General features: G+C 61.7%; 439 protein-coding genes, 9 tRNA genes, 1 pseudogene and 1 riboswitch (2 of these 450 cut by a window edge). Of the genes and pseudogenes, 194 read left to right on the top strand and 255 right to left on the bottom strand.

Annotated features, from left to right (window positions below; all coding sequences use genetic code 11):
• Window positions 1-285, bottom strand: the 5' portion of a protein-coding gene (locus CO657_RS07075; RefSeq protein WP_012557411.1) for an Lrp/AsnC family transcriptional regulator. Its footprint begins 177 nt before the window's first position; 285 of the gene's 462 nt are visible here — the first part of the coding sequence; its start codon is at window positions 283-285; its stop codon lies beyond the left edge, outside the window.
• A 124-nt stretch (window positions 286-409) separates the two neighbouring features.
• Here CO657_RS07075 and CO657_RS07070 point away from each other — a divergent pair, with 124 nt between their 5' ends.
• Complete coding sequence (locus tag CO657_RS07070; RefSeq protein WP_012557410.1) at window positions 410-1,201, top strand: phenylalanine 4-monooxygenase; 792 nt, start codon at window positions 410-412, stop codon at window positions 1,199-1,201.
• A gap of 47 nt (window positions 1,202-1,248) precedes the next feature.
• Here CO657_RS07070 and CO657_RS07065 read toward each other — a convergent pair whose 3' ends face one another.
• From CO657_RS07065 to CO657_RS07040, 7 genes are all read right to left on the bottom strand, one after another.
• Entirely contained in the window at window positions 1,249-2,256 is a 1,008-nt protein-coding gene (locus CO657_RS07065) for a L,D-transpeptidase family protein (protein WP_054185765.1), read from the bottom strand.
• A 176-nt stretch (window positions 2,257-2,432) separates the two neighbouring features.
• Window positions 2,433-3,323 (bottom strand): hypothetical protein, encoded by an 891-nt coding sequence (locus CO657_RS07060; protein WP_054185742.1) that lies wholly within the window; start codon window positions 3,321-3,323, stop codon window positions 2,433-2,435.
• Between the two features lie 108 nt (window positions 3,324-3,431).
• Window positions 3,432-3,746, bottom strand: a complete 315-nt coding sequence (locus tag CO657_RS07055) for a hypothetical protein (RefSeq protein WP_003587119.1) — start codon at window positions 3,744-3,746, stop codon at window positions 3,432-3,434.
• Between the two features lie 91 nt (window positions 3,747-3,837).
• Window positions 3,838-4,419, bottom strand: coding sequence for a BA14K family protein (locus CO657_RS07050; protein ID WP_054185741.1), 582 nt, complete (start codon window positions 4,417-4,419; stop codon window positions 3,838-3,840).
• A complete protein-coding gene (locus tag CO657_RS36655) occupies window positions 4,416-4,583 on the bottom strand; it encodes a hypothetical protein (RefSeq protein ID WP_164918667.1) in 168 nt (55 codons plus the stop codon). The genes CO657_RS07050 and CO657_RS36655 overlap by 4 nt, the downstream gene beginning before the upstream one ends.
• Window positions 4,584-4,629: 46 nt before the next feature.
• Window positions 4,630-5,448 (bottom strand): DUF1236 domain-containing protein, encoded by an 819-nt coding sequence (locus tag CO657_RS07045; protein ID WP_054185740.1) that lies wholly within the window; start codon window positions 5,446-5,448, stop codon window positions 4,630-4,632.
• Between the two features lie 110 nt (window positions 5,449-5,558).
• Entirely contained in the window at window positions 5,559-5,957 is a 399-nt protein-coding gene (locus CO657_RS07040; protein ID WP_003587123.1) for a DUF1236 domain-containing protein, read from the bottom strand.
• A 200-nt stretch (window positions 5,958-6,157) separates the two neighbouring features.
• On the opposite strand from CO657_RS07040, the gene CO657_RS07035 reads away from it, so the two are divergent.
• Entirely contained in the window at window positions 6,158-6,454 is a 297-nt protein-coding gene (locus CO657_RS07035; protein WP_054185739.1) for a hypothetical protein, read from the top strand.
• Here the strand turns inward: CO657_RS07035 and CO657_RS07030 are convergent.
• The 3 genes from CO657_RS07030 to CO657_RS07020 form a co-directional block, all read right to left on the bottom strand.
• Entirely contained in the window at window positions 6,443-9,217 is a 2,775-nt protein-coding gene (locus CO657_RS07030) for an EAL domain-containing protein (protein WP_054185738.1), read from the bottom strand. The two genes, CO657_RS07035 and CO657_RS07030, sit on opposite strands and share 12 nt — an antisense overlap.
• The gene (locus CO657_RS07025) at window positions 9,214-10,158 is read right to left on the bottom strand and encodes a FecR domain-containing protein (RefSeq protein WP_054185737.1); all 945 of its coding nucleotides are present in this window, start codon (window positions 10,156-10,158) and stop codon (window positions 9,214-9,216) included. Before CO657_RS07025 ends, CO657_RS07030 begins: the two co-directional genes overlap by 4 nt.
• 117 nt (window positions 10,159-10,275) lie before the next feature.
• Window positions 10,276-11,118: a class I SAM-dependent methyltransferase gene (locus CO657_RS07020; RefSeq protein WP_054185736.1), complete on the bottom strand. Its 843-nt coding sequence runs from the start codon at window positions 11,116-11,118 to the stop codon at window positions 10,276-10,278.
• Between the two features lie 162 nt (window positions 11,119-11,280).
• On the opposite strand from CO657_RS07020, the gene CO657_RS36650 reads away from it, so the two are divergent.
• From CO657_RS36650 to CO657_RS07010, 3 genes are all read left to right on the top strand, one after another.
• Entirely contained in the window at window positions 11,281-11,457 is a 177-nt protein-coding gene (locus CO657_RS36650; RefSeq protein WP_003587132.1) for a hypothetical protein, read from the top strand.
• A 63-nt stretch (window positions 11,458-11,520) separates the two neighbouring features.
• Window positions 11,521-12,909, top strand: coding sequence for a sensor histidine kinase (locus CO657_RS07015; RefSeq protein WP_003587135.1), 1,389 nt, complete (start codon window positions 11,521-11,523; stop codon window positions 12,907-12,909).
• A 2-nt stretch (window positions 12,910-12,911) separates the two neighbouring features.
• Window positions 12,912-13,532, top strand: a complete 621-nt coding sequence (locus tag CO657_RS07010) for a response regulator (protein ID WP_003587137.1) — start codon at window positions 12,912-12,914, stop codon at window positions 13,530-13,532.
• 31 nt (window positions 13,533-13,563) lie between these two features.
• Here the strand turns inward: CO657_RS07010 and CO657_RS07005 are convergent, their stop codons facing one another.
• On the bottom strand, window positions 13,564-14,085 hold the full coding sequence (locus tag CO657_RS07005) for a hypothetical protein (protein ID WP_054185735.1): 522 nt from the start codon (window positions 14,083-14,085) through the stop codon (window positions 13,564-13,566).
• 308 nt (window positions 14,086-14,393) lie between these two features.
• On the opposite strand from CO657_RS07005, the gene CO657_RS07000 reads away from it, so the two are divergent.
• A complete protein-coding gene (locus CO657_RS07000; RefSeq protein WP_054185734.1) occupies window positions 14,394-14,888 on the top strand; it encodes a hypothetical protein in 495 nt (164 codons plus the stop codon).
• A 9-nt stretch (window positions 14,889-14,897) separates the two neighbouring features.
• Window positions 14,898-15,689 (top strand): exodeoxyribonuclease III, encoded by a 792-nt coding sequence (xth, locus tag CO657_RS06995; protein WP_054185733.1) that lies wholly within the window; start codon window positions 14,898-14,900, stop codon window positions 15,687-15,689.
• Window positions 15,690-15,702: 13 nt separating this feature from the next.
• Here xth and CO657_RS06990 read toward each other — a convergent pair whose 3' ends face one another.
• From CO657_RS06990 to CO657_RS06935, 12 genes are all read right to left on the bottom strand, one after another.
• Window positions 15,703-17,787: an FAD-dependent oxidoreductase gene (locus CO657_RS06990; protein ID WP_054185732.1), complete on the bottom strand. Its 2,085-nt coding sequence runs from the start codon at window positions 17,785-17,787 to the stop codon at window positions 15,703-15,705.
• A 5-nt stretch (window positions 17,788-17,792) separates the two neighbouring features.
• Window positions 17,793-18,962 carry a Gfo/Idh/MocA family protein gene (locus tag CO657_RS06985; protein ID WP_054185731.1) on the bottom strand — a complete coding sequence of 390 codons (1,170 nt, stop codon included), beginning with the start codon at window positions 18,960-18,962 and terminating at the stop codon, window positions 17,793-17,795.
• Window positions 18,963-18,973: 11 nt separating this feature from the next.
• On the bottom strand, window positions 18,974-20,629 hold the full coding sequence (locus CO657_RS06980; protein WP_054185730.1) for a GMC family oxidoreductase: 1,656 nt from the start codon (window positions 20,627-20,629) through the stop codon (window positions 18,974-18,976).
• Window positions 20,630-20,638: 9 nt separating this feature from the next.
• Window positions 20,639-22,177: an FAD-dependent oxidoreductase gene (locus CO657_RS06975; protein WP_054185729.1), complete on the bottom strand. Its 1,539-nt coding sequence runs from the start codon at window positions 22,175-22,177 to the stop codon at window positions 20,639-20,641.
• Window positions 22,178-22,192: 15 nt separating this feature from the next.
• Window positions 22,193-23,308, bottom strand: a complete 1,116-nt coding sequence (locus CO657_RS06970; protein WP_128715525.1) for an ABC transporter ATP-binding protein — start codon at window positions 23,306-23,308, stop codon at window positions 22,193-22,195.
• Between the two features lie 3 nt (window positions 23,309-23,311).
• Window positions 23,312-24,283 carry a carbohydrate ABC transporter permease gene (locus CO657_RS06965; RefSeq protein ID WP_054185885.1) on the bottom strand — a complete coding sequence of 324 codons (972 nt, stop codon included), beginning with the start codon at window positions 24,281-24,283 and terminating at the stop codon, window positions 23,312-23,314.
• The gene (locus CO657_RS06960) at window positions 24,280-25,233 is read right to left on the bottom strand and encodes a carbohydrate ABC transporter permease (RefSeq protein ID WP_128715524.1); all 954 of its coding nucleotides are present in this window, start codon (window positions 25,231-25,233) and stop codon (window positions 24,280-24,282) included. Before CO657_RS06960 ends, CO657_RS06965 begins: the two co-directional genes overlap by 4 nt.
• A 102-nt stretch (window positions 25,234-25,335) precedes the next feature.
• Window positions 25,336-26,598: an ABC transporter substrate-binding protein gene (locus CO657_RS06955; RefSeq protein WP_054185887.1), complete on the bottom strand. Its 1,263-nt coding sequence runs from the start codon at window positions 26,596-26,598 to the stop codon at window positions 25,336-25,338.
• Between the two features lie 86 nt (window positions 26,599-26,684).
• Window positions 26,685-28,205, bottom strand: a complete 1,521-nt coding sequence (locus CO657_RS06950) for an aldehyde dehydrogenase family protein (protein ID WP_054185888.1) — start codon at window positions 28,203-28,205, stop codon at window positions 26,685-26,687.
• On the bottom strand, window positions 28,205-28,984 hold the full coding sequence (locus tag CO657_RS06945) for an enoyl-CoA hydratase/isomerase family protein (RefSeq protein ID WP_012557385.1): 780 nt from the start codon (window positions 28,982-28,984) through the stop codon (window positions 28,205-28,207). Before CO657_RS06945 ends, CO657_RS06950 begins: the two co-directional genes overlap by 1 nt.
• Window positions 28,977-30,590: an acyl CoA:acetate/3-ketoacid CoA transferase gene (locus tag CO657_RS06940; protein ID WP_197283931.1), complete on the bottom strand. Its 1,614-nt coding sequence runs from the start codon at window positions 30,588-30,590 to the stop codon at window positions 28,977-28,979. The genes CO657_RS06945 and CO657_RS06940 overlap by 8 nt, the downstream gene beginning before the upstream one ends.
• A 5-nt stretch (window positions 30,591-30,595) precedes the next feature.
• Entirely contained in the window at window positions 30,596-31,669 is a 1,074-nt protein-coding gene (locus CO657_RS06935) for a LacI family DNA-binding transcriptional regulator (RefSeq protein ID WP_012557383.1), read from the bottom strand.
• A gap of 280 nt (window positions 31,670-31,949) precedes the next feature.
• Here CO657_RS06935 and CO657_RS06930 point away from each other — a divergent pair, with 280 nt between their 5' ends.
• The 3 genes from CO657_RS06930 to CO657_RS06920 all read left to right on the top strand — a co-directional run bounded on the left by CO657_RS06930 (window position 31,950) and on the right by CO657_RS06920 (window position 34,714).
• Entirely contained in the window at window positions 31,950-32,354 is a 405-nt protein-coding gene (locus CO657_RS06930; protein ID WP_054185890.1) for an Imm6 family immunity protein, read from the top strand.
• A gap of 137 nt (window positions 32,355-32,491) precedes the next feature.
• Window positions 32,492-34,027, top strand: coding sequence for a sensor histidine kinase (locus CO657_RS06925; RefSeq protein WP_054185891.1), 1,536 nt, complete (start codon window positions 32,492-32,494; stop codon window positions 34,025-34,027).
• Window positions 34,028-34,090: 63 nt separating this feature from the next.
• Complete coding sequence (locus CO657_RS06920; protein ID WP_012557380.1) at window positions 34,091-34,714, top strand: carboxymuconolactone decarboxylase family protein; 624 nt, start codon at window positions 34,091-34,093, stop codon at window positions 34,712-34,714.
• A gap of 38 nt (window positions 34,715-34,752) precedes the next feature.
• On the opposite strand, the gene CO657_RS06915 is transcribed toward CO657_RS06920, so the two are convergent.
• Together CO657_RS06915 and CO657_RS06910 are read right to left on the bottom strand one after the other, a co-directional pair.
• Window positions 34,753-35,727 carry an alpha/beta hydrolase gene (locus CO657_RS06915; protein WP_197283932.1) on the bottom strand — a complete coding sequence of 325 codons (975 nt, stop codon included), beginning with the start codon at window positions 35,725-35,727 and terminating at the stop codon, window positions 34,753-34,755.
• 170 nt (window positions 35,728-35,897) lie between these two features.
• On the bottom strand, window positions 35,898-36,785 hold the full coding sequence (locus tag CO657_RS06910; protein WP_054185893.1) for a LysR family transcriptional regulator: 888 nt from the start codon (window positions 36,783-36,785) through the stop codon (window positions 35,898-35,900).
• A 131-nt stretch (window positions 36,786-36,916) separates the two neighbouring features.
• Here CO657_RS06910 and CO657_RS06905 point away from each other — a divergent pair, with 131 nt between their 5' ends.
• Complete coding sequence (locus CO657_RS06905; protein WP_054185894.1) at window positions 36,917-37,768, top strand: oxidoreductase; 852 nt, start codon at window positions 36,917-36,919, stop codon at window positions 37,766-37,768.
• An 84-nt stretch (window positions 37,769-37,852) separates the two neighbouring features.
• On the opposite strand, the gene CO657_RS06900 is transcribed toward CO657_RS06905, so the two are convergent.
• A complete protein-coding gene (locus CO657_RS06900; RefSeq protein WP_054185903.1) occupies window positions 37,853-38,794 on the bottom strand; it encodes an alpha/beta fold hydrolase in 942 nt (313 codons plus the stop codon).
• 349 nt (window positions 38,795-39,143) lie between these two features.
• Between CO657_RS06900 and dapA (CO657_RS06895) the strand changes: the two genes are divergently transcribed.
• The 4 genes from dapA (CO657_RS06895) (at window position 39,144) to CO657_RS06880 (ending at window position 41,150) form a co-directional block, all read left to right on the top strand.
• Entirely contained in the window at window positions 39,144-40,064 is a 921-nt protein-coding gene (gene dapA, locus CO657_RS06895; protein ID WP_054185895.1) for a 4-hydroxy-tetrahydrodipicolinate synthase, read from the top strand.
• A gap of 120 nt (window positions 40,065-40,184) precedes the next feature.
• Window positions 40,185-40,367, top strand: a complete 183-nt coding sequence (locus CO657_RS06890; protein WP_054185896.1) for a hypothetical protein — start codon at window positions 40,185-40,187, stop codon at window positions 40,365-40,367.
• A 26-nt stretch (window positions 40,368-40,393) separates the two neighbouring features.
• Window positions 40,394-40,657 carry a hypothetical protein gene (locus tag CO657_RS06885; RefSeq protein WP_054185904.1) on the top strand — a complete coding sequence of 88 codons (264 nt, stop codon included), beginning with the start codon at window positions 40,394-40,396 and terminating at the stop codon, window positions 40,655-40,657.
• 181 nt (window positions 40,658-40,838) lie between these two features.
• Window positions 40,839-41,150 (top strand): DUF1883 domain-containing protein, encoded by a 312-nt coding sequence (locus CO657_RS06880; RefSeq protein ID WP_003587179.1) that lies wholly within the window; start codon window positions 40,839-40,841, stop codon window positions 41,148-41,150.
• Window positions 41,151-41,154: 4 nt separating this feature from the next.
• Here the strand turns inward: CO657_RS06880 and CO657_RS06875 are convergent, their stop codons facing one another.
• On the bottom strand, window positions 41,155-42,471 hold the full coding sequence (locus tag CO657_RS06875; RefSeq protein WP_054185897.1) for a replication-associated recombination protein A: 1,317 nt from the start codon (window positions 42,469-42,471) through the stop codon (window positions 41,155-41,157).
• Window positions 42,468-43,871 (bottom strand): DegQ family serine endoprotease, encoded by a 1,404-nt coding sequence (locus CO657_RS06870; RefSeq protein WP_012557374.1) that lies wholly within the window; start codon window positions 43,869-43,871, stop codon window positions 42,468-42,470. Before CO657_RS06870 ends, CO657_RS06875 begins: the two co-directional genes overlap by 4 nt.
• Before the next feature lie 259 nt (window positions 43,872-44,130).
• Between CO657_RS06870 and CO657_RS06860 the strand changes: the two genes are divergently transcribed.
• Window positions 44,131-44,511 (top strand): YkvA family protein, encoded by a 381-nt coding sequence (locus CO657_RS06860; RefSeq protein WP_054185898.1) that lies wholly within the window; start codon window positions 44,131-44,133, stop codon window positions 44,509-44,511.
• Between the two features lie 21 nt (window positions 44,512-44,532).
• The gene (locus CO657_RS06855; protein WP_012557372.1) at window positions 44,533-44,886 is read left to right on the top strand and encodes a lysozyme inhibitor LprI family protein; all 354 of its coding nucleotides are present in this window, start codon (window positions 44,533-44,535) and stop codon (window positions 44,884-44,886) included.
• 58 nt (window positions 44,887-44,944) lie between these two features.
• On the opposite strand, the gene ilvD is transcribed toward CO657_RS06855, so the two are convergent.
• Window positions 44,945-46,783 carry a dihydroxy-acid dehydratase gene (gene ilvD, locus CO657_RS06850; protein ID WP_054185905.1) on the bottom strand — a complete coding sequence of 613 codons (1,839 nt, stop codon included), beginning with the start codon at window positions 46,781-46,783 and terminating at the stop codon, window positions 44,945-44,947.
• 335 nt (window positions 46,784-47,118) lie between these two features.
• Here ilvD and msrP point away from each other — a divergent pair, with 335 nt between their 5' ends.
• On the top strand, window positions 47,119-48,066 hold the full coding sequence (gene msrP / locus CO657_RS06845) for a protein-methionine-sulfoxide reductase catalytic subunit MsrP (protein WP_054185899.1): 948 nt from the start codon (window positions 47,119-47,121) through the stop codon (window positions 48,064-48,066).
• Window positions 48,066-48,722 (top strand): protein-methionine-sulfoxide reductase heme-binding subunit MsrQ, encoded by a 657-nt coding sequence (gene msrQ, locus CO657_RS06840; RefSeq protein ID WP_054185900.1) that lies wholly within the window; start codon window positions 48,066-48,068, stop codon window positions 48,720-48,722. The genes msrP and msrQ overlap by 1 nt, the downstream gene beginning before the upstream one ends.
• Window positions 48,723-48,732: 10 nt before the next feature.
• Here msrQ and CO657_RS06835 read toward each other — a convergent pair whose 3' ends face one another.
• From CO657_RS06835 to rpsL, 32 genes are all read right to left on the bottom strand, one after another.
• Window positions 48,733-49,155, bottom strand: coding sequence for a ribosomal maturation YjgA family protein (locus CO657_RS06835; protein ID WP_054185901.1), 423 nt, complete (start codon window positions 49,153-49,155; stop codon window positions 48,733-48,735).
• Between the two features lie 168 nt (window positions 49,156-49,323).
• On the bottom strand, window positions 49,324-49,746 hold the full coding sequence (rplQ, locus tag CO657_RS06830) for a 50S ribosomal protein L17 (RefSeq protein WP_003573769.1): 423 nt from the start codon (window positions 49,744-49,746) through the stop codon (window positions 49,324-49,326).
• A gap of 177 nt (window positions 49,747-49,923) precedes the next feature.
• A complete protein-coding gene (locus tag CO657_RS06825) occupies window positions 49,924-50,934 on the bottom strand; it encodes a DNA-directed RNA polymerase subunit alpha (protein WP_003547579.1) in 1,011 nt (336 codons plus the stop codon).
• 97 nt (window positions 50,935-51,031) lie between these two features.
• The gene (gene rpsK, locus CO657_RS06820; RefSeq protein ID WP_003547577.1) at window positions 51,032-51,421 is read right to left on the bottom strand and encodes a 30S ribosomal protein S11; all 390 of its coding nucleotides are present in this window, start codon (window positions 51,419-51,421) and stop codon (window positions 51,032-51,034) included.
• 133 nt (window positions 51,422-51,554) lie between these two features.
• Window positions 51,555-51,923 (bottom strand): 30S ribosomal protein S13, encoded by a 369-nt coding sequence (gene rpsM / locus CO657_RS06815; protein WP_003573772.1) that lies wholly within the window; start codon window positions 51,921-51,923, stop codon window positions 51,555-51,557.
• A 221-nt stretch (window positions 51,924-52,144) separates the two neighbouring features.
• The gene (locus tag CO657_RS06810) at window positions 52,145-52,795 is read right to left on the bottom strand and encodes an adenylate kinase (protein WP_003587191.1); all 651 of its coding nucleotides are present in this window, start codon (window positions 52,793-52,795) and stop codon (window positions 52,145-52,147) included.
• Window positions 52,792-54,132 (bottom strand): preprotein translocase subunit SecY, encoded by a 1,341-nt coding sequence (gene secY / locus CO657_RS06805; RefSeq protein WP_054185902.1) that lies wholly within the window; start codon window positions 54,130-54,132, stop codon window positions 52,792-52,794. Before secY ends, CO657_RS06810 begins: the two co-directional genes overlap by 4 nt.
• A gap of 233 nt (window positions 54,133-54,365) precedes the next feature.
• Window positions 54,366-54,842 carry a 50S ribosomal protein L15 gene (gene rplO, locus CO657_RS06800; protein WP_012557366.1) on the bottom strand — a complete coding sequence of 159 codons (477 nt, stop codon included), beginning with the start codon at window positions 54,840-54,842 and terminating at the stop codon, window positions 54,366-54,368.
• 16 nt (window positions 54,843-54,858) lie between these two features.
• On the bottom strand, window positions 54,859-55,068 hold the full coding sequence (gene rpmD / locus CO657_RS06795; protein WP_003547566.1) for a 50S ribosomal protein L30: 210 nt from the start codon (window positions 55,066-55,068) through the stop codon (window positions 54,859-54,861).
• A 14-nt stretch (window positions 55,069-55,082) separates the two neighbouring features.
• A complete protein-coding gene (gene rpsE / locus CO657_RS06790; RefSeq protein WP_003573784.1) occupies window positions 55,083-55,652 on the bottom strand; it encodes a 30S ribosomal protein S5 in 570 nt (189 codons plus the stop codon).
• Between the two features lie 130 nt (window positions 55,653-55,782).
• Complete coding sequence (gene rplR, locus CO657_RS06785; RefSeq protein WP_003578671.1) at window positions 55,783-56,145, bottom strand: 50S ribosomal protein L18; 363 nt, start codon at window positions 56,143-56,145, stop codon at window positions 55,783-55,785.
• A 12-nt stretch (window positions 56,146-56,157) separates the two neighbouring features.
• Window positions 56,158-56,691 (bottom strand): 50S ribosomal protein L6, encoded by a 534-nt coding sequence (gene rplF, locus CO657_RS06780; RefSeq protein ID WP_003578670.1) that lies wholly within the window; start codon window positions 56,689-56,691, stop codon window positions 56,158-56,160.
• A 42-nt stretch (window positions 56,692-56,733) separates the two neighbouring features.
• Window positions 56,734-57,132 (bottom strand): 30S ribosomal protein S8, encoded by a 399-nt coding sequence (gene rpsH, locus CO657_RS06775; protein WP_003547562.1) that lies wholly within the window; start codon window positions 57,130-57,132, stop codon window positions 56,734-56,736.
• A gap of 12 nt (window positions 57,133-57,144) precedes the next feature.
• Entirely contained in the window at window positions 57,145-57,450 is a 306-nt protein-coding gene (rpsN, locus tag CO657_RS06770) for a 30S ribosomal protein S14 (protein ID WP_003573787.1), read from the bottom strand.
• A gap of 32 nt (window positions 57,451-57,482) precedes the next feature.
• Entirely contained in the window at window positions 57,483-58,040 is a 558-nt protein-coding gene (gene rplE, locus CO657_RS06765) for a 50S ribosomal protein L5 (protein WP_003573788.1), read from the bottom strand.
• Entirely contained in the window at window positions 58,033-58,341 is a 309-nt protein-coding gene (rplX, locus tag CO657_RS06760) for a 50S ribosomal protein L24 (RefSeq protein WP_003587195.1), read from the bottom strand. Before rplX ends, rplE begins: the two co-directional genes overlap by 8 nt.
• Window positions 58,342-58,352: 11 nt before the next feature.
• Window positions 58,353-58,721, bottom strand: coding sequence for a 50S ribosomal protein L14 (rplN, locus tag CO657_RS06755; RefSeq protein ID WP_003573790.1), 369 nt, complete (start codon window positions 58,719-58,721; stop codon window positions 58,353-58,355).
• A 257-nt stretch (window positions 58,722-58,978) separates the two neighbouring features.
• Complete coding sequence (gene rpsQ, locus CO657_RS06750; protein ID WP_003573791.1) at window positions 58,979-59,218, bottom strand: 30S ribosomal protein S17; 240 nt, start codon at window positions 59,216-59,218, stop codon at window positions 58,979-58,981.
• A gap of 12 nt (window positions 59,219-59,230) precedes the next feature.
• Entirely contained in the window at window positions 59,231-59,431 is a 201-nt protein-coding gene (gene rpmC / locus CO657_RS06745; RefSeq protein WP_003547556.1) for a 50S ribosomal protein L29, read from the bottom strand.
• A gap of 12 nt (window positions 59,432-59,443) precedes the next feature.
• Window positions 59,444-59,857, bottom strand: a complete 414-nt coding sequence (gene rplP / locus CO657_RS06740) for a 50S ribosomal protein L16 (RefSeq protein ID WP_003547555.1) — start codon at window positions 59,855-59,857, stop codon at window positions 59,444-59,446.
• Between the two features lie 36 nt (window positions 59,858-59,893).
• A complete protein-coding gene (gene rpsC / locus CO657_RS06735; RefSeq protein ID WP_003587196.1) occupies window positions 59,894-60,625 on the bottom strand; it encodes a 30S ribosomal protein S3 in 732 nt (243 codons plus the stop codon).
• Window positions 60,625-61,014, bottom strand: a complete 390-nt coding sequence (gene rplV, locus CO657_RS06730; RefSeq protein ID WP_003573794.1) for a 50S ribosomal protein L22 — start codon at window positions 61,012-61,014, stop codon at window positions 60,625-60,627. The genes rpsC and rplV overlap by 1 nt, the downstream gene beginning before the upstream one ends.
• Window positions 61,015-61,016: 2 nt before the next feature.
• Window positions 61,017-61,295, bottom strand: a complete 279-nt coding sequence (gene rpsS, locus CO657_RS06725; protein ID WP_003573797.1) for a 30S ribosomal protein S19 — start codon at window positions 61,293-61,295, stop codon at window positions 61,017-61,019.
• A 15-nt stretch (window positions 61,296-61,310) separates the two neighbouring features.
• On the bottom strand, window positions 61,311-62,147 hold the full coding sequence (gene rplB, locus CO657_RS06720) for a 50S ribosomal protein L2 (protein WP_003547551.1): 837 nt from the start codon (window positions 62,145-62,147) through the stop codon (window positions 61,311-61,313).
• 11 nt (window positions 62,148-62,158) lie between these two features.
• Complete coding sequence (locus CO657_RS06715) at window positions 62,159-62,452, bottom strand: 50S ribosomal protein L23 (RefSeq protein WP_003547550.1); 294 nt, start codon at window positions 62,450-62,452, stop codon at window positions 62,159-62,161.
• A complete protein-coding gene (rplD, locus tag CO657_RS06710) occupies window positions 62,449-63,069 on the bottom strand; it encodes a 50S ribosomal protein L4 (protein WP_003587197.1) in 621 nt (206 codons plus the stop codon). Before rplD ends, CO657_RS06715 begins: the two co-directional genes overlap by 4 nt.
• 13 nt (window positions 63,070-63,082) lie before the next feature.
• Window positions 63,083-63,724, bottom strand: a complete 642-nt coding sequence (gene rplC, locus CO657_RS06705) for a 50S ribosomal protein L3 (RefSeq protein WP_003587198.1) — start codon at window positions 63,722-63,724, stop codon at window positions 63,083-63,085.
• Window positions 63,725-63,763: 39 nt separating this feature from the next.
• Window positions 63,764-64,072, bottom strand: a complete 309-nt coding sequence (gene rpsJ / locus CO657_RS06700; protein ID WP_003547547.1) for a 30S ribosomal protein S10 — start codon at window positions 64,070-64,072, stop codon at window positions 63,764-63,766.
• A 154-nt stretch (window positions 64,073-64,226) separates the two neighbouring features.
• Window positions 64,227-65,402, bottom strand: coding sequence for an elongation factor Tu (tuf, locus tag CO657_RS06695; RefSeq protein ID WP_003573803.1), 1,176 nt, complete (start codon window positions 65,400-65,402; stop codon window positions 64,227-64,229).
• A 68-nt stretch (window positions 65,403-65,470) separates the two neighbouring features.
• Window positions 65,471-67,570: an elongation factor G gene (gene fusA, locus CO657_RS06690; RefSeq protein WP_003587199.1), complete on the bottom strand. Its 2,100-nt coding sequence runs from the start codon at window positions 67,568-67,570 to the stop codon at window positions 65,471-65,473.
• Between the two features lie 29 nt (window positions 67,571-67,599).
• Window positions 67,600-68,070 carry a 30S ribosomal protein S7 gene (gene rpsG / locus CO657_RS06685; protein ID WP_003578662.1) on the bottom strand — a complete coding sequence of 157 codons (471 nt, stop codon included), beginning with the start codon at window positions 68,068-68,070 and terminating at the stop codon, window positions 67,600-67,602.
• A 77-nt stretch (window positions 68,071-68,147) separates the two neighbouring features.
• Entirely contained in the window at window positions 68,148-68,519 is a 372-nt protein-coding gene (rpsL, locus tag CO657_RS06680) for a 30S ribosomal protein S12 (RefSeq protein WP_003547537.1), read from the bottom strand.
• A gap of 498 nt (window positions 68,520-69,017) precedes the next feature.
• Here rpsL and CO657_RS06675 point away from each other — a divergent pair, with 498 nt between their 5' ends.
• Window positions 69,018-69,311, top strand: coding sequence for a hypothetical protein (locus CO657_RS06675; protein WP_003587200.1), 294 nt, complete (start codon window positions 69,018-69,020; stop codon window positions 69,309-69,311).
• A gap of 162 nt (window positions 69,312-69,473) precedes the next feature.
• On the opposite strand, the gene rpoC is transcribed toward CO657_RS06675, so the two are convergent.
• The 14 genes from rpoC to CO657_RS06610 form a co-directional block, all read right to left on the bottom strand.
• A complete protein-coding gene (gene rpoC / locus CO657_RS06670; RefSeq protein WP_003587201.1) occupies window positions 69,474-73,682 on the bottom strand; it encodes a DNA-directed RNA polymerase subunit beta' in 4,209 nt (1,402 codons plus the stop codon).
• A 190-nt stretch (window positions 73,683-73,872) separates the two neighbouring features.
• The gene (rpoB, locus tag CO657_RS06665; RefSeq protein ID WP_003587202.1) at window positions 73,873-78,012 is read right to left on the bottom strand and encodes a DNA-directed RNA polymerase subunit beta; all 4,140 of its coding nucleotides are present in this window, start codon (window positions 78,010-78,012) and stop codon (window positions 73,873-73,875) included.
• A gap of 261 nt (window positions 78,013-78,273) precedes the next feature.
• The gene (gene rplL, locus CO657_RS06660; RefSeq protein WP_003578658.1) at window positions 78,274-78,651 is read right to left on the bottom strand and encodes a 50S ribosomal protein L7/L12; all 378 of its coding nucleotides are present in this window, start codon (window positions 78,649-78,651) and stop codon (window positions 78,274-78,276) included.
• 58 nt (window positions 78,652-78,709) lie between these two features.
• Complete coding sequence (rplJ, locus tag CO657_RS06655) at window positions 78,710-79,228, bottom strand: 50S ribosomal protein L10 (protein WP_003587203.1); 519 nt, start codon at window positions 79,226-79,228, stop codon at window positions 78,710-78,712.
• A 329-nt stretch (window positions 79,229-79,557) separates the two neighbouring features.
• The gene (gene rplA / locus CO657_RS06650; protein ID WP_003587204.1) at window positions 79,558-80,259 is read right to left on the bottom strand and encodes a 50S ribosomal protein L1; all 702 of its coding nucleotides are present in this window, start codon (window positions 80,257-80,259) and stop codon (window positions 79,558-79,560) included.
• A gap of 4 nt (window positions 80,260-80,263) precedes the next feature.
• Window positions 80,264-80,695 carry a 50S ribosomal protein L11 gene (rplK, locus tag CO657_RS06645; RefSeq protein ID WP_003547518.1) on the bottom strand — a complete coding sequence of 144 codons (432 nt, stop codon included), beginning with the start codon at window positions 80,693-80,695 and terminating at the stop codon, window positions 80,264-80,266.
• Between the two features lie 177 nt (window positions 80,696-80,872).
• Window positions 80,873-81,403, bottom strand: coding sequence for a transcription termination/antitermination protein NusG (gene nusG, locus CO657_RS06640; protein ID WP_003573823.1), 531 nt, complete (start codon window positions 81,401-81,403; stop codon window positions 80,873-80,875).
• A gap of 17 nt (window positions 81,404-81,420) precedes the next feature.
• Window positions 81,421-81,621 carry a preprotein translocase subunit SecE gene (gene secE, locus CO657_RS06635; RefSeq protein WP_003547514.1) on the bottom strand — a complete coding sequence of 67 codons (201 nt, stop codon included), beginning with the start codon at window positions 81,619-81,621 and terminating at the stop codon, window positions 81,421-81,423.
• A 194-nt stretch (window positions 81,622-81,815) separates the two neighbouring features.
• A tRNA-Trp gene (locus tag CO657_RS06630) sits at window positions 81,816-81,891 on the bottom strand.
• A 167-nt stretch (window positions 81,892-82,058) separates the two neighbouring features.
• Window positions 82,059-82,952, bottom strand: coding sequence for an NAD-dependent epimerase/dehydratase family protein (locus CO657_RS06625; protein ID WP_054186216.1), 894 nt, complete (start codon window positions 82,950-82,952; stop codon window positions 82,059-82,061).
• A gap of 169 nt (window positions 82,953-83,121) precedes the next feature.
• Window positions 83,122-83,256, bottom strand: coding sequence for a hypothetical protein (locus tag CO657_RS37910; RefSeq protein ID WP_003587206.1), 135 nt, complete (start codon window positions 83,254-83,256; stop codon window positions 83,122-83,124).
• Between the two features lie 204 nt (window positions 83,257-83,460).
• Window positions 83,461-84,636 carry an elongation factor Tu gene (gene tuf, locus CO657_RS06620; RefSeq protein ID WP_003573803.1) on the bottom strand — a complete coding sequence of 392 codons (1,176 nt, stop codon included), beginning with the start codon at window positions 84,634-84,636 and terminating at the stop codon, window positions 83,461-83,463.
• Window positions 84,637-84,983: 347 nt separating this feature from the next.
• A tRNA-Gly gene (locus CO657_RS06615) sits at window positions 84,984-85,057 on the bottom strand.
• A gap of 24 nt (window positions 85,058-85,081) precedes the next feature.
• Window positions 85,082-85,166 (bottom strand) — tRNA-Tyr (locus tag CO657_RS06610).
• A gap of 204 nt (window positions 85,167-85,370) precedes the next feature.
• Here CO657_RS06610 and rlmB point away from each other — a divergent pair.
• The gene (rlmB, locus tag CO657_RS06605) at window positions 85,371-86,261 is read left to right on the top strand and encodes a 23S rRNA (guanosine(2251)-2'-O)-methyltransferase RlmB (RefSeq protein ID WP_054181902.1); all 891 of its coding nucleotides are present in this window, start codon (window positions 85,371-85,373) and stop codon (window positions 86,259-86,261) included.
• 37 nt (window positions 86,262-86,298) lie between these two features.
• Window positions 86,299-86,991 (top strand): AprI/Inh family metalloprotease inhibitor, encoded by a 693-nt coding sequence (locus CO657_RS06600; RefSeq protein WP_054181901.1) that lies wholly within the window; start codon window positions 86,299-86,301, stop codon window positions 86,989-86,991.
• 4 nt (window positions 86,992-86,995) lie between these two features.
• Here CO657_RS06600 and CO657_RS06595 read toward each other — a convergent pair whose 3' ends face one another.
• Window positions 86,996-87,730, bottom strand: a complete 735-nt coding sequence (locus CO657_RS06595; RefSeq protein WP_054181900.1) for a hypothetical protein — start codon at window positions 87,728-87,730, stop codon at window positions 86,996-86,998.
• A 203-nt stretch (window positions 87,731-87,933) separates the two neighbouring features.
• Here CO657_RS06595 and CO657_RS36645 point away from each other — a divergent pair, with 203 nt between their 5' ends.
• Together CO657_RS36645 and CO657_RS36640 are read left to right on the top strand one after the other, a co-directional pair.
• A complete protein-coding gene (locus CO657_RS36645; RefSeq protein WP_003587211.1) occupies window positions 87,934-88,092 on the top strand; it encodes a hypothetical protein in 159 nt (52 codons plus the stop codon).
• 166 nt (window positions 88,093-88,258) lie between these two features.
• On the top strand, window positions 88,259-88,396 hold the full coding sequence (locus CO657_RS36640) for a hypothetical protein (protein ID WP_003587214.1): 138 nt from the start codon (window positions 88,259-88,261) through the stop codon (window positions 88,394-88,396).
• 81 nt (window positions 88,397-88,477) lie between these two features.
• On the opposite strand, the gene CO657_RS06590 is transcribed toward CO657_RS36640, so the two are convergent.
• Together CO657_RS06590 and CO657_RS06585 are read right to left on the bottom strand one after the other, a co-directional pair.
• A complete protein-coding gene (locus tag CO657_RS06590) occupies window positions 88,478-88,819 on the bottom strand; it encodes a hypothetical protein (protein WP_054181949.1) in 342 nt (113 codons plus the stop codon).
• Window positions 88,820-89,109: 290 nt separating this feature from the next.
• Window positions 89,110-89,185 (bottom strand) — tRNA-Thr (locus CO657_RS06585).
• A 155-nt stretch (window positions 89,186-89,340) separates the two neighbouring features.
• Between CO657_RS06585 and CO657_RS06580 the strand changes: the two genes are divergently transcribed.
• From CO657_RS06580 to CO657_RS06570, 3 genes are read left to right on the top strand one after another with little or no spacing between them, the layout of a single operon-like run.
• Window positions 89,341-90,114, top strand: coding sequence for an NAD kinase (locus CO657_RS06580; RefSeq protein WP_049734088.1), 774 nt, complete (start codon window positions 89,341-89,343; stop codon window positions 90,112-90,114).
• A gap of 4 nt (window positions 90,115-90,118) precedes the next feature.
• Window positions 90,119-90,628 carry a hypothetical protein gene (locus CO657_RS06575; RefSeq protein WP_054181899.1) on the top strand — a complete coding sequence of 170 codons (510 nt, stop codon included), beginning with the start codon at window positions 90,119-90,121 and terminating at the stop codon, window positions 90,626-90,628.
• Between the two features lie 34 nt (window positions 90,629-90,662).
• Entirely contained in the window at window positions 90,663-91,682 is a 1,020-nt protein-coding gene (locus CO657_RS06570) for an alpha/beta hydrolase family protein (protein ID WP_054181898.1), read from the top strand.
• 55 nt (window positions 91,683-91,737) lie between these two features.
• Here the strand turns inward: CO657_RS06570 and prfB are convergent.
• The 3 genes from prfB to CO657_RS06555 form a co-directional block, all read right to left on the bottom strand.
• A protein-coding gene (gene prfB / locus CO657_RS06565; protein WP_164918666.1) for a peptide chain release factor 2 occupies window positions 91,738-92,869 on the bottom strand; the annotation gives its coding sequence in 2 pieces (ribosomal slippage) (window positions 91,738-92,799 and window positions 92,801-92,869; 1,131 coding nt in all).
• Between the two features lie 100 nt (window positions 92,870-92,969).
• A complete protein-coding gene (locus tag CO657_RS06560; protein ID WP_054181896.1) occupies window positions 92,970-95,429 on the bottom strand; it encodes a penicillin-binding protein 1A in 2,460 nt (819 codons plus the stop codon).
• Window positions 95,430-95,794: 365 nt separating this feature from the next.
• Entirely contained in the window at window positions 95,795-97,066 is a 1,272-nt protein-coding gene (locus CO657_RS06555; protein ID WP_054181894.1) for an N-acetylmuramoyl-L-alanine amidase, read from the bottom strand.
• A 625-nt stretch (window positions 97,067-97,691) separates the two neighbouring features.
• Between CO657_RS06555 and CO657_RS06550 the strand changes: the two genes are divergently transcribed.
• Together CO657_RS06550 and CO657_RS06545 are read left to right on the top strand one after the other, a co-directional pair.
• Window positions 97,692-100,589: an Rne/Rng family ribonuclease gene (locus CO657_RS06550; RefSeq protein WP_054181893.1), complete on the top strand. Its 2,898-nt coding sequence runs from the start codon at window positions 97,692-97,694 to the stop codon at window positions 100,587-100,589.
• A 141-nt stretch (window positions 100,590-100,730) separates the two neighbouring features.
• Window positions 100,731-100,940 carry a type II toxin-antitoxin system VapB family antitoxin gene (locus CO657_RS06545; protein ID WP_012557352.1) on the top strand — a complete coding sequence of 70 codons (210 nt, stop codon included), beginning with the start codon at window positions 100,731-100,733 and terminating at the stop codon, window positions 100,938-100,940.
• A 287-nt stretch (window positions 100,941-101,227) separates the two neighbouring features.
• Here the strand turns inward: CO657_RS06545 and CO657_RS06540 are convergent, their stop codons facing one another.
• On the bottom strand, window positions 101,228-102,886 hold the full coding sequence (locus CO657_RS06540; protein ID WP_054181892.1) for an acyl-CoA dehydrogenase family protein: 1,659 nt from the start codon (window positions 102,884-102,886) through the stop codon (window positions 101,228-101,230).
• A 179-nt stretch (window positions 102,887-103,065) separates the two neighbouring features.
• Between CO657_RS06540 and CO657_RS06535 the strand changes: the two genes are divergently transcribed.
• The 9 genes and pseudogenes from CO657_RS06535 to rpmG all read left to right on the top strand — a co-directional run bounded on the left by CO657_RS06535 (window position 103,066) and on the right by rpmG (window position 114,539).
• Window positions 103,066-104,022, top strand: a complete 957-nt coding sequence (locus tag CO657_RS06535) for an aspartate carbamoyltransferase catalytic subunit (RefSeq protein ID WP_054181891.1) — start codon at window positions 103,066-103,068, stop codon at window positions 104,020-104,022.
• Window positions 104,019-105,308 carry a dihydroorotase gene (locus tag CO657_RS06530; RefSeq protein ID WP_054181890.1) on the top strand — a complete coding sequence of 430 codons (1,290 nt, stop codon included), beginning with the start codon at window positions 104,019-104,021 and terminating at the stop codon, window positions 105,306-105,308. Before CO657_RS06535 ends, CO657_RS06530 begins: the two co-directional genes overlap by 4 nt.
• A 45-nt stretch (window positions 105,309-105,353) precedes the next feature.
• Entirely contained in the window at window positions 105,354-105,974 is a 621-nt protein-coding gene (plsY, locus tag CO657_RS06525; RefSeq protein ID WP_054181889.1) for a glycerol-3-phosphate 1-O-acyltransferase PlsY, read from the top strand.
• Window positions 105,974-107,116, top strand: a complete 1,143-nt coding sequence (gene dprA / locus CO657_RS06520; RefSeq protein WP_054181888.1) for a DNA-processing protein DprA — start codon at window positions 105,974-105,976, stop codon at window positions 107,114-107,116. Before plsY ends, dprA begins: the two co-directional genes overlap by 1 nt.
• Before the next feature lie 171 nt (window positions 107,117-107,287).
• The gene (gene topA / locus CO657_RS06515; RefSeq protein ID WP_054181887.1) at window positions 107,288-109,942 is read left to right on the top strand and encodes a type I DNA topoisomerase; all 2,655 of its coding nucleotides are present in this window, start codon (window positions 107,288-107,290) and stop codon (window positions 109,940-109,942) included.
• 1 nt (window position 109,943) lies between these two features.
• Window positions 109,944-112,316: a ribonuclease R gene (gene rnr, locus CO657_RS06510; protein ID WP_054181886.1), complete on the top strand. Its 2,373-nt coding sequence runs from the start codon at window positions 109,944-109,946 to the stop codon at window positions 112,314-112,316.
• A gap of 71 nt (window positions 112,317-112,387) precedes the next feature.
• Window positions 112,388-112,841 (top strand): annotated as a pseudogene (locus CO657_RS06505) (DUF983 domain-containing protein).
• Between the two features lie 253 nt (window positions 112,842-113,094).
• Window positions 113,095-114,279: an MFS transporter gene (locus CO657_RS06500; protein ID WP_054181885.1), complete on the top strand. Its 1,185-nt coding sequence runs from the start codon at window positions 113,095-113,097 to the stop codon at window positions 114,277-114,279.
• 92 nt (window positions 114,280-114,371) lie between these two features.
• On the top strand, window positions 114,372-114,539 hold the full coding sequence (gene rpmG / locus CO657_RS06495) for a 50S ribosomal protein L33 (RefSeq protein ID WP_003587245.1): 168 nt from the start codon (window positions 114,372-114,374) through the stop codon (window positions 114,537-114,539).
• A gap of 746 nt (window positions 114,540-115,285) precedes the next feature.
• Here the strand turns inward: rpmG and CO657_RS06490 are convergent.
• Window positions 115,286-116,659, bottom strand: a complete 1,374-nt coding sequence (locus tag CO657_RS06490; RefSeq protein WP_003587247.1) for a PleD family two-component system response regulator — start codon at window positions 116,657-116,659, stop codon at window positions 115,286-115,288.
• Window positions 116,660-116,677: 18 nt separating this feature from the next.
• Window positions 116,678-117,049: a response regulator gene (locus tag CO657_RS06485; protein ID WP_003547430.1), complete on the bottom strand. Its 372-nt coding sequence runs from the start codon at window positions 117,047-117,049 to the stop codon at window positions 116,678-116,680.
• 132 nt (window positions 117,050-117,181) lie between these two features.
• On the opposite strand from CO657_RS06485, the gene CO657_RS06480 reads away from it, so the two are divergent.
• Both CO657_RS06480 and CO657_RS06475 read left to right on the top strand, forming a co-directional pair.
• The gene (locus CO657_RS06480; RefSeq protein ID WP_054181884.1) at window positions 117,182-117,490 is read left to right on the top strand and encodes a DUF3572 domain-containing protein; all 309 of its coding nucleotides are present in this window, start codon (window positions 117,182-117,184) and stop codon (window positions 117,488-117,490) included.
• 2 nt (window positions 117,491-117,492) lie between these two features.
• Window positions 117,493-118,170, top strand: coding sequence for a hypothetical protein (locus CO657_RS06475; RefSeq protein ID WP_003587251.1), 678 nt, complete (start codon window positions 117,493-117,495; stop codon window positions 118,168-118,170).
• Here the strand turns inward: CO657_RS06475 and CO657_RS06470 are convergent.
• The gene (locus tag CO657_RS06470; RefSeq protein ID WP_054181883.1) at window positions 118,145-118,732 is read right to left on the bottom strand and encodes a GNAT family N-acetyltransferase; all 588 of its coding nucleotides are present in this window, start codon (window positions 118,730-118,732) and stop codon (window positions 118,145-118,147) included. The two genes, CO657_RS06475 and CO657_RS06470, sit on opposite strands and share 26 nt — an antisense overlap.
• A gap of 75 nt (window positions 118,733-118,807) precedes the next feature.
• Between CO657_RS06470 and CO657_RS06465 the strand changes: the two genes are divergently transcribed.
• Window positions 118,808-120,100 carry a DNA polymerase IV gene (locus tag CO657_RS06465; RefSeq protein ID WP_003587253.1) on the top strand — a complete coding sequence of 431 codons (1,293 nt, stop codon included), beginning with the start codon at window positions 118,808-118,810 and terminating at the stop codon, window positions 120,098-120,100.
• A 92-nt stretch (window positions 120,101-120,192) separates the two neighbouring features.
• A complete protein-coding gene (locus CO657_RS06460; protein WP_054181882.1) occupies window positions 120,193-121,449 on the top strand; it encodes a L,D-transpeptidase family protein in 1,257 nt (418 codons plus the stop codon).
• Window positions 121,450-121,507: 58 nt separating this feature from the next.
• Here CO657_RS06460 and dnaE read toward each other — a convergent pair whose 3' ends face one another.
• Window positions 121,508-125,005 (bottom strand): DNA polymerase III subunit alpha, encoded by a 3,498-nt coding sequence (dnaE, locus tag CO657_RS06455; RefSeq protein ID WP_054181881.1) that lies wholly within the window; start codon window positions 125,003-125,005, stop codon window positions 121,508-121,510.
• Window positions 125,006-125,506: 501 nt separating this feature from the next.
• On the opposite strand from dnaE, the gene CO657_RS06450 reads away from it, so the two are divergent.
• Window positions 125,507-125,971: a DUF5680 domain-containing protein gene (locus CO657_RS06450; protein WP_054181880.1), complete on the top strand. Its 465-nt coding sequence runs from the start codon at window positions 125,507-125,509 to the stop codon at window positions 125,969-125,971.
• 8 nt (window positions 125,972-125,979) lie between these two features.
• Here the strand turns inward: CO657_RS06450 and CO657_RS06445 are convergent, their stop codons facing one another.
• From CO657_RS06445 to CO657_RS06320, 26 genes are all read right to left on the bottom strand, one after another.
• Window positions 125,980-126,663, bottom strand: coding sequence for an ABC transporter ATP-binding protein (locus CO657_RS06445; RefSeq protein WP_003587257.1), 684 nt, complete (start codon window positions 126,661-126,663; stop codon window positions 125,980-125,982).
• Between the two features lie 14 nt (window positions 126,664-126,677).
• Window positions 126,678-127,982, bottom strand: coding sequence for a lipoprotein-releasing ABC transporter permease subunit (locus CO657_RS06440; RefSeq protein ID WP_003587258.1), 1,305 nt, complete (start codon window positions 127,980-127,982; stop codon window positions 126,678-126,680).
• Between the two features lie 15 nt (window positions 127,983-127,997).
• Complete coding sequence (gene proS, locus CO657_RS06435) at window positions 127,998-129,320, bottom strand: proline--tRNA ligase (RefSeq protein ID WP_003587259.1); 1,323 nt, start codon at window positions 129,318-129,320, stop codon at window positions 127,998-128,000.
• Window positions 129,321-129,912: 592 nt separating this feature from the next.
• Window positions 129,913-130,188, bottom strand: a complete 276-nt coding sequence (locus CO657_RS06430; protein WP_003587260.1) for a DUF1467 family protein — start codon at window positions 130,186-130,188, stop codon at window positions 129,913-129,915.
• 139 nt (window positions 130,189-130,327) lie between these two features.
• Window positions 130,328-130,732, bottom strand: a complete 405-nt coding sequence (gene mce / locus CO657_RS06425; RefSeq protein ID WP_003587261.1) for a methylmalonyl-CoA epimerase — start codon at window positions 130,730-130,732, stop codon at window positions 130,328-130,330.
• A 2-nt stretch (window positions 130,733-130,734) separates the two neighbouring features.
• On the bottom strand, window positions 130,735-132,405 hold the full coding sequence (locus CO657_RS06420; protein WP_003587263.1) for a ribonuclease J: 1,671 nt from the start codon (window positions 132,403-132,405) through the stop codon (window positions 130,735-130,737).
• 17 nt (window positions 132,406-132,422) lie between these two features.
• Entirely contained in the window at window positions 132,423-133,187 is a 765-nt protein-coding gene (locus CO657_RS06415; protein ID WP_054181879.1) for a biotin--[acetyl-CoA-carboxylase] ligase, read from the bottom strand.
• Window positions 133,187-134,632: an NADH-quinone oxidoreductase subunit NuoN gene (gene nuoN, locus CO657_RS06410; protein WP_003587266.1), complete on the bottom strand. Its 1,446-nt coding sequence runs from the start codon at window positions 134,630-134,632 to the stop codon at window positions 133,187-133,189. Before nuoN ends, CO657_RS06415 begins: the two co-directional genes overlap by 1 nt.
• 18 nt (window positions 134,633-134,650) lie before the next feature.
• Window positions 134,651-136,162 (bottom strand): NADH-quinone oxidoreductase subunit M, encoded by a 1,512-nt coding sequence (locus CO657_RS06405; protein ID WP_054181878.1) that lies wholly within the window; start codon window positions 136,160-136,162, stop codon window positions 134,651-134,653.
• On the bottom strand, window positions 136,162-138,162 hold the full coding sequence (nuoL, locus tag CO657_RS06400; RefSeq protein WP_054181877.1) for an NADH-quinone oxidoreductase subunit L: 2,001 nt from the start codon (window positions 138,160-138,162) through the stop codon (window positions 136,162-136,164). Before nuoL ends, CO657_RS06405 begins: the two co-directional genes overlap by 1 nt.
• Before the next feature lie 7 nt (window positions 138,163-138,169).
• Complete coding sequence (nuoK, locus tag CO657_RS06395; protein ID WP_003587269.1) at window positions 138,170-138,478, bottom strand: NADH-quinone oxidoreductase subunit NuoK; 309 nt, start codon at window positions 138,476-138,478, stop codon at window positions 138,170-138,172.
• Window positions 138,479-138,500: 22 nt separating this feature from the next.
• Window positions 138,501-139,115, bottom strand: a complete 615-nt coding sequence (locus CO657_RS06390; protein ID WP_003573901.1) for an NADH-quinone oxidoreductase subunit J — start codon at window positions 139,113-139,115, stop codon at window positions 138,501-138,503.
• A 140-nt stretch (window positions 139,116-139,255) separates the two neighbouring features.
• Window positions 139,256-139,747 (bottom strand): NADH-quinone oxidoreductase subunit NuoI, encoded by a 492-nt coding sequence (nuoI, locus tag CO657_RS06385; protein ID WP_003587270.1) that lies wholly within the window; start codon window positions 139,745-139,747, stop codon window positions 139,256-139,258.
• A gap of 40 nt (window positions 139,748-139,787) precedes the next feature.
• Entirely contained in the window at window positions 139,788-140,831 is a 1,044-nt protein-coding gene (nuoH, locus tag CO657_RS06380; RefSeq protein WP_003587271.1) for an NADH-quinone oxidoreductase subunit NuoH, read from the bottom strand.
• A gap of 12 nt (window positions 140,832-140,843) precedes the next feature.
• Entirely contained in the window at window positions 140,844-142,925 is a 2,082-nt protein-coding gene (gene nuoG, locus CO657_RS06375) for an NADH-quinone oxidoreductase subunit NuoG (RefSeq protein ID WP_054181876.1), read from the bottom strand.
• 223 nt (window positions 142,926-143,148) lie between these two features.
• Entirely contained in the window at window positions 143,149-143,817 is a 669-nt protein-coding gene (locus tag CO657_RS06370) for an NADH-ubiquinone oxidoreductase (protein ID WP_054181875.1), read from the bottom strand.
• A gap of 2 nt (window positions 143,818-143,819) precedes the next feature.
• Complete coding sequence (nuoF, locus tag CO657_RS06365) at window positions 143,820-145,124, bottom strand: NADH-quinone oxidoreductase subunit NuoF (protein WP_003558451.1); 1,305 nt, start codon at window positions 145,122-145,124, stop codon at window positions 143,820-143,822.
• A 10-nt stretch (window positions 145,125-145,134) separates the two neighbouring features.
• Entirely contained in the window at window positions 145,135-146,301 is a 1,167-nt protein-coding gene (locus tag CO657_RS06360) for an NADH-quinone oxidoreductase subunit E (RefSeq protein WP_054181874.1), read from the bottom strand.
• A 16-nt stretch (window positions 146,302-146,317) separates the two neighbouring features.
• Window positions 146,318-146,590: a hypothetical protein gene (locus CO657_RS06355; RefSeq protein WP_003587278.1), complete on the bottom strand. Its 273-nt coding sequence runs from the start codon at window positions 146,588-146,590 to the stop codon at window positions 146,318-146,320.
• Window positions 146,590-147,780, bottom strand: coding sequence for an NADH-quinone oxidoreductase subunit D (locus tag CO657_RS06350; protein WP_003587279.1), 1,191 nt, complete (start codon window positions 147,778-147,780; stop codon window positions 146,590-146,592). Before CO657_RS06350 ends, CO657_RS06355 begins: the two co-directional genes overlap by 1 nt.
• Before the next feature lie 79 nt (window positions 147,781-147,859).
• The gene (locus tag CO657_RS06345) at window positions 147,860-148,183 is read right to left on the bottom strand and encodes a four helix bundle protein (protein ID WP_054181948.1); all 324 of its coding nucleotides are present in this window, start codon (window positions 148,181-148,183) and stop codon (window positions 147,860-147,862) included.
• An 81-nt stretch (window positions 148,184-148,264) separates the two neighbouring features.
• On the bottom strand, window positions 148,265-148,867 hold the full coding sequence (locus CO657_RS06340) for an NADH-quinone oxidoreductase subunit C (protein WP_003587282.1): 603 nt from the start codon (window positions 148,865-148,867) through the stop codon (window positions 148,265-148,267).
• An 18-nt stretch (window positions 148,868-148,885) separates the two neighbouring features.
• Complete coding sequence (locus tag CO657_RS06335; protein WP_003587285.1) at window positions 148,886-149,470, bottom strand: NuoB/complex I 20 kDa subunit family protein; 585 nt, start codon at window positions 149,468-149,470, stop codon at window positions 148,886-148,888.
• Window positions 149,461-149,826: an NADH-quinone oxidoreductase subunit A gene (locus CO657_RS06330; RefSeq protein WP_007626195.1), complete on the bottom strand. Its 366-nt coding sequence runs from the start codon at window positions 149,824-149,826 to the stop codon at window positions 149,461-149,463. Before CO657_RS06330 ends, CO657_RS06335 begins: the two co-directional genes overlap by 10 nt.
• A gap of 247 nt (window positions 149,827-150,073) precedes the next feature.
• A tRNA-Asp gene (locus CO657_RS06325) sits at window positions 150,074-150,150 on the bottom strand.
• Window positions 150,151-150,232: 82 nt separating this feature from the next.
• Window positions 150,233-150,309 (bottom strand) — tRNA-Asp (locus CO657_RS06320).
• 383 nt (window positions 150,310-150,692) lie between these two features.
• Between CO657_RS06320 and CO657_RS06315 the strand changes: the two genes are divergently transcribed.
• Window positions 150,693-150,768 (top strand) — tRNA-Val (locus CO657_RS06315).
• A gap of 745 nt (window positions 150,769-151,513) precedes the next feature.
• Here CO657_RS06315 and CO657_RS06310 read toward each other — a convergent pair.
• A complete protein-coding gene (locus tag CO657_RS06310; RefSeq protein ID WP_054181873.1) occupies window positions 151,514-152,062 on the bottom strand; it encodes a glutathione peroxidase in 549 nt (182 codons plus the stop codon).
• Window positions 152,063-152,193: 131 nt separating this feature from the next.
• Window positions 152,194-152,547 carry a hypothetical protein gene (locus CO657_RS06305; RefSeq protein ID WP_054181872.1) on the bottom strand — a complete coding sequence of 118 codons (354 nt, stop codon included), beginning with the start codon at window positions 152,545-152,547 and terminating at the stop codon, window positions 152,194-152,196.
• 163 nt (window positions 152,548-152,710) lie between these two features.
• Between CO657_RS06305 and CO657_RS06300 the strand changes: the two genes are divergently transcribed.
• On the top strand, window positions 152,711-153,316 hold the full coding sequence (locus CO657_RS06300) for a class I SAM-dependent methyltransferase (RefSeq protein ID WP_054181871.1): 606 nt from the start codon (window positions 152,711-152,713) through the stop codon (window positions 153,314-153,316).
• A 112-nt stretch (window positions 153,317-153,428) separates the two neighbouring features.
• Here CO657_RS06300 and CO657_RS06295 read toward each other — a convergent pair whose 3' ends face one another.
• Entirely contained in the window at window positions 153,429-153,830 is a 402-nt protein-coding gene (locus tag CO657_RS06295; protein ID WP_054181870.1) for a (R)-mandelonitrile lyase, read from the bottom strand.
• A 248-nt stretch (window positions 153,831-154,078) separates the two neighbouring features.
• Between CO657_RS06295 and CO657_RS06290 the strand changes: the two genes are divergently transcribed.
• Window positions 154,079-155,065 (top strand): aldo/keto reductase, encoded by a 987-nt coding sequence (locus tag CO657_RS06290; protein ID WP_054181869.1) that lies wholly within the window; start codon window positions 154,079-154,081, stop codon window positions 155,063-155,065.
• A 425-nt stretch (window positions 155,066-155,490) separates the two neighbouring features.
• On the opposite strand, the gene CO657_RS06285 is transcribed toward CO657_RS06290, so the two are convergent.
• The 6 genes from CO657_RS06285 to clpP form a co-directional block, all read right to left on the bottom strand.
• Window positions 155,491-157,689 carry an esterase-like activity of phytase family protein gene (locus CO657_RS06285; RefSeq protein ID WP_054181947.1) on the bottom strand — a complete coding sequence of 733 codons (2,199 nt, stop codon included), beginning with the start codon at window positions 157,687-157,689 and terminating at the stop codon, window positions 155,491-155,493.
• Window positions 157,690-157,784: 95 nt separating this feature from the next.
• Window positions 157,785-158,693 (bottom strand): riboflavin transporter RibN, encoded by a 909-nt coding sequence (ribN, locus tag CO657_RS06280; protein WP_054181868.1) that lies wholly within the window; start codon window positions 158,691-158,693, stop codon window positions 157,785-157,787.
• 186 nt (window positions 158,694-158,879) lie between these two features.
• Window positions 158,880-159,032: riboswitch (FMN riboswitch) on the bottom strand.
• A gap of 140 nt (window positions 159,033-159,172) precedes the next feature.
• A complete protein-coding gene (gene hupB / locus CO657_RS06275; RefSeq protein ID WP_003573937.1) occupies window positions 159,173-159,448 on the bottom strand; it encodes a DNA-binding protein HupB in 276 nt (91 codons plus the stop codon).
• A gap of 206 nt (window positions 159,449-159,654) precedes the next feature.
• Window positions 159,655-162,072: an endopeptidase La gene (lon, locus tag CO657_RS06270; RefSeq protein ID WP_012557323.1), complete on the bottom strand. Its 2,418-nt coding sequence runs from the start codon at window positions 162,070-162,072 to the stop codon at window positions 159,655-159,657.
• A gap of 421 nt (window positions 162,073-162,493) precedes the next feature.
• On the bottom strand, window positions 162,494-163,771 hold the full coding sequence (clpX, locus tag CO657_RS06265) for an ATP-dependent Clp protease ATP-binding subunit ClpX (RefSeq protein WP_003573940.1): 1,278 nt from the start codon (window positions 163,769-163,771) through the stop codon (window positions 162,494-162,496).
• A 301-nt stretch (window positions 163,772-164,072) separates the two neighbouring features.
• Entirely contained in the window at window positions 164,073-164,702 is a 630-nt protein-coding gene (gene clpP / locus CO657_RS06260) for an ATP-dependent Clp endopeptidase proteolytic subunit ClpP (protein ID WP_003573944.1), read from the bottom strand.
• A 214-nt stretch (window positions 164,703-164,916) separates the two neighbouring features.
• Between clpP and CO657_RS06255 the strand changes: the two genes are divergently transcribed.
• Both CO657_RS06255 and CO657_RS06250 read left to right on the top strand, forming a co-directional pair.
• Window positions 164,917-166,371 carry a GGDEF domain-containing protein gene (locus CO657_RS06255; protein ID WP_197283868.1) on the top strand — a complete coding sequence of 485 codons (1,455 nt, stop codon included), beginning with the start codon at window positions 164,917-164,919 and terminating at the stop codon, window positions 166,369-166,371.
• 207 nt (window positions 166,372-166,578) lie between these two features.
• Window positions 166,579-167,823 carry a cytochrome P450 gene (locus CO657_RS06250; RefSeq protein WP_054181867.1) on the top strand — a complete coding sequence of 415 codons (1,245 nt, stop codon included), beginning with the start codon at window positions 166,579-166,581 and terminating at the stop codon, window positions 167,821-167,823.
• Window positions 167,824-167,856: 33 nt separating this feature from the next.
• Here CO657_RS06250 and CO657_RS06245 read toward each other — a convergent pair whose 3' ends face one another.
• From CO657_RS06245 to CO657_RS06230, 4 genes are all read right to left on the bottom strand, one after another.
• Entirely contained in the window at window positions 167,857-169,986 is a 2,130-nt protein-coding gene (locus CO657_RS06245; RefSeq protein ID WP_054181866.1) for a putative bifunctional diguanylate cyclase/phosphodiesterase, read from the bottom strand.
• Window positions 169,987-170,219: 233 nt separating this feature from the next.
• The gene (locus CO657_RS06240; RefSeq protein ID WP_054181865.1) at window positions 170,220-170,564 is read right to left on the bottom strand and encodes a cupin domain-containing protein; all 345 of its coding nucleotides are present in this window, start codon (window positions 170,562-170,564) and stop codon (window positions 170,220-170,222) included.
• Window positions 170,565-170,587: 23 nt separating this feature from the next.
• Complete coding sequence (locus CO657_RS06235; protein ID WP_003587362.1) at window positions 170,588-171,871, bottom strand: O-acetylhomoserine aminocarboxypropyltransferase; 1,284 nt, start codon at window positions 171,869-171,871, stop codon at window positions 170,588-170,590.
• Window positions 171,872-172,014: 143 nt separating this feature from the next.
• The gene (locus CO657_RS06230; RefSeq protein ID WP_003587363.1) at window positions 172,015-172,443 is read right to left on the bottom strand and encodes a CoA-binding protein; all 429 of its coding nucleotides are present in this window, start codon (window positions 172,441-172,443) and stop codon (window positions 172,015-172,017) included.
• A 118-nt stretch (window positions 172,444-172,561) separates the two neighbouring features.
• Between CO657_RS06230 and CO657_RS06225 the strand changes: the two genes are divergently transcribed.
• Window positions 172,562-172,885 (top strand): hypothetical protein, encoded by a 324-nt coding sequence (locus CO657_RS06225; RefSeq protein WP_054181864.1) that lies wholly within the window; start codon window positions 172,562-172,564, stop codon window positions 172,883-172,885.
• Between the two features lie 475 nt (window positions 172,886-173,360).
• Window positions 173,361-174,197 (top strand): EamA family transporter, encoded by an 837-nt coding sequence (locus CO657_RS06220; protein ID WP_054181863.1) that lies wholly within the window; start codon window positions 173,361-173,363, stop codon window positions 174,195-174,197.
• Here the strand turns inward: CO657_RS06220 and CO657_RS06215 are convergent, their stop codons facing one another.
• Both CO657_RS06215 and CO657_RS06210 read right to left on the bottom strand, forming a co-directional pair.
• Complete coding sequence (locus CO657_RS06215; RefSeq protein WP_054181862.1) at window positions 174,198-175,022, bottom strand: enoyl-CoA hydratase; 825 nt, start codon at window positions 175,020-175,022, stop codon at window positions 174,198-174,200. It abuts the gene before it with no gap.
• A gap of 97 nt (window positions 175,023-175,119) precedes the next feature.
• A complete protein-coding gene (locus CO657_RS06210; RefSeq protein ID WP_054181861.1) occupies window positions 175,120-175,350 on the bottom strand; it encodes a DUF1127 domain-containing protein in 231 nt (76 codons plus the stop codon).
• 72 nt (window positions 175,351-175,422) lie between these two features.
• Here CO657_RS06210 and CO657_RS06205 point away from each other — a divergent pair, with 72 nt between their 5' ends.
• From CO657_RS06205 to CO657_RS06175, 6 genes are all read left to right on the top strand, one after another.
• Complete coding sequence (locus tag CO657_RS06205; RefSeq protein ID WP_197283863.1) at window positions 175,423-176,322, top strand: LysR family transcriptional regulator; 900 nt, start codon at window positions 175,423-175,425, stop codon at window positions 176,320-176,322.
• A 329-nt stretch (window positions 176,323-176,651) separates the two neighbouring features.
• Entirely contained in the window at window positions 176,652-177,116 is a 465-nt protein-coding gene (rplM, locus tag CO657_RS06200; protein WP_003573970.1) for a 50S ribosomal protein L13, read from the top strand.
• 2 nt (window positions 177,117-177,118) lie between these two features.
• Window positions 177,119-177,586 carry a 30S ribosomal protein S9 gene (gene rpsI, locus CO657_RS06195; RefSeq protein ID WP_003587370.1) on the top strand — a complete coding sequence of 156 codons (468 nt, stop codon included), beginning with the start codon at window positions 177,119-177,121 and terminating at the stop codon, window positions 177,584-177,586.
• Between the two features lie 453 nt (window positions 177,587-178,039).
• Complete coding sequence (speB, locus tag CO657_RS06185) at window positions 178,040-179,002, top strand: agmatinase (RefSeq protein WP_054181860.1); 963 nt, start codon at window positions 178,040-178,042, stop codon at window positions 179,000-179,002.
• Between the two features lie 58 nt (window positions 179,003-179,060).
• The gene (gene argC, locus CO657_RS06180) at window positions 179,061-179,993 is read left to right on the top strand and encodes an N-acetyl-gamma-glutamyl-phosphate reductase (RefSeq protein WP_054181859.1); all 933 of its coding nucleotides are present in this window, start codon (window positions 179,061-179,063) and stop codon (window positions 179,991-179,993) included.
• A gap of 4 nt (window positions 179,994-179,997) precedes the next feature.
• Window positions 179,998-180,789: a sulfite exporter TauE/SafE family protein gene (locus tag CO657_RS06175; RefSeq protein WP_003587374.1), complete on the top strand. Its 792-nt coding sequence runs from the start codon at window positions 179,998-180,000 to the stop codon at window positions 180,787-180,789.
• Between the two features lie 19 nt (window positions 180,790-180,808).
• Here the strand turns inward: CO657_RS06175 and CO657_RS06170 are convergent, their stop codons facing one another.
• Entirely contained in the window at window positions 180,809-181,912 is a 1,104-nt protein-coding gene (locus CO657_RS06170) for a COX15/CtaA family protein (protein WP_054181858.1), read from the bottom strand.
• 115 nt (window positions 181,913-182,027) lie between these two features.
• On the opposite strand from CO657_RS06170, the gene CO657_RS06165 reads away from it, so the two are divergent.
• Both CO657_RS06165 and CO657_RS06160 read left to right on the top strand, forming a co-directional pair.
• Complete coding sequence (locus CO657_RS06165) at window positions 182,028-182,237, top strand: DUF2842 domain-containing protein (protein WP_003587376.1); 210 nt, start codon at window positions 182,028-182,030, stop codon at window positions 182,235-182,237.
• 118 nt (window positions 182,238-182,355) lie between these two features.
• Complete coding sequence (locus CO657_RS06160) at window positions 182,356-183,597, top strand: GNAT family N-acetyltransferase (protein WP_054181857.1); 1,242 nt, start codon at window positions 182,356-182,358, stop codon at window positions 183,595-183,597.
• Between the two features lie 4 nt (window positions 183,598-183,601).
• Here the strand turns inward: CO657_RS06160 and CO657_RS06155 are convergent, their stop codons facing one another.
• On the bottom strand, window positions 183,602-185,776 hold the full coding sequence (locus tag CO657_RS06155) for a GumC family protein (RefSeq protein ID WP_054181856.1): 2,175 nt from the start codon (window positions 185,774-185,776) through the stop codon (window positions 183,602-183,604).
• 191 nt (window positions 185,777-185,967) lie between these two features.
• Here CO657_RS06155 and CO657_RS06150 point away from each other — a divergent pair, with 191 nt between their 5' ends.
• From CO657_RS06150 to CO657_RS06135, 4 genes are read left to right on the top strand one after another with little or no spacing between them, the layout of a single operon-like run.
• Entirely contained in the window at window positions 185,968-186,543 is a 576-nt protein-coding gene (locus tag CO657_RS06150) for a polysaccharide biosynthesis/export family protein (RefSeq protein ID WP_003573986.1), read from the top strand.
• Between the two features lie 3 nt (window positions 186,544-186,546).
• Window positions 186,547-187,716, top strand: a complete 1,170-nt coding sequence (locus CO657_RS06145) for a glycosyltransferase family 4 protein (protein WP_054181855.1) — start codon at window positions 186,547-186,549, stop codon at window positions 187,714-187,716.
• A gap of 54 nt (window positions 187,717-187,770) precedes the next feature.
• Complete coding sequence (locus tag CO657_RS06140) at window positions 187,771-189,336, top strand: undecaprenyl-phosphate glucose phosphotransferase (protein ID WP_054181854.1); 1,566 nt, start codon at window positions 187,771-187,773, stop codon at window positions 189,334-189,336.
• Window positions 189,333-190,565, top strand: a complete 1,233-nt coding sequence (locus CO657_RS06135; protein WP_054181853.1) for an O-antigen ligase family protein — start codon at window positions 189,333-189,335, stop codon at window positions 190,563-190,565. Before CO657_RS06140 ends, CO657_RS06135 begins: the two co-directional genes overlap by 4 nt.
• 19 nt (window positions 190,566-190,584) lie before the next feature.
• On the opposite strand, the gene CO657_RS06130 is transcribed toward CO657_RS06135, so the two are convergent.
• The 3 genes from CO657_RS06130 to CO657_RS06120 all read right to left on the bottom strand — a co-directional run bounded on the left by CO657_RS06130 (window position 190,585) and on the right by CO657_RS06120 (window position 193,774).
• Window positions 190,585-191,415, bottom strand: a complete 831-nt coding sequence (locus tag CO657_RS06130) for a carbohydrate ABC transporter permease (RefSeq protein ID WP_054181852.1) — start codon at window positions 191,413-191,415, stop codon at window positions 190,585-190,587.
• Entirely contained in the window at window positions 191,415-192,308 is an 894-nt protein-coding gene (locus CO657_RS06125; protein WP_054181851.1) for a carbohydrate ABC transporter permease, read from the bottom strand. The genes CO657_RS06130 and CO657_RS06125 overlap by 1 nt, the downstream gene beginning before the upstream one ends.
• A gap of 131 nt (window positions 192,309-192,439) precedes the next feature.
• Window positions 192,440-193,774, bottom strand: coding sequence for an extracellular solute-binding protein (locus CO657_RS06120; RefSeq protein WP_054181850.1), 1,335 nt, complete (start codon window positions 193,772-193,774; stop codon window positions 192,440-192,442).
• Window positions 193,775-193,949: 175 nt separating this feature from the next.
• Here CO657_RS06120 and CO657_RS06115 point away from each other — a divergent pair, with 175 nt between their 5' ends.
• Window positions 193,950-194,564 carry a GNAT family N-acetyltransferase gene (locus CO657_RS06115; RefSeq protein WP_054181849.1) on the top strand — a complete coding sequence of 205 codons (615 nt, stop codon included), beginning with the start codon at window positions 193,950-193,952 and terminating at the stop codon, window positions 194,562-194,564.
• A gap of 20 nt (window positions 194,565-194,584) precedes the next feature.
• On the opposite strand, the gene CO657_RS06110 is transcribed toward CO657_RS06115, so the two are convergent.
• Window positions 194,585-196,342, bottom strand: coding sequence for a glucosidase family protein (locus tag CO657_RS06110; RefSeq protein ID WP_054181848.1), 1,758 nt, complete (start codon window positions 196,340-196,342; stop codon window positions 194,585-194,587).
• Between the two features lie 360 nt (window positions 196,343-196,702).
• Between CO657_RS06110 and CO657_RS06105 the strand changes: the two genes are divergently transcribed.
• The 3 genes from CO657_RS06105 (at window position 196,703) to CO657_RS36635 (ending at window position 198,468) form a co-directional block, all read left to right on the top strand.
• Window positions 196,703-197,884 (top strand): ROK family transcriptional regulator, encoded by a 1,182-nt coding sequence (locus tag CO657_RS06105; protein ID WP_054181847.1) that lies wholly within the window; start codon window positions 196,703-196,705, stop codon window positions 197,882-197,884.
• 49 nt (window positions 197,885-197,933) lie between these two features.
• A complete protein-coding gene (locus CO657_RS06100; RefSeq protein ID WP_003587390.1) occupies window positions 197,934-198,227 on the top strand; it encodes a helix-turn-helix domain-containing protein in 294 nt (97 codons plus the stop codon).
• Between the two features lie 91 nt (window positions 198,228-198,318).
• On the top strand, window positions 198,319-198,468 hold the full coding sequence (locus tag CO657_RS36635) for a hypothetical protein (protein WP_003587391.1): 150 nt from the start codon (window positions 198,319-198,321) through the stop codon (window positions 198,466-198,468).
• Window positions 198,469-198,471: 3 nt separating this feature from the next.
• On the opposite strand, the gene CO657_RS06095 is transcribed toward CO657_RS36635, so the two are convergent.
• Window positions 198,472-198,684: a hypothetical protein gene (locus CO657_RS06095; RefSeq protein ID WP_003587392.1), complete on the bottom strand. Its 213-nt coding sequence runs from the start codon at window positions 198,682-198,684 to the stop codon at window positions 198,472-198,474.
• Between the two features lie 196 nt (window positions 198,685-198,880).
• Between CO657_RS06095 and CO657_RS06090 the strand changes: the two genes are divergently transcribed.
• Window positions 198,881-199,114 (top strand): DUF982 domain-containing protein, encoded by a 234-nt coding sequence (locus CO657_RS06090; protein WP_003587393.1) that lies wholly within the window; start codon window positions 198,881-198,883, stop codon window positions 199,112-199,114.
• A 2-nt stretch (window positions 199,115-199,116) separates the two neighbouring features.
• Here the strand turns inward: CO657_RS06090 and CO657_RS06085 are convergent, their stop codons facing one another.
• Window positions 199,117-199,335, bottom strand: a complete 219-nt coding sequence (locus CO657_RS06085) for a hypothetical protein (protein ID WP_054181846.1) — start codon at window positions 199,333-199,335, stop codon at window positions 199,117-199,119.
• 565 nt (window positions 199,336-199,900) lie between these two features.
• On the opposite strand from CO657_RS06085, the gene CO657_RS06080 reads away from it, so the two are divergent.
• Complete coding sequence (locus CO657_RS06080) at window positions 199,901-200,533, top strand: class I SAM-dependent methyltransferase (RefSeq protein ID WP_012557292.1); 633 nt, start codon at window positions 199,901-199,903, stop codon at window positions 200,531-200,533.
• An 81-nt stretch (window positions 200,534-200,614) separates the two neighbouring features.
• Here CO657_RS06080 and CO657_RS06075 read toward each other — a convergent pair.
• From CO657_RS06075 to bcsN, 7 genes are all read right to left on the bottom strand, one after another.
• A tRNA-Pro gene (locus CO657_RS06075) sits at window positions 200,615-200,691 on the bottom strand.
• A 97-nt stretch (window positions 200,692-200,788) separates the two neighbouring features.
• A complete protein-coding gene (locus tag CO657_RS06070; RefSeq protein ID WP_054181845.1) occupies window positions 200,789-201,457 on the bottom strand; it encodes an HAD family hydrolase in 669 nt (222 codons plus the stop codon).
• Window positions 201,458-201,583: 126 nt separating this feature from the next.
• Window positions 201,584-203,983: a cellulose synthase gene (locus CO657_RS06065; protein WP_054181844.1), complete on the bottom strand. Its 2,400-nt coding sequence runs from the start codon at window positions 203,981-203,983 to the stop codon at window positions 201,584-201,586.
• Window positions 203,980-205,023: a family 8 glycosyl hydrolase gene (locus CO657_RS06060; RefSeq protein ID WP_003587401.1), complete on the bottom strand. Its 1,044-nt coding sequence runs from the start codon at window positions 205,021-205,023 to the stop codon at window positions 203,980-203,982. The genes CO657_RS06065 and CO657_RS06060 overlap by 4 nt, the downstream gene beginning before the upstream one ends.
• Window positions 205,020-207,482, bottom strand: a complete 2,463-nt coding sequence (locus tag CO657_RS06055) for a cellulose biosynthesis cyclic di-GMP-binding regulatory protein BcsB (RefSeq protein ID WP_054181843.1) — start codon at window positions 207,480-207,482, stop codon at window positions 205,020-205,022. Before CO657_RS06055 ends, CO657_RS06060 begins: the two co-directional genes overlap by 4 nt.
• Window positions 207,479-209,671 carry a UDP-forming cellulose synthase catalytic subunit gene (bcsA, locus tag CO657_RS06050; RefSeq protein ID WP_003587403.1) on the bottom strand — a complete coding sequence of 731 codons (2,193 nt, stop codon included), beginning with the start codon at window positions 209,669-209,671 and terminating at the stop codon, window positions 207,479-207,481. The genes CO657_RS06055 and bcsA overlap by 4 nt, the downstream gene beginning before the upstream one ends.
• A 109-nt stretch (window positions 209,672-209,780) precedes the next feature.
• Window positions 209,781-210,767, bottom strand: a complete 987-nt coding sequence (bcsN, locus tag CO657_RS06045) for a cellulose biosynthesis protein BcsN (protein ID WP_054181842.1) — start codon at window positions 210,765-210,767, stop codon at window positions 209,781-209,783.
• A gap of 322 nt (window positions 210,768-211,089) precedes the next feature.
• On the opposite strand from bcsN, the gene CO657_RS06040 reads away from it, so the two are divergent.
• Window positions 211,090-211,404 carry a DUF1236 domain-containing protein gene (locus tag CO657_RS06040; RefSeq protein ID WP_054181841.1) on the top strand — a complete coding sequence of 105 codons (315 nt, stop codon included), beginning with the start codon at window positions 211,090-211,092 and terminating at the stop codon, window positions 211,402-211,404.
• A 46-nt stretch (window positions 211,405-211,450) separates the two neighbouring features.
• Here CO657_RS06040 and CO657_RS06035 read toward each other — a convergent pair whose 3' ends face one another.
• Window positions 211,451-213,097, bottom strand: a complete 1,647-nt coding sequence (locus CO657_RS06035; protein ID WP_012557287.1) for an ATP-binding protein — start codon at window positions 213,095-213,097, stop codon at window positions 211,451-211,453.
• Window positions 213,098-213,367: 270 nt separating this feature from the next.
• Here CO657_RS06035 and CO657_RS06030 point away from each other — a divergent pair, with 270 nt between their 5' ends.
• The gene (locus CO657_RS06030) at window positions 213,368-213,715 is read left to right on the top strand and encodes a response regulator (protein WP_054181840.1); all 348 of its coding nucleotides are present in this window, start codon (window positions 213,368-213,370) and stop codon (window positions 213,713-213,715) included.
• A gap of 66 nt (window positions 213,716-213,781) precedes the next feature.
• Here CO657_RS06030 and CO657_RS06025 read toward each other — a convergent pair whose 3' ends face one another.
• The 6 genes from CO657_RS06025 to CO657_RS06000 all read right to left on the bottom strand — a co-directional run bounded on the left by CO657_RS06025 (window position 213,782) and on the right by CO657_RS06000 (window position 218,238).
• Entirely contained in the window at window positions 213,782-214,321 is a 540-nt protein-coding gene (locus tag CO657_RS06025) for a MerR family transcriptional regulator (RefSeq protein ID WP_054181839.1), read from the bottom strand.
• 150 nt (window positions 214,322-214,471) lie between these two features.
• On the bottom strand, window positions 214,472-214,810 hold the full coding sequence (locus CO657_RS06020) for an integration host factor subunit alpha (RefSeq protein ID WP_003578475.1): 339 nt from the start codon (window positions 214,808-214,810) through the stop codon (window positions 214,472-214,474).
• 105 nt (window positions 214,811-214,915) lie between these two features.
• Window positions 214,916-215,887, bottom strand: a complete 972-nt coding sequence (locus CO657_RS06015) for a beta-ketoacyl-ACP synthase III (RefSeq protein ID WP_037073922.1) — start codon at window positions 215,885-215,887, stop codon at window positions 214,916-214,918.
• Window positions 215,888-215,907: 20 nt separating this feature from the next.
• Window positions 215,908-216,954: a phosphate acyltransferase PlsX gene (gene plsX, locus CO657_RS06010; protein ID WP_012557284.1), complete on the bottom strand. Its 1,047-nt coding sequence runs from the start codon at window positions 216,952-216,954 to the stop codon at window positions 215,908-215,910.
• Window positions 216,955-217,052: 98 nt separating this feature from the next.
• Entirely contained in the window at window positions 217,053-217,607 is a 555-nt protein-coding gene (locus CO657_RS06005; RefSeq protein ID WP_054181838.1) for a YceD family protein, read from the bottom strand.
• 10 nt (window positions 217,608-217,617) lie between these two features.
• The gene (locus CO657_RS06000; protein ID WP_082366241.1) at window positions 217,618-218,238 is read right to left on the bottom strand and encodes a ubiquinol-cytochrome C chaperone family protein; all 621 of its coding nucleotides are present in this window, start codon (window positions 218,236-218,238) and stop codon (window positions 217,618-217,620) included.
• A 187-nt stretch (window positions 218,239-218,425) separates the two neighbouring features.
• Between CO657_RS06000 and CO657_RS05995 the strand changes: the two genes are divergently transcribed.
• Window positions 218,426-218,959: an outer membrane protein assembly factor BamE gene (locus CO657_RS05995; RefSeq protein ID WP_003587417.1), complete on the top strand. Its 534-nt coding sequence runs from the start codon at window positions 218,426-218,428 to the stop codon at window positions 218,957-218,959.
• Between the two features lie 91 nt (window positions 218,960-219,050).
• Here CO657_RS05995 and CO657_RS05990 read toward each other — a convergent pair whose 3' ends face one another.
• From CO657_RS05990 to CO657_RS05975, 4 genes are all read right to left on the bottom strand, one after another.
• Window positions 219,051-221,189 (bottom strand): sodium-translocating pyrophosphatase, encoded by a 2,139-nt coding sequence (locus CO657_RS05990; RefSeq protein WP_003587418.1) that lies wholly within the window; start codon window positions 221,187-221,189, stop codon window positions 219,051-219,053.
• 198 nt (window positions 221,190-221,387) lie between these two features.
• Window positions 221,388-221,870, bottom strand: a complete 483-nt coding sequence (gene nusB / locus CO657_RS05985; protein WP_054181836.1) for a transcription antitermination factor NusB — start codon at window positions 221,868-221,870, stop codon at window positions 221,388-221,390.
• Window positions 221,871-221,873: 3 nt separating this feature from the next.
• Window positions 221,874-222,329, bottom strand: a complete 456-nt coding sequence (gene ribH, locus CO657_RS05980; protein WP_012557282.1) for a 6,7-dimethyl-8-ribityllumazine synthase — start codon at window positions 222,327-222,329, stop codon at window positions 221,874-221,876.
• A gap of 3 nt (window positions 222,330-222,332) precedes the next feature.
• Window positions 222,333-222,542, bottom strand: a complete 210-nt coding sequence (locus CO657_RS05975; RefSeq protein ID WP_128715523.1) for a hypothetical protein — start codon at window positions 222,540-222,542, stop codon at window positions 222,333-222,335.
• A gap of 130 nt (window positions 222,543-222,672) precedes the next feature.
• On the opposite strand from CO657_RS05975, the gene CO657_RS05970 reads away from it, so the two are divergent.
• The 3 genes from CO657_RS05970 (at window position 222,673) to CO657_RS05960 (ending at window position 224,268) form a co-directional block, all read left to right on the top strand.
• Window positions 222,673-223,032, top strand: coding sequence for a hypothetical protein (locus tag CO657_RS05970; protein ID WP_054181835.1), 360 nt, complete (start codon window positions 222,673-222,675; stop codon window positions 223,030-223,032).
• Window positions 223,033-223,223: 191 nt separating this feature from the next.
• A complete protein-coding gene (locus CO657_RS05965) occupies window positions 223,224-223,742 on the top strand; it encodes a cupin domain-containing protein (protein ID WP_054181834.1) in 519 nt (172 codons plus the stop codon).
• A 10-nt stretch (window positions 223,743-223,752) separates the two neighbouring features.
• Window positions 223,753-224,268 carry a GNAT family N-acetyltransferase gene (locus CO657_RS05960; RefSeq protein WP_054181833.1) on the top strand — a complete coding sequence of 172 codons (516 nt, stop codon included), beginning with the start codon at window positions 223,753-223,755 and terminating at the stop codon, window positions 224,266-224,268.
• Here the strand turns inward: CO657_RS05960 and CO657_RS05955 are convergent.
• The 6 genes from CO657_RS05955 to CO657_RS05930 all read right to left on the bottom strand — a co-directional run bounded on the left by CO657_RS05955 (window position 224,265) and on the right by CO657_RS05930 (window position 230,266).
• Window positions 224,265-224,882 (bottom strand): riboflavin synthase, encoded by a 618-nt coding sequence (locus CO657_RS05955; protein ID WP_054181832.1) that lies wholly within the window; start codon window positions 224,880-224,882, stop codon window positions 224,265-224,267. The genes CO657_RS05960 and CO657_RS05955 overlap by 4 nt on opposite strands.
• Window positions 224,882-226,096, bottom strand: coding sequence for a bifunctional diaminohydroxyphosphoribosylaminopyrimidine deaminase/5-amino-6-(5-phosphoribosylamino)uracil reductase RibD (ribD, locus tag CO657_RS05950; RefSeq protein ID WP_054181831.1), 1,215 nt, complete (start codon window positions 226,094-226,096; stop codon window positions 224,882-224,884). The genes CO657_RS05955 and ribD overlap by 1 nt, the downstream gene beginning before the upstream one ends.
• Window positions 226,097-226,099: 3 nt before the next feature.
• The gene (gene nrdR, locus CO657_RS05945; RefSeq protein ID WP_003547190.1) at window positions 226,100-226,576 is read right to left on the bottom strand and encodes a transcriptional regulator NrdR; all 477 of its coding nucleotides are present in this window, start codon (window positions 226,574-226,576) and stop codon (window positions 226,100-226,102) included.
• A 9-nt stretch (window positions 226,577-226,585) separates the two neighbouring features.
• The gene (glyA, locus tag CO657_RS05940; RefSeq protein ID WP_054181830.1) at window positions 226,586-227,884 is read right to left on the bottom strand and encodes a serine hydroxymethyltransferase; all 1,299 of its coding nucleotides are present in this window, start codon (window positions 227,882-227,884) and stop codon (window positions 226,586-226,588) included.
• Window positions 227,885-228,099: 215 nt separating this feature from the next.
• A complete protein-coding gene (locus CO657_RS05935) occupies window positions 228,100-229,401 on the bottom strand; it encodes a L,D-transpeptidase family protein (protein WP_012557272.1) in 1,302 nt (433 codons plus the stop codon).
• A gap of 679 nt (window positions 229,402-230,080) precedes the next feature.
• A complete protein-coding gene (locus CO657_RS05930) occupies window positions 230,081-230,266 on the bottom strand; it encodes a hypothetical protein (protein WP_054181829.1) in 186 nt (61 codons plus the stop codon).
• Window positions 230,267-230,824: 558 nt separating this feature from the next.
• On the opposite strand from CO657_RS05930, the gene CO657_RS38200 reads away from it, so the two are divergent.
• Window positions 230,825-230,941, top strand: coding sequence for a hypothetical protein (locus CO657_RS38200; protein WP_425375992.1), 117 nt, complete (start codon window positions 230,825-230,827; stop codon window positions 230,939-230,941).
• Window positions 230,942-231,127: 186 nt separating this feature from the next.
• Here the strand turns inward: CO657_RS38200 and ldtR are convergent, their stop codons facing one another.
• Window positions 231,128-231,643: a transcriptional regulator LdtR gene (gene ldtR, locus CO657_RS05925; protein WP_003574072.1), complete on the bottom strand. Its 516-nt coding sequence runs from the start codon at window positions 231,641-231,643 to the stop codon at window positions 231,128-231,130.
• Window positions 231,644-231,771: 128 nt separating this feature from the next.
• On the bottom strand, window positions 231,772-232,209 hold the full coding sequence (locus CO657_RS05920) for a DUF6163 family protein (RefSeq protein ID WP_003587442.1): 438 nt from the start codon (window positions 232,207-232,209) through the stop codon (window positions 231,772-231,774).
• A 218-nt stretch (window positions 232,210-232,427) separates the two neighbouring features.
• Here CO657_RS05920 and hemB point away from each other — a divergent pair, with 218 nt between their 5' ends.
• The 6 genes from hemB to CO657_RS05890 all read left to right on the top strand — a co-directional run bounded on the left by hemB (window position 232,428) and on the right by CO657_RS05890 (window position 236,506).
• Complete coding sequence (hemB, locus tag CO657_RS05915; protein WP_054181827.1) at window positions 232,428-233,441, top strand: porphobilinogen synthase; 1,014 nt, start codon at window positions 232,428-232,430, stop codon at window positions 233,439-233,441.
• A 72-nt stretch (window positions 233,442-233,513) separates the two neighbouring features.
• A complete protein-coding gene (locus CO657_RS05910; protein ID WP_054181826.1) occupies window positions 233,514-233,972 on the top strand; it encodes an RDD family protein in 459 nt (152 codons plus the stop codon).
• 204 nt (window positions 233,973-234,176) lie between these two features.
• On the top strand, window positions 234,177-234,953 hold the full coding sequence (locus CO657_RS05905) for an arginyltransferase (protein WP_003587444.1): 777 nt from the start codon (window positions 234,177-234,179) through the stop codon (window positions 234,951-234,953).
• On the top strand, window positions 234,954-235,835 hold the full coding sequence (locus tag CO657_RS05900; protein ID WP_054181825.1) for a DMT family transporter: 882 nt from the start codon (window positions 234,954-234,956) through the stop codon (window positions 235,833-235,835).
• 60 nt (window positions 235,836-235,895) lie between these two features.
• On the top strand, window positions 235,896-236,117 hold the full coding sequence (locus CO657_RS05895) for an AbrB/MazE/SpoVT family DNA-binding domain-containing protein (RefSeq protein ID WP_054181824.1): 222 nt from the start codon (window positions 235,896-235,898) through the stop codon (window positions 236,115-236,117).
• On the top strand, window positions 236,117-236,506 hold the full coding sequence (locus CO657_RS05890) for a type II toxin-antitoxin system death-on-curing family toxin (protein WP_054181823.1): 390 nt from the start codon (window positions 236,117-236,119) through the stop codon (window positions 236,504-236,506). Before CO657_RS05895 ends, CO657_RS05890 begins: the two co-directional genes overlap by 1 nt.
• Here CO657_RS05890 and CO657_RS05885 read toward each other — a convergent pair.
• Both CO657_RS05885 and parC read right to left on the bottom strand, forming a co-directional pair.
• A complete protein-coding gene (locus CO657_RS05885; RefSeq protein WP_003587446.1) occupies window positions 236,496-236,954 on the bottom strand; it encodes an SRPBCC family protein in 459 nt (152 codons plus the stop codon). The two genes, CO657_RS05890 and CO657_RS05885, sit on opposite strands and share 11 nt — an antisense overlap.
• Before the next feature lie 195 nt (window positions 236,955-237,149).
• The gene (gene parC / locus CO657_RS05880) at window positions 237,150-239,405 is read right to left on the bottom strand and encodes a DNA topoisomerase IV subunit A (protein WP_054181822.1); all 2,256 of its coding nucleotides are present in this window, start codon (window positions 239,403-239,405) and stop codon (window positions 237,150-237,152) included.
• A 234-nt stretch (window positions 239,406-239,639) separates the two neighbouring features.
• Here parC and CO657_RS05875 point away from each other — a divergent pair, with 234 nt between their 5' ends.
• The gene (locus tag CO657_RS05875) at window positions 239,640-240,827 is read left to right on the top strand and encodes a YdgA family protein (protein ID WP_003587448.1); all 1,188 of its coding nucleotides are present in this window, start codon (window positions 239,640-239,642) and stop codon (window positions 240,825-240,827) included.
• 57 nt (window positions 240,828-240,884) lie between these two features.
• On the opposite strand, the gene CO657_RS05870 is transcribed toward CO657_RS05875, so the two are convergent.
• Entirely contained in the window at window positions 240,885-241,526 is a 642-nt protein-coding gene (locus CO657_RS05870; RefSeq protein ID WP_082366240.1) for a TetR/AcrR family transcriptional regulator, read from the bottom strand.
• A gap of 66 nt (window positions 241,527-241,592) precedes the next feature.
• Between CO657_RS05870 and CO657_RS05865 the strand changes: the two genes are divergently transcribed.
• The gene (locus tag CO657_RS05865) at window positions 241,593-242,762 is read left to right on the top strand and encodes a serine hydrolase domain-containing protein (RefSeq protein ID WP_054181821.1); all 1,170 of its coding nucleotides are present in this window, start codon (window positions 241,593-241,595) and stop codon (window positions 242,760-242,762) included.
• Window positions 242,763-242,831: 69 nt separating this feature from the next.
• Here CO657_RS05865 and aspS read toward each other — a convergent pair whose 3' ends face one another.
• On the bottom strand, window positions 242,832-244,622 hold the full coding sequence (aspS, locus tag CO657_RS05860) for an aspartate--tRNA ligase (protein ID WP_054181820.1): 1,791 nt from the start codon (window positions 244,620-244,622) through the stop codon (window positions 242,832-242,834).
• 255 nt (window positions 244,623-244,877) lie between these two features.
• Here aspS and CO657_RS05850 point away from each other — a divergent pair, with 255 nt between their 5' ends.
• The 4 genes from CO657_RS05850 to CO657_RS05835 all read left to right on the top strand — a co-directional run bounded on the left by CO657_RS05850 (window position 244,878) and on the right by CO657_RS05835 (window position 250,192).
• Complete coding sequence (locus CO657_RS05850; RefSeq protein ID WP_054181819.1) at window positions 244,878-246,269, top strand: multicopper oxidase family protein; 1,392 nt, start codon at window positions 244,878-244,880, stop codon at window positions 246,267-246,269.
• Window positions 246,270-246,398: 129 nt separating this feature from the next.
• Entirely contained in the window at window positions 246,399-247,544 is a 1,146-nt protein-coding gene (gene rnd / locus CO657_RS05845) for a ribonuclease D (RefSeq protein ID WP_012557201.1), read from the top strand.
• Between the two features lie 121 nt (window positions 247,545-247,665).
• The gene (locus CO657_RS05840) at window positions 247,666-248,727 is read left to right on the top strand and encodes an adenylate/guanylate cyclase domain-containing protein (protein WP_054181818.1); all 1,062 of its coding nucleotides are present in this window, start codon (window positions 247,666-247,668) and stop codon (window positions 248,725-248,727) included.
• A gap of 106 nt (window positions 248,728-248,833) precedes the next feature.
• Entirely contained in the window at window positions 248,834-250,192 is a 1,359-nt protein-coding gene (locus CO657_RS05835; RefSeq protein ID WP_054181817.1) for an esterase-like activity of phytase family protein, read from the top strand.
• A gap of 291 nt (window positions 250,193-250,483) precedes the next feature.
• Here the strand turns inward: CO657_RS05835 and ppx are convergent, their stop codons facing one another.
• The 4 genes from ppx to CO657_RS05810 all read right to left on the bottom strand — a co-directional run bounded on the left by ppx (window position 250,484) and on the right by CO657_RS05810 (window position 256,114).
• Window positions 250,484-252,004: an exopolyphosphatase gene (gene ppx, locus CO657_RS05825; protein ID WP_054181816.1), complete on the bottom strand. Its 1,521-nt coding sequence runs from the start codon at window positions 252,002-252,004 to the stop codon at window positions 250,484-250,486.
• A gap of 12 nt (window positions 252,005-252,016) precedes the next feature.
• Window positions 252,017-254,221: an RNA degradosome polyphosphate kinase gene (locus CO657_RS05820; RefSeq protein ID WP_054181815.1), complete on the bottom strand. Its 2,205-nt coding sequence runs from the start codon at window positions 254,219-254,221 to the stop codon at window positions 252,017-252,019.
• Window positions 254,222-254,283: 62 nt separating this feature from the next.
• The gene (gene hdaA / locus CO657_RS05815; protein ID WP_054181814.1) at window positions 254,284-254,997 is read right to left on the bottom strand and encodes a DnaA regulatory inactivator HdaA; all 714 of its coding nucleotides are present in this window, start codon (window positions 254,995-254,997) and stop codon (window positions 254,284-254,286) included.
• Entirely contained in the window at window positions 254,990-256,114 is a 1,125-nt protein-coding gene (locus CO657_RS05810) for an AI-2E family transporter (RefSeq protein ID WP_003587459.1), read from the bottom strand. Before CO657_RS05810 ends, hdaA begins: the two co-directional genes overlap by 8 nt.
• A 244-nt stretch (window positions 256,115-256,358) precedes the next feature.
• Here CO657_RS05810 and purM point away from each other — a divergent pair, with 244 nt between their 5' ends.
• Entirely contained in the window at window positions 256,359-257,432 is a 1,074-nt protein-coding gene (purM, locus tag CO657_RS05805; RefSeq protein ID WP_054181813.1) for a phosphoribosylformylglycinamidine cyclo-ligase, read from the top strand.
• A complete protein-coding gene (gene purN, locus CO657_RS05800) occupies window positions 257,429-258,100 on the top strand; it encodes a phosphoribosylglycinamide formyltransferase (RefSeq protein WP_054181812.1) in 672 nt (223 codons plus the stop codon). The genes purM and purN overlap by 4 nt, the downstream gene beginning before the upstream one ends.
• Here the strand turns inward: purN and CO657_RS05795 are convergent.
• On the bottom strand, window positions 258,097-259,266 hold the full coding sequence (locus tag CO657_RS05795; RefSeq protein ID WP_054181811.1) for an alpha-D-ribose 1-methylphosphonate 5-triphosphate diphosphatase: 1,170 nt from the start codon (window positions 259,264-259,266) through the stop codon (window positions 258,097-258,099). The two genes, purN and CO657_RS05795, sit on opposite strands and share 4 nt — an antisense overlap.
• Window positions 259,267-259,496: 230 nt before the next feature.
• On the opposite strand from CO657_RS05795, the gene CO657_RS05790 reads away from it, so the two are divergent.
• Window positions 259,497-260,117, top strand: coding sequence for a PadR family transcriptional regulator (locus tag CO657_RS05790; protein ID WP_179610834.1), 621 nt, complete (start codon window positions 259,497-259,499; stop codon window positions 260,115-260,117).
• Window positions 260,118-260,121: 4 nt separating this feature from the next.
• Window positions 260,122-261,420, top strand: coding sequence for an FAD-dependent oxidoreductase (locus tag CO657_RS05785; RefSeq protein ID WP_054181810.1), 1,299 nt, complete (start codon window positions 260,122-260,124; stop codon window positions 261,418-261,420).
• Between the two features lie 69 nt (window positions 261,421-261,489).
• On the opposite strand, the gene CO657_RS05780 is transcribed toward CO657_RS05785, so the two are convergent.
• Together CO657_RS05780 and CO657_RS05775 are read right to left on the bottom strand one after the other, a co-directional pair.
• A complete protein-coding gene (locus tag CO657_RS05780; protein ID WP_054181809.1) occupies window positions 261,490-262,080 on the bottom strand; it encodes an NUDIX domain-containing protein in 591 nt (196 codons plus the stop codon).
• Entirely contained in the window at window positions 262,077-264,281 is a 2,205-nt protein-coding gene (locus CO657_RS05775) for a molybdopterin-containing oxidoreductase family protein (RefSeq protein ID WP_054181808.1), read from the bottom strand. The genes CO657_RS05780 and CO657_RS05775 overlap by 4 nt, the downstream gene beginning before the upstream one ends.
• A gap of 16 nt (window positions 264,282-264,297) precedes the next feature.
• On the opposite strand from CO657_RS05775, the gene CO657_RS05770 reads away from it, so the two are divergent.
• Together CO657_RS05770 and CO657_RS05765 are read left to right on the top strand one after the other, a co-directional pair.
• Window positions 264,298-265,170 (top strand): 23S rRNA (adenine(2030)-N(6))-methyltransferase RlmJ, encoded by an 873-nt coding sequence (locus CO657_RS05770; protein ID WP_054181807.1) that lies wholly within the window; start codon window positions 264,298-264,300, stop codon window positions 265,168-265,170.
• A gap of 53 nt (window positions 265,171-265,223) precedes the next feature.
• Window positions 265,224-265,820, top strand: coding sequence for a glutathione S-transferase family protein (locus CO657_RS05765; RefSeq protein ID WP_054181806.1), 597 nt, complete (start codon window positions 265,224-265,226; stop codon window positions 265,818-265,820).
• 197 nt (window positions 265,821-266,017) lie between these two features.
• On the opposite strand, the gene CO657_RS05760 is transcribed toward CO657_RS05765, so the two are convergent.
• Complete coding sequence (locus CO657_RS05760) at window positions 266,018-266,653, bottom strand: outer membrane protein (protein ID WP_003587470.1); 636 nt, start codon at window positions 266,651-266,653, stop codon at window positions 266,018-266,020.
• A gap of 365 nt (window positions 266,654-267,018) precedes the next feature.
• On the opposite strand from CO657_RS05760, the gene CO657_RS05755 reads away from it, so the two are divergent.
• From CO657_RS05755 to CO657_RS05735, 5 genes are all read left to right on the top strand, one after another.
• Window positions 267,019-267,786 carry an SDR family oxidoreductase gene (locus tag CO657_RS05755; protein WP_054181805.1) on the top strand — a complete coding sequence of 256 codons (768 nt, stop codon included), beginning with the start codon at window positions 267,019-267,021 and terminating at the stop codon, window positions 267,784-267,786.
• Window positions 267,783-269,825 (top strand): excinuclease ABC subunit UvrC, encoded by a 2,043-nt coding sequence (uvrC, locus tag CO657_RS05750; RefSeq protein ID WP_054181804.1) that lies wholly within the window; start codon window positions 267,783-267,785, stop codon window positions 269,823-269,825. Before CO657_RS05755 ends, uvrC begins: the two co-directional genes overlap by 4 nt.
• A 204-nt stretch (window positions 269,826-270,029) precedes the next feature.
• Window positions 270,030-270,620, top strand: a complete 591-nt coding sequence (gene pgsA, locus CO657_RS05745) for a CDP-diacylglycerol--glycerol-3-phosphate 3-phosphatidyltransferase (protein WP_003587473.1) — start codon at window positions 270,030-270,032, stop codon at window positions 270,618-270,620.
• Window positions 270,617-270,871, top strand: coding sequence for a molybdopterin converting factor subunit 1 (gene moaD / locus CO657_RS05740; RefSeq protein WP_054181803.1), 255 nt, complete (start codon window positions 270,617-270,619; stop codon window positions 270,869-270,871). The genes pgsA and moaD overlap by 4 nt, the downstream gene beginning before the upstream one ends.
• Before the next feature lie 193 nt (window positions 270,872-271,064).
• Window positions 271,065-271,526: a molybdenum cofactor biosynthesis protein MoaE gene (locus CO657_RS05735; RefSeq protein ID WP_054181802.1), complete on the top strand. Its 462-nt coding sequence runs from the start codon at window positions 271,065-271,067 to the stop codon at window positions 271,524-271,526.
• Between the two features lies 1 nt (window position 271,527).
• Here CO657_RS05735 and CO657_RS05730 read toward each other — a convergent pair whose 3' ends face one another.
• On the bottom strand, window positions 271,528-272,424 hold the full coding sequence (locus tag CO657_RS05730) for a branched-chain amino acid ABC transporter permease (protein WP_012557184.1): 897 nt from the start codon (window positions 272,422-272,424) through the stop codon (window positions 271,528-271,530).
• Window positions 272,425-272,488: 64 nt separating this feature from the next.
• On the opposite strand from CO657_RS05730, the gene CO657_RS05725 reads away from it, so the two are divergent.
• The gene (locus tag CO657_RS05725; protein ID WP_012557183.1) at window positions 272,489-273,034 is read left to right on the top strand and encodes a CGNR zinc finger domain-containing protein; all 546 of its coding nucleotides are present in this window, start codon (window positions 272,489-272,491) and stop codon (window positions 273,032-273,034) included.
• Complete coding sequence (locus CO657_RS05720; RefSeq protein ID WP_003587480.1) at window positions 273,031-273,534, top strand: hypothetical protein; 504 nt, start codon at window positions 273,031-273,033, stop codon at window positions 273,532-273,534. The genes CO657_RS05725 and CO657_RS05720 overlap by 4 nt, the downstream gene beginning before the upstream one ends.
• Window positions 273,535-273,622: 88 nt before the next feature.
• Here the strand turns inward: CO657_RS05720 and ndk are convergent, their stop codons facing one another.
• Both ndk and CO657_RS05710 read right to left on the bottom strand, forming a co-directional pair.
• Window positions 273,623-274,045 carry a nucleoside-diphosphate kinase gene (gene ndk, locus CO657_RS05715; RefSeq protein ID WP_054181801.1) on the bottom strand — a complete coding sequence of 141 codons (423 nt, stop codon included), beginning with the start codon at window positions 274,043-274,045 and terminating at the stop codon, window positions 273,623-273,625.
• An 81-nt stretch (window positions 274,046-274,126) separates the two neighbouring features.
• Window positions 274,127-274,816: a glutathione S-transferase family protein gene (locus CO657_RS05710; RefSeq protein ID WP_054181800.1), complete on the bottom strand. Its 690-nt coding sequence runs from the start codon at window positions 274,814-274,816 to the stop codon at window positions 274,127-274,129.
• Between the two features lie 138 nt (window positions 274,817-274,954).
• Here CO657_RS05710 and CO657_RS05705 point away from each other — a divergent pair, with 138 nt between their 5' ends.
• The 6 genes from CO657_RS05705 (at window position 274,955) to CO657_RS05680 (ending at window position 282,762) form a co-directional block, all read left to right on the top strand.
• On the top strand, window positions 274,955-275,464 hold the full coding sequence (locus CO657_RS05705) for a DinB family protein (protein WP_054181799.1): 510 nt from the start codon (window positions 274,955-274,957) through the stop codon (window positions 275,462-275,464).
• A 141-nt stretch (window positions 275,465-275,605) separates the two neighbouring features.
• On the top strand, window positions 275,606-276,643 hold the full coding sequence (locus CO657_RS05700) for a GGDEF domain-containing protein (RefSeq protein ID WP_054181798.1): 1,038 nt from the start codon (window positions 275,606-275,608) through the stop codon (window positions 276,641-276,643).
• 114 nt (window positions 276,644-276,757) lie between these two features.
• On the top strand, window positions 276,758-278,641 hold the full coding sequence (locus CO657_RS05695; RefSeq protein ID WP_012557180.1) for an ABC-F family ATP-binding cassette domain-containing protein: 1,884 nt from the start codon (window positions 276,758-276,760) through the stop codon (window positions 278,639-278,641).
• A gap of 128 nt (window positions 278,642-278,769) precedes the next feature.
• Complete coding sequence (locus CO657_RS05690) at window positions 278,770-279,612, top strand: polysaccharide deacetylase family protein (RefSeq protein WP_054181797.1); 843 nt, start codon at window positions 278,770-278,772, stop codon at window positions 279,610-279,612.
• Window positions 279,613-279,678: 66 nt separating this feature from the next.
• Window positions 279,679-281,721: a prolyl oligopeptidase family serine peptidase gene (locus CO657_RS05685; RefSeq protein ID WP_054181796.1), complete on the top strand. Its 2,043-nt coding sequence runs from the start codon at window positions 279,679-279,681 to the stop codon at window positions 281,719-281,721.
• Between the two features lie 114 nt (window positions 281,722-281,835).
• Window positions 281,836-282,762 carry a Gfo/Idh/MocA family protein gene (locus CO657_RS05680; RefSeq protein WP_054181795.1) on the top strand — a complete coding sequence of 309 codons (927 nt, stop codon included), beginning with the start codon at window positions 281,836-281,838 and terminating at the stop codon, window positions 282,760-282,762.
• A gap of 124 nt (window positions 282,763-282,886) precedes the next feature.
• On the opposite strand, the gene CO657_RS05675 is transcribed toward CO657_RS05680, so the two are convergent.
• Together CO657_RS05675 and CO657_RS05670 are read right to left on the bottom strand one after the other, a co-directional pair.
• Entirely contained in the window at window positions 282,887-283,336 is a 450-nt protein-coding gene (locus CO657_RS05675; RefSeq protein WP_054181794.1) for a DNA polymerase III subunit chi, read from the bottom strand.
• Window positions 283,336-284,826, bottom strand: coding sequence for a leucyl aminopeptidase (locus tag CO657_RS05670; RefSeq protein ID WP_054181793.1), 1,491 nt, complete (start codon window positions 284,824-284,826; stop codon window positions 283,336-283,338). Before CO657_RS05670 ends, CO657_RS05675 begins: the two co-directional genes overlap by 1 nt.
• Before the next feature lie 144 nt (window positions 284,827-284,970).
• On the opposite strand from CO657_RS05670, the gene CO657_RS05665 reads away from it, so the two are divergent.
• From CO657_RS05665 to rsmA, 7 genes are all read left to right on the top strand, one after another.
• Complete coding sequence (locus CO657_RS05665) at window positions 284,971-285,744, top strand: phosphatase PAP2 family protein (RefSeq protein ID WP_054181792.1); 774 nt, start codon at window positions 284,971-284,973, stop codon at window positions 285,742-285,744.
• A 100-nt stretch (window positions 285,745-285,844) separates the two neighbouring features.
• Complete coding sequence (lptF, locus tag CO657_RS05660; protein ID WP_054181943.1) at window positions 285,845-287,026, top strand: LPS export ABC transporter permease LptF; 1,182 nt, start codon at window positions 285,845-285,847, stop codon at window positions 287,024-287,026.
• Window positions 287,023-288,111 carry an LPS export ABC transporter permease LptG gene (gene lptG / locus CO657_RS05655; RefSeq protein WP_054181791.1) on the top strand — a complete coding sequence of 363 codons (1,089 nt, stop codon included), beginning with the start codon at window positions 287,023-287,025 and terminating at the stop codon, window positions 288,109-288,111. Before lptF ends, lptG begins: the two co-directional genes overlap by 4 nt.
• The gene (locus CO657_RS05650) at window positions 288,111-290,438 is read left to right on the top strand and encodes an LPS-assembly protein LptD (protein WP_054181790.1); all 2,328 of its coding nucleotides are present in this window, start codon (window positions 288,111-288,113) and stop codon (window positions 290,436-290,438) included. The genes lptG and CO657_RS05650 overlap by 1 nt, the downstream gene beginning before the upstream one ends.
• Before the next feature lie 165 nt (window positions 290,439-290,603).
• A complete protein-coding gene (locus CO657_RS05645) occupies window positions 290,604-291,548 on the top strand; it encodes a SurA N-terminal domain-containing protein (protein ID WP_054181789.1) in 945 nt (314 codons plus the stop codon).
• Window positions 291,549-291,554: 6 nt separating this feature from the next.
• Window positions 291,555-292,583, top strand: coding sequence for a 4-hydroxythreonine-4-phosphate dehydrogenase PdxA (gene pdxA, locus CO657_RS05640; protein ID WP_054181788.1), 1,029 nt, complete (start codon window positions 291,555-291,557; stop codon window positions 292,581-292,583).
• The gene (rsmA, locus tag CO657_RS05635; RefSeq protein ID WP_054181787.1) at window positions 292,583-293,410 is read left to right on the top strand and encodes a 16S rRNA (adenine(1518)-N(6)/adenine(1519)-N(6))-dimethyltransferase RsmA; all 828 of its coding nucleotides are present in this window, start codon (window positions 292,583-292,585) and stop codon (window positions 293,408-293,410) included. Before pdxA ends, rsmA begins: the two co-directional genes overlap by 1 nt.
• Here the strand turns inward: rsmA and gmk are convergent.
• The 7 genes from gmk to fabD form a co-directional block, all read right to left on the bottom strand.
• Complete coding sequence (gmk, locus tag CO657_RS05630) at window positions 293,407-294,069, bottom strand: guanylate kinase (RefSeq protein WP_012557167.1); 663 nt, start codon at window positions 294,067-294,069, stop codon at window positions 293,407-293,409. The genes rsmA and gmk overlap by 4 nt on opposite strands.
• A gap of 3 nt (window positions 294,070-294,072) precedes the next feature.
• A complete protein-coding gene (locus CO657_RS05625; protein WP_054181786.1) occupies window positions 294,073-294,960 on the bottom strand; it encodes a YicC/YloC family endoribonuclease in 888 nt (295 codons plus the stop codon).
• Window positions 294,961-294,978: 18 nt separating this feature from the next.
• The gene (gene mltG, locus CO657_RS05620) at window positions 294,979-296,217 is read right to left on the bottom strand and encodes an endolytic transglycosylase MltG (protein ID WP_054181942.1); all 1,239 of its coding nucleotides are present in this window, start codon (window positions 296,215-296,217) and stop codon (window positions 294,979-294,981) included.
• Window positions 296,218-296,401: 184 nt separating this feature from the next.
• Window positions 296,402-297,664, bottom strand: coding sequence for a beta-ketoacyl-ACP synthase II (gene fabF, locus CO657_RS05615; RefSeq protein WP_003587507.1), 1,263 nt, complete (start codon window positions 297,662-297,664; stop codon window positions 296,402-296,404).
• Between the two features lie 93 nt (window positions 297,665-297,757).
• Entirely contained in the window at window positions 297,758-297,994 is a 237-nt protein-coding gene (locus tag CO657_RS05610) for an acyl carrier protein (RefSeq protein ID WP_003547058.1), read from the bottom strand.
• A gap of 286 nt (window positions 297,995-298,280) precedes the next feature.
• Window positions 298,281-299,018: a 3-oxoacyl-[acyl-carrier-protein] reductase gene (fabG, locus tag CO657_RS05605; RefSeq protein ID WP_003587508.1), complete on the bottom strand. Its 738-nt coding sequence runs from the start codon at window positions 299,016-299,018 to the stop codon at window positions 298,281-298,283.
• Between the two features lie 38 nt (window positions 299,019-299,056).
• Window positions 299,057-300,001: an ACP S-malonyltransferase gene (gene fabD / locus CO657_RS05600; RefSeq protein WP_054181785.1), complete on the bottom strand. Its 945-nt coding sequence runs from the start codon at window positions 299,999-300,001 to the stop codon at window positions 299,057-299,059.
• A gap of 213 nt (window positions 300,002-300,214) precedes the next feature.
• Here fabD and CO657_RS05590 point away from each other — a divergent pair, with 213 nt between their 5' ends.
• From CO657_RS05590 to CO657_RS05565, 6 genes are all read left to right on the top strand, one after another.
• Window positions 300,215-301,258: an aldo/keto reductase gene (locus CO657_RS05590; RefSeq protein ID WP_054181784.1), complete on the top strand. Its 1,044-nt coding sequence runs from the start codon at window positions 300,215-300,217 to the stop codon at window positions 301,256-301,258.
• Between the two features lie 315 nt (window positions 301,259-301,573).
• Window positions 301,574-302,041, top strand: a complete 468-nt coding sequence (rpsF, locus tag CO657_RS05585) for a 30S ribosomal protein S6 (RefSeq protein ID WP_003574183.1) — start codon at window positions 301,574-301,576, stop codon at window positions 302,039-302,041.
• A 14-nt stretch (window positions 302,042-302,055) separates the two neighbouring features.
• Entirely contained in the window at window positions 302,056-302,304 is a 249-nt protein-coding gene (gene rpsR, locus CO657_RS05580) for a 30S ribosomal protein S18 (RefSeq protein WP_003547038.1), read from the top strand.
• A gap of 149 nt (window positions 302,305-302,453) precedes the next feature.
• Window positions 302,454-303,440: a DUF2232 domain-containing protein gene (locus tag CO657_RS05575; protein ID WP_054181783.1), complete on the top strand. Its 987-nt coding sequence runs from the start codon at window positions 302,454-302,456 to the stop codon at window positions 303,438-303,440.
• 21 nt (window positions 303,441-303,461) lie between these two features.
• Window positions 303,462-304,040, top strand: coding sequence for a 50S ribosomal protein L9 (gene rplI, locus CO657_RS05570; RefSeq protein ID WP_003587512.1), 579 nt, complete (start codon window positions 303,462-303,464; stop codon window positions 304,038-304,040).
• A gap of 328 nt (window positions 304,041-304,368) precedes the next feature.
• A complete protein-coding gene (locus tag CO657_RS05565) occupies window positions 304,369-305,865 on the top strand; it encodes a replicative DNA helicase (protein WP_054181941.1) in 1,497 nt (498 codons plus the stop codon).
• A 178-nt stretch (window positions 305,866-306,043) separates the two neighbouring features.
• On the opposite strand, the gene CO657_RS05560 is transcribed toward CO657_RS05565, so the two are convergent.
• The 3 genes from CO657_RS05560 to CO657_RS05550 all read right to left on the bottom strand — a co-directional run bounded on the left by CO657_RS05560 (window position 306,044) and on the right by CO657_RS05550 (window position 307,951).
• The gene (locus CO657_RS05560) at window positions 306,044-306,346 is read right to left on the bottom strand and encodes an AzlD family protein (RefSeq protein ID WP_054181782.1); all 303 of its coding nucleotides are present in this window, start codon (window positions 306,344-306,346) and stop codon (window positions 306,044-306,046) included.
• Window positions 306,343-307,062 (bottom strand): AzlC family ABC transporter permease, encoded by a 720-nt coding sequence (locus CO657_RS05555; RefSeq protein WP_054181781.1) that lies wholly within the window; start codon window positions 307,060-307,062, stop codon window positions 306,343-306,345. Before CO657_RS05555 ends, CO657_RS05560 begins: the two co-directional genes overlap by 4 nt.
• Before the next feature lie 67 nt (window positions 307,063-307,129).
• Window positions 307,130-307,951, bottom strand: a complete 822-nt coding sequence (locus CO657_RS05550; protein WP_003587517.1) for a helix-turn-helix transcriptional regulator — start codon at window positions 307,949-307,951, stop codon at window positions 307,130-307,132.
• A gap of 190 nt (window positions 307,952-308,141) precedes the next feature.
• Here CO657_RS05550 and alr point away from each other — a divergent pair, with 190 nt between their 5' ends.
• On the top strand, window positions 308,142-309,308 hold the full coding sequence (gene alr / locus CO657_RS05545) for an alanine racemase (RefSeq protein ID WP_054181780.1): 1,167 nt from the start codon (window positions 308,142-308,144) through the stop codon (window positions 309,306-309,308).
• Window positions 309,309-309,316: 8 nt separating this feature from the next.
• Here alr and CO657_RS05540 read toward each other — a convergent pair whose 3' ends face one another.
• Window positions 309,317-309,952, bottom strand: coding sequence for a LysE family translocator (locus CO657_RS05540; RefSeq protein ID WP_054181779.1), 636 nt, complete (start codon window positions 309,950-309,952; stop codon window positions 309,317-309,319).
• Between the two features lie 163 nt (window positions 309,953-310,115).
• Here CO657_RS05540 and radA point away from each other — a divergent pair, with 163 nt between their 5' ends.
• The 4 genes from radA to CO657_RS05520 all read left to right on the top strand — a co-directional run bounded on the left by radA (window position 310,116) and on the right by CO657_RS05520 (window position 314,685).
• Complete coding sequence (gene radA / locus CO657_RS05535; RefSeq protein WP_003587521.1) at window positions 310,116-311,516, top strand: DNA repair protein RadA; 1,401 nt, start codon at window positions 310,116-310,118, stop codon at window positions 311,514-311,516.
• 90 nt (window positions 311,517-311,606) lie between these two features.
• On the top strand, window positions 311,607-312,224 hold the full coding sequence (locus CO657_RS05530) for a CvpA family protein (RefSeq protein WP_003587523.1): 618 nt from the start codon (window positions 311,607-311,609) through the stop codon (window positions 312,222-312,224).
• A 150-nt stretch (window positions 312,225-312,374) separates the two neighbouring features.
• A complete protein-coding gene (gene purF / locus CO657_RS05525) occupies window positions 312,375-313,865 on the top strand; it encodes an amidophosphoribosyltransferase (protein ID WP_003587524.1) in 1,491 nt (496 codons plus the stop codon).
• Window positions 313,866-313,944: 79 nt separating this feature from the next.
• Window positions 313,945-314,685 carry an SDR family NAD(P)-dependent oxidoreductase gene (locus CO657_RS05520; RefSeq protein WP_054181778.1) on the top strand — a complete coding sequence of 247 codons (741 nt, stop codon included), beginning with the start codon at window positions 313,945-313,947 and terminating at the stop codon, window positions 314,683-314,685.
• Window positions 314,686-314,721: 36 nt separating this feature from the next.
• Here the strand turns inward: CO657_RS05520 and CO657_RS05515 are convergent, their stop codons facing one another.
• Both CO657_RS05515 and CO657_RS05510 read right to left on the bottom strand, forming a co-directional pair.
• A complete protein-coding gene (locus CO657_RS05515) occupies window positions 314,722-315,303 on the bottom strand; it encodes a hypothetical protein (protein ID WP_012557156.1) in 582 nt (193 codons plus the stop codon).
• Between the two features lie 39 nt (window positions 315,304-315,342).
• Window positions 315,343-316,092, bottom strand: a complete 750-nt coding sequence (locus tag CO657_RS05510; protein WP_197283862.1) for a glycoside hydrolase family 25 protein — start codon at window positions 316,090-316,092, stop codon at window positions 315,343-315,345.
• Window positions 316,093-316,380: 288 nt separating this feature from the next.
• Here CO657_RS05510 and cysS point away from each other — a divergent pair, with 288 nt between their 5' ends.
• The 7 genes from cysS (at window position 316,381) to cimA (ending at window position 322,513) form a co-directional block, all read left to right on the top strand.
• Window positions 316,381-317,772 carry a cysteine--tRNA ligase gene (gene cysS / locus CO657_RS05505; protein ID WP_054181776.1) on the top strand — a complete coding sequence of 464 codons (1,392 nt, stop codon included), beginning with the start codon at window positions 316,381-316,383 and terminating at the stop codon, window positions 317,770-317,772.
• A 247-nt stretch (window positions 317,773-318,019) separates the two neighbouring features.
• The gene (locus tag CO657_RS05500; protein WP_012557153.1) at window positions 318,020-318,388 is read left to right on the top strand and encodes an endonuclease domain-containing protein; all 369 of its coding nucleotides are present in this window, start codon (window positions 318,020-318,022) and stop codon (window positions 318,386-318,388) included.
• Entirely contained in the window at window positions 318,385-318,861 is a 477-nt protein-coding gene (locus tag CO657_RS05495) for a GFA family protein (protein ID WP_012557152.1), read from the top strand. Before CO657_RS05500 ends, CO657_RS05495 begins: the two co-directional genes overlap by 4 nt.
• Window positions 318,858-319,346: a GFA family protein gene (locus tag CO657_RS05490; protein ID WP_054181940.1), complete on the top strand. Its 489-nt coding sequence runs from the start codon at window positions 318,858-318,860 to the stop codon at window positions 319,344-319,346. Before CO657_RS05495 ends, CO657_RS05490 begins: the two co-directional genes overlap by 4 nt.
• Window positions 319,343-319,819, top strand: coding sequence for a GFA family protein (locus tag CO657_RS05485; protein ID WP_054181775.1), 477 nt, complete (start codon window positions 319,343-319,345; stop codon window positions 319,817-319,819). Before CO657_RS05490 ends, CO657_RS05485 begins: the two co-directional genes overlap by 4 nt.
• Entirely contained in the window at window positions 319,816-320,778 is a 963-nt protein-coding gene (pip, locus tag CO657_RS05480) for a prolyl aminopeptidase (protein WP_012557149.1), read from the top strand. The genes CO657_RS05485 and pip overlap by 4 nt, the downstream gene beginning before the upstream one ends.
• Window positions 320,779-320,899: 121 nt before the next feature.
• Window positions 320,900-322,513, top strand: coding sequence for a citramalate synthase (gene cimA / locus CO657_RS05475; protein ID WP_012557148.1), 1,614 nt, complete (start codon window positions 320,900-320,902; stop codon window positions 322,511-322,513).
• Window positions 322,514-322,531: 18 nt separating this feature from the next.
• On the opposite strand, the gene CO657_RS05470 is transcribed toward cimA, so the two are convergent.
• A complete protein-coding gene (locus tag CO657_RS05470) occupies window positions 322,532-323,011 on the bottom strand; it encodes a GNAT family N-acetyltransferase (RefSeq protein ID WP_012557147.1) in 480 nt (159 codons plus the stop codon).
• 309 nt (window positions 323,012-323,320) lie between these two features.
• Between CO657_RS05470 and rarD the strand changes: the two genes are divergently transcribed.
• A complete protein-coding gene (gene rarD / locus CO657_RS05465; protein ID WP_012557146.1) occupies window positions 323,321-324,238 on the top strand; it encodes an EamA family transporter RarD in 918 nt (305 codons plus the stop codon).
• Between the two features lie 32 nt (window positions 324,239-324,270).
• On the opposite strand, the gene CO657_RS05460 is transcribed toward rarD, so the two are convergent.
• The 3 genes from CO657_RS05460 to CO657_RS05450 all read right to left on the bottom strand — a co-directional run bounded on the left by CO657_RS05460 (window position 324,271) and on the right by CO657_RS05450 (window position 327,190).
• Window positions 324,271-324,921 (bottom strand): hypothetical protein, encoded by a 651-nt coding sequence (locus CO657_RS05460; protein WP_245292941.1) that lies wholly within the window; start codon window positions 324,919-324,921, stop codon window positions 324,271-324,273.
• A gap of 375 nt (window positions 324,922-325,296) precedes the next feature.
• Window positions 325,297-326,304 carry an alpha/beta hydrolase gene (locus CO657_RS05455; protein WP_012557144.1) on the bottom strand — a complete coding sequence of 336 codons (1,008 nt, stop codon included), beginning with the start codon at window positions 326,302-326,304 and terminating at the stop codon, window positions 325,297-325,299.
• Complete coding sequence (locus CO657_RS05450) at window positions 326,297-327,190, bottom strand: MBL fold metallo-hydrolase (protein WP_012557143.1); 894 nt, start codon at window positions 327,188-327,190, stop codon at window positions 326,297-326,299. The genes CO657_RS05455 and CO657_RS05450 overlap by 8 nt, the downstream gene beginning before the upstream one ends.
• Window positions 327,191-327,278: 88 nt before the next feature.
• Between CO657_RS05450 and CO657_RS05445 the strand changes: the two genes are divergently transcribed.
• A complete protein-coding gene (locus CO657_RS05445; RefSeq protein ID WP_012557142.1) occupies window positions 327,279-328,214 on the top strand; it encodes a LysR family transcriptional regulator in 936 nt (311 codons plus the stop codon).
• 44 nt (window positions 328,215-328,258) lie between these two features.
• Here CO657_RS05445 and CO657_RS05440 read toward each other — a convergent pair whose 3' ends face one another.
• Complete coding sequence (locus tag CO657_RS05440; RefSeq protein WP_003587542.1) at window positions 328,259-328,882, bottom strand: LOG family protein; 624 nt, start codon at window positions 328,880-328,882, stop codon at window positions 328,259-328,261.
• A 154-nt stretch (window positions 328,883-329,036) separates the two neighbouring features.
• On the opposite strand from CO657_RS05440, the gene CO657_RS05435 reads away from it, so the two are divergent.
• The 5 genes from CO657_RS05435 to CO657_RS36630 all read left to right on the top strand — a co-directional run bounded on the left by CO657_RS05435 (window position 329,037) and on the right by CO657_RS36630 (window position 335,499).
• Window positions 329,037-331,088, top strand: a complete 2,052-nt coding sequence (locus CO657_RS05435) for a LysM peptidoglycan-binding domain-containing protein (RefSeq protein WP_054181774.1) — start codon at window positions 329,037-329,039, stop codon at window positions 331,086-331,088.
• A 199-nt stretch (window positions 331,089-331,287) separates the two neighbouring features.
• Window positions 331,288-333,165: an ABCB family ABC transporter ATP-binding protein/permease gene (locus CO657_RS05430; protein WP_054181773.1), complete on the top strand. Its 1,878-nt coding sequence runs from the start codon at window positions 331,288-331,290 to the stop codon at window positions 333,163-333,165.
• Between the two features lie 133 nt (window positions 333,166-333,298).
• A complete protein-coding gene (locus CO657_RS05425; RefSeq protein ID WP_003587546.1) occupies window positions 333,299-333,997 on the top strand; it encodes a phosphatidylserine decarboxylase in 699 nt (232 codons plus the stop codon).
• A gap of 123 nt (window positions 333,998-334,120) precedes the next feature.
• On the top strand, window positions 334,121-334,966 hold the full coding sequence (gene pssA / locus CO657_RS05420; RefSeq protein ID WP_054181772.1) for a CDP-diacylglycerol--serine O-phosphatidyltransferase: 846 nt from the start codon (window positions 334,121-334,123) through the stop codon (window positions 334,964-334,966).
• A gap of 386 nt (window positions 334,967-335,352) precedes the next feature.
• Window positions 335,353-335,499 carry a hypothetical protein gene (locus tag CO657_RS36630; RefSeq protein WP_003587549.1) on the top strand — a complete coding sequence of 49 codons (147 nt, stop codon included), beginning with the start codon at window positions 335,353-335,355 and terminating at the stop codon, window positions 335,497-335,499.
• A gap of 34 nt (window positions 335,500-335,533) precedes the next feature.
• On the opposite strand, the gene CO657_RS05415 is transcribed toward CO657_RS36630, so the two are convergent.
• A complete protein-coding gene (locus tag CO657_RS05415) occupies window positions 335,534-336,298 on the bottom strand; it encodes an SOS response-associated peptidase (RefSeq protein ID WP_054181771.1) in 765 nt (254 codons plus the stop codon).
• Between the two features lie 41 nt (window positions 336,299-336,339).
• Entirely contained in the window at window positions 336,340-336,660 is a 321-nt protein-coding gene (locus CO657_RS05410; protein WP_054181939.1) for a YnfA family protein, read from the bottom strand.
• Window positions 336,661-336,738: 78 nt separating this feature from the next.
• Here CO657_RS05410 and CO657_RS05405 point away from each other — a divergent pair, with 78 nt between their 5' ends.
• The 8 genes from CO657_RS05405 to CO657_RS05370 all read left to right on the top strand — a co-directional run bounded on the left by CO657_RS05405 (window position 336,739) and on the right by CO657_RS05370 (window position 341,811).
• Entirely contained in the window at window positions 336,739-337,155 is a 417-nt protein-coding gene (locus CO657_RS05405; RefSeq protein ID WP_054181770.1) for an NUDIX hydrolase, read from the top strand.
• A gap of 44 nt (window positions 337,156-337,199) precedes the next feature.
• Entirely contained in the window at window positions 337,200-337,646 is a 447-nt protein-coding gene (locus CO657_RS05400) for a TIGR02301 family protein (protein WP_037073929.1), read from the top strand.
• A 103-nt stretch (window positions 337,647-337,749) separates the two neighbouring features.
• Window positions 337,750-338,007, top strand: coding sequence for a hypothetical protein (locus tag CO657_RS05395; protein WP_003578293.1), 258 nt, complete (start codon window positions 337,750-337,752; stop codon window positions 338,005-338,007).
• An 18-nt stretch (window positions 338,008-338,025) separates the two neighbouring features.
• A complete protein-coding gene (locus tag CO657_RS05390) occupies window positions 338,026-338,784 on the top strand; it encodes a hypothetical protein (protein WP_012557133.1) in 759 nt (252 codons plus the stop codon).
• 106 nt (window positions 338,785-338,890) lie between these two features.
• On the top strand, window positions 338,891-339,745 hold the full coding sequence (ygfZ, locus tag CO657_RS05385) for a CAF17-like 4Fe-4S cluster assembly/insertion protein YgfZ (protein ID WP_054181938.1): 855 nt from the start codon (window positions 338,891-338,893) through the stop codon (window positions 339,743-339,745).
• Window positions 339,742-340,350 carry a YfbR-like 5'-deoxynucleotidase gene (locus tag CO657_RS05380; protein WP_054181768.1) on the top strand — a complete coding sequence of 203 codons (609 nt, stop codon included), beginning with the start codon at window positions 339,742-339,744 and terminating at the stop codon, window positions 340,348-340,350. The genes ygfZ and CO657_RS05380 overlap by 4 nt, the downstream gene beginning before the upstream one ends.
• Window positions 340,347-340,877: a tyrosine phosphatase family protein gene (locus CO657_RS05375; RefSeq protein WP_054181767.1), complete on the top strand. Its 531-nt coding sequence runs from the start codon at window positions 340,347-340,349 to the stop codon at window positions 340,875-340,877. Before CO657_RS05380 ends, CO657_RS05375 begins: the two co-directional genes overlap by 4 nt.
• 52 nt (window positions 340,878-340,929) lie before the next feature.
• On the top strand, window positions 340,930-341,811 hold the full coding sequence (locus tag CO657_RS05370; protein WP_054181766.1) for a mechanosensitive ion channel family protein: 882 nt from the start codon (window positions 340,930-340,932) through the stop codon (window positions 341,809-341,811).
• 29 nt (window positions 341,812-341,840) lie between these two features.
• Here CO657_RS05370 and CO657_RS05365 read toward each other — a convergent pair whose 3' ends face one another.
• Both CO657_RS05365 and CO657_RS05360 read right to left on the bottom strand, forming a co-directional pair.
• A complete protein-coding gene (locus CO657_RS05365; RefSeq protein WP_054181765.1) occupies window positions 341,841-342,356 on the bottom strand; it encodes a superoxide dismutase family protein in 516 nt (171 codons plus the stop codon).
• Window positions 342,357-342,517: 161 nt separating this feature from the next.
• Window positions 342,518-342,871, bottom strand: coding sequence for a hypothetical protein (locus tag CO657_RS05360; RefSeq protein WP_197283861.1), 354 nt, complete (start codon window positions 342,869-342,871; stop codon window positions 342,518-342,520).
• Between the two features lie 425 nt (window positions 342,872-343,296).
• On the opposite strand from CO657_RS05360, the gene CO657_RS05355 reads away from it, so the two are divergent.
• The 3 genes from CO657_RS05355 (at window position 343,297) to CO657_RS05345 (ending at window position 346,949) form a co-directional block, all read left to right on the top strand.
• The gene (locus CO657_RS05355) at window positions 343,297-345,195 is read left to right on the top strand and encodes a putative bifunctional diguanylate cyclase/phosphodiesterase (protein WP_054181763.1); all 1,899 of its coding nucleotides are present in this window, start codon (window positions 343,297-343,299) and stop codon (window positions 345,193-345,195) included.
• A gap of 114 nt (window positions 345,196-345,309) precedes the next feature.
• Window positions 345,310-345,954, top strand: coding sequence for an HD domain-containing protein (locus CO657_RS05350; protein WP_054181762.1), 645 nt, complete (start codon window positions 345,310-345,312; stop codon window positions 345,952-345,954).
• Window positions 345,955-346,091: 137 nt separating this feature from the next.
• Window positions 346,092-346,949 (top strand): MOSC domain-containing protein, encoded by an 858-nt coding sequence (locus CO657_RS05345; protein WP_054181761.1) that lies wholly within the window; start codon window positions 346,092-346,094, stop codon window positions 346,947-346,949.
• 641 nt (window positions 346,950-347,590) lie between these two features.
• Here the strand turns inward: CO657_RS05345 and CO657_RS05340 are convergent.
• From CO657_RS05340 to CO657_RS05325, 4 genes are all read right to left on the bottom strand, one after another.
• Window positions 347,591-348,586, bottom strand: a complete 996-nt coding sequence (locus CO657_RS05340) for an aldo/keto reductase (protein WP_054181760.1) — start codon at window positions 348,584-348,586, stop codon at window positions 347,591-347,593.
• 101 nt (window positions 348,587-348,687) lie between these two features.
• On the bottom strand, window positions 348,688-349,458 hold the full coding sequence (gene recO / locus CO657_RS05335) for a DNA repair protein RecO (protein ID WP_003587584.1): 771 nt from the start codon (window positions 349,456-349,458) through the stop codon (window positions 348,688-348,690).
• Window positions 349,459-349,646: 188 nt separating this feature from the next.
• Window positions 349,647-350,132 carry a response regulator gene (locus tag CO657_RS05330; RefSeq protein WP_037073220.1) on the bottom strand — a complete coding sequence of 162 codons (486 nt, stop codon included), beginning with the start codon at window positions 350,130-350,132 and terminating at the stop codon, window positions 349,647-349,649.
• A gap of 99 nt (window positions 350,133-350,231) precedes the next feature.
• Window positions 350,232-350,984: a Crp/Fnr family transcriptional regulator gene (locus CO657_RS05325; RefSeq protein WP_003587587.1), complete on the bottom strand. Its 753-nt coding sequence runs from the start codon at window positions 350,982-350,984 to the stop codon at window positions 350,232-350,234.
• Between CO657_RS05325 and CO657_RS36625 the strand changes: the two genes are divergently transcribed.
• A complete protein-coding gene (locus CO657_RS36625; protein ID WP_164918660.1) occupies window positions 350,953-351,117 on the top strand; it encodes a hypothetical protein in 165 nt (54 codons plus the stop codon). The two genes, CO657_RS05325 and CO657_RS36625, sit on opposite strands and share 32 nt — an antisense overlap.
• Before the next feature lie 18 nt (window positions 351,118-351,135).
• Here the strand turns inward: CO657_RS36625 and era are convergent, their stop codons facing one another.
• The 8 genes from era to rpoZ all read right to left on the bottom strand — a co-directional run bounded on the left by era (window position 351,136) and on the right by rpoZ (window position 358,060).
• Window positions 351,136-352,077 (bottom strand): GTPase Era, encoded by a 942-nt coding sequence (gene era, locus CO657_RS05320; protein ID WP_054181759.1) that lies wholly within the window; start codon window positions 352,075-352,077, stop codon window positions 351,136-351,138.
• Window positions 352,078-352,084: 7 nt separating this feature from the next.
• Entirely contained in the window at window positions 352,085-352,804 is a 720-nt protein-coding gene (gene rnc, locus CO657_RS05315) for a ribonuclease III (protein ID WP_003578269.1), read from the bottom strand.
• The gene (gene lepB, locus CO657_RS05310) at window positions 352,801-353,544 is read right to left on the bottom strand and encodes a signal peptidase I (protein WP_054181758.1); all 744 of its coding nucleotides are present in this window, start codon (window positions 353,542-353,544) and stop codon (window positions 352,801-352,803) included. The genes rnc and lepB overlap by 4 nt, the downstream gene beginning before the upstream one ends.
• A 157-nt stretch (window positions 353,545-353,701) precedes the next feature.
• On the bottom strand, window positions 353,702-354,106 hold the full coding sequence (gene acpS, locus CO657_RS05305; protein ID WP_003587592.1) for a holo-ACP synthase: 405 nt from the start codon (window positions 354,104-354,106) through the stop codon (window positions 353,702-353,704).
• A gap of 38 nt (window positions 354,107-354,144) precedes the next feature.
• Window positions 354,145-354,735: a DUF2062 domain-containing protein gene (locus CO657_RS05300; RefSeq protein WP_054181757.1), complete on the bottom strand. Its 591-nt coding sequence runs from the start codon at window positions 354,733-354,735 to the stop codon at window positions 354,145-354,147.
• Window positions 354,736-354,893: 158 nt separating this feature from the next.
• Window positions 354,894-355,043: a DUF3563 family protein gene (locus CO657_RS05295; protein WP_003587595.1), complete on the bottom strand. Its 150-nt coding sequence runs from the start codon at window positions 355,041-355,043 to the stop codon at window positions 354,894-354,896.
• A 194-nt stretch (window positions 355,044-355,237) separates the two neighbouring features.
• Window positions 355,238-357,472, bottom strand: coding sequence for a RelA/SpoT family protein (locus CO657_RS05290; RefSeq protein WP_003587597.1), 2,235 nt, complete (start codon window positions 357,470-357,472; stop codon window positions 355,238-355,240).
• 183 nt (window positions 357,473-357,655) lie between these two features.
• A complete protein-coding gene (rpoZ, locus tag CO657_RS05285; RefSeq protein ID WP_003574261.1) occupies window positions 357,656-358,060 on the bottom strand; it encodes a DNA-directed RNA polymerase subunit omega in 405 nt (134 codons plus the stop codon).
• 297 nt (window positions 358,061-358,357) lie between these two features.
• Between rpoZ and CO657_RS05280 the strand changes: the two genes are divergently transcribed.
• Window positions 358,358-358,945 (top strand): LabA-like NYN domain-containing protein, encoded by a 588-nt coding sequence (locus CO657_RS05280; RefSeq protein ID WP_003587599.1) that lies wholly within the window; start codon window positions 358,358-358,360, stop codon window positions 358,943-358,945.
• Between the two features lie 168 nt (window positions 358,946-359,113).
• On the opposite strand, the gene smpB is transcribed toward CO657_RS05280, so the two are convergent.
• Window positions 359,114-359,593 carry an SsrA-binding protein SmpB gene (smpB, locus tag CO657_RS05275; RefSeq protein ID WP_012557117.1) on the bottom strand — a complete coding sequence of 160 codons (480 nt, stop codon included), beginning with the start codon at window positions 359,591-359,593 and terminating at the stop codon, window positions 359,114-359,116.
• A 96-nt stretch (window positions 359,594-359,689) separates the two neighbouring features.
• Complete coding sequence (gene dapA / locus CO657_RS05270) at window positions 359,690-360,574, bottom strand: 4-hydroxy-tetrahydrodipicolinate synthase (RefSeq protein ID WP_054181756.1); 885 nt, start codon at window positions 360,572-360,574, stop codon at window positions 359,690-359,692.
• Window positions 360,575-360,786: 212 nt separating this feature from the next.
• Here dapA (CO657_RS05270) and CO657_RS05265 point away from each other — a divergent pair, with 212 nt between their 5' ends.
• Window positions 360,787-362,862 (top strand): lytic transglycosylase domain-containing protein, encoded by a 2,076-nt coding sequence (locus CO657_RS05265; RefSeq protein WP_054181755.1) that lies wholly within the window; start codon window positions 360,787-360,789, stop codon window positions 362,860-362,862.
• A 64-nt stretch (window positions 362,863-362,926) separates the two neighbouring features.
• Window positions 362,927-363,823, top strand: coding sequence for an alpha/beta fold hydrolase (locus tag CO657_RS05260; RefSeq protein ID WP_054181754.1), 897 nt, complete (start codon window positions 362,927-362,929; stop codon window positions 363,821-363,823).
• Between the two features lie 201 nt (window positions 363,824-364,024).
• Here the strand turns inward: CO657_RS05260 and CO657_RS05255 are convergent, their stop codons facing one another.
• From CO657_RS05255 to CO657_RS05240, 4 genes are all read right to left on the bottom strand, one after another.
• Window positions 364,025-365,047, bottom strand: coding sequence for a porin (locus CO657_RS05255; RefSeq protein ID WP_054181753.1), 1,023 nt, complete (start codon window positions 365,045-365,047; stop codon window positions 364,025-364,027).
• Between the two features lie 592 nt (window positions 365,048-365,639).
• A tRNA-Ser gene (locus CO657_RS05250) sits at window positions 365,640-365,730 on the bottom strand.
• 252 nt (window positions 365,731-365,982) lie between these two features.
• Entirely contained in the window at window positions 365,983-367,200 is a 1,218-nt protein-coding gene (locus CO657_RS05245; RefSeq protein WP_054181752.1) for an NAD(P)/FAD-dependent oxidoreductase, read from the bottom strand.
• A gap of 86 nt (window positions 367,201-367,286) precedes the next feature.
• Window positions 367,287-368,402 carry a Gfo/Idh/MocA family protein gene (locus CO657_RS05240; protein WP_054181751.1) on the bottom strand — a complete coding sequence of 372 codons (1,116 nt, stop codon included), beginning with the start codon at window positions 368,400-368,402 and terminating at the stop codon, window positions 367,287-367,289.
• 206 nt (window positions 368,403-368,608) lie between these two features.
• On the opposite strand from CO657_RS05240, the gene CO657_RS05235 reads away from it, so the two are divergent.
• From CO657_RS05235 to CO657_RS36620, 8 genes are all read left to right on the top strand, one after another.
• Window positions 368,609-369,484, top strand: coding sequence for a MurR/RpiR family transcriptional regulator (locus CO657_RS05235; RefSeq protein WP_003587609.1), 876 nt, complete (start codon window positions 368,609-368,611; stop codon window positions 369,482-369,484).
• Between the two features lie 93 nt (window positions 369,485-369,577).
• On the top strand, window positions 369,578-371,512 hold the full coding sequence (locus CO657_RS05230; RefSeq protein ID WP_054181750.1) for a bifunctional 5-dehydro-2-deoxygluconokinase/5-dehydro-2-deoxyphosphogluconate aldolase: 1,935 nt from the start codon (window positions 369,578-369,580) through the stop codon (window positions 371,510-371,512).
• 202 nt (window positions 371,513-371,714) lie between these two features.
• Window positions 371,715-373,565, top strand: a complete 1,851-nt coding sequence (gene iolD, locus CO657_RS05225) for a 3D-(3,5/4)-trihydroxycyclohexane-1,2-dione acylhydrolase (decyclizing) (RefSeq protein ID WP_054181749.1) — start codon at window positions 371,715-371,717, stop codon at window positions 373,563-373,565.
• A 65-nt stretch (window positions 373,566-373,630) separates the two neighbouring features.
• Window positions 373,631-374,548, top strand: a complete 918-nt coding sequence (gene iolE / locus CO657_RS05220) for a myo-inosose-2 dehydratase (protein ID WP_054181748.1) — start codon at window positions 373,631-373,633, stop codon at window positions 374,546-374,548.
• A gap of 197 nt (window positions 374,549-374,745) precedes the next feature.
• Window positions 374,746-375,543, top strand: coding sequence for a 5-deoxy-glucuronate isomerase (gene iolB / locus CO657_RS05215; protein ID WP_054181747.1), 798 nt, complete (start codon window positions 374,746-374,748; stop codon window positions 375,541-375,543).
• 88 nt (window positions 375,544-375,631) lie between these two features.
• Complete coding sequence (locus CO657_RS05210; RefSeq protein ID WP_054181746.1) at window positions 375,632-375,856, top strand: DUF1127 domain-containing protein; 225 nt, start codon at window positions 375,632-375,634, stop codon at window positions 375,854-375,856.
• A gap of 70 nt (window positions 375,857-375,926) precedes the next feature.
• Window positions 375,927-376,766: a helix-turn-helix transcriptional regulator gene (locus CO657_RS05205; RefSeq protein ID WP_003587615.1), complete on the top strand. Its 840-nt coding sequence runs from the start codon at window positions 375,927-375,929 to the stop codon at window positions 376,764-376,766.
• A gap of 98 nt (window positions 376,767-376,864) precedes the next feature.
• Window positions 376,865-377,026 carry a hypothetical protein gene (locus CO657_RS36620; RefSeq protein WP_003587616.1) on the top strand — a complete coding sequence of 54 codons (162 nt, stop codon included), beginning with the start codon at window positions 376,865-376,867 and terminating at the stop codon, window positions 377,024-377,026.
• A 45-nt stretch (window positions 377,027-377,071) separates the two neighbouring features.
• On the opposite strand, the gene CO657_RS05200 is transcribed toward CO657_RS36620, so the two are convergent.
• Together CO657_RS05200 and CO657_RS05195 are read right to left on the bottom strand one after the other, a co-directional pair.
• Entirely contained in the window at window positions 377,072-378,436 is a 1,365-nt protein-coding gene (locus CO657_RS05200; RefSeq protein WP_054181745.1) for an MATE family efflux transporter, read from the bottom strand.
• An 84-nt stretch (window positions 378,437-378,520) separates the two neighbouring features.
• Window positions 378,521-378,961 (bottom strand): glyoxalase superfamily protein, encoded by a 441-nt coding sequence (locus CO657_RS05195; RefSeq protein WP_012557102.1) that lies wholly within the window; start codon window positions 378,959-378,961, stop codon window positions 378,521-378,523.
• A 353-nt stretch (window positions 378,962-379,314) separates the two neighbouring features.
• On the opposite strand from CO657_RS05195, the gene CO657_RS05190 reads away from it, so the two are divergent.
• Window positions 379,315-379,647, top strand: coding sequence for a hypothetical protein (locus CO657_RS05190; protein WP_003587619.1), 333 nt, complete (start codon window positions 379,315-379,317; stop codon window positions 379,645-379,647).
• Here the strand turns inward: CO657_RS05190 and CO657_RS37220 are convergent.
• Window positions 379,598-379,846 carry a hypothetical protein gene (locus CO657_RS37220; protein WP_003587620.1) on the bottom strand — a complete coding sequence of 83 codons (249 nt, stop codon included), beginning with the start codon at window positions 379,844-379,846 and terminating at the stop codon, window positions 379,598-379,600. The two genes, CO657_RS05190 and CO657_RS37220, sit on opposite strands and share 50 nt — an antisense overlap.
• Window positions 379,847-379,936: 90 nt before the next feature.
• On the opposite strand from CO657_RS37220, the gene CO657_RS05180 reads away from it, so the two are divergent.
• Entirely contained in the window at window positions 379,937-380,803 is an 867-nt protein-coding gene (locus CO657_RS05180; protein WP_003587621.1) for a LysR family transcriptional regulator, read from the top strand.
• A gap of 74 nt (window positions 380,804-380,877) precedes the next feature.
• On the opposite strand, the gene CO657_RS05175 is transcribed toward CO657_RS05180, so the two are convergent.
• Window positions 380,878-381,324 carry a baeRF12 domain-containing protein gene (locus tag CO657_RS05175; RefSeq protein WP_012557101.1) on the bottom strand — a complete coding sequence of 149 codons (447 nt, stop codon included), beginning with the start codon at window positions 381,322-381,324 and terminating at the stop codon, window positions 380,878-380,880.
• Between the two features lie 159 nt (window positions 381,325-381,483).
• Here CO657_RS05175 and CO657_RS05170 point away from each other — a divergent pair, with 159 nt between their 5' ends.
• From CO657_RS05170 to CO657_RS05160, 3 genes are all read left to right on the top strand, one after another.
• Window positions 381,484-381,885: a DUF2177 family protein gene (locus CO657_RS05170; RefSeq protein ID WP_012557100.1), complete on the top strand. Its 402-nt coding sequence runs from the start codon at window positions 381,484-381,486 to the stop codon at window positions 381,883-381,885.
• A gap of 220 nt (window positions 381,886-382,105) precedes the next feature.
• Window positions 382,106-382,507 (top strand): pilus protein PilZ, encoded by a 402-nt coding sequence (locus CO657_RS05165; RefSeq protein ID WP_003569234.1) that lies wholly within the window; start codon window positions 382,106-382,108, stop codon window positions 382,505-382,507.
• A 104-nt stretch (window positions 382,508-382,611) separates the two neighbouring features.
• Entirely contained in the window at window positions 382,612-383,724 is a 1,113-nt protein-coding gene (locus CO657_RS05160) for a pyridoxal phosphate-dependent aminotransferase (RefSeq protein ID WP_054181744.1), read from the top strand.
• 166 nt (window positions 383,725-383,890) lie between these two features.
• Here CO657_RS05160 and CO657_RS05155 read toward each other — a convergent pair whose 3' ends face one another.
• Window positions 383,891-384,157, bottom strand: a complete 267-nt coding sequence (locus CO657_RS05155; protein ID WP_003569238.1) for an SEL1-like repeat protein — start codon at window positions 384,155-384,157, stop codon at window positions 383,891-383,893.
• A 509-nt stretch (window positions 384,158-384,666) separates the two neighbouring features.
• Here CO657_RS05155 and CO657_RS05150 point away from each other — a divergent pair.
• The 3 genes from CO657_RS05150 (at window position 384,667) to CO657_RS05140 (ending at window position 387,042) form a co-directional block, all read left to right on the top strand.
• Window positions 384,667-385,005 (top strand): DUF2147 domain-containing protein, encoded by a 339-nt coding sequence (locus tag CO657_RS05150; RefSeq protein ID WP_003587628.1) that lies wholly within the window; start codon window positions 384,667-384,669, stop codon window positions 385,003-385,005.
• 267 nt (window positions 385,006-385,272) lie between these two features.
• Complete coding sequence (locus tag CO657_RS05145) at window positions 385,273-385,452, top strand: hypothetical protein (protein WP_003587629.1); 180 nt, start codon at window positions 385,273-385,275, stop codon at window positions 385,450-385,452.
• Between the two features lie 87 nt (window positions 385,453-385,539).
• A complete protein-coding gene (locus tag CO657_RS05140; protein ID WP_054181743.1) occupies window positions 385,540-387,042 on the top strand; it encodes an AMP nucleosidase in 1,503 nt (500 codons plus the stop codon).
• Between the two features lie 9 nt (window positions 387,043-387,051).
• Here CO657_RS05140 and CO657_RS05135 read toward each other — a convergent pair whose 3' ends face one another.
• Entirely contained in the window at window positions 387,052-387,267 is a 216-nt protein-coding gene (locus CO657_RS05135; protein WP_054181742.1) for a hypothetical protein, read from the bottom strand.
• Window positions 387,268-387,422: 155 nt separating this feature from the next.
• Between CO657_RS05135 and CO657_RS05130 the strand changes: the two genes are divergently transcribed.
• Genes CO657_RS05130 through CO657_RS05115 form a run of 4 tightly spaced genes read left to right on the top strand, consistent with a single transcriptional unit; the run spans window position 387,423 to window position 389,762 of the window.
• Window positions 387,423-387,779 carry a YciI family protein gene (locus CO657_RS05130; protein ID WP_054181741.1) on the top strand — a complete coding sequence of 119 codons (357 nt, stop codon included), beginning with the start codon at window positions 387,423-387,425 and terminating at the stop codon, window positions 387,777-387,779.
• A gap of 10 nt (window positions 387,780-387,789) precedes the next feature.
• Window positions 387,790-388,149, top strand: coding sequence for a YciI family protein (locus tag CO657_RS05125; protein WP_054181740.1), 360 nt, complete (start codon window positions 387,790-387,792; stop codon window positions 388,147-388,149).
• 2 nt (window positions 388,150-388,151) lie between these two features.
• Window positions 388,152-388,511: a YciI family protein gene (locus CO657_RS05120; protein ID WP_054181739.1), complete on the top strand. Its 360-nt coding sequence runs from the start codon at window positions 388,152-388,154 to the stop codon at window positions 388,509-388,511.
• A gap of 9 nt (window positions 388,512-388,520) precedes the next feature.
• On the top strand, window positions 388,521-389,762 hold the full coding sequence (locus tag CO657_RS05115; RefSeq protein ID WP_054181738.1) for an RNA polymerase sigma factor: 1,242 nt from the start codon (window positions 388,521-388,523) through the stop codon (window positions 389,760-389,762).
• Here CO657_RS05115 and CO657_RS05110 read toward each other — a convergent pair.
• Window positions 389,730-390,692, bottom strand: coding sequence for a lysylphosphatidylglycerol synthase domain-containing protein (locus CO657_RS05110; RefSeq protein ID WP_003587637.1), 963 nt, complete (start codon window positions 390,690-390,692; stop codon window positions 389,730-389,732). The two genes, CO657_RS05115 and CO657_RS05110, sit on opposite strands and share 33 nt — an antisense overlap.
• Window positions 390,693-390,871: 179 nt before the next feature.
• Between CO657_RS05110 and CO657_RS05105 the strand changes: the two genes are divergently transcribed.
• The 4 genes from CO657_RS05105 (at window position 390,872) to CO657_RS05090 (ending at window position 396,520) form a co-directional block, all read left to right on the top strand.
• Window positions 390,872-392,365 carry an ArnT family glycosyltransferase gene (locus CO657_RS05105; protein WP_054181737.1) on the top strand — a complete coding sequence of 498 codons (1,494 nt, stop codon included), beginning with the start codon at window positions 390,872-390,874 and terminating at the stop codon, window positions 392,363-392,365.
• 138 nt (window positions 392,366-392,503) lie between these two features.
• Entirely contained in the window at window positions 392,504-393,520 is a 1,017-nt protein-coding gene (locus tag CO657_RS05100) for a glycosyltransferase family 2 protein (RefSeq protein ID WP_054181736.1), read from the top strand.
• A gap of 12 nt (window positions 393,521-393,532) precedes the next feature.
• Window positions 393,533-395,032: a glycosyltransferase family 39 protein gene (locus CO657_RS05095; protein ID WP_054181735.1), complete on the top strand. Its 1,500-nt coding sequence runs from the start codon at window positions 393,533-393,535 to the stop codon at window positions 395,030-395,032.
• Window positions 395,033-396,520 (top strand): ArnT family glycosyltransferase, encoded by a 1,488-nt coding sequence (locus CO657_RS05090; RefSeq protein WP_054181734.1) that lies wholly within the window; start codon window positions 395,033-395,035, stop codon window positions 396,518-396,520. It abuts the gene before it with no gap.
• 6 nt (window positions 396,521-396,526) lie between these two features.
• Here CO657_RS05090 and CO657_RS05085 read toward each other — a convergent pair whose 3' ends face one another.
• Complete coding sequence (locus CO657_RS05085; protein WP_054181733.1) at window positions 396,527-397,894, bottom strand: aspartate aminotransferase family protein; 1,368 nt, start codon at window positions 397,892-397,894, stop codon at window positions 396,527-396,529.
• Between the two features lie 80 nt (window positions 397,895-397,974).
• Here CO657_RS05085 and CO657_RS05080 point away from each other — a divergent pair, with 80 nt between their 5' ends.
• Window positions 397,975-399,327 carry a glutamine synthetase family protein gene (locus CO657_RS05080; protein ID WP_054181732.1) on the top strand — a complete coding sequence of 451 codons (1,353 nt, stop codon included), beginning with the start codon at window positions 397,975-397,977 and terminating at the stop codon, window positions 399,325-399,327.
• A gap of 19 nt (window positions 399,328-399,346) precedes the next feature.
• On the opposite strand, the gene CO657_RS05075 is transcribed toward CO657_RS05080, so the two are convergent.
• The gene (locus CO657_RS05075) at window positions 399,347-400,291 is read right to left on the bottom strand and encodes a diacylglycerol/lipid kinase family protein (protein WP_054181731.1); all 945 of its coding nucleotides are present in this window, start codon (window positions 400,289-400,291) and stop codon (window positions 399,347-399,349) included.
• A 301-nt stretch (window positions 400,292-400,592) separates the two neighbouring features.
• Between CO657_RS05075 and CO657_RS05070 the strand changes: the two genes are divergently transcribed.
• Window positions 400,593-401,810: an MFS transporter gene (locus tag CO657_RS05070; protein ID WP_003587645.1), complete on the top strand. Its 1,218-nt coding sequence runs from the start codon at window positions 400,593-400,595 to the stop codon at window positions 401,808-401,810.
• Here CO657_RS05070 and CO657_RS05065 read toward each other — a convergent pair.
• Window positions 401,729-402,184, bottom strand: coding sequence for a winged helix-turn-helix transcriptional regulator (locus tag CO657_RS05065; protein WP_003587647.1), 456 nt, complete (start codon window positions 402,182-402,184; stop codon window positions 401,729-401,731). The genes CO657_RS05070 and CO657_RS05065 overlap by 82 nt on opposite strands.
• 104 nt (window positions 402,185-402,288) lie before the next feature.
• Between CO657_RS05065 and CO657_RS05060 the strand changes: the two genes are divergently transcribed.
• Window positions 402,289-403,302 (top strand): zinc-binding alcohol dehydrogenase family protein, encoded by a 1,014-nt coding sequence (locus CO657_RS05060; protein WP_054181730.1) that lies wholly within the window; start codon window positions 402,289-402,291, stop codon window positions 403,300-403,302.
• Window positions 403,303-403,587: 285 nt separating this feature from the next.
• Entirely contained in the window at window positions 403,588-404,961 is a 1,374-nt protein-coding gene (gene mgtE, locus CO657_RS05055; RefSeq protein ID WP_054181729.1) for a magnesium transporter, read from the top strand.
• A gap of 175 nt (window positions 404,962-405,136) precedes the next feature.
• Here the strand turns inward: mgtE and CO657_RS05050 are convergent, their stop codons facing one another.
• Window positions 405,137-405,658 (bottom strand): Lrp/AsnC family transcriptional regulator, encoded by a 522-nt coding sequence (locus CO657_RS05050; RefSeq protein WP_174293560.1) that lies wholly within the window; start codon window positions 405,656-405,658, stop codon window positions 405,137-405,139.
• A 95-nt stretch (window positions 405,659-405,753) separates the two neighbouring features.
• On the opposite strand from CO657_RS05050, the gene CO657_RS05045 reads away from it, so the two are divergent.
• Window positions 405,754-406,659: a DMT family transporter gene (locus tag CO657_RS05045; RefSeq protein WP_054181728.1), complete on the top strand. Its 906-nt coding sequence runs from the start codon at window positions 405,754-405,756 to the stop codon at window positions 406,657-406,659.
• 82 nt (window positions 406,660-406,741) lie between these two features.
• Here the strand turns inward: CO657_RS05045 and CO657_RS05040 are convergent, their stop codons facing one another.
• Window positions 406,742-407,356: a L,D-transpeptidase gene (locus CO657_RS05040; protein ID WP_003587654.1), complete on the bottom strand. Its 615-nt coding sequence runs from the start codon at window positions 407,354-407,356 to the stop codon at window positions 406,742-406,744.
• A 136-nt stretch (window positions 407,357-407,492) separates the two neighbouring features.
• Window positions 407,493-409,157, bottom strand: coding sequence for an electron transfer flavoprotein-ubiquinone oxidoreductase (locus tag CO657_RS05035; protein ID WP_054181727.1), 1,665 nt, complete (start codon window positions 409,155-409,157; stop codon window positions 407,493-407,495).
• Between the two features lie 248 nt (window positions 409,158-409,405).
• Between CO657_RS05035 and CO657_RS05030 the strand changes: the two genes are divergently transcribed.
• The gene (locus tag CO657_RS05030) at window positions 409,406-410,194 is read left to right on the top strand and encodes an SDR family oxidoreductase (protein WP_012557083.1); all 789 of its coding nucleotides are present in this window, start codon (window positions 409,406-409,408) and stop codon (window positions 410,192-410,194) included.
• Window positions 410,195-410,314: 120 nt separating this feature from the next.
• On the opposite strand, the gene CO657_RS05025 is transcribed toward CO657_RS05030, so the two are convergent.
• Window positions 410,315-411,196, bottom strand: coding sequence for a phosphotransferase family protein (locus CO657_RS05025; RefSeq protein ID WP_054181726.1), 882 nt, complete (start codon window positions 411,194-411,196; stop codon window positions 410,315-410,317).
• A 292-nt stretch (window positions 411,197-411,488) separates the two neighbouring features.
• Between CO657_RS05025 and CO657_RS05020 the strand changes: the two genes are divergently transcribed.
• The 6 genes from CO657_RS05020 to CO657_RS36615 all read left to right on the top strand — a co-directional run bounded on the left by CO657_RS05020 (window position 411,489) and on the right by CO657_RS36615 (window position 418,908).
• A complete protein-coding gene (locus tag CO657_RS05020; RefSeq protein ID WP_054181725.1) occupies window positions 411,489-412,796 on the top strand; it encodes an efflux RND transporter periplasmic adaptor subunit in 1,308 nt (435 codons plus the stop codon).
• Window positions 412,793-415,912, top strand: coding sequence for an efflux RND transporter permease subunit (locus CO657_RS05015; protein ID WP_054181724.1), 3,120 nt, complete (start codon window positions 412,793-412,795; stop codon window positions 415,910-415,912). The genes CO657_RS05020 and CO657_RS05015 overlap by 4 nt, the downstream gene beginning before the upstream one ends.
• 215 nt (window positions 415,913-416,127) lie before the next feature.
• On the top strand, window positions 416,128-417,420 hold the full coding sequence (locus CO657_RS05010) for an Hsp70 family protein (protein ID WP_012557079.1): 1,293 nt from the start codon (window positions 416,128-416,130) through the stop codon (window positions 417,418-417,420).
• 68 nt (window positions 417,421-417,488) lie between these two features.
• The gene (locus CO657_RS05005; protein WP_012557078.1) at window positions 417,489-418,388 is read left to right on the top strand and encodes a uracil-DNA glycosylase; all 900 of its coding nucleotides are present in this window, start codon (window positions 417,489-417,491) and stop codon (window positions 418,386-418,388) included.
• A gap of 132 nt (window positions 418,389-418,520) precedes the next feature.
• Window positions 418,521-418,712, top strand: a complete 192-nt coding sequence (locus CO657_RS05000; protein ID WP_003569328.1) for a hypothetical protein — start codon at window positions 418,521-418,523, stop codon at window positions 418,710-418,712.
• A 43-nt stretch (window positions 418,713-418,755) separates the two neighbouring features.
• Window positions 418,756-418,908, top strand: coding sequence for a hypothetical protein (locus CO657_RS36615; RefSeq protein WP_012557077.1), 153 nt, complete (start codon window positions 418,756-418,758; stop codon window positions 418,906-418,908).
• On the opposite strand, the gene CO657_RS04995 is transcribed toward CO657_RS36615, so the two are convergent.
• Window positions 418,909-419,781 (bottom strand): hypothetical protein, encoded by an 873-nt coding sequence (locus tag CO657_RS04995; RefSeq protein WP_012557076.1) that lies wholly within the window; start codon window positions 419,779-419,781, stop codon window positions 418,909-418,911. It lies immediately after the preceding gene.
• Between the two features lie 243 nt (window positions 419,782-420,024).
• Window positions 420,025-420,963: a DMT family transporter gene (locus tag CO657_RS04990; protein WP_012557075.1), complete on the bottom strand. Its 939-nt coding sequence runs from the start codon at window positions 420,961-420,963 to the stop codon at window positions 420,025-420,027.
• Window positions 420,964-421,027: 64 nt separating this feature from the next.
• Here CO657_RS04990 and CO657_RS36610 point away from each other — a divergent pair, with 64 nt between their 5' ends.
• The 4 genes from CO657_RS36610 to CO657_RS04970 all read left to right on the top strand — a co-directional run bounded on the left by CO657_RS36610 (window position 421,028) and on the right by CO657_RS04970 (window position 427,744).
• On the top strand, window positions 421,028-421,219 hold the full coding sequence (locus CO657_RS36610; protein ID WP_156339776.1) for a hypothetical protein: 192 nt from the start codon (window positions 421,028-421,030) through the stop codon (window positions 421,217-421,219).
• A gap of 81 nt (window positions 421,220-421,300) precedes the next feature.
• Window positions 421,301-422,407, top strand: coding sequence for a methyl-accepting chemotaxis protein (locus tag CO657_RS37905; protein ID WP_054181723.1), 1,107 nt, complete (start codon window positions 421,301-421,303; stop codon window positions 422,405-422,407).
• A 187-nt stretch (window positions 422,408-422,594) separates the two neighbouring features.
• Window positions 422,595-425,243 (top strand): aminopeptidase N, encoded by a 2,649-nt coding sequence (gene pepN / locus CO657_RS04975; RefSeq protein ID WP_054181722.1) that lies wholly within the window; start codon window positions 422,595-422,597, stop codon window positions 425,241-425,243.
• Between the two features lie 191 nt (window positions 425,244-425,434).
• Window positions 425,435-427,744, top strand: coding sequence for a PAS domain-containing sensor histidine kinase (locus CO657_RS04970; protein WP_054181721.1), 2,310 nt, complete (start codon window positions 425,435-425,437; stop codon window positions 427,742-427,744).
• Window positions 427,745-427,750: 6 nt separating this feature from the next.
• Here CO657_RS04970 and CO657_RS04965 read toward each other — a convergent pair whose 3' ends face one another.
• From CO657_RS04965 to CO657_RS04895, 16 genes are all read right to left on the bottom strand, one after another.
• The gene (locus tag CO657_RS04965; RefSeq protein ID WP_054181720.1) at window positions 427,751-428,719 is read right to left on the bottom strand and encodes a helix-turn-helix transcriptional regulator; all 969 of its coding nucleotides are present in this window, start codon (window positions 428,717-428,719) and stop codon (window positions 427,751-427,753) included.
• A gap of 88 nt (window positions 428,720-428,807) precedes the next feature.
• Window positions 428,808-431,765 carry a bifunctional [glutamine synthetase] adenylyltransferase/[glutamine synthetase]-adenylyl-L-tyrosine phosphorylase gene (locus CO657_RS04960; RefSeq protein WP_054181719.1) on the bottom strand — a complete coding sequence of 986 codons (2,958 nt, stop codon included), beginning with the start codon at window positions 431,763-431,765 and terminating at the stop codon, window positions 428,808-428,810.
• 135 nt (window positions 431,766-431,900) lie between these two features.
• On the bottom strand, window positions 431,901-433,310 hold the full coding sequence (locus CO657_RS04955; RefSeq protein ID WP_054181718.1) for a sensor histidine kinase: 1,410 nt from the start codon (window positions 433,308-433,310) through the stop codon (window positions 431,901-431,903).
• Window positions 433,307-434,062: a response regulator transcription factor gene (locus CO657_RS04950; RefSeq protein ID WP_375164600.1), complete on the bottom strand. Its 756-nt coding sequence runs from the start codon at window positions 434,060-434,062 to the stop codon at window positions 433,307-433,309. The genes CO657_RS04955 and CO657_RS04950 overlap by 4 nt, the downstream gene beginning before the upstream one ends.
• Window positions 434,063-434,128: 66 nt before the next feature.
• Window positions 434,129-435,712: a Do family serine endopeptidase gene (locus CO657_RS04945; protein WP_054181717.1), complete on the bottom strand. Its 1,584-nt coding sequence runs from the start codon at window positions 435,710-435,712 to the stop codon at window positions 434,129-434,131.
• Window positions 435,713-435,876: 164 nt separating this feature from the next.
• Window positions 435,877-436,332 (bottom strand): cytochrome c-type biogenesis protein, encoded by a 456-nt coding sequence (locus CO657_RS04940; RefSeq protein WP_054181716.1) that lies wholly within the window; start codon window positions 436,330-436,332, stop codon window positions 435,877-435,879.
• Window positions 436,329-438,317 (bottom strand): heme lyase CcmF/NrfE family subunit, encoded by a 1,989-nt coding sequence (locus tag CO657_RS04935; RefSeq protein WP_054181715.1) that lies wholly within the window; start codon window positions 438,315-438,317, stop codon window positions 436,329-436,331. Before CO657_RS04935 ends, CO657_RS04940 begins: the two co-directional genes overlap by 4 nt.
• The gene (ccmE, locus tag CO657_RS04930) at window positions 438,314-438,826 is read right to left on the bottom strand and encodes a cytochrome c maturation protein CcmE (protein WP_054181714.1); all 513 of its coding nucleotides are present in this window, start codon (window positions 438,824-438,826) and stop codon (window positions 438,314-438,316) included. Before ccmE ends, CO657_RS04935 begins: the two co-directional genes overlap by 4 nt.
• Window positions 438,823-439,980 carry a c-type cytochrome biogenesis protein CcmI gene (gene ccmI, locus CO657_RS04925; RefSeq protein WP_054181713.1) on the bottom strand — a complete coding sequence of 386 codons (1,158 nt, stop codon included), beginning with the start codon at window positions 439,978-439,980 and terminating at the stop codon, window positions 438,823-438,825. The genes ccmE and ccmI overlap by 4 nt, the downstream gene beginning before the upstream one ends.
• 90 nt (window positions 439,981-440,070) lie before the next feature.
• Window positions 440,071-440,496 carry a hypothetical protein gene (locus CO657_RS04920; protein ID WP_003587693.1) on the bottom strand — a complete coding sequence of 142 codons (426 nt, stop codon included), beginning with the start codon at window positions 440,494-440,496 and terminating at the stop codon, window positions 440,071-440,073.
• A 118-nt stretch (window positions 440,497-440,614) separates the two neighbouring features.
• Window positions 440,615-442,018 (bottom strand): sensor histidine kinase, encoded by a 1,404-nt coding sequence (locus CO657_RS04915; protein WP_054181712.1) that lies wholly within the window; start codon window positions 442,016-442,018, stop codon window positions 440,615-440,617.
• The gene (locus tag CO657_RS04910; RefSeq protein ID WP_003569356.1) at window positions 442,008-442,679 is read right to left on the bottom strand and encodes a response regulator transcription factor; all 672 of its coding nucleotides are present in this window, start codon (window positions 442,677-442,679) and stop codon (window positions 442,008-442,010) included. Before CO657_RS04910 ends, CO657_RS04915 begins: the two co-directional genes overlap by 11 nt.
• 53 nt (window positions 442,680-442,732) lie before the next feature.
• The gene (locus tag CO657_RS04905) at window positions 442,733-442,981 is read right to left on the bottom strand and encodes a hypothetical protein (protein ID WP_003587696.1); all 249 of its coding nucleotides are present in this window, start codon (window positions 442,979-442,981) and stop codon (window positions 442,733-442,735) included.
• A gap of 559 nt (window positions 442,982-443,540) precedes the next feature.
• Window positions 443,541-443,744: a hypothetical protein gene (locus CO657_RS36605; protein WP_054181711.1), complete on the bottom strand. Its 204-nt coding sequence runs from the start codon at window positions 443,742-443,744 to the stop codon at window positions 443,541-443,543.
• A 46-nt stretch (window positions 443,745-443,790) separates the two neighbouring features.
• Window positions 443,791-444,096, bottom strand: a complete 306-nt coding sequence (locus CO657_RS04900; protein WP_003587698.1) for a Dabb family protein — start codon at window positions 444,094-444,096, stop codon at window positions 443,791-443,793.
• Between the two features lie 19 nt (window positions 444,097-444,115).
• Entirely contained in the window at window positions 444,116-444,802 is a 687-nt protein-coding gene (locus CO657_RS04895) for a lysozyme family protein (protein WP_054181710.1), read from the bottom strand.
• Window positions 444,803-444,959: 157 nt separating this feature from the next.
• Here CO657_RS04895 and CO657_RS37900 point away from each other — a divergent pair, with 157 nt between their 5' ends.
• Window positions 444,960-445,091 (top strand): hypothetical protein, encoded by a 132-nt coding sequence (locus CO657_RS37900; RefSeq protein WP_003587702.1) that lies wholly within the window; start codon window positions 444,960-444,962, stop codon window positions 445,089-445,091.
• Window positions 445,092-445,129: 38 nt separating this feature from the next.
• On the opposite strand, the gene CO657_RS04890 is transcribed toward CO657_RS37900, so the two are convergent.
• The 4 genes from CO657_RS04890 to CO657_RS04875 form a co-directional block, all read right to left on the bottom strand.
• The gene (locus CO657_RS04890; RefSeq protein ID WP_054181937.1) at window positions 445,130-445,690 is read right to left on the bottom strand and encodes a TetR/AcrR family transcriptional regulator; all 561 of its coding nucleotides are present in this window, start codon (window positions 445,688-445,690) and stop codon (window positions 445,130-445,132) included.
• A gap of 28 nt (window positions 445,691-445,718) precedes the next feature.
• Window positions 445,719-446,180 carry a nuclear transport factor 2 family protein gene (locus CO657_RS04885; protein ID WP_054181709.1) on the bottom strand — a complete coding sequence of 154 codons (462 nt, stop codon included), beginning with the start codon at window positions 446,178-446,180 and terminating at the stop codon, window positions 445,719-445,721.
• Between the two features lie 85 nt (window positions 446,181-446,265).
• Complete coding sequence (locus CO657_RS04880) at window positions 446,266-447,219, bottom strand: pyridoxamine 5'-phosphate oxidase family protein (RefSeq protein ID WP_054181708.1); 954 nt, start codon at window positions 447,217-447,219, stop codon at window positions 446,266-446,268.
• Window positions 447,220-447,279: 60 nt separating this feature from the next.
• Window positions 447,280-447,320 carry the final stretch of a glutathione S-transferase family protein gene (locus CO657_RS04875; protein ID WP_054181707.1) on the bottom strand. It continues 571 nt past the right edge of the window, so the window shows 41 of its 612 coding nt (coding positions 572-612); its start codon lies off the right edge, out of view; the stop codon is at window positions 447,280-447,282.

Raw genomic sequence — 447,320 nt, 5'->3', positions numbered from 1 at the left:
GATCTCCGGCCGCTCCAGCACCACCGCAGCGAAAGAGGCGACCGCCTCCTCATGGTGATCTTCCAGCGTCACATGCGCGATCACGCAGAGCTTGAGATCGAGTTTGCCGGGATCGAGCAGCGTCACCCGCTTGCGGATGACGCCGTCGGCTTCGAGTTCCTGGATCTTCCGCCAGGCCGAACTCTGCGACATGCCGGCCTTCTCAGCCAGATCTGCCAGAGAAAGGCTGCCGTCGGCCTGAATGAGCTGCAGAAGGGTTCGGCGAAAGTTCCCAGTTTCTTTCATTTGCGGCCCCAGGTTCGGGAAAATTTGCCACCATTATCGCAAGATCCAAGATGAAAGAAAAGAAAATCCGCCAAAGCTGGAGGATAATGGCAGCCATATCGTCATGCTCCGGGAGGATCAGCCTATGACCAAGGAAAGCAGCTACACCGCCAAACTGCCCGGCCCGGACCGCCTTTATGACTACACAGCCGAGGAAGATGCGATCTGGGGCGAACTCTACCGGCGCCAGATGAAGATGCTGGCCGATACCGCCTGCCGCGAATATCTGGACGGCGTCACGCTGCTGGGGCTCAAGCCGGAGAAGGTGCCGCAGCTTCTCGATGTGAACAGACGCCTGAACGAGACCACCGGCTTCGGCGTCGAAGGCGTGCCGGCGCTCATCCCGCCCTCGCGCTTTTACGAGCTTCTGTCGCAGGGCAAATTCCCGCTGGCAACCTTCCTGCGCCGTCGCGAGCATATCGATTATATCGAGGAACCGGACCTGTTCCACGAGGTGTTCGGCCACTGCCCGCTGCTGACCAACCAGAGCTATGCCAATTTCGTCCGCCATTTCGGTGAAACCGCCGTCCGGCTCGGCAAGGGTTATTCCTGGCATCTGTTCCGGATCTTCTGGTTCACTGTCGAATTCGGGCTGATCAACACGCCGCAGGGACGCCGCTGCTTCGGCGCAGGCATCGTCTCATCACCAAGCGAAGCCAAGGCGGCAACCGAAGGCACGGCCTGCGAGTTTCGGCCGTTCGATCTGCTGAGCGTGCTGAGGACGCCCTACCGCATCGATATTCTCCAGCCGATCTACTACGTCATCGACAGCTTTGCCGATCTGGAGGCGATCGTGGAACAGGATATCGAGGGCACGATCCTCAAGGCGAAATCGCTCGGTGATTTCGCTCCCGCTTTCGAAGCCAAGGCTTCGTAAACGCCGACGGGGTGAAACGAGGGTGGGGATTGACGATCTCTCCTCGCTCACTTCGGAGCGACTGAACTTCGATTGACGAAATCGACCAGGACGCCCGGCTTGACCATGCCGGCCAGTTCTTCAACGTCCCAGTTCGTCAGCCGCACGCAACCATGCGAGCCGACCTTGTCGATCAGCTTTGGCTCAGGTGTCCCGTGTATGCCATAGGTAGGCTCTGTCAGATCGATCCAGACGGTACCGACCGGACCGTTCGGCCCTTTCGGAATGGTCAGGACCTTGTCGTTCTTTCCCTGCTTGAAGTTGCGCTTCGGGTCATAGCGGTAGACCGGCATTCTCGCGACGCCCTTGACCTTGTGTTTGCCCGACGGCGCCGGGTTGTCTTCGCTGCCGATCGTCGCGGGATAGACTGCAAGCAGCGCTCCGTCCTCGGCATAGGCGAGCACCTGGCCCGTCTTCCTGTCGGCCTCGATCCTCTTGACCTTGCCTTTCCTCGGGGGACCGGGGTTCACCACCCACACCGTATCGCCAGGCGCAAACTGCGAAGCCGGGTTGAGCGCATTGACGAGATCGATACCCATGTGGAACCGCTCGGATAGCTTTTCCGCAACGCTGGTATATCCCAAGCTCTGCATCTTGGCCTTCTCGCCATAATCCTCGGGTATCCGATCGACGAGGCCCTTGGCGTCGTCCGCCGAGACGACATAGCTCTCGACGATCGGTATCGAGGCACCTTCTTCCAAGCGGGAAACGACGTCCGGGTCCGCCCTTCCATCGATGGGAAGCTTGTTCATCGCCTCGAAACCGGCCACCGCCTTGTTGACGTTCTCGCCGGTGAGCCCGTCGATGACACCAGGAGATGCGCCTGCCCGATCGAGGAGGACCTGGAGGCGGACGATTGCCGGGTCCGGATCGTCGGACGAGCGCTTTTCTGTTTTGATTGATGCAATCGAAGCGGCGTTGATTGCATCGGGTTTGAGTTCTGCCGCGACACCATCGCCAACGGAGATGATCAAAGCGAGCAGCGACATCGGCAGGGCTGTTTTCATAGACGACAAATGGCCGTCGCCGAAACTTGTTCCATCGAGCAAGGATCCTCGGACTTTAGGCCTAAAGCGCGTCGCATCAAACTTGATTCATGTGACGCGCTTTAGCTCTTTGTTTTGATGCATGTCGTTATCCCGGAACCGCTGCACACTTCCGGGCGACATGCATTGGTCGCTTATGTCCTTCTTCAAATCACGGGCGTCTTCCCACGCCTCCTGGCTTCGCGCGATCTTGCCGCGCGGCGCGCCGGCCTTAGTTCCTCGATCGTCGGCAGCCACCACTCGGCACCTTGAACGGGAGGCGTTTTCGCAGGCCAGGTGCGGACGAGTTCTTCGAGCGTGGGCGCCCGCCAATATCCCCAGACGTGATCCTCGGTCACACCGGGATAGACGTCCGCGACGATATCCGGGTCGGCCAGTTCGCCGGTGATATAAGTAAAGATGACGATGCCGTAGGAGATGGCGACCGGTCTTCCCAGCGGCGGCAGATCGTCACCGGGAAGCGGGTAGCGATGACGCTTTCGTTCCGCAGAGCGCAGTTTGCTGCGCATCTCCTGTTCCGTCCCTTTCCTCTCCTCGGCCCGGCGCCGTCTCTCTTCCGGCTCGTTTCTGCGAGCCGCCGCTTCGATATCGGGCCATCTGCGCCTGAGGTCCTCATAGGATCGGAAGGGAACGTGCCATATTCTGAGATCGCCGTCCCACCGGGACAATGGCACCTCGCGCAGTTCGTCGACGACAGTTTTCGAGTATGGCGTGCGGATTCGAAAACCTGCCTTGCCGAGTTGAAGATATGGGCTGTCGATCGGATCGAAGGCAAAGGCGTCGCGCCCCTTCGCATCCGCATGGGCGTCGGCTTCGGCCTCCAGCTCGGCAAGCCATCGCCCGATGCGGCGGGGCGCCGTCCGGCCGGGAACGAACCAGGCCTTGCGGGCATCGCTCCAGCGGGCACGCGGGAAACGCTTTCGGAACTGCTCGACAGTCATCCTGTCATAGGGGAAGGATACCTCGGCGCCGGGCTTGGGGTCGTCATCGCCCGCTGGCGCCTCGTCACGATCTGCCGGGGATTTCGTTTCGGTCATGGACTGAGAACGCTTGCACGACGGGATCTGTTTCCGGGGGACAGCCGGAAGCGACTAAATTTTCACTCGGAAAAACGAGACCGCGATAAGACCGCGGGCAATTCCTCTTCAATGAATTGTCTTCAATTGCGTTTCCGCATGTGAAACATCCTGCAGTGTCGCCATGAGCTTTTCAAACTCGTTCAGGACACGATTGAATTCGGCGTCCGGCATGCCGGTGATCTCCGCTATCGTCGAGGAAACGGAGGCGATGAGCCTGTCGATCCAGACACAGCGGTCGGCCGGCACATGGCCGAGAACCTCATGCCGATGGGTCTGCAGCTCGCGCAGAATGCGGACGATAAGGGCGCCCCGGTCCGCCCTGCTCAGGAACCGGAGCCTTGCCTGCGCCCTCTGGATTTCCGTTACCAGCGTCGTCGCCATCCCCTGATCTCCGACCCTCAACGCAACCGATATCACAACCGTAGCGTTTGCAACACGGACTTTGGTCCAACATCGCGCGGCGCGGCCACGCTCAATTGCTCGTCGCCACGAGCACAGATGCGTCGCAATTGCGCCGCGGGCCGTCCCACGGCTGATATGTATTGTCTTCAGGCCGATACGACCTGTAGCGAGCGGCGCACCAGGCCGCCGCCTGTGCATTGACTGTCGTGCCCGCGCCTTCATCGGCCGCGGCGACATCAGGCTGGTGCGGCGAAGAGCAGGCGCGGATTTCGCCACTGTAGGATCGATAGCTGTTGGTCGCAGGATCGAAGGAGCGGTAACGTTGCGCGCACCAGGCAAGGTGTTCGGCCGAAAACTTTGGTTGCGGCACCAAGGGTTCGGTTGACGAGCCGATGGGATCCGGCTTCGCCCTTGCCGTCATGACGGCCGGCGCCTCGGTGACATAGCTGGAATAGACGGGCGCAATCCGTTCATAGCCCTGCTGATGAGGCTCGACTTTGACCGGCCCTGTCGTCCAAAGATCGGGCTCGGCGAGGTTCTGTAAGGCATGCGGCTCGGAATCCGCCGCGACGTGGGAGGCAACGGATGCGACGGCTATGCAGGCCCCGACCGAGCTGACGATGCCGAAGGCGACAGATGCGAGGCCATTCATTGTCCCGCTCCCTGCTGCTGCACCTGTGGAACCCAGACGCGGCTGACCGTGCTGCCCTGTCGGCTGCCGGTGACGACAAGCACGGCGAGGATACCGGCGATCGCCAGCAGGATGACGACCAGCGGCAGAGCCAGACCAGTGGATTTCTCTTCGGAATAAATCATTTTCCTCTCCTCATCCCGGCGGCGCTAAGCCGCCGGGCGCCGGCTGCTAGGCCGAAATGATGTAGACGATCGTCAACGCAGAGGGATCGACGATAACGATCCGACCGTCGGCGAGGATGAAGAAACGATAGGCCTTGTACTGCGGAACGATTTCCACGATCCGCGGCGGCAGCGGCTCGAGCCTGATCTTCTTCGGGATGGCCGTGCCGACCGAGACCGTGAAATTCGTCTCACGAACCGGCTCGACATGAACGTCCTTCACGACAGTCCGGATTTCCGTCTGCTGCTCGACCGAGATGTTGACGTTGGTCGTATTGTTGGTCTCGGTCTTGGTGGTGTTCTTGGTGTTGCTGTCGACCGACGTGTTGTTGTTCTCGACGTTCGTCTTGCTGTTGGACTGGGTCTCGGTCGAACCGCCGGAAGACTTCGCGGCATCGCCGGATTTTTGGGTTTCGCCACCGGTCGAGGTGCCGGTGGATGTCTGGGAGTCCTGGCTGGCGGCAGGCTTCTGGCTTTCCGTCGAGGACTGTTTCGACTTGGGCGTCTTCGAGCTGTCAGAGCTTCCGGACTGCGTCTTCGCGCCCGGCTCGGTTGCCGTCTGACCCGAGGATCCATCGGTGGCGGTCCCAGAGGATGCGCCCGACGAGCTTCCGTCAGAGCCTGAAGGCTGCTGCGTGCCCTGACCTGTCGATGCGCCCGCGCCGCCCGCTTCCGGCTGCTGCGCGGCACCGCCGCTGGACTGGTCGTTCTGAGCCGCACCCTTCTTGGGAAGGATCGGTGCATCCTGCGCCGAGGCTGAGATGCCGATTGGCGAGACGCCGATCGAAAGTGCCGTCATCAGGACGGCGAGTATCTTGGTCTTCATAACAAACTCACTGATTTTGGCCGCACGACGTCGCTGCTGCGCGCCGTGCGGCTGTTCTAAACGATGATTTCCGGAGTAAGCCGCGGCAGAGGGGCCGCGGAGAGGTCAAGTCACTTGATGACCTGGATAACCTTGCGAGAAGACGGTTCGACGATGACACGTTCATCGTTGACCACCGCATAGGCATATGTCGGATCATCCGGAATAGGCGTCACGACGACCGTCTCCGGCAGCGGCTGTCCGACGACAACCTTCTCCTTGACGACCACGCGCGCCGATGGGGCCGGAGCCTCGCGGACATAGGTGACGACCTTCTGCGGCGGCGGATCGATCGCGGTGCCGACGATGGCGCCGGCAACACCGCCGACAGCAGCGCCGACGGGGCCACCGACGATCGCTCCGGTAACCGCGCCGCCGGCCGCACCATTGACGGTCGAGGACTGGGCGAATGCGACGCCCGACATGAGGGTCGCGGCAGTTGCCGCACAAACGATAAGCTTGGAGAGCATATTTTCCTCCTTCTGTTTTGAAGCGGCCTTGGTGACCGCTGCCAAACCAACCAGTTAGCGGCGTGGTCGTTCCACGCCCCGGACCTCAGTCCGATCGATCCCGGCCTTTGGTCCTAAGCGCATTTCAATGTCCGTTGCCGGCGCTATTTTCGGATGGAAAGGAACCGGTCGTACGCGGCATAGGCAGGAGACTGAAGGAGATGGCACGATCCAACCGCAGGGAGGCGGGCCGCAGGCGCTTGGCGATGCGTCTGCCGGAGATGCGGAAGCTGATCATGGAAGCGCGCGATCCTTGGCAGCTCCAGCTCTTCGAGGCCTACCAGATGGCAATCGAAGCGCGCGATTCCGTTCGCAAACGACGGTTCGATCCGAAGCTGGTGCAAGAATATGACGAGACCTGTTTCGAGATCGAAAAACATGTCATCCGGGCGATCCACGAACCTTCCCTCGGACTTACGACCCCACAGCGCAAACCCGGCGAGCCGTCAGGCCGATAGACGTGTCTGGACATTCCATTTGGAAAGCATGCGTAGAGCCTCGTCCGGCCTCCCGAAGAGATAGCCCTGCCCCGTCTCGCATCCGAGCCGTTGCAACGCTTCGGCCTCCAGCTCGGTTTCAACACCTTCGCCGACGACCTGCAGGTTCAAGCCGTGCGCCAACGAAATGATGGCGCGGACGATCTCCAATACAGTCGGACTTCCGTTCATTCGCCGGACGAAGGACTGGTCGATCTTAAGCTTGTCGAGTGGAAGATCGGCAAGGTAGCTCATCGAGGAATAGCCGGTGCCGAAGTCGTCCAAGGCAATGACGACCCCTGCTTCGCGAAGCGCGCGCATCTTTGCGATCACGGCTCCGCCTTGGCCGAGGAAAGCCGACTCCGTCAGCTCGAGGCACAGGCGGGAAGGAGGAAGCCCGCTGTTTGACAAGGCCTCCCTCACATCGGCCTCGATGTCGGACTGCTCGAACTGAAGTGCCGAGACGTTGACGGCGACGCCGAGTTCACCGGGCCAGGCGGCCGCTTCGGTGCAGGCCTCGAACAGCGTCCAGCGGCCGATCTCGCAGATCAAGCCGGAGGATTCGGCAATCGGGATGAATTCGGCCGGCGATATCAAACCGAACTCGGGATGGTTCCATCGGATCAGGGCTTCGGCACCTAAAAGGCGCCCACTCGCAAATTCGATCTGCGGCTGGAACAGCAGGAAGAACTGCCGGTCCCGGAAAGCATCGCGCATGTCCCGTTCCAGCCGGCGTGACCGGGCCTGGCGAACGGCAGCGGAAGGATCGAAAGAAGACCATCGCCGGCCGGCCAGGGCCTTGGCAGCATCAAGCGCGGATTCGGCGGCGTTCAGGAGCGCGCCGGGGGCGGCATCTTCCGAGCTGGCTATTCCGACGTGGACCGAGATCGGCACGGCCGAACCGCGGAGCTGCAGAGGCTCCTCGAACAGCGCCAAAAGACCATTGGCAAAATCCTCAATCGGACGTGCGTCCGTCATCGAAGTGGCGATGCCAAAATGGTCACGGTCCAGTCTTGCCAGCAAATGCCCGGCGAATGCATCACCGAGTCTTGACGCGACGGCTTTCAGGAGTTCGTCGCCGACGTCGCGCCCAAGCGTGGCGCAAAGCGAGGAGAAACGTTCGATATCCAGCACGGAGACGAGGATATCGCCCTCGAGGGTTGCCAGCCGATATGCAAATTCCCGGCGATTGAGCAGTCCGGTGAGTTCGTCCAGCTCGGACAGAGTCTTCAACCGTTCTTCATAGTCGTATCGCGCGGTGATGTCCCGGATGATGAGGCAACCGGCAAATCGCGACCGCGCCGCGGCCGGATGCGCATTCGGCTGTTCAATGGGCGAAATCGTGACTGATGCCTCGTAATGCGTCGCCTGCGAACCCCTTTTGCCTGCGAAGTCGACAAGGGCCGTGTGCACCCTACCCGGTTCGGCGTCGCGCTCTGAAACCAGCCTGCGCACGAGGTCGATGATGGCGGCGTCGGTGCTGGCGAGAAGGGAGGCGCCGATCTCGGCTCGCAGCACCGCCTTTGCGGATTCGCTCGCCTCGACGATCCTCAGATCGCTGTCGAATGCGACGACACCGTCCGAACTGTCGGCGATGATCCTTCTCATCAGGCGTCGGGTGTTTCGAGCCTCGGTATTGGCGATGGCGACAAGCATTCGGCCGAGGTCGACACGCTCGTTCAGGGCGAGCATCCACGCAAGCAGCAGCGTCAACCACGGCACCGCCGTTCCGACAAGGATCGCGTACCGCCACTGTAGCAGGAATGCGCCGATCTCGCCGACGGCAACGATGGTCAGTGCGACCGCCATCATCGTGACAAGGCCGGTTGAACGGCTGCGGATGACGCCGACGATCAGCAGGGCCGCAAACAAGAGTTCCAGCGGAACCTCATCGACCATCCTGAGGAAACGGTTCTGGAGCAGCGTCTCGGCCGCGAGCACGTGAATAAGCGGGCCGGCGATGGCGCCGTAGACGGGAACGGCGAAAATGTCTTTCAGCTCGGCTGCCGATGCCCCGACCACTACCGAGCGGTCTCTGATTGCCTCTGCCGGCACGCTCCCGTTCAGCACGTCGGACAAGGAGAATGTCGGGACGGTGTCGGGCCTTATCGAGTAGTCGATCAGCCGGGAACCGGCACTGCCGTCTATCGTGCCAAGGGCTGCTGCGGCGGATTGGGTGGGGTTTCCATCGAGCTGGCTTCCCAGATCGAAACGGCGGACGATCCCGTCTGCATCCATCGCGACATTGGCGAATGCAGGCCAGGCATTCTGCAGGAGCTGCGGGATCGGCCTTGTCACCGCGGTTTCAGACGATGACGCCATCTCCTGCTGCCGGAACACCGGCAGAAGGACCCCTCCTCCGGATCTCGCGAGCGCCGCCGCCAGACGCTCGTCCTCCTCGGTGCCGGAGAAGGCGCTGAAATCAACGTCGAGGAAGACGTCCTTGGCGCCAGAGGCGACCAGCTTATCGAGCAGCGTCGCGTAAATGTGCCGCGGCCAGGGCCATGTGCCGACGGCGTCGAGGGAGTGCTTGTCGATTGCAACGAAGACGATGTTGCCGGTGGCGGTGCGAGGCGCCCATTCGAAGCGCTTGGCGAAAAGACTGTTGTTGATCCCCTGCAGGAGGCCGAGACTGGATCCGGCCATGGGCAGCGCCAGCATGACGGCGATCAGCAAAAGCCGAACCGTGATCGTGCTGATGCCGTTGGAGAGGTGATCCCCAGCCGCCTTGGCTCTATCTCTCACTTGTCCTTGCCTTTGCCGTTTCCGCCGCCGTTACCTTTGCCACCGCCGTTATTATCGCCCTTGCCGCTGTTGCCGTTGCCATTGCCGGAATTGCCGTTGCCATTCCCACTGTTACCGCTGTCATCGGAATGACCGTTGCCATTGCCGTTGTTGCCGTTTCCGCCGGAATTGCCACGGCCGCCGCTATTGCCGTTTCCGCTGTTGCCGTTGCTGCTGGAATTTCCGTTGCTTTTGCCGTTGCTGCTGCTGTCATCGTCGTTCGCGTTGGTGGTCTTGCTCGTTGCCGAAGAGCTGCTCTTGGCCTCGGCGGTGGCGCCGGCGAGGCTCGTGGTGCCGACGGCCGGAATCTGGGCGACCGACGGCGCAACCGAGGTGATCTCGGGCTTGGATAACCGGCCCGCCACTGTCATGCCGGCTTTCTTGTCGACAGTCGCGCTCTGACCCGGCGCCACATTCGACCGCTGGCCGCTGGCAAACGAGGTGACCTGGACCAGGCCGCGATCCACGGCGACGGACGCCTTCGTCCTATCGGTCGTCACATGAAAGATCGTTCCTTTCACAACTGCCGCGAGGTAGGGCGTCTGTACGCTCGTATGCGGCTGGCGCCGCTTCTCGATTTCAAGGTCCAGCGAACCGACCTGCTGGTAGATCTGCGTCTTCATCGCAGCGGATTCGTTGGTGCAGATGGCGGCAAGCGTGTTTGGCTGAAACGTGATGCTCTCGACACCCCTGGCAAGCTGAACCCGCCCCCGCGGACCTGTGGAGACCCATGCCCGGTTGGGAACCACCTCGCCGGCGCGCAGGTCCTGCCAGTTCGTCCTGTCGACGGTATACTTCACCTGATCTGTCGCCTTGACCACCCGCCAGTCGTCGGCATCAGCAAAGACGGCTGTCGGCAGCAAGATCAATGCTGCGATCAGAATTCGAAAAATTGTCGACATGAATGCTATTCCCTCGGCCTTCGGACGAGTGAAGCATGTTCCAATTAAGAATGATTATAAAATGGGAGGATGATTGTAGGAATTGTATGATTAATGCGCCGGCACTCGGCCGAGGAACTACGAGACACGACCGGCGACGACCAAGGCGCTCATGCCGCCGCTAGGACGAGTTCCGTGCCGCGCTTCCACGCACTCGGCCACCTCATCGACGATTTCGGACATGCGTTCCGGCGCCCGCCATTCGATCTCGCCCCGCAGAAGCGTGCCCTGGCAGAATGCGGCTGCGACGTCCTGGGCGCTGGCCGCCACGGAGGTCAATTCGAGCCGGTCGCAGGTCACTGCCTTAAATCCAGCCGACGACATCTGCGCCTTGATGGCGCCGGGGTCGAAGTAGGAGTATGGCAAGCGCCGGAGAAAATCCGGAGGGTCGGATGGGAAGAGACCTGCCAGGCATTCGTCGACACAGCTCGCGAAGTCGTTGACCGAGAGTGAATCCCACGTCGAAAACAGAAACCGGCCTTTGCTGCGCAACACTCTTTCTGCCTCGCTATAGGCCTTCACCTTGTCGGGAAAGAACATTGCGCCGAACTGGCAGATGACCAGATCGAACATCTCCGGCGCGAAGGGAAGATTTTGCGCATCGGCGTGCATCCAGTGGGTCCGCGACATCGTCACCGTCGGCGCGCCGATGTCGATCATCGCCTGGCTGAGGTCGGTGGCAACAATTTCCGTTGGCGGATCAAGCGTCGCGCGCAGGGCGCGCGTCAAGGCGCCCGTCCCCGCAGCGAGTTCGAGAACGCTTCCAGGTTTCGACTGGTCGGCGGCGATCGCCATCTCGGTCGCATAAGGCGCGAAGAGGATCGGCACCAGGAGGGTCTGGTAAAGCTCGGCCATACCTTCATCGAATGGTGGGGCAGAGGTGGCGGGAGCGCCGTTTTCGATGTCAGCAGAAATTGTCACTCGCAAATCTCCAGAACCCCGAACCAGTCAGTGCTGAAATATGACTGAATCTGGTGACGTCTACGGGGCCCGGACCTAGGTCCGAGGCCTGTCAGACCGAAGTCCCGGGGGTGGAACGCGGACAGGACCGCGTCGTTTGGAAGGGGTGAAGGAGATCCCGATATGGCTCAGACTAACAGATCCCGTGTCAATGACGCCTGCAACGTGTGCGTCGTCGCCCTTGTCGTCGTCCTGGCGGCTCTTCTCTACGTTTTCGGTGCAGCCATGTCCGGCGATACGCTCCAATTGACGAAAAGTATAAGAGGCGCCGAAATCTTCGATACCAGGGATGTCCCCTGACGCCGTCTGGAAAAATTTCGAGGAAGCGATAGGTTAGTCGGCAAGTCTCTTACCGGTATCACAATGAATTGGCTTCGCCGCTGGAATGCCCGCTCACTCGCCTCGCAGTTCTTCATCGCGGGTGGTTTGATCTCGATTGCCGCCATGTTCCTGGTGGGCCTTCTCGTCACCCATCTCATCGAGGAGGCAGTCATCTACAATTCCGGTGCTGCGACGGCACTCTATGTCGACAGCGTTGTCGCGCCGCTGCTTCCCGACATGCAAACGGCATCATTCCTGGACGAAGGCAGCGCCCAGGCTCTGGACGAAACGCTTGGTCAGGGCGCGCTCGGCAGGCGGCTTGTTTCGTTCAAGCTGTGGCGAAGCGACGGCACCATTCTCTACTCGAACGAAAAAGAACTTGTGGGAAAGACGTTTGCGGTCAACGACAAGCTTCGAAAAGCCTTCGCAGGCTCTCTCGTTGCGCGCTACGAAATCGCCGACGATCCGGAAAGCGAAAAGGAGCGTGCGCTCGGCAAGCCGCTGATGGAAATCTACAACCCTGTGCTCCAGCCATGGTCCGGACAGGCCGTCGCCGTCATTGAATTCTACGAGACCGCGCAAGGACTAGGCGACAGTCTGACCAATGCCAGGCTCCGGAGCTGGGCCGCCGTCGCCGCTCTGACAGCAATCTTTTTCCTTATTCTCGCCGTCCTGGTGTTTCGGGTCAGCCGCACGATCGAAGCGCAACGGAAAGATCTCAAGGAACGGGTCAACGACCTGTCTGCGCTGCTGGCGGAAAACCGCGGGCTGCAGCGGCGGCTGCAGCGCGCCTCCCAGCGCGTGGCGGCGCTGAACGAAACATATCTGCGGAGCATCGGCGCCGATCTGCACGACGGTCCGGCCCAGCACATTGCCTATGCCTCACTGCGGCTGGACAGCGATATGTTGATCAATGCGTCGACCCCGCCCGAAGCGCGCGAAAAGGAGCTCGCGTGGATACGTTCGAGCCTTGCCGAGGCGATGACCGAGATCCGCAGTATCTGCAGCGGGCTGGTGCTCCCGCAGATCGAGAAGTCCTCGATCACCGAGATCGTCGCCCGTGTGGTCGAAGCGCATCAGCACAAGACCGAAACCCGTGTCGAAACAATTATCGACGACGATGGACCCGAACCCGCGCCTGCCGTAAAGATCTGTATCTATCGCTTCGTTCAGGAAGCCTTGAACAATGCCTATCGCCATGGCGGCGGTATTCAGCAGACCGTAAGCGCCGTCTCGCACAACGGTCATGTTCATGTCGAGGTCAGCGACCGCGGCGATGGCTTCGACCCGATGGAGGTGAGGCCGACAAGCCTCGGCCTGGTCGGGCTGCGCGAACGGATCGACAGTCTGGGAGGATCCTTCGACGTAAAGACGGGCGAAGGAGGGACGACGGTGACCATGACCTTCGAGCCTATGGAAGTGGGAGATTAGACATGACATCCATCACGATCGGCGTCGTGGACGACCATCCGCTTTTTCGCGAGGGCGTAACCCGGAGCCTCTCCGAGATCAGCGACTTTGCCGTCGTTGGGGAAGGCGCCAGCAGCGATGACGCTGCGATGATCGCTGCGAACAACCATCCCGACATCATGCTCCTCGATGTCTCGATGCCCGGTGGCGGGCTGTCGGCGATCAGCGACGTGCTGACGCGGAGCCCGGCAACGAAAGTGCTGATGTTGACGGTATCCGAGGAGGTGGACACGCTGATGGCAGCCCTGCAACGGGGCGCAATGGGCTATGTTCTCAAAGGTGTCGGCTCGCGCGGTCTCGCCGAAGCCATCCAGACTGTGCTGAGCGGATCACGCTATATCTCCCCGACAATGTCGACAAAGGTCATGGAGAATTCGCTGAATGGCGGCGCCACCGAGAAGAACGGTCTGACGCCACGGGAACGCGAGGTGATGGATCTCGTCGCTCAAGGCTTGTCAAACAAGCATATCGGCTTGCGTCTCAGCCTGCAGGAAAAGACGGTGAAGCATCATATGACGCAGATTTTGAGCAAGCTCGGCGTCTCGAACAGGACTGAAGCGGCTCTGCAATGGCGCCAACACTAGATCAGTTGACCACATCCCCGCCTTAGGCTTTTTAGCGGAGGTAGCGGCCTAGCCGGCGGGCATCGTTTGCCGTCGCTTGCCGGCTTATGATCGTCCTGCCCTTTCCGTCCTTCATCACGTAGCGGCCACGCCGCAGGGTTTCGGTAATGCCGTTCGCATGGCGGACGTCGATCGAGCCATCGGACGCTTCGGTCGCTGTTGCCCCCGATTCCTGCGAGGCGCTCGCGGAGGAAGAGGCAGAGGATCCGGCACTATTGCCCGAACCGCTGTTGCCGTTGCTGCCACTATTGCCGTTACCATTGCCTCCGCCGTTGCCGTTGCCGCCGCCGTTGCCGTTGCCGCCGCCGTTGCCGTTGCCGCCGCCGTTGCCATTTCCTCCGCCGTTGCCGTTTCCATTGCCATTCCCGTTATTGCCGTCCTTTGCCTGGGCGCTTTCTACCTTAAGATCAGGAAGGAAGCCGTCGAGGTTGAATGTGGCCGGCGATGCGGCTGCGACGATAGCAATGGCCGCGCTGCCGCCCAATCTCAGAAAATCACGTTTCGAGAATGTCATGCCATAGCCTCGTCCGCTCTTCGCCGTCTTACGCAATATAGACGCGCGCCAATTTTCGCCGTTCCGGCGGATAAATGCAACCGGACCTAGGTACTAGATCGGGCCGGACTTTGGTCCCGGCCGCCGGATTGCCAAGGCCATCAGCGAGGAAAAGTCCGAACGATTATCCCGGGCGCTGGATTGCGCAGCGCGCCATCGGCGATATTTGCCTCCTCGTCAATACATGGCCGCATCAGGCGAATGCATTTTTCTGGAACTTCTTTCCTCGTCACCGATTTGATTGTCGAAGAGCAACAGAGGAAATAGTGATGGCAAACCCGAACGAATCCCCCGCGGTCCAGTCCCTGCGAAAAGAGCAGGCAGAGCAGCAAAGAAGGGCTCGAAAGGGTGAGCTCGACAGAGGCATCGAGGGCACCTTCCCGACCTCCGACCCAGTGTCGGCCACCCATACCTCGATCCCTGCCGGCCGCAGCGATATCGAGGCGGCCGAGCGGGTGAAGCGGGAGCCCGATCCCACCAGGCTCGACGAGGCCTATCCGCTCGTCGACCAAGCGCTGCGATCCACCGGCGAAACCGGCGGCTTCTCCGAAGGCTCCGATTTCGATCGCGAAAGGCGCGCGCTTCAGAGAGAAGCCGGCGGCGTGGCGGAAACCGCTTCGGAGGTGGCTTCGGGGACGACCCGCCTGGCGAAGGCGGAAGCGCGAAGCTTTGTCCAGGACGTCGAAGACCGGATACGCCAGCAGCCGTTGACGGCGGTCGCAATCGTCGCCGGCATTGCCTTCGTCTTCGGAGCGACGCGTTGAGCGATCAGCGTGAAAATCGCAACCTATAACGTCAACGGGATCAATGGACGGCTGGCCATCCTGTTGCGCTGGCTCAAGGAGGATGCCCCTGATGTGGTCTGCCTCCAGGAACTGAAGACAGACGACGCCGGGTTTCCGCTAGAAGAAATCGAACGATCCGGCTACGGCGCCGTCTGGCACGGGCAGAGATCCTGGAACGGGGTCGCCATATTGGCGAAGGGCAAGACACCGATCCTGACTCGGCGGGGTCTTCCCGGCGATCCCGATGACAGCCACAGCCGCTATATCGAAGCCGTTATCGACGGCATCGTGATCGGATGCCTCTATCTGCCGAACGGCAATCCCTTCCCAGGCGCCAAGTTCGATTACAAGCTCCGCTGGTTCCGTCGCCTGTACGACTACGCCGCCGAACTGCTGGAACTCGAAGTGCCGTCGATCCTGGCCGGCGACTTCAACGTCATGCCGACGGAGATCGACGTCTACAAGCCCGAACGTTGGCTCGACGACGCGCTTTTCAGGCCGGAAGTTCGCAAGGCCTATGCCCATCTCGTCGGCCAGGGCTGGACCGACGCCGTCAGGCATCTGCATCCGGACGAGCGCATCTACACCTTCTGGAAATACTGGCGCAACAGCTTCGAACGCGACGCGGGGCTACGGATCGACCACTTCCTGCTCAGCCCGGCCGTCGCGCCATGGCTTCGATCGGCGACCGTCCGGAGAAAGCCGCGAGGCTGGGAACATACCAGCGATCATGCGCCCGTCATGATCGAACTCGACGTTCCCAGCACTGCAGCCGTTTGAGCCGAGATGGCGCTCATTCATCCGCGCCGAGATCATAGATGCGGCCTGTCAGCCAGGCCGGCCAGTCTCGCTCGAAGAAGGATTTGGCATCTTCATCCAAAGTGCGGTTCGCCCGCGTGGAAAGCCTGATCTCATCGCCCTTAAGCCGAACGACGATCTGCTCGCGCCTATGCGCCTCGCTTTCCCTGCGGAAGCGATATTCCTCCAACGGGCCTGCGTTCGCATGCGGAAGGGATTCGCCCTCGGCATCACATATCGCCCGCGCTCCGCGGCTGCCGCCGCCATTGCGGATGAAGAAGTCGAGCGCAGTGAGCACCGCTTCCGAGGCGAGCGCCATATGCCGCCACTGCACGCCCCGGACCGCCTCGGCGGCGCGGCCGTAGGCGATACCCTCCGCGCGAATGTCGGCATTCAGCTTGCGCGCTTCCATCAAGGCTTGGCCGACGCTTTCCTGATCGCAGATGATGCCGGCCTTCTCGCTCATCCGCGCCTGCACCTCGGAGCGGATCGACTTGACGGTGAGCGGGCTTTCGGCGCGAAGGACGGCCAGCAGTTTTGTGATGCCTGCTTCTGCGATCGCTGAGATCTCGCCCGCGGCGGCCCGCTTCGCTCTTCCGCTGGCGCTGATATGCTCGGCCGCCCGGGTGCCGAAGACTTGCCCGGCATTAAGCGCCGCGCCACCGGGCCGCGTCACGCCATGTGTGCCCGCCGCTTCGCCGACCGCGTAGCAGCCGGCAAGATTGCTGCGACCCCATGTGTCGACCATCACGCCGCCGTTCATGTGCTGGTTATTGACGGCGAATTCCAGCGGCTCGGCGGCAATGTCGATCTTGTAACGGCGGTAAAGTTCGATCGCGAGCGGGTTCATGTGCTTCAACCGATCGATCGGCATGTCCTGGCCGGCGCCGGCCTTGCCGAGATAGAGGCGGACGTCTTCGTCCAGCCTTTCCAAACTGAACGGCTGGTCACCCGGCACCGGCAGCGGATTGCGATTGAAGTCCATGAAGACGCGCCGCCCCGCGACGGTTTCGCGAGAGATAGCGAGATCCACTAGGCTCGATCCGAAATCGAGCATGCGGGTCGCATGAAACGGCCATTGATAGCCCTTGCGGAAGACGTTCGACGCCAATTCCTGCGTGCTGCGGTAATATTGCGCCAGGAAGTGATGTTCGATGCCTTCGGCATCGACCGAGTAGATGTGCGGGATTGCCTGGACGTAAGTGCCCGACAGATTCCACGGGAAGCCTTCCCTGCGCGTTCCGATGCCGAACTGGCTTTCGGTCAGATTGACGAGCTCGACGCCGGCCTCGAGCGCCAGCCCGAGCGAGCCGAAGCAGCCGTTGGGATAGACGCTGTCGCGGTAAAGCTCGCCCGGCCCGCCGGCTGCGAGCACGATCACGTCACTGACGAACAAGGCAATGCCCAGCGGATTCTCTTCACTGCGGTCGCCGGCGCGCATGGCGAGGATGCCGACGACACGGCAGCCCGCTCCCTCACCTTCCGTGAGGATTTTGACCGCGGTCGTCTGGTTGTAGAAGGGCACAGCAAGCCGGATCGCCTCCTCGGCCAGCACCTTGACCATCAGGCGCGAGGTGCGCGGGCCGCAACTGGTGGCGCGACCGACCTCGTCGTGGTCGGTCTGATATCTCAGCGTGCCCCCGAGCGGATCTTGCGGCAGCGGCAGGCCTAGGAACTGCAGCGACGCCATCATCCGCGACGAGCCGACGGCTTCGGCATAGGCCGTGTCCTCGTCCATTGCCCCACCGCTGCGGATGGCGCGGGCCATCGCCCGGTAATTGTCACCCTGGTCGGCCGTATTGGCCGTGTGCAGGGTCTGCTTGTCGGATCCCGAGCAAGCCGAGGTTCCGCCCCATGCGCTTTGGCTCATGATGACGACGTCGTCGCTGCGCCGCTTCATTTCCACGGCCGCACGCAGACCTGCGGCACCCGATCCGACGACGACGCAGCCGGCCCGATAGACCGGCACCTCGATGCCAGCGAGCCGGGTCGTGCCCGAGGGGCGAGCTTCCGGCGGGAGCTTGGGCATGTCGACATCGGTCAGCGCGTCGAGAATTTCCTGCGGAACAGCGGTGCTCATCGACGTCAGCCCAACGGGATGTCGACCCAGCGCTTCTGGCGGGAAGACTCCATGCATGCGTCGACGATCTGGCAGATGTGATGGCCGGTATCGAAGGTCGGCCACATCGGTGTGTTTGCGACGATCGAGCGGATCACCTCGGCCACCTCGATGATCTTACTTTCATTGTAGCCTATGCCGAAATTCGGCAGGGGAAGGAAAGCGCGGAAGGTGGGATTTTCCGGGCCGACATCGATCTCTCGGAAGCCGCGCCGCCCCGTCCGGTCGTCGTTGGAGTAGAAGCGCAGCCGGTTTATCTCGTCATAGGTATAGGCGATGCTGCCTTTGGTTCCGTAGACCTCGTAGGTCTGCATGAACTTGCGGCCGGTCGCGACACGGCTGAAATCGACGATCCCGCCGGCGCCGTTGGCGAACCGGCAGAGCAGGTTCGTGGCGTCGGGGTTGGTGATATCGGCCCAGGATTCGCTGCCTGTCAGTTTCACCTGCTCGCCATAATCAAGGCCCTCGACGACGGGCCGGCGCGGCGTGACGATGAGATTATCGGCGATCAGGGAACTGACGCGGCCAACCAGGAAATCCATGAAGCTGAAGATATGCGAACCGGTATCGCCGACGATTCCGGTCGGCGCCAGCTTGCCATCGGCGCGCCACATGAAGGGGGCCATGGGATCACCATACATGTCGACGTGCTGGCAGCCGCGGAACAGCTTGATCTCGCCGATTTCGCCGGATTCTATGATGTCTTTCGCCAGGTCATGGACGGGATTGCGGGGAAAGGCGTGTCCGACACGGGTGATCACACCCTTCTCTCTGGCGATGTCGGCAAGTTCCCGCGCCTCATCGGCGGTGTTGGCCAATGGCTTCTCGCAGTAGACATGTTTGCCGGCCAGCAGAGCCGCCTTGGCCACCGGATAATGCAGGTGATCGGGCAGGCAGATATCGATCAGATCGACCTCGGGATCGGCGACCGCCAGCTTCCAATCCTGATAGATCCTGGCCCCCGGCGCCCTGTTGGCTATATCCGCGGCAGCGTCAGGATTGCCGTCGACCAGCGCCACGATCCGCGCCGTTCCGTCCGACACGCCGAAGAAATGCGGAAAGGTCTGATAGGCCATCGTGTGGACCTTTCCCATCCAGCCCGAGGCGCCAAGCACTGCAACTCTCACTTCAGACATTTCACTACTCCCTAGCGGATTTCGGCGCGGGCCCGAGGCCTGACATCGTTGCGTTCATAGGCGAAGATAGCCGACGGCAGCGCAGGCAAGCCCCTGATAAGATCCGATCCCTTTTCGCCGACCATGATCGTCGGCGCGTTGGTGTTGCAGGACGGCACGCGCGGCATGACCGAAGAATCGCAGACGCGGATGCCTTCGAGGCCGTGGACTTTGAGATCCAGCCCGACGACCGCGTCGGGTCCTGTTCCCATCTTGCAGGTGCCCACGGGATGATGGTCGGTCTTTGCATTGGCGCAGCCATAGTCGAACAGCTGCTCGTCGGTCATGACCTTCGGCCCGGGAAGCCTTTCGGCCATGACAAAAGGCTTCAGCGCCGCCTGCTGCATAATCTCGCGGGCGATCTTCAGCCCCTCCAGCGACATCTGCCTGTCGTGCGGATCGGACCAGTAGTTCGGATCGATCAGGGGCGCGGCAGCCGGGTCGGCGGATGACAGACGCACCGTCCCGCGGGAGCGCGGATGCAGATAGGCAGAATTCAGCGTCACGCCCGCATTTTTGAGCCGCTCGACGCCGGCTTCGATGCCCGACCCCAAGCCGAGGTGAAACTGGATATCGGGAGACCGGGCCTCGGGATCGGCATACCAGAAGCCGCCGGTCTCGAAGAGCGACGACGCCACAGGACCGGTGCGGAACAGGACATATTGAACCCCGGCCCAGAGTGTGCGGTGAAGCTTTGCAACGCCGTCATAGGTGTGATCACCGGTGCATTCGGCGATGACGAAAAGGTCAAGGTGATCCTGCAGATTGCCGCCGACGCCGGGCAGATCGTGGAGCACCTTGACGCCCGCGGACCTGAGGTGATCGGCCGGTCCTATGCCGGACTGCAAAAGCAGCTTCGGCGATCCGATCGCGCCCGACGAGATCAGCACTTCGCGCTCGGCGTGGACGATTTCCGAGCCGCGCGCGGTGGCGATCTCGACGCCTGTCGCTCGCGTTCCCTCGACGATGATCCGCGCGACGCGGGCGCCCGTCCTAACCGTCAGGTTCTTCCGATCCTTGATCGGCGAGAGGTAAGCCAGCGAAGCCGATGACCGGCGGCGATCGCGCTGGGTGAGCTGATAAAATCCAACGCCCGCCTGCTGGCGGCCGTTGAAATCGTGATTATAGGGAATGCCGAGCTCCTGGCCTGCACGGATATAGGCGTCGCAGATCGGCAGGGGTGCTGCCGGCATCGAGACACCCAGCGGGCCACCATAGGCGTGGTAGTCGTCGGCGAAGCGCTGATTGTCCTCGGCGCGTTTGAAATAGGGCAGGATCGAGCGATAGTCCCAGCCCTCGCAGCCGTCTTCACTGGCCCAGAGGTCATAATCGGCCGCATTTCCACGCGTGTAGAGCTGGGCGTTGATCGACGAGCCGCCGCCGATGACCTTCGCCTGGGTATAGCGAAGCACCCGGTCTTTCATGTGCTTCTGGGGAACGGTTTGCCATCCCCAGCTGGCCACGCCCTTGGTCATCTTGGCGAAGCCCGCCGGCATGTGAAAAAGAGGATTCCAGTCGCCGCCGCCTGCTTCGAGCAGGAGGACGCGGATATCGGGATCTTCGCTCAGCCGGCTTGCAAGAACGCAGCCGGCGGGACCGGCGCCTGTGATGATATAATCGAAGCCCATTTTACCGTCCTATTTGTGCCCGGCATGCGCCAATGGATCTGATTTTGCCTGCAAGTCCTTCGACGCGATGTGGTCGGCAACTCTGAGCGCCTGGCTGGCAACGGTGAGCGCGGGATTGACCGCGGCCGAGGTCGGCAGGAAACCGGCATCGACGACGAAGAGGTTCTCGTGATCGTATGATCGGCAGTATGGGTCGAGCGGTGCCGTCGCAGGGTCGTTTCCGATGCGGACCGTTCCGCACTGATGGGAGGGCGTGCGCTTATCGAAGGGCCGCGACAGCACCAGCGGAAACCCGATCGACTTCAAAATCGCCTTCAGCCTGGCGACAAGCGCGAGATGCGCGTCCCAGTTGGTTCGCTGCCATTGGAGAATGATCCGATCTCCATCGACGATGACGCGGCTTTCCGGATTGGGAACGTCCTCGCTCATCGCATAGAAGTCGATGGCATGGTTGGTGATGAAACGCAGGAGCCATTCCGGCGCCTGCGGCAGAGAGCCCTTCAGAACTTTTTCGGAGATGCGGCCCAGCAGTTGCACGTTTCCGAGCGGCGGCCCACCCTCCCCGTCAGAGAGATAGAAGTCGTTGAAGGCAAAGGTCTTCTGATAGACGGCATTGTTCTTAAACCGCGGCGAGACGCCGATGACGGCGGAGGCATTGTGGTTCATGAAGTTGCGGCCCACCTGGTCGGAGGAATTCGCCAGCCCCTTTGGGAAACGGTCGTTCTTCGAGCGCAGCAACAGCACCGACGACTGAACCGCGCCGGCAGACAGGATGACCATCTCAGGCGAAACCGTGAGCGTCTCACCGTTCCTGACATAGGTGACCCGGCCGATCCGGCTCCCCGTCCCGGTGTCGAGCCGCGTGACGCGCGCATTGGTTTCGAGTCGGACGTTCTCGTGCTCCAGCGCCACTGCAAGGGCTGCGGTCTCGGCATCCATCTTGCCGTCCCGTGCGTTCGGATGTGCGTCCCAGGGAGTCCGCGCCTTGGAGAGCCAGGCATCGAGATCCATGCCGAGCGGCAGGGAAAAGGGATGCAGACCCTTCTGCTTGAGGCGGGCCCTGATGTCGGCGATCGGCGCCTCGTCAGGCACCGGCGGATACGCATAGCCAGCCGAGTGGTGCGGTTCCGTCGGATCGTCGCCCAGGCTGCCGCGAACCTGGTACATCCGCTCCGCCCTTGAGTACCACGGCTCCAGCTCCTCATAGGGAAAGGGCCAGGCCGGTGACATGCCCTCCCGGTGCTGGATGACGCCGAAATCCTCTTTGCGGTAGCGCGACAGGACGGCGCCGTAGAACTTCGAATTGCCGCCGACATTGTAATAGTTGCCGGGATTGAAACCCTTGCCGTTCGCCTCGTACCAGGTTTCCTTCGGTCGGAAATGGCCCCGCTGGAAGATCGCTCCCTGGTCACGATTGACGGGAAGATCGGCAATGTGATCGCCGGCTTCGAGGATTAATATCTCCGCGCCTGATGCAGCCAGGCCGGCCGCGACGGTGGAGCCGCCGACGCCTGAACCGATGATGACGATGTCCGGTGAACTCTTCATATCAGCACCTGGCCGTCACACGATCCGCACCTGGCTCTCAGGATCGAAGAACACGGCCTTGTCGAGATTGAAGGCAAGGCGTGTGTTTTGTCCGGGGGCGATGCCGGCATCGGCACGCAGTCGGGCGACGACGGATTTGCCGCCGAGCTTGGTGACGGCGAAGGTGTCGGAGCCGGCCGGTTCGACGACCTCGATCAGGCAATCGTCCTCGGTCAGCGAGCGCGCCTTGCGGTCGGCACCATCAGGGTCGGTCAGCGCCTCGGGGCGGATGCCGAAGATCACTTGTTTTCCGGCATAGGAGGACAGGCCATGATTGCCTGCGACGACCGGCAGCCGGAGCGGGGCGCCATTCGGCCGCTCCAGCGCGACCTGCAGTCCGCCCGCACCGTTTTCGACGGTGGCGTTGAGCAAGTTCATCGCCGGCGATCCCATGAAGTCGGCGACGAAGAGATTGGCGGGGCTGTTATAGATCTCGGCCGGCGTGCCGAACTGCTGCAGCACGCCGTCTTTGAGCACGGCGATCTTGGTCGCCAGCGTCATCGCCTCGATCTGGTCGTGGGTGACATAGACGAAGGTGGTGCCCATGCGCTGATGCAGCCGCTTGATCTCGGTGCGCATGTCGACGCGCAGCTTGGCGTCGAGATTGGACAAAGGTTCGTCGAACAGGAAGACCTGCGGATTGCGCACCAAGGCCCGGCCCATGGCGACGCGCTGGCGCTGGCCGCCGGACAATTGCGACGGCTTGCGGTCGAGCAGATGGCCGATCTGCAGCATGTCGGAGACCTGCTTGATCGCCTTGGCGCGCTCTTCCTTCGGCACGCCGCGGATCTCCATGCCGAAGGCGATATTGCCCGCCACCGTCATGTTCGGATAGAGCGCATAGGATTGGAACACCATGGCGATGTCGCGCTTGGACGGGTGCAGGCCGTTGATGGCGCGCCCGTCGATCCGGATATCGCCGGAGGTGATCGTCTCCAGCCCGGCAATGGTGTTGAGCAGGGTCGACTTGCCGCAGCCGGACGGGCCGACCAGCACCAGAAAGCCGCCCTTTTCGAGTTCGAGGTCGATCCCCTTGAGAATGTCGACGGCGCCGAAACGCTTTCTGAGACCGGAGATTTCGAGGAAGGCCATGACTTACCCTTTGACTGCCCCCGCCATCAGACCGCGCACGAAGTAGCGGCCGGCGAGGATATAGACGATCAGTGTGGGAACGGCCGCGATCATCGCCGCAGCCATGTTGACATTGTATTCGACCACCCCCGTCGAGGTGTTGACGACGTTGTTCAGCGCCACCGTCATCGGCATGGAGTCGCCGGTGCCGGCATAAGCCGAGGCAAACAGGAAGTCGTTCCAGATATTGGTGAACTGGTAGATCACCGTGACGACGATGATCGGCAGCGAGTTCGGCAGCATGATGCGGCGGAAGATCTGGAAGAAGCTGGCGCCGTCGACCTGGGCGGCCCGCACCAGCTCGGTCGGAAAGGCCTCGTAGAAATTGCGGAAGAACAGTGTGGTGAAGCCCAAGCCATAGACGACATGGACGAAGACCAGGTTGACGGTCGAATTGCCGAAGCCGAAGTTCCAGCCGGTGGCGTTTTGCAGGGTGACGCCGAAGCGGCCGAGCGAGCCGAGGATGGTCGCCATCGGCAGCAGCACCGACTGGAACGGGATGAAGCAGGCAAACAGCATCAGCCCGAACACCAGCGTATGGCCGGGGAAACGCCATTTGGTCAGGATATAGCCGTTCAGCGCCCCCATGATGGTGGAGATTGCCACCGCCGGCACCACCATCTTGATCGAGTTCCAGAAGTAGCCCTTGATGCCGGCGCAGGTCAGCCCGACGCAGGTCTCGCCCCAGGCCTTGATCCAGGGATCGAAGGTCGGCGCCTGCGGCAGCGCCAGCATGTTGCCGCCCTGGATCTCGTCCATGGTCTTGAACGAGGTTACGAGCATGACGAAGAGCGGCATCAGATAGAGGATGGCGAAGATCGTCAGCAGCCCGTAGATCACCAGGCGGCCGATCCAGCGGGTGTTGTTATTCCTGCTGTCGCCGCTCTGCGAAAGCGCTGCGGTCGAAGGTACGGTCGAGGCGGTGACGCTGCTCATCGGGCCTTCTCCTTCAGTTCGGAATAGAGATAGGGAACGATGATCGCCGAGATGGTCATCAGCATGATGATGGCGCTGGCCGAGCCGACGGCCATCTCGTTGCGCTTGAAGGTGTATTCATACATGAAGTTGGACGGCAGCCAGGCCGAGCCGCCAGGCCCGCCCGAGGTCAGCGCCACCACGAGGTCGTAGGACTTGATCGCCATATGGGCGAGCACGATGAAGGCCGACAGGAAGATCGGCCGCAGCAGCGGAATGACGATGCGGCGATAGAGCTGCAAGGGGGAAGCGCCGTCGATCTGCGCCGCCTTCATGATCTCGCCGTCGATGCCGCGAAGACCGGCCAGGAACATCGCCATGACGAAGCCGGACGCCTGCCAGACACCGGCGATGACGACGGTGTAGATGACGAAGTCCTTGTTCTTGATCCAGTCGAAGTGGAAGCTCGTCCAGCCGAAGTGGTGCAGCGTCTGCTCCAGCCCGAGGCCGGGATCGAGGAACCATTTCCAGGCAACCCCGGTGACGATGAAGGAGAGCGCCATCGGATAGAGGAAGATCGGCCGCAAAACCCCCTCGCCGCGGATCTTCTGGTCGAGCAGGATCGCCAGGAACAGACCGAGCGCCAGGCAGATGCCGACATAGAGGAAGCCGAAGATCGCCATGTTGGTGATCGAGGTATACCAGGAGGACGGCGGATCGCTCTCGAAGGTCCAGCGCCACAGCCGCTGATAGGCGCGTGCGCCAGTCAGCGCATAAGAGGGAAAGGTCTTGGAATTGGTGAAGGAGAGATAGGCCGTCCAGACGATGAAGCCGTAGACGAAGACCAGCGTGATGACGAAGCTCGGCGCCAGCACGATCTTCGGCAGCGCATCCTGCAGCCGGCCGCGCAGCGAGATCGGCGTCGAATGCGCCGGCGTCAGAACCGGATCGGTGGTCGCAACTGTGCTCATGGTATCTTGTCTCCCTTCCCGCAGGATCGGCTCGGCAATAATCGTCGCGGAGCCTGAAGCTTCCCCGCGACATGCGCGGGGAAGCATATTCATCGGCTGATCTCAGCGAGCGTCGTCGATCGCCTGGACGAGCTGCTTGACGGCTTCGTCGGAGCTCTTGATCTGGCCGTGGACGAACTTCGAGACCACGTCCTTATAGGCATTGGCGATCGCCGGAGGGGCGCCGTAGCCCTGGGCCAGCGAACCGAACAGCGTGCCGCCCTCATTGGCAGCCTTCAGATCGGCGATGCCCTTCTTGCCGCAGGCGTCGAAGTCGGTGTCGGGAACGTCGGTGCGGGCCGGCACCGAACCCTTGACGACGTTGAAGGCCGACTGGAAGCTCTTCGACAGCGTCGCCGTTGCCAGCGCCACCTGGGCCGCCTTGCGGTCGTCGGGGACGTTGAACATGCCGAACATGTCGGAGTTATAGACGACGCTGCCTTCGGTGCCGGGGAAGCGGTAGCAGAGGAAGTCCTTGTCCGGGGTCTTCTTGGCGGCGACGAATTCGCCCTTGGCCCAGTCGCCCATCACCTGCACCAGCGCATCACCCTTGATGACCATGGCGGTCGCCAGGTTCCAGTCGCGGCCGGAGAAGTTCGGATCGACATATTTGATGATCGTCGCCAGATTATCGAAGGACTTCTTCATCGTGTCCGACTTCAGCGACTCCTCGTCGAGGTCGTTGAAGGCCTTCTTGTAGAATTCCGGGCCGCCGGTCGACAGCACGATGGAATCGAACATCGTCGCTTCCTGCCAGTTCTGACCGCCGAGCGCCAAGGGGATGACACCTGCGGCCTTGGCCTTGTCGAGCAGCGCGATCAGATCGTCGAAGGTCTTCGGCTGGGTGCCGCCGATCTTGTCCATCACCGCCTTGTTGATCCACAGCCAGTTGACCGAGTGCACGTTGACCGGCGCTGCGACCCATTTGCCGTCATAGACCGAGAACTTCTGCAGCGCCGCCGGAACCGACTTGTCCCAGCCTTCCTTCTTGGCCGTCTCGGTCAGGTCACCCATGACGCCGGCCTGGGCATAATCGAGCACGGTATAGCCGAGCATCTGCGAGGCCGTCGGATAGGTGCCGGCCGCAACCATCGCCTTCAGCGCCGTCATCGCCGCATCACCGCCGCCGCCGGCCACCGGAACGTCCTTCCAGGCAAAACCTTCCTTCGACAGGTCCTGCTTCAACACGTTCAAAGCCGCTGCCTCGCCGCCGGATGTCCACCAGTGCAGCATCTGAACTTCCTTCACGTCGGCTGCGCGGGCGGAGACATGCGCGCCGGCCAGAGCCAATGCGATCATTGCGGTCGTGGTCAAAAACCTATTCATCGAAGAACCTCCCAGTTCCCTCTTGGAAGATGCGGGACCATTCCCGCATCCGATCACCCGCCCTCCTCGGGCAGTTTCCTTACCGGCTAAGCCAGCTTTTCCGTCTGCGGCATCCACCAGCCGGTGCGTTTGCCGATATGCATGTTCAGCGTTTTGGTCTCGGTGTAATCCTCGACCGCATGGCGGCCGAGCTCGCGGCCGAGGCCGCTCTGCTTGTAGCCGCCGAAGGGAAGCTCCGAGGCGCCGTCCATGAAGGTGTTCATCCAGACCGTGCCCGCCCGCGCCGACCGGCCGATCGTCAGGCAGGTATCGAAATCGCGGCTCCAGACACCGGCCGACAGGCCGTAGTCGATGGAATTGGCGATGCTGATCGCTTCGGCCGATGTCTCGAATGTCAGGACCGACAGCACCGGGCCAAAGACTTCCTCGCGCGCCACCGCCATATCGGGGGTGACCGCTTCGAGGATCGTCGGCGACATGAACTGCCCCATGCCGAGGTCGAGCGTCTCGCCGCCATGGGCAACGCGGGCGCCGCTGCTCCTGGCGCCGGCGACATAGCCTGAGATCTTCTCCAGATGCTGCGGCGTAATAATCGCGCCGACCTGTGTGGAGGGATCGAGGGGATCGCCGACCTTCACTGCCTTCGACAGTTCGGCAATCCGGTTGACGACGTCTGAGGCGATCGATTTGTGCAGGATCAGCCGCGACCCGGCATTGCAGCACTCGCCGGCGTTGAAATAGGCACCGAAGACCGCGGCATCGATGAAGGCGTCGAGATCGGCATCCGGGAAAACGATCTGCGGGTTCTTGCCGCCGAGTTCCAGCGAGACCTTCTTCAGCGTCTGCGCTGCATTCGACATGGTCAGTTTTCCGACACCGGTCGAGCCGGTGAAGGAGACCATGTCGACATCGGGATGAGATGTCATGATCGCGCCGACCTCAGGTCCCGTACCGGTGACAATATTGACGACGCCATCCGGAACGCCGGCCTGCTGCAGAATTTCTCCGAGCACGAGCGTCGATCCCGATGTCAGCTCCGAAGGTTTGACGACGGCCGTGCAGCCCGCCGCAAGCGCGAAGGGCAGCTTCTGGCCGACGATCAGGAACGGGAAATTCCAGGGCGTGATGATCGAGACCACGCCGATCGCTTCGCGGAGCACGACGCCGAGCGTGCCGTCGCCGAGCGTGTTGTAGCTTTCACCGTGGAGATCGCGTGCGAGAGCCGCCGCATAGCGCCAGATGTCGACCGAGCCGGCAATTTCGCCCCGCACCTGCGTGATCGGTTTTCCGGCCTCGATGGCATCGAGAAATGCCAGTTCCTCCGCACGCGCTGCGATCAGATCAGCCGCCTTGAGCAGGATAGCGGAGCGTTCGGACGCGGTCATCCGCGGCCATGGTCCCTGGTCGAAAGCCTTGCGTGCGGCGGCAATGGCGCGCTCGGCATCATTCCTGCTGCCGGTCGGGAACCGGCTGACCACGACCCCATGGCTCGGTGCGACACGCTCGATCGGATCGGCGGCGCCGGACTCCCATCTGCCGTCGATCAGCATCTTGAAATCACGCGCCTTGTGGTCGCTGAGCGCCGTGGGGTTGACGAGGACCGTCATTACCATTCTCCCTTGAACGTTGCCGGGCGCTTCTCGCTGAACGATGCGACGCCCTCTTTCAGATCGCCGGTCTTGGCAGCGAGGATCGAGCCCAGGGCTTCGACCGCGGTTCCGTTGTCCTCACCATTTGCCGATGCGATCATCAGCTTGGCGATCTCGACAGCAGCTGGCCCCCTTGCGGCAATCCGCTGCGCATAATCCCGGGCGGCAGCCAGCGCGCCTCCCGAGGGAACGACCGCATCGACGATACCGAGCAGGCGCGCCTCCTCGGCGGTGAAGATCTCGCCGCCGAGCGCCATGCGCCGGACGGCCTGCGCGCCGAAACGGCGCACGAGACGCTGGGTGCCGGACCAGCCCGGCACCATTCCAAGGCCGGTCTCCGGCAGGCCGATCTTAATGTGCTCCTCTGCGATGCGAATGTCGGCAACGCCTGCCAGTTCGAGCCCTCCGCCGAGGGCGTGGCCGTTCAGGGCCGCGACCAGCGGCACCCGGAGCGTCGCCAGCCGTTCGAAGATCCGGTGACCGTGTCGAACCCAGGCATGGCCGAACTCCTGCGGCAGCATTCCGCCCCAGGCCTTGATATCGCCTCCGGCGGAAAAACCCTTTCCTTCGCCCGTCAGAACGGCAGCGCGCACGTCCGGGTTCGCCTCGACTACGTCAGCGGCATCCGCCAAGGCTTTCAGCATGTCGAGATCGAGCGCGTTCAGCTTCTCCGGACGAGAAATCGTCAAGGTCGCAACATGTCCGTCAATGTCGATCCTGACTGTTCCGCTAGCCATGGAAAGTACCCTCCAGCGTCCGCGCGCTTTTGGCTGGAAGCGACAGGCCGATGCCGGCCTCGCCGAAGAGTGCCGCATCCATGACCTTCAGGTCAGGCGCGACGATCAGCGGAAATTCGGACTGATCGAGGATCTGGGACTGAAGATCGACACCGGGCGCGATCTCGGTCAGCACGATGCCTTCGGGCGTCAGCTTCATCACGCACCGCTCGGTGACATAGATGATCTCCTGCCCCTGCTCGATCGCCCGCCTGCCGCTGAAGGTGACATGTTCGACCTCGTTGACGAGCTTCTTCAGCTTGCCTTCTTTTTCAATGAGCAGAGCCCCGTCAGCGATCGAAAGCTTCGCCCCGGCGTTGAACATGCCTGAAAAGACGATCTTCTTCGCCCGCGCGGTGATGTCGACGAAGCCGCCGGCGCCCGCCGTCACATGCGGCCGGAAGGAAAGTTTGGAGACGTTGACCGATCCGTCCTTGCCGATCTCGAGGAAGGAGAGCAGCGACGCATCGAAGCCCGCGCCTTGAAAGTAAGTGAACTGATAGGGGGACGGCATATAGGCGTCGGCATTGGAGGCGCAGCCGAAGGCGAAGTCGAGCAGCGGCACCCCACCGACCGCGCCTTGCTCTATAACCCAGGTGACGGCGCCGTGGAGCCCCTCCTCCAGCAGAATGCGCGGCACGTTGGCCGAGATGCCGAAGCCGAGATTGACGCAGCTTCCCGCCTGCAGCTCCTGTGCGACGCGGCGGGCGATGACCTTCTGAACATTGAATTCCGGAACGTGGAAACTATCGAGCGGGCGGAAGATCTCTCCCGAAATCGCCGGATCGTACGCCGTCTGCGTCGTCTGCTTCTGATCAGGATCGACGACGATATAATCGACCAGCATGCCCGGCACCCGGACGTCATGCGGTTTCAGCGAGCCTTCCTTGGTGATCCGCTTGACCTGGGCGATGACGATGCCGCCATTGTTGCGTACGGCGAGCGCCTGATCGAGGCCGCCGAGATAGGCGCCTTCATGTTCGTATGTGAGATTGCCGCGCTCGTCGGCAGTGGTGGCGCGGATAATGGCGACCTGAGGGACGATCGAGGGGAAGAACAGCCAGTCGTCGCCCTCGAAGCTGACGCGCTTGACCACCTGTTGTTCCGAAGCCAGTTCGTTCATCGCGCAGCCCTGCCGCCGGGGGTCGACGAATGTGTCGACGCCGACCTTGGTCAGCACGCCCGGCCGCTTGGCGGCGGCTTCGCGATGGATGTCGAACAGGATGCCGGAGGGAATGTTATAGGCCGGGATCTCGTTGTTGGTGATCATCTGCCAGATCAGCGGCGGCTCGGACGATGACGGCCCGGACGGATAGGAGCCACCGATGATGCACTTGAGCAGGCCCTTCCTGGCGATGTAGTCGACGCCCTTGATGCCGCTCATGTCGCCGGCGGCGATCGGATGAAGGGTGGTGAGATCGCGGGGATGGCCGGTCGCCTCGAAACGCTCGCCGATCGCCTTCAGCATGAGGTCCGGGCAACCGAGACCGCTGGAAGACGATACCGTGACGACGGCGCCATCCGGGATGAGCGCGGCCGCTTCGGCTGGGGTGAGATGCTTCTTCATATGCATTACTCAGCGTCCTGTTTCGATTTTACGCTCTTGCCGGCCTTTGCCGGCGCGGTCTTGCCGGCGCCGCAGCTTTCGCGAACGACCAGCCGAACGGCTGTCGTCACCGTCTCCGCCTCGGCCTTGCCGGCATTGATCTGCTTCAGCAGCATCTGCGCGCCGCGGCGCCCGATGCCCTGTGGGTCGACCGAGACCGTCGTCAGCGCCGGAACCGCCGCCTGAGCCTCGATGACGTCGTCGAAGCCCACCACGGCGAAGTCGGCGCCGGGCTCCAGGCGGCGCGCCCGCAACCCGTCGCAAACGCCGAAGGCCACGGCATCGTTGAAGCAGACGGCCGCAGTCGGCCGCCGGCCGAGCGCGATCGCCTTTCCGATCGCCTCCACCCCGCCGGCTCGCGACGGCGCCGAGGAGATGACGAGTTCTTCGTGATAATCGAGCCCGGCCGCCTCCACGCCGCTGCGATAACCGGCAAGCCTGTCGTCGAAGACGGCAGTGTCGGGAAAGCCGCCGAGAAAGGCGATGCGCTTGTGGCCGAGCCCGGCCAGATGCTTGACGGCCGACATCATGCCGGCCCGGTTGTCGGAAACGATGGACGAGACTTTGGCGCCGGGCAGGTTTCGAACGACGACCACGACTGGAATCCCTGCCGCAACGAGCGGCTTGAAGTCGGCGGCATCGGTGGCGCGGGCCGGCGAGACGATGAGTCCGGAAATGCCGTGCTCGCGCATCGAGGCGACAACCTCACGCTGCCTGTCGATGCTCTCGCCGGTATTCGACAGGAACTGCACGAAGCCGGCCGACTGGACGACCATATCGACGCCGACCGCCAGCTCCGCAAAAAAGCTGTTCGTCAGGTCGTTGACGACAACGCCGATAATCTTCGATTTGGCACCGGCCTGGCGAAGATTGGCGGCGCCGCGATTATAGACATAGCCCAGTTCGCGCATCACGGCATTGACCTTGGAGCGCGTCCCCTCATTGACCAGGGAGGAGCCCTGCAACACCAGCGACACCGTCGACTTGGAGACGCCGGCGGCCTTTGCGATGTCAATGACGGTTACCCGCGCCTTTGTCATTTTCCTCTCCGACCATCACGTCGACTGATGGATAAATATTTGGAACGTTCCAATTCTGTCAAGGAAAATTTGGAGTTCCTTTTATGAATTTATTTGCTTCTATTGAGATGTCAGCTTTATTTCACCGTCAACATTTCAACTAATAAATTGGAACGATCTAAATTCCGGTCACAGTTGAGAGGCGCCTGCGGCCTGCAAAGTCGTGGAAGATTCGGGGCTCGTCCCCTATGCTGTCGAGACAATCATTGCGCCCGCGATCAGCGGAGGAAATCACCGAGACATGACCTTGCGCGCTGAACTGACCGCTCTGCCGCCACGCGAACAGGCACAGCGCCTGACAGCCGTCGCCGCATCCCTGGTGGCGCAAATCAGGTGCACCGAACCCGACGCACTGGAGGCCGAGGCCGCCTTGGCGGCCATCCGTGCCTGGGGCGACGGCGGACGCATAACCGGCCGATATTTCTCCGATCTTGTCTACAGCGATGAGGAGCGCGGGACGCTTCGCCGTCTTTCCGAGGCGGCAGGAAAGCCCAGCGAAGGCGGCTGGAATGCGCTGACGACGGCAGTCATGTACGTCGCCTGGCTTGTTTATCAGGAGACCGGCGGAGCCATGCCGAGTGACGTCAACGAGGTGGGAGAGGACAGCCTTGATCTTCTGGACGAGCAACTCGCCGAACTCGGCTAAGTGATGCAAAATCACCGCGCGCACTGTTGCTGCAAATTGCTCTCGATGAGTTACCGCCGACAGGCTTTAGCGAAACTTTATCGTTTCTGACGAATGCTACGAATACGTGCAGCGTGCCAGATCTGAAGCAGGGCCGGATGATGCCACATTCGTTTGAATCCATTCTGGAGAACCTGCCGCAAGGCATTGTTCTCCTTGATCCTGCCAGCAGGGTGACGGCTTTCAATTCCCGCACACTTGCTATTCTCGGGTTGCCGGATGGAGCCATCGGCAAAGGAATGAATATCGACGGACTGCCGGGCACCGCCGATTGCCGCGCGGCCGCATGCCGGCAGTCGACGACCGGCAGGCCGCACACGTCTCAGTTTGCGCTTTCCGACGGACGGATGGTCTCAATGACCTGCGCCCCATCGAAAGAGGGAGGCTGGATCCTCAGCTACGAAGACATCTCGACCCTGATCCGCGTCGAAGACAGTCTCACCGAACAACATCACCGGTTCGACGCAGCACTCAGCAACATGCCGCACGGCCTATGCATGTTCGATTCGACGAAGAAGCTGATCCTGTGCAACCCAGCCTACGCGCGGATGTACAATCTGCCGGATCTCCTGACGCAACCGGGGACGCCGCTTGTCGATATCCTGGCCTATCGCGGCCGCGAGGGAAATGGCCCGGCCGACACCGCTACCTATTTCGATGTGGTGTTCGAAGCAACGGCGCGCGGCGCGGTGGCCAGCCAGAATATCGTGCTCGTTGACGGCCGCGTTATCAAAATCACCCACAATCCGATGCAGAACGGTGGCTACGTGGCCACCCACGAAGACGTCACCAAAACAGTGCGGCTGACCGAAGAGCTGCGCCGGCATCACGATCAGCTCGAAACGACGGTGCAGAGCCGCACAGCCGAGGTCGAGCGGCAGGCGCGGGAACTCGAGCGAATGCTTGCGCAGGAGCGAAACATCAACGAATTGCAGCGGCAGTTCGTGGCGATGGCCTCCCATGAATTCCGAACGCCGCTGGCCATCATCGACGCTGCCGCCCAGCGGCTGCTGCGCAAAAGAGGAGCAGTCGAGCCCGAATTTCTCAGCGACAAGGTCGATCAGATCCGCGCATCGGTGAACCGGATCGTCGACCTGATGGAGAGTATCCTTTCGGCCGGGCGCCTCGACACCGGCAAGATCGATATCAGCTATGACGCCTGCGCCTTGCGATCATTGATCAGAAGCTGTTGCGAGCGGCAGTCGACGATCGCCAAGACGCACAGTTTCGTGCTGGATATCGACGGGCTGCCGGAGTTCATCGATGCCGATCCCCGAACCTTGGCGCAGGTCTTTACCAACCTGCTGTCCAACGCCGTCAAATACGCGCCCGGAACCTCGGAAATTCGCGTCACGGCATGGGAGGAGACGGGAAACGTCAAAGTTTCGATCAGCGATGACGGGGTGGGGATCGATCCCGAAGACGTGCCCCGGCTGTTCCAGCGCTATTTTCGGGCCGGGACGTCGACCGGAATTGCCGGGACGGGCATCGGCCTCAACCTGGTGAAGCAGATCGTCGAGCTGCACCACGGCGCGATAGAGGTTCGAAGCGCAAGAGGCTGCGGATCGACATTCACCGTAACCCTTCCGATCAAACGAACTGGTAACGCTTCTGAGAACAGCGACGCCGCCTGACATTTCAGGATTGCTGTCCTCAATATCTACCCTATCCTTCTCGCTATAGAGGAGGACCATGCCATGGCTTTCATTCACACCCCCAATGCATCCGCCAGCGAGAAGACGACGTCGATGTATGCGTCGGCCGAGGCGAATTATGGTTATCTGCCGAACATGTACCGCGCCTTCGGACACCGGCCGGAGGTGATGGAGAACTGGGCAGCGCTGCTTTCCAGCATTCGCGGACATATGAGCCTCAGGCGCTATGAGCTGGTGACGCTGGCGGCGGCCAAAGAGCTGAAATCCTCCTATTGCATGCTGGCGCACGGCTCGGTGCTTCTGCGCGAGGGTTTTACCAGCGACGGGCTGACGGCTGTCGTCAACGAGACGGAGAAAGCTCCGATCGATGCCGGCGAAAGGGCGATCATGGCCTTTGCCGCCAAGGTGGCGCGCGACGCAACGTCGATTACCCAGCAGGATATAGACGGGCTGAAGAAACACGGGCTGAGTGATGCCGAGGTCTTTGACGTGACGGCCGCGGCAGCGGCCCGGTGTTTCTTCTCGAAAATGCTGGATGCGCTGGGGGCTGCACCCGATCACGCCTATATCGAGCGGCTGGAGCCGAATGTCAGAAAGGCGCTCAGCGTCGGTCGGGAGGTCGAGCGGCCTCTGGCGCCGTCACCGTCGCGTGGCACATCGCAATGATCCGGACGGCGAGGACGTGAGGCCTCTGCCTCGAGGCCCTACTCCTGCGGCTTGTCTGCGAAATGCCGGATCGCAAATTCGGCGATATTCTGGCTCGACCGGTCGGCATCGTCGAGCAGCGACGGAAACAGCTGCCACTGATGCGGCATGCCCGGCCAAATCTCGGTGGTGACATCCACCCCGGCCTGACGCGCCTTGTCGGCGAGCCGCAGCGTATCGTCCAGCAGCACTTCGCCGGAGCCGACCTGCAGCAGCAGCGGCGGAAAGCCGGTCAGGTCGGCATAAAGCGGCGATGCCTGGGGATCGCTCGGCGACCGGCTGCCGAGATAGGCCTTGCGCAAGGTTTCGATCGAGGCCCTGCCGACCAGCGGATCGCTATCGGCATTCGATGTCATCGATCCGCCGGTCGCGGCAAGATCGGTGATGGGGCTGAGCGCAATGACCGCTGCCGGCAGCGGCTTTGCCGCCTGCCTCTGCCGCAGCACGGTCTCCAGCGCGATATTGCCGCCGGCGCCGTCTCCCGCCACGACGACATTCTCGGCGCGATAGCCGTTGTCGAGAAGCCAGCGATAGGCCGTCAGCGCGTCGTTGATCTGGGCGGGATAGGTATATTCGGGCATCAGCCGATACTCGATCAGAAGCACGTCGCTGGATGCGGCCTTGGCGAGCGAGCCGGCAAGCAGGCTGTGCGTGCGGATGGAGCCACCGGAAAAGCCGCCGCCATGAATATAGAGGATCACCCTTTGGCCGATCGGGTGGTGAAGGCGGGCGGGCCACATCAGCTCGGCGTCGACGCCATCGGCATCGACCTGCCGGACCTGGATGCGTGTCGGCCCCGGCGTCGTTTCCATCAGCGTCCGGAAGGCTGTCCGCCGCTGCTGCAGGCCATCGGTTCCGGCAAAATGATCCTTCCAGAGGCCGACGAGTTTTTCGACCTGATCGCGCGAGGCCTGGCTTTGCGGTTCAATGTCCTTTCCGACGGCCGCCGAGGCCAGCAGCATCACCGCAGCCAATGCGGGCAACAGACCGCCGAGCCGCTTTGCTGCGCTTCGATTGACCGTTGGCAAAATCCGACCGTTCATCAACCTCTCCCGATGATGCTGGCCATGACGGCCATGGCAGCATCATTGGCCAGTTCGCACGCAGGAGTCAAAAGGGTGAAGGGTGCGAATCCTGAGCTTTTTTACTCGGCTTTCATCGCATCGATGACCGCCCTGAAACCCGCCGACATGTGGCGTCGGCTCGGATAGTAGAGATAGAGCGGCTCCTCCGGCTGGCACCAGTCGTCGAGCACCTGGATCAGTTCGCCGTCGGCAATCGCCTTCTCCACCCGCGGCTCCCAGATATAGGCAAGGCCGACGCCGCCGAGCGCTGCCTGCAGCATCAGTTCGTGATCATCGAGCGACAGCGGTCCTGTCGGCTGAAAGCTGACCGTCTGGCCATCCTTTTCGAATTCCCAGGCATAACGTGCACCTGACGGAAACATGTTCTGGATGCAGAGGTGGCGCTTGAGATCGTGGGGCGTTTCCGGCTTCGGCCGGACCTCGAAATAGGCAGGCGAACCGACGACGACCAGGCGGATGCGCGGCTTGATGCGCAGCGCGATCATGCCCTCGGTGACACGCTCACCGAAACGGAGGCCGGCATCGAAGCCCTCCTCGACGATATCGACCAGCCTGTCTGTTGCGTTGATCTCCAGCTGCAGATTGGGATTGCGTTGGAGCAGCGGGGCAATGACGCGGCCGATGACGAAGGGGCCGATCGAATTCGGCACATTGATCCTCACCTTGCCGAAGGGCGTGTCGCGGTAACGGTTCAGTGCGTCGAGTGCTGCCGCCATCTCGCCGAAGGCCGGGTCGAGATGCGAGATCAGCAGTTCGCCGGCCTCGGTCAACGAGACGCTGCGCGTCGTGCGGTTGAGCAGGCGAATGCCGATCCGGTCTTCGAGGTTGAGCACCGCATGGCTGATCGCCGAGGCAGTGACACCCCTCTCCTCGCCCGCCTTGCGAAAACTCTTATACCGGGCAACGGCCGCGAAGGCCGCGAGTTCGGACAGTTCAGTGGCGCGCATTACTGAATATGGCTCATCATAGTTTCAATAATAACAAATCTTATACAGCAACGGATTTTCGGTCAAATTCAACCCGTCAGCACAGAGATGCGACGCCGAGACAACCAAATAGTCCTCGAAAGGAATTCGTCATGAAAGTCTGGTTCATCACTGGTGCATCCCGCGGCTTCGGCGCGCTGATGACCAAGGAAGCCCTTACCGCTGGCGATGCCGTCATCGCCACCGCCCGCAACCCGAAGACCGTCACCGAGCAGTTCGGCGACCATCCGAACCTCCTCGCCGTAGCGCTTGACGTCACCAACGAGGCCCAGGCGAAAGAGGCGGCGGCAGCCGGCGTCGCTCGCTTCGGCCGCATTGATGTTCTCGCCAACAATGCCGGCTACGGCCTGCTCGGCGCCGTCGAGGAGGCCACGGCCGATGAGATCGAAAAACTCTATGCCACGAATGTCTTCGGCCTTCTGAAGGTGACGCGCGCCGTGCTGCCCTATCTGCGGCGCCAGCGTTCCGGCCACGTCCTGAACTTCTCCTCGATCGGCGGTTACTTAGGCTATCCCGGCTGGGGCGTCTACGGCTCGACGAAATTCGCCGTCGAAGGCTTGTCGGAATCGATGGCCGCCGAACTCGAACCCTTCGGCATCAAGGTGACGATCGTCGAGCCCGGATTCTTCCGCACCGACTTTCTCGCCGATACGTCGCTGGCGGTAAGCCCGGCCTCGATCGCCGATTACGAAGGCACGCCGGCCGGCAACATGCGCAATTTCGCCGCCGACGCCAATCATGCCCAGCCCGGCAACCCCGCCAAGCTCGCCGCCGGCATCATGACAATGGTCAATTCGGCCAACCCGCCGCTGCGCATGCCGTTCGGCAGCGACACGGTGGCGATGATCGAAGCGCAGCATGCGAGCGTCGAAAAGGAACTTGCCGGCTGGCGTGAACTTGCCCTCTCCACGGATTTTCCGAGCGATGCGGCGGCCTCGGCCTGATACGCAAGACTATGCCTGCGCCGCTTTCCGGATATCGGGGTGCGGCGCAGGTTCGCTCGTGACCAGAAGGCCGACCGCTGGACTTTATTTGCCGACCTGCTCGGCCCAGTTCGGCGCCTTGCCGCCGCCATCGAGGAAAGTCATCGCCACATTCGCCATGAGCGGCGAAGCGAAGGTCTCGTAGTGGGTGAGATCGGGCAGGATCGCCAGCCGGTTCTTCGACATGTTCTCCCGCATCCAGCCCGCATCGCGCAGACCGCCGCCGAGCTTGTGGTAGAAGTCGATCATATGCTCGGGGCGGATCATATCGGCGTCGCCATAGATCAGCATCACCGGCATGGTGAGCCTGGCGACGGCATCGCTATAATCCTTGGGTTCGCGCATCAGCGCACCCATGGCATCGAGCAGCTTCGGAAACTCGGACACGTCGGGCGCCACCGCCTTGTAGGAGAGGAACATCGGCGTGTCCTTCATCATCTCGGCCATGCCGGCGCCGACGGCCGCCTGCTGCGGCAGCATCTCCGGGAAGAAGCCGTTCTGCGCATAGGGCGCCGAGAGGATCACCAGGCGGCGCACCTGGTCGGGCGCGTTCGCCGCCATGTTCAGCGCCACTCCGCCGCCGAAGGAATAACCGAAGACGTCGAGCTTGTCGTAGCCCAGTTGTTTCACCAGGATCGCGAGATCGGCGCCGATTGCCGCAAGGTCGATCGGCCGCTTGCCGAGCGGCGTACGGCCATGGCCCTGCAGATCGACCGCGATTACCTGCCGGTGGTCGGCGAAAACAGGCATGACCGGCGCGAACATCTCGATCTGCCCGAGGCCGCCGTGCAACAGCAGCAGCGGTTCGCCCTCCCCGCGGATTTCGTAATAATAGTCGATACCGTTGACCGGTACGCTTCCCTTCCTGACGATCGGCGCGACCGCCTTATCCTCGCTCGCCGACGCACCGCCGGCGCCTGCCATATCGGGCACGGCCAGGAATGCGGCAGCGGTTGCGACCATCGAAATCAGCCTCATCTTCGACATGTCCTTGCTCCGTTTTTGCATCGATACCGCAAGGACGGCGGCGGCCAGGCTTTTCCGACACTACTCTTCGAAATTTGCCGATTCAGCCTTTATGCAATTCTTATATTTTCATTCGTCGCCCCGAATGGATTTCCTACCGCAGGCGGCAGTAGGCTTCTGCCATCACTGCAAAGGTCAGATGCCATGCGAGATATCATGTCTTCCGGTTTCCACCCTCTTCGCCCGTACAGGATCACGCGAGGCAGCCGGCAGATGCGCGAGAAGCGCACGGCCCAGGCGCTGATGTTCTTCGGCGTCGTGCTCGCCTGTGTCGAACTCTACATCATCCTTGGCACGCTCTGAGGCCGCCATGGAGACGGCCAGAATGCCACGCCTTGCTGGCGCGATCACCGCCCTCGTCGCGCCGTTTCGCCATGGCAGGCTCGACAGGCCGGCGCTTCAGGCGCTTGCGGAATGGCAGGTCCTCAGCGGCGTCAACGGGCTTGCGGTTTGCTCTGTTACAGGAGAAGGCCCCACGCTTACGCCGCGGGAGCGCGCCGAGGTGATTGATCTCGCCATCCGCTCTGCTGCCGGCCGCGTGCCCATCATCGCCGCCACCGGCACCAACTGTACCGAAAGGACGATCGCGCTGACGCGAGAGGCCGAAGCGCTCGGTGCCGCTGCCGCACTCATCACCGTGCCTTATTATTCCAAACCCGGGCAGAAGGGCATCATTCACCACTTCGAGCAGGTGGTGGCCGCAAGCGGACTGCCTGTTATCGTCGACAATGCGCCGGCGCAGACGGCGAGCGACCTTTCAACGGAAACGCTCGGCCAATTGGCTGCCAACCCTGGGATTCTTGGGATTACCGACGCCACGGGCGACATCGCCCGATTCGCCGGCCTCTCGCCGTTCCTGCGGCAGCGCTTCCGCTTCTTTTCCAGACATGATCCTTCTGCGCTCGCCTTTACCATCGCCGGCGGCGACGGCGTGATCTCGCCGGGAGCCAACGTGCTGCCGCGGCTCTTCACCTCGATGTACCGGGCGGCGCGGGCCGGAAACCTTTCGGCAGCGCTTTCGCTGCAAGATCGGCTACTGCCGCTCATTGCCGAGTTCGGGCCGGAGGGCGATCCGGCCGGCATTAAGCATGCGCTGCAACTGCTCCGCGGGCTTGAAGTCGTACTTCGCCTTCCGCTTGTCACCGCCGAGCCTGAGAGACGTTTTGCAATCGGCAAGGCGCTTGCACCTTTCCTTGACGAACGCGGCGGGACAATGGCGCTATCCATATGATATTTTTATGTTTCTCTACACATACCAAATGGAAACCCTATCCGTCCCGGATTATTTTTTAAAGGTGACGCCGCCGCACCATCTAGCAGCGGTTGTGTGAGACTTCGAAAGGACAAACCGATGTCACGCCTGACTAAACCGAGTGCCGAAATCGCCCCGCTGAAACGTAACCACATCAGAATACTCACCGCCGATCCCTCCCATCAGATTCTCTCCGGCCTTGCCGCCATTGCGCCCTGGCTTGCGGTGACTATGGCTTTTGCCGGATTTGTGCAGATGACCTTCAACCTCATCTCCCGCTGAAGCATCGGAACAGAAGGATCATCATGATGGCAAACGCACAGCAACGTCGCAGCCTTCCGGCCAGCCTCTCCTCGCCTTCCACCCGCTTCACCGTCGGCCGCGACAGAAGCGGTCGCTGGATTGTCCACGATCGCGACGGCCTTGTCGGCGGGCTCTTCATCAATGAGGAGGCGGCCCTTCATTTCGCCGCCGGCGAATGCAACTGCACCTCCGCGGATATCTGCAGAGCGGCCGGAGGCATGATACTTGAATTCACGCCCTTTGCCCGCAGCAATGCGAATATCCACTAAACCCTGCCTATGCTCCCGCCCCTTTCCCGTGGCGGGAGCACGACGACATGAGCTCAGCGCGTAATTAGAGTCATAGAGCGTTCGTGGTGGACGCGCGGCACTCTATTGGCTGATTCCAACCTTTCCTTAACCGGCACGCTGGTAGAATCCAGTCGCAGAGACTTCAGACACAACGCGACCGATGCCGAAACCGAATTTCCGCTTTACCCATTACGATCTCAAGGAACAACGCGCCGGAACGATCGTCGAGGTGTCGTTGAATGCGGTAAACAACGTTCGGCTGATGACGGCGCCGAATTTCCAGCGGTTCACCGAGGTTCTCGATTTCAAATATATCGGCGGCGTCGCGCGCAAATCGCCGATCAAGATCGCCGTTCCGGAAAGCGGCCACTGGCATATCGTCGTCGATATGGAAGGCCATCACGGGCTGGCGGAATCGTCCGTCAAGGTGATCGCCGCGCCGCCAAATCAGAAGGCGCCGCGCGCGTCTTGAAGGTTCAGCGCGGATTGCGCTCCCGACGAAGTTTTTCCCACCATTCCAGCCGCTTGCGGATATCACGCTCGAAGCCGCGCTCCGGCGGATCGTAGAAGGTCTGGCGGCCCATCTTCTCCGGGAAATAATCCTGGCCGGAAAAGGCGTCCGGTTCATCGTGATCGTAGCGGTAGCCCTCGCCGTAGCCTTCGCCCTTCATCAGCTTGGTCGGCGCATTGAGGATATGCTTCGGCGGCAGCAGCGAGCCGTTCTGCTTGGCGGCCTGACTAGCGGCCTTGAAGGCGGTGTAGACGGCATTCGATTTCGGCGCGGTGGCGAGATAGACGCAGGCCTGCGCCAACGCCAGTTCGCCTTCCGGAGAGCCGAGATACTCATAAGCATCCTTGGCGACGTTGCAGATCACCAGCGCCTGCGGATCGGCAAGGCCGATATCCTCCACCGCCATGCGCACCAGCCGCCGGCCGAGATAAAGCGGATCCTCGCCGGCATCGAACATGCGGGCGAGATAATAGAGCGCGGCATCGGGATCCGAGCCGCGCACGGATTTGTGCAGCGCCGAGATCAGATTGTAATGACCGTCCTGCGCCTTGTCATAGACGGGAGCGCGGCGCTGGACGATCCGCGTCAGGCCTTCGGTGTCGAAGCTCTCGCCCTCGCGCGCGGCCCGCCACACCTCTTCGGCAAGCGTCAGCACCGCACGGCCATCGCCGTCGGCCATGCGGATCAGGCTGAGACGCGCTTCCTCGGTCAACGGCAGCGGCTTCTGCTCGATCGCCTCGGCGCGCTTCAGCAATTCCTCCAGGCTCTCCTCGTCATGCGACTTGAAGGTCAGCACCCGGGCGCGCGACAGCAGAGCGGCATTGAGCTCGAAGGACGGGTTTTCGGTGGTGGCGCCGACGAGAATGACGGTGCCGTCCTCCATAACAGGCAGGAAACTGTCTTGCTGGGCGCGGTTGAAACGGTGGATCTCGTCGACGAAGAGCAGTGTCTGACGGCCGTCCATGCGGCGCAGGCGGGCCGTTTCGAACACCTTCTTCAGATCGGCGACACCGGAAAAGATCGCTGAAATCTGCTCGAAAGCCAGCCCCGCCTCACCCGACAGCAACCGCGCCACCGTCGTCTTGCCGGTGCCGGGCGGGCCCCAGAAGATCATCGAGCCGAGCGAACCGCTTTCGATCATCCTTTTCAGCACGCCGTCTTCACCGGTCAGATGTTCCTGACCGGTAACATCGGCAAGCGTCTTCGGCCGCAGCCGGTCGGCAAGCGGCCGCCTGGCGGCAACCTCCTCCGGAACGCGCGGCGCGAAGAGGTCATTGCTCATCGGAAGAACTGCCGGATGCGCTGGCCGTCGCGCTCGATCTCCACCCGCCAGAGGCCGGGGTCGCTATCGGCGATTTGGGACAGCTCGCTGGTCGACTTCACGTCGGTGCCGTTGATCGAGACGATGATATCCTTCGGCTCGAAACCGAGACGGGCGGCAGGCGAATCCTCCTTCACCTCGGATACGACGACGCCTGCCGATTCCGGCGGCATGCGCAGCTCGTCGGCGACCCGCGGCGAAAGGTTCTCGACGACAGCACCGCTGAAGGGGGTACGCCCGCCGATGGTGCGCTGGTCGCGCGGCGAGGTTTCCGGGGCGCGATCGAGCGTCAGCGGCAGCTGCTCCTCGCGGCCGTTCTCGACGACCGTGAGCTTGACGGACTTTCCGAGACCGGCCGTCGTCAGCCGGTAAAGCAGCGCATCCGGATGCTCGACCGAAATACCGTCGACAGCGGTGACGATTTCACCGGCCTTCAGCCCGGCCTTGGCGGCCGGGCCGCCTTCCGAAACCTTGACGACCAGCGCGCCGCGCGCCTTGTTCAGTCCAAGCGCTTCGGCGACTTCCGAGGTCACCGCATCGAAACTCGCGCCGACATAGGGCCGCTCGAAGGATTTGACGCCGGCATCGGCCGAGGCGAGGAAGACCTTGACCAGATTGGCGGGGATGGCAAAGCCGATACCGTTCGAGCCGCCGCCGCGCGAGAAGATCGCCGTATTGATGCCGATCAGTTCGCCCTTCATGTTCATCAGGGCGCCGCCGGAATTGCCGGGATTGATCGAGGCGTCGGTCTGGATGAAGAAGCCGAACTCGTTCCTGACCACCTGGTTGCGGGCAAGCGCGGAGACGATGCCGCTCGTCACCGTCTGGCCGACGCCGAAGGGGTTGCCGATCGCCAGCACGAGATCACCGACCTCGACGGCATCGGAATTGCCGATCGGCAATGTCGGGAAACTTTCCTTGGTGTCGATCTTCAGCACGGCAAGATCGACACGGTCGTCGCGCAGCACCACCTTGCAGGGGAACTCGCGTCCATCCGGCAGCGCAACCTTGATATCGTCGGCGCCTTCGACGACATGATTGTTGGTCACGACAGTGCCGTTCGCCTCGACGATGACGCCGGAACCGAGCGAGGACTGCTTTTCCGAGCGATTCGGCATCTGCTGGCCGAAAAACTGCTCGAAGAAGGGATCGCCGGCAAAGGGCGACTGCCGCTGGACTGTCTTTTCCGCATAGACATTGACGACGGCGCCGGATGTCTGCTTGACGAGCGGCGCGAAGGAGAGCTGCATCTGCATCTGGCTCTCGGGCACCGTCTTTGCCGTCTGCGCGTAAGCGGCAGCCGGCAGAAGCAGCGTCAGAGCGAGCAGCGAAACGGAGGCGTGTTTGAACAGGCCTTGCATGATTATCCCTTTTTGAATCCTCTTGAGCAACGTTTAGAGCATGATGCCGAAAAGTGTGAGCGGTTTTCGGACGACATCATGCTCTAACTATTTAGTTGCGAACAGGATTCAGATTTTAAGCCGAACCGGCCTAAAATCATCCTGTTCTGCGGCCCGACGCTAGAAAGAAAAGAGGGCGGAAGCATGGAAGAATAAGGCAGAGACGACCCCACGAGACTGCGCTTGAAGCCTTTGCGAATTCGATTCAGGAAATTTGGCCATGCAACTGATATCAAAAGCTAAAATCTGGGCGAAGTCACTGAAGCGTGACATCGTCGCCCTATGGCTTGCCGCGCGGGATCCGCGCGTGCCTTGGCCTGCGAAAGCGGTGGCCGGCGCCGTTGCGGCCTATGCGCTGTCGCCCGTCGATCTCATCCCCGATTTCATTCCCGTACTCGGCTATCTCGACGATCTCCTCATCGTGCCGCTCGGCATTCTGCTGGCGACGCGGCTTATCCCGGCCGAGGTGATGAGCGAGCTTCGCGCCGAGGCGGCAAGATGCATCGAGCGCCCTTCCGGCCGGGCCGGATTGATCTTCATCCTTGCCGTCTGGCTTGCCTGCATCATCTTCCTGGCTCTGGCATTGCGCAAACTGGTTTGACCGGCAGCAACAGGAACAGGAATGATGACGGCAAGAGCGATGATGATGAGTTTTGGTTTTGCGATTTCGATCTTCGCATCGGATATGGCACAGGCGGCGAGTTTCGACTGCGACGCGAAGGAATTGAAGCCGGACGAAAAGACGATCTGCGACAATCGCGCGCTCAACGATGCCGACGTGAAGATGGTGACGACCTTCGAACTGCTCTCCGGTCTGCTGGCGATGGGCGCGCGCGGGACATTGCAGGACGAGCAGACTGCCTGGCTGAAGAAGCGGCAGGAATGCGCGGCGGATGCCGTCTGTATCAAGGCTGCCTATGATGAGCGGCTGAAGCAGCTCGGCGAGAGCTATAAAAACATCAACCGGCCGCTTTGAAAGCGACCGGTCGGCAGAGCAACTGACTTTTAATCAGTAGGTCGTCGGCTCAGGCTACTCAGCGAGCGTTCAGATCCCGCACGGCGCCGCGATCGGCGCTCGTCGCGAAGGCGGCGTAAGCCTTCAGTGCCGTCGTGACGTTGCGCTTGCGCACTTCTGCGGGATGCCAGCCCTTGGCGTCCTGATCGGCGCGGCGGGCGGCGAGTTCGGCCTCGTCGACGCGCAGGCTGATCGTGCGGTTCGGGATGTCGATGTCGATCATGTCGCCTTCGCGCACCAGGCCGATCGTACCGCCATTGGCCGCTTCCGGCGAGGCGTGGCCGATCGAGAGGCCGGAGGTGCCGCCGGAGAAGCGGCCGTCGGTGATCAGCGCGCAGGCCTTGCCGAGGCCCTTCGATTTCAGATAGCTCGTCGGATAGAGCATTTCCTGCATGCCTGGGCCGCCCTTCGGGCCTTCGTAGCGAATGACGACGACGTCGCCGGCCTTCACCTCATTGGCGAGGATTGCCTTGACGGAGGCATCCTGGCTTTCGAAGACGCGGGCCGGGCCGGAAAATTTCAGGATCGATTCATCGACGCCGGCCGTCTTGACGATGCATCCGTCGACCGCGAGATTGCCCTTGAGCACGGCAAGGCCACCATCCCTAGAGAAAGGATGTTCGACCGAGCGGATAACGCCGTTCTGGCGGTCGGTGTCGAGTTCGTCCCAACGGGCCGCCTGGCTGAAGGCGACCTGGGTCGGGATGCCGCCGGGTGCGGCACGATAGAAGTTGCGGACGGTTTCGCTGGTGGTGCGGGTGATATCCCAGCGGTCGATCGCATCGCCCAGCGTCTCGGCATGCACTGTCGGGCAATTGCGGTTCAAGAGACCACCCTTGTCGAGCTCTCCGAGGATCGACATGATGCCGCCGGCGCGGTGCACGTCTTCCATATGAACATCGCTCTTGGCGGGTGCGACCTTCGACAGGCAGGGCACCCGGCGCGAGAGCGCGTCGATATCGGCCATGGTGAAATCGATTTCGCCTTCATGGGCGGCGGCAAGGATGTGCAGGACCGTATTGGTCGAGCCGCCCATAGCGATGTCGAGCGCCATGGCATTCTCGAAGGCCTGTTTGGAGGCGATGGTGCGCGGTAGCGCCTTGACATCATCCTGCTCGTAGTAACGGCGGGCGAGATCGACGATCAGATGGCCGGCCTCGACGAAGAGGCGCTTGCGGTCGGCATGGGTTGCAAGCGTCGAGCCGTTGCCGGGCAGCGACAGGCCGAGCGCCTCGGTCAGGCAGTTCATCGAATTGGCGGTGAACATGCCGGAGCAGGAGCCGCAGGTCGGACAGGCCGAGCGCTCGATGGTCTGAACGTCCTCGTCGCTGATCTTTTCATCGGCTGCGGCGACCATGGCATCGACGAGATCGAGCGCATGCGTCTTGCCGTGCAGCACAACCTTGCCCGCTTCCATCGGGCCGCCCGAGACGAAGACTGTGGGTATGTTGAGGCGCAGCGACGCCATCAGCATGCCGGGGGTGATCTTGTCGCAGTTGGAGATGCAGACCATGGCGTCGGCGCAATGGGCATTGACCATATATTCGACGCTGTCGGCGATGAGTTCGCGCGAGGGCAGCGAATAGAGCATGCCGTCATGGCCCATGGCGATGCCGTCGTCGACGGCGATCGTGTTGAACTCCTTGGCAACACCGCCGGCCGCCTCGATTTCGCGGGCAACGAGCTGGCCGAGGTCCTTCAGGTGCACGTGGCCGGGTACGAACTGGGTGAAAGAATTCACCACCGCGATAATCGGCTTGCCGAAATCCGAATCCTTCATGCCCGTGGCGCGCCAAAGGCCGCGCGCGCCTGCCATGTTGCGGCCGTGGGTCGTGGTTCTGGAACGGTAGGCTGGCATCGGTATCTTCCTCGACGTGTCGGAGATCATCAGGCGAAGCAGGGCGGCATTGAGCCTGCGGCCGGGCAACGCTGCTGTTTGGAATTGTCCTAATCCAATCGGCAGGGACTGTCACTACCGGCAAGGCCAAATCCGGTACGCTGCCTGGAGAAGCGCCTTGAGCGCCGTTGGTGATATACGGTTCGGCGCGGGGTTCGGTTACAGCCTATTCCATCACAGCCGAACACAAAAAATTGGCTTCCCGTCAGCAATATTCAAGGCTTAGAGACTAATCCGAATATGCGGGCGGTTCGTTTAGAGACTATATTCGGGAAACCCGCCCTGGAGGTTTCGACATGCCCAGCTATCGCCCACCGAAGATCGCGTCGTCGGAAATCACGCCGCACCAGCTCTATCTGCGCCGCCGTGAATTCCTCGGGGCTGCAGCACTCGGCGCCATGGCGCTCTACGGCGCCGGCACAGCGAGTGCGGCCGCCCTTTCCGCCGTCGAGAGCAAATACAAAGTCGACGAGAAGCCGACGCCGATCAAGGACGTCACGACCTACAACAATTTCTATGAGTTCGGCCTCGACAAGGGCGATCCCGCGGCGAATTCCGGCGATTTCAAACCGCTGCCCTGGACGATCAAGGTCGACGGCATGGTCAACAAACCTGGCACTTTCGACCTCGAGGCATTGATCAAGGAATTCCCGATCGAGGAGCGCACCTACCGCATGCGCTGCGTCGAGGCCTGGTCGATGGTCATTCCCTGGGATGGCTTTCCGCTGGCATCGCTCCTCGACAAGGTGGAGCCACTCGGCAGCGCCAAATATGTCGCCTTCGAAACCGTGGTGCGGCCGGAGGAAATGCCGGGGCAGAAGGGCTTCTTCCAGTCGCTCGACTGGCCCTATGTCGAAGGTCTGCGGCTCGACGAGGCGCGCCATCCGCTGACGCTGCTTGCCGTCGGGCTATATGGCGAAACCCTGCCGAACCAGAACGGTGCGCCGGTCCGTCTTGTGGTGCCTTGGAAATACGGCTTCAAGGGCATCAAGTCGATCGTCAGGATGACGCTCACCGACCAGCAGCCGAAGAACACCTGGCAGGTGACCAATGCGCAGGAATACGGCTTCTACGCCAACGTCAACCCTGCGGTCGACCATCCGCGCTGGAGCCAGGCGAGCGAGCGGCGCATCGGCGAAAGCGGCTTCTTCGGCGCGAGCCGCCATCCCACCCTGCCCTTCAACGGCTATGCCGACGAGGTGGCGAGCCTTTATGCAGGCATGGATCTGAAGGCGAATTTCTGATGGCGGAATTGTCGCTCGCCATCCCGAAGCGCTGGCAGCCCGCTTCCGTCTGGCTGCTTTATGTCGTGGGGCTGGTGCCTGCGGCCTGGACCTTTTATCTCGGCGCGACCGATCAGCTCGGCGCTGATCCGGTCAAGACCTTCGAGCTGTTTCTCGGTATCTGGACGATCCGCTTCCTGATCGCAACCCTTGCCGTCTCCCCTGCCCGCGAACTCCTCGGCTGGAACTATCTGCGCTACCGCCGCGCGCTGGGCTTGCTGACCTTCTACTACGCGCTGATGCACTTTACCGTTTACATGGTGCTCGACCAGGCGATGGATGTCCACGCCGTCATCAACGACGTGCTGAAGCGGCCCTTCATCATGTTCGGCATGGCCGGGCTTGCGATGCTCATACCGCTGGCGGTGACATCCAACAATTTCTCGATACGCCGCCTCGGCAAGAGCTGGATCTGGCTGCACCGCCTCGTCATGATAATCGCCGCCTGCGGAGCGCTGCATTTCGCGCTCTCGACCAAGATCCTCGATCTCGAGCAATATATCTATGTCGGGCTGATCATCGCTCTCATCCTCTATCGCTCCTGGCGGCCGATCGCCCGCAGCCGGAAAAAAGGCCAGGGGCGGACGCGCAATCGCGCCATGGCGTCGGCTTCGTGAGACGGTAGACCTATCGGCGAGGACCAACCGCCGCCCGACGGACGGGATCGCAGGCGCAGGCCACGGCGATCCCGATCGCATAGGCCAGCATGTTCCAGAGCGAAAAGACGCGGCCGAGCAGCAGTGCGCCTGCGGTGGTCAGCCGAAACGCGTCGAGCCAGGGCGTGTGATAGAGCCGGAACAATTCCACTGAAATCGCTATCGTCAGCGCAATGACAGCAAGTGCGGCCGGCCGTGACCTTGCGACAAGGAGCGCCACGAGCAGATAGACCATCGCACCCCAGAGCGCCGACCCTCCATATTTGACGACGATGAAGGGCAGCTCGATCGCGTAGCCGAAGCGCCTGAGCGCCAGTCCGAGGAGAATGACGAGGAGCAGAGCGGCGAGGCGACGGAATTGCACGCGGGAGCGGGTGTGAATGATTTCGTGCAATTCAGCTGTCCCTCACAGTCCCAGCCATTTGAACGGCTTCTATGCAGATACCGCATTGTCAGGGGCTTAGCCGTCGTCACAGAGCGAAGGTCCGGCCCGCTGCTCTGAACAAACAAAAACAGCCGGGCTTTGCGAGCCCGGCTGTTTTGTTTCCGACGGAGCGGAAGATTAAGCGGCGACGGCCTGCTCTTCGGCAGCGACGCGGGCCTTGTCGGCTGCGCCCTTGGCGAAGGTGTCGCGGTCAACGAATTCGACAACGGCCATGGCGGCATTGTCGCCCTGGCGGAAGCCGGCCTTCATGATACGCAGATAGCCGCCGTTGCGGGTGGCGTAACGCGTTGCGATCGTGTCGAACAGCTTCGAGACGACAGCGGCATCGCGGATCTGCGAGATCGCCTGACGGCGAGCATGCAGGTCGCCGCGCTTGCCGAGCGTGACGAGCTTCTCGACGATCGGACGGATTTCCTTGGCCTTCGGCAGGGTCGTGACGATCTGCTCGTGGGTAATCAGCGAAGCCGCCATGTTGGCGAACATCGCCTTGCGGTGGCTTGCAGTTCTATTCAGCTTGCGGCCGGCTTTACCATGGCGCATTGCTATTCTCCTTTAATGCAGGTGCCCTTACGCTAAGTGGGCCTGCCGTTTCCTGGCACATGCAGGCGATCGGCCTGCTGTTTGACGGGGAAAGGCAGCCGAAAGAGCCTGCCTTTTGTTATGTTCTTGCGATCGGCGTGCGGGCGGAAAACCGCTCCACACTTTTCCTCACGCCGCTCAATATTGGTCTTCGTAACGCTTGGCGAGATCTTCGATGTTCTCGGGCGGCCATGCCGGCACTTCCATGCCGAGGTGCAGGCCCATGGAAGCGAGAACTTCCTTGATTTCGTTCAGCGACTTGCGACCAAAATTCGGTGTGCGGAGCATTTCTGCTTCGGTCTTCTGAATGAGGTCGCCGATGTAGACGATGTTGTCGTTCTTCAGGCAGTTTGCCGAACGGACCGACAGTTCGAGTTCGTCCACCTTCTTCAGGAGAGCCGGGTTGAAAGCCAGTTCGGTGACTGCTTCCTCTTCGGTTTCCTTCTGCGGCTCGTCGAAGTTGACGAAGACGCCAAGCTGATCCTGGAGAATGCGCGCCGCAAAAGCGACGGCGTCTTCGCCGGTGATCGAGCCATCGGTTTCGATGGTCATGTTCAGCTTGTCGTAGTCGAGAACCTGTCCTTCGCGGGTATTTTCAACCTTGTAGGACACCTTCTTGACCGGCGAATAGAGGCTGTCGACCGGGATGAGACCGATCGGAGCATCTTCCGCACGATTGCGCTCAGCCGGAACGTAGCCCTTGCCGTTGTTGACGGTGAACTCCATGCGGATTTCGGCGCCCTCGTCGAGCGTGCAGATGACATGCTCGGGGTTGAGGATTTCGATATCGCCGACCGTCTGGATGTCGCCAGCCGTGACAACGCCCGGGCCCTGCTTGCGCACGACCATGCGCTTTGCGTCGTCGCCATCCATCTTGATGGCGATTTCCTTGATGTTGAGCACGATGTCCGTGACGTCTTCGCGGACGCCCGGAATCGAGGAGAATTCATGCAGCACACCATCGATCTGCACCGCCGTGACGGCAGCGCCGCGCAGCGAGGAGAGCAGAACGCGGCGAAGCGCATTGCCGAGGGTGAGTCCGAAGCCGCGCTCCAGCGGTTCGGCAACAAGCGTCGCCCTGGTGCGCGAGCTCGAGGAGAACTCCACCTTGTTCGGCTTGATCAGTTCCTGCCAGTTCTTCTGAATCATGAGTTTGCCTTCCGTTCGTTGCCACCATCCAATCGTGGCAACCGAGCTTGAAAACCACCGGGAGCGCCAAGGCGCTCACCAGTGACGAGAGCGATGATCAGACGCGGCGCTTCTTGCGCGGACGGCAGCCATTGTGCGGGATCGGGGTCACGTCGCGGATGGACGTGATCATGAAACCTGCAGCCTGGAGCGCGCGCAGAGCCGATTCACGACCCGAACCCGGACCGCAGACTTCGACTTCCAGCGACTTCATGCCGTGCTCCTGAGCCTTCTTGGCGCAGTCTTCAGCAGCAATCTGGGCAGCGAACGGGGTCGACTTGCGCGAGCCCTTGAAGCCCTTGGCGCCAGCCGACGACCAAGCGATCGCGTTGCCCTGGGCATCGGTGATGGTGATCATCGTGTTGTTGAAGGTCGAGTTGACGTGAGCGACACCCGACGAGATGTTCTTGCGTTCACGACGGCGAACGCGGACGGCTTCCTTAGCCATGGTATTCCTTTCGTTGATCTCTTCACCGCCGTAATGCCAGCGGCTACACCGGAACGGCGCCTATATGGTCCCGCTCCAAACTCAAAAGAGGCCGGCGCAGACCGCCAGCCTCCCCACCCCGGTTTCCCGGAAATTACTTCTTCTTGCCAGCGATTGCCTTTGCCGGGCCCTTGCGGGTGCGGGCATTGGTGTGCGTGCGCTGACCGCGGACCGGAAGGCCGCGGCGATGACGCAGGCCGCGGTAGCAGCCGAGGTCCATCAGGCGCTTGATGTTCATCGCGGTATCGCGACGAAGATCGCCTTCGACCTGATAGTCGCGGTCGATGGCTTCGCGGATCTGAAGGACTTCGGCGTCCGTCAGCTGATGCACACGACGTTCAGCCGGGATACCGACCTTCTCGACGATTTCCTGTGCGAATTTCGGACCGATCCCGTGAATGTAGGTCAACGCGATAACAACGCGCTTCGCAGTCGGGATGTTGACGCCAGCGATACGTGCCACGCCTGTTCTCCTTGCATTCCAGTTGCCATCCGGCAAGTGGGCTTCGTTATGCGGCCTTTGGAACCGCTCGTTCAGATTTACGTCCGTAACATGTCAAAACGACCGCACCCGGACTTCCCTGGGAAATCCGCGCCGATCGCATGGAATGTCGCGAGTTGGCGCGGTGTTTAGCGGAATCACTGCTGAAAAGCAACCGTTCCGCCAAGTTTATTTTCAAAGCCTTAAAGCTTGGAAAGAATGTTTTCGACCTCGGCCGTCACCTGATCGATTTCCGCCATGCCGTCCACGGACCTGAGTTTGCCCTTGGCATGGTAATAGCCGATCAGCGGCGAGGTTTCCTTGTAATAGACCTGCAGCCGAGCCGTCATGGTCTCCGGATTGTCGTCGGGACGGCGCTTGAAGTGCGTGGAACCGCACTTGTCGCAGACGCCTTCGGCAGCCGGAACCTTATCGGTATCGTGATAGACACTGCCGCACTGTGCGCAGGAGTAGCGGCCGGCGACACGGCGGACCAGTTCGTCATCGTCGACACGGAATTCGATGACGACGGAGAGGCCGAGGCCCTTCGCCCGCAGCATCGCTTCGGTGGCATCCGCCTGGACAAGCGTCCTCGGGAAACCGTCGAGAATGAAGCCGTTGGCGCAATCTGGTTGATCGATTCGCTCGGAGACGATGGCGATAACAATCTCATCCGAGACAAGTTTGCCGGCATCCATCACCGCCTTGGCGCGCTTGCCGACATCCGTGCCGGCGTTAACCGCTGCGCGCAGCATGTCCCCCGTGGAAAGCTGCGGAATGCCGTGCTTTTCCACGATCCGCTGGGCCTGGGTTCCCTTACCCGCGCCCGGCGGCCCTAAAAGGATAAGTCTCATCGCCCCCTCTTTCCTCCACGCAACTTCGATTTCTTGATCAGGCCTTCGTATTGCTGCGCGATCAGGTGACCCTGGATCTGTGCAACCGTATCAAGAGTTACGCTAACCACGATCAAAAGCGAAGTCCCACCAAGGGATAATGGGATGCCGGTTTGCGACACCAAGATCTCCGGAAGGATGCAGACGAAGACGAGATAGATTGCGCCGATCACCGTGATTCGGGTCAGCACGTAGTCGATATATTCGGCGGTGCGCTCGCCCGGGCGGATGCCGGGAATGAAGCCGCCATGCTTCTTCAGATTGTCGGCCGTGTCCTTCGGATTGAAGACGATGGCGGTATAGAAGAAGGCGAAGAAGGCGATCAGCGCCGCATAGAGCACCATGTAGAGCGGCTGGCCATGGCCGAGGGCCGCTACGATCGACGTTGCCCAGGAGGGCATTGCCGTGCTGTTTGCAAAGCCTGCAAGCGTTGCCGGCAGCAGCAGCAGCGACGAGGCGAAGATCGCCGGGATGACGCCCGAGGTGTTGAGCTTCAGCGGCAGATGCGAGGTATCGCCCTGGAACATCCGGTTGCCGACCTGGCGCTTCGGATACTGGATCAAAAGCCGGCGCTGCGCGCGCTCGACGAAGACGATGACCCCGATGACGCCGATCGCGACGATGATGACCAGCAGAATGAGGAAGGTCGACAGGGCGCCCGTACGGCCAAGCTCGAGCGTGCCGGCAAGGGCTGTCGGAAGACCGGCGGCGATGCCGGCGAAAATGATCAGCGAGATGCCGTTGCCGATGCCGCGCGACGTGATCTGCTCGCCGAGCCACATCAGGAACATCGTGCCGCCGAGCAGCGTCAGAACGGTGGAAACACGGAAGAACAAGCCGGGATCGACGACGAGGCCCTGGCCGCTCTCGAGACCGGCGGCAATGCCGTATGCCTGGAGCGCACCGAGGATGACCGTGCCATAGCGGGTATACTGGTTGATGATCTTACGGCCCTGCTCGCCCTCTTTCTTGAGGTTTTCGAGCGCCGGCACGACCGATGTCATGAGCTGCACGATGATCGAAGCAGAGATGTAGGGCATGATGCCGAGCGCGAAGATCGCCATGCGCTGAACGGCGCCGCCCGAAAACATGTTGAAAAGGCCGAGAATGCCACCCGCCTGGCCGCGGAAAGCCTGGGCATAGGCTTCGGGATTGAGGCCCGGAAGCGGAATATGGGTACCGAGCCTGTAAACGAGGAGAGCTGCCAGTGTGAACCACAGGCGCTTCTTCAAATCCTCGGCTTTGGCAAAGGTCGAAAAATTGAGGTTGGATGCCAATTGTTCCGCTGCAGAAGCCATGCGTTTCTCCGCGCTACCAATTCCGGCGTCTCTGGGGGATAGGCCGGCCCCGGAATCAGTATGAAAATTATTCAAAACCGGGTTCAGTACGGATTGCAGCGCAACCCCATGCCTCACCCTTGTTTCAGTCTTACCGGCATGACGCGGGCGCGCCAGCCAACATTTTGTGAGGCCCACATATGGGAGCAAAATCGCCCGGTGTGAAGCACCCCGGGCGATATATCATCAGATTATTATTCGGCTGCAGCCGGAGCCGAAAGCAGCGTCACGGTGCCGCCGGCCTTTTCGATTTTCTCGACGGCAGGCTTGGAGGCGCCGGCAACGACGATGGTGATCTTGGCCTTCAGCTCGCCGTCGGCGAGAACGCGAACGCCGTCCTTGGTGCGGCGGATGACGCCGGCTGCCTTGAGGGCAGCTGCGTCAACGGTCGCCTTGGCATCGAGCTTGCCGGCGTCGATCGCCGCTTGGATGCGAGCCAGCGACACAACAACAAAATCGGAAGCGAAAATGTTGTTGAAGCCGCGCTTCGGCAGGCGACGATAGATCGGCATCTGGCCGCCTTCGAAGCCGTTGATGGCGACGCCCGAACGGGACTTCTGACCCTTCACACCGCGACCACCGGTCTTGCCGGAACCCGAGCCGATACCGCGGCCGAGGCGCTTGCGGCTGTGGGTCGAGCCTTCGTTGTCTTTAATTTCATTGAGTTTCATGAGCGTTTCCTCCGTCTCACTTCTCGTCGACGACGCGAACGAGATGCTGGACAGCACGGATCATGCCACGAACCGAAGGAGTATCCTCCAGCGTGCGGCGACGGTGCATCTTGTTCAGTCCGAGACCGATCAGCGTGCGCTGCTGAACATCCGGACGGCGAATCGGGCTGCCGATCTGTTCGATCGTGACAGTCTTCGCTTCAGCCTTCTTGGTAGCCTTGGCCATCTGTCAAACTCCTCTTATTCTTCAGAGGCGTTGCCGGAGGCGCTACGACGAGCCTGCAGCGTTGCATACTTGATGCCGCGCTGAGCTGCGATGTCCTTCGGGTGAACCTGGTGCTTCAGAGCGTCGAAGGTGGCGCGAACCATGTTGTAGGGGTTCGACGAACCAGTCGACTTGGCGACGACGTCGTGCATGCCGAGCGTTTCGAATACGGCGCGCATCGGACCGCCGGCGATGATGCCGGTACCGACCTTGGCCGAGCGCAGCAGAACCTTGCCGGCGCCATGGCGGCCGTGAACGTCGTGATGCAGCGTACGGCCGTCACGCAGCGGTACGAAGATCAGTTCGCGCTTGGCGGCTTCGGTTGCCTTGCGGATGGCTTCCGGCACTTCGCGTGCCTTGCCATGGCCGAAGCCAACGCGGCCCTTCTGGTCGCCGACGACGACGAGTGCTGCGAAACCGAAACGACGGCCGCCCTTGACAACCTTGGCGACGCGGTTGATCGCGACCAGCTTGTCGACGAATTCGCTATCGCGCTCTTCACGGCTCTGGCGGTCTTCCCGCTGCGGCCTTCTTTCCTGTGCCATTGTCCTCTTCCTTTTTCTTTTCCGGGTGCAATCGGCAAATACATGTGGACCGCATCAGCCTCCCCTTCCGGAGAGTGCCTGCGGTCCGGCGAAAATCCGGCCGGCGCCAAAGCGTCCGGCCGGAAACTGATCAGAAGGTGAGACCGCCTTCGCGGGCTGCATCGGCGAGAGCCTTGATGCGGCCATGATAGATGAAGGCGCCACGGTCGAATACGACGTCGGTAACTCCAGCCTTCGAAGCGCGCTCTGCAACGAGCTTGCCGACGAGGGCAGCTGCTGCTGTGTCAGCACCGGTCTTCAGAGAACCGCGCAGATCCTTATCGAGGGTCGATGCAGCGGCAAGTGTCTTGCCGGCAACATCGTCGATAACCTGAGCGTAGATGTTCTTCGAGGAGCGATGAACCGACAGGCGCGGACGGCCGTTGGCCACCGACTTGAGATGACGGCGCACGCGGTTGGCACGACGTGCAAGTGCTTCTTTCCTGCTAGCCATTTCGCGTGATCCTTACTTCTTCTTGCCTTCTTTGCGGACGATCCGCTCGTCAGCGTACTTGACGCCCTTGCCCTTGTAGGGCTCAGGACCGCGATATTCGCGGATTTCGGCGGCGACCTGACCGACCTGCTGCTTATTGATGCCGGAGACAACAATTTCAGTCGGCTTCGGAACGGCGATCGTGATGCCGACCGGCGGCTCATAGATCACGTCGTGGCTGAAGCCGAGGGCCAGCTGCAGGTTCTTGCCCTGCAGCGAGGCGCGGTAACCGACGCCGTTGATTTCGAGCTTGCGCTCAAAGCCGTCCTTGACGCCCTTGAAGATGCCTTCGATCATCGTGCGGGACATGCCCCACTTCGAACGTGCATCCTTGGTCTGGTTCACGGGCGTCACGACGACCGCGTTGTTTTCGAGCTTGAGGCTGATTTCGTCGTTAGCAACGAAAAACAGCTCGCCCTTCGGGCCCTTTGCAGTGACCTTCTGGCCATCGACCGTAGCCGTGATCCCAGCAGGCACCTGAACGGGCTTTTTACCGATACGAGACATGTTTCAATCCTGTCTGTTCGCTATGGAGATCCCTGCCCGATCTTAGAAGACCGAGCAAAGAACCTCGCCGCCAACGTTCTGTTCGCGAGCCTGGTGATCGGCCATCACACCCTTCGGAGTCGAAAGGATGGTGATGCCGAGGCCGTTCGCGACCTGCGGAATGGACTTGACCGAGACATAAACCCGGCGGCCCGGCTTGGACACACGGCCGATCTCACGGATCACCGATGCGCCTTCATAATATTTCAGCTCGATGCTGAGTTCCGACTTGCCATTGCCGAAATCGACAACGGAATAGCCACGGATGTAGCCTTCGGACTGCAGGACATCGAGAACACGTGCACGGAGCTTGGACGCAGGCGTCGAAACCGACGACTTGCGGCGGGAAGCGCCGTTACGGATACGGGTGAGCATATCGCCCAACGGATCAGTCATTGTCATGTAACCTGCTCCTTACCAGCTCGACTTGACGATGCCCGGCACCTTGCCGAGATTGCCCAGTTCACGCAGCGCAATACGCGACATGCGCAGTTTGCGGTAATATGCGCGCGGACGCCCCGAAACTTCGCAACGGTTGCGAATACGGGTCTTCGATCCATCACGCGGCAGGGATGCCAGCTTGATCGAGGCCTTGAACCGCTCTTCGATCGGAAGAGCCTGGTTCATGATGATCGCCTTCAACGCAGCCCGCTTAGCGGCCTGGTTGGCGACCGTAGTACGGCGGCGCTTATTCTTTTCAACTGCGCTTGTCTTCGCCATGTCAGGTTCCTTTTCTACGCTCGTCGTTACGGTTATTGACGGAACGGGAAGCTGAACTCTTTCAGAAGAGCCCGTGCTTCGTCGTCGGTCGTCGCCGTCGTGCAAACGATGATGTCCATGCCCCACATCTGATCAACCTTGTCGTAGTTGATCTCAGGGAACACAATGTGCTCCTTGATGCCCATGGCGAAGTTGCCACGGCCGTCAAAGCTTTTCGGGTTCAGGCCGCGGAAGTCGCGAACGCGCGGAAGCGCGATGTTGACCAGGCGATCCAGGAACTCGTACATGCGGGCGCCGCGCAGGGTGACCTTCGCGCCGATCGGCATCTGTTCGCGGACCTTGAAGCCTGCGATGGAGTTGCGGGCGCGGGTGATGACCGGCTTCTGGCCGGCGATCGCTGCGAGGTCGGCGGCAGCTACCGTCGGCTTCTTCGAGTCAGCGGTCGCTTCGCCGACACCCATGTTGATCACGATCTTGTCGAGCTTCGGGATCATCATCTCGTTGGCGTAGGAGAACTGCTCCTGCATCGCCTTGCGGATGCGCTCGACATATTCCTTCTTGAGCCGCGGCTCGTATTTTGCCTCAGCCATCGATCACTTCTCCAGAACGCTTGGCCACACGGACCTTTTTGCCGTCAACAACCTTGAAACCGACGCGGGTCGGCTTGCCGTCCTTGTCGACGATTGCAACGTTCGACAGGTGAACGGAGGCTTCCTTGTTGATGATGCCGGCTTCCTGGGTCTGCGTCTGGCGCTGGTGGCGCTTGACGACGTTGACGCCACGAACAACGGCACGATCTTCCTTCGGCATGACCTGGACAACTTCGCCGGTACGGCCCTTGTCCTTGCCAGCGAGCATGACGACCTTGTCGCCCTTACGAATCTTCTGCATCCCTTTGCTCCTTACAGTACTTCGGGAGCCAGCGAGATGATCTTCATGTGGTTCTTGGCGCGAAGTTCGCGCGGAACCGGTCCGAAGATACGGGTGCCGATCGGCTCTTTCTTGTTGTCGATGAGGACTGCTGCGTTGGTGTCGAAACGGATGACGGAGCCATCCGGACGACGGATGTCCTTGGCGGTGCGAACGACAACCGCCTTCATCACGTCACCCTTCTTCACGCGGCCGCGCGGGATCGCTTCCTTGATCGAAACGACGATGACGTCGCCGATCGAGGCATACTTGCGCTTCGAGCCGCCCAGCACCTTGATGCACATGACACGACGTGCGCCGGAATTATCCGCGACGTCGAGGTTTGTTTGCATCTGAATCATATCAGGTCGCCTTCTTGGTTTACCGGAATGGTTGGGCTAGCCCCCTACTCCGGCTTATGAAAATTTTCGCCGGCCGAACTGCCGAAACGGCAGCACAGACGCGGCAATGCTGAATAGCGCGGGATCGATCGTGCCAGGGTGGTTTCCCGAAGGACCTTCCGTGCGCTCAAAGCAAAAGAACGCCCGGCATTCGAGCGTTCTGACGCTGCTTCATACAGATATTTCGGCGAGACGCAAGGCCTCGCACAAAATTCTGTTTACTGGCCCTGGGCGGAAATCACCGTCCAGCGCTTGTCCTTGGAGATCGGCGCGCATTCCTCGATGGATACGGTATCGCCAATCTTGTACTGGTTGTTCTCGTCGTGGGCCTTGTACTTCTTGGAACGACGAACGGTCTTCTGGAGCAGCGGGTGAGCGAAACGACGCTCGACGCGAACCACTACCGTCTTCTCGTTCTTGTCGCCAACGACGACGCCCTGCAGGATGCGCTTCGGCATATTTTTCTTCCTTTAGGCCTTAACTTCTGCCGCCTTCTGGCGGGCAATGGTTTTCACGCGGGCGATGTCCTTGCGGACTTCGTTGATGCGCGAGGACTTTTCGAGCTGGCCGGTCGCCTTCTGGAAGCGCAGGTTGAACTGCTCCTTCTTCAGCTTGGCAAGCTCGTCCTTGAGTTGGTCGGCGGTGAACCCGCGAACATCTGAGGCTTTCATGAGCTCAATCCCTTACTCTGCAATGCGCTGAACGAAGCGCGTCTTGACCGAGAGCTTGGCAGAGCCGAGACGAAGCGCCTCACGGGCGATTTCTTCGCTGACACCGTCGATCTCGAACATCATACGGCCGGGCTTGACCTTGCATGCCCAGTATTCAACGGAGCCCTTACCCTTACCCATGCGGACTTCGGTCGGCTTTTTGGTTACCGGAACGTCCGGGAACACGCGGATCCATACACGGCCGGCGCGCTTCATATAACGCGTGATCGCGCGGCGGGCCGCCTCGATCTCGCGCGCGTTGACGCGGTTGGGTTCCTGAGCCTTCAGGCCGAATTCGCCGAATGCCAGGTCAGAACCGCCCTTGGCGACGCCCTTGATGCGGCCCTTGAATTGCTTGCGGTACTTGGTACGCTTTGGCTGCAACATTTTCTTATTCTCCGAACTTCTCTGCCACGCGCGCTATCAAGCGTTGTCGCGGCGACGGTCTCTGTCGCGGTCACGATCACGGCTTGCCGGACCCTGGGCGTCACCTTCCATCGCACGGCGCTCGGAAGCCATCGGATCGTGCTCAAGGATTTCGCCCTTGAAGATCCAGACCTTGATGCCGCAGATGCCGAACGCGGTTTCTGCTTCAGCCGTGCCGTAGTCGATGTCGGCGCGTAGCGTGTGCAGCGGCACACGACCTTCGCGGTACCATTCCGTACGGGCGATTTCAGCGCCGCCGAGACGGCCGGCGCAGGTGATCTTGATGCCTTCGGCGCCAAGACGCATCGCGGACTGAACCGCGCGCTTCATGGCGCGGCGGAAAGCCACGCGGCGCTCGAGCTGCTGGGCGATCGACTGAGCGACCAGCGTTGCGTCGACTTCGGGCTTGCGCACTTCGACGATGTTGAGGTGCGTTTCCGAGTTGGTCATATCCGACAGCTTCTTGCGGAGCTTGTCGATGTCGGCGCCCTTGCGGCCGATGATCAGGCCCGGACGTGCCGAGTGGATCGTGACGCGGCACTTCTTGTGCGGACGCTCGATGACCACCTTGGAGATCCCGGCCTGCTTCAGTTCGCTCATGACGAACTTGCGCATCTTCAGGTCTTCGTGCAGCAGCTGGCCGTACTCGGCATTGTCCGCGAACCAGCGGCTATCCCAGGTACGGTTGATGCCAAGACGGAAACCGATTGGATTGATTTTCTGACCCATTATGCGGCCTCCTCAACTGCCTGCACTTCACGAACGACGATCGTCAGGTGCGCGAAAGGCTTTTCGATGCGCGACGCGCGACCGCGACCACGAGCGTGGAAACGCTTCATGACGATCGACTTGCCGACATAGGCCTCGGCGACGACAAGAGCGTCGACGTCGAGATCGTGGTTGTTCTCAGCGTTGGCGATCGCAGATTCGAGCGTCTTCTTGACGGCACCTGCGATACGCTTGCGGGAGAACTCCAGCTCAGCGAGTGCGCGCTCGACCTTCTTGCCACGGATAGCCGCAGCAACCAGATTGAGCTTCTGGGGGCTGACGCGGAGCGTGCGGGCGACTGCTTGCGCCTCGTTGTCCTTCAGCCGGCGTTCGGCTTTTGCCTTGCCCATTGTTACTTCCTCTTCGCCTTCTTGTCCGCGCCGTGACCGTAGTAGGTGCGGGTCGGAGAGAATTCACCGAATTTGTGGCCGACCATGTCTTCATTGACGCTGACCGGGATATGCTTGCTGCCGTTGTAGACGCCGAAGGTAAGACCGACGAACTGCGGCAGGATCGTGGAGCGACGGCTCCAGATCTTGATCACTTCTGCACGTCCGCCTTCACGAACCTTCTCAGCCTTCTTGAGAAGATAGCCGTCAACGAACGGACCTTTCCATACTGAACGAGCCATTGGAGACTTCCTCTCTTACTTCTTACGCTGATGACGCGAGCGCATGATCATCTTGTCGGTCGACTTGTTCGACCGGGTGCGCTTGCCCTTGGTCGGCTTGCCCCATGGTGTCACCGGATGGCGACCACCAGAGGTGCGGCCTTCACCACCGCCGTGCGGATGGTCGACCGGGTTCATGACGACACCGCGGTTATGCGGACGCTTGCCGCGCCAAACGGTACGACCGGCCTTGCCGTCGTTGATGTTGGCGTGGTCAGGGTTGGAGACGGCGCCGATCGAAGCAAGGCAGGAGCCATGCACGAGACGCTGTTCACCCGAGTTCAGGCGAAGGATCGCCATGCCCTGGTCACGGCCGACGAGCTGTGCGTAGCCACCGGCGGAACGAGCGATCTGACCGCCCTTGCCCGGCTTCATTTCCACGTTGTGGATGATGGAGCCGACCGGGATGAACTGCAGCGGCATGGTATTGCCGGGCTTGACGTCGACAGCCTTCTCGGAAGCGATGACCTTGTCACCGGCAGCGAGACGCTGAGGAGCGAGGATATAAGCCTTTTCGCCGTCAGCATAGTTGACCAGCGCGATGAAAGCCGTGCGGTTCGGATCGTATTCGATACGCTCGACCGTGCCTTCGACGTCGAACTTGCGACGCTTGAAGTCGATCAGGCGATAGGTACGCTTGTGACCGCCGCCGATGAAGCGGGCGGTGATGCGACCGAGGTTGTTACGACCGCCGCTCTTGGTCAGGCCTTCCGTCAGCGCCTTGACCGGCTTGCCCTTGTAGAGGGCAGAACGGTCGACGATGACCAGCTGGCGCTGGCTCGGGGTGATCGGATTGAATGTTTTCAATGCCATTTTCTTATACCTCAGAGACCGGTGGAGACGTCGATCGTCTGGCCTTCAGCCAGGGTCACAACAGCCTTCTTCACGTCCTTCTGCTTGCCGACGAAACCGCGGAACCGCTTGGTCTTGCCCTTGCGCAGCAGAGTGTTGACGGCCGTAACCTTGACGCCGAACAGCGCCTCGACAGCAGCCTTGATTTCCGGCTTCGTCGCCTGCTTGGCGACATTGAAAACAACCTGGTTGTTTTCGGATACCAGCGTGGACTTTTCGGTGATCGCCGGAGAGACGATCACATCGTAGTGGCGAAGATCGGTCACTTGAATCGCTCCTCTAGCGCTTCAACCGCAGCCTTGGAAAGCACGAGCTTGCCGCGGCGCACGATGTCATAAACGTTGATGCCCTGGATCGGCAGAACATCGATGTTCGGGATGTTCTGAGCTGCGAGCTTGAAGTTGCCGTCAAGTTCTGCGCCGCCGATGAAGAGGGCGTTGGTCAGGCCGAGCGTCTCGAATACGGACGCCAGAGCCTTGGTCTTGGCTTCGGCGGCGACCAGGTTGTCGATGACGATGACGTCATCGGCCTTGATCTTGGCCGAAAGAGCGAGGCGCAGGCCGAGTGCACGAACCTTCTTCGGAAGGTCATGCTCGTGGCTGCGGACGACCGGGCCGTGAGCCTTGCCACCGCCGCGGAACTGCGGAGCGCGAGCCGAATGGTGGCGAGCGCGGCCCGTACCCTTCTGCTTGTACATCTTGGCGCCGGTGCGCGAAACTTCAGCGCGACCCTTTGCCTTGTGGGTGCCCTGCTGCTTCTTGGCAAGCTGCCAGCGGATGACGCGGGCGAGAATGTCTTCGCGGGGCTCGAGGCCGAAAATCGCGTCCGAAAGGGAAACCTTCCCGGCGTCTTTTCCCTCGAGGGTTTTGACGTTGAATTCCATTGATCTGGCTCCCTTACTTCGCGGCCGACTTGACGGCGTCGCGCACGATGATCCAGGCACCCTTGGAACCGGGAACAGCACCCTTGATCAGGATCAGACCACGATCTTCGTCGGTCGAAACCACTTCCAGGTTCTGCGTCGTGACGCGCGTCTGGCCCATGTGACCAGCCATCTTCTTGTTCTTGAAAACCTTGCCCGGATCCTGGCGCGAGCCGGTCGAACCGTGCGAGCGGTGCGAAACCGACACACCGTGCGTGGCGCGAAGACCGCCGAAACCGTGGCGCTTCATGGCGCCGGCAAAACCCTTACCGATCGTCGTGCCCGTCACGTCGACGAGCTGACCGGCTGCGAAGTGACCTGCCTTGATCTCCGTGCCGATCTCAAGCAGCTGGTCTTCCGACACGCGGAATTCAGCAACCTTGGCCTTCGGCTCGACGTTGGCAACGGCAAAGTTGCCGCGCATCGCCTTGGAGGTGTTCTTCACCTTCGCCTGGCCGGCACCGAGCTGAACTGCGGTATAGCCATTCTTTTCGACAGTGCGCGTGGCGACGACCTGGCAGCCGTCCATACGCAGTACCGTTACCGGGACATGCTCACCTGCGTCGTTATAGACGCGGGTCATTCCCACCTTCTGTGCAATCACACCTGAACGCATCGGTTCAATCCTTCTCACTCAGCCCGAAGACCCGAGGTCTCAGAGCTTGATCTCAACATCGACACCGGCGGCGAGATCGAGCTTCATCAGCGCGTCTACCGTCTGCGGGGTCGGGTCAACGATATCGAGAAGGCGCTTGTGCGTGCGCATCTCGAACTGTTCACGGCTCTTCTTGTCGATGTGCGGGGACCGGTTGACCGTAAACTTCTCGATGCGGGTCGGAAGCGGAACGGGGCCCCGGACGCTTGCACCGGTGCGCTTAGCCGTCGATACGATCTCGCGCGTGGAGGCATCGAGAATCCGGTGATCGAACGCCTTCAGGCGGATGCGGATATTCTGGCCGTTCATTCGACTTTATCCTTGTGTCTGTTATCCGCGTGTCACCATTCAGGGACACGACTTACCTTCAGTTACGTTAGCGGGCCACCGGTTTCAAAGATCGAGAGGGACACCGAGATCGGCGTCCCTATCCTTTCCTTGGGCCTGGTGGCCCAGCCGCTAATTACTCGACGATCGAAGCAACGATACCGGCGCCGACGGTGCGGCCGCCTTCGCGGATCGCGAAGCGCAGCTTTTCTTCCATCGCGATCGGAACGATCAGCTCGACGGCAACCGTGACGTTGTCGCCCGGCATGACCATCTCGGTGCCCTCAGGCAGCGTCACGATGCCGGTAACGTCCGTCGTGCGGAAGTAGAACTGCGGACGGTAGTTGGTGAAGAACGGCGTATGACGGCCACCCTCTTCCTTCGTCAGGATGTAGGCTTCCGCCATGAACTTCTTGTGCGGCTTGACAGAGCCCGGCTTGCACAGGATCTGGCCACGCTCGACGCCGTCACGGTTCACACCGCGAACCAGCGCGCCGATGTTGTCGCCAGCCTGGCCCTGATCGAGCAGCTTGCGGAACATTTCAACGCCGGTCACCGTCGTCTTCGAGGTCGCGCGGATGCCGACGATCTCGACTTCTTCGCCAACCTTGACAATGCCACGCTCGACGCGGCCGGTCACCACAGTGCCGCGGCCGGAGATCGAGAACACGTCTTCGATCGGCATCAGGAACGGCTGGTCGATCGGACGCTCAGGCGTCGGGATGTAGGCGTCAACCGCAGCCATCAGCTCGCGGATCGCGTCTTCGCCGATCTTCTTGTCAGAATCTTCAAGAGCAGCAAGCGCCGAACCCTTGACGACCGGGATATCGTCGCCCGGGAAGTCGTAGGACGACAGAAGTTCGCGAACTTCGAGCTCGACCAGTTCGAGAAGCTCGGCGTCGTCAACCTGGTCGACCTTGTTCAGGAACACAACGATCGCCGGAACGCCGACCTGGCGGGCGAGCAGGATGTGTTCGCGCGTCTGCGGCATCGGGCCGTCAGCGGCCGAGCACACCAGAATCGCGCCGTCCATCTGGGCAGCACCGGTGATCATGTTCTTGACGTAGTCGGCGTGGCCGGGGCAGTCGACGTGGGCGTAGTGGCGGGCCGGCGTCTCATACTCGACGTGCGCCGTCGAAATGGTGATGCCGCGGGCCTTTTCTTCCGGAGCAGCGTCGATCTGGTCGTACGCCTTGAACTCACCGAAGTACTTCGTGATCGCTGCCGTCAGAGACGTCTTGCCGTGGTCAACGTGGCCGATCGTGCCAATGTTGACGTGCGGCTTGTTGCGCTCAAACTTACTCTTTGCCATTTTCGGCTCTCCGTTTTGCTAGTCCCCGAGGGGATCTAATTCTTGTTATCGGTCAATAGGTATTCCGGTCACTTCTGACCGGAATACTTTGCCTGGATTTCAGTTGCGACATTCGACGGGACCGGCGAATAGTGATCGAAGGTCATCGTGTACTGAGCGCGGCCCTGGGACATGGAGCGCAGGTTGTCGACGTACTTGAACATGTTCGCGAGCGGAACGTTCGCGTTGATGACGACGGCGATACCACGGCTTTCCTGGCCCTGGATCTGACCGCGACGGGAGTTCAGGTCGCCGATGACGTCGCCGACATAATCTTCCGGGGTGACGACTTCGACCTTCATCATCGGCTCGAGCAGCTGAGCGCCGGCCTTCTTGGCTGCTTCACGGAAGCAGGCACGCGATGCGATTTCGAAGGCGAGAACCGAGGAGTCGACGTCATGGAAAGCGCCGTCGATGAGGGTCGCCTTGACGCCGAGCATCGGGAAGCCTGCGAGCGGGCCCGAAGACAGGACGCTTTCGATGCCCTTCTGGACGCCGGGGATGTATTCCTTCGGAACGGAACCGCCGACGATCTTCGATTCGAACTTGAAGTCGTCGCCTTCCGGGTTCGGTTCGAAGACGATCTTGACGCGCGCGAACTGGCCGGTACCACCGGACTGCTTCTTGTGCGTGTAGTCTTCTTCGTGCTGGCGGGTGATGGTTTCGCGGTAGGCAACCTGCGGCGCGCCGACAGTTGCTTCAACCTTGAATTCACGACGCATGCGGTCGACGATGATGTCGAGATGCAGTTCGCCCATGCCGGCAATGATGGTCTGGCCGGATTCCTGGTCGGTCTTGACGCGGAAGGACGGATCTTCTGCAGCCAGGCGGTTGAGCGCGAGGCCCATCTTTTCCTGGTCGCCCTTGGTCTTCGGCTCGATAGCGATCTGAATGACCGGCTCGGGGAATTCCATGCGCTCGAGGATAACCGGCTTCAGCGGATCGCAGAGCGTATCACCCGTCGTGGTTTCCTTGAGGCCGGCGAGAGCAACGATGTCGCCTGCGAAGGCTTCTTCGATGTCTTCACGCGAGTTGGAGTGCATCTGCAGCATGCGGCCGACGCGCTCGCGCTTGTCCTTGACCGTGTTCATGACCGACGCGCCCTTTTCGAGCTTGCCGGAGTAGATGCGGGCGAAGGTCAGCGAACCGACGAAGGGGTCGTTCATGATCTTGAAGGCGAGCATGGAGAGCGGCTCGGCGTCATCGGCATGACGCTCGATGTCGGCTTCGGTCTTGAAGTCGATGCCCTTGATGGCCGGGATGTCCATCGGCGACGGCAGGTAGTCGACGACGGCGTCGAGCAGCGGCTGCACGCCCTTGTTCTTGAAGGCGGTGCCGCAGAACATCGGGTGGAACTTGACGTCGATCGTGCCGCGGCGAACGAGCGCACGGATCTGATCGTTGTCGGGCAGAATGCCTTCGAGATAGGCTTCCATCGCAGCTTCGTCGATATCGACGACCGTTTCGATGAGCTTTTCGCGATATTCTTCGGCCTTGGCCTTCATGTCCTCGGGGATCTCGACGACATCCCACTGGGCGCCGAGCGACTCGTCGCGCCAGATGAGAGCGTTCATCTCGATCAGGTCGATGACGCCCTTGAATTCGGTTTCAGCACCGATCGGCAGCTGCATGACGACAGCCGTTGCGCCGAGACGGGTCTTGATCATCTCGACGGAGCGGTAGAAGTCGGCGCCGGTCTTGTCCATCTTGTTGCAGAAGATCATCCGCGGGACATTGTACTTCTCGGCCTGGCGCCAGACGGTTTCCGTCTGCGGCTCGACACCGGCATTGGCGTCGAGCAGCGCGATGGCGCCGTCGAGAACGCGCAGCGAACGCTCGACTTCGATGGTGAAGTCGACGTGGCCGGGGGTGTCGATGATGTTGAAGCGGCGCGTCTTGCCGTCACGGCCCTTCCAGAAGGTCGTGGTGGCAGCGGAGGTGATCGTGATGCCACGCTCCTGCTCCTGCTCCATCCAGTCCATGGTGGCTGCGCCGTCGTGGACTTCGCCGATCTTGTGCGACTTGCCGGTGTAATAAAGAATACGCTCGGTGGTCGTGGTCTTGCCGGCGTCGATATGCGCCATGATACCGAAATTGCGGTAGTCTTCGATTTTATATTCGCGAGCCATTGTGGACTGCCTTTCGATACCGTTCGGAATTACCAGCGATAGTGCGAGAATGCACGGTTGGCGTCAGCCATCTTGTGCGTGTCTTCGCGCTTCTTGACGGCGGAGCCGCGGTTGTTGGACGCATCGAGCAGTTCGCCGGAAAGGCGGTCAACCATAGTCGTTTCATTGCGCTTGCGGGCAGCAGCGATCAGCCAGCGAATGGCGAGGGCCTGGCGGCGCTCCGGACGAACATCGACCGGCACCTGATAGGTCGCACCACCGACGCGGCGCGAGCGGACTTCAACGTGCGGGGCAATGTTGTCGAGCGCAGAATGGAAAACCGTGAGCGGCTCCTGCTTGGACTTGCCCTGAACGACGTCGAATGCGCCGTAAACGATGTTTTCAGCAACGGACTTCTTGCCGTCGAGCATGATGGCATTCATGAACTTGGTGACGACGAGATCGCCGAACTTCGGGTCCGGATTGATCTCGCGCTTTTCTGCTTTATGACGTCTGGACATTATTCTCGTCTCTTCAACCGTTAAGGCGCTTCATCACGCGGAGGACCTCGCGCAGCGCCGGATTATTCAAAACCGAATTACTTCGGACGCTTCGCACCGTACTTGGAGCGGCGCTGCTTGCGGTTCTTGACACCCTGGGTATCGAGAACGCCGCGGATGATGTGATAACGGACACCCGGAAGGTCCTTGACGCGGCCGCCACGGATCATGACGACGGAGTGTTCCTGAAGGTTGTGACCTTCGCCGGGGATGTAACCAATGACTTCGAAGCCGTTGGTCAGGCGGATCTTTGCGACCTTACGCAGAGCCGAGTTCGGCTTCTTCGGCGTCGTCGTATAGACGCGCGTGCAAACGCCGCGCTTCTGCGGGTTCTCCTGGAGTGCGGGAACCTTGTTACGCTTTACGTTCGCCTGGCGAGGCTTGCGGATCAGCTGGTTTACGGTAGGCATTCAACCATCCCTTACGTTTTATCTCAGTACCCTTGCGGGCTTGAACTCGCGCCGTCTCCGGCAGTGACGCATGCTTTCCGTCAATGCGCAAAATATGGCCCGATCCGCTTCCGCAGATGGACCACAAGGAGCAGAGGACGCATAAAATATGCGTCGTGCGTGCAGCATCATGACTTCAACGTGCGTTTAGAACCTTGTTTGAGGTGAACTTCAGGGCGCGTCGCCCCGAACAGCCAAGCCTCACATGGGATCTGATGGCCGGGGTACTACTGGTTTCCACCCCTCTCGTCAAGGCCGGTTAAGAAATAAACTCGCCGTATCGCCTTGATCTCAGGGCCTAACGCCCTGATTTCATCCTTCTAGACGAAATGGCGGCCGTGCACCAAGATAAAAACTTGGGCATCGCGGCAAAAGCAGTTAAGGAATCAGCAATTGCGGCGTGCGGCCCTCACAGCAGGATTCGAGCGACCGAATCGTCAAAGAGCCGAAGGACAGGCGATGATTACGACACCTGATAACGACAATAATTTCGACGGACCGATGGTCTTCATCATCATCGGCAAAGGCTACGAGTCCGACGACAGCGAAGGCATCGATCTGCACATCATGCTGAAGGCGCCCGACGACGACACAGCCGTGCGCGAGGCCCTGAACGCCCTTGCCGAGGAAGGCTTCATCGAGGCCGATCTCGACCAGATCGGCATGCTGACCGAGGTGCCAGCCGAAGAGCCGCACGCCTCTGCCTATCAGGGCGCCGTCGACGGCGAGGTCGCCATCATCCGCTTCAACTGAAGCGAGCTGCCGCTGACGCTGCGGGTCGCAAAGGCAGCATAAAGCGCAGGCAGCACCTTCCCTCCCCCAACCTACCTGCAGACCAAAAACAAAAACCGCCCGGATCGCTCCGGGCGGTTTTTCAATTCGCGTGCCACCTGAGTGGTGGTCGTCGGCTGCGGATTATTCCGCAGCCGGAGCCTTTTCGGCCATGTCCTGCAGCATCGGCGTGGCAACGGCAGCACCCGTGCCCTTGCGGCGCTCTTCGAGGATCAGCTCGTCGCGCGACGTGGCGATACGGCGGATCTGGGTCATGGTGCCGCCGGTACCGGCCGGGATGAGACGGCCGACGATGACGTTTTCCTTCAGACCCTGCAGGCCGTCGGTCTTGCCGGCGATCGCAGCTTCCGTCAGCACCTTGGTCGTTTCCTGGAAGGATGCGGCCGAGATGAAGGACGGGGTCTGCAGCGACGCCTTGGTGATGCCGAGAAGAACCGGATCGCCGTAGGCCGGCTTCTTGCCCTGCTCGATCAGGTGATCGTTGACGTCTTCGAGCTCGATCCGGTCGACGTTGTCGCCGACGATATAGGTCGAGTCGCCTGCATCGGTGATCTCCACCTTCTGGAGCATCTGACGGACAATCACCTCGATGTGCTTGTCGTTGATGACAACACCCTGCAGGCGGTAGACTTCCTGGATCTCGTTGACGAGGTAGGAGGCCAGAGCCTCCACGCCCTTGATCGCCAGGATGTCGTGCGGAGCCGGGTTACCGTCGAGGATGTAGTCACCCTTTTCGATATAGTCGCCTTCCTGAAGGTGGAAGGGCTTGCCCTTCGGGATCAGGTATTCGACAGGCTCGACACCGTCTTCCGCCGGCTCGATGATGACGCGGCGCTTGTTCTTGTAGTCGCGGCCGAGGCGGATCGTACCATCGATCTCTGCGATGATGGCATGGTCCTTCGGACGGCGGGCTTCGAAGAGCTCGGCAACACGCGGCAGACCGCCGGTGATGTCCTTGGTCTTGGCGCTTTCCAGCGGCGAACGCGCGAGAACGTCACCCTGGGAGACCTTGGTGCCCGGCTCAACCGACAGAATAGCGTCGACCGAGAGCATGAAGCGGGCGTCACCGCCACGCGACAGCTTCATGACATTGCCGCTGGCATCCTTGATGACGATCGCCGGCTTGAGGTCCGAACCGCGCGGGGTCGAACGCCAGTCGATGACCTGGCGCTTGGTGATGCCGGTGGATTCGTCGGTCGCTTCCAGAACCGAGAGACCGTCGACCAGGTCTTCGAACTGAACGGTACCAGCAACTTCGGTCATCATCGGACGGGTGTAAGGATCCCACTCGGCCAGACGCTGGCCGCGCTTGACCTTGTCGCCTTCGTCGACATGCAGCTTCGAACCGTAGGCGACACGCTGCGAAGACCGTTCCACGCCACGCTCGTCCAGGATCTGGACGGTCATGTTGCGGCCCATGGCGACGAGGTTGCCATCGGAGTTGCGCAGGATGTTGCGGTTCTTGATCTGCACCGTACCTTCGTACGAGGCTTCCAGGAACGACTGGTCGACCACGGTTGCCGTACCGCCAAGGTGGAAGGTACGCATGGTGAGCTGGGTGCCCGGTTCACCGATCGACTGAGCAGCGATGACGCCGACGGCTTCACCCATGTTCACAGGCGTACCACGGGCCAGGTCGCGGCCGTAGCAGACTGCGCAGACGCCCGTCTGGATTTCGCAGGTCAGCGCCGAGCGGATGCGGATCGACTGGATACCGGCCTTCTCGATTTCGACGACATCGGGCTCGAGGATCATCCGGCCGGCATCGACGATGCGCTCACCCGTGATCGGATGATCGATGTCATCAAGTGCCGTGCGGCCGAGGATGCGGACGCCGATCGAGGCAACCACCTGGCCGGCATCGACGATGGCGGTCATGGTGAGGCCGGTTTCGGTGCCGCAATCGACGTGCGTGACGATGCAATCCTGCGCGACGTCGACGAGACGGCGGGTCAGGTAACCGGAGTTGGCGGTCTTCAAGGCGGTGTCTGCCAGACCCTTCCGGGCGCCGTGCGTCGAGTTGAAGTACTCGTTGACGGTCAGGCCTTCCTTGAAGTTCGAGATGATCGGCGTCTCGATGATTTCACCCGACGGCTTGGCCATGAGGCCGCGCATGCCGCCCAACTGACGCATCTGGTTCGGAGAACCGCGGGCGCCGGAATGGCTCATCATGTAGATCGAGTTCATCGGCTTCTGACGGCCGGTGTTCTCATCGAATTCGACAGCCTTAATGCGGGCCATCATCTCTTCGGCGACCTTTTCGGTGGCCTTACCCCAGGCGTCGACAACCTTGTTGTACTTTTCGCCCTGGGTGATCAGGCCGTCATTGTACTGCTGCTCGTATTCCTTCACCAGGGTTTCGGTGTCGGCAACGATCTTGGCCTTGGCATCCGGAATGACCATGTCGTCCTTGCCGAACGAAATGCCGGCGCGGCAGGCATGGGAGAAGCCGAGCTGCATGATGCGGTCGCAGAAGATGACCGTGTCCTTCTGGCCGCAATGGCGGTAGACCGTGTCGATCATCTTGGAGATGTTCTTCTTGGTCATTTCCTGGTTGCAGATGTCGAAGGGCACCTTGCCGTTCTTCGGCAGCAGTTCGCCGATGAGCAGACGGCCAGGCGTCGTCTCATAGATCTTCGAGTAGGGCTTGCCATCCTCGTCGACCGACTTGAAACGGCCGCGGATCTTGGTGTGCAGCGTCACGACCTTGCTTTCGAGGGCGTGATGCAGTTCGCCGAGATCGGAGAAGGCCATGCCTTCGCCCGGTTCGTTCTGGTTGAGGATCGACAGGTAATAAAGGCCGAGAACCATGTCCTGCGAAGGAACGATGATCGGCGCGCCGTTGGCCGGATGCAGGATGTTGTTGGTCGACATCATCAGCACGCGGGCTTCGAGCTGGGCTTCGAGCGACAGCGGCACGTGAACGGCCATCTGGTCACCGTCGAAGTCGGCGTTGAAGGCCGTGCAGACGAGCGGATGCAGCTGGATCGCCTTGCCTTCGACCAGGGTGGGTTCAAAGGCCTGGATGCCCAGGCGGTGCAGCGTCGGTGCGCGGTTCAGGAGAACCGGATGCTCGCGGATGACCTCGTCGAGGATATCCCAGACTTCAGGCTTTTCCTTTTCGACCAGCTTCTTGGCCTGCTTGACGGTCGAGGAGTAACCCTTGGCGTCGAGGCGGGCGTAGATGAACGGCTTGAAGAGCTCGAGCGCCATCTTCTTCGGCAGGCCGCACTGGTGCAGCTTCAGTTCCGGACCGGTCACGATGACCGAACGGCCGGAATAGTCGACGCGCTTGCCGAGCAGGTTCTGGCGGAAGCGGCCCTGCTTGCCCTTCAGCATGTCGGAGAGCGACTTCAGCGGACGCTTGTTGGCGCCGGTGATGACGCGGCCGCGACGGCCGTTGTCGAACAGCGCGTCAACCGATTCCTGCAGCATGCGCTTTTCGTTGCGGATGATGATGCCGGGCGCACGAAGCTCGATGAGGCGCTTCAGGCGGTTGTTGCGGTTGATGACGCGGCGGTAAAGGTCGTTCAGATCCGACGTCGCGAAACGGCCGCCGTCGAGCGGCACCAGCGGACGCAGATCCGGCGGGATGACCGGAACGACCTTCATGATCATCCATTCCGGACGGTTGCCCGATTCCATGAAGTTCTCGACGATCTTCAGGCGCTTCATCAGCTTCTTCTGCTTGAGATCCGACGTGGTGTCGGCAAGCTCGGAGCGCAGGTCGCCAGCGATCTTTTCGAGGTTCATCGAGGCCAGCATCTCGTAGATCGCCTCAGCGCCGATCATCGCGGTAAACTGGTCTTCGCCGTATTCGTCAACGGCCAGCATGTACTCTTCTTCCGAGAGGAGCTGGTGCTCCTTCAGAGCAGTCAGGCCCGGCTCGGTGACGATGTAGTTTTCAAAATAGAGGACGCGCTCGACATCCTTCAGCGTCATGTCGAGCAGCGTCGAAATGCGCGACGGCAGCGACTTCAGGAACCAGATATGGGCAACGGGAGCGGCGAGCTCGATATGGCCCATGCGCTCACGGCGAACGCGTGACAGCGTGACTTCGACGCCGCACTTTTCGCAGATGATGCCCTTGTACTTCATACGCTTGTACTTGCCGCAAAGGCATTCGTAGTCCTTGATCGGCCCGAAGATGCGCGCGCAGAACAGACCGTCGCGTTCCGGCTTGAACGTGCGGTAGTTGATGGTTTCCGGCTTCTTGATCTCACCGTAAGACCAGGAGAGGATCTTCTCCGGAGATGCGATCGAAATCCGAATGGAATCGAAATTCTGTGCAGGCACCTGCGGATTGAAAAGATTCATGACCTCTTGGTTCATGCCTGTCTCCTTCATGGGCTAAAGCGCCCTCAAAATGCGATGGTCGGCGGCAAATTCCCGGGAGCCGCCTCCCTCGCTTAAACGAGAATAACCGCAAGATGCGGCGAAACTTCCCTGCAGGGCCGATATGGATACGGCGCCCGGCGGGACCGGCGTGCGCCGCATTGGCAGCGCACGCCCTATCAACTGCTTACTCGGCCGCGTCGGGCAGCTGCGCTGCCTGCGCCTCGTCAAGCTTGGTGTTTTCGAGCTCGACGCTGAGGCCCAGCGAGCGCATTTCCTTGACGAGAACGTTGAAGCTTTCCGGAATACCGGCTTCGAACGTGTCGTCTCCGCGGACGATGGCTTCGTAGACCTTGGTGCGGCCGGCGACGTCGTCCGACTTCACCGTCAGCATTTCCTGCAGCGTGTAGGCCGCGCCGTAAGCTTCGAGCGCCCAGACTTCCATTTCCCCGAAGCGCTGACCGCCGAACTGCGCCTTGCCGCCCAGCGGCTGCTGGGTCACGAGCGAGTAAGGACCGATCGAACGGGCATGGATCTTGTCGTCGACCAAGTGGTTGAGCTTCAGCATGTAGATGTAGCCCACGGTCACCTGGCGGTCGAACTGCTCGCCGGTACGGCCGTCATAGAGCGTCGACTGACCGGTGTCCTTGAGACCTGCCAGGCGCAGCATGTCGTTGACGTCGGCTTCGTTGGCGCCGTCGAAGACCGGCGTTGCAATCGAAACGCCGCGCTTCCACTGGTCGGCGAGACGCAGAACCGAGTCGTCGTCGAAATCCTGGACCTGTTCGGCCTTCGGACCGTCACCGACGACATCGCCGATGGTCTTGCGCAGCGGCTCGATGTTGCCATTGGCCTTGTATGCGTCGATCAGTTCGCCGATCTGGCGACCCATGCCGGCGCAAGCCCAACCCAGATGGGTTTCGAGGATCTGGCCGACGTTCATACGCGAGGGAACGCCGAGCGGGTTCAGAACGACGTCGACATGCGTGCCGTCTTCGAGGAACGGCATGTCCTCGACAGGCACAATGCGCGAGACGACGCCCTTGTTCCCGTGACGGCCGGCCATCTTGTCGCCCGGCTGGATCTTGCGCTTCACAGCGACGAAGACCTTGACCATCTTCATGACGCCAGGAGGCATTTCATCGCCGCGCTGGACCTTTTCGACCTTGTCCATGAAGCGCTGTTCAAGGCGCGACTTGGATTCGTCGTATTGGCCGCGGAGCGCTTCGAGCTCGCTCTGAACCTTCTCGTCCTCGACGGCGAACATCCACCACTGCGAGCGGGGATATTCGGAGACGACGGCATTCGAAAGCTCGGTGCCCTTCTTGAAGCCCTTCGGGCCGGCGATGGAGGCCTGGCCGCGCAGCATTTCGATCAGACGGCCGTAAACGTTACGGTCGAGGATCGCCTGCTCGTCATCGCGGTCCTTTGCAAGACGTTCGATCTCTTCGCGCTCGATTGCCATCGCGCGCTCGTCCTTCTCAACGCCATGGCGGTTGAAGACGCGGACTTCGACGATCGTGCCGTAGGTGCCGGGCGGCATTCGCATGGAAGTGTCGCGCACGTCGGAGGCCTTTTCGCCGAAGATGGCGCGCAGAAGCTTTTCTTCCGGCGTCATCGGGCTTTCGCCCTTCGGCGTGATCTTGCCGACAAGAATATCGCCCGGCTGAACTTCGGCGCCGATGTAGACGATGCCGGCTTCGTCGAGGTTCTTCAGCGCTTCTTCCGAAACGTTCGGAATGTCGCGGGTGATTTCCTCAGGACCAAGCTTGGTGTCGCGCGCCATCACTTCGAATTCCTCGATGTGGATGGAGGTGAACACGTCGTCGGCAACGATACGCTCGGAGAGCAGGATCGAGTCTTCGTAGTTGTAGCCGTTCCAGGGCATGAACGCGACGAGCGCGTTACGGCCGAGCGCCAGGTCGCCGAGATCGGTCGACGGGCCGTCGGCGAGGATGTCGCCGCGGTTGACCTCGTCACCGACGGTGACCAGCGGGCGCTGGTTGACGCAGGTGTTCTGGTTCGAACGCTGGAACTTCTGCAGGCGGTAGATATCGACGCCGGATTTGCCGGCTTCGAGGTCTTCGGTGGCGCGGATAACGATACGCGTCGCGTCGACCTGGTCGACCACGCCGCCGCGGCGCGCGCCGATGGCAGCGCCTGAGTCACGGGCAACGACCGGCTCCATGCCGGTCCCGACGAACGGGGCTTCGGCACGCAGCAGCGGCACGGCCTGACGCTGCATGTTCGAGCCCATGAGCGCGCGGTTGGCGTCGTCGTTTTCCAGGAACGGGATGAGCGCGGCTGCGACCGAAACGACCTGCTTCGGCGAAACGTCCATCAGGTTCATGCTGTCGCGGGGTGCGAGCATGACTTCGCCGGCATGACGGCAGACGACGAACTCGTCGACGAAGGAACCGTCGGCGTTCATTTCGGCGTTGGCCTGGGCGACGTAGTACTTCGCCTCTTCCATGGCGGAGAGGTAAAGCACGTCGCTCGTCACCCTGCCGTCGACGATACGACGATACGGGCTTTCGATGAAGCCGTACTTGTTGACGCGGGCAAAGGTCGCAAGCGAGTTGATCAGACCGATGTTCGGACCCTCAGGCGTTTCGATCGGGCAAATACGGCCGTAGTGGGTCGGATGCACGTCGCGGACTTCGAAGCCGGCGCGCTCACGGGTCAGACCACCCGGGCCAAGAGCCGAAAGACGGCGCTTGTGGGTGATTTCCGAGAGCGGGTTGACTTGGTCCATGAACTGCGAGAGCTGCGAGGAACCGAAGAATTCGCGAACGGCGGCAGCCGCCGGCTTGGCGTTGATCAGATCCTGCGGCATCACCGTGTCGATCTCGATCGAGGACATGCGTTCCTTGATCGCGCGCTCCATGCGGAGCAGGCCGAGACGGTACTGGTTTTCCATCAGCTCGCCGACCGAGCGGACGCGGCGGTTGCCGAGGTTGTCGATGTCGTCGATCTCACCCTTGCCGTCACGCAGTTCGACCAGCATCCTGACCACGGCTAGGATGTCGTCCTTGCGCAGGATGCGGACGGTGTCTTCGACGGTCAGGTCGAGACGCATGTTCATCTTGACGCGGCCGACGGCGGAGAGGTCGTAACGCTCCGCATCGAAGAACAGCGAGTTGAACATGGCTTCGGCCGATTCCATGGTCGGCGGCTCGCCCGGACGCATGACGCGGTAGATGTCGAACAGAGCGTCCTGACGGTTCTCGTTCTTGTCGGCCGAAAGCGTGTTGCGGATATAGGCGCCGACATTGATGTGGTCGATGCCGAGAACCGGGATCTCGTCGAAGCCGTTCGCCAGGATGATGCCGAGCGTCTTCTCGTCGATTTCGTCGCCGGCTTCGAGGTAGATTTCACCGGTGGAGTAGTTGACGATGTCGCCGGCGAGGTAGTTGCCATAGAGATCGTCGTCAGCGGCCTTCAGCGCCTTCAGGCCCTTGTCGGACAGCTGGCGCAGCAGGCGCGGGGTCAGCTTCTTGCCGGCTTCGACGACGACTTCGCCGGTATCGGCGTCGACCATCTCGGTGATCGCCTTGGCACCCTTCAGCGTTTCCGGCTTGAAGGGAATGCGCCAGCCTTCGCCGTCGCGCTTGTAGAGCGACTTCGTGTAGAAGGTGTCGAGGATTTCCTCGCCGTCCATGCCGAGCGCCATCAGCAGCGACGTGACAGGGATCTTACGGCGACGGTCGATACGGGCGTAGACGATATCCTTGGCGTCGAATTCGATATCGAGCCAGGAACCGCGATAAGGGATGACGCGGGCAGCAAACAGCAGCTTGCCGGAAGAATGGCTCTTGCCCTTGTCGTGGTCGAAGAAGACGCCCGGCGAACGGTGCATCTGGGAAACGATGACGCGCTCGGTGCCGTTGACGATGAACGTGCCGTTGTTGGTCATGAGCGGCATATCGCCCATGTAGACGGACTGTTCCTTGATGTCCTTGATCGACTTTGCGCCGGTATCCTCGTCGATATCGAACACGATGAGGCGCAGCGTCACCTTCAGCGGCGCAGCATAGGTCAGGTCGCGCTGACGGCATTCGTCAACGTCGAACTTCGGCGGTTCGAATTCGTAGGATACGAATTCCAGCATGGAAGCGCCGGAAAAATCGGTGATCGGGAAAACCGACTTGAAAACGGCCTGAAGGCCCTCGTCGGGCCGGCCGCCTTTCGGCTCTTCAACCATCAAAAACTGGTCGTAGGACGCCTTCTGAACCTCGATGAGGTTCGGCATTTCTGCGACTTCGGGGATCTTACCAAAAAACTTGCGTACGCGCCTACGACCATTGAACGAAAGGGTCTGAGCCATCGTCGCTCCTTCAAAATCTTGCACCCGGGCCTGCAACGGACGGGAACCGATGGCCAGTCGATCCCGTCTATCAATGAGTAGTTCAATCTCGTCCGACACCCGAAAACGCTCAGCTCGGATTGCTGTGCTGCCCTCGGTGCGAGACTATCCTTTTGAAGAACCCATTACCCAAAAGCCGGTTTGACGCGGCTTTTGGGTAATTCGTTCAGAAAAACGGCAAATGGGAGGCAGCAGAGACTGCCTCCCAAAAGCGTTTCAAGATTACTTGACGTCGGCCTTGGCGCCAGCGTCTTCAAGCTTCTTCTTGATGTCAGCGGCTTCAGCCTTGTTGACGCCTTCCTTGACAGCCTTCGGAGCGCCTTCGACGAGGTCCTTGGCTTCCTTGAGGCCGAGACCGGTGATGGCGCGGACTTCCTTGATGACGTTGATCTTGTTGGCACCGGCTTCGACGAGGATGACGTCGAATTCGGTCTTTTCTTCTTCAACGACAGCCGGGCCAGCACCACCAGCAGCGGCAGCAACAGCTACCGGAGCAGCAGCGGAAACGCCCCACTTTTCTTCGAGAAGCTTCGACAGTTCTGCAGCTTCCAGAACGGTCAGCGAGGAGAGGTCGTCAACGATCTTTGCGAGATCAGCCATTTTACTAGTTCCTTTTGTTCGGTTCGAACCGGTTGATTATAAACAGCGAAAAACCGCCTTAAGCGGCTTCGTCCTTCTTGGCGTAAGCCGCGAACACGCGAGCAAGCTGGCTTGCCGGTGCTGCAACAACCCCAGCGATGCGGGTAGCCGGTGTCTGGATCATGCCCAGCAGCTTCGCACGCAGCTCATCGAGCGAAGGCAGGGTCGCAAGCGACTTGACTGCATCGGCGTTGAGCGTGGTTGTTCCCATGGCGCCGCCCAGCACAACGATCTTGTCGTTGGTCTTGGCGAAATCCATGACGACCTTCGGAGCGGTGATCGGATCGGTGCTGTATGCAATCAGCGTCTGACCCTTGAAGAGATCGGTGATCCCTTCCGCTTCCGTACCTTGAAGGGCAATTTTGGCCAGGCGGTTCTTCGCGACTTTGACGGTACCGCCAGCTGCACGCATCTTCGAACGAAAGTCGTTCATCTGCGCGACTGTGGCACCAGCATAGTGGGCCACGACAACTGAGCCCGAAGCCTTGAAGACTTCGTTCAGTTCCGTGACGAATTCGCGTTTTTCCGCTCTTTCCACTGCCTATCTCCAGTTGGCGGGACCGAAAACGGGCCCGCCGGGTTGCCTTTTGCCTCCCGGGATCATGTGAGATCCCAAGCGACGCTTGAGGATCCTGTCCCCCCGCGCTCTCGCGCCAATCAAGGCTAAAGAGGCACAAGGCATCCAAGGCTCGAACCGATTTCCTAGAAGCGAACTTCATGAATTTCGGGTCTTACCCGTCTCATGCAGGCGAAGTGATTAAGGGAAAACCACCTGCAATCTCGGACAGGATTCCGGATTTCTCCGGAATATTCCGGCCCCTTGCGAGGCCGGAATTTCAGTGGCCGGACCGAGGTCCGGCAATCAACTTATGCAGTCGGGCTTGCTGTGACCGAGCCGACTTCGATCTTGACGCCCGGGCCCATGGTCGAGGAAATCGCCACGCGCTTGACGTAGTTGCCCTTGGCGCCAGCCGGCTTCGCCTTGATGACGGCGTCAGCAAAGGCGCGGATGTTTTCTTCCAGAGCCTTGGCGTCGAAAGAGGCCTTGCCGATGCCGGCATGGACGATACCAGCCTTTTCGACGCGGAACTCGACAGCGCCGCCCTTGGAAGCCTTGACGGCTCCGGCGACATCCATGGTGACGGTGCCGACCTTCGGGTTCGGCATCATGCCGCGGGGGCCGAGAACCTTACCGAGACGGCCGACGAGCGGCATCATGTCCGGGGTGGCGATGCAGCGATCGAATTCGATCTTGCCGCCCTGGACGATTTCGACGAGGTCTTCAGCGCCGACGATATCGGCACCGGCAGCCTTGGCTTCATCGGCCTTGACGCCACGAGCGAAGACGGCGACGCGAACCGTACGGCCCGTGCCGTTCGGCAGATTGACGACGCCGCGAACCATCTGGTCCGCATGGCGCGGGTCGACGCCGAGGTTCATCGAGACTTCGATGGTTTCGTCGAACTTGGCGACAGCCCGTTCCTTGACCATGCCGATGGCGAGGCTCAGAGCGTAGAGCTTGGTGGGATCAACACCTTCGTTGATCTTCTGCGTGCGCTTACCAGCCATGATCTTAACCCACCACTTCCAGGCCCATGGCGCGGGCAGAGCCCTCGATCATCGCCATTGCACCTTCGATATCCGCTGCGTTCAGATCCTTCATCTTGGCTTCTGCGATCGACTTGATCTGAGCCTTGGTGAGGGAACCGGCCTTGGCGCCCTTGCCGGGCGTCTTGGAACCGGACGTGATCTTCGCTTCCTTCTTCAGCCAGTAGCTGACCGGAGGCTGCTTCATCGCGAAGGTGAAGGACTTGTCCTGGTAATAGGTGATGACGACCGGGATCGGCATGCCCTTTTCCATTTCCTGCGTGGCGGCATTGAACGCCTTGCAGAATTCCATGATGTTAATGCCACGCTGACCAAGCGCCGGACCAATCGGCGGGGACGGGTTTGCCGATCCTGCCTTGACCTGAAGCTTGAGCTGGCCTGCAACTTTCTTAGCCATATCTCTCTGCCTTTCATGAACGGCCGGTCGCCCGGCCCGTGATGCCGGATCTCTCCGGCGGCTGCGGTTGCGTGGTGCGGATCATTAGGGTCCGGCTAAGACCCCTCACCTTCCACGCGGGTGCGGACAAGGTCCGCAGGAAACCGGCCGCAAAGGCCTGCTTCCAATCTCTTACAATCAGACCTTCTCGACCTGAGCGTATTCCAGCTCGACCGGCGTTGCGCGGCCGAAGATCGACACTTCGACCTTCAGGCGCGAACGCTCTTCGTCCACATCCTGAACCGTGCCGTTGAACGACGCGAACGGGCCGTCGGAAACGCGAACCTGCTCGCCGATCTCGAAGGTAATGGAGGCCTTCGGCCGCTCGACACCTTCCTGGACCTGGCCGAGAATGCGCTCGGCTTCATGATCCGGAATCGGAACGGGCTTATTGTCGGAGCCGAGGAAGCCTGTGACCTTCGGCGTGTTCTTGATCAGATGGTAGGCTTCGTCCGTCAGATTGGCGCGAACCATGACATAGCCCGGGAAGAACTTGCGCTCGCTGTCGACCTTGCGGCCGCGACGCACTTCCACCACCTTTTCGGTCGGCACGAGGATCTTCTCGAACAGGTGCTCAAGCCCCTTCTGGCGAGCCTTGTTCTCGATGTCTTCAGCGACCTTCTTTTCAAAATTTGAATATGCGTGGACGATGTACCAACGTGCCGCCATTTTCATCTCCACCCGTATCAGTTGCCGGTATTGAGCACGAAGCTCAGAGCCCAGCCGATCAGCTGGTCAGCGGCAAAGAAAAACAGCGCGGCGAAAACCACCATCACAAGCACCATGACCGTCGAGATCATCGTCTCGCGGCGCGACGGCCATGTAACTTTGGACGTCTCGGAGCGAACCTGCTGCAGAAACGCAAACGGATTGGATTTTGATGCCATCGACTGCCCACGCAATTACGGCGCGTAAAGCTGAAACTATCAGCCCCACGCACCGCGTGTCTGTTGAACCCTAAATAAACACCGATTCCCCAATACACAAGAGGGAAACCGAAGTTTAACGAAATTAGTCACTGCCCATCGATCCCCGGCCGGAATGCCGCGAGCACGTCCGCGCTGTCCCGCATCAAGGAAAATGGCAGGGGCAGTAGGGCTCGAACCTACGACCTGCGGTTTTGGAGACCGCCGCTCTACCAACTGAGCTATACCCCTTCATGCCGCTCATTCAGCGCTGGGCCAAGGCCCGCAAATCGCTGCTGAAAAGCATGGCGCTCCCTTTAAGACGGCGACGGCGGATTGGCAAGCACGATTTTCGTTTTTCATAGCCATTCTGCGCATATGCGAGCGATCGGCTTGCTCATCGCGCCGCCGATACGGGTTCAGACCTTCACGTATTTGCGCCAATCGTGCTCTTCCTTAAAACCCAGCACCTCGCGAATCTTGCGGTTGGAGAGCAGGCCTTCATATTCGCCGATCTCGCGGGTGAAGGGCACGTTGGGGAAGAATCGCCTGGCAAGCTCCCTCGACGGCGTATTGGCCGAGACGGTATCGTTCGCCGCATTGAAGACCTGATAGCCCAGACCGTCCTTTTCGACGCAGAGATGGCAGATCTGCCCGAGATCGCGGGCGTCGATATAACTCCAGGCGATGCGTTTGCGCATCTCGGGATTGGCGAAATAGGTGGGGAACCTCTCATATTCGTGCGGCTCGATGACGTTACCGATGCGCAGCGCATAGATGTCGAAGCCTGAACGCTCCGCAAAGGCGCGCGCCGTCTTTTCGTTGACCACCTTGGAAAGCCCGTAGGAATCCATCGGATTGACGTCGTAGTCTTCCTCCAGCGGGAACTGGTGGAAATCGCGATGGCCTTCGGCGAAGCAGACGCCGTAGGTCGTCTCGCTGGATGCGACGATAATCTTCCTGATGCCGAGCTTCACCGCCGCCTCGATGACATTATAAGTGCCCATCGTATTGATGCGGAAAGTCTCATTGTCGGGCTTGATCAGAATGCGCGGGATGGCAGCGAAATGCACGACGGCATCGAAGGGCTGCACGCCCCTGCCCGCATCGAGATCGGGAAAATCGCGGTGCATAGACAGCGCGTTGAAGACCTGGCCGCTATCGGTGATGTCGGCAATGAGATTGGTGACGCCGGGACTGTCCAGCGGCACCAGATCGAGGTTGTGAACCTCGTAACCCGCATTGACGAGCCATGGCACGGTATGGCGACCTGCCTTGCCCGAACCGCCCGTAAACAGAATTCGCTTCTTCATGGAATATCCTCCGCGTCATCAAATCGGAGGCATAGTTAGACGCTTCCGCGCGAAGAGCAAGCGAGCGTCCTGCAAGGGTTTACCCCCGCGTCGCCAGGAGCACCCTCTCCGGGCGCCTGGCCGATCATTTCCGTTCACCGCAGACGCCTGCGGTGAACTGCTGAAATCGTCACTTAACGACGGTTACGTCACCGATCTGCACTCCGGCTGCCTGAACAACCTCCTGCGGAATTGCAGCGATGAAAAACATCGTGAAAACATACATCGCGAATATCGTCGCAACGAACGTGGCCTTTGGAATCATCCGGGCTCTCCTCTTTGCATGAAGGAGTCTGGACTAAAATGAACCAATCACAACTGGTTTCTGAATGTGAGATGAACAAAATACTGTGACAGGCATATTTAACGATATTTTTACAACACCTGTTAATCCCTCAAGCAGGTATCAAAACGAAAAAACCCCGCCGTTTCCAGCGGGGTTTTTCCTGAATTTCGGGTAATCCCAGGATTACTCGACGATCGAAGCAACGATACCGGCGCCGACGGTGCGGCCGCCTTCGCGGATCGCGAAGCGCAGCTTTTCTTCCATCGCGATCGGAACGATCAGCTCGACGGCAACCGTGACGTTGTCGCCCGGCATGACCATCTCGGTGCCCTCAGGCAGCGTCACGATGCCGGTAACGTCCGTCGTGCGGAAGTAGAACTGCGGACGGTAGTTGGTGAAGAACGGCGTATGACGGCCACCCTCTTCCTTCGTCAGGATGTAGGCTTCCGCCATGAACTTCTTGTGCGGCTTGACAGAGCCCGGCTTGCACAGGATCTGGCCACGCTCGACGCCGTCACGGTTCACACCGCGAACCAGTGCGCCGATGTTGTCGCCAGCCTGGCCCTGATCGAGCAGCTTGCGGAACATTTCAACGCCGGTCACCGTCGTCTTCGAGGTCGCGCGGATGCCGACGATCTCGACTTCTTCGCCAACCTTGACAATGCCACGCTCGACGCGGCCGGTCACCACAGTGCCGCGGCCCGAGATCGAGAACACGTCTTCGATCGGCATCAGGAACGGCTGGTCGATCGGACGCTCAGGCGTCGGGATGTAGGCGTCAACAGCTGCCATCAGCTCGCGGATCGCGTCTTCGCCGATCTTCTTGTCAGAATCTTCAAGAGCAGCAAGCGCCGAACCCTTGACGACCGGGATATCGTCGCCCGGGAAGTCGTAGGACGACAGAAGTTCGCGAACTTCGAGCTCGACCAGTTCGAGAAGCTCGGCGTCGTCAACCTGGTCGACCTTGTTCAGGAACACAACGATCGCCGGAACGCCGACCTGGCGGGCGAGCAGGATGTGTTCGCGCGTCTGCGGCATCGGGCCGTCAGCGGCCGAGCACACCAGAATCGCGCCGTCCATCTGGGCAGCACCGGTGATCATGTTCTTGACGTAGTCGGCGTGGCCGGGGCAGTCGACGTGGGCGTAGTGGCGGGCCGGCGTCTCATACTCGACGTGCGCCGTCGAAATGGTGATGCCGCGGGCCTTTTCTTCCGGAGCAGCGTCGATCTGGTCGTACGCCTTGAACTCACCGAAGTACTTCGTGATCGCTGCCGTCAGAGACGTCTTGCCGTGGTCAACGTGGCCGATCGTGCCAATGTTGACGTGCGGCTTGTTGCGCTCAAACTTACTCTTTGCCATTTGAATGCTTCCTGTGAACGAAATGGTGGGCCCCGGCGAACCGGTTTAGTGCCGCCGTTTAAGGCTTTCGGCGACATTGCGCAAGACTTAATTGCAGACGCCATTCTTGGTGTGACAGCGCATATGGGGGACAATTCGCCGGCTGCAAGGCGATTCGCCGGCATGCAGGGGAAAATCACTGAAATCCTTGCAGAAAATCGCGTGGACGGCGAGAGATGAAGCACGGGCGCGAAGGATCGAGCGCCCTCGCCTGTCAGTCGAGAGCCGCTGTCGCCAGCCTCTTCCGAAACATCGACGTGCGGAAATTATAGCGGCAGCACCGGGCGCATGAACGAGCTTTGGAAAACTGGAGCGGGTAGCGGGAATCGAACCCGCGTATTCAGCTTGGAAGGCTGCTGCTCTACCATTGAGCTATACCCGCGGGGTGGTCCGATCCGATGACGAATGGTGGAGAGAGTTGGATTTGAACCAACGTAGGCTGAGCCAACGGATTTACAGTCCGTCCCCTTTAACCACTCGGGCATCTCTCCAGTTTTTCGTCCGGATCTAGAAGACCAAGTTTGTCAGACTTCGAAGCGTTGCCGCCCGTCGTCTGCGCCGCGTATATGACCGGAGCATTTCAGTCTGTCAACACGATGACAACGGAAAAAAACACGAAAAATTTCATTCGCCGCCGAAAGCCGGCATATGAAAGAAAGCCTATGCGGCGGCGAGCGCCATGGCTATAAAGCCGCATGAGCAAAGACAAAAAACCCGGCGGCAAGGCCGCGACAGACCCATCGGCCAAGGATACGCATTACGCCACGCTGCGGCGCGCCCACCGTGACGCCAAGCGCGAACGCGGCGAGATCCCGACCCCTCAGCCGCAGAAACGCAGGCGCGGGGGTGAGGACTGGAAGCCGCCGGCGCTGGCGCCCGACCAGGTGCATCTCTATGGCCTGCATACCGTGCGCGCCGCCCTCGACAATCCCGAGCGCAAGAAGATCAAACTCTTCGTGACGCAGAACGCGCTGGCGCGGCTCGAAGTCGACGTCGAAACGCTCGGCATTCCCTTCGAGATCGTCTCGCCGCAGGAGATCGACAAGGTGCTCGGTCCCGAGGCGATCCATCAAGGCGTCATGCTGGAAACGCGGCCGCTGCCGGTCCGCCGGCTCGAAGCACTGAAGGACAGCCCTCTCCTGCTCGTCCTCGACCAGGTCACCGATCCGCATAATGTCGGCGCGATCATGCGTTCGGCGGTCGCCTTCAATGCCGGCGCCGTCATCACCACCCAGAGACACAGCCCGACTGAGTCAGGCGTGCTGGCCAAATCCGCCTCCGGCGCGCTGGAACTGATACCTTACATACAGGTGACCAATCTCGCCGATGCGCTCGGTGAACTGCACAAGCTCGGCTTCTCCACCATCGGCCTCGATTCGGAAGGGCCTGCGGCGCTCGAGGGCACGTTTTCGGGCGAGAAAGTGGCGCTGGTGCTCGGCTCCGAGGGCAAGGGGCTTCGCCAGAAGACGCGGGAAACCGTCAACGCGCTTGCCCGCCTCGACATGCCGGGCGCGATCAAATCGCTGAACGTCTCGAATGCGGCGGCGATCGCGCTTTATGCGGCGCGGCTTTACCTGAAGGCATAGGCTGGTCCGCATGCGGGCCGCGACAAGGGGGACTGTCATGATCCGTTTGGTCTTTCGGCTCGCGGCTTGCGCAGCCGCCCTCCTCATCTGCGGTCAGACGTATGGGCAGGATATCGATCCCGACATCCTCAAAGCGCAGGCAGGAACCTATCTCGTCGCGCCGGAAGACGGGCGCGCGGGATGCCGGATGACGCTCGGAACCGACATGGCGATCGGCGGCTATTCGGTTTCCGGGCAGGAGGCCTGCACCAAGCCGTTACCAGCCCTCGCGGATGCCGCTGCGTGGAATTTCGACGGCAATGGCGGCCTCATCCTGATCGATCCGACGCGCAAGGTGCTTGCCCATTTCGTCGAAAACGAGGGCTCTCCGATGAAGACGGAAGACGGCAAGCTGTTTCTGCTGCCTGCAGCCCCCGACGGCGTCGATCACCTGCCGACCTTCGACAGCCTTGCCGGGACTTGGACAATGCAGCGGCCGGACGGAGAAAGGCTTTGCGGCGTCACGCTCGACAGCAATGTCGGGACGGACGGCAATGCGCCATTGTCACTCTCCGGTGACTGCGCTGCCAATGTCGCCAAGCTCAAGCTTGCGGTCTGGCATATCGAGGGTTTCGCCCTCACGCTGATGGGCGGTGACGGCTCGTCGCTCGGGTTCGACATGCGCAGCGACGGCAATTTCGACAAATCGAAACAGGAAGGCGGCAAGCCGCTTTCGCTCGTACGTCACTGATCGGTCAGTCGGGCGTCTTGCAAGTGGTCAGACCGTCCATCGGCCGTCGGGTCGTATCGCCGGCCGCATAGACAAGCTCGACGGGATAGACGACCACGCTCGGCAGTTTCTCGATTTCGCTGGCGTGGTCGGGGCTGCGTTTGATTTCCGCCTTGTAGGCCGCGGCGCAATCCGGCAGTTGCTTCGGCGCCAGGCCGGTCTCGGCGGCAATCGCTTTCGCGCAGCCGGTGCCTTCGAGGTAGAGCGAGCAGGAAGCCGTGTAGACGCGGCGGAAATCGAGCGTCAGCTCCGCCTTCCCGCTCCTGATCGCGGCAAAATCATCGCCATCGAGGGAATCGTCGAGCAGCCGCTCGCCCGTCGCCGCATCGTAGACGACGAAGGGCAGCCCGCCGCTCCACCCGTCCGCCGCCCGGAAGAAGACGAAACCGCCGCTGACACCCATGAGATAGCCGGCGGTATCGTCCGCGATCACCCGCTCGCGCTCGCTTGTGCGCTCACACGGCGCATCGGCGGCAAGCAGCGCCAGCTTTTCGGCGCCGACCTCGCCGAGATCGACCTCCTTGACCATGAAGGCTGGATAGCGGCTGCAGGTGATCTTCGGCTTTGCATCGGGATTGAGCTCATCCTTCGGCAGCGCGACGACATCCACTTTTATCGGCTTGTCGAAAGCTACACCGTTTGCAGAGGCTCCGGCGACGAATGCCGCGACAATGACCGATGCTGTAACCGTCCGTTTCATGACCGTCCCCAACTGTTTCAGGCATCCCTGACACAGTTCAACCCGCTGCGACAGATGGAAAACGCATGCCTGAGATAGCCGCGCAAAGCTCGACCGATGCCGGAGAAATTCGATTTTGCCTTGGAAAGACCTCCTGGACCACTATGATCGGGCGATGACCGATCGCAACGACCGGTCGGAAGCAAGAAGGAACGATCCCCATCATGGCTATTCGACCGCTGATTTTCGGTATCCTCTTCATCGCGGTCTTCGTCGGGATCATTCTCAGCATCATCTGGGTGGACACCTCGCACCCGGTCCACCAGCCCGATCCCCTGTCGCCGACGGCGCCCGGCCCCGCGACGCCGGGAACGGTGCAATAATGCATGTCATCAGGAAACGTGCAGCGGTTCCGGGGTAACGACATGCATAAAAACAAAAGGCTAAAGCGCGTCGCATGAATCAAAATCGATGCGGCGCGCTTTAGCCCTGATAGGAACGCGGACGACAATGGTGCGTTAATCCCGACTGAACGAGGATTGAACGCCTATGCGCATAATGATTGCCGTCGTCGCCTTCATGGTCGCCTCCGTGCTCAGCATCGCAATCCTGTCGCCGTCGGGTGCCGGCCAGACCGGCAACGGCAACAAGCTCGAGGCGAGCGTCAACGAACCCGTCACGCATTGAAAAACGGCCCGGATGATCCGGGCCGTTCTCTCGCCGCGCGTCTCGGGCGCGCAACGAACGCTGTAGCAGAATGCGCTGGCGTCAGCCGCGATAGAGCCAGAAAGGCATATCACGATCGCGATGGCGCCACTCACGGCGTTCCTGCCAACGCTCGGCACGCCACCGGCGCCAGCGCCAGTCATCATCACGCCAGTCGGACCGGCGCCAATCGCGCTGATGGCGCCAACCGCGGTCGTCACGCTCATCACGCCAGCCGCGGTCGTCACCGTCGCGATCACGTCGCCAGCCATCACGAATTTGAACGATATCGCCCTGGGCCGACACAGCCGGCCGGTCGACGGGCATGGCGGCGGCCGGGGCGACTGACGAAAGAGCCGCACCGACGGACATGGTTGCGGCGAAAAAGAGATGTGCGAGCTTCATGGCTGCTTCCTCATTGTTGATGAGGCGAAGATAAGCTGGCGCGGCTGAATTGGCGCTGAAGCAGCCCTTCAGGGAAGGTTCATCAAGGGATGTGCGATGGCTGGACAAATCTGCCGGTGCGATCGAGCGAAGCGGCGTCCAACCCAGACTATGAGTTAGCCGGCGGTATCGCGCGGATGGTGCCGGAGCATTCTGAACCAGTCCGCCTTCGTTTCTACGAACTACGGCGCGACAGCCTCCGCTTAGCTGCTCTCTTCGGCTCGCCGAGCCGAAGCTTACAGAGCGTAGGCTGGTGCCCCCGGCAGGGTTCGAACCCGCGACCCCCTGATTACAAATCAGGTGCTCTACCAACTGAGCTACAAGGGCAATAGGTGCCCAACTAGCAGATTCTATGATTCTGTAAAGAAAAATTCGTGTCTGTGGGGAGAGATCGGCCGCCCTCAAACGCTTGGCGATAGAAAACGTCCTTGTCGCACCAGCCCTTTATCCGTTAGCTAGAGCAGCTTCACAAAGGGCATTGCATGGGCCGTTCATTTCAGACTCTTTCCTTTATCGCCTCGCCGACGACGGAGGCGCTCGCCGCGCGCGAGGAGTTGATTCGCATCTATGGCGACGTACCGGCCGATGATGCCGATGTCATCGTTGCGCTCGGCGGCGATGGTTTCATGCTGCAGACGCTGCACAACACCATGAACTCCGGCAAGCTGGTCTACGGCATGAACCGCGGCTCGGTCGGCTTTCTGATGAACGACTACCGCAGCGAACAGCTTCAGGAGCGCATCTGTGTCGCCGTCGAAAACGTCTTCCGGCCGTTGCAGATGACGACCGCCAATGCCGACGGCACCAATTCGACGGCGCTCGCCATCAATGAAGTCTATCTTTTCCGCCAGTCCTACCAGGCTGCCAATCTGCGGGTCACGGTGGATGGGCGCGTGCGCCTGGAGGAGCTGATCTGCGACGGGCTGATGGTGGCGACCCCTGCCGGGTCGACGGCCTATAATCTTTCCGCCCACGGCCCGATCCTGCCGCTCGAGGCGCCGCTGCTCGCCATGACGCCGGTCAGCGCCTTCCGGCCGCGGCGCTGGAGGGGCGCACTGCTGCCGAACAAGGTGACCGTCGATATCGATGTCCTCGAGCCGGTGAAGCGGCCGGTAAATGCGGTGGCCGACAATACGGAGGTCAAATCTGTACTGCATGTCCGCATTGCCCAGTCGGAGCATATGACGGCACGCATCCTTTCCGATCCCGACCGCTCCTGGTCCGACCGTATTCTCGCCGAGCAGTTCAAGGATTGAGACGATGGTTGTGCGACGGATATTGATGACCACGGTTTTCCTCATCGGATGGTCGGCTGCAGCCTTGCCGGCGCAGGATGCCATCCTGCCGGCATCGGTGATTTTCGCGACCAGCACCGGCTACTGGGAGGATGACGGCAACGCACCGGATGTCGAGCGGGCGCCGACAGGTGCCGAAAGCGTTGCCAATCCCGAGGGAAAGGCCACGCCGCGCCACGGCTATTACAAGCTCTTTGCCGTGCGCCAGGAAGACAGGACCTCGAAGGTCTATCTCCAGCAGATTGCCCAGACCGAGACCGGCCCGGCGATCGCTTCTACCGTCGAGCTGCAGGAGTTCAGCGACCTGAAGCCTTATGTTACCGATATACGCCCCGAAAATTCGAACGGCATCATCAAGGAACCGGGGCTGTTCGCGACGATCTATCTGAAGACCGATCCCAATGCCGAGCCGGATGGTTGGACTGTGCTGATCGACGAATTCGGAGACATCACCGTCGAAAAAGCGACGAATTGAACCACTGGGAATCGTTCGGGAAGGCGTGGAAGAGATGAAACTCGGCTACCGCGACGGTGTCCTTTACGACAAGAACAGGTTGAACTGGGACGCAAACGGCCCCAGGCCGATCAGCTGGTCGCTGTGGTATCCCGCCGCCGAGGACGCGCGGGAAAGCGATACAGCGGAAAGAAGCTGGTTCAAGAAGGCGGCCGTCGCCCGCGACGCACCCATCCGGCCGGATGCCCGGCCCTATCCCCTCGTCCTGTTGTCGCATGGCACCGGCGGATCCGCGGCCGGACTGGAGTGGCTGGCGCGACGGCTCGCCGATCGCGGATTTGCAGCGCTCGGCGTCAACCACCACGGCAATACCGGCAATGAGCCCTATCGCGCCGAAGGTTTTGCCTGCCTTTGGGAGCGGGCGCCGGATCTGAGCTTCGTGCTCGACCACCGCGATGACTGGCTCGGCGATCTCTCCAGTCATATCGATACGAGCCGCGTGTTCGCCGCCGGATTTTCGGCCGGAGCCTATAGCGTCACGCTGCTTCTCGGCGCTGTCGCCCAGTTTTCGCAGTTCGAGCCATCCAGGATGAAGCCGGGTGGCATGCGCGGACCAAGGGAGTTTCCCGACCTTGCCGATCATATCCCGGCCTTGCTTCGCACCAGCGATGTGTTTCGCGATTCATGGTCGCGGATATCGAAGTGCTACCGGGACGACAGAATCAAGGCTGCCCTCCTCTGCGCGCCGGGCCGATCCGTTCTCGGTTTCAGCGAGGAAAGCCTGAAAGCCGTCGACGCGCCCGCTCTTATTCTCGTCGGCGATGCCGACAGGGCGGCACCGGCCGAGGAATGTTCGGCATGGCTGCATGCGCGGCTGAGACACAGCACTCTTAAAATCTTCGGCGGCGGGCTTGGGCATTACGTCTTCGTGCCGGAGGGCACCGCACTCGGTCTGGCCTTTGCGGCAGAGCTCTTTACCGACCCCCCCGGCATTGCGCGCGCAGCTGTTCATGACGAGATTGCCGATCTGTCGGCAAGGCTGTTCCAGGACAGCGCGGTCAAAGCGATCGCCTGAGCATCAAAAAAGCCCCGTCTCCGGGGCTTTCCAATCTCAATCCTGGTTTTGTCTATCAATCCACGTCGTCGACGACTGCGTCGGCGGCGCCGCTGATGCGGTGGGCAAGGGCCGCTTCCATGAACTCGTTGAGTTCGCCGTCGAGCACATCATCAGGCGCGGTGCTGGCGACGCCGGTGCGCAGGTCCTTGACCAGCTGGTAGGGCTGCAGCACGTAGGAGCGGATCTGGTGGCCCCAGCCGATATCCGTCTTGGAGGCGGCTTCGGCGTTGGCGGCGTCCTCACGCTTCTTCAGCTCGGCTTCGTACATGCGGGCGCGCAGCATGTCCCAGGCCTTCGCGCGGTTCTTGTGCTGCGAACGCTCCTGCTGGCACTGCACGACGATGCCGGTCGGCATATGCGTGATGCGCACGGCCGAGTCGGTGGTGTTGACGTGCTGGCCGCCGGCGCCCGACGAACGATAGGTGTCGATGCGGCAGTCACCTTCATTGATCTCGATCTGGATCGAGTCGTCGACCACGGGATAGACCCAGATCGACGAGAAGGAGGTGTGGCGACGCGCGTTGCTGTCGTAAGGCGAGATGCGCACCAGCCGGTGCACGCCCGATTCCGTCTTCAGCCAGCCATAGGCATTGTGTCCCTTGACGAGCAGGGTCGCGGATTTGATGCCCGCCTCTTCGCCGTCATGGACTTCGAGAAGCTCGACCTTGAAACGCTGGCGTTCGGCCCAGCGGGTGTACATGCGCAGCAGCATGTTCGCCCAGTCCTGGCTTTCGGTGCCGCCGGCGCCGGAATGTACTTCGAGATAGGTGTCGTTGCCGTCGGCCTCGCCGGAGAGCATGGCTTCCACCTGCCGGCGCGCAGCCTCGGCCTTCAAGGCCTTCAGCGTATCCTCGGCTTCCTTGACGACGCCTTCGTCGCCCTCTTCCTCGCCGAGCTCGATCAGCTCGATATTGTCGTTCAGCTGCTGTTCCAGCTGCTTGACGCCGCTGATGCCGTCATCGAGCTGCTGGCGCTCGCGCATCAGCTTCTGGGCTTCCTGCGCATCGTTCCAGAGGTTCGGATCCTCTGCCTTGTTGTTCAACCAGTCCAGCCGTCTTATCGCCTGGTCCCAGTCAAAGATGCCTCCTCAGCAGGGTGATAGCCTGCTTGGTTTCATCGACCACGTTTTCGATTTCCGCTCGCATTTTCCTGCTTCTCTGTCTCGGTTCTTCTGGTGCTGGTGGACATAGAGACGCCCGCCGCGGATGTAAAGAGCCGCGGCGGGCGTTCAAAATTCGGCGATTGTCAGAACAGGCCGGGTGTGCCGGTCTGGACGGCCTGGTTTGCCTGCGGCGAGGTCTTCAGGATCTCTTCCGGCGCCATGGTGCTGTCCATGCCGATGACGTTGAAGCTGTCGGCCGGGCCGGTGCCTGGTTTGAAGGCCTCGATGATGGTGTTCGGATCGCCGTCGACGGCGGCCATGCCGGTCTTGCGGTCGATTGAAATCAGGTTCATGCCCGGCGGAATGACGAACTTCGATTCCGGCGTGTCCTTGACGGCGGCCTGCATGAATTCGTTGAAGATCGGGGCGGAGAGACCGCCGCCCGTGCCGCCGCGGCCGAGCGGGCCCGGCGTATCGAAGCCCATATAGAGGCCGGCGACCAGATCCGGCGTGAAGCCGACGAACCAGGCATCCTTCTCGTCGTTGGTGGTGCCGGTCTTGCCGGCCACGTCGCGGCCGCCGAGATCGATCTTGCCGGCGGCGGTGCCGCGCTGAATGACGCCCTGCATCATCGAGGTGATCTGATAGGCGGTCATCGGGTCGAGAACGGTTTCGCGGTTGTCGACGACATTCGGCTCTTCCTGATTCTGCCAGTCGCCGGCATTGCAGCCCTCGCACAGACGCTCCTCATGCTTGAAGATCGTCTTGCCGTAACGGTCCTGGATTCGGTCGATCAATGTCGGCTTGATCTGCTTGCCGCCATTGGCGATGACCGAATAGGCCGAGACCATACGCAGCACCGTCGTGTCGCCGGCGCCGAGCGACATGGAGAGAACCGGCAGCATGTGATCGTAGATGCCGAAGCGCTCGGCATATTCGGCGACGATGTTCATGCCGAGATCGTTGGCCAGGCGCACCGTCATCAGGTTGCGCGAATGCTCGATGCCCGAACGCAGTGTCGACGGGCCGCCAGATTCGCCGCCGTAGTTTTCCGGCCTCCAGACCTGGCCGCCCGAGACGATCTCGATCGGCGCGTCCATGATGACGGACGCCGGCGTATAGCCATTGTCCATCGCCGCCGCATAGACGAAAGGCTTGAACGAGGAGCCCGGCTGGCGCATCGCCTGGGTGGCGCGGTTGAATTCGGACTGGGCATAGGAGAAGCCGCCGACCATGGCGAGCACGCGGCCGGTCTTCGGATCCATGGCGACCAGGCCGCCCTGCACCTTCGGCGGCTGCTGCAGGCGATAGGAGGTCGAAGCGTCGCCGCCGAGCTTTGCGACATAGACGACATCACCGGGGGCGACGGCGCCGACCGGCGATTTCGTGCTCTTGCGGGCGGCATCGGCCGAACGGAAGGCCCATTGCATGTTCTTGGCGTCGATGGTGCCGCGTTGACGGTCGGGCGAAACCTTGCCGCTTCCATCCTTGGCCGGCTGCAGGCCGATATCGACGGTGCTGTCGGAGACGGCGAGCACGACGGCAAGCCGCCATTCCGGCACGTCGGCAAGTGCCGGAATATCGGCAAGCGCCTTGCCCCAGTCACCGCTTGCGTCGATCTGCTTGATCGGGCCGTGGAAACCGCGGCGCTCGTCATAGGTGATGAGACCATCCTGCAGCGCCTTGCGGGCAGCAAGCTGCAGCTGCGGATCGAGCGAGGTGCGCACCGAAAGGCCGCCCTCATAGAGGACCTTCTCGCCATATTGGTCGATCAGCTGGCGGCGCACCGCTTCGGCGAAATAGTCCGAAGCAAAAAGCGAAGGGCCGGTCGTGCGGGCAGTGACGCCGAGCGGCTGCTTCTTGGCTTCTTCGCCGTCACTCTGGCTGACATAGCCGTTCTCGACCATGCGGTCGATCACCCAGTTGCGGCGCTCGAGCGCAGCTTCCGGATGGCGGAAAGGATGATAATTGGCCGGGCCTTTCGGCAAGGACGCCAGATAGGCGGCTTCGGCAACGGTCAGCTCGGTGACGGATTTGTTGAAATAGGTGAGCGCGGCGCCGGCGATGCCGTAGGAATTCAGGCCGAAGAAAATCTCGTTCAGGTAGAGCTCAAGGATCTTGTCCTTGCTGTAGGCCTGCTCGATGCGGAAGGACAGGATCGCTTCCTTGATCTTGCGGTCGATCGTCTGGTCGGAGCTCAAAAGGAAGTTCTTGGCGACCTGCTGGGTGATGGTGGACGCGCCGACGGGGCGGCGGCCGGAACCGAAATTCTGCAGGTTGACGAGGATGGCACGGCCGAGACCGGTGAGATCGACGCCCGGGTGGTTGTAGAAATTCTTGTCTTCGGCCGACAGGAATGCCGCCTTAACGCGGTCGGGGATGGCTTGGATCGGCAGGAAGAGACGCTTTTCCTTGGCGTATTCGGCCATCAGCGCGCCGTTGCCGGCGTGGACACGGGTGGTCACCGGCGGCGCATAGCTGTTCAGAACAGCATAATCAGGGAGATCCTTCGCAACGTTGGCGAGATAGATGGCAACACCCGCCGCCGCGACCAGAAACAGGACGCAGGCCATTCCGAAGAAATATCCAAAAAGTCTAACCATATTTTCAGCTACCGGTCTCTTCGATCTTCAATCGGCGCAGAACGCAACGATTGCACGGATCAAGGCAATTTGCACGTTGCGCGGCTTACTCCATGAGCGCTACCGCCACAAGCCGATTCCGCGCCACAAGCTTAGGAAACATAAGCCGGAGTAACGGCGCGATTGTGAGGAAAATAGGGCTCTGCCCGCCGCATTCACCGCCGCAAGCGCGTTTCATTAGGACTGTCACATCCAAGCAACGCCCGTCCCCGCCGCCGATCCAAGCCATCCCGCTCAGAATTTGAGTCATGCGATGGATATTAAGTCTTTGTTTTCATGGATTCCACCGACCCGCAACCCCTATGGATTTATGGGGTCGGCAGGTATCAGCCGCCATTGGCGATGACGGCGGCGCGGTAGCGCTTCACTGCGTCGGTCAAAAGACCGACGATCTTGCCGCGCCAGGTCTCGTCGAGCAGCAGTTTCTCGTCGTCGGCATTCGAGAGGAAGCCGAGCTCGAGGAGGATCGACGGCACGTCGGGGGCCTGCAGCACGCGGAAACCGGCGTGGCGGTGCGGATTGTTGATGGTGCCGACCTGGTCCTTGAAAGAATTCAGCACGCTCTCGGCGAGCGAGATCGAGAAGGCCTGGGTCTCGCGCCGGGTCAGATCGAGCAGGATATCGGCGACCTCGGGCGGTTCGGCGACCGTCTCCTTGCCGGCAATCTGGTCGGAGAGGTTTTCGCGTTCGGCAAGGTCGGCGGCGAGCTTGTCGGATGCCTTGTCGGAGATGGTGTAGACGGTGGCGCCGCGAATATCCTTCTGCTTCAGCGTGTCGGCATGCAGCGATATGAACAGGCCGGCATGGTTCTGGCGGGCGATGAGCACACGCTGCGACAGCGACAGGAACTCGTCATCTTCGCGCGTCAGGAAAGCCTTGATGCCCGGCTCCTTGTTCAGCCGCTCGGTCAGGGCCTTGGCGAAGGCAAGCGTCACCTGCTTTTCCTCGGTCTTGGTGTCGACCCCGATCGCGCCGGTATCGATGCCGCCATGGCCGGCGTCGACGGCGATGACGAAATCGCCGGGGGCGGCTTTCTCAGGCGCCGGAATGGCGCTCGTCGTCTGGGCCGCTTCGGCCTGATCGTTCGAGGCTCGATCGCTCCAGGATTGCGTTTTCACCAGTTCGGAAAAGGCCTGCTTGTCAATCATCTCGGCATCGAGCACGAGGCGATGCCCCTTGCCGGCCTCGTCGGCCTGCACCTTGGCGAGCGCCAGCTTCACCGGCCCTGCCGTCGTCAGGACGATGCGGGCGCTTTCCTCGTCCATCTTGCCGTAGCGGATATCCTTGAACAGGCCGCGGGCGGCGAGATCCTTGGCCGGAAAACCGAAGGCGGTCGCCGGCAGGTCGATAACGATCCGTTCCGGATTGGCGATATAGTGCACCGAGAAGCGCGGTTCGCGATCGAAATCGATGACGATGCGGGTCCTCGCATCGTCGCCGACGATGCGTGCGCCATAGGCAAGCAGCGGATCCCCAGCGGCGACGGAACCGGCAACGGCCGGCAGCAGACCGACGGCCAAAAGCGCCGTCAGAATCCGCCTAGCGAATGTCGATCGCCGCCCTGCGGATTTCGCCGCGATCCGAGCCCTCTTAAACAATAAACCGCCACACCCTATCTGCATTGTGATGGAGCCGACCCGGCCGCGTCGAACGTCGCCTGGACGAAACACCCTTTGCGGCCTACCGAATCGCAATCACTTTATCCCCAGTTTCTATGCGTTACGAAATCCATCAATATTATGGCACATTTGGCTTTTCCCTTGCTATTGTGACACAGAAAACATACAACGAATTTTAGGGTAAAGTGTTGACGGGATAGAGTCGCCGCAAAGGCTGCCAGCCAGATCAGGACCTGGCGCCACCACCGGTCATCGTCCGCCGTCTCATGCGCTTCATCCCTAGAACTGGATCCTGATTTTCCGGCTTATTGTCGGAATTCATTGGTGGATCAGCCACCACGCTCTCAGGGAGCAAACTCATCGGACCCGAACGGGTCTTCGTATTTGTCGATCACGCTTGGTTGTTGATGGTTTCGCAGCAGGTTTTATCTGAAGTGTACAGGCCCCGGACCGAAATGGTTCCGGCTGCGGTCTGGCTGCTGCCCTCCCCCTCGCATCAGGCGCGACTTTCATTATCCGGCGCGGCTACAGTGGACCGCATTCTTTCTGTTTCAACAGCAGTCGGGAATGCGCTCTCGCGGCCACGCCGAGGAGCACAGCTTACATGGCAGACAAAATGCTTATCGATGCGTCTCACGAGGAAGAGACGCGCGTCGTTGTCGTTCGCGGGAACCGCATAGAAGAATTTGACTTCGAGTCCCAGCACAAGAAGCAGATCCGCGGCAACATCTATCTGGCAAAGGTAACGAGGGTCGAGCCCTCGCTGCAGGCCGCCTTCGTCGATTACGGCGGCAACCGGCACGGCTTCCTGGCCTTCGCCGAAATCCATCCCGACTATTATCAGATACCGCTTGCCGACCGTCAGGCACTGCTTCGGGCCGAAGCCGAGGAGCATCGCCGCGACGAAGACGTCGAGCACGTCGAAACCGCGCCGATGGTCGATCTTTCCAAGCAGGATCAGCCGGATGTCGGCATCGTGCCGGCCGAGGCGCCGGAAACGGCAGATGTAACGGAAGAGCCGGCAGCGGCGGAGGCCGTTGCATCGCCCGAGGCCGCCGAGGAAGCGCCGGCCAAGAAGGCCAGACCGCGCCGCAGCCGCAAGAAAGCCGCCGAGCCGGTTGCCGAGACGACCGCGACCGAGGACGCCGTTCCGACAGACGTCGAAGCCGAAGGCGCTTCGAGCGTCGACAACGAGGATGACGGCTCGACCGGCGGCACGATGGCCGCCATGGTCGAAACCGACTCGATCTCCGAAGACGTCGACACCAGCAAGCGTCGCCACGATGACGACGACGACGATGACGATCACGGCGAAGAGGAAGTCATCGAATCCGTCGGCGCCGAAGACGCGATGGAAGAGGTACCGGACCGCGTGCAGCGCAAGCCGCGCAAGCAGTACCGCATCCAGGAAGTCATCAAGCGCCGCCAGATCCTGCTGGTGCAGGTCGCCAAGGAAGAGCGCGGCAACAAGGGTGCAGCGCTGACCACCTATCTGTCGCTTGCCGGCCGCTATTCCGTGCTGATGCCGAACACGGCGCGCGGCGGCGGCATTTCCCGCAAGATCACCAACCCTGCCGACCGCAAGCGCCTGAAGGAAATCGCGCGCATGCTCGAAGTGCCGCAGGGCATGGGCGTCATCCTGCGCACCGCCGGCGCCAACCGCACCAAGGTCGAGGTCAAGCGCGACTTCGAATATCTGATGCGCCTCTGGGAGAACGTGCGCACGCTGACGCTGGCGTCCACCGCTCCCTGCCTCGTTTATGAGGAAGGCTCGCTGATCAAGCGCTCGATCCGCGACCTCTACAACAAGGATATCGGCGAGATCATCGTTGCAGGCGAGGAAGGCTATCGTGAAGCGAAAGACTTCATGAAGATGCTGATGCCGAGCCATGCCAAGGTGGTTCAGCCCTATCGCGACATCCACCCGATCTTTTCGCGCTCCGGCATCGAAGCCCAGCTCGACCGCATGCTGCAGCCGCAGGTGACGCTGCGTTCCGGCGGCTACCTGATCATGAACCAGACGGAAGCGCTGGTTTCGATCGACGTCAACTCCGGCCGCTCGACGCGCGAACACTCGATCGAGGACACCGCGCTGCAGACCAACCTGGAAGCCGCTGAGGAAATCGCCCGCCAGCTTCGCCTGCGCGACCTTGCCGGTCTGATCGTCATCGACTTCATCGACATGGAAGAGAAGCGCAACAACCGCGCCGTCGAGAAGAAGCTGAAGGAATGCCTGAAGAACGACCGCGCCCGCATCCAGGTCGGCCGGATCTCGCATTTCGGCCTGCTGGAAATGTCGCGCCAGCGCATCCGCGCCTCGGTTCTCGAATCGACCACGCAGGTCTGCTCGCATTGCGGCGGCAGCGGCCATGTGCGTTCGCAGTCCTCGGTCGCGCTGCATGTCCTGCGCGGCATCGAGGAATATCTGCTCAAGAACACCACGCACAACATCAGCGTTCGCACCACGCCTGACATTGCGCTCTACCTGCTCAACCACAAGCGCCAGACGATCATCGATTACGAAAACCGTTTCGGCGTCGCTATCGTCATCGATGCGGACGGTTCGGTCGGTGCGCAGCATTTCGCCATCGATCGCGGCGAGGCCGTGGAGAACCCGGTCAAGATCGAGACGCTCTTCAACTTCGCAGCCATTCCTGAGGATGACGACGACGATATCGTCATCGAAATGGATGAGGACGAAGACGAGGAACTCGAGGAAAAGCCGGCAGCCACCGAGCGACCCGTCGCGGCACGCTCGGAAGGCGAAGGTGACGGCAACAGGAAGCGCAAGCGCCGTCGGCGCCGGCGCGGCCGCAACGGCAATGCCGAGCAGCCGGCATCGGCAGCAGGCGAAGCCGGCGACGAGGATGAAGACAGCGACGACGAGGGTGGCGAAGGTGATGAAACCACCGAAGGCGCGACCGAGACGCTGGCTGAAAGCGAGGAATCGCAGCGCCGCAAGCGCCGCCGTCGCGGCAAGCGTGGCGGCCGCCGCAACCGCGCCGAAGATGGTTCCGAACTGACGGCCGGCGAAGCCGGTGAAGACAATGGCGGTGACGAAGGCGGCGAAGAAGGCGAAGCCGACGACGTTTCGAACGGCGGCGCTGCTGGAGAAGCCGAAACGGTCGAAGCGGTTGCCGAGCAGGCTGGCGAAAGTCAGGCCGCAGCCGCCGCTGTCGAGGGTGCGGCTGTTGTCGCCGAGGATGTGAAGCCCGCCCGGGGCCGCGGCCGCCGCAAAGCCGCCGCAGCGCCTGTGGAGGAGCTCGTGGCAGAAGCAGCTCCTGTCCCCAAAGCCGAGCCGGAGTTGGTCGAGGCCTCCGCCGATCTCGAAACGCCCGCCCAGGAAGAGGCCCCGGAAGAGGCAAAGCCGGTTCGCGCCAACCGCGAATCCAACATCACCTCCTCCGAGCCGACGGTGAAATCCACCCGCAGCGAAAATGGCGAAAGCGACGACGGCAAGCCGAAGAAGGCCGGTTGGTGGCAGCGCCGTGGCTTCTTCTGAACGCTGATTTTCGGACGTAAATGATCAATCCGGCCGCGGCGACGCGGCCGGATTTTTGTTTGTGGCGACGGCACCTTCAGTGAAGTTGAATCCCAACGGATGGGCGTGTACCTTCACGATATTGGTATACTCGAGGTGGTCATGCGGACGACGATCGATATCGATGATGGCTTGCTCGACGCAGCAATGATCGTCACGGGATTGGCGACAAAAGAGGCCGCCGTCGAACAGGCTTTACGAAACCTCATCGAGAAGCACCGCCGGAAAAATGCGATCGCCGATCTCGCAGGCATAGGCTGGGAGGGCGACCTGGAAGAGAAGCGTTGCGACCAGCCGGACGACGGACAGTGATCGTCATCCACAGTCGGTGTTGGATCGTGCATCAGCGCGGGACAAGTGTGGCCAGCCAGGTCCGGGAGATCGCCGACGCCCGCCCCTCATCCGCCTGCCGGCACCTTCTCCCCGCTCGCGGGGAGAAGGGGATATGCCGCAACGTCTCCATCCCTCGCCAGCGTCTCGCGGGGCGCGTCCCCTCGCCCCGTTTACGGGGAGAGGGTTAGGGTGAGGGGCAGCCGTCGGCGGAGCGCTTCGCTATCGATTGGATCGACGAGGCGACGTGAACAATACCCCGCCTGCGGTCAGGCGGCCGGGGGATAGAGCAGATCGACGATGTAGCTGGCGTCGAAGCGGGAATCGAGCATGCCGTAGGTGGAGCGCCAGCCGCCGGCAAGGCGCGTCTCGATGAAGGCATCGGCAATGCGCCCTGCCCCGAGCCGATAGAGTTCGGCGGCACCGGCGGCAAGCGCCAGCTGCTCGACGAGCAGGCGCGCGGCCCCCTCATCCTGTTCGCAAAGCGCGATTGCGGCGCGCAGCACGTCGATCGTCTTCTTGCCGGCCGGACCGAGATCGCGGGCAAGACCAGCGAAAACCGTCTCGAACAGGTCCTTGCCGCGGTTGAGCACGCGCAGCACGTCGAGCGCCATGACGTTGCCGGAGCCTTCCCAGATGGCGTTGACGGGCGCTTCGCGGTAATGGCGGGCGATCGGGCGTTCCTCGATATAGCCGTTGCCGCCGACGCATTCCATCGCCTCGTAGATCAGCGCCGGGGCGATCTTGCAGCACCAGTATTTGGCGACCGGCGTCATGACGCGGGCATAGGCTGCCTGCTCGGCATTGCCGCGCGCCTTGTCGAAGGCGTCGGCAAGGCGGAAGGAGAGAGCGGTGGCGGCGGCGACATCAAGCGCCATGTCGGCCAGCACGCGCGTCATGATCGGCTGGTTGACGAGCATCTTGCCGAAGACGCTGCGGCCGCGGGTGTGGTGTACGGCTTCGGCGAGCGAGGCGCGCATCATGCCTGACGAGGCCAGCGCGCAGTCGAGCCGCGTCAGCGTCACCATGTCGAGAATGGTGCGGATGCCGGCATCCGGGCCGCCGAGCAGGAAGCCGAAAGTGTCGGTGAACTCCACTTCGGCAGAAGCGTTGGAGCGGTTGCCGACCTTGTCCTTCAGCCGCTGGAACTGCAGGCCGTTGGCCGAACCATCCTCCAGCAAGCGCGGCACGAGGAAGCAGCCCATGCCCTCCTTCGTCTGCGCCAGCATGATGAAGGCATCGCTCATCGGCGCGGACATGAACCATTTGTGGCCTGATAGTCGGTAGATGCCTTCGCTGACCTTTTCGGCAGCGCTGCGGTTGGCGCGCACATCCGTGCCGCCCTGCTTTTCCGTCATGCCCATGCCGATGGTGACGGCGGATTTCTGCATGGCTGGTTTGTTCGACGAATCATATTTGCGCGAGAGGATTTTGGGCGCCCAGTCCTTCTGCACGGCGGGCGAAGCGGAGAGCGCGGCAACGGAGGCGCTGGTCATCGTCAGCGGGCAGAGATGGCCGGATTCCAGCTGCGCGGTCAGATAGAAGCGGGCGGCGCGAACCTTGTGGGCCTCATCCTTGGCATCGGCATCGGCCTGCGGATCCCAGACGGAAGAATGCAGGCCGACCGACATGGAGCGGCGCATCAGCGCATGCCAGGCAGGGTGGAATTCGACGACGTCGAGGCGCTCGCCGCGCGGACCGTGGGTGCGCAGCTGCGGCGCGCCCTGGTTCGCCATGCGCGCCAGCTCCTGCGCCTCCGGCGAGGTGACGTAGCGACCCATGTTTTCCAGGTCTTCGCGGATGCCGCGCGGCAGGGCCGCCGTCAGATCGACGATCAGCGGATCGGACCGATAGGCGTTGATGCCGGACCACAGGCTCGGCTGGTTGAGTTCTGCGAGTTTTTCGTCAGTCCGGTTGGCGGAGGTCATAATTCGCTTCTAGTGTAAGAACCCGGCAAAGGGAAACCGGAAGTTATGATTCGGTTCATTCTGCTCTATCGGAATTTTGGCGAAAATGCATGGGGACATAAGCCTTTGCCCACAGCGCATGCTTGCCCCGGCGGGCAGCACTCTTTATAGACCCGCCAGAGACAGCAAGAGGCAGGGTCATGGTCTTTTTCCCCCACCGCCACCTCATCGGCATCAAGGGCCTCACCGAGCAGGATATCACCTATCTGCTCGACAAGGCCGATGAAGCCGTCAAGATCAGCCGCCAGCGAGAGAAGAAGACGTCGACGCTGCGCGGGCTGACGCAGATCAACCTCTTCTTCGAGGCATCGACCCGCACGCAGGCCTCCTTCGAACTTGCCGGCAAGCGGCTCGGCGCCGACGTCATGAATATGTCGGTCGGCAATTCCTCGGTGAAGAAGGGCGAGACGCTGATCGATACGGCGATGACGCTGAATGCGATGCGCCCTGATGTGCTGGTCATCCGCCATTCGAGCGCGGGGGCGGCCGCCCTTCTCGCCCAGAAAGTCTCCTGCTCGGTCGTCAACGCCGGCGACGGGCAGCACGAACATCCGACCCAGGCGCTGCTCGACGCGCTGACGATCCGCCGCGCCAAGGGCAAGCTCTCGCGCATCATCGTGGCGATCTGCGGCGACGTGCTGCATTCACGCGTGGCGCGCTCCAATATCCTGCTGCTCAATGCGATGGGCGCCCGCGTGCGCGTCGTCGCGCCCGCCACCCTCCTGCCCGCCGGCATCGCCGATATGGGCGTCGAGGTTTTCCATTCGATGAAGGAAGGGCTGAAGGACGCCGATGTGGTGATGATGCTGCGGCTGCAGCGCGAGCGTATGTCCGGTGCCTTCGTGCCTTCGGTGCGCGAATACTACCACTTCTACGGGCTCGACGCCGAAACGCTGAAGTCGGCGAAGGAAGATGCGCTGGTCATGCATCCCGGCCCGATGAACCGCGGCGTCGAGATCGCCTCCGAGGTGGCGGACGGTCCGCAGAGTGTGATCGCCGAACAGGTGGAAATGGGGGTCGCGGTGCGCATGGCGGTGATGGAGACGCTGCTCGTCTCGCAGAACCAGGGTCCCCGAACCGATGGATTGAAGGCATGAGCAACCCGATCGTCCTCCAGAACGTCCGCATCGTCGATCCGTCGCGCAATCTCGACGAGGTGGGCACGATCATCGCCGCAAACGGCGTGATCCTGGCTGCCGGCAGCGCCGCGCTGAACCAGGGCGCACCCGAAGGTGCCAATATCCGCGACTGCACGGGCCTTGTCGCCACACCTGGCCTCGTCGATGCGCGCGTGCATATCGGCGAACCCGGCGGCGAGCACCGCGAGACCATCGCCTCGGCGAGCCGGGCGGCGGCAGCCGGCGGCGTTACCTCGATCATCATGATGCCGGATACCGATCCCGTGATCGACGACATCGCCCTCGTCGAATTCGTCAAGAAGACGGCGCGCGATACCGCCGCCGTCAACGTCTATCCGGCCGCCGCCCTCACCAAGGGACTTGCCGGCGAGGAAATGACCGAGATCGGCCTCTTGATGCAGGCAGGCGCCGTCGCCTTCACCGATGCCCATTCCAGCGTCCACGATACGCAGGTGCTGCGCCGGATCATGACCTATGCGCGCGAATTCGGCGCGGTCATCTGCTGCGAAACGCGTGACAAATATCTTGGCGCCAACGGCGTCATGCATGAGGGGCTTTTCGCCAGCTGGCTCGGGCTCTCCGGCATTCCAAGAGAAGCCGAGCTCATCCCGCTCGAACGCGATCTGAGGATCGCGGAACTGACACGCGGGCGTTATCATGCCGCGATGATCTCGGTGCCGCAATCGGTCGAGGCGATCGAACGCGCCCGCAGCCGTGGCGCCACAGTGACCTCGGGCATCTCGATCAACAATCTGGCGCTCAACGAAAACGACATCGGTGAATATCGCACTTTCTTCAAGCTCTATCCGCCGCTGCGCCCGGAAGACGACCGGGTCGCCATGGTCGAGGCGCTGGCAAGCGGCGCGATCGATATCATCGTCTCCTCGCACGACCCGCAGGACGTCGATACGAAGCGCCTGCCCTTCGGCGAAGCTGAAGACGGCGCGGTCGGCCTCGAAACCATGCTGGCGGCGGCTCTCAGGCTTCACCATGGCGGCCAGGTGAGCCTGATGCGCCTGATCGACGCCATGTCCACCCGCCCGGCCGAGATTTTCGGCCTCCCCGCCGGCACGCTGAAGCCGGGGGCTGCGGCCGATATCGCGCTGATCGATCTCGATGAGCCTTGGCTTGTCGCCAAAGACATGCTTCTCTCCCGCTCGAAGAACACGCCGTTCGAAGATGCGCGCTTCAGCGGGCGGGCAATCGCGACATACGTCTCGGGAAAGCTTGTCCATGCACTCTAGGACGCGGCTGGACTGAGAATAGGCCACGGAGGGCTGAGGCGGCATATGTTATCCAATCTCATGTCATGGCAGATCACGCTGCCGGTCGCGCTTGCCGCCGCCGTCATCGGCTATCTCTTCGGCTCCATTCCTTTCGGCCTGATCCTGACGCGCGCCGCCGGGCTCGGCGACGTGCGCAGCATCGGCTCCGGCAATATCGGCGCGACCAATGTGCTCAGAACTGGAAACCGCAAGCTTGCCGCGGCGACGCTGCTGCTCGATGCGCTGAAAGCGTCGGCCGCGGCCTGGATCGTCGGCTATTTCCTCGGTGAGGAGGCGGCGATCATCGCCGGTTTCTTCGCCTTCATCGGTCATCTCTTCCCGGTCTGGATCGGCTTCAAGGGCGGCAAGGGTGTCGCCACCTATATCGGCACGCTGCTCGGCGTCGCGCCGATCATGGTCGTGCTCTTTGCCGCCGTCTGGCTGGCAATCGCCTTCACCACGCGCTACTCCTCGCTGTCGGCGCTGGTCGCCATGCTTGTCATTCCGGTTGCGCTGTGGATACTGGGCAATGAAAAGGTTGCAGCCGTCATGGCGATCATGACGCTCATTTCCTATTGGAAGCACAGGGCGAATATTTCCCGGCTGATGGGCGGGACGGAAAGCAAGATCGGGGCAAGGGGATAATGGATGCGCTGAGCGCGGGACCAAAAGGCACTGTGCTGAGCGAACGGCAAAGAATTGCCTGGCTGCGCCTCATCCGTTCCGACAATATCGGCCCCGCGACCTTTCGCGACCTTATCAATCATTTCGGTTCGGCCGAGGCAGCGCTTGCGGCACTGCCGGAGCTTTCGGCGCGCGGCGGCGCGACGCGGGCAATCCGCATCGCCAGCGAGGCCGAGGCGCATCGGGAATTGGAGGCGGCGCATCGTTTCGGCGCCCGCTTCGTCGGCATCGGCGAGCCAGACTATCCGCAAGCGCTGAAGCAGATCGACGGCGCGCCGCCGCTCTTGGCCGTCAAGGGCACGCTTGCCGCCGCCAAACGGCCGGCCGTCGGCATCGTCGGCTCGCGCAACGCCTCAATCGCCGGCGCCAAATTCGCGGCGATGGTGGCGCGCGACTGCGGCCGGGCTGGATATACCGTCGTCTCGGGTCTCGCGCGCGGCATCGATACCGCGGCGCACCGGGCAAGCCTGGAGACGGGCACGATCGCGGCCCTTGCCGGCGGCCTCGACCAGCCCTACCCGCCGGAGAATATCGGCCTGCTCGAGGAGATCACCGGCAGCAACGGTCTGGCGGTCAGCGAGATGCCTTTCGGCTGGGAGCCGCGCGCCCGTGATTTCCCGCGGCGGAATCGGCTGATCGCCGGCATCGCGCTCGGCCTCGTGGTGGTGGAAGCAGCGACACGCTCGGGATCGCTGATCACCGCCCGCCTTGCCGGCGAGTTCGGCCGGCTGGTTTTTGCCGTGCCGGGCTCACCGCTCGATCCGCGCTGCCACGGCACCAACGGCCTGCTGAAGGACGGCGCTTCGATCGTCACCGCACCTGCCGATGTCATCGAGGCCCTGGCGCCGCTGGCGCAATTCGAGCTGTTCCCGTCGTCGATGGCGGAAGAGCCGCCAGGTGGCGGCGGGGCAATGACGATGCCGCCCGGCGATACGGATCGCAACCGCATCATCGATGCGCTCGGGCCGACGCCGGTCGAGATCGACGATATTATCCGCCACACCGGACTGTCGGCATCGGCGGTCTATCTGATCCTGCTGGAGCTCGACATCGCAGGCAGGCTGCACCGGCATCAGGGCGGTCTCATCTCGCTTTCCGATTGAGCTTTGGGCGATACGGACCGGCCGCTTTGCAGCAGCTGTAAGACGTAAAATTGTAGCAAACCCCTTGACCGCAGCGATTTCCCTGTCCATGTCGGAGGGCCGGCATCCATGTTGCGGTGTGTGTTGCGCTGGTTTCAACGCTGGCGTCGTTTCCTTTTTTAGAGAATCATCATGAATGTTGTAGTGGTGGAATCGCCTGCCAAGGCCAAGACGATCAACAAGTATCTGGGTTCGGGATACAAAGTGCTCGCCTCCTTCGGCCATGTGCGCGATCTGCCTGCCAAGGATGGCTCGGTCCTCCCCGATCAGGATTTCGAAATGCTTTGGGAGGTCGACGGGGCCTCGGCCAAGCGGATGAAGGACATCGCCGACGCGGTGAAATCGTCCGACGGCCTGTTTCTCGCGACCGACCCGGATCGCGAAGGCGAAGCGATTTCCTGGCACGTCCTCGATATGCTGAACAAGAAGCGGGTGCTGAACGGCAAGCCGGTCAAGCGTGTCGTCTTCAACGCGATCACCAAGAAGGCGGTGCTCGACGCGATGGCCGATCCGCGCGACATCGACGTGCCGCTGGTCGACGCCTATCTCGCCCGCCGCGCGCTCGACTATCTCGTCGGCTTCAATCTTTCGCCGGTCCTCTGGCGCAAGCTGCCCGGCGCACGCTCGGCCGGCCGCGTCCAGTCGGTGGCGCTTCGCTTGGTCTGCGACCGCGAATCCGAAATCGAGCGCTTCATTTCGGAAGAATACTGGAACATCTCGGCACTTCTGAAGACGCCGCGCGGCGACGAGTTCGAGGCAAGGCTGGTTTCGGCCAACGGCAAGCGGCTGCAGCCGCGCGCGATCGGCAACGGCGAGGACGCGGGCCGCCTGAAGGCTTTGCTGGACGGCGCGAGCTATGTCGTCGACACGGTCGAGGCCAAGCCGGTCAAGCGCAATCCAGGACCGCCATTTACGACCTCGACCCTGCAGCAGGCCGCCTCCTCCAATCTCGGTTTCTCCGCCTCGCGCACCATGCAGATCGCCCAGAAGCTTTATGAAGGCGTCGATATCGGCGGCGAGACCGTCGGTCTCATCACCTATATGCGAACCGACGGCGTGCAGATGGCGCCGGAGGCGATCGATGCCGCCCGCAGCGCCATCGTCGACCAGTTCGGCGAGCGTTACATGCCCGAAAAGGCGCGCTTCTATTCCACCAAGGCCAAGAACGCCCAGGAGGCGCACGAGGCGATCCGCCCGACCGATTTCTACCGCTCACCCGACCGCGTGCGCCAATTCCTCGACGCCGACCAGATCCGGCTCTACGACCTGATCTGGAAGCGCGGCATCGCCAGCCAGATGGCCTCGGCCGAAATCGAGCGCACGACGGCTGAAATCACCGCCGACAACAAGGGCGAGAAGGCCGGGTTGCGCGCCGTCGGCTCAGTCATCCGCTTCGACGGCTTCATCGCCGCCTATACCGATCAGAAGGAAGACGGCGAGCAGAGCGACGACGGCGACGAGGATGGCCGCCTGCCGGAGATCAATGCGCGCGAGACGCTCGCCAAGCAGAAGATCAATTCGACCCAGCATTTCACCGAGCCGCCGCCGCGCTACTCGGAAGCCTCGCTGATCAAGAAGATGGAAGAGCTCGGCATCGGCCGCCCCTCCACCTATGCCGCGACGCTGGCGACGCTGCGCGACCGCGACTATGTGACGATCGACAAGCGCAAGCTGATCCCGCAGGCCAAGGGCCGGCTGGTGACGGCTTTCCTCGAAAGCTTTTTCACCAAATATGTCGAATACGACTTCACCGCCGATCTCGAGGAGAAGCTCGACCGGATTTCCGCCGGCGAGCTGAACTGGAAGCAGGTGCTGCGCGATTTCTGGAAAGATTTCTTCGCCCAGATCGAAGACACCAAGGAACTGCGCGTCACCAATGTGCTCGATTCGCTGAACGAGGCGCTGGCGCCGCTGGTCTTCCCGAAGCGGGAGGACGGCAGCGATCCCCGGATCTGCCAGGTCTGCGGCACCGGCAACCTGTCGCTGAAGCTCGGCAAATATGGCGCCTTCGTCGGCTGCTCGAACTATCCGGAATGCAATTACACCCGCCAGCTCTCCTCCGAAAACGGCGGAGAAGCGGATGGCGCCGCCCTCAACGAACCGAAGAACCTCGGCACCGATCCAACGACCGGCGAGGAACTGACGCTGCGCTCCGGCCGCTTCGGCCCCTATATCCAGCGCGGCGACGGCAAGGAGGCCAAACGCGCTTCGCTGCCGAAGGGCTGGAAGCCTGAGGACATCGACTACGAAAAGGCGATGGCGCTGATTTCGCTGCCGCGCGATATCGGCAAACATCCGGAATCCGGCAAGATGATCTCGTCAGGCATCGGCCGCTATGGGCCGTTCCTGCTGCATGACGGTTCCTATGCCAATCTGGAAACGATCGAGGACGTGTTTTCGGTCGGGCTCAACCGCGCCGTGACCGTCATTGCCGAAAAGGCAAACCAGGCACCGGGCCGTGGTTCGCGCGGCACGCCGGCGGCGCTGAAGACGCTCGGCGATCATCCCGACGGCGGCGCGATCACCGTTCGCGACGGCAAGTACGGACCGTATGTCAACTGGGGCAAGGTCAACGCCACCCTGCCGAAGGGCAAGGATCCGCAGGCGATCACCGTCGAGGAGGCGCTTGCGCTGATCACGGAGAAGGCCGGTAAGGCGCCTGCCGGCAAGACGAGCAAGGCGAAAGCCAAGCCGAAGGCGGCGGCCGCCGAAGCCAAGACCACCAAGACGGCGGCCAAGCCGAAGGCAACGAAGGCGAAAGCGCCCGCGAAATCGAAAAAGAGCTGACGTGAGCAGAATACCGCGCGACAGAACGAACCCTGCGGGCAAGCGCCCGGGCAAGATCGGCCGTGCCGGCAAGGATGCTCCCGCCGTCGAGCCGCTGAACATCGTCCACGGCGCGCTGCCGTCGCGGGAGGTGATCCTGCGCTTCATCGCCGATCATCCGCAGAAAGCGTCCAAGCGGGAACTCGCCAAGGCTTTCGGCCTGAAGGGCGACAGCCGCGTCGAGCTCAAGCACCTGCTGCAGGAGCTCGAGCAGGAAGGCATGCTGCAGAAGAACCGCAAATCGCTGATCCGCCCCGGCGCGCTGCCGCCGGTCACCGTTCTCGATATCACCACGCGTGACAAGGATGGCGATTTGATCGGCCGGCCGGCGGAATGGCCCGAGGATCAGGGTGTCGCGCCCGCCGTCGCCATCCGCCAGCAATCGCCCGCAGGCCGCCAGGGCAAAGGCAAGGCACCGGTCGCCGGCCTCGGCGACCGCATTCTGGCGAAGATCTTCCCGGCCGTCGATCGTGGCGGGCCGGCCTATACGGCGCGGATCATCAAGGTGATCGACAAGCGCCGCGGCGCCTCGATGGGCGTTTTCCGCACGACGCCTGGCGGCGGCGGCCGGCTGCTGCCGATCGAGCGACGCGGCGAGGAGATGGTCATCGATCCAGACTTCACCGGCGGCGCCAAAGACGGCGACCTGGTCGAGATCGAAGTCGCCCGTCTCGGGCGCTTCGGCCTGCCGCGCGCCAAGGTGCTTTCGGTCGTTGGCTCCGTCGGCTCGGAAAAGGCGATCTCGATGATTGCCATCCATGCGCACGGCATTCCGCATGTCTTCCCGCCCGCCGTTATCGCTGAGGCCGAGGATGCAAAACCCGCGACGATGTCGCATCGCGAGGACTGGCGCGACGTGCCGTTGATCACTATCGATCCGGCCGATGCCAAGGACCATGACGACGCCGTCTATGCCGAACTCGACCCCTCGCCCGACAATCCCGGCGGCGTCATCGTCACCGTGGCGATTGCCGACGTCTCCTGGTATGTCCGCCCGAAGTCACCGCTCGACCGCGAGGCGCTGAAGCGCGGCAATTCGGTCTACTTCCCGGATCGTGTCGTGCCGATGCTGCCGGAGCGCATTTCCAACGATCTCTGCTCGCTGAAGGAAGGCGTCGACCGCCCGGCGCTCGCCGTGCGCATGAGTTTTTCCGGGGAAGGCCGCAAGATCGGCCACACGTTTCATCGCGTCATGATGAAGAGTGCTGCCAAACTCTCCTATCAGCAGGCGCAGGCGGCGATCGACGGCACGCCGGACGATAAGACCGGGCCGATGCTCGAGCCGATCCTGAAGCCGCTCTGGCACGCCTATGCGGTGATGAAGCGCGGACGCGACCGGCGCCAGCCGCTTGAACTCGACATGCCGGAGCGCAAGATCCTGCTGAAATCCGACGGCACCGTCGACCGGGTCCACGTGCCGCCGCGGCTCGACGCTCACAAGCTGATCGAAGAGATGATGATCCAGGCGAACGTCTCGGCCGCCGAGACGCTGGAAAAGAAACGCCAGCCGCTGATCTACCGCATCCATGACGGCCCGACGCTTGCCAAGCAGGAAATCCTGCGTGAATTCCTGGCGACGCTTGGCATCCCGCTTGCCAAGGGCGGCAATATGCGCGCCAACAACTTCAACGGCATTCTGGCGAAGGCGGACGGCACGCCGCACCAGACCATGGTCAACGAGATGGTGTTGCGCTCGCAGAGCCAGGCGATCTACGGCCCGGAGAATATCGGCCATTTCGGCCTCAACCTGATGAAATACGCGCATTTCACCTCGCCGATCCGCCGTTACGCCGATCTCATCGTGCATCGCGCCCTCGTCGGCTCGCTCGGCTTCGGCGAAGGCGGCATCACGACAGAGGAAGAGGCAGGCCTCGACGATATCGCCGCGGAAATTTCGACCTTCGAGCGCCGGGCCATGGCGGCCGAGCGTGAGACGGTCGACCGGCTGATCGCGCATCATCTGAGCGGCCGCGTCGGCGAGGAATTTGCCGGGCGGGTCTCGGGCGTTACGAAATCCGGGCTTTTTGTCGCCCTGCCGGAGTATGGTGCCGATGGTTTCGTCCCCATATCGACGCTCGGCAGCGACTATTTCATCTATGACGAGGCGCATCAGGCGCTCTCCGGTGAACGGACGGGGCTCGGCTATCGCCTTGGCGACAACGTCACCGTGAAGCTTGCCGAAGCGATCCCGCTTGCCGGGGCGCTGCGCTTCGAGATGGTCAGCGAAGGGCGCGAGATGCCGACGGCGGTGCGCTCCTTCCACAAAGCCGGCCGCCGCGACCGGGGCCAGGTTCGCAAGAAGCCGGGAACGAGGCCACCGCGCGGGCGGCATTGAAATGTTCCAGCTGTCCGAAAGCGGCATTGGGCGAGATTCACGAGCCTATGCGGCCTGAAGAGGAAGATGCGATGAGCACACCGACCGAACCGGTCGTCCGCTATGGCGACAGACCCGAGGCCGAGCGTCCGCTGGGACGCTCCATCCTGCGTTGGGCTGATGAACCGCTGCCCGGCCTGCGGCAGCGGCAAACTTTTTCGCGCCTTCCTGAAGCCGGTCGACCATTGCGCCGCCTGCGGCGAGGCGATGCATCACCAACGTGCCGACGACCTGCCGCCCTATATCGTCATCCTCGTTCTCGGGCACGTCGTGGTCGGCGGCTATATGCTGACCGACCTGACCTTCGTGCTGCCGGTGTGGGCGCATATCGCCATCTGGGCGCCGATCACCGTCATCACCGCGCTTGCCTCGATCCAGCCGATCAAGGGCGGCGTCATCGGCCTGCAATGGGCGCTGCGCATGCACGGTTTCGGCGGCGAGAGCGACGGTCCGGACGATTATGACATCCCCGGACGCCCGGATTGATCGCTTTCACCTTCCAGACATATTTACCGTGTAGTGCCAGCGCTCCACCGACCACTACCCAAATGCGGCAGCCGACGATCCTCAACCCGACATGGTAAGCATTTCTTGGCCGAACGGGCTTTACATTCCGCAGATGGTCACTCACATCGGAAATACTGCGAAGCGGCATCCGTCACCCGGATTTGGCACGTCTGTGTCTATCTGTCCGACGGGACCGGCCGATTCGCTCGCGCAGCTTTCTAAGGATGGATAAATGTCTCAGCCGAGAAACGGCACACCGGGCGATGTCGAGGAAATCCATTGGCCTTCTCTGGTGGCAGCCATCTCGTCGATATCAGCCGTTGGCATAGCAATCGGCCTCGGGCTCCCGCTTCTCAGCATCATCCTGGAAAAACGCGGCATCTCGTCCACACTGATCGGGCTGAACACTGCGATGGCAGGCGTCGCCGCGATGGCCGCCGCGCCCATCACCACCCGGCTCGCGCATAAATACGGCGTTGCGCCAACCATGCTCTGGGCGGTGCTGATTTCGGCGCTGAGCGCGCTCGGCTTTTATTATGCCCAGGATTTCTGGATGTGGTTTCCGCTGCGTTTCGCCTTTCACGGCGCGACAACGACGCTGTTCATCCTCTCCGAATTCTGGATCAATGCCGCCTCGCCGCCGTCCAAGCGGGGCTTCGTGCTCGGCATCTATGCGACCGTGCTTTCCCTCGGCTTTGCGGCCGGGCCGCTGTTGTTTTCGATCCTTGGCAGCGACGGCATCTTCCCCTTCCTGATCGGCGCCGGTGCCATCCTGCTGGCCGCCATTCCGATCTTCATTGCCCGCGACGAGAGCCCGGTGCTTGAGGAAAAACCGGAACTGCATTTCATGCGCTACGTTTTCCTTGTGCCGACGGCAACGGCGGCGGTCTTCATCTTCGGCGCGGTCGAAGCGGGCGGGCTGTCGCTTTTCCCGATCTTTGCCGTGCGCGCCCATTTCACCGAATCGCAGGCCGCACTTCTGCTCACCATGATGGGCGTCGGCAACGTCATCTTCCAGATCCCGCTCGGCCTGCTTTCCGACCGTATTCCCGACAAGCGGCCGCTTCTGGCCGGCATGGCGCTGATGGGCTTCGTCGGCTCGATGATGCTGCCGCTGCTGGTCGACAACTGGCTGCTGATGGCCGGACTCCTGCTTTTCTGGGGCGGCTGCGTCTCCGGCCTCTATACGGTCGGCCTCAGCCATCTCGGCTCGCGGCTGACGGGCTCCGACCTTGCCGCCGCCAATGCAGCCTTCGTCTTCTGTTATGCGATGGGAACCGTGGCCGGGCCGCAGGCAATCGGTGCGGCGATCGATGTCGCCGGAAATAACGGTTTTGCCTGGGCGATTGCCGCGTTCTTCGGCCTCTATGCCCTACTTTCCGGCATCAGACTGATGTTCATTCGAAAACGGACTTGACTTTTCGGGCGGGATTCGTAGTTTCGCGCCAGGATTTGCCGTGGAGCCCATCCGGCTTCCACGGCTTTCATTTTCTTAAAGGCAGGACGACCATGGCCAAGGCTACAACAATCAAGATCAAGCTGCTGTCGACAGCCGACACCGGTTTCTTCTACGTCACGACGAAGAACAGCCGTACGATGACGGACAAGATGACGAAGACGAAGTACGACCCGATTGCTAAGAAGCACGTCGAGTTCAAGGAAACCAAGATCAAGTAATCACTTGGTTGCCGGATTTCGCAAAAAGCGCGCGCCCTCGGGTTGCGCGTTTTTTATTGCCCGAATTGGCCCTCTTGGCGATGACAGCGCAAACAGAAAAACGCCGCCCTTCCATCTTCGGGAAGTGGCGGCGTTTTCTTGAAAGGGGGTCGGCCAGCATGCAAAACGGCACGAGGAACCGCTATAACTTGCCTACTAGCCGACCGACCCCACGACCCAGGAGATGCGGCGGACCTGAGCATCATGGGGTATCGACAACTCCTCAGCGGGAGCGCTTCTCTTATGAGCCGATAATTTGCGCAAAAATGAAAGAAAATCAACAAATTCTTAATGATGATTTTTGCGGACTTGATTCTATGGTTAAAAGTCCAGTTTTGGTACATACAAAGATTTATCGCCTCTGCTTAAGGATGAAGCCTAGGCGCTGACCCACCCAAGAAATTCGACAATATAACGTAATAACCTACACCTCCCCTCCCGCTACGTGAGGTGGTGCGGCGGCACTCTATTTCCGCCCATCGGCGGAAGGCATTTTTTATAGTCGGCATTTTATTTTTAGCTATGGCCGGACGCCTTGAAGACTATCGGGCAGCGGCGCATCCGCAGCAAAGCCGGAAATCCATTTTTGGGCTATTTGATTGCAAATTTTTCACGCCGCGCTGTGCGGGCGAGCATTAAAAATCGGTAACAATCCGCTTACCACGGTGGAAAACCCATAAACGGCACATAAGGCGACAGGTGATTCGTCAGGCGGCCGCGGCGACGACGCGATTGCGGCCGGTATTCTTGGCCTCGTAAAGCGCAAGATCGGCCTGCTTCATCAGCTGATCCGGGGTCAGCACCGAGCCGATGCGCGAAGCGATGCCGAAGGAAGCGGTGACATTCAGCGCCTCCCCCGCGTGTTTCAGCATGAAGGGCGCGTTTTCGACGGCCGCGCGCAGGCGCTCGGCAACAGCGGCGGCAATTTCCGGCGAGGTATCGGGCATGACGACGACGAATTCCTCCCCGCCGTAGCGGCAAGCGAGGTCGGCGCCGCGAATGGTCGAGCGGACGCGGTTGGCAAACTCCCGCAGCACTTCGTCGCCGCCGTCATGGCCATAGGTGTCGTTTACCTGCTTGAAGCGATCGATATCGGTGATCAGCACCGAAAGCGGCCGGCCCCGCGCCATCGAACGGTTGAAAAGCACGTTCAGGTGATTGTCGAGATAACGCCGGTTATAAAGGCCGGTCAGCGGATCGGTCACGGCAAGCTCGATCGTCTGCTTGACGCTGGCGCGCAGGCGGTCGTTGCAGCGCTTGCGACGGATCTGCGTCAGGCTGCGGGCAACCAGCTCGTTGGGATCGACCGGGCGGATGATGTAATCGTTGACGCCGAGATCGAGCGCGCGCACGACCATCTCGTCCGCGCCCTGCTCGGTGATGATCAGGATCGGCAGGAAGCGGGTGCGCTCCAGCGAGCGCAGCTGCGAGCAGAGGCGCAGCGGATCGTAGTCGTCGAAATTGGCGTTGACGATGACGAGATCGAAGGCGCTTTCGGCCGCCTCGAAGAGCGCTGCCTGCGGATCGGAAAGGGCAAGCACGTCGGCGACGGGCTTCACCGCCTTAATGATGCGCTCCTGCGAATTGGCGCGGCCGTCAACGAGCAGGATCTGACCGGTCTCGTCGGCGCGGCCCTCGCCTGCCCGCATGAGATCGTCGATGCCCATCGTATGGGCGGTGTCGGCGCGGATGCGCAGTTCATCGCTCAACGTCTTCAGCCGCAGCAGGCTCTTCACCCGTGAGATCAGCTGAAGGTCGTTGACCGGCTTGGTGAGGAAATCGTCGGCACCGGCCTTCAGACCGCGGACGCGATCGGCCGGCTGATCCAGTGCCGTGACCATGACGACAGGAATATGGGCAGTCTTGCGGTTGGCCTTCAGCCGCTCGCAGACCTCGAAGCCGTCTATGCCGGGCATCATGATGTCGAGCAGGATCAGATCGACCTGGTTGCGCTCGCAGATCGCCAGCGCCGTGTAGCCGTCGGCTGCGGTCATCACGTCGAAATACTCCGCAAGCAGCCGCGCTTCGAGCAGCTTCACATTGGCCGGAATATCGTCAACCACCAGTATTCGCGCAGTCATAGCTGTCTTTCCGATGCGTCAGGCATCGCCCAGATAGGTCTTGATCGTCTCGATGAATTTCGGAACCGAGATCGGCTTGGAAACATAGGCTTCGCAGCCGCCCTGGCGGATCCGCTCCTCGTCGCCCTTCATCGCGAAAGCCGTGACGGCGATGACGGGAATCACGTGCAGCTCGTCGTCTTCCTTCAGCCATTTGGTGACTTCGAGGCCGGAGACCTCGGGAAGCTGTATATCCATCAGGATGAGGTCGGGGCGATGCTTGCGCGCCAGATCAAGCGCCTCCATGCCGTTTCTGGTCTGGATCGTGGTATAACCGGACGCCTCGATGAGGTCGCGAAAGAGCTTCATGTTAAGCTCGTTATCTTCTACAATCATCACCTGTTTGGGCATGACAAGCTGTCCCTACGTCCGTTCGCGCAGCGGTTCGTCCCATGAGAAAGGCACATGCGGACAATTGCTCCGTGAAACCGATAGCGCACGCTAGCGGTATTTGGTTGAAGAAAAGGTAACTTACCCCTCGAAATGCAAAGCAACTTCAAGACTTCGAAACAACCGGCCGCCGACCCGCACGCGACCGCGATCGCCGTGCTCGGCTGGCTTGCCGACGATCCCGACATGTTCGGCCGATTTCTTGCGCTGACCGGTGTTGCGCCCGGCCAGGTGCGCAGCGCCGTCAACGATCCCGGCTTTCTCGCCGGCATGATGGATTTCCTGATAAACCACGAACCGACGGCGATGGCTTTCTGCACGGCGAGCGGCATCAGCCCGGAAACGGTCACCGCCGCCTGGCAGCATTTCTCCTCGCCGGGCCTCGATTCCGGGGAATATTGACGGTGACCGGCATAGCGCAACTCGATACCTCGCATATCCGGCTCGGCGAACGGCCGCTGATCGTCTGCGACGTCGACGATGTCGTGCTGCAGTTCATCGGCCCGTTCCAGCTTTTTCTTGAAAGCCGGGGGCATGCCTTCCTGCCGCGCTCGTTCCGGCTCCACGGCAACATCGTCTCGCAGGCCGATGGCGCGGAGATCGAGGATCAGCGGGTCAGCCGGCTGATCGAGGAATTCTTCGAGGCGCAAGAGCTGTGGCAGACGCCGCTCGATCGCGTCGTCGAGACGCTCGGCCGGCTTTCCGAGGCCGCCGACGTGCTTTTCCTGACGGCCATGCAGCCGCGGTTCCAGGACCAGCGCCGCCGCCTGCTCGACAGGATGGGCCTGCTTTTTCCGCTGCTTGCCAGCGAAGAGCCCAAAGGGCCGATCGTTCACGCTTTGCATGCCAGCCGCTCCCTTCCCGTCGTCTTCATCGATGATATGGCGCGCAATCTGCATTCCGTTAGGGAACATGTTGCCGATTGCCTGCTGATTCACCTGATGCCCGACTCCCCCGTCCATCGTTTCGCGCCGGCGGCAGCCGACGACATCACCCGCGTCAGCGACTGGACTGATGCCGCCGCGCTGATCGAGGCGCACTTCCTTGCCGGCGCTTTCAGCCCTGCAGTTCCAGCCGCATGAGCGGTCGGCCGTCCTTGCGCCGCGCTACCGTCTCGAAACCGGCCGCATCGAAGATCGCCGTCGAGCCGATGCACAGCGTCACCGATTTCGACTGCTTCACATGATCGATCGGACAGGCTTCGAGCAACCGCGCGCCCTGGCGCCGCGCATGATCGATCGCCAGCGAAAGCAGGCGATGGCTCATGCCCTTGCCGCGCAAGCGCGGCAGCAGGAAGAAGCAGCTGACGGCCCAGATCGACGGATCGTCCGCATCGCCCTCCTCCAGCGGCCGCGAGACCGTGCGCGGCGAATTGAACTGCGGCACGTCATGGCGCGGCCCGACCTGCACCCAGGCGACCGGCGCCCCGTCGGCATAACAGAGAATGCCCGGCGGCGGCCCGGCCTTGATCCGATCGTGCATATGCACCTTGCGCTCGTCGGCCGCCATCTTCGTTCTGATCGCATGCGGCAGGCGCAAGGCGACGCACCAGCAATTGTAGAAGGCACCCTGCGGTCCGAACAGGGTTTCGAAGTCGTCCCAGCGTTCTGCCGTTACCGGCTCGAAACGAAGATCGTTATCCAAAGGCAAAGCTCCCGCCTCTCTTGAGACTCGGAAGCTTAAGGCGTAGTGTCGCGGCGTTCAACCTTTGTTCTCATGATGACGCCCGCGCCCGACAAGACACCCGGCTTCTGTCGCGACTGCCTTGCCGAGCAGAAGGGCGAGGCGCGCCGCTGCGTGTCCTGCGGCAGCCCGCGTCTGGTGCGCCATCGCGAGCTCTATGCCTTGACGCTTGCGCATATCGATTGCGACGCCTTTTATGCGGCCGTCGAGAAACGCGACAATCCGGACCTTGCCGACAAGCCTGTGATCATCGGCGGCGGCAAACGCGGCGTCGTTTCCACCGCCTGCTATATCGCCCGCATCCACGGCGTGCGGTCGGCGATGCCGATGTTCAAGGCGCTGGAAGCCTGCCCCGAGGCGATCGTCATCCGCCCCGACATGGAAAAATACGTCCGGGTCGGGCGCCAGGTCCGCGCCATGATGCAGGATCTGACGCCGCTGGTGCAGCCGCTGTCGATCGACGAGGCCTTTCTGGAGCTTGGCGGCACCGAGAGGCTGCATCACGACCCGCCGGCCCGCACCCTGGCCAAATTCGCCCGCCGGGTCGAGAAGGAGATCGGCATCAGCGTGTCGGTCGGGCTTTCCTATTGCAAATTCCTCGCCAAGGTCGCCTCCGACCTGCAGAAGCCGCGCGGCTTTTCGGTTATCGGGCGCGAGGAAGCGGTCGAGTTTCTGGCGCCGCGTCCGGTGACCACGATCTGGGGCGTCGGCAAGGCCTTTGCGGCGACGCTGGAGGCTGATGGTATCCGCACCATCAGCCAGTTGCAGCAGATGGAGGAAAACGACCTGATGCGCCGCTACGGCAGCATCGGCCAGCGGCTCGCCCGGCTGTCGCGCGGGATCGACGACCGTGAAGTGCATCTCAACGACGCGGCCAAGAGCGTTTCAGCGGAGACCACCTTCTTCGACGACATCTGGCGTTATGACGATCTGGTGCCGATCCTGCGCAATCTCTCGGAAAAGGTCTCCTGGCGGCTGAAGAAAAACGACATCGCCGGCCAGACCGTGGTCCTGAAGCTAAAGACCGCCGAGTTCAAGTTACGCACGCGCAACCGCAAGCTCGAAGACCCGACCCAGCTTGCCGACCGGATCTTTCGCACCGGGCTCGAGCTTCTCGAAAAGGAGACGGACGGCACGAAGTTCCGGCTGCTCGGCATCGGCGTCACCGATCTCGGCGATGCCGCCCGTGCCGATCCGCCCGATCTCATCGACCGGCAATCGGGCCGGCGGGCGGCGGCCGAAGCGGCGATGGACAAGCTGCGCGACAAGTTCGGCAAGAACACCGTCGAGACCGGCTACACCTTCGGCAGCGGCAAGCGCGATCACTAAAGCGTGAGCCGTGAGCGCCGCGCGGCCCATAAAATCTTCCTTAAACTTCGTCCCATAATGTGCCGGGCAAGTATTGCGTATGGTTGGCTATCATGTTCTCGCGTCTCGTCTTCGGCCTCGGCTTGCTGTCGGCCACCGCACTCGTGCACCCTGCTCTTGCCGCGGATGCGCGCACGCTGCAGATCATCGTCTCGAAGGACAAGCAGTCGCTTGCGGTCTATGACGGCACCGAGGTCGTCGCGACCTCGAAGGTCTCGACAGGCAAGGACGGGCACACGACGCCGAGCGGCATCTTCTCGGTGCTCGAAAAGCAGAAATACCACGAATCCAATCTCTATTCGAACGCGCCGATGCCCTTCATGCAAAGGCTGACATGGTCGGGCATTGCGCTGCACGAATCCAATTCCGTGCCGCGCTATCCGGCCTCGCACGGCTGCGTGCGCATGCCCGGCGCTTTTGCAAAAAAGCTTTACGGGATGACCGAGCCCGGCATTCCGGTCATCATCAGCGACGGCGAAGTGGTGCCGCAGCCGATCGACCATCCGACCCTTTTCCATCCAGAGGCGCCGGCGCCGATGCTGCTGCTTTCGGATGTCGAACTGCGGCCTTCGATGCCGGACAGCCCGGGCACACCGGTGCAGGTGGCGATGAACGACACGGCTGCGATGCCGATGCCGGCAGCGCCGCCGGCTGCGGCGCCCGAAGCCGAGCGGCCATCCGAACCGATCAGCATGCTGATCACCCGCCGCACGCTGCGCGAGACGGTGATCGACATCCAGACCCTGCTCAACCAGCTCGGCTTTTCCGCCGGCGATCCGGACGGGTTGCTCGGGCCGGCGACCGTGCAAGCGATCAAAGCATTCAAGACGCTGCGGCCGGCGGAATTTGCCGGCGACAGGAACCTCATCTCCGACACGCTGCTCAAATCTGTCTATGCCGCCACAGGCAAGGGTGAGCCGCCGAACGGCGTCATCATGGTGCGCCGGGCGTTCAAGCCGATCTTCGAAGCGCCGGTGACGATCGCCGATCCGGGCCTGGCGCTCGGCACGCATTTCTTCACGCTGCATGCACTCGATGAAAAGGCCGGTACGGCGGATTGGCTCGGCATCACGCTCGAAAACAATCTCTCGCGCGAGACGATGAAGCGGCTCGGCGTCACCAATCAGGAAAGCTCGATCGTCAGCGGCAGGCCGATTGCCCGGTCGCTCAGCCGCATCAAGATCCCGGAGGAGACCCGCCGCAGGATCGAGGCGCTGATCGCGCCCGGCTCGACGCTGACGATCTCCGATACCGGCCTCGGCCGGGATACCGGCGAAGGCACGGATTTCATCACCATCACCCGGGGTTGATCGCAATCACCCCAGGATGATCAAATCGCGCGGGTTGATGTGCATCACCCCGAGATGATCAGACAAGCTCGACATCGACGACGCCGGGGGCGGCGCGGAGAGCGGCGGCGATCTCCGGCGTGATGCGGTATTTCTCCGCCAGCGCGACTTCCACCTCACGTTTGCCCTCCTCCTTGATGACGATGAAGGAAACGAGGCCGTCGCCCCTGGCATTGAGATGGCCGGCGACCATCTTCAGCGGCCCGGAATCTCTGACATAGACGCGCAGCGCCTTCTGCATCTGCAGCGACTTTTCCTCCAGCGACTGGATCGTCTGGACGCGCAGGCCGATGCCCTCCGGCCGCTCCTCGCCGGTGGCGGTCAGCACGAAGGATTTTCCCGACTCCAGCACGTCGCGATACTGGTTCAGCATTTCCGAAAACAGCACGGCCTCGAACTGGCCCGAGGAATCGGAAAAGACGATGATGCCCATCTTGTTGCCGGTGCGGGTCTTGCGCTCCTGCTTCGAAATGACGGTGCCGGCGAGGCGCGCATTGAAGGCGCCCTGTTTGATCGCCTGGGAAAACTCGGCAAAGGTCTGAACCCGCATCTTCTGCAGGAGGTTGGCGTAGGAATCGAGCGGGTGGGCTGTGAGATAGAAGCCCAGCACCTGGAATTCCTTGAGCAGCCGCTCGGAGGCAAGCCAGGGCGAAAACGGCGGCAGGGAGATCTTCTCGGGCCCCGAGGTCAGCGTGCTGCCGAAAATATCCGACTGGCCGCTCAGCTTGTTCTCCTGGGCGCGCTGGGCATAACCGAGGATACGGTCGAGGCCGGCTGACAGCTGGGCGCGATCGGTACCGAAACAATCGAAGGCGCCGGCAAAGATCAGGCTTTCGAGCACACGGCGGTTGACCTGGCGCGGATCGATGCGCAGGCAGAAATCCTCGATGCCGGCAAAGGGCTTGTCGCCACGCACCTCGACGATATGGTCGACGGCGGATTCGCCGACCCCCTTGAGGGCGGCGAGCGCGTAATAGATGCGGTTGTCGCCGGTCTGGAAATGGCGGAAGGAGGTCTGCACCGAAGGGGCGATCACCTCGATGCCGAGCCGCTTGGCATCCTGGCGGAAATCATTGACCTTTTCCGTGTTGGACATGTCGAGCGTCATCGAGGCGGCGAGGAATTCGACCGGATAATGCGCCTTCATATAGGCCGTCTGATAGGAGACGATGGCGTAGGCGGCGGCATGCGACTTGTTGAAGCCGTAATTGGCGAACTTCGCCAGCAGTTCGAAAATATTGTCGGCCTGCGGCTTCGAGACGCCGTTCTTGACGGCGCCGACGACGAAGCGTTCGCGCTGCTGGTCCATCTCGGCCTTGATCTTCTTGCCCATGGCGCGGCGCAGCAGATCGGCCTCTCCAAGCGAGTAACCGGACAGGACCTGGGCGATCTGCATCACCTGCTCCTGATAGACGATGACCCCTTGGGTTTCCTTGAGCAGGTGATCGATCATCGGATGGATCGATTCCAGCTCTTCGTCGCCGTGCTTGCGGGCATTGTAGGTCGGGATATTCTCCATCGGGCCCGGGCGGTAGAGCGCCACCAGCGCGATGATATCCTCGATGCAGTCCGGCTTCATGCCGATCAGCGCCTTGCGCATGCCGGCACTTTCCACCTGGAACACGCCGACCGTCTCGCCGCGCGACAGCATCTCGTAGGTCAGTTTGTCATCGAGAGGAATGGCCGCGAGATCGACATTTATGCCGCGTTTGGCGACGAAATCGACGGCGACCTTCAGGACGGTCAGCGTCTTCAGGCCAAGGAAGTCGAACTTGACGAGGCCGGCCTGCTCCACCCATTTCATGTTGAACTGAGTGACCGGCATGTCCGAGCGCGGATCGCGATACATCGGCACCAGCTTGGAAAGCGGGCGATCGCCGATGACGATGCCGGCGGCATGCGTCGAGGCATGGCGGTAAAGCCCCTCGATCTTCTGGGCAATGTCGAGCAGGCGCGCGACGACAGGCTCTTTCGCCGCCTCCTCCTGCAGCTTCGGCTCCTCCTCGATCGCCTTGGAGAGCGGCGTCGGATTGGCCGGATTGTTCGGCACGAGTTTGCAGATCTTGTCGACCTGACCGTAGGGCATCTCAAGCACACGGCCGACGTCGCGAAGGGCGGCGCGCGCCTGCAGCGAACCGAAGGTGATGATCTGCGCCACCTGTTCGCGGCCATACTTGGCCTGGACGTAGCGGATCACCTCTTCGCGGCGGTCCTGGCAGAAGTCGATGTCGAAGTCCGGCATCGAGACGCGTTCCGGATTGAGGAAGCGTTCGAAGAGCAGCGAAAACCGCAGCGGATCGACGTCGGTGATCGTCAAGGCGTAGGCGACAAGCGACCCGGCGCCCGAACCGCGGCCGGGACCGACCGGGATGTCGTGCTGCTTGGCCCATTTGATGAAGTCGGCAACGATCAGGAAGTAACCGGGAAAACGCATGCGCTCGATGACGCTGAGCTCGAAATCCAGCCGCTCGCGATAATCCTTTTCCTCGTAGCCCGGCGACATGCCGAGCGTCGAAAGCCGCATATCCAGCCCTTCCACAGCCTGGCGGCGCAGTTCGCTCGCCTCGGCGCGTTCGGCCTCCTCGGCGTCGTCGGTCGCGCCGGTGAAGCGCGGCAGGATCGGTTTTCGCGTCTTCAGCACGAAGGAGCAGCGCTTGGCGATCTCGATCGTATTTTCCAGCGCTTCCGGCAGGTCGGCAAACAGCTTGGCCATCTCGGCCCGGCTCTTCAGATAATGGTCCGGGGTCAGGCGAAAGCGGCTGTCGTCGGAGACGATGGCATTGTGAGCGACCGCCATCAGCGCGTCATGGGCGTCGTAATCGTCGCGGGTCGGAAAGAAAGCCTCGTTGGTCGCAACGAGCGGCAGGTCATGGGCATATGCGAGCCCGACGATCCTCTGCTCGTGGCGTTTGTCATAGGTGCCGTGCCGCTGCAATTCGACATAGAGCCGGTCGCCGAAGAGACGCTTCAGCGCAAGCAGCCGGGCTTCCCCTTGCGCGGGATGGCCTTCCTTGATCGCCGCGTCGACAGGCCCGGTCAGGGCGCCGGTCAGGGCGATCAGCCCTTCCGTGCCGGCCTCCTCCAACCACGAGGCACGGATATGGATCGCCTGGTTGCTTTCACCGCCGAGATAGGCGCGGCTGACGACATCGACGAGCCGTTCGTAACCGGCATCCGTGGCGGCGAGAAGAACGATCGACGGCAGCTTGACCAGCGCCTGCTGGCCGCCGCGCTTTTCCGTTTCCAACCCGTCTTCCATGTCGATCGAGACCTGGCAGCCGATGATCGGCTGCAGGCCGTCGTCCATCGCCTTCTGGGAGAATTCCAGCGCAATGAACAGATTGTTGGTATCGGTGATGGCGATCGCCGGCTGGCTGTCGCCGGTCGCCTTGTAAAGTATCTTCTTCAGCGGCAAGGCGCCTTCGAGAAGCGAATAGGCGGAGTGGACCCTCAGGTGGATGAAGCCCGGCGTACCGCCGGTCGCCTCACCCGTTGAACCCATTGCCATATCCGCCATGTCATGCCTTCCCAATCACCCGAATGAATCGGACGCATTGTCGGCATAGAGGGCGATGATGTCCAGAAGAAGTCCCGCGTCCGGACCGCATGTTTGGCATGCGGTCCCCTGAAAACTTTAGATCGCCATGACGATGAGGGAGAAGCTGGCGACGAACATTGCGATGGAGGTGAATGCTGCGATATCACGGATCATGTCAGTCATTTGGCTCTCCTTTACTCGTTATGTTTTCAATTTGTTCGATATATGTTCCATTGTCAACAGGAATCTTTTCCTTCTTTCTTGCGTTTGAAAACCCCGGACGCACATCGCGAATCGGCGGGGACTGTGCGCGATCCGTTGGGCCGCTCCGGTCCTTTCGCAATCGGTGACGCTGGGACATGCTGCTTGCGCGGCAGACCGCCTCTTACGGCGACCCGCTTGCTTCCCGTTATTGTTCTGTTTTTGTTCTTTACATGCCGCAGCATATTTGCCAGCATCCGGCGGAGAGGAGAACGGGATATGCTCGACATTGCAATGCTCAATGAATTCGTCGTGGAAGCCAAGGCTGCGACCTATGTCGGCGGTGGTGTCCCACGCGCGCCCTGCCGGCCGGGTGCCCACGATATCGGTTATGAGCGCGGCGACTGGCGCTATCTCGACAGTTATTTCGGCGGCACCGATTTCGCCGGACAGGAGGTTGTCTGGTTTGCCGGCGAGCCTGTCTGGGTGATGAATTATTTCGGTTGGATCGTTGCACCGGATCTGATCGACGGCGCTGCCGCCGGTGCGGTGATCAAGGCGGCACTTTCAGCCATGTACCGGCAGGGGCGCTTTCTCGGCGGAATGGAATTCGATCATCCGCTCGGCCGCTATATCGATCACAGCGAAGGGGACTGCGAGCGGTTCGGCGGCAGTGAATGCATCATGGTCGACAACCGGAAAGCCTATAGGCTCGACTATCGCGGCGGGCTGGCCATCCCCTGACCTCAGTGTCAGAAATCGACGATCTTGCCATCCGAGATCGTCACGCGCCGATCCATGCGGCGGGCGAGCTCGTGATTGTGGGTGGCGATGAGGGCCGCGAGGCCGGACTGGCGCACCAGCGCCTCCAGCGCATCGAAGACGTAGCTTGCCGTTTCAGGGTCGAGATTGCCGGTCGGCTCATCGGCAAGAAGCAGGGTCGGCGCGTTGGCGACGGCGCGGGCGATGGCCACGCGCTGCTGCTCGCCGCCGGAAAGCTCGCCAGGGCGATGGGCGCCGCGGTGGCCGATGCGCATGTAGTCGAGAAGCTGGCCGGCCCGCTCTCCGGCTTCCTTCCAGGAAAGCCCGGCGATCAGCTGCGGCATCATGATGTTCTCAAGTGCGGAAAATTCCGGCAGCAGGTGGTGGAACTGATAGACGAAGCCGATTTCGCTGCGGCGGATCGCGGTGCGTTTCTCATCGCTCAGGCCGTCACAGGCATGGCCGCTGATGTTGACTTCACCACCGTCCGGATGCTCCAGCAGGCCGGCGATATGCAGCAGCGTCGACTTGCCGGTGCCGGAGGGAGCGACGAGAGCGACAATCTCGCCCTTCGACATCGAAAAATCCGCGCCCTTCAGGATCGGCAGCAGCGTATCGCCCTGCCCGTAATGGCGCTCGACGCCGGTAAGATTGAGAACGACGTTGCGTTTCATGAAGGCGGCATTCCTTATTCGTAGCGCAGGGCCTGCACCGGATCGAGCCTGGAGGCGCGCCAGGCCGGAAAGATGGTCGCGATGAAGGAGAGCGTCAGCGCCATGACGACGATCGAGATCGTTTCGCTGAGCTGCATCTCGGCCGGCAGCTGACTGAGAAAATAGACCTGCGGATTGAAGATCACCGTGCCTGAAATCCAGGAGAAGAACTGGCGGATGGATTCGATGTTGACGCAGACGAGGACGCCGAGCAGCACGCCGGCAACAGTGCCGACGATCCCGATCGCCGCCCCGGTCATGAAGAAGATGCGCATGATCGCGCCGGCGCTGGCGCCCATGGTGCGCAGAATGGCGATATCGCTGCTCTTGTCCTTCACCAGCATGATCAGGCCGGAGATGATGTTCAGAGCTGCGACAAGCACGATCAGCGTCAGGATCATGAACATGACGTTGCGCTCGACCTGCAGCGCCGAAAAGAAGGTCTGGTTGCGCTGGCGCCAGTCGGTGAGGTTGATCTGGCGGCCAGCCGCTTCCTCCACCTTGGGCCGCAGAGTGTCGATATCATCGGGGTGATCGACGAAAAGCTCTATCGACTGCACCAGTCCCTCGGCATTGAAATACAGCTGCGCTTCCTCGAGCGGCATGAAGATGATCGAGGAATCATATTCCGACATGCCGATCTCGAAGAGACCGGAGATCTTGTAGGACTTGACGCGCGGGCTGACGCCCATCGGCGTAATGTCACCATCCGGCGACGTCAGCGTGATGAGGTCGCCGACGCTCAGGCCGAGCTGGTTGGCCATGCCGGTGCCGATCAGCACGCCCTGGCCGGAGGCAAAACCCACCATGTCGCCTGATTTGATGTTGCCGGAGATCGTCTTGAGCTTGGTCAGGTCCTCGGCGCGGGCGCCGCGCACCAGCGCACCGGTGCTGCCGCCAGCCTGGGCAGAGGCAAGCACCTGGCCTTCCACCAAGGGCAGCGCCATCTTGACGCCCGGCACGGCGGCAAGCCTGCTGGAGAGGTCGGCATAATCGGTGAAGGGGCCATCGGACGGCTGGACGATCATATGGCCGTTGATGCCGAGGATGCGTGAGACGAGCTCGGTGCGGAAGCCGTTCATGACGGCCATGACGATGATCAGCGTCGCAACGCCGAGCATGATGCCGACGAAGGAGAAGCCGGCGATCACCGAAATGAAGGCTTCCTTGCGGCGGGCGCGCAGATAGCGCCACGCCACGAGGCGTTCGAAGGTGGAAAATGGCTTGCCAGCCGGACCCAAGCCGGATTTCGAACTCCGGTCCACTGCTGCCTCTGCCATTTCGCCTCCGTTTCCTTAAGCCACGAACCTGTTGATCGCCGCTTCGATGGTCATCGTTTCGCGGGCGCCGGTCTTGCGGTCCTTCACCTCGACTTCGCCGTTGGCGACCGCGCGCGGGCCGGCGATGATCTGGAAGGGCACGCCGATCAGGTCGGCAGTCGCGAACTTCGTGCCGGCCCGGTCGTCGGTATCGTCGTAGAGCACATCCTTGCCGGCCTTGGTCAGCGCGGCATAGATCAGCTCGCAGGTATCGTCGCAGGCCTGATCGCCCGCCTTCATGTTGATCACCACGATATCGAAGGGCGCGACCGACGCCGGCCAGATGATTCCGTTGTCGTCATGCGATGCTTCGATGATGGCGGGAACAAGGCGTGTCGGGCCGATACCGTAGGAACCCATGTGAACGAAGTGTTCCTTGCCGTCGGGCCCCTGCACTTTCGCGCCCATCGCCTCGGAATATTTCGTGCCGAAATAGAAGATATGGCCGACTTCGATGCCGCGCGCCGACAGGCGGTCGCCTTCGGGAACGGCGTTGAAGGCCGCCTCGTCGTGCATTTCCGAGGTCGCCGCATAGAGCGAGGTCCACTTGTCGAAGATCGCCTTCAGGCCGTCGACGCTGTCGAAATCAGTGCGGTCGTCGGGAATATCGAAGCCGACGAAATCCTTGTGGCAGAAGACTTCGGACTCACCGGTGTCGGCGAGGATGATGAATTCATGGCTGAGATTGCCGCCGATCGGGCCGGTGTCGGCGCGCATCGGAATGGCGCGCAGGCCGAGCCGGTCGAAGGTCCTGAGATAGGCGGCGAACATCTTGTTGTAGGAATGCTCCGCCCCTTCGCGCGTCAGATCGAAGGAATAGGCATCCTTCATCATGAATTCGCGCGAGCGCATGGTGCCGAAGCGCGGGCGGATCTCGTCGCGGAACTTCAGCTGGATATGGTAGAGATTGAGCGGCAGGTCCTTATAGGACTTGACGGAGGAGCGGAAAATATCCGTCACCATCTCCTCGTTGGTGGGGCCATAGAGCATCGGCCGGTCCTGGCGGTCCTTGATGCGCAGCATCTCCTTGCCATAGGCGTCATAGCGGCCGCTTTCCTGCCAGAGTTCGGCCGATTGCAGGGTCGGCATCGACAACTCGATCGCGCCTGCCCGGTTCTGCTCGTCGCGGATAATGGCGTTGACCTTGTCGAGCACGCGTTTGCCGAGCGGCAGCCAGGAATAGATGCCCTGCGACTGCTGGCGGATCATGCCGGCGCGCAGCATCAGCCGGTGGGAGACGATTTCCGCCTCCTTGGGGTTTTCCTTGAGGATGGGCATGAAATAGCGGGACAGACGCATGGCGGATTCCGAAGCAGTTGAGATCCCGCCGCAAGCGGAATCGAGAGACAATGGTTAATGTCGGGAGCGTTCATAGCCGCTTCGCGGCAGGAAGGAAACCCGCAACTGATGTCGGCAACCTCCCGCACGCGCATGTTCAGCCCCGCAAAATGACAGGGCATGAAAAAGCGCGTGTTTATAAGGACTTGAACGAAAATCTTGTCAACAGAAAAATTTTGCTAGAGTGTAGCAAAAATGCAAAAAAAGCTAATGACAAAGCCCAATGTTTGAGCTAGCTTTAGCTCACAAAACAGGCAGGAAGGATAAATTCTTGCCGAATTCGCGGTCAAGTCTTGGGAGGATCAGATCTTAGGCGCGCTCGTCGCTGCCCCGGCAACGGTTACAGATCACGCGATACTTAAAACAAGGCTTTTAGCCTTGTTTTTTTTTGGCTTTTCGGCTTCATCCGCCCCTAAAAATCCAGCCAACTTTCGTAAGGGAATGATCCTCATTCCGTTACGGCAGCTCTTTGCCGCAACAGCATGACGCTGGTATGACGAAGGTCGCTTTTTAATGATATACATATGCCCAAAGTTTGGGCAAAAGTTTGATCTTAATAGAAGCTCGGCCCGAGTTGTGGAAGGGCATCGAAGCCCCAGCCGAAATAGGTGTCGCAGACATACCAGGTGCCGTAGATCAGAGCGGAAATCAGCGTCGTCAGCGAAAAGGTGAAGACGGCTCGAAAGCGGCTCGGCGCGCTCGGAACAGTGCCGAGCACGACGTCATTGTCCTCAGCCTGGGTGCGCAGACCGATCGGCAGGACAGCGAAAAGCGTCATCCACCAAATGATGAAATAGACGGCAAATCCCTGAAGAAAAATCTGAAGCATTGGGGTTCCCGATAGTGTCGCGCCGACAGCATGCGACAGACGTTCTGTCACTTCCAGTTCGGCCCTTATACGGCGGAATGGCAGCCAACTCAAAGCCGATGAAGCGTGTGGCCGCCTAGAGGGCATTCTGCCGCAGGCTTCACGCCTGTTCGAGTTCGATCAGCGTGCCGAAGAAATCCTTGGGGTGCAGGAAAAGCACCGGCTTGCCATGCGCGCCGGTCTTCGGCTGGCCGTCGCCGAGCACCCTCGCCCCGGCCGCGACCAGCCGGTCACGTGCAAGCAGGATATCGTCCACCTCATAACAGATATGGTGCATGCCGCCGGAGGGGTTCTTTTCGAGGAAGGTTGCGATCGGCGAGGTTTCCCCAAGCGGCTGCAGCAATTCGACCTTGGTGTTCGGCAATTCGACGAAGACGACGGTGACGCCGTGCTCCGGCAGAGCCTGCGGCTGCGATACGGCAGCACCCAGCATGTCGCGATAGGCGGCGGTCGCCGCTGCCAGATCGGGAACGGCGATGGCGATGTGGTTTACCCGGCCGAGCATGATCAGACCTTGGTGACGAAGGCGGTGACAACCGGCTTCTTGCCCCAGGCATGGTTTGCCGCGGCGCGGATGGCGCGGCGCACCGCCTCCTGCACCATGTCGATATCCTTGCGGCGGGCGCGCGGAATGCTTTCGATGGCACTGATCGCCGCATCGAAGAGCGTATCTTCCATCTCCTCGCCCTCGTCGTCATAAACAGGCAGGCCGATCGAAACGAGATCGGGATCACCGACGATGTCATAACGCGCGTCGAGCACGACGCTGACCGCGACATGGCCGACATAGGAGAGCTTCTTGCGCTCGCCGATCCCCATCTCGTCGAAATCGCCGATCAACGAGCCGTCCTTGTAGATGCGGCCATGCGGCGCCTGGCCGATCACCTCGGCGGGACCGGGCGCCAGCCGCAGGATATCGCCGTTGCGCACGCGCGGCACCAGGGCGATGCCGGATTGCTCGGCAAGTTCCTTATGCGCCGTCAGATGCGTCGCCTCACCATGCACCGGCACGACGATCTTCGGCCGCGTCCACTCGTACATCCGCTGCAGCTCGTTGCGGCGGGGGTGGCCGGAAACATGAACCAGCGCCTCGGTATCGGTGATGATGTGCACGCCCTGCTCGACAAGGCCGTTCTTGATGTCCTGGATCGCCTTCTCATTGCCGGGAATGGCGCGGGAGGAAAAGACGACGATATCGCCCGCCGCAAAGGCAACATTGCGCATCTCGTCGCGGGAGAGCTTGGCAAGCGCTGCCCGCGCCTCGCCCTGGCTGCCGGTCAGGATGACGACGACCTTGTCGCGCGGGATGTAGCCGTATTCCTCCTCGGAGATGAAGGGTTTTACGCCCTCCATCAAGCCGATATCCTGGGCGACGTCGACGACGCGCTTCAGCGAGCTGCCGAGCAGCAGCACTTCGCGGCCGGCCGCCTCGGCAGCTTCGGCAACGGTGCGGATGCGCCCGACATTCGACGAGAAGGTGGTGATCGCCACCCGGCCCTCGGCATCCTCGATAATCTTGCGCAGGCTTTCCGAGACATCCTTTTCGGAGGGCGAAACACCGTCGCGCAGCGCATTGGTAGAATCGCACATCAGCGCCAGAACGCCCTCGTCGCCGAGCTGGCGGAACCGCGTCTCATCGGTCAACGGGCCGAGCGAGGGCTCGTGGTCGATCTTCCAGTCGCCGGTATGGATGACGTTGCCGACCGGCGTGCGGATCATCAGCGACATCGGCTCGGGGATTGAATGGTTGACGGCCACGCCTTCGATGCTGAAGGGGCCGACATTGATCGTGTCGCCTGCCTTGAACGGCGTCACCGGCACTTCGCCGATCCTGGCCTTTTCGAAATTGCGCTTGGCTTCGAGCAGACCAGCGGTAAAGCCCGAGGCATAGACCGGCACATTCAGGCCCGGCCAGAGATCGGCGAGCGCGCCATAATGGTCTTCATGCGCATGGGTGATGATGATCGCCTTGAGGTTCTTGCGCTCACTGGCGAGGAAGCGGATATCGGGCAGCACGAGGTCGACGCCCGGCAGGTCGGGGCCGGGAAAGGTGACGCCGCAATCGACCATGATCCATTGGCGATGCTCGGGCGGGCCGTAGCCATAAAGAGCGAGATTCATGCCGATCTCGCCAACGCCGCCCAGAGGCAGGAATACCAATTCGTCCTGTTTCGCCATAATTTTCGTTTTTTCCGCTATCCAAAAAACACATCACCGGCAGCAATGGGCATTATCCTGCCAGTGCCGGTATCGAGCATCAACAAGCCATTATCATCAATTCCGGCGAATTGTCCGGAAATCGATCGGTCCGGCAAATTCACCGTGATCTTTTCGCCGATGCCGCAGGCGATGGCGCGCCAGCGTGCGGTGATCTCGGCAATACCGCGGCCTTCATCCCATTGATCAAGCACATCCGCCATCGCCGCGAAGAGATGGGCGAAGAGTTCCTCCGGCGACGCCGCACTTGCATGCTGACGCAAGCAGGTGACGGGGTAGAGCGGATTATCCGGCATGACCGAGACATTGATGCCGATACCGACGATCAGGGCGTAACGGCCGTCCGGCAGCCTCTCGCCTTCGACGAGAATGCCGCAGGTCTTCTTACGGCCGATGAGGATATCGTTCGGCCATTTGACCTCAAGCGGCTCGGCGCCCGGCGGCAGCACCTGGCGGATCGCCTGGTGCACGGCAACGGCGACGGCAAGCGGCAGGGAACTCAGGCACTCCATCGGCGCCGGATCGATCAGCAATAGAGAGGCGTAGAGATTGCCGCGTTCGGACACCCAGAGCCGGCCGCGGCGGCCGCGGCCGCCGGTCTGGCGTTCGGCCGTCACCCAGAGATTACCGCCGTCGCCCGCCCGAGCCCGGGCGAGGCATTCGTTGTTGGTGGACGACGTTTCCGACAGAGCCTCGTGCCTGAAATCGCCGAGCGATATCCGGCGTCGTCCGTCGGAAACCATCAAAAGAGCGTCGCGGCTGCAAGCTCCGCCGCGCCGCCGATCGGGCCGCCGATCAGGACATAGGCGGTGACGAAGAGACCGGAAAGACCGAAGACCAGGCGCAACGACCCGGAGACACGGGCGAATTCGCCGGTCGCCTCATCGAACCACATCAGCTTGATGACGCGCAGATAATAATAGGCGCCGACGACCGAGGCGAGAACGCCGATGATGGCGAGCGCATAAAGCTTGGCTTCGATAGCCGCGACGAAGACGAAGTACTTGGCGAAGAAGCCGGCGAGCGGCGGGATGCCGGCGAGCGAGAACATCAGCGCCGTCAGCACCACCGCCATGAACGGGTTGGTGGTGGAGAGGCCGGCGAGATCGTTGACCTCCTCGACGACGGTGCCGTCCTTGCGGCGCATCGACATGATGATCGCAAAGGTGCCGAGGGTCATGACCATATAGATGACCATGTAAAGCATGACGCCGGAGACACCGGTCTGGTTGCCGGCGGCAAGGCCGACCAGCGCGTAACCCATGTGGCCGATCGACGAATAGGCCATCAGCCGCTTGATGTTCTTCTGGCCGATCGCGGCAAAGGAGCCAAGCAGCATCGAGGCGATCGAGATGAAGACCACGACCTGCTGCCAGTCGGCCAGAACCGGCTGGAAGGCGGTGATGACGATGCGGGTCATCATTGCCATTGCGGCAACCTTGGGGGCTGCGGCCAGGAAGGCGGTGACCGGCGTCGGCGCGCCTTCATAGACGTCAGGCGTCCACATATGGAAGGGAACGGCCGAGATCTTGAAGGCGATGCCGGCGAGGATGAAGACCAGGCCGAAGATCAGACCGAGCGAACGCGCACCCTCGACGGAGAGCGCCTGGGCGATCTCGGAGAAGTGGGTGTGGCCGGTGAAGCCATAGACCAGCGACATGCCGTAGAGCAGCATGCCGGAGGAAAGCGCGCCGAGGACGAAATATTTCAGGCCGGCTTCGGTCGACTTCAGGCTGTCGCGGTTGATCGCGGCGACGACATAGAGCGCCAGCGACTGCAGTTCCAGCGCCAGATAGAGCGAAATCAGGTCGTTGGCCGAGATCATCAGCAGGATGCCGAGGGTCGCCAGCACCAGAAGAACCGGGAACTCGAACTTGTCGAGCTGGTTTTCGCGGGCGTGACCCATCGTCATGAACAGGGCGACCAGCGAACCGATGAGCGCTACCAGCTTCATGAAGCGCGAGAAGCCGTCGGCCATGTAGACGCCGCCATAGGCAAGGCCTTCCGCCGGCACGAAGAGCAGCCACAGGCCGGCGGCAAGCAGCAGAACGATGGCCAGGCCAGTGACGACGAGGCCAGACCGCTCGCCTGAGAAGACGCCGACCATCAACAGGACAAGGGCGCCGACCGCGAGGATGAGCTCCGGCGCGGAAAGATGCAGACTGAGGAGAATTGTTTCAGCGGTCATGTCCGATAAGTCCCGTCATCAATTCATAGACAGCGCAATATTCTGCGCTGCGTGCACGGCGGCCGTGTAGTTGTTGACCAGCAGATCCACCGAGGCGGCCGTCGCATCGAAGACCGGGGCCGGGTAAACGCCGAAGAAGATGGTCAGTGCGACCAGCGGGTAGAGGATAAGCTGTTCGCGTCTGGAAAGATCGAGCAGCGCCTTCAGCTTTTCCTTCTCGAGCGCGCCGAAGATCACCCGGCGATAAAGCCAGAGCGCATAGGCGGCCGAGAGGATGACGCCGGTGGCGGCAAAGAGCGCGACCCAGGTGTTGACCCGGAAGACACCCAGCAGCGTCAGGAATTCACCGATGAAGCCCGAGGTGCCGGGAAGCCCGACATTGGCCATGGTGAAGACCATCATGGCGACGGCATATTTCGGCATGTTGTTGACGAGGCCGCCATAGGCGTTGATCTCGCGGGTGTGGGTGCGGTCGTAGACGACGCCGACGCAAAGGAAGAGCGCGCCGGAGACGATGCCGTGCGAGAGCATCTGGAAGATCGAGCCCTGAACACCCTGCATGTTGGCGGCGAAAATGCCCATGGTGACATAGCCCATGTGCGCCACCGAGGAATAGGCGATCAGCTTCTTGATATCGTCCTGCATCATCGCCACCAGCGAGGTGTAGATGATGGCGATGACCGACAGCGCGAAGACGAAGGGTGCGAAATAATCTGACGCGACCGGGAACATGCCGAGCGAGAAGCGGATCAGACCGTAGCCGCCGAGCTTCAGGAGCACGCCGGCCAGGATCACCGAGCCTGCCGTCGGCGCCTGAACGTGGGCATCGGGCAGCCAGGTATGAACCGGCCACATCGGCATCTTCACCGCAAAGGAGGCGAAGAAGGCAAGCCATAGCCAGGTCTGCAGCGCCGGCGGGAACTTGTAGGCGAGCAGCGCGGTGATATCGGTGGTGCCGGCCTGCCAGTACATCGCCATGATGGCGAGCAGCATCAGCACCGAGCCGAGCAGCGTATAGAGGAAGAACTTGTAGCTCGCGTAGACCCGGTCCTTGCCGCCCCAGACGCCGATGATCAGGAACATCGGAATGAGGCCCGCCTCGAAGAAGACGTAGAAGAGCACGATATCGAGCGAGACGAAGACACCGACCATCATCGTTTCGAGGATGAGGAAGGCGATCATATATTCCTTCAGGCGCTTCTCGATCGACAGCCAGCTCGCCAGCACGCAGAAGGGCATGAGGAAGGTCGAGAGGATGACGAACAGCAACGAGATGCCGTCGACGCCGAGATGGTAGCCGATGCCGGTGCCGAGCCAGTCATGCTTTTCGAGCATCTGGAAACCCGGATTGGCATTGTCGAAGCCGATCCAGATAAAGAGCGAGACGACGAAGGTGAAGACGGTGGTGATCAGCGAGATCCACAGCACGTTCTTGCGGCCGGTTTCGCTCTCGCCGTTCATCAATAGCAGGAGCACCACGCCGACGAGCGGCAGGAAGGTGACCGTTGTAAGAATAGGCCAATCGGTCATCAGAAGGAACTCCCGAGCATCATCCAGGTAACAAGCGCCGCAATGCCGATCAGCATGGCGAAGGCGTAGTGATAGAGGTAACCGGTCTGCAGGCGGACGACGCGGTCGGTGACGGCGACGACGCGGGCGGCCACGCCGTTCGGGCCGTAAGTGTCGATGACGCCGACATCACCCTTCTTCCACAGGAAGCGGCCGAGCGCCTTGGCGGTGCGGACGAAGAGGAAGTCATAGAGTTCGTCGAAGTACCACTTGTTCAGCAGGAACTGGTAGAGAACACGGTGCTGCCTGGCGAGGGTGCGCGGCGTCTGCGGCGAACGGATATACATGTACCAGGCGGTGACGAAGCCGAGCAGCATGGCGATGAAGGGGCTCAGGCCCACGAGCGCCGGCACATGATGGAACTGTTCGACGAGTTCGTTCTCGGCGCCAGTAAACAGCGCGCCCTTCCAGAACTCGGCATACTCCTCGCCATAGAACCGGCCTTCGAAGATCACGCCGGCAAACACGGCGCCGATCGCCAGGAGATAAAGCGGCACCAGCATGACCTGCGGCGACTCATGGACGTGGTGCATGACCTCATGCGAAGCGCGCGGCTTGCCGAAGAAGGTCATGAAGATCAGGCGCCAGGAATAGAAGCTCGTAAACAGAGCCGCGATGACCAGCAGCGAGAAGGCAAAGCCTGCAACCGGCGAATGCGAAGCATAGGTCGCCTCGATGATCACGTCCTTGGAGAAGAAGCCGGCAAAACCGATCGGCGTAAACGGAATGCCGACGCCGGTGATCGCCAGCGTGCCGATGATCATCAGGATGCCGGTAACTTTGATATGCGGATACAGGCCGCCCATGTAGCGCATGTCCTGCTCACCATCGACGGAATGGATGACCGAGCCGGCGCAAAGGAACAGCAGCGCCTTGAAGAAAGCGTGCGTGAACAGATGGAAGATCGCCGCGCCATAGGCCCCTACCCCGAGCGCCACGAACATGTAGCCGAGCTGCGAGCAGGTGGAATAGGCGATGACGCGCTTGATGTCGTTCTGCACCAGGCCGACGGTCGCCGCGAAGAAGGCGGTGATCGCACCGATCACGGTGACGACGACGAGCGCATCCGGCGACAGTTCGAAGAGCGGCGACATGCGGGCGACGAGAAAGACGCCGGCGGTGACCATGGTGGCGGCATGGATGAGGGCCGAGACCGGGGTCGGGCCTTCCATGGCGTCGGGCAGCCATGTGTGCAGCAGGAACTGCGCCGACTTGCCCATGGCGCCCATGAACAGCAGCAGGCAGACGCCGGTCAGCGCATGCGCCTTGTCGAGCTGCATGCCGAAGAGGTTGAGGATGACTTCACTCGCCTCGCCGCCGCCTTCATGCGGGGCGAAGTTCGAGGCATTGGCGAAGATCGTGTCGAAGTTGATCGAACCGAACAGCACGAAGACGCCGGCAATGCCGAGCACGAAGCCGAAGTCGCCGACGCGGTTGACGATGAAGGCCTTCATCGCCGCAGCCGTTGCCGACGGTTTCTTGAACCAGAAGCCGATCAGCAGATAGGAGGCGAGACCGACACCTTCCCAGCCGAAGAACATCTGCGCCAGATTGTCGGCCGTCACCAGCATCAGCATGGCGAAGGTGAAGAGCGAGAGATAGGCAAAGAAGCGCGGGCGATGCGGATCGGTGTGCATGTAACCGATCGAATAGACGTGAACCAGCGTCGAGACCGTGTTGACGACGATCAGCATGACGGAGGTCAGCGTATCCACGCGCAGCGACCAGGAGACGTCGATGCCGCCCGACTGGATCCAGCGCAGCACCTCGACCTTGATCGGGCCGCCTTCGGCATGACCCATGCCGACGGTGAAGAACACGATCCAGGAGAGGATGGCGGCGATGATCATCAGGCCGCTGGTGACATATTCCGAAGCCTTGGCGCCGATGGCGCGGCCGAACAGGCCGGCGACGATCGCACCGATCAGGGGAAGAAAGACGATAGCCTTATAGAGGAACATGAGCCACTCAGCCCTTCATCATATTGACGTCTTCGACCGCGATCGAGCCGCGGTTGCGGTAGAAGACAACGAGAATTGCAAGACCGATCGCCGCTTCGGCAGCCGCGACCGTCAGGATGAACAGCGCGAAGACCTGGCCGACGATGTCGTTCAGGAAGGAGGAGAAGGCGACCATGTTGATGTTGACGGCGAGCAGGATCAGTTCGACCGACATCAGGATGACGATGACGTTCTTCCGGTTCAGGAAGATGCCGAAGACGCCGAGCGTGAAGAGGATGGCGCTGACCGTCAGGTAGTGGGAAAGTCCGATGACCATGTTCTTTGTTCCTTGACCTGCCTTAAACGCCCTGCCCGGGCTTGACCGACACCACCTCGACGGCGGTGGCGGGCGTGCGGGCAACCTGCCTCGGGATATTCTGCCGCTTGATATTGGTGCGGTGCCGCAGCGTCAGCACGATCGCGCCGATCATCGCGACCAGCAGCACCAGACCGGCGATCTCGAAGAAATAGACGTAGTTGGTGTAGAGCACGTCGCCGAGAGCGGCCGTATTCGTGCGCTCGCTGAGCGCCGGGATCGGCATGGCGACGGATTTGGCGATCTCGGGCGAGATGACGCTGCCGCCGATGACGACGATCAGCTCGGCTGCGAGAATGATCCCGATCAAGCCGCCGATCGGCGCATATTCGAGAACCCCTGCCCTGAGCTCGGTGAAGTCGATATCGAGCATCATCACCACGAAGAGGAAGAGCACGGCGACGGCGCCGACATAGACGACGAGCAGGATCATCGCCAGGAATTCGGCACCGAGCAGCAGGAAGAGGCCGGCCGCATTGAAGAACACCAGGATCAGGAACAGAACCGAGTGGACCGGGTTCTTCGCCCAGATGACCATGAACGCCGACGCCACCGCGACAAAGGCGAAAAGATAGAAAAATAGAGCCTGCAGACCCATGTTGGTGCCTTTTTCATCTTCCCCCGGGCAGCCGGGAGTTTTTCTGCCCGATAGAGTTTGCGCGGCTGACCGGCAAAGCTCCTGTGCATATTGACCGCGACCGGAGCAGCGAAGCTCCCTCGCGGCATTTCAAAACTCGATCAGCGGTACGGCGAGTCGATCGCAATGTTACGGGCGATTTCACGCTCCCAACGGTCTCCGTTGTCGAGAAGGCGCGCCTTGTCGAAATAGAGCTCTTCGCGGGTTTCCGTCGCAAATTCGAAATTCGGGCCCTCGACGATCGCATCGACCGGGCAGGCCTCCTGGCAGAAGCCGCAATAGATGCACTTCACCATGTCGATGTCGTAGCGCACCGTGCGGCGGGTGCCGTCGTTGCGGCGGGGGCCGGCCTCGATGGTGATGGCCTGGGCAGGACAGATCGCCTCGCAGAGTTTGCAGGCGATGCAGCGTTCCTCGCCGTTCGGATAACGGCGCAGCGCATGCTCACCACGGAACCGCGGGGAAACCGGTCCCTTTTCGAAGGGATAGTTGATCGTCGCCTTCTGGCGGAAGAAATAGCGCATCGACAGAAAGAACGCGCCGAAGAATTCCTTGAGGAACAGCGAGCTGATGGAGCTGGACAAGCTTCCCATCTTCAACCTCCAATTTTGCCGGAAACGAGAGAGGGCGTCATCATGCCCATCCCATCAGCTTCAGCACGAATGCAACGATGATGACCATGGCGAGCGACAGCGGCAGGAAGACCTTCCAGCCGAGGCGCATGAGCTGGTCGTAGCGGTAGCGCGGGACGAAAGCCTTGACCATCGCGAACATGAAGAACACGAAGCAGGCCTTCAGCATGAACCAGATGATGCCCGGGACCCAGTTGAGGATCCAGATGTCGACCGGAGGCAGCCAGCCGCCGAGGAAGAGGATCGTCGTCAGCGAACACATCAGGCAGACGGCCGCATATTCGCCGAGCATGAACATCATGTATGGCGAGGAGCCGTATTCGACCATGAAGCCGGCAACGAGTTCCGATTCTGCTTCCGGAAGGTCAAAGGGCGGACGGTTCGTTTCGGCGAGCGCCGAAATGAAGAAGATGATGAACATCGGGAAAAGCGACAGCCAGTGCCAGTCGAGGAACGATGCCGGCAGGCCGAGCATGGTGCCGAGGCCGGTATGCTGCGCATTGACGATATCGGTCAGGTTCAGCGAACCGACGCAGAGAAGCACCGTGACGATGACGAAGCCGATCGAGACTTCATAGGACACCATCTGCGCCGCCGAGCGCAGCGCACCGAGGAACGGATACTTCGAGTTCGAAGCCCAGCCGCCCATGATGATGCCGTAAACCTCGAGAGAGGAGATCGCGAAGATGTAAAGGATGCCGACATTGATGTTGGCGATCACCCAGCCGTCGGCAAGCGGCACCACCGCCCAGGTCGACAGCGCCAGAAGCACCGTCACCAGCGGAGCAAGCAGGAACACCGCCTTGTTGGCGCCGGCCGGAATGATCGGCTCCTTGAAGACGAATTTCAGAAGGTCGGCGAAAGACTGGAACAGGCCGAAGGGACCGACGACATTCGGGCCGCGGCGCAACTGCACGGCCGCCCAGATCTTGCGGTCGGCGAGCAGAACATAGGCGATGAAGACAAGCAGGCAGACCAGAAGCAGCAGCGACTGACCGATCATGATGATCGCCGGCAAGACATAGGTCGAAAAGAAAGAATCCATAGTCCCCTGCCCTTACTCTGCCGCGACTTTGAAGTTGTTGCGGGCCAATGCCGAGCACTCCGCCATCACTGCCGAGGCACGCGCTATCGGGTTCGTCAAATAGAAGTCTTTCACCGGCGACGCAAACCCTGACTTGTTCATCTTGCCGGCTTTTTTCGCAACTGCGGCAATTTGGGCGCTATCGGTTTCGGCGATCTCGTCGATGGCGGCGAAATGCGGGAAAGCGGCATAGAGCCGGACGCGCAATTCGCTCAGCGAATCGAACGGAAGCTTCTTGCCGAGCACGTCGGAAAGGGCACGGATGATCGCCCAGTCCTCGCGGGCGTCGCCCGGCGCAAAGCCTGCGCGGTTGCCCATCTGGACGCGGCCTTCGGTGTTGACCCAGGTGCCGGACTTTTCGGTATAGGCTGCGGCCGGCAGGATGACGTCGGCATGATGGGCGCCGTTGTCGCCATGCGAACCGATATAGACGGTGAGCTTGGCCTTCTTGGCGGTGAAGTCGAGTTCGTCGGCGCCGAGCAGGAAGAGCACATCCATCGCCGTCAGCATTTCGGCGGCGTTGACACCCTTGGCACCCGGCACGAAGCCGAGGTCGAGGCCGCCGACGCGCGATGCGGCGGTGTGGAGGACGGCAAAGCCGTTCCAGCCTTCGACGACTGCGCCGACCGAACCGGCAAGCTTGGCGGCACTGGCGAGAACACCGGCGCCGTCGGTGCGCGACAGCGCGCCCTGGCCGATGATGATCATCGGCTTGGCGGCGTTCTTCAGAACCTCGGCGAAGGCGTGGCCGCCGTCGACCAGATCCTTCAGCGTGTCGGGACCACCGCCGAGATAGTCATAGCTGTAGCGCAGTTCGCCTGGCTCGCCGATGACGCCGATCGGGAACTTGCCGCGGCGCCAGCGCTTGCGGATGCGGGCGTTGAGGATGGCTGCCTCGAAGCGCGGATTGGCGCCGATGATCAGCAGCGCGTCGGCCTGGTCGATGCCGGAAATGGTCGGGTTGAAGAGGTAGCTTGCACGGCCGAGCGACGGATCGAGTGCCGCCCCATCCTGGCGACAGTCGAGATTGGCGGATCCGAGCGATTTCACCAGTTCGGAAAGCGCATACATTTCCTCGACCGAGGCAAGGTCGCCTGCGATCGCGCCGATCTTGTCGCCCGACGTGGCGCCGACGGCGGCCTTGATAGCGCCGAAGGCTTCGGCCCAGGTGGCGGGCTGCAAGCGGCCGTCGCGGCGGACATAGGGCCGGTCGAGACGCTGGGTCTTCAGGCCGTCCCAGATGAAACGGCTCTTGTCGGAGATCCACTCTTCGTTGATCGCCTCGTTGACGCGCGGCAGGACACGCATGACCTCGCGGCCGCGGGTGTCGACGCGGATCGCCGAACCGACGGCATCCATGACGTCGATCGATTCGGTCTTGTTCAATTCCCAGGGGCGCGCGGTGAAGGCGAAGGGCTTGGAAGTCAGCGCACCCACCGGGCAGAGATCGACGACATTGCCCTGAAGCTCGGAGGTCATCGCCTGTTCGAGATAGGTGGTGATTTCGGCATCTTCGCCGCGGCCGATCAGGCCAAGCTCGGAAATGCCGGCGACCTCGGTGGTGAAGCGGACGCAGCGCGTGCAGTGGATGCAGCGGTTCATCACCGTCTTGACGAGCGGGCCGATATACTTGTCTTCGACGGCGCGCTTGTCTTCCTGATAACGCGAGGTGTCGATGCCGAAGGCCATCGCCTGGTCCTGCAGGTCGCATTCGCCGCCCTGGTCGCAGATCGGGCAATCGAGCGGATGGTTGATCAGCAGGAACTCCATCACGCCTTCGCGGGCCTTCTTGACCATCGGCGTGTTGGTGAAGACCTCGGGCAGTTCGCCGTTCGGGCCGCCGCGGATGTCGCGTACGCTCATGGCGCAGGAAGCCTGCGGCTTCGGCGGGCCACCCTTCACCTCGACAAGGCACATGCGGCAATTGCCGGCAACCGACAGGCGCTCATGGAAGCAGAAGCGCGGAACCTCGGCACCGGCATCCTCGCACGCCTGCAACAGCGTGTAGTGATCCGGAACTTCGATCTCGTTGCCGTCAATCTTCAGTTTTGCCATCGTCGCTCAGTCCTGTTTCCCGTTTGCCTGATGACGGCAAACAAACCTATTTTTGCAACAGTCTCATTGCCAAGCCGGATCTTTCGTCCTGCCGACATCTGATGCCGCCCAAATTCTCTGTCGCGTGTCCCAGGTCCGGAACCCGCATCGGCTTCTGCAGCGTGAGGCCCCCGCCCGTCCGCCGATCCGCCCATCTTTCCGGCCGATTGCACGGCCGGAAAGTTCATTTTTTCCGACGGCCCCGCCCGGCCAGAACTTTCGCCTGGCCGCTCCAGTCGTCACGCCCGATGCGGCCGTTGAAGCCAAGCTCGGCGTCGAGCCGGGCGATGTCCTCATCGCTCCAGGCGGCGACTTCGGCAAAACTGCGAATGCCCTTGGCGTTCAGCACCTGCTCCAGCTTCGGGCCGATGCCGGCGATCAGCTTCAGATCGTCGGCCTTTTTCGCCCGCGCGACCGGTTTTGCCTTCACAGCCGGCTTCGGCTGGCTTGCCGGCACCGGTTCGCTGACCGGCCTGACAACCGTCAATTTCGGCCCTGCCCTCTTCGCGGCCGCCGGCTTGGCGACAACCTTGACGGCAGGGCGAATATTCTCCGGTCGGATCTCGACGTCGGGCGCGAGCTCGTCCGGCGGCGTATCATCGAGGGCGGCGGCGACCTTGCCGGTCGTTTCCAGCGCGCTCTGGAAGGCGCCGAAGAAAGCGCCCGCCATCTGCGTCGAGAGGCCGAAGCCGATCGCCGTTGCAGCAGCAAAGGCAGCGGCCGGATGCGCCATCAGCGGATGCACCGGCATTGCCCGTGCATTTTCCAGCATCTCGGCGGCAAGACGGCCGAAGCCGGCCGCGAAATCGGCGGCGTCTTCCTTCTTTCCACTCTTCGATGCGTTGTCCGCCATGATTATTCAGCCGCCTCCAGAACCGCGCCGTGATCGAGCGCGCTTGCCGTATACTGGTCGATGCGCTTTTCGATCTCGGGACGGAAGTTACGGATCAGACCCTGCACCGGCCATGCGGCGGCATCGCCGAGCGCGCAGATGGTGTGGCCTTCGATCTGCTTGGTCACCTGGAACAGCATGTCGATTTCGCGCTTCTGGGCATTGCCCTTAGCCATGCGCTCCATCACGCGCCACATCCAGCCCGTGCCTTCGCGGCAGGGCGTGCACTGGCCGCAGCTCTCATGCTTGAAGAAGGCGGAGATGCGGGCGATCGCCTTGATGACGTCGGTGGACTTGTCCATGACGATCGCAGCCGCCGTGCCGAAGGAAGAGCCGACGCCGCGCAGGCCGTCGAAATCCATCGGGCAGTCGATGATGTCCTTGGCCGGCACGATCGGGCAGGATGCGCCGCCCGGAATGACGGCGAGCAGATTGTCCCAGCCGCCGCGAATGCCGCCGGCATGGCGGTCGACCAGTTCGCGGAAGGTGATGCCCATTTCCTCTTCGACCGTGCACGGCTTATTGACGTGGCCGGAGAGCATGAACAGCTTGGTGCCGACATTGTTCGGGCGGCCGATGGCCGAGAACCAGCCGGCGCCGCGGCGCAGGATGGTCGGGGCAACGGCGATCGATTCGACGTTATTAACAGTCGTCGGGCAACCATAGAGGCCCATATTGGCCGGGAATGGCGGCTTCAGGCGCGGCTGGCCCTTCTTGCCCTCGAGGCTTTCGAGCAGCGCGGTTTCCTCGCCGCAGATATAGGCGCCGGCGCCGTGATGGACGAAGATGTCCATGTCCCAGCCGAGCTTGTTGTTCTTGCCGAGCAGGCCGTAATCATAACATTCGTCGATTGCCGCCTGCAGCGCTTCGCGCTCGCGGATATATTCGCCGCGCACATAGATGTAGGCGGCATTGGCGCCCATGGCGAAGCTGGCGACGACGCAGCCCTCGATCAGCGTATGCGGATCGTGGCGCATGATGTCGCGGTCCTTGCAGGTGCCGGGCTCCGATTCGTCGGCATTGACGACGAGGTAATGCGGGCGGCCGTCGCTTTCCTTCGGCATGAAGGACCATTTGAGGCCGGTGGGGAAGCCCGCGCCGCCGCGACCGCGAAGGCCCGAGGCCTTCATCTCGTTGATGATCCAGTCGCGGCCCTTTTCGAGGATCTGCTTGGTGCCGTCCCAGTGGCCGCGGCTCATCGCGCCCTTCAGGGACTTGTCCTTGAGGCCGTAGATGTTGGTAAAGATGCGGTCTTTATCTTGTAACATGCTTCACCTCTTACCGCGGCTTCTTGCCGAACACCTTGATATATTCCGCTTCGCCGCCCTTGGCGAGCGCCTTGGCCTGCTTGACCCAGTCGTCGCGCTCGATGCGGCCGCGGAAGTTCAGGTAGCCGTCGACCCATTCGCGTTCGGCCTTCTTCCAGCCCGCGACCTGCGAGAAGGTGAAGATGCCGATTTCGTTCAGCGTCGCCTCGATCTTCGGGCCGACGCCGGAGATCATCTTCAGGTCATCCGGCGCGGCGGGCTTTTCGATGCCGGCCGGACGGTTCTTGTCGGTGGGCGCAGGCTTTGCCGCCGGGGCGGCTTCGGCCTTGGCGGCAGCCACCGGTGCCGGTTCGGCAGGTGCCGTGCCGGAAACTGGCTGCTGCTCGGCAGCCTTGGCATTCCTGGCAGCCGCCTTCGGCGCCGTTGCCGGCGTCTTCAGCGCAGCGTTGGTCTCGGCATCGGTGCTCTTCGGGCGGGCAGCCTCTGAGGGCGGAACCGGAGCGGCGTCGACCGGAGCCGAAATGCTTTCGGCATCGGCCTTCTTGGCCCGCGTCCTTGCCTTCGGCTCTTCCGTCGTCAGCGAAGTCGGGCCGCCTTCAGGCGCCGAGAAAATCCGGTCGATCTGGGTGCCGGGCTTGATGCTCGCGCCATTGCCGGCGGCAAAGCTATCGATGATCTCCTCGAGACGCGCCGGCGTCAGGTCCTCATAGGTGTCCTTGCCGATCATCACCATCGGGGCGTTGACGCAGGCGCCAAGACATTCGACCTCTTCCCAGGACAGCGTGCCCTCGGCATTGCGCTCGAAGGCATGAGCATGGATCTTGCTCTTGCAGACCGACATCAGCGCTTCCGAGCCGCGCAGCATGCAGGGCGTCGTGCCGCAGACCTGGACATGGGCGCGGGTGCCGACAGGATGCAGCTGGAACTGCGTATAGAAGGTCGCGACCTCGAGCACCCGGATATAGGCCATATCGAGCATGTCGGCGATCTTTTCGATCGCCGCGCGCGTGACCCAGCCGTCCTGCTCCTGCGCCCGCATCAACAGCGGAATGACCGCCGACTGCTGGCGGCCGGCGGGGTATTTCTGGATCGTCTTGTCCGCCCAGACCGCATTTTCATCGCTGAAAGCGAATGCGGCAGGCTGAAATTGATCTTCGGCTAATCGACGAACGGACATTCTTCCTCACGCCTTGTCAGTTTAGGGTTCCACACCGCGAAGCGGTCAAAGACTGCATTTCGCAGGCATAGGCCGACTGGTCTTTCTGCATAAATACGACGAATTTGCTGCCATTCGGGATGGCAGCCTTGATCTGATAGCCCTTGGACAAAAGATCGCCCATGGACGTTTGCGCCGCCGGCGGCGTCACTTCCTTACGGCCCAGCGGCGTGCCGAGCGTATCGGTCTCCTGGGCCGAAACCCCGGATGCCGCAAGAAGAAGTGCGACGGCAAGCGGCAGACGCTGCATCAGCGGTCCACCTCACCGAAGACGATGTCGAGCGAGCCGAGCACGGCCGCGACGTCGGCAAGCTGGTGGCCGCGGCACATGAAGTCCATCGCCTGCAGATGCGCATAACCGGGCGCACGGATCTTGCAGCGATAGGGCTTGTTGGAGCCGTCGGAGACGAGATAGACGCCGAACTCGCCCTTCGGCGCTTCGACCGCGGCGTAAACTTCGCCGGCCGGCACGTGGTAGCCTTCGGTATAGAGCTTGAAGTGGTGAATCAGCGCTTCCATCGAGCGCTTCATCTCACCACGCTTCGGCGGCACGACCTTGCCGTCGATCGACGAGAAAGGACCGGTCTTGGCATCCGACAGCAGGCGGTTGACGCATTGCTTCATGATGCGGACCGATTGGCGCATTTCGATCATGCGGATCAGGTAGCGGTCGTAGTTGTCGCCGTTCTTGCCGATCGGAATGTCGAATTCGAGATCGGAGTAACATTCGTAAGGCTGGGAGCGGCGCAGATCCCAGGCAGCGCCCGAACCGCGCACCATGACGCCGGAGAAGCCCCAGGCCCAGCAATCCTCCAGCGAGACGACGCCGATATCGACGTTGCGCTGCTTGAAGATGCGGTTGCCGGTCAACAGATTGTCGATATCGTCGAGCGCCTTGAGGAAGGGATCGCACCAGTCTCCGATATCCTGGACGAGCTGTTCCGGCAGGTCCTGATGGACGCCACCCGGACGGACATAAGCGGCGTGCATGCGCGAGCCGCTGGCGCGCTCGTAGAACACCATCAGCTTTTCGCGCTCTTCGAAGCCCCAAAGCGGCGGCGTCAGCGCCCCGACGTCCATGGCCTGCGTCGTGACGTTCAACAGATGCGAGAGGATGCGGCCGATTTCGGAATAGAGAACGCGGATCAGCTGTCCGCGAATCGGGATGTCGATGCCGAGCAGCTTTTCCACAGCCATCGCATAGGCATGCTCCTGGTTCATCGGCGCGACGTAATCGAGCCGATCGAAATAAGGCACCGCCTGAAGATAGGTCTTGGTCTCGATCAGCTTCTCGGTGCCGCGATGCAGCAGGCCGATATGCGGATCAACCCGCTCCACAATTTCGCCGTCAAGCTCCAGGACAAGACGAAGAACGCCGTGCGCCGCCGGATGCTGCGGTCCGAAATTGATGTTGAAGTTGCGGACGTTATGTTCGGTCATGCTGCGTGCTCCGTGCCAAACGCGCTGCCAACTAAGCGAATAGCGAATAGCGAATAGCGAATAGTTTCGTTCGGTCTCATCATTTCTCCTGGAGACTCCGTATCAGCGCTCGAATCATTCGTCCGATTTCGTCGCATTTTCCGGTCATCTGCCTGAACTCACCCTCGTCGATCAGACCGATGCGATGAGAGATGAGCATATGCGTTTCCAATTCTTTCAGCGAACCTTGAGAGATACGCAGAAACTGTATGAAACTTCCCGTGAGCTCACGGCCGTGTCCTTCAGCTATATTGGCGGCAATCGAACTTGCCGCCCTGCGTATCTGAGCCGTCAGACCGTAAATCTCCTCCTTGGGAAACCCTTTGGTCAGTTGATAGCAATCCACCGCGAGATCGATCGCCATCTGCCAGACCTTAAGATCCTTGTAGGAGTTTATCGTCTGCCGCCCTTCCACTATTCGCTATTCGCTACTCACTATTCGCCTTTACTGCTTCGCTTTTTCGTCGCCGGGCAGCACGTATTCGGTACCTTCCCAAGGCGACATGAAATCGAAATTGCGGAATTCCTGTTTGAGCTCGACCGGCTCATAGACGACTCGCTTGGCGGCGTCGTCGTAGCGGACCTCGACGAAACCTGTCGTCGGGAAGTCCTTGCGCAGCGGATGGCCTTCGAAGCCGTAGTCGGTCAGGATGCGACGCAGATCCGGATGGCCGGTGAAGAGCACGCCGTACATGTCCCAGGTTTCGCGCTCGAACCAGTCAGCGCCGGGATGGACGGCACAGGCCGAGGGAACCGGCGTATCTTCGTCGGTCGCGACCTTGACGCGGATGCGCACATTCTGCTTCGGCGACAGCAGGTGATAGACGACGTCGAAACGCAGCTCGCGCTGCGGCCAGTCGACGCCGCAAATATCGATCAGGTTGACGAAACCGCATTTGGCGTCGTCACGCAGGAAGGTCAGAAGCGCGATCAGGTTTTCACCCGTCGTCGTCAGCGTCAGCTCGCCATACTTCATCTGCGATGCGGCGATCAGATTGCCGCGCGCTTCGCCAAGGTAGGACGCAAGCTCAGTCAGGGCTTCACTCATATGCCTTGTCCTTAACCCTTAGCGTTCGATCGTGCCGGTGCGCCGGATCTTCTTCTGCAGCAGAAGCACGCCGTAGAGCAGCGCCTCCGCCGTGGGGGGACAGCCCGGCACGTAGATATCGATCGGTACGATGCGGTCGCAGCCGCGCACCACAGAATAGGAATAGTGGTAGTAACCGCCGCCATTGGCGCAGGAGCCCATCGAGATGACGTAGCGCGGCTCGGGCATCTGGTCGTAGACCTTGCGGAGCGCAGGCGCCATCTTGTTGGTAAGCGTGCCGGCGACGATCATCACGTCGGACTGGCGCGGCGAGGCGCGCGGCGCAAAACCGAAGCGCTCGACGTCGTAACGCGGCATCGACAGCTGCATCATTTCGACAGCGCAGCAGGCAAGACCGAAGGTCATCCACATCAGCGAGCCCGTACGGGCCCAGTTAATCAGCTCGTCGGTCGAGGTGACGAGGAAACCCTTGTCGGCAAGCTCATTGTTGATCTCGCCGAAAAACGCGTCATTGCTGCCGATCGGCTTGCCGGTGGAGGGATCGATGATCCCCTTCGGCTGCTGGGCGACCAGCGGCTGATTGCTCACAGGGCTCACTCCCATTCCAGGGCTCCCTTTTTCCATTCATAGATAAAGCCGATGGTCAGCACGAAGAGGAAGACCATCATGGACCAGAAGCCGAACCAGCCGATGGCGCCGAAGGAAACGGCCCAGGGGAAGAGGAAGGCGACTTCGAGGTCGAAGATGATGAAGAGGATCGACACGAGGTAGAAGCGAATATCGAACTTCATGCGGGCGTCGTCGAACGCGTTGAAGCCGCATTCGTAAGCCGAGAGCTTTTCCGAATCGGGCGCTTTGAAAGCGACGGCGAACGGCGCAATGAGCAGCGCCAGGCCGATAACGAGCGCGATAGCGATGAAGATAGCGATCGGAATATAGGAACTGAGCAGTTCAGTCATCATGTTCATCCCTGCTTGCCGGAGGCGCCAGGCGGCGCATTTGGGCAAATGCCCGGCAAGCGAACGTGCGTTGCAACAAGCCGTGGTTAGCGCAGCCGAAGCCCCGGCGCAAGAGATTTACAGAGGCAATTCGACGCGCCGCGCGCGGACATTATCAAGCAGATGCAACGATGTCGCGACAAATCCACACAAACCGATTCAAGCTGCATGCCTGACCCTTGGAAACTGCATGGCTTTCGGAAGAGAATGGCGCGAGTGACGGGGCTCGAACCCGCGACCTCCGGCGTGACAGGCCGGCACTCTAACCGACTGAGCTACACCCGCGCATTGATCGACCATTTGCGGCCGCTGGGATGAAGAAACCGGACAAACGACAAATCACATTTGCGTTCTACAAGACTTGAAATGGCGCGAGTGACGGGGCTCGAACCCGCGACCTCCGGCGTGACAGGCCGGCACTCTAACCAACTGAGCTACACCCGCAATTCATTTCAAGCAGTCCGGATGCCTTCGCACCCTCACCAAAACGGCTGCCCGTTTCGATGAGCGGCTAACTACGGGGTTCGTCTTTTAGTGTCAAGCAGGTTTGGAGACAAAACCATGACAGTCGTTTGAATTGTTTCGGCAAGGCCGGCAATTCCGTTGCCCGCCATGGCACTGATGCCCGATCGAAGCCGGCGGCGCAGTCGAAGTCCCCATGCCCCCTCCCCTTTATCCACAGCCCGGCAGCGCTCCAGCCGCACCACAAGAAGCGGGACCGCCACCAAAAAAATCAAAAAATCTTCACAAACACTCTTGCGGTTTTGCCGCGATCCGCATAGATCACGGCCACCAACGCGGCAGGCCGATCCGGCTTCGTCAGCGATGGGCGATTAGCTCAGTTGGTAGAGCGCCTCGTTTACACCGAGGATGTCGGGAGTTCGAGTCTCTCATCGCCCACCATTTTTCCCCTTAAGTGCCAAATAGCAGCCTTCGCAGGCGGACGCCTCAGCTGCGTCGTCATGTATCTGGAATTCCAATTGGATCCATTGGCGCGTCCGGCAGGTCGCGATGCGGCGCGGCGTCTGAAATCAGCGCGCCACCAGAACGGACTACTCCGGCCGCCCCGCCACCTCCTATTGGGCGAATGGATGGGCGCGGGCAAAAGTGGGAGAATTCGCCGCCCGGAAAATCTCCGCGCTAGCGACACCTGGAGGTGTTCCATGAGGACTCTCTGCTCCGCATTGACGCTGTGCATCGCGGTCGCCCTTTATGCACCAAGCGCCAGATATGTCAGCCTGCCCGGATACGCCTTCAAGACGAATCCGCAATGCCAGCGCCACGAACCAAAGACGCGGTTTGACAGGAGGTGCGACTGGCCGAGAGTGGGCTTCAAGGACTTTACGCCGCCGCTTGTGACCGTGCTTGGGATCTGAAGCTCAGCCTCTCCACGAATCATCGCAGTCCTGGCGCGTGTTGTAGCCAAGGGTCATGGCTCTGTGACTGCGACTGGATTCTGCCTTCCCACCAGACTCTATATAGCCCTTCGGAATCCCGAAATTGGTTGCGGGATTGAAATCATTGCATGATTTTTTCTGTCGATACCGCGCAAAGCTCGGCGAATTTCGGAATCCCGAAGCGGGGAATTTCGGGATTCCGAAGTGGCGTTCTGGAATCGGGAGACGGCCCGGGGCCGGTCCCCACCATTTCACCCCTTCGCCAGTTCCTTATCCACCGCCGAAACCAGCCGCGAATCATCGGCCGTCACATCAGGGGCGAATCGGGCGGCGATTTTGCCGTCGCGGCCGATCAGGAATTTTTCGAAGTTCCAGAGAATGTCATCCTCGTCGCCGCCCGATATGCCGTGGGATTTCAGGCGTTCGCGCATCGGGCCGTCACCTGTGGTCTTCACGCCCGATTTGGTCAGTTGCCGGTAGAGCGGGTGCTGGGTCTCGCCCTTGACCGAAATCTTCGAGAAGATCGGGAAGGTGACGTCGTAGGTGCTGGTGCAGAAGTCGAGGATCTCGGCGTCGGTGCCGGGCTCCTGGCCCTTGAAGTCGTTGGCGGGGAAAGCGGCGATGACGAAGCCGCGCTCGCGCTTTTCGCCGTAGAGCTTTTCGAGGCCCTCATATTGAACGGTCAGCCCGCATTTCGAGGCGACGTTGACGATCAGCAGCACCCTGCCCTTGTATTCGCTGAGTGTGGTTTCACGACCATCCACTGATTTGACAGGGATATCCAGCACATTGCCCGCCACGGGAACCTCCAAATTGATAAGATACGTCTCGCCAACTTAGCGATATCGCCGCCGTTGTCATCAACGTCGGAACCAACTCGGCGTTAGCGGGACGCCGGTGCGGGCTACGGCCTGCACCGGCGGTCAGCACATCAGGCGGGAGATGTTTCCTTCACGTCGTCGAGCAGGAAGTGCACGACGATATAATCCGTCTTGTAATGGCGGCCGCTGTCGGACACCGAATCGACACTGCCGCCGTCCTTCGGGTGCCAGGCGTGGTAATGGGGATTGGTGGTGATCAGGGTGATGGCCTTGCCATCTTTTTCGCCAAGCCGGAAGCGCATCTCGGCCAGCGGCCAGATCCGCTCGTAATCCGCCATGCTGATGCGCGCCTTCAGCGCCTTGCGATGCAGCGGCGCTTCGCCGGCCTCTGCGGGTGCCTCCAACATCACCTCCTCGGCTCCGTTGATGATGGCGTTGAACTCTTCAGGCCACATGCGTCTCATGAAATCGCTCCTCCCGGGGCTCTCGTCAGTCCACAGGTGAAACTTAGCGATTTGTTCGAAAGAAGCAAATTCCCGTCATGTGGTTGTCATCGAGGTCCGCTGCTCCTACGTTCGCCGCAGACCGCATCAGGGCCGTCAGTCGCCCGCAATCCCGAGATCAGAGATGAAGACACGTGAAGACAGGCAGGCGCTCCGGGCGAGCATGCCGCGCACTCCGCTCAGCGCCCATCATATGGAAAATGCCCGCCTGCTGCCCGATCGCGGCGAGCTGCTCTACCGCATCCCCAACGGCGGCATCGGCGTCGAGGTGGGGGCTGCCTTCGGCGAATATACGGCAGAGATCCTGGAAAAGAATCGCCCAGCGCAGCTCTACCTCATCGATCCCTGGTCGATGGACCGCTACAGCTCCGGCCTCGATGCGATCCACACCAAGTTCGCGGCCGAGATCGAGGCCGGCCGGCTGCATCTGATGCAGGGCACTTCGCTGGAAAAGCTCGCCGAATTCGACGACGACTTCCTCGACTGGGCCTATATCGATACCGACCATTCCTTCGAGCTCACCTGGCAGGAACTGCTGCTCTGCGAAAAGAAGGTGAAGCGGACGGGGCGCATTGCCGGGCATGATTTCTGCACCGGCAATACGGTCAAGCCGATCGTCTATGGCGTCGTCGAGGCGGTCACCAAGTTCTGCAAGGATTACGGCTGGCAATTCGAGTTCCTGACGGTCGAATCACATGCGCATTTTTCCTATTGCCTGAAGCGGCTCTGAGAAGAACTAAAGCGCGGCGCGATCTTTCAGATTCGCTTGGCCCGCGCTTTCGTTCTTTGTTTTTGCGCATGTCTTCATCGCAAAACCGCTGCACACTTTTGCGAGACATGCTTTACGCCTCGCCGGAATACTGCGCGTCGGTGACCTTTTCCATCCAGTCGACATGCTTGCCATCAAGCGCCTCGTGAATGGCGATGTGCGTCATCGCCGTGGCGGGGCCGGCGCCATGCCAATGTTTTTCGCCCGGCGAAAACCAGACGGTGTCGCCGGCGCGGATCTCGCGGATTTCTCCGCCCCAGCTCTGGGCGAGGCCCTTGCCAAAAGTGACGATCAGCGTCTGGCCGAGCGGATGCGTGTGCCAGGCGGTGCGGGCGCCGGGCTCGAAGGTGACCGAGGTTGCCTTCACCCGGGCCGGCGCCGGCGGCTCCATCAGCGGGTCCTGGCGGACGGCGCCGGTGAAATAGTCGGCCGGTGGCGTCATCGAGGGGCGAGAGCCGGCGGGTTTGATCTCCATGATCTTTCCTTTTCCATTCCATTGCGGTTGAAGCCTTGTAACCCGACGATATTTCATCGAGGCGACCAATCAAGGCCGGATCGACAATTGCCGCATCCTCGCCCGGCTGATAGGCCAATCTCTTTCATCACCAAAGCGCGTCGCATTAACTTGGTTGATGCGACGCGCTTTAGTTCTTTGTTTTTACGCATGTCGTTATCCCGGAATCGCTGCACACTTCCGGGCAACATGCATTGGGAGAATTTCTCATGAAACACCATGCTTTCGGCCGCATGCCCTTCACCGTCACCAATGTCGGCTTCGGCGCCTGGCAGATCGGCGGCTCCTGGGGCGATATCAGCGAGGCGGATGGCCGTGCGGCGCTGAATGCCGCACTCGATGCCGGCATGACCTTCATCGACACGGCTGACGTCTATGGCGACGGCCGCTCGGAAAAGATCATCGCCGACGTGCTGAAGGCGCGCGGCGGCGAACGGCCGATGGTCGCCACAAAGGCGGGCCGCCGCCTCAACCCGCATGTGGCCGAAGGTTATACCAAGGCGAACCTCGAAGGCTTCGTCGACCGCAGCCTCAAGAATCTTGCCGTCGACAGCCTCGACCTCGTGCAGCTTCACTGCCCGCCGCGCGAGGTGTTTTACCAGCCCGAGGTCTTCGAAGGTCTGGGCGCCTTGCAGAAGGCCGGCAAGATCAAGGGTTACGGCGTCAGCGTCGAAAAGGTCGAGGACGGGCTGAAGGCGATCGAATATCCCGGCGTCGTCAGCATCCAGATCATCTACAACATCTTCCGCCAGCGCCCCGACCATCTGTTCTTCCAGGAGGCGCGTCGCAAAAACGTGGCGATCATCGCCCGCGTGCCGCTGGCCAGCGGTCTGCTCTCCGGCAAGATCACCCGGGAAACGCACTTTGCCAGCGACGACCATCGCAATTTCAACCGTCACGGTGAAGCCTTCGATGTCGGCGAAACCTTTGCCGGCGTGCCCTTCGAGGTCGGCCTGCAGGCGGTCGAGGAGGTGCGCACGCTGGTGCCCGCAGGCGCCACCATGGCCGCCTTCGCGCTGCGCTGGATCCTGATGGCAGAAGCCGTCACCGTCGTCATCCCCGGCGCCCGTAATGGCGAACAGGCAAGAGCCAATGCCGCCGCCGCCGATCTGGCGCCGCTTGCGGCCGATGTCATGGCGGCAACGCGCGAGATCTACGAGCGGTTGATCGCGCCGCATGTGCATCAGCGTTGGTAGGGTTGGGGCTGCTTGTTTTTAAGGGCTGTGGGAAGCGTCGATGACTCGCCGTTGTTGAAGGTCTCACAGCTTTCGTCCGTCATATCCCAGGCCTTGAGCCAAACGCGTGAGAGGTTGCGGCATGGATCCTCGGCTCAAGGCCGAGGATGACGGAGTGTGGGGAGGTGTCCATGCCAAACTCCAACCGCACCTGCACGCTGTTGGAATTGCTCCAGCATCTCGCCTCCTGCCAGTCACGTCCTCCCAATCTCCGTCATGCTCGGACTTGATCCGAGCATCCATGCCAAAGCACTCTGCTTGCAAATGTTCTTCGGTCGGATGCCCTCGCCTTTCCGCTGCAAATGCGGACGCCTTAAGGATTCTCTGCATCAAAAAAAAGAGGCCGGGCTTTCGCCCGGCCTCTTCCTTTATCTCTCTATCCCGACTCAGTTCGTCGCGTTCAGCTCGACCGGGAAGAACAGCGTCTCGCCGGAGGAATCGCTGACGCCGTCGTTGTCGGTGACGGCGTAGGGCTTGCCTGAAGCGTCGAAGGTGAAGCCTTCGAGCTTGTCGAGCACGTAGCCGTTGGTCGCAGTCTTCAGTTCGCCGAGGAAGTCGTGGGCTTCGGTCTTCTTGACCACAGGCAGTTCGCCGCCGAGCTTGGCGGGTTTCAGCTCCGAGATCGCCACCTTGTAGAGCTTCTTCAGCTTGGCGGCATCGCCGACGAGGTTGTCGCGTTCGATGATGTAGACGCTGTCGCCCTGCGCCGAGATTTCAGACAGGCCGACCCAGCCGCTTTCCGTCTTGTCGAGCGGATAGCGCACGGCACCCCATTCCTTCTTCTTCGGATTGTAGGAGACGAGCTTGACGAAGCCCTTCTCGTCGTCACCCCATTCGCGCTGGACAGCCATCCAGAGCGTGGCATCGTCGCCGGTGCCGACAATGGTGATGCCTTCAAAGCCGTAGCGGATTTCGTTGGCGGCGAGTTCCTTCGGCAGGGCGATCTCGGCTTTGATGTCGCCCTTGGCGTTGACGTTGTAGAGGGCGTGCGGGACGAGACGCTCGCTGTAACCTTCCGAGGCAAGCCAGAAGGAGCCGTCGGCAGCCACTGCGATGCCTTCGATGTCGAGCTTCTGGGCCGGGGCGCCGTCACGCTTGACGACGAGAGCATCGGTGATCACTGCCGGCTTCTTGCTGGCATCGATCGTGTAGATCGTCGGCTGCGAGCCGAGAACGCTGTCGCTGACGGCATAGAGCATTCCCGGCTTGCCGGGAACGGCAGCGAGACCCGAAAGGGCTGCGAAGCCGATCGGATTGCCGTCCTTGTCGGCCGACACGATCTGAGGATAGGCTTTCTCGCCTTCCGAACGTTCATAGATCATCACATGCGAGCGCGTGCCGCCGTCCTTGCCGAGGTCGAGTTCATTGGCGGTGGCGAAGAGATTGCGCGCCGGGATGGCAATCCCGCCTTCCGGCGAAATGCCCGACGGCAGCAGCTGCACGAGTTCGGGATCGGCGCCGGTATCCTTATAGACGCCGACGACCGAGGCGCGCTCGGCGAGCAGGAAGAAATATTGGTCGTCGCCGAACTTGGCGGCTTCGAGGCCTTCCGGTTCGGCGCCCTTCGATCCCGAACGGCTTTCCGGGTAGTGGCCGATATGGGCGACGGCGCGTTCGAAGGATGCGCCCGATTCGTAGAGAAGCTTGCCCGTCTTGTCGAAGATGGTGAAACCGCGCGAGCCGCCCTGGTAATCGCCTTCATTGGCGATGACGAGACGGTTATCATCAAGCCACTTCACGGCGTCGGGCTCACGCGGAACGCCCTTCAATTCGCCGGTGAATTTCAAGGCGCCGTCACGCTTGGTGTCGATGCCGGTGAGATCGACGCTGCCGGCGGAGAAATGTGTTTTCACCTCAGCCGTCGTGGCGTCGATGATGACGATCTCGTTGTTTTCCTGCAGCGTCAGCGCGATCTCGTTCAGGCCGTTGAAGGCGACAAATTCCGGCTCCGGATCCTCAGGGGCCACGCCGGCAAGACCGGTCAGCGCCACGTGCTTGATGGTGCCGCAATCAACAGTGCCGTTCCTGACCTGGAAGACGACCAAATCGCCGGCCGGCATCTGCGGGATCTTGCCGTCATTGACCTCTTCGTCGCGCTCGTTTTCGATCGCGATGGCGCCGAGCGTCTTGTCCTTGTTCAGCGCGATCGAATCCGGCTGGCCGCCGAGATCGCAGCTGTTTTCGATCTTCTTCGTCGCCACGTCGACGATTGCCAGACGGCCCGAGGGCTTTGCCTTGCTTTCGGAGGTATTGACGGCGACCAGCGCCTTGCCGGCGCTCGAGGTGACCGATGTCGGCTCGCCGTCCATCATCAGCGCGCCGCCTGATTTCGGGGCCCTGGCGTCGGTGATGTCGATGAAGCCGATCGCGCCGAGCGGGCTGTCGCTATAGATCAGCGTGTTGCCGTCGTCGGTCGCGGTGATGATTTCGGCTGAGGTCGCCGAGAGCTTGTCCTTGTCGGCAGGCAGGTTCTGGGCGACCGGGAAGGAGGCGATGCGGTTGAAAACCGGCTCGGCGGCGGCCGGGAAGGCAACGGAAGCGAGAAGCACGGCAGCAAGCGCTGCCTTGCGCGATGAAATGGTCATGAAATCCCCCATGTATCGAACATTCGAAACATGGGTTTTCTGCGGGAGAGGCATGACAGAGGCATGACAGGTGCGGCATTTTGCGCCGGATCACGTCAGGCGGGCTGCCGCTCCCTGCGCATCTCGTTGCGCATGATGAAGAGCGAGGCGGAAAGGATGAGGGCTGCTCCGAGCCAGAGGTAGCCCGCCGGCGCATAACCGAAGAACAGCCAGCCGGCCAGCACATTCAGCGGCAGCTTCAGATCGTCGAAGGGCTGGACGTAGGCGGCATCGGCTGCGGCATAGGCAAGCGTCAGGAAATACTGCGCTGCTGCGGTCAGCAGCCCCGCCAGCAGGAACAAGGCAAGTGTTGCACCCGTCGGCACCGCAAAGCCTGCCGCAAGCGCCAGCCCGCCGTTTATCGGCGTCAGCAACACGAGCAGCCAGACGGTGATCGTTTCCGGGCGCTCGATGCCCGTCAGGCTCTTGGTGATCAGCGACGAGGCGCCCCACAGCAGGGCCGAGAGCACCGGCAACAGAGCCGCCCAGCCAAAGCCGTCCGACCATGGCTGCAGGATGATCATCGCGCCGGTGAAACCCGCAGCGGTCGCCGCCCAGCGGGCCGGGCCGACGCGCTCGCCGAGGAAAAGCCGGGCGCCGAGAATGATGAAGAAGGGCGAGGTCATCACCAGTGCGATCGCCTGCCAGATCGGCACCGCGGCAAGACCGGCCACCCAGGCCTCGACGCCGAGCGCGGCAAGCACGACACGCGCGAGGTGGCGCCAGGGATAGTGCGTGCGCATCGCCGACAGGCCGAGCCTGCGAAGGAACGGCAGCGAAAAGGCGAAGGCGAAGCCATATTGCCAGAAGGCTGCCGAGGCCGAGGGAAAGGCAAGCTTCATCGTCAGCCATTGGGTGACGACGTTGAGCAGCGAAAAGGCGATGCCGGCAAGGACCATCCAGAGTGCACCGACAAGGGCGCGGGACGGCTCGACCGCAAGGGAATTCTGATTCATGTCTTTCATCCAAAACCTACAGCGCCGCGCGTCCTTTCAGACGCGCAAAGGACGCTGTAGCACTTTAAATTGCTGCATAATTTCCTCCCTAAATCGATTCCGATTTAGGAATTATGCAGAGACCAACATAAATCAGGACGCATGAGGCCGGGCGACGAACGACAGGGCAGATCCCCCGCCCCTCGCACGGCCGACACTCATTCTCTTCCATCCGGACTTTAACCGTCGGCTCCGGAATCGCACCGGATCTGCTGACCCCTCTCAAGCCACAGCTTGAGAAGGCGCTCGCGGGCTTGGGCCGAGACCCTTACCGCCGGTGGGGAGTTTCACCCCGCCCTGAGAACAGAAATGTCGTAGATCAAAGGCCGCATGGCGGCAAGGGCCGCTCAAGCAAAAGGCCCGGCAAAGCAAAAAGGGGTCCGGCAAAACCGAACCCCTCCCAAATCCTGCACAGCCGGTCTCGTTTACGGCTGGCGGATAATCTCAGATCAGCCGTTGACGGCGTCCTTCAGGCCCTTGCCGGGCGTGAACTTCGGCACGTTGCGAGCCGGAATGTCGACTTCAGCGCCCGTCGACGGGTTGCGGCCCTTCGATGCGGCACGATGAGAAACGGTGAAGCTGCCGAACCCTGCGAGGCGGATGTCGCCCTTGTTCTTGAGTTCACCCTGGACAACGTCAAAAACCGCGTCAACAGCGGAAGCCGCGTCAGACTTCGTCAGTCCTGCCTTTTCGGCGACTGCGGACACGAGTTCATTCTTGTTCATGTTTCCACCCCTTTCTAAATGGTACGAAACGACTCAAAAGTAAGCTAGGCGCAGAATAGGTTTCATCAGGCCCGCCGGGAACCCAAAAGCCCTGCAAATCAAGGAAAAGCAAGCGTCTACATGACGTTTTCACAAAAAAGGCTGGCGTTTTCGCCAGCCTTTTTCCGTCTTTTCAGCCAATGGGGCATAAATGTGGCCTAGGCCACTCAATGCGCTATGGTCGCGCCCGTCTCGTCCAGGCCTTCGACCGAGGTGATGACAGGCGTTTCCACCGTGCCGTCCCATTCGATCGGCTCCGGCCGCCGGATCAGCGCATGCTTGATCACCTCGCCCATGCGGGACACCGGGATGATCTCCATGCTGTTCTTCACGTTGTCCGGAATCTCCGCCAGGTCCTTGGCGTTTTCCTCCGGAATCAGCACCTTCTTGATGCCGCCGCGAAGCGCTGCGAGCAGCTTTTCCTTCAGACCGCCGATAGGCAGCACACGGCCGCGAAGGGTGATTTCACCGGTCATGGCCACGTGCCTGTTGACCGGGATACCGGTCATGATCGAGACGATGGCGGTCGCCATGGCGACGCCGGCCGAGGGGCCATCCTTGGGCGTCGCGCCTTCCGGCACGTGCACGTGGATGTCGCTCTTGTCGAAGCGCGGCGGCTCGATGCCGAAATCAACAGCGCGCGAGCGGACATAGGAGGCCGCCGCCGAGATCGATTCCTTCATGACTTCCTTCAGATTGCCGGTGACCGTCATCCGGCCCTTGCCCGGCATCATCACGCCTTCGATGGTCAGCAGTTCGCCGCCGACTTCCGTCCAGGCAAGACCGGTGACAACGCCGACCTGATCCTCGCCCTCGGCTTCGCCATGGCGGAAGCGCGGGACGCCCAGATAGTCGGAGATGTTGGCAGCCGTCACATGCACCGACTTCGTCTTGCCCTTGATGATCTCGGTGACCGCCTTGCGGGCGAGCTTCATCAGTTCACGTTCGAAGCTGCGCACGCCGGCTTCACGGGTGTACTGCTGGCTGATCGCCATCAGGGCGTCGTCGCTGACCGAGAATTCTTCCGGCTGCAACGCATGTTCCTTGATGGCCTTCGGCAGCAGATGCCGCTTGGCGATCTCGCGCTTTTCATCTTCGGTGTAGCCGGCGATACGGATGATCTCCATGCGGTCCATCAGCGGCGCCGGGATGTTCAGCGTATTCGCCGTCGTGATGAACATCACGTCCGACAGGTCGTATTCGACTTCCAGGTAATGATCCATGAAGGTCGAGTTCTGCGCCGGATCGAGCACCTCGAGCAGGGCCGAAGACGGATCACCGCGATAATCCTGGCCGAGCTTGTCGATTTCGTCGAGCAGGAAGAGCGGGTTCGACTTCTTGGCCTTCTTCATCGACTGGATGACCTTGCCGGGCATCGAGCCGATATAGGTGCGGCGGTGACCGCGGATTTCGGCTTCGTCACGAACGCCGCCAAGCGCCATGCGGACATACTCACGGCCGGTCGCCTTGGCGATCGACTGGGCGAGCGAGGTCTTGCCGACGCCCGGAGGGCCAACGAGGCACAGAATCGGGCCCTTGATCTTGGTGGCGCGGGCCTGCACGGCCAGATATTCGACGATGCGCTCCTTGACCTTGTCGAGACCGAAGTGATCGGCTTCGAGGATCTTCTCGGCATTGTTGAGATCGGCCTTGATCTTCGACTTCTTGCCCCACGGAATGCCGAGCAGCCAGTCCAGATAATTGCGCACGACGGTGGCTTCAGCCGACATCGGGCTCATCTGGCGCAGCTTCTTCAGCTCCGCATCGGCCTTTTCACGGGCCTCCTTGGACAGCTTGGTCTTGGCGATGCGCTCCTCCAGTTCGCTCATCTCGTCGCGGCCTTCCTCGCCGTCGCCGAGTTCCTTCTGGATCGCCTTCATCTGTTCGTTCAGGTAGTATTCGCGCTGGGTCTTTTCCATCTGGCGCTTGACGCGCGAGCGGATGCGCTTTTCGACCTGCAGGACCGAAATCTCGCCTTCCATGAAGCCGAGCGCCTTTTCGAGGCGGGCCTTGACGCTGGTGGTTTCCAGCATCTCCTGCTTCTCGGTGATCTTGATCGACAGATGCGAAGCGACCGTATCGGCGAGCTTGGAATAGTCGTCGATCTGGCTGGCGGCACCCACCACCTCAGGCGAAATCTTCTTGTTGAGCTTCACATAGCTTTCGAATTCGGAGACGACCGAACGCGACAAGGCTTCCAGCTCGACCGGATCGTCATGCGGCTCCTCAAGCACGTGGCCGAGCGCCTCATAGAAATCTTCGCGGCTGGTATAGGTATCGATCTCGGCGCGGGCGCGGCCTTCGACCAGAACCTTGACGGTGCCGTCGGGCAGCTTCAGGAGCTGCAATACGTTGGCCACGGTGCCGACCTTGTGGATCGCGGAGGGATCCGGATCGTCGTCACTGGCGTTGATCTGCGTCACCAGCATGATCTGCTTGTCGGAACCCATGACCTCTTCGAGCGCACGGATCGACTTTTCCCGTCCGACGAACAGCGGCACGATCATATGCGGGAAAACCACGATGTCGCGCAAAGGCAGAACAGGGTAGGCAGTACTGCTCGCTACAGACGTTTTCTTCGTCATTTTTCAGTCCTTTCCATCGTCCCGTTACCGGGCTCTCTGCACGGCCGCTTGGGACCGGCCGGCACTCTCACTTGTTGCTACAAGTGGAGGTTCTGACTACGCTTTTCAAGCCACGCTAACGCCCGCGTTCCCCGGATGTGACAGCTTTATTACAACGGAACACCAACACTATGAAGCGCGTGGCTGGACCGGCGCTTACCACTTCCAACCGGCTAAAATACAAGCACCGACAATAGGCTTACGGAATCACGGCATCATTGCCAAGCAGTCTTCCTTGCGTAACATCGGCCCCTTCCCAACATCGGCAAAGTCAATTCCGGTTCCCACCGGCAAAATACTAACAGTGCCTCGGATGGTTTTTCAAATAGAAAGGGGCCTGCCGATGGCAAGCCCCCAAAATAATCGTGCGAAAGCGCAAAGGTTACGCCGAAGCGTTGGCCTTTTCTTCCTGACGATCGGCATAGATGTAAAGCGGGCGGGCCGAACCGCGCACCACTTCCTCGGAGATGACGACTTCGCGCACGCCTTCCAGCGTCGGCAATTCGAACATCGTGTCGAGCAGGATTTTCTCCATGATCGAGCGAAGGCCGCGGGCGCCGGTCTTGCGGACGATCGCCTTGCGGGCGATTTCGCGCAGGGCATCCTCATGGAAGGTCAGCTCCACGTCTTCCATCTCGAACAGGCGCTGATACTGCTTGATCAGCGCATTCTTCGGCTCGGACAAGATCTGGATCAGCGCATCCTCGTCGAGGTCCTCAAGCGTCGCCAGAACCGGCAGACGGCCGATGAACTCGGGAATGAGGCCGAACTTGACCAGGTCTTCCGGCTCCAGTTCGCGCAGGACTTCGCCGACGCGGCGATCGTCCTGGGCCTTGACGGTCGCACCGAAGCCGATCGAGGTCTTCTCGCCACGGGCGGAGATGATCTTGTCGAGGCCGGCAAAGGCGCCGCCGCAGATGAACAGGATGTTGGTCGTGTCGACCTGCAGGAATTCCTGCTGCGGGTGCTTGCGGCCGCCCTGTGGCGGAACGGAAGCGACCGTGCCTTCCATGATCTTCAACAGCGCCTGCTGCACGCCCTCGCCCGACACGTCGCGGGTGATCGACGGATTGTCGGACTTGCGCGAAATCTTGTCGACTTCGTCGATGTAGACGATGCCGCGCTGCGCGCGCTCGACATTGTAATCGGCCGACTGCAGAAGCTTGAGGATGATGTTTTCGACGTCTTCGCCGACATAACCGGCTTCGGTCAGCGTCGTCGCATCGGCCATGGTGAAGGGAACGTCGATGATGCGGGCGAGCGTCTGGGCGAGATAGGTCTTGCCGCAGCCGGTCGGGCCGACCAGCATGATGTTCGACTTCGCCAGCTCGACTTCGCCGTTCTTGGAGGCGTGCGCCAGGCGCTTGTAATGGTTGTGAACGGCGACCGACAGGATCTTCTTCGCCTGCCGCTGGCCGATGACGTATTCGTCGAGGACCTTGATGATGTCCTGGGGCGTCGGAACGCCGTCGCGGGACTTGACCATCGAGGACTTGTTCTCCTCGCGGATGATGTCCATGCACAATTCGACGCATTCATCGCAGATGAAGACGGTCGGCCCGGCAATCAGTTTCCGGACTTCGTGCTGGCTCTTTCCGCAGAACGAACAATAGAGTGTGTTCTTGGAGTCGCCGCCGTTGCTGCCGCTGACCTTGCTCATATCACTTTCCTTCCAGCACGCCGCATTTCAAGGCGAAATCGCGGTCCACTCAATCAGCTCCTGGCGGCACTCCGTCACCGGAGCCTTTGCCGAGAAGGGCTTCAGGGGCTACGAACCGGGCCCAATCGATCATGTCCGGGTTCCGGTGGCAACGAATTCCCCTTCGAATGCCGATGCTATGTCATAAAATTTCAACATAGCATTAATAGCTACTATTAGCGTCTTCGTCGCCAGTTGAAAGCCTTGTTCGATCACAAATGAGATAGAACTGTGGCGACGAAAACACCATCCCAATTAATTACTAGGCCTGTTCGCCTTCCATTTCGAGGCGCGACGTCAGAACCTTGTCGATCACGCCCCAGCCCTGGGCTTCATCCGCATCCATGAAATGGTCACGATCGAGCGTCTTTTCAACTTCCTCGTAGGTGCGGCCGGTGTGCTTGACATAGACCTCGTTCAGGCGGCGCTTCATCTTGAGGATGTCGCGGGCGTGACGCTCGATGTCCGAGGCCTGGCCCTGGAAGCCGCCCGAGGGCTGATGCACCATGATGCGGGAATTCGGCGTGGCGAAGCGCATGTCCTTGTGGCCGGCCGCCAGCAGCAGCGAGCCCATGGATGCGGCCTGGCCGATGCAGAGCGTCGAAACCGCCGGCTTGATGAACTGCATCGTATCGTAGATCGCCATGCCGGCGGTGACGACGCCGCCCGGCGAATTGATGTAGAGGGCGATTTCCTTCTTCGGGTTTTCGGCCTCGAGGAAGAGAAGCTGGGCGCAGACGAGCGTTGCCATATGGTCTTCGACGGCACCGGTGAGGAAGATGATGCGTTCCTTCAACAGACGGGAATAGATGTCGTAGGAGCGTTCACCGCGGTTGGTCTGTTCCACGACCATCGGCACGAGGGCCATTGCGGTATCGACTGGGTTTCTCATGTGCGTCCTTTGTCAGCGTCTCGCCGGCCGGCGCCGGGAATCAAAGAAAATGTCTTATCCCTACATAGAGTGTCCGTGCCCTTCTCTTCAAGACACGCATGCGGATAACGTTAAGAAGGCGGGCAAGGCGGCCCTGGCTGTAGCCTCTTTCCAACAAGCGCCTGTTAACGGCGAGCCCATGGCAACGCCTTCCCCGGCTTTTCTCCATGACAGGATGAAGGAAAGCTTACTCCATTCGAGAGTACTCACACACATTTACCCGGCAGAAAGCCTACCGGCAGATATCCGCCCAAAACCATGCCGCAGCGCAGCAGCATTAAGGAAGTGGCGAGCTTCCTCGGCAAGGATGCAGGCCAACAAATCGGGGCCGACAGACAAGGCCACCGATAAGACAGACGGGCAAGGGGTTGCTGCCGTGTTCAATATCGCTACAGGTCTCGCCATCTGGTGTTCGGAGGCCATGACGCTCGCTTTGGTGCTGTTCGTCGCCTGGCGCCACAATGTCCGGAACGAGGCCTATCTCTATTGGGGCCTCGGCTTTCTGCTGACCGGCATCGGCTTTGCGATGATCGCGCTGCGCGACCAAGTCCCCAGCTTGCTGTCGATAGAGATCGGCAATGCCATCGCGCTGCTCGGCCAAAGCGCCTGGGTGGCGGGCTTTCTGGCGCTCGACCGCAAGAAGATCGAATGGTGGGCGCTACTGCCGCCGGCGATCTGGCTGGCCGGGGTCTTCCTGCCCTGGGTCAACAGCGACTATTCAAACCGCGTCGTGCTCTACAATCTCGCTTCGGCAACGGGGGCTACGGCGCTTGCCCTGGCGGTCGCCGCCGGCGACATGCGCCGCGAGCGCACCCGGGTCAAGCTGATGGGCGTCTTCGTCATCCAAGGCTGCCTGTGCTTCGGCTCGGCGCTGACGATGGCGCTGACGCTGCCAAGCGATATCGAGGCAACCAATCTCGGCGGCGCCTCCGCCATGGCAAGCGCCTTCCTGCTGACCATCGCCTTCGCCTTCACCTGCCGGCTGATCATGGAGCGCTCCGAGCGGCACCTGCGCGCGCTCACGCTGACTGATTCGCTGACGGGTGTGCTCAACCGCCGCGGCCTGCTCGGCTATTTCGACGCCATCCAGGAAAAAGCCCATGACGAGCAACACCAGGTCGCGGTGATGCTCTTCGATCTCGACCATTTCAAGCGCGTCAACGACCGTTTCGGCCATCAGTCCGGCGATGCCGTGCTGACCGCCTTCGCGCGGATGGCCCGCCAGTATATTCCGAACAGCATCTTCGGCCGCATGGGCGGCGAAGAATTCGCAGCCTTCGCCGCGGTCACCGACCAGACCGAAGCCGAGGCGATCGCCGAAGCGATCCGCACCGAATTCTGCCGCCTGCCCGTCAGCACCGGCGAAGCCATCGTCCCGGTCACCGTAAGCATCGGCATCGCGCTCGCCTCCTCGCTCGAAGCCAATATCGACAAGCTGATCTCGGCCGCCGACCGGGCGCTCTATGCCGCGAAGGCTGCCGGCCGCAACTGCACGGTCACCTTCGGCGAAGCCGAGGCGGCTGCGCCGGCACCGGCGACGCCCAGCACCACCGCCGGCGAACTCGTGCCGACGGTCGACGACCAGGTCGAGGCGCTGCGGCGCATGGGTACGCTGTCGCGGGCCGGTTAGAGCTCGGCTTTACGCGAGTCGTTACCCCCCGGAACCGCTGCACACCTTCGGGCGACAGGCGTTGGCATAACCCTGAAATCGGAATCGAATCTTTGGGTTGGACGCAATCCTTAATGTGATGGTGCGTCCGGCCTAAAATCAACTGATCCAGGATCGCCCCTGCCCCGCATCTTTCCGAGGCCCGGCAAATCCGCTAAGCCTCGGGGCATGATGATACCGCCCTTTCTCTCGATCGACCGCTCAAGCCGCCACGTCTCGCTGGACGCCCGCAATCCGGCCTTCTACGGCGACCCGAATGCCGTATATGCCGCCCTTCACGCCCATTGCCCGACCTTCTACTGGAGCGAACAGAAGCAGTGGTTCTTCACCGGCTACGACCATGTGAACGGACTGCTGCGCGACCGCCGATTCGGCCGGCAGATCCTGCATATCGCCAGCCGCGAGGAGCTCGGTCTTGCCGAGCCGATGCCGCATCTTGCCAGTTTCGATCTCTCGGAACGCTATTCCCTGCTCGAGCTCGAACCGCCGGAGCACACGCGGCTGCGCACCCTGGTCAACCGCGCCTTCGTCTCCCGCCACGTCGAGAAGATGAAGCCGGAGCTTGCCGAGCTCGCCAACCGGCTGATCGACGGCTTCGCCGACAAGCGCGAGGTTGAGCTGCTCTCGGCCTTTGCCGACATCATCCCGGTGACGATGATCGCCCGGATGATCGGCATCCCCGAGGAGATGGGCCCGCAGCTGCTTGCCTGGTCGCACGCCTATGTCCGGATGTACATGTTCGGCCGCACGCGCGAGCAGGAGGATGAGGCCGAACGGGCGGCGAAGGAGTTTTCCGACTACGTCAGGACCGTCATCACAGAGCGCCGCGCCGAGCCGCGCGACGACCTGCTCTCCCACATGATCCATACCGAGCACAAGGGGCAGTATCTCACGGAGGAGGAGCTGATCTCGACGACGATCGTGCTGCTCAATGCCGGGCACGAAGCGACCGTGCACCAGATCGGCAATTCCGTGCGCACCATCATCGAGAGCGGCTCAGATCCGGCGGACCTCTTCCGCGACGAGGCGACGACCGAGCGCACCGTCGAGGAAACCCTGCGCATCTGCGCGCCGGTCCACATCTTCCAGCGCTGGGCACTCGAGCCCGCCGAAATCGACGGCGTCTCCTTCCAGCGCGGCGACAAGGTCAGTCTCATCCTCGCCGCCGCCAATCTCGATCCGGCGAAATTCACCGATCCGCTGGCCTTCCGGCCCGACCGCAATGAGGCGGCGAACCTTTCCTTCGGCGCCGGCATCCATTTCTGCATCGGCGCGCCGCTGGCGCGACTGGAGCTCAACGTCGTGCTGCCGATCCTGTTCGAGCGGCTTTCCGGTCTGAAGCTGGCGAAGACGCCCGTGGTCAAGGATGTCTACCATTTCCACGGGCTGGACAGGCTGGATCTGCAGTGGTGATCCAGCGCTGACAGATCAGCCGCCGATCGCGCGTCAGGCGGCCGACTCTTCTTCCAGCTTGCTGGATATGTCGCGTGCCGACATCGGTCTGCCCATCAGATACCCCTGAAGCTGATCGCAGCCGGCCTCTCGCAATATCGCTGCCTGGCGGCTATTCTCGATGCCTTCGGCGGTCACGGGAATCTGCAGGGCGGTGGCGAGCGAAATGGTCGCCCGAAGGACATCGGCGCCGTTGGCGCCTTCATCGAGAGCTGATACAAGCGAGCGGTCGATCTTCATGCGATCGAACCCGAACTGCCGCAATGCGCCAATGCTGGCGTAGCCGCAGCCAAAGTCATCAAGCGCGAATTTTATGCCGACGCGCTTGAGCTGGTCTATCGACCGCCGGGCCTGATCCGGATTCGTCATCAGGACGCCTTCGGTGATCTCCAAGGTCAGGCGCTTTGGATCGAAGTCGAGCTCCTGCAGGACCGAAATCACTTCGGCGGCAAATTCCGGATTGCAGAGCTGGATTGGCGAGACGTTCACGGACAATGCCAGATCGGGCCAGCTCCTGGCATGCTCGATCGATGTTCTCAGCATGTGAACACCGAGCGCATCGATGAGGCCGCACCGCTCGGCAAGAGGAATGAAAATCTCCGGGCTGATGTTTCCTGTCGACGTTCGCCAGCGCGCCAGCGCCTCAAGACCGGTGACGGCACCTGTCGTGGCAGAGACGAGAGGCTGAAAAACGGCCTCGATCGCACCACTGCCGATGGCGCCTTTCAGCAGACCTTCCAGTTCGGCGACCCGCTGGCGCTCCTCGTCCAGCTCGGGGTCGTATTCGATCGCCTGGCCTCGGCCATTTGCCTTGGCGCGATAGAGGGCCATATCGGCTCTGCGGAGAAGCTCCAAGGGCTCGATGTCCCCGTCGCCCGCGGCAGCTCCGATGCTTGCGCCGACTTCGATCGTCCGGCCGTCGATTTTGAAGGGCTCGGCAAACAGCGCCAGAATGGTTTTTTCCATATCTTCGCAGGTGGCGGACCCAACATGCACCAGCGCAAATTCGTCGCCTCCCAGCCGGGCCGCGGCAACGACTTCGGGGTGGCAGGCCGTCAGCGCGTTCGAGACCAGCCGGATCAAATCATCGCCGACCGCATGCCCCCAGGCATCGTTGACAGCCTTGAAACCATCGAGGTCGACCAGATAGAGCCGTGGCGGCGAAGAGCCCGAACTCTTAAACTCTTCCAACAGGCGGAGAAGTCCATGTCTGTTCAACAGGCCGCTCAGGCTGTCATGGCCTGCTTCGAAAAGTGCTGCTTGCGCCAATTGGCGCAGGCGTCGCGCCTCGGACGCGCCGACCATCAACACGCCGATCAGGAACAGCGCAAGGATGGCGACGGCAGCCGCGACATAGGGCGTTACCTGCTGAAACACGGTGCTTCCCGGCGCTTTGCTCGGCCAGACGAGATAGCCGATCACGGCCCCCTTCATGTCGGTGATCGGCGTGTTCAGAAATTCCGGCCTAGGCTTCGTCTCCAAGTGCAAGCCTTCGAGTTCATGTTCGTTCGAGAGCGCATCGAGAACTTCGGGCGAAAATTCCTTGTAAAAGCTCAGCGTGCTGAGTTTCGGAAGCTCGGTGGTGGCCGCGTATGGCTGGATCGCCTGCGATGCGAGCAGGGCGATACCGCTTTCGGTCTTGATGAAATTGACCACCGGCGCCCGCGCGGGATCGGCAGCTACTCTGATCTGCCGATAAAAGCCTTCGCCGAAAACGTCGCTCGGCTCGAAGGGCTTGCCTTTGGCATAGGCGGAGACGATCGAAGAGCGGTCGGGGCCGATGACGACCGCACCGTCATAGAGCGCGTAATCCTCGCTGGTCTTTCCCCAATTTTCATAGGCCCAAGCGGCCGCGGTCGGAGACGAGGCTGCACTATAGGCATCGTCCCATATGGCATTATCAGTCGTCGTCCCGCTCAGGCGCGCCACAAAGGCTGCGATTGCCGCGCGGGCGGCGCGCGTGGCCCTGGCATCATCGATCTCGTTCGCCGACCGGGTCATCGTGACAACGACATGCGCCATCAGCCCGGTCAGGATGAGGGCGACGACAAGGAAACAGACCGTCGTCGCGATGATGGAAGACGTTTGGGTGCGAACGTGCCTACCTGCAAGAGTCGACGACATGCAAATTCCGCAAAATATAATTGCAAGGCCATGTCTGGGAGACGGCAGGAGACATCATGTCCGCAATGCGCTGCAGACGAGATGTAGCATTTTGACAATGTAGGGCGGATTAATGGGATTGGTTAAAAGCGTCCTATCCGGCAAAGAGGCGCAGCCACTTACGGAAAAACGGGCTGTCCTCGCCGCAAATCGGAACAGATCAGTCCGTGTCAGCGGCGATTTGCCGGCGCCGCTTAAACCTTGATCACATAATCCTTGCGAGTCGTTTCAACGACTTCCCAGGTCCCCTTGAAGCCGGGTCTCAAGATCATCCGGTCGCCGGTCTTCAGATGAACCGGCTCGCCGCCATCCTCGGTCACGATCGAATGGCCGGACAGCAGGCTGAAATATTCCCATTCCTCATAAACGATCCGCCACTTGCCCGGTGTCGCCTCCCAGATGCCGGAATAGAGCCTGCCTGCGACTTCCTCCAGGTTCCAGGTGCGGAAATGCGGATCGCCGGAGATGATCCGGCCGGGCTCGGGAGCGCCGAATTCCGGTTCGACGCCGTCAATGCGGAAGGGAATGAAATTTGCCATGGTCGTCACGGACCTCTCCGAAGTCAGATTTTCGAGAGCGCCTGTTCGAGATCGGCGATGATGTCCTTGACGTCCTCGATGCCGACGGAAAGGCGGACCACGTCGGGTCCGGCGCCGGCGGCGATCTTCTGCTCGTCGCTCAGCTGCCGGTGCGTCGTCGAGGCCGGATGGATGACCAGTGAGCGGGTGTCGCCGATATTGGCAAGGTGGGAGAAGAGCTGCAGCCCCTCGACCAGCGTCTTGCCTGCCTCATAGCCGCCCTCGACGCCGAAGGTGAAGACGGAGCCTGCGCCTTTCGGCGAGTAGCGCTGCTGCAGGGCATGGTTCGGGTCGTCGTCGAGGCCGGCATAATTCACCCAGGCGATCTTGCTGTGCGCCTTCAGCCACTTTGCGACGGCGATCGCATTGTCGCTGTGGCGCTGCATGCGCAGCGGCAGAGTCTCGATCCCGGTCAGGATCAGGAAGGCGTTGAAGGGCGAGATCGCCGGGCCAAGATCGCGTAGGCCGAGTACGCGGGCAGCAATCGCAAAGGCGAAATTGCCGAAGGTCGCGTGCAGGACCATGCCGTTATATTCCGGCCGCGGGCTCGACAGCATCGGGTAATTGCCGGATTTCGACCAGTCGAAAGTGCCACCATCGACGATCAGGCCGCCCATGGAATTGCCGTGGCCGCCGAGGAATTTCGTCAGCGAATGCACGACGATATCGGCGCCGTGCTCGATCGGGCGGATGAGATAGGGTGTCGCCATCGTATTGTCGACGATCAGAGGCAGGCCGTTGCGGTGGGCGACATCTGCGATGGCGGCGATATCGACGAAGGTGCCGCCGGGATTGGCCAGGCTTTCGATGAAGATGCCGCGCGTCTTGTCATCGATCTGGCTTTCGAAGCTTGCCGGGTCGGCGGGATCGGCCCAGCGCACCTGCCAGCCGAAATTCTCGAAGGCGTGGCCGAACTGGTTGATCGAGCCGCCATAGAGCCTGTTGGCGGCGATGAAATTCTCGCCGGGGCGCATGATGGTGTGGAAGACGATCATCTGCGCCGCATGACCGGAGGCGACGGCAAGGGCTGCCGTGCCGCCTTCGAGCGCTGCGACGCGCTCCTCGAGCACGGCCTGAGTCGGGTTCATGATGCGGCTGTAGATGTTGCCGAAGGCCTGCAGGCCGAAGAGGGCGGCGGCATGGTCGGAATCATCGAAGACAAAGGCTGTCGTCTGATAGATCGGCGTGACCCGCGCGCCGGTCGCCGGGTCGGGCTGGGCGCCGGCATGGATCGCCAACGTATTGAATCCCGGATCGTTCTTGGCCATGTCGTCCTCCAGTTGTTGCTGACGGGCAGGATCATAGCCTGTCGCTTGCGAAAGTTAATCGTGATCCGTTTCAACCCATGGGCGTTCGGTGGAAAATCCGTCTCAGCCGACGGCAACTCAAGCAATGAGGATAGGCAACGAGGTCAGGCGATAAGGCGGGGATATTCGATCGCCGGGCAGCGGTTCATCACCACCTTGATGCCGGCGGCCTCCGCCTTTGCCGCAGCCGCGTCGTCACGCACGCCGAGCTGGGCCCAGATGATCTGCGGCAGCGGCCTCAGCGCCAGCGCCTCCTCGACCACCCCGTCCAGATATTCGGCGGCACGGAAGACGTCGACCATGTCGATCGGCACGGGAATGTCGGCGAGCCGGGCATAGACCGTGCGGCCCTGGATCTGTTTGCCCGCCTGCCCCGGATTGACGGGAATGACCTCGTAGCCACGCGACAACAGATAACCCATGACGCCGTTGCTCGGCCGGGCCGGATTGGGCGAAGCGCCGGTCAGCGCGATGGTCTTTACCGAATGCAGGATTCCGCTGAGATAGTCATCCATATAGCTGTCGTGGTTCATGTCCGCTTCTCCACTTGCAAAGCCGTTGGCATGGCCCGCAGGTTTTTTTTGCATTTCCGTGAAACCGGCTGCACGCCCTTCCCGTATATATGAACAGGATACTCCTGAGGATGATTCGATGAAAAAAATCGCTGTTGCCCTCATGCTCGTGCTGGCCGCATCGCCGGCGCTGGCGATCTCGCGCTACAATCCGCTTGCCATGAGCTGCGCCAGCGTGCGCGCCGCCATCCACAATCAGGGCGCGGTCATCTTCCGTTACCAGTCTCCCCGCGGTCTGCCGCTTTATGATCGTTATGTTCGAAACAGCAATTATTGCGATGCCACCGATTATGCGGAATGGACTCATATCCCCTCGAAAGACGATCCTCGCTGTCCCGTCCTGAACTGCCAGAACATCGACAACCTTGACGGGATGCTGTTCGTTCCGCATTATCAACTTTGATGGTTTCGCCGTCCTGACAGCCGCGGGAACTATGCGTCTTTCGCGTTTGCGAAAGGCGCGCATTCAATCCCGCGCTGCGATCTTTCGAAAGTTACACAATCACAAGCTTTAAAATCCCAGTATCTCAGAGTTATAGAATAATATCTATATTTCAGCATCATAGAATAGTCGGCCAGCGAGCTCCCGCAAATAGTTTCTCCTTTTGTTCCCGATAATGTCGGGCTCTGTTCCCGTATCCATTAGAAACATCTCATAGTTGAAAGGATCGCGTGGATTGAACGCATGTCGCGCGCACGTAAAAATTGCCCCAATGCGCCGCGATTGTGCCCATGCCGAAAGAATGCTATTCGACATATGAACACGTCCGCGACCGCCGCCGTGTATTTTCGTGCAAATCCCAGTTGTCTTTTCAGGAATTTGAAACGCCGAAGGCGAGGCGTTTCCAGCGTCCCTCATCTTTTCCGGATTTACTCCCTTGCCGCTCGACGTCATCCTGCTCGTTCTCTTCGGCGCATTGCTGCATGCGACATGGAACGCCATCGTCAAGGCGGGAAGCGATAAATCCCTCGATGCGGCGTTGATCTCGGCCGGCGGCGCGGTTTCGGCGCTGCCGTTCCTGGCATTCCTGCCGTTGCCGCAAGCCTCTGCATGGCCGTTCATCGGCGCTTCGGCCATCCTGCAATTCGCCTATTTCCAGCTGGTCGCCGCCGCCTACCGGGCCGGCGATATCGGTCTCGTCTATCCGTTGATGCGCGGCTGCGCACCGCTGCTGATCGCGGCGACAAGCGGTTTCATCCTGAAGGAAAATCTTTCCGTCGGCGCCCTTGCCGGCACGATGGCGATCTGCGCCGGCGTGCTGACACTTGCTCTGGAGGCGCGGCGCGGCAGCAGCCGCGCCGTCATGCTCTCGCTTGCCAATGCCTGCGTCATCGCCAGCTACACCTATGTCGACGGCATCGGCGCACGCCTTTCCGGCAATGCGGTTTCCTACACATTGTGGATGTCGCTGCTGCCGCCGGTACTGCTGTTTTCCTGGGCGGTCTCGCAACGCGGCACCATCGCCGTGGCGCGGCACGTCCGGCGCAACTGGTGGCGCGGCCTGATCGGCGGCGCCGGCTCGATCGCCTCCTACGGGCTGGCCCTCTGGGCGATGACGAAAGCCCCGGTCGCAACCGTTGCGGCCCTGCGCGAAACCGCGATCCTTTTTGCGCTGGTGATCTCGATTACCGTCTTCAAGGAAAAAGCCAGTGTCTGGCGCTACGTCGCCGGCGTCGTCATCGCCATTGGCGGGCTGGTTCTGAAACTGACGTGATTACTCGCCCTTCCATTCGGGCGTGCGCTTGTTGAGAAAGGCGCCGATCCCCTCCTCGGCATCCTGCGTCATCATGTTGTCGACCATCACCCCGGCGGCATAATCATAGGCGGTCTTGACCGGCAGTTCGAGCTGCCGGTAGAAAGCTTCCTTGCCGATCTTCAGGGTCAGCGGCGATTTGCTCGCGATCACTCCCGCATATTTGGCAACGACCTGCGCCAGATATTGCTTCGGCACGATGCGGTTGACGAGGCCGAAATCCTTGGCTGTGGAGGCGTCGATCGTCTCGCCGGTCAAAAGCATCTCCATCGCCTGCTTGCGATGGGCGGAGCGCGTAACCGCCACCATCGGCGTCGAGCAGAAGAGGCCGATATTGACGCCCGGGGTGCAGAATGTCGACGTATCCGTGCAGATCGCCAGGTCGCAGGAGGCGACGAGCTGGCAGCCCGCCGCCGTCGCCAGCCCGTCGACCTCGGCGATGACAGGCTTCGGCAGATTCGCGATCTTCAGCATCAGATCGGCGCAGAGCCGGAAGGCCCTCTCGAAGAAACCGGCCCCCTGATCCTCATCCGCACGACGAGCGGTGAGTTCCTTGAGATCATGGCCGGCGGAAAACACATTGCCGGTCGAGGCGATGACGACGACGCGCACATCCGCATCCGAGCCGGCCTTGTCGAGTTCGGCCATCAGCGCTTCGAGAAGCGCGATCGACAGCGCATTGGCCGGCGGGTTGTTCAGCACGAGCCGCAACACTCCGTCCCGCAGAGAGCGGACCAGCAGCGCTTCCGCCCTGCCTGCGTCCGGGAAGGATACGATTTCGGCCATGATGCTGCTCCCTGCGCTCGATTTCCAGACTGAGGTATTGCCACAAGGCGCCGGCAATTTCGAGCAGGATCAGCGCATTCCGCTAAGGCCGCAGCCGTTACGACCAGAACCAGGATTTTGCTGTCTCTGCCCTCGCCTGCGCACGGGTGAGGCCGACATCGCGAAGCTCGTCCTCTGTCAGATCGCATAGTATCCGGCGGCTGCGGCGCTTTTCCAGCCGATGGTCGACCGCCGCCAGCTGCTGGCGGACCCAGCGCGACGTTGCGTTAAATTTCGACCGAACGATATCGCGCGGCGTCTCGAGTCTCTCGCTCAATTCCAGGGCCATCTCGTCTTCCTTTCTTGGTGGATGAAAGATGCGCTGGAGAATGCCGCGAAGGAAGCTTATGGATATTATGAGATGCATAAGGATTTCTTTTGTATGGCGCTCAACCTCGATCAGCTCGCAACCTTCGTCAACGTCGCCGATCTCGGAAGCTTTACGGCGGCCGCCGACAAGGAAGGACTGACGCAGCCGGCCGTCAGCCTGCAGGTCAAGGGTCTCGAACAGCGGCTCGGCGTCCGGCTGATCGAGCGCGTCGGACGGCGGGCGCAGCCGACCGCGGCAGGCCTCGATCTGCTGGCGCATGCAAGACGGCTGTTGCAGGACGCGGCCGCCGCTGAGGAAGCGATGATGCCGCACAGGGATGGCGCCAGCGGCCGTGTGCGCATCGGCAGTGGCGGCACCGCATCGATCCACCTGCTTCCTCGGGCCATCGCCGCCGCCCGCCAATCCATGCCAGGCCTCGAAATCACCGTCCATATCGGCAATGCCGACGACATCTTGCGCGATCTGGAGGCCAACAGCCTCGATATCGCCGTCATCGCGCTGCCGGCTTCAGGACGGAACCTTGAGATCGAACCCTTCTACGAGGAGGAATTGCTCGCCGTCGCGCCCGCCGGCAGCCGCATGCCCGACGGCGGACCGGACCCCGCTTTCATGCGCGACAGGACGCTGTTGCTTTACGAGGGCGGCAATACGAGACGGGCAATCGACGCGTGGTTGGCAGCACCGGACATCCGGATCCGGCCAGCCATGGAGTTCGGCAGCATCGAGGCGATCAAGGAACTGGTGGCCGTCGGGCTCGGCTGGTCGATCCTGCCGGGGCTGGCGGTGAAGCGCGACCGCGCCGGCCTGGTCACGACATCATCGCTGCAGCCGAAGCTCACACGCCGCCTCGGCATGGTTCTGCGGCGGGACAAACATCTGACCCGCGGCCTTCGCGAAATGATGAAATGCCTGCGCGCGTTCGAGGGTTAGCGGCTGCTTTCGACCGTGGCACGCTGCTTCAGGTCCGGCAGGTTCAAGCCCGCCACGGGCGACGCGAAAACGTCCGATACGCCAGCTTCCAGCCAATTTATGTGAGGTAACATAATACCATACATTTAACCAATTGTTTTTGCTGGTAATTTTTTCTAGGCACCGAGGAAGTCGATGTTGACCCCATGTCACATTCCCTTTATACACCGCGCCAGAACGCAGCCTGTCCGGGCTGCTTTCTTTTTGGCATGCCGCAAGCCTGTCAATCCAAGCAACAAGAAACGCCCTTCAAGCCCTCGGGCCAAGGGTCTCAAAAGAGAGTATTCACTATGGCAACCTTCTCCCAGAAGCCTGCAGAGGTGGAGAAGAAGTGGGTGATCATCGACGCCGAAGGGCTGGTCGTTGGCCGTCTCGCTTCCATCATCGCTATGCGCCTGCGCGGCAAGCACAAGGCAACCTTCACGCCCCACGTTGACGACGGCGACAACGTCATCGTCATCAATGCCGACAAGGTCGTTTTCACCGGCAAGAAGTATTCCGACAAGGTCTACTACTGGCACACCGGTTTTGCCGGCGGCATCAAGGAACGCACCGCACGCCAGATCATCGAAGGCCGCTTCCCGGAGCGCGTCCTCGAAAAGGCCGTCGAACGCATGGTTCCGCGTGGCCCGCTCGGCCGTCGCCAGATGAAGAACCTGCGCGTCTACGCCGGCTCCAACCATCCCCATGAAGCCCAGCAGCCGGTCGCCCTCGACGTTGCCGTGCTCAACAAAAAGAATGTAAGGAGCGCCTGATCATGGCTGACCTCTCCTCCCTGAAGGATCTCGGCACGGCTACCGAAGCTGCTGCTCCGGCTCACGTCCGCAAGGTCGATTCGCTCGGCCGCTCCTACGCGACCGGCAAGCGCAAGAACGCCGTCGCCCGCGTCTGGGTCAAGCCGGGCTCCGGCAAGATCATCGTCAACGGCAAGGAATTCGCGGAATATTTCGCACGTCCGGTGCTGCAGATGATCCTGCGCCAGCCGATCGTTGCGGCTGCCCGTGACGGCCAGTTCGACATCGTCGCAACCGTCGCCGGCGGCGGCCTCTCCGGCCAGGCCGGTGCCGTTCGCCACGGCCTGTCCAAGGCGCTCACCTACTTCGAGCCGGGCCTGCGCTCGGTGCTGAAGAAGGGCGGCTTCCTGACCCGCGACAGCCGCGTCGTCGAACGCAAGAAGTACGGCAAGGCAAAGGCCCGCCGCTCCTTCCAGTTCTCCAAGCGTTAATCGCTTCGGACAGACGGAATTTACGAAGGCCGGGGAAACCCGGCCTTTTTGTTTGCGCGTTTCGGAGTTGCAGGCACCTTGTTCGTCGTATTGCTCGACGGCGACACCGCCTAGCCGCTGGCAGCTTATGCCGCCGTGATGGCGCTGATCACCCTCGCCGGACTGCGGCGGCTTTCGTGCAAGGTAGCCTGACGAACTTGCTGCGGAAAGGCGGCCGCTCGAAAACCAGGAGCGGCCGTCAAGCGAAGCATCGCTTGAAATCTCGCCCCACCTCGCCTACCCCTTTCCTGCCCCGAAAGGAAACATCGGTTCCTTTCGGGAGATCAGGCAAACCTGACCGTCCGGAGCAGCCTATTTCGTCGCCCGGTGGTTTGGTCGTGACCGGTGACCGGCCGATATAAGGCCGACATCGAACACGGCTATGGTTTAGCGCCCATAGAGAAGGAGCCCCTCTTGGCGAACAAGTCCATTGATCATGCCTTCACGGCGACCAGCCTCACTTCCGCCGCCAGCGATCCGACCTTTGCCGGCGCGCTGTCGTTCATGCGCCGCCGCTTCACCAAGGAGCTCGCCGGCGTCGACGTGGCCGTCTGGGGCATTCCCTTCGATGCGGCAACCTCGAACAGGCCGGGCACGCGCTTCGGGCCGCAGGCAATCCGCCGCGCTTCGGCGATCTTCGACAATGATGCGCAATATCCCTTCAACCGCGATCTTTTCACCGAAATGGCGGTGATCGACTATGGCGATTGCCTGCTCGACTACGGCAATCATCAGGACACGCCCGATGCCATCGAACGGCAGGCGAATGTCATTCTCGACAGCGGCGCCTTCCTGCTGACGCTCGGAGGCGATCACTATGTCACCTGGCCGCTGCTGAAAGCCCATGCGGCAAAACATGGGCCGCTCGCCCTTGTGCAGTTCGACGCGCACCAGGACACCTGGTTCGACGAAGACCGGCGCATCGACCACGGCTCCTTCGTGGCACGCGCTGCCCGCCAGGGTATCATCGATCCCGACCGCTCGATCCAGATCGGCATCCGCACCCATGCGCCGGAGGATTGCGGCGTCAATATTCTCTACGGCCATCAGGTCGAGGAGATGAGTGCGGGCGATATCGCCTCGGCGATCATCTCGCATACGCGCGGCGCGCCCGCCTATCTCACCTTCGATATCGATTGCCTCGATCCGGCCTTTGCCCCGGGCACCGGCACGCCGGTTGCCGGCGGGCCGTCGAGCGCCAAGATCCTCTCGGTGCTGCAGCGCCTGCACCAGCTCGATATCCGCGGCGCCGATATCGTCGAGGTATCGCCGCCCTACGATCATGCCGATATCACCGCCATTGCGGGGGCAACGGTGGCGATGTATATGCTGGGGCTTCATGCCGAGCGACGCGCCATCGCCGTGTCACAAGGCTGACCTATTATCCCAAAATGAATCCGGAAACCTTCTGAACCCATTGAAAGCGCAGGTTAACATGGCACCGAAAATCTTCATCGACGGCGAACACGGCACGACGGGTCTGCAGATACGCACGCGCATGGCCGGCCGCCGCGATGTCGAGCTTCTGTCCATTCCCGAAGCGGAGCGGCGCAACGCCGCCATGCGCGAGGACATGTTGAACAGCGCCGATATCGCCATTCTCTGCCTGCCCGACGACGCCTCCAAGGAAGCGGTTCAGATGGTTTCCGCCAACAACAACGTCCGTGTCATCGACACCTCGACCGCCTTCCGCGTCAATCCCGGCTGGGCCTATGGTTTTGCCGAAATGGACGGCGCACAGGCCGACAAGATCAAGGCCGCGCGTTTCGTCGCCAATCCCGGCTGCTATCCGACGGGCGCGATCGGCCTGATCCGGCCGCTGCGGGCCGCCGGCCTGCTGCCGGATGGTTATCCGGTGACGGTCAATGCGGTCTCCGGCTATACCGGCGGCGGCAAGCAGATGATCGCGCAAATGGAAAACCCGGATCACCCGGATGCGATCACCGCACCGCATTTCCTCTACGGCCTGCCGCTCACCCATAAACATGTGCCTGAAATGACCGTGCACGGCCTGCTTGACCGTGCGCCGATCTTCTCGCCTTCAGTCGGCAAGTTCGCGCAGGGCATGATCGTGCAGGTGCCGCTGCATCTCGACGATCTCGCCGAGGGCACGACGATGGAGAGCATCCATGCCGCCCTCGTCGCCCATTATGCCGGCCAGGACATCGTCACCGTCGTGCCGCTTGCCGAAAGCAAGGCGCTCCCCCGCGTCAACGCCGTCGAGCTTGAAGGCAAGGACACGATGAAGCTCTTCGTCTTCGGCACGCCCGGCGCGTCGCAGGTCAATCTGGTAGCGCTGCTCGACAATCTCGGCAAGGGCGCCTCGGGTGCCGCGGTGCAGAACATGGACCTGATGCTCGCCTCCTGACGTCATGACGCTCGATGCGCTTTTCGCCGGCGTGCACGCCTGGTTTGCCGCCGCCCTGCCCGACCATGGGATCTATGCGCTGATGGCGTTTGCCTTCATCGCCGGGCTCGCCCGCGGCTTTTCGGGCTTCGGCGCCGCATTGATCTTCATTCCGCTTGCCGGCGCGATCGTCGGGCCGAAGCTGGTTTCGCCGATCCTGCTCGTCATCGACGGCATTGCCACATTGGGCATGATCCCGCCCGCCTGGCGCGGGGCCAACCGGCCCGAGGTCTTCGTCATGGCGGCCGGGGCCGCACTCGGCGTGCCGAGCGGCACGGCGATGCTGGCGCTGCTCGATCCGCTGCTCCTGCGCTGGAGCATCACCATCATCGCCATCGCCCTGCTCGCGCTTCTCGCATCGGGATGGCGCTATCACGGCGCGCCTTCGGCACCGCTCAGCAGCGGCGTCGGCCTGATCGCCGGGCTTTTCAGCGGCGCCGCGCAGCTTGGCGGCCCACCTGTCGTCGCTTACTGGCTTGGCGGCAAGAGCGACTTCACGCGCGTCAGAGCGAATGTCGTGCTCTATTTCTCGATCTCGTCCGTCTTCAGCGCCATCAGCTATTACGTCGGCGGATTGTTCGTGCCTGCCGTCTTCGCGCTGACCGCCGTCATCCTGCCGAGTTACGCGGTCGGGCTCTACGGCGGCTCGAAACTGTTCGGGCTCGCCGAGGAACGGACCTTCCGAATCGCCTGCTACATCCTGATCGCCGCCGCGGCGATCATCGGCATGCCACTGCTCGATGGCGTGCTGCGTTAGACTGACTTACGACACCGCTTCAGCCGCGCTCCGCGATTGCGGTGGCGTGCGGGTATTCGCCGTAAAAACCGCGCCAGTTGGCGATGGCGAAACCGAAAACCACCAGGGCGCCGGCCTGATGCAGCAGGCCCCAGTGAAGCGGCACCTGCATCAGCAGCGTGGCGATGCCGATCGCCGCCTGCAGCGTCACCAGTGAGAAAAGCACGACGGCGCGCCGGGCATGGGTGGTCCAGGGGGCGGCGCGAAGCGCGATCACCATGTTGATCAAGGTCAATGCGAAGAGCGTATAGGCGCCGATGCGGTGGATGAACTGCACCGTCTTCGGGTTCTCGAAGGCATTGATCCAGAAGGGCTGCTGGATCAAGAGATCCGACGGGATGACGGCGCCGTCCATCAGCGGCCAGGTATTGTAGGAAAAACCGGCGTCGAGCCCTGCCACCAGCGCGCCGAGATAGATCTGGAACAGCGCGAAGATGGCGATCGCGGCGGCAAAACCGCGCGAGCTGCGGGCCGGCGCCGGATCGTTGGAATGCGGGGAGAGCCCGCGCATGATCCACATGCAGCCGGCAAAGATCAGGCAGGCCATGACCAAATGCGTCGCCAGCCTGTACTGGCTGACGTCGGTGCGGACGGACAGGCCCGAGGACACCATCCACCAGCCGATAAAACCCTGCAGGCCGCCGAGCGCCAGGATGCCGACGAGTGGCCAGCGCAGGCGCTTTTCGATCCGCCCGGTCAGCCAGAAATAGAGGAGCGGCAATGCGAAGATCACGCCGATGCCGCGGGCGATCAGCCGGTGGGCCCATTCCCACCAGAAGATGCCCTTGAACTCGTCGACGGTCATGGAATTGTTCAATTGCTGAAATTCGGGAATGCGCTGGTAGAGGCGGAATTCCTCCTCCCATTCGGCGGCCGACAACGGCGGGATGACGCCATGGATCGGCTTCCACTCGGTGATCGACAGGCCGGAATTGGTCAGCCGCGTAGCGCCGCCGACCAGCACGAGACAGAAGAGCGCCAAGAGCACGAAACCAAGCCAGAAGCGCAAGGCGCGGCGGTCGCGGTTCTGCTTTTGCACTTCGCTCAGGATCGCCTGTTCCGTGGTCGGGTTTGCGACGGCCATGATGTCTCCTTCTATCCGGCAGTTGATTTGCCCCACCGGCTCATGCAAAACAAGCCCCGTACCTTTGCGGCATGCCGTCGCGCCGGTCCGCCCCGTCCCTGCCGAGAGAAAATTGATGCCAGTCCGCCTCCGCAAATTCATCGGCACGATCCTCATCATCGTGCTCGTGCTGGTCTATGCGCTGGTGGCGAATACGATCGCGGTGGCGACGCTCGGCAACGCGCCCTGGTGGGGGCACCTGCTCTATTTCCTGCTCACCGGTCTGCTCTGGGTCTTGCCGGCGATGCTGATCATCAAATGGATGGCCGGACCGCGGCAGCAATAGGCCATTAACGGCCGAATAACCGTGATCCGTGGAAAACCTCGCCCATCGCGTGCGAGTAAACCAAATATACGTCCTGCATTCCTACCTTCCCGTTCAGCATTCTTGACCGGAGAAAACCGTGCAGACGCAAAAGCTCGATGTTCATGAACAGCCGTCACAGGACGGGGCGCTGGCCCAAACCGCCATTTCGCGCCTGCGCCAGCTGAGCATGAAACTCGCCATGGCCGAAATCGACATCAGCGTTTTCGACGCGATGCAGCCGCTTGAGGACGATTGGCGGGCGCTGGAGCGCGACAATCTCCAGTCCCTGCATCAGAGCTACGACTGGTGCGCCGCCTGGGTAAGCGCCTTTCAGCGGCCGCTGGCAATCCTCAAAGGCACCCATGCCGGTCAGACGGCTTTCATTCTGCCGGTCGAAATCGTCAAGTCGCGGGGGCTTGGCGTGGCGAAGTTCATCGCCGCCGATCACAGCAATATCAATACCGGCCTGTTTTCCCGAAATTTTGCCGAAAGCGGCGGCAGCATCGACGCTGAAAAGTTCGCGGGGCAGCTTCGGCACGCCTTGAAGGGCCGGGCCGATCTGCTGCTGCTGCAGAATATTCCGCTGGAATGGCGGGGACGACAGACCCCGCTTACCGGCCTGCCGATGGTGCAGAACCAGAATCATGCCTATCAGCTGCCGTTCTTTCCGGCTTTCGAGGAGACGCTGAAGCAGCTCAACGCCAAGAACCGGCGCAAGAAATTCCGCGTTCAGTCGAAACGCCTCGAGGCGGCCGGCGGCTTCGAATACCTTGTCCCCGAGGCATCGGAAGAGCAGCACCGGCTGCTCGACATCTTCTTCCGGCTGAAGAGCGCCCGTTTCGCCAGCCTCGGCCTGCCCGACGTCTTCGCAGACAAGGAAACGCAGGCCTTCCTGCATGGTCTGATCGACATGCGGGATGACGGCAGGCAATATTTCGGGCTGCAGATGCATGTGCTGCGGCTCAAGGGAGAGAATGAGGGTCGGGTCGCCGCGATTTCAGGGATTTCGCGCAAGGGCGACCATATCATCTGCCAATTCGGCGCGATCGATGAGGAGCTCGTGCCGGATACCAGCCCCGGCGAATTCCTCTATTGGCAGACCATCTCGGGATTGCATAGCAAGGAGGTGGCGCTGTTCGACTTCGGCCTCGGCGACCAGACCTACAAGCGATCCTGGGCGCCTGTCGAGACCGCGCATTACGACGTGGTGCTGCCGGTCTCGCCATTCGGTGTTCTTGCCGGCGCCGCGCACCGGATCGTCACCCGCGGCAAGGCCCATATCAAGGCCCGCCCGAAGCTCTATAAATTTACGCAGAGCATCCGCGCACGCATCGGCTGATCGTTTAAGCGGCCTGGCCGAGCGTCTGCTCAGCCCCTTCCCCACCCGACATCAGCACGACGCGCTCGTAGCCGGCAGCCTGGAAGTCCGTCATCAGGGTCACGAAGATGGTCTCCTCGATCTCCGGCAGGGAGAGGATGATCTCGACATCGCGGCTGCGGGTCAGCCGCGAGACGCCGGCGACGTCGGCCGAACCGCATTCGACCACCACGAGGTCATAGGCGGCGGCAAGCGCATCGAGCAGCAGCGACAGCCGGTCGACACCGCGCATGGCGCGGCGCACGTCGCTCTGGCCCTGGGGGATCAGATGGGCGTCGGAAAGACGATCGCTGTGGATCGTGTCGCCGAAGGCGGCCTCGCCGCAGAGCAGATCGGTAACACCAGGAACGGCCTGGTCCTCAGCCATCAGTTCCGTGGGGTGGCCGGAACCGGTCATGTCGATCAGGATGACGCGGCGGCCGGCATCGGCGAGCATGCGGGTCAGCAAAACCGTTGCCGCAGAGCCATTGTCACCGGTCGGAGATATTGCGATTGCCAGCGGTGCGCGGCTGCCCGTGAGATATTCCGCAACGGAGGCGACGGAGAATTCATTGTCGTCCTCCGGCAACTCCTCGGCGGCCTCGGTGTCTTCGATCGCATCCGTTTCGTCTTCGTCCCCGACAATGGCGAGCATGCTCGGCTGGATCGGCTTTCTGACGGCAGCGACAACCGGAGCGGCCTGCGGCGCAACCCTCTCCTCGACGAGAGTTTCCGTCTCGATCGTCTCGGGGGCCGCATCGACGGGACGGAGCGCCCGGCCGCTGAAGAGTTCGGCCAGCATGGTGACGATGGCGCTCAGGATCAGCGTGGCGACGGCAGCGACGACGACGATCGGCACCACCTTCGGGAAATAGGGATCGACCGGCTCGATGGCCTTGGAAACGATACGGGCGTCCGCCGGGCTCGAATTGCTGTCGGCGCGGGAAGCCGCCTCGCGGTAGCGCACCAGATAGGTTTCAAGCAGTTGGCGCTGGGCGGTCGCCTCACGCTCCAGCGCATTGAGGCCGACCTCGTCCTCGCCGGCGCGGGCGCTGTTGGCCTGCACCGTGTCCGACTGGCGCTCAAGCTCGCTTGCCCTCAGATCCGCGACCTTGGACTCGTTCTCGATGCTCGTCAGAATCTTCTGCGTCTCCTGGCGGATCTGGGTACGGATATCGGCGAGCTGAGCGCGCAGGCTTTTCAGCCGCGGGTGATTGTTGAGAAGGCTGGTCTGCAGATCCGATATTTGCGACTGCAGGCCGGATTCCGTCGCCTTCAGCCGCTGGATCGCCTGGGACGACATGATGTCAGGCAGCGTGTCGGAGGCCTCGCCCGAAGACAGCGCATTGCGTACCGCTTGCGCCCTCGCCTCGGCATTGGCCTTGTCGCCGCGCACGCGGGTCAGCTCCGCCGAAATATCGTTCAACTGCTGGGCGGGAAAGGTGGTGGTGCCGTTGGTTTGCAGCAGCCCGTGAGAGGTTCGGTATTCTGCGACCTTCTTTTCGGCTTCGCTGACCTTGCGGCGCAGGCCTTCGATCTCCGGCTCCAGCCAGCGCGTCGCTTCCGAATTGGAATCGAGCTTGGCGCCGCTCTGGGTCGAAAGATAGACATTGGCCATGGCGTTCGGGATGGCGGCAGCGAGCTTCGGGTCCTTCGAGGTGAAGCTGATGCCGATGACGCGTGAGCCCGGCACCTGGTAGACCTGCAGACGTTCGACGAAAGCGTCGATCACCCGCTCTTCCGGCGGGTTCTCCATCGGGTTCTTCTTCAGATGCAGCTTCACCATGATACTGCTCATCGCCGAGCCGTTGGCGGCATCGTCGAATTCCGGCAGGTTATAAAGCTTCAGGTCGTTGATGACCTTCTTCAGAAGATCGGCCGATTGCAGCAACTGCACTTGGCTGGCGATATTCAGCTCATCCATCAGCGGGCCGGCGCCGGCGTCGTTGACCTGCTGGGTGCTGGCGAAGGCCGGCGCCCGGGGTTCGATCAGGATGCGTGTTTCGCTGCGATATTGCGGCGACATGATCTTGGCGCCGGCAAAGGCGATGCCCGCCCCCGCAAGCGTAATCGCCAAAATCCTGAGCCGCCGCGCCCAGACGGCGCGGACCAACTGGCCGAGGTCGATGTCCACATCCTGATCACGCGCTACGCCGGACATGCTCTTACTCCACAACAAATGTGCCGCAAGCGTAAACGACCATGGTAACTCAACGGTTAATGGCAATCTTGCCGAGTAATAAGCGACGGCCTGTAAAGGAACTCAGGAAATTGCAAGCGGCCTTTACCGGGCATTAACCCTAACGGATTGATAACGGCTCTACCGAGTTCATTTTCTGTGAGCACCAACGGATGTCTGTCGTCCAGCCCAAGATCCTTTTGGCCCTGAGCCTTGCAGCCATGACGGCGGCATTGGGCGGTTGCACGACATACAAGCCGGCTCCGAAGGCCTTCAACGAGGCGACCATCCAGCCTTATACGCTTGATAGCGGCGACCGGCTGCGCGTTACCGTCTTCGACCAGCAGAGCCTGACGAATACCTATACCGTGGATCAGGCCGGCTATATCGCCTTTCCCCTCATCGGCCAGGTCCCTGCCCGCGGCCGAACCCTGCAGCAACTCTCGGGCCAGATCGCCCAGAAACTGCAGCAGGGCTATCTTCGCGATCCTGACGTCACCATCGATGTCGATCGCTATCGTTCGATCTTCCTCATGGGCGAAGTCGGCCAACCCGGCCAGTATGCCTATGTCCCCGGCATGACCGTGCAGAACGCCATTGCGGTCGCCGGCGGCTTCACCAGCCGCGCCAACCAGAGCATGGTCGACGTCACCCGCAAGATCAACGGACAGGTGCTGACCGGCCGCATCAACATATCGGGGCCGATCATCGCCGGCGACACGATCTACGTTCGCGAACGGCTTTTCTGAGCGATGGCAACACAGAAGCCGCTCCGCATCCTCCATTGCTTCAGATCGCCGGTCGGCGGAATTTTCCGCCATGTCCGCGATCTGGTCGAGGAGCACAGCAAGGCCGGTCATCAAGTCGGCATCCTCTGCGACAGCTCGACCGGCGGCGATTATGAGGACAGCCTGTTCGACGATATCCGTCCCTATCTGTCGCTCGGCCTGACACGCGTGCCGATCCGGCGTTCGATCAGCCCGTCCGACCTTGCGACGATGTGGGATACATACAAGAAAATCAAAAGTTTGCGGCCGGATGTGCTGCACGGACACGGCGCCAAGGGCGGCGTGCTCGCGCGACTTGCCGGCTCAGCGTTGCGGGTGAACAGGTATCGCGTAGCCCGCCTCTATACCGCGCATGGCGGAAGCCTGCATTATTCGCGCTCCTCGCTCAGCGGACAATTCGTCCTCAGGATGGAGCGCCTGCAGGAATATTTCACCGATGCGCTGGTCTTCATCTGCGAATATGAGCGCGACACTTATGCGCGCAAGGTGGGCAAGCCGCGGACGAAGACCAGACTGATCTACAACGGCATCGCCGAGCGCGATTTCGAGCCGATCCCCACCCGCTCGGATGCCGTACATTTCATCTACGTGGGTATGCTCCGGGACCTCAAGGGTCCCGATCTGTTTGTCGATGCCTTCGCCAAGACCGAGCGGCTGCTCGGCAGGCCGCTGTCGGCGCTGATGATCGGCGACGGGCCGGATCGCGACCGCTACCGCGAGATGATGGTCGAGCGCGGCCTCGGCAAACGTATCGGTATGCTGCCGGCGATGCGGGTCCACGAAGCCTTCTCCATGGCGCAGAACCTCGTCGTTCCCTCGCGCGCCGAAGCCATGCCCTATATCGTGCTCGAGGGGCTCGGGGCCGGGAAGACGATCATCGCCAGCCGTGTCGGCGGCATTCCCGAGGTGCTCGGCGCCGACAGCGCAGCCCTTGTGGAGGCAGGAAATTCCGACGATCTTGCCCGCGTCATGGCGGAGACGCTGAGCACGCCCGACTGGCACGCCAGGACGATGCCGAAGCCCGAGGCGGTAAAGGCGGTTTTTTCCTCGGCCGTCATGGCGCGTGATGTCTTGAAATTGTACCATGAACTCGTCGATCCGGCCGCTGGCAGAGCAATGCCCGCCGCCCCGTAAATATTTCTTAGGGGCTTTCTGGTAATTCGCTTGGTGACAACGAGCGAAAGCCCCATGAACAAGCTGGAAAAAGGCGATCAATTCGACGTGGAAGCACTGCGCAAGCAGGTCTCCGACATCGAGGTGCGCGGCGATGCGGGTCAGGAAAAACCGTCCGACCCGACAGAAATCAACCCCTATGCCCGGCAGATCGCCGAACAGTTCCGTGACGGAACCAAGTCGCCGGTGATCATCATCGGGCAGTTGCGGCTGCTGGAATTCCTGGCGCTCTTCGCGATCGCCCTGATCGCCCACTATTTTTGGCCCGGCGACGGCTACGATTCATCGCTGGTGCGAACCGGCATGGCGGCGATCGCCTCGGCCCTGACCGTCATCGGCCTGCAGCTTGGCGACACCTACACCATTCCGGCACTTCGGGCCAAGCTGCGGCTGATCCCGCGCATCCTAGGGTCTTGGACGATCGCGCTCCTCCTGACTATCGGCCTGTTCGCGCTCGTTCGCGGCAGCACATGGGCGATGGTCGTCGATGCCTATCTGCCCTGGTTTGCGGCTGGCGCGCTGTTCCTGGCGGCCGAGCGTTTCCTCGTCGCCTACGGCATCCGCAACTGGGCGCGCAACGGCATCATGGAGCGCCGCGCCGTGATCGTCGGCGGCGGCGAGCCGGCCAAGGAACTGATCCGCATCCTCGAGCAGCAGGATGACAATGACATCCGCATCTGCGGCATCTTCGACGATCGCGGCGAAAAGCGCTCGCCGATCATGGTCGCCGGTTATCCGAAGCTCGGCACCGTGGCCGAACTGGTCGAATTCGTGCGATTGACGCGCATCGACATGCTGATCATCGCTCTGCCGCTTTCGGCCGAGGCGCGTATCTACGACCTTTTGAAGAAGCTCTGGGTTCTGCCGGTCGATATCCGCCTTGCCGCGCATGCCAACCGGCTGCGCTTCCGGCCGCGCGCCTATTCGCATGTCGGCACGGTGCCGATGCTCGACATTTTCAAGATGCCGATCCGCGACTGGGATTCCGTTGCCAAGCGCGGCTTCGACATCTTCTTCACCGTAATCGCGCTGGCGCTGCTCTGGCCGCTGATGGTCGCGACCGCCATCGCCATCAAGGCGACCTCCGAAGGCCCGGTTTTCTTCATGCAGAAGCGCCACGGCTTCAACAATGAAATCATCAACGTCTTCAAGTTCCGCTCGATGTACACCAACATGTCCGACCCCACGGGCAAGGCCGCGGTGACCAAGGGCGATCCGCGCGTCACCCGCGTCGGCCGCTTCATCCGCAAGACCTCGATCGACGAATTGCCGCAGCTTTTCAACGTGCTGAGGGGCGAGCTCTCGCTGGTCGGGCCGCGCCCGCATGCCGTTCTCGCCCAAGCCCGCGATCGCGCCTTCGGCGATGTCGTCGAGGGTTATTTCGCCCGCCACCGCGTCAAACCAGGGGTCACCGGCTGGGCGCAGATCAACGGCTGGCGCGGCGAAGTGGACAATGACGAGAAGATCAAGTTCCGCACCGCCTACGACCTCTATTACATCGAGAACTGGTCGCTCTGGTTCGATCTCAAGATCCTGTTCCTGACGCCGATCCGGCTGCTCAACACGGAAAATGCCTATTGAGCGCGATCGAGGCGACATATCCCCGTGTCGCCCAGCCGCAGCGGATGACGCTGCGCCTGATCGGCTCGGCCTTCGTCGCCTTCGGCGTCTTCCTCTCCGGTTTCGTGATCGACGAGCCGGCGCCCTACGAACTCTGGATGGCGGGGCTGATCGGCCTCTGGTTCATCCTGGGCCTCAGGATTTCGCGCAGCGTCGCACCGCTCCTTGCCCTTTTGCTCACCTTCAACATCGGCGGCATGCTGTCGCTGACACAGATGAAGGATCTGGCAACCGGGCCGATGTATATCGCGGTCTCGACCTTCCTGGCGCTGACGGCGGTCTTCTATGCCGCGATCATCGAGGACAGTCACAAGCGGCTGCCGCTGATCTTCAACGCCTGGACCTTCGCAGCCGTCGCCACCTCAGCGCTCGGCATACTCGGTTATTTCCACGCCTTTCCGGGCGCGGAAATCTTCACGCTCTATGACCGCGCCAAGGGCGCCTTCCAGGATCCGAACGTCTTCGGCCCCTTCCTGGTACCGCCGTCGCTCTATCTCGTCCATGGCATCCTCGTCGGCGACCTGAAGAGATCGCCGCTCAAGGCTCTCGCCCTGCTGGTGCTGGCGCTCGGCATCTTCCTGTCCTTTTCCCGCGCCGCCTGGGGTTTGTTCGCGCTCGGCGTCGGACTGCTGATCTTCATCATGCTGCTGAAGGAGCGCAGCGGCGCCTTTCGCCTCAGGGTGCTGGTGCTGTCGCTGGCGGCGATCATCATGCTCGTCGCCTCGCTGCTGGTGGCGCTGCAGATCCCGAAGGTCGCCGAACTGTTTTCGGCGCGCGCGCAGCTGGTGCAGCAATATGACGGCGAGCATCTCGGCCGCTTCGAGCGTCACCGGATCGGCTTCACCATGATGATGGAGCGCCCGCTCGGCATCGGCCCGCTGGTGTTCGGCACGATGTTTCCCGAGGACGAGCACAATATCTGGCTGAAATCACTCACCACCTATGGCTGGCTCGGCTTCGTCAGCTATGTCGGCATGCTTGTCTGGACGCTCGCGCTCGGCTTCCGATACCTGCTGCTCGACCGGCCGTGGCAGCCCTTTTTGATGATTGCCTGGATCTCGGTTCTCGGCCACGCCACGATCGGCAACGTCATCGATATCGACCACTGGCGCCATGTCTATCTGCTGCTCGGCACGGTCTGGGGCTGCGCGGCGCTTGAGGTGCGCCACAAGCGGGGCCGAAGGGCGTAGCCGCCGGCACGGCGCGCCGCTATTTCGTCGCGCCTGCCGTCAAGCCGGCAATAAACCGCCGCTGGAAAACCAGATAGGTCAGAATGAGCGGGAAAATGACGATCACGGCACCCGCGGTCAGAACCGGCGTGTTGACGGTGTAACGCCCCTGGAAAAACAGCATACCGAGGGGCAGCGTCCGATAGGCGTCGTCATTCACAAGGATGAACGGAATGAGAAACTCGTTCCAGGTCCAGATGAACAAGAACAGCGCCAGCGTCGACATTGCCGGTATCATCAGCGGGATAACGATCTTGCGCAGGATATAGAAGCGTCCGGCGCCGTCGAGAACCGCTGCTTCGAGAACCTCCTCCGGCAATTGCTGCATGGCGCTGGCGAGGAAGATCGTCGAGAACGGTATCGACATCGCGATCTGCGGCACGATGAGCGCCGCATAGGTATTGATCAGCCCGAAATAGCGCATTTCATAATAGAGCGGGATGATGAAGGCCTCCGCCGGCACCATCATGCCGAGCGTCAGGATTGCGAACAGCGTGCGCCGGAGCGGAAATGACAGGTAGGCGAAGGCAAAACCGGTCAGCAGGCCCAGGAAGACGCTGACGGCAACGACGGGTATGACGACGACGATCGAATTCCAGAAGTAGATGTTGAAATGCCCGGCATTCCAGGCATCGAGGTAATTTTCGAAATGCGGATAGGCCGGAAGGGCGAATGCGCCCTTAAGCACGTCGGCCTTGCTCTTTATCGAGGTCAGCAGCAGCAGCAGGAACGGGGTGATCGTTACGAAAGCGAGAAGCCAGAGCACAATGCGAAGGAAGAGCGCGGCGGGGATGTTGGACGAGCGGCCCATCAAGCCATTCCTTTGCTTCTTGAGCCCACCAGCCGGTGAATTGCATAGTTGATTGCGAATGTCAGCAAGGCGCCGACAATGGCGATGGCGGCCGCGGCGCCGAACCGATTGAGCTCGAAGCCGAGCTGATACATGTAGATATTCGGCACGAGCGTCGCGTTGGCGGGTCCGCCCCGGGTCATCGTGAAAATCAGGTCGAAGCTTTTGATCGAGGCTATAACCGTCAGAAGCAGAACCACCCTGATCTCAGGCAGGAGAAGCGGCAGCGTTATCCAGAAAAAGGTCTTCCGCGCCGACGCGCCGTCGACCTTGGCGGCGTCGAAGAGCGACGGGTCGATGCGCTGAATTCCAGTGAGGAAGATCACCATGCAGAAACCGAAGAAATACCAGGTCGCAACGATCCCGACCGCCGGAAGCACGAAATTGAAGTCTCCGAGCCAAGGTAACGCGAACCGGCCCAATCCTATCGCTCTCAGAAACTGATTGAACGGGCCGAATGCAGGATTGTAGAGCCATGCCCAGATGATGCCCAGAACGGCAGTCGGCATGATGTAGGGCAGGAACAGGAACGTCCTGAGGGCGAGTTGTTCGCGTTGCTTCAGATTCCACACACAGGCGGCAAGCGTTATGCCGAGCACCAGCGGCAGGACGCAGTAGAAGATCATCAGCTCGGCATTGTTGCGCAAGGCAATGTAAAAACGGCTGTCGGAAAAGAGATCGGCGTAATTGCCGAGGCCAACCCATCTCGGCATGGTCAGGCCGTCCCAGCTGGTCAGGCTCAAACCCAAGGCCGCGACGATCGGCCCAAAGACAAAGGCCGTATAAAGCAGCAATCCGGGCAATAAATAGATGAAATTGGTCTGGGGCGAGCCATCCAGTGCGGAGCGTTTCATCCAGTACTCCATGAAGCCAAAGCTCTGGTCATCGCGCCGCAAGCCGTCAGCCGGCAGCGCTCATTCTAACGTGATGGATAGGACGCCGGTCGAACCGCCCAGTGAGCGATCGTGACCGGCGTCCGCACTCCTTATTTCTGATCCTTCAAATAGGCCTGATAATCCTTGTCCATGGCATCGACAAAGGCTTCGGGCGTGATCTTGCCGGACAGGAGAAGCGGCGTGTTGTCGTCGATTGTCTTCAGCATCGTCGGGCTCGACCAATCGGGGTAATGGCCGAGCGCATCGTTGGCGTTGAGTGTCTTCCACATCTCGATGCCGGAGGTCAGGAGCGGCGTGAGCTTGGGCTTGGCATCCGCCGGGAGCGATGTTGCAGGAAGATAGCCTGCAGCGGCCCAGCTTTCAGCTGCCTTTTCGGACACCATATAGTCGATGTACTCGCCGGCCAGGTCCTGCTTCGCCTTGTCTTTGGCAAGGCTGGTTATCGCCCAGGCAAGATCGACGCCGCCGACGCTCATGGGTTTGGCGACGCCCTTCGGAGCCGGAATGGCCATGAAGCCGATATCCGGGTTGTTTTGCATGTCGCCGAAGTACCAGGTTCCGGAGATCAGGAATGCGCCCTGCCCTGATATGAACAGCTGGACGGCGTCATCACCCGAGATGCCCTCGAAGCCGGGGTAGAAATAGCCGCCCTGTGCCCATTTCTGCACGAGTTTGGCCGATTCGATGTTGCCTTTGGTGTTCCAGGAACCGCCCTTGCCGTAAATCAGGTCGTCAAGCTCGGCGCGATTGGCCGCGTCGATATGCGCTTGATCGATAGCGCCGATCATATGCAGGGCAAGGTGCTGCTTGGCGGAGCCCATCATGAAGGGCGCAACGCCTTTTTCCTTCAGCTTGTCGAGATCGGCCAAAAGTTCCTCGAAGGTCTTCGGCAGCGCCACGCCGGCGTCGTCGAGGATCTTCTTATTGTAGTAGAGGCCGACGATCTCGCCGAGACCTGATATGCCGTAGGTCTTGCCGACGCCGAATTTCGCGCCCTCCCAGCGGTCTCTGGCCAGCACGGAATCCGACTGCCGCTTATCCCAGCCATATTTTTTGATGTATTCGTCAACCGGCAGGAGCAAGCCTTCCTTGACCATCGCGCCCATGTCGCCGGCGCCCTGGTTGACCTTGGTGATGACGGGGCCATCACCTGCCGAGACTGCAAGCTTCAGCGTCAGCTTCATGTCATCGAAGGTGCGCGCGGTGCGTTTGATCGTGACACCGGGATGCGCGGCTTCGAAATCCTTATTCAGTTGCTCGATGACCGCGCTCTGGCCTTCGAAGGTCTGGTCATCCCACACGGCCAGATCGTCGGCCCGGGCGGCGGAAAGGCTGAAACTCACAAGCGCCGCGCCGGCGAGCGCGACAGCTGCTTTCAATCGGTATGCCGGCAGTATGCTGATCGATTTCACGGTTCTGTTCATCTGCTCCACCTCATTGGTTTATTCTCCACTCCCCGTCCGGGCCTCGCGCCTGGCGCCGGCCGAACGTTTTCTTCCCCAGAGCTTTGCCTGGTTGGCGAATCTGAGGTAATCGTTACTGCATCGGCCCCTCTCGCGATCCAGAATGACAAAGCGCCACGCAGGAGGTGGCAAGACGATGGACAGCAACTGCTTCATCCGCCCGGCGATTGAAGCCGATATCGACGCTCTTTTCGACATCTGCCTGAAAACCGCCAATGGCGGCGAAGATGCCAGCGCGCTTTACAGCGACCCGCATCTGCCCGGTTACATCTGGTCGGTACCCTATCTCAAATTTGCCAGAGACTTTGCCTTTGTTCTGGTTCAGGGCAAACGGCCGGTCGGCTATGTCGTCGGGACGCCCGATACCCGCGGGTTCGACCAAGACCTGAAAGCAGACTGGTGGCCGTTCGTCCGCCGAGAGATTGCCGAGCTGACGCCCAGCCGCCCGCGCGATGCCGACGTGCTCGAACGAATTCAAAATCCGCGCAGCGGAACGACGTGGCTTCAAGACGACTACCCGGCGCATCTTCACATCAACATTCTTCCCGGACTTCAGGCCGGCGGCTGGGGGCGCAGGATGATCAGCACCGAGCTTGAAGCGCTCCGCAATCACGGGGTCGGAGCTGTGCATCTCGGTGTCGATCCGAACAATGAACGCGCCAGAGGTTTCTACCGTCATCTTGGCTTTTCCGAACTCGAACGGGATGACTCCGTCGCCTTCGCCATGCGGATCGGTAAGGGATCCGAGTAAAACCGACCGAGCCGTCATGCTCATGAGATTGGCTCCGCATTTGCGGCGTCAAGCCCATATTTCAAAACGACCGCCGCCGGCATGGCACTCCAGCCCTGCAGCAGGGAGCCGCGCCCATAAGGCGGGGAGAAATATTCCACCGCACCGATCCAGCCGTTGTCGAGGCAGGTTTCCCACCAGCGCGTCAGGGCGTAGCGGGCACCGCCAAGTCCGTGGCGAAGGCGTTCTTCGGCATAGGCGCCATCCCAATAGGGCCAGTCCGAGCCATTGTGGTAGCGATAGGGAAAGGCCGTCTTCGATCGCAGATCGCTTGGCCGCTTGAAGGGCGGATAGGCGCACATCACGCCCCAGCTGCCATAGGGCTGTTCGTGATTGTTGCGCGTTTCTAGTTGGCTTTCAAAGGCTCTCAGCAGGCCAACGGCCTTCTGTTTTGAAATGGCTGCGAATCGCGACAAGGTCAGGCTGTCGAGAGCCAGATGATCCTCGACAAAAGCGCCAGGCGTTCCATAGTCGAGATATCCTCCCGTTGCCGGGACGAAGAGTTTGGCCTCGATCTCCTGGCGGGCAAGACCTGCGGCCTTGCCTGCCCGTTCGGCAAGCGTCGGATCCAGACTGTCGCCGAGCCTTGCCACCGCATCCATGGCGCCGACGAAAAGACCGAGGTCGTAGGAGACCAGGCCCTCGCGATAGACGTTGTCGGCCCAGTCCCGGTCGTTGCGCGGTTTCAGCGGCAGAACGCTGTCAGGACCGGCCAGGCTGAGATAGCGATCCGCAATTGCCCTGACCGTCGGCCAGTGCGCCTGCACCTCGGCCAGGTCCTTGGTTGCGCTGAAATAGTCGTCGATGAAAAGAATGAAGAAAAGCGGGCTGTCGAAGTGATCGCTCCACCAGTCTTGCGGACGGTTGTGGTATTCCGGAACCGCCTTTTTGTGGGTTTTGGGATTGGCTTTGCTGTCTTCGACAAAGCGCTGCCACGCCTTGGATTGCGCAGGTCCGGTCAAGATCACCCCGCTCGGGGCTTCTCCATCCGGCTGCACGCCCTTGGCAAGCAGCCGGATCTCGTCGCGCACCGCCTCCGGTGCGAGCGTCAAAAGCGGCTGCATCGTCCAATAGCCATCGCGGTAATAAGTCCGCGCTGGAGCGCTATAGGCCTGCCCCGCGGCAAGACCGGCAAAGGCGCCGTTTTCGTCGCGCCTGATGCTGGAAAGAGCGGCATGGACGCCTTGGCTGACCATGCTGCGCATCAGCGGGTCGGCGTCGGGCTTGAGATCACAACGCGCGACATATTCGGCGGCTTCGGCAATGATCGCTTCGCTGGCGAGGCTGAGAGCCTTCTCGGCTTCGCCTCTGGAGGCGCCGACGGCAATCCGCAAATCGGAACCGAGAATGTCCACAACGAGCACACCCCAGCCCATTTCGGCAGTCTGCCGATGGGGAGCCCGAGTAACCTTCGCGCTTGCGCCTTCCCCATCCGGCTCATGCCACCAGGCGCAACGACGCGCCGGATATAGACCTTGAAGGCGTGCGCCGCTGATCAGCATCACCGGCAGCGACTGGGCGACGAATATGCCGCCATGTGTGGAGACCATTCGGTTCGGCGCATAGGTATAAGGGCCAGCGATAGCAGAAAATCTCACGCGCCCCAGACTGCCGGCGCCCCAGAGGGCGAGATCGGCATATCCGTCCGGATGAACATCGGCCTGAAGGCGCGGCGCCATGACCGGCAGTAAAACGCCTTGTTCGGCGGAAAGCTGTCCATCGGTCGAGGGCTCTATCATCGATAATCCCCCCACAGCCAAGTTGAAGAGGCTGCAGAACGCGAAAGAGAACGATAGAGGGACAAGCCGGGGCCTGCTCCTCTTCGGGCGACCTTGGCGAGCGCGCGGCTATCCAGACAATGCGGGTGGCGCATACTTGTCCTCGACCCCCTTATTTCGTCGCGCATTTCATTGCACGTTGATATCAGCCTACAGGCGACCTTCCGTTTGTCAATGACATAGACAAATTGCCGCTTGGGGTGTACTGAAAACCGCTAAGATGACGAAGTTGAGCCGCAACCGTCCTTTTCGCGATGGTCGCGGGGTCAAGATCGGCCCTTGATTAGGTATATGCTCCGAACTAATTGGAAGAGCTAGCCGATGGCACCGACACTTTCTGCCACGCAGACGCCCATCGCACGAAAAATCTCAACTCATGCCGTGATCCGGACCGTTTTGGCGAGCGGCTCGATTTCCCGCGCCGATATCGCCAAGCTGACCGGACTGTCGAAACAGACGATTTCCGATGTCGTGCGCGACCTCGAGGATGATGGATGGCTGAAACCTGTCGGTCAGACCGATGGCCGCCCGGGCCGCAATGCGATTACCTATGAACTCAACGCCAGGGCGGGCCTTGCCGTCTCCATCGATCTCGGCGGCACCAAGATCGCCGCGGCGATCTGCGATCTGCTGGGCAACATCATTGCCGAAACCAAAGTGGCCACCGACCCGCGCGGGGGAATGCATCTCGTCAATCAGTTCAGCGATCTTATCGTTGAACTGGCGCTTGCAGCCGGAACGACCGCCGACAAGCTCCGTCTCGTGGTTCTCGGCAGTCCCGGCGTGCTCGATCCCGCCACCGGCCATATCAATGTGGCGCCGAATATCCCCGGCATCGATGCGATCAATCTGCGGCAGGTCTTCTCCGACAGAATGGGCATTCCGGTGATCGTCGAAAATGACGTCAACCTCGCCGCGCAAGGCGAAAGATGGCGGGGACACGGTGTCGAAACCGGCAATTTTGCGTTCGTCGCGCTCGGAACGGGCGTCGGCATGGGCATCATCGCCAATGGCGCACTGCTGCGCGGCGCACGGGGCGCGGCCGGCGAGATCGCCTATCTTCCGATCGGCGGCGATGTTTTCGATCCCGGCGGGTTTACGCTCGGGACCTTCGAGAGCGCGGTCGGCAGTGTCGCGATGTTACGCCGCTACACCGGCTTCGGCGGGCGCAACGCCGCCACCGTCGCCGATCTCTTCGCCGCCTTCAATGCGGGAGATACTAGCGCCGTCGCCGCAATCGAAGAGACGGCAAGGCTGGTGGCGCTCGCCATTGCCGCGATCGGAGCGACTCTCGACCCCGAACTGGTGATCACCGGCGGCAGCATCGGCGCAAGACCGGAATTGGTAAACGCCATCCGGGGTTTCCTGCCGCGCTGCACGCCTTATCCGCCGCGCATCGAGATCAGCCGGTTTGGGAACCGGGCGGCCCTCATGGGAGGCATGGGGGTCGCGGTCGAGCGTATGCACGACGATCTGTTCGGCGTGAAATTGAAAGACGCTTGATCGGCCTGCGCCACTTGAGAACTGCGGTAAATGCGCTAGATTTTCCGCCATGATAACAGCGACACAGATACGCGGCGCGCGCGCCATGATCGGGATGAGTATCGAAGAGCTCGCCGCCGCAAGCGGCCTGCCTGTGGAGACCGTGACGGCGCTGGAAAACGGTGAATTTGCGGGCGAGCCGCACGCGCTGTTCGATGTGCGCAGTACGCTGGAGGCGCACGGCATCATCTTCCTGTCGAGCGGCAATCAGGATGAAGGCGGCCCCGGCATCCGGCTGCGTGCGCGCACCGTGAGCGACGACGGTATCCGGCCGGAAAACCTCAACGCCGCCAACGACGATTAGGCCGACGCGGGCTCAATTCATCCTGTTCTTTCGGAACCAACCCGACGCTTGGCCGTTTCCGGTGTCCTATCAGGTATTTGGGGGCAGTCATTTGAACAGCAGGAATGGTCTCTACGTTCTCATCGGCGTTCTCGTCGTCACTGTCATCGGCCTCGGCGCTTATATCTACCGTGAAGAAAGCAAGCCGCAGGGGATCGAGATGAGCATCGGCAAGAACGGTGTCTCGATCGAGCAGAACTGAGCGTCAGAGGTAGGTCTTTGCCAGGTCGGCGAGTTTGCCGCCGTCCTTCACGCCCTGCCTGTAGAGCTGAATGATAACCGCACCGATCCGCTCGGCCTCGGGTGTCGTCCTGACGAGGCCGCGTTCATCGCAGACCTTGTCGAGCACCTGCGAAAGCAGATCGAGATCTTCCGAAAACAGCGGCAAATCATGCGGATGAATTGATGACCGTAACATCACGCCGCATTCCCTCCGAGGGCAAACGCATCCACGCTTGCATCGCCGGCCGCCCTCCGCAACCGGCAGAAATGATTATGCGCGACGGCTTGAATTTTAGCAACTGCGCAAATTTCCATGAAACAAAATCCGGGAACAAATTTGTGTCCCGCGCGTTTCGGCGCCGCCCTGTGGCAATAATCAGTGAGTGCAGACGTTGAGTGAAATACGCTTCCCCTCCCCCATCCGGGTGTTTTCTCCAGAGAGCAGCCTGATCGTTTCCACTGTCTGGGAAGCCGTCGAATATCTCAAACGATGGCCGAGCAAGCGTGGGCGTCACTATCGCGTCGCGCGCCAGCATTGCCTGGATGCGCTCGACGGGCTGCGCAGCCCGCGCGCCGCACAGGCTTCCTTCATCACGGCGGCGAAGACGGCGGGATTGCTGCTGTGAGATCAGCTGCTATGGCGACTGGTGGCGGCGAGGTGGGGGTGAATGGACCCTTCCATGATCACCTTAGCGGTCAGCTCGATCACCTGCTCCTCGGCGAGTTCAGCAAGCGCGAGGGCGACATCGCCCTCCGGCCAGCCAGCCTTGATGGCCTCGTCGGACAAAGCCTGGAATGCGCCGGCGAGGGCTTGCCTGCAAGTGAGATTCTGCTTCATTTCCGCCATGCGCTCGCACTAGGCTATTTATGATAGGGACGCTTTTAATCTACACATATTCGCATGAAAGCGAAGAGGTTTCACGTTTTTTAGATTCAAAATCGCGTATCTCATATTTAAACTTGGTATAACCTTAACAAAAGGCAACAAATAACACGCTCCGCAACTCAAAACGTACCAAAAAGAACTAATAGATTTATTTGATTCCACACCCGCAAAGGGTATTTCATTGCGTTATTTACTGCAAATGGTCGCAACATCGAAGTCGAAACGGCGACTGCTTACCCGCCCCGGCAAAGCGAAATCCGATTTGCGCCACGTTTCATCATCTTCCCTGCACCCTGTCAATCGGCTTCAGGATCTCCCATAGGCGAGCGCCCGCGCCCTTCGTCCGTGAGATGACGGTAAGCCTGGCCGAATGCGCATATGCGTTAACCGGCATCCTCAGCGGCCGCCAGCGCCTCCGGCGCTAATCACGTTAATACCACAACGACACCACACTGCCGTCAAACTCCGCCGTACGATTGCGTTGCGTATTATTGGGTTGGCGGGCTCATTTTCTCCAGGAGGTAAAATGTCTATCGAACTAGACGCGACGACCTATGTGCATGCTAAACCGGCGACGGCCCATTCCTATATTTTGCCGGCCGTAGTCGATGTTCTTGAGAACAGTTTTCAGGAGGCAAACGAGACCTCGGTCTTCGACCTCGGTTGCGGTGCCGGCGGTGCCGCAGCCGTGCTTGCGGGAAAGGGCTATGATGTCATCGGTGTCGATCCCTCCGAGGACGGCATCGCAAAAGCGAGAACGGCTCACCCGGATCTCCCGCTGGAAATCGGCTCCGGTTACGAAGATCTTTCCAGCCGGTACGGAACCTTCGATGCCGTGATCAGCCTCGAGGTGGTGGAGCACGTTTACGATCCCAAGGCGTTCTCGGCAACCATGTACGATCTGGTGAGGCCCGGCGGCATCGCGGTCATGTCGACGCCTTTTCACGGTTACTGGAAAAATCTGGCCTTGGCCGTGAGCGGAAAGATGGACGACCATTTCATGCCCCTCAAGGACCATGGCCATATCAAATTCTGGTCGCCGGAAACGCTGGGCACGCTGCTGCATGAAACAGGTTTCGAAGACATCGACTTCGAATATGTCGGGAGGATTCCGCTCCTGGCCAAATCGATGATCGCGATCGCACAGAAACCGCACTGAAGACCCAGCCTTTGCAGCGATGGCCCCGGGAGCGGCCGCTACAGGAAACGTGATGTTCTGACTGGATTTCAAGGGGATAAATGGTCGGGGCGACTGGACTCGAACCAGCGACCCCTTGACCCCCAGTCAAGTGCGCTACCGGGCTGCGCTACGCCCCGACCTGCCGAAACGGCTTGCTTCGTTTAGTTTTTCAGCGCGTGCAATGCAAGCGGAAAAACTCGCCTCCCACAAAAAGGAGGCGGTTTGTCGGATTGATCAGATCGCCGCGAGCGTCAGACGGCCTTCGGCGGTGTGGCCGGGTTGCCATGCCTGGTAGTTGGCGATCGAGAAATGCGGGGTTTCGAAGGGAGTGGCGTGGGTTTCCGTAATGACGGCGACATCGGCGCCGGCGGCTTCGCCGGCGAGGATGCCGGCGACGGCGTCTTCGAAGACCAGGCATTTGGCGGGATCGACATCAAGGCGGCTGGCGCCGAGCAGATAGCCTTCGGGGCTGGGCTTGCCGGATTTGACCTCCTGGCCGCTGACGATGACCTTCGGCATCGGGATGCCGGCGGCGGCCATGCGGCGCCTGGCAAGCTCGATCGGCGCCGAGGTGACGATCGCCCATTTGCCGTCAGCAATGGCGGAGAGGAAGCGAATGGCGCCGGGAATTTCGACGATGCCGGAGACATCCTCCATCTCCTCGGCGAGCAGCAGGTCCGCCTCATGGGCCGGATCGACGCCGGGAAGGCCGAGCCCGCGGATGACGTCGGAGGCGCGGATGCCGTGGATCGTCTTCAGAAAGACCTCCGGTTCGAAGCCGTGGCGTCTTGCCCACTCGCTCCAGACGCGTTCGACGACGGCGATGGAATTCAGCAGCGTTCCGTCCATGTCGAAAAGGAAGGCGTCATAGGACTTGTCGAGGATATCGTGGAGAGCGGGCACAGGGCGTTCCTTGCGGGTGCGAGGCCGGGGCGACCCCTGCACAGGCGAGTAGCGGAGAGCGGCGGCGGCGTCAACGTCAGTCGTTGACTCCGACGTCAACGCTAGTCGTTGACTCCGACGTCAACGCTAATCGTTGACGTCGGGATGGGTGACGTTGCGAACGTCGGCCAGGCCGCGGGCAGCGTCGCGGCTGCCGGTCGCGGCAGCGGCTTCGAAGATACGGGTCGCGTCGCCATACATTTTGAGATTGAGGTAGCAGTAGCCGCGCAGAACCATCAGGTCGATGCGTTCCTGCTGCAGCTGGGCGCGCTGATCGAGATAGATCAGGGTCTCGCGATAACGCCCGGCATCGAAGGCCGAAAGCGCGCGGTCGGCGAGGATCGCCACCTGCAGCTCGGCGGCGCGCTGGCGGTTCTGCGGCGCCTTGGTGGCGGCAACGGCGGCGTTGCTGGAAAGGCCGGCGCGCAGATAGGCAAGGCTCTGGCCGTAGGCTGCGTCTTCACGATCCTTGCGGACCGGGCTCTGCAATGCCGCCTCGAAGGCCGAAATCGCCTCCATCGGTCGATTGATATCCATCAGGCACCAGCCGCGAGACAGCGCATTGGCCGGGTTGAGCTGTCCCGCATCGATGGTCGTCGAGCAGCCGCGGGTCTGGCGCGAACCGCGCGCAACGGTCACCGTCTGCATCGCCGGCCTTGCCGGGCGAACGGCCACATCGGGCTCCGGCTGCAGCGGGGTGCGGCGTTCGGCCGGAAGCGGCTCGGCCGCCGTGGCAGGGCGTTGCGCCGGCGGCGTCGGCTGAACCGGCTGCTGCGGGGCAAGCGTGCCCTTCTCCGGCGGCAGGCTGCCCCCATTCGGCATCAGCGAGGAGGTGTCTTCGAGATTGGCAATCCGGGTCGAACGGCCGGCCCAGGCGCGCTGAAGGTCGAGCACACCCTTGCGGTCACCCAGTTGCTCACGGGTGACGACAAGGCCATAGGCAGACGGCTCGTCATCGGCTTTCCAGACGAGCGCGGTCTCGAACCAGCGCGCGGCGGTCTGGAACTGGTTGAGCGAGCGGGCATACCAGCCGAATTGCTGCGCCGTCGGCACATATTTCCGGGAGATAACCTCGGCGGCGATGCGATGCAGCACGTCTTCGGCGAGATCGGCCGGCGGCTGCAGCGCCATCAGATTGGCGGTCGCGGCGAGATAGGTGGCGCTCGCATCGTCTGAGTCGGCACGCCAGCGGAACATCACGTCCTCGGCTTCCTGAGGCGCCTTGCGGGCGATCAGCGCCAGCGCCAGCCCTTGCGAAGCGGCGGCCGTATCCTCCTTGGCGCGGGCGGCGCGGAACCACTTCTCCGCGTCGGCATCGTTGTTGCGGCGAAGCTGATACCAGCCGAGCAGCAGCGCGTCCGAGGCAAGCCCCTCGGTGCCTGCGAGTTTTTCCACGCGGGCGAGATATTCGGGCGCGATGGCGAGCTTCGGATCCTCGTTGCCTTCGGCCATGAAACGCCGGGCGAGATTGTCGCGGATCGCGTCGAATTCCTTGCTGCCGTCGGCAGCGGGTTTCTCCAGCGCCAGCAGCGCCTGCATCGGCTGGTAGGCAAGCAGTGTCGAGGCCTTTTCGATGGTCGCCTGCCGCTCGGCCGGATTGGGGCAATTCTTCAGGATATAGCTGTAGGCGTCCTGGCCGCGCTGCTGCCTCTTCGTCTGGATGAAGGCTTCGGCGACACGCCAGAGAACGTCGACTTCGCTGCAGGTGAGCAGGCTCGGCGTTGTGGCGGCGATATCGACCACCGTCGCATATTGTTTGAGGTCTGAGGCGTTGATGAGGCGGGCGCGGTCCTCGGCGACGGCGAGCCGGTCGAGCAGATCGGCCGGCGGCTGCCATCCGGCATCGGCCGCCTGACGGTCGGCGAGCGCCTTGCGCAGCTCGGCGTAGCGGCCATCGGAATAAAGCTGCCACATGGCTTCGAGCTGCTTGTCACCGTTTTGCGGCACGGCGAGCGGATCGGCCGGCGGAACCCAATTCGGGTAGAGCGCCTGAAGGCGGGAGATCTCGGCCTGCAGGCGCACCTTGTCGCCGCGGCTGGCGAAATAACGAAGCGCGCTTTCATCGACGGCAGGCTGTGTTGGAGCCACGGCCTGCTGCGGCGCCGGGGGCTCGGACACGATGGCAGGCGTGACCGGGGCCGGAGAAGCCGCCGGCTGAGGCGTAGGTTCTGGCGCAGATGGGGTCGCAGATTGCGACGCGGCTGATTGCGGCGGTACAGGCTGCTGCGCGACGGCATTCGGATCTGAAGTATCCGATGCCGATGGCGGCGGGGACGTAATCGCCTCGATCTTGTCGGCGACGAGCTGCGCATTGAATTCGGAATTGCCGGTTGCCTCGTTCGGCTTGATACGGCCCATCATCATCAGCTCCGGCGCCGGCTTGCCGGCAAGGCCGAACCTTTCCTGCAAAGCGGCACGGTCCTTCAGCCCGGTGACAAGGCTTGCCACCACCACTGCCGCTGAAACCGCCACGAGAGAAGACTTCACAGACACTCCGGATGCTTCTCCCCGATATAGGCCAGCCCCAGCAGTTGAAGGGTGGACGGATAATAGAGCGCGGGGGCAAACTGCAGCGCCGAACTCGGCAGCCTGGTCCCATCGACAACACAGGCCACAACATCGTTAACAATTCTATAACCGGGGTCCGACAGCACGGTCTTCGGCCGGCCGGTGGTCAGATCGATGGTGGCGGGAACGCCGTCTTGCGACATCCCCTTTTGCAGGCGGATGAGCAGTGCCTTGTCGGTGATGCCGCCGCGGGCGAGATAGAGCGGGATGCGGATGGCGTTGTAGCCGAATTCTGCGTCGAACCCCTCTGCCGGCCGCGGCTTGTCGTGCAGGCTCACCCATTCGGCGGGAAGCTTGCGCGGGCCGAATTGCATCGTCTTCAACAGCTCCACGCCGTCGTTCGACAGTTTTTGCCAGGCATCCGACGGCGCGAGCGCTGCCATCACCGGGATCGCCTCATAAATCCAGTAGGACGGGTTGACGACCGGACCGTCGTCGCGATCGCTGCCGGTAAACCCTTCGGTTCCCGGCATCAGCAAGGTGCGGCCCTGCGAGCTGCCGACGGTTTCGGCAAGCAGCGCCTGCGCCATGCGGGAGGCAGCGAGGATATAGTCTTCCCGTTTCCATGCCGTGCCGGCAAGCGCCAGCGCATAGGCGATCAGCATGTCGCCGTCGGTGGCATTGTTGGTGTCGGCCACGTGCGGCTTGACGTTCGGATCCCATTTCCAAACGGCCAGGCCGTCGTCGCGCAGCAGCAGCTCGGTGCGGGTGAAATACCAGATCTGTTCGAAATCGGCCGGGCTTGCCGAGAGATACGCGAGCAGCAGGCCGTAGCCCTGCCCTTCGCTGTGACTGATGTTGCCGTTGCCGTTGTCGACGATGCGACCGCTCGGATCGAGAAACTTCGCTTTGTAGGCCGACCACGCGTCGGCATTGATCATCGCCTGCTGCGCGGTGGCCGGCAGAGCCGGTGCAAGCGCGACAGAGGCCGCCAGCAGGAGCGCGCGCCACCGCCTCATTTCGACCGGCCCAGCTTCTTGAGCATCGTCGACGTGGTGACACCGATCAGGAGCACGAAGACGACCAGCAGCGAGGCATAGGAGAGGATATTCGTCGACAACCAGTTGGCGGCGATCAGGCGATAGTTGGCGATCGACCAGGGCGTCGACGGCACGAAATCGAAACGGGTGACAGGCAAGGCTTCGATCTTGCCGGTCTTGCTGGAATAGGTGGTGATGTGGCCCGACAACTGCGGCCAGTTCAGCTGCGACGTCAGAACCTCGACCCCTTCACGCAGATCCTTCGCCGATGGCGCCGCCACCACGGTCCAGGCACCCGCTCCCGCAGGGCTGGAGCCCTGGGCCACCAGAAGCGAGGCGGTGTTGGGCGGCGTAAAGATCTCCTCGGCGCCCGGCACGAATTGCAGCGAACTGCGGGAAATATCGAAATTGCGCCACAGCCACTCGCGGAAGGCGATCATCCGGGTGCGCAAGACACCGCCGCTGACCTTGGAATTCCATTCCTCGAAGGCGGTACCGGTGTCGACGACGCCCGGCTGCGCATCCGTCACCGGACGCCACGAGGCCTGGCTCGCCGTTGCTATATTGGTCTGCGACAGCGCAGTTGTCGGCATCTGCGAGATCGAGCCGATGAAGAGGGCGTCACGATCGCCGATCGTACTAGGCGAGGCCACGGTTTCCACGGGGATCGGATGGCCGGCCATGATCGCCATCTGGCCGAGCAGGGTGGCGGCAGCCGAAAGCGTATCGGCGTCGACCCGATCGATGAACAGCGGCATCGGCTCCGTGGCCCGGCCATAGGGATAGGCAGTGCCGGCCATGGCGGCCAGATTCGGCCGCTGACCGACGCGGGCGAAATCCGGCATGTGCAGCTCTGAGGTATCGAACAGGGCAAAGCGGGGACTGGCGCCGGCGGTGGCGCCAGGCGCGCAAGCCGCATCGTCCTTGGTCATCAGGATCGCCTCGATCGCCACTGTATTCAGGCCGGGCTTGACGTGCCGCATCGTCACGCGGATCGGCAGATGGCGCAGAATGCCGCCTGTTGTCGTGGTGATCGGCACAGTGGAGGCGATATTGTCGTTGACGTAGATATCGATGTGGCTGCCGGGCAGCACATTGTCGGTATAGGCGGCGTCGAGCAGCACCTTCGCCTCGCCATAGGCGTTGGCATAAAAATCCGCCGGCACGGCGATGTTGAAGCTGGTCCGCAACCGCCGGCCGGAAAATTCGGTGGTCTTCACCCCGAGCTGAGACAAAGCGATGTTCGTATCGGAAAACACCAGCGGCGCGTTCGGCGCGCTCCAGCGCTCGGTGGTCAGCACGTCGCGGCGGATATCTGCGGATCTGTCGGTCGGCGAGACAATGGTATCGATCGCCGAGGAGACTGCCGGCCAGGAGGGGCCGCTGATCAGAAGCACCGGTGAGCCGCTGCGCGGATCGGTGACGAAAGCGGCGAGTGCCGCACTTTCGGCGCCGGGCGGCAGGCCGGGAAAGAGCGGCCGCAGCTCCGCCGCGGTGCCGACGAGCACGCTGAGCTTGCCCGGCCCGCCGGCCGGAAGCGCAGCGGTGCTGAAGGCAAAGACCTGGTTCGGCATGCTGCTCAGCACCGAGAGGCCCTGCGCCAGCCGCAGCAGCGGCTTGGTGGTGCCCGGCTGCTCCAGCGCCGGGACGACGATGTCGAACTCGGTCTTGCCGGCGCCGTCGACGCCGATGGCGCGGATCGCATCGGCGCTTGCCGGCTCTGCGGCATCGCTGCCGGCAAAGCTCAGATAGGTTCCGGCCGGATCGATATTCGACCACAATTCATAGGTCGACTGGATGCTGCAATCGGTGCGGTGGCGCTGAGCGGCTTCGAAGGTGACGACATTGGCGCCCGGCTGCAGCAGGCCTGGCGGAACCGCGAAGGTGACGGCCGACGAGCCGTCCGGCGAGCCGACGCGTTGCTGGCCGATCGGGCGATTGTTGAGATAGACGGTCAGCGCCGAGGCCTCAGGCGCGACGACGATCGAATTCTGGTAGGCGAAAGTGAAGCTCGCCTTGGCGGCCGCCTGTTCCTGCGTCAGGTAGACGGACCATGACCGCCGGTCATATTCACCACTGAGGCCGAGCTTCGAAAAGGGCACGACATAGCGACGGATACTGCCGGGGCGCTGAACCGGCGCCGCATTTGCCGCCGCGGCCGGCTGCAGCGCCGGCTGAACGGCGATTGGGGGGGGAACTGGCGCAGGTGCAGGAGTCGCTTGGGGTGCGGGTGCCGGCAATACCGAAACCGGAGGCGTGACGGGAACCGGTGCGGTTGCTACCGGCGCAGCCGCTGCCGGCGGGGCCGGCGGTGTCTGTCTCGGCGCAACGGCGGCACCGGGCGGCCGCTCGCCGGACATGTCGAAGGGTGCCGTCTGCGCCTGGGCGAAGGCGGAGGCATTCAGCAGGAAAAGCGAGGCGGCGACGATGCTTCTCATCCGGCGTTTACCTTTGCCGCCTGTTGCTGGGCTTCGCGCTCCGGCCGCATGCTGCGGAAGAAATAAACGAGGCCGCGGCTCGTCTGGTAGAACGACAGGCCGAGGAACCAGATGGTGCCGCGGATCAGGCCCGGATTGCGCCGGCGCGAGGCCTGGAATTCGGTCCACTGGCCGGAATTGGCAAACATCAGGTCAGCGATCAGGCGGTGGTCGAGCGCGCTTTTCGGCACGTACTGGCAGCCGACATTGCTGATGTCGCCCGACGGCTCGATGTTGCGGACGATCAGCGGCAGAGTTTCCAGTTCCGCGCCGCTATAGGGCCGGAAGCGGATTTCACCAACGGCACCGACCAGCATCTCGTCGAGTTGCTTGTTGAAGATGTGGAGCCTGGCGCCATGGACCGAGACGTCCTCGATCGAGGCGGTATACCACTTGCCGTTGGCGCCGAATTCGCAGCGCCGGTTGACGCGGACGCGGCGAGACAAGGCGCGCTCGCCGCGCTCGGACACGACACCGAGCGCGCAGCCGGCCATGATCAGGTTGATGAGGTTCCAGCCGCCGACGACGAGGGTGACGTCGGCCTTATAGGGCTCGGCATAGATCCTGTAGATGGTGATGACGAGTGCGATGATCTGCACCGCAAAGATCACGAAGAACGGACGGCTGATCTCGGACAGGCGGCTGACGGCGATCGATTCGTCCTTGGCGGTGACCTTGAAGGTCGGCTTCCTCGGATTGAGCATGACGGAGATGACCGCCGGCAGCAGATGCACGGTCTGGACATATTCGTAGAGCTCGGAAATCCATGGCCAGCGGAACGACCCATAGAGGTAGTTCTGCATCATCAGGTTCACCAGCATATAGGCAAGCGTATAGGCAAGGAACTCGCCGCCGGAGGCGGTGAAGATTTCCAGATCGAAGAACAGGTAGAAGAGCGGCGCAAACAGGAAGATCGTGCGCGGGAACGGGAAGAGCCAGAACAGCGTGGAGGACATGTAGCAGAGGCGCTGCGGGATCGACAGGCCGCGTTTCAGCAGCGGGAAGCGGAAGCGCAAGATCTGCATCATGCCCTGCGCCCAGCGGCTGCGCTGGCCGATGAAGCTTGCGAAGGTGGCGGGCTGCAGGCCGGCGATCAGCGGCTTGTCGACATAGATGCTGTTCCAGCCGCTGCCGTGGAGCGCTAAGGCCGTCTCGCAATCCTCGGTGATGCTGATGCCGGAAAAGCCGTTCTGGGAGTCGAGCGCCCGGCGGCTCAGGACCGCGGCCGAACCGCAGAAGAAGGCGGCGTTCCACTTATCGAGGCCACGCTGGATGATGCCGTAGAACATTTCGTTCTCGCTCGGCATCTTGTCGAAGGTGCGCAGGTTACGCTCGAGCGGATCGGGATTGATGAAGAAGTGCGGGGTCTGGACGAGGAAAAGCTTCGGATCGTCTTCGAAGTAGCCGACAGTCTCGAGCAGGAAATCGCGAGCCGGTGCGTGGTCGGCATCGAAGACGGCGATGAGTTCGCCGGTCGAGTGTTTCATGCCGTTGTTGAGATTGCCGGCCTTGGCGTGCTCGTTTCGGTCGCGTGTGAGATAGCTGACGTCGAGGTCCTCGCAGAGCTTCTTCAGCTCGATATGGCGGGCGGCGGCGGCCTGGGCTTCGAGCAGCTTGCCGGAATTGCGCTTCTGCAGGGTGCCGCCATCGTCGAGCAGCCAGACATGCAGCTTTTCGGCCGGATAATCCATGGCCTTGGCGGCCGCCAGCGTGTTGCCGAGAAGCCCGGCATCCTCGTTATAGGACGGCACGAAGACATCGACATGCGGCAAACGGCCGGGATTGGCGGCACGCGAGGGGCGCGGCGGCAGCGGTGTGGCGACGATGAACAGGCTGAGCGCCAGCATCGCGACGCTGTACATTTCGGCGAGATAGAGCAGCAGGCCGGGAATGAAATTCTCAGGCTGGTTCACAGGCGGCAGTGTGTTGGTGGTGCGCCAGTAGACATAGCGCAGCACGATCGAGGTGCCGAAGGCGAGCGCCACCAGGCGCCACGTCCCCTCGCCCTTGAAGACCTTTATCAGCGCCATCACCGTCACCACCGTGATGCTGGTGATGAGCTGGGTCTGCAAGTTGACCGGCAGCGTGATCAGCACGATCAAGCAGAGCGAAACAACGGCCCATATGAACACACTGCGGGCTTTGCGCATCGACGTTCCTTCGAAATTGCTCAACCGGACACCATCGGCGCTCCGGGCATGCTCCCTAGAACAGGCATGATGTCGTCCGAAAACCGCTCACACTTTTCGGCATCATGCTCTATCTCCGGCAGGCGGCCGTCATGGCCGCGTCGCCTATGCAGTCTGGCGAAGGCACGGTGACGCCGATCGCCCTTGCGGATTGTTCGACCGGCTGTTCGGGCGGCGCGGCTGCCGCGTCCGGCATCACCCTCGCCTGCGGCGCCTCGCCGGGCAGCGGCACGCGCGGACCGATGGGCGCGGGCATCGGTGCGGCGCCCGGTGCCGGGGTCGAAGCGTTGCGGGGCAGAACCGCCCGCGGCCGGCTGATTAAGGCAGGCGCCGGCTCGTAGCCGATTGCCATCGGGCTGGCGCGATAACCGCCCTGGTCAGGATAGATCGGCGCGCCGGTGCGGCCGAGCGCGGCATCGGCCGGCGGCGGATTGCCGTACGGATTCCAGATCACCCCGTCGAAGTTGCCCGATATGGTGTAGCCATAGACGATGCCGAGCAGTTGGCGTTCGCTGGCGTTCGCATCGCAGAGACGCAGGCGCAGCTGGATCATGCCGAAATTGCGCGCCTGGGTGTTGGCGTTGACGCTCGAGCGGATCTGCTGCCAGGCATAGATGCAGGTGTCGCCGCCACGGCTGCGGCCGGAGGCGTAACCGAAGGGGCCATAGCTGTTCTGCAGAAAGGTCGCCGACGTCGCCATGGGCACGCCGGGGGCGGAGCGCGCCACTTCGCGGGCAATGCCGCTTTCATTGATCATGCTGAAGCCGGCATTGCCGGTGCCGGGGTTGACCCCGGACGCACCGAAAAATTGGACCTTCAGGAAGTTCTGGCCGGGCACGGAGGATGAGGTAAACAAGGAAACCGTCTGCTCGACGCCGTTGCCACGCTTGCGCTCGACGACGCTGACGATCGACGGGCCACCCGGCGGCGGCAGAACCAGCGCCTTTTCAGGCGCCACGGTCTCCGGCCCGGAAGACTGGTGGACACCGCCTGTCGACGTGCAGCCGGCCATCGTGCCCGCCACTGCCACCAGCGATATCGTCATCCGCAAACGCATGTTTCGAGCCGCCGCAATCGTCTTTCCAGATATCCATTCGCAAACCGAAACGCGACGGACCTTCGAATCAACGACCACGCGGCCGTTCACAGGGTATAAATCGCCAACATGGTTAACGAAGCGTAAACGGCCCGCCCCCGATGCCGCTGGACGAACCCGCACTGACCGTGATTCGGACAGCTCAACCGTATGGTGCATAAATTGATTTAGCAACATCTCAACTGCAGCGCGTCTGTCTTATGCCACGATGAAAAGCCGGCGCGGAACTATGCCGCATGGCCGGCGTTGCCTCGATGTCCAAGGTTAAAAAGGAGAACATCCCATGCGCAAGATCATGCTGGCTGCGGCCGCCATGCTGACCATCAGCTCCGCCGCCTTCGCGCAGAGCACCATCATCGTCACCGATCCCGCACCGACCGGCTCCGTCGTGTTGCCGGGCGAAGTTCGCACCTATGTCATGGAGCAAAATACGCCGTCCGTCGTCTATGACGGCGATATCGCCGTCGGCGCGACGCTGCCCGATACCGTCGAAGTGCACACCGTGCCGAATATGGACGGCTATGGCTATACCGTCGTCAACGAGCGGCGCGTCATCGTCGAGCCGAAGACGCACCGCGTGATCCAGGTCATCGAATAAGGCGATCGAACACAGTGGACGTGCGGCCGCCTAGCGGCGAGCGGCTTCACGTCCTCTCATTTTCCATTTTCGCCGGCACATTCAGAAGTTCGCGGATCTTATGGGCGAGCTGCTCCAGGCTGAAGGGCTTGGCAAGCAGGGAGACGCCATGATCGAGCACCCCGTTATGGACGATGGCGTTGCGGGTATAACCCGTGGTGTAGAGGATGCGGATCGCCGGCCATTTTTCCTGGACGATATCGGCAAGCTGGCGTCCGCTCATTTGCGGCATGACGATATCGGTGAAGATCAGATCAACCTCCCGATTTTCTTCCAGAAGCAGAAGCGCCTCCATGCCGCTTGCCGCCTGCAACACGGTGTAACCGAGTTCATGCAGGCTTTCGGCGGTCATGATGCGGACGTTCTCATCATCTTCCACCACCAGGATCGTGTCGTTGACGCTGCCTTGGGGAATAGGCTGGGCGCCGGCCGCATTCAACCTGGCGTCCATCGCGCCGACATGCCGGGGGAGATAGATCTTCACCGTCGTACCCCTGTCGATCTCCGAATAGATCTTGATGTGGCCGCCGCTCTGCTTGATGTAGCCGTAAACCTGGCTGAGGCCGAGACCGGTGCCCTTGCCGGGTCCCTTGGTGGTGTAAAACGGGTCGAAGGCACGCTCGATCACGTCAGGCGACATGCCGGTGCCGGTGTCGGTCATGCTGACCATCACATATTGGCCGGCATCGACCTCCGAATGCATGCGGGAATATCGCTCGTCGAGTTCGGTATTGGCGGTCTCGATGGTCAGATGTCCGCCGCCTGGCATGGCGTCGCGGGCGTTGACGGCAAGGTTCAGAATAGCATTCTCGAGCTGGCTCAAATCGGCAAAACTCGGCCAAAGGCCGCCGGCAAGCACGGTCTCGATCCGGATCTGCTCGCCGAGTGTACGCCGCAACAGCTCGGACATGCCACCGACCAGCTTATTGAGATCAATCACCTCAGGGGCGAGTGGCTGCTGGCGCGAGAAAGCGAGCAGACGCGCGGTCAGGACCGCGGCACGCTGGGCGCCGTCTTTGGCATTCTGGATGGAGTTCAGCACGCGGGGATCCTCATGCCCGGTCATCCGTCGCTGGGCAAGATCGAGGTTGCCGATGATGATCGCCAGCATATTATTGAAATCATGGGCGACGCCGCCGGTGAGCTGACCGATCGTCTCCATCTTCTGCAACTGGCGGACCTGCGCCTGCGCGGCGGCATTCTCTTCCATCTCGTGCCTGAGTTCGGCGGTGCGCTGGACCACCGTCTGTTCGAGGCGCGTGTTGAAACCGTTGAGTTCGTTGCGGAGGCGGCTCTGCCGGCGATGCGCGATGATGATCATCTCCATCAGCCCGATGATGATCACCGCATTGATGAGATAGGTCGACAGTCCAACCCATTGGCCGGCGCTGACCGGCCAGAAGATATTGTGCGGCTCGACGAAAAACTGCTGGACGATGAAAGCGGCAAGTATCGCCGCGACAAGGCCCGGGCCGGCGCCGCCGATGAAACTCGCCAGCAATATCGCCGGGAGAAAGCTCAGAAAGGGAAAGCCGGAGAGATAGTCGCTGGCGGCAAGCCTGAGAAGAAACGTCAAGCCAACGAAGGCAACGGCCAGCGGATATGTATAACCCGGCCTGTGACGCAGCCAATCCGTGGCACTCAGCAAATCCATTCCAGACCCCTCCTTACGGCGCCGCGCCTTATCAGACGCGCAGAGAGCGCCGTAACACTTTGAATTGCTGCAGAGTTTTACCCCAAAATCGATTCCGATTGAAGGAATTACGCAGTCGCCGTTGCGCAGGCGGCATCCCAGCTTTTACACATGGAATTTCACCCGGCAATATGCTGTTTCTCGCACTGCCGGGCACGACGTCTTGACGAGACATGCCAGGAGTCCACATAAATCCGCATGCCCGGCAAGGGGAAATGGGTGGACGCGAACATGAAAGACATATTCATCGTCGAAGACGATGCGCTGATTGCCATGCTGCTCGAGGACATGCTCGCCGATCTCGGCTACCGGGTTTGCGCCAGCGCGCCCGATCTCGAACGGGCGCTGGCAGCCGCCAGGGATACGGAATTCGACGCCGCAATTCTCGACGTCTCGCTTGCCGGGCAGAGCTCGCTGCCGGTCGCAAAACTGCTCGACGAACGCGGCAAACCCTATGTCTATGCAACGGGATACGGCGCCGCCCCTGCCGGCAGCAGCCCGAGCACATTGCCGGTGCTGCAAAAACCCTTCCAGCTCAGCGAACTCGAACAGGCGATGAAGCGGCTTACCGAAGTCTAAAGCACGTCGCCCGGAGCCGTGCATCGATTCCGGGATAACGACATGCATAAGAACCAAGAGTTCCGGTCAGCGCACCTGATCGAGCAGACGCTTGCATTCCAGCAGGTCGTAGAGTGCCTCCTGCAGCAGCGCCCTGTCTTCCTTGCCAACGCTCGACTTGCCGATCGAGACTTCCTGCTCGTCCTCGCCAGCCACAAAGTTGAAGAAGCGGCGGGTAATCGGCGGCTTGGCGCGGCCGACAATCTGATCTTCGTCGGCCATGCCGACGCGCGGTTCCCCTGCCCCCGCCTCCTGCACGCCCGAGGCAAGCGCCTCGACGCTGGCGAGATCGCCGTGGCCGACCGATATGACGAACTTGTTGCCGTTGGTTTTCAGAAGTTTCTGCACACCCTTGATCGTATAGCCGTGATCATAGAGCAAATGCCGGATGCCCTTGAGCAGATCCACATCCTCGGGGCGGTAGTAACGACGGCCGCCGCCGCGCTTCATCGGCTTTATCTGCGGAAAACGCGTTTCCCAGAAGCGCAGCACATGCTGCGGCAGATCAAGATCGTCTGCGACTTCGCTGATGGTGCGAAAGGCATCGGGGCTCTTGTCCAACGTCATACTGCTACGCGACCTCGCGGCTCGATCTTACGGCGACTCATCATATTTCAACGGTTTGGCGCCGACAATTCAAGTCATGTCTCGACGTTGCGCACAACGCAGGACGGTGCGAAGGAAAAAAAACGCCGTTTCGAAACGGGAAGCCGATGATCAGGAGGCCGGATTCTGCGGCTTCAGCTTGACCTTGCGGGCGACATGCGCCTTGAGGATGCGCGTCTTCAGCACGTTCGACGCCTTGAAAGTCATGACCCGGCGGGGAGATATCGGAACCTCTTCACCGGTCTTCGGGTTGCGGCCGATCCGCTCGTTCTTGTCGCGCACCTGGAAGGTGGCGAAGGAGGACAGCTTGACGGTTTCACCACGCACGATGGCGTTGCAAACTTCGTCGATGACGGTTTCCACAAGTTCCGCAGATTCGGTCCGGGAAAGCCCGACCTTGCGGAAAACCGATTCCGCCAGGTCTGCTCGCGTCACTGTTTTTCCGGTCATGGTTTCCCCGCCCATTTCAAATATTTTGTGAAATCGCGCAAAGAGTATTTGTCTTGCGCCTTACGGTCAAGCTCTTGTTCGCCGCCAGTTTTTTTGGATTCGTGCCTACCAGCGCAGCAGAACGGCGCCCCAGGTGAAGCCGCCGCCCATCGCTTCGAGCATCACCAGGTCGCCCTTCTTGATGCGGCCGTCGCCGGCAGCGGTCGCAAGGGCGAGCGGGATCGAGGCCGCCGAGGTATTGCCGTGCAGATCGACGGTGATGACGACCTTCGCCGCATCGATGTTCAGCTTCTTGGCCGAACCGTCGATAATGCGCCGATTGGCCTGATGCGGCACCAGCCAGTCGAGATCCTCGGCGGTGGTCCCGGTTGAATCGAAGGCAGCCTGAATGACATCCGTGATCATGCCGACGGCGTATTTGAAGACCTCGCGGCCTTCCATGCGCAGCTTGCCGACGGTGCCGGTCGTCGACGGCCCGCCATCGACATAGAGCTTTTCCTTGTGCGAGCCGTCGGAGCGCAGATGCGCCGTCAATACGCCGCGATCGGCAACGGTGCCCTCGCCTTCGGTCGCTTCGAGCACGATCGCACCGGCACCGTCGCCGAACAGCACGCAGGTGGTGCGGTCGTTCCAGTCGAGAATGCGCGAAAAGGTTTCAGCGCCGATGACGAGAACGCGCTTGGCAAGGCCGCCGCGGATATAGGCATCCGCCGTCGTGACCGCATAGACGAAACCGGTGCAGACGGCCTGGACGTCGAAGGCGAAGCCGTGGCTCATGCCGAGACGGTTCTGGATGTTGACCGAGGTTGCCGGAAAGGTGTTGTCAGGCGTCGAGGTGGCGCAGATGATCAGATCGATATCGGCTGGCGTCAGGCCGCCATTGGCAAGGGCAGCCCGCGCGGCAGCCTCGCCGAGCGACGCCGTCGTCTCGTCGTCACCGGCGACATAACGCTGGCGGATGCCGGTGCGCTGGACGATCCATTCGTCCGACGTGTCGACGATCGCTTCCATGTCACCATTGGTCATCACGCGCTTCGGAAGTGCGGCTCCAAACCCGCGAACCACTGAACGGATCATATTCGATTGAACCCCATTGCTCATGCAGCTTCCGGGCCCATCGGGGGCAGCCGCTTGGCATGATATTTCTTAAGATCGTTTTCTATTTTCTGATTGAGGCCGTTCTTGGCCATGTCGTAACCGACTTCGATGGCTGCGGCGATGCCTTCGGCATTCGCTCCGCCATGGCTCTTGATGACGATGCCGTTCAGGCCGAGAAACACGCCGCCATTGACCTTGCTTGGATCGAGCTTCTCGCGAAGCATGTCGAAGGCGCTTTTGGCGAAGAGGTAGCCGATGCGGGCGAGCAGCGTGCGCGACATGGCGGCACGCAGATATTCGCCGATCTGCTTGGCGGTGCCTTCGGCGGTCTTCAGCGCGATATTGCCGGAGAACCCTTCGGTGACGACGACGTCGACCGTGCCCTTGCCAAGGTCGTTGCCCTCGACGAAGCCGGAATATTCGAGCGAATCGATGTTCGCCTCGCGCAACAGCCGGCCGGCCTCCTTGACCTCTTCCTGGCCTTTCATCTCTTCGACACCGACATTCAGCAGGCCGACTGTCGGCCGTTCGACCTCGAAGAGCGCCCGCGCCATGGCGCCGCCCATCAGGGCAAAATCCATCAGCTGCTGCGCATCGGCGCCGATCGTCGCACCGACGTCGAGCACGATGCTCTCACCTTTCAGCGTCGGCCAGATCGCGGCGATCGCCGGGCGCTCGATATTGGCCATGGTGCGCAGACAGAACTTCGCCATTGCCATCAGCGCGCCGGTATTGCCGGCTGAGACCGCGACATCGGCCTCCCCCGTCTTCACCGCCTCGATCGAGCGCCACATGGTGGAGATATAACGGCCGCGGCGCAGCGCCTGGCTCGGCTTCTCACTCATGCTGACGGCAAGCTCGCAGTCGTGAAAGACCGATTTTTCCTTGAGTTTCGGAAACTTGGCGAGAACCGGATCGCACTGTTCCTTGAGACCGTAGAAAACGAAGGAAATATCCGGATGCCGGTCGAGCGCCTTGGCGGCGCCGGGGATGACAACCTGGGGACCAAAGTCGCCACCCATGAGGTCGAGAGATATTCTGATCACGCGTCCCTGATCCTTCTTTCCGCCGAGGGCGAAATTTCGGCCAAAATACCGGTTTTGGCGTCGCTTACAACTGAATTATGTCAAATGCCAGAGGCGCTTCAGTCCTTTTTCCAATCCTTGAGGGCCGCGAAAGCCGAAGGCTTTTTGTCGTCCTCGCCGCTATCTTCGATATGGCCAGCGAATTCGATGCCCCCCTTGCGCGGATAGGGATCGATCGCCAGCGCGGCGAATTCGGCAACCACCTCGCCGGCATCGATCGTATCGCCGACAAAGGTCTCGGGCAGATCGGGACCGTCGGGATCGAGCAACATCTCGCCGGCATCATTGCCGGCCTGGCGGGCAAGCTTGGAACCCTCCGGCACGAAGATCTGCTCGAAGCTCTCGTCGATGGCGGATTCGACAGGCTCCAGCGTCACCACGCAGGATTGGACGATCTTCGCCTTCACGCGGCCCTTGATGCGCACGCCGTCACGCTTCCAGCGGGCAATCTGCAGATCGGCGCTGAGATCGTCGACGGAGACGACATTCCAGCTCTCGGCAAGCGCCTTCAACTCGTTTGCGTCGGCCTCGACATGAACCTCGACGGGGTTGGCCGAGATATGGCCGACCTTGACGTGATAGGAGAAGGGAACATCGTCCCGATCGTTTTTCATGATTTCCTCCTCAAGCGACAGGTGGGCGGGCGACCGGTGAGTGGGCGACCGGCGGCAGCGTCGCCGAACCGGTGGCGATCTCCTCTTCGGCAAGCGCCGACAAATGCGCTTCCGCAGCCATCATCCAGTGGGCCAGACCGGACATATCGGCCGGCACCGGGCTTTCCGGATAGATATTGCGCGTGAGGGCGAGAGCGAGCGCTTCGGTATCGCCGGTGTCCATCGCCTTCGAATAGGCTTCGAGCCGGCCGTAAAACATGCCGGCGAGCTTCTTCATGCGCTTCGGCACGCTATTGTCGCCGATGCCGAGTTCGCGGATCGAATAGTCGATATCCTGGAAGAAGGCGTCGACGATCTCCTGGGCGATCTCCTGTCCGCTGGTGGCGGAGCTGCGCGTGCGGCGAAAAAACAGAATCATGGCGATCGACAGCATCTCGAAACGGCCCATGACCGTATCCGGCACATTGAGCCGCTCATAAATCTCCGGCATGCGCGCGGCCGCCGTCAGCACCGCATATTGCCTGTCGACGATTGCCTGATTGTTGTTTTTCTTGCGGAACAGCCCGAAGATCATTGTTTTTTCCGGAAATGCCTCATTCTTCACGCCGGCCGGCCTCTGGCCTTGTTGCATGATTTCGAAAGCTGGTTTACCGAAGCAGGCGCGAATTGCAATGCCGATCGTGGCCAGTTTCGGGACGACGCCCTCGATGCGTCAGCGAAGCGAATTCGGGATAGTCGACCCGGAATGGCCACAATGGTTTTGCAGGAGGTAAAGCGTGCAAGGCCCAAATGGCTGCTATCGATACTTTAGGGAGTAGATGTCGTTGAAGAAACGGTATTTCAAGTCTGACGTGAAACTCTTCAGCAGTGCGGCCATTGCCCTTATAATCGCCTCCACATCCGTTCTTTCCGGTTGCCAGACTGGCACCGTGCTCAATGGCGGATATGTCGCCGACCAGCAGTCGCTGAACCTCGTTCCGGAGGGCTCGAGCCGCGAGCAGGTGCTGCTTTCGCTCGGCACCCCGTCGACGACCGCGACCTTCGACGGCGAAGTCTTCTATTACATCTCACAGCGGCGCACGCGCGCGGTGGCGTTCCAGAAGCTGAAGGTCGTCGACCAGAGCGTGCTGGCGATCTATTTCGACAAGGACAGCGTCGTCAGCCGCCGCGCCAACTATACGCTGCAGGACGGCAAGGTGTTCGACACCATCGGACGCGTCACGCCGACCGGCGGCAAGGAACTCACCTTCCTGCAGCAGATGCTTTCCGGCGGCAGCGCCGCGAGTGCTGCCCGCAGCCTGTTCGGCGGCGGCGCCGGCGGCACGCCGCAGAATCCGAGCAGCCTGCGCTGATCGAACAGATTTTCAACGAAAAACCCGCCTTCCGGCGGGTTTTTTAATGGTCGGGGTATGGCACCACGGCGAACCGTGATGCCTGGATTTATCAACCGGCGAGAACGGCGAGCAGCAGCAGCGCGACGATGTTGGTGATCTTGATCGCCGGGTTGACGGCGGGGCCGGCCGTGTCCTTGTAGGGATCGCCGACGGTATCGCCGGTGACCGACGCCTTGTGCGCATCCGAGCCCTTCATGTGACGCACGCCGTCCTTGTCGACGAAGCCGTCCTCGAAGCTCTTCTTGGCATTGTCCCAGGCGCCGCCGCCCGATGTCATCGAGATGGCGACGAACAGGCCGTTGATGATGACGCCGAGCAGCGATGCGCCGAGAGCGGCGAAGGCCGAGGCCTTGGAGCCGGAGATGAGCAGCACGCCGAAATAGACGACGATCGGCGCCAGCACCGGCAGCAGCGACGGCACAAGCATCTCGCGGATGGCGGCCTTGGTCAGAAGGTCGACCGCCTTGCCGTAATCCGGCTTCTCGGTGCCCTGCATGATGCCGGGCTTTTCCTTGAACTGACGGCGCACCTCTTCGACGATCGAACCGGCGGCGCGGCCGACGGCGGTCATGGCGATGCCGCCGAAGAGATAGGGGATCAGGCCGCCGAACAGCAGGCCGGCGACGACATAGGGGTTCGACAATTCGAACGAGATTTCGCCGATATTGGCGAAATAGGGATACTGGTCGCCATGGGCTGCGAAATACCTGAGGTCGTTGGCGTAGGCGGCGAAGAGCACCAGCGCGCCGAGACCCGCCGAGCCGATCGCATAACCCTTGGTGACCGCCTTGGTGGTATTGCCGACGGCGTCGAGCGCGTCGGTCGATTTGCGCACCTCAGGCGGCAGATGCGCCATTTCGGCGATGCCGCCGGCATTGTCGGTGACTGGGCCGAAGGCGTCGAGCGCGACGATCATGCCGGCAAGGCCGAGCATGGCGGTAACGGCGATGCCGGTGCCGAAAAGGCCGCCGAGCTGGTAGGTGGCAAGAATGCCGCCGACGATGACGATCGCCGGCAGGGCGGTCGATTCCAGCGAGACCGCCAGGCCCTGGATGACGTTGGTGCCGTGACCGGTCACCGACGACTGGGCGATCGACACGACCGGACGCTTGCCGGTGCCGGTGTAGTATTCGGTGATGACGACGATCAGCGCGGTGACGACGAGGCCGACAAGGCCGCAGACGAACAGGTTCGTGCCGGTGACGTCGGCGCCGGCGACCGTGCCGAGCGAGCCCCAGCCGACCGTCAGCGAGGTGGCAGCGCCGAGACCGACGATCGACAGCAGGCCGGTGACGATGAGCCCCTTGTAGAGCGCGCCCATGATCGAGCCGTTCGAGCCGAGCTTGACGAAGAAGGTGCCGATGATCGAGGTGATGATGCAGGCGCCGCAGATCGCCAGCGGATAGATCATCGCCGACTGGAGGATCGGCGCGCCGGCAAAGAAGATTGCGGCGAGAACCATGGTGGCGACGACGGAAACCGCATAAGTCTCGAAAAGGTCGGCGGCCATGCCGGCGCAATCGCCGACATTGTCGCCGACGTTATCGGCAATCGTTGCCGGGTTGCGCGGATCGTCCTCCGGAATGCCGGCTTCCACCTTGCCGACGAGGTCGCCGCCGACATCGGCGCCCTTGGTGAAGATGCCGCCGCCGAGACGGGCGAAGATGGAAATCAGCGAAGCACCGAAGCCGAGCGCCACCAGCGCATCGATGACTTCGCGCGAGCCGCTCTCATGGCCGAGGCCGAAGGTCAAAATAGTATAGTAAATGGAGACGCCGAGCAGTGCGAGGCCCGCCACCAGCATGCCGGTGATCGCACCCGACTTGAAGGCGATGTCGAGGCCGGCGGAAAGGCTGGTGGAAGCCGCCTGGGCGGTGCGCACATTGGCGCGGACGGAGACATGCATGCCGATGAAGCCGGCAGCCCCGGAAAGCACGGCGCCGATCAGGAAGCCGATGGCGGCCGTGGCGGAAAGAAGCAGCCAGGCTGCGATGAAAACAACGACGCCGACAAGGGCAATGGTTCTGTACTGGCGGGTCAGATAGGCCTGAGCGCCTTCGCGGATATAACCCGCGATCTCCTGCATGCGGCTGTTGCCCTGATCGGCGGCAAGCACCGACCGGGTTGCCCAGGCGGCATAGACCACCGAGAGCAGACCGCATGCGATTACGCATAAAAGAATCGTCATTTCGCTCTTTCCTCCCATAGGCCGGAGCTCACTCCTTCTCCGGCAGATATGCCGCCGACTCGCCTTCCTCTCCACAGAAATGCCACAGCTAAGCGGTGCGGAGATTGCGTGGTCGATCACGTGGCGTCAAGACCGCAACGAGCGAAAACCGTTGCAGTGCGAAGAAAGACTTAGGGAGATTGTTTGGCGGCTAAAGACTTACTTCTTCGTGTCGCCGCGAACCTGCTTTGCAATGCGGTCGAGCACCGCATTGACGAGCTTCGGCTCGTCGTCATCGAAGAAGGCCTGGGCGATCTCGACATATTCGGTGACGATGACCGCCACCGGGACGTCCTTGCGGTCGGTGATCTCGAAGACGCCGGCGCGCAGGATGGCGCGCACGGTGCTGTCGAGGCGCGACAAGGCCCAGTCATCCTGCAGGGCTGCGGCAATCAGCGGATCGAGACGGGTCTGATCGCGCACGACGCCGGAGACGATGGAACGGAACCAGCCGGCATCGGCCTTCAGATAGGTCGCGCCGTCGAGTTCCTGGCCGAGACGGTGCGCCTCGTATTCGGCGACGATTTCCAGAACGCCGGTGCCGCCGACATCCATCTGATACAGTGCCTGAACGGCAGCAAGACGGGCAGCGCCCCGCTGGTTTGCAGTCTTGACCGGCCGTTCCGTCTTGTCGTCGTTCATTCGTTATGCACCCAGTTTCTGCTTCAGCTCGATCATCGTCAGAGCTGCGCGAGCGGCAAATCCGCCCTTGTCCTTGTCCGAGCGGCGCGCGCGCGCCCATGCCTGTTCATCGTTCTCGACGGTCAGAATGCCGTTGCCGATGGCAAGGGACTCGCTGACCGCAAGATCCATCAAAGCGCGCGAGGATTCGTTCGACACGATATCGAAGTGATAGGTCTCGCCGCGAATGACCATGCCGAGCGCGACATAGCCATCATAATGCGTTCCGCCATTGTCGTCTCCATCGAGCGACATGGCAATCGCCGCCGGAATTTCCAGTGCGCCGGGAACGGTGACGACCTCGAAAGTGGCGCCGGCCTGTTCCAAGGCGAAGATCGCGCCTTCGAGCAGGGCATCGGCCATGTCGTCGTAGAAGCGGGCCTCAACGATCAAAATATGGGGAGCGGTCTCTCTCGGCATGGTTCACCTTCGTTTTGTGGGGCGTTTTCCACTCGGCAGCCCGCGGTCAAAACATGCCTTCACCAGAATGGCAAGCACTTTCGCCCGATGCCGCAACGCCAAAGAAGAAATATCCGCAAGGGGATAGCCACGCCCCGCCTGCACTGCTCGGCAAGCCTCTCGAAGCGGTTTACCCGCATGCCTGGAAAACGGCAATTCGAAGGCGAATTTCATGAACAATTCTTAATTGTTTTTCAGTGGCTTAGCCTATTGAATCGCCAGGAGGAGAGCGCCAATTCCATGTCGTGACAGACGATCCCCTGCAACGACAGTCGACCGTCAAAGCAGATGAAAGGATACAATCATGAACCGCGTTGTCACCATCAGCATCGCTGCCGCCCTCTCCTCCCTCGCATTTGCCGGCGTCAGCCGAGCCGAAAGCCTCGGGATGAACACCGCCCGGGGCATTGAGCAGACACTCCGGACCTTCCACGGCAATGATTTCAACGTCGCGCAGGTCCATAACTGGCGCAACCTCGACGACGAGAATACCGGGCCGCGCTCGGCGCCGGAACGTTCCGGCCAGGCCGTTCACGCCATCCAGGCCTCGATCGACGCCAACAGGTCGCTTGCCCATCGGCTCAACAACGAGGGCGTCGACGTCCGCAACATCGTCAATGCCGAACAGGCAGCCGACGGAAGCCTGACCTTCTACGTCCGCTGACGCTTCAGTGCATCGCGTCCCCTTCGGTGCGCGGCGCTCAAAGCATGGGCGGCGGTCTCCTCTCCGCCCATGCCTTTCTCTGCCATGCCTTTTCTCCGCCATGCCTTTTCTCTGCCATGACGGGATTTTCCAGAAAACCATTGAATTTTCCCAGGCGATGATGGCTTCTCTTCCTGCAACAGGAGGACATCATGGCTAGGGAATCGAAGGCGGTGATCAATATCGCCGATCTCAAGCTCGACCACTGGAAACAGGGCGCGCTCTATGAAAGCGTCGACACGTCGTTCGGCACGCTTCTCGGCCTGACCGGCCTCGGCATCAGCTACAACGAGGTGCCGCCGGGCAAATCGGGCTGCCCCTTCCACAACCACCATGTTGAAGACGAGCTTTTCTACGTGATTTCAGGCACCGGCGAATACCGCTTGGGCGACGAGCGCCATGCGATCAAGGCGGGCGACGCGCTCGGCGCCCCGGCCGGCGGCGCGGAAACGGCGCACCAGATCATCAACACCGGCACGGCTCCGCTCATCTATCTCGGCATCTCGACGATGGCGAAGACCGAGATCGTCGAATATCCGGATTCCGGAAAGTTTCTTGCCAAGACAAACAGGGCCAAAACAAACGAGGAAGGTTCCGAACCTCTGCGCTTCCGCCATATCGGCAGGCCGGAAAGCGATCTCGACTATTGGGACGGCGAACCTGGCGCTTGAGGGATCCGATATGACCGATATTCCGACCCTCGAAACCGAGCGGCTGACGCTCCGCCCGCACCGCCTCGACGATTTCGAGGCGCATGCGGCACTCTGGGCGGACGAAAACGTCGTCCGCTTCATCACCGGCATCCCATCGACGTGCGAGCAGAGCTGGAGCCGCATGCTGCGGATTGCCGGCATGTGGCATCATATGGGCTTCGGCTTTCTGGCGATCGAGGAAAAGTCGAGCGGCCGGTTCATCGGCGAAGCCGGCTTCATGGAATCCCGCCGCGAGATGGAACCCTCGATCGAGGGGACGATGGAACTCGGCTGGGCGCTGATGCCCTCGGTACACGGCCGCGGTTATGCCACCGAGGCGCTGACCGCGCTGATCGGTTGGGCGGAGCGCTATTTCCCCGGAAAACCGATGAGCTGCATCATCAGCCCGCAGAACCAGGCCTCGTTGAAGGTCGCAGCCAAACTCGGTTTTCGCGAGACCACGCGCACGCAGTATAACGGCGAGATCATTCAGTTTTCGCGTTAGGACTGTGGCTGAGGGAATTCTGCCAGCCGGGCGGCGTAACGCGCCATGGTGTCGACTTCGAAATTGACGAAATCGCCGGCCTTGCGTTCGCCCCAGGTGGTGACCTCGAGCGTGTGGCGGATGAGCAGGACGTCGAAATCGGTGCCGTCGACCGCATTGACGGTCAGCGAGGTGCCGTCGAGGGCGATCGAGCCCTTGGGGGCGACGAATTTCGCCAGATGCTCGGGCGCGCGCAGCCGGTAACGGGTGGCGTCGCCCTCCGATGTCACCGAGAGGATTTCCGCCTTGCCGTCGACATGGCCGGAAACGATGTGACCGCCGAGTTCATCGCCTATTTTCAGTGACCGTTCGAGATTGATGCGGCTGCCTTCCCGCCAGGTGCCGATCGTCGTCAGCCGCAGCGCCTCTTCCCAGGCCTCGACCTCGAACCAGCGGCCGTTGCTGCCTTCATCAGGCAGACCCGTCACGGTCAGGCAGATGCCGGAATGCGAGATCGAGGCGCCCATGTCGATCGTTGCGGGATCGTAGGCGGTGGCGACCCGCAGCCGGATGCCTTCCTTCAGCGGGGAAACGGATTCGACCGTGCCGACATCGGTGACTATTCCGGTAAACATCAAAGCCCTCTTTCGTATTCGTCCAGGCGATCTTCGCCGAACATCTGCGTGCCCGTCTGGGCAAAACCCGGTGGTATGTCGGTTGCATCAAGCGGCGATTCAATACCGCCCTCGCCGATGACCACAGGCGCCTGGTAAAGCTGAATGCGGTCGACGAGGCCAGCCTCGAGAAAAAGCCGGGCGGTCTTGGCGCCGCCCTCGACCAGAAGCGAGGAAATACCGCGTGTTGCCAAGGCCGGCAGCAGGATTTCCGGATGATAGGGATTGCAGTAGACGATCTCGACACCGGCGGCTTCGAGAGCGGTGCGGCGGGAGTCCAGGTCCATAGCAGCGGCGGGGAGTGTGGCACCCCCCTCTGTCCTGCCGGACATCTCCCCCACAAGGGGGGAGATTGGCTGGGGGTTAGCTCCCAGGGCAGAGGGGGATAACCCTTCCTCTGACCCTGATGGCGAAATCTCTTCACTCGCCACCACGATCACCGGGACATCGCGCGCCGTCTGAACCAGCTTGCTCGTCAGCGGCAGGGCCAGCGAGGGATCGAGCACGATGCGGATGGGGGACTGAGCCTCAAGGCCTGGTGTCCGAACCGTCAGCAGCGGATCATCTGATATTGCGGTGCCGATGCCGACAAGGATCGCGTCGGTTTCGGCGCGCAGCGCCTGAACCTCGGCGCGGGCCTCCGGACCGGTTATCGCCACCTGCCCCGCGCCCTCGCGGCCAATCATGCCGTTGGCGGAAACGGCAAGTTTGAGAGTCACATAAGGCCGGTTCTTCGTCTGGCGGGTGAGATAGCCGGCAAGCGAACGCCGTCCATCCGCCTCCAGCACGCCGGCATCCACCTCGATACCGGCTTCCCGCAGCATGGCGATACCACGGCCGGAGACGCGTGGATCGGGATCGGTGACGCTGATGACGACACGGGCAACGCCATAGGCGATCAGCGCCTCGGCGCAAGGGGGGGTCTTACCGTGATGCGAGCAGGGTTCGAGCGTCACATAGGCTGTGGCGCCGCGGGCAGCAGCGCCTGCTTCGGCGAGCGCCTGCGGCTCGGCATGCGGGCGGCCGCCGACGGCGGTGACAGCCTGGCCGACGACGACACCGTCCCTGACGATCAGGCAACCGACGGAGGGGTTGGTGGCGGTGCGGCCGAGATGCCGGCGCGACAGGCGGATCGCCGCCGCCATGAAACTCTCGTCATGCGGCGTGACGCTCATGGCTCACCTGTCCAGCGGGTCGCGGGCGATCTTGGCGTTGATTTCGGAAATGACTTTTTCGAAATCCTCGGCAAGCGAGAAATCCCGATAGACGGAGGCGTAGCGCACGAAGCCGACATCGTCGAGGCTCTTCATCGCTTCGAGCACCTGCAGGCCGATCTGTTCGGAGGAGATCTCCGTCTCGCCGGAGCTTTCGAGCCGGCGGACGATGCCGGACACGGCGCGCTCGATGCGGTCACGCTCGACAGGGCGTTTGCGCAGTGCCACTTCGAAGGAGCGCACCAGCTTGTCTCGATCGAAGGGAACCTTGCGGCCGGTCTTCTTGATGACCATCAGCTCGCGCAGCTGCACGCGCTCGAAGGTAGTGAAGCGGCCGCCGCAATCCGGACAGATACGCCGCCGGCGGATGGACGTATTGTCCTCCGCCGGACGCGAATCTTTAACCTGTGTATCTTCCGAACCGCAATAGGGGCAGCGCATCGCTACTCCTTATCCCATGTAGTCATACATTGGGAAGCGGTCAGTGAGGTTGACCACCTTGCCGCGCACGGCGGCTTCGACGGCGGCGTTGCCTTCATCGGAATTGGCAGCCTTCAGGCCGTCGAGAACCTCGACGATGAGATTGCCGATTTCGCGGAATTCGGCTTCCTTGAAGCCGCGGGTGGTGCCGGCCGGCGCGCCGAGGCGCACACCGGAGGTGACGAAGGGCTTCTCCGGATCGAAGGGAATGCCGTTCTTGTTGCAGGTGACGTAGGCGCGGCCGAGAGCAGCTTCGGCGCGTTTGCCGGTGGCGTTCTTCTTGCGCAGGTCGACCAGCATCAGATGGTTGTCGGTGCCACCGGAGACGACGTCGAGACCACCAGCGATCAGCGTTTCGGCCAGCGCCTTGGCGTTCTTGACGACCTGGGCGGCGTAATCCTTGAACTCGGGCTGCAGCGCCTCGCCGAAAGCGACGGCTTTGGCGGCGATGATGTGCATCAGCGGACCACCCTGCAGGCCGGGGAAAACGGCCGAATTGAACTTCTTCGCCAGATCCTCTTCATTGGTGAGGATGACGCCGCCACGCGGGCCGCGCAGCGACTTGTGGGTCGTCGTCGTCGCGACATGGCAATGCGGGAACGGCGACGGATGCTGGCCGCCGGCGACGAGGCCGGCGATGTGGGCCATGTCGACCATCAGATAGGCGCCGACCGAGTCGGCGATCTCGCGGAAGCGCTTCCAGTCCCAGATGCGGGAATAGGCGGTGCCGCCGGCGATGATCAACCTCGGCTTGGTTTCCTTGGCTTTGCGCTCGACTTCATCCATGTCGAGCAGGTTGTCGCCTTCGCGCACGCCGTAGGAGACGACGTTGAACCACTTGCCGGACATGTTGACCGGCGAACCATGCGTGAGGTGGCCGCCCGAGTTCAGGTCGAGACCCATGAAGGTGTCGCCCGGCTGCAGCAGCGCCAGGAACACGGCCTGGTTCATCTGCGAGCCCGAATTCGGCTGGACGTTGGCGAAATTGACGCCGAACAGCTTCTTGGCGCGCTCGATCGCCAGCTCCTCGGCGATATCGACGAACTGGCAGCCGCCGTAATAACGCTTGCCGGGATAACCCTCGGCATATTTGTTGGTCATGATGGAGCCCTGAGCTTCCAGCACGGCGCGGGAGACGATGTTCTCGGAAGCGATCAGTTCGATCTCGTGCCGTTGGCGACCGAGTTCCTTTCCGATCGCGCCGAAAATCTCGGGATCGACGTCCGCAAGCGAGCGATTGAAGAAGGACTCGGTGGAAGCATTGGTCATGGCGGGCTCCTCAACTGGAATGCGCTGAGGTATTAGCCTTCCGCCGTGGCAAGGGCAATACGGAGAACGACATTTGCTGAGCAAAGCGCGCGCTCCCGTCATTTTGCGACGGCGCAGCGCTAAGGACCGGCCATCACGTCGCCGAGTGCCCTCCCCGGCATAAAAAAACCGCGCTGGGAAGGCGCGGTTTGAAGATGCGATGCAGAGGCCGCCGTTTATTGGACCGGCTGTTCCATGCCGGCCGTGGTATCGAGCGCCAGCTCGGCATTGCCGTCCATCTGATAGATGTCGTCGCGGAACTGGACGATGCCGTCGGGCATGCCCCAGGCGGAAATGTAGACGAAATAGACCGGAACTTCCGTGGCGAGTTTGACCGGCGTGTTGACGCCGGATGCGATCACCTGCTCCATCTGCTGGCGGTTCCAGCCGGGGGTCTCGCGCAAGAGCCAGTTCGACAAGTCGCGCACGTTCTGGACGCGGACGCAGCCAGACGACTCGAAGCGCATCAGCTTATTGAACAGGCCCTGCTGCGGCGTGTCGTGCATGTACTCGCCGTTCTTGTTGTAGAAGTTGATCTTCGTCGAGGCCATAGCGTTGGTCTTGCCGGGGTCCTGGCGGAACATCAGGTTGGGCGCCTCGCCGTTCCAGTCGATGGTCTCGGGGGCGACTTCGTTGCCCTTGCCGTCGATCAGGCGGATGGCATTCTTTTCGAGATAGGTCGGATCCTTGCGCATCAGCGGCATGATGTCCTTCTCGACGATCGAGCGCGGCGAGGTCCAGTAGGGGTTGAGGATGACCTCGTAGATCTTCGAATTGACGAGATGTGTCGGACGGCTGAGACGGCCGACAACCGCGGTGTGGCGCGTCGCGACAGTGCCATCCTCGACAGCTTCGACATAGGCAGCCGGGATGTTGACCATCACGTGGCGGCGGCCGAGATCCTCGGGGAACGTCTGCAGGCGAATGATATTGGTGTTCAGCTGCTGCAGGCGGACATCGGCGGGGATGTTCATCGCCTTCAGCGTGAATTCGCCGAGCACACCATCGGACGGCAGGCCGTGGCGGGCCTGGAAGCGCTTGACGGCGCCGTCGACATAGGAGTCGAAGGCACTCGACATGCCGGCCTCGCGCGGCAGGTCGCCGGTGATCGCCAGGCGCTGGCGCAGCGCCTGAACTGCGGGATGGCTGACGCCGAGCTGCAGCTTCTGGTCACCGGGATTGACCTCCGGCCAGCCGCCGGCGGCCGCGATCTGCTGATACTGCATGACCGCCTGCTGGGCGCTGGCGAGCGATTGGGGACCAAGGATCGGCGTGTTGGAAACGACGGCGCTTGCCGTGCGCGAAGCCGCCTTGGCATCGAACTGGTCGTCCCAGTTGCCGCGGCGCGGCGCATTGATCAGCGTATCGATCGCCGATTGCGCGAAGGCCGGCGCGGCAATCGCGCTTACGCCAACCGTTGCCGCGGACGCAAGGAAAGCGCGGCGCGAGAGAGCTTCATTTCCGTTTTTCTTCGACATAGTCCCAACCACTGAATGCGGCGATAAAGAGAAGCCGCGGCTCTTTGCGATATTACTGCGCTCTAACGCAGATCTCTGTGCATTTGTTGTCCCGGCAGATCAAAACTTTCCGCTTGCCCCATCACAAGATTGCGATGCGACAGCCTGACCATTTTTGATCGGTCCATTGAAAGCGCCGGTTGTTAAGCCTTCCGCTGCCACACCAATATGGCCAATTCGTGTTGCCGAGCCGGAAGGCGGACTATCCGCCTACCGGAAACACGACACAACGAACCATATGACGAGCTAAACCGTGCCGGTTAATAACGGCTAAAAAACGGCTTGGATACGGGTGATAATGCTTGCCCGCCTGGCGTTGCAAAGATGCCACGCAGTGCCAGCGGCAAGACCGGACGCGCAGGGACACGTCCGGTTTTCTGCAACCATGAAAGGGAAGGAAGCCCCTGAACGACAAATATTGTTTACGGCATTCTCAGGTGTCGCAAGCTCTTTCGTTCCGCCACGTCACGCGCAGACACACGAATAGCCCAAGATCGTCAACGGCCTCCGCCATGATAGCTACATGGCTAAGATTCATCTCTTCTCCATGGACAGCAATGGAGGATGATGAACGAGCGGAAGGTACCCCTGGTCGTTGCTCCTCACGACCGCTCAATCACAATCCCCGCGCTTGCGGGGCTTATTTTTCGATGGATGCTGTCGCTTGCGGTCCGTGCAGCCAATCAACCACTTTCGTTCCGCCGAAGTAGCTGACCCCGGCGACGAAAGTGAAGATGCAGAAGAGAACGGCAATGACTGGGAACCTGCCGACCGCAGAGGCCTTCAGCTTGCCATATTCGATTATAAGGGATTCTTTGTCATCCATAGCGCGCACTTCTCCTTAAAAAAGAAATAGTGCTCGCTGCTGCTGCTGCGCATAAACCACACCCCATTGATTCTGTCGAGTCCAACATTCCCCGCGTTCGCGACATGTTCTAATTCATCGACACAAAACTAGCGCTGGTGTGAGCGCCCATTTAAATTGAAATCACTCATGTTTTTTTAGTTGAACCCATAATCCAAAGTCATGAGGCCACCCGCACATCTTTCACGGCATCTCCAGGTTATTCGACTTCTCCACCGTCCATACGATTTGCGGGATCAGCGACCAAGCCATTAGGCGCGAAAAGCACCGATGCCGATCAAGGCCAGCTTCAAGAAGCCCTGCGCCAAATGCGCAATCGAAAAGTGCCCTTGCGTGCATTGCGAATGCTTTCGAGACAGTCCATTGAAGGGAAGTGATCTTCATCTCGTCTTTCAGGGCTGACGTTGACCGCCCCGCTCCACCGATTGACAGTCACGACAGCTCGCCTGGGCATTTGGCAAGAGGCGACAACGAAGCACTCGAAGAAAAGATCAACAGCACACCTGCCTGCCAAGCGGCATGACGCTGGAGCAAGCGACTGACGTCGTGTGCAAATTCCTACAGGATAAATCCCACAAACCGAAACCTCTCGACGCTCTGCAGCATGCGTTATCCGGAGCGTGGCCTTGTAAGTGAGTGACAGCAGAAAAGCGCATCGCGGAGGGAAAGCCGCGTGCGCTTCAGGTGCCGATTGGAGGTCGGGTTTTACTGGCCCGCGAGTGGCGCGCAAACGAACGCCACCTTGTGCCATCGGTGCCCTTTCACGCATTCCCGCGCGGGATAGAGCCTTCTAGTATCTACGTAAAGCAAGCATGGACCCGATTACAGGCGATACATGATCGAGTCGTTCCAGAAGCGGTCGAGGCGCTGGAGCAGCTTGTTCATCTGGGTGAACTCGTCGGTGCCGATGCCGCCGACCTTGTCGATCGAGGTGATGTGGCGTTCGTAGAGTTTGGCCACCGTTTCGGCGATATCCTGGCCGGTTTCGGTCAGGCTGATGCGGACGGAACGGCGGTCGATGCGCGAGCGCTGGTGGTTGATGAAACCGAGGTCGACCAGCTTCTTGACGTTGTAGGAAACGTTGGAGCCGAGATAGTAGCCCCGCGAGCGCAGCTCGCCGGCGGTCAGTTCGGAATTGCCGATGTTGAAAAGGAGCAGCGCCTGGATGGCGTTGACGTCGCTGCGACCCTGACGGTCGAACTCGTCCTTGATGACGTCGAGAAGACGGCGGTGAAGACGTTCAACAAGATGAAGGGATTCCATGTAAAGATCACGGATGCCCTGATCCTGCTGGTCACGGAAGTTCGATACCGCCTGCGGCTTGATTTTCGTGTTCATATTGACTGCCTCACTGTTTGGTTGGCGGTGTGTTTTCTTCCCGCCTTGAGTGAGACCCTATCGAATACATATAAAATTCGACTTAAACCGCAGGCTTAACGGAGCCTTACTGGAAACCCCACGTTGTCTCAGGGTAAATCAACACTTACCTGGCGGCGGTGCCGGCGTTTTTCCAGCCAGAGCAGCAGGCGGAAAATCAGGTAGACGACGGCGACCATCACATGCAGCAGGATGATCAGTTTGTTGGGTCCGAAAATATTGGGCAGCAGGCCGTACATCAGGATTTGTCCGCCGGCGGCCAGCACCCAGATGACCGGTCCCCAGGAGACGGTGAGCCAAAGGCCGAGTGAGGCGACGGGAAAAAGCACGGCGAGACTGGTGCTCGCCACCTTCCAAGGCAGGCTCAAAAGATCGAAGCGGCCGGCGCCGACCAGCGAATAGCCGACCAGCATCGCCCAATATTGCAGGCCGAACCAGAAGCAGGAAACGGCGACCAGTCTCAGGAAAAGAATGAAGAGTATATCCGCCAGCGTGCGTTTCGGTATCGTCGGAGAATCGGTTTCCATAGCGCAGACATCGGTTCGGGGTTGCATCTTCATACGAGCGCCGCGTCTGACGACGCGCTGAAGATGCTCTATCACATCGCGCTCAGACGTAACGCCGAAAATCGATTTCGGGCTATACGCCTCAGCTTTTTCCACCGCGGCCAATCGTCCGGTTTGGATTTTTCGGGGGGCATGATAATGAGCGCTCCGATAAATGGAATGGGCCAGGGGCAGATATCATGCAGGATAGGACGCATCTCGTCGACGACATCACCGGCCATCGCCGCATGCGGCGCAACCGCAAGGCGGATTGGACACGCCGGCTTGTGCAGGAGAACCGGCTGACGGTCGACGACCTGATCTGGCCGATCTTCATCGTGCCCGGCTCCGGCATCGTCGATCCGATCCCCGCAATGCCGGGCGTCAACCGCATGAGCATCGACAAGGCCGTCGAAGCGGCACGCGAAGCGGCCGGCCTCGGCATTCCGGCGCTCGCGACCTTTCCGAATATCGAAATGGAGCTGCGCGACGAGACCGGCTCGAACAGCCTCGAAGCCAACAATCTGATCAATCAGGCAACAGGGGCGATCAAGAAGGCGGTGCCCAATATCGGCGTCATCACCGACGTCGCGCTCGATCCCTTCACCAGCCATGGCCATGACGGCATTTTGAGAGGCAGCGAGATCGTCAACGACGAGACGGTCGATCAGGTGGCGCGCGCCGCCGTGATGCAGGCGGATGCCGGCGCCGACATCATTGCGCCGTCGGAGATGATGGACGGGCGCATCGGCGCAATCCGCATGGCGCTCGATGCGGCCGGCCACCAGAGCGTCGGCATCATGAGCTATGCGACGAAGTTCGCCTCCGCCTTCTATGGCCCCTATCGCGAGGCGATCTCGACGGGCGGGCTGCTGAAGGGCGACAAGAAGACCTATTATATCGACCCAGCCAACGGCACCGAGGCGATCCGCGATGCGGCCCTCGACGTCGAGGAAGGTGCTGATATGCTGATGGTCAAGCCCGGCCTGCCCTATCTCGACATCTGCTGGCGGATGAAGGAAGCCTTCGGCCTGCCGACCTTCGCCTACCAGGTTTCCGGCGAATATTCGCAGATCAAGGCAGCGGCGATGAACGGCTGGATCGACGGCGAGCGGGCGATGCTCGAAACGCTGCTGTCGTTCAAGCGGGCGGGATGCGACGGCATCCTCACCTATTTCGCGGTCGAGGTGGCGAAAATTCTCAGCAAACGGTGATTTCGGCAGAAATATTGTATTTCCCACTGCCGATACCATATCTGCCGCATCGCTTTTCCGCAGGAGATTGAGATGAGCTACAACCCCAATCCGCTTTATGCCGCACCGGAGGACTGGCGCGCCTATAGCGGCGTGTTGAGCCGCCGTGTCTTCGCCTTCATCCTCGACTATCTGATCGTGTTGCTGCTCTGCATCCCCGCGGGCATGGTGCTGTTCTTCCTGTCGATCGTCACGCTCGGCCTCGGTTTCCTGCTCTACCCTGCCCTCTTCGTCATCGTCGCCGGCATCTATTTCGGCCTGACTGTCGGCGGGCGGAGCCAGGCCTCGCTCGGCATGCGCGCGATGGGCATCGCCATCGTGCGTGTCGACGGTCGGCCGATGGATTTCCTGACGGCGATCGTGCATCTGGCGCTGTTCTGGATCCTCAACTCGGTTCTGACGCCGCTGATCCTGCTTGCCGGCCTGTTTACCGAGCGCAGCCGCCTCATCCACGACCTGCTGGTCGGGACCGCGACGGTTCGCACCGCCTGAGCGTTGGCTCAAGACCACGGCTAAACCATTCAGCGGAGACGAAATAAAGTCTCCGCTTTCTCTTTGCCGGGGCCGCCACCGCTCCATATCTAAAATTAGAAGACCGATATGAAGGGCAAGAACCGCCCCGCTGTTGACGTTTTTTATTCTTAGGTCATGCTGTCAAGAAACGGCACGGTCTCGACAAGGAAATTTCCGCGACAGATGAATACGCAGACAACGCCATCCCCGCAGTTTTATCTGACGGCTCCGGCTGCGTGTCCGTATCTGCCGCATGAGATGGAGCGTAAGGTTTTTACCCATCTGGTCGGCCCGCGCGCCGCCGAGATGAACGATATCCTGACCCAGGGCGGTTTCCGCCGCTCCCAGAATATCGCCTACCGCCCGGCCTGCGAATCCTGTCGCGCCTGTGTTTCCGTGCGTATTCTCGCCCAGGAATTCGAGCCGACGAAATCGATGAAGCGGGTGCTTGCCGCCAATTCCGACGTCATCGCCACCGAATTCACGGCCCAGCCTTCCAGCGAGCAATATTCGCTTTTCCGCCGCTATCTCGATTTTCGCCACCAGCAGGGCGGCATGTCCGACATGACCGTGCTCGACTATGCGATCATGGTTGAGGACACGCATGTGAACACGCGAATCGTCGAGTACCGGCGGCGTGAAGAAGGCTCCGGACTGGAGCAGCGGCCGAAGGGCGAGCTGCTTGCCGCCGCCCTGACCGACACGATGAGCGACGGGCTGTCGATGGTCTATTCCTACTTCAATCCCGATCTCGAACGGCGGTCGCTCGGCACCTTCATGATTCTCGACCATGTCAGGCGCACGAAGGCGCTGGGCCTGCCGCATGTCTATCTCGGCTACTGGGTTCAAGGCTCGCGAAAAATGGACTATAAGACGCGCTTCCAGCCGCAGGAACATCTAACGCCGCGTGGCTGGGAACGTTTCGATCCCTCATCCATGCCCGAAAGCCCCCACGACTGAATGTCCACCGCTCTTTCCGATCATCGGAAGGGCCTGCTGCTGACGGCGATCGGCGGGCTGGCGCTTTCCATGGATATTCCGCTCGTCCGGCTTGGCGGTGGCGATATCTGGTCAATCCTGGGGACGCGAAGTGCAGCCACGGTTGTCGCCACGCTCGTCATCCTTGGAGCAATGCGCCTTGCCTCGGGCAAATGGCCGATGCTCGTGCCGGGGCGAGCCGGCCTGCTCGCCGGTCTGCTCTACGGCCTCTCGTCCCTCACTTTCGTGCTGGCCGTCTTCAATACGACCACAGCCAATGTCGTCTTCATCGTCGCCTTCAACCCGATGTTCGGGGCGCTTCTTTCCTGGATTTTCCTCAAGGAGAGACCGCAGGCCGCAACACTCGTCGCCATGCTGTTCATGATCCTCGGCGTCGGACTGATCGTGCGCGAAGGGCTTTCCAGCGGCCATTCTTTCGGCGATGCCATGGCGCTACTCAGCGCGTTTGTTCTTGCCGCGGCCATCACGATCGGGCGTGCCTCACGCCGGGAAATGGGCTTCGTGCCGCTGCTTGCCGCCATTCTGCCGGCCGTACTCGGCCTCACGCAAGCCCTGCCCTCGGGACTTTCCATCGCCCATCCCAGCTGGATCCTCGTCAACGGCGCCATCGTGATGCCCGTTGCCTTCTGGTGCCTGGCGACCGGGCCGCGTTATCTCTCCGCCCCCGAGGTCGGCATGTTCTATCTGCTCGAAACAGTGCTCGCCCCAATCTGGGTCTGGCTGATCTTTTCGGAAACGCCGGCGACGATGACACTCGGCGGCGGCGGCATCCTGATAGCGGCGATCGCCGGGCATTGCTTCTGGATGGTGCGGGGCAGAAACATCAGGCCATTGGCGGGATAGACATTGTCGCCTACCATCCCTCATGTTATAACGGCGTTACCACATCGCAGGATGAAGAAAATGAACGTCACGATCCGGAAGATCGGCAACTCCGAGGGTATCATCATCCCGAAGGAAGTTCTCGACCGTCTTGGATTGAAGACCGGCGATACACTGGAACTGCAGGTCGAAAACGGCGGTCTCACCTTGAAGCCGACTGATGAGGATCTGTCGCGTCAGCTCGATGCGGCACGGCATTTCATGGACAAGTATAAGGTCGCGTTGAAAAAGCTGGCCGAATAATGGCCTTCAAATTCCTGACGAGACGATTGGTCGAAACTCTGCAGACTATGCAGATTGAGCGCTTCGGTGGTCTCGCCGGACTGCGTGACGAAGGCGCGCTGGAATCCGCTCTTGGGCGGCCGATGAACAAGGCACATTATGGCTGCGACGACGTCATCGAACTCGCCGCCGCTTATCTTTTCGGCCTTGCCCGCAACCACGCTTTCGTCGATGGGAACAAGCGGATCGCAATTGTAGCCGCAGGCGTTTTCCTTCTCGAAAACGGCTACGAGATCGAAACGACCGACGCCAATCTCTACGCCTTTGTGCTCGCCGTCGCAGCCGGCGAGATTGATGAAGGAGGTGCTGCCCGCTTCCTCAGAGATTTCAGCGTGCCACTTAGCCTGTAGGCTTCAGCTGCTGCTGTTCCAACTCCCTGCCAAGTCCTTCGACCACATGCGCCCAGCCTTGCCGGGTTTTTTCCTCGTGTTCGGCCCATTCGGCGCACATTTCATGGGTGAGCGTCAGGCGGCTGCCGCCGCCAAGCGGTTCGATGTCGATTTCGACGCGGTCGCAATTATGGTCGTGGTCCTCGACGGAAAAGCTGAAGACCATGCGTTGCGGGCGCTTCAGTTCCAGAAAGACGCCCTGGTGAAAGGCGTCGCCGGTGGGCCGGCGGTCGACGATGAAGAAACGGCCGCCGACATGCGGATCGATATCGGCGCGGATGACGTGACCATCATCGGTGGCAAACAGGAAGCGTCGGGCGATTTCAGGATTGAGCCAGGCGTCGTACACGACAGCAGGCGGAACCCTGTAGGTGTGGCAGACATGCAATTTGATGGTGCTGGCGGGCATCGATTTTCCTCCGGTAACGGCGCGCGCCTTCTCCAAGCGCGCGGGCCACAAGCCGTTCCGTCCGCCCACAGACCGGCCTTCCTTTGTTTTGGATAACAGCGAAGAGATAGAGAAGTTCCGGCGCCCGCCAAGAGACGAGCACGGAATTTTTATGTGGCTAGCCCGGAACCGCTGCGCACGTCCGGGCATCACGGATTATCCGGCAAACTTACCGCTGCGCGGAAAGCCCTTCGGCACGGTGCGGCCGGCGGTGGCGCGGTCGGACAGCCATTCGGCAAGTTCGTCCTTGTTCTTCGTGAAGGTGCGGCCGGCGCTGTCTTCCCAGACGAGGCCCGCCGATATCGCGAAGCAGCGGACGTCGGAAATGCCGCCATCCTTGTAACGCTGCAGACGCACGCCCTTGCCACGCGACATTTCCGGCACCTGCGCTAAGGGAAAGACCAACAGCTTGCGGTTTTCGCCGACGACGGCGACATGGTCGCCGCTGACGGGCACGAGCAGTTGCGTCTCCTCGGGCAGCGCGACGTTCATGATCTGCTTGCCCTTGCGCGTATTGGCGACCAGCTCGGCTTCCGCAACGACGAAACCGTTGCCGGCTGTGGAGACGATCAGCTGCTTGCGCGAGGGATCATGAACGAAAGCCGTCAGCACCGCCTGGTCGTTGTCCATGTCGACCATGATGCGCAGCGGCTCGCCGTGGCCGCGGCCGCCCGGTAGCTTGTCGCCGCCAAGGGTGAATGCCTTGCCGCCCGTCGTAACGATCAGGATCTTGTCCGTCGTCTGCGCCGGGAAGGCTATCTTCAGGCCGTCGCCTTCCTTGAAGGTCAACGTCGCGGTATCGGCGATATGGCCCTTCAGCGCGCGGATCCAGCCCTTTTCGGAAATGACGACGGTGATCGGTTCCTTCTCGATCATCGCCTGCTGGATCGCTTCCTCGTCGGCCTCGGGTGCGTCGGCAAACTGGGTGCGGCGGCGGCCGACCTCGGTCGCCTTGGCGAATTTCTTCTTTACCTCGCCGATTTCCCAGGCGACCGTCTGCCATTGCTTGTCGTCGGAGGCAAGCAGTGCCTCGATCTCACCCTTTTCCTTGGTAAGTTCGTCGAATTCCTTGCGAATCTCGAACTCTTCGAGCTTGCGCAAGGCGCGCAGCCGCATGTTGAGGATCGCCTCGACCTGAATGTCGGTGAGATCCCAGCGCGCCATCATCACAGGCTTCGGCTCATCCTCCTCGCGGATGATCCTGATCACCTCGTCGATGTTGAGATAGGCGATCAGAAGGCCGCCGAGGATTTCAAGGCGCCTGTCGATTGCGGCCAGGCGGAAGCGCGAGCGACGCTGCAGCACTTCGCGGCGGTGATCCAGCCACTCCTTCAGCACTTCGTTCAGCGCCATGACCCGCGGGATGCGGCCCATGGACAGCACGTTCATGTTGAGCGGGAAGCGGCTTTCGAGCTCCGTCAGCTTGAACATCGATTCCATCAGGATCGTCGGATCGACGCTGCGGGTCTTCGGCACCAGGACGACGCGGATGTCCTCGGCCGATTCATCGCGGATGTCTTCCAGGAGCGGCAGCTTGCGGGCGATCAGCAGCTCGGCGATCTTTTCGATCAGCCGCGATTTCTGCACCTGGAAGGGAATTTCGGTGATGACGATCTGGTAGCCGCCGCGGCCGAGATCCTCGGTCTGCCACTTCGCCCGCACGCGGAAGCCGCCGCGGCCGGTGCGGTAGCTCTCGATGATGCTGTCGCGGCTGTCGATGATGATGCCGCCCGTGGGAAAATCCGGGCCGGGAATGAATTCGACGAGCTTTTCGACGGTCGCATCCGGATGCTTGATCAGATGCAGCGCGGCGTCGCAAAGCTCGTGGGCATTGTGCGACGGGATCGAAGTCGCCATGCCGACGGCGATGCCGGAAGAGCCGTTGGCGAGCAGGTTCGGGAAGGCGCCGGGAAGGACGGTCGGCTCGGAATTCGATTCGTCGTAGGTGTCGCGGAAATCGACGGCATCCTGATCGATGCCTTCGAGCAGCAGTTCGGAGACCGCCGTCATCTTCGATTCGGTGTAACGCATGGCGGCGGGGCTGTCGCCGTCGATATTGCCGAAATTGCCCTGGCCGTTGACCAGCGTGTAGCGCTGCGAGAAATCCTGGGCGAGACGGGCAAGCGCGTCGTAGATCGACTGGTCGCCGTGCGGATGGTAGTTACCCATCACTTCGCCGACAATCTTGGCGCATTTCCTGAAGGCCGAGGTCGGGCGCAGACCCATCTCGTTCATCGCATAGACGATGCGGCGATGCACAGGCTTCAGCCCGTCGCGCACGTCGGGCAAAGCACGGTGCATGATGGTCGACAGCGCATAGGCGAGATAGCGCTGCTCGAGCGCCGCCTTGAGGTCGACCGGTTGGATGTGATCGTCGTCTCCGCCGGAAGGCGGCAAAATCTCTTGTCCCATAGGTTCTGACTAGCCCAGAAGAGGCTGGCGGGCAAGGAATCCAGGCCATAGCAGTTGTGGATGAAGTCTTGGCACCGACATCAAAGGATGAGACAAACGTTCCGCCGCAATTTGGACTTCGTTTGCCGTTCCTTTCAACGGAAATTTAGAAGTCCGCAAATATAAAGCGGGCCCAATCCGTAGTAGCGTAACTGCAGATTTCCAACCGCCACACGCCACCAGAGGAATCACCCCATGAATTTTTACCGGACAACGCGGCTGATGCTGTCGGGCGCCGCCTTTTTCTCGCTCGCCGGCTCGGCTTTCGCTCTCGACGGTACCGATCTCTTGAAGAAGATCAATGCCGCCTATGCCGCCCAGGGTGGGACGATTGCGGCTGAAAGCGTCGATATCGACGGCACGACCGTCACGTTGAAGAATGTCACCGTCAAGCCGACCGGCGGCGAGAGCCTGCCCATCGGCGAAATCACCCTTTCCGGTGTCGAGGAAGACGAGGATGGCGGCTACTACATCGAGGAAGCCGCCTTCCCCGACATCAACAAGACGCAAGACGGCGTCACCGTGACGGCGCAGGAGCTGACGCTCGGCGGCATCTCCGTGCCGGCAACGCCGGGCGGCGACACGCTCGACACCATGATGCTCTATGAAACCGCCCATATCGGCCCGCTGAAGGTGGTCAAGGACGGCGCGGAAGTGTTCTCGCTGCTCGAAAGCAACATGAACCTGACGCTGCGCGAGGACGAATCCGGCTTCGATTTCGACGGCGCCTTCAAAAGCATGAAGGCTGATCTCACCAAGACCGAAGATGCGCAGAGCAAGGATGCGATCGAGAAGCTCGCCCTGCAGCACGTCCAGGGCGACATCACCATGAAAGGCGCCTGGGAGCTCGCCCCCGGTACGATCGACATTTCGGAATTTGCTTTCGACTTCACCAATGTCGGCAAGCTGAACCTCGGCTTCAAGATCTCCGGCTACACGATGGCCTTCATGAAATCGATGCAGGATGCGATGAAGGAATCCGAAGCCAATCCGAACAAGGAACAGTCGCAGCAAGCGCTCGGCCTCGCCATGCTCGGCCTGATGCAGCAGCTTTCCTTCGAGGCCGCGCAGGTCCGTTTCGACGATGCCTCGATCACCAAGCGCGCGCTCGATTATGCCGGCTCGCAGCAGAACATGTCGGGCAAGCAGATGGCGGATTCGCTGAAGGCGATGACGCCGATCATGCTGGCGCAGCTCAATATCCCGGAACTGCAGAATGCCGTTTCGGCTGCCGTCAACACCTTCCTCGACGATCCGAAGAGCCTGACCGTCAAGGCCGCTCCCGAAAAGCCGGTGCCGTTCCCGACGATCGTCGGCGCTGCCATGGGCGCTCCGAACACGCTGCCGCAGGTGCTCGGCGTCAAGGTTTCGGCCAACGACTGATCGCTTGGTTTCCTTAAAGAAAGGTCCGGCAATTCCGTTGCCGGGCCTTTTTCGTTTTCAGACGCGGTGGCGGGAGACTTCGGCGATGGCGAGGGTTGCGATATCGAGCAACTCCTCAAGAGATGCCCCGTCTCTCGCCTGCACCGACATGCCCTGGACGATCGCGGCGACGAACCGTGCCAACGCGCCGGCATTGGTCCCGGCCTTGATATCGCCCTCGCGGATGCCGCGCTCGATCCTTGCTGCAAATCCGCTCAGCGACTGGCGGCGCAGCGTCGCAACATGATCGGCGACACCATCGTTTTCGCTGGCGCAATTCAGCACCGCCGTCGAGATCATGCAGCCCTTCGGATGTTCAGGCGCCGCGAAGATCGCGGCCGATCCTTGCAATATACGCTCGAAGGCGGACACGGTATCGATCGGCTCGCCGAGGGCGGAAAACGTGTCGGCTCCCAGCATCCGGTATTGCTGCAGGGCCGCGCGATAGAGCTCGGCCTTCGAATTGAAGGCGGCATAGAGGCTTTGCGGCGTGATGCCCATAGCGGCGGTGAGATCGGCGATCGAGGCGCCCTCGTATCCATGCGCCCAAAAGGTTTCCCTTGCGGCCGCCAGAACCACCTCGCGGTCGAAGGCCGGTGGGCGGCCGCGGCGGCGGGCGGGAGGATTTTTCACGTCGGCACTATTTTTCACAGTGATCACTCTAGAAATTCGAGACGGCTTGCTATATTCAGGAACGGTCATTGTGATTATAGAAGGTTTAATCTGATGAGTCTTCCCCTCGAAAAGGCTGAGGCCAACAGGCATTCATCCCTTGGCGCGGCTGTTGACGCGGCAATCACAAATGCGCTCGACGAAAAGCGGCTGGTCGGCACGGTCGTGCTCGTCGCCCGCAACGGCGAGATCATTCACCGCCGCGCGGCAGGCTTCGCCGACCGCGAAAACGGCCAGGCAATGCGCGAGGACGCGATCTTCAGGCTTGCCTCCATCACCAAGCCGATCGTCACCATCGCCGCGATGCGGCTCGTCGAGCAATCGAGGATCGGGCTCGACGACGCCGTGACCAGATGGCTGCCGGACTTCCGGCCGAAGCTTCCCGACGGCGGCGAAGCCACCATTCGCATCCGTCACCTGCTGACACATACATCAGGCCTCGGCTACGGCTTCTCCGAAGAGGACGGCGGTCCCTATATCAGCGCCGGCATTTCCGACGGCCTCGACCAGCCGGGACTGCGGCTCACCGAAAATCTGCGGCGGATCGCCAGCGTGCCGCTGCGTTTTGCGCCGGGCAGCGACTGGCAATATTCCCTTGCCATGGATGTTCTCGGCGGCGTCATCGAGGCGGAAACCGGTGTCCCGTTGGGTGAGGCCGTTGCCGAACTGGTGACAAGACCGCTTGGCCTTGCCGACACGGCGTTTTCTGTTGGTGACCACAGCCGGCTTGCCGCCGCCTATATGGACGCTTCACCGGAACCGGCGCTCATGGGCGAGAATGCGGTGGTGATGTCGCTGATGGGTCCCATCCGCTTCGCGCCGAACCGCATCTTCGACCCCGCCTCTTATCACTCCGGCGGCGCCGGCATGGCGGGAACGGCTGGTGATGTTCTGGCCGTACTCGACACCATCCGTCGAAGTGGCGCACCGCTGCTTTCGGCGGAAACCGTAGCGATGATGACGACCGACCAGGCCGGCGGGCACCGCCAGCAGCACGAACCCGGCTCCGGCTTTGGCTTCGGCTGGTCTGTCATCACCGATCCGGCCGAGGCAGGCGTCCCCTTCCCCAAGGGCACGCTGAAATGGGGCGGCGTCTACGGCCACAGCTGGTTCATCGACCCGGTCAACGGGCTGACCGTCGTTGCGCTGACGAACACGACGCTGGAGGGCATGTGGGGCAAGTTCACGGTCGATCTTCGCGAGGCGATCTACGCGGCATTGTGAACAATCCGGATAAGCAAAAGGCCCGGCGACAGCGGTCGCCGGGCCTTTTGCATTCAAAAATGGGACGACTCAGTCCTTCTTGACCGGCGGGATCGGCCGGATCGAGAGTTCACGCAGCTGCGTCGGGGTTGCCGGGCTGGGCGCGCCCATCAGCAGATCCTGGGCCTGCTGGTTCATCGGGAACAGCGAGATTTCGCGCAGGTTCTTGGCGCCGACGAGCAGCATGACGATGCGGTCGATACCGAAGGCAGCACCACCATGCGGGGGGGCGCCGTACTGGAAGGCGCGATAGAGGCCGCCGAAACGATCCTCGACATCCTGCTGGCTGAGGCCGACCTTCTCGAAGGCGGCGACCATGGTTTCCGGCGACTGGTTGCGGATCGAGCCCGAGGCGATTTCGAAGCCGTTGCAGACGGCGTCGTATTGGAAAGCCTTGATCGTCAACGGGTCCTGGTTCTGCAGCGCGTCCAGGCCGCCCTGCGGCATCGAGAACGGATTGTGGGCGAAGTCGACCTTCTTGTCTTCCTCGCTCCATTCGAAGAAGGGGAAGTCGACAATCCAGCACAGTTCGAAGCGGTCGCGGTCGACGAGGTTCAGTTCCTCGCCGGCCTTGGTGCGCGCCTCGCCGGCAAACTTGTAGAATTTTTCCGGCTCGCCGGCGACGAAGAAGCAGGCGTCGCCATCGCCGAGACCGAGCTGGGTGCGGATCGCATCGGTGCGCTCCTCGCCGATGTTCTTGGCAAGCGGGCCGGCGCCTTCGAGCTTGTCGTTTTCACTGCGCCAGAAGATATAGCCGAGACCCGGCTGGCCCTGGCTCTGCGCCCAGGCGTTCATACGGTCGCAGAAAGCGCGCGAGCCACCTGATTTGGCCGGGATCGCCCAGATCTGAACCTTCGGGTTGGAGGCGATCATCCCGGCGAAGACCTTGAAGCCGGAGCCGGCGAAATGCTCGGTCACCGCTTCCATGACGATCGGGTTGCGCAGGTCCGGCTTGTCCGAACCATATTTGCGGATCGCTTCGTCATAGGGGATGCGCGGCCACTCCTTGGTGACCGGCTTGCCTTCGGCGAACTCCTCGAACACGCTTGTCATCAGCGGGCCCATCGTGTTCCAGACGTCTTCCTGGGTGACGAAGCTCATTTCGAGGTCGAGCTGGTAGAATTCGCCCGGCAGACGGTCGGCGCGCGGGTCTTCATCGCGGAAGCACGGCGCGATCTGGAAGTAGCGGTCGAAGCCGGCGACCATCAGCAGCTGCTTGTACTGCTGCGGCGCCTGCGGCAGGGCGTAGAAGGTGCCGGGATGGATGCGCGACGGCACGAGGAAGTCGCGCGCGCCTTCCGGCGAGGATGCCGTCAGGATCGGCGTGGTATATTCGGTAAAGCCGACATTGCCCATTTCGCGGCGCATCGCCGAGATCACCTGGGTGCGCTTGACGATGTTCTTATGCAGCGTTTCGCGGCGAAGATCGAGGAAGCGGTATTTGAGGCGAACATCTTCCGGATAATCAGGCTCGCCGAACACCGGCAGCGGCAATTCCTTGGCGGCGGAGAGCACTTCGATCTCCTGGGCGTAGAGCTCTATCTCGCCGGTCGCCATCGCCTTGTTGACGGTGTCTTCGGTGCGGGCCTTGACGAGGCCGTCGATGCGGATCACCCATTCGCCGCGCACGGTCTCGGCCATCTTGAAGGCCGGGCTGTCCGGATCGGCGACGACCTGGGTGATGCCGTAATGGTCGCGAAGGTCGATGAAGAGAACGCCGCCATGGTCGCGGACGCGATGGACCCAGCCGGAGATACGGACGGTCGAGCCGACATCCGTCTTGCGGAGGGCGGCACATGTGTGGCTGCGATAGCGATGCATGATCTCAAATCCTGGCATGTGGCTGAAGACGGCAGCAAGGGTTCAAAGACCCTCAAGCGCCGACAAGAAAATCGGGCGGAAAAGCGCATGGACGCTCCGATTTGTCAAGGCTTGGCGCGCGCCGCCCGCCTGTTTGGCACGCGTTTATGGCGAGGCAGCGGCCCGGATGCTGCGGCAGTTTGGCCGCGTTTACCGTATTGATGAAGGTGCCTCTCAACTTTAAAAGGATCGGCATTCTCACCTTGGAGCGCCCGCATGCCTCTCTTGACCCGCCGCAACCTTCTCAAGGCATCCGCCGTCGCGGGCGCCTATGGTGCCGGCATCGGCATTGCCGACAAATTCGGGCTTGCCGAGGCAGCACCCGAACCGCAGCTGCTGACGGCGGTGAAGACCGAGGCCATACTGACCGACGCCGGACCGACCCGGGATGTCATGAGCTGGGGCCCTGACGGCATGCCGCCGGTTCTCAGGATGACGAAGGGACGCCCCTATGCGGCGCGGCTGAAAAACGGGCTCGACGAGCCGACGACGATCCACTGGCACGGGCTTCGCATCGACAACCGCATGGACGGCGTGCCCTTCATGACGCAGCCCTATATCTATACTAGCGACAGCTTCGACTATGCCTTCACGCCGCCCGATGCCGGCACCTTCTGGTATCATCCGCATTGCAATACGCTGACGCAGATGGGGCACGGCATGACCGGCGTCATCGTCGTCGAAGATCCGGCCGATCCTGAATTCGATGCGGAGGTGGTGCTGAACCTGCGCGATTGGCGGCTCGGCGGCGACGGGCAGTTCATTGCTCCCTTCCGGCCGCGTGACGCCGCCAAATCGGGCACCTACGGCACGGTGCGCACCGCCAACTGGCATCAGGAGCCGCAATACGACGCGCCGGCCGGCGGGCTGGTGCGGCTGCGCATCGCCGTGACGGACGTGACGCGGATCTTCTCGCTAAAGATGGAAGGCGCCGATACGACCGTCATCGCCATCGACGGCAATCCGGTGCCGAAGCGTTTTCCCCTCGACCTGCTGCAGATCGGTCCGGGCCAGCGGCTCGATCTTGCCGTGCGCATGCCGGACAGTGAAGGCGCTGTCGCAACGCTCGAGGATATCCGCGGCACCACGCCGAAGACGATCGCCAGCCTGCGCGCCACCGGGCCGTCGCTGAAGCGTGAGATCGGCGATCTCGGGCCGCTTGCCGAAAATCCGGTGGCGAAGGCCGATCTTTCCGCCGCCGAGGAGATCCCGCTGGTGCTGAGCGCCACGGCCGAAAATACCGCCACTGACAGCATCTGCGGCACGCTCGGCTACAGCTTCTGGGCCATCAACAAGGTGCCGTGGCCGGGCGACACACCCGATCCGACGGCGCCGCTGGCGGAACTGAAGCTCGGCAAAAGCTACGTCTTCAATCTGGAGAACACGACGCCGCACGCGCATCCGATCCATCTGCACGGGATGAGCTTCACGGTGATCTCCTCTTCGACGCGGCAGGTGATGCCGCTCGTCTCCGATACCTATCTCATCCAGCCGGACGAGAAGGTGCAGCTCGCCTTCGTCGCCGACAATCCCGGCGACTGGCTGCTGCATTGCCATATCATCGAGCACCAGAAGACCGGAATGACCAGCTACCTCAGAGTGAGCTGAGGCGGCCTGTGCCGCAGTTTGGACGTAATTCTTGGCCAGCAATGCGCGAAGCTTATGCTGTTGTATTGACATATCGAAGCGAAAGGAGAAGGAAGGTTCAACCGACCTTTTCCTTGCGAATGAAATGATATGATCGAAACCACCGCCGATTTGGCGGCCGCCTGCAAAGAGCTGGCCAAGTCCGACTTCATCACCATCGACACCGAATTCCTGCGCGAGACGACCTTCTGGCCGGAGCTTTGCCTGATCCAGATGGCGAGCCCGACGACCGAAGTGCTCGTCGATCCGCTGGCCAAGGGCATCGATCTCGCCCCCTTCTTCGAGCTGATGGCCGATCCGAAGGTGCTGAAGGTCTTTCACGCGGCCCGTCAGGACATCGAAATCATCTTCAACCGCGGCAATCTCATTCCGCATCCGATCTTCGACACGCAGGTCGCCGCCATGGTCTGCGGCTTCGGCGACAGCGTCTCCTATGATCAGCTGGTCAGCCGCATCAAGAACGTCCACATCGACAAGTCCTCGCGCTTCACTGACTGGAGCCGTCGGCCGCTCTCCGACAAGCAGCTGGAATATGCGCTGGCCGACGTCACCCACCTGCGCGACGTCTATCTGTCGCTGAAGGCGGAACTCGATCGTGAAGGCCGCACCTCCTGGCTCTCCGAGGAGATGGACATTCTCGAGGCGCGCGAAACCTACGACCTGCATCCCGATGATGCCTGGCAGCGGCTGAAGATGCGCCTGCGCAAGCCGCAGGAGCTGGCGATCCTGAAATTTGTCGCCGCCTGGCGCGAACGCGAGGCGCGGTCGCGCAACGTGCCGCGTTCGCGGGTGCTGAAGGACGATGCCATCTACGAGATCGCCCAGCAGCAGCCCAAGGATACCGAGGCGCTTGGCCGGTTGCGCACCATTCCGAAAGGCTGGGAGCGCTCGACCTCCGGCGGCGCCGTCATCGAGGCCGTCAACGCCGCGCTCGCTCTTCCGAAAGCCGATATGCCACATGTGCCGCGCCAGGCGCAGGCGCCCGAAGGGGCCGCTGCTGCCGTCGAATTGCTGAAGGTGCTCTTGAAGCTGATTTCGGAGAAACACGGCGTGGCGCCGAAGGTGATCGCCAACAGCGAGGATCTCGACCGGATCGCCGCCGAGGGCGAGAAGGCCGAAGTCGCCGCCCTCAACGGCTGGCGGCGCGATCTTTTCGGCGAGCCGGCGCTGCAGCTGATCCAGGGTCAGATCGCTCTGCGCTTCGTCGGCCGCAAGGTCGAAACCGTCAGCCTCTAGGTTCAAGTGTTGCAGCGCCTTTGCGCGTCCGCGCGGCGTTGTAAGACGACAATCGAATTCGCTTGACGCTTTTTTCCCAGCTGAAACAATGGCTGACGGCAAATCACGGCGAAGAGGCGGCATGCGGGAAATATCTCCGACGCAGAACTGGATCCTGATCACGATGGTTCTGGCTGCCAGCGGCGTCGTCTATGATCTGATGTTCTACTCCAATCAGACGCCCGTTGTCGGCGCGATCTTCGCGCTGTTCATCGGCATGCCGATCATCGCCTTCGAGCGCAAGGCGCTGTTCCGCACGCTGTACAGGCGTATTCAGAAGCTGCCGACCTTCGCTTTCATCATCAGCGAGCTGGTGATCTACGAGATTCTGATGAGCATCGGCTTTGCCTGTGCCGCGCTGCTGCTCTCGTCGCTCGGCATGGTGAAGCCAACATCGTTCCTCGATCTCGTCATCATGCCCTACGAAGTCTTCCTCTATGCGCTTGCTGTCTGCTCGGCGCTGATCTTCATCCTGCGCGTGCGGGAGCTGCTCGGCCGCGAGGTATTCGTCAGCATGCTGGTCAGCCGCTATCGCAATCCGGTCAGGGAAGAGCGTGTCTTCCTGTTCATCGACCTGGTCGACTCGACGGCTTTTGCAGAAAGGCACGGCGACCTCCGCGCGCAGCAGTTGCTGAGCTCGCTGTTTGCGACCTTCGCCGAGCCCGTCAGGCGCCATAAGGGCATGATCAACGACTATGTCGGCGATGCGGCGATCATCACCTGGCCGCTTGCGCGCGGCATCAAGGGCGCGCGCTGCGTGCGCTGCATCTTCGACATCCTCGCCGATATCGAAGCCAACGCCGCCGGCTGGCGGAAAAGCTACGGACAGGTGCCGAAGCTGCGCGCCGCCCTTCACGGCGGCGAGATCATCACCGCCGAAATCGGCGTCGATCATCACAAGATCAGCTATTTCGGCGATACGGTGAACACCACCGCCCGGCTGGAAACGCTCTGCCGCAGCCTCAATCGGCCGGTGCTGATTTCGGCCGACCTTGCGCAGCGCATGAAATTTCCCGACGATATATCCTGCGAGGATCTCGGCACCCATGCCGTCAGGGGGCGCGGCCAGGCGCTCGGCGTGATGGCGCTTTCCTCGCGCGCGGTCACCGTGCTGAACACGCCTGCCGTCATTCTGCACGGCTGAGCAAACGCTTTTAACCCGCGTCACCAAAGCTTCACCCAACCGTCAATTCGCTGACACGGAAGCCCTGCTAAGCGGATGCCATTCGCATCCGTTCCATGGGGATATTATGAAGAACGTCCTTTTTGCTTCCGTATCGCTTTTCATCCTGATGACCGGCTCCGCTTCGGCCGACCAGCAGCAGTTTCCGGCCAAGCTCGCCGGCCAGGCGATCCTGCCTGCCAACACCATGGCTCCGGCTCCGGCAGATGCCCCTGAATTCCTGAAACATTCCGGCAAGTTCACGACGGCGGACCGCAAGCGCACCGAAGCGCTCGGCACAGTTCCCGGCAAGGACGGCGCCCGCGTCACCGACCTGAAGCTCCCCTTCGACGGCCAGGCGATCCAGGGCTTCTCCGGCATCAAGACGATGGCCGACGGCACGTTCTGGACGCTGACGGACAACGGCTTCGGCTCGAAGGCCAATTCCTCGGACTCCATGCTCTTCTTGCACCAGATGAAGTTCGATTGGGCAGCCAACAAGGCTGAAATCGTCAAGAACCTCTTCCTCTCCGATCCGAACAAGATCGCCCCCTTCCCGATCGTGCTCGAAGGCACCGATACGCGCTACCTCACCGGCGCCGACTTCGACATCGAATCGATCCAGCCGGTTGCCGACGGTTTCTGGCTGGGCGACGAATTCGGTCCCTATATCCTGAAAATCGATACCCAAGGCCATCTGACCGACGTCATCGCGACGACGCTCGACGGCAAGCCGGTGCTTTCGCCCGACAATCCGCTGATCCAGCTCCCGGGTAACCCGACTGCCAAGATGCCGGTCTTCAACCTGAAGCGCTCCGGCGGCTTCGAAGGCCTCGCCATGTCGAAGGATGGCGCCAAGCTCTACGGCCTGCTCGAGGGCGCCATCTACAAGGATGACGGCCAGACGGAATCGGCCGACGGTCACACCGCCGTCCGCGTCATCGAATTCGACGTCGCCGCCAAGAAGTGGACCGGCCGCAGCTGGCTCTATCCGTTCGAGGACAAGGGTGTGTCGATCGGCGACTTCAACATGCTCGACGACACCACCGCTCTCGTCATCGAGCGCGACAGCGGCGCCGGCACCAAGGACAAGGCCTGCGCAGACCCGAAGCAGCCGAAGCCGGATTGCTTCGAGGCCCCGGCCGAACTGAAGCGCGTCTACAAGATCGAGTTCAACGACGCAAATGCCGGCAAGGCCGTCCGCAAGATCGGCTATATCGACCTGCTCAACATCCAGGACCCCGGCAACAAGAAGAAGGCCGGAGCCAAGGACGGCGTCTACGACATGCCGTTCGTGACGATCGAAAACGTCGACCGCGTCGACGCCACCCACATCATCATCGGCAACGACAACAACCTGCCCTTCTCCGCCGGCCGCGCCGTCGACAAGGCTGATAATAACGAGTTCAGCCTGCTTGAGGTCGGCGAGTTTTTGAACGCGAAGTAAGTTTGGGTTCTGATATCTAATAGGTAGGGCGGTGCGATAGCGCCGCCCTTTTTCGTTTGGTTTAGTGGATACATCGCACGGCATGCCGTGCCAGCCCCCCTCTGCCCTGCCGGGCATCTCCCCCACAGGTGGGGAGATCACAAGTGGCTCGCACTTCCTGCCCATCTACCGTTTCGTCGCGCTGCTACGCCAAGTTTTGGGAAATCGGTGCGCCCAGCCGATCTCCCCACCTGTGGGGGAGATGGCCGGCAGGCCAGAGGGGGGCTGGCACGGCACAACGCCTCCCGCAGACTACTCGAACCGGAACGCCAGCCTCTTGTTCGTCAGCCGCGACAGCTGCTGCAGGCGGCCGTCCAGGCGTTCGCCGGCGAAATCGCGGTATTCGGGCGGCACGACGAATTCGAGGTCGAGGTCCGGGTTTGACGATTTGCGGAAGCTCAGGCTTTTGACGATGCCGGGCATCGAGGCCGAGAAGAGGTAGACGACGCGCAGCATGCCGCCGAGCAGCTTGGCACGCTCGATGAACTGGGGCGTGGCGATCTGCGCCAGCGGGCCGGTGGCGCCGTCATCGTGCAGGCCTTCGAAACGGTAGTAATTGGTCAGCGCGATGAAGGCGCGGCCGGGATGGCTGATGCCGACGAAGGAGGAGTGGGCGATGACGTTCAGCGCCTGCAGGCCGCGATAGTCGGGATGGGCGCGCCAGCTGATATCGGCAAGCAGACAGGCGGCCTGACGATAGCGGCTTTCCTCTTCGGTTTCCTGGACGCCGAACAAGGGCATCATGCGGCCGGTCCATTCCGCCAGCTCGCGGGCATGCTCGGGCGAACGGGCACGCAGGATCGCCAGCTCGCCGGCAGCGGCCAGCAGCGGATCGAGGCGGCGCTCGGCCTCCGACAGCAGCGAATAGAGATATCCCTCACGCACGCCCTGCGCCGAGAAGGAAATCACCGACGGTTTCATCGCGCTCAGCACTTCCGTCATGGCGACGGCGCCGAAGGGCAGCAGCGACCGGCGGTGCTTGGAGACGGCCTGAAACGCAGGCTCCCTCGAATCACGCGCGGTCACCACCTGTTCGAGGAACAGCATCATCGCCTCGAGCGATACCTCGTAACCCTGCATCATGTGCAGCGGATAATTGGTGATTTCCATGTGCAGCTTGGCGATGTTTCGCCATGTGCCGCCGACGGCGTAGAAGGTGCGCCCCTCGCCTTTCGACAGCAGCTTTGCGGTCTTCACCTGCTTGCGGGCAAAGGTGCGGGCCTTGGAGAGCGAGCCGCCGGCATATTCCGACAGGCGCAGGCCGCCGAGCGGCAGCGTGATGCCCTTGCCGAACTCCTTGCCCCTGATATCGATCAGCTCAAGCGAGCCGCCGCCGAGATCGCCGGCGATGCCGTCGGGATTGAAGAAGCCGCTGATGATGCCGAGCGAGGCGAATTTCGCCTCCTCCTCGCCGGAGAGCACACGGACCTTGCGGCCGAGGATGGTTTCCGCCTGGTGGATGAAATCCGGCCCATTGCTCGCCTCGCGGGCGGCGGCCGTCGCCAGCACATACATGGTCGCGGCGCGTGCCTGATCGGACAGGGCCTTGAAACGGTGCAGCGCCGCCAGAGCCCTGATGACGCTGTCTTCATCCATCTTGCCGGTGACGGCTATGCCTTTGCCGAGGCCGCAGAGGACCTTTTCGTTGAAAAGAATGGTCGGCGAGCGAGACATGCCTTCGTAGACGACGAGACGAATGGAATTCGATCCAATGTCGACAACGGAGACCGGGGCGATCCCCGGAAGGCGCCCCTGGGCTTCAGATTCAACCATTTAGGTCCAGTTTTACTTGTTGTTGCGGCCTTCGAGGAGGCCGGCGATCAGTTTCGGCGCGCTGGACTTCAGAGCTTCACCACGGCCCGACAGGCTCGGATTGGTCATGAAATACTGCTGCGCATTGAACGGTTCTTCGCCTCTGCGCACTTCCATGCGCCGCGACGTACCGTCGGGCAATATCTCGTAGCTTTGTTGATTGTCAATCACGTTGCCGAGCATAATCTGGGACAAAACCTGCTCGTGAACGGTGGGGTTCGTCAGCGGAACCATGGTTTCGACGCGGCGGTCGAGATTTCGCGGCATCATGTCGGCCGAACCGATATAAACCAGCGCCTTGTCGGACGGCAGGCCATGGCCGTTGCCGAAGCAGAAGATGCGGCTGTGCTCGAGGAAGCGGCCGATGATCGACTTGACGCGGATCTTCTCCGAGAGACCGGGCACCTGCGGACGCAGGCAGCAGATGCCGCGCACGACAAGATCGATCTCGACGCCGGCATGGCTGGCGCGATAGAGCGCGTCGATGATGTCGGGATCGACAAGCGAATTCATCTTCATCCAGATCGCCGCCGGTGATCCGTTGCGGGCATGCTGAATCTCTTCCTCGATGTGGCGCAGGATACGCGGGCGCATCGTATAGGGCGAGATGGCGAGCTGCATGCCCTGTTCCGGCTCGCCGTAGCCGGTGATGAAATTGAAGATGTTCGCCATGTCGTGGGCGATGACCGGATTGCAGGTGAAATAGGAGAGATCGGTATAGATCTTCGCGGTGATCGGGTGGTAGTTGCCGGTTCCAAGGTGGCAATAAGTCCGGAGCTTGCCCTCCTCGCGGCGGACGACCATCGACATCTTGGCGTGGGTCTTGAGCTCGATGAAGCCGAAGACGACCTGCACGCCGGCGCGCTCGAGATCGCGCGCCCAGCGGATGTTCGCCTCTTCGTCGAAGCGGGCCTTGAGCTCGACCAGCGCCGTCACCGACTTGCCGGCTTCGGCGGCGTCGACCAGCGCACGCACAATCGGGCTGTCGTTGGAGGTGCGGTAAAGCGTCTGCTTTATCGCCAGGACGTCAGGATCGCGCGCAGCCTGGAGAAGAAACTGGACCACCACGTCGAAAGATTCATAGGGGTGATGAACCACCATGTCCTTTTCGCGGATGGCGGCGAAGCAGTCACCGGCATGTTCGCGGACGCGCTCGGGAAATCGCGCATTGTAGGACGGAAACCTGAGATCGTCGCGCGGCGCCTTGGTGATCTCCGACAGGGTGTTCAAGGCCAGAAGCCCCGGCAGAACGGCGACGCGATTATCGGGGATATTCAGCGCCTGGACGACGAACTGACGCAGCGAGGCCGGCATTTCCGAGTCGGTCTCGATGCGGATGACCTTGCCGCGGCGCCGCCGCTTCAGCGCCGTTTCGAAGAAGCGGACGAGATCTTCGGCCTCTTCTTCGACTTCGATATCGCTGTCGCGGATGACGCGGAAGGTACCGGAGCCTTGCACCTCGTAACCCGGGTAGAGCCGGTGGATGAAGATGTTGGCGACATCCTCGAGCGTGATGTAGCGGATGGTGTTTCCATCATCCGGCAGACGAACGAAGCGGTCGAGCGCCGGCGGCAGGCGCAAGAGCGCCGTCATCGGCTCGCGGCCGTTCTTGCTGACAAGCTGCAGGCCGATCGAGAAGCCGAGGTTCGGAATGAACGGGAACGGATGGGCCGGATCGATCGACAGCGGCGTCAGAACCGGAAAGATCGCCTGTTCGAATTCGGTCGCCAGCCACTGGCGGTCGGCATCGCTCAAGGCGCCGGGGCGCACGATCAGGATGTCTTCCTTGGCGAGATATTGCTGCAGCACGGCAAGCGAGGCCTGCTGCTCCATCTGCAGATGGTCGATCTCCTGCAGGATCGAATCGAGCTGCTCGGCCGGCGTCTTGCCGTCGGGGCTGCGGATGGCGATGTTCTGGCGCACCTGGCCTTCGAGGCCGGCGACACGCACCATGAAGAATTCATCGAGGTTGGCGGCAGAGATCGACAGGAAGCGCACGCGCTCGAGCAGCGGATGCTCGGTATTGAGGGTTTCTTCCAGGACACGGCGGTTGAACTGCAGCCAGGAGAATTCTCGGTTGATGAAGCGCTCGGGGCTCTTGAGCAGCTCTTCCAGCGGGGGCGTGTTGTCGTTGGTTTCCGGAGTGAGTTCCTGATGTTCTGCGACTGCGCTATCCATGGTCTACCCCGTTCTCAATCGCCGAAGGCAATTATATCAGTTTCACGACGGAACTGTGACAGTCAATCGGCCGACTCCGAATTTCCCAATTCATTCAATACTTCAGCAGCAAGAGACCGGGTGATCTTCGTGCCCCGCGACAGGGCCAGCCGGTCAAGCCTTTCGACGATCGTCTGGGCCGCATTCAGCGACCGCTCCATCCGGTTGACGATATAGAGCACGAGTTTGTCATCTATATAAAGCTGGCGGTCGGCGAACAGCTTGACGATGACCTGCGACAACAGCGCCTCGTCGGGTTCGCCGATCTCGACGACGGTCGCAGCCTTCAGGCGCGAGCGCAGATCCGGCAGCAAAACCGGCCAGGAGATCGGCCAGAGACGGCTGGTCATCAACAGGCTGGTGCCGTTTTCGCGCACGCTGTTGATGACATGGAAGAGCGCATTGTCGTCGAAGCCGAGGCGGTCGGCATCCTCGAACAAAACCGGGCCGGCGGCGGCAGTAATTGCCGCGTCCGAGCCCAGCTCGGGATGGATGTCGGCGGCGCCGCTCAACTCCCGCCAGATGCGGGCGAGATGCGATTTTCCCGAACCGACCGGGCCGGCGAGCACGACGACCGGCGACGGCCATGCCGGCCACGCATCGACGATCGACACCGCGGCAGCGAGGCGCTCCGAAATCAGGAGATCGTCACGGCTGCTTGCGGCATCGTGCGAAAAGACCAGTGGCAGCTGCTCTCCGGCCTTGCGCTTCGGATCAGCGTTCTTCACGTCATTCATTGGGAACTGATTTCGTCTTCCGGGCGCGGCCGCCTGACGACCCGCCAAAATAAAGATCGCTCTGAAGGTAACGTGAAAGCGCGAAACGAACAAGGACGCCGACGGCAGCCGCCGCCGGCACGGCGACCAAAAGCCCGACGAAACCGAAGAGCGCGCCAAAGGCAAACAGCGCAAACATCAGCCAGACCGGATGCAGCCCGACGCTGGAGCCGACGAGCTTCGGCTGCAGGATGTTGCCTTCCAGGAACTGGCCGCTGAAGAAGACGGCGAGCACCAGGCCGATCCAGGGATAATCCGGCCAGAACTGGACGATCGCCACGCCGACGGCGAGAACGAGGCCGACCAGCGAGCCGACATAGGGAATGAAACTGATCATGCCGGCGAAGAGCCCGATCAGCAGGCCGAAATTCAGACCGACGAGAGACAGGCCGGCGGCATAATAAATGCCGAGGATGAGGCAGAGCGAGCCCTGGCCGCGGATGAAGCCGGCAATCGCTTGATCGATCTCGCTGGCGATCTGGCGGACGTCGCTGATATAATCGCGCGGGATCCACTGATCGACCTTGGCGACCATGCGGTCCCAATCGAGCAGGATATAGAAGGCGACGACGGGGGTGACGACGAGCAACGATATGACGTCGACGATCGCCTTGCCGGAATTCCAGATCTGCGCGAAGAGCCCGGTCAAGAAGCCCATGCCTTCGGAAAGGATGCCGGAGAAATTGTCCTTGAGCGTGCCAGCCTGGCTCCTGATCCAGTCCGGCAGCAGCGAGTTTTTCGAATTGTCGATGAACTGCTGCAGCTGGCTGATATAACCCGGCAGCCGCTCGGCGAAATCGTTGAACTGGCTGACGAGCACGGGAATGAGGATCATCAGCGCCAGGGCGAAGGTGATGACGAAGGCGATCAGGATGCCGACCGTCGCCATCATGCGGCTCAGGCCCAGGCGTTCCAGCCGATCGGCGACCGGATCGAGGAAATAGGCGATCGCCATGCCGGCGATGAAGGGCAGCAGGATCGAGCTGAAGACATAGAGAAAGACGATGAAGAAGACGAGCACGGCCAGCCAGAAGAAAATCTGACGCTTGAGACTGTTGCCGCTGACTTGCTGTGGCATCGCTTCCCCGCTGATCGCTTTCCGCCGCCAAACGCCGCATCCGAACGACGCGGCCATTCAGCACATAGGATGCAGGCGCAAAGATGGTCAACCCTGTCGCGCCAAATCCCGGAAAGGCTCGGGAAAGACGCGGGAAATTGGGGGCTTTTGCCATGCGGCGCTTGCATAAAGGCCCCTGTCATGCAATTGCGACCGGCAGATGACGCGGCGCGTCTGCCGCCTGAAATAGCCATCGGAGACCAGCATGAGCCAGTCTGGGAAAAACGGCCTGACCTACAGCGACGCGGGCGTCGACATCGATGCCGGCAACCTCCTCGTCGAGAAGATCAAACCAGCGGTGCGCTCGACCCGCCGCCCCGGCGCCGATGGCGAGATCGGCGGCTTCGGCGGGCTTTTCGATCTGAAGGCCGCCGGCTTTACCGACCCGGTTCTGGTTGCCGCCAACGACGGCGTCGGCACCAAGCTGAAGATCGCCATCGACGCCGATTATCACGACACGGTCGGCATCGACCTCGTTGCGATGTGCGTCAACGATCTCGTCGTCCAGGGCGCCGAGCCGCTGTTCTTCCTCGATTATTTCGCCACTGGCAAGCTCGATCCCGACCAGGGCGCGGCGATCGTCGGCGGCATTGCCGCCGGCTGCCGGCAGGCCGGCTGCGCGCTGATCGGCGGCGAGACGGCCGAAATGCCCGGCATGTATTCCTCCGGCGACTATGATCTCGCCGGTTTTTCCGTCGGCGCTGCCGAACGCGGCAAGCTGCTGCCCTCCGGCGATATCGCCGAGGGCGACGTGATCCTCGGGCTTGCCTCCTCCGGCGTGCATTCCAACGGTTTCTCGCTGGTGCGCAAGATCGTCGAACTCTCCGGCCTCGGCTGGGATGCGCCGGCGCCATTTTCCGAAGGCAAGAAGCTCGGCGAAGCCCTGCTCGAGCCGACGCGCATCTATGTGAAGCCGCTTCTGAAGGCGATCCGCGAGACCGGCGCCATCAAGGCGCTGGCCCACATCACCGGCGGCGGCTTCCCGGAAAACATCCCGCGCGTGCTGCCGAAGCATCTGGCGGCCGAGATCGATCTTGCCGCCGTCAAGGCTCCGCCGGTGTTTTCGTGGCTCGCCAGGACGGGCGGCGTCGAAACCAAGGAGATGCTGCGCACCTTCAACTGCGGCGTCGGCATGATCGCCGTCGTCGCTAGCGAAAATGTCGCGGCCGTTTCCGCAGCCCTCGAAGCCGAGGGCGAGACCGTCGTCACGCTCGGCCGCATGATCGCCCGCGACGAGGGTGCCGCCGGCACGGTCTATAAGGGCACGCTTGCCATATGAGCGCGAAGCGCAAACGCGTCGTCGTCCTGATCTCCGGCGGCGGCTCCAACATGATGGCGCTGGTTACGGCGGCCAAGGCGGCCGACTACCCGGCCGAGATCGTCGGGGTGATCTCCGACAAGGCGGATGCCGGCGGGCTTGCCAAGGCGGCGGCTGAAGGCATCGCTACCTTCACCTTCCCTCGCAAGGACTATCCCAGCAAGGACGCGCATGAGGCGGCGATCTTTTCCGCACTCGATGAGCTTTCCCCCGACATCCTCTGCCTCGCCGGCTACATGCGGCTGCTGACCGCGACCTTCATCCAGCGTTATGAAGGCCGGATGCTCAACATCCACCCTTCCCTGCTGCCGCTGTTTCCCGGTCTGCATACCCATCAGCGCGCGATCGACGCCGGCATGCGGATCGCCGGCTGCACCGTGCATTTCGTCACCGAAGGCATGGACGAAGGACCGGTGATCGGCCAGGCGGCCGTCCCAATCCTTTCCGGTGACACGGCCGAAAGCCTCGCCGCGCGCGTGCTCACCGTCGAACACCAGATCTACCCGCAGGCGCTGCAGCTCTTTGCCGAAGGCCGCGTGACAATGGAAGGCGGCAAAGCCGTCGGCGCTATGGCTTCGACCACCGCGCCCAAAGCTCAGCTGATCTCGCTGATCGGCGATCGCGCTTAGGCCGCCAGCGCCCGCAACGGGTGCAGCGTGCCGTCGCTGTAGACGAAGCGGCCGGCGCGGAAGGTGGCGCGGATGCGGTTGATGTCGCCCGGTTCGACCGCCACCAGATCGGCGCGCTGGCCGATGGCGATTTCGCCGCGGTCAGAGAGGCCGGCGGAGCGGGCGGCGTTGCCGGTCGCCATGGCGACGGCTGAGGGCAGACCGCCTTCCACCATGTCGGCGAGTTTGAAGATGCCGGGCACGAAGGCGGCGGGGTGATAATCGGCGGCGATGACGCTGAGGAGACCGGACCTGGCGGCATCGAGGGCGCTGAGATTGCCCGACATCGACTGGCCGCGTAGCGCGTTCGGCGCGCCCATGAGCGTCCAGAGACCGCGGCGGCGGGCCTCTTCCGCGGCGGGTGCGGTGACCGGAAACTCGCTGATGGTGACGCCGAGATCATGCATCTCGGCAACTTTCTCGACGCTGTCATCATCATGCGAGGCAAGCGACAGCTTGTGCTTCAGCGACAGCGCGACGATCTCTTTCAGCTTGGCTTCGATGTCGGGGTTGTTTCGCATGGCGATGCGCTTGGCGACGATCTCGGCGGCCATTTCCTCGGAGATGGCGCGGCGCTCGGAAATGCTGAGAATGTAGCTTTGCAGATTGTTGTACTGGCCCTGGCCCGGCGTGTGGTCGGTGAGCGAAACCATGTCGATCTGATCGGCATTCAGCAGGCGCTCGAGCGCGGGAGCGGCGCCGACATTGGTGATTTCGTAGCGGGCGTGGACGCGGTGGTCGATCAGCAGATTGTCGCGCAGGCGGTTGATGCCCTCGATCACCGCCGAGGTCGTCTCCAACGAGCGGACGTGGCCATAGACGCTTTCGGTGGCGAAGGAGACGGCGGCAAAGGCCGTGGTGACACCGGCGGCAGCAAGCTTCTTGTCGAGTTCGTGGATGCCGAAATCGATCGGCATCGTCGCGTTCGGGCGTGGCGCGATCTCGCGCTCGATCATATCGCCGTGGAGATCGACGAATCCGGGCATCAGCAGCCGGCCGCCGCCATCGATGGCAGCCCCGGCGACCGGCTCCGGCCTGATCTCGGCGATGGCGCCGTCCTCAACACGCACGGAACCTTCACTCACCACCTCGTTTGGGAGAACGAGGGTGAAATTGCTGAGCCACATGGGCTTTCTCCTGACCGCATCGATGATTGACAGACCGCAGCGGATAAAACCGCTTCGTGACAGTCGTATGAAATTCAAAGCGCGCTCACCTTAAAGCGGAAACTTGCGCTTTGGAAATGGTCAGATGCACCGCCTCACGAATTCACTACGTCGATCTATTCCAGCATCGATCCAAGAGCTCCAACGTCAATCAATTGACTAGTCATAATATAACTATTATAGTTATGACTATGACCTCGATCAAACGTTCTCCAGTCGCGCTCGCTGTCCTCGCAATGCTCATGGAAGAGCCCCTGCATCCTTACCGAATGCAGCGGCTCATCAAGGAGCGCGGCAAGGACGAGGTGATCAATGTCATGCAGAGGGCAAGCCTTTATCAAACAATCCAGCGGCTCGAACGCGAAGCTTTGATTGCCCAGCAAAAAACAGTCCGGGACGACAAGCGTCCCGAGCGGACCGTGTATGAGATAACGGAGAAGGGCCGCCACGTCGCGCTGGAATGGATGCGGGCGATCTTGTCGACCTTGACGCGGGAATATCCGGAATTCCCCGCAGCCGTGTCGTTTCTTCCTCTGCTTACGCCTGAGGATGTGGCGAGCCAGCTTGAACTCAGAGCAAAAGCCATCGAGTCGGAGCTTCGACGAATCGACGAAGCTTTGCAGGAAGCGCAGGCCGTTCCAAGGCTCTTTCTTCTTGAGATGGAATATGCCCGAGCGCTTCACGCAACCGAATTGTCATGGGTCAATAGCATTGTCGAGGACCTCAGCGCCCAGCGCATCACCTGGACGGACGAGTGGCTGAGGCAGATCGCCGCGAAGTTCTCCATCGATCCGAAACTTGACGAGGGCTAACACCATGAAGGTTTTGATTATCGGCGCCGGGACTGGCGGTTTGGCGCTCGCGCATCTGCTTAAGCAGGCTGGCGTTTGCATTGCCGTGTATGAGCGCGACCTCGCGCCGAACGCCAATACCGGCGGTTATCGCGTCGGCATCAGCCCGGCTGGAAGCCGAGCGCTGAAAGCCTGCATCCCCAGCGAGCTCTACGATCTCTATGTCGCCACCTGCGCCAGGTCGCCGCGCTATTTCAACATGCTCACCGAACAATTGGGCGAAGTGCTGAGCTTCGATATCGATGATGCAGGCCCGAATGCTCTCGACGGTGAAAAGAACGTCATTCGAAAGACCTTGAGGCGGGTTCTACTCAGGGGACTTGAAGACGACGTCTTCTTCGGGAAGACGCTTCAAAGTTACGCAAACAACGCCGATGGGTCGGTCACCGCCTGCTTTCAGGATGGAAGCCTGGCAACGGGAGATGTCCTGGTGGGGGCTGACGGCACGAGTTCGACTGTACGCAAGCAACGTCTGCCGGAAGCGCGTCTGGAAGACACGGGAATCTTATCGCTCGGGGGCAAAATTCCCATGACGGTGGAGACGAAAGCTCTGCTGTCGGACAAAATGTTCCAAGGCATGTCGCTGATCATGGCGCCGATGGGCTTCGGCGCGATCATTCACTCGCTGGAGTTCGCCGACACGAGAAGCGATCCTGGTTTTGCTGCTTGTTGGCCGGATTTCGTCGAGGCACTCGACGAGGACAGCATCGGCTGGGGCATATGGGGTGCGCGGCAGAATTGGCCGCGGGATCCGACCGGCCTCAGCGGCGAACAATTGAGGGACCTCGGCCTGGAGCTCACCCGGGACTGGCACCCGCACATGCGTGCTCTCATTCGCATGACGGAGCCCTCGACGATCCATGATGTCAAGATGAGGACCTCTGTCCCACTGACGCCCTGGACGAGTTCGAATGTCACTCTGCTCGGTGACGCCGTCCATACGATGACACCCGGACGAGGCGCGGGCGCCAATACAGCGCTTCGCGATGCCGCTCTGCTTGGACGCATGCTTGTTGAAGCGGATCAAGGGCGAAAGCCGCTCGTCGAAGCCATACATGCCTACGAAGTCGAGATGCTTCGCTATAGTACCGAAGCCGTCCAAGAATCGAAAAGGCAGCTGGATGCCAGCGATCTGGCTCATCGGCCGGTCGTCGGCAGGCTTCAGCTGGCCGCCACGCGCGGCGTCATGCGCGTCATCAATGCGGTACCTGCACTGAAGCAGCGCGCCTTTCGGCAGATGATGCGAGTTCGCGGGGAAAACTAAACCGGTCGCGGATCAGGTTTATCCGCCCGCGTGGCAACGAGACGAACCAGATCTCGATCGCCTTACCCGCTATCGAAGTTTACTCCGGTTCAACAAGGCCCATTGCAGCAGCGTGATCGTCTTGGCGTCGAAGATCTCGCCGTTTTCGATCATTTGGGCGGCTTCGTCGAGCGGGACTTCGAGAACCTCGATATCCTCGTGCTCCTCGTCCAGCCCGCCGCCTTCCGCCACGCGGTCGGCGATGTCGATCAGCGAGACGAAGAAGTGGACGACTTCGGTGATGGCGCCGGGCGAGGTGTAGCATTTGAACAGGAAGCGCGCATCGCGGAGGTGATAACCGGTTTCCTCCATCGCCTCGCGGCGGATCGCCTGTTCGGGATGATCGTCATCGAGAAGGCCGGCCGGCACCTCGATCATCCAGGCGGGATCGCCTTTGATATGGACGGCAAGGCGAAACTGGCGGACGAGAATGACGAGATCGCGTTTCGGATCATAAAGCAGTATGCAGGCGGCGGGCGTGCGGTGGTAGACCTCCCGCTTCAAGCGCTGGGTCGCGCCCTTGCGGTCGATATAATCGAGCAGGTAGCTGCTCAACCGCGTCCAGCCATTCGACAGCGTTTCCTCGCCGACGATCTTCACCCGTGATTTCGGTTGCATCATGCTGCGTCCTTGCGAAGCCAGACCTTGTTGTCGTGCACGGCCGCCCCGCCATAGGGCGCGACCGGGTCGGCGCCGGTGAGGACGTTGATACCCTCGCCGTCGATATGCGCCTTATTCGGCCAGAGGCCTTCGGCGATCAACACGCCAGGCTTCACTTCGGTGGTGATGCGGGCATGGATGCGCAGATCGCCGCGGCTGTTGCCGATGCGGACGAGATCGCCATGGGCGATGCCCATGGCTTCGGCGTCGGCCGGATTGATCATCACCTCGGGGCGGCCCTCCTTCTGACGCGACGTCTTGGTCTCGGAGAAGCTCGAATTCAGGAAGTTGCGGGCGGGCGAGGTGGCGAGGCGGAAGGGATGGTCGGGATCGGCGACTTCGATGACGTCGACCTGATCGGGGAATACAGGAAGCTCGGCGTGCGGCCCGAGCGCGCCGACCGCCGCCGGCGGCTTGTTCGGCGCCGGCTGATTTATCCAATCCGGGCGGAAATGGAATTTGCCGTCAGGATGGGCAAAGCCGTTCAGGAAATGCGCCTCCTCGAAACCCGGCTGGCGATCGAACCATTTGTGTTCGAGGAAATGGTCGTAATCCGGCAGGCCGCTCGATTCCAGCACGCGGTCGACCATCTCGCGGGCCGTGAAGCCGAAGCCGGATCGATCGGCGACGCCGAGGCGTTTGGCCAATTCCTCGATGACGAAGAGATTGGTGCGCACGGTCGGCGGCGGCTCGACCAGCTTCGGCCCGAGCAGGATATGGTTCTGGCCGCCGGCCCGGTAGATGTCGTCATGCTCGACGAACATCGTCGCAGGAATGACGATATCGGCAATGTCGGCCGTTTCGGTCATGAACTGCTCGTGCACGGCGACGAAGAGGTCGTCGCGGGCAAAGCCGCGTTTGACGAGGCGCTGTTCGGGGGCGATGTTTGCCGGATTGGTGTTCTGGATCAGCATCGCCGTCACCGGGCCGCGATGGCGCAGCGCCACCGCGTCACCGGTCAGCACCCGGCCGATCTGCGACTGATCGAGCATGCGGATATCGGCATCCTTCATCGACCGACCGGTCAGTTCCGCATTGTTCATGCGAAAGATATCGCTGTTCGAATGGAAGGCGCCGCCGCCTTCATATTGCCAGGAGCCTAGAACGGTGGCGACCGAGGCGGCCGCATGCATGGCGACCGCGCCGTTGCGCTGGCGGGTGAAGCCGTAGCCGAGGCGGAAGAAGGTCTTCCTCGTCGTGCCGACGAGGCGGGCGAAGGCTTCGATCTCCGCGACCGTAAGGCCGGTGATATCGGCCGCCCATTGCGGCGTCTTCGCCCTCAGATGCGCTTCGAGGCCAGCGGGATCGTCGGCATATCGCGCCATATAGTCACGGTCTGCATGGCCGTCGCGGAAGGCGATGTGCATGACGGCGCAGGCAAGTGCGGCGTCCGTGCCCGGCTTGACGATCAAGGCCATGTCAGCCTGCTTCATCGTCGGGTTGTCGTAGATATCGATGACGACGATCTTGGCGCCGCGCTCCTTGCGCGACTTGATGGCGTGGGTCATCACGTTGACCTGGGTCGACACCGCATTGGTGCCCCAGATGACGACGCAATCGGTGCGGCCCATCTCGCGCGGATCGGGACCGCGCAGCGTGCCGGTCGCCACGGTGAAGCCGGTCCAGGCCGGGTTGGTGCAGATCGACGAGAAGAAGCCGGAATAACGCTTGGCATGGCGCAGGCGATCGATCGAATCACGCTGCACCCAGCCCATGGTGCCGGCGTAGAAATAGGGCCAGATCGCCTCGCTGCCGTCCTTTGCCTCGGCCCTCACGAAGGCTTCGGCGATCTCATCCAGCGCATCGTCCCAGGAAATCTGCTGCCACTGCCCTGCCCCCTTGGCGCCGGCGCGGCGCAAGGGATGCATCAGGCGGTCGGGATGGTAGAGCCGCTCGGCATAGCGGGCGACCTTGGCGCAGATGACGCCGGAGGTGTAGGAATGATCGTTCGCGCCGCGCACGCGACCGATGCGGCCGTCCTCCGCGATCTCGACCTCCAGCGCGCAGGTCGAGGGACAGTCGTGCGGACAGGCCGTGTGGCCCACCCTGGTGTCCGGCTTCGGGGATTTGGCGTGGATGGGGGTCGCAATGTTCATGGCATTTGTATATTCCAAGCCTTGCACGGCCAAAAGCCACAAAACTTTCCCATGACGCGAATTCATACGGGCATCAGCGAAAATGAACTACCGCCACATCTACCATGCGGGCAATTTTGCCGATGTGCTGAAACATGCCGTGCTGGCGCGGCTGATCCGCTACATGCAGAAAAAGGATGGGGCCTTCCGCGTGCTCGACACGCATGCCGGCATCGGCCTCTACGACCTTTCCTCCGAAGAAGCGCAGAAAACCGGCGAATGGCTTGATGGCATCGGCAAGCTGATGGAGGCCGATCTTGGGACTCAGGTTTCCGAACTGCTGGAGCCCTACCTTACAGCCATCCGCGAACTCAACCCTGAGGGCGGCATCCGCTTCTATCCCGGATCGCCGAAGCTGGCGCGCCTGCTGTTCCGGCAGCAGGACCGTTTGTCGGCGATGGAACTGCATCCCGACGACTTCGCCCGCCTGCACCGGCTGTTCGAGGGCGATCACCATGCCCGCATCACCGAGCTCGACGGCTGGCTGGCGCTCGGCGCACATCTGCCGCCGAAGGAGAAGCGCGGCATCGTGCTCGTCGATCCGCCCTTCGAGGAAGAGGACGAATATCAGCGGCTGGCCGAAGGGCTGGAAAAGGCCTATCGCCGCTTTCCCGGCGGTACCTATTGCCTTTGGTATCCGCTGAAGAAGGGCGCGCCGATCAAGGAATTCCACGAGAGGCTGCAGGCGCTCGACATTCCGAAAATGCTCTGCGCCGAACTTTCCGTCCGCAGCGACCGCGGCATCACCGGATTGACGGGTTCAGGCCTCGTCATCGTCAACCCGCCCTTCACCCTGAAGGACGAGCTGCACCAGTTGCTGCCGGCGCTGAAGGACCATCTGGCGCAGGACCGTTTCGCCTCGCACCGCGCTTTCTGGCTGCGCGGCGAGACCAAGACGGTCAAGGACGACGATTGACCGGACAACCCGGTTCGGGAATAGTCCGCGCAGTTCCACAAATCAGGTGTTGCATGAAGCTTCTTTGGTCGCCCCCCTCACCCTATTCCAGCAAGGTGCGGATGGCCGCACACTTCCTGGATCTCGAGTTGAACGCCATCCGGGTCGATACCAACACCGCGCCGGCGATCCTGGTGGAGAATAACCCGCTCGGCAAGATCCCGACGCTGCTGACCGATGACGGCGCCTCGGTCTTCGACAGCGTGGCGATCATGCATTATTTCGACCGGCTGGCGAAGGGCAAGCTCTATCCTTCGAAGAAGGGCAAACGCACGGATGCGGAGGTCCTCGAGTCGCTCTGCGACGGTATCTGCGACTGCCTGCTGGTGATCATGTACGAGCGGCGTTTTCGCGACGAGGAAAAGATCCACCAGCCCTGGATCGACCGGCAATGGAAGAAGGCGACCAGCGGGCTTGCACATCTCAGCGCCAATCCGCCGAAGTCGGGCAAGAAGCTCAACGGCGGGCATTTTGCCCTGGCTGCCACGCTCGGCTATCTCGATCTGCGCTTCAAGGGGCAGTGGGAAGCCGATCACGCGCCGCTGATCGACTGGCTGGCGTGGTTCGAAAAGAAATTTCCCGCCTATCAAGAGCTCAAGACCAACACATAGTCGGAAGCTGGGGCGGAGCGCCTGCTAACAACGAGCAGACAGTAAAAAGCCGGGCGATATGCCCGGCTTTTTCATGCTTAGACTGTTGTGTCCGGCTAAAGCGCGTCGCATTAAACTTGATTCATGCGACGCGCTTTAGCTCTTTGTTTATGCATGTCGTTCTCCCGGAACCGCTGCACACTTCCGGGCGACATGCATTAGAACTTGACGCCGATACCGAGCTTGACGCTGTTCTCGTCGTAACCGCGCGAGAAGCTGCCGGAGTCGAGGTCGTAATCCTTGCTCTGGTAGTCGGTGTAGCGATATTCCAGGCGCGTCGTGATGTTGTTGGTCACGAAAGCTTCGACGCCGGCGCCGACCGTATAGCCGTAGTTCGTCTTGCTTTCGTCCGAGGTGCCGTCGGAAACCTTGACGTTGCCGAGGGCAAGACCGGCCGTGCCGTAGAGTAGGAAGGGGTTCATGTCGTAGCCGACGCGGCCACGGACGGAGCCGTTCCAGCCATACTTGTTCTTAACGCCGCCCGAGGAAACGTCGTCGCCGCTGTAGCCGAGGTCGGATTCAACGCCGTAAACGATCTGGCCCTGCTGCCAGTTGTAGCCGGTGAAGACCTGGCCGCCGAAACCGTAGGTGTGGCGGTCGGAACCGAAGTCACCCATGTTGTAGGTGCCGGCGCCGCCGAGATAGAAGCCTTCCCAGCTGCCAGCCGGCTTGACCGGGGCTTCCTGGGCGACCGGTGCTTCCGGAATCTGGTCGACGGCATCGGCCGCCTGAGCTGCCGAGATGCCGGCAATTGCAAAAACGGAGGCCATGAGGCCAGCAATGAGTACACGCATACTTAGTCTCCTTTCAGTCCCGCGCCGCTGATCATCTGTCTATCAGTGAAGCATTGGCGGGATATTGCCAGATGTCCCTTCCGGATCGAGACTGAAATTGGAACTCAAATGCGGATTTGAAAGAGCCAAATTGTGATATCATTGTGGCTGCCGCATGGCCGAAATTCGATGTTGCTTGCCTGCAACATACATTTCATTAACCCTACTGAAGAGTTAAACTGAAAATACTTATTTTAGGAAATCGCATTCTTAAATAATACATAGAATATCCGGCCCTCGGATGCAACCGCAACAGCCTATTTATATAATCTCCGCCCGCGCCTATATAGTCGCCAGACAGACTCGCGGGATTAGAAGGCAGGATTTTGAACCACAAAAGACTTCGCTCGGCCCTTGTAACAGGGGCTGCTAAAAGAATAGGCCGGGCAATCGCCGAAGACCTTGCTGCAAATGGCTTTTCCGTTGTCATTCACGCCAACGGCTCCCTCAGTGAAGCCGAAGAGCTGGTGGCGGAATTGCGGCAGAAGGGATATCGGGCGATCGCGCTCAAGGCCGACCTTACGGATATCGGCGAAACCGGCGAGCTCGTAAAAAGAGCGTCGGAAGACCTCGGTCCGCTCGACCTGCTCGTCAACAATGCCTCCATCTTCCGCGAGGATTCGGCCCGCAGTTTCGATGCGCAGGCATGGGCGCAGCATTTCGACGTCCATGTGCGGGCGCCGTCGATCCTTGCCGCAGCCTTTGCCGAACAGCTGCCCGACGATGCGACCGGGCTGATCGTCAACATCATCGACCAGCGGGTCTGGGCGCTCAATCCCGGCTTCTATTCCTACACGCTTTCCAAAGCCGCACTCTGGACGGCGACGCAGACGATGGCGCAGACCTTTGCGCCGAGGCTGCGCGTCAACGCCATCGGCCCCGGCCCGACGGTGCGCAGCGCGCGGCAATCGGAAGAGGACTTCCAGGCTCAGATCGACGGGCTTATCATGAAGGCGGGGCCGGGATTCGGCGAGTTCGGACAGACGATTCGCTTTCTCTTCGACACGCCCTCGATCACCGGCCAGATGATTGCCCTCGATGGCGGCCAGCACCTCGCCTGGCAGACGCCCGATGTGGCGGAGATTACGGAATGAATGGACGAAAGCTGCCGGATGGCGGCGTTCTCTACGACGATACGGATGAGAGCGAAGACGAGATCGAGGTGGAAGGCGACCTTTCCACTGCTGCCCCGCTTGCGACTGCGGTCGACTGGAACGCCGGGAGCCTCAACGAGACCGGCCTCATCGGCGCCGAGCTGATCGGCGAATTCGTCAAGCGGCTGCCGAACAGCCCCGGCGTCTACCGCATGTTCAATGCCGAGGGCGACGTGCTCTATGTCGGCAAGGCGCGCAGCCTGAAGAAGCGCGTCGGCAACTACGCCGTCGGCCGCGTGCATTCCAACCGCATCGCCCAGATGGTGCGCCAGACTGCGAATATGGAATTCGTGACGACGCGCACGGAAACCGAAGCGCTTCTCCTGGAAGCGAATCTGATCAAGCGCTTGCGGCCGCGCTTTAACGTGCTGCTGCGCGACGACAAGTCCTTTCCCTATATCCTCATCACCGGGGATCACCGGGCGCCGGCCATTTTCAAGCATCGCGGCGCGCGAGCCAGAAAGGGTGATTACTTCGGGCCCTTCGCTTCGGCCGGCGCGGTCGGGCGGACGATCAATTCGCTGCAGCGCGCCTTCCTGATCCGCACCTGCACCGACAGCGTCTTCGAAACACGCACGCGTCCCTGCCTGCTCTATCAGATCAAGCGCTGTTCCGGGCCGTGCACCCATGAGGTCAGCGACGGGGGTTACGGCGAACTGGTGCAGGAGGCGAAGGATTTCCTCTCCGGCAAGAGCCAGAAGGTGAAGTCGCACATGGCCGAAGCCATGAACCAGGCGGCCGAGGACCTCGATTTCGAGCGGGCGGCAATCTATCGCGACCGCCTGGCGGCACTTTCGCATGTGCAGAGCCACCAGGGCATCAATCCGGCCGGCGTCGAAGAGGCGGATGTTTTCGCCATCCATCACGAAGGCGGCGTCTCCTGCATCCAGGTGTTCTTCTTCCGCACCGGCCAGAACTGGGGCAACCGCGCCTATTTCCCCAAGGCCGATCCGCAGCTTTCCGGCGCCGAAGTGCTGAATGCCTTCCTCGCGCAGTTCTACGACGACAAGCCGGTGCCGAAGCAGATCATGCTGTCGGAAACGATCGAAGAGATGGAGCTGCTTGCCGCAGCGCTCAGCGAAAAGGCCGGCCACAAGGTTGCGATCCTTGTGCCGCGGCGCGGTGAGAAACGCGATCTCGTCGACCATGTCGTCGGCAATGCGCGCGAGGCGCATGGGCGAAAGCTTGCCGAAACGGCGTCGCAGTCGCGGCTGCTGGAAGGCTTCAAGGACACGTTCGGGCTTGCCTATGCGCCGCAGCGCATCGAGATCTACGACAACTCGCATATCATGGGCACCAATGCCGTCGGCGGCATGGTGGTCGCGGGGCCGGAAGGTTTCGTCAAGAACCAGTACCGCAAGTTCAACATCAAATCGACCGACATCACCCCCGGCGACGACTTCGGCATGATGAAGGAGGTGATGACGCGGCGTTTCTCGCGGCTGATCAAGGAAGAAGGCATTCCCGACCGGACGGCGCAGGCAACCGCAGCCGACGCCGCCGACATGCCGTTTCCGACCTGGCCCGACGTGATCCTCATCGACGGCGGCCAGGGGCAGATGACGGCGGTGCGCGCCATCCTCACCGAACTCGGCATCACCGACAGTGTGACGGCGATCGGCATCGCCAAGGGTGTCGACCGCGATGCCGGGCGCGAGCGCTTCTTTCCGCCAGGACGCGAGAGCTTTACCCTGCCGCCGCGCGATCCGGTGCTCTATTTCGTCCAGCGCATGCGCGACGAGGCGCATCGTTTCGCGATCGGCTCTCACCGGGCCCGCCGCAAGAAGGAAATGGTCAAGAACCCGCTCGACGAGATCGGCGGCATCGGCCCATCGCGCAAACGCGCGCTGCTTCAGCATTTCGGCACGGCAAAAGCGGTTTCGCGCGCCGCACTCTCCGACCTGATGGCGGTGGAAGGCATTTCGGAAGCCGTCGCCAAGCAGGTCTACAACCATTTCCACGACGACGCCGCGAAATAACCGGCGCCCGTCGCAAATTCCACGCAAAGGCAGTGAAAAGACAGAAAGAATGTTGACGGTCCGCGGTCAAAGCCGTCATCTACCGCATCGGCCCGAAAATCGGACTCGATATCAGAAAAGCCCGATGCGTCGATTCAAAGTGTTACAGCGTCCTGAAAAGACGCGCGGCGCTGCAGCGGCGCATCAAGTCAGAGAAACGATCCCATGGCATCGCGTGCGTACAGCATCCCCAACCTCCTGACCTACGGCCGTATCCTCGCGGTACCGCTGATCGTTCTCTGCTTCTTCATCGAGGGCAGGCTGTCGATCAGTAACACGGCGCGCTGGGTGGCGCTGTGGATCTTCGTCATCGCCTCGATCACCGATTTCCTCGACGGCTATCTCGCGCGCATCTGGAATCAGACCTCGAATATCGGCCGCATGCTCGATCCGATCGCCGACAAGCTGCTGGTCGCCTCGATCCTGCTCCTGGTCGCGGCCGACCAAACGATTGCCGGCTGGTCGATCTGGGCGGCGATCACCATTCTCTGCCGCGAGATCCTGGTGTCCGGCTTGCGCGAATATCTGGCGGCGCTGAAAGTCAGCGTGCCGGTGACGCGGATCGCCAAGTGGAAGACGACGCTGCAACTCGTCGCCATCGCCTTCCTGCTCGCCGGACCTGCCGGCGACGAGATTTTCCCCTATACGACGCAGACCGGCATCGCGCTGCTGTGGATTGCCGCACTGCTGACCATCTATACAGGCTATGATTATTTCCGTGCCGGGCTGAAACATATCGTGGATGACGAGGAATGACGCGGCTTGTCTATTTCGCATGGGTGCGCGAGCGCATCGGCAAAGGCGAGGAGGAGATCGACCTCCCCTCCTCCGTCGTTACCGTGACCGATCTTCTGAATCATTTGAAGACGCTGGGCGAAGAATATGAGTCCGCACTTCAATATCCCGACGTGATCCGCGTGGCGCTCGACATGGAGCATGTCGAGCATGACGAGCCGATAGCAGGCGCGCTGGAGATCGGGATATTTCCGCCGATGACGGGGGGGTGAGCGAGATGAGGGCGGGCGCGGCATGTTCCCCCTTCTCCCCTCGGGGAGAAGGTGCCCGAAGGGCGGATGAGGGGGCCGCTGGGAACAACGCTGCCCTTCGCTTGCGCTCAGTGCGTTCGCGGCTTTTGCCGCTCACCCCCCTCATCTGTCCTTCGGACATCTTCTCCCCGCTGGGGAGAAGGGGGAGGTTGCATTGACCCTCCCCCCCACCATCCGCGTTCAACGCGAAGACTTCGACCTTCAAGCCGAAGTCGACGGCCTCTCTAAAAACAACCCCGGCGTCGGCGCCATTGTCACCTTCTCCGGCCTCTGCCGCGACGACGGTGGCACGCTGGCAGCGCTCGAACTCGAACATTACCCCGGCATGGCCGAAGCCGAGATGACCCGCATCGGCGAACTCGCCATCGAACGCTTCGGGCTGCTCGGCCTCACCGCCATCCACCGCTACGGCAAGATCGCCGTGGGCGAAAATATCGTCCTCGTCGTCGCGGCCGCGCCGCATCGGCAGGCGGCATTCGACGGCGCCAATTTTGTCATGGACTTCCTGAAGACCGCAGCCCCCTTCTGGAAGAAGGAGCACGGTCGGGATGGCGCCGAGGGCGACTGGGTCGCGGCGAAAGACGCCGACGACGCGGCGCGCGACAAGTGGAAATAGGCTAAAGCACCACCCGCTCCCTGCGGCTCATGACCAAGAGCAGGACGAGCAGCGAAAAGATGACGAAATCGCGCCAGACGAAGGGGCCATAGGCGCCCCATAGGGTTTCGACGACGGCGAGGCAGGCAGCGCCGCCGGCCGAGCGCAGCGGATCGGAATAGCCGCCGACAGCCGCAATCAGCAGCACCTTCAGCCCGAACATCAGGCCGGCGCCGAAATCCATCGAGCCGTAATAGAATGTCGCGAGGATGCCGCAGATCGTGGCGACGAGGCTAGCTGCCGCATAAGCGACGAGAAAGACGCGGTCGGCGCTGGTGCCGCAGAGTTCGGCGGCCAACGGATCATCGGTGACGGCGCGCCAGATGCGGCCCCAGGCGGTGCGCCTGAGGATCAGAGCCCCGATCGCGACGACGGCTGCCATCAGCGCCGTGTCGATCAGCTGGATATAGGTGAGCGTCACCTTGAACGGGCCATCGTTCCAGAAGACGACCGTGTCGTTCAGAAACGGCGGCAGCCAGATGGCGCGGGTATTGGCGGCAAGCCGGGCGGTTTCCATCAGCACGATCATGATCCCGAGGGCGGCGACGATCACCGTATTCGGAGATTTGCTGACCAGCGGCAGCATGATCGAACGGCCGATCCATAGGCCCGCCGCCAGCGAATAGGCGATGGCAGCGCAGGCGCCGACGGCAAGGGCCGCCGGCAGCACCAGCCAGAAGCGGTTGAAGGCAAGCTCAGTGAACAGCAGCAGGATCTGGCCGGAAAAAGCGAAGATCGCCCCATAGGTGATGTCGGCCCGCTTCGTCACGCCGAAGGCGACGGCATAACCAAAGGCGAGTGCGGCATAAAGGGCGGCGAGCGGAACCGCATTCGCCAGCTGCTGCAGAAGATAAGCCATTCCATGCACTCCGCGTCGTCAAATTATAACTGGTAAAATTCATTTCACCAGTTATAATTTCATCATGAGCTTTTCCTGGACCCCTCACCGCTTTGCCGGCGGCGCACTGGCGCTCGATGTCGCCAACAGCGTCGTGCTGCGCCACGATGCAACGCGGCGGATCGACCGCTTCGCGGTTCGGGACCAGATGCAGGACTTTCCGCGCGCCGCCGCCGAATTCTGCGCCGAACGGGCTCTCTTCGGCGATATCGCGCCGGTGGCGGCGGAAAACGAGACGGATTTCCTCGCGCTGCGGGAAGCGATCGACCGCTATTTCCGTAAGCGTATACTGGATGGCGGCGACGACCAATTGCTGGCCGGACTGCTGGAGGCGCTGGCAAAAGTGCTGCGTGAGGCAAGCCCCGGCAGCGTGGCCGCGGCCACCGCCCATTCGGTGCTGCGGCTGGTCGCCATGCCGGATCCGGAGCGGATGAAGATTTGCGGCAATTGCGGCTGGCTGTTCATCGATCGCAGCAAGAACAGGAGCCGCGCCTGGTGCGACATGGCGGTCTGCGGCAACCGCGCCAAGGCGAACCGGCACTACCGCCGCAAAAAGGAGGAGACGCCATGAGAAAACACCTGATCATAACGGCGGCAGCGGCCAGCCTTCTGCTGTCTGCCTGCCAGCGCCAGGCCGAAAATCTCGTCGAGGTCACCGGCCATCTCTTCGTCTTCAACTATCGCGTGGCGAGTGCCACCTATCTGCTGACGCTGAAGAAGACAGGCCCCATTCCCGATGGCTCGGTCATCATCGCCGAATTCGAAAATCCTCAAGGCGGCGATCCGCTGGTGCTGAACCAGAAAATCTATCCGATCGACGACAAGATCGCGCTGCAGAGCCAAAACCTGCATTGCGTGCGCAAGGACCGTCCCTATTCCGTGAGCCTCCGGCTGGTCGACAAGGACGGCAAGGTGCTGCAGGAATTAAAGACGCAATTCCGATCCGACCTGGACCAGACCGTGCTGCCGAGTAAGCCGCTTGTCGTCGGTGCGCTTTATGACAAGAACCCCGAGGTCTTCAAGCCGGACGGCAGCGTCGATTTCTCGAACACCGACAAATGCCCGGCATGACGAACGTCCGGGCATAGAAAAGCCGGAGCGAAGCCCCGGCTTTCGAGAGTCAATTCAAGGCATTGCGAACCAATGCCGAAGCGTGGTCTCAGCCGACGACTTCGGTATCGGAGAACCAGTACTTGATTTCCTGGGCAGCCGTCTCCGGAGCATCGGAGCCGTGAACGGAATTTTCGCCGATCGACAGAGCGTGAACCTTGCGGATCGTGCCTTCGTCAGCGTTTGCCGGGTTGGTCGAGCCCATGATCTCGCGGTTCTTGAGGATGGCGCCTTCGCCTTCCAGAACCTGAACGACGGTCGGGCCGGAGGTCATGCCTTCGACGAGTTCGCCGAAGAAGGGGCGATCCTTGTGAACGGCGTAGAAGCCTTCAGCTTCGCGGCGGCTCATCCAGACGCGCTTGGAGGCGACGACGCGCAGGCCGGCATCTTCGAGCATCTTGGTGATGGCGCCCGTCAGGTTGCGCTTGGTTGCATCCGGCTTGATCATCGAGAAGGTGCGTTCAATCGCCATAGTCAAATCCTCTGTTTTCTCGGGAAAAGTGGGCGGTCTTTACCCGCCCCACCGCCCGAAAACAAGAGGTCGGCGGCAATTTCACGCCGCTGTCACAGTCCGGCCGCGGCTTTGATGGAGATCGAGGCAGCGTTCGAACCAGCCCAGGACGGGATCGGCGGCGGCCAGCATCGTGAGGCCGGTGCAGACACGCAGCCATTGCAGCGCCCCGAAGACGATATAATCGGCAAAGAGCGGCGCCTGCCCGCCGATGAAGGGCTGGAATTTCAGCATGTGCCGGAGCGGCTCCAGCTTGGCGCCGAAGGCGGCCTTCTCCGCCTCGCTACCCGCAGCAACGACTTCGAATGATTTGCCGAGACGAGCTTCGCGGCTCTCGCGGAAATAGGCCTTATCCCCCTCGTCAAGATTGGCGTGGATATCGAGAAGGGCGATCCGCGTGATTGCCGGATGGATGATCATCTGCGAATAGCCCTCGACCATGCGCGACAGCGCCTTGCCGCCCTCGCCGCTAAACAGCGACGGTCGCTCAGGATAGGCCTCTTCGAGATAGAGGGCGATGTCGAAACTGTCGGGGATCAGCCGGCCATTGTCGTCGAGCACGGGCACGGTCTGCGAGACGCCGCCGCCGATTGCGCGGATGCGGGCATAGGTCGTCGGGATTTCCTCGAAATCGAGCCCCTTATGCGCCAGCGCCATCACCGCCTTCCAGCAATGAGGCGAGAAGAGGTGCTGTTGATCGGCGCCGCAGAGGGAATAGAGGGCTCTGGTCATGACATTCCTTTCGAAATCGCAATTGCAAGCATTCCACGACAGAAAGCATCCGCGATCAAATCAGGAAATTTCATGGCGTCATCACTCCCGCGTCTAGGGAAACTGGCTAGACTGCCGATAGGCCAAAGGGAGAACCGCATGCTCAGGCAATACAGGATGTTCGCTTCCTATAATCGCTGGGCCAATGCCCAGGTCTATGCCGCCGCAGCCGATCTCAGCGACGCGGAATTCCGCAGCGACCGCGGCGCCTTCTTCGGCTCGCTGCATCACACGCTCAATCATCTGATGGTCGCCGACCGGATATGGATGAAGCGCTTCACCGGCACCGGCGAGGCGCCGACGAGCCTCGATGCCATTCTCTATGAAGAGAGGCATGCGCTTGCCGCCGCACGCAAGACAGAAGACGAGCGGATCATTGCCTGGACCGGCGTGCTTAACGAGGCAAGGCTTGCCGCCGACTTCACCTACTCGCCGGTGTCGCAACCGATCGAGATCACCCAGCCGCTGTGGACGGCGCTCTCGCATCTCTTCAACCACCAGACCCATCATCGCGGCCAATGCCACATGACGCTGACGGCGCTCGGCAAGCCGAGCCTCGGGCTTGATCTCATCTACTTCCTGCGCAGCGAGGGGCGCGAGTGGATGTGAGCGTATCAGCATCAACAGGTCATTAACTGCCTTTGCCAGTTTCGCTGCGAATCCAGCGGTTCCCACCCAAGAATTCAGCCTCTCTTAAAGCGTTGAGGGCATAGCGGAATGAAGGGACAAGCCGGGCCGCGAGGGATCGTCATGCAGAATGCAAGCGCAAACGCACTGGTGCCGCGCACGGCGCCCATGGCCGACATTCAGAAGATCGCCCAGCATATGGCGCGCTTGAATGTCGCGGCGCTGCCGCGCAACTACGAACTCTTTCATGAGGCAATCATCGGGCTCAATGCCGGTCTCGCGCAGGATATCGCCGCACTCGGACCCCAGCCGCAACAGGCGATGCTCGGCGAACTCGGCCTGAAGTACCGTCTCGTCAGCCATTGCGGGCTGGCGGGCGAGGCTTCGCAGAACGAGGCGAGCCGGTTGCTGCGCGAAGCGGCGGAGCGGCTTGCAGAAGGGCTGCGACACAGAGAAGCCTTTGCACGCGCCTGCGCCACGATCCTGAAATCCGTCTCCGGCCACGACGACCAAAGCCTTGCCGCGTTCATCGGCGAGGTCGATTACCTCTCCGCCTCGCTCTCGACGGTGCTGTCGGCGGAGATGGAAATCGGCGCCCGGCTGGAGGACGATATCAAGAGGCTGGAAACGCTGGAGCGCGGCATTTCGGCAATGCAATCGGCCGCCGTGGCCGACCGGATTACCGGACTTCCGAACCGCATCGCGCTGAACCGGGAGATCGCCGATCTCTATGAGCGCGAAGAGGGTTTTGCCGGCAGCGCGCTTGTTATGGTCGATATCGACAATTTCACCGAACTCAACGACAGATATGGCACCCAGGCCGGCAACAAGCTGCTGAAGAAGCTCGCCGGCCTTTTCCGCAAATCGATCAAGAAGAACGACTTCGTCGCCCGCACCGAGGCTGACGAATTCGCGCTATTGTTTTCCAACGTCGGCATGCAGGATGCGATGACGATCGCCGAACGCCTGCGCGCCTCGGTCGAGGATAATCTCGTCTTTGCGACCTCCGACAAGGCCGATCACGGCAGGCTGACCATCTCGATCGGCGTAGCGCTCAGCACCGATGCGGCAACGCCCGGCCAGTTGCAGGCCAATGCCCGCGTGGCGCTTCTTGCCGCACAGTCCAACCCGCGACGGCCGGTGCAGGCTTTCGGCCACTGAAGGCGCGGACCGGCGGACAGCGCGCTTACCGGCGACAAGCAGGGTTGTCGCGGGATAAGCAAGCTTGGATAAGCGCTCTTGCCTTGGCGGGCGGTTTCGGCCAAAACGCCGGCCATGATCACGCTCACCGATATTTCCGCCCGCATTGCCGGGCGCCTGCTTCTCGACAATGCCAGCATTTCGCTGCCTTCGGGCACGAAGGCGGGGCTCGTCGGGCGCAACGGCGCCGGCAAGTCCACCCTGTTTCGCGTCATCACCGGCGATCTCGGCTCGGAGACCGGATCGGTGTCGATCCCGAAGGCGGCGCGCATCGGCCAGGTGGCGCAGGAAGCGCCGGCGACTGAGGAATCCCTGATCGAGATCGTGCTGTCAGCCGACAAGGAACGCGCCGCCCTCGTTGCCGAGGCGGAAACGGCGACCGATCCGCACCGCATCGCCGAAATCCAGATGCGTCTCGTCGATATCGACGCGCATTCGGCCGAAGCGCGCGCGGCAAGCATTCTGGCCGGCCTCGGCTTCGACCAGGCGGCGCAGGCCCGCCCCGCCTCCTCCTTCTCAGGCGGCTGGCGCATGCGCGTGGCACTGGCCGCCGTGCTGTTTTCCGAGCCGGATCTGCTGCTGCTCGACGAACCCACAAACTATCTCGACCTCGAAGGCACGCTGTGGCTGGAAGATTATGTCCGGCGCTATCCGCACACGGTCATCATCATCAGCCACGATCGCGACCTCTTGAACAACGCGGTCAACGCGATCGTCCATCTCGACCAGAAGAAGCTGACCTTCTATCGCGGCGGCTACGACCAGTTCGAGCGGCAGAAGGCGGAAGCCGACGAGCTGCAGACCAAGGCCAAGGCCAAGAACGACGCGGCCCGCAAACATCTGCAGAGCTTCATCGATCGCTTCAAGGCCAAGGCTTCCAAGGCCCGGCAGGCGCAATCGCGTGTCAAGGCGCTCGAGCGCATGGGAACCGTCGCCGCGGTGATCGAGGATCACGTACAGCCGATCACTTTCCCCGAGCCGGAAAAGCAGCCGGCCTCGCCGATCGTCGCGATCCAGAGCGGCGCCGTCGGCTACGAGCCCGGCAATCCGATCCTGAAGAACCTCAACCTTCGCATCGACAATGACGACCGCATCGCCCTGCTCGGCTCGAACGGCAACGGCAAATCGACCTTCGCCAAATTCATCTCCGGCCGGCTTGCGCCGGAAAGCGGCGAAGTGAAGCTGGCGCCGAGCCTGAAGATCGGCTTCTTCGCGCAGCATCAGCTCGACGACCTCATCCCCGAGCAATCGCCGGTCGAACATGTCCGCCGGCTGATGCCCGGCGCGCCGGAGCCCAAGGTGCGCGCCCGCGTCGCCCAGATGGGGCTTGCGACCGAGAAGATGGCGACGGCCGCCAAGGATCTTTCCGGCGGCGAGAAAGCCCGCCTGTTGATGGGGCTTGCCGCCTTCAATGCGCCCAATCTGCTGATCCTAGACGAACCCACAAACCACCTCGATATCGACAGCCGCCGGGCGCTGATCGAGGCGCTGAACGATTACGAAGGCGCCGTCATCCTGATCTCGCACGATCGTCATCTGATCGAGGCGACGGTCGACCGGCTGTGGCTGGTCAATGGCGGCACGGTGACGACCTTCGAAGGCGATATGGACGAATACCGCGACCTGATCGTCACATCCGGTAAAAAAAAAGAAGAAAAGCCGCAGCTGACTGAGGATGCGACCTCGAAGGCCGACCAGCGCAAGCTCAATGCCGAACGGCGCGCCTCGCTGACGCCGCTCAAGAAAAAGATCAATGAAATCGAATCCTTGACGGCGAAGCTGGAGAAACAGATTCAGGCGCTTGACGCGGAACTTGCAAATCCCGCGCTTTACGAAAAGACGCCCGCCAAGGCTGCCGAGAAGGCAAAGCAGCGCGGCGAGGCTGCAGCAAAGCTGGCTGCAGCCGAGGAAGACTGGCTGATGCTTTCGGCCGAATACGAAGAGGCCATGGCGGGATAGCAACAGTCGATATGGATAGCGTGGCGAAGTGCCGCGCATCGGCACAAATCCGGCCAGCATCAACCAATCGTTAACCATAATTCGAAAGGTTGTCTCAACATTCGTTACCGATTTGTTGAGCCCTTTCGATGTATCGCTTTTTCATTCTGTCCTGCATGGCCCTCACGGCCACCCTGTCTGCCTGCAGCACCACCAAACGGGCCCCGGATACCTCGATCAAGACCTCCTCGGTGATCGCGCCCGCGGAGCGGAAACTTGCCTTTGCCGGCGACGATGCGGCGCCGCGCATGAGCGGCTGGCACCAACTGGCCGGGCGGACGCTTGAGGTCTCCTCGCTTGCCGATCTCAAGCTGCAGGACAAGGAAGTGATCCTGAGCTTCGACGACGGCCCGATCCCGGGGCGGACCGACAAGGTTTTGGCGATCCTCGACCGGTTCGGCGTCAAAGGCGCCTTCATGATGGTCGGCGAAATGGCCGAAATGCATCCGGCGCTGGCCCGCAGGGTCGCCGAGGGCGGCAACACGATCGGCAGCCACACCTACGACCACGCCGACCTGACTTCGCTTGATTTCGACGCAGCGATGGCCGAGGTGGTCAAGGGCGAATTGGCGGTGACCAAGGCGACGGGAACCGACGTCTCCTTCTTCCGCTTCCCCTATCTTGCCGAGAGCCACAGGCTGCGCGCCGCGATCGCCATGCGCGATCTGGTGGTCATGGATGTCGATGTCGACAGCAAGGATTATTTTGCCATCACGCCGGCCTCCGTGACGCGCCGGACGATGGACCTGCTGCACAAACGCGGCCGCGGCATCATCCTGATGCATGACATCCACAAACGCACGGCAACGATGCTGCCGACCCTGCTCTCCGAACTCGAAGCCGAAGGCTACAAGGTGGTGACGCTGAAGTTCAAGAAGACGCAGGCGCCGAGCAACCTCGTCGCTTCTGCCGATTTGGTGACGACCCGGTAGGCCGGGTTGCCAAGTCCGGACGCGCTGTCTAGATCTGTTCGACGTCAACGAACCGGCAGGTCAGCTATGAACCTTCATCTCGAAACGGACGACGATCCGCGCACCCGCCAGTTCATCGACGATCATAACCGGATTTCCGATGCGGCGTTCAGAACGGCTGAATTTGCCAGGGATCGCGACGCGATCAAGGCGTTGATCGAGCGGCAGGACAGGTTGATCGTGCCGATGCGCCGCGGTGCGTGGTTGTTCGATTTTCGGCAGAGCAAGGACAATCCTCTCGGCGTCTGGCTCCGTCTGCCTGCCGACCAGGAGCCGCTGCCGGACGCCGGTTGGGAACCGGTTTTCGATCTCGATGCCTTCTGCATCCGTGATGGCAAGCGCTGGAACTGGCGCGGCGTCGTCACCTGCCCGTGGGAGCCGACGCGGGTGCTGCTGACGCTTTCGGACGGCGGCTCGGATCTTCTCCGGCTGCTCGAATTCGACGCCGAGAAGAAAGAGATCGTCGAGGGCGGTTTCGATACGCCGGCCGCACGATCGCATGCCAATTGGCTGAGCCGTGATGAGATCTGCTATTTCGGCTCGACCGACCGATTTTCGGCGACCCGCTCCGGATGGCCACGGGTCGGGCGGCGATTGAAGCGCGGGCAGCGACCGGAAGATGCCGCCATCATGTTCGAAGCCGCGAATGAAGACGTCTACGGCTTCAATCTCGTCATCGATCCTGCTCTGTCAGGCGGTTCGGCGGATGCCGGATTGATCGACATTTTCGTCGCCGCCCATGAGATCGGCGTCGCCAGCGCTTTCCTGACCGCAGCCGACGGCACGCGGCGGCGCATCGATCTGCCTAAGGAAGCGGACTTCCAGTTCAATCACGATCATTGCCTCTGGCGAGCAAAGACCGATGAGCGCGTTGCCACCGGCAGTCTCGTGCTGCAGCGCTTCGATCCCGGCTCGCAGACAGTTCCGCTCGGACCGGAGCGGATCCTGTTTCAGCCTGGCGAGGGCCAGTCGATCTCGCAGATGATGCTGATGCGCGAGTGGTGCGTCTTCATCATTTCCGATCGGCTGCGTCCGCGTCTCATGGTGCTGGATCTGACCAAGCCCGATGCCGAACAGCGCGAGATCGTGCTGCCTGCCGACATGCAGACGGCTCATTTCAGGCCGCTTTATGCGGATCTGCATCTTGGCGACGATACGCTCTGCATCATCGGCCAGGGCTTCCTGCAGCCGCCGGCCTGTTACCGGCTCGAGCTGTCGGATCGCAGCAAGCAGGCCGAGCCGATTTTCATCGCCGCGGCGCCCAGCTATTTCGATGCGGCCGGCATGTCATCCGAGCTGCTGGAGGCGGTTTCCGAGGATGGAACCAGGGTTACCTACCGGCTGGTCCTGCCGAAACACTGGACCAAGGGCACGCTGCCGGTGCTGCTTTACGGCTATGGCGGCTTCGATGTTTCGCTGTCGCCGACCTATTCCGGCGTGACGGGACGCTGGCTGGAACAGGGCGGCGCCTATGTGCAGGCCTATATCCGCGGCGGCGGCGAATTCGGCCCCGATTGGTATCGCAGCGCCAAGCGGCAGGGACGAGACCGGGCGTTTGCCGATTTCGTCGCCATCGCCCGCGATCTCGTCGCCCGCGGCTACACCGTGCCGTCGCGCATCGCCTGCCAGGGAGGAAGCAATGGCGGCCTGCTGACCGGCGTGATGCTGACGCGCTATCCGGACGATTTCGGCGCCGTCTGGTGCCAGGTGCCGGTGCTCGACATGACACGCTTCCACCTGTTCAGCGCCGGCCAGGCCTGGATGGACGAATATGGCGATCCGGAGATAGCAGCGGACCGGGATTTCATGCTCGGCTATTCGCCGCTCCATAATGTCCGGCCGGCGACCGAGGTCACCTATCCGCCGATCTATATCGAAAGCTCCGCCAATGACGACCGGGTGCATCCCTCGCATGCGCGCCGCTTCGCCGCGCGGCTGGAGGAAGCGGGACACCGGCCGTTCTTCCATGAATTCGGCTCGGGCGGGCATGGCGGCGACGGCAATTCCGAAGAGCGCGCCGCCCGGGCGGCCATGGGTTATAGCTTCCTTCGCCAAACTATCATGAGGTAAGACGGGCCATCATGCGGTAGGATGGAAGAGAATGAAGGGGAGAGCTTGTCGGCGCTCTCCTTTCTGCTAAAAGAAGCGCAATAAATCATACTTTTCACAGGCTCGAGCGAAACCATGTCTCCTATCAACCTCGCCATCGTCGGCGTCGGCAAGATCGTCCGCGACCAGCACCTCCCTTCCATCGCCAAGAACGACGATTTCAAGCTCGTCGCCACGGCAAGCCGCCATGGCACGGTCGAAGGCATCAACAGCTATACGACGATCGAGGCGATGCTCGACGCCGAACCGTCGGTCGACGCGGTCTCGCTCTGCATGCCTCCGCAATATCGCTACGAAGCGGCCTATAAGGCGCTCGTCGCCGGCAAGCACGTATTCCTGGAAAAGCCGCCGGGTGCCACGCTCAGCGAAGTGGCCGATCTCGAGGCGCTTGCCGCAAAACAGGGCGCGTCGCTGTTTGCCAGCTGGCATTCGCGCTATGCGCCGGCCGTCGAGGCCGCCAAGGCGTTTCTGGCTTCGACGACGATCAAAAGCGTGCATGTGATCTGGAAGGAAGATGTCCGCCACTGGCATCCGAACCAGGACTGGATCTGGCAGGCCGGCGGCCTCGGGGTTTTCGATCCCGGCATCAACGCGCTGTCGATCGTCACTCATATCCTGCCGCGGCCGATCTTCATCACCGAGGCCGTGCTCGAATTTCCCGAGAACCGCGACGCGCCGATCGCGTCCGACATTCGCTTCCGCGATGCCGACGGCCTGCCGGTTCATGCCGAATTCGACTGGCGCCAGACCGGCAAGCAGAGCTGGGATATCGTCGCGGAGACGGCAGCCGGCCAGATGGTTCTCGCCGAAGGCGGCGCCAAGCTTTCCATCGACGGCACGCTGACCTTCGCCGAGCCCGAGCAGGAATATCCCTCGCTCTATCGCCGCTTCGCCGAAATCATCAAGGCCGGCACGTCGGATGTCGATCTGGCGCCGCTGCGCCACGTCGCCGACGCCTTCATGCTCGGCAAGCGGAAATTCGTGGACGCGTTCCACGACTGAGCCATTGGGCGGCGTTGCGACGCCTTTGTAGCCTTGCGGGCTGAGCAACAAGACCCGCCGCAAGGGTCAGGTTTTCGCAGGCCGACAATCGGCGCCATACCGGCGCCGATTTCCGGTGAAACGCTCAGGCCTTCTTCTCCCATCGCCCTTCCGGCGTCTGCTGCCAATAGGTGAGGTTATGCCCCTCGCCTTTCAGCTTCTTCCATTGCGCCCGGGCGGCCTCCAGTTGCGCTTGGTCGTGACCATCGAACATGAAGACGACGCGTTCATAGGCATCGAGCGGCGGCGGCTCGGCGCCGTCGATGATGAAACGCACGGTCGCCGCATTGGCATTGCCTGATGTCACGGTCAAAAGCACCGGCTGGTTTTCGGCGAAATCGCCCTCGTCGGTGCCGTGCGGCAGAAAACTCTCCTCACGGAACGTCCAGAGATGCGCGTCGAGAGCATCGCGCCGCGCCGGCTCGCGCGTCTGGACGGCGACGCGCCAGCCGCGCTCGACGCTTTTGTCGATCAGCGGCGGAAGCGCGTCTTCCAGCCTGGTTTCGGTCAGATGATAAAAGAGAACGTCCGTCATCAGGATTCATAATGGGCGCGAACGAGCTCGTCGAGCAAGCGCACGCCAAAACCGGAACCCCAGGACTGGTTGATCTCGTCCTGCGGCGAGCCCATCGCAGTGCCGGCGATGTCGAGATGCGCCCAGGGCGTGTCCTGTACGAAGCGCTTGATGAAATGCGCAGCGGTGATCGAGCCGGCCTGCCGGCCGCCGGTGTTCTTCATGTCGGCGAACTTGCTGTCGATCAGCTTGTCGTAGTCCTTGCCGAGGGGCATGCGCCAGAGCTTCTCGTTTGTGGAAAGGCCGGCTTCCGTCAACTGAGCGGAAAGCTGGTCGTCATTGGAAAACAGGCCGGCATGCACGTTTCCGAGCGCCACGACGATGGCGCCGGTCAGCGTGGCGAGATTGATCATGAACTGCGGCTTGAAACGGTCGTTGCAATACCAGAGCGCATCGCAGAGCACGAGGCGGCCTTCGGCATCGGTATTGATCACCTCGATCGTCTGGCCGGACATCGAGGTGACGATATCGCCGGGGCGCTGGGCGTTGCCGTCAGGCATGTTCTCGACCAGGCCGATGACGCCGACGGCGTTGACGGCTGCCTTGCGCGAGGCGAGCACATGCATGAGGCCGGTGACGGCTGCCGCGCCGCCCATATCGCCCTTCATGTCCTCCATGCCGGCGGCCGGCTTGATCGAAATGCCGCCGGTATCGAAGACGACACCCTTGCCGATGAAGGCGACGGGACGATCCTTGGCTTTGCCGCCCTTCCACTGCATCACCGCCAGGCGCGGCGGACGCACGGAGCCCTGGGCGACGCCGAGAAGGGCGCCCATGCCGAAGCGGCGCATTTCCTTCTCGGTCAGGATTTCCACTTCGACGCCGAGCTTTTCCAGCTCCTTCGCCTTGGCGGCGAACTCCACGGGGCCCAGCACGTTCGGCGGCTCGTTGACGAGGTCACGGGCAAGATTGACGCCGCCGGCGATCGCTTCGGAATCGGAAAAAGCCTTCTTGGCGCCGGCCGGATCGGCAGTGACGATCGTCACCTTGACGGATTTGCCCGCCTTTTCCTCGTCGTCGTTCTTCTTCGTCTTGTAGGTATCGAAGCTATAGGTGCGCAGCAGCATGCCGAGGGCGAAATCGGCGGCTGCCCGCGCGCTCGTCTGAAGGCCAGGCACGTCGATGAAGACGGCGGCCTTGTCGGTATTCTTGATTCTCGCTGCCGCGGTACCGCCGGCCTTCAGCCAATCATGGGCGGTGAGGTCGGCGGCCTTGCCCAGCCCGATGACGACGATGCGCTCGACGGATGCGCCTTCCGGGGCGACGATATCGAGCGCGCTCATGGATTTCGCGGAGAATCGGGCGATCCGAGCGGCCTTGGCGATCACGCCTGCCGGATCGACGGTTTCGGCGCCCGCAGCGCTGTCGGCGTCCGTGGTCTTCAACAGGATCGCCAGGCCGCCAGTGAGCTTTGCCGATTTTGAGAATGAGATTTCGAACTTTGCTGACATGTCTTCTCCGCTGGGATTCTTTGAAATCCGTCCGCCGCGGATAATTTCGCGTTTGGCGGGTCTGTCAATGGCTTGCGACAATTGTTATGGTCGCCCGCGGCCATCAAGGCCCTCATGTTTTCGTCAGTTTCGTAGTTATCCGCGTTGACAGTTTTTTCCAAAAATCGCCCGCAGGGTCCGATAATCCGCCTGCCGAAAACGACTTTCGGCGCCTTCATGCTGCTGTTCTGGACGTGGTGGGCACTGCTGATCGTCTTCCGCGCCTTCCCCGGGATAGACATCTATTTTTCCCAGCTTTTTTTCTTGCGTACAGAGTGCGACGCGGCTGCCGCGGCCGGCAGCATCTGCGGCGGCTTTCCCTATCGCGACTCGGGGAACTTCGACCTTCTACGCACCGTCTTCTTCCGCCTGCCCTATGTCGTGGCGATCGTGATGGTGTGGAAGCTCATCGAATGCCACCAGCAGCATGGCGCAACCTTCAACGCCGAACGGGCGCGCAAGCTGAAAGTCGCGCTCGGAACGCTGCTGATTGGACCGGTGCTGCTCGTCAATGTCATCCTGAAGGAACATTGGGGCCGGCCGCGGCCGATACAGACGGACATTTTCGGCGGCGCGCTGCATTTCGTCGAGGCGGGTTCGCTTGCCGGAAAATGCGTTTCGAACTGCTCTTTCATCTCTGGCGAGGCAGCAAGCGCCGGCTGGCTTTTCTGCCTTCTGCTCTTCGTTCCGAAATCCCTGCGTTATGCAGTGGCAGCACCGCTGGCGGCGGTCTCGATCCTGACGCCTGCGATGCGGCTATCTTTCGGGGCGCACTACCTTTCCGACGTCGTTCTCGGATGGGTTTCGTCGCTTGTCGTCTTCGCCGCGTTGCTGGCGTTAACCGAGTCGCAACAGCATCAAAAAAATTCTGAAAATTGAATGAATTTTTGACACCAGCTTGTCGCAAAACCGCGACAAAGAGCGTAGAGGGTTTCTCCTGCAAAGCCGTTTGGGCGTGCAGGTGCTTTCAAGGGCAGGCATGAAACTACTCGAGACATACATATTACGGCGCGTCGGCCAGATGTTTCTCGTGGCGCTCCTGCCCGTTCTGGCGATCATTTGGACGACTCAGGTTTTGCAGCGCATCAACCTGGTGACCGACAGCGGCCAGTCGATCGGCTCGTTCGCCAAGCTCGCGACGATGATTCTGCCGTCGATCATTCCCGTTGTCCTGCCCTTCGCCCTCGTTATCGCGATCACCCAGACGCTGACGACGATGAACAACGATTCCGAGCTCACCGTCATCGACGCGGCCGGGGCGCGGCGCAGCGTGCTGATCCGCCCGATCCTGCTGCTTGCCGCCGTCGTCAGCGTCTTTTCCTTCTTCGTCGACAACGTCGTCGAGCCGCGCGCCAAAACCGTCGTGCGCCAGATGATCGCCGAGACCTATGCCGACCTCTTGTCTTCGGTGATCGAAGAAAAGACCTTCCGCAAGCTTGATGAAGGCCTTTATGTGCAGATCTCGAAGCGGATGGCCGGCCGCATGCTGAAGGGCCTTTTCGTCGCCGACGAGCGCGACCCGGCCTATGAGCTGATCTATTATGCGAAGGAAGGCGCCGTCGACGATACCGGCACGACGCTGATCATGCATGAGGGTGAGGTGCACCGCAAAACGCCCGACGGCAACGTCTCGGTGATCAATTTCGATTCCTATTCCTTCGACCTCTCCGACATGACGGAGAATCGCGGCCAGGCGACGCTGCGCGCCAGCGACCGTGACCTGTGGTTCCTGCTCAATCCGGATCCGGCCGACAAGGACTATACGATCCGGCCGCAAAGCTACCGCGCCGAACTGCATCGCCGGCTGACGGACTGGATCCTGCCTGTCGTCTTCGCGCTGTTTTCGCTGGCAATCGCCGGCGATGCGCGCTCGCACCGCGAAGCGCGGCTGCATCCGATGGTGAGCGCGCTCGCCTATGCCTTCGCGCTGCGATGGGCGGCATTCTACGCGGCCAATCAGATCGACACCGATCCTGAATATATCGTCGCTCTCTATGCCATACCGATCGTCAGCAGCATCATCTCGATCGTCTTCCTCGGCCTGCACAAACGACTGGCCGTACCGTCGTTCATTCGCGACCGGATGTCGTCTTTCTGGAGACGGACGCAGGAACGGCTGCTTGCCGCGACCGGCAGGGCCGGCGGAGACGCCGCCCAATGATGTTCGGGACATTGTCGCGTTATTTCTTTCGCCGCTACCTGGTGACGATGGGCTGGTTCCTGATCGGCGTCTCGGCGATTTCCTTCCTGCTTGATTTCAGCGAGACGGCGGGCCGCATGTCCGGCCTGCCCGGCTACACGATCGGCGGCGGCATCCTGATGACCGCCGTGCGCCTGCCGCTGATCCTGCAGCAGACGGTGCCTTTCATCGCGCTCTTCGTCGGCATGACGGTGCTGATCGGGCTCAACCGCAAATATGAGCTGGTCGTCACCCGCGCAGCCGGCATTTCGGTCTGGCAGTTCATGTTCCCCTTCATCGCCGGCTCGCTGATACTGGGCCTGCTGACTATGACGGCGCTCAACCCCTTGGCCGCCTGGGGGCAGCGCCAGGCGCTGCTCGTCGAATCCGACTGGCGCGGCGAAAACGCCGTTCTGCGCAAGGCGCCGCAGATTCCGTGGCTGCGCCAGATCAGTGGCCGGGACGATGTCATCATCGGCGCCCACACGGTTCAGGAGAACGGAACCAAGCTGATCGACGCCGTGTTGATCCATTTCGATTCAAGCGGTCAGGTCATTCTGAGACAGGACGCCGCGACGGCAAAATTGGAAGATGGTTACTGGCAACTTAACAACGTTGTCGAGCGCAAGCCTGGCGAAATCCCGATGCGTAAAGCTTCGGTTCAACTTCGCACCAATCTGAAACAGGACTTCGTCCAGGAGCGGCTGACAGCGCCGGAAACAATTGGTTTCTTTGACCTTTCCAACCGTATTGCCGCGGCCAAATCGTTCGGCATCTCGACCAAGGCGCTGGAGACGCAATTCAACTCCCTGTTGTCCCAGCCGCTGCTGCTGGTGGCCATGACTTTCATTGCTGCAACAGTGTCCCTAAAATTTAGCCGGTTCAACCAATCCCGCTCCGTGATTCTGGGTGGCATCCTCTCGGGCTTCATGCTTTATGTCATCACCGTGCTTGTAAAGGCATTCGGAAGCAGTGGAGTTGTGCCCCCCTTCGTGGCGACGTGGATACCGGTGATCGTCGCGCTGGCCTTGGGTGCGACTATTCTGCTTCATCAGGAGGACGGCTAGTGGCGGCAGGCGACCGCAAGTATTTTAGTAAACAGTTGGTTGCCCTGCTCGTCGGCGCGACTCTATGTTCCTATTTCGGCAGTGTCCCGGTCTCCTACGGCCAGGCCAATACGTCCGCTCAAGATATCGGGAAGAATATTCCGGAAGGGGCCAAGCTTCTGCTTTCGGCCAATGAACTCGTCTACAACCGTGACGCCGATCTGGTGTCGGCGGTCGGTGGCGTGCAGATCAACTATGCCGGCTACAAAATGGTCGCACAGAAGGTCGAGTACAATCAGAAGACCGGCCGGATGATGGCGCTCGGCAATGTCGAGCTGGTCAGCCCGGACGGCAACCGCATCTATGCGGACAACCTTGACGTGACCGACAATTTCGCCGACGGGTTCCTGAACTCGCTGCGCATCGAAACCTCTGACAATACGCGTATCGTCGCCGAAAGCGGCCAGCGTGTCGGCGGCACGATGATGATTCTCAACAAGGGCGTCTACACCGCCTGCCTTCCCTGCGCCGAAGATCCGAAGCGCGCGCCTTTCTGGCAGGTCAAGGCGAAGCGGGTGATTCAAAACGGCGTGACCCACACGATCCGTCTGGAGCGGGCGCGCTTTGAGCTGCTCGGTTACCCCATTGCCTTCGTGCCGTTCATCGAGGTCCCCGACAATACGGTGAAGCGCAAGTCGGGCTTTCTCTTCCCGACGATGAGCCTGTCGCAGAATCTCGGCTTCGGTCTTTCTATTCCTTATTACTACGTGATCTCGCCGAGCATGGACGCGACGGTCACCACCACCGGCTACACCGCCCAGGGCTTCCTCGTCGAAGGCGAATTCCGCCAGCGCTTCGAAAACGGCACACATATCCTGCGCGTCGCCGGCATAGACCAGGCAAAGCCGGACAATTTCAGCTCCGGCACCAGCGATGCCGAAGCCAGTCGGCGTGGCATGGTCGCCTCGAAGGCCGAATTCCGTATCAATCCGCGCTGGACGTTCGGCTGGGACGTCATGGTGCAGAGCGACAACAATTTCTCGAAGACCTATAAGCTGAAGGACTTCACCGGCACGGATCGCACCAACCAGATCTACCTGACGGGACTTGGGAAACGTAATTATTTCGACATGCGGGCGTTCTATTTCGACGTCCAGGATGCCGATCGGAAGAACACGGCCGAAAAGCAGCAGGCGATCGTCTATCCGGCGCTCGACTACCACTATGTGGCGCCGCAGCCGCTGGCCGGCGGCGAATTGTCGGCTGATGTCAACCTGACGAATATTTCGCGTACCCATGACGACTTCTATACCGTCGACGGCTTCGACCGCTTCCGCGGCCTGAAGGGACAGACCTCTCGTCTGACGGCCGAACTGCAGTGGAAGCGCACCTACGTCACGCCGACCGGCCTGGTGATCACGCCGCTTCTGGCCGCCCGAGGCGACGCCTTCGCGCTCAACATGGACAACCCCACGGGTTACACCGGCAATTATCTCGACGACAATTCCGCCACCCGCTCGATGTTCACCGCCGGGCTGGAGCTGCGTTATCCGATCCTGATGACGACCGAGAACAGCACCCATATTCTCGAACCGATCGCGCAGATCTATGCCCGCCCCGACGAGCAACTCGCCGGCCGGCTGCCGAACGAGGATGCGCAGAGCTTCGTCTTCGACGCCACCTCGCTGTTCGATCGCGATAAGTTCTCCGGCTACGACCGCGTCGAGGGCGGCACCCGCGCCAATGTCGGCATCCAGTATACCGGGACGTTCGACAGCGGCTACAAACTGCACGGCATCTTCGGCCAATCCTATCAGATTGCCGGCCAGAACTCCTTTGCCACCGATGATCTCGTCAATGTCGGTGCGGATTCGGGCCTGGAAACCGACCGTTCCGATTATGTCGGCCTTGGCGGCGTCGAAACACCATACGGCGTTTCCGTCGCGGCCTCCTACCGCCTCGACGAGAAGGATTTCGAGTTCCGCCGCGGCGACCTGACGACGGCCTACCAGAACGATACCTTCCAGACGCAGGTGACCTACACCCATCTCAGCGCCCAGCCGGCCTATGGCTTTGCCGAGGACAACGACGAAATCCAGACCAGCAGCAAAGTCAAATTCAAGGATTATTGGGCGATCTTCGGCGGCATCGCCTGGGATCTGAACAATGATGTGCTCAGCCGCCGGACGCTCGGTCTCTCCTATGAGGACGAATGCACGATCTTCACGATCGCCTATACCGATACCCGGGACTCCGACGACGAGTCGGCCAGCGACTGGACGATCGGCGCAAGGCTGACCTTCCGGACGCTCGGTGACATCAAGATCGGTTCAAACACCCTTGAGTGACGGGCGGCCGGCGCAAACATGGCCTGAAGCCATTCTTTCGCCGTATGCCTGTGCAGGACATTGCCGCCAGTCGATATCTGAGGCATAGGGGTTTCGCCGCGTGTCTCGCACTGTGGTAAAAAACGCCGCGAACAACGTTTCGCGGCGCTATCGGGAGGTCAACAGATGATTGACGCGAAAAGAGCCATAACCAAGTTCCTTGCCGGGGCAGCGCTTGCCTTGCTGACGGGGGTTGCCGCTCCGGCACTTGCCGCAAGCGAGGTCAAGGCCGTGGTGAACGGCACCGCCATCACAAGCGGCGACGTCGCCAAGCGCCAGGCTTTCATGCGCCTTCAGCACACGAAGGCCGACGCCAAGGCTGCCGAGGAGCAATTGATCGACGAAACGCTCAAGCGGCAGGAGGTCTCCCGCGTCCACATGTCGGTCTCGCAGCAGGACGTCGATGCGTCTTTCGCGCGCTTTTCGGCCGGCAACAAACTTTCCGTCGAGCAGATGTCGCAGATCCTCGATCGCGCCGGCGTTGGCGTCGACCATTTCAAGGGTTTCATCGCCGTGCAGATGAGCTGGCCGCGGGTCGTCAACGCGCGCTACGGTTCGACCTCGCGGCTGTCGAACTATGATCTCGTTTCGCGCATGATGCAGAACAACAAGCAGAAGCCGGTGACGACCGAATATATGCTGCAGCAGATCATCTTCGTCATTCCGCAAGCCAAGCGCAACGCCATCACCGGCAAGCGCAAGGGCGAGGCCGAGGCATCGCGCTCGAAATTTCCGGGCTGCGACCAGGCAAAGGTCTTTGCGGCGACGATGCGCGACGTTTCCGTGCGCGATCTCGGCCGTATGCTCGCGCCCGAAATCCCGCCGGATTGGAAGCCGCTGGTCGAACAGGCCAAGGGCAATACGACAGGGACCCGTGTCACCGATAAGGGCGTCGAATATCTGGCGATCTGCAGCCAGCGCCAGGTTTCCGACGACCAGGCTGCCGAAATGGTCTTCCGCCAGGAAGATCTCGGCAAGGCCAAGGGTGGCAAGGACGCCAGCCCGGAAAACGAAAACAGCAAGAAGTACCTGGATGAACTGCGCAAAAAGGCGCAGATCGCCTATCGCTGACCTGCGATGACGATACCGTTTTCGCGACCGCTTGCGCTGAGCCAGGGCGACCCCGCCGGCATCGGGCCGGATATTACGCTGATGGCCTGGCTCCGGCGGCGTGAACTCGGGCTGCCGCCTTTCTTCCTGATCGGCGATCCCGATGTGTTGGCGTTGCGAGCCCGCCAGCTCAACCTTTCGGTTTCGATCCGCGAGACGGATAAAGCCAGCGAGGCTGCCGGCATGTTTGCCGATGCGCTGCCCGTCATGACGCTGCCTGCCGGCATCGAGGTGGTTGCCGGCGAGCCGCATGCGGCAACGGCGAAGGCCACGATCGCGGCGATCGAAAAAGCCGTGTCGCTTGTCATCACCGGCGAGGCGCTCGCGGTCGTCACCAACCCGATCGCCAAATCAGTGCTCTACGAGGCCGGTTTCCGGTTTCCCGGCCATACCGAATTTCTCGCCGATCTCGCCGCCAGGGCGACCGGCAGGCCGGTGACGCCCGTCATGATGCTGTCGGGACCGAAGCTTCGGGCCATTCCCGTCACCATCCATATTCCGGTCCTGGACGTGCCGGAGGCGCTGACCGGCGAACTGATCGTGGAAACCTGCCGGATCGCCCATGAAGATCTGAGGCAGCGCTTCGGCATCGCGGCGCCGCGGCTCGCCGTTGCCGGCCTCAACCCGCATGCGGGCGAAGGCGGGACGATCGGCAGGGAGGACGAGGATGTCATCCGCCCGGCGATCCAGCGCCTGCGCGACGAGGGCATCGATGCGATCGGCCCCCTGCCCGCCGACACGATGTTCCATGACGAGGCCCGCGCGCGATATGACGTCGCCGTCTGCATGTATCACGATCAGGCGCTGATCCCGGCCAAGGCACTCGGTTTCGACGACAGCGTCAACGTCACGCTCGGGCTTCCCTTCGTGCGCACCTCGCCGGATCACGGCACCGCTTTCGGCATCGCCGGCAAAGGACTGGCGCGCGAGCAGAGCTTGGTTGCAGCGCTGAAGCTCGCCGCCCAGCTCGGCCGCACTGCGGAAAGCCACCGCTGATGGCAGCACTCGATGGCCTGCCGCCGCTTCGCGACGTCATCCAGCGTCACGGCCTCGATGCGCGCAAGGCGCTCGGGCAGAACTTCCTGCTCGACCTTAACCTCACGCAGAAGATCGCCCGCACGGCGGGTGCCCTCGAAGAGGCGACCATCTTCGAGGTCGGCCCCGGCCCCGGCGGGCTGACACGGGCAATCCTGGCGCTCGGCGCCCGGAAAGTCATCGCCGTCGAGCGGGATACGCGCTGCCTGCCGGCACTCGCCGAGATCGCCGATCACTATCCCGGCCGGCTCAAGGTGATCGAAGGCGATGCGCTGAAGACCGATTTCGAGGCTTTGGCGCCGGATGGACCGATCAAGATCATTGCCAACCTGCCCTACAATGTCGGCACGCAGCTTTTGGTCAACTGGCTGCTGCCGAAAGCCTGGCCGCCTTTCTGGCAGTCGCTGACGCTGATGTTTCAGAAGGAAGTCGGCGAGCGTATCGTCGCGTGTGAAGACGACGACCATTATGGCCGGCTCGGCGTACTCTGCGGCTGGCGGACACAGGCGCGCATGGCCTTCGACGTGCCGCCGCAAGCCTTTACGCCGCCGCCGAAGGTCACGTCGACGGTCGTGCATCTGACGCCGCGCGAGAATCCTATTCCCTGCGCTGTCGGTAATCTGGAAAAGGTAACGCAGGCGGCCTTCGGCCAGCGCCGCAAGATGCTGCGCCAAAGCCTGAAACCGCTCGGCGGCGAGAGGCTTCTCGTCAAGGCCGGGATCGATCCGGCCCGGCGGGCGGAGACCTTGTCAGTCGAGGAATTCTGCCTTCTCGCAAACAGCCTTTAAAGCGACGGCGTCTCTTCCAGCAGCTCGCGGACGAAATCGAACATGCCGTGGCGGCGATCGCGGCGCAGGCGTTCGGCCTTGACGATCGACTGGACGGCGTCGAAGGCGGCGTTGAGGTCGTCGTTGACGATGACATAGTCATATTCGCGCCAGTGGGCGATCTCGGCACGGCTGTTGGCGAGGCGCGTCTGGATGACATCCTCGGAATCCTCGGCGCGGCGGTGCAGCCGCGACTGCAGTTCGGTCATGGTCGGCGGCAGTACGAAGATCGAAACGACGTCGGCCGACATCTTTTCCTGCAATTGCTGGGCGCCCTGCCAGTCGATATCGAAGAGCATGTCGCGGCCCTCGGCCATGGCCTGTTCCACAGGCTCGCGCGGCGTGCCGTAGAAATTGCCATGCACCTCGGCCCATTCGAGCAACGCGTCGCTATCGCGCATCCGCTCGAACTCGCGCACGCTCTTGAAGTGGTAATGCACATCCTCGATTTCGCTCGGACGGCGCTGGCGCGTGGTGACGCTGACGGAGAGGCCGATTTGCCTGTCCTTCTCCAGCAGGGTGCGCGCGATGGTGGACTTGCCGGCGCCCGACGGCGACGAGATGACAAGCATCAGACCGCGGCGAGCGATCTGGACGGGCGAGGATTTCGCCGGATTCATGTCCTACTCCAAATTCTGGACCTGCTCGCGGAACTGGTCGATCACAACTTTCAGCTCGATGCCGGCGGCGGTGACCGCCGAGGCATTCGACTTCGAGCAGATGGTATTCGATTCGCGGTTAAATTCCTGTGCAAGGAAGTCCAACCGGCGTCCGGCAGGGCCATCTTTCACCAGGAGATCGCGCGCCGCGGCGACGTGCGCCTTCAGACGATCGATTTCCTCGCGCAGATCCGCCTTGGTCGCCAGCAACGCCGCTTCGGCATGCAGCCTGTCGCGGTCGAGCGCGGCCATGCCGTCCATCAGCAAGGCGACCTGACCGGCAAGCCGCGCGGCGATCTCCTGCGGCGAGCGCGAGGTGTCGGCCTCGATCATCCGCGTCAGGCCTTCGATCGTCGTGACATGGTCGAGAAGAATGCGGCTCAGCGCCGCCCCTTCCTGCTCCCGCATCGCTCTGAGATCGGCAAGGGCGGCCAAAAGGCCGGCGGCGATATCGGCGTCACGGGCGGCAAGCGCCTCCTCGCCATCCTCGCTTTCGCGGAATTCCACGATGCCGCGGACCAGAAGCAGCGTATCGAGCTTCAGCGGTGCCGGATCGATTATCCCATCCAATTGCTCGCGCATGGCAAGCACGGCGGCAAGCGCTTCCCTGTTCAGCACGGCCTCGAAGCGGTTCTCGTCGGCGGTGACGGAGAGCGATGCCTGCAGATTGCCGCGACTGAAGCTTTCGCCGGCAAGGCGGCGGACATCCGCCTCCATGCGCTCGAGGCCAGGTGGCAGGCGCAGCCGCAGGTCGAGGCCCTTGCCGTTGACCGAACGCAGTTCCCATGCCCAGCGCCAGCGGCCGCTCGTTCCCTCGCGCCGCGCAAAACCGGTCATGGACTGCAAAGCCATACGAGCCTCCAGAAGCTATCAGTTAATCTTCTTTTTCTTCGGCGGCACGACGGCAGCGCCATCATCCGCCGGCTGCTCTTCCGGCTGGCCGTCGACGGCGATGTTGGGGTCCGAACCCTTGTCTGCTTCGAGCTTGCGCCAGCGCTTGACGTTGGCATTGTGCTCCTCGAGCGTCGCCGCGAAAACATGGCCACCGGTGCCGTCGGCGACGAAATAGAGGTCCTGCGTCTTCCAGGGATTGGCGACGGCCTCAAGCGCATCCTTACCGGGATTGGCGATCGGCGTCGGCGGCAGCCCCTTGATGACATAGGTGTTGTATGGCGTTTCCCGCTTCAGGTCCGACTGGTAGATCGGCCGGTCGGCTGGTTTGCCGTCGCCGCCGAAGAGACCGTAGATGATCGTCGGATCGGACTGCAGGCGCATGCCTTTGCCGAGCCGGTTCAGGAAAACGGAGGCGACATGGGCGCGTTCGTCGGCAACGCCGGTTTCCTTTTCGACGATCGAGGCGAGCGTGACGAATTCTTCCTTGGATCGCAGCGGCAGGGAGGAGTCGCGCTTGTCCCAGATCTGATCGACGATTTTCTGCTGTGCCGCCGCCATCTGCTGGATGATTTCCGCGCGCTTGGTGCCGCGCGAGAACTTGTAGGTATCCGGGCGCAGGCTGCCCTCGGCCGGCAGGGCGGCCGGCAGGTCGCCTTCCAGTACCTGATCGTCCAGCATGCGGTTGAACATCTGGCGGACCGTCAGGCCCTCGGGGAAGGAAACGGAATAGAGAATGGATTTGCCGGACTTCAGAAGCTCCATGATATCGCTCATCGAAGCTCTGGCCTTGATCTCATATTCACCGGCCTTCAGGCTCTCGCCGGCAGACAGATGCGTTGCCGTGATATAGCGGAAGATGCGGGCATCACTGATGATCGCATTGCGCTCGAGATTGGAGGCAATTTCGGCGAGACCGGCGCCGTTGCGGATGATGAAATTGGTGTTGGTCTGCAGCGGACCGGGGTTCCGGTAGGTCGACGTGGCGTAATAAAAGCCGATGACGGCAACGACGCAGACCAGCACCGCCATCGTCATGATGAAGTTCAGGAAAAGAACGACCTGGCCGCGGGCTTTCTTGGACCGTTTCGGCGGCTCCGGAACGCGCTCCGGACGCAGGGCTTCGCTCGGCGACTTCGGGATGATCGGTCCCTTCTGCGCTTGCCGGCCGTTCTCGCCCTGCGGGGTATCGTTGCTCTGGTTCGTCGTATCGCTCACCGGCAATCCTCTAAAACTTGACCCTCACTTCGCTATTTCGCGAAGCAATGCGGCAAAAGCAGGTTCTGCCGCCGTTCAACGGCGCCGCTGCCGGCCGTTATGCTCCCGCACACGCTTTTCCGCAATGCAGAGGACCGGCCGGTTGCGGTGTAAGGCACAACACCCATTACACCGCGCGAGACCCCTATTGCGCGTAACGGCGCAGGACGAGCGACGCGTTCGTGCCGCCGAATCCGAACGAGTTGGACAGCGCCACATTGATTTCCCGCTCGCGCGCCTTGTGCGGAACAAGATCGATCGCCGTCTCGCGTTCGGGATTGTCGAGGTTGAGCGTCGGCGGCGCGACATTGTCACGGATGGCGAGCGTGGTGAAGATCGCCTCGATCGCGCCGGCGGCACCGAGAAGGTGTCCTGTCGCCGATTTGGTCGATGACATGGAGATCTTCGACGCGGCATTGCCGACCAGCCGCTCGACGGCGCCGAGCTCGATCGTGTCGGCCATGGTCGAGGTGCCGTGGGCGTTGATATAATCGATATCGGCCGGCGTCAGCCCGGCGCGCTTCAGCGCCATCGCCATGCAACGGCCGGCGCCCTCGCCGTCTTCGGACGGCGCGGTGATGTGATAGGCGTCGCCCGACAGGCCGTAGCCGACGATTTCGGCGTAGATCCTGGCGCCGCGCGCCTTGGCGTGTTCCAGTTCCTCGAGCACGACGATGCCGGCGCCCTCGCCCATGACGAAGCCGTCGCGGTCGCGGTCATAGGGGCGCGAAGCCTTCTGCGGGTCGTCGTTGTGCTGGGTCGACAGCGCCTTGCAGGCGGCAAAGCCGGCGAGCGAAATGCGGCTGACGGGGGATTCCGTGCCGCCGGCGACCATGACGTCGGCGTCGCCGAGCGCAATCAGCCGCGCGGCATCGCCGATCGCATGCGCGCCTGTCGAGCAGGCGGTGACGACCGAATGATTGGGTCCGCGCAGCTTGTGGCGGATCGACACCTGGCCGGAGACGAGGTTGATCAGGCGGCCGGGAATGAAGAAGGGGGAGATGCGGCGCGGGCCCTTGTCGCGCAGGGTGTAACCTGCTTCGACGATGCCTTCGATGCCGCCGATGCCGGAGCCGATCAGCACGCCGGTGGCGATCTGGTCCTCATCGGTCTCGGGATGCCAGCCGGCATCGGCAAGCGCCATATCGGCGGCGGCCATGCCGTAGATGATGAAGGGGTCGACCTTGCGCTGCTCCTTCGGCTCCATCCACTGATCGACATTGAAGGTGCCGTCGGTGCCGTCGCCGATGGGGATACGGCAGGCGATCTTGGCGGGAAGGTCGTCGACCTCGAATTCGGTGACGAGGCGGGCGCCGTTCTGACCGGCAAGCAGCCGGGACCACGTCACCTCGGTTCCGCATCCCAAGGGTGATACCATGCCGGTACCTGTTATGACGACACGTCTCATCGCGTGCTTTCCCCCGTCTGTTATGTTCTATGGAGAAATATGCCGAAAAGAAAAGGGCGGACTCCAGGCCCGCCCTTTCTCAAAATTACAGAATCAGGCCTGGGCCTTCTCGATAAACTTAACGGCATCGCCGACCGTCAGGATCGAGTCAGCAGCGTCGTCGGGAATTTCAACGCCGAATTCTTCTTCGAAAGCCATGACCAGTTCGACCGTGTCGAGCGAGTCAGCGCCCAGATCGTCGATAAAGCTGGCGCTCTCGACGACCTTGTCGGCATCGACGCCAAGATGATCAATAACAATTTTCTTTACGCGTTCTGCGATATCGCTCATGTCGGTTTCCTCGACCTTATGTCCTGATCGGAATGCCGTTGCGGCACCCCTACCCTGTTTCAGCCTGCGATGTTTTCAGACATCCTCGGCAAACTCGTTTACCCGGCTTCAGAGATGTCCCAGGCTTGCGAAAAGCCCGCCGGTCCGTCTGCTTTCTCGGGACGACTGTTGACAGTCATGGCCCGCTTAACATGCTTTAGGTCCGCCGCAAAGCGAGAAAATCAACGGTTCGTGATTGCTCAACATGCTATTGGCGGAAATACTCCCATGCCAGCGGTTTGTCGTTTCAGATCATCGCCATGCCGCCGTTTACGTGCAGCGTCTGGCCCGTCATATAGGCAGCCTCGGAGGAGGCAAGATAAGCGACCGCCGAAGCAACTTCACCGCCCGTGCCCATGCGCTTCATCGGGATCGCCCCCATGATCGCTTCCTTCTGCTTGTCGTTCAGCTTGCCGGTCATGGCGCTCTCGATGAAGCCGGGCGCCACGCAGTTGACCGTCACGTTGCGGGTGGCGATTTCCTGGGCGAGCGACTTGGTGAAGCCGATCATGCCGGCCTTGGAGGCGCAGTAATTGGCCTGGCCGGGATTGCCGGTGACGCCGACGACGGAGGTGATGTTGATGATGCGGCCATAGCGGCGGCGCATCATCGGATGCGTCAATTCGCGCGTCAGGCGGAAGGTCGACGTCAGGTTCACTTCGAGAACCGCGTCCCAGTCTTCGTCGCTCATGCGCACGAACAGGCCGTCCTTGGTGATGCCGGCATTGTTGACCAGAATATCGACGCCTTCGAGTTCGGCCTCGGCCTTCTGGCCCAGCGCCTTGACCTCATCGCGGTCCGAGAGGTTTGCCGGGAAGATCTTGACGCGCTCGCCAAGATCGGCCGCCAAGGCTTCCAGTTTCTCGACGCGGGTGCCGTGCAGGCCGACGATAGCGCCCTGCTTATGGAGAAGGCGGGCGATTTCCTCGCCGATACCGCCCGATGCGCCGGTGACGAGAGCCTTGCGGCCAGAAAGATCGAGCATGGAAACGTTCCTTATATCTGGATATCTGGAAAAACCAATCAGGCCATGAGGGCGGCGACGGCCGCGTCGATATCCGCCGGACCGTTGACGGAGATGCCGTTGATCGTCTTGTCGATGCGGCGGGCAAGACCGGTCAGCACCTTGCCGGAGCCGAGTTCGTAAAGCGTGGTGACGCCATTGCCAGCGAACCATTCCACCGTCTCGCGCCAGCGGACCTGACCGGTCACCTGCTCGACCAGCAAGTTGGCGATCTCGTCGGCTGTGGTTACGGGCACGGCGCGGACATTGGCAATAACGGGCACGACGGGATCTGATTTGGCGACCTTTGCCAGTGCTTCGCGCATGGCGTCGGCGGCAGGCGCCATCAGCTTGGAATGGAAGGGTGCGGAGACCGGCAGCAGAATGGCGCGCTTGGCGCCTTTGTCGGTGGCGAGGCCAGCAGCTTTTTCGACGGCTGCCTTCTCGCCCGAAATGACGATCTGGCCGCCGCCATTGTCATTGGCGATCTGGCAAGCGCCGGTTGCCGCAGCCTCTTCGCAGACGGCAACGACATCGGCATGTTCGAGACCGATGATCGCGGCCATGGCGCCGACGCCGACGGGGACGGCCGCCTGCATGGCATTGCCGCGGATGCGCAGCAGCCGTGCCGTGTCAGCGAGCGAGAAGGTACCGGCCGCGCAAAGGGCAGAATATTCGCCGAGCGAGTGGCCGGCGACGTAGGCGACCTTCGACTTCAGATCCAGTCCCTTGGCCTCAAGAACGCGGACGACGGCGATCGAGACGGCCATGAGCGCCGGCTGGGCGTTCGCCGTCAGGGTCAAGGTCTCCTCGGGACCGTTGAACATGACGTCGGAAAGCTTTTCACCGAGCGCCTCATCGACCTCGTCGAAAACGGCGCGGGCTTCCGCGAAATTCTCGGACAGATCCTTGCCCATGCCGACGGCCTGACTGCCCTGACCGGGAAAAGTGAAAGCAATGGTCATTCTCGTGTCCCTGGCTCTTGCCCCTGATTGCGCCCCTTGAGGCTGTTTTGCCTCCAATTGACATTCTTTCCGGCAGAGTCAAGTGGCGGCTCATTCTCCGCAAAGCCTTTCGCACCGGCATAAAAGCCCGGTTTTTACTCTTGCGCTCCGCCAAATCCGGCCTAGATTTGCCCGGTCCTTCCCAAGGCTTCAGCTCTCTCCCAAGGTTTTCTCATGAAGTACAATTCACTCGGCCGCACCGACATTTCCGTTTCAGAAATCTGCCTTGGCACCATGACCTGGGGTTCGCAGAACAGCGAAACCGACGCGCATGCGCAGATGGATTACGCCGTCGAAAAGGGCGTCAACTTCTTCGATACAGCCGAACTCTACCCGACCACCCCGGTTTCGCCGGAGACACAGGGCCGGACCGAAGACTATATCGGCAGCTGGTTCGGCAAATCAGGCAAGCGCGGAGATATCGTGCTTGCGACCAAGGTCGCCGGCCGCGGCCGCGAGTATCTGCGCGGCGGCGAAGGTGCGGATGCCAGGAATATCCGGCTGGCGCTCGAGGCCAGCCTCAAGCGGCTGCGGACGGACTATGTCGACCTCTACCAGATCCACTGGCCGAACCGCGGCCATTTCCATTTCCGCCAGAACTGGAGCTACAATCCGTTCAACCAGGATCGCGACAAGGCCGTCGCCAATATGCTCGACATTCTGGAAACGCTCGGCGCCCTGGTGAAGGAAGGCAAGATCCGGGCGATCGGCCTTTCCAACGAAACCACCTGGGGCATCCAGAAATATCTGACGCTGTCGGAACAGAAGAGCCTGCCACGTGTCGCCAGCGTCCAGAACGAATATAATCTGCTCTACCGCCATTTCGACCTCGATCTGGCCGAGCTCTCGCATCACGAGGATGTCGGGCTGCTCGCCTATTCGCCGCTCGCCGGCGGCATCCTGTCCGGCAAATATGTCGATGGCGCCAGGCCGAAGGGCTCGCGCGGCTCGATCAACCACGATATCGGCGGCCGCCTGCAGCCGCTGCAGGAGCCGGCGACCAAAGCCTATCTGGGGATCGCGGCAAGATATGGCCTCGACCCGGCGGCCATGGCGCTCGCCTTCTGCCTGTCCAGGCCCTTCATGGCCTCGGCCATCATCGGTGCGACGTCGATGGAGCAGCTGAAAGTCGATATCGGCGCGGCCGACCTGACGCTTTCGGCAGAGGTACTGGCGGAGATCGCCAAGGTGCACCGGCAGTATCCGCTGCCGCTCTGATCCTGATCCTCTCGTCCGGCCCGACGCTGCCGATCGGCCTGCGTCGGGCTTGCATGTCCGATTGGGCTTGCCTTCCCGTGAAAAATCCGTATAAGCCGCCCTGTTCGTTAACCCGGTCTTCTGGCTGGTGGCTGAACGGAGGGCCGGTTTCCTCTTGGAAATCGTTCGGAACGGAAGCGTTCCAGCCTCCCGTGTCTCCGCTCTCGACCGTCTCGGAAAACGCTTTCTTGCCTGGGTCCGCCCAATCAGGAGCAGTCGTTGAGGCTTAGCCGCCGAATATCGGGTTGAACCAAACGCAAGAAAGGCAAAGCTGTCATGGCTCTTTATGAACATGTATTCCTTGCCCGGCAGGATATTTCCGCTCAGCAGGTCGATGCCCTCGTAGAACAGTACAAGGGTGTGATCGAAGCTAACGGCGGTAAAGTCGGGCGTATCGAGAACTGGGGCCTCAAGTCCCTCACCTACCGCATCAAGAAGAACCGCAAGGCGCACTACGCCCTGATGGACATCGATGCACCGGCTGCTGCCGTCCAGGAAATGGAACGTCAGATGCGCATCAGCGAAGACGTTCTTCGCTACATGACGATCGCCGTCGAAAAGCATGAAGAAGGTCCGTCTGCCATGATGCAGAAGCGCGACCGTGACGACCGTCCGCGCGAAGGCGGCCGTGGCCCGCGTGAAGGCGGCTTCGGCGATCGTGACCGCGGCCCGCGTCCGCCGCGTGAAGGTGGCTTCGGCGACCGTGAAGACCGTCCGCGCCGTCCGCGCGAAGACCGCGTATAAGGGAGATCCAAGATATGTCTGAAACTTCCTCCGCTCCGGTCCGCCGCCCGTTCCATCGCCGCCGCAAGACCTGCCCGTTCTCCGGCGCCAACGCGCCGCGGATCGACTACAAGGACGTACGTCTGCTGCAGCGCTACATTTCCGAGCGCGGCAAGATCGTTCCGTCGCGCATCACGGCCGTTTCCCAGAAGAAGCAGCGCGAACTCGCCCAGGCGATCAAGCGCGCCCGTTTCCTCGGCCTGCTGCCCTACGTCGTCGCCTAACAGAATATGTGACCCCCGGATTCCTAATCTTGGGGGTTGCTTCCCTTCCGCGATGGGCGTGGATCGGAACTCTTAAAACCCATGTTGAGACGTTTCTGAATTCGATTCAGAAACATCCTCTAACTGCTTGATGAAGCAGGACAGCGACCTTGAACCGACCGAACCTTAAAACGCTGCTGATCGGCGCACTCGCCGGATTGACCGCCTTCCTGCTAATGCTGGGGGCGAGCATGCAGCCGTCGTTTTTCAGCGCGCTGCTCTATACGGCCTCGGCGCTGCCGATCCTGCTCGTCGGTCTTGGCTGGGGCAACGCCGCCGCCATCGCCGCCGTCGTCACCGCAGCGGCGCTCGGCGCGGCCCTCTTCTCCCCTTCTTTCGCGCTGATCATGACGCTGGTGACGCTCTTGCCGGCCGGCTGGCTCAGCCATCTCGCCAATCTCGCGCGTCCCGCTTCCGAACTCGGCGGCCCCGACCATCTGCTTGCCTGGTATCCGCTCTCCGATATCCTGCTGCATCTCTGCGGCCTGGTGACGCTCGCCGTCATCGTCATCGGCGTGATGATCGGCTACGGGCCTCAGGTCACCGATCAGATCGTCGATCTGCTGATCGCCTCGGTCAAGGAACAGCAACCGGAATTCATGCCCGATCCGGCGGCGACCGCGCAGACCAAATCGCTGATCGTGCTGATGCTGCCGGCTTTGCAGGGCGGCATGTGGGTGAGCATGCTGTTTGCCGCCTATTATTTCGCCGTGCGCATCGTCGCAGCGTCCGGCCGCGGCCTTCGCCCGCGCGAGGACATCCCCTCGTCGCTGCGCATGAACCGCAACTCGATCTTCATCTTTCTCGCCGGGCTTGCCGCCTGCTTCTTCGGCGGCGTGCCGGTGCTGGTCGGCGCGACCGTGACCGGCACCTTCGGCGCCGGCTTCATGCTGTCCGGCTTCGCCTCGCTGCATTTCCGCACCCGCGGCAAGGACTGGCGTTTGCCGGCCCTCATCCTCAGCTACCTGGCTTCGATGCTCATGCTCTTGCCAGCTCTCCTCATCCTCGTCCTCGGTCTCAGCGATACGCGCAAGGCGATCGCGCTGACCCCGACGAAAGATGCCGATGCCCCCAAACAATCCGATACGAAAATCTGAGACACAGAAAGGCAAAAGAAAATGGACGTCATCCTTCTCGAACGCATCTCCAAGCTCGGCCAGATGGGCGAAACCGTAAAGGTTCGCGACGGCTTTGCTCGTAACTACCTGCTGCCGCTCGGCAAGGCGCTGCGCGCCAACGCCGCCAACAAGACCCGCTTCGAAGCCGAGCGCGCGACGCTCGAAGCCCGCAACCTAGAGCGCAAGTCGGAAGCCCAGAAGGTCGCCGACGTTCTCGACGGAAAGTCCTTCATCGTCGTGCGCTCCGCCGGCGAAACCGGCCAGCTCTACGGCTCGGTCGCTGCCCGTGACGTCGTTGAAATTCTCGCCGCCGAAGGCTTCAACATCGGCCGCAATCAGGTTCACCTCAACACGCCGATCAAGGCGATCGGCCTGCACAAGGTCGAGCTGCAGCTGCATGCCGAAGTCGAAATCCATGTCGAGCTGAACGTTGCTCGTTCTGCCGAAGAGGCAGAGCGCCAGTCCAAGGGCGAAGAACTCACCTCGGTCGACGCCATCTACGGTGTCGACGAAGACGCTCTGCGTCCGGAAGATTTCTTCGATCCGGAAGCCGACGGCGTCGACGAAGACGAAGCATAATATCGCCGGAGCAATCCGCGACAGGAGCCCGGCCATCGCGCCGGGCTTTTTCGTTGGGGATTTTCCGGATGTTTTTGCTGCGTGCCTTATGGCATCGCGCTAAAATAACGTTCTCCGAAACGGATGGGCTGAGTCGGCACCATGCCGTGTCATACGGGTGACACTGACAGTATTTCTCCTTCGTGTTGCCCGGGACTGTGGAGAAGTCGAACAACGTGCACAGCGTTCAGGATTTAAGCGAAGCGAGCGCCTGCTCCTTTCGCAGCCTCTTGATTTTCGCGTCCGGAATTGCAAATCCGGAACTGGAAAAAAGACAGAACGGATGATGATGAACGACGCCGCTCGAAAGATTGCAGCCGTTGCCCCCTCGGAGCAGCATTATCGCGAAGCACCCAACAATATCGAAGCCGAGCAGGCGCTTCTGGGTGCCATCCTGATGAACAACGACGCCTATTACCGGGTGTCAGACTTCCTGAAGCCGATCCATCTTTACGAACCGCTGCACCGGAAGATCTTCGAGGTTTCCGGCGATATCATCCGCATGGGCAAGATCGCCAATCCGGTGACGATCAAGACCTTCCTGAAGGCCGACGAGAAGGTAGGCGACATGACGGTGTCGCAATATCTGGCGAGCCTCGTCAGCAACGCCGTCACCGTCATCAATGCCGAGGATTACGGCCGGGCGATCTACGACCTGGCACTGCGACGGGCGCTGATCACCATCGGCGAGGATGTCGTCAACATCGCCTATGACGCGCCGCTCGACATGCCGCCGCAGTCGCAGATCGAGGATACCGAACGCCGCCTCTTCGAACTGGCGGAAAACGGCCGCTATGACGGCGGCTTCCAGGCCTTCAACGATGCGGTTGCGCTGGCGATCGACATGGCGGCCGTCGCCAAGGAACGCGACGGCGGGCTTTCCGGCATTTCCACCGGCATCCATTCGCTGGATTCCAAGATGGGCGGCCTGCAGCGTTCGGACTTGATCGTGCTTGCCGGACGCCCCGGCATGGGCAAGACCTCGCTTGCGACCAACATCGCCTACAATATCGCGGCGGCATATGAGCCAGACATTCAGGCAGATGGCTCTACAAAAGCGAAAAACGGCGGCGTCGTCGGCTTCTATTCGCTCGAAATGTCGTCGGAACAGCTTGCCACCCGTATCATCTCCGAGCAGACGGAAGTCTCCTCCTCGAAGATCCGCCGCGGCGACATCAACGATGCCGATTTTGAAAAGCTCGTCGCCTGCTCGATGATGATGCAGAAGGTGCCGCTCTATATCGACCAGACCGGTGGTATCTCGATCGCCCAGCTTTCGGCGCGCGCGCGCCGTCTCAAGCGTCAGCGCGGCCTCGACGTGCTGGTGGTCGACTACATCCAGCTGATGACCGGCTCGGGAAAATCCAGCGACAACCGCGTGCAGGAAATCACCCAGATCACCACCGGCCTGAAGGCGCTGGGCAAGGAGCTCAACGTTCCGATCATCGCGCTCTCGCAGCTCTCGCGCCAGGTCGAAAGCCGCGACGACAAGCGGCCGCAGCTTTCCGACCTTCGCGAATCCGGCTCGATCGAGCAGGACGCCGACGTCGTGCTCTTCGTGTTCCGCGAGGAATACTACGTCAAAAATTCGGAGCCGCGCGACCTCAACGATCCGAAATATCCGGAATGGGAAGCCTTGTTCGACAAGGTGAAGGGCACGGCCGATGTCATCATCGCCAAGCAGCGTCACGGGCCGACAGGCACGGTGAAGCTCGCCTTCCAGTCGGAATTCACTCGTTTTGCCGATCTCGCCGATCCTTCCTTCACCCATTACGAGGAACATTGACGCGGTTTCCCGCGTCAATGTTCCATGGGCGCAATTCCGGGCGCAAAACCGCTGCACACTTTTGCTGAATTGCTCTAAAGCGCGTCGCATCAAATTTGATTCATGCGACGCGCTTTAGCTCTTTGTTTTGATGCATGTCGTTATCCCGGAACCGCTGCACACTTCCGGGCGACATGCATTAGAGACCTGCTGCCCGCAACAGGGCAACCGTTGCGACGCCGATCACGACGCTTGCAAGCATCGGCAGATGGCGTGCGGCGACGGCAGTTACCGTGCAGGCCAGCGTCTCCGCCCAACCGACCGCAAAGGCGGTCGGGGCGATGACGGCCATCAGCACGGCCGGCGGAATGGCTTCGATCGCCGTTCTCCGCCGCTCGTCCATCTCTATGTAACGGATCAACACGAGGCCGCTAACGCGGGTGAAGACCGTTGCGGCAGCCATCGCGAGGATGGCGATAAGGGTGTTGATGTCGAGCGTCATGCCGCTTGCTCCCGCGCCCTGCCTTGCCAGAGGGCCATTGCTAGCCCGGCCAGCGCACCGGCGGCGATATACCAGACCTCGGGCACGAAGTGATGAACCGCAACGGAGGCGGCACCGCTTGCCGCGAGGACGGCGCCTGTTTCCGGACCCTTCCAGAAGCCCATGACGAGCACGACGAAAACCGCCGGAAAGGCGAAGTCGAGACCGATGACGGCAGGATCGCCGAGAAATGCGCCGAGCAGAGCGCCCGTCAGCGACGAGCCGACCCAGGTGAGGTAGAAGGGCGCGACGATGCCGGCATACCAGGCGGGTGTCAGTCGGGTGCTACCAGCGCGGAATTCCGCCATGGCCCAGAGCTCGTCGGCGAGGAAGAGCATGGCGATATAGCGTTTGATGCCAGGGAAGGACTGCATTTTCGTGCCGATCGACGCGCTCATCAGCACGTGGCGGATATTGACCAGCAGGGCGGCGAAGCCGACGCCGATCCAGCTTGCCGGATGCGTCCAGATGTCCATCGCCACGAATTGCGAGCCGCCCGCAAAGACAAGTGCGCTCATCAGCGTCGTCTCCAGCGGCGAAATGCCCTTGGTGGCCGCGACCGCGCCGAAGACGAGGCCGATCGGCAAGACAGCGACGACAAGCGGAAAGATGGCGCGCATTCCGGCGAGAAATTCGCCGATAAGAAATTCACCGGATGGCCGGCTGTGCTGCAACATGGCAACCTCCTGATCAAGATCGCGGAGGGTTAGCCCAGCCCGCCATGGCTGTATTGAACGAAAGTGATCAGCCGGTGCGGAATTGGCCGGGGGTTACGCCCGTGCGCGCCTTGAAGTGCCGGGTAAAATGCGCCTGATCGGCAAAACCGCATTCAAGCGCAATATCGGCCGGCATGTGCCCCTGCCGCAGCAGGCGGCGGGCCACCTGCACGCGCCGATCGGTGAGGAAGGCATGCGGGGTGATGTGATATTCCTTGCGGAAGGCGCGGATGAGGTGAGCGCGGCTCAATCCCGCCACGCCGGCCAGTTCCTCGAGGCCGACATCGCTGTCGAAATTCTCGATGAGGTATTCGCGGGCGCGGGCGACCGCGCTTCGTTCCTGCGTATCGACAGGCACGACGATCGTGCTGCCGTGGCGCGCAAAGATCGCCGCCAGCACCGAGAACATGCTTTCATCGGCCTCCAGCGCGCCTGCTCCCCTTTCGAGCGTGCGGTGGGCGGCATGAAACGCATTGGCAAGTTGCGGATCGCGCGGCAGCGCACTGGAAAAAGACGGCGTCGCGTGAAAGGCCTTGCCCGTGACATCCTCCAGAATATCGACGAACAGCTTCGTATCCGGATAGATCATGCGATAGCGATAGCCTTCTCCGCCGGGCGTGCCATCATGAACGACGCCGGGATCGATGAGATAAAAATCACCCGGGCCGGTTTCCTCTTTCCTGCCGCTGAGAGTAGCGATCTGGGTGCCGCTTTCGATCGCGCCGATGCTGAACGTATCGTGCGCGTGCGGCGCGTATTCGTGCGTCAGGAAAGTGGCGCTCAAGCACTCCATATCGCGGAAGCGGCCATCCCGCCAGAAGCGAGCCGTTTCCACGTTGGCAAGCGGCATGGCGTCTGCCGCCTCTTTCTGCGATACGTTGTGCATCCGATAAGATTAACGCCGAAGCCAGCATGCGTCTTGAACAAAAGTGATCGTGCAAGAAGCAAAGGGTGGTATGTGGCTGCCTGCGCTTTCCCTTAACCGCAATGCTCTCTAGACTGGTCCCAAGCGGTTTCCTTCCACTATTTCACGGCGATTCATGACAGATTTTCCTATTCCCTTCGAAGACGACGATCTTTTTGCTTCCGCGGGCCTGCGGCTGACCGTCGATCTGACCGCGCTGACGGAGAACTGGCGCGACATGGCGCAACGCTCCGGTGCGGCGCGTGCTGCTGCCGTCGTCAAGGCGGATGCCTATGGCATGGGCATCGAGGATGCCGGTGAATCGCTCTATATGGCAGGCGCCCGCGACTTCTTCGTTGCGACCGTCGACGAGGGCGTGACACTTCGCCTCTATGCGCCGGACGCCCGCATCTTCGTCCTGTCAGGCATATGGCCGGGCACCGAGCGGCGCTTCTTCGACAATGATCTGGTGCCGGTGATTTCCTCCGACGAGCAGCTTGCCTTCTGGATGGCCGTGCTTGCCGATTACGGCGACTACCCCTGCGCGCTGCATGTCGATACCGGCTTCAATCGGCTGGGACTGCACATGGACGATGCGATCGCGCTCGCCGACGACGTTTCGCGGCCGGCGAGCTTTGCGCCGGTGCTTGTGATGAGCCATCTTGCCTGCGGCGACGAGCCCAGCCATGCGATGAACCGGCAGCAGCTCGAATCATTCCGCAGGGTTAGCGCCGCCTATGAAGGTATCGATTCAAGCCTTGCCGCCTCGGCCGGCATTTTCCTTGGCGAGGATTATCACTTCGACCTGACCCGTCCCGGCATCGCGCTTTATGGCGGCGAAGCGGTCTGCGGCCTGGCCAATCCGATGCGGCCTGTTGCAACCGCGGAAGCGCGCATCATCCAGGTGCGCAGCGTCGAGGCCGGCGAGACCGTCAGCTATGGGCGCGCGCTGCAGCTTCGCCGCAAAAGCCGGCTGGCGATCGCTTCGGCCGGCTATGCAGACGGTTACATGCGCGGGCTGTCGAGCGGCGGCGTGCCGCTGCGCCAGGCCGTGCCGCAGGGCGGGCAAGGCTTCATCGCCGGACACAAGGTGCCGGTCGCCGGCCGGATCACCATGGACTTGACGATCTTCGATATCACCGACCTGCCCGAGAACGCCGTGCGCGCCGGCGATTATGTCGAGCTGTTCGGAAAGAACATGCCGCTGGACGATGTGGCGCGGGCGGCGGGCACGATCGGATACGAGATCCTGACCAGCATGGGGCTGCGCCACGAACGGCGCTATGTCGCCGACGAGGAATAGCTTCCCCGTCAGCGGCTGCTCAGCGCCAGCCGGACACCGAGCGCCAGGAAAAGCGCGCCGAGGCCGCGATCGAGCCATAACCCGATTTTTTTATTGTGCCTGAGCGCATCGGCAAGCCGCCCTCCGAGAAGGACGAGCGGCGGTTCGATGAAGGCGGCGACGACGATGATGAGCCCGCCATGCAGCATGAGCTGGGCCCATGCCGGCCCTGCCCCTTCGACGACGAATTGCGGCAGGAAGGCCAGGAAGAAAATCGCCACCTTCGGATTGAGCAGCGACACCAGAATTCCCTGCCGGTAGATTTTCGACGCCGGCAACTTTTCACCGGCAGCCTTTATCAGGCCATTGCCGCCACCGGCGCGCAGAGCCTGGATTCCCAGCCAGACGAGATAGGCAGCGCCGGCCCATTTGACCGCGGAAAAAGCGACTGAGGAAGCGGCGAGCACGGCGGAAAGGCCGAGCGCTGCCATCAGAACATGCAGGCAGGCGCCGGACCAGACGCCGAACAGTGCGGAAAAACCGGCGCGTTTTCCACCTCTCATCGTGTGACCGAGGATGAAGGCGATGTCGGGCCCGGGCGACAGGTTGAGCAGAACCGCCGCCGAGAGAAATGCAAACCAGTGCGCGAGCGAATAATCGAACATCTTCCACCGTTCAGGATGAGCAGGGGCAAAGGATAGGCACGGAGGCGCTGATGGGAAAATCATTAGTTTTGATCCTTCGCGATAGCCATTATCTCAGGCACGACAATGATTCGATGAAGCACGCATCTGCTTCACTCGAGACCCCGGACTGAAAGAGTATTTGATGGCCAAGGCCAGGACACAATTCATCTGCCAGAATTGCGGCACGGTTCATAACCGCTGGGCCGGCAAGTGCGAGAACTGCGGCGAGTGGAACACCATCGTCGAAGAAGATCCGATGGGCGGGATCGGCTCCGGTCCCGGCAAGACGCCGAAGAAGGGCCGGCCGGTGGCGCTGACGGCGCTGTCGGGCGAGATCGAGGAGGCGCCGCGCATCCATACCGCCATGTCGGAGCTCGACCGGGCGCTCGGCGGCGGCTTCGTGCGCGGGTCGGCGGTGCTGATCGGCGGCGATCCCGGTATCGGCAAATCGACGCTGCTGATGCAGGCGGCGGCCGCCCTTGCGCGGCGCGGCCACAAGATCATCTACGTTTCCGGCGAGGAAGCCGTCGCCCAGGTCCGGCTGCGGGCGCAACGGCTTGCGGCGGCCGATACCGACGTGATGTTGGCGGCGGAAACCAATGTCGAGGATATTCTGGCGACGCTTGCCGAGGGCAAGCGTCCTGACCTCGTCATCATCGATTCCATCCAGACGCTGTGGAGCGAACTTGCCGAATCCGCCCCGGGAACGGTGACGCAGGTGCGCACCGGCGTGCAGGCGATGATCCGTTTCGCCAAGCAGACGGGGGCCGCCATGGTGCTCGTCGGGCATGTGACCAAGGACGGGCAGATCGCTGGCCCGCGCGTCGTCGAGCATATGGTCGATGCCGTGCTCTATTTCGAGGGCGATCGCGGCCATCACTACCGTATCCTGCGAACGGTCAAGAACCGCTTCGGCCCGACCGACGAGATCGGCGTCTTCGAAATGTCGGACAAGGGACTGCGCGAGGTCGCCAACCCCTCCGAACTCTTCCTCGGCGAGCGCAACGAAAAATCGCCGGGTGCAGCCGTCTTCGCCGGCATGGAGGGCACGCGCCCGGTGCTGGTCGAAGTCCAGGCGCTGGTGGCGCCGACCTCGCTCGGCACGCCGAGGCGCGCCGTGGTCGGCTGGGATTCGGCCCGGCTGTCGATGATCCTGGCGGTGCTCGAAGCCCATTGCGGCGTCAGGCTCGGCCAGCACGACGTCTATCTCAATATCGCCGGCGGCTACCGCATCACCGAACCGGCGGCCGATCTCGCCGTCGCCTCGGCGCTCGTTTCCTCGCTTGCCGGTATTGCCCTTCCCGCCGATTGCGTCTATTTCGGCGAAGTCAGCCTGTCGGGCGCCATCCGGCCGGTTGCGCACACCGCCCAGCGCCTCAAGGAAGCCGAGAAGCTGGGCTTTTCCGCAGCATTGCTTCCGTCCGCCTCCGCCGAACTGCCGAAGGGTTCCGGCGGGCGCTGGAGCGAGGTCGAAAGCCTGCCGGATCTGGTTGCGCGCATCGCCGGGTCGAAGGGAGCGCTGCGTGTGGAAGACGAGGTTTGATCCTTTCATTGCCAAGATTGGTGATGATATAGGAGGCACACGATAAGGCACGACACGGCCGCCCAGCGGCAGTCCTGGAGTTGAATTTACATGCCCATTACGATTTTCGACGGTATTGTCATCGGCGTCGTGCTCTTCTCCGCCGTGCTGGCGATGGTCCGCGGCTTTTCGCGCGAGATCCTCTCGATCGCAAGCTGGGGCGGTTCGGCGGCGGCGGCCTATTACCTCTATCCGTACCTGCTGCCCTATGCGAAGAAATATACCGATGACGACCGCATCGCGATCGTCGGTTCGGCAGCGGTCGTCTTCCTGATCGCGCTCATCGTCATTTCCTTCATCACCATGAAGATCGCCGATTTCATCATCGACAGCCGCGTCGGCGCGCTCGACCGCACGCTCGGCTTCCTGTTCGGGGCAGCGCGCGGCGTGCTGCTGCTGGTCGTCGCGGTCGCCTTCTGGAACTGGCTGGTCGATGTCGACCACCGCCCGGCCTGGGTCAACGAAGCGAAGTCGAAGCCCTTCCTGGATTCGATGGTCGTAAAGCTGAAATCGGTTCTGCCGGAGCAATTTGCCCAGATGATACCGGCGAGCATCCGTGATAAGCTTCAGCCGCCGGCACAGGGCGCTGAAGGCACCAATCCGCCGACGGGCGACCAGGCGCCGGCGGAAGACGCACCGACAGCGCCTGCACAGCAGCCGGCGAATTGACACAGTGTTCAAGAGCTTGACCTGCCATCCGGCAATTGCCATTTGAGCGGGACGTGAAATGAGGGGTCCGGCCGGGCATTCCAGCTCTGTCGGGCTTCAACTATTTCTGGAAATGCCGATCCATTCTTGTGAGAGCAGAGGCCCGCAGAAATGAACCAGTCCCATTCCTTGCCCACCGACGATCCGCTCGACGGAGATACGCTGCATGAAGAATGCGGGGTTTTCGGAATTCTGGGACATCCCGATGCCGCGGCACTGACGGCTCTCGGCCTGCATGCTCTGCAGCATCGCGGGCAGGAAGCGGCCGGCATCGTCTCCTTCGACGGCAAGCGCTTCTACCAGGAGCGCCATATGGGCCTCGTCGGCGACCACTATACCAATCCGATGACACTCGCCCGCCTGCCCGGCAGCATATCGATCGGCCATACGCGCTACTCGACAACCGGCGAAGTGGCGATGCGCAACGTACAGCCGCTCTTTGCCGAACTTGAGGAAGGCGGCATCGCCATTGCCCATAACGGCAATTTCACCAACGGCCTGACGCTGCGCCGCCAGATCATCGCGACCGGCGCCATCTGTCAGTCGACCTCCGATACCGAAGTGGTTCTCCACCTCATCGCCCGCTCGCGCCACGCCTCCACATCCGACCGCTTCATCGACGCCATCCGCCAGATGGAGGGCGGCTATTCGATGCTCGCGATGACGCGCACCAAGCTGATTGCCGCGCGTGACCCCACTGGCATCCGCCCGCTTGTGATGGGCGAACTCGACGGCAAGCCGATCTTCTGCTCGGAAACCTGCGCGCTCGACATTATCGGCGCCAAGTTCATCCGCGATGTCGAAAATGGCGAGGTCGTCATCTGCGAAATCCAGCCCGACGGCTCGATCAGCATCGATGCGCGCAAGCCCGGCAAGCCGCAGCCGGAGCGCCTCTGCCTGTTCGAATATGTCTATTTCGCCCGGCCCGACTCAGTCGTCGGCGGCCGCAACGTCTATACGACGCGCAAGAATATGGGCATGAACCTCGCCAAGGAATCGCCTGTCGAGGCCGACGTGGTCGTGCCGGTGCCGGATGGCGGCACGCCGGCGGCGCTCGGCTATGCACAGGAAAGCGGCATTCCCTTCGAATACGGCATCATCCGTAACCATTATGTCGGCCGCACCTTCATCGAACCGACCCAGCAGATCCGCGCCTTCGGCGTGAAGCTGAAGCATTCCGCCAACCGGGCGATGATCGAAGGCAAGCGCGTGGTGCTGGTCGATGATTCCATCGTGCGCGGCACGACGTCGCTGAAGATCGTGCAGATGATCCGTGAGGCCGGCGCGCGCGAAGTTCATCTCCGCGTCGCCAGCCCGATGATCTTCTTCCCCGACTTCTACGGCATCGACACGCCCGATGCCGAAAAGCTCTTGGCCAACCAGTATGCCGATGTCGAAGCCATGGCCAAATATATCGGCGCGGATTCGCTTGCCTTCCTGTCGATCAACGGGCTCTACCGCGCCGTCGGCGGCGAGGATCGCAATCCGGCCCGCCCGCAGTTCACCGACCATTACTTCACCGGTGACTATCCGACCCGCCTGCTCGACAAGAATGGCGAGTCGATGGGCAACAAGCTTTCGATGCTTGCCAGCAACGGCTGAGCCGCTTCCGTTTTGACTTTCCTATCAGGGGCGCTTATTGCGCCCCTTACCTTTTCAAGCACAGCCGGGACCGGAGCAGATGAACATCAATCTTGAAGGCAAGATCGCGCTGGTAACAGGCGCATCGCGCGGCATCGGCTATTTCACGGCGCTGGAGCTTGCGAAAGCCGGCGCCCATGTGATCGCTTGCGCCCGCACGGTCGGCGGGCTCGAAGATCTCGACGACGCGATCAAGGCGGTCGGCGGCACGGCGACGCTGGTGCCCTTCGACCTGGCCGACATGAACGCGATCGACGCGCTCGGGGGCTCGATCTTCGAACGCTGGGGCAAACTCGATATCCTCGTCGCCAATGCCGGCGTGCTCGGCGTCATCTCGCCGATCGGCCATATCGAGGCGAAGGTGTTCGAGAAGGTGATGACCATCAACGTCACCGCGACATGGCGGCTGATCCGCTCGGTCGACCCGCTGCTCGCCCGCTCGGATGCCGGCCGCGCCGTCATCCTCTCATCGGGTGCCGCCCATAAATGCCGCCCCTTCTGGAGCGCCTATTCAGCCTCCAAGGCCGCCGTCGAGGCGCTGGCCCGGACCTGGGCCGGCGAAAGCCAATCGACGCCGTTGCGCATCACCACCGTCGATCCCGGTGCGACCCGCACGGCGATGCGCGCCCAGGCGGTGCCCGGCGAAGATCCGCAGACGCTGCCGCATCCTTCCGAGGTCGCCAAGGCGATCCTGCCGCTGCTCGGCCCCGGCGTGACCGAGACGGGCAAACTGTTCATCGTGCGGGACAATAAGCTCGCCGATTACCGGCTGCCGGAATAATGTTAATTCCTGATACCTCGTACAGACGAATCGTTTTCAGGCAATTCTTTCGATCCGACAGCGTTCCAAAAGCGGATAGCTTTCAATAAACGGCTTAAGGCGCGATAGCATCGTGTCGAAATCACTTCCATATATGTAGAGTGCTGTATTCTGCGGGCCTTGCCAATTGCTGGCTACCATACCTTCCGCTTCGAGAAGCCGCCCGAATTCTGCCACGACATGGTTGATATCGCACGTCTCGTAAACAGCGGCCGACAGATCAGTGCCGTTGACGTAGATCGCTAGGCCATGCTGGCGTCCGAAATTGACGCTCCTTTGCTGATCCGGGATATGTAATATCGATCCGACCGGCGCAAGCATTGATTCCAAGACTTTGGTCAGCAGCGTGAGCTTGGCATCCGTGGGATCGTCGACCTCGATTTCGATGTCACATTGCTGAATCTCGCCGCTTGAGGCTTGCAGAGTGCCGCCTCCGACCACCCTCATGCCGTGCTTTTGCTTCTCCATAAAGGCGTCTAAGGCGTCTTCCAGCTCACCCCTATCCATAGGTTGGAGGCGGGCATTCAGTGAGGCGACAACAACTATCTTGCTGCCGCTTCGTTTAAAAAAGCCAAACATTCTCACCCCAACACGGTAGTCGATGTTACGTTAGACGCCTCAATTGGACGCAATGGCCGGGAACAGATGTGCGAAGCCTGTCTCCGACGGGCAAAACGCATTGAGATCCACCGCTCCCTGAATGCCGTCGACAGTGCCGTTGTCGGCAAATTGCCAGATCGACCAACGACCGCAACCTTCCTGCGCCGGCTCCTGAAAGACGCTCCGCAGCCAGAGGTAATGGTCGGGGAAGCGTGATTCATTGCCTTTCAGATATTGATCGTAGAATTCCTGGGTGACGTAGAAAATCGGCTTTTCCGGAAAAGCGCCCTTCAGCTCGGTGAAGAAGGCGTTCACTTCAGTCGCCATTTCCTCGACGGTCGGGACCTTGTTGCAATTGCCGACGAACTCCAGATCGACAGTGATGGGCAGAGTTCCCGGCTGCTTCGGCACGGTCGCCAGGACATTCTGCGCCTGATCCTTGCCCGGGCGGCAGAAGGTGAAAAAATGATAGGCGCCCCTGACCATGCCGGCATCGCCGGCGCGCTGCCAATTGTCGGCGAACCTCGAATCCTTGTGATCTCCGCCTTCGGTCGCCTTCATGATTGCGAAACGGACGTTCGGCTGCGAAGCCACCGTCTTCCAATCGATATCACCCTGGTGATGGCTGACATCGATGCCCTGGATCGGATAGCGGCTCAAAGATGGATTGTTGAAGCGAAGCATGCCGAAATCGTATGCGAAATATGCGGCGGATGCGACTGCCAGAATTACAGTCGCTCCAATCGTCCATCGGCCCATTCGTCTCACGCATTTCCCCCTATTTTCAGTCGCTTCGCCCCTGCTTAGAAATGATTTGTGCCGCGAAAATGGCGGACGAGCCGTGCCGCCGGGATCGTTCCTCGCCCCTCTTGACCAAACGTCATTCCCACGCCATAAAACGCGGCATGAAAACGGTTATCTGCATTATCTGCGGAAAGATTATTCGCTAGCGCCAGCGCTGGCCCGGCCGTTTTCGTCTCCCAAATAGTCAAGATGCGAAACGCCCCGGTCCGCCGGTCGCGATATTTTTTCTGATTGTGCTTATGGGAGAGTGGAATGGGCGGCATGCCGGAACTGAAGCTGTACAATACGCTGACACGGGAAGAAACGGTCTTTGCGCCGATCGATCCGGACAATGTCCGCATGTATGTCTGCGGCCCGACCGTCTATGATTTCGCTCATATCGGCAACGCCCGCCCGGTCATCGTCTTCGACGTGCTGTTCCGGCTGTTGCGCCATGTCTATGGCGAGGATCACGTCACCTATGCCCGCAACATCACGGATGTCGACGACAAGATCAATGCGCGGGCGCTGAGGGATCATCCGGGCCTGCCGCTCAATCAAGCGATCCGGGCGGTCACCGAAAAGACCGAGACGCAATTTCACGCCGATGTCGCCGAACTCGGCTGCCTGGAGCCAAGCGTCGAGCCGCGGGCGACCGACAATATCGTTGAGATGACCGAGATCATCGAGAAGCTGATCGGCAACGGCCATGCCTATGTCGCAGCCGGCGAAGTGCTGTTCGACACCAAGTCCATGGCGGATTACGGCCAGCTTTCGAAGCGCCCGCTCGACGAGCAGCAGGCCGGCGCCCGCATCGCCGTCGACGCGCACAAGAAGAACTCCGGCGATTTCGTGCTGTGGAAACTGTCGAGTCACAATGAACCCGGCTGGGAGAGCCCGTGGGGCCGCGGCCGGCCGGGCTGGCATATCGAATGCTCGGCGATGAGCAAGCGCTATCTCGGCGACGTCTTCGACATTCATGGCGGCGGGCTGGACCTGATCTTCCCGCATCATGAAAACGAGATCGCCCAGTCGCGCTGCGCCCACGGCACCGAGGTGATGGCGAATATCTGGATGCATAACGGCTTCCTGCAGGTGGAAGGCCGCAAGATGTCGAAATCCGAAGGCAATTTCGTTACCATCCACGATCTGCTGCACACCCAGATTTTCGGCGGCCGCAAATGGCCGGGCGAAGTGCTGCGCCTTGCCATGCTGATGACGCATTACCGCGAGCCGATCGATTTCTCGATCAAGCGGCTTGAGGAAGCCGAACGCCTGCTCGCCAAATGGCCGGCGACGGAGCCCGGCGATGCCGAACCTGACGAGACCGTGCTGAACGCACTCGCCGACGACCTCAACACGGTGGCGGCGGTGCAGGCCTTGCACGCACTGGCGCAAGCTGCCCATACGGATCCCGCCGCCGGCGCCCGTTTTGCCGCAACGGCTGCCCTCCTCGGCCTGCTGCCGAAGAAAGCCGAAATCGACGAAGCCGTCGCAGCGGCGGTCGATGCGCTGGTCGCCATGCGTCTTGAAATGCTGAAGGCGAAAAACTTCGCCGAGGCCGACAAGATCCGCGACGAACTGACGGCAAAGGGCATCCAGCTGAAGGACGGCAAGGATGCGGCGACCGGCGAGCGGGTGACGACCTGGGAGGTCAAGCGGTAGGATGGGTTGGTCGGCGACGCATACCCCCCTCTGCCCTGCCGGGCATCTCCCCCACAAGGGGGGAGATCGGCAAGACGCGCCGGCTTCCCAAGATATCGACCGCGCGCCAAGTGGCTTCGGCCGTCTGAGGCGTATGATCGGGGCGAGCGGCCACTCCTATCCGATCTCCCCTCTTGTGGGGGAGATGCCCGGCAGGGCAGAGGGGGGTGCCGCCGCCGCTCCGTCACGTCATAGCGAAAGGCAAGCCATGCCGCATGCACCAGTTCCGCCTCAACGGCGGGCGAACGCCCGGCGTATGCGCAAAACTCTGACCGACGCAGAATTGAAACTCTGGAACGAGTTTCGCGCCCATCGCCTGATGGGCCTGAGCTTCCGCAGACAAATGCCGATTGCCGGCTATATCGTTGACTTCGCATGCCCAGTCCATCGCCTTATCGTCGAGATAGACGGTTCGCAGCACGCCCTTGCCTCGAACATCTCTTACGATGAGATCAGAACTCGACGTCTCCAAACGGCTGGCTGGACGGTTCTGCGCTTTTGGAACGGCGATATCCTCCGGGATATCGATAATGTGTGCACCCATATCATTCGCACCACCGGAAAGGACCTGCCATGACCACCTATACCGGCGGCTGCCAGTGTGGTGCGGTGCGTTTTCGCGTCAATGGCGAACTCAAGGATTCGTCGATCTGCCATTGCCGCATGTGCCAGAAGGCGTTTGGCGCCTATTATGCGCCGCTGGTCTCGGTGCGCGGCGCCGATTTCGCGTGGACGCGCGGCGAGCGGAAGAAGTTCCGCTCTTCCAACTTCGTCGAGCGCGGCTTCTGCGGCGATTGCGGCACGCCGCTCTCCTACGAGGCGCCTGACGGGGTTGCGATTGCCGCAGGCGCCTTCGACGATCCTTCGGCGCTTCCGCCGGTGGTGCAATATGGTATCGAGGGTAAGATCGGCTTCGTCGATCAGCTGCACCAACTGCCGGGGCACCGGACGGAAGAGGATGCGCAAGCCGCGCCCTTCGTGCTCGAACTCGTCTCCTACCAGCATCCCGACCATGAGACGCAGGCATGGCCAACCAAGGAGCCCAGATGACAGCGGACGCGGACAGAAACGGCGGGTGCCAGTGCGGGGCGGTGCGTTACCGCGCCGAAGGCGAACTCGGATATCCCCATCTTTGCCATTGCCGCATGTGCCAGAAAGCGGCCGGCAATTATTTCATGCCGCTTGGCGGCGTGAAGCACAGCAATTTCACCCTGACGCGCGGCGCGGCGAAATGGTTCCATTCCTCCGACCTCGTCCGGCGCGGTTTCTGCGGCGATTGCGGCACGCCGCTGTTCTACGATATTCCTGGGACGGATTTCATCAACATCACACTCGGCTCGCTGGATGATCCCGACGCGGTCAAGCCGGTGATGCAATCGAACACAGGCCGCAAGATGTCCTGGTTTCACGCGCTCGACGGCCTGCCGGTGGAACCGGAGCCCGAAACGCCCGACCGCGAGGACGCGATTGCGGCAAGCAACCATCAGCATCCCGACCACGACACGAAAAGCTGGCCCCTCGGAGAGACCTCATGACGGACACGATCAAGACAGGCGGATGCCAATGCGGCGCCGTGCGCTTCCGCATCTCGGGCAAGTTGGGGCGACCCTCGATCTGCCATTGCCGCATGTGCCAGAAGCAGTTCGGCGGCTTCTTCTCGGCGCTGGTCACGGCACCTGAGGAAGGGATGGATTGGACGCGCGGCGCACCGAGCTACTTTCAGTCCTCGGTCAATATCGAGCGCGGCTTCTGCAGCAATTGCGGCACGCCGATGACCTATCGTCATCCGGGCGGGCTGGAGCTGGCGATCGGCACTTTCGACGACCGCGGCGATCTGGCACCGCAGATCCAGGTCAATTACGACGCCCGCCTGCCCTGGGTCGAGGAAATCTTCGAGGCGCCGGTGCTGAAGGATCAGGATTTCTACGCACGGCAGGAAGCGATCATCTCCTTCCAGCATCCCGATCACGATACTGCAGTCTGGCCCGCGAAAGGCGTGAAAATATGACCGAGAGACTGCGCACGCTCTATCCTGAAATCGAAGCCTATGCTTCAGGCCATCTCGATGTCGGCGATGGTCATGTGATCTATTGGGAGCGCTCGGGAACGCCTGGCGCCAAGCCCGCCGTTTTCCTGCATGGCGGCCCCGGTGGCGGCTTCTCGCCCGTCCATCGCCGGCTTTTCGATGCCGCCCTCTACGACGTCATGCTGTTCGACCAGCGCGGTTGCGGCAGGTCGACGCCGCATGCGGAACTGAATGCCAATACGACCTGGCACCTCGTCGCCGATATCGAGCGGCTGCGGGAAATGGCCGGCGTCGACAGCTGGCAGGTGTTCGGCGGCTCCTGGGGTTCGACGCTGGCGCTCGCCTATGCCGAGGCGCATCCGGAGCGCGTCTCCGAACTCATTCTGCGCGGCATCTATACGCTGACCAAGGCCGAGCTCGACTGGTACTATCAGTTCGGCGTCTCGGAAATGTTCCCGGACAAATGGGAGCGCTTCATCGCTCCCATTCCGCCGGAGGAGCGGCATGAGATGATGCATGCCTATCATCGCCGCCTGACACATGAGGATCGGTCCGTGCGCCTTGCCGCCGCGCAGACATGGAGCATCTGGGAAGGCGAAACGATCACGCTGCTGCCTGAGCCTTCGACCAGCGGCAAGTTCGAAGAACCGGAATTCGCCTATGCATTTGCGCGCATCGAGAATCATTTCTTCGTCAATGCCGGCTGGATGGACGAGGGACAGCTGATCCGCGATGCCGGCCGGCTGAAGGATATTCCCGGCGTCATCGTACATGGCCGCTACGACATGCCCTGCCCGGCCAAATACGCCTGGCTGCTGCACAAGGCCTGGCCGAAGGCGGAATTTCACCTGATCGAGGGTGCCGGCCATGCCTATTCGGAGCCCGGCATTCTCGACCGGCTGATCCGGGCGACGGACAAGTTTGCCGGGAAACCCGACTGACTGTCCTGGCTAAGGCGCCCCTCACCCTAGCCCTCTCCCCGCGCGCGGGGAGAGGGGACGTGCCTTGCGATACGGTGCGGCATCCGCACCACACAACACCCGCTTGCCGGGAGGAAACGACATGAAAGAACGCATCTACCTCTTCGACACCACGCTCCGGGACGGGCAGCAGACGCCCGGGATCGACTTCTCGGTCGAGGACAAGATTGCGATCGCCGCGATGCTGGACGAATTCGGCATCGATTACGTCGAGGGCGGCTATCCCGGCGCCAATCCGACCGATACCGCCTTTTTCAGCGAGAAGCGCACCAGCCAGGCCAGCTTCGTCGCCTTCGGCATGACGAAGCGGGCGGGCGTTTCGGTTTCCAACGATCCCGGCATTGCCGGGCTGCTGCAGGCGAAATCCGACGCCATCTGTTTCGTCGCCAAAAGCTGGGACTATCATGTCGCGGTGGCGCTCGGCTGCACCAATGAGGAAAATCTCGAAAGCATCGCCGAAAGCGTCAAGGCGGCGGTCGGCGCCGGCAAGGAAGCGATCGTCGATTGCGAGCATTTCTTCGACGGTTTCAAGGCCAATCCGGCCTATGCGCTCGCCTGTGCCAAGACCGCCTATGAGAGCGGCGCCCGCTGGGTCGTGCTTTGCGACACCAATGGCGGCACACAGCCGCCGGAGGTGCGCGCCATCGTCGAGGCAGTGATCGCCTCAGGGGTGCCCGGCCGCTGTCTCGGCATCCACGCCCATAACGACACCGGCCAGGCCGTCGCCAATTCCCTGGCTGCGGTCGAAGCCGGCGTCCGGCAGATCCAGGGCACACTGAACGGCATCGGCGAGCGCTGCGGCAACGCCAATCTGGTGACGCTGATCCCGACCTTGGCGCTGAAGAGCGCCTATACCTCACGTTTCGAAACGGCGATCGACGAGGAGCGGCTGCTCAACCTCACCCGCCTCTCGCACGCCTTCGACGAGTTGCTCAACCGTTCGCCCGATCATCAGATGCCCTATGTCGGCGCCTCCGCCTTCGCCACCAAGGCCGGTATCCATGCGTCGGCGCTGATCAAGGACCCGAGGACCTACGAACATGTGCCGCCGGAGAGCGTCGGCAATTTCCGCAAGGTCATGGTCTCTGACCAGGGCGGCAAAGCGAATTTCATCAATGCGCTGAAGCGGCGCGGCATCGTGGTCGCCAAGGACGATCCGAAGCTCGATCTGCTGATCTCGATCGTCAAGGACCGTGAATCGATCGGCTATGCCTATGAGGGCGCGGATGCGAGCTTCGAACTCTTGGCGCACCGCACGCTCGGCACGATCCCGGAATTCTTCACCATCGAAGGCTTCCGCGTGATGATCGAGCGCCGCTTCGACAGTCTTGGCCGCGTGAAGATCGTCTCGGAGGCGGTGGTCAAGATCACCATCGACGGCCAGACGCTGATGTCGGTTGCCGATGCCGAAGGACCGGTCAACGCGCTCGACCTGGCGCTGCGCAAGGATTTCGGCAAATACCAGCACGAGATCGACGATCTGGTGCTCGCCGATTTCAAGGTGCGTATCCTCAATGGCGGCACGGCGGCAATCACCCGCGTGCTGATCGAATCCACCGACAGCGATGGCGTGCGCTGGTGGACGGTCGGCGTTTCCGAGAACATCATCGACGCTTCGTTCCAGGCGCTGATGGATTCCGTCATCTACAAGCTGATGAAGAACCGGCAACTGGCCGGCAAGATCGCGGCGGAATAATCTGTTCCGCCGGTTCGGCTAACCGCGGGCAAACGCCGCCAGCGTCTCGCCCGCCATCCTATAGCGGATCCATTCCTTCTGCGGCTCCGCGCCAATCGCCTCGTAGACACGGATCGAGGGTTCGTTCCAGTCGAGCACGCTCCATTCGAAGCGGCCGCAACCCTTCTCCAGCGCGATCTGCGCCAGGCGCCGCAGCAGCGCCTTGCCGGCGCCCGAACCGCGCGCGTCCGGCGTTACGTAGAGATCCTCCAGATAAAGACCGTTCTTCGCTTGCCAGGTCGAATAGCTGAAGAAATAAACCGCCATGCCGATGGCTTGACCCTCGCGTTCGCAGATCAGCGCATGCGTGACTGAACCGTCGCCGAAGATCGCCGCACGCGTGCTCTCCTCGGTCGCCTCGACCTCGTGGATCGCCTTTTCATAATCGGCCAATTCGCGGACAAATCGCAGGATCGTTGCCGCGTCAGAAGGCGTTGCCGGGCGTATGGTAAGGGTCATGTGAGGCTCCTGGTCTGGCGCTTGGCGTTCCAGATGAAAGAACCTGCCGGACCTGTCAACTGAATGCGCAGATCATCAGCGGGTTTGCGAGTTTGTTCCCTCGATTGGTCCACCTGTCGCCCGCCCGCGGTAGGCTGGAACAGGACTCGGATTTTTGGAGGCCGATACCAGCCTTTGCCGCTATCATCCGTTCATTCTTCCGCCATCCGCTTCAAATACTCTTAGCCTTTATTCAACGAAATGAATTGGCCTATTCACGGCGCTTAAGCTAGGCCGGATCAGAAGCAGAACAAAGATGGAAACACCCCGATGTCGACCGATGCATCCGTTCCCCTGGCCAAGAACGAAGACAGTCCGCGCGGTTTCGCCTTCGCGCTGACGGCCTATCTGCTCTGGGGCTTCCTGCCGATCTACATGAAGGCGGTGGCGCATATCTCGCCGGCCGAGGTGATTGCCCACCGCATCGTCTGGTCGCTGCCGCTGGCCGGCATCGTGCTGATCGTGCTCGGACGGACACAGGACGTCGCCACGGCGCTGCGCTCGCCGCGCATGCTGGCGATGGCAGCGCTGACGGCGTCGCTGATCACCGTCAACTGGGGCACCTATGTCTGGGCGATCGGCGCCGGCCATTCGCTCGACGCAGCACTCGGTTACTTCATCAATCCGCTATTTAGCATCTTCCTCGGTGCAGTGCTGCTGAAGGAAAAGCTGCAGCCGCTGCAGATCGCGGCGATCGTACTGGCGGCGCTTGCCGTCGCCATTCTGGCATTCGACAGCGGCGGCATTCCGTGGGTGGCGCTGACGCTGGCAATCAGCTGGGGTTTCTATGCCTTGCTGCGCAAGACGCTGCCGCTCGGGCCGAACCAAGGCTTCTTCCTCGAGGTGCTGATCCTCAGCGGCCCTGCCCTGCTCTATATCCTCTATCTCGAATTCGGCAGCGGCCAGGGTCATCTCTACCGAACCGGGCTTGCCGACACGACGCTGCTGCTCGGCTGCGGCGTCATCACCGCCGTGCCGCTGATGATCTATGCCAACGGCGCCAAGCTGCTGAAGCTGTCGACGATCGGCATCATGCAGTATATTGCGCCGACGATGATCTTCCTGATCGCCGTCTTCATCTTTCACGAGCCGCTCGGCACGGCGCGCATGATCGCCTTCCCGCTGATCTGGGCGGGGCTGTTCCTCTATAGCTGGTCAATGCTGAAGGGAAGCCGCGGAAGGATGTAGCGCCGTTCTCTATCGCGAGCCGGAGCGTTGGCTCAAAGCCAGGCTAGCAGCGCCGTGCGGACGAGAATTCCAGTCAATGCGCTCAAGACGGCAACCCCCGCGACCGAGCGGAGCGCCGGCACCGAAGCGACAAGAATGGAAAGGCCGGGAAGATCGAGAGGGTTTAGTAGAAATGCGGATCCGTGAATGATTTTCTCCGGTGGAAGGCTCAGTTCCTTGTGGGCGCTAAGCAACAGGGTGACCGCTGCGCTCGATCCTGCCAGGCACTTTGTGAGCAGGAAGAGGACATCCTGCTGCGAGGCGCCGAGCAGCTGAAGCAATGGCTGCGCAGCGCACGTGAAGGCGGAAAGCGCGCCTGTGCTTTCGGTAAGCCTTACCAGAGCCAGTGAGATCACGAGCACCGGCAGGATCGCAGAAACGACGCCGATGGCGTCTGCGCCACCGCGATTTATTGCCGCCAGCAGATCGCGCCTCGCTAGGTCGTGGTCATCCACCCTGTCGCAGGAACAGGGCTTTCCGGGCGAGGAACGGCGCCCAACGATCCAACAGGCGAGAGTGGACGCAACGAGCGCTCCGCAAACGCCGTTTATTATGATCAAACCCGGATCGATACCGATACTTGCGAGCGGGAAACTGGCATTTGCCGGCGCCGCCGCAAGCACTGCCGCAAAGGCGGCGGCCATAAATTTCTCCGATGTTCTTTTGTGCGCCATCAGCGACAGGGCAGCAACCGGGGCAGCCGAACTTACGAGGCTGAGTTGGATGATCGCCAAGGCCCCAAAACCGTCTAGGCCGAAAAGTCTAAAGAGCGGGTTGGCCTTGCCGGCGATTGATCGCAATGCGCTCATGCCCTCGAGATAGCGCATCAGCGAAAATGTCACGATCATCAGCGGCAGAAAGGTGAATATGGCGATGTCGACGGCACTTCGTCCGGCATCCAAGATGGTGGTGATCAGAATTGTCATGAGAACGACTGGTTTGATGGACGGTGAACGCGCGGCCGGCTTGATGGCGGAAGCGGGCTCCGGATTCGATCCCGGAGCCACGCCGTTCAGACTCTATTCCGGTTTGAAATCTTCCTCGAAGAAGCGGGCAACCTCGGAATAGACCTGCACGCGGTGGCTCTCCATGAGGGCGAGATGCGTCGCCTCCCCGATTTCCACCCATCGCCTATAGGAGGCGCCGGTCAGTTGCTCGAAATAGGCCCGCGCCAGATCGAGCGGGACGTCGACGTCCCATTCCCCGTGCAATAGCAGCACCGGCGCGCGAATCTCGCTTGGCTGATAATAGGGAGCTCCAGCTCTCCAGTAGGTGCGGATGTCCTGGATCGGCCCGTTGGTGGCCCGGAGTTTGCCTTGCTCTCTGTCGACCTGCGACGGCTCCTCCGAGAGGGTCAGTGCGGCCCAGAGGTCGAACCAGCCCTCAGGCACAAGACGTTCACGCGCATATTCGGGTGCGGTGCCCAGCCAACGCGCCAGGGCCGCATGGACGGGAACAAGCCTGTAGGAGCCGAGGGCGCCGCCCTGATCGATGGGGATGGCAACGTCACTGAGCCATTGCGGCGCGAGCAAGGCTAGCTTGACGAGCTTGTCGGGGTTGCGCGCAGCATATGCACCGGCCACGGTACCGCCCCACGACATTGCAAAGACGTTGACAGCCTTCAGGCCGCGAAGTCGAAGGACGAAATCGATGGCCGTTGCGAAGTCGGCGACGCCGGTGTCTGTGGCGACAAGCGGGGGGTTGAGATCGGGCGCCGCCTGCATCTCCGGCGGGCGGGTCGATTTTCCATAGCCCCGGACATCAACCGCAAAGACATCGAAGCCTCGATGAGCGAGGAAGTCGATGAAGGACATCCCATTGAAGGGAACGTCGTAAAGACTTCCGGACGAGAAGGTCGCCCCATGCACCATCACGATCGTTTTAGCCGCGAGAAAGACTTTGTGGTCCTTCCTTCGCTTATTGCGGAGATAGAGCTTGATGCCGTCGGTTCCGCTATCAACATAATGCTCGTCGAATACGATCTCGCCGGCGTCAAAAGCTGAAGATGCGAGCTTGTTGTCAGACATAGGACCACCTGAATTTTTCGCCGTCGCGGGTTACATATCCAGCAGACGAACCGGGAAAGTGCGTGGAGAAGTACATGGCGTGATTATCGGCAGCGAGTTCGAGTACGCGCCGTCTGGACTGGGCAGCCTGATCCAAGAATTCGCAGAAGACCGTGTTGAGGTCGGGCCGTTCCACCTGAATCGGATGGTGCATGACATCGCCGGCGAAGATTGCCGCTTGATTGTCCGCCTTCAGCAGAACCGACATATGGCCGATGCTGTGCCCAGGCGTCGGCAAGAAGGTAAAGTGTTTCAGGAAAGGATCGGCTGCACCGTCGATGAAATCGGCAAGCCCCGCCTCGATCACCGGCCGCACGCTGTCTTCATAGACGCCGGCGCTGGGAATGTTGATGTCGTTGTGGCTTGCCGTCGACGCATAATATTCCTGCTCGGCGCGCGGGAAGACGTAGCGTGCGTTTTTGAACGTGGGGATCCATCTTCCGTCCTCAAGCACGGTATTCCAGCCGGAATGGTCGACGTGAAGATGGGTATTTATGACGAAGTCGACGTCTTCGGGCTCGACACCTGCCTGGCGCAACCTGTCGAGAAACGGGATTGTCTGCTGATGGAAGGCGAGATTGCGCGGTCTTTCCTTATCGTTACCCGAGCCCGTGTCGATGAGGATGACGTGGTCGGCCGTCCTGACAAGCCAGCTATGGATGCTCACCACAAGGGCATCGCGGCCCTCTTCCATATCGACGGCGGAAAGACGTGGCTCGATCGCCTTGATCTCCTCGGATCCGGCAGTCGGGTAGAGAAATGAGGGCGGAACGTTTTGCAGATACTGCTCCTGCACCTTTCTGACCGTCACGCCGGCAATACGATATTCCTTTCCAAGATCGCTCATGGAACTTCCTTTCGAGTTGAACTGGAACCGGGACAGCGCTGTCTGATGGCTATGGACAGTAGGGAAAATTCGTGCAACGATCAAATCGATGAATGAAATTGTCTCCATCGATCATTTCAATTTGTGGTCTTTCGACCTCAACCTGCTCGTCGCCTTCGATGCGCTCATGAAGGAGCGGAGCGTGACGAAAGCGGCTGTCCGGCTGAAAATCCAGCAGCCTGCCATGAGCCACAATCTCGGCACTCTCCGGACCCTGCTTCAGGACGAGCTGTTCGTACGTGTCGGCCAGGTCATGCAGCCGACCCATCGGGCGCTGCGCTTCGCCGAAGCCGTAGAGCACATACTCAGTCGCACGCAGCTGGCGATCGTAACGCCTGCGACCTTCGAGCCGGGCGAGGCCGAGCAGATATTCCGCATCGGCTTTTCCAGCGAGCTTGAGGTGCTGCTCGTGCCGCGTCTCGCCGCTATGTTGAATGAGATGGCCCCCGGTATCAGAGTGCTTGCGCGAGCGGTCAACCCCGAGCTGGTCCATAAGCTTTTGGACGACAATGTCATAGACCTTGGCGTCGGCTGCTACGATGACGGCAACAACAGACACCGGCGGAGCCTGCTGTTCGAGCAATCGCTGATGTGTTGCTACAATCCGAAGCTTCTTGATCTTCCCGAAACCTTGGACCGTGACGCCTATATCGGGCTCAAGCATGCCCTGGTTTCCCAGAAGGACGCCATCGAAGGCTGCATTGATGATGCGTTGAAGCGGATCAACGTGCGGCTCGACGTCTCTGTGGCAGCACCAGAATTCCTCACCGTGCTGACCGCCGTCCTCGAAGCGCCCCTGATCGCCACTCTGCCGACCAGAATTGTGAAGCGGTATGCCGGTCTGTTCGGCTTGGCGATGGCCGAAGTTCCACTCGATCTAAAGGTGAGCCCGATATCGATGGTTTGGTCGGCGGCAGGTGACAATGATCCCGCCAACCGATGGATGCGTTCTCAGGTGACGCAGCTTGTTTCGGCCTATAGCTGAATTTGCCGGCGAAACGGCGGGCGCTCCGGGGGCTGCTACGCCACCTACATCTTCGAGATCACCGCATCCTCGCCGTCACGATCGGCGGCGAGCTGGGCTGCCTGGGCCATGATTGCCGGAATGATGCCGGAGATCTCATCGACGACGAGCGGCTGCACCCGGTGGGCAGTGTGCAGGAAACCCTCTTCGGTCATATGGCGCATCAGCTCCATCATCGGATCCCAGAAACCGTTGACGTTGGCAAAGACCATCGGCTTTTCGTGGCGGCCGAGCTGCGCCCAGGTCATGATCTCGACGATCTCCTCCAGCGTACCGATGCCGCCGGGCAGTGCGACGAAAGCGTCGGAACGCTCGAACATCGTATGTTTGCGCGCATGCATGTCAGGGGTTACAATAAGTTCGTTAAGCTGACCGAGCGAGTGGCGAGTCGCTTCCATATCGATCAGGAATTCGGGGATAATGCCCGTGACCTGACCGCCGCCTGAAAGCGCGCCGCTGGCTACCGCGCCCATGATGCCTTTGGTACCCCCGCCATAGACGAGGCGCAGGCCGTATTCGGCGATCTCTCGTCCGAGAGCACGCCCGGCCGCCATGTGGGAGGGATCGCGTCCCGGCCTTGAGCCGCAGTAAACGCAGATGGATCGAATCGATACAGATTGTTCGGTCATAGAGGCAAACAACTATTCCATTTCAATGCAGTCAAGAAAATTGACTGGAAAGCAGCCTGCCGAGCTTGCCGAATTGCTTTGAATGCTTGTGCAAAGCAACGGGAATCGCTAGCAATTTCGGTTACTACGGCAAATTGCCGCCTGGGGAGACATAATGATGAAGAACCGTGCCGGCTTGCTGGCCCTTGCAGTGCTCGTAATCGCAATCCTACTGATGGTATTTTTCGTCATGCCGCGCATCGGCGGCGATGCAGCCAAGGTCGGCGACGCCATCAACCAGGCGAGCACGGAGCTCAAGGACACGGTTAACGAGTCGGCAAAGACATCGCGCTCGGCCGTGGCCGACGCGGCCGGCGTCGCCGATAAGGTGGGTCGCCTGTCGGCCAATGCGAGCGTGTCGCTTACCGAACTCAAGGCACTGTTTGCCGACGGCAAAGGCCCCGCCGACGACGTCTTCGCCGCTGCCAAGACCAAGGCCGTCGATGCGCTGACTGCGCTTGCCGGTTTCGCAATCCCCGAGGGCCTCGATCCGGCGACCCAGGCACTTGCCGTCAAGGCGAAGGACGGCGGCACGAAGGCGCTCGCCATCGTCCAGTCGCTGCCGGAGAACATTACCGATGCGCTTGCCGCGATCGCCAAGGCCGAGGCTGCACTGACCGGTGCGCCTGAGCCTGCGGCGAGCACGACAGCGGCGACTGCCGGCCCGAAGCTTCCCGCCTTCGACGTCCTGCGCGTCGAGCCCGACGGCTCGACAGTGATTGCCGGCTCCGCAGAACCGAACGGCAAGCTCGAAGTGCTTGACGGCGAAAAGGTCGTGACGACAGCCAATGTCGATGCCAGCGGCGATTTCGCCGCCGTTCTCGACGATCCGCTTGCGGCGGGCGACCACCAGCTCGTGCTCAAGTTTACCGGCAAGGACGGCAAGAGCACGCTTTCCGAAGAAGTCGCGACCATCTCCGTGCCGAAGGACGGCGACGGCGCCAATCTGCTCGCCATGGTCTCCAAACCCGGCGCGGCGAGCCGCATCATCACCGCGCCGAAGGCCGGAACCGAAGTCGCCGATGCCTCCAACCCGATGGCGCCGCCAACAGACAAGCCGGCAACCGGCGAAGGTTCGGCTGCGCCTGCTGCGACCGTTGCGCCAACCGGCGAGCTGGCGCTGCAGACGCCTAACCTCACCGACGCCACCTCCGGCGGCTCAGCGGCGGCCCCGGCCATTCCCGGCACCGCCAACCCCGATAAGTCGAATGCGCCCGATGTGATGGTCAATGCCGTCGAAATCGAGGGCAATAAGATTTTCATTGCCGGCACGGCGCGCGCCAACGCCAAGGTCCTCGGTTACGCCGACGACAGCCTTGTCGGCCAGGACACCGCCGGTTCGGACGGCCATTTCGTCATCGACGGCGTGGTGGCGCTCTCGGTCGGCGACCATAAGATCCGCGTCGATGTCGTCGATCCCGCCGGCAAGGTGATCGTGCGTGCAGCGGTGAATTTCAATCGCCCGGCCGGCGACCAGGTCAGGGTCGCGGCGCAATCCGTCCCAGCCGACGCAAATGGTGCTGCCTCGATGGTGCCGCTCGACGAAGGCGAGCTCGGCAAGCGCAAGGCCGAAGTCGGCAAGGCCTTCGGCCTGCTGAAGGGGCTGTTTGCCGATGGCAAGCTGCCCGGCGCCGAACAGCTTGCGGCGGCGCGCTCGGCAACCGAATTCGCCTTGCGCTCGGTCGCCGATTTCCGTCCGGGATCCGATGCGCCCGACACCTTCAAGCAAGCGTCCGGCGCCGCCTCGCAGACCGCGACCAGCGCATTGAAGATGCTGCAGGGCCTGCCGAAGGATGCAAAATCCGTCGGCGCTGGCCTCGACGGCCTGGCGGCGATCATCGCCGAACTCTCTACGTCCCCTGCACCGGCGGCACCGGCCGTGCCGGCTGCAAACGACGCAGCAGGCAACCAGCCGAAGACGATCGAACAGGCGCCGCTGACCGCAAACAACGCGGCGGTGATCATCCGCCGCGGCGACACGCTGTGGCAGATTTCGCGCCGCACCTATGGACTCGGCGTTCGCTACACGACGATCTACATCGCCAACGAGGACAAGATCGTCGATCCGGATCGCATCCGTCCCGGCCAGATCTTCGGCCTGCCGAAGGATGTACTGCCGAACGCCGAGGAACTGCACCGCAAACGCCTGTCCAACCGGCATCTGTAAGCGCCAAAACATGATAACGAGGCCGGGCGGGCTAACCGCCCGGCCTCTCTTTTCCTGAACCCCGCACTTGTTGTATTCATCTGCCGGGCATCCTATCTGGCGGTGGCGGGGGAAGCGCTTCGGGCATATTCCGGTTCCGTGCTCTTGCCGGCATCGAAGCGCGGCAAGCGCCGCAAGCCCATCCGGGCTGGAGACAAGCATGGCAAACGGCAAGACAGTCTCGGAATCCAACCTGCTGCAGACACTTCTCAACCTCTGGCCCTATATGTGGCCGGCCGGCCGACCCGACCTCAAGATGCGCGTCGTCTGGGCCTCGGTCTTCCTGCTGATTTCCAAATTCGTGCTGCTGCTCGTTCCCTATTTCTTCAAGTGGTCGACCGATGCGCTGAACGGCAGGATGGATCTCGCCGGCTCGGTGCCGCCACTGCTTGCCGGCGCCATCGCCCTGGTGATCGCCTACAACATCACCCGCCTGATCCAGCTCGGCCTCAACCAGCTGCGCGACGCGCTGTTTGCCAGCGTCGGGCAGCATGCGGTGCGCCAGCTCGCCTACAGGACCTTCGTGCATATGCACGAGCTGTCGCTGCGCTTCCATCTGGAGCGCAAGACCGGCGGCCTGTCGCGCATCATCGAGCGCGGCACCAAGGGCATCGAGACGATCGTGCGTTTCACGATCCTCAATTCGGTCCCGACCGTCATCGAATTCCTGCTGACGGCGGCGATCTTCTGGTGGGGCTACGGCTTCTCCTATCTCGCCGTCACGGCCTTTACGGTCTGGGCCTATATCTGGTTCACGATCCGCGCGTCCGACTGGCGCATCGCCATCCGCCGGTCGATGAACGACAGCGATACCGACGCCAATACCAAGGCAATCGACTCCCTCCTCAATTTCGAGACCGTCAAATATTTCGGCAACGAAGAGATGGAGGCAAAACGCTTCGACAAATCGATGGAACGCTACGAGAAGGCGGCAACCGATGTCTGGACTTCGCTCGGCTGGCTGAACTTCGGCCAGGGCGTCATCTTCGGCATCGGCACGACGATCATGCTGGTTCTGTCGGCACTCGCCGTGCAGCGCGGCGAGCAGACGGTCGGCGATTTCGTTTTCGTCAATTCGATGCTTCTGCAGCTTTCCGCACCGCTCAACTTCATCGGCTTCGTCTACCGCGAAATCCGTCAAGGCTTGACCGATATCGAGCAGATGTTCGACCTGCTGGAGGTCCAGGCCGAGGTCAAGGACACGCCCGATGCGGCCGAGCTCCGGATCGGCCAGGGCGCGATCGCCTTCAGGGATGTGCACTTTTCCTACGACCCCGCCCGTCCGATCCTGAAGGGCATTTCCTTCGAGGTGCCGGCCGGCAAGACGGTGGCCGTCGTCGGTCCTTCGGGCGCCGGCAAGTCGACGCTGTCGCGGCTGCTCTATCGTTTCTACGATATCCAGAGCGGCGCGATCACCGTCGACGGCCAGGACATCCGCAAAGTCACGCAGAAGAGCCTGCGCTCCGTGATCGGCATGGTGCCGCAGGATACCGTGCTCTTCAACGATACGGTCGCCTACAACATCCGCTACGGCCGCACATCGGCGAGCGACGGCGAGGTCTTTGCGGCAGCCGAGGTGGCGCAGATCGCCCATTTCATCGAAATGCTGCCCGAGGGGTTTGAGACCAAGGTCGGCGAGCGCGGGCTCAAGCTTTCGGGTGGCGAGAAGCAGCGAGTGGCGATCGCCCGCACCATTCTCAAGGCACCGCCCATCCTGATCCTCGACGAGGCGACATCGGCGCTCGACACGACGACGGAACGGGAAATCCAGACGGCGCTCGACGTGGTTTCGAAGAACCGCACGACGCTGGTGATCGCCCACCGACTGTCGACGGTGATCGGCGCCGACGAAATCATCGTCTTAAAAAGCGGCGAGATCGCCGAGCGCGGGACGCATGCCGCCCTGCTCGAGCGGAACGGTCTCTACGCCTCGATGTGGAACCGGCAGCGCGAGGCGACACAGGCGGAGGAACATCTGAAGCAGGTGCGCGAAAGCGACGACCTGGGCGTGATCACGCGGCTTGCCCCGGCAAGCTGAGCCGGGAGCGACAAGGCCCAAGCTTTTGTTGTTCAGAACTCCGGCGTCGGAACCAGGGCCGGGGCCACAGCATTGCCCCGGAGACGGTTTTTCGCTAACCAGCAAAAAACGACAACGCAAGGAGACCGGCAGCATGAGCCTGTTCAACACGGTTCGCAACACGATCGTCCCCGTGCATAAGGAGGGTTATCCCTTCGTTGCCGCCTTCTTCGTCGCGTCGCTGATCCTGGGCTGGATCTTCAAGCCGCTCTTCTGGATCGGCATGATCTTCACGCTGTGGTGCGCCTATTTCTTCCGTGATCCCGAGCGCGTCACCCCGCAGGACGACGATCTGGTAATCTCTCCCGCCGACGGCAAGGTCTCGGCGATCCAGATGGTGACCCCGCCGGCCGAGCTTGACCTCGGCTCCGAGCCGATGCTGCGCATCTCGGTGTTCATGAACGTCTTCAACTGCCATGTGAACCGGGCGCCGATGCGCGGGCGTATCGTCAGCATCAATTACCGATCCGGCAGCTTCGTCAATGCCGAACTCGACAAGGCCAGCGAGGACAACGAGCGTAACGGGCTGGTGATCGAAACCCGTCACGGCCAGATCGGCGTGGTCCAGATCGCCGGCCTCGTGGCACGGCGCATCCTCTGCTGGGCAAACCCCAACGAACCGGTGGATGCCGGCGAGCGCTTCGGGCTGATCCGTTTCGGCTCGCGGCTCGACGTGTTTCTGCCCGCCGGTGCCGCGCCACGCGTCTCACTCGGCCAGGTGGCGATTGCCGGGGAAACGGTGATTGCCGAATTCGCCTCCACCAAGGGTCCCATTATCAGCCGCCGCAGCTAAGGTGCGTCGCGATCTTTCGGATTCGCTGCTCGCGCTTTAGCCCTTTGTTTTTACGCATGTCATTATCGCAAAACCACTGCACAGTTTTGCGCGACATGCTCCAGGTTCAGATTGGAACGCGATATGGAAACGCCCTTTCCGCCTTTCGAGCCCAATGGTCCGGATGATTCCGCCCGCGGCCCGCGTCTGCGCGAAATCCCGCTCCGTCTTGTCTTTCCGAACCTCATCACCATTCTGGCGATCTGCGCCGGGCTGACCGGCATCCGGCTGGCTTTCGAGAACCGTTACGAGCTCGCCGTCTCCATGGTGCTGGTCGCCGCCTTCCTCGACGGCATCGATGGGCGCGTGGCCCGGCTGATGAAGGCGACCTCGAAGTTCGGCGCGCAAATGGATTCGCTTGCCGATATCGTCAATTTCGGCGTCGCTCCCGCCCTCGTCGTCTATGTCTTCGCGCTCGACCAGGCGCGCTCGCTCGGCTGGATCGCCGCTTTGATCTATGCGATCGCCGCCGGGCTTCGGCTTGCCCGCTTCAACGTCATGGCCGAACGCGAGAACAAGGCGAGCTGGCAATCGGAATATTTCGTCGGCGTGCCGGCGCCGGCCGGCGCCATGCTGGTGCTGCTGCCGGTCTATCTCGGCTTCCTCGGCCTGGCGACGGACCGCACCTTCGCTTATTTCTCGTCGATCTATACCGTCGTCATCGCCTTCTTGCTGATCAGCCGGCTGCCGGTCTGGTCGGGCAAATCGGAAGGCAACCGGCTGCGGCGCGATCTCGTGCTGCCGATGATGCTCGGCGTCGTGCTCTATGTGGCTCTGCTGATGAGCTACACCTGGGAGGTGATGGTCTTCACTGTTGCCGCCTATCTCATATCGCTTCCTTTCGGTGCGCGGAAATGGCGCCGGAAATACGGGACGCTGACGATCGAGGAACCCGGCGTCGGCGACGACGATATCGGCCGTCACATCTGACGCGGACGCATTTCCTGATTTTCGAATGCATGTCGCCCGGAAGTGTGCAGCGGTTCCGGGACAACGACATGCATCAACATAAAGGGCTAAGCGCGTCGCATGAATCAAATTTGACGCGACGCGCTTTGGTGATGGCATTGCGTCTCTCTTCGCCTCCCGCATTCCCCTGAAAACTGTTGCGCGCTTTTTCCCCGGAAAAACGGCTGCGCAGTTTTATTGGAACCGCTCCCTTCAGTAAGTATTAACCAACGTAGGCTTCAGTTAAGCCTCGCGAATTATGGTGCGCGTTTACAAATCCTGATAAGCTGCGTCCCCGTTTTGTCGCTATTGGTGACCAAACTTCAAAATACAAAATACCCTGGGAAGAACCACGTAAGGAGAGTATCGTGACTTCGAAGAAGAGCAGTAGCGGCGAACAGCAGACGGCCAAGCCCGATCTCGCCGCCAACTATCGCCCCGTCGGCCTCAAGGCTGTTGCCGCGGCATCGCTGATGGCGAAACACAAGCCGACCAGCGTCAAGAAATCCGCTTGAGCGCTCACGCGACTAACGAAGCGGCAGATAGTATTCAGAAGAAACTAAGCTGGCCGTCGTCAGGCCTCTGCTTCTCGGGGGCCTTCAGCGGCTTTTCGACGACGACCGGCTGCTGCAGGTCGGGCCCCATATTGGCGACCTTGTTGACTTTGTCGGACACCGGGACGGCCTCGAAAAAATCGTCCTGAACCGGCCGCATCAGGTCGGCCACCTCGCGCGGCTCCTGCGTCCTGCAATCCAGCCAGCGTGAAAAATCTTCCGGCTTGATAATCACGGGCATGCGATCGTGGATCGCCGATATGCCCGAATTGGCCGCTGTCGTCAGGATCGCGCCGGTATCGACCTCGGAACCATCCGCCGAGGACCATGTCTCCATCAGCCCGGCAAAAGCGACGACCCCGCCCTGACGCGGCCTGATCCAATAGGCCTGCGGCCGCTCGCCGCTTTCTTTGGATGGGCGATGCCATTCATAAAAGCCGGAGGCCGGGATGAGTATGCGGCGATGACGCATGGCCGCCCGGAAGGAGGCCTTGCCGATGGCGGTCTCGGAGCGGGCGTTGATCAGCAGTGGGAAGTCCCTCGGGTCCTTGACCCAGGCCGGGGTCAGACCCCAGCGCACGAGCACGGCGCGACGGTCGGCCTGGTTGCTGCCCTGCTCCCGGCCCTCGCCTGCTATGACGACGAGGATCGGCTGCGTCGGCGCGATGTTGTAGCGCGCCGGAAACTCATCGAGATCGACACCGGAGAAAAATTCGCGCAGGTCGGCGCTGGAGCTTGTCAGGGCGAAACGTCCACACATCGGCTTGTCTTTGCACCCGGCTTGAGTCCGGTCAAGGCGCGTCAGCCTCTCGGCCCAAAGAGGATAATGCTCGTTCCCGCAAGGCAGACCAGCGCCCCGCCGATATCGTAGCGATCAGGCACGCGGCTTTCGACCAGCCAGAGCCAGAGCAGTGAGGCGGCGATATAGATGCCGCCATAAGCTGCGAAGGTCCGGCCGGCGGCCTCGCTCGGGACCAGCGTCAGAAGCCAGGCAAAAAGTGCCAGCGAAACCATTCCGGGCGCCAGCCACCAGACGGGCTTTCCAAGTCTCAGCCACGCCCAGAAGGCGAAGCAGCCGGCGATCTCGAAGACGGCGGCAAAGGCATAAATGATGTAGGTCACGGAAGCACCTTTCGCGCCTTCGCATTTCTTGATCACTATTCATCGGGTAGGATGGGCCATCACAGCAAGAGCCATCCCATGATCTCCACCGCCAAAGCCGCCTCCTCCGCCATTCTCGAACGCGACGGACGATTCCTTCTGGTGTTGCGGCGCAATCCGCCTTCTGCCGATATGTATGCCTTTCCAGGCGGCCGCGCCGAACCGGGCGAGACGCCGGAGCAAACGGCGTTGCGAGAATTCCGTGAGGAAACCGGCATTTCGGTGCGCAATCCGCAGCTGTTTTCGACCTATGACCTGAAGACCCATGCGGCCGATGGCAGCCTCAGCAGCCACTTCTTCCTGTCGGTCTTTCGCGTCGAGGCGGATCGGGAGCTGGTGGCTGAGGCCGCCGACGATGCGGCGGCGCTCGGCTGGTACACGGTTGAGGAAATCCGGCGGCTGCCGGTGCCGCAGAGCGTGCTCGAATGCGCAGAGCGGCTTTCGGGCGACGAATAGCGGCGAATAGACGTGGAAACTCTCAAGCGCGCCTTGTTGCCGTCATGCTCAACGTATCAACTGGGAGCATGATTCCCGTTCGACGCGTTTTCCTGTCCCTGCTCGTGCTCGCCGGTCCCACCATGGCGCAGGGCAAGAACGCGCCGCCTCCACGGGAGGAGGAGATTGCGCCGCCGCCTGCGGTGACGGTGCCCTACGACGACAAGCTGGCACGGCTCGCCGAGGTGTTGGGCTCGGTGCATTATTTGAGAACGCTCTGCAAGGCGGCAGGCGGCGACGAGTGGCGAAACGGCATGCAGCAGCTGCTCGATTCGGAGACCGGCAACGAGCCGCAGCGCAAGGAAAGACTGACTGCAGCCTTCAATCGCGGCTACCGCGCCTTCGCCTCCGTCTATACGGATTGCACCGCAGCGGCCATCGTGGCAGAAGAGCGCTACCGTAACGAAGGTGCAACACTCGCCACAGAAATTACCTCGCGTTTTGGAAATTGACGTTTAATTAACCTGTTTTCGCATGTGGACGTGTCGTTTTGGGAAAAGGCTGTTAGTGTTGTTAACGGTGCAGTAAGACATGAGAAGTTCTGAGGAAAAGACAATGGAAGCAAGCCTCAACGAGATCGACGACATGATCGTCCACGAGAAGATGCAGGCGGCTCTGGAGTACCAGAACGAGGCTTGGGCCGACGGCATGGCCGACGGAATCGAGCCTGAGATCATCGCTGATGCCGCTATTGCGCATGCCCTGCGCGAGACGATCAGATTGCACGGGGAAAGCAGCGCCGAAGCCTTGCTGGATTCGCTGCGTGAACGCATGCTTGCCGGCGAATTCTCCGCGAACCGCACCCTGCAATAATTGTTATCAGAGAGTTTGATGCATACCGGTAAAGAGAAAATTTCGCGAATTCCGCTCGCGCCGGTGCTGCTTGCATTCAGCCTCGCCGCCGGCAATATTTTCCTTGCCCCGGCAGCCTACGCGCTTTCCGAACTGCACAAGATCCCCGGCCAGGCTGCCAACGACGCGCCGGCTGCGCCGGGAAGCGCTCAGGGACAGAGCCAACCGCAGGGCGGGACCGCTCCCAGCGTTCCCATGGCCGATCCGCTGGTCAACAGCCAGAACAATCAAGGTGTCGACAAGACGCCGGGCGCCCAGGATGCTTCCAAACCCGCCGAAGTGATCTACGACATCAGCAAGGTGCCCGAGCCGGTTCGCAAGATGCGCGAGCAGATCGTCGAGGCGGCGGCCTCCGGCGATCTCGAACGCTTGCGGCCGCTGATGGGCACCGGCACAGAGCAGACTCAGGTGACTGTCGGCGAGCCCACGGAGGATCCGATTGGCACGCTGAAGGATCTTTCCGGCGATCCTGACGGAGACGAAATCCTCGCCATCATGCTCGACATCGTCTCGACCGGCTTCGTGCATGTCGGCCAGGGTACGGCAGACGAGATGTATGTCTGGCCCTATTTCGCCGAGAAGGACCTGAAGTCGCTGACACCGCCTGAGCGCGTCGAGCTGTTGCGCATCGTCACCGCCGGCGATCTTTCCGATATGCAGGAATTCGGCGGCTATAATTTCTACCGCCTCGGCATTACGCCGCAGGGCAAATGGAAATTCTTCACGGCGGGCGACTGACGCCCACCACGCTTGCGCCTTTCGCGTTTCGCCTTTCGGTGGGACGCTTGCGATCCACCTCATGAAGACATACCTCTGAGCGATGACCAACGCGACAGGTTCCGCCATGCCAGCCGTATTCCTGAAAGACCGCTCACTTCTCTCCGTCAGCGGCGCGGAAGCCCAATCCTTCCTGCAGAACCTGATCACCACCGATATCATCTCGCTTGAGGCCGGCGAGGCGCGGCCCGGGGCACTGCTGACGCCGCAGGGCAAGATCCTGTTCGACTTCATGGTCTGGCAGGAGGGCGACGGCTATACGATCGAAACGGATGCCGGCCAGCGCGATGGCCTGCTGAAGCGGCTGACGATGTACAAGCTGCGCGCCGCCGTCACGCTTGCGCCGCGCGCCGACGAAGGTGTCACCGTTTCCTGGAGCGAAGGTGCCCAGGGCGTCCGGGACAGCCAAAGCGTCCGGGACAGCCGCTTCGCCAAGGCAGGCGTCACGTTGATCCGTCAGCCCGGCAAACACGGCGACGGTGAAGAAGCCCTCTACGATGCGCTGCGCATCGCCCACGGCATCGTCACATCAGGATCGGACTTCGCCCTGCAGGATGCCTTTCCGCACGACGTGCTGATGGATTTCAATGGCGGCCTCTCCTTCAGGAAGGGCTGCTATGTCGGCCAGGAGGTCGTTTCGCGCATGCAGCACCGCGGCACCGCCCGCCGGCGCGTCGTGACAGTGTCCGCCGCAACGGCTCTGCCGGAGACCGGGACGGAGATATCCGCCGCCGGCAAGCCTGTCGGGACACTCGGTTCGGTCGAAGGCGACCATGGATTGGCGATTGTGCGCATCGACCGCGCCGGCGCGGCAATCGCTGCCGGCACGCCGCTGCTCGCCGGCGAGACACCCGTTTCCCTCGTCCTGCCGCAATGGTCCGGCCTTGTCTTTCCCACCAGCGCCGACGAGGCCAGCGCGTGACAACGGCGAAAGCTCCCCGCGCCTGGCAACGCATGCTGTCCGGGCGCAGGCTCGACCTGCTCGACCCCTCGCCGCTCGATGTGGAACTGATCGACATTGCCCATGGGCTGGCGCGTGTTGCCCGCTGGAACGGCCAGACGTCAGGCGATCATGCGTTTTCGGTGGCGCAGCACAGCCTCGTCGTCGAAGACATTTTCCGCCGCGTCAATGATGCCTCCCCGCAGGAGTGCCTGATGGCGCTGCTGCATGACGCACCCGAATATGTGATTGGCGATATGATCTCGCCGTTCAAATCGGTGGTCGGCGGCGGCTACAAGACGGTGGAAAAGCGGCTGGAGGCCGCCGTGCACCTGCGCTTCGGCCTGCCGCCGCATCCCGCGCGCGACCTCAAGGACCGAATCAAGAAAGCCGATACGATCGCCGCCTATTTCGAGGCGACGGTGCTCGCCGGCTTTACACCGGCCGAGGCACAGAAGTTCTTCGGCCAGCCGCGCGGCGTCAGCAGGGAGATGCTGATGATCGAACCGCTGCCGGCAATCGAAGCCCAGAGGCTGTTCTGCGAGCGCTTCGCGGCGATCGAGACCGCGCGGGAGATGGTCTCGTGAGTTTCATCGTCGTCTCGCCGCTATCGCGCATCGCAGAGATGGCCGTGCGCCACAAGGCGCGTGACATGATCAGCCTGATCGCCAAGGAGCAGGCCTTTCACCGGCCGGGCGTGATCGCGGCCGACCGTCATCTGACGCTTGCGATGAACGACATTACCTTCAAGGGCACCGGCGGCCTGGTGGCGCCCGACGAAACGCATGTGCAGGGAATCATCGACTTTGCCGCGTCGTGGCGGCAGGAGACGCCGCTGCTCATCCATTGCTGGATGGGCGTGTCGCGCTCACCGGCGGCAGCCCTGATCGCCGCATTGTCGCTCGCGCCGGATCAGAGTGAGGAAACACTTGCGCGCCGGCTGCGGGCGGCCTCGCCTTTCGCGACGCCGAACGCCCGGCTGATCGAGATCGGCGACGCGCTGCTTAACCGTAGCGGCCGGCTTGTTGCGGCCGTACGGGCGATCGGACGCGGCGCCGATGCCGACGGCAACGCGCCCTTCGTGCTTGCGATCGGCGAGCCCGCTTGCGGTTGACGCTGCCGCCATCTGCCCCATCTAGGCCCGACCACGTAGAAAAGGCCAGATCATGCAACAACAAGCAGCCGACGCCCTTCTTGCCACGCAAACGGCGCTCAGCCAGGCGAGCGCGCTGGCGGTGCAATATTCCTTTTCCGTCCTTGGGGCGGTGATCCTGCTGGTTCTCGGCTGGGCGCTTGCCGGTTTCGCCAGCCGCTGGGCTTATGAAGGCCTGTCGCGCGTCCATGGCATCGACGAGACGCTGGCGCGCTTCTTCACCAATGTGCTGCGATACGCGCTGCTCATCCTGGTGTTCATTACCGTGCTCGGCCAGTTCGGCGTCCAGACGGCGTCGATCATCGCGGCCCTCGGCGCAGCCGGCCTGGCAATCGGACTGGCGCTGCAGGGAACGCTGCAGAATATCGCCGCCGGCATCATGCTGCTGATCCTCAGGCCGTTCCGGGTCGGCGAATATATCGAGACCAGCAGCGTGGCCGGCACGGTGCGCGAAATCGGACTGTTTGCGACCGAACTCAGGACCGCCGACGGGCTCTACCGGTTGGCGCCGAATTCGACGCTCTGGAATACGCCGATTACCAATTTCAGCCGCGAGGCGACGCGGCGGAACGAGCTGAAGATCAAGGTGGAGGATGACATCGATCAGTCGATGGAAACATTGATGGGCCTTGCCAAAGCCGATTCCCGGGTGCTGAAGTCACCGGAACCGAGCGTCTTCATCGACGGCCTCGGTGACGGCGCGATCTTCGTGACGCTGCGTTATTGGGCAAAGACCGGTGACTGGTGGACGGTCAGCCGGGACATGGCAAAGCGCATAAAACTCGCCTTCGACGAGAACAATCGGGCCGCGTTGCCGGATGCGCCGAACGCCGCGCCGGCAAAGACGTCCAACGGCAGATCGGCCGCCGAAAAGCCGGCACTGACGCGGCAATGAAACAGTGATCCAGGAACTTATGCAGCAGACTATTGAATGACGCCGCAGGACAGTCTTTCCCCGGCATCACCCGAGGGCTGGCTGCGATAGTCATCCGAATTGGCGTGCACCATCAATGCGCGGCCGCGAATGCCGTCGGTCTTGCCATCGAGCGTGACCATGCTGTCGAAGACCTGCGCCCTGAGCACGCCGTCCTGCCCGACATATTGATTGGGCATATCGCCAGCATGCGGCCCCTTGGCCGCAAGGATGCCATGCTCGGCCTTCTCAGGGTTGAAGTGACCGCCGGCCGACTCGTGATGGGTCGCGGCGTCGCATCGGCCGGTCTCATGAACGTGGAAGGCCACCCATTTGTTCGCCGGCAGTCCCGATATCTCGACCTCGATCAAGACACCGCCGGTGGCGGCAGCCGTCAGTTGCGCGCGGCCGTCCTCCTTGCCGTCCTTGCCGGCGAAATTGGCGACCGCCGTCTGCTTGTCCTGGGCACCCGCCGGCAATGCAAAGGCAAGCAGGCTCAGGGCGGCGATGGTGCACATGGCTTTCATGGAGATCTCCTTCCGTCCGGTTGTCCTTCTGAACGTATCAACCCCGGAAGGTGTTCCTCATTTAGAGCGGCGCGTATCCGACAGGAGGCGCTAAGGCAGACCCGCAGAACGAGAAAAGCCGGCCAACGGCCGGCTTGCAGATGACCGGATTCGGGAGCGTCTCAGGCGACGGCGCTGAAATCGAACTGGCCGTAAGTGTTGCGGTACAGATCGTCCGGTTGATCGCCGGTCGTCGGCGCCGTCTGCTGCAACGGATAAGGGACGGCGATGCTGCTTGCCATGCCGCTGTCACGCGAGTCCATCATCAGCGCAATCAGGCTGCCGGAAAATTTCGGCTGCGTATCGCTGGTGTTGTCCTCTTCCAGAAGTTCCTTGATGATGCCGGGCTTCTCATCGGCAGCACGTTCGCCGCGGCTGAGGACACCATCGCCATTGGCATCAAGCCGCGAGAGTGTCGCCAGATATGCATATGACGTATCGGAAACGGATGTGGTGCTGGTCATACAAACCTCCATTCACCGCCTTTTGCCGGTGGTGTTTGTACGCAATACGAACGTGGAAAATCACTGATTGACTCGCTGGTTAAACTGATTTGCGCGGTGCGTCAATAAGTTGTTAACTTCTCATTAACGATGATTGACAACGGTTAACGAAACGGCCCGAAGCTGAGCATCTGCCGGCGCCAGGCGAGGAGGCGTTGCGGTATTTCAGCAATTTTTCACATATAAAACAAATGTCTAACGACGCGAAGCCGCTGTTGCACTGCAACCGAATATTAATCCCGCCCGTCCAGAATGAGCGTCACGAGATACCACCTGGACGTTTAGTTTATGAAAAATCAATTTCATGGCCACTTTTGGAAGAGTTTTCGATGTGATGAGGTACGTCCATCAACCGATGGCGACCGTGGCCGTCGCGGCCGCCCTGCAGAGGCCTCGCCATGAAGGCTGAAGCGCTCTTCTGGCAGCAATGCAGCCAGGCCGTCACCGCCGATGGATCGGTCGATGCGCAGCGCCTGATGGAACTTGTCATCGCGACCTATCGTGTCCATGAAAGCGACTATGACGAGATCGAAAGAAGCGCGGAAACGCTGCTGAGGGAGAACCATGCGCTGAGAGGCAATATGTCAGCCCTCAGCCAGGCATTCGACGGACAGCAGAGACTCTTCGAAATCATCCTCAACAACCTGCCACTCGGTCTTAGCGTCTTTGACGCAGATCAGCGGCTGACGCTTTCAAACATTCGCTTCGGTCAGCTCTTCGGCCTGACCCAGGCCGATGTCACTCCCGGCGCGACCATCGCCGATCTCATCGACAAAATGCGCGGTGCAGAAGGCACTGGCTCCAAGCCGGGCCGGCGCGCCGGGCGACATTCCTCCGCAGCCGTAAAAAGCAGCGGCATCCGTCGGCGCGAATGGCTGATGGATGATGGCCGCATCATCCAGAGCATGGTGACCATCCTTGCCGACGGCAGCAATATCGCCATTCATGCCGATATTACCGAGGATCGAAAGGCCGCCGAGCGCATCGCCTATCTCGCCCACCACGACCCGCTGACCGGTCTTCCGAACCGCATCCATTTCCGCGAGCAGGTCGATTCAGCACTCGCAGAGCGCAAACGGGACGAGCAGATCGCCCTCATTCACCTCAACCTCGACCGGTTCAAATCGATCAACAACATGATGGGCGTGTCCGCCGGCGACACGATCCTGCAGCAGGTCGCCGCGCGCATCCGGGCCTCGGCCGGTTCGGAGAACACCCTGGCGCGGCTGGGTTCGGACGAATTCGCCATCCTGCAGACGGGCAGACAGCAGCCGTGGAACGTGACGGCGCTGGCCGAGCAGATCCGCCGTGAGCTTTCCGAGCCATTCCTGCACGTCGAAAAACATATGGAGCTCAGCGTCTCGATGGGGATCGCAGTCGCCCCGGGGGATGGCGAGGAAACCGATATCCTGCTGAAGAATGCCGGCGTGGCGCTGTCGCATGCCAAGGCGGACGGGCGTAAGCGCGAGCGTTTCTTCGCCGGCGAGATGGAAGCGCAGATGCAGCTGCGCCACGCGCTGGAGGCGGACCTCAGAGCAGCCATCGAGAAGGAAGAATTCGAGCTGCATTACCAGCCGCTCTATGACCTTTCGCAGCGGCGCATCTGCGGCTTCGAGGCCCTAATCCGCTGGAACCATCCGATCCGCGGCCGTGTTGCGCCGATAGATTTCATTCCGCTCGCCGAAGAGGTCGGCCTCATCGTCGATATCGGCCGCTGGGTTTTGCACCAAGCCTGCAACGATGCAGTAGAATGGCCTGAAGACATCAAGGTCGCGGTCAACGTTTCGGCGATGCAGTTCAGCAGCAGCGACCTGACCAGTGATGTCGGCGAAGCGCTGGCGGCGGCCTCATTGTCGCCGCTGCGGCTCGAGCTCGAAATCACCGAAAGCGTGCTGATGGAAAATCTCGGCGAGGTGCTGCCGATCCTGCATGCGCTGAAGGAGCGCGGCATCCGCATTTCGATGGACGATTTCGGCACCGGCTACTCCTCGCTGAGCTATCTCTCGAGCTTCCCCTTCGACAAGATCAAGATCGACAAATCCTTCGTCAACGACATCGTCGACAACAAGGAAGCGCATGCGATCATGCACGCGATCATTCTGCTCGGCGATGCGCTCGGCATGCGCGTCACCGTCGAAGGCGTCGAGACGGCCGAGCAGCTGGCGCTGCTGGAATGCGAGGAGTGCGACGAGATCCAGGGCTATCACATCAGCCGGCCGAGACCGGCCTGCGACGTGCCCCATCTTCTCTCCCTGCCGCCGAAGAATGGTGGGGTAATGCACCTTCCGAGGTGCTGAACGGGCTTCAATTGCGACTCGCGCGACAAGCCGCTACACAATCGGCAACGGTCCCCGAGCCTTCGTTGTCGCGTGCTTCGACCGAGATTCCTCTTGCTCATAACAGGTGGCGCAATGGTCGAGGCTGAAGCCTTCTTTCCTCATGAGACACTCGCTGCGGCGCTGATCGCACACGCAGCCGATGGCGACGACGGCTCGCACGATCTTGCCCATATCCTGCGCGTCTTCCGCAACGCCATGCGCATCCATGCTGGAGAAGGCGGAGACGGTCGGGTGCTGGCCGCTTCCGTGCTGTTGCACGACTGCGTCGCCGTCGAGAAGAATTCGCCGCTGCGGGCAAAAGCATCGGCTTTGTCAGCGGAAAAGGCATCGGCGATCCTGGCGGAACTCGGCTGGAGCGAGGCGGATATCGAGGCCGCGGCTCACGCCATCACCGCGCATAGTTTCTCGGCCGGGGTGGCGCCGCAGACGCTGGAGGCAAAGATCCTGCAGGATGCCGACCGGCTGGACGCGATCGGCATGATCGGCGCGGCACGCTGCTTCTATATTGCCGGGCGGCTGGGATCCGGGCTCTACGATCCGTTCGACCCGGCGGCGGCGGAGCGCCCGCTCGACGACAAGCGTTATGCGATTGACCATTTCCGGACAAAGCTGTTCAAACTGGCGGACGGGTTCCAGACCGAGACCGGCCGCAGGCTGGCGGCTTCGCGCGACAAAAGCCTGCGCGATTTCCTCCAGGCATTCATGGACGAGATCTAAAGCACGTCGCGATCTTTCATATTCGCTTCTCGCGCTTTAGCTTCTTGTTTTTGCGCATGTCGTTGCGGCAAAAGCGCTTCGCGCTTTGCCTGGGAAAACCGCTTCACACTTTTGCGCGACATGCTTAGGAGAACCGTATGCACATCAGCGACCTCTTCATCTACCCGCTCAAGAGCGCCCGCGGCATTGCCCTGCCTTCGGTCGATATCGATGCCTATGGGCTTCCCGGCGACCGGCGGGCGATGATCACCGACCCACACGGGCACTTCATCACCCAGCGCGAATTGCCGGACCTGGCGCGCATCGAGATCCGGCCGGAGCCCGGCGCCTTCCGGCTGCTGATGCAAGGTAAGCAGGACATATCGGTGCCACCGCCCCGGCCTGAAATCCGCATGGATGTGAGCGTGTGGAAATCGACCGTCAGCGCCGCCGTCGCCGATCCCGAGAGCAACCGGCAGCTTTCCGAATGGCTCGGCCGCGAGGTGCAACTGGTCTTCTTCGACGGCCAGGCACGGCGCACAGCGAATGCCGAATGGGCCGGCGAAGGCACGCCGGTCACCTTTACCGACGGCTACCAGATCCTGGTGACGACAACCGGTTCGCTGAAGGCTTTGAATGCCGATCTCGCCGCCCATGGCGAAGGCAGCGTCGGCATGGAACGTTTCCGTCCGAACATCGTCATCGATATCGACGAGGCCTGGCCGGAAGACCGCTGGGCGGCGATCGAGATTGCCGGCATCCGCTTCGATCTCGTCAAACCCTGCTCGCGCTGCATCATGACGACGCAGGACCAGCTGACCGGTTCACGCGAGGTACCCAACCCGATGCCGGCGATGGGCCGCATCCGCATGTCGGCCGACCGGCGTGTGCCAGGCCCGCTCTTCGGCTGGAATGTCACGCCGCGCGGCGGCGGCAGGATCACGATCGGTGACACCGTGCGCGTCGTTGAAGAAAGGCCTGAGGGCTGGGCGTTGAAGGTTCGTGCACGAGGGTAGGTCGAGTCAAATTGGGGCAGGCTATTTGACTGGGCAACGGCCCGAAGCCGCCGCACGATGATTGGGAGCGGTGGGGTCGAATCCGACGCTAAGTCTCTGGCGGGTGAGCTATCTCGGGCGACCTTAGCCCCACCCTCCGTCGTGCTCGGCCTTGAGCCGAGCATCCACGTCACATCCATCGGCAGTCGTGGCATGGATCCCAGGCTCGAGGCCACTGCTGTCCGGTTTAGCAAAAACGGTTGCGGAAGCTTTCGAGACTCGCAGTAGATGTGCCGCTTTACTGTTTTAACTCATTATTTTCGCGACAAGACGAATGATGACGAGACCTGTCATAGGCGTCGGAGAGAGTTCCGAGGCGAAAATTTTGCCAAGGATTCGGTTTTCTGCCTACGTCACGCACTATAAAGTCGATACTTATTTCCCCATAACCCTTTGTTTTAAAAGGTTTTCAAAAGGGAAAATTTAAACCGGACAGCAGTGGCTCGAGGCCTGGGATGACAGAGAGGGAGGGTGCGTTTACGCCAAACTCACGATCAGTGCAGCGGATGGGGCGTCACCCTTCCTGGTCGAAGGCGGTGCCGCGCGGCCCGCATCCGGCTGCCGCCACCGCCCGGGTCGAGCCGCGCCCTCTCCCCCGCCTCCTACCCGCGCCCGAGTGCGGCGTCGATCCCCGCCATGACATCGGCCGGCAGCGGTCCCTTTTCCAGTGCGCCGGCATTCTCCTCCACCTGGGCGACGGTGCGGAAGCCTGGAATGGGCAGGGTGCGCGGCGACTTTGCCCAGAGCCAGGCGAGCGCCCCTTGCGTCAGCGTGCAGCCGCCCGAGGTCAGGAGATCGCGGACGGCGTCGAGCCTTGCGGCAAATTCCGGGGCCATGCGCCCGTCCTTGAAGTAAACCATCCAGTCGAGGGCCGCGCCGCGGACATCCTTGGCGCCGACAGCCTTGTCAGCGGTGAACTTGCCGGTCAGCAGCCCCATGGCCAGCGGACCGCGATTGATCGAGATCAGTTCCTGCCTTTCGATCACCGCGATCATCTCCGGCACCGGCTCGAAGACGTTCATCGTATGCTGGACCGAGACATAGCCCTGGCGGCCGGCATGGCGGGCGGCGCGATCGGGAGAATCGGTGCTCCAGCCGAATGCGTCGATCTTGCCTTCGGCGCGCAGCGCCTCCAGCACGTCGAAGACGGCATCGGACTGTTCCAACGGAAAGTCATTGATGTGGAACTGCAAGAGATCGAGACGGTCGCGCTTGAGGCGGCGCAGCGAGGTCTCGACCGAACGGCGGATGAAGGCCTCATCGGCGAAGGCGCCGGTTGCCTGCTTGGTGTCCGGATCGGTGGCAAAGCCGAATTTGGTGGCAACGGTAATATCGTCGCGATTGCCGATTGCCCGGCCGAGCACTTCTTCGGAATGGCCGGCCCCGTAATTCGAGGCGGTATCGAAGAAGCGGATGCCGAGGTCGATGGCGCGGCCGATCGCTTCGACGGATTCATCGTCGTCGACTTCGCCCCAGCCGAGCGGCGTGTCGCCGGCAAAGAAGGGGCCGCCGATCGCCCAGCATCCCATGCCGAGACGCGGAATTTCGCGGCCGTTCCAGAGCGTGATCGTTGTCGGTGTTGCGGTCTTGGTCAGCATGGGATCCTCCTTGGCTGGCAGTCTTCCAAGACATAGGAAGGGCTCCCATGCGGGTAAACCGCCAAATCCGGAGGATGTTTTGCACCGGTAAAAAACCCAGATCAGGCGGAAATATCATTCGGACCGGAAAGCGTCCGCAAGGCTGGATTGAGCGCCTTGAGCGCCGCCTGAACGAAGCCGTCGCGGGCTGCCGCGGCTTCGATACCGCGCGGTTCATAGACATGGCGATGCAGAAAGAACCCCGTCAGTCGGAATGCCGCCGTGAGACTGTCGAAGTCAGCCGCATGATTGCCTTCGATACCGAGAAACGGTGGCAGGAGCAGCATCTTGTCCGCCCAGGGGGCACCGGCGCTGCGGCTGACGGCGCGGCCGGATTTGGGTGAGACATAGACAAGATCGGAACGGGCGCCGGTCGCGGCGCATTCGGCGAGATCGAGGCCGAAGCCGAGATCGTTCAGCACCGCAAGCTCGAAACGCACGAAGAGTTCGCCGGCATCGGCCGGGTTGTGCAGGTGATCGAGGATGACCTCCAGCGCATCGAAGAGGTGCGGGTGCGGGTCACGCTCCGGCAGCAGCCGCAGCAGCGCGCCCATCGCTTGAACGCCGTAGACGGCGGTCGCCGTTTCCATCAGGCGGGCGGCGCGCAACGTCACTGGTTCGACGCGGAATTCGCCGAGATGTTCGTCCAACCTGGCGCGCCAGATGACCTCCACCGCATTGCCGGCCTGCAGCACCGGCTGCATGGCGCGCGACCGGCCGGAGCGCACCAGGCCGAGATGGCGCCCGCGATCGCGCGTCATCACCTCGGCGATGACACTCGTCTCGCCGTGGCGCTTGACGCCCAGGATGATCGCATGATCCTGCCACTGCATCGAAAGAAGTCCTTGCGGCTGACGAATCCATCCTAAAGCATGTCGCGCAAAAGTGTGCAGCGGTTTTGCGGCAACGACATGCGCAAAAATAAAGAGCTAAAGCGCAAGGAGCGAATCCGAAAGATCGCGACGCGCTTTGGAGCATGATGCCGAAAATGAAAAAGGCCTAGCCGCTGTCATGGACTGCGTCAGGCGGCAGCCGGGAATAGCCTCAGCAGGAATTGACACATCGCCGTTTCGTCGAAAGGCTTCACCAGGAGCGGAATGTGCTGCAAATCAGGCGGGAAATCGCCGGTATCGGAATAACCGCTGACAAAGCCGAAGGGAATGCCGAGATCGAGAAGATGACGGGCAAATCCGAAGCTCATGCCCTCGCCAAGATTGACGTCGAGAAGGGCGAAATCATAAGTCTCCGCAGCGATGGCAGCCCTCGCCTGCTCCACACTGCCGACGATATCGATATTCTCGACGCCGGCCAGGCGCAAAATATCCTCCGCCTCCATCGCGATAATCAGACTATCTTCAAGAACCAGAACACGGATTGCGCTCATGATTCCCTGCCCTCCGTCGGGCGGCAGTCGCAGCGCCTCGGCCGTTTCGCCAATATCAATGCCCTCCGGTGCCCCGCATGGCACGCTGTCGGTGAATTCCGCCACCATTTCTGAATGAACCATTTTTCTGCCCGTTCGATAAGAATCAAATCGGAGGAAGCCGACGACCGAGCTTATTTTCCCTGATGCTAATGCGCATTTAAAAAAGACATAAGGCCGGGGCTAGATGAAGGGACGTTTGCTCTCTCCGAGCCCTTCCCAGCCGGCAATCGCCATCAATTCCTCGCCGTTCAGAACCTCGCAGCCGCGCTCCTGCCAGCGGATCAACCCGCGTTCACCGAGCTTTTTCAAGGTCTTGTTGGTGTGGACGATGGAAAGGCCGAGCGTATCGGCAATGTGTTGCTGGGTGATGGGGATGAATTGGCGGCCATTGAAGAGATTAAGCTTGCGGCCGCGCTCAAACAGAAAAGCGATCAGATAGGCTGCTCTTTCCAACGCCGTGCGACGGCCGATGCTGAGCAGGTGTTCATCCAAGATTCGCTCCTCGCGCGCCGCGATCCAGGTGATGTCGAAGGCGAGCGAGGGGTGTTTGTTATAGAGCGTCATCAGCCTGTCGCGCTCGAAGACGCAGAGAGAAACCGGTGACAGCGCTTCGACGGAATGCTGCATCTCGCCGGCGATCGTTCCCTGCAGGCCGATCAGATCGCCCGGCATGATATAATTCAGTATCTGGCGGCGCCCATCCTCCAGCATCTTGTAGCGAAAGCCCCAACCAGCAAGCACAGTGAAAAGATGCGCGCTATGCGCACCCTCGACGAGGATGGTGGAACCGGCATCGACGGCAAGTTCACCTCTCTTGAAATTGGAAACGAATTCCAGTTCGTCGCGGCTGAATTCCCGGAAATGCGGCAGGGGCCGCAAAGGACATTGCTGGCAAGGAGTCTTGAAGGAATTGATCGATCTCGACGTCACCATGCCCGCCCCTGCCGTCGCAAAACTGGCACGCCGTCTTTGGCGCGCCGTTCATGAAGGAATGCACAAGTTACCGAATTGTTCCGTGAGCGATGCGGTTTTTTTATTTGGAAACAAGGGGCTGGCAGCCGAATGAGCAAATTCTTGCCATCCCTTATTTCGGGAAATCGAGACCCATTTCGCGGAACCGTTCGGGATCATCACCCCAGTGCTCGCGAACTTTGACGAACAGGAAGAGGTGGACCGGCTGCTCGAGGATCTCCGACAATTCCTTGCGGGAAGCCGTCGAGATCGCCTTGATGGTTTCACCACCCTTGCCGAGCGCGATTTTCTTCTGGCTGTCGCGCTCGAGATAGATCACCTGCTCGATACGCACCGAGCCATCCTTGCGCTCTTCCCACTTCTCGGTTTCGACATGCGAGGCGTAGGGAAGCTCCTGGTGCAGCCGCAGGAACAGCTTCTCGCGGGTGATCTCGGCGGCGAGCTGGCGCATCGGCAGATCGGAGATCTGGTCTTCGGGATAATACCACGGCCCCTCCGGCAGCGTCGCGGCCAGATAATCCATGACATCGTCGCAGCCGGAGCCGTTTTCGGCCGATATCATGAAGGTGCGGTCGAAGGCGATCTTCTCATTGGCAGCGGCCGCGAGGGCCAGCAGATCCTCGCGGTTGACGCGGTCGATTTTGTTGAGCAGCAGGATCTTCGGCTGCCGGACTTCCTTGAGGCCTTCGAGGATGGCTTCGGCATCGCCGCGCAGGCCGCGCTCGCTGTCGATCAGCAGCACGATCAGATCGGCATCCCTCGCGCCGCCCCAGGCCGAGGTCACCATGGCGCGGTCGAGCCGGCGGCGCGGCTTGAAGATACCGGGTGTATCCATGAAGACGATCTGGGCGTTGTCGTGGATCGCGATGCCGCGAACGATGGCACGTGTCGTCTGGACCTTATGGCTGACGATTGAGACCTTGGCGCCGACCAGGCGGTTCACCAGCGTCGACTTGCCGGCATTGGTCGGGCCGATCAGCGCGACGAAGCCCGAATGCGTCGGACCATTGGTTTCTGCGGCAGCTTCGGCCGCGATATCTTCTTCTTGTGTCATTGTCCCGTCAGTTTCCGGCAGGCGATTGCTGCCAAATGCCTTCGCGCTCAAGCATCTTTGTCGCCGCAACCTGTTCGGCGGCACGCTTCGACCGCTCTACGCCGGTTTCCGGCTTTATGCCAGCAACTTCCACCGTCACCTTGAAGCGCGGATCATGATCCGGTCCGCTGCGTTCATCAACCCGGTAGTTTGGTGTGACGCCGAATTTCGCGTGCGACCATTCCTGCAGCTCGGTCTTGGCGTCGCGCTTGGCGCCATCGGCCCTGACCGCCCTGCCCTGCCAGTAGCGCAAGATGAAGCGGCGGGCAACTTCGAGGCCGCCGTCGAGATAGATCGCGGCGATCAGGCTTTCGACCACGTCGGCGCGCACGTTCATCATCCGCTTGCCGGTCAACTTCTTCACGTCGGCGCCGGTGCGAATATAAAGATGAAGATTGAGTTCGTCGGCGACCGCAGCGCAGGTCTCGGCGCTGACCAGCTGGTTGAGGCGAACCGAGAGCTCGCCTTCCCCCGCCGTGCCGAAGGTGCGGAACAGAAGCTCGGCGATGCAGAGCCCGAGAACCCTGTCGCCGAGGAATTCCAGCCGTTCGTAATTGCCGCCCTTCTCGGTGCGGGCGCTGGCATGGGTCAGCGCCCGGTCCAGGCGTTCCTTTTCGGCGAAGTCGTGACCGATCAGGCCTTCAAGCTTTGCGCGGTCTGCCGCAGAAAGCGTCTGCGCCTTGCTCATTCAACAACCTTGAAGAGGCGATCCCAGCGCATGTTCGTCGGCCACTTCCAGATTTCGCGGAAGGAGGTGTCGTTACCGAGCGAGAAGAAGATGACGCTGGCGCGACCGACAAGATTTTCCGCAGGCACAAAGCCGACATCGAAGCGGCTGTCGAGCGAGTTGTCGCGGTTGTCGCCCATCATGAAATAATGGCCTTCCGGCACGATGAATTCACGGGTGTTGTCGCCGCGCGACACGGGAGACTGATCGAGCGTGTCGTAAGTCTTGCCATTGTCGAGCGTTTCGCGGAACACCGGCACATCCGCACCCGGATCGAGCTTGTAATCCGACGTGAAGGTACCGTCCGCTACCTTCGGAATCGGCTTTCCATTGACATAGAGCACGCCGTCGGTGACCTGGATGTGGTCGCCCGGCAGGCCGATGCAGCGCTTGATGTAGTCGATCTCGGGGTTAGGCGGGAAGCGGAAGACAACGATATCGCCGCGCTTCGGATCGGCGCCGAACAGACGGCCGCTGAAGATGTCTGGCGAGAAGGGCAGCGAATATTTCGAATAGCCGTAGGCGAACTTATTGACGAAGATGTAATCGCCGACGAGCAGCGTCGGCATCATCGAACCGGACGGAATGGTAAAGGGCTGGAACAGCACCGTACGGATCACCATCGCCAAAATCAGCGCCTGGATGATGACTTTGATATTTTCCCAGAGGGCGTTCGGCTTGGCTTCGACTTTTTCGGACACGCAGTCTTATTCCTTCAAGACGCCGCGGCGGCGCAATTCTTCTGTCGTTCTCTCTAGCGACTTCGGCCGGTTGCGGCAATGGCGACAACATCAAAAGCGACGAGAGGTCGCGATCGACAGCTCCCGGGGTCGCGATCAACAGCTCCCGGGGTCGCGATCAGAGGCTCTCGGGCAACGCCTCGATAATCACGAAGGCCTGCGCCAAGGGATAATCATCCGTTATTGTCAAATGAATGGCGGGCCTATGGCCCGCAGGCAGCATCGATTCGAGGATCAGGGCGGCGGCACCCGACAAGACCATGGTCGGCTTGCCGCTCGGCAGGTTGACGACCCCCATATCCTTCCAGAAGACACCTTGGGCTATGCCGGTGCCGAGCGCCTTGGAACAAGCCTCCTTGGCGGCGAAACGCTTGGCATAGGAGGCGCCGCGATTTGCCCGGCGGTCGGAACGGGCGCGCTCGATCTCGGTGAAGCAGCGATGGGTGAAGCGGTCGCCGAAGCGCTCGATGGATTTCTCGACGCGGCGAATGTCGATCAGATCGCTGCCAATGCCGATGATCATGCCGGAACCTTCCGTCGCTTAAGAGTTCTTGACCAGGTTCATACGCTCGGCATGTCGCCGGCCGGCTTGGCCAGGCGCAGACGCGCCCGCTCCAGCAGCCGTGTGTGGCGGCGCGTCTGAAAACCCTTCACGGTGTAGAAGGTCAGCGCATAGAGCGCAACGGAGGTGACGATCCCCGGCGGAATGGCGCCGACGAGCATCGGCTCCAGCACCGGCCTCCACAATTCGGTGAAGTTCAGCCTGTGAAAGAGGGCGGCGAGATCCACCGCCTGACCAGCCAGATGATCCTCACGGCTCAGCAGCAGATGTCCGATCTCCCAGGTGATGCCCCAGATGAACGGATAGGTCAGCGGGTTGCCGAAGGCCGCGCACCCCAGCGCTGCGGCCACCATACTGCCGGAGAGGAAATAGGTGATGACGAAGGCCATGACGAAATGCACGCCGATGAACGGCGTCCACGACACGAAGACACCGGCAGCGACGCCGGCCGCAACCGCATGCGGCGAAGCGCTCAGGCGCAGGATGCGCATTGTCAGGTAACGGAGCGGGCGAAGGAAACCTTTGCGGGGCCATAGAAGCTCTCGCATCTTTTCCTTGAAACCCGCGGGCTTGCGACGGCGAAACAACATGGCCGGTATTTAGTGCAGCGCACATGACCATGACAAGAGCGGCAAATGATACCGCCGAAAAAACAGCTCAGTCCTCACAGCAGAGAAGAGCTTTGTCATGCCGAGGGGCGTCCGTTATGCATAACGTCCCTCACTCGTCTCAAGTATAAAGTTCAGTATCAGCGCGTGCGGAACAGACCGCGGTCGACCTGGCGCTGACGAAACTCGAGATCAATACGATCGAACGAGCCATTGAGATATGCCATTTCACGTTCCTGCGTGGTCGGAGCGCGGAGGGCACGAGCGATTTTCCTGATAGGGTCAAACATTGTCTTGTCTCATCTTCTGTTTGCGTTTCGATGACCAGAAGATAGGCCCGGCAAGGGCTAATTACTACAGCCGCAACATGGAGACAGCCATGCGCGCAATGCATTGCTTGCCTTTTTAGCGTACCACCCTCACCACAGAACGATCATAAAATGTGCAATTGCGCGCTCAGATTCCTCAGGGCTTAACAAAAGCTTTATTCATAGAGCCGCCGGACCGTGGCGATGCAATCCAGTTCCTTCATCTGAGCGAGCAGCTGATTGAGCTGACGCAGGTCCCAGACCTCGACCTCGAGCATCATTTCGGTGAAATCCGCCGCGACCCGCACCGTATTCAGCAGACGGATATTGACGTCGAGGCCGGCAACCGTCTGGGCGACCTTGGCCAGCGTGCCGGGCTCATTCAACCCGTTGACCATGATGCGCGCCATGAAACGCGACTTGTTGGCTTCGTCGAGATCCCAGCGGACGTCGATCCAACGGTCGGGCTGATCGTCGAAGCGCTGCAGGCTCGGCGACTGGATCGGATAGATGGTGATGCCCTTGCTCTGGTCCATGATGCCGACGATGCGATCGCCGGGCACCGCGCCTGTCGACGCGAACTTGACGTCGACATTGCCGGACAGGCCGCGGATCGGCCCGATATCGGCGTCGGTGTCGATGTTCGAATGGCCGCCGTCGAGCCCGGGCTTGGTCTTGCCGGGGATCTTGAAGATCATGCCGGCCGCACTGCGGACGTTGAACCAGCCGTCGTCGCCCGAGGGTTTCACCGTGACGCGCTCATCCTGATGGTCGGGATAGACGGCGCGCAGCACATCGAGCGAGGACATCTCGCCGCGGCCGACGGCGGCGATCGCATCCTCGACATCCTTCTGGCCGAGACGATGCAGCGCCGGCTTCATCGCCTCGCGTGAAAAGATCTTGCCGGCCCTGTCGAAGGTGCGCTCGAGAATGCGGTGGCCGAGGCCGGCATATTGCTTGCGGATCGCCATGCGGGTGGCGCGGCGGATGGCGGCGCGCGCCTTGCCGGTGACGACGATCTCCTCCCAGGCGGCCGGCGGAACCTGCACGCCGGAGCGGATGATCTCGACCTCGTCGCCATTGGCAAGCCGCGTCACCAGCGGCATGATGCGGCCGTTGATCTTGGCGCCCACCGTGGTATCGCCGATATTGGTGTGCACCGCATAGGCGAAATCGATCGGCGTGGCGCCACGCGGCAGAGCAATCAGCTTGCCTTTCGGCGTGAAGCAGAAGACCTGGTCCTGGAAGAGTTCGAGCTTGGTGTGCTCGAGGAATTCTTCCGGGCTGTCGCCCTCGGCCAGCGCCTCGATCGTATGGCGCAGCCAGGAATAGGCGTTGGATTCACGCGAGAGGATGTCGCCGTCGGCATTGGTGGCGCCGTCCTTATAGAGCGTGTGGGCGGCGATGCCGAATTCGGCGATTTCGTGCATGCGCTTGGTGCGGATCTGCAGTTCGATGCGCTGGCTGGAAGGACCGACGATGGTGGTGTGCAGGGAACGGTAATCGTTCTGCTTCGGCGTCGAGATATAATCCTTGAAGCGGCCGGGCACGACGCGCCAGCGGGTGTGGACGATGCCGAGCGCCCGGTAGCATGACGGGATATCTTCGACGATGAGCCGAAAACCGTAGACATCGGAAAGCTGCTCGAAGGAAAGCGACTTCGACTGCATCTTGCGGAAGACCGAATAGGGCTTCTTCTGCCGGCCCTTGACATAGGCGCTCGTCAGGCCGCTTGCGACCAGCAAGTCGCGCAGTTCCGCCTCGATCTTCTTGACGATGCCTTCATTGCGCTTGGAAAGCTCTTCCAGCCTTTTGGTGACAGTCTCGTAGGCTTCCGGGTTCATATGGCGGAAGGAAAGCTCTTCCAGCTCTTCGCGCATGTCCTGCATGCCCATGCGGCCGGCGAGCGGCGCATAGATTTCCATCGTCTCCTCGGAGATGCGGGCACGCTTGTCGGCCGACATATGATCGAGGGTGCGCATATTGTGCAGGCGATCGGCAAGCTTGACCAGCAGCACGCGCACATCGTCGGAAATGGCGAGCAGCAGCTTGCGCAGGTTTTCCGCCTGCTTGGCCTTCTTGGTGACGAGATCGAGCTTCTTGATCTTGGTCAGGCCCTCGACCAGGCGGCCGATATCCTCGCCGAAGAGTTCGTCGATCTCGGCGCGCGTCGCCGTCGTATCCTCGATCGTATCGTGCAGCAGCGCGACCGCGATCGTCGATTCATCGAGATGCATGTCCGTGAGGATGGCTGCGACTTCGAGCGGATGGGAGATATAGGGATCGCCGCTCGCGCGCTTCTGCTGGCCATGTTTCTGCATGGCGTAGACATAGGCTTTGTTCAGCAGTGCTTCATTGGCATCGGGCTTGTATTGCTGAACCCGCTCCACGAGCTCGTACTGCCGCATCATTCCAAAGCCACTCCGGTAAAAATAAAAGCGCGCCAATCAACGATTGGCGCACACATGGGCAATAATATGCCTAAGCAATAAAGGCGCAAGATTGACGATTGGTAATCATCGCTCTTTCGCATCGCATGATTTCCGGTTCGCCTGCGATTGGGATCACATACGACCGGGGATCAGCTTCGCGCCTTAGTAGTCGTCGCTCTTTTCCGGCGGCACCAGGCCTTCGATGCCGGCAAGCAGCTCTTCTTCCGACATCTGGTCGAAAGTGATCGTCTCAGGCAGATCGTCCTGCTCTTCGCTGTCGGCTGCGGCGACACCGCCGGCGGCGATCATGCTGGCCGGATCGGGCTCGGGCTCGTCAACTTCGACATGCTTCTGCAGCGAATGGATCAGATCTTCCTTGAGGTCATCGGGCGAAAGCGTCTCGTCGGCGATTTCGCGCAGGGCGACGACCGGGTTCTTGTCGTTGTCGCGATCGATGGTGATCGAGGCGCCCTGGGAAATCAGCCGGGCGCGGTGGCTGGCGAGCAGAACCAGCTCGAAGCGGTTCTCCACCTTGTCGATGCAATCTTCAACTGTGACACGGGCCATTGCCTGTCCTTTACGGTCGTCATTTCGGGATTAGCACGCCCGATACAATTAAAACCGGGCAAATACAAGTTTTTCATTCCGGCTCCCCTCGTCTTTATAAGCAGCCGAGCTAAATTTCCATGGAGAATGTCACAATTCCACCTGCGGTTGCTTGGAATATGCCGAATCGTGCCCTAAGTCTTTCATATATGAATAATTGTTAAAGTATGGATCAGAGCAAAAATCAAACCACAAATCATTGATTTTATTGGATTTTGGTCCCGCGGATTTCGATTGCTCTCATTGGATTGGTAAGCGATGTTTGACCCACGCGAAAAAATTGCACTCTTCATTGACGGCGCCAACCTCTACGCTGCATCCAAGAGCCTCGGTTTCGACATAGATTACCGCAAGCTCTTGAAAGCATTTCAGAAACGCGGCTACCTCCTGCGGGCCTACTATTATACCGCTCTGATCGAGGATCAGGAATATTCCTCGATCCGGCCGCTAATCGATTGGCTCGACTATAACGGCTATAAAGTCGTCACCAAGCCCGCCAAGGAATTTACGGATTCCATGGGCCGCCGAAAGATCAAGGGCAACATGGACATCGAGCTTGCGATCGACGCCATGGAACAGTCCGAAACGGTCGATCATCTCGTCATCTTCTCCGGCGACGGCGACTTCACCAACCTGGTCGAGGCGCTACAGCGCAGAGGCCGTAAGGTCTCCGTGATCTCGACGATGTCGACGCAGCCGCCGATGATCGCCGACGACCTGCGTCGTCAGGCCGACCACTTCATCGATCTCTTGTCTTTGAAGGCTGAAATCGGTCGCGATCCCGCGGAGCGGGCGCCACGCCAGGTCGAAGTCGTCGCCGCCCCTGCCAGCGATTTCGAGGACTGAGCCGGGAGGATTGCCACGCGAAACGGCAATCACTGCCCAAGCGTGCCTAAAGCGCGTCGCGATCTTTCAGATTCGCTCCTTGCGCTTTAGCTCTTTGTTTTTACGCATGTCGTTGCCGCAAAAGCGCTTTGCGTGGCAAAACCGCTGCACACTTTTGCGCGACATGCTTTAGCCATTATCCTTCAGCAGGCGGCTCTTCTGCCGGTTCCAATCGCGCTCCTTCTCCGACTCGCGCTTGTCGTGCAATTTTTTACCCTTGGCGAGCGCCAGCTCCATCTTCGCCCGGCCGCGGTCGTTGAAATAGATCTTCAACGGGATCAGCGTCATGCCCTCGCGGTTGACGGCAGAGCGCAGGCGGTGGATTTCACGGCCCGAGAGCAGCAGCTTGCGCCGGCGGCGCGGCTCGTGATTGAAGCGGTTCGCCTGCAGATATTCCGGCAGATAGGAGTTGATCAGCCAGATCTCGCCGCCCTCGTCCGACGCATAGGATTCGGCGATATTGGCCTTTCCCTCACGCAGCGACTTGACCTCCGTGCCCATCAGCACGAGGCCGGCCTCGTAGGTATCGATGATCTCGTAGTTGAAGCGGGCCTTGCGGTTTTCGGCCACGACCTTGTTCACCACGCGCTGGCTGCCTTTGGGGGCCATGACAATATTCCCTTCGAGGCGCGGGAAAAGCCGCGCCCTCATTGCTTGCCCTTTATGTAGGGGAACGATCCGGCCTTGTGAAGACGGCCGGTCTTCTCAGTTCAGCAGTCCGGCATGGCGCAGGGCGGCGTCGATCGCCGCTTCTGTTGACGGCTCCAGCGTCGACAGCAGCGGCGAGCGGACGTTGCGGCTCATGCGACCAAGCCGCGAGAGGCCGTATTTGGCGCCGCAGAGACCGGGTTCGAGGAAGATCGCCTTGTGCAGCGGCATCAGCCGATCCTGATATTCCAGCGCGCTGGCATAGTCGCCTTTCAGCGTCGCCGCCTGGAAATCGGCGCAGAGGCGCGGGGCGACATTGGCCGTGACCGAAATACAGCCGACGCCGCCATGGGCGTTGAAGCCGAGCGCCGTCGCGTCCTCGCCGGACAGTTGCCGGAAATCCTTGCCGCAGGTGATGCGCTGTTCGGAAACGCGCTCGATCTTGCCCGTCGCATCCTTGACGCCGACGATGTTGCCATGCGCCTTGGCAAGCGCACCCATCGTTTCCGGCGTCATGTCGACCACCGAGCGGCCGGGGATATTGTAGATATAGATCGGCAGATCGACGGCCCGGGCAATCGCCGAAAAATGCGCGATCAGGCCCTTCTGCGTCGGCTTGTTATAATAAGGCGTGACGACCAGAACGGCATCTGCACCGACCTTTTCGGCGTGCTGAGCAAGCTCGATCGCCTCACCTGTATTATTCGAGCCGGCGCCGGCCATGACCGGAACGCGCTTTGCGGCAACCTCAATGCACAGTTCCACCACCCGTTTGTGCTCGGCATGCGACAGCGTCGGGGATTCGCCCGTCGTGCCGACAGGAACGAGACCGCTGCTGCCCTCCTTGATTTGCCAGTCGACATGCGCGGCGAAGCTGTCTTCGTTGATCAGTCCGGCATCGGTGAAGGGAGTGACGAGGGCGGGAATGGACCCAGTGAACATGCAAAGCTCCTCACGACCAAATCCTTGCTTCGGCCGCATTCCATGAATATTTTGCGCACCATAGAGCGCCGAAATCATCGCGACAAGCGCGTAGAGTTCGGTTTAGGGCAAATTCCGATAGCAGATGTGAATGAATTTTACCTGATACGGTAAGGTTTCGTTAAGATGCCTCTAGCCAAATGGCAGGGCGTGTTTTCGTTGCGAGATCCCGGATGAAGAAAGCTGTCCTGATTCTGTCCGCCTTCGGCTTTATTGCCGCCGCGTGGAGCAGCGTAGCGTCGCCACTGCCCGGCGAGAGCACGGCTATGCCCGCCGTCAAGCCGCTCGGCTTCATTCCCGAGACAGCCATGCCGGAATCGATCACAACAGGGGCCATTCCGCGCAATCCCGCAGTCGCGCCTATCAACGGCGACCTGAAAGCCGGTCTCGACGCACTTTCCGACAAGGACCCGCGGCTGGCGCTGTCGATCCGCGACAATATGCGCGACGGTACGCTCGATCGCCATATCCTCACCTGGGCGATCGCCGTGTCCGGATTGAAGGGCGTTCCCTCCTATGAAATCGCCAGTGCTGCGCAGGAGCTCAAGAGCTGGCCGGGCCTTTCGCGGCTGCGTGCCTATTCCGAACGCGCGCTCTATGACGAAAACCCCGCCCCATCAGCCGTGCTGGCGGCCTTCGGCGATACCGCGCCTGAGACGATGCAGGGCGCCGTCATCCTCGGCCGGGCGCTGGTTGCAACAGGCAAACAGGCGCAGGCGGCAAAATATATCCGTAAGATCTGGCGCGGCGAGGCTCTCGACAAGGCGACCGAGGACAAGATCCTCATCGAATTTTCCGCACTGTTGACGCCGGCCGACCATAAGGCACGGATGGACTATCTGATGTATCGCGGCCGGGTGGCGCAGGCCAAGCGCTTCGGCGACATGGGCGAGGCGCAATCGCTCTACAAGGCATGGGCCGCCGTCGACGCCAAAGCCGGCAATGCCGGCGCACTGCTCGACGCCGTCGATGCGAGATGGCGCAGCGATGCCGGGCTGCTGTTTGCGCGCATCGAATATCTGCGCAAGCAGGACAAATATGCCGAGGCTGCGGCACTGCTGGAACAGATGCCGCCCGAGCGCAGCGAGCTCGTCAATTCCGGCGAGTGGTGGAACGAGCAGCGAATCGTCAGCCGTGGCCTCGTCGATCAGGGCCAGTTCAAGCCTGCCTATCGCATCGTCGCAAACTACGCCGCAACCAGCCCGATGGATATCGTCGAGGCTGAATTCCATGCCGGGTGGTACGCGCTTCGAGGCCTGCAGGATCCGGCAACGGCGGAAAAGCACTTCCGCAAGATCCTCCAGACATCGAACGGACCGATCTCGGTTTCACGCGCCTGGTATTGGCTGGGACGAGCGGCGGAGGCCGGAGGCCCTGGCAAATCCAGTGAATTCTATGCGAAGGCTGCGACGTTTCCCGGCACCTTCTATGGCCAGCTCGCAGCAGAACGGCTGGGGCGAAAGACGCTGAACGTTACCTATCCGTCGCCGAGCACGGCCGACCGGCAAAACTTCCAGGCACGCGAAGCCGTACAGGCAATCACCCGGCTGGAAGCTGCAGGCCATGGATGGCGGGCCGACATTCTCTATCTCGCGCTCGCCGACCAGCTGCAGAGCCCCGGTGAACTGGCCGTGCTTGCGGCACAGGCCGAGCAATCCGGCGATCATCATCTGTCGCTGCAGATCGGAAAAATCGCCTATGGACGCGGCATCGATGTCGCAGCGCTCGCCTTTCCGGTCGGCGTCATTCCGGCGAATGCCAATATTTCAGGCTCCGGCAAGGCGCTTGCCTATGCCATCGCCCGTCAGGAAAGCGCCTTCAATCCGGCCGCCGTTTCGGCGGCGAATGCGCGCGGCCTGCTGCAGCTTCTGCCGGGAACGGCCCAGGCGGTGGCCAAGCGCCACAACATCGCCTATTCGAAAGACAAGCTGACGGCCGATGCCGGTTATAACGCCACACTCGGCGCGCATTATCTCGGCGAGCAGATCGACGCCTTCGGCGGCTCTTATATCCTCACCTTCATCGCCTATAATGCCGGGCCGAAGCGGGTACCGGAATGGATCGGCCGCTACGGCGATCCGCGCGGCAAATCGATCGACGAGATCGTCGACTGGATCGAGCGCATCCCCTTCCCCGAAACGCGGAACTACGTCCAGCGGGTGATGGAGAATTACGAGGTCTACAAGGCCCGCCTCGGCCAGTCGACCGATATCGAGCGCGACCTCGTCGGCGGACGCAGCGCCTCCTGACGCTGTTTGGCGCGGCTGGAAAAGCAGGCTACATCTTCGGGATCAACAACTCTCGAGGGATGCGATGCCGGATACGGATGCAGGCGGTTTCCAGGAACGATTTTACACCTCTTCCGACGGGCTGACGCTTTATGCCCGCGACTATCAGCCGGCCGAGACGGCGACAGCAGGACGGTTGCCGGTCATCTGCCTGCCCGGACTGACCCGCAATACGCGGGATTTTCACCCGCTTGCGCTGCTTCTCTCCCGGGACATCACAGCACCGCGCCGGGTCATCGCGCTCGATTCGCGCGGACGGGGAAACTCGGCGTGGGATGAGAACAAGGCGAACTACAATCTCGCTATAGAGGCCGGCGACGTCGTCACCGCCTGCGCGGCCCTCGGCGTCGAGCAGGCGATCTTCATCGGCACGTCGCGAGGTGGGCTGATCCTGCATCTGATTGCAGCGACACGGCCGGATCTTCTCGAAGCCGTCATCCTCAACGATATCGGGCCCGTGGTCGAGACCGAGGGGCTGGCGCGGATCCGCGATTATCTCAACAGCGACAGAAGGCCTGACGACTGGAACGCGGCGGCCGATATCGTGAAGGAAAATCATTGCGCGTCGTTTACCGCGCTTGAAGAAGAAGACTGGCGCGAGATGGCGCTTGCCCTTTATCGCGACGTCGGCGGAAGACCGGTCGCCGATTTCGATCCGGCGATCGCAGAGGCACTGAAATCGGTGGATCTCAGCCGGCCGCTGCCTGATCTCTGGGCGCAATTCGACAGCCTGTGCCGATTTCCGCTGATGCTGATTCGCGGCGAAAATACGTCTCTGCTGTCAAAGGAGACGGCCGATGAGATGGCCCGCCGGCATCCGAATTTGATCCTGCATGCTGCCGAAGGGCAAGGACATGCCCCCCTCCTGCATCGCGGCGGCATCCCGACAGCCATTCGAGCTTTTCTCGCCTCCTGCCGATAAGGCGCGCTGCATTAGTTTGACTCAAACGACGCGCTTTCGCGCATTGTTTTCATGCATGTCGCCCGAAACCGCGACGCACTTCCGGGTGACATTCATCGGCCTCATCAAAGCCGGGCGGCGGGTAACAGGTGCGATCGGACCCAAAGCAAAAAACCCGGCTCAAAGAGCCGGGTTTTCCTGATTGACCGAAGTCAGATCAGATTAGAACGAACGCTGCAGGCGGAAGTAGCCGGCCGTCGAGTCGTCAGCATTGTCCGGATCGAGGTACTGAACCGAAGCCTTGGCGTAGAAGTTGTCGACGATCTGGTAATCAACCGTCAGACCGACCTTCCATGCGTCATCATCGCTGAAGTCGTCGCCAGCAACGTAGTAGTTGCTGTAGTACTGGACGCCAGGAGTGATCTTGAGCTTGTCGGTTGCCTTGATTGCGTATTCGGCAGCGATAGCCCATTCAGCCTTGGTGTAGTAGGAGCTCGGGCCGGTAGCGTATACGGCAGCGAGGCCGAGCGTACCAGGACCGATGTCAACCGTACCCATTGCACGGACAGCGCCTTCTTCGTTGTCGACGTCGTAGCCGGCAGTGATCTGGTAGCTGAAGGCACCAGCCTTGCCGCCGAGACCGACGGCAACGCCGACGTTGTTCGGCTCTTCGTCCGTCTTGTAGAAGCCGTCTTCCAGTTCGTCGACGCTGATGCCAGCGTAGAAGGCGTCGGTTTCGTACTGATAACGGATGGAGTTATGCAGCGTGACCGGAGAACCGATATCGTCGGTTTCGCCAGAGAGGCCGTCGTCCCACCAGCTGTAGAACAGACCAGCGCGGAAGCCGGCGATGTCGAGGTAAGCGGAGTCGAGGATGGCGCTCTGATCCGAAGCGTTGTCAGCATTGAACTGCATGACGATGACGCCGGTCAGCGGACCGTACTCGGTGTCGCTCTTGGCCGTGAACTGAACCTGACCGCGGGTCTTGGCATCCCAATCCGAGTCGTTGCTGGCCGAGCCATTGAGCGGCTGATCACCAACGTCGACCTGGAAACGGATGTAACCGTTGATCTTGAGGCAGGTTTCGGTGCCCGGGATGTAGAAGTAGCCGGTGCCGTAAGCGTCGCAGACGCGGACGTATTCAACCGGTTCCGGCTCGGCAGCAACGATAGCGTCAGCAGCCTGAGCACCGGAAACTACTGCGAGAGCAGCAGCGGAGCCGAGAAGAAGGCTCTTGATGTTCATAAATGACCTCCAATTCAAAGTTTCGATCGGGTTTGGGATCTTTCGCTGAGCAGCGTTCCCTGCCCCATTCCCGTGTTTGAAGAAGTGGACGATCAGTCGCCCTTGCTTCCGACGCTGAAAATACAAGACGGAAGCCGTCACGCAATCACCAACTTACTCGGATGGGGGATTTGAGGGAGCCTTCCCGACTTCCTGTTGCTCAAAGGACACAAGTCGGGCAGCCAGCCTCGATTTCCTTTATGCTTTGTTAAGAAAACCCTGATTTTGCGGAGGTTTAGGTCGGGTCAACAGTGAACTGGACATTGGCTGCACACCACATTTGCGACGCTTTTTGGACGAAATCCGGATGCTGAGAGGATATCGCCACCGCTCCAAGCGTAACCGGACATGCACAGATCCGGTTTCGCTGCCTGCCGGGGGCATGGGAGAGACGAGTGATTCCCTGCTGGCGATTCTCCCGCTCAAGGCGGCGCGATTTCTCCTGGCGCGGCCATGACGCATGACCGTCCAGCAACTACGAGACATAACCGCGAAAGCGCAGGTTATTCTCTGTTGCACGATGAGGATTGAACTGAGCTGGGAAAAATCAAAGTGGCGGAGAAGATGGGATTCGAACCCACGATACGCTTTTGACGTATACTCCCTTAGCAGGGGAGCGCCTTCGACCACTCGGCCACCTCTCCGGTGCGGCCTAACTATGGTGACCGGTCTGTGAATGCAAGGGTTTTTTCAGGTTTCACCAGAAGAAATGCAGTGGGCGGCATTTCGGCCGGTTGCACAAACAGACCGCATTTCCTGGCGCGATCGGGAGAATTTGATCGCGCTTCGTTCTCTTAGGCGGCAAAGCTGAGCTTTGCCGTTTAGCGTCCGATAGGATGGGCGATCCCCGCACGACGTTCCCGCCGGGGTGATTCCTTGCAGAATCGGTTCCCGGCTCAGCCGAGCAGGCGCTTGAGATCGGCAGCGGGGTCGGCGAGAATCGATCGGTCGGGGTTGGTTCCGGATTCCAGCAGCTTTTTGCCGGTCACATAGGCTTTGGCGTCGTTGATGGCATCGACGGCGATCAGCAGGCCTTCCCGGAAGTACCAGATGGAATGGGCGCCTTCGCGGGCGCCGGGGCGCAGCAGTGTTTCATCATAACCGAGATTGAAGCCGGCGATCTGCAGCTTGACGTCATACTGGTCCGACCAGAACCATGGCTTCGGATCATAGGGCTCGTTGCCACCGGCAATGACGGCTGCCGCCGCCTCGGCCTGGTCGACGGCGTTCTGCACCGATTCGAGCCTGATGCGGCCACCCTGCCAGGGAAGGGCCGCGCAATCGCCGGCGGCAAAGATCGCCGGATCGGAGGTGCGGGCGAATTCGTCGACGACAATGCCGTTGGCGACTTCGAGGCCGGCTTCCTTGGCGAGCAGGTCATTCGGCACGACGCCGATGCCGACGACGGCAAAGTCGATATCGATAACCGATCCGTCGGACAGCGCGGCGCCGGTGACGCGGCCGTCCTTGCCGACCAGATGCTTGAGCCCTGTTTTCTCGCGGATCACTACGTCGTGGGACTCATGGATCCCGCGCATGATGTCGGCGGTCTCCTTCGCCGCGACGCGCTGCAGGATGCGGTCGGCCATCTCGATGACGGTGACCTCAAGGCCGCGATGGCGGGCGACGGCTGCCGCCTCCAGGCCGATATAACCGCCGCCGATGATGAGGACACGGCGACCGGGGCGCATCTCCTCGGCGAGCAGATCGGCATCGCGCTTGTCGCGGGCGACGTAGACACCTTCAAGATCGCCGCCGATTGCGGCCGGCAGCCGGCGCGGCGTCGAGCCGGTGGCGAGCGCCAGCGTGCCGTAGTCGAGAACGGAGCCGTCCTGCAGCAGAACCTGCTTGCTGTCCGGCTTGATCTGCTCGGCCCATGTGGAAAGGCGAAGGTCGACATCATTATCGCCATACCAGTGCTCGTCGCGGAACAGCAAACGGTCGAAGGCCATTTCGCCGAGCAGGTATTTCTTCGAAAGCGGCGGGCGCTGATAGGGCGCGACGTCTTCGGCGCCGATAAGGGTGATCGGGCGCGTGTCCTTCAAGGCACGCAGCTTGGCCGCCATTGCGAAACCGGCCTGCCCCGCACCGATGATCACCAGTCTATCCGTCACGATCTCACTCCTGAAACTAGGCCCGACACTCATGCCAAGGCCTATCCCCTGCCCTATGCGCCGTCAACGGAGAGCGGCCTTTACCTTCAGCCGATCTCGATCCAGCGACGCTCGTGGAAGGACTGTGCCATGGCATGCACCGACTTCTCTATCCTGAGACCGTCTTTAAATGTCACGATCGACGACGGCTCGCCCGATATTGCCCGGATCAGCTCGCGGCATTCGATGATCTTCAGATCGTTGAAGCCGAGACCGTGACCGGGCGCCGGGATAAAGCGATCATAAGGCCGATGGGCGGGCGCCGCCAGTATCTTGCGGAAACCCTGTTCGGAGCCGCGACCCTCGGCCTGATAGAGTTCGAATTCGTTCATCCGCTCCTGGTCATAGACGATCGAGCCTTTCGAACCATAAATCTGCAGGGCGATGCGGCCCTTGCGGCCCCAGGCGGCGCGGTTGACCATCAACACGGCGGAGATGCCGCCGCCAAGCCGCAACAGCACGTTGGCGGCATCGTGATTTTCGACGGCACGGCGACCACCCTCGCTCAGCGGGCGGTCGGCATAGGGCTTCACCATATCCGTAATGACGGCCTCGACATGGCCGAAGAGATACCAGAGCAGCGACAGCGGGTGCACGGCGAAATCGTCGAGCGCGCCGTAGCCGGCGGAAAGCTCGCTCTTCCAATAGAAGAAGACATCGGGATCCGCCATGAAATCCTCGTCCATCTCGACGCGGATATGGTTGACCGTGCCGATGGCGCCCTCGCCGACAAGCGTCTTGATGTGCCGGATGACGGGATTCTGGATGTAATTATAGCCAAGGGCGGCAACCTTGCCGGAACGCTTCGCCGTTTCCAGCATGCGCTCGGCTTCGGCGTAGGCCGGCGCCATCGGCTTTTCACACCAGACGTGTTTGCCGGCTTCAAGCGCTGCAATGGCCATCTCGGCATGGAACTGATTGGGCGTGGTGACCGAGACGACATCGACCTCGGGGTCGGCGATCAGCGCCCGCCAGTCGGCCGTTGCCTTCTCGAAGCCGAATTCACCGGCCCGCGCCTCAGCAAGCCCGGCATTGGCTTCGGCCAGATGCACAAGTCGCGGACGCTCGACATCGCCGAACACCGTCTTCACCGCATTCCATGCCAGCGCGTGGCACTTGCCCATATAACCGGTGCCGATCAAACCGATGCCGAGTGGCTTCATTTCCGTCTCCTCCAGAGCTGCGCGCGGATTTTTGGAATATTTGGATCATTTTGACAAGAGACCCATCCACGGTCATCGGCGCCATTTTTCGGGAGAATTGTCTAAAAGCCTGGAATTACAGGTGATTAAAAACAATTAGGCGCGCCCTTTGAAATCGTCTATGCTTGGCAATATGGAATATTTGTTTCATCTCGTGAGCCGCAAGCATGGATAACGACCCCCAGAGGCAGGCGCGTGTGCCGCGCGATTTCGAAAGCCTGCGCAGCACCATCATCGAGCGCAAGGCGAGCATGCCGAAGCGGCTGGCACAGGTCGCGGCCTTCGCGCTCGGCAATCCCGACGAGATCGCCTTCGGCACGACGGCGAGCATCGCGGCCGCCTCCGACGTCCAGCCCTCGACGCTGGTGCGCCTGGCGCATCATCTGGGCTACGGGGGCTTTTCCGACCTGCAGAGCATCTTCCGCGAAAGGCTACGCGACCGGACGCTGAGCTATGAAGAGCGGCTCGTCACGCTGGAACAGGCAAGCGGCGACGACGAGGACGCCAATCTGCTGTCAGGCTTTATTGCCGCGGCCAGCCAATCGGTCAACCGGCTAGCGGCGACGGTGCAAAGCGACACATTCACGAAAGCGGTGGATATCCTTGCCGCCGCCGAGACGATCTATCTGATTGCCAAACGGCGCTCCTATCCGCTGACGGCGCATATGACCTACGCTTTTTCGAAGCTCAACATCCGCCACCAGATCGTCGCCTCGCCGAACGGCGTCGACCCGGAAATGGTGCAGTTCGCGACACCGAAGGATGCGGCGATCGCCGCGAGCTTCTCGCCCTATGCGGCCGACAGCCTCAACCAGAGCCAGGAACTTGCCGACCGCGGCGTCCCCGTAATCGCTATTACCGATTCGGCCTTCTCGCCGCTTGCCGCCTGCGCCACGCACTGGTTCGAGGTGGCCGAGGCCGATTTCGCCGGCTTCCGCTCGCTGTCGGCCTCGATGGCGCTGACTATGGCACTGCCGGTCGCCATCGCCGAACGGCGGCGCAAGCGCCAGCATTCAAAAGCTGGGAAAGCGAAAATGGAATAAACATTCCGAATTGACAAAATATCGGAACCGATGTTTCATTATTCACAAATTCGCAGGCACTGGAAGCCGCGCAAAATCTAGCGGGAGGACATCATGGTACAATCGAATCCGGGTTCACGGCCGGAGCCGGCGCTTGATGTAATCACCATCGGCCGCTCCTCGGTCGATCTTTACGGACAGCAGATCGGTTCGCGGCTGGAGGATATCGGCTCCTTCGCCAAATCAGTCGGCGGCTGCCCGGCCAATATCGCCATCGGCACGGCGCGGCTCGGCCTCAAATCCGGCCTCATCACCCGCGTCGGCGACGAGCAGATGGGGCGCTTCATCCGCGAGCAGTCGGCGCGCGAGGGCGTAGCGACAGATGGCATCGTCACCGACAAGGAGCGGCTGACGGCGCTGGTGCTGCTTGCGGTCGAGGCCGAAGGCGTGTCGCCGATGATCTTTTATCGCTCCGACTGCGCCGACATGGCGCTCGACGAAGGCGATATCGACGAGAATTTCATCCGCTCGTCGCGCGCCGTCCTGGTTTCCGGCACGCATTTCTCCAGGCCGAATACCGAGGCCGCCCAGCGTAAGGCGATCCGCATCGCCAAGGCGAACGGCCGCAAGGTAATCTTCGACATCGACTACCGGCCGAACCTCTGGGGCCTTGCCGGCCATGCCGAAGGTTTCGAGCGCTACGTGAAGTCCGACCGTGTGTCCTCGAAGATGAAGGAGACGCTGCCGGATTGCGACCTCATCGTCGGCACTGAAGAAGAAATCCTGATCGCCTCCGGCGCCGACGACGTGCTCGGCGCGCTGAAGGAGATTCGCCGCCTGTCGCCGGCGACGATCGTGCTCAAGCGCGGCGCCATGGGCTGCATCGTCTATGACGGGCCGATCGCCGACGACCTCGAAGCAGGCATCGTCGGCGAGGGTTTTCCGATCGAAGTCTTCAACGTGCTCGGCGCCGGCGATGCCTTCATGTCCGGCTTCCTGCGCGGCTTTCTGCGCGACGAGCCGCTGAAGACCTGCGCCACCTGGGCCAATGCCTGCGGCGCCTTCGCCGTCTCCCGGCTGCTCTGCTCGCCGGAATATCCGACCTGGGCGGAGCTCGACTACTTCCTGAAGACCGGCAGCCAGCATCGGGCGCTGCGCAAGGACGAGGCGATCAACCATATCCACTGGGCATCGACCCGGCGCGGCGAAATCCCGCTGCTGATGGCGCTGGCGATCGATCACCGTTCGCAGCTTGTCAGCGTCGCCGATGAGCTCGGCGTCGGCCATGAGAAGATCGTCGCCTTCAAGCGGCTGGCGGTCTCTGCGGCGGCGCGAGTTTCGAATGGCCGTGACGGCTACGGCATGCTGATCGACGAACGTTTTGGCCGCGACGCCTTCTTCGACGCGGCGACGAAGAATTTCTCCTGGATCGGCCGGCCGGTGGAACTGCCGGGCTCGAAGCCGCTGCGTTTCGAATTCAGCCAGGATATCGGCTCGCAGCTGGTGGAATGGCCGCTCGGCCATTGCATCAAGTGCCTGTGCTTCTATCATCCCGACGATCCGGCCGAATTGAAGAGTGAGCAGCAGGAGAAGCTGCGCACCCTGTTCGAGGCCGCCCGCAAGGTTGGGCGCGAGCTGCTGGTGGAGATCATCGCCGGCAAGAACGGGCCGCTGACCAACGATACCATCGCCACGGCGCTGGAAGAACTCTATGCGCTCGGCATCAAGCCGGACTGGTGGAAGCTCGAGCCGCAGGCATCGAGCGAAGCCTGGAAGAAGATCGATGCGGTGATTGCCAAAAATGATCCATGGTGCCGCGGTATCGTGCTTTTGGGGCTCGAGGCGCCAGCCGACGAGCTGATCTCCTGCTTCGAGGCGACGCTGGCTGCCCCCTCCGTAAAGGGCTTTGCCGTTGGCCGGACGATCTTTGCCGATGCGGCGCGCGCCTGGCTTTCGGGCGCAATGAACGACGAGGAAGCGATCGCCGACATGGCCGGCCGCTTCCGGCAGTTGACAGAGGCGTGGCTGAAGACGCGTGAGCTTCAGTAGGATATAAATTAGACCCCTCCCCAACCCCTCCCCACAAGGGGGAGGGACTTAAGTTGAGGCATCGCTTTACGCCACAAACGAGCTGTCTTGCGGACGCAAGGTTGCGGTGAAATGCGGCGAGCCCCACGAGTTAGCCCCTCCCCCTTGTGGGGAGGGGTTGGGGAGGGGAAACCAACGAGAGCGAAGATTGCGGGAGGCCCCGATGGGCAAGACGATACGGTTGACGATGGCGCAGGCCGTCGCGCATTTTCTCAAAAAGCAGATGACTGTTGTCGACGGCAAGAAAGTGCCGATCTTCGGCGGCGTCTGGGCGATCTTCGGTCATGGCAACGTCGCCGGCATGGGCGAGGCGCTTTATCAGGTGCGCGGTGAACTGACGACCTATCGCGCTCACAATGAGCAGGGCATGGCGCATGCCGCCATCGCCTATGCCAAGGCGAATTTCCGCAGTCGTTTCATGGCTTGCACGACCTCGATCGGCCCCGGCGCGCTGAATATGGTGACGGCCGCCGGCGTCGCGCATGTCAACCGCATTCCCGTTCTCTTCCTGCCGGGCGACGTCTTCGCCAACCGCGCGCCCGATCCGGTGTTGCAGCAGATCGAGGATTTCGGCGACGGCACGGTTTCGGCCAATGACGCCTTCCGCCCGGTTTCGCGCTATTTCGACCGCATCACCCGGCCTGAGCAGATCATTTCGGCGCTGAAGCGCGCCATGCAGGTGCTGACCGATCCGCTGGATTGCGGCCCGGTGACATTGTCGCTCTGCCAGGACGTCCAGGCTGAGGCCTATGATTATCCGGAAAGCCTGTTCGATGAAAAAGTCTGGGCGACCCGCCGGCCGCAGCCGGACGCGGACGAGCTGGCCAATGCCATCGCGCTGATCAAGGCGTCGCAGAAGCCGGTAATCGTTGCCGGCGGCGGCGTGCTTTACTCGCAGGCGACGAAGGAGCTTGCCGCTTTTGCCGAGGCCCACGCCATTCCGGTCGTCGTCACCCAGGCCGGCAAGTCGTCGATCAACGAGACCCATCCGCTGGCGCTCGGCTCGGTTGGCGTCACCGGCACGTCGGCGGCGAATGCGATCGCCGAGGAGACGGATCTCGTCATCGCCGTCGGCACACGCTGCCAGGATTTCACCACCGGCTCCTGGGCGCTGTTCAAGAACGACAGCCTGAGGATGGTTGGTCTCAATATCGCCGCTTACGACGCGGTGAAACATGACAGCTACCCGCTGGTCGCCGATGCCCGCGAAGGGCTGAAGGCGCTTTCATCAGGGCTTTCGGGCTGGAAGGCGCCGGCGGCGCTGGCCGAAAAGGCAACTGCGGAGAAGAAGGTGTGGATGGAGGCCGCCGCCAAGGCAATGGCGACGACCAATGCCGCCCTGCCCTCCGATGCACAGGTGATCGGCGCAGTGGCACGTTCGATCGGCGGCGAGAATACGACGGTGCTTTGCGCGGCCGGCGGTCTTCCCGGCGAATTGCACAAGCTCTGGCCGGCGACGGCGCCGGGCAGTTATCACATGGAGTATGGCTTTTCCTGCATGGGCTACGAGATCGCCGGCGGGCTCGGCGCCAAGATGGCGCATCCCGAACGCGATGTCGTCGTCATGGTCGGAGACGGTTCCTACATGATGATGAATTCCGAGATCGCCACCTCGGTCATGCTCGGCCTCAAGCTCAACATCGTCGTTCTCGACAATCGCGGCTATGGCTGCATCAACCGATTGCAGATGGGAACCGGCGGCGCCAACTTCAACAACCTGCTCAAGGACTCCTATCACGAGGTGATGCCGGAGATCGATTTCCGCGCGCATGCCGAAAGCATGGGCGCCATCGCCGTCAAGGTCGCCTCGATCGCGGAACTGGAGCAGGCGATCATTGATTCGAAGAAGAACGATCGCACCTCGGTCTTCCTCATCGACACTGATCCCTTGATCACCACCGAGGCCGGCGGCCACTGGTGGGATGTCGCGGTGCCGGAAGTCAGCCCGCGCGCAGAAGTCAACGAAGCGCGCAAAGGCTATGTCGAAGCGCGCGCTTCCCAGCGTATCCGCTGATTCGATTGCCATCATTTTCCGGAGGAGCGCCCCACTCCTCCGCACTATTTTTAAGGAGACTATAGATGAAGGCCAAACTCGGCATGTCGCCCATCGCCTGGTGGAACGACGACCTTCCTGAACTCAGCGACGACGTGTCCCTCGAGGAATGCCTGCGGCAATCGCGCGGCGCCGGTTTCACCGGCATGGAACAGGGCCGTCGTTTCCCCAGCAATCCCGAGGAAATGCTGCCGATCCTGCGCGCCGCCGACGTGACGCTCTGCGGCGGCTGGTTCTCCGGCACGCTGGTCAATGAGGAGCTCACGGCCAACAAGGACCGCATCGCTCCGATGATCGAATTGTTCAAGGCGGTCAATGCGCCCTGCATCGTTTACGGCGAGGTCGGCCGCTCCATCCAGGGCGACCGCTCCAAGCCGCTCGCGACCAAGCCGCGGCTTGCCGACGACGAGATGAAGGCCTATGCGCGCCGCGTCACGGAATTCGGCGAATGGTGCGCCGAACAGGGCATGCCGCTCTCTTATCACCACCACATGGCCGCCGTTGTCGAAACCGAGCCGGAACTCGACGCCTTCATGCGTTCTTCGGGCGAAGGCATTCCGCTGCTGCTCGATGCCGGCCATCTCGCCTTTGCCGGCGGCGACGTACTGCGCGCCATCGACCACCACCACGCCCGCATCAATCATGTCCACGTCAAGGACATCCGCAAGTCCGTCGTCGATGGGCTGGACCGCAGCCGGCAGTCCTTCCTCGACGCGGTAGCGCTCGGCGCTTTCACCGTGCCGGGCGACGGCTCGCTCGATTTCGGCGCCATCGTCCAGCGGCTTGCCGACCACGGCTATGAAGGCTGGTTTGTCGTCGAGGCCGAGCAGGATCCGCGCAAGGCGCCGCCGCAGAAAATGGCCGAGATCGGCCATGCCGAATTGATGCGGGTGATGACGGCTGCCGGTTATACGGTGGAGACCGAAGGTTTCCCGAAGGGATAACGGAAAAGAAAACCCCTCCCCAACCCCTCCCCACAAGGGGGAGGGACTTAACTTGAGGCACCGCCTTATCCAGACAGCGGCCACCTTGCAGAAGGAACGGTGCAACATGGGTGAGAGACAGCGCCGCAGATTAAGCCCCTCCCCCTTGTGGGGAGGGGTTTGGGGCGGGGAATTTCAACGTACGAGGAGAACCACCAATGCCAAACCTCAAGGTGAAACCATCAGGCACGCATGGCCGCGTCACGAATGTCACCCCTGAGAATGCCGGCTGGACCTATGTCGGCTTCGATCTGCACCGGCTAAAGCCGGGCGAGACGGTTTCGGGAGAGACCGGCGACCGGGAAGTCTGCCTCGTCTGGGTCACCGGCAAGGGCAAGGCATCGGCCGGAACCAAGGATTTCGGAACGCTCGGCGGCCGCATGAACCCGTTCGAGGGCGCGCCGCATGCGCTCTACATTCCGATGGAATCGACATGGTCGGTGACGGCGGAGACCGATCTGGAGCTCGCCGTCTGCTCAGCGCCCGGCGGCGGCACCTATCAGGCGAAAGAAATCCCGCCCGGCACCCATCCGCAGGTGACGCGCGGCAAAGGCACGAATGTGCGCTATGTCAACAATATCATGCCCGAGGACGACAGCTCGGCGCATTCGCTGCTCGTCGTCGAGGTGATCACGCCGGGCGGCCACACCTCTTCCTATCCGCCGCACAAACACGACCAGGATGACCTGCCGAACGAGAGCTTTCTGGAAGAGACCTACTATCATCGTCTCAACCCGCCGCAGGGCTTCGGTTTCCAGCGCGTCTACACCGATGATCGCTCGCTCGACGAAGCGATGGCGATCGAGGATGGTGACGTGACGCTGGTGCCGAAGGGCTACCATCCTTGCGCGGCAACGCACGGCTACGATCTCTACTACCTCAACGTCATGGCCGGGCCGAAGCGGATCTGGAAATTCCACAATGCCGTCGAGCACGAATGGCTGATCAAAGCGTGAGGACTGCCTCAGATCGCTAAATAATCTGACAGCGCCGAGCCGCCGCTGATGGTTCACTGCCTCCATCCAACAAGGATGGAGGATCATCATGCATAGCTCGAATATTACCATAGCAGGCCGCAACGTCCGCTCTTCGCATCACAGGCCCGGCCTGTTGCCTGCGGCAATCACCGCCGTCCGCTGGCTGGCACGCAAGATCGGCGAACGGCGCAACCGCAATGCGCTGATGGAACTTTCCGACGATCAGTTGAAGGATATCGGCCTTTCCAGGGGGCAGACGGAAAGCGACGTTCACGTCTATAGTCGTTACTGAACACAGGCAGCAGTTGTGATACTGTGCCGCGGGTCGCCTCGTCGGCGACCTGTCCGGCTGGGAATATAAGATGTCGCAGTTTTCAACAGCCTTACTCCTGCAAACGAAGACCGTCGCCATTCGTGACATCGTCTGCGATGGCGGCTGCCGCCATAAGGGCGACGAGGAATGCGCTCACAAGACGAGCCTCGTCTATCCCTATCGCGGCGTCTTCATGCGGCATGTCGGCCGCAATGATACGGTGGCCGAGGCCAATCAGATGCTGTTCTTCAATGCCGACCAAGGTTATCGGATCAGCCATCCGATCGAAGGAGGCGACGCCTGCATCGATCTCGCGATCGACGAGACCATGCTCGAAGAGCTCGCGCCGAAGGACCAGGTGCAGCCGGGTGCGGCCTTTTCATTCCGTCGCCAGCGCCGGCGGATCGATCCGCGCGCGCAGGCACTGGTCGCGCTCCTGCGTCATGGTCTCCGCCGCAACGTCGCCGAGACGCTGGAGGCGGAAACATTGGCGCTGACGCTGGTGCGCCGCTCGCTCGGCGAGCGCACATCGCATGCGGCGGGCGCCAGCGCCGGTCGGCAGAAACTCGTCGACCGGGCAAAGCTGGTGCTTTCCTCCGATCTCGCCCGGCGCTGGACACTTTCGGAAATCGCCTCCGAAGTCGGCGTCTCGCCTGTCTATCTCACCCAGGTCTTCCAGCAGGTCGAGGCGACGCCGCTTTACCGCTATCAGCTGCGGCTCAGGCTCGCCCGCGCACTCGATCTGCTCGGCCAGTATGAAGATCTGACCGCGCTCGGCCTCGATCTCGGCTTCTCAAGCCATAGCCATTTCAGCGCATCCTTCAAGCAGTCCTTCGGGCAGACGCCGGCCGAATTCCAGCGCTCGGCGCGGTTGCGGCGCAAGTCGTGATCCCGATCGATCGCTAAAGATTTCGACAGCGGAGAGGCGGTCGTCGATGATCTGATGGGCCTGTCCCGATCCGGGAACGATCAATGGAGGAGCATCAAATGAAGAAGACCACATGCGCTGCCTGTGACTGCGAACTCGGCGCGGAGACCATCACCGTCAAGCTCGGCGGCAAGACTGTCGAGGTCTGCTGCCAGGAATGCGCCGAGGCGCTGAACGAGGCCGAAGCCGCGACATCGGCCGCCTCGGCGGGCAAGGAATAGACGGCATCGGCTAATAGCCGCGCTCCCGAGCGCGGCTATTACGATTCAGGCGGGCAGAAGCCCGTAGCGCCAGCCGCGGTGCCTGGCATTCTGCGACAGCACCAGAAAGGCCAGGATGAACATGCCTGCCTCGGCAAAGACCGGCACCATCCAGATCCCTTGCTCGCCGAAGACGAAGGGCAGCAGGAAGGTGAGCGGCAGGGTGAAGAGATAAGGCCGCGACAGGCCGAAGATCGCCGCGCGCGACGCATCGCCGATCGACTGGAAATAGGACGACAGGATCAGCATCTGCCCGAAGAGAAAATAGGCGCCGATCGTCCAGGGCAGGATTCGCCTGACCTCGGCGACAATGGCAGGATCGGCGACGAAGACGGCGCCGAGACGGCCGGCCAGCAGTTCGACGGCGATCTCGACCAGACTGCAATAGACGAGCGCCGCAAGCATGGCGATCTGCAGGCTGCGGCCGACGCGAAGACTAAGGCCGGCGCCGTGATTGTTGCCGGCAATCGTCTGCAGGGCGATGCTGAGACCAAGCAGGGGCAGATAGGTGAAGGTCATGATCCGGGTGATGATGCCGTAGGCGGCGACCGTCGCGACATGATCATGCGTGCTCCAGAGCGAGATATTGACGAGAATGGCGGCGGATGCCAGCGATATGCCGATGAAGCCAAGGCTCATCGGCGCGCCGAAGGCGACGATGCCGCGCCATTCGGCAAGGGCGAATCCTCGGTAAGGCCTGAGTGCCGCCGGCCGGCGCCTGCGATAGGCGAGCACGGCGGCGAGACAGACGAATTGCGCGGCGATGGAGCCGGCAGCCGAACCGAGCACGCCCCAATGCATCACCGCCATGAACAGCCAGTTGGCGAAGATGTTGAGCAACGAGGCCGTCAGCGTCACCAGCGTCATGAAGCCGATCTTGCCCTCGCAGCGCAATCCGTCGAGATGCAGCGACAGGAAGAAGCTCACTGGCGCAAAGGCGATCATCGCGCCCATGAACAACCTGGCGCCCTCGGCCACGGCGGCCGTGCCGGCACCGGCGTCGATGATCTGCCGCCCCAGGGTCCAGTAGAGGATGTTGAGGACGAGCGTGACGGCCAGCGCCAGCATATGGGCCCCGGCAAATACCCGGCCCGCGCCCCGGCGATCGCCGGCCCCGAGCCGGCGGGCGAGGATGCTCGCCATGCCGTTCGAGACGAGCGATTGCAGGGCGATCAGCAGCATCAGCCCCGGGAAGATCAGGCTGACGGCGGAGAGCGCGTCGGGGCCGACATTGGCGCCGAGGAAATAGGCGTCGACGACGGTGAAGAGGCCGTTGACGGTGGTGATCGCGACGATCGGCGCCGCCGTCCTGATGAAGACGCCCGGCAACCAGCCGGTGAGAAAGGCATTGCCTTCTGAAAGATCGGTCATAGAAAAATCCGTGCGGGATGGCGAGGTCCGATCCGGGTTGAAAACATCCGGATTCAGGCGGCCTCAAAGGGAATCAAAAATGATTTAGAGATCGAGCACCAGATGCGGCACGCCGTTCGAGGTTTTCCTCGGCGAGACGCCGTCGGCATCGATCTGCGCAGTCACACGCCGGCGAAAGGCTGAAAAGCTCTCGAAGGTCACGACATCCACCGCTTCGTCGAAATGGATGGTGACCCTGTGGAGTTCGCCGCCCGGCAGGGCCGAGAGCGCCAGGACTTCGCCGGTGAACGGCTGATTGAGATAACGGCCGCGAATATGCGCGCCGACGAAGAGCGGCGTCTTCGCAGCCGCATTGGGTTTTGCCGCTAGCGCCGCCAGCGTATTCCAGTCACGCGCGCCGTGCTGGCGGGCAATCATCTCAAGGGCGGCACTGTGGGTCAATGCGGTGCCGCGATCATTCATCGCCTGGCGCAAGCGTTTGGCCTGGGCTTTCAATTCGTCAATGGCAGGATAGGTCGTCGTCATGGAGTGAGCCTTCGCAAGGCATGCTCTTCGACTGTAGATGGGAGCCCGCATTGCCGCCAGTCAGCATGCACAAGGGCCGTGACCATGATCGCGAGGACTTCACCAAGGATTTTCATCCGCGAGCGGCCGGTGCCTCGAACCGGCCTTTGTATGCGCGAAGGCCGCCGACATGTCAAGAATGGCTGACATAGGGCTGGAGTGAGCAAATTTGGGGCAGAACTGCCCGAAATCGGTGCGATTTTCCCGCAAGTTCCCCATAAGCATTCAATCTTAACGATGTTCTTCAGCAATCGTCAGCATTCTTCAATTAATCTCCTGTGGTAGAACAAGCGGAGGCTAAAAGGGCCTTTCAGATGCACCTCGACACAGACCACCCCAAGCCGGAACGTGCTTACAGGGAATTCAAGCTCGACAGGCCCGGGAATATTATCTTCGTCGGCCATCACCTCAGCACCGGAACGCAGGTGCGCTGCCTGATCCGCACGATCACCCTTGCCGGCGCGCTGCTCGAAGTCAGCCCGAACCTGGAAATGCCGAGCCATTTCTTCCTCGAAATCCTCGGCATCCATGACGAGATCGGCGCGACCATGGTCAAGCGCGAAGGCGAATGGGTGACGGTCAGCTTCAACATGCTGCTCAATCCGGAATTCCTGCACCACGTGCTGCGGCTGAGCTTCGAAACCTGAGGCTTCGTCCAAGCTGCGCCTTGTGGCGGCGCGGTCTCCTCGTCTCGCCTCTTCTCGAGGCCAGATACGCCATGATCGGAATGATCCAGAGAAGTCCGCGCCATTCCGGCCCATCGAGCGGATCGGCCATGGGATCGCGGCGCATGCGGCGATTGCGGGATTCGAGTTCCTCAAACAAAACGATCCAGTTGAGAAGCATTGCTTCATCCTCCATCTATTGCTGGAGCACTTGAGCTAGGCCTTCACGCTCCTCCGATGTAGAGGCGCTGGGGAAAGGGGGTTTTCATCCATGAAAGATGCGAACTGGGACGACCTGCAGCTTTTCTTCCATGTCGCGACCGGCGGCGGGCTTTCGGCGGCAGCCGCGCGCACCGGTCTCAGTGCGCCGACGATCGGCCGGCGCATGCTGGCGCTCGAACGGGTGACGGGCCGATCGCTGTTCAGCCGCGGCCCCACCGGTTATCTGCTGGCGAGAGATGGGCAGGAACTGCTCGACCGCGTGCGGCTGATGCAGGATGCGGCGCGGGCGATCTCCGACTGGCGCGGCGAAGTGCTGACGCTGCCGATCGTCTCGACGGCCGCCGACAGCTGGACCTCGCGTTTCATCGCCGATCATCTCGCCAGCGTCTGGACACCGAAAGACAGTTTCCGCATGTGCTATAAGACCTGCGATACCGGCGTCGATTTCACCTATCGCGAGGCGCATATCGCCCTAGGCCACAGCCGGCCGGACAGCGGCAACGTCGCGATCCGCCGCTCGGTCAAGGTGGCGCATGCGGCTTACCAAGCAGCGGATTATGACGCGGCCAACTGCAACTGGATCTCGCTTGGCACCGATACCGCCGTCACGCCGGCTGACAAATGGACGTTCGAACAGCCGGACTACTGGATCACCAGTTGGACGAACACACCGCATATGCTGTTTCATCTGATCCGCGGCGGTGCCGGCCGCGGGGTGCTACCCTGTTTCATCGGCGATCAGGACCGCAAGCTCGTCCGCGCCGGGCCGCTCATCGACGCGCTGACTTACGATATGTGGATCGTCGCGCATGACGACGAGAGGCAGCGGCCGGAGGTCAGGATCGTCATCGACCGCCTGGCAGCACTCTTTGCCGATCATGAAGCGCTGTTTGCCGGGCAGAGCCCGGCGATATAAAGCGAAAACGCGGGCCGTCAGACCCGCGTTTTCCCTATCGCTTTGTTTTGGATATCTGGGAGATCGGCTTACCCTCAGGCAGCGAGATGCCGTTCGATCTCGTCCACCGGCAGATTGGTATAATCCTTTGCCACCTCGGCGGTGATCGCGGCTTGCGTATCGGCACGAAGCGCCGGCCGCAATGTACCGAGCGCCTTTGGCGGTGCAACGATAACGATGCGACGGGCGTTCTTCTTCTGCACCAGCTCGTCGAGCTTTTCGGCCACCTGTTTCAAAAATCCGGCTTCGGCCTGATCCTGCCAGCTGGTCTCCTCGACAGCGCTGCCGCTCAAGCCATCTGCGGCATGGGTCCGGCCTGGCTTATCGGCGCCAATCTCGCGATCCGGCGCGCTCGGCTGCGTCAGGGTTTCAAGCACCTTCAGGTTCATCAGTTGAGCGTCGCCAGCATTCTGCATGATCAGAGCCTTGGCTCCGTCGCAGACCACCACCCATGATTCCCAAGGGATTTTGACGTTGGTCATTTTCAACTCCTCGCTGTCGTCATTCGAAGCGCGCCGTGCTTCATCGATCAAGGCAGAACGCCCGGCTATTGAAAGAGTTCGCAAAAATTGCAGCGAAATCGATCGGACAGCGATCCGATCGGCCTTTGCCGCGTAGAAAGAGAGGTTCGGAGATCGACGATGAAAACAGCATTGCTTGCTTATGCCGGCACCTTTCTCACCCTTCTCGTCTGCGACGGGATCTGGCTTGGACTGGTGGCGCGCAATTTCTATCGCGACCAGCTGGGAGCGCTGATGCTGCCCTCGCCCAATCTTGCTGTCGCCGCGCTGTTTTATCTGTTCTTTGCCGCCGCGGTGGTTGTGCTTGCCGTGCTGCCGTCATTATCGGCGGGCTCGATCGCCACGGCCCTTATCCACGGTGCCATTCTGGGACTGGCGGCCTATGGCACGTACGACATCACCAATCTCGCGACGCTCCGCAACTGGCCGCTGACGATGAGCCTCATCGACATGGCCTGGGGCACGTTGCTGACGGCGCTGACTGCCGTCGGCGGATATCTCGCCGTCAGAATCCTCGGCTAAAACGAGACCTCCGGGTGAAAGCCCGCGTCCCGATAATGAACATCGGGGCGTCCCGCTTGGGAACAAAGTTTGAACTCGTTAAAATTGTAATTTTGTCCTTGACGAATGTGCAAAACATTCATGTGACCTTGGTCGTGATCAAGACCCCGCTTGATCGTGATCAAGACCCGCATGCTTGTGATGAAGACCCCAAATGCGTCCTGACTGACGGAGAATGTGAATGTCTATGCTCCGCGCCACACACCTTGCCACGGTCAAATCCGCTGTCTACGACCTGCGCTGGGAAGAGTTCAGCGTCAAGCGGCCAGCCCGTATCGTCGCCGTCCGTCCATGCCTTACCGGCGTCTCGATGCGAAGCGCCGAGATCATCGATATCTCCCAAGGCGGCGCCACGTTCATCGTGTCGACCACCGCCGGCCTGCCGAAACATTATTATCTCAACATTCTCGGCCTCGCCTACCGGATCGGCTGTGCCGAGGTCTACCGGCACAAGGAACGCATCGGGGTGCGGTTCATCAATATCATGGACCCCGAAGTTCTGCGCCGCGTCGTCCGCACCGATTTCCTTGTCGGCAACATGGAAGCAATCGCCGCCCGCCGGGCGCCGATCTTCCGGGCGTAAACAGGCCGGCAGCCAGTCGATTGCAGAAATAATCTTGCTTGCGTCGGTGGTGCCCGGGCCTATTGTTGCGCCGATCGTCAACATATCCGGGAAATCGCCTTCGCATGTCCGCCTTTTCGCGCTTCACGCCTCTTGCCGGCGCCCTGCCCTCCACCGTTCCTTTCGTCGGTCCCGAGGCGATCGAGCGCCAGCGCGGGTTTGCCGTTTCGGCGCGCATCGGCGCCAATGAGAACGGCTTCGGTCCCGCTCCTTCGGTGTTTGCAGCGATGCGCGAAGAGGCCGGCAATATCTGGAAATACAATGACCCGGAGAATTTCGCGCTCCGGCAAGCTCTTGGTGACCATCTCGGCGTCCCCTCTGCCAATATCGCCATCGGCAGCGGCATCGACGAGCTGCTCGGCCAGATCGTCCGGCTGGTGATCGAGCCCGGCGCGCCCGTCGTCACCTCGCTCGGCGCCTATCCGACCTTCAATTTCCACGTTGCCGGCTTCGGCGGCCGGCTTGTGACCGTTCCCTACGCCAACGACCGCGAGGATCTCGACGGCTTGCTCGATGCCGTCAAGCGGGAGAATGCACCGCTGGTCTATTTCGCCAATCCCGACAATCCGATGGGAAGCTGGTGGGATGCCGACAAGATCGTCGCCTTCGCCCGGGCGCTGCCCGAGACGACGCTGATGGTGCTCGACGAAGCCTATAGCGAAACGGGGCCGGCAGGCGCGCTGCCGTCGATCGCCTCGCTGATCGAGCTGCCGAACGTCGTTCGCACCCGTACCTTCTCCAAGGCCTACGGACTGGCCGGCTCACGCACCGGCTACGTGATCTCGACGGCCGGAACGGCTGAAGCTTTCGACAAGATCCGCAATCATTTCGGCATGAACCGGCTGGCGACGGCGGCAGCCCTCGCCGCTCTCAAGGACCGGGCCTATCTCGCCGAGGTGGTCGGGAAAATCCAGGCGGCGCGCGAGCGGATCGGCGGCATCGCCCGGGCAAACGGGTTTGAGCCCCTGCCCTCGGCAACGAATTTCGTGGCGATCGACGCCGGCCGGGACGGCGCCTATGCGCGGGCGATCGTCGACGGACTGATGGAACGCGGCGTTTTCATCCGCATGCCCGGCGTGGCGCCCCTCAATCGCTGCATTCGCGTCAGCGTCGGGCCGGAGGCGGATATGGCGCTGTTCGAAGACGCGCTGCCGCAGGTGCTGAAACAGATCGGCTGATAGAGCATGATGCCGAAAAGCGTCAGCGGAAACAACTAGAACCGCGGCCGGTGGAGGATCCGACCGCGGTTCCGTTCTCCTGGCGTCGGGCCTGTTGAAAGCGCCCTGCCGGCTCCGCTCTTTCCGAGGTTCTTATATCCATTCCCACCGTGTCGGCAGGATGGGGTCAGTGGACGGTCATCCACTCGCGGGCGGCGCGCAGCGCCGCCACGATCTGCATCTTGTCCATGGCGGCGGCCACATCCGCACGAAGCTCGGCGGCGCGGTCGTTGCCCTTGATTGCGGCGATGTTCAGCCATTTGTGGGCTGCGACGAGATCGACTTCGCAGCCGCGGCCGGTCGCATACATCAGACCCATTTCACAGAAGACATCGGCGCTGTTGTCGCCACCCATGGTGGCCGTTTCAGCATTGTGCATTTCAAAGCGTGCCATCGGTTTTATCCCTGTTAGCCTGTTTATGACTTACCCTGTTTTACCTCCGGGCCTTGCCGTCTATCGCGGCTTGCGGCCCTTGCGGTCCGGCGGGTTTGCCCCGCTCGTTTGATGGCTTCACTATGCCGAACGGCTTTCAAAAAACGCCTAAAATCCATGATTAATTTGAGACAAACAAAGTGCAAATGCTTGGTAAATTTGGGTTTTTGTTAAACATCAGATGCCTTGCAGCTTAAGGACTTTCGCTCGAATTTTACGAAAGATTCAGATCTGAAAATAAAGGGATCGTTCATCATGAAATCAGCAGCCGATATTTAAAAGGCCGCCGCCGGATTTTTTCTCAGCGCTTTTTCCGCCGGAAAAGCTTGTTGTTTTTATGCTGTCGTTATCCCGGAACCGCTGCACCCTTCCGGGCGACATGCAGTGGCATGGAAAATGACCACGCATATTTACCTTTACGTTCGCGTCAGTTAATTTCGCCCCCGATCAGGGACATCATGGAGGAAAAGATGATCCGCAGCTTCGTTCTCGCCAGCGCCATCGCAATGATCGCGGGCATCGCCCATGCTGAGGAGCCGATCGTCGGCAGCTGGAAGACAGCGGCCGGCGATACGGCAGTGATCGTCTCCTGTGGTGGCAGTTATTGCGTGACGTTGAAGACCGGTAAATATGCCGGCCGGAAGATTGGCACGCTTGCGGGAACCGGCGGCAGCTATGCCGGGGAGATCACCGACCCGGCCGCCGACAAGACCTATAGCGGCTCGGGCAAGATTTCCGGCAATTCGCTGAGGATGCAGGGCTGCGTGATGAAAGTGCTCTGCAAGTCACAGACCTGGACGCGGCTCTGAGCGCATAAGGCAGCCGGGCAACGATCATCAGACGCGGGGATGCCGATGCACCGGCATCCCCGCGGTCTTTCCGACCCCTTGCCCGAGCGATCCGGCAAAGCCGAACACGTTGAGCGTGGCTTGGTAAACCCGCGTAGATTCTCTCCCAATCCTGCCCCGCGCGTGCCCGGCAAGCTGAACGGTGGATGAACCGGCATCTCAGCACTCATTCAGCCGCCCCATGGCAAAACTGTTGTCACGATAGAGTTGCGTATCGGGGGAACGGCGATGGACATGTATATTCTGGCAAAACGGTTCAGCATTATCACACTGTTTGCGGCGATCTTCGCCGTCACGTTTTCGGCGGTGGTGGTGCATAATGGCGGCGGTGGTGCCCAGTCGCATTTCGGGGCGAGCTATACCTGCCTGGAACGAAACGGCACTTTCTGCGCGCCATCGGTGCACTGACGATATCCGACACCAAAGAGGATAAAATAATCGGATTCCGTCGGCGCGCGTCGTTTGCTTGTCAAAAACAAGTCTCTATAATGCGTCATGAACAAACGAATCTCCCCTTTGTCGCCGCTCGACATATGCTCACCACCCCCTTTCCAGCCTCAGAGCTTTGATGATCCTGCCAAGGCGGTGGAAGCGCTGACGGCGCTTTACGAGCGCAATACGGCGTTCCTGATCAAGAGCTTCACCGAGCTTGCGCAGGGCGCTCCGATCTCCTCGCGCTACCGTGCTTTCTATCCCCAGGTCAGCATCGAGACGACAAGCTTCGGCCACGTCGATTCGCGCCTTTCCTACGGCCACGTCACGGCACCGGGCATCTATACGACGACGGTCACCCGGCCGAAGCTCTTCAAGCATTATTTGAAGGAGCAGCTGGCGCTCCTGGTGAAGAGCCACAATGTTCCGGTCATCGTCTCGGAATCAACGACGCCGATCCCCTTGCACTTCGCCTTCGGCGAGGGTGCGCATGTGGAAGCATCGACCAACGCCTTCATCGACATTCCGATGCGCGATATTTTCGACACGCCGGATCTCAACACCACCGATGACGAGATCGCCAATGGCGAATATATCCCGCCGCCCGGAGAGCCCTCGCCGCTTGCGCCGTTCACCGCGCAACGCATCGACTATTCGCTCGCCCGTCTGTCGCATTATACCGCCACGCATGCCGAGCATTTCCAGAATTTCGTGCTGTTTACGAACTACCAGTTCTATATCGACGAATTCTGCAGCTGGGCGCGCAAGCTGATGGCGGAGGGCGGCGACGGGTACACCGCCTTCGTCGAGCCTGGCAATGTCGTCACCCTGCCTGGCTCGAGCGCGCCGGAAACGGATGCGGCGCTGACCCGCCTGCCGCAGATGCCGGCCTACCATCTGAAGAAGAAGGGCCATGCCGGGATCACCATGATCAATATCGGCGTCGGCCCCTCCAACGCCAAGACGATCACAGACCACGTCGCCGTGCTGCGCCCGCATGCCTGGCTGATGCTCGGCCATTGCGCCGGCCTGCGTAACAGCCAGCGGCTCGGCGACTATGTTCTTGCCCATGCCTATATGCGCGAGGACCACGTTCTCGACGACGACCTGCCGGTCTGGGTGCCGATCCCGGCACTCGCCGAGGTACAGGTGGCGCTGGAAGCCGCCGTTGCCGAAATCACCGGTTACGAGGGCTTCGAGCTGAAACGCATCATGCGCACCGGCACCGTCGGCACCATCGACAACCGCAACTGGGAACTGCGCGACCAGCGCGGGCCGGTGAAGCGGCTTTCCCAGGCGCGCGCCATCGCGCTCGACATGGAATCGGCGACGATCGCCGCCAACGGCTTCCGCTTCCGTGTGCCCTACGGCACGCTACTCTGCGTCTCCGACAAGCCGCTGCACGGCGAATTGAAGCTGCCGGGCATGGCGACGGCCTTCTACCGCACGCAGGTCAACCAGCATCTGCAGATCGGCATCCGCGCCGTGCAGAAGCTTGCCGCCATGCCGACGGAAGCGCTGCATTCGCGCAAGCTGCGCAGCTTCTTCGAAACCGCCTTCCAATAGGCGGTTTCCTCACCGTCCCGCCACAACAGGCGCCGGGTGATCCGCAAGCATCTGCGGTCTGCCGGCGGCAAGGTTCAGCCCTGCTATCAGCAGGGTGAAAGCGACGAAGGCGAAAGCGGTGCGCTGGAGAATCTTCAGCCCGTCGCTTTCGTCGAACTCAGCCTGACGCTTTGCATGGCGGCGTGCCCAGATCTGGCTTGCCAGGGCGATTTCAAGAATAGTCATTGCCGTTCTCCTCGACAGGTTTCGATGAAGCCTTGTCGAGTGCTGCCTTGCGATTTCGACAGCCGACCGGCACAAAAGATTTTTTCCACCGCTGTCGAAATGCACGGAGGTCGTTCGTCCAGGGGTATGGAACACGGCAAAGGAGGCTGCCTGCGATGAAATATCTCTGTCAGGTGTGGTTCGACGGCGCGATACTCGACGCCATGACGAAAGAAGAGAAGGCCGAGCTCGACGCGAATTCGCTGAACTACGACAAGGACCTCGGCGATAGCGGAAACATGATCGTCGCCCAGGCGCTGCAGCCGCCGAAATCGGCGGTGACGGTCCGGGTGCGCGGCGGCGAAATGTCGGTCACGGACGGTCCCTTCGTCGAGACCAAGGAGGCACTCGGTGGCTTCATCCTGATCGAGGCCAAGGATCTCAACGATGCGATCCGCATCGCCGCCGGCATCCCGCTTGCCAAGCTCGGCGCGATCGAGGTGCGGCCCATCCACGAATTCGCAGCTCAATGAGGAGGAACTAATGAAGTTTTTATGCCAGATCTGGTTCGACACCGAAAAAAGCAAGCTGGTCCCTCAGAGCGAATGGGATGCGCTCACACAGGAGTGCATCGCCAGCGACAATCGCTGGCGCGAGAGCGGTCATCTACAAGCGGCGTTTGCCTTGCATGAGCCGTCAACGGCGATCACGGTCCGGCTGCACAATGGCGAAGTCTCCGCGACCGATGGCCCGTTTGCCGAAATCAAAGAACATCTCGGCGGTTTTGTGCTTGTAGAAGCCGAGAATATCGAGGAGGCGAAGACCATCGCGTCCAGTTTTCCCATCCTCAAATATTGCTCGATCGAAGTGCGTCCGGCCTATTCCATCCAGGATGGGAGATAGGCATGCGCTACATCTGCCTGATCTATAATTGCGCCGATACCGACGGTACGCTGACACCCGATGAAACCGATGACCTTATCAAAGCGCATTTCGCCTTCGACGAGGAACTGCGCCGCGACGGCATCATGATCCATGCCGACGCGCTTGAGATGCCCGACAAGGCCACCGTGCTGCGTGTCCGAAACAATGCGCTATCTGCGACCGACGGTCCCTATGTCGAGACGAAAGAGCATCTGGCCGGCTTCTACGTCATCGAAGCGCCTGACATGGCGGCGGCAAAAGAGATTGCCGGGCGGATCCCCTCGGCGCGCTTCGGCGCGGTCGAGCTGCGGCCGGTGCGGATGCTGACGCTGCCGGACTGAGGTGCCAGATTGGAAAACGTGATCGAGGAGATCTACCGAACACAGTCGCGCCGGGTGCTGGCGACGCTGATCCGTCTGCTCGGCGATTTCGACCGGGCCGAGGAAGCGCTCCACGACGCCTTTGCCGCGGCGGCGCGGACATGGCCGGCGGACGGCATTCCCGGCAACCCTTTTGCCTGGCTGGTCTCGGCGGGCCGCTTCAAGGCGATCGACACGATCCGGCGGCGAGCGCGTTTCGATGCCTCCCAGCACCACATCGAGGACAGCCTCTATACGCCCGAAGCAACTTACATCGGCGACATGGAACCGATCGAGGACGATATGCTGCGGCTGATCTTCACCTGCTGCCACCCCGCCATTCCCGCCGATGCGCAGATGGCAATGGCGCTTCGGGAAATCTGCGGACTGACCACCGAAGAAATCGCCTATGCCTTTCTCGTGCCGGCGCCGACGGTCGCCCAGCGGATCGTGCGCGCCAAAGGCAGGATCCGGGCGGAGAAGATACCCTATGAGGTGCCGGGCCACGAGGCGCTGCCGCAGCGGCTCGACCAGGTGCTGCACGTGATCTACCTCGTCTTCAACGAGGGCTATTCCGCTTCTTCGGGCGAAGACGTGGTCCGTGCCGACCTGACCGCAGAGGCGATACGTCTGGCGCGGCTGCTTCTGGCGCTGCTGCCGCATCCCGACGTCTCCGGCCTGCTGGCGCTGATGCTGCTGCAGGATTCCCGCCGCGCCGCCCGCAGCAGCGAGCGGGGCGCGCTGGTGCTGCTTGCCGATCAGGACCGCTCGCTCTGGGATCATGCGAAGATTGCGGAAGGTCTGGCGCTGCTTGCCGAAGCCATGAGAGCGGGAGAGGTCGGCAGCTATACGCTGCAGGCGGCGATCGCCGCGGAGCATGCCAGGGCACCGGTTGCGGAAGAGACCGACTGGCGACGGATCGCCTTCTATTACGATCTGCTTCTGGCGGCCCAGCCCTCGCCGATCGTCGAACTCAACCGGGCCGTGGCGATCGCGATGGCAGAGGGGCCGGCGAAGGGGCTGGAACTGATCGATGCCATTCTGGAACGCCGGGAGCTGCAGACCTATCATCTCGCCCATTCGGCGCGCGCCGATTTCCTGCGCCGCCTCGGCCGGCGGCAGGAGGCGATCGCAGCCTATGAGAAAGCGCTGTCGCTCTGCCGGCAGGAGCCGGAGCAGGCATTTCTCAGAAAACGGATTTCAGAGCTTGCCGCGACGCCCGAGCGGCAGTGAGATCGCCGTGCCGGTGAGCGCCGAGACGATGATCAGCAGGTGGGCATTGACGCTCGCTTGGGCGAGCGCGGCCAGCGCCAGCCGCTCGCTCGAAGCCCCGAGAGCAATGGCGCCGGCGGTGATGCCGGCCGGATAGGTGCCGACGCCGCCCGGCGCATGGACCGGCAGCACGGAGGAGAGCTCGCCGCCGAGCGCACCGCCGAAGCTTGCCGCCATCGGCAGCACGCCCATCAGGCCGAGTGCCCAGGCCAGCACCATCACCTTCACCAGCCAGTTGACGATGGTCATCGCCCAGGCGCGCGCAAAGGCGACGGCATCGAGCGGCAAACCGTTTTCGATCTCGGCGACGAATTTCTGTGCCTTTTCCGGCAGCAGCCTGGCGGCGAGGCGCAGCAGCGGCTTGCGGGCGGCAAAGGCTGCGACCGGCAGCAGCAGAAAGCCGGTCCAAAGCGACCAGGCAATAATCGGATCGGCGGAGGCAACGGCAAAACCGATGCCGGCGGCGGCGACAAGCGCGTGCAGGTCGAGCAGCCGCATGACGAGGAGTGCCGAGGTTGCCCGCGTCAGCGGAATGCCGAACTCCGAGCGCATCAGCAGCGGAAAGCTGGTCTCGCCGGTGCGGAAGGGCAGCATGATGTTCAACAGGTTGTGGATCTGTGTGACGCGGAAGAGGACCGCGAACCGGCCGGCCGTCTCCTTCGGAAAATAGTCATAGATGCGCCAGGTGCGCAGGAAATAGGTGCTCGTCAACAGCACCAGCGCGCCGATCACCGGGCCGGCGCCGACATCGGCCCATTGCCGGATAATGACAGGCCAACCCCAGAACCATTGGATGAAGAGGGCATAGGCTGCGACAATGACGACCGTCAGCACCGTCATGCGATTGCGCATAAACCAGGATTGCCGGCTTTCAACGATCGAACTCTTCATGTAGTAGGCATTCCTCGCTTGGCGTCGGCATCGGCCCCGTTCGCCAGGCCTTTTAGGAGAAATGACGGTTGCGCACAACGGCGGAGTTGATGGGGTAATGGCGGCGAAGCCGCTTCCCCGCCGACGATGCGAGCGCTGACCGGTAAATCACACGCCTTGCCGGCTTGACGTGGAGATCGATGTTGGAGCGGATTACCAGAAGCATTCCGAGCGCAAGCATTTTTCTGGCAGCCTATTTCCTGCTCAATATCGCGCTTCGCATCGCCTTGCCGCATACGCTCGATCTCGACGAGGCTGAGCAATCCTTCTACTCACAATACCTGCTTGCCGGCTACGGCCCGCAGCCGCCCTTCTACAACTGGATACAATATGCCATCGTTTCGGTGACCGGCATATCGATGTGGGTGCTCTCGGTTCCCAAGAACATCATTCTCTTCGGCTGCTATGTGTTCTACGGGCTTGCCGCCCGCGAGGTGCTGAAGAACCGTTCGCTGGCAGCCGTCGCCATGCTGAGCCTGATTACGCTGCCGCAGGTGGGTCTGATGGCGCAGCGCGAATTGACCCATACCGTCGCCCTCTTGTTTGCGACCTCGCTCTTCCTCTTCGGTTTTTTCCGCACGCTGCGGCAGCCGACGATTACAAGCTTCCTCGTCATCGGCATCGCCACCGGCATTGGGCTGATCTCGAAATATAATTTCGCCATCCTGCCGGCCTCAGCGCTCATCGCCGTGCTGCCGGACCGGGAGTGGCGCAGCCGCCTCATCGACTGGCGTTTGCTGCCGGCGATCGTCGTCGCCATCCTGATCGTGCTTCCGCATGCGCTCTGGCTGCCCGACAATCTCCTCAGCGCCTCTGCGCCGACGCTGGAGCGGATGACCGCCGAACATGTGGCGCCTGCCGGCATCCCCCGTATCGGGCAGGGACTGTTATCTCTCATCATCGCCGTCCTCGGCTTCGTCGCATTGCCGATCGTTCTGCTTGCCGCCGCCTTCCGGCGGGATTTCTTTCGCGCGCTCTCCTCCTCCAGCCCGATAATCCGGGTGATCGAGCGGATGATGCTCGTCAGCCTGCTCGCATTCGTCGGCGTGATCCTCGTCGCCGGCGCAAGCGATATTCACGAGCGCTGGCTCGACCCCTGCCTGCTCGTCCTGCCGATCTATCTGTTCCTGAAACTGAAAACCGCGGATGTCGATCTTTCCGCCGGCCTTGCTCGCTTCCGCCCCGTGGTGCCGATGTTCATGGTCATCATCCTGTCGATCCTTCTCTTCCGGATCATCGGCATTCAATACATCGGCACCTATACGAGAACGAACGTCCCCTTCGCCGGCTACGTCGCCGAACTGACCGCGACCCGCAAGCCGGTTCTCATCGTGGCTGGGACAAAGTTCGTCGCCGGCAATATGAGGCTTCAACTACCCGATGTTCCGGTGGTGATACCGTTCTTCCCGGGTTCCGGGGTTCCCGAATATGCGACTGCGAAGGGGCCGGTGCTGGTTATCTGGCGCGGCGAGACCGCCGATGACCCGACAATCTCTCCCGGTTTTGCCAACGATCTCGTGAGATCGGGCATTCATCTGCAGGAATTGAACACGTTGACGCTGCCCTATCTCTTCGGTGACGGCAAACACAGTTTCTCCATCGGTTATTCCTGGGTGGAGGGAGGCGCGAAATAGCGTTCCCACAGGTCAGCCGATTGCGGGGAAACCGGCATTGCCGGCTGGCAACCGGTGGACACTTCATGTACTAGCCTTCCGCAAGTGCGGCGGCGGCAGTAAGGATTGCCTGGCCGTCCGGCCTTTTGGAGATGAAAGTTGCAGACAACCGTTGAGCCCATGCGCGGTACGAATGATCCGGTACAATCGCTCGAGCTGTCGCTGGTCGTGCCCATTTTCAACGAAGAGGATAGCGTCGGCCCGCTCGTCGAGCGTGTCGTGGCTGCGATGGCCGGCTATCCCCATCGCTGGGAGCTGATCCTCATCGACGACGGCAGCACGGATGCGACGCTCGTCAACGCCCGCAAATTCGTCGGACGCGAAGGGCTGACGCTCAGGATCGTCGAGCTGCAGCGCAACTTCGGCCAGACTGCCGCCATGCAGGCCGGTATCGACACCGCCCAGGGCCGCCTGATCGCAACGATGGACGGCGACCTGCAGAACGATCCGAAGGACATTCCTTCGATGGTCGCCGAACTGGAACGGCGTGAACTCGACCTCCTTGTGGGATGGCGCAAGAACCGCAAGGACGGTCTGTTCTTGCGCAAGATCCCCTCCTGGTGCGCCAATTACCTGATCGGCCGGATCACCGGCGTGAAGCTGCACGATTACGGCTGCAGCCTGAAGATCTACCGCGCCTCGATCATCAAGCAGGTGAAGCTGATGGGCGAAATGCACCGCTTCATCCCGGCCTGGGTGGCCGGCGTCGTCCCGAGCTCGCGTATCGGCGAGATGACCGTCACCCACCATGCCCGCGAACACGGCGTTTCGAAATACGGTATTTCGCGCACCTTCCGCGTCATCCTCGACCTGCTGTCGGTGATGTTCTTCATGCGCTACAAGGCACGGCCCGGGCATTTCTTCGGCTCGCTCGGTCTCGGCCTCGGCGCGGTCGCCATGCTGATCCTCCTCTATCTCGGCTTCGACAAATTCATCATGGGCAACGACATCGGCACGCGCCCGATGCTGATGGTCGGCGTCGTGCTGCTGCTGTCGTCGGTACAGATGATCACTACAGGCATCCTGGCGGAGATGATCGCGCGCACCTATTATCGCGACGACGCCTCTCCGAATTATATCGTGCGGCAGATCTTCGACGATCGAAGCCAAGCCTAAGCCGGCAGCACGATGCTGGAGCGCGCGACGAGGACGATCAAAACCGCGGGCCTGCTGCTTGCGGCCTATTTCGTGCTCAACATCGTGCTGCGCATCGCGCTTCCGCATTCGCTGGAGCTCGACGAGGCAGAGCAATCCTTCTTCTCGCAATATCTGCTGGCGGGCTACGGCCCGCAGCCGCCCTTCTATAACTGGATGCAATATGCCGTCGTTTCGGTGACGGGCATGTCGATCGGTGCGCTGATCGTGCCGAAGAACATCCTGCTTTTCCTGTGCTACCTCTTTTACGGCCTTGCCGGGCGCGAAGCCTTGAAGGATCAGGCGCTTGCCGCCGTCGGCATGCTGGCGCTGATCACCCTGCCCCAGGTCTCCTTTATGGCCCAGCAGGATCTGACCCACACGACGGCGCTGCTCTTTGCCAGCGCATTGTTTCTCTACGGCTTCTTCCGCACCCTCGACCGGCCCGATATCGGCAGCTATCTGCTGCTCGGGCTTGCCACAGGCATCGGCCTGATCTCGAAATATAATTTCGCGCTGATGCCGGCCGCGGCCTTGATCGCCATCCTGCCGGATGCCGAATGGCGGCGCAGGGCGTTCGACTGGCGCATGCTGGCGGCGATCACCGTCGCGCTCGTCATCATCCTGCCGCACGCGATCTGGCTGCGGGACAATCTCGCATTCGCCTCCTCCGATACTCTGGTCAAGATGGCGGCCGGCAACGAACCGGCCGGCATCGCGCGAGCCGGCAAAGGCCTCATCGCCTTCGTTGTCGCCATCATCGCCTTTGCGGCCCTGCCGGTCGCCATCTTTGCCGCCACCTTCCGCCGGGATTTTGTCCGTGCTCTTTCGGCCGGCAACCGCTGGACCGGGATGATGGAGCGGATGATGCTCGCAAGTCTTGCCGGCATCGTTCTCATCGTGCTCTTCACCGGTTCCACCACCGTGCGCGAGCGCTGGCTCGACCCGTTCCTGCTGGTGCTGCCGATCTATTTCCTGGCGAAGATGCAGGCGGCCGGCATCGACCTTTCCGCCGGGCTGCGGCGCCTCCGGCCGGTGCTGCCGGTGCTGATGGCCTGCGTGCTGATCGCACTCGGCCTGCGCGTCGTCGGCGCCGGGCTGTTCGGCGTCTACAGCAGGCCGAACGTGCCGATGGCGGGCCTTTCCCGCGAGATGACGCGGCAGGCGGAACCGGCGCTGGTGATCGCCTCGGACACCTATATCGGCGGCAACATACGGCTGCAATTTCCCGACGTGCCGGTGGTCATCCCGGATTTCCCGGCACCGGGCATATCAGCCTATGCCGAGGCCAAGGGACCGGTGCTGGTCGTCTGGCGCGGTAAGAAGACGGCGACAGCCGCCGATGCGGTGATGCCGGAACGATTTTCGTCGGCACTGGCAACGGCAGGCATTGCGCCGCAGGAGATCGGCTCGCTGTCGCTTCCCTATTATTTCGGCCGCCAGGGCGACAATTTCGCGCTGGGTTATGCCTGGGTTCAGCCGGGGACCAGATAGATGACCGAAACCGACACCCGCGACATCCGCTGGATTTTCGTCCTGCTGGCCGCCTATTTCGTGCTCCAGATCGGCGTGCGGCTGGCGACCTCGCATTCGCTCGATCTCGACGAGGCCGAACAGGCCTTCCGCTCGCAATGGCTTGCCGCCGGTTACGGCCCGCAGCCGCCCTTCTACAACTGGCTTCAATACACCGTCTTCCAATTTGCAGGCGTCTCGCTTGCCGCACTTTCTCTCGTGAAGAACCTTCTGCTGTTCATTTCCTACCTGCTTTACGGTCTGACCGCGCGCCTTCTCCTGCGCGACAAGGCGCTGGTGGCGATATCAACACTGGGGCTGCTGACCATCCCGCAGATGGCTTTCGAGATGCAGCGCGACCTCACGCATACGGTCGCGGTGTTCTTCTCGGCCAGCATCTTCTTTTACGGCTTCATCCGCAGCCTGAAGCAGCCAAGCCTTGCCTCCTATCTGATCGCCGGCATCGGCATCGGCTTCGGCCTACTGGCCAAATATAATTTCGCCATCCTGCCGGCGGCGGCGCTGATTGCCGCACTGGCGGATGCGCGTTGGCGAGCGCGGATCTTCGATTGGCGGCTGGTGCTGACCGCTGTCGTGGCGCTGATCATCGTCCTGCCGCATCTCTTCTGGCTGAAGGACAATCTCGATTTCGCCACCGCCCGCACGCTGGAGAAGATGACCGCGAGCGGCGATGCGAGCTATCTCATGCAGGTCACCATGGGTGTCAGCTCGCTTGCTCTCGCCATCATCAGCTTTGCCGGATTGACCGTGGCAGTCTTCGCCATCGTCTTCGGCAAGAGCCTGCGTCCGGCGCTCACCGCCGGCTCGGAATGGACGCGGCTCATCGAGCGGATGCTGCTCGTCTTCCTCATCGGCATTCTCTTTCTAATCGTCTTCGGCGGCGCGGCCGGCATCAAGGATCGCTGGCTGGTGCCGATGCTCTTCATCCTGCCGCTCTATTTCTGCCTGAAGATCGAGGCCGCCGGCGTCACGACAGGCCGGGCCTTCCGGCGTTTCATGGTCGCCGTCGCCATCATCATGATCGGCGTGCCGGCCGCCCTTTACGGCAGCGTCGCGGCCGCACGCTTCACCGGTCATTACGAACGATTGAACAGGCCCTATGCCACGATGCTGGAAAACCTGCGCAAACAGGCCGAGCCGATGGCGATCCTAGCCGGCGACAGCCTGCTTGCCGGCAATCTCAGGCAGGATATTCCCGGCGTGCCGGTCCTCTCCGTCGATTATCCCGGCTTCCATCCGGATCTTGCCGGCCGGCGACCGCTTCTCCTCGTCTGGCTGATACCGCCGAAGGGCGGCAGCGAAGCACTCCCGCCGGCCATGGCCCAATGGCTGCAAGCCAATCTCGGCGCCTCCGCGCCTGAGGGATTGGTGATCGACGTGCCCTATTTCTACGGGCGCGGCGACGATCGCTATCGTTTCGGCTATGCCTGGATCGACCAGCCGGGCTGAGCGAAATCACGATTTCAGTTCCTTCCAGGCCAAATCCAGCGCCAGCCTGGTAATCCTTGCCATCTCGTCTACCTCCGCATGGCTGATGACGAGCGGTGGCGAGGCCAGCATCCGGTCGCCGGTGGCCCGCAGCACGAGGCCGTTGGCGAGCGCGTGGTTGCGCACCAGGGCACCGATCTGATCGGGTTTGTCGAAACGGCTGCGCGTGCTCTTATCGGCGGCAAGCTGCAGGCCGCCCATCAGGCCGATACTCTCGGCTTCGCCGACCAGATCATGGTCGGCGAGTGCTGCCCAGGCCTTGCCGAAATAGGGGCCGATATCGTCGCGCACGCGTTCGACCAGTTTCTCCTCCTCGATGATGCGCAGGTTTTCGAGGGCGGCGGCCGCGCAGACCGGATGACCGGAATAGGTGAAACCGTGATTGAACTCGCCGACCTCGTTGATCAGCACATCGGCGATGCGGTCGCTGACGAGGACGCCGCCGATCGGCAGGTAGCCGGAGGACAGCCCCTTGGCGATCGGCGCGAGATCCGGCTCGACGCCGAAATGCTGGTGGCCGAACCAGGCGCCCAGCCGGCCGAAACCGCAGATCACCTCGTCGGTCACCAGCAAGATATTGCGCGCCTTGCAGATGCGGTCGATCTCCGGCCAGTAGGTCTCCGGCGGGATGATGACGCCGGCAGCGCCCTGCACCGGCTCGGCGACGAAGGCGGCGACATTCTCCTCGCCGAGCTCGTCGATCTTCGCCTCGAGCTCGCGGGCGATCTTGAGGCCGAATTCATCAGCCGAGAGATCGCCGCCCTCGCCGTACCAGTAGGGCTGGCCGATATGGACGATGCCTGGGATCGGCAGGTCGCCCTGCTCGTGCATATATTTCATGCCGCCGAGGCTGGCGCCGGCGACGGTTGAACCGTGATAGCCGTTCTTCCTTGCTATGACGATTTTCTTCGACGGCTTGCCGACGGCGCTCCAGTAGACGCGGGCCATGCGGAACCAGGTGTCGTTCGCCTCCGAGCCGGAGCCGGTGAAGAAGATGTGATTGAAACGTTCTCCGGCGTGTGAGGTGACCTTCTGGGCAAGCAGTGTCGCCGGCGTCGAACTCGTGCCGAAGAAGGTGTTGTAATAGGGCAGCTCGTTCATCTGTCTTGCGACGGCGTCAGTGATCTCCCGGCGGCCGTAGCCGATATTGACGCACCAGAGGCCGGCGAAGCCGTCGAGATATTTCCTGCCGTGATTGTCGAAGATATGAACGCCCTCGCCGCGCTGGATGATGCGTGTGCCATCGGCATTCAGCTTCTTCATGTCGGCGAAGGGATGCAGATGGTGTGCGGCGTCGATCGCGGCAAGGTTCGAGGGCGGGTAAGTATCGGACATAAGGTGAAGACCCTCGCGGATTGAAAGGCTGCTATCGATGGGATAGGAGCTTGGCCTTGTCCCGGAGGATTTTCAAGGTCATGGCGAGCGACAGGATGGACGGCAAGGCCGAGGGCGACGACCCGCGTTTCGAGATCCTGATCGTCGGCATGAACGGCGATCTGCGCGGCAAGCAGCTTCCATCAGGCGCCGAAGGCAAGGTCTGGGCCGGCGAGATCCGCCTGCCGACCTCGACGCAATCGCTCGACATCTGGGGCGACGACAATGACGACATTACCGGCCTGTCGCTGACGATCGGCGACCCCGACGGCATGGTCGTTGCCGACCGGCGCAGCCTGGCGCCGATGCCTTGGGCGCCGGATGGTTCGATGCAGGTGCTTGCCACCATGCACGAATTCGATGGCAGCCCGAGCTTCATGGACCCGCGCGCCATCCTGGCTTCGGTGGTCGAGCGCTATCGGGTACGCGGGCTGACGCCTGTCGTCGCCACCGAACTGGAATTCTACGTGATGTCGGGGGACTGGCGCGAGACCGGGCGCCCTTCCCCGCCTGAAAGCCTCACCTATCGCGGCGAGCCGAACGGTTTCCAGCTCTATGACATGAGCGCCGTCGATGCGCTCGACGGCTATCTCAAGACGCTGAGGGCCTATGCCAAGGCGCAGGGACTGCCGGCGGATGCGACGACGGCGGAATTCGGCCCGGGCCAGTTCGAGGTCAACCTGCTGCATCGCCCCGATGCGCTGGCGGCCGCCGACGACTGCCTCTATCTCAAGCGCATCGCCGAACAGGCGGCGCGCCGCCACGAGCTGAAATCGACCTGCATGGCCAAGCCCTATTCCGACCATGCCGGCTCCGGCCTGCATGTGCATGCGAGCGTCATCGACAGCCAAGGCCGCAACATTCTCGATGCCAAGGGCGGCGAACCGACGCGGCTGAAATCGGTGACGGCAGGCCTACTCGACACGATGCGCGCGGCGCAGCTGATCTTCGCCCCCTTCGCCAATTCCTATCGCCGCTTCCAGCCGGGCTCGTTTGCACCTGTCGATCTGACCTGGGGCAGCGGCCATCGCGGCACGGCGATCCGCATACCCGACAAGGACGGTCCGGCCGCCCGCATCGAGCACCGCGTCGCCGGCGCCGATGCCAATCCCTATCTGCTGCTGGCGGCTATCCTCGGCGGCATGCTGCTTGGTCTCGACAGCGAACTCGACCCCGGCGAGGAGACGACGCCCGCCCACACGCCTGCCGATACGACACGGCTGACCCATGATTTCCTGAGCGCGGTCGAGACCTTCCGCACCTCGCCCTTCATCGCCGATACCTTCGGCGCACGCTATCAGGCGCTTTATGGCGACACCAAGCGCAAGGAAGCACTCGCGCATCTGCGCACCGTCTCGGATTTCGATTACCGCACCTATCTGCCGCGGCTCTGAAGCTTACGCCGCGGCCGACTTACGCGGCGGGCTCGCGCCGTTCGGCCTCATCCACCTGCGCCGCCAGCCCCTGCTTGACCAGAACCTTCAACTCGCCCGGATGCAGCCGGATCGAGACATTGCGTTCAAGCGGCAGCAGTTCGCCGTCCATCACGCAATTGGCCTTGGAGCGCAGCTTCGGAAAATGCAAGTGCACTTCGGCCGGGTGCATCACCATGACGTCGGCGTTTTCGCGGACCTTGCCGCGCAGCATGTCGATGGCGAGGCGGGCGACACCGAGGGGTTTTAGCGGATTTGCGGTATAGAAGCCGAGTTCGCCGGTTCTGAGATTATCGGCATAGAGCAGCGCGTTTTCGCCGAAAGGATTGTTGGAGACCGAGATTGCCGACACCCAGCGGCGCTCCCGCATGCCGGCCGCCTCGAACTCGACTTCGAATTCCGGCGGATTGAACACGACACCCAAAGCCGCCTTCGTGCTCGCCCGGATCTTGCCCAGCCGGGAACGATAGCTGTAGGCGTTGCGGTAGCGCACCATGCGGGCGTGCAGGCCGGCGGAAAACTGGTGGATGAAGGGGCGGCCGTTGGCGCTGGCAATATCGACATTGTCGATCTCGCCTGATGCAAGCACATCGAGCGCCTGCCAGATATCGAGCGGCACGCGCAGCGAGCGGGCAAAAAGGTTCATGGTGCCGGCCGGCACGACGCCGAGCGCAATGCCGTTCTTCCAGGCGATCGATGCCGCGGCTGAAATCGTGCCGTCGCCGCCGCCGGCGACGATGCCGTCGATATCGTCACGCTGGGCAGCCCGCTCCATGGCAGGAATGATCTCCTTTCCGGAGAAGACGATGGCGTCGAAATCATGCCCCGCGTCGCGGAACGCCTCCTCCGCCCTCTTTTCGTAGGCCAGCATGTCGGTGGTCCTGAAGGTGCCGCCGTCGCGATTGAAAAAGCCTACAAGCTTCATAAGGGCTCCCGTCCCTGGCGCGGAATTGGTCCTGCCTTTGCCTTGAGATGGTTGCGGCATTCGCGATTTCAAGCGCATGCGCCTTTCTGAGGGAATGACAGAAATGCAAATATTGCAACGGACATATGCACATAGCAGGACGCTGCACTGCGAAAAATGCACTCGACGCCTGCCCGCCCATCACCGATAGATCAGATATCGGAGAGATCGTCTCCACTTCCCGCCCTATACCACGATCGCCTCGCGGCCGCGCTTGCGCCTCAGGCCATTGCCAAGCAGAAAACCGTCCCGAGGAGCGCTCATGAGTGAGATCGCCATCAATGATTCCATCGGAAGCCAGCCGGATGACGAGCTGCCGTCGGCAACGACCGTCGCCCTGGTTCAGCTGGCGCTCGCCTGCGGCGGCTTCGGCATCGGCACCGGCGAATTCGCGATCATGGGGCTGCTGCCGAATGTCGCCGACACCTTCTCGGTGACGACGCCGCAGGCCGGCTACGTCATCAGCGCCTATGCGCTCGGCGTCGTCATCGGCGCACCGGTTATCGCCGTGCTCGCCGCGAAAATGGCGCGCCGCACCCTGCTGCTCACACTGATGCTGATCTTTGCCGCCGGCAATATCTTCAGCGCCATGGCGCCGACCTTCGAAACCTTCACGCTGCTGCGCTTCGTCAGCGGGCTGCCGCATGGCGCCTATTTCGGTGTCGCGGCGCTGGTCGCCGCCTCGATGGTGCCGGTGCATCGCCGCGCGCGGGCCGTCGGCCGCGTCATGCTCGGCCTGACCGTCGCGACGCTTCTCGGCACGCCCTTGACGACATTCTTCGGCCAGTCGCTCGACTGGCAGATCGCATTTTTCTCCGTCGGCGTGCTCGGCCTGCTGACGGTGGTGCTGATCTGGTTTTATGTTCCCCAGGACAGGGTTTCCGAAGAGGCAAGCTTCCTGCGCGAACTCGGCGCCTTCCGCCGGCCGCAGGTGTGGTTGACGCTCGGCATCGCCGCCGTCGGCTACGGCGGCATGTTTGCGATGTTCAGCTATATCGCCTCGACGACGACCGAAGTGGCGATGCTGCCGGAAACCGCCGTTCCGATCATGCTGGTGCTCTTCGGCGTCGGCATGAATGCCGGCAATTTCATCGGCTCGTGGCTGGCCGACAAATCGCTGCTCGGCACGATCGGCGGCTCACTCGTCTACAATATCGTCGTGCTGACCACCTTCTCGCTGACCGCCGCCAACCCCTATATGCTCGGTCTCTCGGTCTTCCTGGTCGGCTGCGGTTTTGCCGCCGGCCCGGCGCTGCAGACCCGGCTGATGGATGTCGCCGCCGATGCGCAGACGCTTGCCGCCGCCTCCAACCATTCCGCCTTCAACATCGCCAATGCGATCGGCGCCTGGCTCGGCGGCCTCGTCATCGCCTGGGGTTACGGTTTCGCCGCCACCGGTTATGTCGGCGCAGCACTTTCCTTCCTCGGCCTGTTCGTCTTCGCCGCCTCCGCACGGCTGGAGCGCCGCGCCGGCGCATAAATCCCGTCTGAAGCCATACGCAGCTCACGCCCTTCAGGGCTGCAGAAGACGTAATCGTCGCCCCAGGCGGCGAGCGCGTCGACGACCGGCTTCAGCGTCATGCCGAGCGGCGTCATCGCATAATCGACATGCGGCGGCACGACGGGATAGACAGTGCGCGACACCAGCCCGGACTGTTCCAGTTCCCGCAGTTGCTTGGTCAGCATGCGCTGGGTGACGGCCGGCAGCTTGCGGCGCAATTCATTGAAGCGCAGCGTGCCCTGCATCAGGTGAAAGAGGATCACCCCTTTCCATTTGCCGTCGAGAAAACCCAGCGTCGCCTCCACAGGGCAACCGGGGAAATTCTTGATAAATTTGGCGCGGGGCAACGACATTTTTACTGTATCCTTTTTGGTACTATGTACAGAATTTGTGCATTCTTGCGCTGTTTCATCATAGTGCGCATCTAGCCTCCGTGCAAAGAACACAGGAGTTTGCCATGCGCGCCGTTGCCTACAATAGCCCACAACCCATTACCGCCGAGACCTCGCTGATCGATATCGAGCTGCCGATGCCGGAAGCCCGAGGCCACGACCTGCTGGTCGAGATCAAGGCCGTTTCCGTCAATCCAGCCGATGTCAAAATCCGCGCTCATGTGGCGCCGCCCACGGACGAGCCAAGGGTATTGGGCTGGGATGCCGCCGGCATCGTCAAGGCCGTCGGCGCCGACGTCACCCTGTTCAAGCCCGGCGACCAGGTGTTCTACTCGGGCGCCCTCGCCCGCTCCGGCACCAATGCCGAATTCCATCTCGTCGACGAGCGCATCGTCGGCGCCAAGCCGAAGAGCCTCGATTTCGCCGCCGCTGCAGCGCTGCCGCTGACCACGATCACCGCCTATGAGGCGCTGTTCGATCGGCTGAAGGTGCAGGATCCGGTTTCGGGTGCGGCGCGCTCCATCCTCATCATCGGCGGCGCTGGCGGCGTCGGCTCGATCGCCATCCAGGTCGCTCGGGTGCTGACCGATCTCACCGTCATTGCCACGGCGTCGCGGCGTGAAACGCAGGACTGGGTGAAGGATCTCGGCGCCCATCACGTCATCGACCATTCCAGCCCGATCGCGCCGCAGGTGGCAGCGCTCGGCATCGGCGCCCCGGGCTTCATCTTCTCGACGACGAACACCGACCTCCATATTGGCGACATCGTCGAAGTCATCGCGCCGCAGGGCCGCTTCGCATTGATCGACAATCCGAAGACCCTCGATGTCGTTCCCTTCATGCGCAAGAGCGCCTCTATCCACTGGGAGCTGATGTTTACCCGTCCTCTCTTCGAAACGCCCGACATGATCGAGCAGCACAGGCTATTGAACAGGATTTCCGAGCTCGTCGACGCCGGCAGGATCCGCACGACACTTTCCGAGACCATCGGCCCGATCAATGCGGCGAACCTGAAGAAAGCGCATGCGATGGTTGAAACGGGCCGGATGAAGGGCAAGGCGGTGCTTGCCGGGTTCTGAGACCCGGTCGCCCGTGCAAATACCTCTCCTGGAATGTCGCATCGCGAGGTGCGACATTCTGCCGTTAAGCATTTCTCCCGCTTGACTTATTCCGCGTTCGGGACCACCTAGCATGACACGTGGATAACACTTGTCTTCCACGGATTTTAACGGAGCCATCACTCAGATGCCAAGCGACAGTAGCAGTCGATTGCCTTTGCCGTACGCGGCCCTCGTGCGCTGACCGACTCCTGTCGGCTCGCCCGTTCGGGACGCTACGGCGGATCGACGGAAAGGCGAGCCTCAATGAACATCAATCGCTTCCCACTTCGGGCAGGCCATGCCGCCCGTGCCTTCATCAACAACAGCCGCGGTGCAACGATCGCCGAACGCGTCGATGCGTTGAACGCGCTGACCGTCCAGGATGCCGGCCGCGTGCTATCCGGCATGCCGCTCGACTATGCCGTCAATATTCTCGACCGGCCGGAGCTTCGCAACGCCGCTGAGATCCTGGCACTGATCAGTGCCGAGGATGCCGCACGGCTGCTGCACGGCATGTCAAACGACCGTGTCGCCGACGTGCTGCTCGAACTCGACGGCGAGACCCGCGCCCGGCTGTTTGCCAGCCTCGACGAACCGGTGCGCATCGCGATCCAGCACCTGATGGGCTATCCGCCGCGCACGGCCGGCGGCATCATGACGACGGAGTTCGTCAGCGTGCCGGTGAACTGGACGGTTGCCCAGACACTCGACCATGTGCGCCAGGTCGAACGCTCGCGCGAGACCGTCTATGCGATCTATGTGCTCGACGAGATCAGCCATGCGCTCATGCATGTGGTAACGCTGCGCCGCCTCATCACCGGCGAGCCTGATGCTTCCATCCTCACGGTGGCGCAGAAGGGCACGCCGGTTTCGGCCGATCCGCTGATGAAGCAGGAGGATGTCGCCCGGCTGATCCGCAAACACGACCTGCTCGCCCTGCCGGTCACCGACGAGCATGGGCAGATGCTCGGCATCGTCACCGTCGACGATGTGATCGACACGATGATCTCAGACACGACGGAAGCGGCCCAGAGGTTCGGCGGCATGGAGGCGCTCGGCCAGCCCTATATGAAGATCGGCTTTGGCGGCATGATACGCAAGCGCGCCGGCTGGCTCGCTGCTCTGTTCCTCGGCGAGATGCTGACGGCAAGCGCCATGCAGCATTTCGAAGGTGAGCTGGAAAAGGCCGTGGTGCTGACGCTGTTCATCCCGCTGATCATGAGCTCAGGCGGCAATTCCGGTTCGCAGGCGACCTCGCTGATCATCCGGGCCTTGGCGCTCGGCGAGCTGAAGCTTTCGGACTGGTGGAAGGTACTGCTGCGCGAACTTCCCACAGGCATCGTGCTCGGCGCGATCCTCGGCCTCGTCGGCTTCACGCGCATCGTCTTCTGGCAGTCAGCCGGGCTCTACGACTATGGCCCGCACTGGCAGATGGTCGCCATCACGGTGTTTGCCGCGCTGATCGGGATCGTCACCTTCGGCTCGATCTGCGGCTCGATGCTGCCTTTCGTGCTGCAGAAGCTCCGGCTCGATCCGGCCAGCGCCTCGGCCCCCTTCGTCGCCACACTCGTCGACGTCACCGGGCTCGTCATCTACTTCTCGGTGGCGCTGCTCATCCTTAGCGGGACGCTGCTGTAGAGCGAAAATGCCCCTCACCCTAGCCCTCTCCCCGTAAAACGGGGAGAGGGGACGTGCCACGCTAGACGTCCGCGAGGGACGGAGAGGTTGCGGCATAGTCCCTTCGCCCCGCAAGCGGGGAGAAGGTGCCGGCAGGCGGATGAGGGGCAGGCTCCGAGCACCAGCCCGAGGGAAATTATTTTCCCTCAGGCAGCTTCAACGGCCCATGCGTCTTAATGCTGCGGATGGCGAAGTTGGAGCGGATGTCGCTGACATTCGGCAGGGTCAACAGCGTTTCGGTCAGAAGTCGCTCGTAGGCGGCAAGATCCTCCACCACCACTTCGGCGAGGAAATCGGCGGTGCCCGAAATCAGGAAGCAGGAGACGATCTCGGGGATGGCGAGCAGCGCCTTTTGCTGCGCCTCGGAATTCTCGCGGCTGTGATGGACGACCTTGAACTCGACGAAGACCGTCAGGCCGAGCCCGACTTCCTTGCGGTCGATATCGGCGGTGTAGCCGCGGATGATGCCGGAGCGTTCGAGATTGCGGATGCGGCGCAGGCAGGGCGATGGCGAAAGGTTCACCTTCTCGGCGATCTCGACATTGGTCGCCCGCGCATCCTCCTGCAGGCACTTCAGGATGGCGATATCGAATTTATCGAGATTTGGCATTTTCGCGATTCCCGTTGGCATCATTTGGCAGAAGATTGCGCGTAGCATGATTTTTGAGCCAGAGATAGCAAGGACATGCCCTGCCCTCTCGGACTAATCTTTTCCTCGACCGGAACGCTCCGGATGAAGGAAGGGACAGGACGATGACCACCATTGCATTTACGAACGACAAGTCGCCATCGCAGGCCCTGGGTTATGCCGGCGGCACTGTTACCGTCCTGATCTGGGCGACATGGTTTCTTGTCACCCGCCACAGCGCCGCAACGCCGCTCGGCTCGATCGACATCGGGCTGATCCGCTTCGGAATTCCCGCACTGGTGCTTTCGCCCGTCTGGATGAAGACCGGGCTGCTGCCGAAGTCCCTGCCACTGCATCCGCTGGCGATCATGGTGTCCGGCTCGGGCGCCGTCTTCTTCCTGCTGACCACCCTGGCAATTCATTCGACGCCGGCTGCCTCGTCAGGCATCCTGCTCGGCGGCTCGATGCCGCTCGCCGCGGCGCTGATCGGCATCGTCCTGTTTGGCGAAAGACCCGATACCACCCGCATCGCCGGGCTCGCCGCGATCGTCGGTGGCGTGCTCGTCCTGCTCACGCACAGCCTTGCAGATGCCTCGCTGCCATGGACGAGCTTCCTGCTGCTCCCGGCCGGCGCAGTCTTGTGGGCGAGCTATACGCATGCTTTCCGCCGCTCGGGCCTGACGGCCGTGCAGGCAAGCGCGCTGATCGCCGTCTGGTCCTTCCTGATCATGGGCGTGCTTGCCCTCATCTTCGGCATCTCGCTGCCGCAGGCGCCTCTCCCGGAAATCGGCCTGCAGGTGCTGAGCCAGGGCATTCTTTCCGGCCTCGTCGCCATGCTGGCCTACGGCACCGCCGTCAGAACCCTCGGCGGAACTCAGGCCGCAGCCTTCACGGCGCTGACGCCGGTGCTGGCAACGCTGGGCGGCGGCTTCCTGCTTGGCGAACCGATCGGGCTGACGGAAATCAGCGCAGCCGTGATCACCGGCATCGGCGTGGCACTTTCCACCGGGATCGCCGCCCGGCACCGCTGACCGCCAGTCGGACCCAACAAAGTCGAAAGCCGCCGACAGCCATCGCTGCGGCGGCTTTTTCAATGAACGTGATTTGGACCGCTCACGCCTGGATGACGACGACCCTGGCGCCGACTTCGACGCGGCTATAGAGGTCGATCACGTCGTGGTTCATCATGCGGATACAGCCGCTCGACATGGCCAGACCGATCGATTGCGGCTGGTTGGTGCCGTGGATGCGGAAGTGCGTGTCGCCGCCGCCGCGATAGAGATACATGGCGCGTGCGCCGAGCGGGTTGTTCGGGCCGCCCGGCATGCCGCCGGCGAGCTTGCGATAGCGCTCTTCGCGACGCTGCATGTTTTCGGTGGGCGTCCAGCTCGGCCACTCCGCCTTGCGGCCGATATAGGCGTTGCCGGCAAAGGCCAGTCCCTCGCGACCGACGCCGACGCCGTAACGCACCGCCCTGCCGTCGCCAAGCACGTAGTAGGCGCGGCGCGCGGGAGTATCGACGACCACCGTGCCGGCTGCATGGGTGGTTTCATAGGCCACTTCCTGGCGGCGCAGCTCCGGCTTGATCTTGTCGATCGGCACCTGCTTCAACGGGAATTTTTCATCCGGAAGTGCGGCGTAATTCGTCTGGCTGTTGAGACCAGTCGAAGAGCAGCCGGCGACAAAAAGCGGCAGAGCGATCAGGAAGCCCCGGCGGGAGATCGTCATGAATGTGTCCTTAGTGCGTCAACAAGATGTCGCAAGCTAAGGAAATTATGGTTAACGAACGGCTAACGGCAGCCCGCAGCAAGTGATCACGAAGGCGTCAGCACGTAAAAATTGTCGGCGGTGGGGATAATCCGCCTCACATATTCGGATAGACCGGCCCCTCGCCACCCTGCGGCGGCACCCAGTTGATATTCTGGTTGGGATCCTTGATGTCGCAGGTCTTGCAGTGGACGCAGTTCTGGGCGTTGATGACGAAGGTGTCCTGCCCGTCCTTCTCCACCCATTCATAGACGCCGGCCGGACAGTAACGCGTCGACGGGCCGGCATAGATGTCATGTTCGGATCGCTTCTGCAGGCCCATGTCTTTGACCTGCAGATGCACCGGCTGATCCTCCTCGTGATTGGTGTTCGACAGGAACACTGAGGACAGACGGTCGAAGGTCAAAACGCCATCCGGTTTCGGATAGGCGATCGGCTTGTGCTGGGATGCCGGCTCCAGCGACTGCGCATCGGTCTTGCCGTGACCAAGCGTGCCGAAGAAGGAAAAGCCGAACAAGGTGTTGGTCCACATGTCGAGACCGCCGAGCGCCACGCCGAGCGCGGTGCCGAACTTCGACCACAGCGGCTTGACGTTTCTCACCCGCTTCAGATCCTTGCCGATGTCGCCCTGGCGCCATTCGTTCTCGATCTCGGTGACCTCGTCATGGCTGCGGCCGACTGTAATTGCCGCCGCGATCTTCTCGGCCGCCAGCATGCCCGACAGCACCGCATTGTGGCTGCCCTTGATGCGGGGAACGTTGACCAGACCGGCCGAACAGCCGATCAGCGCCCCGCCCGGGAAGGAAAGCTTCGGCACCGACTGGTAGCCGCCCTCGGTGATGGCGCGGGCGCCATAGGAGAGCCGCTTGCCGCCCTCGAAGGTGCCTCGAATGGCGGGATGGGTCTTGAAGCGCTGGAACTCCTCGAAGGGATAGAGATAGGGGTTCTTGTAGTTCAGATGGACGACGAAGCCGACGGCGACCAGATTGTCTTCCAGGTGATAGAGGAAGGAACCGCCGCCGGTCTTCATCCCTAGCGGCCAGCCGAAGGAGTGCTGCACCAGGCCCTGCCGATGGTTTTCCGGCTTGACCTGCCAGAGCTCCTTGATGCCGATGCCGAACTTTTGCGGTTCGCGGTCCTTCTGCAGATCGAATTTGGCGATCAGCTGCTTGGCGAGCGAGCCGCGCACGCCCTCGCCGATCAGCACATATTTGCCGAGCAGTTCCATGCCGCGGGTATAGTTCGGGCCGGGCTCGCCGTTCTTCTCGATGCCCATATCGCCGGTGGCGACGCCGATCACCGCACCCTTGTCATCATAGAGCAGTTCGGTGGCAGCAAAGCCCGGATAGATCTCGACGCCGAGCTCCTCAGCCTTAGTAGCCAGCCAGCGACAGACGAGGCCGAGCGAGACGATGTAGTTGCCGTGATTGTTCATCAGCGGCGGCATCAAAAAATTCGGCAGGCGGATCGAGCCGGCGGGACCAAGCAGCAGGAAGTGGTCTGATTTGACCTCGGTCTTGAAGGGATGGTCGGCTTCCTGGCGCCAGCCGGGCAGCAGTCGATCGATGCCGATCGGATCGACGACGGCACCGGAGAGAATGTGGGCGCCGACTTCCGAGCCCTTCTCCAGCACAACGACCGAAAGCTCCGGATTGACCTGCTTCAGCCGGATCGCCGCGGAAAGACCGGCCGGACCTGCACCGACGATCACCACATCGAATTCCATGCTCTCGCGTTCGGGCAACTCAGTCGTCTCGGTCATTCACTCGTCTCCGCTTGGCGGCACACGGCCGTCATCCTCATAAGCACTTTCTTGTCAAAACGAGAAAGCGTTGTCGAGCCGGGATACGACAGCCAATCTTCAATTCGCACAATGATATGCCTTGTGCGTGGAAATTATATAACGCTTACGTCAACGTCAATTGGCAAACGCCGCCGAACCGATCACGCTCCCTTTCCTTTTCCGCCGCGTGCGCCTTATACATCGATCGAAGAGTTTGGAGGACAATCATGGATCTCGGCATCGAAGGCAAACGGGCGCTCATCCTCGCCTCCTCGCGCGGGCTTGGCCTCGGCATCGCCGTAGCGCTGGCGCGCGAAGGCACCAACGTGCTGCTTTGCGGACGCAGCGGCGACCAGCTGGAAGCCAATTGCAAGGCGATCAACAGCGAAGGCAAAGGTCGTGCCGACTGGATCTGGGCCGACCTCGGGGATGAACGCTTCGTCGAAACAGTGACAAGCGCGGTGAAGGAGAAGTTCGCCGGGCTCGATATCCTCGTCAACAATACCGGCGGGCCAACGCCCGGCACGACCGAGGATATGACGGGTGAAAAGCTCGAGACCTATTTCCTCTCGATGGTCGCCCGCGTCATCACGCTGACCAATGCGCTGCTGCCCGGCATGAAGGCACAGGGCTGGGGTCGCATCCTGACGGTCGCCTCCTCAGGCGTGATCGAGCCGATCGCCAATCTGGCGCTGTCGAATACGCTGCGCCCGGCACTTGCCGGCTGGAGCAAGACACTTGCCTCCGAAGTGGCGGGCTTCGGCGTTACCACCAATCTGCTGTTGCCGGGCAGCATCCTGACGGGCCGCCTCGACGATCTCGACGGCGCGGCGGCAAAGCGGACGGGCAAGAGCCTCGAAGAGATCCGCACCGATAAGGAAGCGCGCATTCCGGTCGGCCGCTACGGCCGAGTGGAGGAATTTGCCGCAGCGGCTGCCTTCCTGTGCAGCCAGCCGGCAAGTTACATCACCGGCTCGCTGATCCGCTGCGACGGCGGCGCGGCCCGATCCGTCTAGAACAGGATGATTTTAGGCCCAGTTGGCCTAAAATCTGAATCCTGTTCTCAATTAAAGAGTTAGAGCATGATGTTGTCCGAAAACCGCGCGCACTTTTCGGCATCATGCTCTGACAGTATTTCAGCCGGCGTGGGCCGCTATGGCCGCCCAACTTGCGGCATTTTGGACCATCGAGCTGACATGGGCCGGATCGTCGGCAAGCTCGGCGAGTTCGGACAAACGATGGAAGCCCGTCAGGATCGCGATGCGCCGCCGGTCGAGCCTGCGTCCGGTCAGCATTTCATAGGCCGATATGATCCGGGCGGTCAGATCGGGCGAGATGAAGTTCGAGTAGATGAATTCCTGGTGCAACGGCCCGAAGCCCGAATCGGCGAAATCGTAAATGCCGTTGAGCCTTCCTTGCGCATGGTTGAAGGCCATGTTCCAGCCATGACCGTCGAAGAAGCCGTAGATGTTGCCGTGGGGATCGGGCGGCAAGGTTTCGAAATCGGCAATAAGGGCCTCGGCAAAGCTCCTGATCTCGGGCGGCAACAGCGGCAAAGCCTTTTCTCGCACCGTCTCGGGCGATTGCCAGGGCTGGATCGGCGCAGCACCTGCCGAGCGCATGCGATCGGCATCGAGCACATGCAGCTCGGCGTAAAAGCGCGCCAGATCATCCGCAAGGTGCTGACGATTGCCTTCGCCAAGCGCATCGTAATCTTCGGCAATGAGATGTTCGCCGTCGATCTTGGCGTGGCTGGAGAAGATCGGCGGCCCGTCGTGAATGCGCATGTCGGGAACCGCCATCGACAGCGACGGCCTGATGATGTCGAGCAAGGCGGCTTCCTTCACAAGTGCTCTTTCCGCGCCTGAATGGCGGGGAAATTTGAAGATCAGCGTGTCGTCGACGTCGACGGCAAGCGAATCCCAGCCCTTTGCCGCCAGCTTAAAGGCGGAGCCCGTGAGTTCAGGAAACACGCTTATGATGAGAGAGCGAAATTCGCTGGCGTTCAACTCGGTCATGACGACCTGCCTTCTCTGGTTTTTTCCCGTGTTTTTCGCCGGGCAACGAACGGCACGCGGACCGATTTCGTCTTGTCGCGAACCGCCTGCCCGCCGGCCGTCAAACGGCACCGGATTACACTGGACCTATATTAGTATAATTTGAATATTACGGAATATTCATTACAAAAATTTAAGCCGTTATAACCACTTAGTGATTGCGACCCGGGAATTATGTCTTTTTTGCGCCGCAATATAAGCGGCTCAATCGGGGCATAAAAATCGCCCCCCATTCAACACCCCGGTCTCGCCCATGAAGAAATTTTGGATCACTGTCAGCGTTATCGCAGTTGCCGCCGTCGGCGTCTGGCAATTCGGGAATCTGATCCCCTATGCCTCCCGCATTCCCACCCTCTCGCAGTTCATCAAGCAGCCGGTTGGCGGCAATGGCGGGCAGCCGGCACAGGGCGATCAGGCGCAGGCCGATCAAGCGCAGAACGGTGGGCAACGTCAGGGCGGCGGGCGCAGACGCGGCGGCGGCGGCCCGACGATCGTGAAGACCGTTGCAGCCGTGAAAACGGCGCTGCCGACGGATGTGACGGCGTCCGGCTGGGCCGATGCCGACGACAACACCACCATTGCAGCGCAGGAACAGGGCCTGATCGTCAGCATCAATGGCCAGGATGGAGCGACCGTCAAAGCCGGCGACCTGATCGCCAAGCTCGACGACCGGACGGCCAAGGCCGCCGTCGACAAGGACAATGCGATGATCGTCCGGGACACGGCGACGCTTTCGGAATCCGAAACCGCGCTGGTGCGCGCGCAGGACCTCTTCGACCAGAAAGCCGGCACTCAGCAGAGCCTCGATCAGGCGAGAGCCGCCCGCGATACCGCTGCCGCGACCGTCGATGCCGATAAGGCGACGCTCGCCTCGGATCAGATCATCCTCGAAAACACCGATATCCGCGCGCCCTTCGACGGCCGGCTCGGCGATATCGCCATCAGCAAGGGGGCTTTCCTCAATGCCGGCTCGGCGATCGTCACCATCGCCAAATACGATCCGATCTATGTGAAATTCCACCTGCAGGAACGCTATCTCAGGGAATTGAAGAGCGCGCTCGCAGCCGGCCCGGTCGAGGTCAGCACGGTTCCGGCTTCTACCAAGGGGCAGGTCCGCAAGGGCGAAATCAGCTTCTACGACAACACCGTCGACACGGCCTCGGGCACGATCCTCGCCAAGGCGAAATTCGAGAATGCCTCCGGCGCGCTCTGGCCCGGCCAGTCGGTCAACATCGTCGTGCATTTCAACAATGACGAACAGCAGGTAGTCGTGCCGACCGTGGCCGTCAGCCCCGGTCCGGAGGGGTTCTTCGCCTTTGTCGCCAAGGACGGCAAATCGCATCTGACGCCGGTCACCGTTGCCCGCGCCAATGGCGGCTTCACCGCCATCGCATCGGGTCTTTCGGAAGGCGACCATGTCGTCGTCGAGGGCCAGGGCCAGCTCAGCGACCAGCAGGCGATCAACGAGCAGTTCGACGAAAAGGCGCTTGATGTCGCCTCCGCCGACGCGCCTCGGCAGCCCCAGCAATCCGAGACGATCGCGGTGGGAGCTCAGCAATGATCCCGAATTTCTGTATCCAGCGCCCCGTCGCGACGACGCTGCTTGCCATCGGCGTCATTCTGGCCGGTCTTGCCGGTTACCGGCTCGTGCCCGTCGCGGCCCTGCCGCAGGTCGATTTTCCGACGATCAACGTTTCGGCGCAGCTGAGCGGCGCCTCGCCGCAGACGATGGCGACCTCGGTCGCCACACCGCTGATCAAGCAGTTCGAGACCATTCCCGGGATCACCGAAATCAGCGCATCGAGCTCGCTCGGCAGCAGCAGCATCGTGCTGCAGTTCGATCTCAACCGCGATATCGACGCCGCTGCGGCCGACGTGCAGGCGGCGATCTCGCATGCTACCCGCCAGCTGCCCGACAATCTGACGACGCCGCCGAGCTACCGCAAGACCAATCCGGCCGATGCGCCGGTCATGCTGCTCTCCGTGCAGAGCAACACCATGCCGCGCAGCAAGCTCGACGAGATCGCCGAGGACATCATCTCGCCGTCGCTGTCGACGCTTCCCGGCGTTGCCCAGGTCAGCGTTTTTGGCGCCCAGACCTATGCCGTGCGCGTCGAGGTCGATCCCAACAAGCTGCTTACCCGCGGCATCGGCATCGATACCGTCAACAAGGCACTTGCTGCCGCCAACAGCCAGCAACCGGTGGGAACGCTGCAGAACAATTCGCAAAGCATGACCATCACGGCGAACACGCAGCGCACCAATGCCGAACAATTCCGCTCGCTGGTGATTGCCAATCCGAACGGTGCGCCGATCCATCTCGGCGATGTTGCCGATGTGCAGGACAGCGTCGAGAACCAGTATACCGGCAGCTGGTATGACGGGCAGCGCGGCATCATCCTCGCCATCCAGCGTCAGCCGGATGCCAACACGGTCGATGTCATTGATGCGATCAACGCCAAGCTGCCGCAGCTTCACGCCGAGATCCCGCCTTCGGTGAACACCGTCGTCATGAACGACGCGGCAAAACCCATTCGCGCCGCCATTTCAGACGTGAAGTTCACACTGTTCCTGACGATCGGCCTCGTCGTTCTCGTCATCTACCTCTTTACCGGCCATGCGACGGCGACGATCATCCCGGGGCTCGCCGTTCCGCTGTCGCTGATCTCGACCTTCGGCATGATGTATGTGCTCGGCTACAGCATCGACAACATCTCGCTCTTGGGGCTGACGCTCGCGGTGGGGCTGGTGGTCGACGACGCGATCGTCATGCTGGAAAATATCCTGCGTCATGTCGAGGAGGGCATGCCGGTGCGGGAGGCGGCGATCAAGGGGGCCGGCGAAGTCAGCTACACCATCATCTCCATGTCGGTTTCGTTGATTGCGGTGTTCATCCCGATCCTGCTGATGGGCGGCGTCGTCGGCCGCGTCTTCAACGAATTCGGCATGGTCGTCGCCATCGCCATCATCTCCTCGGCGATCGTCTCGCTGACCGTAACGCCGATGCTCGGCTCGCGTCTCTCCAACAACCACAGCCGCCCGCCGCTCCTCATCCGCATCTTCGATGCCGGCTTCGAGCGGACGCTCAACGGCTACGACAGGGCAGTCGGCTGGTGCCTGCACCATCGCCTGACGATCCTCGGGGTTTTCGTCGGCTCGGTGGCGCTGACCATCTATTTCTTCATGACGCTGCCGACGAGCTTCTTCCCGCAGGAAGATATCGGCCGGCTGACGATCAGCACCCAGGCGCGGCAGGACATTTCCTATACCGCCATGGAAGCGCTGCAGCAGCAGGCGGCAGCCGCCGTCAAGGCGAACCCGGCGGTCAACCACGTGATGTCGACGATCGGCGGCAACCCGAACAAACCGCAGAACAACGGCTCGATGTTTGTCGAACTCAAGGACAAGAAGGAGCGCCCGCCGCTTGACCAGACGTTGCGCGAGCTGCGCACGGCGATCAACAAGATCCCCGGATTGCAGGCCTTCGTGACGCCGAACCAGAGCCTGCGCTTCGGCGGCCGCCAGACCGCCAGCCAGTATCAGCTGGTTGTGCAGGCGCTCAGCGCCGACCAGACCAATCTCTGGGCCGGCAAGATCCAGGCGGCGATGCGCAGCGATCGAAGCCTGTTCACGGATGTGACCTCGGACGCCCAGAACAACGCCCTGCAGGCCAATATCGTCATCGATAGCGAGCGGGCCGCCGCCTACGGCATCGACAACGACACGCTGCGCACGACGCTGCAGGAATCCTTCAGCGGCTATGCAGCCGCGGAGATCCAGTCGACCGGCGACAGCTACGACGTCATCGTCGAATACGACACCAGCAAACCCTGGGACGACCAGAAGCTGTCGGAAATCCGTGTCATCTCCGCCAATGGCAGCCTGGTGCCGCTGTCGAACTTCGCCCATGTGCAGCGCACCACCGGCCCGGTGACCATCAACCAGACGGGCCAGCTGGTTTCGACCACGGTGTCCTTCAACCTGCCGGAAGGTGTCTCGCTCAGCGACGCGACGGCGGCGATCGAGCAGATCAAGAAGGATATCAGCGTGCCGGCCGACGTCTTCACCTCCTATGGCGGTACGGCTGAAATTTTCCAGCAGTCGCAGGGCAATACGCCCTATCTGATCCTGGCGGCAGTGCTGACCATCTATGTCGTGCTCGGCGTGCTCTACGAGAGCTTTATCCATCCGCTGACCATTCTCTCCGGCCTGCCGGCTGCGGCCTTCGGTGCGCTGCTGGCGCTGAAGATCATGGGCTTCGATCTGTCGATCATCGCTTTGATCGGCCTGCTGATGCTGATCGGCATCGTCAAGAAGAACGCGATCATGATGATCGACGTGGCGGTGGAGACCATGCGCACGACCGGCGAAAAGGCGACGGCGGCGATCCACGAGGCCTGCGTGCGACGTTTCCGGCCGATCATGATGACGACCTTCTGCGCGCTGCTCGGCGCCCTGCCGATCGCGCTCGGCACCGGCGCAAGCTCGGAACTGCGCCAGCCGCTCGGCATCGCCGTCGTCGGCGGCCTCATCGTCTCGCAGATGCTGACACTGTTCATCACCCCGGTCATTTTCGTCGAGATGGACCGCTTCGGCAATTTCCTCGGGCGCCTGATCGGCGGAAGCAAAGTCGAGGAGCCGGTGGTGCACGAGGCAAGGGCAATGGCTGCCGAATGATGACGGCCCTCTGAGTTCAGCATTGCCACCCCTTGCGGCGCACTTCTTTTCCCCGACCGGGAGAAGAAGTGCGCCCGATCACATCAGCTTTTGATCCTCTTAAATGTGTCACGCCTCTGTGGCATCACCCGCCCTCCTGAATTCGGGGCGTGCTTACGTCCCTTCGCGGAGCCACGCTCCGTCTCCAACAACAATCGGCATGAAGAGGTGCGGGCATGGCTCAGGCGCTGGGTTTGGACTTTGGCACGACGAATACGGTGCTTGCCATGGCGGATGGCGGGGCGACGCGCTCGATGGCCTTCACGAGCACCGAAGGCACGGCCGACAGCATGCGCACGGCGCTTTCCTTCATGAAGGATGCGCAACTCGGCGCTTCGGCGCTGAAGGTGGAGGCGGGCCATGCGGCGATCCGCCAGTTCATCGACAATCCCGGCGAATGCCGCTTTCTGCAGTCGATCAAGACCTTTGCGGCAAGTGCGCTGTTCCAGGGCACGCTGATCTTTGCCAAGCGGCATAATTTCGAGGATCTGATGGAGGTTTTCGTCAGACGGCTGCGCAATTACGCCGGCGACAACTGGCCGTCCGACGTCAGCCGCATCGTCGCCGGCCGGCCGGTGCATTTTGCCGGCGCCAGCCCCGATCCTGATCTTGCGACCGAGCGCTACAACGAGGCGCTGTCGCGCTTCGGCTTTCCCGAAATCCACTATGTCTACGAGCCGGTCGCCGCCGCCTTCTACTTCGCGCAGAACCTGAAGCAGGACGCGACCGTGCTGGTCGCCGATTTCGGCGGCGGCACCACCGACTATTCACTGATCCGCTTCGAGACCCACGCCGGCAAGCTGACGGCAACGCCGATCGGCCATTCTGGCGTCGGCGTCGCCGGCGACCATTTCGACTACAGGATGATCGACAACATCGTCGCGCCGCAGATCGGCAAGGGCAGCCATTTCAAAAGCTTCGACAAGATCCTTGAGGTCCCGTCCAACTACTATTCCAGCTTCGGCCGCTGGAATCAGCTGTCGATCTTCAAGACGACGCGCGAATTCGAGGATCTGAAGAAGCTGGTGCGCACCAGCCTGGAACCGGAAAAGCTCGAAATCTTCATCGACCTCATCGACCATGACGAGGGCTACCCGCTCTATCAGGCGGTGTCGGCGACGAAGATGGCGCTGTCGGCCGCCGAGGAGGCGCCTTTCGATTTCGCGCCGCTTGGCCGCGGCGGACATCGCAGCATCCGGCGCAGCGATTTCGAAGGCTGGATCGCCGAGGATCTCGCCCGTATCGAAGGCGCGCTCGACGACGTGCTCGACAAGACCAAGACGAAGCCCGGCGAGATCGACAAGGTGTTCCTCACCGGCGGCACCTCCTTCGTGCCGGCGGTGCGGCGGATCTTCACCGAACGCTTCGAGCGTGACCGGATCGAAAGCGGCGGCGAGCTGTTGTCGATCGCTCACGGTCTGGCGCTGATCGGCGAACGCGACGACATCGCGCAATGGACTGTGCAATAGAGCTTGCAAGGGCGGCCAATGTGCCGCCTGCCCTTTCAATGCCCATTTCTCTCCGTTAAGCTTGTCGCATGATTTCCGCCAACGACCTTTCCCCCGCCGAGCTTGCAGCGCTTCTGCACTTCCATGCGGATGCCGGCGTGGAGTGGCTGCTGGAGGAAGAGGCGATCGACCGCTTCGCCGAGTTCGAAGCGATGAAGGCGGCCCGCCGCCCGGCGGCACAGACGCAGCCTTCCGCCGCAGGGGAACGTACCCCGCTCGGCGAAAACCGAACACCGCCGCGCCCGGCTACAGCGGTGCGCCCGGCCCCGGCCGAACGCGCCGCTTCCGGCCCGCAACCGGCGATTCCGGATGGCGAGGCAGTGCAGCAGGCGCGTTTCGTCGCCGAATCCGCGCGGTCCTTGGCAGAGCTCAAGACCGCGATCGAAGCCTTCAACGGCTGCAATCTCAAGCACAGCGCCCGTTCGACCATCTTTGCCAGCGGCGATGCCGAAAGCGGCATCATGGTGATCGGCTCGGCGCCGGGCGCCGAAGACGATCGCGAAGGTGTACCCTTCTCCGGAAAATCCGGCCAGCTGTTCGACAAGATGCTGGCGGCGATCGGGCTGACGCGTTCAGTCATTCTGCTGACGCAGGTCATCCCCTGGCGGCCACCCGGCAATCGCGCGCCCTCGGCAGCGGAAATGGATATCTGCCGGCCCTTCATCGAACGGCAGATCGCGCTGGCCCAGCCCAAGGCGATCCTGCTGCTCGGCAATTTTTCGGCCCGCTTCTTCTTCGGCGAAAACGACACGATTCACGGCCTGCGCGGCCGCTGGAAGGAAATTGCCGCTGCGGACTGTGTCATTCCTGCCATAGCCAGCCTGCATCCGCAGGATCTGCTGACCGCGCCCGTCAACAAACGGCTGGCCTGGAATGACCTGCTCGCTTTCCAAGCGAAGCTTAAGTCCCTCTCTTTGCTTAGAAATTAGCCAAAGTTGAATAATTTATGAATTGATCTATGCGCATTGCGCATGGCTGCATCCCGTCGTGACGCATTGCGGAATCAATGCTGCACCGCAATATGAGGTGGTGTCTTGGGAGGAACCACAGGAACCAAGGCCATGAACAAGCATTTTCGTCCTATCCATAGCGGGTTTGAAACCCTTCGCCTCGCCGGCGACCAGGTTCGTTCCACCCACGGCTACAGCCGTTTCGGCTTTGCCGCGAACGAACAGATGACCGCCCGCGGCACCGGCATCAACGGCCGCACGGCGCGCCCCGACGCGATTTTCTCGGACTTCCAGCAATATTGAGCGGCAGGCGCTTCGCCTGCCTTCAAGAGTAAAGAGTGACAAGATGACGATCCTGATATCGCTTCTGCGCAATATCGAAACCTTCGAGCATATCCGCGCCGCAGTCTCCGCCGCGCGGGAGTATGAACGCGAGCTTTCGGTGAAGCCGGCCGATACCGGTAGCGATGGCCGAAGTGCCGCGGCAATCGTTCTCTGATCAGACGGCCATTTCCTCGAACTGGGCTTTCGCCCATTCGAAGGCCTCGTCGACATAGGCGAACTTGACCGCCTGCCAGGCGCAATATTGCTCGACAAAATCCCGCGATATCCAGAGATGCGCCTTGCGTGGCTCGTCATCCCAGCCGACACAGCCGCGCTGCGCCGCCTTTGCCAGCAGCCGTTGCAGATGGGTGCGCGACATCATGAAGTCGGCCGCGAGCGCGCGGGTTTCGACGCGGCCGACGGAGTACCTTCCCGCTTCGCCGCTTTCTGTATCCATCCGGGCGATGAAGTTGTCGACGACGAGGCCGCCGGCTTCCGTCCAGAGGAACAGCGCCACCTGTTCCGGCGGCTCGCGCCAGGCGGCATCTTCGAGGCAATGGCGGGCAACGCGCGGCTGAACCAGCCGCATCAAGGATGGGTTCGCCTGGAAAAACGCTGCCCTGTGACCGCCATCAAGCAGATCAAGCGCGCCGAGATTGGAATGAATCCAGGCAAACATCGCCTGATGGCTGACGTCGGCCGGCTCGAAATGACGTGGCCGCCGCCGCTCGTCGCCGGGTGTGTGGACAATGAAGCGGTAGGTATAAAGCTCTTCGATGAAGGCGAGCACGGTGTTGCGGCTCGCCACCTTATGCGCGGTGATGCGTCCGGTCAGCCGAACGGCGGTGAAACCCGAGGTCGGGTCGCGCGGATCATATTCCAGATTGAGGGCATAGGCGGTCTGGGTCAGAAGCCAGCGCTGATGCGACGCGAGCAATCGCGCCAAACGCGGGCCGGCATCGAACATACCGCGCATCTGCCCAGCCAAAAAGCGGATGCTCAGCAGAAAGGAACAGTTCCCCGCCAATTGCTCCGCCGTGAATGCCATTACGCTTTTCTCCACCTCCCCTCGCCGGCCGACGATCGGAGCAACGACACCGAGCGCTCTTCCGGCATCAGCGGCCATTCAGACATGCACAGCTTCGAATAAATGATACTCTCTCATCTTCAACAAACATATTCCGGGAAACAGCGATATCCCAAGAATTCACCATTCTTTTCGCTCACCGCGCGCAATTTCAAGCTGCGACAATCCTCGCATTAAACCCTTTCATATCATCAGCTTGCGGCCTCAGGCCGGCGGCGTCGTGGCTTTGCGCGCCTCCCGCTGCTCGATACCCAGCTGATGCTCGCGGTAGATGATGAAGATGCCGGCGGAGACGACGATCAGCGTGCCGATCAGCATGCTCACACTCGGCACGTCGCCGAAGACAAAATAGGCGACGATGCCGCCGAGCAGGATCGAGGTATATTCGAACGGCGCGATGGTGGAGACATCGGCATGGCGGTAGCTTTCGGTCAGCAGGATCTGCGCGACGCCGCCGCAAAAGCCGGCCGCGATCAGATAGAGCGCCGACGGCCATGGCAGGACGAGCCAGCCGAACGGCAGGGAGGCCAACGAGAAGACCGAAGCGGTGAGCGAGAAATAGAGAACGATCGTCGCCGTCTTCTCCTCCTCGACGAGCCGGCGCACCTGGATCATCGCCATGCCGCCGAGAACGGCCGAGATGAGCACTGCGAGCGCGCCGACGGCCTGTTCGGCTTCCATGCCGCCATCGCGGAACAGCGTCAGCTTCGGCCAGGAGACGATGGCGACGCCGACGATGCCGACCAGGACGGCGCTCCAGCGATAGATGCGCACGGTCTCGCCGAGAAAAACCGCGGCGAAGATAACGGCGACGAGCGGCAGCGCATAGCCGAGCGCGATCGCCTCCGGCAGCGGCAGATGCAGGAGGCCGTAGAAACCGAAAGCCATCGACATGATGCCGATCGTGCCGCGCTTGAGGTGGCCGACCGGATTGGCGGTGTAGAACGCGGCGCGCAGCTGGCCGATATAGGCGAGATAGGCGATGATCGGGAAGAGCGCGAAAAAGGACCTGCAGAAAGTGACCTGACCCGGCGGGATGTCCGAGCCCGCCAGCTTGATAAAGGTCTGCATGGCCAGGAAGACCACGACCGACGAGACTTTCAGCGCAATGCCTCTCATCGGGTTTTTGAGAACCGCGTGCATGGTCCTGGCTCTTGATAGCGACTTAACAGGAACGGGAAGACGCGTTCGACTCGGGAACGCTGGGATGACGTCTTCCATCGTAGCGGAAGAAAATCCCGATTGGCGAAAAATCGCAAGCGGCACGGAAGAATCACAAAATTGCTTTCCGCCGCAGGCTCGACGATGCGGCAATGCGCGCCCTCGCGTCGAATTTTCGCTCTCTTCAGCCATTCACCCCGAAATGTTTACCTCCGAGCACTCGGCGTTAACCAATTGAAAACCATAGGCACGCATCGTTTTTGCTGATTTCGAAATTTCTTCGCCCCCAGACGATTGCCCGCTCTTCCAGGATCATTTGATGAAGCCGCTCAGCGCCGAAACCATTGCCCAGTCGCAGAATGCGACACCGCGCTCGATGCGCGTCGTCACTGACGGCATCAGCACCGACCTTGAGCGCTTCAGCGCCGACAACACGAATATCGTCAAGCAGATCAAGCTGCTCGCCATCAATGCGCTGATCGAAGCGGCAAGAGCCGGTGAGACCGGAAAGGGCTTTGCGGTCGTTGCCAATGAGGTGCAGCGGCTGGCGCAGATTGCAACCGATATCACCGGCAGGTTCGAGAGCAACGTGCTCGGCCGCATCGGCCTCAGCCGCGCCATGGCGGATTGCCTGGTCGAGGAGATGGAGGGCGTTCGCCTCACCGACCTGGCGCAGACGCTGGTGCAGCTCATCGTCCGCAACCTTTTCGAGCGTACCGCCGATGTACGCTGGTGGGCGACGGATCCGGCACTCTGGCAGGCGCTTGAGAATCCGGATCGGGAAATCGTCGCCTTTGCGGCGGAGCGTCTCGGCGCCATCAACCGCTTCTATACCGTTTATCTCGATCTCGTCGTGACTGATCTCTCGGGCAAGGTGATCGCCTCCGCCAATCCCAAGTTCCAGCGCAAGATCGCCGGGGCAAGCCTTGCCGGCGATCCGTGGTTCCGCGCGGCGTCGGCCTGCTCCTCGGGTGACGCGTATTGTGTCGACGAGGTCAAAGCCAGCCCGCTCCACGACAACAGGCATGCGCTCGTCTATGCCACCGGCATCCGCGAAGGCGGCAAGATCGACGGACGGCTGATCGGCACGCTCGGCGTCTATTTCGACTGGCAGAACCAGGGCCAGGCGATCGTCGAGAAAGAGGCGAACCTGCCGCCGCAGCTGGCGGAGAAAACGACGGTCATGCTGCTCGACGGCAAGAGCCGGGTCATCGCCAGCACCAATCCCGCCCTGCTGTTTTCCCATTTCGCCCTCGCCAATCCGTCCGGCCGGGCCAAGGGCAGCTATTACGACAATAGCGGCTCGATCGTCGCCTTCGCGCGCACCCTCGGCTACGAGGATTATGACGGGCTCGGCTGGTACGGCGTCGTCGTCCAGCGGACGGAAAATGACGCGACGATCAAGGCAGCGCTCAATCTGAAATAGCGCCATCTCGCCGGCAGCGGCGCTCATCCGCCCCAAACAGGATATTTTGCCCGCGAACTTGGTGTTCGCGGGCAATTTGCTTTAACTTTAGTTCAGACTTTAATGTAATCATGCCCGGCAAATTTATGGCAGAGTGCGCCCGCCTCTGTATTCCGCGGTTGTCAAATAACGGTCTTCAGGAAACACCATGCGAACAGATACCGGCCAGGTCATTCATCTGGCAGATTACCGTCCCACCGACTTTGTGCTGGAACGCGTGGACCTGACCTTCGAGCTTGACCCGACGGAGACAAAGGTCGAGGCACGCCTGATCTTTCATCGCCGCCCGGGCGCCGATCCGGCAGCGCCGATCGTGCTCGACGGCGACGAGTTGACGCTGTCGGGGCTGCTCTTCGACCAGGTGGAGCTCGACCCTTCGCGGTATGACGCAACAGCGGAAAGCCTGACGGTGCGCGACCTGCCGGAAAGCGCGCCCTTCGAGCTGACGATCACGACGGTGATCAATCCCGAGGCCAACACCCAGCTGATGGGCCTTTATCGCACCGGCGGCATCTACTGCACGCAATGCGAGGCGGAAGGCTTCCGCCGCATCACCTATTTCCCCGACCGGCCGGACGTGCTTGCACCGTTCACGGTCAATATCATCGCCGACAAGGACGCCAACCCGCTGCTCCTCTCGAACGGCAACTTCCTCGGCGGCGCCGGCTACGGCCCCGGCAAGCATTTCGCCGCCTGGTTTGACCCGCATCCGAAGCCGAGCTATCTCTTCGCACTCGTTGCCGGCGATCTCGGCGTCGTCGAAGACACGTTCACCACGATGACCGGCCGCGAGGTGGTGCTGAAGATCTATGTCGAGCACGGCAAGGAGCCGCGCGCGGCCTATGCCATGGACGCGCTGAAGCGCTCGATGGCATGGGACGAAGAGAGGTTCGGACGCGAATACGACCTCGACATCTTCATGATCGTCGCCGTCTCCGACTTCAACATGGGCGCGATGGAGAACAAGGGCCTCAACGTCTTCAACGACAGATACGTCCTTGCCGATCCCGAGACCGCGACCGATGCCGACTACGCCAATATCGAAGCGGTCATCGCGCATGAATATTTCCACAATTGGACCGGCAACCGCATCACCTGCCGCGACTGGTTCCAGCTCTGCCTCAAGGAAGGCCTGACGGTCTATCGCGATCAGGAATTCTCCTCCGATCAGCGCTCGCGCCCGGTCAAGCGCATCGCCGATGTGCGCCACCTGAAATCCGAGCAGTTTCCGGAAGATGGCGGCCCTCTCGCCCATCCGGTGCGACCGACGACCTATCGCGAGATCAACAATTTCTACACGAGGACCGTCTACGAGAAAGGCAGCGAAGTGACGCGGATGATCGCGACGCTGCTCGGCAAGGACGACTTCAAGAAGGGCATGGACCTCTATTTCGACCGCCATGACGGCCAGGCGGTGACGATCGAGGATTTTGTCAAATGCTTCGAGGATGCGAGCGGGCGCGACCTCACGCAATTCTCGCTCTGGTACCATCAGGCCGGCACGCCGCTCGTCACCGCATCGGGCAGCTATGATGCGGCAGCGGCCACCTTCACCCTATCGCTCGAACAGATGATCCCGGCAACGCCCGGCCAGTCGAGCAAGGAACCGATGCATATTCCGCTCAGCCTGGCGCTCTTCGGCGAAAACGGCGGCAAGCTCGAACCGAGCTCGGTCGACGGCGCCGAATATACGGGCGAGGTGCTGCATCTCACCGGCCGCACGCAGACAGTGGTGTTCCATGGCATCGGCCCGCGGCCGGTCGTTTCGATCAACCGCAGCTTCTCGGCGCCGATCAACCTGCATTTCGATCAGAGCCCGGCCGATCTCGCCCATCTCGCCCGCCATGAGACCGATCATTTCGCCCGCTGGCAGGCGCTGACCGATCTGGCGCTGCCGAACCTCCTGAAAGCCGCCCGCGATGCCCGCGAGGGCAAGCCTGTCGTCTGCGAGGCGACCTTCGTCGAGACGCTGATTGCGGCCGCCGCCGACGAGAACCTCGAGCCCGCCTTCCGCGCCCAGGCGCTGGCGCTGCCGAGCGAATCCGACATCGCCCGCGAACTCGGCGGCAATAACGATCCCGATGCCATTCATGCCGGCCGGCAAACGATCCTGAAACAGGTCGCCGAGGCCGGAAAGGATGTTTTTGCCGGCCTCTACGCCGCGGCGACGACATCGGGCGATTTCAGCGCGGACGCAAAGAGTGCCGGTCTCAGGGCGCTGCGCAATACAGCGCTGACCTATCTCTCATATGCCGAGCAGACGCCGGCCCGCGCCAGGGCCGCCTTCGATGCGGCCAACAACATGACCGATCTCAGCCATGCGCTGACGATCCTCGCCCATCGTTTCCCCGACAGCGCCGAGACCGCCGAGGCGCTCGCCGCCTTCCGTCAGCGCTTTGCGGAGAATGCCCTCGTCATCGACAAATGGTTTGCTATCCAGGCCGGCATTCCCGGCGCAAAAGCCCTGGAGCGGGTCCGCACCCTGATGGACGATCCGCTGTTCAAGCGGACCAATCCGAACCGGATGCGGTCACTGGTCGGCACCTTCGCCTTTGCCAATCCGACCGGCTTCGGCCGCGCGGACGGCGAAGGCTATCGTTTCCTCGCCCGTCAGATTCTCGATATCGACGAGCGCAATCCGCAGCTTGCCGCCCGCATTCTGACTTCGATGCGCTCCTGGCGCTCGCTCGAACCGGCGCGCGCCGATCATGCCCGCGCGGCGTTGAACGAGATCGAGCAGGCTGCCGCTCTTTCGACCGACGTGCGCGATATCGTCGAGCGCACGCTGAAGGGGTAATTTGCTTCGGCCGGCCGCCGCGAAAAATTCGGCGGCCGGTTGCCGAGCAAATCGAATTGCCCGAAAAACACGAATTTATATATAGTTAACGGATTTTTACCTTTGCCTCTGGACAAGGCGAATCACCCATGATTCTCTAGGTCAGGTTCGAGCGAGCGGCGCGCGAATCACACGAGGGACAAGGCGAAGAGATGATGGACGTGCGGCGGGCAACCGCGGCCGGAGGACGGCTGCGTGTCGATTTTGACGGGTTGAAAGCCTGGCGAGACAGCCTTTCCGGTCATGCGACATCGGAACCACTTCTCCGTCATCTGCCGAAGGCGGAACTGCTGTTGAAGCGCGCCATTCCGGCGCTGATCGTCGCCTTCCTCTTCGTCGTCGCCGCCTCGCATTTCTTCGGCATGGTCAGCGAATACTCCCGCCTGGAAGCCTCTGCCCGCCACGCCACCGCGCTTTCGGCCGCGACCGCCTCCGCGGTGTTTGCCGATACATCCGAGATTTTCGACAGCGGCGATATCGCAGAAGCGCAGGCCCGGCTCGCCAGGTTCCTGCCGCAGGACCGGCTCGATAGCGGCGCCTTCGTGCTGCTCGTCCAGGCAAGCGGCAAGGTCTTTGCCGCAACGACCGCCGGGCTTTCGCATGTCGGCAGCAATGTCGGCGATTTCTTTCCCGAGGTCTCGGCGATCCGGCGTTTCGGCGATCGCGCCGGCGTCATCGAAACGACGATCGGCGGCGTGCCGCACTATGCCGAGATCACGCTGATGGGCAATGCCGGCGGTTATATCGTCGCCGCCACCTCGCTCGACGAGATCAGCCGCCTCTGGCGCGAGCAGCTCGCCCTCAACGTGACGCTGTTTGCCGGCATCTCCTCGATCCTGCTGGTCATCCTCTATGCCTACTACACGCAGGTGAAGCGCGCCCGCGACGCCGACGACATCTTCCTGGAATCGAACCTGCGCGTCGAGACGGCGCTGTCGCGCGGCCGCTGCGGCCTTTGGGACTTCGATTTCGAGAACCGCGAATTCTTCTGGTCGCGCTCGATGTACGACATGCTCGGCCTGCCGGGGTCCGACAAGACGATGGGCTTCGGCGAAGCCGCCCGGCTGATGCATCCCGATGACGGCGGGCTCTACGAGATCGCGCGCGCCATCGCCAAGGGCCACTCCGGCCAGGTCGATCAGATCTTCCGCATGCGCCATGCCGGCGGCCACTATGTCTGGATGCGCGCCCGCGCCCAGGTCATCCGCAGCAATTCCGGCCGCGTGCATCTGATCGGCATCGCCATGGACGTGACCGAACAACATCGGCTTGCCCAGCGTTACGCCGAAGCCGACCAGCGGCTTGCCGACGCTATCGAATGCACCTCGGAGGCGTTCGTGCTCTGGGACAAGAACGATCGGCTGGTCATGTGCAACACGCATTTCCAGCAGGCTTACGGCTTGCCGGACAGCGTGCTGGTGCCCGGCACCGAGCGCTCGATCGTCAATGCCGCCGCTGCCCGCCCCGTCATCGAACGGCGGATCGCCGATGCCGACGGCCCCGGCTATTCGCGCACGACCGAGGTGCAGCTTGCCGACGAGCGCTGGCTGCAGATCAACGAGCGGCGCACCCGCGACGGCGGCAGGGTCTCTGTGGGAACCGACATCACCCTGATGAAGCGCCATCAGGAGCGGCTGCGCGAATCCGAACGCCGGCTGATGGCGACGATCGGCGATCTCTCGGCCTCGCGCCAGACGCTGGAGATCCAGAAATCCGAGCTTTCGACGGCGAATGCCAACTACCAGGCGGAGAAGGAACGCGCCGAGGCCGCCAACAAGGCGAAATCGGAATTCCTCGCCAATATGTCGCACGAACTGCGCACGCCGCTCAACGCCATCCTCGGCTTCTCGGAAATCCTGCAGAACCAGATGTTCGGGCCGCTCGGCTCGCTGAAATACGACGAATATGCCCGCGATATCCATGATAGCGGCAAACATCTGCTCAACGTCATCAACGACATCCTCGACATGTCGAAGATCGAAGCCGGCCATCTCAGACTGCATTGCGAGCGCATCGATCTGGTGCCGCTGATCGAGGAAAGCCTGCGCTTCACCGCCATTCCGGCGGCCGAAAAGAACATCGTCATCGACCAGCGTATCTCCTCCGGCCTGACGCTGACGGCCGACCGCCGGGCGATGAAACAGGTGCTTCTCAACCTGCTCTCCAATGCGGTGAAGTTCACCGACAATGGCGGCCGCATCGCGGTGCGCACACGCCGCATCGACGGCGCCGTCCTGGTCACCATCGCCGACACCGGCATCGGCATTCCGCGCTCGGCGCTGTCGAAGATCGGCCAGCCCTTCGAACAGGTGCAGAGCCAATATGCCAAGAGCAAGGGCGGCTCCGGCCTCGGCCTCGCCATTTCCCGCTCGCTGACCGCGCTGCATGGCGGCCGCATGAAGATCCGCTCCCGCGAAGCTGTGGGCACGGTGATCTCGCTGCGCATTCCGGACGATGTTTAGACGTTGCTAGCTGCGTCGGCCCAAATCGGCAGACGGCGAGACACCGAAATGCAACCGGTATTCGGCGGAGAACCGCCCCATGTGGACAAATCCCCACTGCCGCGCAATGTTCGTCACGGTCGCTGTCGGCGCGGCGTGAATTAAATCGCGGCGTGCGCCTTCGAAGCGGAGCTGGCGGAGGAAAGACGTCGGCGTCGTGTTCAGAAAGCTGCGAAAATTGGCTTGCAGTGTCCGTACGCTGACACCGGCCACTGAGGCCATGTCGGCGATGGTGATCGGCAACGCCGCGTTTGCCCTTGCAAATTCCATCGCTCGTCTCAACTGACCGGGGGTGATGGAGCTCACCCGAGCCGACACAAGCTTTTGCGACAGCGAATGCTGCATGTTCTGGGCCATCAGCGAGCCGAACATCTCCTGAAAGCCGGCCAGCGCGATCGGAGAGACGACAAGCTGCCCGCAGATCTCCGTCCGGAAGAACCGCATCAGGTTCATCAATTGCACGGCCGGTCCCGTCGCCAGGTCAAACGACGGACAAAATTCGAATCCGTTCGGCACGAAACATTCCAGAGAATCGGCAACCGCCCTGTGCACCAGGTCTTTCGGAACCGAGAAGCCTTCGGCGATCGAGCCCGCCCCGATTTCCAGGCCTGAATACCGGTCGGCCGACGTCAGCAGGCCTCTGGAATGACCGACATCGAAACTGATACTCCCCGTCGCGATGGAATGGCCGTTCCCATGGTCGGTAAAGAAGAGATAGTCATCGATTTCCAGACCGACCTGCAGCGATCGATGAACAGAGCTTGAGCCTGCCCATCCGACGAATTCACCCAGCGCCTGCGCGCTGAAGGAAAAGTCACCCACCAAATCCTTGCTGACCGGGCGAAAGGAATTGACCGTCTTTTCAGCTGAGAGACATTGGGAGACATCGCTTGTTGTCATCGCGATCGCCGGCATGGAGAAGGTAACGGGTTTCATTCTGCCTCGTTGGATATGGACCCCTTTTGGGTCGCTGAATGCCTCCGGATCTTAATGGGAACTTGCGAGTACCGATAGTCGGCCTCCGTCAGACCTTCACGACATTCAGGAATATTTTTCTGACCGCCTTCGAAAGCCGTTTCACCTCGCCTTCGAGCGTCCTGATATCGGGGCAGTCGCCGGCGCGGCAGACGAGTTCGACGAGCCCGGCCGGGGCGTCGTTCGGATCGAACAGGCCGTCGATGCAGAGGCGGATCAGCTGCGACAGGCTGGTATAAAGGGCAAAAGCCTCAAGGCATGTGTCGAGATCGGCCGTCGCCATCAGCCTGTCGCCCAGCACCTTCAGCGCCTCGCCGGTGCTCAGCCCATTGACGGCAGTGCCGGCGCCCTTGGTAGGGGCAATCAGCGCCAGGTATTGGGCGATGAATTCGAGGTCGATGACGCCGCCGGGGATCAGCTTCAGATCCCAGGGGCCGGATGGCGGCTTTTCCGTGTCGATCAATTCGCGCATCTCGGCAACGTCATGCGCCACCTTGGCAATATCGCGATCCGACGTCAGCACCTCGCGGATGATATGTTCCGCCTCGGCGATCAGGCTGTCATCGCCGGAGATCAGCCGGGCGCGGCTCAGCGCCATATGCTCCCAGGTCCATGCCTCCTGGCGCTGGTATTTGCCGAAGGCGTTGATGCGGGTGGCGACCGGTCCCTTGTTGCCGGATGGTCGCAGCCGCATGTCGACCTCGTAGAGCACACCTTCGGCGGTCGGCGCCGACAGCGCGGCGATCAGCCTCTGGGTGATGCGGGTGAAGTAGCGCGTCGCGTCGAGCGGTTTTGCCCCATCGGATTCGGAAGCCGCATCGTCATAATCGTAGAGCAGGATCAGATCGACGTCGGACCCTGCCGTCAGCTCGAAACTGCCGAGCTTGCCCATGCCGGCGACGGCGATACGCCCGCCGGGATAATCGCCATGTGCTGCCCGCATCTCGCTGACCACGGCATCGAGTGCGGCGGCGATGATGAGGTCGGCGAGATGGGTGAAGGCGCGGGCGGCCATCTGGCCGTTGATCGCACCGGTCAACAGGCGGATACCGATCAGGAAGCGCTGTTCGGCGGCGAAGATGCGCAGCCGGTCGAGCACCTCCTCATAGTGGCGCGCCTGGGCAAGCGAACCTTTCAGCCGCTCGCCGAGATAATCGCGGGTCGGCAGCTCGGCCATCAGGCCGGGATCGAGCATGCCGTCGAAGACATGGGGCCTCGCGGCAATCACCTCGGCAAGGCGGGGCGCCGAGGACATGATGTTGACGATCAGCGACAAGAGCGCCGGGTTGCTGCCGAGCAGCGAGAACAGCTGGATGCCGGAGGGAAGGCCCGAGATGAAGCTGTCGAACCGCAGCAGCGCCTCGTCGGCGCGCTTGCTTTCGCCGAAAACCCGCAAAAGCTCCGGCGCCAGCTCCGTCAGCCTTTCGCGCGCCTCGACCGATTGTGTCGCGCGGTAGCGGCCATAATGCCAGGTGCGGATGATGCGGGAAATGTCGGATGGCCTGGTGAAACCGAGCTTCTTCAGCGTCTCCAGCGTATCCGGATCGTCGCCCTGGCCGGTGAAGACGAGGTTTCCGGTGCCAGTGGAAAGCTTGCTTTCCTGTTCGAACAGGTGGGCATAACGCCGCTCGACCGTCTTCAGCACGCCGACTAGCCGTTCGGCAAAGCTCGGCGTGTCGGTAAAACCCATCATGAAGGCGATGCGCTTCAGGTCGGCATCGGTCTCCGGCAGCAGGTGCGTCTGCTCGTCGCGGACCATCTGGATGCGATGTTCGACATCGCGCAGGAACCAGTAGGCCTCCACCAGTTCGTCCCGGGTCTCGGCGTCGATCCATTTTGCCTTGGTGAGTTCGCCGAGCGTTTCTTCCGTCGCCCGGCCGCGCAATGCCGGCATGCGGCCGCCGGCGATCAGTTGCTGGGTCTGGACGAAGAATTCGATCTCGCGGATGCCCCCGCGGCCGAGCTTGACGTTATGGCCTTTGACCGCGATGGCGCCGTGCCCCTTATGCGCGTGGATTTGCCGTTTGATCGAATGAATATCTGATATCGCCGCATAATCGAGATATTTGCGGAAGACGAAAGGGGAAAGGCCGCGCAGGAAATCGCCGCCCGCCGCAAGGTCGCCGGCAACGGCGCGTGCCTTGATGAAGGCGGCCCGCTCCCAGTTCTGGCCCCTGCCCTCATAATAGATCATCGCCGCCTCGACCGGGATCGCCAGCGGCGTCGAGCCCGGATCGGGGCGCAATCTGAGATCGGTGCGGAAGACATAGCCGTCGGCCGTGCGCTCCTGCAGGATGCGCACCAGCCGCCGCATCATCCGGGGAAAGATCTCGATCGCGTCATCCGGATCGGGCACGATGCCCGCCTCTTCGTCAAAGAAGACGACGAGATCGATATCGGAGGAATAGTTAAGCTCGCAGGCGCCGAGTTTGCCCATGCCGAGGACGATCAGCCCGGAGCCGTCGCTGGGCGCCGCCGGATCCCGCAGCCGCAGCTTTCCGCCCTCATGGGCAGCCAGCAGCAAATGGTCGATAGCGGCGGCGACCGAAGCTTCGGCAAGCTCGCTCAGCCAGGCCGTCGTCGCCCGCCCGTCGAAAATGCGCGAGAGATCGGCGAGCGCGACGAGGAAGGCGACCTTGCGCTTGATGATACGGAGCCTGGTCATCACCGCCGATTCCGCCGGCGCAGCCCCCTCGCCGTCTGGCCGCCAGCAACTGCGCGCCTCGGCGACCAGCGCCTCGATCTGCGGTTCCAGTGGCTCGGTGATGGCGCCGGCGAGGACGGCGGGATCAAGATTGGCGATTTCACGCAGATAGGGCGACAGCGTCAGCGCAGCGGCAATGAAATCGCGAAGCGGGCCTTCCGTCTTCAGCATCGCAGCCACCGACGGCTCTTGCCTGCCGGCCTCCTGGAGGTCGGCGAGTGCCAGCTTCAGCTCCGTCTGGCTTAGCGGACGCAACAGCCCTTCGGCCACATCCTTCAGGCCATGCGTCGATTTCGTCAGCATGCGCTCTCCCTGGCTTTCGGCGGAAGGAGCGACCACGTCGAATCGCGAACTCTCTCCTTCGGTCGGGATTAAACTAGGGTCTTGGCGGCAAACCGCCAATACGCGATTCAGCCCATCGGATTTCGGCGGAAAAGATCACGCCGCCTTGGCCGGGAAGATCATGCTGACGGTCAAGCCGCGCTGTTCGGGCTTGTCGGGATCGGTGTCCGAGAGTTCCAGCCGGCCATTGTGCAGCTCCATGACGGCTTCCACCAGCGAAAGGCCGAGCCCGGTGCCGGGCTTCGAACGGCTTTCGTCGAGGCGAACGAAACGCTTCACCACGTCGTCGCGCCGTTCGGCCGGAACGCCCGGGCCATGGTCCGCGACCGAAAGGCAGATGCCGTCCGGGCGGCGGGCAAGCTTCAGCGACACCGTGCCCGCCCCTTCCGTATCGGAGGAATATTTGATGGCATTGTCGAGCAGGTTGAAGATCGCCTGGCCGATCAGTTCGCGATTACCCTGGACCTCGACACCGGGTTCGACGCTGGCGCTGAGGTCAAGCCCGGCTTCCTCGGCCGCCGGCTCGTAAAGCTCGGCGCTGTCGGAGACGATCGCCGAAAGCTCCACCGGCGACATCTCGGCCGCCACCGATCCGGCCTCGACGCGGGAGATCATCAGCAGCGCATTGAAGGTGCGGATCAGTTGGTCCGATTCGGAAATAATGCCTTCGAGCGCGGTGCGCCGCGTCTCACCATCGGCCATGTCGACCGCATCGGCCGCCTTGTTGCGCAGCCGCGTCAGCGGCGTCTTGAGGTCATGGGCGATATTGTCGGAGACCTGCCGCAGTCCCTCGTTCAGCTTCTCGATGCGCTCCAGCATGGTGTTCAACGACATGGACAGCCGGTCGAACTCATCGCCGGAGCCGCCGACCGGCAGGCGCTGCGACAGGTCGCCGGCCATGATCTTCTTGCTGGCATCCGACATGCGGTCGATGCGTTTCAGCGCATTGCGGCCGATGGCGAACCAGATGATGATCGCGCCAAGCCCCATGATCGCCAGCGCCACCATCAATGCCTGGCGCACCAGGAGACGGAAACGTTCGGGGTCGCCAAGGTCGCGGCCGATCAGGATGCGCAAGCCGTTATCGAGCACGAAGATATTGGCGATCGCCTTGTGGCGGCGCTCGACGCCGCTGTCGGTATAACGCTGATAGATGAAGGGTGCCGAGGTCCAGCCCATTTCCTCGAAGACACCGGGCTGCACCGAGGCGACATTGCCGGCGAGAATATCGCCCGAGGGACCGGCGATGACATAGAGATTGGCACCCGGCTGGCGGGCGCGCCGCTCCATCGTGCGCAGCAGAAGGTTCATGCCGCCGGTATCATAGGCGCGCTGCACCTGCTCCACCTCCTGCTTGACGGCGTCGCGGATCTGGCCGGTCAGCAGCCGTTCCGACATCGCCGTCACATAAAAGACGAGGGTCGCGGCGCAGATGGCGAAAAGCAGGATATAGAGTGCCGAAAGGCGGACTGCGGTGGACTTGAAGAGAACCCTGAAGCGGCTCATCCCTCGTCCTTGATCATGTACCCCGCGCCCCGGATGGTCTTCAGGAGCGGCTGGCTGTAGTCCTTCTCGATCTTCGAGCGCAGGCGCGAGACGTGGACGTCGATAACATTGGTCTGCGGATCGAAGTGATAGTCCCAGACATTTTCGAGCAGCATGGTGCGGGTTACCACCTGGCCGGCATTCTTCATCAGATATTCGAGCAGGCGGAATTCGCGCGGCTGCAGCGGGATTTCCTTGCCGCCGCGGCGCACCTCGTGGGAGAGCCGATCGAGTTCGAGATCGGCGACGCGGTAGACGACGTCCTGATCCGGCGTGCCCTTGCGGCGGCCGAGAACCTCGACGCGCGCCAGCAACTCGCTGAAGGCATAAGGCTTCGGCAGGTAGTCGTCGCCGCCGGCGCGCAGGCCGGTGACGCGGTCGTCGACCTGGCCGAGGGCGGAGAGGATGAGAACCGGCGTGTGGATCGCCTTGCGGCGGAGCTCGCTGATGACGGAGAGACCGTCCCGGCGCGGCAGCATGCGATCGATGACGATGACGTCGTAGGTATTTTCCGAGCCCATGAACAGACCGGCCTCGCCGTCGCTGGCGTGATCGGCGACGATACCCGCCTCGCGAAAGGCTTTCGTGAGGTAGACGGCGGCTTCGAGATCATCTTCGATGATGAGAATCTTCATGCGGCCGACATTACCCACCGGCTGCGTTTCGGCAAGGCTCAAAGCATCTTCCTGCGGGGCGGCGCTCATCGCGATCATCCTTCAAAGGTCAGAAGAATCAGCCGCGCGGATTTTCATCCGCACGGCTGCTGTTTTCTTGAGGGATCAGCCCTGGCCGTTGATCGGAAGAGCGACGAAACGGCTTCCTTCGGTCGACTGGATCTGGAAGAGCGCCCGGGTGCGGCCGTCCTTCTTGGCCTGGTTCAGCACCTTGACAACATCGGCGGGGCTGGAGACTTCCTGGTTGTTGACCGAGGTGATCTTCTCGCCTTCCTTGATGCCCTTGTCGGCGGCATCGGAGTCCGGGTCGATGCCGGTGATCGCCAGGCCCTTGCCGTCATCGGAAGGACCGACCGTCAGGCCGAGATCGGCAAGCGCTTTTTCGGACGCCGGTGCCTCCGGCTGCTGCGGCTGGCTGTTGTCATCGGCGTTCGCATCCTTCTGGTCGGCCGGCAGCGTGCCGAGTTCGACGGTCAGAGGCTGGGCCTTGCCGGCGCGCCAGACCGAAAGCTCGACCTTGCTGCCCGGCTGCATCGCACCGATGCGACGGCTGAGATCACGCGCATCCTTGATCGTTTCACCGTTCAGCGCGGTAACGACGTCGCCGGCCTTCATGCCGGCCTTATCGCCGGGCGACCCGGCCTGCGGGGCGACGACGAGGGCGCCGCTCGGCTCGGAAAGGCCGATGGATTCGGCGATATCCTTGGTCACCGGCTGGATCTGGACACCCAGCCAGCCACGCGAAACCTGGCCGTCCTTCATCAGATCGGCGACGACATCCCTGGCCGTCGAGGCCGGAATGGCGAAGGCGATGCCGACGCTGCCGCCGGACGGCGAGAAGATCGCGGTGTTGATGCCGACGACTTCGCCGCTGAGGTTGAAGGTCGGGCCACCGGAGTTGCCGCGGTTCACGGCGGCATCCACCTGCAGGTAATCGTCGTAGGGGCCAGAGCCGATATCGCGGCCGCGGGCCGAAACAATGCCGGCCGTGACCGTGCCGCCGAGGCCGAATGGGTTGCCGACGGCGACGACCCAGTCGCCGACGCGGACATTATTGTCATCGGCCCAGTTGACGTAGGTGAACTTCTTGCCCTTGCCATCGACCTTCAGCACGGCGAGATCGGTGCGCGGATCCTTGCCGATCAGTTTGGCATCGAGTTCGGTGCCGTCATTCATGACAGCGACGAAGGCCTGGCCATCGGAAACGACGTGGTTGTTGGTAACGATGTAGCCGTCCTCGGAGATGAAGAAGCCGGACCCTTGAGCGACCGGACGCAGACGGCCCTTGCCGCCGGGGCCATTTTGGCCGCCCGGGCCGTTCTGGCCGAAGCGCCGCTGATGGCCCTGCTGATCACTTGGGTCCTGGCCGCCGAACTGCTTAAAGAAGCGCTTCAGCGGATGATCATCGGGAAGATCGTCGAAGCCGCGGCCTTCGATGGAGAAGCCATCATTGTCGGAGACGGGATTGACGCGGTTTTCGACGCGGACGGAAACGACGGCCGGCGAAACGGCATCGACGACATTGGCGAAGCTCGGCACGGCAGGCGCCTGAACCTTGACGGCTTCGGCATAAGACCGGGTGATTTCGAGCGGAACGCCGGTTGCGAGCACAGCGGCTGCGATACCGGCGACGGTAGAAGCCTTGAGCACAGTGGCGAGGGACGGACGTCCGTTGAAATTCTTGAGCATTGGTGCACCTTCTCTTGTTCTTAAATCTTCAGCCCGGCAGCGCCGGATCAGTCGATGCATCAAGATATAGGATGGCGCACCTTACTGCGAACTGTCCGGCCAATGAAAAATTGGTAATGTATGAAAATGTTTGGTCGCGGCGGGCGATTGCTGCCGGCGCACCGCTACTTTTCCAGAAGCTCGCTCAACTTTGCCTGTTCATCCGCCGTCAGCTTGCTGGCCGTCGGCTTGCCTGAGCGCCTGCGGGCAAAGACCAGCAGTGAGAGCCCGCCGGCGAGCACCAGCAGCGCCGGGGCGCCCCAGAGCAGGCCGGTCTTCATGCTGAACCGCGGCTTCAGCAACACGAATTCGCCGTAGCGCGAGACGATATAGTTCAGCACCGCCTCGTCGCTGTCGCCGTCGGTGATGCGCTCGCGCACCAGCAGGCGCAGGTCCTTGGCGAGATCGGCATTGGAATCGTCGATCGACTGGTTCTGGCAGACCATGCAGCGCAGCTCCGCCGACAGGGCGCGCGCCCGCGCTTCCAGTGCCGGGTCCGCCAGCACCTCGTCCGGGTTGACGGCGAAGGCCGGCGCGGCCAACAGCATCAAGACGAGAGCCAGGAGGAGACGCCGCATCATTCCGCCGGCTCCAGCGTCGGGGCTGCCGGCTTCGCCTTCCTGCGCGGTGCGCCGACGCGCAGGCGGCGGTCGGACAGCGAGACGAGGCCGCCGACAGCCATGATCAGCGCGCCGCCCCAGATGCAGAGGATGAACGGCTTCCACCAGATGCGCACGACGATGCCGCCGTCCTTGGTGGCGTCACCCAATGAGACGTAGAGCTGGCTGAGGCCGAAGGTCAGGATGCCCGCTTCCGTCGTCGGCATCTGGCGGGCGGTGTAGAGGCGCTTGGCCGACCAGGTGTCGGCGACCGCGACACCGGCGCGGCGGATGGTGAAATGGCCGCGCTCCTCGGTGTAGTTCGGCCCGGTCGCCGGCTGCATGCCGTCGAAATGCAGGCTGTAACCACCGGCATCCGTGGTCTCGCCGGGCTTCATCTCGATGACGTGTTCGGTCTGGAAGGTCGTGACGGCGACGATGCCGAGCACGGTGACGCCGAGCCCGGCATGGGCAAGGGCGGTGCCGAAGGCCGAACGCGGCAGGCCGCTCAGACGGCGCCAGGCAACACTGCCCGCAACCTTGCCGATGCCGGCGCGATACCAGAGATCGGCAACCGCGCCGAAGACCAGGAATAGCCCGGCCGCCAATCCGAGCACGGAGAGCACCGGCCCGCCATGCTGGAGATAGAAGAAGATCAGCGCTGCGGTGAAGGCGCTGCCGGCGACGACATAGAGCCGCTGCAGGGCGCCGAGCAGATCGCCACGCTTCCAGGCGAGCAGCGGCCCGAAGGGCACGATGACGATCAGCGGCGCCATCAGCAGGCCGAAGGTCAGGTTGAAGAAGGGCGGCCCGACGGAGATCTTGTCGCCGGTCAGCGTTTCCAGCAGCAGCGGATAGAGCGTGCCGGTCAAGACCGTGCCGCAGGCAACCGTCAGGATCAGATTGTTGACGACGAGCGCGCCCTCGCGCGAAATCGGCGCAAACAACCCGCCGGCCGAAAGCTTCGGCGCGCGGAAGGCAAACAGCGACAGCGCGCCGCCGATGAAGATCAGCAGGATGCAGAGGATGAAGACGCCGCGGGAGGGATCGCTGGCGAAAGCATGCACCGAGGTCAGCACGCCGGAGCGCACCAGGAAGGTGCCCATCAGCGACAGCGAGAAGGTGAGGATGGCCAGCAGCACCGTCCAGATCTTCAGCGCCTCGCGCTTTTCCATGACGAGGGCCGAATGCAACAGCGCGGTGCCGGCAAGCCAGGGCATGAAGGAGGCGTTTTCCACCGGATCCCAGAACCACCAGCCGCCCCAGCCGAGTTCGTAATAGGCCCAGTAGGAGCCCATGGCGATGCCGAGCGTCAGAAAGGTCCAGGCGGCGAGCGTCCAGGGCCGCACCCAGCGGGCCCAGGCGGCGTCGATGCGGCCTTCGAGGAGGGCCGCGACGGCAAAGGAGAAGCAGACGGAAAAGCCGACATAGCCGAGATAGAGCAGCGGCGGGTGGATCGCCAGGCCGACATCCTGCAGGACGGGATTGAGGTCGCGGCCCTCGGCCGGCGCCGGATCGAGCCGCAGGAAGGGATTGGAGGTCAGCAGGATGAACAGCGTGAAGGCGACCGAAATCCAGGCCTGCACGGCAAGCACATTGGCCTTCAGCGTCTCCGGCAGATTGCGTCCGAAGACGGCGACGAGCGCGCTGAACAGCGTCAGGATCAACAGCCAGAGCATCATCGATCCCTCGTGATTGCCCCAGACGCCGGAATATTTATAGATCAGCGGCACCAGCGAATGCGAATTCTCCCAGACGTTCTCGACCGAGAAGTCGGAGACGACATGGGCATAGGTCAAGACGCCGAAGGAAAAGACGACGAGCGCAAACATCGCCAGCGAGCCGATGGTGGCGACATCCATCATCGCCCGGTCGTGGCGGCGGGCGCCGATGACCGGCACGACGGAGAGGATGAGCGCCGTTGCCAGCGCCAGCACCAGCGCGTAATGGCCGATCTCGATGATCATTGCGTCGCTTTCGCCTCCTGGCCCGGATTTTCCTGGCCTTGACCCTCTTTCCCTGGGCTCTCCTGGCCTTGACCTTCCTTCCACAACCCCTGCTGCTTCAGCCGGTCGGCCACGTCCTTCGGCATATAGGTCTCGTCATGTTTGGCAAGCACGGTATCGGCGGTAAAGACGTTGGTCCCCGGCGCAAACATGCCTTCGGTGACGACGCCCTGCCCTTCGCGGAAGAGATCCGGCAGGATGCCGGTATATTTGACCTTCACGGCATTGGCGCTGCCGTCGGTGACGGAAAACTCCACGGTCGAGCCCGCGCCGCGCACGACGCTGCCCTCGCCGACCAGGCCGCCGAGCCGGATGCGGGTTTCCGGCGCCACCGGGGTCTTTGCCAGATCGGCCGGCATGTAGAAATAGGCGACCGATTGGCTGAAGGCGAACATGACCAGCAGCACGGCGGCGGCAATGAAGCCCATGCCGCCTGCGATCACCGCCAGGCGCTTCTGCTTGCGGGTCATTGCGTCGCTCCCTCAGTGGCTATGCCGAGTTCCCTGGCGAGCGCCAGCAATTGGCTGCCCTGTTCGCCGGGCGGCGGAAAGGCCGCAAGCCCGCGCTTCAGCGCATCGGCGGCACGATCCTTGTCGTTCAACACGGCATAGGAGCGGACGAGCCGCACCCATCCGTCGAAATTGTTCGGATCGGCGCTGAGCTTGGCGTCGAGGCTCTCGACCATGCCACGGATCATCTGCTGCCGGTCGCCGGCATTCATACTCTGCGCGGCTGCAACATCTTCCTGCGTGGGATTGCCCGGGGCAGCCGTATCGGCGCCCGGGGCAGCCTCATTGGCGCCTGCCGGCGCACTGCCATTCATGGCGATATGCTGGTTGACCAGCGGCAGCCAGGGTGCATCGGCCGGCGATTGTTTCGCCAGCGCTTCGAAGGCCTGGCGCGCCTCGTCGCGTCGTCCTGCCTGCTCCATGCTGAGGGCGACGTAGAAGCGCGCGCGCGGATTGTCGGGTTCCAGCGTCAGCGACTGTTCCAGCACCTGCCGCGTTTCCTCCGTCACCACACCCTCGGAGACCGCCATCAGCGTCTCGGCAAGGCCGTCGAGCCGGGCCGGGCTCGGGCCGAGCAGCCGGATGGCGTTGCGGTAGGCCAGTTGCGCGTCGTTCACGCGCATGGTGCGCAGATAGATCGGCGCCAGCACGTCCCAGCCCTTGCCGTCATCGGGGCTCTCGGCCAGGTGCCGTTCCGCCTTGACGATCAGCACCGCCATATCGTTGCCGGGATTTTCCAGCCGCGCTTCCAGCGGCTGCGAGGGCAGATTCGGCCTGCCCGTCGTCAAATAAAGACAGAGCCCGAGAAGCGGCAGCACCAGCAGCACGAAGGCCTCGGTGAAACGGTGATGCCGTGCAGGTTTCGGCGCCTCTTCCGGCTCGCCACCAGAGACGGCGATCAGCCGACGGCCGATTTCCGCCCTGGCATAATCGGCTTCCTCAGGCGTGATCAGCCCGCCATTGAGATCGCGGTCGAGTTCGCGCAGCTGGTCGCGATAGACCGCCGCCTCGCCCGCACGGATATTCTCAGCCGCCTTCGCACCGCGCAGAAGGGGGTAGAGCAGGACAGCAGCGACGACTGCCGTCAGAACGGCGACGAGAATCCAGAACAGCATATCGGCCCAAATACGTGAAGCGGGCCGCCATTCCAACTGCCAAAGCCGGAATGACGAAGATTTGAGGCTATAAGCCGCAATTTACCTGATTCAGCCGAGCGGCGACCAGCTGCCGTCCTCGTTGCGGCAGGCAGCGCCGCGCACCACGGTATCCTTGCCGTCGACGGTCAGCGTATGGGTATATTGTCGGCAGTTCTGTGACCCCACCTGATAGGGTGCGGCGGCGACCACCTTGCCGGTGACGTCCTTGCCGGTCCACAGCATCGGCTGGCCGACGGCCGCACCTTCCAGCGCCCGATATTCGGCCTCGAGCGCCCGCTGCTTATCGCTATCGCTGAGCGTCACGCCGCTACGGCCGACAAGGCCGCCCTGCAGCGCGGTGAGGAAGGCGGCCGAGGCCGAGGGCTTGCTCGAAAAAATGCCGCGTGAAGCAGCACCCTTCGTCGTCGTGCAGCCGGTGAGCGCGACGGCGACGAGAAGAGCGGAAGCGATCATGCCTTGCGAGCGTAAAATCATTGCGTCGAACCACGATCAGGGGTCAATTTCAGCCGATCGAAGTGCAGCGTCCCCGTGTCAGCATTAAGGCAAAGCATGCTATACATTTGCCAGTATCTTTGTGACATCAAGCAGTTGCTCATGCAACATCCTTTGTGATGCCGGGCAGGATAAGCTTCGCCTTGAGCCCGCCCCATTCGCCGCGGGAAAGCTCGAGCCGCCCTTGATACTCACTGGAAATCTCGGTGACGATCGAAAGGCCGAGCCCGGTACCGGGCTTGCTTTCGTCGAGCCGGCGGCCGCGCTTCAGCGCCTCGCGGATCTGGTCGGGCTCCAGGCCCGGCCCGTCATCCTCGACCGCGAGTTCCACCCAGTGGCGGCGCGCGCTCGCCTCCGCGCCCCTGACGTCCTCGCCGGCCTCGACGGCCGAAAGCCGGACCTTGCTCCTGGCAAAACGCGCCGCATTCTCCAGGAGATTGCCGACGGTCTCCTCGAGATCCTGCTGTTCCATGGCGACGGCCAGATGCGGCGGCGAGACGACAAGATCGAATTCGGTATCGACGTTCAGCCGGCGCATGACGCGCACCAGCCGCTCGAGCGCCGGCTCGGCATCGGTGCGGGCGAGCACAGATTCGCGCTGCGCAGCGATGCGGGCCCGGTTGAGGTAGGACTGCACCTGCCCCTGCATCGATTCCGCCTGGCTGCGCACCAGTTCGCCATGGGATTTTTCGAGCACGCGCGCTTCGTTCAGCAGAACGGCGATCGGCGTCTTCAGCGAATGGGCGAGATTGCCGACCTGCATGCGGGCCCGCTCGACGATGCGGCGGTTGCTGTCGATCAGCGCGTTCACCTCGTTGGCAAGCGGCAAAATCTCGCGCGGGAAATCGCCCTTCAGCTGCTCGCTCTCGCCGGCGCGGATGCGCTCCAAGGCGGCACGCGCCTTGTCGAGCGGCTTCAGGCCATAGAGAATCGCCAGCGCATTGACGATCAGGCTGCCGACGCCGAAGCCGGCGAGCGCGAGATAGAGGCTGTGGGAAAAGGTGCGCACGTCGTCCTCGACGACATCGACATTGCCGGTGACGCGGACGCGCGCCGCGCGCCCGTCGGTGTCGAGCACCACTTCGGTTTCGGCCACCTGCACGCGGTTCCCGGAGGCATCCGTCACCTGGTAATAACGTTCGTAATTCTTGTCGAAGGGCGCCTCGACGACGGAAGGGACCGGAATGAGCGCCGAGCCGAGCGAGGGCGAGACCAGCGGCGCCGTCGTATAGGTGCCGAGCGGCTCCACCACCCAGTACCAGCCGGTCTTCGGCTGGGCAAAGCGCAGATCGCCAAGCTGCGGGCTGCCGCTGAGCGCGCCCTGATCTCCGATGGTCACCGAGTTGATGACGTTATAGAGCTGCGCCCGCAAGAGATCCTGGAAACCACGCTCGGCGCTCTTGCGGTAAAGCGTCGAGATCAACAGGCCGATCACGACAAGCGCCACTGTCGACCACACCGTGGTCAACAGCAAGACACGTGCGGTGAGCGACTTAATTCGCATGTTTCGGCGCTTGGATGCGGTAACCGAGACCGCGCACCGTTTCGATCAGATCGACGCCCATTTTCTTGCGCAGGCGGCCGACAAACACCTCGATCGTGTTGGAATCGCGGTCGAAATCCTGGTCGTACATGTGCTCGACCAGTTCGGTGCGCGAGACGACCTCGCCCATGTGGTGCATGAGATAGGCAAGCAGGCGGTATTCGTGCGAGGTCAGCTTCAGCGTCGTGCCGTTGACCGTCGCCTTCGAGGATTTTGTATCGAGCCGCACCGGCCCGCAGATGATCTCGGATGAGGAATGCCCGGCCGCACGGCGGATAAGCGCCCGAATGCGCGCCAGCACTTCCTCGACATGGAAGGGTTTGGTGACGTAGTCGTCGGCGCCTGCGTCGATGCCGGCGACCTTGTCGCTCCAGCGGTCGCGCGCCGTCAGAATGAGGACCGGCACGCCGCGGCCGGCGCCGCGCCATTTTTCAAGAACGGTCACTCCGTCCAGCTCTGGCAGGCCGATATCGAGAATGATGGCGTCATAGGGTTCGGTATCGCCGAGGAAATGGCCTTCCTCGCCGTCGAACGCCTGGTCGACGACATAGCCCGCCTCCTTCAGCGTGTCGGCCAGCTGCCGGTTCAAATTGACGTCGTCTTCGACTACCAGAATACGCATCGGTCCGCCTTCGTCCGCTTCAAATCGATCTGTCCTGAATAGACCGATTCCGCCTACATCGGAACCTTTACCGTCACCTTGCGTGGACGCTGGCCGTTGCCCGACACCAGAACGGTGATGATGCAGGTATCGCCCACCGGCTGCACGGAGAGAAGCTGGCCGCCCGTCTGCTCGACGACCTGGGCTGCGGCGGCGCTGCAATCGCCTGCCACGCTATGAACGAGGGTGCCCGCGCCATCCGGTGAAGGCGCCGATACCACCAGTCCGGCGGCCAATGCTGCGACGCTCAGAGGAAAGGCCATGTGCTATGCTTTCAAGGTAATGCCAACGTGGCCCGAATATGTACTCACGCGACCTGAATGGCAAATGAATGCACTGTAATGCAGGGCATTTAGAACCATTCTCGACTGCTGGCGGCAGCGGCTGAAAACGGCTGCCGCGACCGGCTTCGGCGGCCTTGTCCGCATGGGAAAAGTCTGCGGCTCTGGGCGCACACAGAGTGCTGGGCGTGGATGTTCGGGTCAAGCTGGATGCTCGGGTCAAGCCCGAGCAGGACGGAAGGTGGGGATAACGACCGGCAAGAGGCGAGAGGTGTGGAGGAATTCCATTAAAATCGCGGAAGCGGATTTGCGCAAAACAAAGGACGGCAATTCCAACAAAACCGCTGCGCACTTACGGTATTTTCTCCATAGGCTTCCCCACCCTCCGTCCTGCTCGGGCTTGACCCGAGCATCCAGCTTGACTCGAGCATCCAGCTTGACCCGATGCAGTGGATCCTCGGCTCACCTGCCCTGACGACGGAGGCGGCTCCCACGCATCAGCCGAGCCCGAGCGTCCGTCAACGGTCCAGGTCAGCCCTTCTTAATATGTCTGGATTATCATCGGCATCAGGACGAGAGCGGCTCTCCGTCCAAGCATCGCGACCGTTGCGGCCGCCTGACCATGAACATGCAGCTGTTTTTGACGAATCTTTTGAATCGCTTGCCACGGCTTTTTCGAAAGTTGAGTCGGGCGGCTCGGAAGTTGATTGAGCTTCAGCGCATCCTGCACCGGAAAATCATTCATCCATTTGAAATATCAACGGAATGTGACAGCCGAATGCTTTTGAAACTCAAAGCGGCTGCTTCACCGCCGTGTGGCTGTCGTAATCGGCGGCGATGCGTTTTTCCCGGAGCGGCCGCACCCGCTCGATCGACAGCTGATAATCGGGATGGGCCTTGTAGGCGGCAAGGGCTGCCTCGTCGTCGAATTCGCCGTAGACCACGAGATCGATCTCGGTGCCCAGCTGATCGGTCTTCACATTGGTGCCGATTTCCAAGAGCCGCGCATGCGGAATGGCGGTCAGGATCGAAAGCCCGGCCCTCACCTCCTGCAAATGCTCCTCCTGCACGGTGAAGAAGACGATATGGCGGATCACGCGAAGCTCCTGTCAAGTTTCAGAGGGTCAGCCGCGCGATAACACGCAAGCCCCAGGCCTTCAACCGCGCGATCATGCTCTCCGCAGCATCGGGACGCATCGCCGCATGGAAGGCCATGGCATAGGCCGCGAGCTTCTCCGCCCGGTCGGTGCCATTGACGATGCGGCGCGCGTTCACCCAATCCTCGGTCGCCCCGTTCAGGTGATCGGCAAGCTTGTGGCCGGTAAAGCTGCCCTGCAGCATGCCCTCGATCAGGATCGTCACCGCCGCATCCATCTCCATCGCCCGGTCGGGATCGGCAACGAGGTCGATGCCCGTCAGCGTGCTCATCGCCTCATAGTTCCGCTTGTGGGTGAGCTGCACCAGGCCGCGCCCGAGCCAGCTGCGGCCATCTTCATCGGGCCGCCAGTAGGGCGTCTTCACCCAGGAAAGCCGGCCTGCGGCAAAGGCCGTTTCCAGGATCTCGACGGCGCGGGCATCGCTTTGCGCCAGCGTCTCCCGCACCGGCTGCATCGTATAGGCGGTCTCATGATAGGCGGTTGCGAGGATATAGGCGAGCCATCGCCGGTCGGCATGGGGAAACCGCTCTTCCCAGGCGTCGAGAATCGCCGTGATGCCCACCACCTGAGGATGCGTCAGCTTTCCCTTAAAGAGCTCGTCCTTCACCGCATCCAAAAATAAATTTCGGTCCATGTGGACAACCATTCCGCGCTTCCCAGAAAACATCATGGTTAAAACCGCCTTAATCGATTAAAATTCATTTAATCGTTTAAAGTCTTTAAGCCACTGATTTACACGCCTTTTGTCTTGTGCAATGCATCTTCTTGCCCTGAAGCCTTGCCGCGAAAAGAGGAGACTTCCGATGCAGACGCCTGCCACTCCGCAAACCACCATTCCCCAGCACCTCGTCGACCAGATGGAAAACGAATGGCGCCAGATTCGCCTTGAACGGGAAAATCCGCGCCCGGCCCAGCAGCCTCAACAGCAACGCTGAGAGATACAGGCAAAGCGGCGCGGATGTAAGGCCAGCCCTCATCGCGTCGCAGCCCCAAACCGCTTCGCCAGCGTTTCCAGGGAGCGGGTAAAGATCATTTCGTCTCCCAGCGCCCGCGCCAGCACCAGCGCGCCTTGAATGCCGGCGACACCTTCCTCGGCGAGCGCTTGCGCCTCTTCGTCAGAACAGCCTGCCCGGCTCAACGCCGAACGCAAGGCGCCGATCCAGCGGATGAAATAGTCGCCGATCGCCGCCGAAAACCGTTCCCTTGTATCGTCAAGGGCGAAGGCGCCGACGAGGCAGATGCGGCCGCCGGATCTGAAGTAATCATTCACATTGACCCACATCGCCGCGATCGCCTGACGGGCGTCGTCCTGTCTCAGCGGCCGATAGATCGCCTGCTCGAACCAGGCGTCGATTTCGGCAAGCACGGCGTTAGCCATCTCCTCCTTGCCGCCGGGAAAGAAGTGGTAAAGGCTGCCCTTGCCGAGGCCGGTGCGTTCGGTGATGCGGCTGAGCGCCGTGCCCTCATAGCCGAGTTCGCGGAAGATTTCCGCCAGCAGCGGCACGATGTCGGCGCGTTCGTAGACGGTCTTCACCGACAGAGTTTCCTTGGCCTGGTTTGCGTCAAAGGCCAAGCTCGGTCAGGCCCGGATGATCGTCCGGCCGCCGGCCGAGCGGCCAGTGGTATTTACGCTCCGATTCTCGGATCGGCAGGTCGTTGATGCAGGCGAAGCGGCGCTGCATCAGGCCGGCGGCATCGAATTCCCAGTTCTCATTGCCATAGGAGCGGAACCAGTTGCCGCTGTTATCGTGCCTTTCATAGGCGAAGCGCACGGCAATGCGATCGTCGGTGAAGGCCCAGATCTCCTTGATCAGCCGGTAATCCAACTCCTTTGCCCATTTGCGGGTGAGAAAGGCGACGATCTCGGCGCGGCCGTTGACGAATTCGGCGCGGTTCCGCCAGCGGCTGTCCGGCGTATAGACGAGCGAGACGCGCTCGGGATCGCGGCTATTCCAGCCGTCCTCGGCAAGGCGGACTTTCCGGGTGGCGGTCTCAAGGGTGAAGGGCGGGACGAGGCTGGACATGGGTGCTCCTGTACTGAACAGTAATCATTGTACCGATCGGTACAATTATTTGCAAGAGGGCCGGGGCGGAGTTTTGCCGCTCCCCTCACCCACGCGAGCGCCGCAGCAGATCGGGGCTCTCCTTCCTCCATCGCAGCGGCAAGGTATCCGGGCGCAGCACGATCTGTTCGGGCGTGAATCGCCACAGCCGCTCAGCCCGTTCAAAGGTGGCGATCTCCGGCGAATCCAGCAGCACCTCGACCTTTCCCGCCAGTTGCAGCATGTCGCCGGTTTCAAAATCGACGAAGACCAGCCCGGCCTTCGGGTTGACCAGAAAATTGCCGAGGGTGTTGAAGAACCGATTGCCGGAAAAATCGGGAATGGTCAGCACCCCATCGGCACTGGCACGCACGAAGCCGACGTCGCCGCCGCGATGGGAGACATCCACCTGCCGCTCGCCATTGTCGCGATCGACATAGGAGGCGACGAAGAAGGTATCGGCGCCCTCGATCATCCCGCGCATGCGATGGTCGAGGTGACCGGAATGCAGCGGCGCCACCTCCGTCGGCCTATCGGGATCGCGGACAAAGATGGAGGAGCGAGGCTGGATATATTGCGGGCAATTGCCGAAGCTCTGGCCGACGCGCAGGCGGAAGGCTTCGGCATCCGTTCGGCGGATGACGCCGTTCAGCCGGTTGCGCCGCCGGGTCTCGAGCTGGATGCCGAGCATGGCGATCGCGTCGCCATCCTCCATGCCGGCATCGGCAGGATCGGCGGGGTCGCGCGGCAGGTCGACATCGAGGCTCTCCGGATCCGGCGAGGACATGAAACCCGGGCGCGCAGCCCGCACCGTCGCCCAGACATCACCTTTGGTATCGACGGCGCCAAGCACTATGAAGGGCAGCATCGGAAAAAACGCGCGGTGCTGTTCGGGCATCGCCTTGCGGACGAAATTCCGGTCGGGTCCATCCATACGTTCGACGACCCCGACGCTGCGCTGCATGGCGAGTTCACCCTGATGCCAGGGTGACGTCACGTCCTCTCTTGTCTGCTCCAGCATGACGGCCTCCTTGCGGGCACCATTTGGGAAACCGGGACGGTGATCCGTCCCGGCGCAGTCTCATGCGGCAAGGCCGATCTTCGTCTTGCGAAAGCCGACGA

This window comes from Rhizobium acidisoli, assembly GCF_002531755.2.
In the GTDB taxonomy this organism is placed as follows: domain Bacteria; phylum Pseudomonadota; class Alphaproteobacteria; order Rhizobiales; family Rhizobiaceae; genus Rhizobium; species Rhizobium acidisoli.
The sequence above is the reverse complement of the archived record's forward strand: the minus strand, read 5'-3'. Positions and strand labels throughout refer to the sequence as shown.

What these genes read in the sequence shown, in the direction of transcription:
- CO657_RS05360 (WP_197283861.1), bottom strand. Translation starts at nt 342,871, where the DNA reads ATGGAGGTTTGTATGACCAGCACCACATCCGTTTCCGATACGTCATAT.
- CO657_RS05685 (WP_054181796.1), top strand. Translation starts at nt 279,679, where the DNA reads ATGAACCTTCATCTCGAAACGGACGACGATCCGCGCACCCGCCAGTTC.
- clpP (WP_003573944.1), bottom strand. Translation starts at nt 164,702, where the DNA reads ATGAGAAACCCAGTCGATACCGCAATGGCCCTCGTGCCGATGGTCGTG.
- CO657_RS05445 (WP_012557142.1), top strand. Translation starts at nt 327,279, where the DNA reads ATGAATGAAATTGTCTCCATCGATCATTTCAATTTGTGGTCTTTCGAC.
- CO657_RS06860 (WP_054185898.1), top strand. Translation starts at nt 44,131, where the DNA reads ATGCAACTGATATCAAAAGCTAAAATCTGGGCGAAGTCACTGAAGCGT.
- CO657_RS05260 (WP_054181754.1), top strand. Translation starts at nt 362,927, where the DNA reads ATGCCGGATACGGATGCAGGCGGTTTCCAGGAACGATTTTACACCTCT.
- radA (WP_003587521.1), top strand. Translation starts at nt 310,116, where the DNA reads ATGGCCAAGGCCAGGACACAATTCATCTGCCAGAATTGCGGCACGGTT.
- CO657_RS05470 (WP_012557147.1), bottom strand. Translation starts at nt 323,011, where the DNA reads ATGACCCTTACCATACGCCCGGCAACGCCTTCTGACGCGGCAACGATC.
- CO657_RS06340 (WP_003587282.1), bottom strand. Translation starts at nt 148,867, where the DNA reads ATGAGTGAAGCCCTGACTGAGCTTGCGTCCTACCTTGGCGAAGCGCGC.
- CO657_RS06590 (WP_054181949.1), bottom strand. Translation starts at nt 88,819, where the DNA reads ATGAAGCTCGCACATCTCTTTTTCGCCGCAACCATGTCCGTCGGTGCG.
- CO657_RS37905 (WP_054181723.1), top strand. Translation starts at nt 421,301, where the DNA reads ATGAAGCCGCTCAGCGCCGAAACCATTGCCCAGTCGCAGAATGCGACA.
- rpsI (WP_003587370.1), top strand. Translation starts at nt 177,119, where the DNA reads ATGGCTGACCTCTCCTCCCTGAAGGATCTCGGCACGGCTACCGAAGCT.
- CO657_RS05110 (WP_003587637.1), bottom strand. Translation starts at nt 390,692, where the DNA reads ATGAAGAGTTCGATCGTTGAAAGCCGGCAATCCTGGTTTATGCGCAAT.
- bcsA (WP_003587403.1), bottom strand. Translation starts at nt 209,671, where the DNA reads ATGCGCAAAGCCCGCAGTGTGTTCATATGGGCCGTTGTTTCGCTCTGC.
- CO657_RS05840 (WP_054181818.1), top strand. Translation starts at nt 247,666, where the DNA reads ATGCGGGAAATATCTCCGACGCAGAACTGGATCCTGATCACGATGGTT.
- rplI (WP_003587512.1), top strand. Translation starts at nt 303,462, where the DNA reads ATGGACGTCATCCTTCTCGAACGCATCTCCAAGCTCGGCCAGATGGGC.
- nuoK (WP_003587269.1), bottom strand. Translation starts at nt 138,478, where the DNA reads ATGGTCATCGGACTTTCCCACTACCTGACGGTCAGCGCCATCCTCTTC.
- CO657_RS05195 (WP_012557102.1), bottom strand. Translation starts at nt 378,961, where the DNA reads ATGACGACGACCTATCCTGCCATTGACGAATTGAAAGCCCAGGCCAAA.
- CO657_RS05865 (WP_054181821.1), top strand. Translation starts at nt 241,593, where the DNA reads ATGAGTCTTCCCCTCGAAAAGGCTGAGGCCAACAGGCATTCATCCCTT.
- cimA (WP_012557148.1), top strand. Translation starts at nt 320,900, where the DNA reads ATGAAAGAACGCATCTACCTCTTCGACACCACGCTCCGGGACGGGCAG.
- CO657_RS06985 (WP_054185731.1), bottom strand. Translation starts at nt 18,962, where the DNA reads ATGTCTGAAGTGAGAGTTGCAGTGCTTGGCGCCTCGGGCTGGATGGGA.
- CO657_RS05330 (WP_037073220.1), bottom strand. Translation starts at nt 350,132, where the DNA reads ATGGTTCATTCAGAAATGGTGGCGGAATTCACCGACAGCGTGCCATGC.
- CO657_RS05205 (WP_003587615.1), top strand. Translation starts at nt 375,927, where the DNA reads ATGTCGCAGTTTTCAACAGCCTTACTCCTGCAAACGAAGACCGTCGCC.
- CO657_RS06035 (WP_012557287.1), bottom strand. Translation starts at nt 213,097, where the DNA reads ATGGATTTGCTGAGTGCCACGGATTGGCTGCGTCACAGGCCGGGTTAT.
- tuf (WP_003573803.1), bottom strand. Translation starts at nt 65,402, where the DNA reads ATGGCAAAGAGTAAGTTTGAGCGCAACAAGCCGCACGTCAACATTGGC.
- ribD (WP_054181831.1), bottom strand. Translation starts at nt 226,096, where the DNA reads ATGAGCGTCACGCCGCATGACGAGAGTTTCATGGCGGCGGCGATCCGC.
- CO657_RS06910 (WP_054185893.1), bottom strand. Translation starts at nt 36,785, where the DNA reads ATGCGCGCCACTGAACTGTCCGAACTCGCGGCCTTCGCGGCCGTTGCC.
- CO657_RS05975 (WP_128715523.1), bottom strand. Translation starts at nt 222,542, where the DNA reads ATGAAATTCGCCTTCGAATTGCCGTTTTCCAGGCATGCGGGTAAACCG.
- CO657_RS05105 (WP_054181737.1), top strand. Translation starts at nt 390,872, where the DNA reads ATGTTGGAGCGGATTACCAGAAGCATTCCGAGCGCAAGCATTTTTCTG.
- CO657_RS06020 (WP_003578475.1), bottom strand. Translation starts at nt 214,810, where the DNA reads ATGACCGGAAAAACAGTGACGCGAGCAGACCTGGCGGAATCGGTTTTC.
- CO657_RS05290 (WP_003587597.1), bottom strand. Translation starts at nt 357,472, where the DNA reads ATGATGCGGCAGTACGAGCTCGTGGAGCGGGTTCAGCAATACAAGCCC.
- CO657_RS05230 (WP_054181750.1), top strand. Translation starts at nt 369,578, where the DNA reads ATGGTACAATCGAATCCGGGTTCACGGCCGGAGCCGGCGCTTGATGTA.
- fabF (WP_003587507.1), bottom strand. Translation starts at nt 297,664, where the DNA reads ATGAGACGTGTCGTCATAACAGGTACCGGCATGGTATCACCCTTGGGA.
- nusB (WP_054181836.1), bottom strand. Translation starts at nt 221,870, where the DNA reads ATGAACGACGACAAGACGGAACGGCCGGTCAAGACTGCAAACCAGCGG.
- pgsA (WP_003587473.1), top strand. Translation starts at nt 270,030, where the DNA reads ATGGCATCGCGTGCGTACAGCATCCCCAACCTCCTGACCTACGGCCGT.
- CO657_RS05700 (WP_054181798.1), top strand. Translation starts at nt 275,606, where the DNA reads ATGCAGAATGCAAGCGCAAACGCACTGGTGCCGCGCACGGCGCCCATG.
- rarD (WP_012557146.1), top strand. Translation starts at nt 323,321, where the DNA reads ATGTCGACCGATGCATCCGTTCCCCTGGCCAAGAACGAAGACAGTCCG.
- hupB (WP_003573937.1), bottom strand. Translation starts at nt 159,448, where the DNA reads ATGAACAAGAATGAACTCGTGTCCGCAGTCGCCGAAAAGGCAGGACTG.
- CO657_RS05170 (WP_012557100.1), top strand. Translation starts at nt 381,484, where the DNA reads ATGAAAACAGCATTGCTTGCTTATGCCGGCACCTTTCTCACCCTTCTC.
- CO657_RS06055 (WP_054181843.1), bottom strand. Translation starts at nt 207,482, where the DNA reads ATGAGAAGCATCGTCGCCGCCTCGCTTTTCCTGCTGAATGCCTCCGCC.
- pepN (WP_054181722.1), top strand. Translation starts at nt 422,595, where the DNA reads ATGCGAACAGATACCGGCCAGGTCATTCATCTGGCAGATTACCGTCCC.
- CO657_RS05765 (WP_054181806.1), top strand. Translation starts at nt 265,224, where the DNA reads ATGAAGCTTCTTTGGTCGCCCCCCTCACCCTATTCCAGCAAGGTGCGG.
- rplO (WP_012557366.1), bottom strand. Translation starts at nt 54,842, where the DNA reads ATGAAACTCAATGAAATTAAAGACAACGAAGGCTCGACCCACAGCCGC.
- tuf (WP_003573803.1), bottom strand. Translation starts at nt 84,636, where the DNA reads ATGGCAAAGAGTAAGTTTGAGCGCAACAAGCCGCACGTCAACATTGGC.
- CO657_RS05850 (WP_054181819.1), top strand. Translation starts at nt 244,878, where the DNA reads ATGCCTCTCTTGACCCGCCGCAACCTTCTCAAGGCATCCGCCGTCGCG.
- CO657_RS06005 (WP_054181838.1), bottom strand. Translation starts at nt 217,607, where the DNA reads ATGAAAAACGATCGGGACGATGTTCCCTTCTCCTATCACGTCAAGGTC.
- CO657_RS05705 (WP_054181799.1), top strand. Translation starts at nt 274,955, where the DNA reads ATGCTCAGGCAATACAGGATGTTCGCTTCCTATAATCGCTGGGCCAAT.
- CO657_RS05935 (WP_012557272.1), bottom strand. Translation starts at nt 229,401, where the DNA reads ATGTCGAAGAAAAACGGAAATGAAGCTCTCTCGCGCCGCGCTTTCCTT.
- CO657_RS07040 (WP_003587123.1), bottom strand. Translation starts at nt 5,957, where the DNA reads ATGCTCTCCAAGCTTATCGTTTGTGCGGCAACTGCCGCGACCCTCATG.
- pdxA (WP_054181788.1), top strand. Translation starts at nt 291,555, where the DNA reads ATGACGATACCGTTTTCGCGACCGCTTGCGCTGAGCCAGGGCGACCCC.
- CO657_RS05400 (WP_037073929.1), top strand. Translation starts at nt 337,200, where the DNA reads ATGCTCAACGTATCAACTGGGAGCATGATTCCCGTTCGACGCGTTTTC.
- moaD (WP_054181803.1), top strand. Translation starts at nt 270,617, where the DNA reads ATGACGCGGCTTGTCTATTTCGCATGGGTGCGCGAGCGCATCGGCAAA.
- fusA (WP_003587199.1), bottom strand. Translation starts at nt 67,570, where the DNA reads ATGGCTCGCGAATATAAAATCGAAGACTACCGCAATTTCGGTATCATG.
- CO657_RS06930 (WP_054185890.1), top strand. Translation starts at nt 31,950, where the DNA reads ATGACCTTGCGCGCTGAACTGACCGCTCTGCCGCCACGCGAACAGGCA.
- CO657_RS06460 (WP_054181882.1), top strand. Translation starts at nt 120,193, where the DNA reads ATGTTCTCGCGTCTCGTCTTCGGCCTCGGCTTGCTGTCGGCCACCGCA.
- CO657_RS05150 (WP_003587628.1), top strand. Translation starts at nt 384,667, where the DNA reads ATGATCCGCAGCTTCGTTCTCGCCAGCGCCATCGCAATGATCGCGGGC.
- CO657_RS38200 (WP_425375992.1), top strand. Translation starts at nt 230,825, where the DNA reads ATGACGCTGGAGCAAGCGACTGACGTCGTGTGCAAATTCCTACAGGAT.
- CO657_RS05340 (WP_054181760.1), bottom strand. Translation starts at nt 348,586, where the DNA reads ATGCTGACCAAGACCGCAACACCGACAACGATCACGCTCTGGAACGGC.
- CO657_RS06175 (WP_003587374.1), top strand. Translation starts at nt 179,998, where the DNA reads ATGACGCTCGATGCGCTTTTCGCCGGCGTGCACGCCTGGTTTGCCGCC.
- CO657_RS04935 (WP_054181715.1), bottom strand. Translation starts at nt 438,317, where the DNA reads ATGATCATCGAGATCGGCCATTACGCGCTGGTGCTGGCGCTGGCAACG.
- CO657_RS05780 (WP_054181809.1), bottom strand. Translation starts at nt 262,080, where the DNA reads ATGATGCAACCGAAATCACGGGTGAAGATCGTCGGCGAGGAAACGCTG.
- CO657_RS05550 (WP_003587517.1), bottom strand. Translation starts at nt 307,951, where the DNA reads ATGCCGCTTGCCAACGTGGAAACGGCTCGCTTCTGGCGGGATGGCCGC.
- CO657_RS05070 (WP_003587645.1), top strand. Translation starts at nt 400,593, where the DNA reads ATGAGTGAGATCGCCATCAATGATTCCATCGGAAGCCAGCCGGATGAC.
- CO657_RS06490 (WP_003587247.1), bottom strand. Translation starts at nt 116,659, where the DNA reads ATGACTGCGCGAATACTGGTGGTTGACGATATTCCGGCCAATGTGAAG.
- CO657_RS06545 (WP_012557352.1), top strand. Translation starts at nt 100,731, where the DNA reads ATGCGGACGACGATCGATATCGATGATGGCTTGCTCGACGCAGCAATG.
- CO657_RS06580 (WP_049734088.1), top strand. Translation starts at nt 89,341, where the DNA reads ATGGGCCGTTCATTTCAGACTCTTTCCTTTATCGCCTCGCCGACGACG.
- CO657_RS04905 (WP_003587696.1), bottom strand. Translation starts at nt 442,981, where the DNA reads ATGGCCTTTCCTCTGAGCGTCGCAGCATTGGCCGCCGGACTGGTGGTA.
- CO657_RS05180 (WP_003587621.1), top strand. Translation starts at nt 379,937, where the DNA reads ATGAAAGATGCGAACTGGGACGACCTGCAGCTTTTCTTCCATGTCGCG.
- CO657_RS04940 (WP_054181716.1), bottom strand. Translation starts at nt 436,332, where the DNA reads ATGATGCGGCGTCTCCTCCTGGCTCTCGTCTTGATGCTGTTGGCCGCG.
- CO657_RS05625 (WP_054181786.1), bottom strand. Translation starts at nt 294,960, where the DNA reads ATGGCTTTGCAGTCCATGACCGGTTTTGCGCGGCGCGAGGGAACGAGC.
- CO657_RS06225 (WP_054181864.1), top strand. Translation starts at nt 172,562, where the DNA reads ATGAAAAAAATCGCTGTTGCCCTCATGCTCGTGCTGGCCGCATCGCCG.
- rplK (WP_003547518.1), bottom strand. Translation starts at nt 80,695, where the DNA reads ATGGCTAAGAAAGTTGCAGGCCAGCTCAAGCTTCAGGTCAAGGCAGGA.
- CO657_RS07070 (WP_012557410.1), top strand. Translation starts at nt 410, where the DNA reads ATGACCAAGGAAAGCAGCTACACCGCCAAACTGCCCGGCCCGGACCGC.
- CO657_RS04915 (WP_054181712.1), bottom strand. Translation starts at nt 442,018, where the DNA reads ATGCGAATTAAGTCGCTCACCGCACGTGTCTTGCTGTTGACCACGGTG.
- CO657_RS05790 (WP_179610834.1), top strand. Translation starts at nt 259,497, where the DNA reads ATGACCTCGATCAAACGTTCTCCAGTCGCGCTCGCTGTCCTCGCAATG.
- CO657_RS05175 (WP_012557101.1), bottom strand. Translation starts at nt 381,324, where the DNA reads ATGACCAACGTCAAAATCCCTTGGGAATCATGGGTGGTGGTCTGCGAC.
- CO657_RS36610 (WP_156339776.1), top strand. Translation starts at nt 421,028, where the DNA reads ATGACGTCTTCCATCGTAGCGGAAGAAAATCCCGATTGGCGAAAAATC.
- alr (WP_054181780.1), top strand. Translation starts at nt 308,142, where the DNA reads ATGACAGATTTTCCTATTCCCTTCGAAGACGACGATCTTTTTGCTTCC.
- CO657_RS06025 (WP_054181839.1), bottom strand. Translation starts at nt 214,321, where the DNA reads ATGACGTTGGACAAGAGCCCCGATGCCTTTCGCACCATCAGCGAAGTC.
- CO657_RS06245 (WP_054181866.1), bottom strand. Translation starts at nt 169,986, where the DNA reads ATGTCGTCGACTCTTGCAGGTAGGCACGTTCGCACCCAAACGTCTTCC.
- CO657_RS07060 (WP_054185742.1), bottom strand. Translation starts at nt 3,323, where the DNA reads ATGACCGAAACGAAATCCCCGGCAGATCGTGACGAGGCGCCAGCGGGC.
- CO657_RS05730 (WP_012557184.1), bottom strand. Translation starts at nt 272,424, where the DNA reads ATGGCTTATCTTCTGCAGCAGCTGGCGAATGCGGTTCCGCTCGCCGCC.
- rpsG (WP_003578662.1), bottom strand. Translation starts at nt 68,070, where the DNA reads ATGTCCAGACGTCATAAAGCAGAAAAGCGCGAGATCAATCCGGACCCG.
- CO657_RS06905 (WP_054185894.1), top strand. Translation starts at nt 36,917, where the DNA reads ATGAAAGTCTGGTTCATCACTGGTGCATCCCGCGGCTTCGGCGCGCTG.
- rplC (WP_003587198.1), bottom strand. Translation starts at nt 63,724, where the DNA reads ATGCGTTCAGGTGTGATTGCACAGAAGGTGGGAATGACCCGCGTCTAT.
- CO657_RS06530 (WP_054181890.1), top strand. Translation starts at nt 104,019, where the DNA reads ATGAGCAACCCGATCGTCCTCCAGAACGTCCGCATCGTCGATCCGTCG.
- CO657_RS06000 (WP_082366241.1), bottom strand. Translation starts at nt 218,238, where the DNA reads ATGCAACAAGGCCAGAGGCCGGCCGGCGTGAAGAATGAGGCATTTCCG.
- dprA (WP_054181888.1), top strand. Translation starts at nt 105,974, where the DNA reads ATGGATGCGCTGAGCGCGGGACCAAAAGGCACTGTGCTGAGCGAACGG.
- ygfZ (WP_054181938.1), top strand. Translation starts at nt 338,891, where the DNA reads ATGCCAGCCGTATTCCTGAAAGACCGCTCACTTCTCTCCGTCAGCGGC.
- ppx (WP_054181816.1), bottom strand. Translation starts at nt 252,004, where the DNA reads ATGGTTGAATCTGAAGCCCAGGGGCGCCTTCCGGGGATCGCCCCGGTC.
- CO657_RS06875 (WP_054185897.1), bottom strand. Translation starts at nt 42,471, where the DNA reads ATGAGCAATGACCTCTTCGCGCCGCGCGTTCCGGAGGAGGTTGCCGCC.
- CO657_RS04885 (WP_054181709.1), bottom strand. Translation starts at nt 446,180, where the DNA reads ATGTCCAGCCTCGTCCCGCCCTTCACCCTTGAGACCGCCACCCGGAAA.
- CO657_RS05345 (WP_054181761.1), top strand. Translation starts at nt 346,092, where the DNA reads ATGCACATCAGCGACCTCTTCATCTACCCGCTCAAGAGCGCCCGCGGC.
- CO657_RS04965 (WP_054181720.1), bottom strand. Translation starts at nt 428,719, where the DNA reads ATGAAACCCGTTACCTTCTCCATGCCGGCGATCGCGATGACAACAAGC.
- CO657_RS06335 (WP_003587285.1), bottom strand. Translation starts at nt 149,470, where the DNA reads ATGGGAGTGAGCCCTGTGAGCAATCAGCCGCTGGTCGCCCAGCAGCCG.
- CO657_RS06300 (WP_054181871.1), top strand. Translation starts at nt 152,711, where the DNA reads ATGAAGACACGTGAAGACAGGCAGGCGCTCCGGGCGAGCATGCCGCGC.
- glyA (WP_054181830.1), bottom strand. Translation starts at nt 227,884, where the DNA reads ATGACCAATGCTTCCACCGAGTCCTTCTTCAATCGCTCGCTTGCGGAC.
- CO657_RS05520 (WP_054181778.1), top strand. Translation starts at nt 313,945, where the DNA reads ATGAACATCAATCTTGAAGGCAAGATCGCGCTGGTAACAGGCGCATCG.
- rpsR (WP_003547038.1), top strand. Translation starts at nt 302,056, where the DNA reads ATGTCTGAAACTTCCTCCGCTCCGGTCCGCCGCCCGTTCCATCGCCGC.
- secY (WP_054185902.1), bottom strand. Translation starts at nt 54,132, where the DNA reads ATGGCTTCTGCAGCGGAACAATTGGCATCCAACCTCAATTTTTCGACC.
- CO657_RS05440 (WP_003587542.1), bottom strand. Translation starts at nt 328,882, where the DNA reads ATGACCGAACAATCTGTATCGATTCGATCCATCTGCGTTTACTGCGGC.
- CO657_RS07025 (WP_054185737.1), bottom strand. Translation starts at nt 10,158, where the DNA reads ATGTCGACAATTTTTCGAATTCTGATCGCAGCATTGATCTTGCTGCCG.
- CO657_RS06595 (WP_054181900.1), bottom strand. Translation starts at nt 87,730, where the DNA reads ATGAAACGGACGGTTACAGCATCGGTCATTGTCGCGGCATTCGTCGCC.
- CO657_RS05125 (WP_054181740.1), top strand. Translation starts at nt 387,790, where the DNA reads ATGAAGTTTTTATGCCAGATCTGGTTCGACACCGAAAAAAGCAAGCTG.
- CO657_RS05355 (WP_054181763.1), top strand. Translation starts at nt 343,297, where the DNA reads ATGAAGGCTGAAGCGCTCTTCTGGCAGCAATGCAGCCAGGCCGTCACC.
- nuoI (WP_003587270.1), bottom strand. Translation starts at nt 139,747, where the DNA reads ATGGGAAGCTTGTCCAGCTCCATCAGCTCGCTGTTCCTCAAGGAATTC.
- purF (WP_003587524.1), top strand. Translation starts at nt 312,375, where the DNA reads ATGAACCAGTCCCATTCCTTGCCCACCGACGATCCGCTCGACGGAGAT.
- rpmC (WP_003547556.1), bottom strand. Translation starts at nt 59,431, where the DNA reads ATGAAAGCCTCAGATGTTCGCGGGTTCACCGCCGACCAACTCAAGGAC.
- rplM (WP_003573970.1), top strand. Translation starts at nt 176,652, where the DNA reads ATGGCAACCTTCTCCCAGAAGCCTGCAGAGGTGGAGAAGAAGTGGGTG.
- CO657_RS05760 (WP_003587470.1), bottom strand. Translation starts at nt 266,653, where the DNA reads ATGCGTGTACTCATTGCTGGCCTCATGGCCTCCGTTTTTGCAATTGCC.
- CO657_RS06350 (WP_003587279.1), bottom strand. Translation starts at nt 147,780, where the DNA reads ATGACCGAACATAACGTCCGCAACTTCAACATCAATTTCGGACCGCAG.
- CO657_RS06890 (WP_054185896.1), top strand. Translation starts at nt 40,185, where the DNA reads ATGTCACGCCTGACTAAACCGAGTGCCGAAATCGCCCCGCTGAAACGT.
- rplL (WP_003578658.1), bottom strand. Translation starts at nt 78,651, where the DNA reads ATGGCTGATCTCGCAAAGATCGTTGACGACCTCTCCTCGCTGACCGTT.
- rpoZ (WP_003574261.1), bottom strand. Translation starts at nt 358,060, where the DNA reads ATGGCCCGTGTCACAGTTGAAGATTGCATCGACAAGGTGGAGAACCGC.
- hdaA (WP_054181814.1), bottom strand. Translation starts at nt 254,997, where the DNA reads ATGAATGACGTGAAGAACGCTGATCCGAAGCGCAAGGCCGGAGAGCAG.
- CO657_RS05365 (WP_054181765.1), bottom strand. Translation starts at nt 342,356, where the DNA reads ATGAAAGCCATGTGCACCATCGCCGCCCTGAGCCTGCTTGCCTTTGCA.
- CO657_RS06165 (WP_003587376.1), top strand. Translation starts at nt 182,028, where the DNA reads ATGCCAGTCCGCCTCCGCAAATTCATCGGCACGATCCTCATCATCGTG.
- CO657_RS06095 (WP_003587392.1), bottom strand. Translation starts at nt 198,684, where the DNA reads ATGTTACGGTCATCAATTCATCCGCATGATTTGCCGCTGTTTTCGGAA.
- CO657_RS06040 (WP_054181841.1), top strand. Translation starts at nt 211,090, where the DNA reads ATGCGCAAGATCATGCTGGCTGCGGCCGCCATGCTGACCATCAGCTCC.
- rplF (WP_003578670.1), bottom strand. Translation starts at nt 56,691, where the DNA reads ATGTCTCGTATCGGTAAAAAGCCCGTTCAGGTGCCTGCTGGGATCACG.
- pssA (WP_054181772.1), top strand. Translation starts at nt 334,121, where the DNA reads ATGGAAACGCCCTTTCCGCCTTTCGAGCCCAATGGTCCGGATGATTCC.
- CO657_RS05890 (WP_054181823.1), top strand. Translation starts at nt 236,117, where the DNA reads ATGGCCTTCAAATTCCTGACGAGACGATTGGTCGAAACTCTGCAGACT.
- CO657_RS05370 (WP_054181766.1), top strand. Translation starts at nt 340,930, where the DNA reads ATGCAACAACAAGCAGCCGACGCCCTTCTTGCCACGCAAACGGCGCTC.
- dapA (WP_054185895.1), top strand. Translation starts at nt 39,144, where the DNA reads ATGGAGACGGCCAGAATGCCACGCCTTGCTGGCGCGATCACCGCCCTC.
- CO657_RS06990 (WP_054185732.1), bottom strand. Translation starts at nt 17,787, where the DNA reads ATGAGCACCGCTGTTCCGCAGGAAATTCTCGACGCGCTGACCGATGTC.
- CO657_RS05590 (WP_054181784.1), top strand. Translation starts at nt 300,215, where the DNA reads ATGAAGTACAATTCACTCGGCCGCACCGACATTTCCGTTTCAGAAATC.
- CO657_RS06240 (WP_054181865.1), bottom strand. Translation starts at nt 170,564, where the DNA reads ATGGCAAATTTCATTCCCTTCCGCATTGACGGCGTCGAACCGGAATTC.
- rplN (WP_003573790.1), bottom strand. Translation starts at nt 58,721, where the DNA reads ATGATTCAGATGCAAACAAACCTCGACGTCGCGGATAATTCCGGCGCA.
- CO657_RS05900 (WP_054181825.1), top strand. Translation starts at nt 234,954, where the DNA reads ATGTCCACCGCTCTTTCCGATCATCGGAAGGGCCTGCTGCTGACGGCG.
- CO657_RS05795 (WP_054181811.1), bottom strand. Translation starts at nt 259,266, where the DNA reads ATGTGGCTCAGCAATTTCACCCTCGTTCTCCCAAACGAGGTGGTGAGT.
- CO657_RS06965 (WP_054185885.1), bottom strand. Translation starts at nt 24,283, where the DNA reads ATGAGCAGCGTCACCGCCTCGACCGTACCTTCGACCGCAGCGCTTTCG.
- iolB (WP_054181747.1), top strand. Translation starts at nt 374,746, where the DNA reads ATGCCAAACCTCAAGGTGAAACCATCAGGCACGCATGGCCGCGTCACG.
- CO657_RS05090 (WP_054181734.1), top strand. Translation starts at nt 395,033, where the DNA reads ATGACCGAAACCGACACCCGCGACATCCGCTGGATTTTCGTCCTGCTG.
- topA (WP_054181887.1), top strand. Translation starts at nt 107,288, where the DNA reads ATGAATGTTGTAGTGGTGGAATCGCCTGCCAAGGCCAAGACGATCAAC.
- CO657_RS05965 (WP_054181834.1), top strand. Translation starts at nt 223,224, where the DNA reads ATGGCTAGGGAATCGAAGGCGGTGATCAATATCGCCGATCTCAAGCTC.
- CO657_RS04995 (WP_012557076.1), bottom strand. Translation starts at nt 419,781, where the DNA reads ATGGCATTCACGGCGGAGCAATTGGCGGGGAACTGTTCCTTTCTGCTG.
- CO657_RS05835 (WP_054181817.1), top strand. Translation starts at nt 248,834, where the DNA reads ATGAAGAACGTCCTTTTTGCTTCCGTATCGCTTTTCATCCTGATGACC.
- CO657_RS05005 (WP_012557078.1), top strand. Translation starts at nt 417,489, where the DNA reads ATGATTTCCGCCAACGACCTTTCCCCCGCCGAGCTTGCAGCGCTTCTG.
- CO657_RS05155 (WP_003569238.1), bottom strand. Translation starts at nt 384,157, where the DNA reads ATGGCACGCTTTGAAATGCACAATGCTGAAACGGCCACCATGGGTGGC.
- mce (WP_003587261.1), bottom strand. Translation starts at nt 130,732, where the DNA reads ATGCTCGGCCGGGTAAACCACATCGCCATCGCCGTTCCCGATCTGGCA.
- CO657_RS05050 (WP_174293560.1), bottom strand. Translation starts at nt 405,658, where the DNA reads ATGCTACGCGCAATCTTCTGCCAAATGATGCCAACGGGAATCGCGAAA.
- CO657_RS05405 (WP_054181770.1), top strand. Translation starts at nt 336,739, where the DNA reads ATGATCTCCACCGCCAAAGCCGCCTCCTCCGCCATTCTCGAACGCGAC.
- CO657_RS06560 (WP_054181896.1), bottom strand. Translation starts at nt 95,429, where the DNA reads ATGGTTAGACTTTTTGGATATTTCTTCGGAATGGCCTGCGTCCTGTTT.
- uvrC (WP_054181804.1), top strand. Translation starts at nt 267,783, where the DNA reads ATGAATGGACGAAAGCTGCCGGATGGCGGCGTTCTCTACGACGATACG.
- CO657_RS05960 (WP_054181833.1), top strand. Translation starts at nt 223,753, where the DNA reads ATGACCGATATTCCGACCCTCGAAACCGAGCGGCTGACGCTCCGCCCG.
- gmk (WP_012557167.1), bottom strand. Translation starts at nt 294,069, where the DNA reads ATGAATCCGGCGAAATCCTCGCCCGTCCAGATCGCTCGCCGCGGTCTG.
- CO657_RS05010 (WP_012557079.1), top strand. Translation starts at nt 416,128, where the DNA reads ATGGCTCAGGCGCTGGGTTTGGACTTTGGCACGACGAATACGGTGCTT.
- CO657_RS05990 (WP_003587418.1), bottom strand. Translation starts at nt 221,189, where the DNA reads ATGACGATTCTTTTATGCGTAATCGCATGCGGTCTGCTCTCGGTGGTC.
- CO657_RS04970 (WP_054181721.1), top strand. Translation starts at nt 425,435, where the DNA reads ATGATGGACGTGCGGCGGGCAACCGCGGCCGGAGGACGGCTGCGTGTC.
- CO657_RS05295 (WP_003587595.1), bottom strand. Translation starts at nt 355,043, where the DNA reads ATGTTTGACCCTATCAGGAAAATCGCTCGTGCCCTCCGCGCTCCGACC.
- CO657_RS04945 (WP_054181717.1), bottom strand. Translation starts at nt 435,712, where the DNA reads ATGCTCAAGAATTTCAACGGACGTCCGTCCCTCGCCACTGTGCTCAAG.
- CO657_RS06210 (WP_054181861.1), bottom strand. Translation starts at nt 175,350, where the DNA reads ATGGCCCTGGAATTGAGCGAGAGACTCGAGACGCCGCGCGATATCGTT.
- rplE (WP_003573788.1), bottom strand. Translation starts at nt 58,040, where the DNA reads ATGGCTGAGGCAAAATACGAGCCGCGGCTCAAGAAGGAATATGTCGAG.
- CO657_RS07045 (WP_054185740.1), bottom strand. Translation starts at nt 5,448, where the DNA reads ATGAAGACCAAGATACTCGCCGTCCTGATGACGGCACTTTCGATCGGC.
- CO657_RS06970 (WP_128715525.1), bottom strand. Translation starts at nt 23,308, where the DNA reads ATGGCCTTCCTCGAAATCTCCGGTCTCAGAAAGCGTTTCGGCGCCGTC.
- CO657_RS05325 (WP_003587587.1), bottom strand. Translation starts at nt 350,984, where the DNA reads ATGGTGACGTCGAGATCGATCAATTCCTTCAAGACTCCTTGCCAGCAA.
- CO657_RS04960 (WP_054181719.1), bottom strand. Translation starts at nt 431,765, where the DNA reads ATGCTGACGAAATCGACGCATGGCCTGAAGGATGTGGCCGAAGGGCTG.
- CO657_RS06150 (WP_003573986.1), top strand. Translation starts at nt 185,968, where the DNA reads ATGTCTGTCGTCCAGCCCAAGATCCTTTTGGCCCTGAGCCTTGCAGCC.
- rpsH (WP_003547562.1), bottom strand. Translation starts at nt 57,132, where the DNA reads ATGACAATGACTGATCCGTTGGGCGATATGCTCACCCGTATCCGTAAC.
- CO657_RS05030 (WP_012557083.1), top strand. Translation starts at nt 409,406, where the DNA reads ATGGATCTCGGCATCGAAGGCAAACGGGCGCTCATCCTCGCCTCCTCG.
- CO657_RS05785 (WP_054181810.1), top strand. Translation starts at nt 260,122, where the DNA reads ATGAAGGTTTTGATTATCGGCGCCGGGACTGGCGGTTTGGCGCTCGCG.
- CO657_RS05530 (WP_003587523.1), top strand. Translation starts at nt 311,607, where the DNA reads ATGCCCATTACGATTTTCGACGGTATTGTCATCGGCGTCGTGCTCTTC.
- CO657_RS06575 (WP_054181899.1), top strand. Translation starts at nt 90,119, where the DNA reads ATGGTTGTGCGACGGATATTGATGACCACGGTTTTCCTCATCGGATGG.
- CO657_RS06855 (WP_012557372.1), top strand. Translation starts at nt 44,533, where the DNA reads ATGATGACGGCAAGAGCGATGATGATGAGTTTTGGTTTTGCGATTTCG.
- CO657_RS37220 (WP_003587620.1), bottom strand. Translation starts at nt 379,846, where the DNA reads ATGCTTCTCAACTGGATCGTTTTGTTTGAGGAACTCGAATCCCGCAAT.
- purM (WP_054181813.1), top strand. Translation starts at nt 256,359, where the DNA reads ATGAGCCAGTCTGGGAAAAACGGCCTGACCTACAGCGACGCGGGCGTC.
- CO657_RS36650 (WP_003587132.1), top strand. Translation starts at nt 11,281, where the DNA reads ATGGCTCAGACTAACAGATCCCGTGTCAATGACGCCTGCAACGTGTGC.
- CO657_RS05080 (WP_054181732.1), top strand. Translation starts at nt 397,975, where the DNA reads ATGGCGAGCGACAGGATGGACGGCAAGGCCGAGGGCGACGACCCGCGT.
- rnc (WP_003578269.1), bottom strand. Translation starts at nt 352,804, where the DNA reads ATGAGCAAGGCGCAGACGCTTTCTGCGGCAGACCGCGCAAAGCTTGAA.
- CO657_RS06155 (WP_054181856.1), bottom strand. Translation starts at nt 185,776, where the DNA reads ATGTCCGGCGTAGCGCGTGATCAGGATGTGGACATCGACCTCGGCCAG.
- CO657_RS05670 (WP_054181793.1), bottom strand. Translation starts at nt 284,826, where the DNA reads ATGTCAGCAAAGTTCGAAATCTCATTCTCAAAATCGGCAAAGCTCACT.
- rpsN (WP_003573787.1), bottom strand. Translation starts at nt 57,450, where the DNA reads ATGGCGAAGACAAGCGCAGTTGAAAAGAATAAGCGCCGCCGTACTACG.
- CO657_RS05810 (WP_003587459.1), bottom strand. Translation starts at nt 256,114, where the DNA reads ATGCCACAGCAAGTCAGCGGCAACAGTCTCAAGCGTCAGATTTTCTTC.
- rplA (WP_003587204.1), bottom strand. Translation starts at nt 80,259, where the DNA reads ATGGCTGGTAAGCGCACGCAGAAGATCAACGAAGGTGTTGATCCCACC.
- CO657_RS05995 (WP_003587417.1), top strand. Translation starts at nt 218,426, where the DNA reads ATGTCGTTGAAGAAACGGTATTTCAAGTCTGACGTGAAACTCTTCAGC.
- rplV (WP_003573794.1), bottom strand. Translation starts at nt 61,014, where the DNA reads ATGGGCAAGGCAAAAGCCGAACGCCGGCTGAAGGACAACGAGGCGCAA.
- CO657_RS05610 (WP_003547058.1), bottom strand. Translation starts at nt 297,994, where the DNA reads ATGAGCGATATCGCAGAACGCGTAAAGAAAATTGTTATTGATCATCTT.
- CO657_RS04950 (WP_375164600.1), bottom strand. Translation starts at nt 434,062, where the DNA reads ATGATCGCGATGAGCGCCGCCCCGCAGGAAGATGCTTTGAGCCTTGCC.
- CO657_RS06500 (WP_054181885.1), top strand. Translation starts at nt 113,095, where the DNA reads ATGTCTCAGCCGAGAAACGGCACACCGGGCGATGTCGAGGAAATCCAT.
- CO657_RS05645 (WP_054181789.1), top strand. Translation starts at nt 290,604, where the DNA reads ATGATTGACGCGAAAAGAGCCATAACCAAGTTCCTTGCCGGGGCAGCG.
- rplD (WP_003587197.1), bottom strand. Translation starts at nt 63,069, where the DNA reads ATGGAATTCAACGTCAAAACCCTCGAGGGAAAAGACGCCGGGAAGGTT.
- CO657_RS05675 (WP_054181794.1), bottom strand. Translation starts at nt 283,336, where the DNA reads ATGACGGACGTTCTCTTTTATCATCTGACCGAAACCAGGCTGGAAGAC.
- CO657_RS05210 (WP_054181746.1), top strand. Translation starts at nt 375,632, where the DNA reads ATGCATAGCTCGAATATTACCATAGCAGGCCGCAACGTCCGCTCTTCG.
- CO657_RS05035 (WP_054181727.1), bottom strand. Translation starts at nt 409,157, where the DNA reads ATGACCGAGACGACTGAGTTGCCCGAACGCGAGAGCATGGAATTCGAT.
- CO657_RS06945 (WP_012557385.1), bottom strand. Translation starts at nt 28,984, where the DNA reads ATGGCTAGCGGAACAGTCAGGATCGACATTGACGGACATGTTGCGACC.
- CO657_RS05695 (WP_012557180.1), top strand. Translation starts at nt 276,758, where the DNA reads ATGATCACGCTCACCGATATTTCCGCCCGCATTGCCGGGCGCCTGCTT.
- iolE (WP_054181748.1), top strand. Translation starts at nt 373,631, where the DNA reads ATGAAGGCCAAACTCGGCATGTCGCCCATCGCCTGGTGGAACGACGAC.
- CO657_RS06540 (WP_054181892.1), bottom strand. Translation starts at nt 102,886, where the DNA reads ATGACCTCCGCCAACCGGACTGACGAAAAACTCGCAGAACTCAACCAG.
- CO657_RS07000 (WP_054185734.1), top strand. Translation starts at nt 14,394, where the DNA reads ATGGCAAACCCGAACGAATCCCCCGCGGTCCAGTCCCTGCGAAAAGAG.
- rplR (WP_003578671.1), bottom strand. Translation starts at nt 56,145, where the DNA reads ATGGCTAGCAGGAAAGAAGCACTTGCACGTCGTGCCAACCGCGTGCGC.
- CO657_RS05885 (WP_003587446.1), bottom strand. Translation starts at nt 236,954, where the DNA reads ATGCCCGCCAGCACCATCAAATTGCATGTCTGCCACACCTACAGGGTT.
- CO657_RS05930 (WP_054181829.1), bottom strand. Translation starts at nt 230,266, where the DNA reads ATGGATGACAAAGAATCCCTTATAATCGAATATGGCAAGCTGAAGGCC.
- lon (WP_012557323.1), bottom strand. Translation starts at nt 162,072, where the DNA reads ATGACGAAGAAAACGTCTGTAGCGAGCAGTACTGCCTACCCTGTTCTG.
- CO657_RS06080 (WP_012557292.1), top strand. Translation starts at nt 199,901, where the DNA reads ATGTCTATCGAACTAGACGCGACGACCTATGTGCATGCTAAACCGGCG.
- rpoB (WP_003587202.1), bottom strand. Translation starts at nt 78,012, where the DNA reads ATGGCTCAGACCCTTTCGTTCAATGGTCGTAGGCGCGTACGCAAGTTT.
- CO657_RS05040 (WP_003587654.1), bottom strand. Translation starts at nt 407,356, where the DNA reads ATGACGATCTCCCGCCGGGGCTTCCTGATCGCTCTGCCGCTTTTTGTC.
- rsmA (WP_054181787.1), top strand. Translation starts at nt 292,583, where the DNA reads ATGGCAGCACTCGATGGCCTGCCGCCGCTTCGCGACGTCATCCAGCGT.
- CO657_RS05710 (WP_054181800.1), bottom strand. Translation starts at nt 274,816, where the DNA reads ATGACCAGAGCCCTCTATTCCCTCTGCGGCGCCGATCAACAGCACCTC.
- CO657_RS05775 (WP_054181808.1), bottom strand. Translation starts at nt 264,281, where the DNA reads ATGAATTCGCGTCATGGGAAAGTTTTGTGGCTTTTGGCCGTGCAAGGC.
- CO657_RS05555 (WP_054181781.1), bottom strand. Translation starts at nt 307,062, where the DNA reads ATGTTGCAGCACAGCCGGCCATCCGGTGAATTTCTTATCGGCGAATTT.
- plsY (WP_054181889.1), top strand. Translation starts at nt 105,354, where the DNA reads ATGTTATCCAATCTCATGTCATGGCAGATCACGCTGCCGGTCGCGCTT.
- clpX (WP_003573940.1), bottom strand. Translation starts at nt 163,771, where the DNA reads ATGAGCAAGGTCAGCGGCAGCAACGGCGGCGACTCCAAGAACACACTC.
- rpsF (WP_003574183.1), top strand. Translation starts at nt 301,574, where the DNA reads ATGGCTCTTTATGAACATGTATTCCTTGCCCGGCAGGATATTTCCGCT.
- CO657_RS04895 (WP_054181710.1), bottom strand. Translation starts at nt 444,802, where the DNA reads ATGGTTGTCCACATGGACCGAAATTTATTTTTGGATGCGGTGAAGGAC.
- rplX (WP_003587195.1), bottom strand. Translation starts at nt 58,341, where the DNA reads ATGCAGAAGATTCGTAAGGGCGACAAGGTCGTCATGCTCGCTGGCAAG.
- CO657_RS06145 (WP_054181855.1), top strand. Translation starts at nt 186,547, where the DNA reads ATGGCAACACAGAAGCCGCTCCGCATCCTCCATTGCTTCAGATCGCCG.
- CO657_RS05955 (WP_054181832.1), bottom strand. Translation starts at nt 224,882, where the DNA reads ATGTTTACCGGAATAGTCACCGATGTCGGCACGGTCGAATCCGTTTCC.
- mgtE (WP_054181729.1), top strand. Translation starts at nt 403,588, where the DNA reads ATGAACATCAATCGCTTCCCACTTCGGGCAGGCCATGCCGCCCGTGCC.
- CO657_RS06465 (WP_003587253.1), top strand. Translation starts at nt 118,808, where the DNA reads ATGACGCCCGCGCCCGACAAGACACCCGGCTTCTGTCGCGACTGCCTT.
- CO657_RS06450 (WP_054181880.1), top strand. Translation starts at nt 125,507, where the DNA reads ATGCTCGACATTGCAATGCTCAATGAATTCGTCGTGGAAGCCAAGGCT.
- CO657_RS36605 (WP_054181711.1), bottom strand. Translation starts at nt 443,744, where the DNA reads ATGAATGATTTTCCGGTGCAGGATGCGCTGAAGCTCAATCAACTTCCG.
- CO657_RS05165 (WP_003569234.1), top strand. Translation starts at nt 382,106, where the DNA reads ATGTCTATGCTCCGCGCCACACACCTTGCCACGGTCAAATCCGCTGTC.
- CO657_RS06975 (WP_054185729.1), bottom strand. Translation starts at nt 22,177, where the DNA reads ATGAAGAGTTCACCGGACATCGTCATCATCGGTTCAGGCGTCGGCGGC.
- CO657_RS04990 (WP_012557075.1), bottom strand. Translation starts at nt 420,963, where the DNA reads ATGCACGCGGTTCTCAAAAACCCGATGAGAGGCATTGCGCTGAAAGTC.
- CO657_RS06120 (WP_054181850.1), bottom strand. Translation starts at nt 193,774, where the DNA reads ATGAACAGAACCGTGAAATCGATCAGCATACTGCCGGCATACCGATTG.
- CO657_RS06105 (WP_054181847.1), top strand. Translation starts at nt 196,703, where the DNA reads ATGGCACCGACACTTTCTGCCACGCAGACGCCCATCGCACGAAAAATC.
- CO657_RS06925 (WP_054185891.1), top strand. Translation starts at nt 32,492, where the DNA reads ATGATGCCACATTCGTTTGAATCCATTCTGGAGAACCTGCCGCAAGGC.
- CO657_RS04880 (WP_054181708.1), bottom strand. Translation starts at nt 447,219, where the DNA reads ATGCTGGAGCAGACAAGAGAGGACGTGACGTCACCCTGGCATCAGGGT.
- CO657_RS05690 (WP_054181797.1), top strand. Translation starts at nt 278,770, where the DNA reads ATGTATCGCTTTTTCATTCTGTCCTGCATGGCCCTCACGGCCACCCTG.
- CO657_RS05200 (WP_054181745.1), bottom strand. Translation starts at nt 378,436, where the DNA reads ATGACCGATCTTTCAGAAGGCAATGCCTTTCTCACCGGCTGGTTGCCG.
- CO657_RS05390 (WP_012557133.1), top strand. Translation starts at nt 338,026, where the DNA reads ATGCATACCGGTAAAGAGAAAATTTCGCGAATTCCGCTCGCGCCGGTG.
- hemB (WP_054181827.1), top strand. Translation starts at nt 232,428, where the DNA reads ATGCAGGATAGGACGCATCTCGTCGACGACATCACCGGCCATCGCCGC.
- CO657_RS06285 (WP_054181947.1), bottom strand. Translation starts at nt 157,689, where the DNA reads ATGACCATTTCATCGCGCAAGGCAGCGCTTGCTGCCGTGCTTCTCGCT.
- CO657_RS05425 (WP_003587546.1), top strand. Translation starts at nt 333,299, where the DNA reads ATGAGCCTGTTCAACACGGTTCGCAACACGATCGTCCCCGTGCATAAG.
- proS (WP_003587259.1), bottom strand. Translation starts at nt 129,320, where the DNA reads ATGCGTCTGTCCCGCTATTTCATGCCCATCCTCAAGGAAAACCCCAAG.
- dapA (WP_054181756.1), bottom strand. Translation starts at nt 360,574, where the DNA reads ATGTTCACTGGGTCCATTCCCGCCCTCGTCACTCCCTTCACCGATGCC.
- CO657_RS06360 (WP_054181874.1), bottom strand. Translation starts at nt 146,301, where the DNA reads ATGTCCGTTCGTCGATTAGCCGAAGATCAATTTCAGCCTGCCGCATTC.
- CO657_RS05560 (WP_054181782.1), bottom strand. Translation starts at nt 306,346, where the DNA reads ATGACGCTCGACATCAACACCCTTATCGCCATCCTCGCGATGGCTGCC.
- msrP (WP_054185899.1), top strand. Translation starts at nt 47,119, where the DNA reads ATGCCCAGCTATCGCCCACCGAAGATCGCGTCGTCGGAAATCACGCCG.
- rpsK (WP_003547577.1), bottom strand. Translation starts at nt 51,421, where the DNA reads ATGGCTAAGGAAGCCGTCCGCGTTCGCCGTCGTGAACGCAAGAACATC.
- CO657_RS05350 (WP_054181762.1), top strand. Translation starts at nt 345,310, where the DNA reads ATGGTCGAGGCTGAAGCCTTCTTTCCTCATGAGACACTCGCTGCGGCG.
- fabG (WP_003587508.1), bottom strand. Translation starts at nt 299,018, where the DNA reads ATGCTCGATCTTTCTGGCCGCAAGGCTCTCGTCACCGGCGCATCGGGC.
- CO657_RS05905 (WP_003587444.1), top strand. Translation starts at nt 234,177, where the DNA reads ATGAATACGCAGACAACGCCATCCCCGCAGTTTTATCTGACGGCTCCG.
- CO657_RS06625 (WP_054186216.1), bottom strand. Translation starts at nt 82,952, where the DNA reads ATGAAGAAGCGAATTCTGTTTACGGGCGGTTCGGGCAAGGCAGGTCGC.
- CO657_RS07010 (WP_003587137.1), top strand. Translation starts at nt 12,912, where the DNA reads ATGACATCCATCACGATCGGCGTCGTGGACGACCATCCGCTTTTTCGC.
- CO657_RS05015 (WP_054181724.1), top strand. Translation starts at nt 412,793, where the DNA reads ATGATCCCGAATTTCTGTATCCAGCGCCCCGTCGCGACGACGCTGCTT.
- rplQ (WP_003573769.1), bottom strand. Translation starts at nt 49,746, where the DNA reads ATGCGCCATGGTAAAGCCGGCCGCAAGCTGAATAGAACTGCAAGCCAC.
- CO657_RS06415 (WP_054181879.1), bottom strand. Translation starts at nt 133,187, where the DNA reads ATGGTTTCCGACGGACGACGCCGGATATCGCTCGGCGATTTCAGGCAC.
- CO657_RS06535 (WP_054181891.1), top strand. Translation starts at nt 103,066, where the DNA reads ATGGTCTTTTTCCCCCACCGCCACCTCATCGGCATCAAGGGCCTCACC.
- CO657_RS36645 (WP_003587211.1), top strand. Translation starts at nt 87,934, where the DNA reads ATGGCTATTCGACCGCTGATTTTCGGTATCCTCTTCATCGCGGTCTTC.
- nrdR (WP_003547190.1), bottom strand. Translation starts at nt 226,576, where the DNA reads ATGCGCTGCCCCTATTGCGGTTCGGAAGATACACAGGTTAAAGATTCG.
- CO657_RS06570 (WP_054181898.1), top strand. Translation starts at nt 90,663, where the DNA reads ATGAAACTCGGCTACCGCGACGGTGTCCTTTACGACAAGAACAGGTTG.
- CO657_RS06935 (WP_012557383.1), bottom strand. Translation starts at nt 31,669, where the DNA reads ATGACAAAGGCGCGGGTAACCGTCATTGACATCGCAAAGGCCGCCGGC.
- rpsQ (WP_003573791.1), bottom strand. Translation starts at nt 59,218, where the DNA reads ATGCCGAAGCGCATCCTGCAGGGCGTCGTCGTTGGCGACAAGAACGAG.
- CO657_RS05065 (WP_003587647.1), bottom strand. Translation starts at nt 402,184, where the DNA reads ATGTCGTTGCCCCGCGCCAAATTTATCAAGAATTTCCCCGGTTGCCCT.
- parC (WP_054181822.1), bottom strand. Translation starts at nt 239,405, where the DNA reads ATGGGACAAGAGATTTTGCCGCCTTCCGGCGGAGACGACGATCACATC.
- CO657_RS06015 (WP_037073922.1), bottom strand. Translation starts at nt 215,887, where the DNA reads ATGATCCGTTCAGTGGTTCGCGGGTTTGGAGCCGCACTTCCGAAGCGC.
- pip (WP_012557149.1), top strand. Translation starts at nt 319,816, where the DNA reads ATGACCGAGAGACTGCGCACGCTCTATCCTGAAATCGAAGCCTATGCT.
- CO657_RS05500 (WP_012557153.1), top strand. Translation starts at nt 318,020, where the DNA reads ATGCCGCATGCACCAGTTCCGCCTCAACGGCGGGCGAACGCCCGGCGT.
- CO657_RS06810 (WP_003587191.1), bottom strand. Translation starts at nt 52,795, where the DNA reads ATGAGACTTATCCTTTTAGGGCCGCCGGGCGCGGGTAAGGGAACCCAG.
- CO657_RS06205 (WP_197283863.1), top strand. Translation starts at nt 175,423, where the DNA reads ATGCATAAGGATTTCTTTTGTATGGCGCTCAACCTCGATCAGCTCGCA.
- CO657_RS06355 (WP_003587278.1), bottom strand. Translation starts at nt 146,590, where the DNA reads ATGCAGCGTCTGCCGCTTGCCGTCGCACTTCTTCTTGCGGCATCCGGG.
- msrQ (WP_054185900.1), top strand. Translation starts at nt 48,066, where the DNA reads ATGGCGGAATTGTCGCTCGCCATCCCGAAGCGCTGGCAGCCCGCTTCC.
- rpmG (WP_003587245.1), top strand. Translation starts at nt 114,372, where the DNA reads ATGGCCAAGGCTACAACAATCAAGATCAAGCTGCTGTCGACAGCCGAC.
- CO657_RS05120 (WP_054181739.1), top strand. Translation starts at nt 388,152, where the DNA reads ATGCGCTACATCTGCCTGATCTATAATTGCGCCGATACCGACGGTACG.
- CO657_RS06920 (WP_012557380.1), top strand. Translation starts at nt 34,091, where the DNA reads ATGGCTTTCATTCACACCCCCAATGCATCCGCCAGCGAGAAGACGACG.
- CO657_RS07005 (WP_054185735.1), bottom strand. Translation starts at nt 14,085, where the DNA reads ATGACATTCTCGAAACGTGATTTTCTGAGATTGGGCGGCAGCGCGGCC.
- CO657_RS05770 (WP_054181807.1), top strand. Translation starts at nt 264,298, where the DNA reads ATGAACTACCGCCACATCTACCATGCGGGCAATTTTGCCGATGTGCTG.
- CO657_RS05680 (WP_054181795.1), top strand. Translation starts at nt 281,836, where the DNA reads ATGTCTCCTATCAACCTCGCCATCGTCGGCGTCGGCAAGATCGTCCGC.
- aspS (WP_054181820.1), bottom strand. Translation starts at nt 244,622, where the DNA reads ATGCATCGCTATCGCAGCCACACATGTGCCGCCCTCCGCAAGACGGAT.
- purN (WP_054181812.1), top strand. Translation starts at nt 257,429, where the DNA reads ATGAGCGCGAAGCGCAAACGCGTCGTCGTCCTGATCTCCGGCGGCGGC.
- ccmE (WP_054181714.1), bottom strand. Translation starts at nt 438,826, where the DNA reads ATGACCCGCAAGCAGAAGCGCCTGGCGGTGATCGCAGGCGGCATGGGC.
- CO657_RS05725 (WP_012557183.1), top strand. Translation starts at nt 272,489, where the DNA reads ATGAGCTTTTCCTGGACCCCTCACCGCTTTGCCGGCGGCGCACTGGCG.
- CO657_RS06485 (WP_003547430.1), bottom strand. Translation starts at nt 117,049, where the DNA reads ATGCCCAAACAGGTGATGATTGTAGAAGATAACGAGCTTAACATGAAG.
- ccmI (WP_054181713.1), bottom strand. Translation starts at nt 439,980, where the DNA reads ATGCTGTTCTGGATTCTCGTCGCCGTTCTGACGGCAGTCGTCGCTGCT.
- smpB (WP_012557117.1), bottom strand. Translation starts at nt 359,593, where the DNA reads ATGGCCCCCAAAGGCAGCCAGCGCGTGGTGAACAAGGTCGTGGCCGAA.
- ilvD (WP_054185905.1), bottom strand. Translation starts at nt 46,783, where the DNA reads ATGCCAGCCTACCGTTCCAGAACCACGACCCACGGCCGCAACATGGCA.
- rnd (WP_012557201.1), top strand. Translation starts at nt 246,399, where the DNA reads ATGATCGAAACCACCGCCGATTTGGCGGCCGCCTGCAAAGAGCTGGCC.
- CO657_RS05300 (WP_054181757.1), bottom strand. Translation starts at nt 354,735, where the DNA reads ATGTTGTTTCGCCGTCGCAAGCCCGCGGGTTTCAAGGAAAAGATGCGA.
- nuoH (WP_003587271.1), bottom strand. Translation starts at nt 140,831, where the DNA reads ATGGATTCTTTCTTTTCGACCTATGTCTTGCCGGCGATCATCATGATC.
- CO657_RS06230 (WP_003587363.1), bottom strand. Translation starts at nt 172,443, where the DNA reads ATGAACCACGACAGCTATATGGATGACTATCTCAGCGGAATCCTGCAT.
- CO657_RS05450 (WP_012557143.1), bottom strand. Translation starts at nt 327,190, where the DNA reads ATGAGCGATCTTGGAAAGGAATATCGTATTGCCGGCGTGACGGTCAGA.
- CO657_RS05970 (WP_054181835.1), top strand. Translation starts at nt 222,673, where the DNA reads ATGAACCGCGTTGTCACCATCAGCATCGCTGCCGCCCTCTCCTCCCTC.
- rlmB (WP_054181902.1), top strand. Translation starts at nt 85,371, where the DNA reads ATGAGCAAAGACAAAAAACCCGGCGGCAAGGCCGCGACAGACCCATCG.
- CO657_RS37900 (WP_003587702.1), top strand. Translation starts at nt 444,960, where the DNA reads ATGCAGACGCCTGCCACTCCGCAAACCACCATTCCCCAGCACCTCGTC.
- rplB (WP_003547551.1), bottom strand. Translation starts at nt 62,147, where the DNA reads ATGGCATTGAAAACATTCAATCCGATCACCCCGAGCCAGCGCCAGCTG.
- ribN (WP_054181868.1), bottom strand. Translation starts at nt 158,693, where the DNA reads ATGAAAGACATGAATCAGAATTCCCTTGCGGTCGAGCCGTCCCGCGCC.
- rpsL (WP_003547537.1), bottom strand. Translation starts at nt 68,519, where the DNA reads ATGCCTACCGTAAACCAGCTGATCCGCAAGCCTCGCCAGGCGAACGTA.
- fabD (WP_054181785.1), bottom strand. Translation starts at nt 300,001, where the DNA reads ATGACCATTGCTTTCACTTTTCCCGGTCAGGGCAGTCAGGCCGTCGGC.
- CO657_RS05020 (WP_054181725.1), top strand. Translation starts at nt 411,489, where the DNA reads ATGAAGAAATTTTGGATCACTGTCAGCGTTATCGCAGTTGCCGCCGTC.
- CO657_RS05895 (WP_054181824.1), top strand. Translation starts at nt 235,896, where the DNA reads ATGAACGTCACGATCCGGAAGATCGGCAACTCCGAGGGTATCATCATC.
- CO657_RS05490 (WP_054181940.1), top strand. Translation starts at nt 318,858, where the DNA reads ATGACAGCGGACGCGGACAGAAACGGCGGGTGCCAGTGCGGGGCGGTG.
- CO657_RS06940 (WP_197283931.1), bottom strand. Translation starts at nt 30,590, where the DNA reads ATGAAGAAGCATCTCACCCCAGCCGAAGCGGCCGCGCTCATCCCGGAT.
- CO657_RS04955 (WP_054181718.1), bottom strand. Translation starts at nt 433,310, where the DNA reads ATGAGCCGCTTCAGGGTTCTCTTCAAGTCCACCGCAGTCCGCCTTTCG.
- CO657_RS05025 (WP_054181726.1), bottom strand. Translation starts at nt 411,196, where the DNA reads ATGACCGAGTTGAACGCCAGCGAATTTCGCTCTCTCATCATAAGCGTG.
- argC (WP_054181859.1), top strand. Translation starts at nt 179,061, where the DNA reads ATGGCACCGAAAATCTTCATCGACGGCGAACACGGCACGACGGGTCTG.
- CO657_RS05130 (WP_054181741.1), top strand. Translation starts at nt 387,423, where the DNA reads ATGAAATATCTCTGTCAGGTGTGGTTCGACGGCGCGATACTCGACGCC.
- CO657_RS05135 (WP_054181742.1), bottom strand. Translation starts at nt 387,267, where the DNA reads ATGACTATTCTTGAAATCGCCCTGGCAAGCCAGATCTGGGCACGCCGC.
- CO657_RS06330 (WP_007626195.1), bottom strand. Translation starts at nt 149,826, where the DNA reads ATGACTGAACTGCTCAGTTCCTATATTCCGATCGCTATCTTCATCGCT.
- CO657_RS05415 (WP_054181771.1), bottom strand. Translation starts at nt 336,298, where the DNA reads ATGTGTGGACGTTTCGCCCTGACAAGCTCCAGCGCCGACCTGCGCGAA.
- CO657_RS06390 (WP_003573901.1), bottom strand. Translation starts at nt 139,115, where the DNA reads ATGGGTCTGCAGGCTCTATTTTTCTATCTTTTCGCCTTTGTCGCGGTG.
- CO657_RS05060 (WP_054181730.1), top strand. Translation starts at nt 402,289, where the DNA reads ATGCGCGCCGTTGCCTACAATAGCCCACAACCCATTACCGCCGAGACC.
- CO657_RS05910 (WP_054181826.1), top strand. Translation starts at nt 233,514, where the DNA reads ATGAGCTACAACCCCAATCCGCTTTATGCCGCACCGGAGGACTGGCGC.
- acpS (WP_003587592.1), bottom strand. Translation starts at nt 354,106, where the DNA reads ATGATCATCGGCATTGGCAGCGATCTGATCGACATTCGCCGCGTCGAG.
- iolD (WP_054181749.1), top strand. Translation starts at nt 371,715, where the DNA reads ATGGGCAAGACGATACGGTTGACGATGGCGCAGGCCGTCGCGCATTTT.
- CO657_RS06420 (WP_003587263.1), bottom strand. Translation starts at nt 132,405, where the DNA reads ATGGCGAAACAGGACGAATTGGTATTCCTGCCTCTGGGCGGCGTTGGC.
- CO657_RS05160 (WP_054181744.1), top strand. Translation starts at nt 382,612, where the DNA reads ATGTCCGCCTTTTCGCGCTTCACGCCTCTTGCCGGCGCCCTGCCCTCC.
- CO657_RS05085 (WP_054181733.1), bottom strand. Translation starts at nt 397,894, where the DNA reads ATGTCCGATACTTACCCGCCCTCGAACCTTGCCGCGATCGACGCCGCA.
- nuoL (WP_054181877.1), bottom strand. Translation starts at nt 138,162, where the DNA reads ATGTTCCTCTATAAGGCTATCGTCTTTCTTCCCCTGATCGGTGCGATC.
- CO657_RS06960 (WP_128715524.1), bottom strand. Translation starts at nt 25,233, where the DNA reads ATGAGCACAGTTGCGACCACCGATCCGGTTCTGACGCCGGCGCATTCG.
- ndk (WP_054181801.1), bottom strand. Translation starts at nt 274,045, where the DNA reads ATGGCGATTGAACGCACCTTCTCGATGATCAAGCCGGATGCAACCAAG.
- CO657_RS05265 (WP_054181755.1), top strand. Translation starts at nt 360,787, where the DNA reads ATGAAGAAAGCTGTCCTGATTCTGTCCGCCTTCGGCTTTATTGCCGCC.
- secE (WP_003547514.1), bottom strand. Translation starts at nt 81,621, where the DNA reads ATGGCATCAAAATCCAATCCGTTTGCGTTTCTGCAGCAGGTTCGCTCC.
- CO657_RS05000 (WP_003569328.1), top strand. Translation starts at nt 418,521, where the DNA reads ATGAACAAGCATTTTCGTCCTATCCATAGCGGGTTTGAAACCCTTCGC.
- CO657_RS36640 (WP_003587214.1), top strand. Translation starts at nt 88,259, where the DNA reads ATGCGCATAATGATTGCCGTCGTCGCCTTCATGGTCGCCTCCGTGCTC.
- CO657_RS06100 (WP_003587390.1), top strand. Translation starts at nt 197,934, where the DNA reads ATGATAACAGCGACACAGATACGCGGCGCGCGCGCCATGATCGGGATG.
- CO657_RS07015 (WP_003587135.1), top strand. Translation starts at nt 11,521, where the DNA reads ATGAATTGGCTTCGCCGCTGGAATGCCCGCTCACTCGCCTCGCAGTTC.
- ldtR (WP_003574072.1), bottom strand. Translation starts at nt 231,643, where the DNA reads ATGAACACGAAAATCAAGCCGCAGGCGGTATCGAACTTCCGTGACCAG.
- CO657_RS05255 (WP_054181753.1), bottom strand. Translation starts at nt 365,047, where the DNA reads ATGAACATCAAGAGCCTTCTTCTCGGCTCCGCTGCTGCTCTCGCAGTA.
- CO657_RS06170 (WP_054181858.1), bottom strand. Translation starts at nt 181,912, where the DNA reads ATGGCCGTCGCAAACCCGACCACGGAACAGGCGATCCTGAGCGAAGTG.
- CO657_RS06110 (WP_054181848.1), bottom strand. Translation starts at nt 196,342, where the DNA reads ATGATAGAGCCCTCGACCGATGGACAGCTTTCCGCCGAACAAGGCGTT.
- CO657_RS05495 (WP_012557152.1), top strand. Translation starts at nt 318,385, where the DNA reads ATGACCACCTATACCGGCGGCTGCCAGTGTGGTGCGGTGCGTTTTCGC.
- CO657_RS05235 (WP_003587609.1), top strand. Translation starts at nt 368,609, where the DNA reads ATGGATAACGACCCCCAGAGGCAGGCGCGTGTGCCGCGCGATTTCGAA.
- CO657_RS05435 (WP_054181774.1), top strand. Translation starts at nt 329,037, where the DNA reads ATGATGAAGAACCGTGCCGGCTTGCTGGCCCTTGCAGTGCTCGTAATC.
- rpsJ (WP_003547547.1), bottom strand. Translation starts at nt 64,072, where the DNA reads ATGAACGGCCAGAATATCCGCATCCGCCTGAAGGCGTTCGATCACCGG.
- rpoC (WP_003587201.1), bottom strand. Translation starts at nt 73,682, where the DNA reads ATGAACCAAGAGGTCATGAATCTTTTCAATCCGCAGGTGCCTGCACAG.
- era (WP_054181759.1), bottom strand. Translation starts at nt 352,077, where the DNA reads ATGACACAAGAAGAAGATATCGCGGCCGAAGCTGCCGCAGAAACCAAT.
- CO657_RS05145 (WP_003587629.1), top strand. Translation starts at nt 385,273, where the DNA reads ATGGACATGTATATTCTGGCAAAACGGTTCAGCATTATCACACTGTTT.
- CO657_RS06600 (WP_054181901.1), top strand. Translation starts at nt 86,299, where the DNA reads ATGATCCGTTTGGTCTTTCGGCTCGCGGCTTGCGCAGCCGCCCTCCTC.
- CO657_RS06125 (WP_054181851.1), bottom strand. Translation starts at nt 192,308, where the DNA reads ATGAAACGCTCCGCACTGGATGGCTCGCCCCAGACCAATTTCATCTAT.
- CO657_RS06060 (WP_003587401.1), bottom strand. Translation starts at nt 205,023, where the DNA reads ATGAGGCGGTGGCGCGCGCTCCTGCTGGCGGCCTCTGTCGCGCTTGCA.
- CO657_RS06305 (WP_054181872.1), bottom strand. Translation starts at nt 152,547, where the DNA reads ATGAGACGCATGTGGCCTGAAGAGTTCAACGCCATCATCAACGGAGCC.
- CO657_RS06885 (WP_054185904.1), top strand. Translation starts at nt 40,394, where the DNA reads ATGGCAAACGCACAGCAACGTCGCAGCCTTCCGGCCAGCCTCTCCTCG.
- cysS (WP_054181776.1), top strand. Translation starts at nt 316,381, where the DNA reads ATGGGCGGCATGCCGGAACTGAAGCTGTACAATACGCTGACACGGGAA.
- CO657_RS05240 (WP_054181751.1), bottom strand. Translation starts at nt 368,402, where the DNA reads ATGAAGCCACTCGGCATCGGTTTGATCGGCACCGGTTATATGGGCAAG.
- rpsE (WP_003573784.1), bottom strand. Translation starts at nt 55,652, where the DNA reads ATGGCACAGGAAAGAAGGCCGCAGCGGGAAGACCGCCAGAGCCGTGAA.
- CO657_RS05045 (WP_054181728.1), top strand. Translation starts at nt 405,754, where the DNA reads ATGACCACCATTGCATTTACGAACGACAAGTCGCCATCGCAGGCCCTG.
- CO657_RS06235 (WP_003587362.1), bottom strand. Translation starts at nt 171,871, where the DNA reads ATGGCCAAGAACGATCCGGGATTCAATACGTTGGCGATCCATGCCGGC.
- CO657_RS36620 (WP_003587616.1), top strand. Translation starts at nt 376,865, where the DNA reads ATGAAGAAGACCACATGCGCTGCCTGTGACTGCGAACTCGGCGCGGAG.
- CO657_RS04910 (WP_003569356.1), bottom strand. Translation starts at nt 442,679, where the DNA reads ATGCGTATTCTGGTAGTCGAAGACGACGTCAATTTGAACCGGCAGCTG.
- CO657_RS04920 (WP_003587693.1), bottom strand. Translation starts at nt 440,496, where the DNA reads ATGATTTTACGCTCGCAAGGCATGATCGCTTCCGCTCTTCTCGTCGCC.
- lptF (WP_054181943.1), top strand. Translation starts at nt 285,845, where the DNA reads ATGAAACTACTCGAGACATACATATTACGGCGCGTCGGCCAGATGTTT.
- CO657_RS05395 (WP_003578293.1), top strand. Translation starts at nt 337,750, where the DNA reads ATGGAAGCAAGCCTCAACGAGATCGACGACATGATCGTCCACGAGAAG.
- CO657_RS06295 (WP_054181870.1), bottom strand. Translation starts at nt 153,830, where the DNA reads ATGGAGATCAAACCCGCCGGCTCTCGCCCCTCGATGACGCCACCGGCC.
- CO657_RS36655 (WP_164918667.1), bottom strand. Translation starts at nt 4,583, where the DNA reads ATGATTTATTCCGAAGAGAAATCCACTGGTCTGGCTCTGCCGCTGGTC.
- CO657_RS05095 (WP_054181735.1), top strand. Translation starts at nt 393,533, where the DNA reads ATGCTGGAGCGCGCGACGAGGACGATCAAAACCGCGGGCCTGCTGCTT.
- CO657_RS07050 (WP_054185741.1), bottom strand. Translation starts at nt 4,419, where the DNA reads ATGAATGGCCTCGCATCTGTCGCCTTCGGCATCGTCAGCTCGGTCGGG.
- CO657_RS06215 (WP_054181862.1), bottom strand. Translation starts at nt 175,022, where the DNA reads ATGGCCGAAATCGTATCCTTCCCGGACGCAGGCAGGGCGGAAGCGCTG.
- dnaE (WP_054181881.1), bottom strand. Translation starts at nt 125,005, where the DNA reads ATGGCGGATATGGCAATGGGTTCAACGGGTGAGGCGACCGGCGGTACG.
- rpsS (WP_003573797.1), bottom strand. Translation starts at nt 61,295, where the DNA reads ATGGCTCGTTCAGTATGGAAAGGTCCGTTCGTTGACGGCTATCTTCTC.
- nusG (WP_003573823.1), bottom strand. Translation starts at nt 81,403, where the DNA reads ATGGCGGCACGTTGGTACATCGTCCACGCATATTCAAATTTTGAAAAG.
- CO657_RS06115 (WP_054181849.1), top strand. Translation starts at nt 193,950, where the DNA reads ATGGACAGCAACTGCTTCATCCGCCCGGCGATTGAAGCCGATATCGAC.
- CO657_RS06085 (WP_054181846.1), bottom strand. Translation starts at nt 199,335, where the DNA reads ATGGCGGAAATGAAGCAGAATCTCACTTGCAGGCAAGCCCTCGCCGGC.
- CO657_RS06130 (WP_054181852.1), bottom strand. Translation starts at nt 191,415, where the DNA reads ATGGGCCGCTCGTCCAACATCCCCGCCGCGCTCTTCCTTCGCATTGTG.
- CO657_RS05455 (WP_012557144.1), bottom strand. Translation starts at nt 326,304, where the DNA reads ATGTCTGACAACAAGCTCGCATCTTCAGCTTTTGACGCCGGCGAGATC.
- ribH (WP_012557282.1), bottom strand. Translation starts at nt 222,329, where the DNA reads ATGCCGAGAGAGACCGCTCCCCATATTTTGATCGTTGAGGCCCGCTTC.
- CO657_RS37910 (WP_003587206.1), bottom strand. Translation starts at nt 83,256, where the DNA reads ATGATTCCAAAGGCCACGTTCGTTGCGACGATATTCGCGATGTATGTT.
- CO657_RS06675 (WP_003587200.1), top strand. Translation starts at nt 69,018, where the DNA reads ATGATTACGACACCTGATAACGACAATAATTTCGACGGACCGATGGTC.
- nuoF (WP_003558451.1), bottom strand. Translation starts at nt 145,124, where the DNA reads ATGTTACAAGATAAAGACCGCATCTTTACCAACATCTACGGCCTCAAG.
- nuoN (WP_003587266.1), bottom strand. Translation starts at nt 134,632, where the DNA reads ATGACCGCTGAAACAATTCTCCTCAGTCTGCATCTTTCCGCGCCGGAG.
- CO657_RS06900 (WP_054185903.1), bottom strand. Translation starts at nt 38,794, where the DNA reads ATGTCGAAGATGAGGCTGATTTCGATGGTCGCAACCGCTGCCGCATTC.
- CO657_RS05460 (WP_245292941.1), bottom strand. Translation starts at nt 324,921, where the DNA reads ATGGCCGCCGCCTTTGCGGCAGTGCTTGCGGCGGCGCCGGCAAATGCC.
- CO657_RS05190 (WP_003587619.1), top strand. Translation starts at nt 379,315, where the DNA reads ATGCACCTCGACACAGACCACCCCAAGCCGGAACGTGCTTACAGGGAA.
- bcsN (WP_054181842.1), bottom strand. Translation starts at nt 210,767, where the DNA reads ATGCGTTTGCGGATGACGATATCGCTGGTGGCAGTGGCGGGCACGATG.
- CO657_RS36615 (WP_012557077.1), top strand. Translation starts at nt 418,756, where the DNA reads ATGACGATCCTGATATCGCTTCTGCGCAATATCGAAACCTTCGAGCAT.
- CO657_RS06290 (WP_054181869.1), top strand. Translation starts at nt 154,079, where the DNA reads ATGAAACACCATGCTTTCGGCCGCATGCCCTTCACCGTCACCAATGTC.
- CO657_RS07035 (WP_054185739.1), top strand. Translation starts at nt 6,158, where the DNA reads ATGGCACGATCCAACCGCAGGGAGGCGGGCCGCAGGCGCTTGGCGATG.
- CO657_RS05820 (WP_054181815.1), bottom strand. Translation starts at nt 254,221, where the DNA reads ATGGATAGCGCAGTCGCAGAACATCAGGAACTCACTCCGGAAACCAAC.
- rplP (WP_003547555.1), bottom strand. Translation starts at nt 59,857, where the DNA reads ATGTTGCAGCCAAAGCGTACCAAGTACCGCAAGCAATTCAAGGGCCGC.
- CO657_RS05540 (WP_054181779.1), bottom strand. Translation starts at nt 309,952, where the DNA reads ATGTTCGATTATTCGCTCGCGCACTGGTTTGCATTTCTCTCGGCGGCG.
- CO657_RS06880 (WP_003587179.1), top strand. Translation starts at nt 40,839, where the DNA reads ATGCCGAAACCGAATTTCCGCTTTACCCATTACGATCTCAAGGAACAA.
- CO657_RS05140 (WP_054181743.1), top strand. Translation starts at nt 385,540, where the DNA reads ATGAACAAACGAATCTCCCCTTTGTCGCCGCTCGACATATGCTCACCA.
- CO657_RS06955 (WP_054185887.1), bottom strand. Translation starts at nt 26,598, where the DNA reads ATGAATAGGTTTTTGACCACGACCGCAATGATCGCATTGGCTCTGGCC.
- CO657_RS07055 (WP_003587119.1), bottom strand. Translation starts at nt 3,746, where the DNA reads ATGGCGACGACGCTGGTAACGGAAATCCAGAGGGCGCAGGCAAGGCTC.
- CO657_RS06870 (WP_012557374.1), bottom strand. Translation starts at nt 43,871, where the DNA reads ATGCAAGGCCTGTTCAAACACGCCTCCGTTTCGCTGCTCGCTCTGACG.
- CO657_RS06480 (WP_054181884.1), top strand. Translation starts at nt 117,182, where the DNA reads ATGCAAAGCAACTTCAAGACTTCGAAACAACCGGCCGCCGACCCGCAC.
- CO657_RS05920 (WP_003587442.1), bottom strand. Translation starts at nt 232,209, where the DNA reads ATGGAAACCGATTCTCCGACGATACCGAAACGCACGCTGGCGGATATA.
- recO (WP_003587584.1), bottom strand. Translation starts at nt 349,458, where the DNA reads ATGCAGTGGCAGGATCATGCGATCATCCTGGGCGTCAAGCGCCACGGC.
- CO657_RS05280 (WP_003587599.1), top strand. Translation starts at nt 358,358, where the DNA reads ATGTTTGACCCACGCGAAAAAATTGCACTCTTCATTGACGGCGCCAAC.
- nuoG (WP_054181876.1), bottom strand. Translation starts at nt 142,925, where the DNA reads ATGGCAAAACTGAAGATTGACGGCAACGAGATCGAAGTTCCGGATCAC.
- CO657_RS06140 (WP_054181854.1), top strand. Translation starts at nt 187,771, where the DNA reads ATGAACAAGCTGGAAAAAGGCGATCAATTCGACGTGGAAGCACTGCGC.
- CO657_RS06030 (WP_054181840.1), top strand. Translation starts at nt 213,368, where the DNA reads ATGAAAGACATATTCATCGTCGAAGACGATGCGCTGATTGCCATGCTG.
- lptG (WP_054181791.1), top strand. Translation starts at nt 287,023, where the DNA reads ATGATGTTCGGGACATTGTCGCGTTATTTCTTTCGCCGCTACCTGGTG.
- CO657_RS06250 (WP_054181867.1), top strand. Translation starts at nt 166,579, where the DNA reads ATGATGATACCGCCCTTTCTCTCGATCGACCGCTCAAGCCGCCACGTC.
- rpsC (WP_003587196.1), bottom strand. Translation starts at nt 60,625, where the DNA reads ATGGGTCAGAAAATCAATCCAATCGGTTTCCGTCTTGGCATCAACCGT.
- CO657_RS06255 (WP_197283868.1), top strand. Translation starts at nt 164,917, where the DNA reads ATGAAGGAAAGCTTACTCCATTCGAGAGTACTCACACACATTTACCCG.
- CO657_RS06345 (WP_054181948.1), bottom strand. Translation starts at nt 148,183, where the DNA reads ATGGCGATCGATCTCGCGGTGGATTGCTATCAACTGACCAAAGGGTTT.
- CO657_RS06440 (WP_003587258.1), bottom strand. Translation starts at nt 127,982, where the DNA reads ATGGCAGAGGCAGCAGTGGACCGGAGTTCGAAATCCGGCTTGGGTCCG.
- CO657_RS06370 (WP_054181875.1), bottom strand. Translation starts at nt 143,817, where the DNA reads ATGGCGGACAACGCATCGAAGAGTGGAAAGAAGGAAGACGCCGCCGAT.
- CO657_RS06405 (WP_054181878.1), bottom strand. Translation starts at nt 136,162, where the DNA reads ATGACCGATTGGCCTATTCTTACAACGGTCACCTTCCTGCCGCTCGTC.
- CO657_RS05075 (WP_054181731.1), bottom strand. Translation starts at nt 400,291, where the DNA reads ATGAAGCTTGTAGGCTTTTTCAATCGCGACGGCGGCACCTTCAGGACC.
- CO657_RS05565 (WP_054181941.1), top strand. Translation starts at nt 304,369, where the DNA reads ATGAACGACGCCGCTCGAAAGATTGCAGCCGTTGCCCCCTCGGAGCAG.
- CO657_RS05485 (WP_054181775.1), top strand. Translation starts at nt 319,343, where the DNA reads ATGACGGACACGATCAAGACAGGCGGATGCCAATGCGGCGCCGTGCGC.
- CO657_RS05875 (WP_003587448.1), top strand. Translation starts at nt 239,640, where the DNA reads ATGAATTTTTACCGGACAACGCGGCTGATGCTGTCGGGCGCCGCCTTT.
- CO657_RS05515 (WP_012557156.1), bottom strand. Translation starts at nt 315,303, where the DNA reads ATGTTTGGCTTTTTTAAACGAAGCGGCAGCAAGATAGTTGTTGTCGCC.
- rpmD (WP_003547566.1), bottom strand. Translation starts at nt 55,068, where the DNA reads ATGGCCAAGGCTACCAAGAAGGCTGAAGCGAAGACTGTCACGATCGAA.
- CO657_RS06445 (WP_003587257.1), bottom strand. Translation starts at nt 126,663, where the DNA reads ATGAAACGCAACGTCGTTCTCAATCTTACCGGCGTCGAGCGCCATTAC.
- CO657_RS06825 (WP_003547579.1), bottom strand. Translation starts at nt 50,934, where the DNA reads ATGATTCAGAAGAACTGGCAGGAACTGATCAAGCCGAACAAGGTGGAG.
- CO657_RS06950 (WP_054185888.1), bottom strand. Translation starts at nt 28,205, where the DNA reads ATGACGGTCCTCGTCAACCCCACGGCGCTCAGCGACCACAAGGCGCGT.
- CO657_RS05720 (WP_003587480.1), top strand. Translation starts at nt 273,031, where the DNA reads ATGAGAAAACACCTGATCATAACGGCGGCAGCGGCCAGCCTTCTGCTG.
- CO657_RS06430 (WP_003587260.1), bottom strand. Translation starts at nt 130,188, where the DNA reads ATGCTTCAGATTTTTCTTCAGGGATTTGCCGTCTATTTCATCATTTGG.
- CO657_RS05430 (WP_054181773.1), top strand. Translation starts at nt 331,288, where the DNA reads ATGGCAAACGGCAAGACAGTCTCGGAATCCAACCTGCTGCAGACACTT.
- CO657_RS06980 (WP_054185730.1), bottom strand. Translation starts at nt 20,629, where the DNA reads ATGGGCTTCGATTATATCATCACAGGCGCCGGTCCCGCCGGCTGCGTT.
- CO657_RS06550 (WP_054181893.1), top strand. Translation starts at nt 97,692, where the DNA reads ATGGCAGACAAAATGCTTATCGATGCGTCTCACGAGGAAGAGACGCGC.